We start from the raw sequence: 369,621 nt of genomic DNA, 5'->3' as shown, positions 1-369,621 counted from the left end.
GCGCTGTGAATGACGAACCCGGCCGGATTGACCGGCGCCGAGGTCTCCCCGACCACCTGGCCGTCGAGATCGATCCGAACCAGGTTGGACGCCGTGATCTCCTCGAACAACAGTCCGTACGGATTGATCAGGAACTGGTCGTCGGGTCCGGGTAGCCGCACGGAGATGTGCGTGAAGATGAGGTCGGTCATCGTGAAGTGCGCCACCAGCCGGTAGACGGCCGCCAATTGTCGACGGAGTTCCGCCTCGTCGACCTGCACCGGCTCCGGCACCATGGACAGCCCACCTCTCCGCTACGAGGCATCCAGTGTGTCATCGGATTCATAGACCCGTGAGCGTCGCGGGCGATCCACGAGGGACGGCAGCCACCCCAACCCTCGTCAGACACCTTTGGCGCGACAAAGGTCGTTTGCGACAGGTGAGGTTTCTGGAGGATCGAAATGCGCCCGCACGAGGGGAGACGCTGAGGTCTCAGGGAGAGGACGGTCGAAATGGTGGAGCCTAGGAGATTCGAACTCCTGACATCTGCCTTGCAAAGGCAGCGCTCTACCAACTGAGCTAAGGCCCCGGACCGGTCGCGTCACGACCGAACTGGGTGCGAATCGGGTGCGCGGAACACCTCTCGCAGTGGGCCTAGGAGGACTTGAACCTCCGACCTCTTCGTTATCAGCGAAGCGCTCTAACCGCCTGAGCTATAGGCCCTTGAACCGAGGTGTGAGATTACCCGAACGAAGCCCGAACATACAAAACGGGTGGTCGGGGGGTCTCGATACGCGGCTCCTTCGTCGCCGCTACTCGACCGACAAGAAGGACCGCGGCTCCTCGTCGCCGCTAGTCGACCAACGAGAGGGACCGCGGCTTCGGCGCTATTCGACCGACGCGAGGTGCCACCTGTCAGTCCAGGTCGGCGAGCGTCACCTCGGCGCCGCCGATCATGTCGGCGCAGAGGTTGTAGATGTAGGCACCGATGGTCGCCAGAGCGGTCAACAGGATCGCATTGATGGCCCCGAGCAGCACGGCCCAGCCGAACACCGAGCCCGCCCCGATGATGTCGCCTTCGCTGCTGGATCCGTCCGCGGTCACCAGGGTGCCGAACGAACTGTTGACCTGGTCCCACACGCCCATGCCGTCGAGGATCAGATACAGCACCGCCACCGAGATCATCCAGATCAGAAAGCCGGCCACCGACAGCACTGCCGCGATCTTGAAGGTCGCCCAGGGATCGATACGTCGGATCTGAACGGGCGCCCGCAGCGGCCTGCCACCGATCGACGTGGGTGCCGACCGCGCCGCAGTCTGTTGCGCTGCTGGTTGCGCGTTCACATGGTGAATGGCGTCCAGATTCGGCATCTTCTCACCGGGCAGCTCGTCCCGCTCGATGTGCCTGGTCGGCGACTCGACGAACTTCTCCGTCGACTCCTCGGTGGCCGTCGCGGTGCTTCCCCGCGGTCCGCTCGATTCACCTCGGAAGTTCGACGTGGCCGAATCGCCTCGAGGATCGTCGAGTTTGGTGATCGGCGCCTGCTGACCGGCCATGCTGGCGGCAGCGGTGGCACTGACGATCCCGCGCGGCGGCGGTCCGGGCTGATGCGCGGTTCCGTTGGGACCCTCGCCGTGTTGCGGTGACCCGTTCGGACCCGTCGGCGCCTGGCCTGGTGTCGTCCCGTTCGGACCGCGCTGCCACGGCGGCACGAGGCTTCCCGGACCACTCGCGTGCGGCCCGCTCGCGCCACTCCCGGCGCCATGAGACCCCGGCCCGCTCGCGCCGCTCCCGGCGCCATGAGACCCCGGCCCGCTCCCGGATCCGGGCGCCTGTGCACCCGGACCAGAGACCGTATGAGGACCGACATCCCCGTTTGTCGGCTTCTTGTCGTCCGGTGTGTTCGGTGAGCTCACTGGCAATTCCCTCATTCGGTGGTCGTATGCCCCACACTAACTGCTACCGGTCTCCGAGCCCGGACGCTACTTGCCGGGACCCGCCGATGCTTCTGGTTCCTCGTCCGGTTCGTCGGCATTACGGGCGATGGCGAGCAAGGTGGTGCCTTCGTCGAGGTTCATCAGACGCACCCCCTTGGTCTGCCGACCTGCACGTCGGACCTGCTTGGCACCCGTCCGGATCACGCCGCCACCCGAGGTGATGGCGTACAGCTCCGAGTCGTCGTCGACGATCAGCGCACCGACGATCTCTCCGCGCCTGCGGTCGTGCTGGATGGTCAGCACGCCCTTGCCGCCACGTCCCTGGAGGGGATAGTCGTCCATCGCGGTCCGCTTGGCGTAGCCGCCCGAGGTCGCGACGAGGAGGTACGTACCCTCTCGGACCACATTGAGCGACAAGAGTTCGTCGTCGCCGTTGAAGCGCATGCCCTGCACACCCGAGGTCTGTCGACCCATCGGCCGCAGTGCCTCGTCATCGGCGTGGAACCGGATCGACTGCCCCTTCTGCGACACGAGCAGCAGATCGTCATCGGCGCTGCACAACTGTGCGCCGACCAGTTCGTCCTCACCGCGTAGGTTGATCGCCGCGATGCCACCGGAACGGTTCGAGTCGAAGTCCTCGAGCTTCGACTTCTTCACCAGCCCGTTGCGGGTCGCGAGCACCAGATACGGCGCGTCCTGATAGGTCTTCAGCTGGATGACCTGCGCGATCCGCTCCTCCGGCTGGAACGCGAGGAGATTGGCGACGTGCTGACCGCGAGCGGTGCGGTTGGCCTCGGGCAACTCGTACGCCTTGGCGCGGTACACGCGGCCCTTGGTGGTGAAGAACAGGATCCAGTCGTGCGTCGAGCTGACGAAGAAGTGCTTGACGATGTCGTCCTGCTTGAGCCCGGCACCCTGCACACCCTTACCGCCGCGGCGCTGGCTGCGGTAGAGGTCGGTTCGCGTACGTTTCGCGTAGCCGGTCTCGGTGATCGTGACGACCACGTCCTCGCGGGCGATCAGATCCTCGTCGGAGACGTCACCGTCGGCCGCGATGATCTTGGTCCGGCGCTCGTCCCCGTACTTCTCGACGACCTCGGTCAGCTCGTCGCGGACGATGGCCCGCTGCCGCTCCGGCTTGTCCAGGATGTCCTTGTAGTCGGCGATCTCCCGCTCGATGTCGGCGAGCTCGTCGACGATCTTCTGTCGCTCCAACGCCGACAGCCGGCGCAGCTGCATCGCGAGGATGGCATCGGCCTGGACCTCGTCGATCTCCAGCAGATCCATCAGCCCGGTGCGCGCGGACTCGGTGTTGGCCGACGCACGGATCAGCGCGATCACCTCGTCGAGGGCGTCGAGCGCCTTGACCAGACCGCGCAAGATGTGGGCTCGTTCCTCGGCCTTGCGCAACAGGTACCGCGTCCGCCGCACGATCACGTCGATCTGGTGCGCCACGTAGTAACGGATCATCTGATCGAGACGCAGGGTGCGCGGCACACCGTCGACGATCGACAGCATGTTGACGCCGAAGCTGGTCTGCAGCTGACTGTGCTTGTACAGGTTGTTCAGGACGACCTTGGCGACGGCATCGCGGCGCAGGGTGACCACGATACGCATCCCCACGCGGTCCGAGGACTGGTCCTCGATCCGGCTGATGCCCTTGAGTTTTCCTTCGTTCACCTGTTCGGCGATCGACTGGATCAAGTTGTCGGGGTTGACCTGATACGGCAGTTCCGTGACGACGAGGGTCGTGGTGCCCTTGTTCTCCTCGATGTCGACGACGCTGCGCATCCGGACACTGCCACGGCCGGTGGTGTAGGCATCCTTGATGCCCTGTCCGCCGACGATGAGTGCCGCCGTGGGGAAATCCGGTCCCTTGACGCAAGCCATACACGCGGCCAGCAGGGCCTCGTCATCCGAATCCGGATTGTCGAGCGCCCAGAACACCGCGGCCGCAACCTCGTTCAGGTTGTGCGGCGGGATGTTGGTGGCCATACCCACCGCGATACCGCCGGAACCGTTGATCAGCAGGTTCGGGATACGCGACGGGAGGACGGTCGGCTCGTTGGTCTTGCCGTCATAGTTGGGCGTGAAATCGACTGTCTCCTTGTCGATGTCGCGCAGCATCTCCATCGCCAACGGGGTGAGGCGGGCCTCGGTGTAACGCATCGCGGCCGCGCCGTCGTTACCACGCGAACCGAAATTGCCCTGCCCGTCGATGAGGGGATAGCGCATCGACCACGGCTGGGCGAGACGCACCAGCGCGTCATAGATCGCGGAGTCACCGTGGGGGTGATAGTTACCCATCGTCTCCGCAACGGGTTTCGCCGATTTCACGTAACTGCGATCGGGCCGGAAACCGGCGTCGAAGGATGCGTAGAGCAGTCGGCGGTGCACCGGCTTGAGGCCGTCGCGAACCTCCGGGAGCGCGCGGCCAACGATCACGCTCATCGCGTAATCGATGTAGCTGTTCTGCATCTCCTGGCCGAGGTCGACCGGTTCGATCCGGTCCCCGGGCCCGTCGGCGGGTGGCAGCGTGGTGTCAGTCATGAAGATTCCTTCTCACACAGGGTTTCGAGCTCGTCGCCAGCGCTTCCTTCGTGGCTCGTTCCTCGCATCTCAGGATGGTGCCTCGCACCTCAACCGGCGGGGCGGCCGGCGAAGTGTGGTCAGACATCCAGGAAGCGAACATCTTTGGCGTTACGGGCGATGAAGCTGCGGCGGGCGGCGACATCCTCCCCCATCAGGATCGAGAACAGTTCGTCGGCGGCGGCCGCATCATCGAGCGTCACCTGACGAAGCACCCGGACCGAGGGATCCATCGTGGTCTCCCACAGTTCCTTGGCATTCATCTCGCCGAGACCCTTGTAACGCTGGATACCGTCGTCGGCGTTGATCTTCCGGCCCGCGGTCCGGCCGGCCTCGAGGAGTCCGTCACGCTCGCGGTCGGAGTAGGCGAACTCGGGAGCGCTCTTCTGCCACTTGAGTTTGTACAGCGGTGGCTGCGCGAGGAACACGTGTCCGTGTTCGACGAGGGGCCGCATGAACCGGAACAGCAGGGTGAGCAGCAGGGTCGAGATGTGCTGACCGTCGACATCGGCGTCGGCCATCAGCACGATCTTGTGATACCGCAGTTTGGCGAGATCGAACTCGTCGTGGATGCCGGTACCGAAGGCCGTGATGATCGACTGGACCTCGGTGTTCTTCAGCACGCGATCGATGCGCGCCTTCTCCACGTTGATGATCTTGCCGCGCAACGGCAGGATCGCCTGGTACATCGAGTCCCGACCGGATTTCGCACTGCCACCGGCCGAGTCGCCCTCGACGATGTAGACCTCGCACTTGCTGGGATCGTTGCTGCGGCAGTCGGCCAGCTTGCCGGGCAGACCACCGATGTCGGTTGCGGTCTTACGCCGCACCAACTCTCGTGCCTTGCGTGCCGCCATACGTGCCTGCGCCGAGTCGACCGCCTTCTTGACGATGGTCTTCGCCTCGGCGGGATTGGCCTCGAACCAATGTCCGAGATGCTCGTTGCAGGTCTTCTGCACAAAGCTCTTGACCTCGGTGTTGCCGAGTTTGGTCTTGGTCTGGCCCTCGAACTGCGGATCGCCGACCTTCACCGAGATGACCGCTGCGAGGCCTTCGCGGATGTCGTCGCCGGTGAGCTTGCCGTCCTTCTCCTTGAGGAGCTTCTTGTCGTAGGCGTACTTGTTGACGGTGCTGGTCAGTGCCGCACGGAAGCCCTCTTCGTGGGTACCACCCTCATGGGTGTTGATCGTGTTCGCAAAGGTGTGCACCGACTCCGAATAGCCGGCGTTCCACTGCATCGCGATCTCGAGCTCATGCCCGGTGCCCTTGGCGGTGAACCCGATCACCGAGGTGTGGATGGCGTTCTTGGTGCGATTGAGGTGCTTGATGTAGTCGATCAGGCCGTCGGCATAGTGGTAGGTGCGGGTGCGGACCTTGGCCGCCTTCTGGACCTTCTCGGCCTCCGACTTGATGCTTTCGGCCGAGTCGTCGCCCTCGTCCATCTCGGCCTCGGCGACCACCGCTTCGTCACTGAGACGATTGTCGGTGAGGGTGATGGTCAGGCCCTTGTTGAGGAAGGCCATCTCCTGCAGACGGCGGGCGATCGTCTCAGCGCTGAAGGCCGTGGACTCGAAGATCTTGTCGTCCGGCCAGAACCGGACGGTGGTGCCGGTCTTGCGGGTGGCATCGCCCTGGTTGAGCGGGCCCGGCTTCGCGTAGTCGTAGGTCTGGTCCCAGTGGAATCCGCCGTAGTTGATCTCGAGTTCGACCTTGGTCGACAACGCGTTGACCACCGAGATGCCCACGCCGTGGAGACCACCGGAGACGGCGTACGCCTCGGAATCGAACTTGCCGCCGGCGTGCAGTTGGGTCATGACCACCTCGACGGTGGGCACGCCCGTCTTGTGCATGTCCACCGGAATGCCACGACCGTCGTCGACGACCTGGACACCGCCGTCTTCGAGGAGGGTGACGTCCACCCGGCTCGCGTGGCCGGCCATCGCTTCGTCGACCGAGTTGTCGACGACCTCCCAGATCAGGTGATGTAGCCCTCGCTCGCCGGTCGACCCGATGTACATACCGGGCCGTTTCCGGACGGCTTCGAGACCTTCGAGGATGCTGATCGAGTCGGCGCCGTACTCGCCCGACTTCTTCGGCTTACGGTCCTTCTTCGCCGCAGCGCTGTCAGACTGGCTGGTGTCGTTGGTGTCGGCCACGAGTTGCGTCCGCTCCTTCTGTCTCGGTGATACCCGCAGCAGTGGACACACGTCGACCTGATCCGCGCCGGTGACGCGGACGAGATCGGTATACAGCCCGGGCCCGGAGACCGGCTGACGTCCACCCCTGTCGGGACAACTACTACATAGTACTGCCTGACCCGAACAGAAACGGGTATCCGGGGCCGCTACCGTCCGCGTAGATCGATTTTTTTCGGCCGATGCCGGTCCGATTGTGGATCGGAGGCAAATCTACGGTCTGGGGGAAAGCTGACCTCGCTTTGCGGTCCGGAATCTGCTAGGCGCGGCCCGGCAAGTGGCGAGGTGGCTCTCAGCCGTAGGTGTCCCGCGGACCACGACCGGAGATGTGCCGGGGACCCTTGCGCCACGACGGCGCCTTCGGTCCGGTGATCCGGAGGCTGGTCACCATGCCGTCGCCGACGGCGGCGGCGATCTTCGCGAGAATGGTCGACTGCATGTACCGCAGCTGGGTTGCCCACGCCGTCGACTCCGCCTGGATGTGTAAGACGTTGTCGCTCAACGTTGTCGGTTGTGCATGAGCGGCGATGTCGGTGCCGACGATCTGCTCCCACATCCCGAACAGGGTGCCCTGACCGATATGCGGCTGCCAGCCGCGGTCCTTGGCGATATTGCCGGCGAGCCGTCCAAGCGGCTGCGGATCGCGTCCGTCGGGACCGGATCCGGACCATCTCCGTCGCCTGCCCGCGTTCCGGCGCACACCCGTGATGGGCGAGGAACGTCCCTGACCGACCGACTTACCCGCAGCCCGCGCGGCTGCGCGGGCCTCCTCGAGCGCCTGTCGGGCCAGTTCGTAACCCGATGACGGCGTGCCCGCGCCATCCGGCCGATCGGGCACCGCCGAGTCGTCGCTCATGTGTCGCCCTCCCCGATGTCGTCGCCGCTCACGACCGAGCTTCGGGAACCATTGTCCTCCGTCACGCCGACATTGACGCGCCGACCCGCGATCGCCGACGGGATGTCGTCGGGGACGGCAGCGGTGACCAGCAGCTGTTCGGCCGATTCGGTGAACGTCACCAGTTGCGCTCGACGCTGAGCGTCGAGCTCGGCGAACACGTCGTCGAGCATGATCACCGGTTCCACCCCGTCGGCCCGCACGAGCTCGACTGATCCGAGTCGCAGCGCCAGCGCCAGCGACCACGATTCGCCGTGGCTCGCGAACCCCTTCGCCACATCGTCGCCGAGCACGATGTCGATGTCGTCACGGTGCGGACCGACCAGACTGACCCCGCGGTCGATCTCCTTGGTGCGCAGCTCGCTGAGCCGGGCCAGCAGGATCGCACCGATCTCGTCGGCGGAGACCGGCCCGTCGTCGTGCGGGACCACGTCCGGGCCGGCGGCGGCGCGGTAAGCCAGGGTCGCCGGACGTGAATGCGGTGCGATCGCCGCATAGGACTCGGTGACATGGGGGGTCAGATCGCGGAGAACCTCGATCCGCGCCGCGGTGACCTGCCCGCCCAGGTCGGCGAGCTGACCGTCCCAGACGTCGAGAGTGCTGATCACCGAATCCGCGTCGGAACCGCCGCGCCGGAGTGCCGCGCCGGCGGTCTTGAGCAGCGCCGAACGCTGACGGAGAACCCGATCGTAGTCGGAACGTGTTGCTGCCCAACGTGGGCCGCGCTGTGCCACCAATTCGTCGATGAAGCGTCGTCGGTCCGACGGGTCTCCGCGGATCAACATCAGGTCTTCCGGTGCGAACATCACCGCACGCAGGATCCCGAGGATGTCGCGGGACCGACGGGATGGGCTGCCGTTGACGGTAGCCTTGTTGGCCCCGTCCGCCTTGATCTGCAACTGAACGGTGAGTTCGCGGCCGGCGTTCTCCACCGTCGCCGTGACCAGTGCGGCATCGGCGCCACTGTGGACCAGCGGCGCGTCGGAACTCACCCGGTGCGACCTCAGATGTGCCAGATAGAAGACGGCCTCGAGCAGGTTGGTCTTCCCGAATCCGTTGCGCCCCACGAAGATGGTGGGTTCAGGGCGTAGGGTCAGGTCGATCTCGCGCCAGGATCGGAAGTCACGCAGACGCAGGTCGCGAACGAACACGTCAATCCGCGGCAGGCGTACCGGTTTCGCCGACCGAACGCCCCTGCTTGTCGGTCACCGAATGTCCGCCGAACTGGTTACGCAGCGCGGACACCGCCTTCAGCGCCGGCGATCCCTGATCCTGGCGGGACGCGAATCGCGCGAACAACGCCGCCGAGATGACGTTGGCCGGCACCGAATGCCGGATGGCCTCCTCGACGGTCCACCGTCCCTCGCCGGAATCCGTGGTGTAGTCGGAGATCTCGGAGAATCCAGGATCCTCCTGCAGCGCCCGCACCAGCAGTTCCAGCAGCCAGGACCGGACCACCGTCCCCTTGGTCCAGGCCCGGAGGGTGCCCTCGACGTCGGTGATCAGCGGCTCGGCGCACAGCAGTTCGTAACCCTCGCCGTAGGCGTGCATCAGCCCGTACTCGACACCGTTGTGGACCATCTTGGCGTAATGCCCGGCGCCGACCGGGCCGGCATGGGCGAAACCGTCGGCACGGTCCCCCTGTGGCCGCAATGCGTCGAAGATCGGCATGGCCCGCGCGACGTCGTCGTCGGATCCGCCGACCATCAGTCCGTAGCCGTTCTCCAGGCCCCAGACACCGCCGGACACACCGCAGTCGATGTACCCGATTCCCTTGGCTCCCAAGGCCTGTGCATTCGGCAGGTCATCGGTGTACTTGGAGTTTCCACCGTCGATGACCAGGTCACCGACCTCTAGCAGATCCGCGAGTCCAGCCACCGTGGTCCGCGTCGGATCTCCGGACGGCACCATCACCCAGATCACCCGCGGCGCCTCGAGAGCACCGACCATGTCGGCGAGGGAGGCGACGTCGGAGACCTCCGGTCGTGGGTCGTACCCCACGACGTGATGTCCCGCCTCCTGGATTCGGGTGCGCATGTTGGCACCCATCTTCCCGAGACCGACCAGTCCGAGTTGCATCGACGACCCTCCGCTCGGTGACGCTTGGAAAATGGACGGATCCGCGGGTCAGCCGGGGAGACGGACCGGCATCAGCAGGTAAGTGAAGACGCTGTCCGGCGCGACGTACGCGCCCGACTCGTCGGCCACCGGCTCCTCGCCGGTCGACGGACGCAGCACCGCGGGTCGGCTCGGCGTGGTGAATCCGAAATCCACCGACGCGACGCCGATGGCGGACAGCCCGTCCTGCAGGTACCCGGGGTTGAAGGCGATCGTGAGGGGCTCGCCGTGGAACTGCACGGCGAGTTCCTCCTCCGCCTTGCCTGCCTCGTCGCCACCTGCGGTGAGCAGCAAGGTGCCCTCACTGAACTCCATCCGCACCTGTGCCCCGCGCTCGGCAACGAGCGCGACACGCTTGATCGCCTCGATCAGGGGGGCGCTCTCGATGGTCGCGATGGCGGTGTGGCTGGCCGGGAGCAACTGACGGAACTTCGGGAACTCGGCGTCGAGCAAGCGGGTGGTGGTGCGCTTGGTCTCACCCAGGATGCCGAGGATCCCCTCGCCGCCGATGCCGGATCCGGTGCCGAATGCCAACGAGATCTGTCCCGTGGACTCGGATCCCGCGGTACGGGCGCTCTCGGAAAGTGTCTTGGCCGGTACCAGCACGGCGCCGGAGGTGTCCGGAGCAGTCGGATCCCACTCCAATTCGCGGACCGCGAGGCGGAACCGGTCGGTGGCGGCGAGGACGACGCGGTTGCCCTCGATCTCGACGCGGACACCGGTCAGCATCGGCAGCGTGTCGTCGCGGCCGGCGGCGACGGCGACCTGGCCGATCGCCTCGGCGAAGATCTGCGCGGGGATGGTCCCGGTGACCGACGGCGGGGTCGGCAGCTCCGGGTAATCCTCCACGGGCATCGTCGGCAGGGAGAACTTGGCGCTGCCGCAGGCGATGGCGACGCGCGTGCCGTCGAGGCTCACGTCGACGGGCTTGTTGGGCAGCGCCTTGGTGATGTCGGCGAGCAACCGCCCGGAGACGAGAACCTTGCCGGGCTCGGCGACCTCGGCCGCGACGGTCTCCTGGGCGGACACCTCGTAGTCGAAGCCCGAGACTTCCAAGCCGTCGCCATTAGGCCCGCTCGCTGCGTTCTCGGCGCCCGGGTCCCCGACGGTCAGGACGACGCATCCGAGCACCGGAACCGGTGGACGCGCCGGCAGGCTGCGGGCCACCCAGGCAACGGAATCTGCGAACTCGTCACGCGCGACACGGAACTTCATGCTGGGTGGTTGCCCTTCTTCGTCTGCTGACTCTCGTCACGTCCACCCGAATCCGCCGAGCACCGATCCGGATCGACCCGGGGCGAGTGCTTTGAGCGGTTCGCATGGGGATTCCCGCCGGAGTACCGCTCGCTCATGCGAATGGGATTCCGGGTTGGGATTCCACTGTAGAACGAGGGTGCCAGACGGGGGGGTGTTGGGGGGAACTGAACGCGGTGATGTCGCGGCGGTGATCGTGTTCCGACGCTCACTGTGCACAGTCCCTTCTTTTATAAGAGATTCTCTAGAGAAGGATCCATGACAGTAATAGGGCCTGTGGATCTGTGTACGGATGCTGGTTGTGGCTGGTCAGCGCGGACGGGTGGTTGTGGACGTGCGGTGGATATCTGTCGAGCCGATCGCTCGGTCATGTGGAATCCCACGATTGTTCAACCTCTCTCCACGCTCGGTGCACAAGTGGGCGCCGGTTATCCCGAGGGTTGTCCACAACGGCTGATGACAAGAATCGGTCACTGGATCCGCTCGGATCCAAGGGATCCGGGCATGACAAACCCTGTGGTTCGAGTCGAGAGTTGTCGGCGGAGTGGCTCAGACGGCGCGTTGCTTGATGCGCGCGGTGAGCTCCTGGACGTGGTCGTAGACCTTGCGTCGCTCGGCCATCTCCTTGCGGATCTTGCGCTCGGCGTACATGACCGTGGTGTGGTCGCGATCGAACGTCTCGCCGATCTTCGGGAGTGAGAGGTCGGTCAGTTCGCGGCAGAGGTACATGGAGATCTGCCGCGCCTGTGCGATCGATCTGGTCTTGCCGGGTCCGCGGAGCTCCTCGACGGAGATGTCGAAGTACTCGGCGGTGATCGCCAGAATGCTGGCTGCACTGACCTCGAGGGTCCCGGAGTTGGGCAGCAGCGCCTGCAGGACCACCTCGGCGAGCGACTTGTCGAGGTCGGCGTTGTTGAGGGAGGCGAAGGCGGTGACCCGGATGAGGGCGCCCTCGAGCTCGCGGATGTTGCGTTCGATCTTCGACGCGATGAGTTCGAGCACGTCGTCGGGCACGGCGATGTTGTCCATCTGCGCCTTCTTGCGCAGGATCGCGATCCGCGTCTCCAGGTCGGGCGGCTGAACATCGGTGATCAGACCCCACTCGAAACGAGTTCGGAGTCGGTCCTCCAGTGTCGCAAGCTGTTTCGGTGGACGATCGGACGAGACGACGATCTGCTTGCTGGCGTTGTGCAGCGTGTTGAAGGTGTGGAAGAACTCTTCCTGGATACCTTCTTTGCCGATCAGGAACTGGATGTCGTCGACGAGCAGGACGTCGACGTCGCGGTACCGGCGTTTGAACGCGACCCGCCGGTCGTCACGCAGGGAGTTGATGAAGTCGTTGGTGAACTCCTCGGTGGAGACGTACTTCACCCGCATCCCGGGAAACAGCCGTTGCGCGTAGTGGCCGGCCGCGTGCAGGAGGTGGGTCTTGCCGAGGCCGGACTCGCCCCAGATGAAGAGGGGGTTGTAGGCGCGGGCGGGTGCCTCGGCGACGGCGACGGCTGACGCGTGGGCGAATCGGTTCGATGCTCCGATGACGAAGGTGTCGAAGGTGTACTTCGGACTGAGGTTGGCACTCGACGGCGACTGCCCGGCAGTCGGCCGCTCGGCGAAGTAGGTCGACCAGTCGGCGGGCTCCGAGGTGGAAGCACGTTCGGGTCGTCCGTCGAAGCCGCTCTGGGCGGGCGCGGGCGGTGCGACGGTGGCGACCGCGGGATCGGATCGCTCGGTCATCGGTGCCACGGGTTCGGGGAGCGGCTCCTCGACGACCGGAGTGGATATGCGGACGCCGAGATCGACCGGCTGGCCGAGGTGCCGGCTCAGCGCCGATCGGATGGTGTCGCGGAGGTTGCGCTCGATCTGTTCCTGGACCAACGGGGTCGGCACGGTGAGCAGTGCGAACCCCTCGGCGAGGGTGAGCGGCTGGACGAGCGAGAGCCAGGCCTTCTGCTGGCGGGTCAACGGTTCGTGGTCGTGGGCGGCGGCATCGTTGTTGAGCTCGGCCACCACGCTCTGCCAGACCTCGCCGAACGTATCGCGATCACTCATCACGGTGCATCACTCAACGGGGCGTCAATCAACGGTGCATCACTCATAAGTAGCCAGGCCCTCCTGCCGGAACAACGACCAGCGTCGGTCATGAGGATGTCACCATGCCGCACCCTGCCACGAGTTGTCCACATGGTTGTCCACAGCTGTGTACAGATCTGGGGGTACGTTGAGCGCTCTGGCGGCCGGAAGGGTCCACTGAATCGTTCTCTTCGTTGACTCTGCGCCCGAAGTTAACAGAGTGCAGTCCCGCCGACAAAGTGAATCGGTGGATTAGGTCACCGCGATTGTGCATCCGGATGGTGGTCCACCCGGGGTGACCTGTGTGCGACGTCACGTGGGGCGGTGTTTGCCTTGTGCTCGTTTGATTTGCTCGGTCGTACTCAGTAGTCTCGACTGGTCATCCAGGTTGCGTATTTGCGCGGTGGCCTGTGGTCATGTGGTGCTCGTTCCCGAGAGAGTTCGGGTGCGGTCGGCGCAGCCACGGACGCCCAACCGACAACAGTTCGGCACCGCACCGGGATCAGAAGACCACCAAGAAGGATGTGGTTCGCGCGTGCAGTCGGCGCGGCGCCACGCAGGAGCACAAGGAGTCACCCATGGCCAAGGGAAAGCGGACTTTCCAGCCCAACAATCGTCGTCGCTCGCGCGTGCACGGTTTCCGGTTGCGGATGCGCACCCGCGCCGGCCGCGCCATCGTCAACGGTCGCCGCAGCAAGGGCCGCGCAAAGCTCACCGCCTGATTCGACAGCGACAACACCGGCGGTGTCCTCGACATCGCCGGTCGCTGGTATCGATGGTGGCTGCTGCGCATCGGATCTCTCGGGGATCCGACTTCGATCGCACGCTGAAGACCGGTGTGCGGGTGACTACGCGTGACCTCGTCATCCATGTTCTTCCGCTTACGGGGTCGGCAACCGGCCCCGACGGTCCGCGCGGTCCCGATATCGCCACGGTCGGTGGACCGTGGCTGGGGCTGATCGTGAGCAAGACCGTCGGCAATGCGGTCATCCGGCATCGCGTGGCACGACGGCTCCGTGCAGCCTTTCATCTGTGCCGTGCTGATTTCCGGATTCCCGAGACCATGATGGTCATCCGGGCCCGCAGGTCGACCGCGGAACTCAGCAGCATCGAACTCTCGGAACAAATCGGCGACGCGCTGTCGCGACGTCGAGTCCGGGAAACCTTCGACCCTTCCGACCGTCAGGCATTGCGATGACCGATTCCGAGAACGGGGCCGAACGGAGAACACCCACGCGGTGGTTCTACCTTCTGCCGCGGCGGATCATCGTCTTCCTGATCGAGCTGTACCGCACCTGGGTCTCCCCACTGCGGCTTCCCACGTGCCGCTTCGAGCCGACGTGCTCGGCCTATGCCGTCGAGGCCCTCACCCGCCATGGATTCGTCTATGGCGGGTGGTTGTCGATCGTGCGGCTGCTCAAGTGCGGCCCGTGGCACAAACCCGGCTACGACCCGGTACCCGACCGTGGGTTCCGGGAACTGTTCAGAGCCACCGAAAACACACCGTCAGAGGTTAGGGGTAACTGACCCGTGCTCAACTTCATCTACTATCCGGTCTCCTGGATCATGTGGGTCTGGCATTGGCTGTTCGCCGAGATCACGCCGGATACGCCGGGAGGCAACGGTGTGGCCTGGGCGCTGTCGGTGGTGTTCCTCGTGTTCACCCTGCGCGCCATTCTGTACAAGCCCTTCGTGAAGCAGATCCGCACCACGAAGAAGATGCAGGAGATCAATCCTCAGCTCCAGGCGATCCGCAAGAAGTACGCCAAGGATCGCGTGAAGATGACCGAGGAGATGCAGAAGCTGCAGAAGGAGCACGGGTTCAATCCCCTGCTCGGCTGCCTCCCGATGCTGCTGCAGGTCCCGGTGTTCATCGGCCTGTTCCACGTGCTGCGTTCGTTCAACCGCACGGCAACCGGGATGGGCCAGCTCGGCATGTCGCCGGAGCAGACCCGTCTGGTGGGTAACTACGCCTTCAGCCCGGAACTGGTCCAGAACTTCCTGGACGCCCGGCTGTTCGGTGTCCCGTTGTCGGCATTCATCACCGAACCGGTCGAGCAGTTCCAGGCATTCGTTCAGCCCGGTGCCCCCATCGACTTCACCCGCGGACAGATCGTGGTCGTGGTGATCCCGATGATGATCGTCGCCTCGATCGCGACGCACATGAACTCGCGAGCCTCGGTGGCTCGTCAGCCCGAGGCTGCGCTCGAGAATCCGCAGACCCGCATGATGAACATGCTCGCGCTGTACGTCTTCCCGCTGGGCATCCTCGTGACCGGTCCGTTCTTCCCGGTGGCCATCCTCCTGTACTGGATGAGTAACAACATCTGGACCTACGGCCAGCAGCACATCGTCTTCGGTCGCATCGCGAAGGAAGAAGAGGCCGCGAAACTCGAGAAGCAGGAGAAGCAGAAAGCGAACGCGCCCAAGCCGGGTGCGCGCCCCGATCCCGGTCGAAAACTCACCAAGGGTGAGGCGGACGGAGACGGCGACGAGCCGGAATCGGCTGCTGCTGCGGTTGCGACATCGGCCGGACCGCTGAGCGGTCTGCAGCGGTGGCTCCGTCCGGATCGCCGTGCGAAGGCTGCTCCGGCGTCGTCGACGACCGTTGATGCGGTCGAGGCCGACGATGCCGAGACGTCCGACCCGGACGCGAGCGCGCCGTCAGATGAATCGGCATCGAGTGGCAACGGTAGCGGCGCGACGACGAAGAACGCGAAGACGGGCCCGAGTGGCGAGGCCGGTGGACAGAAGGCCCCGGCCGGTCAGAAGTCGGGTACCGCTCACGTCGCGGGCAAGAACCGTAAGGGCAATGCGAAACGTAAGAAGGGCGGCCGTCCGGGCGGACGCCGCTGATCGAGGGCGGCCACTCCCCTCCCCCCTTCGTGGGTGGCACCAGAGACGTTGATCAGAAGCAGAGTTAGGTGGAATTGAGATGACAGCAGAGACCGCTGCACAGGACGAGCAGGAGACCCGCGACGACGCCGCGCAGTCGGCTGGTGAGGTCACCGACAGCGCTGTGGTCGAGACATCAGATGCCGAGTCCGCTGGGGCCGAGACCGCTGCTGCGGGAGAAGCTCCGGCCACCGACGCCGAGAAGGCCGCGTCCGATGATGTGGACGACTCGGATGACGAGTCTGATGATGACGAGTCTGATGATGACGACTCGGATGATGACGACTCGGATGATGATGAGCGTGACGATGAAGAGCGTCTCGTCGAAGAGGGCGAGATCGCCGGCGATTACCTCGAGCAACTCCTCGACGTCCTCGACTTCGACGGAGATATCGATCTCGACGTCGACGGTGACCGCGCGATCGTGAGCATCGACGGTGGCGATGATCTGACGAAGCTCGTGGGCCGTAAGGGTGAGGTGCTCGACGCGCTTCAGGAGCTGACGCGTCTGGCTGTGCAGCAGGCGACAGGCGATCGGAGTCGGCTGATGCTCGACATCGCGCGGTGGCGTGCGGATCGTCGCGACCGGCTGGCCCGGATCGGTAGCGAGGTGGCGGAACGTGTTCGCGAGTCGGGTGTCCGCGAGGAGTTGGACCCGATGACGCCGTTCGAGCGCAAGATCGTGCACGATGCTGTGGCGGCTGTCGACGGCGTGATGAGCGAGAGCGAGGGCGCCGAACCCAAGCGCCGTGTGGTGGTACTGCGATCCAGCTAGTGTTGTGAACGCACCCGACGAAGTCCCGGTTACGGCCGGGACTTTGTTGTATCCGGGATCAGTAATCACACTGATGTAGTTCACGGGTGGCAGCCACTCTGCTGTTTCACGTGAAACGCGTGGAGTAAGCAAAGCATCGTCGTTGGTTTCACGTGAAACAGAGCGGGCCCAAGCATTGCCGATGAAAGGATGTTTCACGTGGAACCAACCGAGACGGACGATAGGCGGCCCGCTCCCCCAGAGGCCGTCACCGTGTTCGGTGACCGTCTGGAGATCGCCGAGCGGTACCACGAAGCACTTGCGGGTGATGGTGTGGTTCTCGGGCTTATCGGACCGCGGGAGGTGCCGCGCCTCTGGGATCGGCACATCCTCAACTGTGCAGTCATCGGCGACGTGATCGACGACGGCGAGTCGATCGTCGACATCGGGAGCGGCGCAGGGCTGCCGGGAATCCCCCTGGCCATCGCGCGCCCGGATCTGTCTGTGACGCTCGTGGAGCCTCTCCTGCGACGGAGTGACTTCCTGCGCCGCATCGTTACGGAGTTGGAGCTCGACGTGACGGTGGTTCGCGGGCGTGCCGAGGAGAAGGCGATCCGTGTGGAGGTGGGTGACGCTGATGTGGTCACCTCGCGTGCGGTGGCGCCACTCGAGCGCTTGGCGAAGTGGTCCGGTCCTCTGGTTCGGGAGGACGGCAGAATGGTGGCCATCAAGGGTGCGTCTGCCCGCGAGGAGATCGACCGCGACCGCGATCTTGTCGGTCGGTCCGGGATCACCAACCTCCGGGTGGACGAGTGCGGAAAAGGCGTCCTGGACGTCCCGACCACCGTGGTGATCGGGACGAAACGGCGTATCGGCGGGGGTTCTGGCAAGCGTTCGCGAACACGCAACAAGAAGAGGTGACCGGATTGGTGTGGAGTCCACGGAGGGCGCAGAATAGACGGCAGACCGGTGATCGGTCGGCGGCATCGGAAGCCGCTGATCATCGAGATGCCCACGCGGGGCAGGTTGCCGAAGGTTACGAAGTCGGGCGAAGGAGTCCAAGCGTGGTCGATCAGGACCCGAGTGTTTCACGTGAAACCACTATCGGTGGCGGCTCCCCTACCCCCCCGACCCCAGCTCCCCCGACCCCAGCTCCCCCAACCCCAGCCCCCCCGACATCACGACCTGAATTCCACGACACCCCGATAGCCGCTGCGGCCGCGCGCGCGAGTCAGGTCCTCACGCCCGGTGGTTCCGGCCAACTCCCCCGCCCGCCGAAGACTCGGATCCTCACGATCGCCAATCAGAAAGGCGGCGTCGGCAAGACCACCACCGCGGTGAATCTGGCTGCGGGCCTGGCCCTGCATGGACTCGGTGTCCTCGTCGTCGATCTCGATCCCCAGGGCAACGCGAGTACGGCACTCGGCATCGATCATCGCGCTCCGGACATCGCATCGGTCTATGAACTGTTGCTGGGTGAGGTCACGCTCGCCGAAGCGACCCAGAAGAGCCCCAACAACGATCGGCTCCTGTGCGTGCCTGCCACGCTCGACTTGGCCGGCGCCGAGATCGAACTGGTCTCGTTGGTCGCTCGGGAGAACCGACTTCGCAACGCATTGAACGAGGACACGCTACGAGACCTCGACGTCGACTACGTGCTCATCGACTGCCCGCCGTCCCTCGGCCTGCTGACGGTCAATGCAATGGTGGCGGCCAAAGAGGTTCTGATCCCGATCCAGTGTGAGTACTACGCGCTTGAGGGGGTCGGCCAACTGCTCCGCAACATCGAGTTGGTCCAGGCACATCTCAATCCGGCGCTGCATGTCTCGACCGTGGTGCTCACCATGTACGACGGCAGGACCAAGCTCGCCGATCAGGTCGCGGACGAGGTGCGCAATCACTTCGGTGACAAGGTGCTGAAGGCGATCATCCCGCGGAGCGTGAAGGTCTCTGAGGCCCCGGGCTTCGGCATGACCATCATCGAATATGACCCGGGTTCACGTGGATCGATGAGTTATCTCGACGCGTGCAGAGAGCTGGCGCTGCGGGGTGCAGCGCAATGATGAGCGCTGTCACCTCGGCGAACGCACTCTGTTTGGCTAGTTCCCGGCATTCGGATCACAGTCGGTCGGTACGGATAGGATTCGAAGGCGTAGTGCGACGGCATTCGCCGATGCTCCCGGTTCACCCAGCGAGAGGACAGCAGTGAGTCAGCGAGATACTGCACAGCGTCGAGGCGGACTCGGGCGTGGTCTGGCCGCGCTGATCCCCACTGGCCCGCCCGACGGCGATGAGCCGAGCGGGCCTCGCCTCGGTTCGGCCGCGGCGGATGTGGTGATCGGAAGGACCACTCCAGGCGTTGGATCTGATCGGCCGGGCCAGGAATCCCCCGGCGTCGCGTCGAAGAGCGTCGCGTCGACGAGCGATGCACCGGATGGCGAGACCTCAGATGGCGCCGCATCGGAGACCAACGACATGGGCGCGGTCTACCGTGAGATTCCGCCGGCGCAGATCCAGCCGAACCCGCAGCAGCCACGCACGGTGTTCGACGAGGAAGCGCTGGCGGAGCTCGTGCACTCCATCAAGGAGTTCGGGCTGATGCAGCCCATCGTGGTGCGGCGCCTGTCGGCGCCAACCGACGATGGGGTTCTCTACCAGCTGGTGATGGGTGAGCGTCGCTGGCGTGCCGGTCAAGAAGCCGGTCTCGAAGCGTTGCCGGCGATCGTGCGTGAGACGGCTGATGCGGATATGTTGCGCGATGCGCTGCTGGAGAACATCCACCGCGCCCAGCTGAATCCCCTGGAAGAGGCCGCCGCCTACCAGCAGTTGCTCGACGAGTTCGGCGTCACCCACGAGGAACTGGCGAATCGCCTCGGACGATCGCGACCGTTGATCACGAACATGATCCGCTTGCTCAAGCTGCCCGTACCGGTCCAGCGACGGGTTGCGGCGGGGGTGCTGTCCGCCGGTCACGCGCGGGCGCTGCTGTCCCTCGAGACCGGGAGCGACGCCCAGGAGGCGCTGGCTGCCCGGATCGTCGCAGAGGGCATGTCGGTCCGCGCCACCGAGGAGGCGGTGACCCTCTCGAATCGTGGCGACGGGGATCCGTCGGCGCCGTCCTCCCCTGCCAAGCGCAAACCGATGCAGATGCCGGGTCTGCAGGACGTGGCCGAGCGACTGTCGGACCGACTGGACACGAGGGTTACAGTCAGTCTCGGGAAGCGAAAAGGCAAAATCGTGGTGGAGTTCGGCTCGGTCGAAGACCTCGAACGCATCGTCGGAGTCGTCGACCCTCGTGGGGTCTCGTGACCGTGTGAAAATGCCTTACGCGGGTACCCGGGTGATACGTCACAGTGACAATTGATCAGCGAGGACGACGGTGAAAGTACGAAATCTCTTGCCGCACTACACTTTCGAACTTTCACACGTGGGCGAGGCGGAGATGTCGGAATGAATCTCGCGGTCACCCGTCTCGATCTCGAATCTTTTGAGTCGTTGCCGATGCACACCCGCCGCTGCGTGTTCTGGGAGGTGAATCCATCGTCGTCGCGGGCCACCGAGAACGAGATCTTCGGCAAGTTCGGGTCATCATTCGAGAGTGAGTTCGACAAGGAAGCGTGGATCTCCGGCGTGCTCCTGGAGTGGGGCACCTGCGGTCAGGTGGCGATTGACGGACAGACGGGTCATTACGTGGGCACCGCGTTCTACGCGCCACCCGGACGTGTCCCGCGGTCGGGCCACTTCCCCACTTCTCCGGTGAGCGCCGACGCGGTGCTCCTGACTTCCATTCGTACCGAACCCGGATTCGAAGAAGCGGCTCCCATTCTTCTCGACAGCGTCGTGACCAATCTGGTCCGTCGTGGTGTGCGGGCTGTGGAGGCATTCGGCATCGTTCGCACGCCGGCGGAATTCGCTGACACCTCCGGGCTGAGCCAGCCTCCATCCGAACACGACGAGGTGGCGGAGCTCGGTGCTCTGGAATCCATATCGAGTGAGATGCAGGTCTGGGCGGATGAGACGATCGTGGAGATCACCCGCGCGATGCACGACAGTCCGCAGGCGAACCTCTGCACGGAATGCATCATCGATGCGGACTTCCTGAAGGACTCCGGATTCGATCTGGTGGCATCGCATCCGCGGTTTCCGCGCTTCCGCCTCGAACTCGACGAAGGGTTGGGCTGGAAACACGAGGTGGAGCACGCCCTCGAGAAGCTGGTGGTGATGGCCGCGATGGATCTTGCCGGGCGCGAGGAGCGGCCGGCATCGGTGCCGGTCGGCCATCGACAGCGCTGACGTCGACAGCGCTGACGTCGGCCGTCGGGGTCAGCCGGACGTCGACAGGTGGTGAGGGCCAGCTGGCGAGGGTCAGCTGGAAAGGCGCTCCGCCGCAAGAAGTTCCGCGAAAGTGTAGGTACCTGTCGGGCGATCGTTCTCGCCGAGGAGATACAGCCGTTTCACGGCCACGAGGATGGCTTCGGCAATGACGTCGCGGGCCTTGGGGTCGTTGAGGAGCTCCGCGTCGTTCTGGTTCGTGATGTAGCCGATGTCGATCAGCGCCACCGGCATCCTGGTGAGCCGCAGCACATCCCAGGTCCGCTCGTGCGTCCGGCAGTCGGTGAGGCTGGTGCGCGCGGCGATTTCGCGTTGGATGAAGCCCGCGAGGTTGCGGCCGATGGTCGAGAACGACCCGTGTGAGTTGCCGAAGTGGAACGACGCCACACCATGTGCGCGGTCGTTGGGGTAATGACCGCAGCGCAGCGAGATCATCAGATCGGCGTCGACGAGGTTGGCGACCCGGGCGCGCTCATCGTCGCCGGGACGGCCTCGCCCGTCGTGGGAGAGGAAGGTCTCCATTCCGGCCGCGGCCATGCGCCCCTCCAGCCGGGAACCGAGATCCCACAGCACCGCAGACTCGAGTTCGGCGGTGACGCCGGACGAGAGATCATGCAGCCCACCGGAACCCGGGTCGATGAGGATTCGCTTGCCGGAGAGTTGCGGGCCGGATCGGCGGACCTGCTCCTCCTCGCGAATGGCGTGCGGCGACCCGCCGGTCACGCGGGTGCCGAGCCGCTCGAGCGAACGTAGCGTCGCCGGCCCGCAGATTCCGTCGGACGAGAGGCCGTACTCGCTTTGATACAGGCACACCGAGTTGTGGGTGGTCTCACCGAAGGTGCCATCCACCAGGCCGGTGTAATAGCCGAGATTCTGGAGGCGCCCCTGCAGAGTCGCGACGTCGTCGCCGACCATCGGTGCGGACAGACGGTAGAGCAGTACGCGGGTACCGAGCTGATACGAGGCCTCGCGCAGTGCGCGGTAGGTGGCCGGTCCGACGATGCCGTCGACGATCAGTCCGCGCTCCTGTTGGAACGCACGGACGGCACGATCACACGCGTCGTCGAAGATCGCCTCTGGAGGTGTCCAGCCACTGATTGTGCCGGACATGCTCTCAGGCGCGGGACTCGACGTCAGCAGTCTGAGTCCGACGAGGATATTCCGGATCTCGGCGACAGCCGAGCCATGATCCCCGAGTCGGAACAACGGCATCAGCAACTCCTCGTCCAGGCAGCGCGGTGGATGGGTATGGGTGTCAGCGTCCCCCAGATCGGTGCTCACCGCACACCGCCGCCAAACACCGAGCATTCTTTCAGGTCGCGACGGCACGACCAAATGATGGCGCCACCAGGGGCGCCATCATCGGGCTCCTGCGGCCCCGCACCTTCGTCCGGTGCCGGGGTAACCGCAGGTCAGTTGATCATGCAGGCGAGCCGACGACTCCGTCGAGCTCACGCAGGAGGGCAGCCTTGCCCTTGGCGCCGACGATCGTCTTGGTGGCCTTGCCATCTTCGAACAGGATCATGGTCGGAATCGACATGATCTGGAAATCGCGGGCGACCCCAGGGTTGGCGTCGACGTCGAGCTTCGCGACGGTCAGCTTGTCGCCGTGGTCGCGGGCGATCTCCTCGAGTACGGGTGCCACCATCTTGCACGGGCCGCACCAGGTCGCCCAGAAGTCGACGAGTACCGGCTTGTCGGCGCCGAGTACCTCGTCCTTGAAGGTCGCGTCGGTGACGGCGACGGTGTTTGCTCCCATGGTGTCCTCCTTATGGACGTCAGAAGTAGGTGTGACGGGTGGTGTGTCAGGCGGTCGCGGGCGCGTCGACGACCACGAACTCGCCCTCGAGTCCGGCGTCGATGTCGACGTCGCCCTGTTCGGCGAGCCAGCGCTCCGCGTCGATCGCCGCCGAACAGCCGCTGCCGGCCGCCGTGACGGCCTGGCGATAGGTGTGGTCGACGAGGTCGCCGCAGGCGAACACGCCCGGTAGCGATGTGTAGGTGGTCCGGCCGGCGACCTGCACGTACCCTTCCGGGTCCAGGTCGATCTGGCCGCGGACCAGTTCACTGCGCGGATCGTGCCCGATCGCGACGAACATGCCGGTGACGTCAACTGTGCTGGTCTCGCCGCTCGTGGTGTCGGTGAGCCCGAGCCCGGTGACGGAGTTGTCGCCGAGGACGGAGGTCACGGCCGAGTTGGTGACGAACCGGATCTTCTCGTTGGCCCGGGCGCGTTCGAGCATGATCTTGGACGCACGGAACTCGTCACGTCGATGAACGAGGGTGACGCTGCGCGCGAACTTGGTCAGGAACGTCGCCTCTTCCATCGCGGAGTCACCGCCGCCGATCACGGCGATGTCCTGATCCTTGAAGAAGAAACCGTCGCAGGTCGCACATGCGGATACACCGCGTCCCAGCAGGGTCTGCTCGTTCTCGACCCCGAGGTAGCGCGCCGCGGCACCCATGGCCAGGATGACCGCACGAGCGCGGAACACCTCGCCCCCGACCTCGACCTCCTTGACCGGTCCCTGGAGGCGCACGGTGTCCACATCTTCCATGCGCAGGTCGGCGCCGAAACGGATCGCCTGTTCCCGCATCTCGTCCATGAGCTGCGGGCCCTGGATGCCGCCCTGGAAACCGGGGAAGTTCTCCACCTCGGTGGTGGTCATCAGGGCGCCACCGAACTGCGTGCCCTCGAAAACGATCGGCGCGAGCTCGGCGCGAGCCGCGTAGATCGCGGCGGTGTAGCCGGCGGGGCCTGATCCGATGATGATCAGGTCGTGGATCTGCTGGCTGTCTGGCTGGGTCATCCGTCCTCCGTGCTCGACTGGCGCGTTGCGTTTCGAAGCCGCACCTGTTGTCTCGGCTGTCTCAACATCAGGGTAAGGGCAGATGTTCCCGGCGGCGGGAGGCATGCGTGGTCGATCACATGAGGTCGGGCCGGCGTGACTGTCCGGCGCGGCGTCAGCCGCCGATCACGGTCCGGCTGATGCGAGCGGGATTCCCGGTGGTGCAGTCGGGTGCCACGACCAAGACGTCGAAGCGGCCGGCGGTGCCGGTGGACAGCAGGATCACCACACTCTGGTGTCCGCGTACGGTGACCGCTCCGGTTCCGAGGACCACGGTATCGGCCGCGACCCCGTTGGCGCCGGTACAGCGGCGCAGCGCCTCCTGCGATCCGAACGGCGCGAAGTCCTTCTTCCCCAATACGGACAGCAACGCGGCATGATCACCGGGTTGGAGGTCGGTGGTCGTGTGCCCGGACGGCTCTGCCTGCATCGGTGGGTCGGATGCCGGTGACCGCAGCACTCCGACGGTGATTGCGAGGACCGCGACGATCGCGGCGGCGACCCCACCGGCCGCCAACCAACGGGCGGGCACCTTTCGCCGCCGGCGTTCCGCGATACCGACGACGGTGCCGCCGGTGGCGGAGGCCTCCGCGCCTATCTCGTCGAGTGTCTGTCGCGTCCTGGACGCCACCTCGGCAGGCACGGGAACCGATGGCACGGCCGCGCCGCGTAGTTGCGCGGTCGTGCGGTCGAGGGCGTCGAGAACCGCTCGGGCATCAGGGTCGTCAGTGATGCGCGATCTCATGTACTCGGCGACGTCAGGCGGGAGGACATCGGCGTGTAGGTCTGCGAGGAGATCGGTCGAGTAAGGCGGTTGCGGGTAGCGCGACGCCGTGCTGTCAGAGTCGTCTGCTGCTCCCGGCGGGATCATCGCTCCACTCTCCCACTTCTCTCCCCCGGACCTGATCCACCGTGGGTGGACCGAGCGCGGCGTCCGACTGGTATCTGGTCGTGCCTGTGATCGTGATCGTCAGGTTTAAGACGCACCGGTCCGCGGTCCGGTTCCATCGGATCCGGAAGCAGGTGGCAGCGGCGCGGGGTCGCCACCTCGGTACTGGCAACATGCTGTGACAGCGCGGTCCCCGCGCTCGTTGGCCAACCATCCGATCGTCGAGAGGCAGTACATCGTGAGCAAGCCACTGAGTGCTTTGCCACATCCGCCGGGTCGCATCCCCATCCTCGGAGACGTCCGATCAGCAGATCGGCGCCGGCCCACCCAGCACGAGGCGGAGTTGGCCCTCCGGCTCGGCCCCGTGTTCCAGCGTGAGTTGCTCGGGAACCGTCTGGTGGTGGTGGGTGGAGCAGATCTGGCGAATCAGACACTGGACGAGCGTTCCTGGGGTCGCGCACTCGTCGGACCGCTCGCTCAGTTGCGCGAACTCGCCGGAGCGGGCCTGTTCACGGCGCGGTCGAAGGACCCGCTGTGGGGGCAGGCGCGTCGAATCCTCACTCCGGGGTTCTCGCAGTCGGCGATGCGGATCTATCACGACGCGATGGCGAGCGTCGCCGACGACCTGGCCGCGAAATGGGCGATGTCGCCGGTGGTCGATGTGCACCAGGACATGACCTCGGCGACCCTGGAAGTCATCGGGCGGGCGGGGTTCTCGTGCCGCATGGGCCTGCTCGGCCATCGTGACGGTGCCGCGGAGGGAACCGAGCAGTTCTTGGCTTCCCTTGGGCGCGTGCTGGTCTGGGCCAGTGAATCGACCAACGACGTGCCGCTGGTGGGAACGGTTCGTGAGTTGCTCGGTGCGCGGGGCCGTAATGCAGACATCGCGGTCTGTCGGACTTTCGTCGAAGGGATCATCGAAACCCGTTTGCAGTCGGGCGATTACGGACATGCCGACCTCTTGGGCCTCATGCTCGAGGCCGAGGATCCCGATACGGGTGATCGACTGCCACTACAGAACGTCACCGACCAGGTGCTGACATTCCTGGCCGCAGGGCACGAGACGACCGCTGCGCTGATGGAAGTGGCGCTGTATCACCTGGCGGCCGAACCGGTTTCGGGCGACCGGATCGCCTCGACGGAGCTCGACCCGGCCCCGCTGACCTACGAGGGGGTCGTCAAGTCCCGACAGATCCGCGCCTACCTCAACGAATGTCTGCGATTGTGGCCGCCGGCCCCGGGCTTCTTCCGGGTCGCGCGCACCGACCAGGAGTTGGGTGGCTACCGTGTGCCGTCCGGGCGAGGGGTGTTCGTGCTCGCGCTGGCCGCGCAGCGCGACACCGGGGTGTGGGGCCCGGACGCCCACCAGTTCCGCGCGGATCGGTTTGTTGAGGAACGGATCACCGCCAGTTCACGAAAGTTCTTCTCCCCCTGGGGTACCGGCCCCCGATCGTGTATCGGACGCCAGTTCGCGATGCACGAGACGACTCTGTTGCTGGCATCGCTTCTGTCGAGATTCCGGTTCCGGCTGGAGAATTCCGACGAACTCGTCATGCGGGAGCGGGCCACGCTGAGGCCCGAACCCTTCACGGTCGTTGCAACCCCGCGAAAGATCTGAGCGATGACCTGGTACCTGATCGAGTGCCTCGACGTCGAGACGAGGTCGATTGTCTTTCGCGAGGGCGAGTTTCGCGATTGGGGGTCGGTCCGTGCGTTGACCAGATCGGACGGCATCGACATTGCCGCGCCGATCTCGGAGGTCATCAGGTCCCGGCGGTCGCTCGATCGGGTGATCGGGGGGCGACTGGGTGACCGTCGGGTGGTCCTGCGGCCGGTCCTCGGATACGAGGGTGAGGTGTATGGCGTCAAGACCTGGGTGGGCACCCCGAGCGAGCCGGTGTCGCCAGAGCGCGCGATCGCATCGGTCAACTGGGATCCCCAGACGCTGATCGCACGACACACGTTGGAGTCGTACATGATGTCGTCGCAGAGTCCGGACGGGTTCGGTGATACTCGCGACCCGGGCCAGTTCCTACGCAAGGTGGTGCAGTTCGACGCACTGAACGAATTGGCCGAACTGTGCACGAACAACGGCACGCGCACCACGTTCCAGGGCCCGCTCACCGTATTGCACGACGACAGTCACCTGATGACCTGGCGTGGTCTCGCGCGCAGCGGTGTCGGTCCCGACGCGGACGAGGTGCGGGGACTGTTCCACGACGTCACCGACACCGAACCGATCCGCGTCGATCCGCTCACCGCCCTCCGTCTCGTCGATCTCGACCGGGATGGTGATGTACGGCCGGCGGTCCTGGTCGCATTCCGGACCAATCCGGCAGATCCCGAGGATGTGGTGCCATTCCTCATCTACTGGCTCTCGGGCCGGCCGAGTTATGTCGCGAAATCCGCGGTGGACCACCATCCGGATCTGCCCGGCAATCTCATTCATCCCGACGACTGCGCGGAATTCCTGCGCGCTCGGGAGGCCTTGCAGAACGAACTCGACGACTACGAGGTGCCCACGCCGGTGCGATTGCTCGCGCCGGGCGGCGCGTGGGCGCAGGTGCGGTTCCGGCTCAGGCGTTACCCGGGCGCGGTGGGCAATCAGTTGCTCGTCGGTCGTTTCGCACCGGCCACCACCGACTGAGCGGTGGGATCGGTACCTCCTCGACTGCTAGCATCAGCGACACAAACGCGCGCCTCTCGAGGTGGAAGTTCCCGGAGCTCTGGATGTCCGAGCCCGGTCGCACACAAAGCCTGAAGCGGACCACCCAACCCGGGTCGGCCCCTTCAGCGGTATGCGAGGGGTAAGAGCGTGTTGACATGCGCCGTGGCGGGAGGCGCGATCGGCGGTGGTGAGTCCGGTGGGTTCCATCGATCCCCGGCTCCGGACGACCGTTCGGACGTCGAACTGCTCGCCGGACACACCGCAGGCGATCCCTCGGCCTTCGCTGCGCTGGTCCGCCGCCACGAAAGCTACCTGTGGGCGGTCGCGATGCGCACGGCGCGCGATCCCGACGACGCCGCCGACGCCCTGCAGGACGCCCTCTTCAACGCTCACCGTCACGCCTGCCGCTTCCGGGGTGATGCCCAGGTCCGGTCGTGGCTCCACCGCGTCGTCGTCAATGCGTGTTTCGACAGGTTGCGGCGGAACCAGATCCGCCTGGCCGTCGAACTTCCGGAAGACGACGCCCGAGACCTCTCCGATGGCACCGATCCGGCCGACCGGCTCGCCTTCCGGCTCGATGTCGCGGACGCTCTGGCCGCCCTGCCGGCGCATCAACGGGTCGCGATCATCGCCGTGGACGTGGAGGGCTACAGCGTCGCCGACACCGCCGACCATCTCGGGGTCGCGCCCGGCACGGTGAAGAGCCGGTGTGCACGTGGGCGCGCCGAACTCGCGATCATGCTCGGTCATCTCCGAACACGGTGACGAGCCGATCCGACGTCGTCAGCACTCTCGGAGATGACCGAGAGCCTGTGCGAGTCGGAGCCGGCCACGCGAGCAACGGCTCTTGATGGTTCCGACCGGCACACCGAGCCGCTCGGCGGCCTCACTGACCGAGTAGCCCTCCACGTCCACCGCGATGACCGCCGCCCGCTGGTCCGGCGGCAGGGTGTCGAGAGCCCTGCCGATGGAGATCGAGAGGTCGACAGCAGCCATCTGGTCGTGGTCGTCGGCGAGGAGCAGGAGGTCGTACTCCGGGATCGGTACCGTCCGGCGCACACGATTACGGCGGATGCGGTCGAGGCAGGCGTTCACCACGATCCGATGCAGCCAGCTCGTCACCTTGGCGTCGGAACGGAATCGCGATGCCATCCGGTGCGCGTTGAGCAGGGCGTCCTGTAAGGCGTCGGCAGCATCCTCGGGGTTGTTGCTCGTGCGGCAGGCCAGCGACCACAGATACGTGTGGTGCCGTTCGATCAGAGTCGCGAAGGCGTCGGGCTCACCGGCGACATGGGCGCGGAGCAGAGTTTCGTCGCTGCGCGCGTCGACGCTCCCCCGAGTCATGCCGAGAAGGTTAGTGGACACCAACCGTCGTCGGCGCACTGACCTGCACGTTGTCCACAGTTCTGGGGACATCGGAGAGGTTGTGGACGAGTGGATGATTCGCGGTGGTGCACAGTCGGCGAATAGCTGGTTGCTCTCGGTGGAATGCCGGTTGCCGTCGGCGGAAAACCGGTTGCTGTCGGCGAAAAGCTGGTTGCCGTCGGTGGAAAACCGGTTGCCGTCGGCGGGGCAGGCGGTCAGCCCAGCAGGCTCTCGTACGCGGCGATGAACAGTTCTACGCTCACATCGAGGATCGCGTCGAGGTCGAACAGGTCCGGACCGGCGTCGGCCGGCGCGGCGAACTCCCCGTTGGCACTGGTGTACCAATCGACCAGGAGCTGCGTGACCGCGCCGACCAGTCCGATGGCGGCCAGGCGCTGCGTGCGATCGGCCGTCTGCTCCCCCAGCGCCAACGTCAGGATCAGATCGGCCCACCCGTGGATCGCGTTGAGCCGCAAGCGTTCCAGATCGGGATTGACCCCGACGACCTCGACGAGCATCACCCGCGCCCGACGGGCGTCGTCGGCCAGGCACCGGACGAATGCGGTCAACGCCGCCCGTGCGACGTCGGGCGCGTCGGGAGCTGCGACACCGACCGCGCCCACTCCCCCACCATCGGCGACGAAACCGGCTGCGGCGGCGACGGTCGCGGCCCGGGCGAACTCCACACAATCTCCGTAGACCGCGGCCAGCAGTGCGGGCCGGTCGCTGAACGACTCGTAGAAGTAGCGCTGCGTGAGACCGGCGTGTTCACACACCCGCTTCACCGAGGTGTTCGCATAACCGTCGGAGCCGAACAGATCCAATCCGGCGGCGATCAGCTCGACCCGTCGCCGGGCGCGCCGTTCGTCGGCGTCGGCACCGCCGTAGCGACGTCCCTCGGGGGCGCTCATCGGACTCCTCGTCATCGTCGGTGGTCACAGCTGCGAATCTCTTTACACGACTCTATCTGACACGCTATCGTGTCAGAACTACTATCTGACATGTTGACGTGTCAGATCACCTGACGGACCAGCAGGAGAATCGATGTTCGACTTCCTACCGCAGGCGATGCGCGAGCCGACCGTGCTCGCGATCCCGTTCTTCGTCCTCATGGTGGTCCTCGAATGGGTGGCGGCCTGGAAGCTCGAGCACACCGAGACCGACCGTCCGTCTCAACACGGCACGGGCGTTGCGGCGCCGCGCGGTTCGTACAACGCGCGGGATTCGCGGGCCAGCCTCCTGATGGGTCTCGTCTCGATCGCCACAAGTGCGGGATGGAAGGTACTGGCGCTGCTCGCGTATTCGGCGGTCTTCGCCTACCTCGCACCGTGGCGGCTCCCGGCGACCGCCTGGTACACCTGGCTGATCGCCTTCGTCGGGTTGGACTTCCTCTTCTACTGGGAGCACCGGATCGCCCATCGCGTCCGACTGGTCTGGGCCACCCATCAGGCCCATCACTCCAGCGAGTACTTCAATTTCACCACCGCGCTGCGCCAGAAATGGAACAACAGTGCAGGCATCATCATGTGGCTGCCGCTCCCCTTCCTGGGCGTGCCACCCGCCCTGGTGCTCGCGGTCTACTCACTGAATCTGGTCTACCAGTTCTGGATTCACACCGAACACATCGGAAGGCTTTGGGCGCCTGCGGAGTTCGTGTTCAACACGCCGTCCCACCATCGGGTACACCACGGCAGCAACGCCGACTACCTGGACCGCAACTACGGCGGGACCTTCATCATCTGGGACCGGATGTTCCGAACCTTCCGGCCCGAGACCTACCGACCCACCTATGGATTGACCAAACCGATTGACACCTACAACATCTGGCGGTTGCAGACCCACGAATACGGCGCGATCGCGCGGGACGTGCGTGGGGCCACCGGCCTGCGTGCGCGACTGGCCTACGTCTTCGGTCCGCCCGGCTGGCGGCCGGATCGGCAGCCGGAGATCATCGATCGTCGAGAGGGCGCCGCTCGTTCAGCCGGGCAAGCAGTTCGGTGAGCAATGTCAGGCGCGGAGCGTGGTGACCGTGTGGTCGGCGCTGCGAAGCCGTCGGAGCCGAGGTAGGTGACGACTCCGTCAGCCGGCCATCTCGACCTTGCCGATCTTGGCCTGGAAGCCGCCGGCCCCCGGAGGCAACGAGGTGAGCCACACCATCAGGTACGGGCTCTGTTGCGGGTTGGGGATCGTGATGGTGGTGGTCGGTTGGGAGACCGGCCCGGTCGCCACCTCGGTGGTCTGTGCGAGGGTCGGCTGGGCAGTGGGGGAGGTACGCATCGAGACGTTGAACCCCGGCGTCGGAGTCGTGATCGTCACCGACTTCACCGCGTGGGGGCCGCCGAGATCGAACATCAACCCCAGCCCCTGCTTGAGTCCGCCGAAGTCGGCAGACCCGCGGTAACTGTCGGTCTGCCACGGCGGGGCAGCACCGCTGATCACGTTCGGTAGGTTCGACGCGTTGTCCGGCGGCTGACCCGAGAAGTCCACCAACGACACATTCCGGAGTGCGATGGGCCCCGCCGCGGCCGGGGCGGGCGCAGCGGGAGCGGCAGCACTCGGCGAGGGTGGCGCCGACGTGGTGGTCAGGATCGAGTCGATGTCGGTCGATCCGTCGTCGGATCCGAAGAGATTGGTCGCCCACACCACCAGCGCGAGCACGATGAACAGGGTCAGCAATCCGGCGCCCACGAGCAGTGCGACGTTACGGCGGCCGGGTTTCTCGCCCTCGCCGGCGCCGGAGGCGCGATCAGACTTCGATCCCATCGCGACCGGCGCCGCGTCGACGTCGATGGCCGGCAGCATGTCGGTGTTGAGGTCGAGAACGGTGGCCTGGTCGAGGACGTGCTGGACGGTGCCCGCAGTCCGGATGCCGCGACTGCCGTCGAGGGCACGGGCCGCGACGGCGGAGATCTCGAACGGGGTCTCCGGCCGCGCCTCGCGCGGTTCGATCGGCGATCCGTCCTTGCCGGGCGCGGCGATCGGCAGCCCGCCGACCGGTTCGGTGGTGTCGTCGGTGGTCACCAGGGTCGACCCGGTCTCACTGTCGAGCGGCCACCGGGCGAGGAGCAGTGCGTAGAGCACCGCGCCCAATCCGCGCACGTCGGAGGACTTGTCGTCCGGCGTGAGTGTGCCCGGGAACGCCAGCACCGCATTTCCGTCGGTGCTGATGCGGATGCGGTCCGGATGATCGATGGACAGCGTTCCGCCGGATCGGTGGGTGGCCTCCGCGGCGGCGGCGAGCGCCCGGACGGCGCGCGCAGCGCCGATCGGGGACGGGCCGGACTGTGCGACCTCGGTCAGCGACGACCCCGGAACCCATTCGCTGACGACGATGCCGCCGGACGAGCCACGCACCACGTCGAGCACCCGTGCGACACCGGACGACGAGATCTGCCCGAGCCGCAATGTCCGCGACAACACGGCCTGCGGACCCTCGTCGGTCACCTTGGCCGACTCACCGCGCTCCGGCGGAGGTGTGAGTTGCTCGGCGTCGACGAAGGTCAGCGCGACCTCTCGGTCGAGGTTGATGTCGAGCGCCCGCCAGAACTGCAGACCACGGGAACCGCCGTGGTGATCGAGGAGACGATAGCGGCCGCCGGCGACGGCGGCACCGGGCACCAAGCGGGGGCCGCGCGGTCTGGGCCGTTTGACGGGAACCGTGGCATTGTCGGATTTGTCTGTGTCGGAGGACTTCTCGTCCTTCGGCGTGGACCCTGCCGGCGCTGCGTCACCGGAGTCCGGGGAATCCGGGCCCGGCCGGTCCGATTCAGCCGACTTCTCGACCTCGCGTGGTCGCTCCGGCTTCTCGTCGACGGTCACCGAGCTGCCGTCGGAGGCGGGGGCGTCGGGGATGATCTCGGTGTCCTGTGTGGTACCGATCTCGTTGTCACTCAAGCGCCGAGCTCCTCTCCTGCGGTAGCGCATATCGCGGGGCGAATGGACCCGCATCTCGCCGCCATCACGAAGGCGTGCGGCTCCACCGCTGTGAACCGAGTACGACTGCCAGGTGGCGGTGCCCCGGTCGAATCGTCGGAGCACCTGTACTTGACCAGAGTACGGGAGCGACTCGTCCGGAGTGATCCGCGGAAACTGAACCGTGATCGTCGGTGCCGATTCTGTTACCGAACTCGGCGGTGGTGCCAGGGCCGGAATGAAACGACCCAGCATGCGCCGCACCGACATTCCGATCGAAACGACGTCGGGAACCTTGGCCGCGGCAAGTCCGGCGTAGGTCACGCCGAGGACAACGACCGCGGTCACGAGCAGGTAGACGAGCGAACCGAACTTGCCGACCTCGGTGGCGAGATGGTGCAGCCCCGACAGGTTGGCGATCACCCAGACGACGGCCGCGATGCCGATCGAGACACCGAGTGTGATGACCGTCGTGCGGTACACGTCGGTCAGCCGGGCGTTGTTGAGGCGGTTGCGCAGCAGATAGTGACCGACGATGGCACCGACCAGGTATCCCAGTCCGTTCGAGAGTGCGAGCCAGCGCACCACCAACTCGGGATCGGAGAACAGCACCGGCCCGAGATAGGAGGCGGCCACCTTGACGACCGTGATGCCGAGCACCATCACGGTCGGCGTCCAGGCATCCTGGCGCGCATAGAACACGCGCAGCTGGACCAGCGTCATCGAGTAGGGGATCAGGGTGAAAGCGCCCCACGCCAGAACCGAGCCGAGCTGGGAGGCGGTGTCGGCGTCGAACTTGCCGAAGTTGAACACGGCGATGCCGATGGCCGGGCCGAAGAAGGTCATGTAGGCGACCACGGGCACCAGTGCGACCATGGTCAGCCGGGTGGCCAGGGACAGGTCGTCCACGACGGCACGATCGTCGTCGGCGGCGGCGTTGCGCGACAACCTGGGCATGATCGCGGTCAGGATCGTCACGCCCAGCACGCCGTAGGGGAGTTGCAGCAGCTGCCAGTGGGTAGCGTAGACGCTGATACCCGATGCGTCGGCGTGTGCGGCGATGCGGTAGGTGATGACCAGCCCGACCTGCAGGATCGCCACGTAGAGCACGATCGCCAGGGCCATGGTGCCGAAGGTGCGCAGGCGCGCGTCGAGTCCCCACTGGAGCTGTAGACGCACCCCTGCCCGCTTGAGCCACGGCACCAGGACCGACGCCTGGACCACCACACCGAGCGTGGTGCCGATGCCGAGCACCAGGAGCTGCGGATCCGACATCCGGACGGGGTTGAGCGTGATCTCGCCGGGCATCAGGGCGTACAGCACCAGCGTGGCGATCTGGACGACGTTGTTCATCACCGGGGCCCAGGCACCGGGTTTGAAGAACCCCTTCATGTTCAGGATCGCGATGAACAGCGCGGACAGGCCGTAGAACAGGATCTCCGGAAGGAGCAGGTAGGCCAGGGCGGTGGTCAGCGGCCGGTTGACGTCACCGTCGCCGACGTTCAGGAAGGTCAGGAGTGGTGCGGCGATCAGGGCGATGACCGTGGCCGTCCCGAGGGTGACCAGCGTCAGGGTGAAGATGCGGTTGATGAACCCGCGGCCGCCGTCGGCATCCTCGGCCTCGGCACGGACCAGCACCGGGATCACGATCGCGGTGAGCACGGCACCGAGGACGACTTCGGCGATCATGTTCGGCAGCACATAGGCGGCCTGGAATGCCGACGCGATGGCCGGTCCGAGCATCGCCAGCACGAGGACCGTACGGATGAAGCCGGTGATGCGACTGGTGAGGGTGGCCAGAGCGATGGATCCGCTGGTCTTGAGGATGCTCGAGTCGGAATCGCGTGAGAGCCCGGTGGTGGCGGCCGTGCCGGGGCCGGTGTCACGTGCGGGACGCTCGCCGGTGTCGGTGAGCGTGTCGGCCGGGGGCCGAGACGGGATGAACCGCGGCGGCGGCGGCGCCGACTGCCCGGCCGGCGCAGGCCGGGCCGGGGCGGTCCGCGGTGCCGGAGGGCGGGGACCGGATGGGGGCGGACCGGATGCCGGTGGACCGGACGGGGGCGGACCCGACGGGGGCGGACCGGACGGGGGCGAGGCAGGGGGCCGGCCCGCGATGGGTGGCTGATCGGCCACCGGGCCCGTCATCGGCGGCGGGCCGGCGGCGGGAGGTCGCTGCGCGGCCCCACGGGGAGGTATCCGGCGGGGCGACGCGCGGCGCGGTTCGCGTGGTCCTTGGTCGGTCATGGTGTGTCTCGGTCGGTCATGCCCGTCGTCGCGGGCGGTGCCTCATCCTCTGTCTCGGGGTCGGTCTCCGGGTCTGTCTCTGAGTGCAGCATCTCTTGATGCAGGGTACGGCGACGCTCCTGATAGGTGGTGCCGGCAAGCAATCGTTCGTGCTCATCGGGGTCCGGACGGTCATCGTCGGCAGGGTCGGGTTCGCCGCGGAATCGGTGCCAGAGACGGCGCGCGGTCAGCAGCACGAGCGCGGCACCGGCCGCGATGGTGATCCAGAACAGTGGCTTTCCATAGGCGTTGGCGTGCACCGACAGCCGGATGGGCGAGCCGAGGGAGACACCGCTCGAGGTGGACATGCCGATGGTGACGGTGATGGCCTCGGAGCTCTCCGCGCGGGTGGGCAGCTGGATCTGGCGGGTGCCGCGGGCGGGGATCTCGATGACGCCGATGTCGCCGACGTCGAGTTCCTTCGGCGCCGTGACGTTCATGCGCACCCGGATCGGCAACGACAGCTCGTTGCGGACCACCAGCAGCAGGGGACTGCGTTCGGACGCGAGCGTGTACCTCCCACCGGGGTCGAGGATGGTCACGGCGTTGCGCATCCGCTGCAGGGTGCCGCCGGATGCGGTGACGCGGGCCGCACGCTGGGCACGGATGTCGGCCCGCTCGGCGGCGGCGGCCCGGTCGGGGGTCCGGATGGCGCGCAACAGGTCTTCCCGGAGCGGCGCCATGTATCGCTCGGGTGTGGCGGCGACGTCGGCGGACTGCATCAGGGAAGCCTGCAACTGGTACGACAACTCGGCGTTGTCGCGCATCGTCGTCGCGGTCTGGTCGGACACCGCCACACCCAGTGATGCGAGCGACGCGACGCCGGGTGGTCTGACGAGCCGCGCGGTCGATTCGGCACGGTCGAGTCCGCCGACGACGTCGCTGAGCGAGGTGGGTGAGGCCGCGCCGGATTCCAGCAGGAGGGTCGCGGTGGTGAACAACGCGTTGGTGTCGTCGGTGGACGGCGCCCAGTAGGTGGGCGGCATCACGAAGGCGCTGCGCCCGGCGGCGGGTAGTCGGGGCTGCGCCCGCCCGCGCGCGGCGGGTTCGGGCGCGGCGATCGACTGATACGCCAGCGCTGCGACCGCGGCCTGTCGCCTGCCCGCGGCCGACTCCCCGGTAAACGACACTTCTTGGTCGGGCGGTGTCAGCGGGGTCGTCGACGGGGCGGAGCCGAGGCCGGCCAGGGATGCCGAGATCGGCGCATCGGTGGACTGGACCCGCAGGTCGCCGACCCGATACTGGCCGGTGGCACCGGGGCGGGCGGTCGCCACGCTGCTCGTCGACGTGACGGCCTTGCCCACGGATGCCGACTTCAACACGCGTGCGCCGGTCGAGTCGAGCGCCCCGAGCGCCGGAATGGTGATGCCCCGCACGCTGCGCACACCGAGGATGGCATCGACGACGTCGGGTGGCGTCGAGAGGGCGTCCGTGGTGAGTCCGGTGTTGCCGATGCGAGCCAGGGACGTCAGATCGGACTGCGCGAACGGCAACGCCACCACACACATCTGCCCCGCGAGCTGACGCAGCTCGGTCAGCCACTGCACGGCGGCCGCCTGCCCGGAGCCCGTGGTGGTCGACGATGTCGGGTCCATCGGATCGCTCGACACCTCGTATCCGAGCGACATCGACCGGACCGTCACCAGGAGGTCCGGATCGACGGCCAGGCACATGCTCTGTTCGAGTTTGGACGGTTTCCGATCTGCCGAGTCGCCGGTGTCGCCGGAGTTGGTATCAGAGGAATTGTCGTCGCCGGACGGCGGCGCGGCCGACGCGGCGGATTTCGACGCCCCGTTTCCGCTCGTGACGGCCTCGGATCCGGAGGCGGCCGAATCGTTCTCGGCGGACTCGGTCTCGCCAGCCACCGACCGGGCCGCGGCGAGGAGCACGTTGAGCCGGCCGCCGGGCTCGAGGGATCGGGCCAGGTCGTCGCCCACCAGACGGACCTGCTCGGTCTGTCCGCCGAGCACGCCCGGGGTGAGCTGAGGCGGCGCCGCCAGCGGCCAGAGCATCGTGAACCGCGCCGGGCTCGACAGGTTGGCCGAGATCGATCCGTCCGCGCCGAGGTCGGTGTCACGCGGTTCGGGCTGCTCCGCGGCGGAAGTCGAATCGACGTACCCGGCCGCCCGACCCCGATCGGGTGGCAGGGACAGCACGGGCAGGAGGGTGCGCGACTGCGCGAGCTTGGCCGGATTCCCGTAGTCGGGGAGCCCGTTCACGTTCACCTGCAGCGGGAACACCCCGGTGCGGCCGATGTCGAGGCCGCCGTTGCCCGACAGCGGGGCCGTGATGGTGAACGGGATCGACCGACCCGGCGAGAGGTCGTCATGGGAGATGGACCGGAACGGGGTCGCGGCGCTCACCGGGACCGGGGTGACGGCAAGGCTGCTGCGGAGTCCCGCAGCGTCCGCGACGGGATCGCCGCGTTCGAGTCGCACCGACAGGTTGTGCAGCTGACGGTCACCGATGTTCTGGAGGTGCCCCGACACGGTCACCACCGAACCGCCACTGCTGGTGACGAGCGACGGCGTGATGGTGTCGATCGACAGCCGCAGGAAGTCGTCCGGGATCTCGCCGTTCGAGGTGGCCGAGGCATCCGGTGCGGCGGCTGCCGGAGTCGCGGACAGGAGCGCGATCGTCAGGACCGCGAAGATCGCGGCGGAGATCCGGGCGAATCGACGGAGAGGCGCGAGGAACCTGATCACCCGGCGGTCAGGCATCGCCGGCCGGTGGGCGCCGTGGACGCCGCCGGCGCCGACGGGACCGCGACGGGGGTGGCGGTTCGTTACGGCGCTGGTTGCGTGCGGCTGCGGCTCTCTCATAGGCGTTGGGTTCGGTGCGAATGCTCTCGGCCTCGGACTGGGCCAACCGGTTCGGGTCGGCAGCGAGATCGGCGATGACGCCTCGGGCCATCCGGGCCAGTCGCCGCTCGTCAGAGTACGTCAGCTTCCGGGGTAGTTCGGCGAGCGGCACCCATGCCACCTCACTCACCTCGTAATCGGCGTCCGACAGCTCACCGCCGATGCTGCGGAGAAGATAGTGGTGAACGGTCTTGTGGATGCGCCTGCCCTCGCTGACGAACCAGTAGTCGATCTTGCCGAGCGGCGCGACGACGGTGCCGTTGATGCCCGTTTCCTCCGCGACCTCGCGGATCGCGGTCTGCTCGGCGGTCTCCCCGGTCTCGATGTGGCCCTTCGGCAACGACCACATCATTCGGCCGCGCCGGTCCATCCGGCCGATGAGTGCCGCGCAGAGCTCGTCGACCGGGAGATCGAGGTCGGAGATGACCAGCCCGCCGGCCGACGTCTCGCGAACGGTGCGCAGGCGCTCCTGTCCCTGTCCGCGTTCGGGGCGGGTACCGGTCCGCCGGCGGTTCTTGGTCTTGCCGGCGGTCGTGGTGCCGTCGGAGGCGACCGCATGCGTGAGGCCGGTCTTGGTGATCTTGGCGGTGACCGCGACCAGATCCGATGGTTTCGGTGGGGAGACCCTGGTGTGGGTCGGGTGCAGCTCGTCGTCGTCGCCGACGAGCCGCTCGGGATCGGTCGGACGCTTCGGCATCGGGCCGGGCTTGGGCGCGTCACGGCGCTCGACGGGACGCGGCGGCGGGTCGTCGGGGGCGCAGTGTGGCGTGGCGGTGCCCGACGGTGTCACCGATGGTCGGCGTCCGCGTCGTCGGCGTCCGCGCCGCCCCCGACGCGCCTGTCCGGGGCTCGTCTCCTCCGGCGTGGCCGCGGCGGCCGGGCTCGATGCGTTGCCGTGCGAGGCGCGGGCCAGATCTGCGGGGGTCACACGCCGGGCGGAACCGGTGTCCGGCCGGCCCGACGTGGTGTTGTGCGTCACATCGCCGGGACCGTGACCACCCGCGGTGACGTCGGAGGAGACGTCAGAGGGGTCGGTGGACGGATCGGCGGACACGCTCTCGATGCTAGCCGTTGGTCACCTGCTGTTTGCCCGGATGGCCCCGTGGGCGGTGTGTGGGCGGCGGCGTGGCGACCGGTCATGACCGGGAGGCCCGCCGACGGGTTTGTGGCCGCCCGACGTCGCAGCGGTAGGCTGGCATGCCGTGACAGAGCCCGAACGCCGTACCCGTCTGCTGGCATCAGCGGCCGTCACGTTGCAGAGCCTCTCCGACGTCCTGGTGCCGCTCGGCGCGGCGTTCGCAGCGGCGGGCCACGAGTTGTACCTGGTCGGCGGGTCCGTCCGGGATGCGGTGCTCGGCAGGCTCTCGGGTGACCTCGACTTCACCACCGATGCGAGGCCCGAGCAGGTCTCGGCGTTGATGGCCGATTGGGCCGACGCCCAGTGGGACACCGGTATCGAGTTCGGCACGATCAGTGCGCGCAAGGGCGCCCACATGGTCGAGATCACGACATTCCGGTCCGATGCGTATGACCGGGTCGGGCGAAAACCCGAGGTGGTCTTCGGGAAATCGCTCGCCGACGACCTGGTGCGCCGTGACTTCACCATCAACGCGATGGCGGTCCGGGTCGGGGCGGACGGTCCGGCCGAGTTCTGCGACCCTCTCGACGGGATGACCGCTCTGCTCGCCGGGATCATCGACACCCCGGCGACCCCGCAGGAGTCCTTCGACGACGACCCGCTGCGAATGCTGCGGGCGATCCGATTCGTCTCGCAGCTCGGTTTCCGGGTTGCGCCCCGGGTGTCCGAAGCGATCACCGAGATGTCGGCGCAGATCGACCGGATCACCGCGGAACGTGTCCGTACCGAATTGGACAAGATGATTCTCGGTGCACATCCGCTGGAGGCCATCGACCTGATGGTGGACACCGGCCTGGGCGAGCGCGTGCTCCCGGAGGTGCCGGGGATGAAGCTCACCATCGACGAACACCACCAGCACAAGGACGTCTACCAGCACTCGTTGACCGTGCTGCGGCAGGCGATCGACCTCGAGGAGGGCGATCCCGATCTGGTGCTGCGTTGGGCAGCCCTGCTCCACGACATCGGGAAGCCGGCCACCCGGCGCCATGAGCCCGGCGGCGGGGTGAGTTTCCATCACCACGAGGTGGTCGGCGCCAAACTCGTCCGTCGGCGGATGCGGGCGCTGAAGTATCCCAAGGCGGTCGTCGAGGACGTGTCGAACCTGGTGTTCCTGCACCTGCGGTTCCACGGCTACGGCGACGGCAGCTGGACGGACTCGGCGGTCCGTCGCTATGTCAGCGATGCCGGGCCGCTCCTGGATCGTCTGCACAAACTCGTCCGGGCCGACTGCACCACTCGGAACAAGCGCCGCGCGCGACGGCTGCAGGAGAACTACGACCATCTGGAACGGCGGATCGCCGATCTCAAGGCCGCCGAGGATCTCGACCGGGTACGACCGGACCTCGACGGCAACGCCATCATGGAACTGCTCGGCCTGCCTCCGGGCCCGAAGGTAGGAGAGGCATGGCGTTACCTGAAGGAGCTGCGGCTCGACCGCGGACCCCTCTCGTATGACGAGGCCGTGGAGGCACTGCGGGAGTGGTGGAGCGAGCAGGGTTAGCCGGACGCCAGGCCCTTGCACAAGGCAATAATTGCATTGTGCAATACTTCCGGAATGCAATCGAGCGAGAGTCCCGGCGCGACAGCGCCCGACGTCGCCACGTTGCAATTGGCGACCCGTGACCTCGTCGGCATCGCGTTGCACAGCGTCGCAGCGGCCACCGGCGACGTGTCACTCGTCCAGTTCCGGATGCTGTGGACCATCGCTGCGATCGGCCAGAGTTCATCTGCCGACGTGGCAACCGCACTCGGTGTCGGAGCGTCGTCGGTGACGCGGCTGGCCGATCGCCTGCAGAGCTCCGGATACCTTGCGCGCGGCTCGGAACCGACCAATCGACGTGTGGTGACACTGGATCTGACCGAGGCAGGCCACGAGCTTGTCACACGCGTCTTGCAGTGGCGCGAGGACGAATTGACGAGGGTGCTGTCCCAGCTCGAACCCGACGTGCGAGCCGGCATGGTCGAGGGCCTACGTGCCATGCACCGGGTCGTCGGCGAGGAGTACGCATCCGAATCCGGGCCGTTGCCGCTGTGAGGTCACTGTTTCGACGGCCGTTGGGCCGCAGCCTCTTTGGTGATACCGCCGGTGTGTCCAGCCCGTCGTCCCCCGGCGACTTCGCGGTCGACCGGCGGATGCTCCTGATCACCGCATGGGCGGTCCCGGTCGGTGCGCTCGGCGCCGGAGCGGCGTGGGTGCTTCTGCATCTGATCGGACTGGTGACCAATCTCGTTTTCTACCAAAGGATTCGATTCGACCAGATCGCGCCCGGTGCGCAGGGACACCCGTGGTGGCTGATCGTCGCGGCCCCGATCCTGGGCGGCCTGGTGGTGGGGTTGATGGCGCGCTTCGGCTCCGCCCAGATCCGCGGTCATGGTATGCCCGAGGCGATCGAGGCGATCCTGACGCGCGGGAGCACCATCGCCCCGCGAGTGGCCGCGCTCAAACCGGTGTCCGCCGCGGTGAGCATCGGCAGCGGCGGGCCGTTCGGGGCGGAAGGTCCGATCATCATGACCGGTGGCGCGATCGGTTCCATCCTGGCGCAGCATCTGCACATCACGGCCGACGAGCGCAAGACGCTGCTGGTGTCGGGAGCAGCAGCGGGTATGGCCGCCACGTTCAACTCGCCGGTCGCCGCAGTGCTGCTGGCGGTCGAACTGCTCCTGTTCGAGTGGCGCCCACGAAGTTTCATCCCGGTCGTCGCCGCGGTCGCCACCGCAACCGTGGTGCGGGGGTTCATCCTCGGCTCGGGTGCTGTCTTCGCCGTCCCGACATCGCAGAGCGTGTTCCCGTGGACGGTCGACCTCGGTGCCGTGCTCATCGGCCTCAGCGGTGGGCTGCTGGCCGTTGCCGCGACGTGGCTGGTGTACAGGTCCGAGGACGCCTTCGCGCGTCTGCCCATCCACTGGATGTGGTGGCCGGCCGTGGGCGGTCTGGTCATCGGCATCGGTGGGCTGATCGAGCCCCGTGCACTCGGCGTCGGTTACGACGTGATCGACGATCTCCTCACCGGCCACGCGACGATCAGCCTGATCGTCGGGATCCTGACCGTGAAGAGCGTCGTCTGGGCCGTCTCGTTGGGCTCGGGTACATCGGGCGGAGTGCTTGCGCCGATCTTCATGATCGGTGCGGCGCTCGGCGCGTTGGAGGGGAACATCCTGCCCCACACCACACCGGGGCTGTGGGCGATGCTGGGGCTGGCAGCCGTGCTCGGCGGTGTCATGCGCTCACCACTGACCGGCGTCATCTTCACCGTCGAACTGACCCACGCCTGGTCGGCGATGCTGCCCCTCCTGGTATCCGCGACGGCCGCCTACGCATTGTCGGTTCTCGTGCTCAAACGCTCTGTGCTGACCGAGAAACTGGCCCGCAGAGGGCAGCACCTGACCCGCGAATACTCCACCGACCCGCTCGAGTCGTTCACCGTTGCGGATGTGGTGCAGGCCGATACCGATGCGCTTGCCCAACTCGCCGAGCACGTCGATGACCTGCCGCATGTGTATCTGCGGCAGACCCTGCGGGAGGTGGCATACGAGCTGGCAGATGCGGGTGCAACCAACGCCGTGGTCCTCGATGACACGAATCGGCCGACTGGCCTGCTCACCACTGCCGACCTCCTCACCGCGCGGCTGCACGACCTGACCGAGTCGCGACATCGCGAGCGGCATCTGACGGTGTCGCGTCGTCGGGCGGAGAGGCCGGGGGACAAGGAGCTTTCGACGGTCGAAGGGTGATGCACCCTGAGCGGGATCAGCTCATCGTGGCGGCGGCGCGAAGATGACCGCGGCGTTCGGGACCACCTCGAACGTCGCCGGCAACTCGCCGACGAGGTCACCATCGATCGACACCAGAGCCGGTGGGTCGCAATAGAATTCGATCTCGCGGCCACGGAGGGTGCGGACCATCTGGTGATTCACGTGCTGCCCGGAGAAGACCGTGGGGAAGACCTTGGCGACCGTCAGTCGTGCAAACCGCGAGGGACGGACGGCCAGCGTGACGTCGAGGGATCCGTCGACCATCGACGCCGCGGGCGTGATCTGCATGCCCCCGCCGTACGAGGTGGTGTTGCCGACGGACGCGAAGACCATGTCGTCGTCGAGCTCCGTCTCGTCGACGCGGACGTGATAGTGCCGTGAGCGCAGACCGATGAGTTCGAGCAACGCGGCGATGGTGTAGCGGGCCTGGCCCCTCGGCCAGGTCATCCCGATGGCGCGCGCGGTCACCGACGCGTCGAACCCCGTCGCGGCGACGGTGGCGAACAGTGACGACCGACCGTCGGGAAAGGTCACCCGCCCGAGATCCACCGTGCGGGTGTGTCCGAGCGCGATCACCTCTACCGCGGCGGCGACGTCGTCGAGCGGGACGTCGAGGTTGCGAGCCACGTCGTTGCCGGTGCCGGCGGGGATCACGCCGACCGGCGTGCCGGTGTCGACGGTGGCCTCGAGCGCGAGCCGGACGCTGCCGTCACCGCCCACCACGGCGATCGCGTCGGTGTCGCCGCGGGCGGCCTTGGCCGCCCGCTCGACGGCGTCCTGCGCGTCGCGCCCGATGATCAGTTCCACGTCGATTCCCCGGGCCTCGAACTCGCGGACCGCACGGTCGGCTATCGCACGGCCTGCGCCGTGTCGCGAGTGCGGATTGGCCAGGACCGTCGTGTGACGAACCCGACGGCCGTGGGATGTGGAACCCATGGGTTACAGTGTTACATATCATGTCAATCTGTAAAGAGGACATCGGGGACCAGGTCCTCGACGCCGCCCGCCGATGCCTGGTGCGCAACAACGGCCGCAAGGTGACCGTTGCCGAGGTCGCGCGCGAGGCCGGGGTCAGCAGGCCCACGGTCTACCGGCGCTGGCCCGACATGTCCGAGATCATCCGTTCCCTGCTGACCCGTGAGGTGCTCGGAGTCGTCGCCGCCGTCAACGACGTCACGCCGCTGCGCACGGCCGACTTCGACGCCACGGTCGACGTGGTCGTACGGGTGGTCGCGGCGCTCCGCGACGACGAACTGGTCGCGGCGCTGTGGCGCGAACAACGCGAGTTCATGATGCCCTATGTCTTCGACCGGCTCGGGACGAGTCAGCAGGGCGTGCTCGCGATCCTGTCCGATGCGATCGCCAACGGGCAGTCGCACGGGCAGGTCCGCGACGGCGACCCCGACAAGATGGCGGCGATGGTCCTGCTGATCACCCAGTCGTCCATCCAGTCGAGGGCCCTGGTCGAATCGATCCTCGGCGACGAGTGGAGCCGTGAACTCCACCACGCGCTCTCGTCGTACCTCCGCCCGCCCGACGACCTGCCGGCGGCAACCTGATGCGGACGATCTGATGGCCGTGCTGAACGCCGATCGTCGCCGCGACGGGCTGACGGCGCTTGCCGAGTCGACCGAGCCGCTCGATCTGCTCGTGATCGGGGGCGGGATCACCGGCGTCGGGGTGGCCCTCGACGCCGCCACCCGGGGCCTGCGGGTGGCGCTGGTGGAGGCCAACGACCTGGCCTTCGGTACGTCTCGGTGGAGCAGCAAACTCGTGCACGGTGGCCTGCGCTACCTGGCCGGTGGCCACCTCCCGATCGCGCGGGAGTCCGCGGTCGAGCGCCACCACCTCATGACCGCGATCGCCCCGCACCTGATCCGCCCACTGCGACAGGTGGTTCCGGACATCGGGTCAAAGGGCTCGGCCGCCCTGATCCGGTCCGGGTTCCGCGCAGGCGATCTGCTGCGGAGGGTTGCCGGTACACCGACCGACATCCTGCCGGCCCCCGCCAGACTGACCGCCGCGGAGACCATCGCGCTGTGCCCGGCGGTCACGAGGCAGAATCTGCGCGGCGCCGCCTCCAGCGCCGACGGGCAGCTCGTCGACGACGCGCGACTGGTGATCGCGATCGCACGGACCGCGGCCACCTTCGGCGTCACCGTGTGCACCTACACCCGGGCGGACGATGTCACCGGAACCGGTGCGCGACTGACGGATACCCGCACCGGCGAGAGCTTCGACGTGGCCGCGCGCACGGTGGTCAACGCCACCGGCGTCTGGGCGGGGACGGTGGATCCGTCGGTCCGGGTGCGGCCGAGCCGGGGCACCCACCTGGTCTTCGATGCGGCGACGTTCGGACACCCGACCGGCGCGCTGACGGTCCCCGTCGCGGGGTCGGTCTCGCGGTTCGTGTTCGCCCTGCCGGAGCAGCTCGGTCGCGTCTACGTGGGGCTCACCGATGTCGATGCGCCCGGTCCGATCCCCGACGTCCCCGAGCCGTCCGACGACGAGATCGACTTCTTGATCGACTCCGTGAATGTCGCTCTGGAGCAACCGGTCTCCCGCTCCGATGTCCTCGGTACCTTCGCCGGACTGCGTCCGCTCATCGACACCGGACACGGAACCGGCCGCAGCACAGCCGATCTCGCCGATGTCTCGCGCCGCCACCGGGTCCAGGTGACCGACGGCACCCTGGTCGGTGTGATCGGCGGAAAGCTGACCACGTACCGCTGGATGGCACAGGACGCCGTCGACGCGGCGATCGATGCCGGGGGGCTCACCGCGGGCGCCTGCGTGACGGCGACCACCCCGTTGGTCGGTGCGGCCGGGGTTCCCGATCACAGCGATCTGCCGCCATCGATGATCCGCCGATTCGGTTCGGAGGCAACGAAGGTGGTGTCTGCGGCGCGACTGGCCCGCCCCCTCGACCCGATTGCCGGCGAGCTCGACGTGACCCGGGCAGAGGTGGAGTTCGCGGTCACCCACGAAGGTGCGATCACGGTCGACGACGTCCTGGATCGGCGCACCCGGATCGGCCTGGTCGCGGCCGATGCCGAGCTGGCCCGGGGTGCGGTCACCGAGATCGTCGATGCCGCGCTGAGTTCACCCTGCTGAGGAGCACCGTCCTGATCTCGTCAACCGGGGTGCGCCGCGGCGAGCGCGGTCAGTAACCCATCGTCCGCAACGCGTCGGCGAGGCGATCGAGATCCTCCCGCTCGACGTCGAGGTGCGGGCTCACCCGCAGCACAGATTGCTCGGTCGCCAGTGGCGCGCGCCACGAGTCCGCGCAGGTGACCAGGATGCCCAGCCCGAGCAGTTTGTCGCGCGCGGCCGCGACGTCGGACGGTCCCCAGCCGGGGGGCGGTGCGAGGGTGGTGATGGCGGAGGGTTCGTCGATCGGTTCGAGGACCTCCCAGCTGGCGATGCCGTCGAGGCGCTCGCGGGTGGTGCGACCGATCGCCGCCAGTTCCCGGAACACGCGCTGCTGCCCGATGGTCAGCATCTCCGACACCGCGACGCCGAGGCCGAGGCGGCCGGCGACGAACGCTTCCGAACTCTCCACCTCGACGGACCGCAGGGAGTCCTTCCGGACCGCGACGAAACCCACGCCGCGTGGTCCGGTCAGCCACTTGCGGCTCGTCCCGTACACCACATCGGCCCCGGTCACGGTCGGAACGTGTCCGGCCGACTGGGCCATGTCCACCACCACCGGTACGCCGGCCGCGTGGGCGATCTCGACGATGCGGGTGACCGGCTGTACGACACCCGACGCCGAGCCGATCTGACAGATGTGGATGAAGTCGGGCTGCTCGAACTGCAGCATGTTCTCCAGCGCATCGGTGTCGACGTGCCCCGCGACATCGGCGTCCGGCAGCGGTCGCACCGCGTAGCCGCGGCGTTCGAACTCGACGAGATTGGGACCGAACTCGTTCTTCGCCACCCACACGGTGGTGGAGATCGGCAGGTTCCAATAGGTCAGCAGCGCGCGCAGGGCTGCCCGTGCGCTCTCGCGAAAGGCCAGTTCGTCGGCGGTGTGCCCGATCAGGGATGCGAGATCGCGCTTGTCACGGGTGATCTCGTCGTCACGATCGGCGGCGGCGATGTAGGAGCCGCGTTCGGTCTCACGCCAGAGATGGGCGGAGATGGCGCCGATCACCGCGTTCGACGACCGACCGGCGGCCGCCGAGTCGAGGTGGACGATCTCCGGGCGGAGGCGAGCACGCCGCCATTGTTCACCCAGTTCGCTCACGTACATAGACCCTGAACCTACCGGTTTGCGCCGACGAAACGATGGTCGGGTCGGATGAGTCCGGAAACGGGCCGATCGTGCCATCGGACGCGGTGTACGTCAGCCGGGCGCACATCCGCGATTCGGCAGGTGGCACGGCGTGACCTCACTTGGCCATGGGGGTGCCTGCGGGCACCGGATCCTGCCGGGGATCATCAAGGCGCGCAAGGAGAATCAATGCCCGACCGCAAACCCGCCGGCCGTAGACCAGGGACGGGTGGCCCTCATCGGGGTGATCATCGGACCGAGGAGAACCGTGGATCCGGTTCCGCGATCGGTGGACAACGCCTGATCGATTGAGCACGATGGCGCGGTGGTGAATGCAAAGATCGGGGGCGGATGGCTGGCGTCCGTCGAGGCCCTCCCGGACGAACGAATCCTGCTGAAATACGCGAGCAACCACACACAGAGTCGGCGACGGGCCGTCGGCGGTCGATTGTTCGTGACCTCGGACCGTATTGTGTTCCTGCCGCACCGCCTTGATGCCCTCACCGGTGGACGACAATGGGCCGCGATGGTGGAGCAGGTGGTGCGTGTCTCCGTCGAACCGAAGGGTGGAGACACCTTCGGTGGCGGCCTGCGCGACCGCCTCCGCGTCGACACGGACACCGGCTGTGCGCTGTTCGTCGTCAACAAGGTCGCCCAGGTGCGGTCGGAGATGGCCGCCGCTCTCGACGTTTCCTGACCCGAGCAGACCGTGGTCGCTGCGGACGGCCCCTCGTCCGGAACCCGACCGGCCCGCACTGCGTCCAAACGACATGGATTCCGCGATCGACTACCTCTTCGGAACCGGCGACGGTCACACCACGTCGTGGGTGTCGGCCGCGGACGTCGACCTCGACGGCGACGGGACGGCCGACGCGGTCCGGCTGGATTTCGACGGCGACGGTCGTCGTGACGATGCGATGTGGGACACCGACGGCGACGGTACCGCCGACGTCGTCGCGATCGACACCGACGACGACGGCCGCCCAGACCACCACTACCGCGACAACGGTGCCGGGGTGTGGGGCGAACGAACCGAGGATGTGTCAGTCGGTGAACCACCGGTCGGGCACGCCCCGGAGAATCCACCGGCGGCGGGCCGGGTCGATGCCCCGCCGCCCCGTCCCGCTCCGGCCGCATCGACGATGGATGCCACCGTGGTCCGGTCAGAGGATCTCGACGGCGACGGCACCGCCGACATCGAGATGACCGGCGATCGCCGGGCCGGGATACCGGTGGCGCATCGGCTCTATGTCGACGACGACGCCGATGGGCGATTCGATCACGTGCTGATCGACGACGACGGTGACGGCGTGGCCGACGTCAGTTGTGACTCCCGTTCGCCTCGATTCGACCGCCGCTGAGCGCCTCGTGGCGTGGGTGGTACGGGGTGTGGACGACGCGGACCACGAGCGAGCCGATCACGTAGAGCACGGTTCCGAAGACCACGAGTGCCACCGACTTGCCGTCGTCGGGGATCGCGACGGCCGCCAGGGTGACCGCACCGACGTAGGCGATGTTGAAGACGGCGTCCTGAACGGAGAACACCTGTCCGCGCACCGCGTCGCCGATGTCCACCTGCATGGCGACGTCACCGCAGAGTTTGGCGACCTGTCCGATCAGGCCCAGCACGAACGCGGAGATACAGAGGACCACGGGGTTGAAGGTCACCAGGGAGGCCTCGGCCGCGGCACCGACGAGCAACGCGACGATCAACGTCGTCTTCCGGCCGATCCGGTCCACCGAGTAAGGCGTGACCAAGGCGGCGAGCAGGGCGCCGCCCGCGGTGAACCCGGCGACCAGGCTCACGCCGGCGAGCCCGTCGCCGGCACCGGCGTGCTTGCTGATCACCAGAAGCATCAGGGTGTTCATGCCGAAGACGAGGCGATGGGCGCCTATCGCAGACAGCGCGGCCGACACCGTGCGTGACCCGGCGACCGCCCGGGCGCCGTGCAGCAACCCGACGGTCACCGCGTGCAGTGCCGACCGCCCCGGATCGTCGGGTTCGTCGGGACCCAGTTGGAGTCGCGTGAAGCCGTGGGCCAGTGCCCCGGCGATCAGGGCGATCACCACACCGCCGAGGGTGGTCAGGGCGCTGCCGGAATTGTCCGGGCCGAACAATGCACGCAACACCGCGGCGATGCCCGCACCGACGGCGAGCATGCCTGCTCCCAGGGTCGTGAACAGAGCATTGGTCGCGACGATGACGTCGCGGTGTGCCACGTGCGGCAGCCCGGCGGACAGACCGGAGGCCACGAACCTGCTCGCCCCGGTCACCGCCAGGGCGCCGATCAGCACGACGGTGTCTGTCGCGCCGACGGCGATCGCAACTGCGACGAGCCCGATCATGGCGGCCCGAATCACGTTGGCATACATCAGGACGTGGCGTCGGTCCCAATGGTCGAGGAGGGCCCCGGCAAACGGACCGATCACGGAGTACGGGAGCAGCAACACGGCCAGGCCGCCTGCGATGGCGAGGGGATCGGCGTGCCGCTCGGGGTTGAACAGGATGGCACCGAAGAGCGCGGCCTGGAAGACGCCGTCGGTGATCTGGCTGGTCAGGCGGACCGCGAGGAGGCGCCCGAGTCCGGGTGAATGCGCGAGCGAGCGAACGAACCCTCGTACACCGGGGGTGGCATGCTGCAAGCCTGACATCACTGATCCAGACTACCGACCTGAACGGCGCTGCCATGCGATGATGTGTGGGTGGCCGGCGGCGACGATTCAGAGGAACCGACCCCCGAGTTCTACTCGGAGGGCGCACCGGACGCCGCGCGCGACATATCGTCGGCCGGACGGGTCCGGCCAGGGACCCTGCTCCTCGCATCGACGGATCTCCTGGAACCGACGTTCGCCCGAACGGTCATCTACGTCATGGAGCACAACGACGCCGGCAGTCTCGGTGTGGTCCTGAACCGGACGAGCCAGACCGCCGTGCACAACTTGCTGCCGCAGTGGTCGGATCTCTCGGCGTCGCCCCGGGCGTTGTTCATCGGCGGCCCCGTCAAGCAGGACGCAGCCCTGTGCCTCGGGGTGGTGAAACTCGGCGCGGACATCAGCGGGTACGAGGCCATCCGGCCATTGAACGGTCGGGTCGCCCTCGTCGATCTCGACGGTGACCCGGAGGTGTTGTCCGAGGTCCTCGTCGGTGTCCGGGTGTTCGCGGGCTACTCGGGCTGGGGCATCGGCCAGCTCGACGGCGAGCTCGAACAGAACAGTTGGATGCTGGCGTCGGCGCTGGCCACGGATCTGCTCGTGCCGCCGACCGCTGATCTGTGGGCCGACGTTCTCCGCCGGCAACCGTGGCCGATGCCGCTGCTCGCTTCGCATCCGATCGACGTGACACGTAACTGAGTCGATCCGCACATCCGCGATAGTGGGTGACGTGGCACACCGTCTCTGCTAGGTTTTGGACGCTTGGTCCAGTCAGACGGGGGTCGATGGCGTGCGGGTGGGGATGATCAGCGGGATCTTCGGGATCCTCGTGGCGATGTTGGCGGTTCCGGCGACGGCGGGTGCGGCGCCGTCGACGCCGACCGGTGGCGCGGCGGCGGCCGGTTGGGCCGCGTCCCACGACGGCAGGCAGCCGTATGCGGGGGTCGCGGTCACCTGGGACGTCCCGATTCGGATGAGCGACGGAACCATACTGCGCGCCAACGTCTATCGGCCCGCCAACGGCGCCGGCCGCGCGACCACGAAACGCAATCCGGTGATCGTCAACATGACGCCGTACACCAAGCTGATCACCGCGGTGGGCGCCGCGGTGACCCAGCATCCGGTTCTCGAACCGCTCCTGAGGCAGCTCGTGACGGCCGTCAACCAGGTGGCCACGCCGATCCGCGACATCGCCGACATCTCGCAGCTCACCAACACCCTCCGAGACGGCGGCGCGAAGACCTTCATGGTCGACCTCGACCTGGTGCGCAGTGGGTACACCCAGGTGGTCGTGGACGTCCGCGGCACCGGCTTCTCGCAGGGGAAGTGGGATGTCTTCCAGGGCCGGGAACAGGCCGACACGACGGAGGTGATCGACTGGGCGGCCCGGCAACGCTGGTCGAACGGCAGGGTCGGCATGTCCGGGGTCTCGTATTCGGCGATCAACCAGATCCAGGCCGCCAACAAGAACCCGGAGGCGCTCAAGGCGATCTTCCCGGTGGAGCCGGGCGGTGACCTGATCCGCGACATCGTCGCGCCCGGCGGGGCGCTCGGGGTCGGTTTTCTGCCGATGTGGCTCACGCTGGTCAACACCACCAAGCTCGTGCCGAACGTGGCGTCGATGCTCAATGGCACCTTCGACTGGAAATGGTTGGCCGACCGGATCGCCGACCCGCTCACGTTCTATCCGCAGCTGTTGGCGGCGCTGGTGACCCCGGACGTCAAGTCGGTCCCGCCGGAGCTCGACGAGCTGCTCACCGACAATTCCGAACCCCGAAAGACGTGGCAGGACAACGCCGAACGGATCACCACCCCCACCCTCATCTACGGTGGCTGGTTCGACCTCTTCACCAACAGTGAAGTGCGGATGTACAACAAGATCCCGTTGCCGCCCGGGCAGAAGCAGCTCATAATGGGCGACGGTTATCACCTGACGATCGGCGGTGGACAGCAGGGCCGTGGCGGGACGCCCCCGCGCCTGGACGTGCTGCAGAAGGCGTGGTTCGACAAGTGGCTCAAGGGAATCGACAACAAGGTCGACTCCTATGGGCCGGTGAACCTCAAGCAGGTCGGGGATCCGTGGATCTCGGCCCAGCAGTTCCCGCGGGCCGGGATGTCGCGACAACGCCTCTACCTCGGTGACCGGCGCAGCGGAACCGCGCCCTACGCGGTGCGGGACGGGAGCCTCACCACCGCCACCCCGGCGACGCGTGGCCGGATGACCGTCTCACCCGGACTCCTCACACTCTGCTCGCGGGACTCCGCACAGCAGACGGCCGGTGCGCTCGCCCTGTTCCCGTTCTGCGCCAAGGATGCCCGGATCCCGGAACGCAACGCGCTCACCTTCACCACCTCGCCGATGCGGACCACACGCAGCGTGTCCGGCTACACCAACCTGCACCTCAACACGGTCATGGATGCGACCGACGGTTACTGGACGGCGACGCTCAACGATGTTGCGCCGGACGGGACGTCGAAGGTGATCAGTTCCGGGCAGGTGATGGCGTCGTTGCGAGGTTACGATCGGTCACGGTCGCAGTTCGCGCCGAATGGCGACGTGATCGATCCGTTCTACAATCTGACCCTGGCCTCGCGGCAGCGGGTGACCCCGGGAACGCCGGTGGGCGTCGACATCGGGCTGCTGCCGACCGAGGCGCTGATCAAGCCGGGCCATCGCTTGCGCGTCGACGTATTCGCAATGAACGTGCCGCGCGGACTTCCCTTGCGCCCCTTGCTGAACGAGTCACAACTGAAGCCGCAGCACATCCAACTCGACCCGCAGCGGCCGAGCTTCGTGAACCTCCCGCTGTCGACGCCGATCTCGTAGCGCGGCCGCCGCGCCTGGTCACTCCGCCTCGTGGTTGTCCGGATATGCGGTCACCGCGAGGAACCGGATGGGCAGTCGCACCAGATCGTGCGGGCCGTGGATGCCCTCGCCGTCGAGCAACAGACAGTCGCCCGGTCGCAGGGTGTACTCGGCGTTTCCGTGCCCGTAGACCATCACTCCCTCGAGCATGTAGAGGAGTTCGGTGCCCGGGTGTTGAAAGGGGGGAAACACCTCGCTGTCGTCGGCAAGCGTGACCAGGACGGGCTCGAGGCGCTTGTGCTGACCGCGCAGCGCGCCGAGGAGCTCGTAGTGGTGGCCGACGCGGGTACCCCGACCGACGATCACCGCGCCCTTTCCCGACTCGGTGTAGACCGCCTCCCGCTCCACGTCGGCGCCGCGGAACAGCGAGGTGACCGGGACGTCGAGGCCTGCGGCGAGGCGCGCGAGAGTGGTCAGGCTGCACGAGGTCTGGGCGTTCTCGATCTTCGAGAGCATCGCTTTGGAGATGCCGACCTTGGCTGCCATGTCGGCCACCGACATGCCTGCGTTGCGCCGGAGGAGACGGACCTGATGGGCGATGGCGGCTTCCAGATCGCCACCGGTGGGCGGGTCCCCGACGACCTCACGCTGGACCGGTGCCGGATCTCCGGTGTCGTCGACGGTCTTCGAGATGTCGGCTGTCATGTCGGCTGTCATGTCGGCAGTCTAGCGAACATTGTTTCCTGACAGTGGACAAGCGCTCAGGGCGCGGCGACCGCTTTTGACTCTCGGCTGTACCGCGTCGCCAGCCAGGAACACAGGATGAGCTGGATCTGATGGAAGATCATCAACGGAAGCACGATCAGGCCGACCGTCGGGCCGGCGAACAGCACCGTCGCCATCGGAAGTCCGGTGGCGAGACTCTTCTTGGTACCGCAGAACTGGATGGCGATGACGTCGGCCCGGTCGAATCCGAGGCGCCGCGGAACCCATCGGGTCACCACCAGCATCACCGTGACCAGCACCACCGCGATCGCGGCCACCGCGATGACCTGCGCCGCGTCGACCATCGACCAGATGCCCTCGCGGACGCCCTCGCTGAATGCGGAGTAGACGACCAGCACGATCGAACCTCGGTCGACGAGCTTGGTGGCCCGGGCGTGCCGGGAGAAGAAGGCGCCGACCCACGGGCGGGCGAACTGCCCGAGGATGAACGGGACAAGGATCTGGCCGAGGATCTTGAACACCGACGTCGCGTCGATCTGTACGCCGTTCTGGGTGGTCATCAGCGCGACGACCAGCAGCGGCGTCAACGCGACACCGAGAATGTTGGACGCCGACGCGCTCACGATCGCGCCAGGTACGTTCCCGCGGGCGATCGAGGTGAACGCTATCGACGACTGCACGGTGGAGGGCACGAGACACAGGAACAGCAGGCCGGTGGCGAGATCCGCACCGACGATCGGCTCGACCAGCGGGCGGAGGACCAGGCCCACGAGCGGGAACACCACGAAGGTGAACGCCAAGATGGTCAGGTGCAGCCGCCAGTGTTTGAGGCCCTCGATGGCTTCGCGCGGATGCAGCCGTGTGCCGTAGAGGAAGAACAGCAGTGCGATCGCAGCGACGACGACCCAGTCGAGGACGTCGGCGGCGGCGCCTCGCGCGGGTAGGAACGCCGCCAGCAGCACCGTGCCGAGGATGGCCAGGACGAAGCCGTCGACCGGGGAGCGGTTCAGCAGCCCACGGACGACCGCCAGGGGAGACGACACCGGCTCTCAGGCCTGGGCGGACTCGTTGGAGCAGACGGCGCGGAGGCTGCACGCCCCGCAGCTCGAGGTACCGCAAGCGGCTGCGGCAGCAGTCTCGTCGGCAGTGCTGTCGGCTGAGGTGTGAACAATATCGGCAGCCGGACCGTCATGATCGTGTCCGGAACAGCACGAGCAACCGTCGTCGTCGGCAGGTACCGCGGCAGCGGCGCGGACCCCGTAGGCACTGACCAGGCCGACCACGAACAGCGCGGCGACCACTCCGACGACCGCGAAGGCGAGCGACCAGTACCCGCCGATGCCGAGTGTGACGATCCCGCTGAGCACGAGGATGCCGGCGGCGGCGAACAAACCGGGCGCGGCCATTCGGTTGGCCACCTGAAATGCCTCGTCGGACCGCATGGACTCGTCGCTACGGACACCCAGCCAGCGATTGCGGGGGAGACGACCGGCGATACCCAGCCCGCCGACCACGAGCCACATCGCGGCGAGCGCGAAGACGACCACAGCAGCGACGACAGACAGGACGATCACATCGACCACCATACGACCGACCGTCGTAGCAGACCGAATCGACCGTTGTCACGCACCGGGCGTCGTGTCGGCGACAGTCGAGACCACTCCCCGTCGACAACATCGCCGAACCGAGGATTTACGCTGGTCGGGTGACTTCAGCTGATTCTGCCCGCACCGCCCCGGACGCCGGCCTACCCGGCCATCGGTACACGGCGGAGCTCGCCGGAGAGATCGAGGCGCGGTGGCAGCGAAACTGGGCGGACCAGCACGCGTACGAGGCCCCCAATCCGGTGGGACCGCTCGCCGGGGATCTGGCGGCGTTCGGCGGAACCGGAGCGGACGCCGAGGCGAAGGTCTTCATCCAGGACATGTTCCCGTACCCGTCGGGTTCGGGGCTGCACGTCGGCCACCCCTTGGGCTTCATCGCCAGCGACGTGTTCGCGCGGTACCAGCGGATGACCGGCAAGAACGTGCTGCACACGATGGGCTTCGACGCCTTTGGGCTGCCGGCCGAGCAGTACGCGGTCCAGACCGGCACGCACCCGCGGACCACCACCGAAGCCAACATCGAGCGCTATCTGGGCCAGATCCGCCGGTTGGGTCTGGGACATGACGAGCGCCGCCGCGTCGCCACGACCGACGTCGAGTTCTACCGCTGGACGCAGTGGATCTTCCTCCAGATCTACAACGCCTGGTACGACACCGACCAGCGCAGGGCGCGTCGAATCGCCGAGCTGGTCGACGAATTCGATTCGGGCACGCGCGAAGTCGGGGGCGGCCGGCAGTGGTCGGCGCTGACCCCGACGGAGCGGAACACCCTGATCGACTCGTACCGCCTTGTCTACGAGAGTGATTCGCTGGTCAACTGGTGCCCCGGACTGGGTACGGTGCTCGCCAACGAAGAGGTCACCGCCGACGGCCGCAGCGATCGCGGCAACTTCCCGGTGTTCCGCAAGCACCTGCGGCAGTGGATGATGCGCATCACCGCGTACTCGGATCGTCTGCTCGACGACCTGGACCTGCTCGACTGGCCGGACAAGGTCAAGACCATGCAGCGCAACTGGATCGGCCGGTCCCGGGGCGCGCAGGTGACGTTTGCGGCCGGCGACCACGCCGTCGAGGTCTTCACCACCCGGCCCGACACGCTGTTCGGCGCCACCTATATGGTGCTCGCACCCGAGCACGACCTGGTCGACACGCTGACCGCCGAAGCCTGGCCGACCGGCACCGACGAGCGCTGGACCGGTGGCGCGGTCGATCCGACGGAGGCGATCAAGGCCTACCGGACGGCGATCGGGGCCAAGTCGGATCTCGAGCGCCAGGAGAACAAGGAGAAGACCGGTGTGTTCACCGGCGCCTTCGCGACGAATCCGGTGAACGGCGAACAGATCCCGGTGTTCATCGCCGACTATGTGCTGATGGGCTACGGCACCGGAGCCATCATGGCGGTGCCCGCGCACGACACCCGCGACTACGAGTTCGCGACGGTGTTCGGCCTGCCGATCCGTGAGGTCATCGGCTCCGACCAGGGCATCGGGACCGACGCCTTCACCGGGGACGGTCCCGCGGTGAACTCCGGCTTCCTCGACGGCCTGCAGATCGACGAAGCGAAGGCCAGGATCGTTGAATGGTTGGAGGAGCAGGGGACCGGCCGGGGCACCATCCAGTACAAGCTCCGCGACTGGCTGTTCGCCCGACAGCGCTACTGGGGCGAGCCCTTCCCGATCGTCTACGACGAGGACGGCAACGCGCATGCACTGCCCGAATCGATGCTGCCCGTGGAGCTCCCGGAGGTCGACGATTACGCGCCGGTGTCGTTCGACCCCGACGACGAGCACAGTGAGCCGTCGCCGCCGCTGGCCAAGGCCACCGACTGGATGACCGTCGACCTCGATCTGGGTGACGGTGTCAAGACCTACACCCGCGACGCGAACGTGATGCCGCAGTGGGCGGGCAGTTCCTGGTATCAGTTGCGCTACATCGACCCCACCAACGAGGACACGTTCTGCGCCAAGGAGAACGAGGCCTATTGGATGGGGCCGCGGCCGGCTGAGCACGGCTCCGACGATCCGGGCGGGCTCGACCTGTACATCGGCGGTGTGGAGCATGCGGTGCTGCATCTGCTGTATTCGCGGTTCTGGCACAAGGTGCTCTTCGATCTCGGCTACGTGACGAGCCGCGAGCCGTATCGAAAGCTGTTCAACCAGGGCATGATCCAGGCGTATGCGTACACCGACGCGCGGGGCATCTACGTGCCTGCCGACGAGGTCACCGAACGCGACGGTGGGTACTTCTACAACGGCGAGCCGGTCACCCAGGAATACGGCAAGATGGGCAAGTCCCTCAAGAACTCCGTTGCGCCCGATGACATCTGCCGTGACTACGGCGCGGACACGCTGCGGGTCTACGAGATGTTCATGGGGCCGCTGGACCAGTCCCGGCCGTGGGCCACCAAGGATGTGGTCGGGTCGCAGCGGTTCCTGCAGCGGATCTGGCGGCTGGTGGTGGACGAGGAATCGGGCTCGGTGCGTTACACCGACGAGGAACTCGACGACGACACCAAGCGACTGCTGCACAAGACGATCGCCGGTGTGCGCGAGGACTACGCCGAGCTGCGCAACAACACCGCGGTCGCGAAACTGACCGTGCTGACCAATCACCTGACCAAGAACTTCGAGAAGTCGGGTGCTCCACGCGCGGCCGTGGAGCCGTTGGTCGTCATGCTGGCTCCGCTGGCCCCGCACGTCGCCGAGGAGCTCTGGCATCGGCTCGGGCATCAGACGTTGCTGGCGCGGGGCCCGTTCCCCGAGGCCGAGGAGAAGTGGCTGGTCGAGGACACGATCGAGATCCCCATCCAGGTCAAGGGCAAGGTGCGCAGCCGGATCACCGTTGCCGCGGACGCCGACGAGGCGACCGTGCGAGCCGCCGCGCTGGCCGACGAGAAGATCGCGCCGCTGCTCGACGGCGAGCCCCGCAAGGTCATCGTCGTGCCGGGGCGCATGGTCAACGTCGTCCCCTAGGCCGCCGCGTCTCACCGCACTGGCCGTGAACGCGCACTTGCTGCGCACCCGCGCACGTCGCGACGTGCGCGGGGACCTGCGCGGTGCGCGGTTGGCTCTGGGAGCTCAGGCCGCGATCAACTGCAACCGGGCCAGCCACTCGCGGATGAGGCCGACGACGCGCCCCTTCTCGAGATCCTTCCAGGTCCAGCGGACAACCATGATCCCCAGTCGGCGCAACGCATCTTCGCGTTCCTTCTCCCGTTTCATCGCGTCGAACGGAGTCTCGTCGGGCCGTAGGTGCTTGCGATACTTGACGTCGCCGTCGAACTCGCCGACCAGGAGTGCCGACCAGTCGTAATCCGTTCGGGCGACGAGGTTTCCGTCTGCATCGTGAAACTCGTGCTGCAGACGTGGCACCGGCAGCCCGGCCTCGATCATCTGGGCTCGGCCCCACGATTCGCCGGGATTCTCGGCGCCGGGGTCGGCGTGCAGCAGAGCTCGGCGTGCTTGCGTGATCCCGCGTCGTCGCCTGCCGAGCATGGTCGACATCAGTTCCCGGTCCGCCCCGCGACGGAGCGCGGCATCGAACACGGCGAGCGCACCTGCGAAACCCATCGTGCTGGTGCATGCGATGTCGACGGCAGTTCGCTCCACGGAGGTCACGCGCACTCCGTCGACGGTCTCCACCTCCGCAGGCGTGAGCGTGCCGACATGGGCGTGCCGCGTCGTACTGCGATGACCGCCCGACCGGGAGCCCGTGGTCACGTGGACCCGACGCAGATTCGGTGTGAGCATCGGGAGGTCGTGCAGCGTCGCTGCTGATTGATGGCTCAGTGTGTGGTCCGGTTCGGTCGAGGCGAGCACGGCGATCGCCCGTAGACGATGGAGCTGTTCCGGGGTGCGTTCGGCGGCGACGGCATAGACACCCGAGATCACCCGGATCAGTTCTCCGCAGCGTTGTGCCCGGACGAGGTCGGTGTCGGTGAACCCGGAGGCAAGCGCGCGAAGGCGATGGACGAGTCCGTGGCGGTCGGTCGGAAATACGGTCACGGGGATAGGACGCACGCTGGCCTCGGCAGGTTTCATCCCGAAGCATCCGCGCACCCGCTGAGATGTCGCGCACGTCGCGACGTGCGCGGGGACGCACGAACTGCGCGTTTGCGAGCGCGGGACCGGACGAGCGGGACCGGACGGACGGGACCGGCGGGGATGGAGCGGCGGGGCGGTTATTTGGGCGGGAGTTTGCGGGCGTAATCGGCGCCGATGGCCACCCAGCGCTGCAGTTGGCGTTGGGTGCGGATGCCGTCGCCGGAGATGCGCAGCCAGCCGCGGGTCTCGCGACCGGACATGACCATGGGCGCGGTGTGATCGAACTCCAGCAGCACCTCGGTCTCCTCGGGTGGAACCCGCACCATCAGCCCGCCCTGGCCGCTCGCGGCGATGGCCATGTTGCCGTTGATGAGGAATGCGAGGCCGCCGAACATCGACTTCTCGTCCAGTCCGCATTCGGCGGCCAGCATCCCGCGAATCCGGTAGGCGAGGTCGTCGTCGTAGGCCACGGAGTCGAGAGTAAGCCCGTCGGGAGGGTTGGAAAAGAACTTACCGATGAGTAAGATGTCGGCATGGCGATCAACCTGGAGCTCCCGTCGACATTTGACCCGACGGTCGAGCGCACCCACCTCGCGGCGGAGCACATTTTCCGGCCCATCTCGCGCAAGTACGACAAGGGTGAGCACGAGTACCCCACCGAGCTCGATGAGCTGGGCAAACTCGCCAAGCAGGCGCGGTCGAAGGAGAAGGAGTCCGACGGTGACACCGCCGACGCCGACGCGCCGTCTCACAACGGCCCGAACATGCGTGCCCTCATCTCGGCTCGAGAGATGAGCTGGGGAGATGTCGGGTTGCTGCTCTCGATCCCCGGCCAGGGGCTGGGCAATGCGGCAATCGCCGCCGTGGCCACCGAGGAGCAACTCGAGAAGTTCTCCGGGGTGTGGGCGGCAATGGCCATCACCGAGCCGAGCTTCGGCTCCGACTCGGCAGCCGTGTCGACGACGGCGACCCGCGACGGCGACGAGTACGTCATCAACGGCGAGAAGATCTTCGTCACCGCGGGCTCTCGTGCCGATCACGTCGTGGTCTGGGCGACCGTCGACCGCAACGCCGGCCGGGCCGCGATCAAGAGCTTCGTCGTGCCGATGACCACCGAGGGTGTCACCGTGGCCCGCCTCGAGCACAAGCTCGGCATCCGGTCTTCGGACACCGCGGTGCTGCGCTTCGAGAACGCCCGTGTCCCCGCCGGCAACCTGCTCGGCTCACCCGAAGTGGACACCAGGAAGGCGTTCGCCGGTGTCATGCAGACCTTCGACAACACGCGTCCGGTGGTGGCCGCGATGGCCATCGGGCTCGGCCGGGCCGCGCTCGAAGAACTGCGGCGCATGCTCGAAGAGGCCGGACACACGGTCGACTACGACAAGCCTGCTGCCGCCCAGCATGCCTCCGTGTGCGAGTTCATCCGCCTCGAATCCGACTGGGAGGCATCGTGGTTGCACACGGTGCGTGCCGCCTGGATGGCCGACAACAAGGAGCCGAACTCCAGCGAGGCGTCGATGTCGAAGGCCAAGGCCGGCCGCACGGTCACCGACATCACCAACAAGGCCGTCGAGGTCGGGGCGACGGCGGGCTTCTCGGAGACGATGCTGCTGGAGAAGTGGGCCCGCGACGCGAAGATCCTGGACATCTTCGAGGGCACCCAGCAGATTCAGCAGCTGATCATCGCGCGCCGTGTACTCGGGAAGTCGAGCGCCGACCTCAAGTGACGCTTCGGCGCCTCAACCATCGAACCAGCCATCGAACCAGCCATCGAACCGCTCACACCGCGAACTCGACCTGCTCGATCGCGGCGCGGTCGTCGGCGTGGGGGTGTGCCATCGGTTCCGGCTCCTCAGACGTCGGCGACGGCGAGTTCGAAATTGGGCGCGATGAGGCCGCCGTCCGACTCGATCACCTTACCCGTCAAGAAGCTTCCGGCCTCGGATGCCAGAAAGACTGCGGCAGCGGCGATATCGGCCGGTTCCCCCAATCGCCGCAGCGGCGTGCGGCTCTCGATCTCGGCTCGCAGGGCGTCATCGGCGGCAACCGTCTCCAGCGACGACGTCAGGATGGAGCCCGGCGCGATCGCGTTCACCCGGATGTGTGGGTTGAGATCGAGCGCGGTCAGCTTGGTGTAGTGGATCAGCGCGGCCTTCACGGTGCCGTACGCGACGAACGCGCGTCCCGGTAGCCGGCCGACGGCCGAGGCGATGTTGATGATCGACCCCCCGCCGGGGCTGCGGCGTAGGTGCGGCACCGCCGCCAGCACCAGCGAGTGAGCGGTGGCGACGTTGAAATCGAAGGCGCGAGCGAGATCGTCGACGCTGGTGTCGATCAGGGGCTTCGGGTAGCTGCCGCCGACGTTGTTCACGACGATGTCGAGGCGGCCGAACTCGTCGACGGCCGCGGAGGCGAGGACGCCGGGATCGGTGGTCGACAGATCGGCGGGCACCACCAGGGCGCGCCGACCGGCCGCCGCGACGGCATCGGCGACGTCGGCCAGGTCGGCTTCCGTGCGAGCGGAGATCACCACGTCGGCACCGGCTTCCGCGAATCCGACCGCGGTGGCGGCGCCGAGACCGCGGCCGGCGCCGGTGACGACGGCGACCTTTCCGTCGAGGCGGAATCGATCCAGGATCACGAGAACTCCTTACTGGCGGGGATGAGTGGGTGACGGCGGGGCGTCGGAGATCAGGTCCCGCAGGTGTTCGCCGGCTGCCTGCCCGCCAGCACGGAGCTCACGAATTCCTGGGCGTCAGAGAGTGATGCGGGAACTGTCGCGCGGTGATCGCGGCCGGAGTAGATGCGGTAGTCGATCGGCTTTCCGCTGCCGCACAGCGTGGTGACGAGCTGATCGGTTCCGGTCTTGGCAACCAAGGTGTCGGCCGTCCCCTGGGCGATCATGACCGGCACCCGCGGTATGGCGCGCGAGGGATCCTGACTGTCGAGATATCGGGTCAGCGGCGTGGTGTCGGCGTCGGCCCGAAGAACCTGTGCGGGCGGGATCGGCGTAACGGCGCGGATCTGGTCCAGGCAGCCGGTCCGCGCCGCCTGCACGAGCGGTTCGGTCTGCGCGGTGAAGATGGCGTCCGGCCTGATCGACGGCTCGGCGGCGTTGGCGCCCAGCACGATGAGCGGCAGGAACGATTCGGCGGCCTCGGCTCCGGGCATGCCGCTCCTGACGAAGTCGACCGTTTTACTCAGTCCGACGCCGCCGGGTGCGATGGCGACAACCCCCTTCAAGGAGAGTTGTGGTGCTCGCGCTCCCGACATCTGTGCGGCGAACAAGGCGGCCTGGCCTCCTTGGCTGTGGCCGGCTGCGATCCAGTTCCGGCCGATGCGCGGGTTGAGCGCGCGTGCGGCACGCACGATGTCGGTCACGGCGTTCGCCTCGCTCGTCCCGTTGATGTACGGGTGCCCGCCGGGAGTCCCGAGACCCTCGTAATCGGTTTGCACGACGGCGTATCCGCGTCGGACCCAGGTGTCGAGGACGTCGGTGATCGGACCGAGGTAATCGTGCTCGGGTCCGGTGTTCGTGTCTCTCGACGGCGCGCATGGGTCGGCGTAACCGGTCGTCCCGTGTGCCCAGCTGATCACCGGCCATCCGCCGCGTGGGGGAGCGGCTCGGGGGACCGCGACGGTGCCGGACACCACGATCGGCTTGCCGTGTGCGTCGTCGGAGGTGTACGCGATGCGGGAGGTGCGTGCCGCGCCGGGGAGAGCGGCGGCGGAGGTCAACGGCTGCGCATCTAGCAGAGTGCCGGCACCCGGGGAGCCGGCAGGCGGCCGAGCCGCGGCGCCGCCGACCGCCGCGCACGTGGCCACCGAGGCAACGACGGCGACCAGCGCGGCGAAGGTACGTCGAGAACGAACTGAAGCGCGAGTGGTCATGAGGTCCTCACAGACGAGATGGCGGCTCGGTAGGAACGGCCGCGGCTCTCCCGCGTCCACAGCACATCGGACCCGACGGTGGTCCCGTCGGCGATCAGCGCTCGTTTGAGGATCTTGTTCGTCGCGGTCGTGGGGAGTTCGGCTCCGACGCGCACGTACCGGGGCCACGCTTTCGGCGAGAGGTCGTCTTGTTCGGACAGGAACCGGGTGAACTCGTCGGGTGTCAGGTCGCTCCCGTCCTGCAGCACCACCGCCGCCATGATCTGATCGCCGACGGCCGGGTCGGCGACGGCGTACACCGCGACCCGATTGACCTGCGGGCAACGCGAGAGGATCCGTTCGATCGGTGCGGTGGTGAGGTTCTCACCGTCCACCCGCATCCAGTCCGCGGTACGGCCGGCGAGATAGATCCATCCGTCGACGTCGCGGTAGGCCAGATCGCCGGACCAGTAGATGCCGCCGCGCATGCGCTCCGCGTTCGCCTTCTCGTTGTTGTAGTAGCCCGAGAAGAAGCCTGCACCAGCCGTGTTCACAAGTTCGCCGATGGCATCGTCCGGGTTGGTGAGCCGGCCGGCGGCGTCGAACATCGCCGGGGCGCACTCGGTGACCGGGTCACCCCGGTAGATCGCGACGCCCGGTAGTCCGCGGCCGATCGATCCGGGCGGGGTGCCGTCTTCCCTGGTGATGATGACGGCGTTCTCGGTGCTGCCGAAACCGTCGACCACCTGAACGTCGAAACGCTGTGAGAACTCGGCGATGTCGCGATCCGACGCCTCGTTGCCGAAGGCCACGCGTAATGGGTTGTCGGCGTCGTCGGGTCGAGTCGGGGTGGCCAGCACGTAGGCGAGGGGCTTTCCCACGTAGTTCAGGTACGTCGCGCGGTACGACCGGATGTCGTCGAGGAAACGGGATGCCGAGAACCGGGCCGGCGCCATAGTGCCGCCGGCCGCGACGGCGGGTGCGAAGCCCGCCATGATCCCGTTGGAATGGAACAGCGGCATCGCGAGGTACAACACGTCGGATTCGCCGAGCGAGAACCTGCCGACGAGATTGTCGCCGGCGAACACCGCCATGTGATGGGTGAGGAGAACCGCCTTGGGGTCGCCGCTCGTGCCCGAGGTGAAGATGATCATGAACGGATCACCACCCTCGACCCGCCGGTGCAGCGTCGATGCCGGCGCCGCCGCGCATTCTTCCTGCCATTGCGGATCGTCGACGTTGATCACTTCGACGTCGCCCAGATCGAGGTTGTCGAGGAGTTGCTCGTGGGCGTCGTCCACGAGCAGGATCTGCACGTCCGCGGTCCGGAGGTCGGTGATCAGGCCGGCGCCGCGGCGAGTGTTGTTGATGCCGCACAGGACGTAGCCGCCGAGTGCGGCGGCGGCGAGGGCGACGAGCATCTCCGGGGAGTTGCCGAGCAGGGCGCCGACGTGCACGGGCTTGGCGATGTCGACACGCTCGAGAACGACGGCTGCGTGTTGCTCTGCGCGACTGACATATTCGGCCCATGTCACGGACACGATCCGCCCGTCATCGGTGGCATGGATGATCGCCGGCGTCTGCTGGTCCGCGCGTCGGGTGATGAGTTCTTGCATGGTCTCGGCCATGGGGTCTCCGGGTGCTGGTGGGCGGGTGACTGGTCTCAGACAGGGTCGGCGAGGACGCACCGTGCGCCGGTGAAGATGGTCGGCATGCACTTGTTGCAGTGGATGCACAGCGACTGTGCTCCGGATTCCGCCCGAATCCGATTGACCAGATCGGGTTCGCGCAGCAAAGCCCGGGCCATGGCGACGAATTCGAATCCCTCGTCCAGCGCCCGGTCCATCCCGGATCTGTCGGTGACTCCGCCGAGGAGCACCAACGGCATGTCGACGGCGGCCCGGATCTGCCTGGCCTGTTCGAGCATGAACAGCGGGTGGTACGGGTACTCCTTGATGAACACCTTTCCCACCGTTCGAACTCCGGCCCTGATGGGTTGGGGCATCGCGGCCGCGAAGTCGCGGATGGGGGCGTCGCCCTTGAAGAGGTACATGGGGTTGAGCAGGGAACTGCCCATGGTCAGGGTCAGTGCATCGAGACTTCCGTCGGACTCCAGCCAGCGGGCGACCTGGATCGCCTCGTCGACCCAGAAGCCGCCTGCGACACCGTCGTCCATGTTCAGCTTCGCGGTGATGGCGATGCGGTCGCCGACGGCGTCACGCACCGCGCGCGCTGCCTCGCGCGCCAGCCTGGCCCGGTTCACGAGGCTCCCGCCATAGGAATCCGTGCGCTTGTTGAGCCGCGGGCTCAAGAACGAACTGGCGAGGTAGTTGTGGCCGAAATGGAGTTCGATGGCGTCGAATCCGCTCTCGACGGCGTATTCGGCCGCGGTTGCGTGGGCGCGGACGATGCGCGTGATGTCGCCCGCGGTGGCACCGTGGATGCGGCGCATGCTCATCGGGCTGAGCATCGCCGATGGTGCGAGGGCGGGGAGCCGCGTGGAGCGGGGATTCGCGACGGGACCTGCGTGTCCGAGCTGCGCCGACGCCGCAGCACCCTCGGCGTGGATCGTGTCGGTGAGCGAGCGCAATCCGGGAACGGCTTCGGGGCGCATCCAGATCTGGCCGCGCTGGGTGCGCCCTTCGGGTGCGACGGCACAGTAGGCGACGGTGGTCATGCCGACACCACCGGCCGCCGGACGGCGGTGGAATTCGATCAACTCGTCGGTGACCAGTGCGCGAGGGGTTCGCCCCTCGAAGGTGGCGGACCGGATGATCCTGTTGCGCAGGGTGATCGGACCGAGTCGGGCGGGCTCGAACACATCGGGTGGGCTGGTGGGCACGGGGGACTCCTCGGGGGCGAGACGGCGTCAGGGGTGGGCGGTGATTCGGGCCGCGCTCAGGCGGTGACCCGCGCCGCCGCTCCGGCATCGACCGCGAGGACCGTGCCGGTGATGTGGGCGTTCTGCTCGGCGGCGAAGAACAGCACCGCCCGGGTGACCTCTTCGGGTTCGAGGAACGCGACCGGTTGGCCATGGAGAGTCCGGAAGATCGGCTCGACGTCGTCGCGCTCCGGATGTTCGAGATCCGGGCGCATCCGGGCGTAGAGCGATTCGTTGTGCACCATCGGCGTCGACACATTGCCGGGTGCCACGGCGTTGACCGTGATGCCATGGGGTGCGAGATCGAGTGCCGCACTCTTGGTCAGTCCGATGACACCCCATTTGGACGCGCTGTACGCGGCCAGCCCGGGGGCCGCGGATCGGCCCATCATCGAACTGATCGTGACGATCCGTCCGAAGCCCCGGGACACCATCTCGGGCGCGACCGCGGCGATGGTGGTGAACACCCCGGTCAGGTTGCTCGACAGCACCTCGTGCCACGCCTCATCGGTCATCTCCTGAACCGGGGACGCCACGGACACACCGGCATTCGCGATCGCGATGTCGATCCGGCCCAGCTCGGCGACCGTGGTCGCGACCACCCCGTCCATTGCGCGGCGGTCGGCCGCGTCCGCCTCGACGGCGATACACCGGCGACCGCGTTGCTCGACCAGGTGGACCGTCTCCTCGAGATCGGCCTTCGTGGCGAGTGGGTAAGGCACCGACTCGCTGTCGGCGCATCGATCGACCACGACGATGTCGGCGCCCTGCTCCGCGAGAGCCAGGGCATGAGCACGTCCCTGTCCCCGTGCGCCGCCGGTGATCAATGCGATTCGTCCTGCGAAAGCGTCCAACGTGACACCACTTCTCTTGGAGGGCACCGGCAGATCCGAGGACTGTCGGTCGATCGGTCGAATACTCGACCACCCCGGTCGAATATGATGAAGGTCACGCTACAAGCGGCAACCGAAAGGGTCAACCCCTGGTGCGAGGACTGAAAGCCGGCTTAGGGGGCGGCGAGGAAACCGCGCCGGAACTCCGAGTGATGGAGAGGCGGTCTACGCCTGCGTGTTCCGCCCACCGAGCACGTCGGTGAGCGTATCGGCGGACTCCTTGAGAACCGTTCCGTGGTGGGCGATCTCGGCTGCGGTGAGTGAGCCCTGGACGTTGACGGTCAGGAGAAGTGACTGGTCGCCGTCGGCGTCGAAGGTCGGTGCCGCGATGACGCCGACGCGGTGAGACATGTCGGGATCGGCACGCAGCAGGTCGTCGCGCGTCAGTACGCGTTGGCCACCCATCCCGGCCAACAGATCGGTGATCAGTGAGCGCAACTCGGGTGGAAGATCATGCGCGGCAGCACTGCCCAGGATTCGATACACGCGTTCGAGCGTCGGCGAGAGCTTCTCGACCAGGTACCCGGTGCTGCGGCACTCGGCGGCCATGCGGCGCAACTCGTCCAGATCGAGACCTGCCGACCACGTGTGCTCACCGCGCACCCATTGCTCGAGAACCTCATCGGATTGCCAGAGGATGTACATCAGTGCGGTCGGCAGGGCGAAGGGAAAGGTCTGTCCGACGCTGACCGGCGGTCGGACGCCGGCCGGGGTGACCACCTCCAGCACCATGAACTGGTCGCCGACGCGGCCCGACGCGACACACATGGCGCCGAGTTGTCGGGTGAGCGACTCGAGTTCGTCGCGGACCACCGGGTCGAGCGCGAAGTCCCGTTGGGCCGCCCGGCCTGCCGTGACCAGAGCAGGGCCCAGTCCGTAGGTCTTGGTCACCGGATCGCTGCGCAGGTACCCGCGGGCGGTGAGTTCGGTCAGGATCGCCAGACACGTCGGCTTGCTGATGTCGCAGCTGCGTGCCAGTTCGGACAGGCCCCACCGATGACCCTGGTGCTCCACCAGGAAGTCCAGGATGTCGAGGACGCGGGCCGTCGGTGGTGAGGCACTTCTGCTGTGCTCTGCCACCGAAACCTCTCCATAGCGCCGCGCGGACGCCACCACCTTACCGACGCGGTCGAGAACTTGACCGCCGGACGAGGCCGACGTCGATGTGGTCGGCATCCAACTCTTCGCCCGATCGCGCGGACGCCACGATCTTCGAGCGCCTCGACGTCGGACAGTGCTACCGTCTCGAAGTAGAACACGTTCTACTTCGAGGAAGGCTTGTGATGACGGTTGACCAGGGCACACTGAGCGAGAAGATCAACGCGGCGGTGGACGCCTACGTCGAGCTGCTCAACTCGGGAACGGCCGAGCAGATCGCCGATCTCTATGCGGCCGACGCGTCGGTCGAGGACCCGATCGGCGCCGACCTGCGCACGACTCGCGATCAGCTCGTCGAGTTCTACTCGGTGATCACCGGTATGGATGAGCGGACGGCGACGCTGAAGTGGAAGAAGATCGCCGGCGACACCGCGGTCTTCGAGTTCACTCTGGTCACCGGTACGTCGGGGATGAAGTTCGAGATCACCCCGATCGACATCATGGTGTTCGACGCGCAGGGCAAGGTGTCGTCGATGCGCGCGGTCTGGGAGCAGTCGGACCTCAAGCAGCTCTAGAGTCTCTCGATCCCTGAGGAGGCCGGAGCTTGCGGAGGCCGTCACGAACGGCCAGGTGAGCGACCCTTCGTGACGCGCGCTCGTTCCTCGCGGGCTCCTCAGGGTTCGGGGGAACTCAGCCGCGACCCGTCGGCCGGAGCACGATCTCCTCGGGATGTGCGTCGGCCGGCGTGGCGATCGCGTGGACGACGGCACTCGCCACCGTCGAGGTCTTCAGGAACTTCGACGGGTCGTACTCATTGCCCTCGATGGCGGTGAGGTCCCGCTGCATGTCGGTGTCGATCCGCCCGGGGAAGACCGAGGTCACCCGCAGCGTGGGCTCTTCGGCGCGGAGCGAGTCGGCGAGTGCCCGTAATCCGAATTTGCTGGCCGCGTACGGCGCCCACCCCGGATTGGCGCGACGACCGGCACCGGAGTTGATGAACACCACGTGGCCCCTCGCCTCCCGCAGGGCGGGCAGGAGCAGGCGCGTCAGCTCGGCGGCGGCCACCAGGTTCACCTCCAGAACGTGCTGCCACTCCTCGACCGGCGTGTCGGCGACGGCTTCCAGGGAACTGCCGACGCCTGCGTTGTGGACCAGGACATCGAGGGCGCTGATCGCCTCGGTGGCCGCCTCGACCTCGTCGTAGTCGGTGAGCTCAACAGGAAACGTGCTCGCGCCCTCCAACTCGGTCGCGAGCGTGTCGAGTTCGGCCGAGGGGCGTCCCCCGAGCAGGAGGTCATGGGTGGGGGAGAGCCGGCGGGCGATCTCGGCACCGAGGCCGCGGCTCGCCCCGGTGATCAGAGCGGTGGGCACGGGTTCGAGGTTACGGGGTCCGTCGGGCGGCGACGGCGCTTCCCCTCGATGCGCGGCGACGCGGCGCGCAGTGCAGAATCGACAGGTGGCCCGGTATGGATTCACCCCGACTCAGTTGTCTGCGCGTGCCGCCTACCTGCTCCGCGGCAACGACCTGGGCACCATGACGAGCGCCGCCCCCAAGCTGTACCCGCACATGTGGAGCTGGGATGCCGCATTCGTGACGGTCGGTCTGGCACCGCTGTCGGTCGAGCGTGCCGTGATCGAGATGGACACCCTGCTGTCGGCGCAGTGGGAGAACGGGATGATCCCGCACATCGTGTTCGCCAACGGCCGCGACGGCTATTTCCCCGGGCCCGCGCGCTGGGAGTGCGCACGGCTCGCCGCGTGCGCTCCGGACTATCCGGACACCTCCGGCATCACCCAGCCACCGGTGCATGCGATTGCCGTGCAACGCATCCTCGACCACTCGCGTCGACACGGCCGCACCACCCGGTCGGTCGCCAACGAGTTCATCGACCGCCGGTGGAGCTCACTGGTCCGCTGGCACCGGTGGCTCGCCCACGCCCGTGATCCCAACGGTCGCGGCCGGATCGCACTGTTCCACGGCTGGGAGTCGGGGATGGACAACTCGCCACGCTGGGACCGTCCCTATGCGAATGTGGTTCCCGGTGAGGATCTCCCGCCATATGCCCGGGCCGATCTGGATCACGTGACGGATCTGTCGATGCGGCCCAGTGACCTCGAGTACGACCGCTACATCTGGCTGGTCGAGCAGATGAAGCGGGCCAACTACGACGACGACCTGCTGCCCAAGGTGATGAGTTTCGCCGTCGAGGACGTCTTTGTCAGCGCGATCTTCTCAGTGGCCTGCGATGTGCTCGCGACCATCGGAGAGGACTATTCCAAACCGCGTGCCGACGTCCGTGATCTGCGTGCCTGGGCCGATCGGTTCCGCGCCGGCGTGGTGGCGGCCGCCAACGAACGAAACGGTGCAGCAAGGGATTTCGATCTGCGCGCCGACGCCTGGATCAATACCGAGACGATCGCGGTGTTCGCGCCGCTCCTCTGCGGGGGGTTGTCGCGGGAGCGGGAGCGGGCGCTGCTGCGACTGTTCGACGGTCCGCGGTTCTGCGGACATCCGGATCTGCGCTACGCGGTGCCGCCGTCGACGTCGCCGATCTCGATGGATTTCAAACCGCGCGAGTACTGGCGCGGCCCGGTGTGGCCGGTGATGACCTGGCTGTTCAGCTGGGCGTTCGCGCGTCGTGGGTGGACCGAGCGGTCGGCGCGCCTGCGGGAGGAAGGTCTCCGGCAGGCCACCGATGGTGCATTTGCGGAGTACTACGAACCGTTCACCGGTGAACCGCTGGGCAGCATGCAGCAGAGCTGGACGGCGGCGTCGGTGTTGGACTGGCTGGACTGAGGCCGCACTCGATCAGGCCTGATCGACCTCGTACTGCCGCCGCCATTGGGTCGGCGTCCGGCCGAACCGCTGACGAAACCAGCGCGAGAAGTTGCCGGGGGACGAGAACCCGAGCAGTTCGGCGATCTCGATCAGCGCGTGGCGCCGATTGCCGACCATGTGCTTCGCGAGCTCGACTCGGATGGAGTCGAGGACAGAGGAAAACGTCTCTCCCTCGGCGGCGAGGCGTCGGTGTACGGTCCGGCGGTCGACCCCGAGGCTGCGCGCGACCTGGTCGACCGAACAGCGACCGGTCGGTAGGAGGAGCTCGATCAGCTCGCGGACCCGGTACTCGGTTCGCGGATCGGCCGAGCCGCCGGTGTCGTCGAGAAAATCCTGGGTGTAGCGGCGGAGCTCTGGATCCGACATGACGTTGGGGGTGTCGAGATCCTTGGTGTACAGCGAGATCCCGTTCGAGTCCTGCCCGAACCGGACGACGGTTCCGAAGAACTGGTTGTGTGTCCGGGCATCGTCCGGTGGTGGATGGGTGAACGTGACCCCGACCGGGTGCCAGTCCGGCGAGATGAATCCCTGAAGAAGTTGGTGCAGAACGGCGACGGCGAGCTCGGTGGATTGCCGGAACTCCCCGGATACACCGACGTCGAGGGTGATGCGGAGCGTCGCGATACCGCCGACCTCGGACAATCGCGTGCGCAGGGCTTCGTTGTACATGTGTTGATGACGGATCAACACCCCGAGAGCGCTCCGCACGTCGGGCTCTTCGCGGATGACGAGGCTCAGTGGACCGAGGTTGGCCAGGCGGCGATAGCGCGCAAGGGCGAGCCCGAAATCCTCCCGACCCGACGCGGTAGCGGATCGCTCGAGTAGGTCGGCGATCGCCTCGGCGGGTACCCAGCGGTCTTGGAGGCTGAGGCTCGCGGGGTCGAGTCCGACGTCACGGACGAGTTGGGCGGGATCGAGCCGCAGGGAGTGGCCGAGCTCGACGAAGTTGTTGAGTGCGGCGTAGCGGGCGAGCGGTTTCACAACGTCCAGTCTATGTCCCCGATTGCACAATCACACGTCCCGTAGGGAAAAGATTCAGGGTCGTGATCCTCGTAATGTTGTTTCCATCACATCGGATGGTCGACGGAAACGGCGATCACACTCACAGGCCTGCCGTGGTGACTCTCATGAGCGATCCCGGGCCAGAAAAAGGAGGACAACATGGCGCAAGCTGTGCGATTCGACGAGATCGGCGGACCGGAGGTTCTGCGCTGGGAGACCGTCGAGGTCGGGGCACCGGGGCCGGGTGAGGTCCGGATCAATCACGAGGCCGTGGGCCTGAACTTCGCCGACACCTACTTCCGTACCGGGCTGTACCCGGCGCCGCTCCCGGCCGGGATGGGCGTTGAGGCCGCCGGCATCGTGCAGGAGGTGGGGCCGGGCGTCACGTCGGTTTCCGAAGGCGATCGGGTGACCTACACCGGCAGCCCGCTCGGCGCCTACAGCACCGAGCGCGTGATGCCCGTCGAGCACCTGATCCCGTTGCCCGACGAAGTGGGATTCGACACCGCCGCCGCCATGACCATGCGCGGACTCACCACGGCGTACCTGCTGCGCCGGATCTGGCCGCTGGCCTCCGGCGACACCGTGTTGTTGCACGCGGCCGCCGGCGGGGTCGGTCTCATCTTCAGTCAGTGGGCAAAGCTGTTGGGCCTGAGGGTGATCGGCAGCGTATCGACCGACGAGAAGGCTCAGGTGGCGCGTAACCACGGATGCGACGAGGTCATCGTCTACAAGCGAGAAGACATCGCAACCCGCGTCCGTGAGCTGACCGATGGCGCAGGCGTTCCCGTCGTTTTCGACAGTATCGGTGCCACCACGTTCGAGTCCTCACTCAAGTCGGTTGCCCGCCGCGGACTGCTCGTCTGCTTCGGCACCGCGTCGGGACCGATCCCGCCGATCGATGCGATGCAACTGGCCGTCAACGGTTCGGTGTTCGTCACCCGGCCCGCACTCGCGGACTACATCGCCGATCCCGCAGAGCGCGCCGATCTCGCCTCCGAGCTGTTCTCGATGGTCGCTGCCGGCCACATCACGATCGACATCAATCAGCGCTACGAGCTCGCCGACGCAGCGGCTGCGCACCGGGACCTCGAGTCCGGCCGCAGTGTCGGGTCCTCGGTGTTCTCCCTCTGAACCACCCGAACCACTTCGCCTGTCAGAAAGGACGAATCATGACCACCGCCACCCGACCGTCGAGCGCGACGGCATTTCGGGTCGAACCGCTCACCTGCTCCATCGGAGCAGAGGTGTCCGACATCGACCTCGGCGAGGTCACCCGCGACGACGCGCAGTTCGATCGCCTTCGGTCGCTGCTGATCGACCACAAGGTGCTCTTCTTCCGCGATCAGGACATCACCCGCGCCGAGCACGTCGCACTCGCCGAGAGGTTCGGTCCCCTCGAGGACCATCCCGTCGTCGGCAGTGACCCCGACCATCCCGGACTGGTCCAGATCTACAAGGACATCGACAGTCCGCCAGAGCATTTCGAGAATGCCTTCCACTGTGACGCCACCTGGCGCGACGACCCGCCGTTCGGCTCGGTCCTGCGCTGTGTCGAGGGACCCGCGGTCGGCGGCGACACGATCTGGGTCAACATGGCCGAGGCGTACCGGCGCCTGCCGGAGACCGTGAAGGTCCAGGTCGCCGGGCTTCGTGCCCGGCACAGCATCGAGGCGTCCTTCGGCGCCCGGATGCCGATGGAGCAGCGGCACGCGCTGCACTCCCGGTTCCCGGACGCCGAACACCCTGTTGTACGCACTCATCCGGAGACCGGCGAGAAGATCCTGTTCGTCAACTCGTTCACGACGCACCTGGTCAATTACCACACGGCCGACAACGTCCGCTTCGGTAGCGACTATGCCCCTGGCGCAGGAAATCTCCTGCAGTACCTGACGAGCCAGGCAGCGATACCGGAGTACCAGGTCCGCTGGCGCTGGACCGAGAACAGCATCGCCATCTGGGACAACCGGTGCACCCAGCACTACGCGGTCCAGGACTACTGGCCTGGCGTTCGGAAGATGGAACGCGCCGGGATCATCGGCGACCGCCCCTTCTGATCCACCGACACCCAGCATCACCCAAAATCCCTGAACCACGACGAATCAACCAGGAGACCACCATGCATTTCCACGACGACGCCCTCTTCCCCGAGACCCAGGAGAAGCTGGTCATCACCGCCGCCCCCTATGGCCCCGAATGGGAGCTCGACGACTTCCGCGAAGACCTCCCGCTGACGATGGAGGAGCACATTCAGAAGGGTGTGGACTGCTACGAGGCCGGCGCCACCGTACTGCACATCCATGTGCGTGAGCTCGACGGCAAGGGCAGCAAGCGGATGTCGAAGTTCAACGAACTGCTCGCCGGCCTACGGGAAGCGGTGCCGGACATGATCTTGCAGGTCGGCGGATCGATCTCGTTCGCACCGGAAGGCGAAGGCGCCGATGCCAAATGGCTCTCCGACGACACCCGCCACATGCTCGCCGAGCTCGACCCGGCCCCCGACCAGGTGACCATTGCCATCAACACCAGTCAGATGAACATCATGGAGCTGATGACCGCCGATGACATCGCCGGTACCTCACTGGAACGCCCGGAACTCTCCGCGACCTACCGGGAGATGACAGTGCCCGCCGGACCGGAATGGGTCGAAGAGCACCTCCGTCGTCTGCAGGCCGCCGGCATCCAGCCGCACTTCCAGCTCTCGAGCATCCCCCAGCTGGAGACCGTCGAGCGCCTCATCCGTCGCGGCGTGTACACGGGCCCACTGAACCTCACCTGGGTCGGCATCGGTGGCGGCTTCGACGGGCCCAATCCGTACAACATCATGAACTTCATCCAGCGGGTCCCCGACGGAGCGTGCTTGACGCTGGAAACCCTGATGCGGTCGGTACTTCCGGTCAACGCGATGGCGATCGCGATGGGCCTGCACAGCCGCTGCGGCAACGAGGACACCATCTGGGGCGGCATCGGCGAGAAGTACACGTCGGTGGAACAGATCCAGCAGCTGGTCCGCATCGCAGGCGAGCTGGGCCGGGAAGTGGCCACCGGCAAGGAAGCCCGAGAGATCTATCGGATCGGCGACACCTACCGGGATGCCGATGAAACCCTCGCCCGGCTCGGCTACGCCCCCAATCGCCGTCCCGGACAGGTCGGCTTCACCCATCACGGATTCCCCCAACACGGCTGATCAGCCGTCTCAGACAACCAGTCCCCCAGGAGTACCCCCCCATGGTGACATCGACCTCCGTCGCGGAACGCGTCAGCGACGACGACAGCCCCGCCCGCCCATCCAACCGATCACGGAAGTACCCGTGGATCGTCTTCGCGCTCGCGTTCGGTCTGCTCCTCGCGGACTACATGTCCCGGCAGGTACTCAGCGCGATCTTCCCCCTCCTCAAAGCGGAATGGTCACTGGCGGATTCGCAACTCGCCTCGCTGACCAGCATCGTGGCGCTGATGGTCGGTCTGCTGACCCTCCCGCTGTCGCTGCTGGCCGATCGGTGGGGGCGGGTGCGGAGCCTCATCGTGATGGCGGTGCTGTGGTCGGTGGCCACCCTGCTCTGTGCGGTCGCGACGAACTACGAGCAGATGCTCGGCGCCCGATTCCTCGTCGGCGTCGGTGAAGCCGCGTACGGGAGCGTCGGTATCGCCTTGGTGCTCAGCGTGTTCGCACCGCGTCTGCATGCCACCCTGAGCGGTTCGTTCATGGCAGGCGGGTCCTTCGGCTCGGTGCTCGGTGTCGCCCTGGGGGGTGCGATCGCCGTTCACCTGGGCTGGCGCTGGTCATTCGCGGCGATGGCGGTCCTCGGTTTGCTTCTGGTGGCGCTGTTCCGTGCACTGGTCACCGAGAACAAACTGGCGCAGCATGCGGTCGACGAACCAGCAACGGAGACCACGCCACCGTCCCGCCGATTCCGTGCCCCGGTGTCGAGCCTGTTCACCAACCCCGCAGTGCTGTGCGCCTACATCGGTGGGGGACTGCAGATGTTCACCGCTGCCATCCTGCTGGCCTGGATGCCCAGCTTCTTCAACCGCTACTACGACCTCGCCCCGGACAAGGCAGGCGTCGCGGCCGCCGTCATCATCGTCCTCGTCGGCAGCGGCATGGTGGTCTGCGGGATCGTCACCGATCGGCTCGGCCGCAACGACATCACCCGCAAATGGCAGGCCGCCATCGGCTTCTGCGGCATCTCGCTCGTCTGCCTGACGATCGGATTCAGCATGGGGAACGGCACCGCGCAGCTGGTGTTCCTCGGCATCGGTGCATTCTTCTCGGCCGGCTCGTCCGGACCCACGGCCGCCATGGTCGCGAACCTGACGCACTCATCGGTGCGGGCCTCGGCAATGGGCACACTGACCGTCGCCAACAATCTGCTCGGCCTGGCACTGGGACCGTTCGTGATCGGCATTCTCGCCGATCACCTGGGTTTGCGCGAAGCGCTGCAGCTCGCACCCTTCGTGTACATCCTCGCGATCGTCGCGCTGGTCGTCGGACGGCGGCTGCATCCGCTGGGCCTGCGCAAGCTCGCGGCCCTCGGCACCACCTCATCGCCCCAGGCCGCATGATGTCCCACCGTGAAAACCCCACCCGCCAGGAGCAATTCATGGACTGCGAGACCTCACCCACCGTGGTCATCGTCCCCGGCCTGCGAGACTTCGTGGCCGACCATTGGCAGACACATCTCGCCGCCGGCCTCGGCGATGCGCGGACCGTGGCCGCGCTCGAACGCAACAAGCTCAGTCGCCGAGATCGTGTCGCCGCCCTCGACGACGTCATCCGGCAGATCGACGGACCGATCGTGCTGGTGGCGCACAGTGCCGGCGTGATGACCACTGTGCACTGGGCACAACACACCACGCGCCCCGTCCAGGGTGCATTGCTCGTCACTCCGGCCGATCTGGAACTCCCACTGCCGGATGGCTATCCGAAGGCAGCCGATATCGAGAAGGGTGGCTGGCTCCCGGTTCCGCGCCGGCGGCTGCCCTTCCCGAGCATCCTCGCGGCGAGCCGCAACGACGCACTCGGCGGTTACCGCCGTGTCAGCGGCATGGCCGAATCATGGGGCAGCCGACTGGTCGACCTCGGCGACGTGGGTCACGCCAACCCGGCCTCCGGTCATGGTCGGTGGCTGCGGGCGGCCGAACTGCTGGACGAGTTGATCGCGCACAGCGTCGCCGACGCCCATGTCTGACACGCGGAAGCCGTCGGCGGGCGGCCCAGGGATGACCGAGATCTGCGCAGCGGCAGCCGAGGCGGTCGCCGACATCACCGCGGGCGCATCGCTGGCCGTGGGGGACGCTGCGACAGATGCTCCCCTCGACGATGCGACGGGAAGGTGACCGCCATGGCCCGTGACGACGACCGGGCGGGAATCGCAGAGCGAATGAAGGCCGATGGCACATGGAACGAGCTGTGGAACGGGTTGGACGACCTCGACCCGGCGTGGACCGAGGAGTATCTGTCCTCGGTCATGGCGCCCTACGAGAGTGGTGTGCTGTCACCCCAGGTCGTCCAACTGCTCTGCATTGCCGTCGACGCGTCGTGCACCCACCTGTACGCACCGGGGCTCCGGCGGCACATCCGAGCCGCGCTCGACCTCGGCGTGACGAGGTCGGAGATCCTCGAGGTGCTGAAACTCTCCACGACCGTGGGGATTCATTCGATCAACCTCGGCCTGCCGATCCTGTTGGACGAGAGTGCGAAGTCGCCCGCACAGTCGACGTCGGCCGGCTGACGAGAACGAGAACCGAAGCGTCTCAGTACTCTTCGGCTCCCACCAATGCGGCGTCCTCGGCGACGTCATGCGACTCGGCCCTGGCCGAGCGGACGAGGGAGACCGCGCACACCGCGATGGCGCAGTAGCCGACGGCGAACCAGAACGGGGCCGACGGCGCGAACCACTCGGCGAGGTAGGCGACCATCACCGCCGACGCGGCTCCACCCATCCAGCGCAGGAAGCTGTAGCCGGCACTCGCGACCGACCGCGGCTTGTCCGGATCGGCCGCCGACATCGCGACACCGGTGAACAGGGTGTTGAGAACGCCCGACGGCAGCCCCGACAACACGATCGCGAACCCGGTGAGCCACACCTGACCGGTGACGACCCCCAGAGCGGCGAGGGCCATGGTGATCCCGTAGCCGCCGATCGCGACGATCACGCCGCCCTTCTGCCCCAGAGCATCCGCGATCCGCGGCGCCACGAAGACACCCGAGACCGCGGTCAGCAGGCCCCAGCCGAAGAAGATCATGCCGGCCGGGATCGGGGAGAGTCCCATCGCCAGCGGTGCGTAGGCGATGACGGTGAACAATGCGCCGGTGTAGAAGGCCGAGCCGATGGAGGTGAGCAACAGGGTGCGGTTCCGCAGGGCCTTGATCGGGTCGGCGATGCTGACTGCGGCGCGATCGCCGCGCGATCCGTCCTTGGGCAGCATGAGTGCACAGAGCACCGCACCGATGAGCATCAGCAGGGCGGTGCCACCGAACGGTCCGCGCCACGTCCACGCACCCAACAGCGCGCCGACGAGCGGTCCGACGGCCAGGCCGACGCCCAGCGCGGCCTCGTACAGCAGGATCGCACCATGCTGGCCGCCGCGCGCTGCGCCGACGATGAAGGCGAGGGCGGTCGCCATGAACAGTGCGTTGCCCAGCCCCCACAACACGCGCAGGGCGATGAGCTGGTCGATGTTGCCCGCGAAGGTCGAGACACCCGCGGCGACCACGATCAGGGTCAGACCGACGGTCAGCGTGCGCTTGGGTCCGAACCGATACGCCGCCCAACCCGTGATCAGCATCGCCACCACCTGCACGCCGAGGTACACGGCGAACAGCAGGGTCAGCTTCGACGGCGGGGCATTCAGCTCCTCGCGGATCGTGTTGAGGATCGGATCCACCAGGCCGATGCCCATGAAGGCGATGACGGCGGCGAAGGCGGTCACCCAGACCGCGCGCGGTTGCTGCCGGAAGGTGTCCAGCAAGGATGGTTTGTGGTGTTCGTGGGCCTGCGGTGTCGGCGCAGACCTGTCGTCGATGACTGTCATGGTTACCTCGGATTCTTCATTCGTTCGATGCGGTCTCGCTGTGCGCGGGGACGGCATCGAGTTGCTCGCGTAGTGCCTGCAGCGCGGGGGCCGCAGCGGCGAGGGCCGCGCGGTCGGCAGCGCTGAGCTCGGAGAGCGCCGCGGTCAGGATGCTGTCCCGTCGGCCCCGGACCCCTTCGAGCACGGACCGGCCGTGGTCGGTGAGTCCGACGAGGACCGCTCGGCGATCGTCCGGATCGGGGCGGCGTTCCGCGAGGCCGTTCTTGGTGAGTCCGTCGATCAGTGCGGTCGCCGTCGGCATGCGGATGGACTCGCGTTCGGCGAGCTCGCCCATCCGCATCGGGCCGTTGTCGAGGAGGACCGCCAGGGCCGACGCCTGGGCGGCGGAGTATTCGGCGATCGGCGTCCGCCTGCGTAGCGCCAGGTAGAGCCTGGTCAGGATAGGGCGCAGGGCGACGGCCAGGTCGGAGACCTCGAAATCAGACACATTCGCAAGCCTAATACTTAGGGTTACGAAATAAAAGGATGACTAGTGTGAACTTCATGACAGGCCCGTCGAAGAAGTTCTCGGATCTCCCACCCCGATCACGCGCCGTGATCATCGTCGGCGCGGTGGCGCAGTTCGTACTGCAGGGTGCCGCTCTACGCGATCTCAAGCGTCGTCCGTCGGCGCAGGTCAAGGGACCCAAGCCGCTGTGGGTCGGCCTGAGTTTCGTCAACTACCTCGGTCCGATCGCCTACTTCGCGGTCGGACGGAAGGGTACCGAAAAGTAGCGGCTTTTCAGACCCCGATCGGCGAACCGCCGTCGCGCCAGACGGCGACCACTGCCGGACGCGGCCGGCTCGTGCCTCCGTCCGGCCAGTGCGACGCCGGGTTGTCGGCGGAATGGTCATCGATCTCGCCCGGGTGCTGCACACACACCATCACGCGGTCGCGGTCGATGATCGGACCGCACGTCTCGGCGCCCATCGGCACTGTCAGGAACTGCTTCGTCTCACCCCGGTGCTCGCCGTCCAGCGCGACGGCGAAGAGGCCGTCGTTGCTGTCGAGCGCGTTGCCGTCGGTGGAGATCCACAGGTTGCCGTGCGGATCGAAGGCGACGTTGTCGGGGCAGGAGATGGGGCTGACCTTTGCCTTGTCGAACCCGCCGAAGTAGGTGTCGGCCTCCGCGGGATCGCCGCAGACCAGCAGCAGGTCCCAGGTGAAGTCGGTTCCGGTGTGGTTGTCGGTGATCTCGATGATCTGACCGTTCTTGTTCTCGTTGCGCGGATTGGCACTGTCGGCGCCGGCCTCGCCGTCGGTACCGCGCTTGTCGTTGTTGGTCAGCGCGCAGTAGACCTTGCCGGTGCGCGGATGAGGTTCGATGTCCTCGGGCCGATCCATCTTGGTGGCGCCTGCCTTGTCGGCGGCGACCCGGGTGAACACGGCAACCTCGGCGGGGTTCATGCCGTCGACGTGGGAGCGGGCGGTTCCGCCGGCGTCGGCAGTCAGGAGCGGGTGCCATGCGCCGCGGCCCGCGAATGATCCACTGGGCGGTAGCTTTCCGCTGCCGTCGATCGCGTCCGGCTGGTCGCCGGTGAAGGACGCCACGTACAACGTGCCCTCGTCGAGGATGCCGAGGTTATGGGTGCGCGCCGTCGACGACAGGCCGGTCTTCATCCGACGGCTCGACACGAACTTGTAGATGTACTCGAAGCGTTCGTCGTCGCCGCTGTAGGCCACCACGGTCCCTGTGTCGGGACCCGACGAGACGACGTGGATGGTCGCCGACTCGTGCTTGAGTCGCCCGAGTGCGCTGTGCTTGACCGGGGTGGACGACGGGTCGTGCGGATCGACCTCGACGACGTATCCGAACCGGTTGGCCTCGTTGGGTTCCCGCGCCAGGTCGAACCGTTCGTCGAACCTCCCCCACTGGTGGTAATCGGCGTCGTCTTCGAAGCTGTACCGATCCAGCCGGTCCTTGGTGGCCGTGTCGGTGACTGCGCTCGCGTTGGCGAAATAGTTGTTGTAGTTCTCCTCGCCGGAGAGCATGGTGCCCCACGGCGTGAGACCGCCGGAGCAGTTGGCGATTGTGCCCAACACGGTGGTGCCGGCGGGATCTGCCGAGGTCTTGACGAACTCGCTGCCGGCCGCCGGTCCCGTCAGGCGAATCGGGGTCGTCGCGGTGATGCGACGGTTTCGTTGTCCGACAACCGGTGTCAGTGACCCGCTGCCAGGGGTTGCGGAGACCTCGACGACGGTGATTCCATGCGCGGCCATCGAGATCAGCGCCTGTTGCTCGGTCGGCCCCTTCGGCCGGTATCCGGTGAACATGAACTCTTCGGTCGTGTACTCCTGATTGCACACCAGGTAGTGGTGGTTGGGTACACCGTCGACAGGGATGAGTCCGGCGAAGTCGTTGTTGTAGCCGAACTGTTTCGCCTGTGCCTCCGGAGTCTGATTCGCGAAGTCGAACTCGGGCGCACCGGGGATCACCGGATCGCCCCACCGGATCACCGTCTGCTGGCGGTAGCCGTCCGGAATCACCAGGGCATCTTCGGTATTGGGGGAGACCGGGTCGAAGTTCATCCCGGGCGGAGGCGTGCCGTCGGCCACGGCCGACGAACGGGTCGTGTCGGTGGCGTCCTGCGAACCGCAGGCGGCGAGCAGCGAGGTCGCCCCGAGCGCCACTGCGGCGCCGGCCGACGAGCGGAGAACGGCACGACGGGACGCGCTGGTGCGCAGCACATCCCGGAAGTACGCGTTGTCACTGGTGTTCCCGGGTTGGTGCCAGCAGGCCTCTCCGCATTTGTATCGGCAGGTCACGTGTGCACGGGCGGACCGGCCGACATCCTCTCCGGACGGCGTGAACAGCTGCAACGGAATACGCACGTGGCCCCTCCCCGGGACGCTCTGTGGGCTGAACAGAGCTGTGGGCTGAAACGAGAACTGCCCGAACGTTAGGGAGGGAAAGGAAACCGACGTGGATCAGAGCGTGAACGCGGGACGACCAGCGAGTGTCAGAAGCGGCCGCCCACACCGATCCGCCCGGAGGTACCCGAGCCGCCGAACGAGCCGGGGCTGCGTCCGCCGCTGCCGTAGCCGCCGCCACCGAATCCCCCGCCCCAGCCGCGGCCGCCACCCATCCCACCGCGCAGGAAGCTGTCGACGAGGATGCCGCCGAGAACCGCTCCGGTCACCGACCCGCCGGACGGATGCGGCTGCTGGTTCTGGTGCCACTGTGCGACGTCGCCCTGCGCGGCCATCAGTGCTTGGTCGGCGAGTGAGCCGGCCCGTCGTGCGGAGTCGGACGCGGCCACCGGATCCGTGGCCGAGGCCTCCTCCGCCTCCTGCAGGAGGCGCTGCGCCTCGGACAGTCGGGTGCGGGCGATCGACTGGATCGCGCCGCGGCGGGTCGAGATGAAGTCGCTCGCAGCGGAGACCTTCGCCTGGGCCGAGGTGATCGCGCCGGTGAGCAGTTCGGAGCGGCGCTGTCGTTCGGCCGACGCGGACCGGGCGGCGTCGAGGGCCCGGTCGAGCTCGGCATCCGCGTCGATGAGTGCGGTGAACGTCCCCAGGGGGTCGTCGGAGAAGCCGGAGCGGGCCGCGGTCACCGCCTCGGTCGCCGCCGACGCCGCGGTCGCCAGGGCGGGGCCGCCGTCGGCGGTGAGTGCTTCGGCCTCGGTCAACTCGCCCTCGACCTCGTCGATCAGTGCGGGCATCCGGGAATGAGCGGCCGCGATGTTGCGGTCGGCGTTGTCGATGGCGTCGAGCAGTCGGTTCGCCTGTTCGAGCGCCCCTTCCGCGGATCGGATGGCGGCGACCGCCGGGCCCTGCTCTCCGGCAGGCGCATCGGCGGCCTCTCGGCCCTGATCCGAGCTGTGTTCGGCGAAGTCCAGTTCCTCGTGGGCGAGGGTGATGTTGTTGGTGATCGAGGCCAGTACCGTCTCGCCGTGTTGGGCGATCAAGGTGTCGAGCTGATCCTGTGATTGTTCGATCCGTGCGCGCACCGCGACGAGCTTCTGGGTCAGCTCGGCCAGCCTCGTGTCGGCATTGATCAGCAGGTTGCGCATCGCGTCGAAGCTCTCCACCTGGGCGTCGAGTGCGGCGTCGACGCCGGTGCACGTGGTGATGATCTGGACGAGCATGGACCGCTGCTCGTCGGGTGTCTCGGGAATCGAATCGTCGAGCCGCTGTCGCAGCACGAAGGATTCGGCAAGCCCCTTCTTGGCGGCTGCCAGTGCGTCGGAGAAGGGTGAGGTCTCGCTCTCGCCGAACTCTCCGACGGCGAGCTGCAATTCCTCTTCACTGGTGCGGATGGCGTTGTCGGTGTCGGTGAGGACCTCACGGGACCACGGATCGAGCACTTCGAGCGGCTGGGCGACGAGCTGGTCCCCGGTGAGCTCCTGCTCTCGCATGGCCTCGAGGCCGGCGTCGATCTGCTTGCGCTTGCGACGTCGGGTGTAGAACAGTGCGCCGGCACCGCCGACCACCACGACGCCGGCGACGGCCGCCGCGGTGATCGCGCCCGTGTGCGACGGCGTCATGGCATCGGAGATCCCGGTGACGGCGGCCTGACCGGCTCCCGCCCAGTCGTTGTTCTTCAGTGCCGGCACGATGTCGCCGCGCGCGATGTCGTCGAGGGCGTCCTGATCGAGGCCGTCGATCGACTCGGGTGAGTCGAAGTAGTACGCGCGGTCGTCGGCGGCCACCGCGAGGAGCACGTCCCGGTCACCGAGGTCGCTCTCGGCCACGGTTTGCTGCGCCCACTGCTGGGCGGTGAGCCCGCCGAAGTCCCGCACGTACACCACCCAGAGCTGTACCTCGTGGTCGTTGTAGAGCTGATCGATCGAGTTCTGCAGGCGATCGCGTTGCGTGGTGGTCAGCACGTTGGCCGAATCGACCACCTGGGTCGGCAGGCGGGACGGTGGTTCGGCCTGCGCCGATCCACCCACGCCGGCACCGAGGACCAGCGCAGCCACGCCGACGAGGACGACAAGGCCCAGTCGAATGATGGCCGTGGCAGCGCGGGAGCCGGTGAGTCGAGACTTCCATCGGGGCGACGAGATCAACCGTGCGGTGGAAAGCATGGGCTCCAATCTATCCGGCCGCCTCGACGCACCGGCGCTGCCCGGTCACCAGGTGTCGGTCAGTTGTTCTGCGAATCCCGCCACTTGCACACGGCCTCGAGCACGCTGAGATCATAATCGGGGCCTGACGACCCGACCGTGATCAGCGAGATCCCGGCCGCGACGAGCTGCTCGGCCTCTTGGATGGCCTCGTCGGGCGCCTTCGACTGCACGCCGGCAGAGTGCTCGATCGCGTTCGGATCGCGACCGACCGTCGAACAGTGGTCGGCGAGGATCCCCGACTTGCGCTCATAGGTCGGCACGTCGACGAAGTAGTGCCAGATGTTCGCGTACTCGGCGACGTGGCGCAACGTCTTCTTCTCGCCGCCGCCACCGATCAGCACCGGGATGTCGCGGGTGGGCGCCGGGTTGAGTTTGCCGAACCGCTCCTTGATGCGGGGCAGCGACGCGCCGAGGTCGTCGAGGCGGCTGCCGGCCGTGCCGAAGTCATAGCCGTATTCGTCGTAGTCCTTCTCGAACCAGCCCGACCCGATGCCGAGGATGAGCCGGCCGTCGGACATGTGGTCGACGGTGCGCGCCATATCGGCGAGCAGTTCCGGATTCCGATACGAATTGCAGGTGACGAGTGCGCCGATCTCCACGCGGCTCGTCTGCTCGGCCCAGGCGCCCAGCATCGTCCAGCATTCGAAGTGCTCGCCATCCGGATCGCCGTACAGCGGGTAGAAGTGGTCCCAATTGAAGGCGATGTCGACACCCATGTCCTCGGCGCGGCGGACGGCGTCGCGGATCATCGAGTACTGCGGAGCATGCTGCGGCTGGAGCTGGACGCCGATACGGACAGGGAAATCGCGTGCGGTGAAGGTCATGTGCCCCAGTCTGCCGAAGGTCGCGGCGTAAGTCATTGTCCGAATTCCGGTCGGGGATGAGGTTGTGTTCGCGATCTTGCTGGCTGCGGGCGTGTTTGGCAGCCACCCGCTCGGTGGGTCCGCATACGGCGTCCGGGGTGGTGGTGAAAGAGGATGCGGGGGAACAGGTCGTGCGTTTGCACACGGCCATGCTCCTCGAGGCCGATCCAGGCCCGCCGTGACTTCGCCGTCGACGGTTCGGCACGAATCTCAGGGCTCTCCCAGGTCAGCTCCCGCGGGTCCGGTCAGCCCCCGCGGGTGAAGTCGGCTCCCGCGCGTCAGGTCGGCATCCGCGGGCAGTCGACGACCCGCGTTCCACCGGCCGACCCGCGTGAGCCGGGTTGATCCGCGTTCAGGTCCAGAATGCGCCTCCGAACAGCGCAAACGGATCGTTGCAACGTTGTGTACCCGGCTGCAACGTGGGTGCAACTGACCTGCTCCTACTCTGTGTAACAGATCACATACGCGGCAGCACGTGGCGTACGTGACAAACCAGACACCTCAATCGGAACAACGCTGAGGAGCACCAGATGACCGTCTACGCGAAACCGGGCACCGATGGATCGGTGATGAGCTTTGAGTCCCGCTACGACAACTGGATCGGCGGTCAGTGGACCCCGCCGGTGAAGGGACAGTACTTCGAGAATCCCTCGCCGGTGGACGGCAAGACGTTCTGTGAGGTCGCCCGGTCGACCGCCGAGGACATCGACCTCGCGCTGGACGCCGCCCACAAGGCCGCACCGCAGTGGGGCAAGGCGTCGGTGGCCGAGCGATCGCTGGTCCTGCTGCGTATCGCCGACCGCATCGAGGAGAACCTCGAGAAGATCGCCATCGCTGAATCGTGGGACAACGGCAAGGCCGTCCGTGAGTGTCTCGCCGCCGACATCCCGCTCGCGGTCGACCACTTCCGCTACTTCGCCGGCGCGCTGCGGGCCCAGGAGGGCTCGATCTCGGAGGTCGACGAGGACACCGTCGCCTACCACTTCCACGAGCCGCTCGGCGTCGTCGGCCAGATCATCCCGTGGAACTTCCCGATCCTCATGGCTGTGTGGAAGCTCGCCCCCGCCCTGGCCGCAGGCAACGCCGTCGTGCTGAAGCCGGCCGAGCAGACGCCTGCGTCGATCCTCTACGTGATGGGCCTGATCGCAGACCTGCTGCCGGCCGGCGTGGTCAACATCGTCAACGGGTTCGGCGTCGAGGCGGGCAAGCCGCTCGCCTCGAGCAACCGGATTCGCAAGATCGCGTTCACCGGGGAGACCACCACCGGCCGCCTGATCATGCAGTACGCCTCGGAGAACCTGATCCCGGTCAGCCTGGAACTCGGTGGCAAGAGCCCGAACATCTTCTTCGGTGACGTGATGAGCTCCGACGACGGCTTCCTCGACCGCGCATTGGAGGGCTTCACCATGTTCGCCCTCAACCAGGGCGAGGTCTGCACCTGCCCGAGCCGCGCGCTCATCCAGGAGAGCATCTACGACGACTTCATGGGCAAGGCGATCGACCGGGTCAAGCAGATCAAGCAGGGCAACCCGCTCGACACCGAGACGATGATGGGTGCCCAGGCGTCCAACGACCAGTTCGAGAAGATCAGCTCTTACCTCGCCATCGGCAAGGAGGAGGGCGCCAAGGTGCTGATCGGCGGTGAGCCGGCCGACCTCGGTGGCGACCTGTCCGGCGGCTTCTACATCAAGCCGACGGTGTTCGCGGGACAGAACAAGATGCGGATCTTCCAGGAGGAGATCTTCGGGCCGGTGCTCGCCGTGGCGACGTTCAAGGATTACGCGGACGCCATCCACATCGCCAACGACACCCTGTACGGCCTCGGTGCCGGTGTGTGGAGCCGCGACGGCGCGACCGCCTACCGCGCGGGTCGCGAGATCCAGGCAGGCCGGGTGTGGACCAACACCTATCACGACTACCCGGCACACGCGGCCTTCGGTGGTTACAAGCAGTCGGGCATCGGACGTGAGAACCACCTGATGATGCTCGAGCACTACCAGCAGACGAAGAACCTCCTGGTTGGTTACGCTCAGAACGCCAAGGGTTTCTTCTGATTTGAGTGCCACGACCCTTCGTGACGTTCCTTCGCTAGCGCTCCGAGCCTCCGAGCTTGCGAGGATGCGTCACGAAGGGCGCAACCAGAAAGCAGAGGTGAAACCCGTGTCAGACCAACAGGTTCCTGATCGGGTGGTCGCCACAGACGCCGCGGTGCAGCTCTTGACGAAACTGTCGGAGCTGCACGGCGGTCTCATGATCCACCAGTCGGGTGGATGCTGTGACGGCTCGGCCCCCATGTGTTATCCGGTCGGCGAGTACCGCATCGGACAGCGCGACGTCCTCGTCGGCGAAATCGTTCTGCCGGAACCGATTCCCGATGTCCGGGTGTGGATCAACGGCGACCAGTTCGAGTTGTGGAAACACACCCAGCTCATCCTCGACGTCGTCAAGGGGCGCGGCGCGGGTTTCAGTCTGGAGGCTCCCGAAGGCGTCCGATTCCTCTCCCGCTCAAGGGCTTTCAGTGCGGACGAGAACGAGGTCCTCGCCGCGAATCCGCCGCTGACGGGTGCTGCTATCGGGGTGTGACGGAGGTGGGCCGGCCGACCGATGGGTAATCGACCCACCAGCCCCGGACCATGCCCGGTGGCCTCCCGGGTTCGATGTAGTGCTCGGTACCGAAGGCGAACGGGAACATCTCGACCGGTAGCTCGAGGAGCTGCTTGACGTCGGTCTGACTGGCATGGCACGCGAGCGCCTCGCGTTTGGTCATCACGTCGTCGCCGAGGTCGACCGCCCAGTGCAGCTCGGCCTCGGCCGTGCCGATCGGGTTCCCGTCGTCGCCGCGGGTGTCCGGGTCGAAACCCTCCATCCCCATCTCGGCAGCGAGCGTGAACATCTGCCGCATGAGGTCCCGGTTCATCGTGACCTCGAGGTAGCGGGGCCGCCGTGCCGCGAGTTCCACTGCGGCGAGTGTCGTCTTGTGCAGCATGACGTGATCGGGATGGCCGTAGCCACCGTGCCAGTCATAGCCGACGACCGTGTCCGCGTTCTCTTCGTCGAGGAGGTCCGCGAGACGCCGTCCGGCGTCGTTGACATCAGCACGCGAGAAGACGCCGTCGGTGTGGTTCTGTGCCCAGCCGGTCATCCCCGAGTCTCCGTAGCCGAGCCACGCCACTCGTGCGGTGCCGGTGATGGCCGCGGATGCCTCTGCCTCACCACGTCGACGACTCACCACGGTCTCACCCGGCGCCAGGTCGTCGGGTACGTCACCCGGGTCCCCGTCGGTGCAGTAGACGACCACCACCCGATGACCCTCGCGCGCGGCTCGGATCATGGTTCCCGCGGTGGCCGTGCCCTCGTCGTCGGGGTGGGCATGAACGAAGACGATTGTGCTCATGGGTAGATCATGCTCGGTGCGGTCTCGACGCTCTCGGTGACCGTTGCCATCCACCGTTCGGAACGGTCTGACCTGCGGCGACAAACTTGTCGGTGGCCACCGATAGATTTGGTGTCATGCAATCGAGCGCACCTGCGTTGGCCCAGATGGCCGACGATGAGCAGCACTCGGCCACCGAGTTGGTCGAGGTGCTCCATCACACCACCGCGGTGCGCGCGGCCGCCGACTATCGGATGTTGCAGGCCGCCAGTCTCATCCACGACGAACGCGAACAAGACCACCTCGTACGCCTGGCCGCAGAACTCGGCGAGCAATCGACGTCGCTGGCCAACCTCGAGCGCCTGGCCGCGCGTGCCGCCAGCGGGCAAGACCCGCGCGCCCGGTTCGGCCCCAACGGCCTCGAAGCCGCCATCGCGGAAGTCGGTGCTGCGCTGACCGTGTCCCCGGCCCGCGCGCGGGAGTTCATCGAAGCCGGCAGCGTGCTGCGCCACCAGTTGCCGTTCATCGGTGCAACCCTGGGCGCCGGACGCATCGACCTGCCCCGCTTTCTCGCAGTGGTGCGGCGCACCGCCCTGTGCACCCCCGAGAAACTCGACCTGCTCGACAAGATCATCGCCGCCGACATCGAGACCCGCGAGCCGATGTCGATGACCCGCTTCCTGGCCATGATCGACAAACACGTCGCCACTCACGATCCCGCGGCCACTCGCCGACGCCGCGAACTCGTCGATTCCGACCGCAACATCAGCGTGCGCCCCGACCGCGACACCCCGGGCCAGTCGCGCATCGGCGGGTCGCTGCCGGCCGAGCACGCTGCCGCCGTCGACGCCCGCCTGACCGCGATGGCCGCCGCCGTGCACGCCGGCGATCCCCGTACCGCTGCCCAACGGCGCGCTGATGCGCTGGTCGCGCTGGCCCACGGGGCGACCACTCTCGACTGCCGGTGCGAAACCTGCACCCCCGACCCTGACGCCGCTGACATCGACGCCGACTCCGCATCCGATGCCGACCCCTGCGACACCGACCCCTTCGACGCCGACCCCTGCGACGCCGACCCATCCGACGCCGGCTCGTCAGACACCGCCCCGTCAGATGGCCCGCCCGATGCAACCGAGTCGCCATGTGCGCCGCGGCCGACCTTCCACATCGTCGTCAACCTGAGTAGCCTCCTCGGTCTCGACGACGATCCTGCCTTCCTGGACGGCCACGGCGTTCTCGATGCCGACACCGCACGCCGACTGGTAGCCGAGGCGCGGCGCACGTACATCCGGCCGGATGTCCTGGCCGAGCCGCGGCACATCGACCGCTACGCGCCGAGCAAGAAGCTCGCCGACCGGGTCCGTTCGGGTGAGTTGTGCTGCAGCTTCCCCGGTTGCAACAACCGCGCCTTCCACGCCGACGTCGACCACGACATCCCGTTCGCCCAGGGCGGGCCAACCGACCCACGAAACCTCAAGCCGCTGTGCCGTTTTCACCACCGCATCAACACCTTCGCGGTCGGCTGGCGCGATTACCACGATCCCCTCGGCGAGGTGTTCTTCCAGTCACCCGCCGGCCACACCTACCTGGGTAACGCATTCACCGGACGCGATCTGTTCGGATCCCTCACCCGCACCGGCCGACCGCCGGACGATGCCGCACGACAACGCATCGACACCCTCCGCGCCCGTCGTGCGACGGCGGTCAAACGTGCCGACAAGCGGGCGATGGATCGTTGGAACGCGGAGAATCCGCCGCCCTTCTGAATCCGGGCGCTGCAACTTCAGGGCACGTCCAGGACGAGCCGGCCGCCGCCGCGAGGATGTACCACCCGAGAAACGCAACTACACAGCTTCTCTGATTGTGCTTTCTGCGTCTCACTGAAGAACACATCCCGATGGTCGATGGTGCCATCGGTCTCGAGGACGTCGACCTGGCACAGGCCGCATTCCCCTTTGCGGCAATCGAACATCATGTCCACACCGGCCCGCTCGAGGGCGCCGAGGAGGGAGTCGCTGGTGCCGACCGAAGTCGTCACATCCAGGCGTGGGATGGTCACCACGAAGTCCTCGGCCTCGAACCAGCCGCTGTTGCCGAAGGTCTCGTAGCGGAGGTTCGGCAGCGGCAATTCGCGGTCGAGCCAGGCGCGGCGTACGGCATCCATCAGGCGGATCGGACCGCACATGTACATCTCGGTGTGCGTGTCGACGTCGCCGACCAGAGACGCGACGTCGAGCCCATGACCTTCATCGTCGGCACGGACCTCGAGACGGTCGCCGTGGGTGGCGACGAGTTCGCTGAGGAAGGCCATGTCGGATCGTCGGCGTCCGACATAGACGAACCGGTAATCCGCGCCGACCCGCCGGAGCGCCGCCGCCATCGCGGCCATCGCGGTGATCCCGATGCCACCGGCGAGCAACACGTAGCGTGCTGCGCCGACCCGGAGCGGGAAGTTCTGGATCGGCGCGGTCAGTTCGATCTCGTCGCCGGGACGCAGTGAGTGCATGAAGCGCGACCCGCCGCGCGACGTCGGGGACAGGCGCACCCCGAGCGTGACACTCCGGCCATCGGCTCCGGCGGAGACGACGGAGTACGACCGGATGTCACCATCGTCGATGCGGACGTCGACGTGTGCGCCCGGGGCGACCCGGTCGGCTCGCTCGGTCGCGATCACGATCTCGGCGATCGCGTCGGCAGCGGCGGCGACGGAGGTGATGCGGCCGCGCTGCCACGTGATCTTGTTGTCTGTCATGTCAGTTCACGACCTGCGTGGCGAGAGCATCGATGTCGGTAGCGAGGTCGGACCGCTCGGCCTCGATCATCCGCTGGATGATGCGTCGCACCCACATCCCGCCGGCATCGATGTTGAGGTTGTAGAACTCGTGGTCGGGGTGTGCCTCGATCGCCTTCTGCTGCGCCGTGAGCATCGCTTCGTCCTCGCCGAACACCCGGTGGACGCCGTCACGGAGCTGAGTGGTGATCAGTTGGCTGTCGAGGCAGTAGTCGCGCATGAACGCCCAGAAGTACAGCGAGGTCTTCCTGTCGACCGGCGTCATCGTGTTCATCACGAAGCCGTTGACACCCTGGCTGCGGTCGCCCTCGGGTGCGCCGGTACCGGCCTTGGCGACACCGACATCGATCCGGATGGTTCCGGGTGCCTGGAATTCGATGATCTGCCAGCGGTCGACCTTGCCCTCGAAGCCGGGGAACTTGTCGCGCATGTTCTTGAGCCAGAACGGCGGCGCGTCGATGTCATGCATCCACCGGCTCACCGTGACGGTCCGCTCATCGTGGGTGACAGCGAAGCCCGAGTCGCTGAGTTCGTCCTGGCCGATGGAGGACGAGTGGACGAACTCTTCGTGCGTCAGATCCATCAGATTGTCGAGCACCAGTTGGTAATTGGCCTCCACCTCGATGGTGCGTCCATCGCCTGCCCAGTCGGGTGAATCCATCTGGAACATGTCCGGGATCAGGGCAGGGTCTGCCAGCGTGGGGTCTCCCGGCCAGACCCAGAAGAACCGATACCGCTTCTCGACGGGATAGGAGGCCACCATGGCGGAGGGGTTGATCGTCTCCTGCGCCGGCATGTGGGTGCACCGCCCGGCCGAGTTGTACCGGAGGCCGTGATACGGGCATTGCACCTCGTCGGAGCCGACCCGCGTGCCCATCGACAGCGGGGCCAGCCGGTGCCAACACGCGTCGGCCAACGCCACCGGCCGCCCTTCGGCGGTGAGGTACAGCGCCATCGGCTTGCCCGCAACGGTGCGCGCCATCGGCGTGGTGGCGGAGAGTTCGTGATCCCACGCGGCGACGTACCAGGCGTCCAACGGGTAGTCCATGTTGGTGGCGGTCGCTCCGCCGGGTCCAAGATCGGTCATGAGAGGTCCTTGCGTGTCGGGTTCGGCTGCTGTCAGCGAATAGCTATGTCCATAGTTAGTCGGTGAGGTGGAGCACACTCTATCTACGGATATAGTGATCCGCAACACGAACCACCCAACGAGGAGACATGAGCCTTCGTCACGCCCTGCTCGCCCTGCTCACCGCCGGGCCGCTGACCGGCTATGACGCCGCGAAGCAATTCGGCGGCTCGGTGGGGCACGTGTGGCACGCGCCCGACTCGCAGATCTATCCCGAGCTGAGACGGATGCAGCGAGACGGGCTGGTCGCCGGTGAGGAGGTCCGCTGGGGTCCGCGCAGCACGAAGACCCAGTACAGCGTCACTGACGACGGCATAGAGGCATTCCGGGCGTGGATGAACACACCCCTCGGGCACGCTCCGGTGCGCGATGCCCACCACATGCAGGCGGCCTACTTCGAGTGGGCCGATCCTGATGCCGCGCGTGAGATCCTGCGGCGGCACATCGGGTACCACACCGAGCAGGTCGACCTGCTCACCGACGTGCGTGACGGGATCACGGCCGGGACGGACCCCGCCATCGTGCGCCGCCTTCACCGGTATCCCGCGAGCGAGCACGCTCGAATCGTCGCCTACAAGGCACATACCTACGACGGCATGATCAGTCGCGCGCAGTCTGAAATCGACTGGGCGCACAAGGGTCTCGAGCTGATCGATCGGCTCGAGCGCGACGGGGAGGGCGCGGCCCCGCCGGAGGGTGCTGCCACCTAGCGGTCCATCAGGGTCAGCGCCGCGACAGCACCGTGAGTGCCAACCCCACCGCGACGAGCACCCCGACATAGACGGCGACACCCGCCCAACCGAATGCCGAGAACACCAGTCCGCCGAGGGCGCCCACCACCGAGCTACCGAGGTAGTAGTGGAACAGATAGAGCGACGACGCCTCGGCCCGGTGATCGGTGGCGCGCGCGGACACCCATCCGCTGGCCACCGAGTGCGCCGCGAAGAAGCCGGCGGTGAAGAGCAGCATGCCGATCAGCACCAGCGGTAGTCGGTCGGGCACGGTCAATGCGAGGCCCACGAGCATGGTGGACACCGCGGCGATCAGCACCCGCCGACGACCTCTCCGGTCGGCCAACCGGCCGGCAAAGGTCGACGAGAACGTACCGGCGAGGTACATGAGGAAGACCGCCGCAACGGTCGCCTCGCTCAGGTCGAAGGGGTGCCGGAGGAGCCGGTAGCCGATGAAGTTGTAGACCGTCACGAACCCGCCCATCAGGACGAAGGCGAGGAAGAACAGTGGGAGGAGCCCGGGGTCACGCAGGTGGTTGAGCAGATTCTGCGCCGTGATCCGTGGCGCCACGCGTTGGGGGCTGAAGAAGCGGGAGGCGGGGACGGTACGCCAGAACACGAGCGCGAAGCCCAGCGAGACGAGGCAGGCCGCCTCCAGCGCCCACTGCCAGGACACCAGATCGGCGGCGACGCCGGGGACGAGGCGACCGGTCAGTCCGCCGATCGTGGTTCCCGCGACGTAGCGTCCCATCGCGGTGCCGAGTGACGCGCCGTCGACCTCCTCGGCGAGATAGGCCATCGCCACCGCGGGCACGCCGGCGCACAGCACACCCTGGAGTGCCCGGCCGGCGAGGAGCACCTCGATGGAGGGCGACCACGGAAGCACGATGCCGATGATCGAAGCGGCGAGTGCCGAGAGCACCATCACCCGCACTCGCCCGTACCGCTCGGACAGCACACTCGCCGGGATGATCGCGACCGCGAGGAACCCGGTCGTCAGTGAGACGGCAAGCGCGGAGGTGGCCGGCGAGACACCGAAGTGGTCGGACAGCTGCGGGAGCAGGGCCTGCACGTAGTAGAGGGCCATGAACGTCGTCATGCCTGCGGCGAACAGTGCCGTGGTGGCGCGTCGATAGCCCGGCGAGCCCAGCGTGTGCCGGGTGTCCGGGGCGGAGGTGGCGGTTCTCGTGGTCATCGTGGTCAAGCGTCACCCCGCCATGTCTGGAGCTCAAAATGAATGGATCTCTCCTATCCCATTCAGTTCTGAATAACCGCAGCTAGGATGGATCGTCAGGATGAACGTGCATCACGAACTCGATTGGTTCATCGCCATCGCCGAGGCGGAGAACCTGACCGCCGCCGGCGAGCAGGCTCATGTCTCGCAACCGACGCTGTCCCGCTTCGTCGCACGGTTGGAGCGAGACGTCGGGGTCGCGCTCTTCGATCGGCATGGTCGGCGTCTGGTGCTCAATCGGTTCGGGCAGGTGTACCTCGAACGCGCGCGCCGTGCGCGGGTGCAGCTCGATGCCGCCCGCCGCGAGATCGACGAGATGCGGCGGCCGGCGCGAGGGGTGGTGCGACTGGCCTTCCTGCATTCCTTCGGCGTCAAGCTGGTACCCGATCTGATCCGGCGGTTCCGTGACGAGAACCCGCAGGCGCGGTTCACCCTGACCCAGGACGCCGCTGCCACCGTCGTCGACCATGTGATCGGCGCAGACGCCGATCTCGCGATCGTGTCGCCGCGTCCGATGCGCACCGACATGGCCTGGTTCGCGATCGCCGAACAGAAGCTCGCCCTGGTGGTGCCGTCCGATCACCGGTTCGCCGATCGCACCACGATCGGTCTCGCGGAGGCGGCCGATGAGGAGTTCATCGTGATGGAGCGAGGATTCGGCATGCGCCGGATCTTCGACGAACTGTGCGCGGCGGCCGACATCGCCCCGACGATCGCATTCTCCTCCGCCGAACTGGCGACCATCACCGGTCTTGTCGCCGCGGGGCTCGGGATCGGGGTCGTGCCCGTCGACGACGCCGATAGCAGCGCCGATGTGGCCCTCATCCCGCTGACCGACGAATCGCGCGAGATCGGCCTGACCTGGTTGCGGTCGCGTCCCCTGCCCGACGCCGCCGAGAGGTTTCGCGACTTCGTCGTCCGGCGTATTTCACCTGACTAACAGGCTTTCTATTGTCGCTTTTCCATTGTCGCTCTCTATTCCCATCGCGACGGGGGGTGTTTATCGATGGACTCGTTTGTTAGTTTCGGTGAGGCGATTTGCCGAAAACGAACTGGAGGCGATGAACAGAATGCGACGTAATGTCATCCGAGGAATTGTCGTGGGTGCGGCCCTGGGGGCCGCAAGTCTGGCATTTCCGACAATGGCGACGGCGGCGCCGGTTTCAGATACGAACTGCGCCAAGACTTCGACCCCTACCAGCGCAAACGGGTGGGGGAACACCTTCTCTGACGAGCAGGGCCAGGCGGGGAAGGTGACGGCGACCAAGGTCGTCGACGACGACGGTTCGCTGGAGTTCATGACCACCGCCGACAAGCCACGTGAGGCGTCTTATCACGGCGCAGGTCAATTGCCTTTGGCCGACGTCGCGAAGAAGCCGCTGACATTCGAGAAAACAGCCGGCAACGCGAATTGGCAAATACGTGTGACCGGCGCGAACACTGGTGTGAGTGGCGGATTCGCGACATTTGTCTGGTCTGCTCCGGCGGGTGCCGGCAAGGAAAATGCCGCCTCGTCGAATCAGTGGTGGTCCACGCGCAAGATCGGTGACATCCCGAAGGGTCAGAACGCCACGCTCGCGCAGTTCGCGGAGGCCGCCAACAGTGACGGACACAAGACCGTTGTCGATCATTACGGCATCTCCAGCCAGCCGAACGAGAAGTCCGGCAAGGTGAATGTCGACAACGTGTCGTTCAACGGCTGCACGACGAACTTCGCCGCCACCGGCGCAAGCGGAGCCTTCGGATCGCTGGATTCGCTCATTCCCTGATCTCTCCCGACAACCGCACAACGGGCCCGCGACAATGATGGTCGCGGGCCCGTTGTGATCGGATGGCGTCTGCTGACCACCGATCAGGAGGCACCATGACAGACACCGGTTTCCAGACCGTCACCGTCGACTGCCCGGCCGGGAACGTCGTCGCCCGGCTGGACGGGGACATGATCCGGGCGACCGGCATCCCGTACGCGCGCGCCGATCGATTCGAGGCGCCGGTGCCGGAACCGTCGTCGCCGGAACCGATCGATGCCACATCGTGGTCGCCGGCCTGCCCGCAGAACGAGACCGAGGATCTGCTCCGGAGTCGGTTCGGGGAGGTCGCGCTCGGCAACCTGCCCGAGGACGAACACTGTCAGCGTCTGTCGGTCACCGTGCCCGCCGACCGCAGGCCCGACGAGTCGCTGCCGGTCATGGTGTGGATACACGGTGGCTCATACGTCATGGGCGCGGCGGATGCGCCGTGTCACGATCCGGCGAGTCTCGTCGTCGAGCAACGGGTCGTGGTCGTCGCGGTAACCTATCGGCTCGGTCTGTTCGGGTTCATCGGCGACGGTGTCCACCGCCCGGCGAATCTCGGCCTGCTGGACATGATCTCGGCGTTGCGCTGGGTCCAACGGAATGTGGCCGCATTCGGCGGCGATCCGGAGGCCGTCACGCTGTTCGGCGAATCCGCGGGTGCAGACGCGGCGGCGCATCTGATGATCGCCGAGGGGACCGATGGCTTGTTTCGGCGGGTGATCCTGCAGAGTGCCCCACTCGGACTCGCGTCCGGGCGTGCCGGCATGTATGCGGCGATGGCCGATGCGACGAGCCACCTCGATGCGATCACGCCGGCCGACGAGATGCTGGCGACACAGAAGGCTCTCGCCTCGGGCGGCGCTGTGCTCCGGCACGGTCTGCGGGCGCTGATGCCGTTCGGCACGCAGTACGGCCATGCACCGCTGCCGGCCGAGGACGACGTGGACGTCGCGTGGGAACAGCGGGCCGCCGATGTCGAGGTGCTCGTCGGGTGGAACGAGCGTGAGGTCGCGTTCTTCGCCGACGCAATCCCGGGCCTCGGCGCGTTGCAGAAGCTGCCCGTCGTCGGCCCGAAGCTCTACGAGTTCGTCATCAGGCGGCTCACCCGGACCGTATATGTCACCGCCGCAGAGGAATTCGTCCGACGGCATCGGCGAGCGGGCGGCCTCGGCGGACAGTACGTCCTGGAGTGGGGGATACCCGGGCACCCGCTCCGCGCCGCGCACACCGTCGACATCCCGCTGCTCTTCGGCGACCGGTCGACGTGGGACGGTGCGCCGCTCCTCGTCGGACACCAGTGGCCCGAGGTGGAGGCCAACGGGCGTCGTATCCGGCAGATCTGGGCGGATTTCGCACGAGGGGGATGGACGCCGCCGGCCGACGTCCCGGGACTGATCCGGTTCCCACGAGGCTGATCCCGCCTCGCTGATCCCGTCCGCTGGTCCGACCTCACCGGTCCGGCCTGTCGCCGGCGCCGTGCGCAGTAGTGTCTGATCATGGCGCGGTGGTTCGATCAGACGATCGTCGACACAGGTCGACTGCCGCTGTTCTTCCTGCTCATCGCCTTCATGTTGACCTTCCTGTTCATCCGTCTCAGCGTCCGCATGATCCGCGCCGAGGTCAGCTGGTGGCCCGGGAACGTGACGCCCGGCGGGGTCCACGTGCATCACGTCTTCTTCGGGATGATGCTGATGCTGTTGTCGGGGTTCGGATTCGTGGCCGTCGACCCGTTCCGCACACCCGTCCTGGACTGCACGCTCGCCGCCCTCTTCGGTATCGGAAGTGCCCTCGTCCTCGACGAATTCGCGCTTCTGCTGCACCTGCGCGACGTCTACTGGTCCGAGGAGGGGCGAACATCGATCGACGCGGTGTTCGTCGCGATCGCAGTCGGTCTGCTGTTCCTCGTGGGGTTGCAACCGTTCGGGGTGACCGATGTGGTCGGTGAGTATCGCGACGCCGAGGACGCGACGACGCGCATCGTGGTCCTGGTCGTCCTGGTGGTGAACCTCGCGCTGGCCACCATCACCCTCCTGAAGGGCAAGGTGTGGACGGGGCTGGCCGGCTTGTTCGTTCCGTTCCTGCTGTGGTTCGGCGCGATCCGTCTCGCCCGACCGCACTCGCCTTGGGCGCGCTGGCGCTACCGCACCCGGCACCGCAAGCTGGCGAAGTCGATCTCCCGTGAGGAGCGGTTCCGGAAACCGTTGATGCGGTGGAAGATCGTCGCGCAGGAGGCGGTCGCCGGCCGATTCGGTGTTCCCGACAAACCCGCGCTGCAGTCACCGCGGTCACCGGTCGCCGCCGATCTCGGGGAGCGGGTGCCGGGCGCGCTGGCCTCGGCGATCCGGTGGCGGCGTACCCGGCGACAGCTGCGTACCGTGCCGACCTGGCGTCTGCCGGTCGTTCTGGTGACCTCTGCCATCATCGCCGCGTGGGTGACCATCGGCCTCGACGAGGTCCTGGAGCTGCAGGTGGACGCCGGGACCCTGGCCACCCTGCTGAGCGTGATCGCCGGGTCGATGGCGACGCTGACCGGCCTGGTGTTCACCGCGGTGACGCTGGCCATGCAGTTCGGTGCCTCGTCGATCTCGGTGCGGGTGATCCCGATGCTCCAGCAGGAGCCGGTCATGCGATGGTCCACCGGGTTCTTCCTCGCCACCTTTGTCTACAGCGTGATCATCGCGATCGACCTGTCGGTGGGCGACCCGAACGGGCCCACCCCGGGGCTGTCCACGGCGATCGCATTCGTGCTGACCACCGTCAGCGCGTATCTGTTCATCGCTCTGGTCGTCAAGGTCGGCGCCATCCTGAACACCGCGCACCTGCTCCGGTGGATCGCACATGACGGCCGGACCGCGGTGTACCGGCAGTACCCGCTCGACACGTTCGCCGAGACTCTCGGTGCGGCGACACCGGAGCCCGTTGTCGACGCGGTCGAACTCCCGGTGGAGGTCATCGCGATGCGGGACATCGCGACGCGTGGCCGAATCCTGCTGGCGGTCAACGTCGCACGACTACATCGCTATGCGATCGACTGGGGTGTACGGATCGAGGTCCTGGTTGCCGTGGGCGACCATGTCCCGCAGGGCGTCCCGGTGGTCGAGGTGCGAGGCGACGTTGCGAAGGTGGATACGCCGCGGGTCCTCGGATGTCTGCTCTTCGGCGATGCACATCAACCGTCGGTGAGTCCGGCCGCTGCGCTGCAGGCGATCTCCGACATCGCGCTCAAGGCGATGTCGTCGGGAGGCAATGATCCGACCGTCGTCGTGCAGGCGCTCGATCACACCGAGGAACTCCTGCTGATGCTGGCGCCTCGGGTGCGCGCCGCTGATGCCGCCGAGTCGGGCGCGGTCGTCACCGGCGTCCGGCGCACCTGGGCGGACTACCTGGCGATCGGCACCGACGAGATCCGCAGGCACAGCGTCGGACAGGCGCAGGTGCAACGTCGCCTCCGGGCATTGTTCACCACTCTGCTGGCGGCGTGCGCCCCCGGCCAGCAGGATTCGATCCACGAGCGGCTGGCGATGCTCGATGCCCAGGCCCGCCGGGACTGGGTTGACGATCTCGACCGTGATCTGGCCTCGGCGGCAGATCGTCAGGGCTACGGATCGGAGTGGGGCCGCCTGTGGGTTCCAGCGCAGGATCCCCGGCGCCCCGTGACACCGGACGATCGGCGCGAGGACGGGCCGTAGCTCACACGGCGTCCCGAGGCTGCGCCACTCCCGGTGCCGGCAGTCCGGTCATGAAGTCGGCGGCCAGACCCAGCGCGCGGCCCGATTCGCGGGAGAACCGCGGGAACATCTGGAACACATGGCCTTGGTCGGGCCATTCCTGTAGCCGGACATCGCCACCCGCCGCGCGGAACTCGCGGTACATCGCCCGCGCGTCGTCGCCCATCACCTCGAGTGCGCCCACCTGGATCAGTGTCGGCGGCAGCGCCATCCCGTGGTGCAGTGCGATCCGCATCCTCGGGTGATCCGGCCCCGCCGAGCCTGTGTAGAGACGCAGGATTCGCTGTGCCGCAACGGCATCGATGATCGGATCACGTACTCCGCGAAGCTGGCTGGCGACCGCCAGATCGAACGTCGGGTCGTACAGGGGCGAGAACATCACCACCCCGGCCGGCTGTGGTGTGCCGGTGCGGTGGTTGTCCGCCAGCAGATCGGCCGCGAGGTGGCCGCCGGCCGAATCGCCGGCCACGATGATCCGGTCGGCACGGAAACCCGCGGCCAGCAGCCAGTGGTAACCGCGGATCGCATCGTCGCCGGCGGCGGGGAAGACGTACTCGGGCCCCAGACGATAGTCCAGGCTGAAGGCCGACCAGCCGGTGCGGCGGGAGAGTCGGGCCACCAGGCCCCGGTGTGTCCGGGCGGAGCAGACGACGTATCCGCTGCCGTGGAGGTAGTAGATGATCGTCTGGTCGGCGGTCGCGGGCCGGGCGGGACCGGCATGTGCACCGACCCATTCGCCGCGGACCCGACCGTGACGGGCTGCGTCGCCGTCGTCGAAGACCTCCCGTATGGTCTCCACCTTCGTCCCGGTCGGCGCAGGCGACATGGCGACGAGTGAACGGTTCACCCCGGGCCGCATCGCGCTGATCAGCCGAGCTGGTGGGACGGCACCACCGAGGCCCGCGGCCGTCATCAGCGGGTGGGAGACGCGCGAGAGGTATCCGTTGACCGCACGGGAGCGCCAGGAGCCGCGTCCGGAGGGCGGCCACCGCTGCTCCGAGGTGGGCGTTCGCACCCTCTCGACGCTAGAGGATCCGTGCGGCCACAGGAGTGGATCCGGCGCAGTCGGCAGGGGCGGTCGATTTTGGGCGGGTGACGGGGGCCAGAAGGAGCCCCAGATGGCGGGTACGCTGCGGAAACATCACGGTTGTGCTATCCGGATTTCGATACCAGGTACCCGGCGTGAGAAAATGACTCACAATGCTTTCGCAGAGCAGGGTGGTGCCGGGTAGAGCAGCTCGATCCCGGGTGCGCCGTCAGCAACGACGCTGACACGGACACCGCTACATGGCTGGAGAAGACTCCCAGGTCAGCCCAAGGATTCGGGGGGATTCGCGACAAGCCGGTGGTCGGTGTCCACGGACACGTCAACGGTGTCCCACGGACACATAACGGTGATTGCGTGCGCAGTGTCGCGCACAGAGTGAGGCGAACTTATGAAGCATGCTCCGGGCCCTGTGGGGCTGTATGACCCGGCCAACGAGCACGACTCCTGTGGTGTCGCATTCGTGGTCGACATGCACGGACGACGTAGCCGCGACATTGTCGACAAGGCGATCACCGCACTCGTGAACCTGGAGCATCGCGGAGCCGCGGGCGCCGAGCCGAACACCGGCGACGGTGCCGGGATCATGATCCAGGTGCCGGACCGGTTCCTGCGCGAGAGCGTGGACTTCGAGTTGCCGGCCGAAGGGTCCTACGCCACCGGTATCGCGTTCCTGCCGCAGGGCTCCGAGGACGCGCGGGTGGCCTGCGAGGGCGTCGAGAAGGTCATCGAGGCCGAGGGGCTGACACTGCTCGGCTGGCGCGAGGTGCCGACCAACGAGAACTCGCTCGGCGCGCTGGCACGCGACGCGATGCCGACGTTCCGTCAGGTCTTCATCGCGCCCGCCGGGAGCGAGGCGGGCGGGCGCAAGCCGAGCGGTGCCGAGGCCATGGAACTCGAGCGGAAGGCGTTCGTCGTCCGCAAGCGTGTGCAGGCCGAGCTCGGCACCAAGGGTGCCGGCGCGGACGGCCCGGGCCGCGAGACCGTGTACTTCCCGAGCCTGTCCGGTCAGACCTTTGTCTACAAGGGCATGCTGACCACCCCGCAGCTGCGTGAGTTCTATCTCGATCTGCAGGACTCCCGCATGGAGAGTGCTCTCGGGCTGGTGCATTCGCGTTTCTCGACCAACACGTTCCCGTCGTGGCCGCTGGCCCATCCGTTCCGGCGCGTCGCGCACAACGGCGAGATCAACACCGTCACCGGCAACGAGAACTGGATGCGGGCGCGTGAGGCGCTGATCGACGCCAGTGCGTTCGGTGACAGCGAGGTGGCCGACAAGATCTTCCCGACCTGCACGCCCGGGGCGTCGGACACCGCACGTTTCGACGAGGTGCTCGAACTGCTCCATCTCGGCGGTCGCAGCCTGCCGCACGCGGTGCTGATGATGATCCCCGAGGCGTGGGAGCGCCACGAGTCGATGAAGCCGGAGCACAAGGCGTTCTACGAGTACCACTCGGCACTGATGGAGCCGTGGGACGGACCGGCATCGGTGTGCTTCACCGACGGCACCGTCGTGGGCGCCGTGCTCGACCGGAACGGGCTGCGCCCGAGCCGCGTCTGGGTCACCAAGGACGGCCTCGTGGTGATGGCCTCGGAGGTCGGCGTGCTCGACATCGACCACGCGGACGTGGTGCAGAAGATGCGCCTGCAGCCGGGCCGGATGTTCCTCGTGGACACCGCCGCCGGACGCATCGTCGACGACGAGGAGATCAAGGACGAACTCGCCGCCGAGCACCCGTACCAGGAGTGGCTCGACGCGGGCCTGGTCCACATCGACGACGTCGACGCGTTGCCGCACGTGCACATGGCCCATGACCGGGTCGCGCTGCGCCAGCAGGTGTTCGGCTACACCAACGAAGAGCTCAACCTGTTGGTCGCGCCGATGGCCAAGACCGGCGCCGAGGCGATCGGCTCGATGGGCACCGACACCCCGATCGCGGTGCTGTCGGCCCGCCCCCGCATGCTGTTCGACTATTTCCAGCAGATGTTCGCCCAGGTGACCAACCCGCCGCTGGATGCGATCCGTGAAGAGGTGGTCACCAGCATCGGCGGCACCATCGGTCGCGAGGCCGACCTGCTCCATCCCGGCCCCGAGTCGTGCCGGCAGATCATGCTGCCGCAGCCGGTGCTCGACAACGACACGCTCGCCAAGCTCGTCCGCATCGACGACAACGACGATCTGCCGGACTTCAGCAGTGCTCACATCCACGGCCTGTATCCCGTGGCCGAGGGCGGCGACGGACTGCGTCGCGCACTCGACGAGGTGCGCACCAAGGTGAGCGCCGCCATCGCCGACGGCGTCTCGATCATCGTGCTCAGCGACCGGGAGTCGGACGAGAAACTCGCGCCGATACCGTCGCTGCTGCTGACCGCGGCCGTGCACCACCACCTGGTGCGTGAGCGCAAGCGCACCCGCGTCGGGCTCATCGTCGAGTCCGGTGACTGCCGCGAGGTTCACCACGCGGCCGCGCTGATCGGCTTCGGTGCCGCTGCGGTCAACCCGTACATGGCCTTCGAGTCGATCGAGGACATGGTCGAGCGTGGCGCTCTCGGCGACATCGACTTCCCGACCGCGCGTAAGAACTACATCAAGGCCGCCGGCAAGGGTGTGCTCAAGGTGATGAGCAAGATGGGTATCTCCACCCTCGCCTCGTACACCGGTGCACAGCTGTTCCAGGTCATCGGTCTGTCGCAGGACACCGTCGACGAGTTCTTCACCGGACTCAACAGCCAGCTCGGCGGCATCGGCCTCGACGAGATCGCCACCGACGTCGCCACCCGGCATGCAGTGGCGTTCACCGAACGGCCGACCGAGCGGGCGCATCGCGAGCTCGAGGTCGGCGGTGAGTACCAGTGGCGTCGCGAGGGTGAATACCACCTGTTCAACCCGGACACGGTGTTCAAACTGCAGCACTCCACCCGGACCGGGCAGTACAAGGTCTTCAAGGAGTACACCAAGCTCGTCGACGACCAATCGGCGAAGATGGCGTCCCTGCGCGGCCTGTTCGACTTCAACTTCGGTGACCGCGACCCGATCCCGATCGACAAGGTCGAACCGGCGAGCGAGATCGTCAAGCGGTTCTCCACCGGCGCCATGAGTTTCGGCTCGATCTCGGCCGAGGCCCACGAGACCCTTGCCATCGCGATGAACCGGCTCGGCGGCCGGTCGAACTCGGGTGAGGGCGGCGAGGACACCCGCCGGTTCCACCACGACGAGAACGGCGACTGGCGGCGCAGCGCGATCAAGCAGGTCGCATCCGGCCGCTTCGGCGTCACCTCGCACTACCTGACCAACTGCACCGACATCCAGATCAAGATGGCGCAGGGTGCGAAGCCCGGCGAGGGCGGTCAGCTCCCGCCGCACAAGGTCTACCCATGGGTGGCCGAGGTGCGCGGTTCGACGCCGGGCGTCGGCCTGATCTCGCCGCCGCCGCACCACGACATCTATTCGATCGAGGATCTCGCTCAGCTGATCCATGACCTGAAGAACGCGAACCCGCAGGCTCGGATTCACGTGAAACTGGTCTCCGAGGTCGGGGTGGGCACGGTTGCCGCGGGCGTCTCCAAGGCCCACGCCGACGTGGTGCTCATCTCGGGCCACGACGGCGGAACCGGCGCGACGCCGCTGACGTCGATGAAGCATGCGGGCGCACCATGGGAGATCGGTCTCGCCGAGACCCAGCAGACGTTGCTGCTCAACGGCCTTCGCGACCGCATCGTGGTCCAGGTCGACGGGCAGCTGAAGACCGGACGCGACGTCGTCGTCGCGGCGCTGCTCGGCGCCGAGGAGTTCGGCTTCGCGACCGCCCCGCTGGTGGTCTCGGGCTGCATCATGATGCGCGTGTGTCACCTCGACACCTGCCCGGTCGGTGTGGCCACCCAGAACCCGCTGCTGCGGGAACGGTTCACCGGCAAGCCGGAGTTCGTCGAGAACTTCTTCATGTACATCGCCGAAGAGGTGCGTGAGTTGCTCGCCCGCCTCGGCTTCCGAACCCTGCAGGAAGCGGTCGGGCACGTCGAGACCCTCGACACGGCAAAGGCGCTGGCGCACTGGGGTTCGGCGAAGGCAGGCAAGCTCGATCTGTCGTCGGTGCTGGCCATGCCGGAGTCGCCGTTCATGAACCAGGACCTGTATTGCTCCGGCACGCAGGACCACTCGCTGGAGAAGGCGCTCGACCAGCAGCTGATCGCACAGAGCCGGGAGGCCATCGATCACGGCACCCGCGTCTCCTTCGGCTCCAAGATCACCAACGTCAACCGCACCGTCGGCACGATGCTCGGCCACGAGGTGACCAAGGCCTATGGCGCACACGGGCTTCCGGACGGCACGATCATGATCGACTTCACCGGCTCGGCGGGTAACAGCTTCGGCGCGTTCGTGCCCAAGGGCATCACGCTCCGGCTGGAGGGCGATGCGAACGACTTCGTCGGCAAGGGGCTGTCCGGCGGACGCCTCGTGGTGCGTCCGGCGCGTAACGCGCCGGAGGGATTCGTCGCGGAGGACAACATCATCGCGGGCAACGTCATCGGGTTCGGCGCCACCAGGGGGAAGATCTTCCTCCGGGGTGTCGTGGGCGAGCGGTTCTGCGTGCGCAACTCGGGCGCGACCGCCGTCGTCGAGGGCGTGGGCGACCACGGTTGCGAGTACATGACCGGCGGTCGGGTGGTGGTGCTCGGCGACACCGGGCGCAACTTCGCGGCCGGCATGTCGGGCGGTGTCGCCTATGTGTACGACCCGTTCGACAAGCTCGGGGACAACCTGAACACCGAACTCGTCGAGATCGAGGAGCTCGAGGCCGAGGACGTCGAGTTCCTGGCGGGCCTCGTCGACGAGCATCGCGCCGAGACGGATTCCCCGGTCGCCGCGGCGATCCTCGACGACTGGGAGACGACGCAAGGCAAGTTCGCCAAGGTGATGCCGCGCGACTACAAGCGCGTGTTGCAGGCGATCGACGCCGCCGAGCGCGATGGACGAGATGTGAACGAAGCGATCATGGAGGCCGCACGTGGCTGACCCCAGGGGTTTTCTCAAGCACACCGAACGGGAGCTGCCCGACCGTCGTCCGGTCGAACTGCGGCTGCTGGACTGGAAAGAGGTCTACACCGACTTCGACAAGTCGGAGTTGAAGACTCAGGCCAGTCGCTGCATGGATTGTGGTATCCCGTTCTGCCACAACGGTTGCCCGCTCGGCAACCTGATCCCGGAGTGGAACGACCTGGTCTACAAGGACCAGTGGCGTGAGGGTATCGAGCGGCTGCACGCGACCAACAACTTCCCGGAGTTCACCGGTCGGCTGTGCCCGGCACCGTGTGAGGCGTCGTGCGTGCTCGGCATCAACCAGCCGGCCGTGACGATCAAGCAGGTCGAGGTCGAGCTGATCGACAACGCCTTCGAGAACGGCTGGGTGACTCCGGTGCTGCCCACCGAGAAGACCGGGCGCTCGGCCGCCGTGGTCGGTTCCGGTCCCGCGGGTCTCGCTGCCGCACAGCAGCTCACCCGTGCCGGACACGACGTCACGCTGTTCGAGCGTGCCGACCGGATCGGTGGACTGCTGCGCTACGGCATCCCGGAATTCAAGATGGAGAAGCGGCATATCGACCGCCGTCTGGCCCAGATGGAGGCCGAGGGAACCGTCTTCCGGACCGGCGTGAACGTCGGCGTCGACATCACCGTGGAGCAGCTGCGCGCGGACTTCGACGCGGTGGTGCTGGCGAATGGTTCCACCATCGGCCGTGACCTGCCGATCCCGGGCCGTGAGCTCGACGGTGTCCACCAGGCGATGGAGTTCCTGCCGCAGTCCAACCGGATCCAGCTCGGCGACACGGTGGAAGGACAGATCACCGCCAAGGGCAAAAAGGTCGTCATCATCGGCGGCGGCGACACCGGTGCGGACTGCCTCGGCACCGCGTTGCGCCAGGGCGCCGAGGTGGTACACCAGTTCGAGATCATGCCCAAGCCGCCGATCGAGCGTGCCGAGTCGACTCCGTGGCCGACCTACCCCCTCATGTACCGCGTGTCGTCGGCGCATGAAGAGGGCGGCGAGCGTGTCTTCTCGGTCAACACCGAGGAGTTCACCGGCGCGGACGGCAAGGTCACCGCGCTGAAGGCGCACGAGGTCGCCATGCGTGACGGGCGGTTCGAGAAGGTCGAGGGCAGCGAGTTCGAGCTCGAGTGCGACCTCGTCCTGCTGGCCATGGGCTTCGTCGGCCCCGAGCGTGCGGACTTCCTCGACAAGCTCGGGGTCGAGTACGACCAGCGCGGCAACATCAAGCGCGACGACGACTTCGCCGCCATCGGTGTGCCGGGCGTGTTCGTGGCGGGCGACGCCGGCCGTGGGCAGTCGCTGATCGTGTGGGCGATCGCCGAGGGCCGCTCGGCCGCCGCGGCCGCCGACGCGTTCCTGGCCGGCCGTACCGATCTGCCCGCGCCGATCGTCCCGACGCAGGTTGCCCAGCGCTGAGTCACCCGGACTTCCGGGTCACCGATGCGAGTCGTCGGACTACTGGGTCACCGAACCGATCCGTTTGTTTCGGGTACGAAGCAATACCAGGTCATCCATGATTTTGTGGTGCACGGGGCCGGATATGTAGCAGAGTGGAGGGGTGCTCCCGTACCGGTGGCATCTCGACGCCCTGACCCGACGGGAAGACCATGACGACTACAGAGGTGGATCACCCTGCGAGGCGATCCCGTCCCAAGGACCGTAAGCAGCGGATCCTGCAGACGGCCGCAGACATGTTCCGCGACCACGGATACCACGGGGTCGGGATGAGCGACATCGCCGGCAACCTCGGTATCGTGCCGAGCGCCCTCTATCGGCATTACCGAAGCAAGCACGACCTGCTGGTCGCGGTGCTGGATGCCGCGCTGGTCCGTTATGAGTTGGCCGTCGAGGGCGTGGACGACTGGGAGACCGCGACCGACCGGATCGCGCAGGCCGCCCTCGACGCGCGGGCCTTCGATGTGCTCTGGTCCCGCGACAGCGGGAACCTGTCCCCGGCGGAGTACGACGTGCTCTACGAACGACTGCGGGGCGTCGGACGCCGTGTCGCCGCGATGATCGAAATGGGTGCCGAGGCCGGCTGCGTGCCGGCGCGCACCACGGCGTGGGCGGTCTTCGCGGCACTGGACTGGCCGGGTCATCGGCCGCTCGCGGTGCCGGCCGTCGATCAACGACGAACCCTGGCATCGGCGGTCGACGCGATCGTGGTCGCCGGCCGCCAGGGGGTCGGCCACGAATCGGGTGGTGCCTCGATGTCCCCGGCAGATGCCCTGTCCGCGTCCGATGCCGTGGCCGGTCTGCGGCCGGTATCGCGCCGGGAAGCGTTGCTGGGTAAGGCGATCACCATGTTCGCCGTCGGTGGGTACCAGACCGTTAGCCTCGACGACATCGGCGATGCGGTGGGGATCGCCGGCCCGAGTGTGTACAACCATTTCGCGAGCAAGCGCGAGATCGTGGCGTCCGGGGTCAGCCGCGCGTTCGAATCGTTGTGGCTCATCCTGGGGCAGGTCCTGCGCAGCACGTCCGAGCCGCGACAGGCGCTCGACGATCTGACCGACCACTACGCGCGCTTCGCCTATGATCACTGGGATCTCGTCACCGTCTGCCTGTCCCACTCGGGCATCCTCGACGACACCGAACGCGCGGCGCTCGAGCGGACCTACCTCGACTATGTGGGCGAGTGGCGGCGACTCGAGATGGAGTGCCGGCCGGAGCTGACCCCGGACGAGGCACAGGCGCTGGTGGACCTCGCCCTCGCAGTGATCAACGGCGTGGTGCGTATCCCCACATTGCGAAGTCCCGATCTGCCGGAGGCCGCACGCCACCTGGCGCGGGCCGTCCTCGAGGCGCCGATCATCCGGCCCACGCGCTGATCGGCGGCACGGGAGTGCGCGTCAGATCTGGAGGAGAGCCGAGGTCATCTGGCGCTCGACGGTGTCGGCGAGCCGGCCGAAGGCGACCTGGACGATCGGATCGGCAAGCCGGGCAAGGCCGTTGAACTCGACATGAGCGTGGTAAGTCACGATGGTCGACGTACCGTCGCTCGTACCGAATGTCATGTCGTCCACGGAGGTCGCGGTCTTGTTGGTGCCGGTGAACGTGAGGTGGTCGGCGTCGTCAGTGGTCAGTTCGTAGGTGAGGTCGGTGGTGATCCCGTACAACTGGGTGACGTTGTGCCACTTGGTACCCAGACCGATCGGGTCGGTACCGATCTGCTCGCAGCTCTGGGTGCCCGGGTCCCAGTCGACGGCGTTGGCGAAATCGCGGAGATAGGCGACGACCTCGTCGAGCGGACGGGCGACGGTGAACGTGCGGGTCACATCGACCACGGGAACTCCTCTGCATCGGGGACCATCGGCGAGCCCGCCCCGCCACCGTCGCGCCGCGAACCCGTCAATGATTCGTCGCCGAAGAGATTCCGGATGGGCGTCCACGCACTACACTCGTGAGACGAGCCGGGCGCGAGGGGAGTGGTCCACCATGCGGCTGCGCGGGATGATCGCCTCCACGGCCGCCGTGATCACGGCCGTGGGGATCACGGTGGGTGTCGGGTCACCGTCGGTGGCGGCACCGGCCGGATGTCCCGCGATCTACGTCCTCGCGGTTCCCGGTACCTGGGCCAACGGCCAGAGCCCCGGCATCCTCGGCGCCGTGACCTCGGGGCTCGGGCCGGAGACCCGGGTGCAGTTCGTCGGCTACGACGCCACCGCATTCCCGTGGGAGAAGGCGATCTACGGAAAGTCCAAGGCGCAGGCGGTGGCCAACACGACCGGACTGGCCGCGGCCATGCTGCGCCGTTGCCCGGGGACCCGGATCGCCCTGACGGGATACAGCCAGGGCGCCGACGCCGCCGGCGACGTGGCATCGGAGATCGGGACCGGCCGGGCCGCGATCCGGCCGGGTCAGGTGGCGGGCGTGGTGTTGATCTCCGATCCCCGCAGATCGCGCCGGGACAATCTGATCGGACCGCCGCTGACCGGCGAGGGCAGCGGCGGACCGCGACTCGATGGCATGGGGTGGGTCAAGCCGCGGGCCTTCACGATCTGTGAGCCACTCGACCTGTACTGCAACGTTCCTCGCGACTACTTCATCACGAGGATCGTGGGATATCTGGCGGAGACCAGCGACCCGACGCCGAGTCAGATCGGCCAGTACCAGGCGGAGGCCGGAGCCATCGTCGCCGAGCTCCTCACCCTCGGCGGACCGGGAAAGATCGTCGAGGAACTGAGCAATGCTCGTGCGCGCGAGCAGATCACGATATTCAACGCCTTCCTCAAGTCGGGTGCGCACGGCAACTATGCGGCGTTCCAGGTACGCCCGGGCGTGACCGCGGTGCAGTGGGCCCACGACTTCCTGGCCCGCCTGGCGTAGGGCTGCCCGGTTCACGTCCGGCATGGCGTGAGAGCGCTGAATCGTGGGATTTGGCAGCCACCACGTTGCACAAACACGTACTGACCGGCGAGAGTGGATGAGTGCGCGTTCTCGTGGTGGACGATGACCACAATGTTGCGGAAACCGTCAGACGGATGATGGTTGCCGAGGGCTGGGTCGTCGATGTGGTGAATGACGGCGTTGCGGGTCTCGAGAAGGCCGTCAGTGAGAAGTTCGATGTGGTCGTCCTCGACATCATGATGCCGGGGCTCAACGGATACGAGGTCGTGCGTCGTCTGCGTCAGTCCGGGGTGTGGACCCCGGTCCTGATGCTGACGGCGAAGGACGGCGAGTACGACCAGGCCGACGCATTCGACTTCGGCGCTGACGACTACCTCACGAAGCCGTTCTCGTTTGTTGTGATGATTGCGCGACTGCGAGCGCTCGCGCGTCGGGGCGCGCCCGAGCGGCCGGCGATCCTCACCGCGGGTTCGCTCACCCTGGATCCGGCGGGTCATGTGGCGCACCGAGGGGATGTCGCACTGACGCTCACTCCGCGTGAGTTCGGTGTGCTCGAGTTCTTGATGCGGCACAAGGGGCAGGTCGTCACCAAAGCGGAGATTCTCGATTCCGTCTGGGACATCAATTATCACGGCGACGAGAACGTCGTCGAGGTCTATGTGAGTTATCTGCGCAGGCGCATAGACACCCCATTCTCTTGTCGCGCAATCGAAACAGTTCGCGGAGTCGGTTACCGACTGGCGGCCGACGGCGGTTGCTAGACGTCCCATGCGGTGGTCGGGAGCGTGAATCCGACGGTCGCCCCGCCCGTCGGAGAGTCTGTGACGATGACGTGACCGTGGTGGGCCCGCACGATCTCGGTCACGATCGACAAGCCGAGTCCGGAGCCGCCACTGCTGCGGGTCCGCGTCGTGTCCAGGCGGACGAATCGCTCCGTGACCCTATCCTTTTCGTCATCCGGTATGCCGATCCCATTGTCGGACACGGTGATCGTGACGGACTTGGCCGACTCATCGCGCGCCATCGCGAAGGTGAGGGTGTCGCGGGTGTGGCGGGACGCGTTGTCGGCGATGTTTCGCAGCGCCCGCCCGAGTTTCTCGCCGTCGCCGCGCACGCGGACCGCGACGATCTGAGCGTCGATCGTGAGTCCGGTGACGGCTTCGAGGCGCGCGACCTCGGCGCTGACGACCTCGTCCAGGTCCACATCGCCGACCCGCAATGGCACGCCGCCTTCATCGGCGCGAGCCAGTAGAAGGAGATCGGCGACCATCCGTTGCAATCTGAGTGCGTCGGGCAACATCACGGAGTCGACGGTGTCCGGGTCGATCGGTGTGTTCTTGGTGCGGGCCAGGTCGAGTAGGCCGACCAGCGTGGTCAGCGGGCTGTTCAACTCGTGGGAGGCGTTGTTGACGAACCGGAGCTGTTGGGTGCGGGCGATCTCGATCCGACCGAGCATTTCGTTCATCGTGGTTGCCAGCGTGGCGATCTCGTCACCAGTCGTGGGTACGGGTACGCGCTCGGCCATGTCGCCCCCAGAGATGGCCTCGACGCGGCGTCGGATGTCATCGACGGGCCCCAGCGTCCGACCCACGAAGTAGTGGGTGAGGAGGGCCATGACGATGACGATGAGCGGGAACACGATGGAGCAGAGGATGCCGACGGTCAGCACGGTCGAGTTGATCGGTGCTTCGGCGGCGCCGACCAGAACGCTCAGTGGCCCGTCCGGAGTCATGACTCCACGGGCTGTTGTCTGGTATTCCGCCTCGGAACCGCACATCGCGACGGCGCCGTGGATGGTCAGCTCCTGACCGGGCGCGACGGGGGGAGACATCGGGCAACCGTATTTGGGGTCGTTGACGAGGAGGATGTTCCCGTGTCGGTCGATGATCTGGATGACCGCGATGTTCTGGGCCGTCGCGAGGAGACCGGGGTCCACCCCGTGCAGGCTTTCGGAGGACAATTCGCGGGAGATCTCCTGTGCGCGGGCGGAGGTTCCGGCATCTGCGGATCTCAACAGCACGTGATGAAGGGCCACGACCATCAGAACTGCGGCAATGCCGAGTGCGAGCGTGACCAACCCGGTGGCGAGCAATGTCAATCGTGTGCGAACAGGACGCAACCAGCGCACCAGGCGTTGGTAGACGTTCATGAGTCGGGTTCGCACGCGACGACTGTAGCGGGAACGCGTTCAGCCGGGACGCCGATGAGCAGTTCGGACCCATGCAGCGAATGTTGTTCCATCCAGACGCCACGTTGCCGGATACGTCACCCGTGGTCGGCCTGGATGAGGATCAACCCTGCCGTCAGGGCGGAGACGGCGGCGATGAACAGGAAGGCGACGGCCACGTTCACAGCCGTGGTGCGCGGATACCGACTTGCTGCCATCAGCAGGGACATCGTGAACGCAGCGAGCGGTCGGGTCACTTGGCGCGCTCGAGTCCTGAGCGACCTGGCATCCCTGCATGTCGCCGTGCGAGCGCCGTCGATGGTGATGGTGGACAGTTCGTCTTGGTAGACAGCCGTATAGGCGGCTTCACAACGCTGCTCGAACTCAGGTACCGACAGCATTCCGTCTGCCAGCGCCGCCCGCAGAGCGCGTGCTGCCGCTTCCCGGTCCGTCGGGGACGCACGCGGACGGATAGGCCGTGGGTCTGTGTATCGCTGCGTGGTGGCGTCGGGCACGTGCAGATAGATCCTTCGACGACGGCTCGCAGATGTGGTCCGTTTTGATACCGGGGCGAGGTGAACGAACGGTGCAACATGAGATGCACCAGGCCGATTGTGCGACCACGAGGCTTAGAAGACTCTGAGTGAGCACCCCAGCCGTAGGTGGCGCACAGTCCGGTGGTCTGGTAGTGCCGCTGATTGATCGCAGAGATCGACGAGTTGCCGGTGGGGGTCTCATGGCCCGGCGGCCGGCCCGGCTCAGCGTCTCCTAAGCATGTCGGGTGCATCGTGGGCAGATGCGCTCCACCCAGCTGAGGACGATCGCGGGTCTTCTTCTCATGGCGGCGGTCTGCGTTTTCGGCATCGGGATGATGCTGGACGGGATGCCGCTCGGACTCGACGATCTCGTCATGAACGCGACGGTCGCGTGGCGTAGTCCCGCGGTCACCTCGGTTGTCGGAGAGTTGACCCTGGTGTTCAGCCCGCTTGCCGTCACCGTCTGGACGGCATGCGCCGCAGCGTTCTTCGTCATCCGGGACCACGCCGTTCGACGCGCATTTCCGCTGGTTGCATCAGTTGCCGCAGCCGGTCTGATCGGTGAGATCATCAAGATCGTCGTACATCGCCACCGGCCGCCGATCGCCGACCAATTGGGCACACTCGAGACGACGTACTCGTTCCCATCCGGACACGTCACCGGGACAACGGCCTTCGTGTTCGCCCTGGCGTTGATCGCCACCACGCAGTCGACCCGTCTCACCAGGATCGCGGCGCTGTCGGCCGCCGGTCTGATCACCCTGGTGGCCGCATGTACCCGCATCTACCTCGGTGTCCATTGGGTGACCGACGTCGTGGCCGGTGTCTGCGCGGGTCTCGCCGTGGCCCTTGCCGTGCCGATCTGGGCTGAGGCGCTGTTGCGCACCCTGAGCAGACACTCTCCAGATAACCTGCGACGCTACATCGTCCAGGTCATCCCACAAAGACCGACATCCGACAATGACCGACATCCCACAATGACCGACATCCGACAATGACCGACACGGCATCGGACAGGTCCCGCCGCTCGCCCGGACGGCGACGGGTCACCGTTGCCGTGATCGCGACCGTTTTGGTCGCAGCGGCCCCACTCATCCCTCTGGAGCTCGGTGTCGCCTACTCCGGCGACGGAAGCCCGCTATCCGCTGTCCGCCTTGACGAACGTGCCGCCATTCTCGAAGGCGCGGAGTGGCTCGCTGCCCGACACCCTGGTCTCGACCATCGCGGCGTTCACAACGAGCATGTGTTCGACGGGTCGTGACCGAATTCTCTGACGTTCGCCTGGCTCGACCGTGGCAGGAGTTCGTCGGGTGTTCGTGCGGTTCGGCGCTGCGTGGCACGTTGTCCTGGCACCGTTCGCCTCTCAGGCGGTGTCACATCCATACGGCCCGGGAGCCGCTGTCGCCGATTCGGTAGACCGTGACCACCGATCCTATTGCCACGACCAGTGTCGCGGCGCCGAGCACCCAATCGATGGTCCGGTAGGCCCGCCGGGACAGATGGAAACGGTTGGCTGCGTACGTTCTCACGCGTGCGTCGTGCACAGCCCACCAGAGAAACGTCAACGCGAACAGTGGACCAGCCCAGTAGATCATCTGCTCGCCCAATTGGGTGTGGCGCTCCACGGCGTCGGTGTGCGGTACCCGCGCCTCGAGCGCTTCGCCTGCGGAGGTGGTGAGCGGCACCGCTATCAAGACGGCCAGCGCGACGAGGGGGACAAGGAATCCCAATCGCCGGCGTGCGGCGGGCCAGAGCACGGCGAGAACCGCCATCAACGACGCCAGTGGCACGAGCACAACCACAGCGTGGACGAGCAACGGGTGCGCAGGTAGTCCATTCACCGTGTTCACGCCATCACTGTAAATCGGCACGGTTGAAAGGACGCTGAAAATCGTGCGGGCGTGGGCGGTGGTCAGGCTCCCAGCGCCCGGGCGAACATTGGCCACGACGCGTGCATCTGGTCCTGCCAATAGCCCCACGAATGTGTGCCGGTGGCGGGGAACCTCACCGTCGCCGGTATGTGCAGCTGGCCCAACCGCCGGGCGAGGGCGTCGGTGCAGTAGCGGGCCGCCACCTCGTCGAGTCCTCCGACGACCACCTGCTGGGCGAGTCGGCCGCCGTTCCCGGCGATTCTGCGGTCGGCGAGGTTGTCGTGATCACCGGGCAGTCCGGTTGCCGCGCTGATCCACAGCGCCGGCGTACGCCGTGCGAGCTTGTGCGCGTTGATGATCGGGTCCTGTGCCGCCCACTCGGGGTCGCCCGGTGGGCCATACATGTTGCTGGCATCAGCGCCGTCGGGGAGCCCGGTGACGATACGGACCATGAGTTGCCCTTGTACAGAGGCAGTCTCGGCGCACCCCGAGTACGCGCCGACCGCACGGTACATACCCGGATGGTTTTCGGCGATCCGCACGACAGACGTTCCCGACATCGAGATGCCCGCGATACCTCGCGAACGACCTGGACCCGGTCGCCCATGGGCGCGCTCGAACGCCGCCGGAAGCTCCGACGTCACAAATGTCTCCCACCGGAGCGGTCTGGTGGTCTTGACCCCGAACCGGAAGTTTGCAGCGGGATCCACTCTTTGCCAGTCGGCGTAGTAGCTGGCCGCACCACCGATCGGTGTCACGGTCCACACGTTCTTGGCACCGTAGAAGGCGTTGGCGTCCGTGGCGTGTGTCCAGTCGTCCCCGTGTTCACCTCCGCTCGAGCCGTTCAGGAGGTACATGACCGGTGCCCCCGGGTTCCGGTTGGCCGGCGACTGCACCAGCACGGGCACTTGTGTGTCCATGGATCGTGACCACACCGATGCGACGAGGTTTCTCGGCGAGATCCGGGTCTCACGGTATGGCAGGGCAGCGCTCGCATGTGCGAAGGGGATGCCGTCCAACGTGTCCGCCGCTGCGACAGGTGGTCCGGTGACCGTTATCCCGGCGGCCGCCAGCGTGAGGACCAGCACGCTGACCCTCACGAGAAGAAGTGCGTACGACGTGCGCTGCATGCCGCGATGTTCCCATGGTCGGCCCGAGTTCGGGGCGAACTCAGCGAGCTGATCTGCCCGGTCGAGTGGTGTCACGGCCGAGCTTGTGCGATCCGTCGCACATCGGCGTGATGGAACTGCGTCCACACCGACACAGTGCAACGGTCGAACGTCGGACCGGGATTGGGCTACCGTCGGAATGGAAGAGATCAATCGGTCCTCGCACAAGCAGGGGCCCGCCGTCGCAGGCCACGATCGTCGTCGATGCGCCACGCCTGTCCCGGCCGTCGTCGTCTTGGAGGCAGTCATCGTGGAGGCCGGAGTCCATTTGTCCTCACCTTCCGCACACCCGATCGAGAGCAGTGGCGTCGACGCTACCAGTGCAGGTCAGCCACGAATGCCGCTTCCAGCGCCTCGTGGGCCATTGAGCTGCGCCGTCGTGTCGGCGCTCACCGGCGATGCCGTGGGACTCGACCGTCTGCGCGACCGTGCCGCTGCGGATCTGCCTACGGGCAAGGACTTTCTGCTCGACGAGGACATCGCGATCACGATGACGATGCTCTACGAGCTGCACCTGCGGGGAATCGTGGGAGTGTCCGACGACTGGGAGTGGAACGCAGATCTTCTGGCAACGCGCGCGGTTCTCGAGGGCCGTTTTCTCGAGGCCGTCGACGACCTGGTCGGAATGGTGGAACGGCCGGACGACCTGGAAGAAGCTCTGTGGGCGGTCGGAAATGCCGACGACGGTCCGCCGCTGGCGTCGTTCATGGCACGAACGGCCGAATGTGATCATTTTCGCGAGCTGATCGTTCACCGATCGTTCCATCAGCTCCGCGAGGCCGACGTGCACACGATGGCGATACCGCGTTTGCACGGTGCAGCCAAGGCAGGCCTGGTCGAAGTCCAGATGGACGAGTACGGCGGTGGGTTCATCGAGAGGATGCACGCGACCCTCTACGCACGAATGATGCGTGCACTAGGGCTGAACAGCGCCTACGCGCACTATATCGACGTGATTCCGGCGTCGACACTGGCTGGGGTGAATGCGTTGTCGCTGTTCGGCGTGCATCGCTCTCTGAGGTATGAGCTGATCGGTCATCTCTGCGCAGTTGAGATGACCTCGGCGCTGCCGAGCAGGAAATACAGTCGAGGGCTTGCCAGGCTCGGATTCGGCGCCGATGCGCGACTCTTCTTCGACGAACACGTGGAGGCGGATTCGGTTCACGAACAGCTCGTCGTCCGTGAGGTGGCCGGTCGACTCGCCGCCGAAGACCCCACTGCCGGGGCATCATTGATCCGGGGTGCCCGGGCCTGTGCGGCTTTCGATGCACTGGCTGCAGAACATGTCTGGCACTGCTGGGAGTCTTCCGAGACGTCCCTGCTGCGGCCACTCGAGGGCGTTACATCATGATTTTCAGCTCGGTTTAAGTGTCTGGGCATTAACGTCGGTGAGATGTCCACAGTCATTGATGAGACTCGACACCAGTGTGCGCGCCGCATCTCGTGGGTGTGGGGCACATGGGTGAGGTGACCCTGGACCTGCGGACCCACGGAATCCTCGGTGCACTGCCCGGTCCGGTGCCCCAGATGGCCGAGCATCCCGAGGTGTACCGGCCGTCCGTCGACTCCGCGCTGCTGTGTCTTGCTCTCGCCGAGGAGTTCCGGGTACGTCCTACCGGATCGACGTCGGCCATCGAACTCTGTGCGGGCGCAGGTCTCGCGAGTCTTTATGCGAGCCGCTGGGCGTCCACGGTCATCGCGGTCGATCAGAACCCGGCGGCGATTGAGGCGATGCGGTCGAACTCTCGGGCGAACGGTGTCGCCCTGGACGTCCGTTGTGCCGACGTGCACGACCTGGACGGTTCGCTCACGGCCGACGTCGTGTTCGCGAACCCGCCCTACGTACCGACTCCTTCCGACGCGGCTCGATCCGCACTCGGGTATGCCTGCAACGGTGGTGAACTCGGGCGAGACGTGATCGACTCGATCATCGAACGCGCGCCCATCCTCGTTCGCCCCGGTGGGACCCTGCTGCTGGTCCAGTCGACGATCTGCAGTGCAGATCGGACCATGGCCGCACTGTCCTCTCTGGGCTTTCAGGTATCGGTGTCACACACGCGGACAATACCTTTCGGACCAGTGATGCATGAGCGTGCAGAGTGGCTGGAGGATCGGGGACTGATCTCACCTGGGCAACGGTGGGAGTTGCTTGTGGTGATTCGAGCACGTCGACGGTGAGACCCATGCCTGCATCCAGGACCATTCCGCTGAATCGGGCCCAGTCGGCCCTGTGGTACGCGCAGCAGGCTCTGGGTGATGTCCCCCTCGCAGTGGCGCACTACATCGAATTCGCCGGCGATTTCGACGTCGACACGCTGTGTTCGGCAGGTTCGCGGGCCGCGGCTGAACTCGGCATGGCCTCGTGTCGGGTCATCGTCGGGGTGGAGGGGGAGCCCCGACTCGCCATCGATGAGGAATCGCCCGGCGCCGTTCCGCGCTTCTCGGCGAGTTCTGTGGTGGACGCGGTCCGCCAGATGGAGGAAGCCGCAGCGGCGCCGCTTCCGCTCGCCGGGCCGCTCACCGAGTCGATGGTGATCGAGGCAGATGGACGGTGGTTCTTCTATCTTCGTGCCCACCATCTGGTGATCGACGGGTACGGTGCGGCAGCGCTGCTGGCCCGGACTGCCGAGTTGTACCGACGAGAGGTCGGGATCGGCACGGGCTCAGATGGTTCCATTCCTCAGCCGCCAGAAGTGATCTTGGAGTACGAGCAGAAGTATCGCGCGTCGTCGCGTCACGGGCGGGATGGACGGTACTGGTTCGAGGAACTGTCCAGGCGGCCGGAACCGTTATGGCTGAACGGGTCACCGGCGAGCCCGGTTGTCCCACCGGTCCTCGCCGGCATCGACATCGAGACGTCGACGGCGGCCGGCATCGAGAGATATGCGCGGTCTCACGATACGGCCGACGCGGCCATCTGGATTGCGGGTATTTGCCTTTACCTATCGTTGGTGCGTGATCGTGCCGATATCCCTGTTCTCATCGCCAGTTCGGGGCGCACGACGGCGCGGCTGCGAGCGGCGGCCGGATGCATGTCGAATCTGCTTCCGGTTGCGGTGCGGGTGAACACGGCCACTCGCGTCGCCGATTGGATCGGTGAGGTTTCGGGTGCGCTTTCAGAGATGTTGCGACATCAGCAGTTTCGTGTCGAAGAGATGAGACGCGACCGCGACCCGGGGACGTCCTCGCCATTGCACGATGCACCGGTGATCAACATCGCGCCCGTTGCCCAATCCCTGCGACTCGGCGACACCGTCACGTCGCGCCATCGTATCCTCACCACCGGTCCGGTAGCCGATGTCAACATCGACCTGTACCCGACCACTCCCGGCGTGTGGCGCCTCGACGTCGAGGCGAACCCGCGACGGTACGAGAACGCCGATGCGGCGGCGATCGCCGAGGGGGTGTTGTCCTGCGTCCATGCGGTGTCGGAGTCGGCGCCCGGCGTGGTGGTTGGTGACCTGCAACTGTGGCCGGTCGGGCCGGATGAGCCGCGTCAGCGGGCCGGGCTCGCCACCATCGGGGACTGCGTCGCCAGCCGTGCCGATGCCACTTCGCCGGCGGTGGTCGACGCGGATGTCGGATACTCCTACCCCGACATCGACGCGGCTGCGCGCAGAATCGCCGACGTCTGCCGTCGCCACGGTGTGCACCCAGGAGACATGGTTGCCTCTGTGCTGTCGCGGGGTGTCGCGGAAGTCGCAGTGTTCTGGGGTGTGGCATACGCGGGCGGTTGTTTTGTCCCGATCGACCCCGCTCATCCGGTTCGCCGGCAACAGGCGATGATCGACACCGTCCAGCCGGCGATCGCCTTCCACGCCGGTTCCCCGCCCGGGCTTCGCGGCGTTGAACTGGTCGACGCGGTACCGCTGCTGACACCATCGGGCAGGCGCGTGTCGGACGACCGGACGGCGGTCGCGGCCGACACCCCGGCCTATGTCATCCACACATCCGGTTCCACCGGGCAGCCCAGGGCAGTGGTGGTCTCGCATCGCGGGATCGGCGATCTCGCGGCAGAGATCGTCCGCTCGTATGACCTCGACGAGACCTGCGTGGTCGCGCATGTTGCCGCACCGGGATTCGACACCGCTGTGGTGGAGATACTCGCCGCTGCGCTGGTCGGCGCGTCCCTCGTGGTGGTTCCGGACAAAATCCGCGGCGGCACGGAGCTCGCGGACTTCCTCAACCACCATCGGGTCACCCACCTGCTGATCACGCCCGCCGCACTGGCCACGCTCTCGATCGATGAAGTCCACACCCTCACCCACCTCGTCGTCGGAGGTGATGTGTGCCCCGCGCCCTTGATCGGACTCTGGGCTGCCGATCACATCGTCCGGTGCGCCTACGGTCCCACCGAGACGACCTGCAGTGTGGCCCTGACCGACCCGATCGAGCAGGTCGGTGCCAGGCGCAGAATAGAACTCGGCCGTCCGATGAGTGGTGTCCAGCTAATGGTTCTGGACAGCCATCTGCGCCCGGTACCGCACATCGGGGAGGGCGAGCTGTACATCGCGGGGTCCAACCTCGCCCTGGGATATCTACACCAGCTCGGCACGACTGCTTCGCGTTTCGTCGCACATCCCTGGGGCGAACCGGGCAGCCGGATGTATCGCACCGGTGACCGGGTGATCGTCCGCGCAACCGGACGGATGGAGTACGTCGGGCGGACCGATGACCAGGTGAAGATCCGCGGATTCCGTGTGGAGCCGGCCGAAGTCGATGCCGCCCTGCTCCGTACCGGGCGTGTCGCAGCGTGCACCACGGTGTCGCGTCAGCGCCGCGATCTGACCGAACTGCACTCTTATGTGGTCATGCGGCAACCGACCCGAGATCTACTGGTGCAACTGCGGACCGAGTTGTCGTCGGAGCTGCCTGCCCATCTGCTGCCCGCGAGCATCACCCCGGTCGCAGGCATCCCGCTCACCGCCAACAACAAGATCGATCGGGCACAGTTGCCGGAGCCGCTGTTCGTGTCGAGCGCTCGATTCGCCGCCCCCCGATCCGTACCGGAGAGTGAGGTGGTTGCCGCGTACCAGCGGCGACTCGATGTCGCCGATGAGATCGGTGTCGACGACGACTTCTTCGAGCTCGGCGGGAATTCGCTCAGTGCCACGGAGCTCGTCGCCGATCTCGCTCCGCAGTATCGGGTCACGGTGCGTGACGTTTTCGACGGTCCGACCCCCCGCGAGCTCGCAACGCGGCTCACGCCGCGTCCCGATGACGAACTCCGTGCACCGTGGACGGCGACAGCGGGGAGTCCGGTTCCGCTTTCCCCGGCCCAGCGCAATGTTCGGCTACCCGACCGGTCGTCCGTCGGCCTGATTCCGTTCGTGCTGACCGTCCCGGGTGTGATCGCCGCCGATGCCGTTCGTGCGATGGCGCGCGACGCTGTCGATCGTCACCAGATGTTGCGATCCACCTTCTCGGGAGACCGGATGTTCGTGGACGCGACTGTGCGGGACGACCGGTGGTCCGTCGCCCAGGTCGACGTCACCGATTCCGGGTTCCAATGGGCGCGCGAGTTTCTCCACCGTCCAATGGATCTCGCGTCCGAGTATCCGTTTCGTATCGGCGTCGGTCACGATGATGCGTGCACGCACATAGCCGTCGCCTTCCACCACATCGCGGTGGACGGTGGTTCATTACGGGCGCTGGCCACGGGGCTCGGCGGAGACGTGTGCCCAGCGGAGCAGGACTATCTCGACTATGTACCGATCGCATGTCGCGAACAAGCCAGGGTCCGCGAGTCGGAACTGAACTTCTGGCGGTCCACGGTCCAACCGGGACGACTTCTCGTCTCGGGATCGGATCGAGCGCGCCCCGCGGTCTGGAACCCGGACGCCCGCCGATTCAAGCGAACCATTCCCGAATCGCTCTGGCCACGCGTACTCGATTACGCACGGCATCGTCGTCTGCCGTGGCTGACCGTTGTTCGCGCCGCCCTCGCGGTCTGCCTCGCGGCGCGAGGTGGTCAGGATTCGGTGCACATCGGTGCGCTCGTATCCGGCCGCGATGACCACCGATGGAACGGAGTCGTGGGTATGTTCGTCAACACGGTGACCGTCGTCTGCCCAGTCGCAGAGACCGTCTCGGAAACAATTGCGGCTGTTCGAGAAGCTGAACTCCACGCATACGACCATGCCCGGACACCGTTCGTCGAAGTTGCGGCGGATCTCGGTGGGCAGGCCGCGAACGCGCACCCCCTGTTCCAGGCGATGCTGACGGTGGACGATCTGACCCTCGATGACGCGGCTCCGGGTGACTCGGGCCATGACGCTCCGCTGCCCGGCAGTTCGGATGGGATCGCCGGATTCGGTGTCGAGGTGACGCCACTGCCGCCGGATGTCGCGAAATGCGATCTCCACGTATCGGTTCTGCCTGGCCGCGGCCCAGACGTCGCCGTCGAGATCCTCTATGCGACCGCACTCTACGACGACACGACCGCCATCGAGATCGCCGATCAACTCCTCGCAGTCCTGCACCGGGCCATCGCCGCCGACGAGACCGCGACCGACATGTGTTGATCCGCCGCGTCGCATAGCGAGTCGATCTTCACCGAGCAGTGTTGCGCGGGCGTGGGCGCTGGAATGATGAGGGCGTGCACACTGTCGGTGACGCCGTCGTCCGGATCGGCCCAACCCTCGCAGTCGTGGTCGCAGTTCTCGCCGTGTTCGCGGTCGCGGTGAACTACGTCGGGCAGACCGGCCAGGCGCGTGCCGCCGCCGTCGCGACGATCCGCGCGGTCGTGCAATTGGCGGGGCTCGCGGCGATTCTGGGCCTCGTTGTGCAAACCTTCTGGGCCTCATCTCTTTTCATTGTCATCATGGGCTGCGTGGCGGCCTGGACATCTGCAGGGCGGGTTTCCGAGAGCCGTGGCACCCTGCGCAATGCTGCGCGTTGCCTGCTCCCAGTTGCGCTGAGCACGATCGTCATCGTCACCGCGATGGTGGCTGTCGGGGTCCTGCCGGCCACCGGGCTTGCGGTGATCCCCACCGCAGGAATCATGTTCGGCGGAGCGATGAACACCACATCACTGGCGGGCCGTCGGGCGCACGACGAGATCCGGACCCGTCGTGGGGAGATCGATGCCGCGCTGTCCCTCGGACTGCTGCCCCGTGACGCCTGCCTGGAGATCTGTCGGCCGGCCGCGGCGACCGCGTTGATCCCCGGCATCGACCAGACGCGTTCGGTAGGACTTGTGACGATCCCGGGTGCTTTCGTCGGGATGGTGCTCGGCGGTGCCTCCACGACTGCTGCCGCGATCATGCAGTTGTTCGTCCTGATCTCGTTGCTCGCAGTCAGTGCCGTCGCCATGGTGGTCACCACGGAGATGGTCGCCAGGGACCTGCTCTAGACGACCTGCTCTAGACGACGACCTGCTCTAGACGACGACCTGCTCTAGACAACGACCTGCTCTAGACAACTGTGCCCGCCGCATGCACGATCCATCGCGCCCGGACCGATTCGGTTGACCGGCGCACGTCGAGGCCGGGTGCTCAGCTGATATCGGCGGTCGGGCCGATCGGGGATTCGGTCTCTGCGCGGCGCCGTCGGCGCGAGATGGCCTGCCAGGCCATCGGTGCCACCGAGATCACGACAATCAGGACGAAGATCGGCTCGATCAGCTTCTGGATCACGGTGAACTGTCCCAGCCAGTACCCCAGCAAGGTGACACTGCACGTCCATGCGATGGCGCCGATGACGTTGTAGATCAGGAAGGTTCGGTGCTTCATTCCCGCCGCACCCGCAACGATCGGCGTGAGCGTGCGTACGATCGGGACGAATCGGGCCACCAGCACAGTGCTTGCCCCGCGCCTGTCGAAGAAATCATGGGCCTCGTCGACATAGCGCTGCTTGAGAATTCGCCGGTCGGGTCCGAACCATCGGGTACCGACAGTGCGGCCGATGAGATAACCGACCTCGGCGCCCAGGATGGCGGCGACCGGGGCGAGTACGAGAACCTGCCACAGCGAGGCGAACGCGGGGACGCCTTCCTTCCCGCCCGATGCGATGACCATTCCTGCGACAAAGAGCAAGGAATCACCTGGGAGCACAGGGAAAAGCACACCCGATTCGATGGCGATCACCAGGAGCAGGCCGGCCAGGGCCCAGGTGCCGAAATACCCGAGAACGGTGACGGGGTCGAGGATGCCCGGCATCGCACTCGCGTGTGTCGTCGCCACGGCAACGAAACTCGTGATCATGGTGCCGACGCTAGTGCGGGCATGCTGAGGAGGTGCTGAGTCATGTGCCGCCACTCGTCCCGCCACCGGACGACTCAGCGTCCATTAAGTGTCAGCACCACATGATGGAAGAATGCGCTCGCGCCCCGGATGGTGTCTGACGGCGACATCGATGCGCGCGGTTGTGATTTCGGCCGGCGCCGGACTTGCATACCGTCGCAGTGCACTCGGTGTCGAGCATCCGGTCGCACTGAACAACAGGACGGATGATCCCCATGCCCATCGATGACATCGACCGGATTCGGGTACAGCCGGCGCTGAGCAAGGTGCCAGAGGTGACGGTCTACTTCTGGATCATCAAGGTCCTCGCCACCACCGTCGGCGAGACGGCCGCGGACTACGTCAACATGACCCTCGGCCTGGGACTTCAGTCGACGACCCTGGTCGCGATCGCGCTGCTCGTCGTGACCCTCGCCGTACAGTTCAGGGTGAACCGCTACATACCGGGGGTCTACTGGTGGACTGTGCTGTTGATCAGCGTCACCGGAACCTTGATCACAGACAATCTCACCGACAGATACGGAGTGCCACTCGCGGTGTCGACGACCGTTTTCGCGGTGGCACTCGTGCTGGTCTTTTCTGCCTGGTATCTGACGGAACATACGCTCTCGATCCATTCGATCCGAACCCGTCGCCGAGAAGCCTTTTACTGGTTGGCGATTCTCGTCACGTTCGCATTGGGGACTGCTGCCGGCGACATGGTCGCCGAGAAGCTGGCCCTCGGATACCTGACCTCGTTGGCGATCTTCGCGGCGGTGATCGGTGCGATCGCTGCCGGGCACTTTCTGTTGGGTCTCAACGCAGTCGTCGCCTTCTGGGCCGCCTATATCGTCACGCGTCCGCTGGGGGCTTCGCTGGGTGACCTTTTGACGCAGCCGGCCGATGCCGGCGGTATCGGTCTTGGTACCACGGCGACCAACGTCGTGTTCCTCGTGGTGATGCTGATCTTGGTGACCTACTTGAGCCTCACGAAGGTCGATCGGATCGAACAACGCGATGACCAACCCGCACAAGCATCAGTCCGTTGACGGTGCCGACGCACAGAAGATCCGGTCCGACGTTTTCGGACACGGTGGTCGGCGCGAGATGTGGAAGGCGTCGGCCACGTCGTGCGGTGATGCACGCACGAGATCTGTGCCCGTCGCTACCAGGGATGTAACAGCCGCCGTGGGATCATCGATGTACCGGATGGCTGACATATCGGCGGGCGGACCCGGCGAATCGGAGTTCAGGTGTGGCGGAGAATACGTTCTTCGATGGACCAAATGACTTGGGTGCGACCGACCGACCGATTACAGTAAGTCGAAGATCGAGTCCGTTGTAGCGAATCAGGGAAGTGATTGGTCATGAGGTTGGCTAATGCGTCCTCCAGTCCACGTCGTAGCTCGATGCTGAGCTCCATCACCGGCGGCAGATTCGGCCGCGCGCGCGCCACCACCCGCGCCTTTCCCGCCGAGGCCGAGCGCCTCGTCACCCAAGCCGAACTCCGACGACTTCATACGTGATCACCACGCGGAATGATCGGTGCCGGTCACTGATCATTCCGCGGTGACACGCGCGGACTGACCGCCGATCTCCACCACGTCGCCCGGTTCCAGCTGCCGACCTCGACGATCCTCCACCTCCCCGTTGACCGACACCCGCCCGTCGGCGATCACGCCTTTGGCCTCGGCGCCCGAGTCGATGAGGTTCGCCAGCTTCAAGAACTGACCCAGGCGGATCGAGCCGTCGCGGATGGGTATGTCGTACATCGGAACCATCTTGCCCAACGATGGCCTGCCGAGCGAGTCCGGACGGCTAACGTCTATCCATGACGTTGGAAGCGCCGCGCTCAGAACGTGCTGCCGAGAGCACCTCTGAGCACGAGACGATCGATTCCACTCCGCGCGCGCACACGCCGGCCGAGCGGCGATCGCGCGCCCTGATCGAGAGCATCCGCACGCCGCACGGGTTCGGGCGACATGCGCCACGGATCGCCGGGACCGTCGTCGGCGTGCTCGCGACGATCGCACTGCTGTCCAGCATCTTCCCGTGGTTCCGGCACCTGATCCACGTGCCGCGCGACTACGTGGACACCTTTGTCATCACCCTGCCCGACACCAGTTTCGCGTGGGCCTTCGTGCTGGGTCTGGTCGCGTTCGCGTTGTCGATGCGCAAACGCATCGCGTGGTGGATCTGCGTGGTCTACCTCGTCCTGTACACGCTGGGCAACGCCCTGTACCTGATCCCGGCGCTCGCCGACGACCTCGCGGTCACCGACAACGATCGCATCAACCTGTGGATCGGCATCGTCGCCGATCTCGCCGCGCTGATCTATCTGATCGCCACCTACAAGCAGTTCCACACGCGTGTCCGGCGCGGCGCGGTCCTGCGGGCCGTCGGTGTGTTGCTCGGCGGCCTCGTCATCGGCACATTGCTGGGCTGGGGTCTGGTGTGGCTCTTCCCGCACACCCTCACGCGCTCTGACCGTCTGCCGTACGCCATCAACCGGGTCGTCGCCTTCGGGTCGATCGATCAGGAGGCGACCTTCGACGGGCGGCACAGCTTTCCGCCGATCAATGGGCTGCTCGGTTTGTTCGGCGCATTGGCGCTGATCGCGGCGGCGATCGTGCTGTTCCGGTCGGTGCGGCTCCGATCCCTGATCACCGCCGATGACGAGAAGCTTATCCGGGCATTGATCACCCGTTTCAACGACGACGATTCGCTCGCGTACTTCTCCACCCGTCGCGACAAGGCGGTGGTCTTCGCGCCGGACGGTCGCGCGGCACTCACCTATCGTGTCGAACTCGGGGTGGGGCTCGCCGGTGGCGATCCGATCGGCGACCCGGAGTCCTGGGACGACGCGGTGGCCGAGTTCCTCACCCTCTGCGACCGATACGGCTGGCATCCCGCGGCGATGGGGTCGAGCGCGCGCGGCGCGACCGCCTACGACGCGGCCGGCTTCGGCTCGTTCTCGATCGGGGACGAGGCGATCCTCTACACCCGCGACTACAGCATCAACGGGCCGGCGATGAAGGGTGTCCGGCAGGCCGTCACCCGGACGAAGCGCGCGGGGATCACCGTGCGCATCCGGCGCCACGGGGAGATCTCGACAGGCTCGATCGACGGGAAGACAGGCTCGATCGACGCGAAGGCAGGCGGGGGACCGTCCGAGATGGCGGAGATCGTCGCGCGCGCCGATGCCTGGCGCGACACGGACGAGGAGCGCGGCTTCGCGATGGCCCTGGGCCGACTCGGCGATCCGTCCGACGGCAACTGCCTCCTCGTCGAGGCCGTCGAGCACGAGGGCGAGCCATCGGAGAAGGTCGTCGGCATGCTGTCGTTCGTCCCGTGGGGCCGGACCGGGGTCTCCCTCGACGTCATGCGCCGGGACCGGAACTCGGTGAACGGCATCGTCGAGACGATGGTGACCGAACTGGCGAAGAACTCGGAGCAGTACGGCATCACCCAGATCTCGCTGAACTTCGCGACCTTCCGCGCGTTCTTCGAGCACGGCGCCGAGATCGGCGCAGGGCCGGTGATGCGCGCGACCTACTCCGTCCTGATGTTCGGATCGAAGTTCTTCCAGATGGAGTCCCTCTACAAGTCGAACGCCAAGTACCGGCCGGACTGGCAGCCCCGGTATCTGTGCTTCGAGGACGCCCGCGTGATGCCCCGGGTCGGACTCGCGGCCATCGTGACCGAGGGCTTCGTCCGGTTGCCGCGCATCGGCCGCGCGCGGCACTACATCGAGGGTGCGTCGTCGATCCCGGCCGGCGTGGACGTCGACGCACTGATCGCCGAGTTCGCGGCCGAGGCAGATGCCACCCAGGTGGATGTGCATCGGCCCGAGCAGGTTCGGGTCCGCCTGGCCAAGATGGAGCGCCTCGTCGAGGCGGGATTCGATCCGTATCCCCCGGCTGATGCGCCGACCCACACGATCGTGCAGGCGATCGCCGAGCCGGAGGGCGCCGTGGTGACCATCGCGGGGCGCGTGACCCGGCTTCGCGACTTCGGCAAGGTGGTCTTCGCCGACCTACACGACTGGTCGGGGCAGGTGCAGGTCCTGGTCGAGGAGTCACGGTTGATCCCGGGCACACCGGATTTCGGTGCCGACGTCGACCTGGGTGACCTGATCGAGGCACGTGGTGTGGTCGGGACCAGTCGGTCGGGCGAGCTGTCGATCCTCATCGACGCGTGGCGCTTCAACGGCAAATGTCTGCGGCCGCTACCGGACAAATGGAGTGGTCTGACCGATCCGGAGGCCCGGGTACGTCAGCGCTATGTGGACCTGGCGATCAACCCACGCAGCCGGGAGCTGCTCGCGACGCGCAGTGTGGTGGTCAAGTCGTTGCGAGACTTCCTCGCGGAACGCGGTTTCCTGGAGGTGGAGACCCCGATCCTGCAACAGATCCACGGCGGTGCCAATGCCACCCCGTTCCAGACGCACATCAACGCCTACGACCTTGATCTCTACCTGCGCATCGCGCCGGAACTCTATCTCAAGAGGCTGTGCGTCGGCGGCGTCGAGAAGGTGTTCGAGATCGGCCGCAACTTCCGCAACGAGGGGGTCGACTTCAGTCACAACCCCGAGTTCACCAGCCTGGAAGCCTATGCGGCGCACAGTGATTATCTGAAGATGCTCGACCTCACCCGGGAGATGATCCAACACGCGGCGGTTGCCGCGTATGGCGAACCCGTGATCGTGCGGACGGACGCAGACGGAAACGAAGAGCGCGTGGACATCTCGGGTGCGTGGCCGGTGAAGACGGTGCATCAGGTGGTGTCCGAGGGAGCGGGTGAAGAGGTGACGCCGGAGACCTCGGTGGAGAGGCTGCGCGCGATCTGCGACCGGCTCGACATCGCCCATCGCCCCGACTGGGACGCCGGCCAGGTGGTGCTCGAACTGTACGAGCACCTCGGCGAGGACCGGACCACCTTCCCGACCTTCTACACCGACTTCCCGACGTCGACCTCGCCGCTCACCCGCGCGCACCGATCGCGCGCCGGGGTGGCCGAGCGCTGGGATCTCGTCGCGTGGGGCGTGGAACTCGGCACCGCCTACACCGAGCTGACCGATCCCGTCGAGCAACGCAAGCGGCTGACCGATCAGTCGGTCCTGGCGGCTGGCGGTGATCCCGAGGCGATGGAACTCGACGAGGACTTCCTGCAGGCGCTGGAGTACGCGATGCCGCCCACCGGCGGTCTCGGCGTGGGCGTGGACCGCGTCGTCATGTTGATCACCGGGCAGTCGATCCGCGAGTCCTTGGCGTTCCCGCTGGCCAAGCCGCAGGAAAGCTGAGGCCAGTCGGGTTGTCCGATGGCGCTGCGCGATCAGGCGGCGCCTGGCACAATCGCCCTTGTGTCCGCGATGGCAAATACTGTTTGCTGAGCTGAACCGCCGGACGGCCATGCGGGCAGATCTCGGCCACGGCCGGAGGTCGCCGGATTGCGCGAGAGGACACGGATCATGAGATCAGTTGTTCGAGTGCTGGTGGTGGCCATTGCGGCCGCCGTATTGGTGGCCGGACTCGGTTCGACCGCAACTGCTTCACCGGGTGGCGTCGATTCGGGCAAGGCCGGAGTGATCCTGTCCGGATTGCGCGTTCCCGCAGGCGGTAGTTGGGCCTCGTTCCCCGCGATCTACCGGCACCGTTACTGGCCACAGGCCGGCGTCTGGATGGAGTACAACACGCTGTTCAACGCCGCTCAGACCAGGGCGATCGACGCATCCGGATTGGTGCCGCCGTTCGCCGACTCGGATCTCCCGTTCGCCGGGGTCGGTGCATGGCTCCGATCGGATACCGGGTTGGACCTGTTGGTGCGCCGGGGCGGCTGCTTCGCCATGGGTGTCCGGAAGGACCCGGTGTGGTCGCCGATGGCCAAGAAGTGGGTGTCGGCCATCGTGCAGCCGTACTCTTCGCCGCCGTATGTGAAGTCGTCGACGGATCTGGTGTGTGAGAACTGAGCGGCGGCCGCATCCGATCAGGTGCAGATGTGGCCGGATGCGTCGGAGTCGTGGGTCGGAATCACTCGCATGAGGTGACGAGCGAGGTGTAGACGGTGCAAGCTGGCGAACGCCTCGTCACGATCCTCGTCGACGAACTCGCCCGGAAACGCCGGCTTCTGACGGAGTCGTTCGATCTGTTCGTCATGCCACGCCGCATCCCCGGCGAGCAGTACCCAACCCTTCAGGGTCCGGGCGAGGATGCCCACGCTGCCCGGGGTGTGCCCGGCCAGATCGACCACCAGCACCGAGCGATCGCCGAACAGATCGTGGCTGGCCGCGAACGTGGCCACGGGCGGACCGTCGAGTTCGTAGATCTCCGATGGACGTCCGTCGGTGACGGTGGGGCGTACGCCACCCACCGGCGGACGATCGGGCCCCAGGAGCCAGTCGCGTTCGGATTTCCTGAGGTGTACCGGCATGCCCGGGAAATCGAGCAGTCCGCAGACATGATCCCAATGGGCGTGCGTGGGAAGGGCGAAGTCAGGTGTGCGGGATGGTGGTCGGCTGGTCAGGGCATCCAGACTGCTCATCGTCGCCGCCGGTGGTGTGACCAGGAGGCGAGTCAACGGCGGCAATTCTGCGATCGTGCGTCGGCGGGCGTTTCGGCAGTAGCCGGGGTCGACCAGAAAGGTCGCATCAGGATGCTCGACGACGAAGGTGGTCATGGCAGAGGGCAGCCGCCGATACGGTGCAGCCCCCTCGACGACCCCCATCGCGGGCACCTGGCGAGAGACCTGTGGCAGCGCGCGCACACGGACTGTCCGCTCACCGTCCGGTAAGCCGACGTCGACGATCGATGCGAGCAGTCGCTGATCAGGGGGCCGCGGCCGCACCATGCCGCGGGTGAAATGCGCAGCCGCGGCGATGATGTCGCGCAGTCTTGGCGAAGGTGACGGGAGATCTGCGCTCGACATGTCGACGCTCCTCGGTCGGCGTGCTTGCGTGCTGTGGACGGGCGACCGTGACCGACGCTACCCGACGCCGGATACCGGCCAGGTTTGGATCGGCCACCGGCGGCGGGATTGCGATCAGCTCTGCGCGGTGGGTCGGACGATGATCTCGCCGACATCGACTCCGGCGGGCTGTTCGATGGCGTACGCCACTGCCCGTGCGATCGCCGACGGCGGTTGGGCGATTGACCTCACATAGGAGGCGGCGTCGTCGTCGGCCGCCGCGGAGCGCACCCACTCGGTGTTCGTCATGCCCGGGGACACGACGGTCACGCGGAGATCGGGGCCGGCCTCCTGACGCAACGCCTCCGAGAGGACGCGGACCGCCGTCTTGGTCGCGGCGTACACGCCCTGGGTGGGGACGATCCGGTGTGCGGACGTCGACGCCATGTGGACGAAGTGTCCCGACCCCTGCGCGCGGAACACGGGGAGGGCGGCCCCGATCCCGTTGAGCACCCCGGTCAGATTCGTCGCGACCATGTCGTCCCAGTCGTCCTGGCGTAGCTCGTCGAATCCGGAGATCGCCATACTGCCCGCATTCGACACGAATACATCGAGGCGTCCGTATCGCTGCTGCGCAGTCGCGACGAGCCGCGCGACGTCGGCCCGTTGTCGGACGTCGACCTCGAGCCCGAATGCCACGCCGCCGGTCGCCTCGATCCGCTCGACCACCTCGGCGAGCCGGTCCGCGCGCCGCGCACCGAGAACGACCGACGCACCACGCTGCGCCAGATGCTCGGCGATCGCGGCGCCGATCCCGCTGTTCGCGCCGGTGATCGCGATGACCTTGCCGGCGATGGTGCCCTGGTCTGCGACGTCGCTGGGGTCGGCCAGGTCGGTGGGGTGCTGCTGTGTCATCTGCTCTCCCGTAGGCTGAAGCGGACAATTGTCCGCACCCCTCCGACTTTATCGGACAACTGTCCGTTTTGTCATCTGGAGTCGGGGGTGGCCGATGAGCGAGGTGATGGTGGTCAACGAGGAACGTCCGGCTCGCCGGGATGCCGAGCGCAATCGCGGACTGATCATCGACGCCGCTCGCGCGGCCCTCGATGCCGACCGCGACGTGTCGCTACATGCCATCGCGAAGGCCGCCGGCGTGGGCCAGGGAACCCTGTACCGACACTTTCCGAACCGCGAGACCCTGGTCATGGAGGTGCACCGCAACGACGTCCGCGACCTCGTCGACGCGGCTCCGGCTCTCCTTGCCGATCACCGTCCGGACGTCGCCCTGCGGCTGTGGTTCGACCAGCTCGCCCAATACGGCCGGATCAAGCACGGGCTGGCCGATGCGATCCACACCGCGATGTACACCGAGCTCGCCGCGGAGGGGTATGGCCCGGTCGTCGGCGCGATCGGCTCCCTGCTCCACGCAGGAGAGCGGGACGGCTCGTTGCGCAACGACATCGCTCCCGACGAAGTGCTGCTCCTGGTGGGGTTTCTCTGGCGGGTCGACCTCGACGACGCGTGGGAAGATCGCACCCGACGCATGCTCGACGTGGTGATGGCCGGGCTTCGGAGTCGCGAGACGCAGTAGTCGGCCGTTGAACTCGGGATGTGCGCTGCACGCCGTGTCGGTAGATGTACCCACCGGTAACATCTACCGCTCGGTCGGCCTAAACTGAGTCCCATGACCGAGTCGACCTTCACTCCGACCGCTGACCTCGTCGACGAGATCGGCGACCTCGTCCGGAGCTGTGATACCCAGTTCACCCAGTACGGAGGCCGCCGTGAGTTCGTCGGGCGGGTGACCACGGTCAAGTGCTTCCAGGACAACGCCCTGCTGAAATCGATCCTCTCCGAGTCCAACCCCGGTGGCGTGCTCGTCGTCGAGGGTGCGGAATCGGTGCACACGGCACTGGTCGGTGACATGATCGCCGAACTCGGGCGTTCCAACGGCTGGGCCGGGATCATCGTGAACGGCGCCATCCGCGATGCCAAGGCGATCGGCGAGATGGAGATCGGCGTCAAGGCGCTGGGTACCAACCCGCGCAAGTCCACCAAGACCGGTGTCGGTGACCGCGACATCCCGCTGACCATCGGCGGCGAGACCTTCAACCCCGGCGACATCGTGTACTCCGACGACGACGGCATCGTCATCGTCGCGGGCCCGGAGTCCGACACCGACACCGATACCGACACCGACACCGATACCGCCGACGTCGACGCGGCCGGGTCCGCTGCTGTCGAGACCGCTGCTGTCGAGACCGCTGCTGTCGAGACCGCTGCTGTCGACACCGCTGACCCCTCCGACACCGCCTCCACCGAGAGCTGAGGAACCGATCATGCGAAAGCCCACGCCCGAATACTTCCGCCGGCTGGCCGCACTGGTGGCCATCGACGACGCGGCCGCGCGTCCGACCCGCCCCGTCCTCGAGGCGTTCAGCGGTGTGGAGATGGCGACCATCCCGGTCGGTACCGCCGAGGATCTGGAGACCGCGGTCGCGCGTGCGCGCGCGGCCCAGGAGGGCTGGGCGCAGCGGACCGCGGCGCAGCGGGCGGAGGTGCTCGCCGCGTTCTCTGAACTCGTCCACTCCCACGCCGCCGACCTGATGGACATCGCGCAGGCCGAGACCGGCAAGGCGCGCATCTACGCGCAGGAAGAGGTCATCGACGTCGCGCTCACCGCGCGGCACTACGCGACGACAGGCCCCAGGTCCCTGGCCGACCACAAGGTCAAGGGCATGCTGCCCGGCGCGACGAGCGTGCGGGTTCGGTACCAGCCCAAGGGCGTCGTCGGCGTGATCAGCCCGTGGAACTACCCCCTCACCTTGGCGGTGTCGGACGCGGTGGCCGCACTGCTCGCCGGCAACGGCGTGGTGATCAAGCCCGACAGCCAGACCCCTTACTGCGCACTGGCACTCGCCGAACTGCTCTACGAGGCCGGCCTGCCGCGGGAGCTGTTCGCGGTGGTGCCCGGACCGGGAAGTGTTGTCGGCCAGGCGATCGTCGCCACTACCGACTACGTGATGTTCACCGGGTCATCGACAACCGGCGCGACGCTGGCCGAGCAGGCCGGACGCCGATTGATCGGCTTCTCCGCGGAACTCGGCGGCAAGAACCCGATGATCGTCACCGCCAAGGCCAACATCGACCGGGCGGTCCAGGGCGCCGCGCGCGCCTGCTTCTCCAACTCCGGCCAGCTCTGCATCTCCATCGAGCGGCTCTACGTGGACAAGGCGATCGCCGACGAGTTCACCGAGAAGTTCGCGGCGTACGTCGCCGCGATGAAGCTCGACGCCTCCTACGATTTCGGCGCCGACATGGGATCACTCGCCTCGGCCGCACAGATCGACACGGCCGAAGCCCATGTGCAGGACGCGGTGTCGAAGGGGGCGAAGGTACTTGCCGGAGGTCGTCGTCGTGCCGACCTGGGTCCGTTCTTCTTCGAGCCGACTGTGCTCGCCGACGTCACCGACGAGATGACCTGTTATGCCGACGAGACATTCGGACCGGTGGTGTCGATCTACCCCGTCGACTCCACTGACGAGGCGATCAAGCTGGCGAACGCCACCGCCTACGGACTCAACGCGAGCGTGTTCGCGGGGAGCAGTGCCGAGGCAAACGAGATCGCCGACCGGTTGCGCGCCGGCACGGTGAACATCAACGAGGGCTATGCCGCGGCGTGGGCGTCGACCGCTGCGCCCATGGGGGGCATGGGCATCTCAGGTGTCGGCCGCCGACACGGCGAAGAGGGGCTGCTCAAGTACACGGAGCCGCAGACCGTCGCCGAACAGCGCTTCATCGGCATCGACCGCGCACCCGGCATCCCGCAGGGCGTCTACCGGGCCATCACGCCGTACGCGATTCGCGCTCTGAAGTACCTGCCAGGGCGGTAGCGCAGAGCGAACCCCATGTTGTCGAAGGGCTTTCCGCTCTGGCCGAGCAGTGCGCCAGTGGTCACGGTGCCGACCTCGCGGGCGGGGCCGGGCACAAGTGTTGGCCCCGGTCTGAACGGCCCGCGTTCGGTGTACAACGTACGACCGGCGAGCCCGTTGTTCGGACTCGCCGGTCGCAGCGTCAGCTCTCGCGGGCTGTCAGCCGATCAGCCACCCGTTCGGACCGCAGACGACGGGTACCGGCAGCGCAGGCCCGCCGGGCGTGGTCGCGATCTTCGCCCCGAATGCGTTGAGAACGATGGATACTGCTCGCTTTGAGTAGCTAAGTGCGAGGTGATCAGAGGTGTCGATCTCGCATCCGTTTTGCAGGGTGATGTTGCGGACGTCGGGCCCCGTGAGGAAGGTCGAGTCGTACGGCGTGGTGACCTCGTCATACCTCGAACCGACAACGGTGTACTTCACGCCGGGTACGGTATCGCCGCCGGCGTTGAGCTTCTTCAGCAGCCGCGAATCGTAGACCTGCTGGATACCCGAGACGCCGACCCCGAGCGCGACCGGACCGAGAACATCGATGCCGAGGTTGTTGATGGTGCGTCCCAGTGCGCCGATCCCGACCAGCGTGGTGCCGTGGTTGGTGGCACCGAGGGTCACCAGGTGATCGACCTTGCCGGCGCCACCGTCGAACTTCAGGTACTGGCGTGCGGTCAATCCGCCCTGTGAATGACCCACCATGTTGACCTTCGACGCTCCGCTGGATGCGCGGACGCGATCGACGAAGGCGGCGAGTTGTTTGGCCGACTGCGCGATGTCGCCGGTGCCATAGGCGCCCGGCAACACCGTCCCCAGTCCGCCACCCTGGCCGAGACCGAGGATCCCGTAGTTCAGTGCATAGACGCACAGACCGGCTCGTTTGAGGTTCGGCGCGAGGTAGGCCCAGTTGTTATAGGCGTTCTCCCACGTGCCATGCACCAGGACGACGGGATCTTTCCCGTCCGAGGCCTTGCAGTTCCAGTCGTTGGTACCCGGTGGGGCGACGTCGGGGTTCGACAATCCGTTGCCGAAGGCCTTCCAGAAGTCGTCTTCCTCCTTGCCGCTCCCCGTCGGCACCTTGGACGTGCTCGAACCGCTGAGGATGACGTCGTCGGCGACGTTCTTCTTCAGACCGGACTTGATCGTGGAGTTCAACTCCTGCTGACTGGCGGCCGATGCGGGCACCGTTGTTCCCAGTCCTACTGATAGGGCCGCGGCCATGACGACGGCTCCCCCTACCAGCCGTCGGCCCCACGATCCTCGCGACAGGACGGATTGACGCATGATTCTCAACTCCCCCACTCGATGTCGGTGTCCGCATCACAACCGATCCCCCAATGCGATTGTGCTGTTGCGGCCACGCATATTCCGCAGGAGACGCTACACATACCAGTTCCGAAAGATGAAGGAATTCAGGAATTTTGGTATCGCTAATCGCGAATCAGTCTCTCGAACAACTTGACCGAGCGCTTGGTCAGACGGGATTGAAAACCGATGTTGCGCAATGAACTTGACGTAGCGCACAATCCGAACACACGACTGGGTCAATTGCCCAACGGCGCGTATGGGCTGGTCTGCCCTGGAACGGAGATCGGCCCTGGCGCTTGGCGAAAAGTGCTCTTACGATCTGGTCTCACGCGCTGCCCGGGGGGCATCGAATGGCGGGCCTTCGGACCCGGTCTCGCTGCGCGTTCATGGGGAGGAACCGTCAATGCCAAATCGGCACTATATTTTTCGCTGCCCGATCACGATCGTCGGCGTCATGATGCTCACCGGACTCGGCCATGCCGCACCGCAGGCATCGCCGCATCCGGAGGTGTTTCCACGCCACGTCGAGTGGGCATCGGGCCTGTGCGAACTCGTCAATTCGGGGTCGGCAAATCCCTGTGCTGTGGCACCGCATCCGCGTGCTCCTCGGCGGCCGCCGGTGAACGCGCCGCCGTTATTGCGTATCGACCCGTTCGGGACCCGCGTCATCGTGCTCGGCGCTGCGCTCAACCGCGACGGCTCGATGAAGCCGGTGCTCGTCTCGCGCCTGCGCGCAGCCCTGCGGCTGGCGCGGGAGTTCCCGCAGGCCTGGGTGATCACGACCGGTGGCAACCCGCAACACGGCCGAACCGAAGCTCAGGCAATGAAAACGTGGCTGGTCGACCACCAGATAGCCCCAGCTCGCATCGCAACCGAGAACCGCTCTCGAAACACCGTCGAGAACGCGCGCAACTGCGCCCGAATCCTGGTCGCAGGGCATTCCACGGGCGCAGTTCTGGTCACCAGTCCTGACCACGTCGCCCGTGCCACCCACGACTTCCGCCGCGAAGTCCACGGAATACCGATCGCCGGCGTCAGTACGCCCGCATGACGGTGGAAGTCCTTGTGTCCCAGGTGCACGACCGAACGCTCACTCACGAAGGTCGAGTGGATTCATCTGGGTCGGCCTCTGGACAGCTTGGAGCCGGTGCCTTAATGTGACGGTTACGCGCCAGTAAGTTACCCATCGGTAAGGGCACCGGGGGGTCGGTATCCATTTCGGCCGGGGGCCCGACCGCCGCCTATGCAGTCCGCAGAAACATTCTTCAACAACAGTTTTCAGCACTTCAGCTGGCTGTGCGTACGAGGCTCACTGGCCTTGGGGGGAGCTCATGCCAGATTCACTCATCATCAGCCGTGCCCATGGCCCGGACCGAGACGAATACTTTGCCAGGTACCCAGCGGAGGTGTTCGACGTCCTCGAGCCGGTCGTCAGACCAGGCTTCGACGCAGTGCTCGACGCCCCCGAAACGTTCGCGTTTCGCTTCGCTATTTCGGTTGTGCCGTCGAAGGTGTTGTGCCACAACTCCGAACAGATCGAAGCGCTTGCGCGGCTCGTCGCCGACTCGCCCAATGCGTCGAACCCTGGGACGCACGACCGGACTGCATCCGGAAGCCCTACGGACCTCATCTCGGAAGTGACGACATGACCACACAAGCACTTGGCGAATTCCAACGCGGCGGGCTGGTCGCCACGCCCGAGGTCGCGGCGGCACCCGCAACGACCGCCGACAAGCTCGCGGAGCTGTATCGCCGAATGGCGCAGACCCGGGAGCCCGCCGGCGCTGCGGGAGTCGCGAAGCGAGAGCTGAAGGGGATTCCCAGTCCACGCGAGCGGATTGCGATGCTCGTCGATGCCGGGAGCTTTGTGGAGATCGGGGCGCTGGTCAAGCAGCCCGGATCCCCGGGTGCTCTCTACGGCGACGGTGTGGTCACGGGCCATGCAACCATCGAGGGCCGACCGGCCGTGGTGATCGCTCACGACCAAACAGTCTTCGGTGGCTCGGTCGGTGAGATGTTCGGCCGTAAGGTGGCCAGCGCGATGGAGACCGCCGCCACAGTCGGATGCCCGTTCATCGCCATCAACGACTCCGGTGGCGCCCGCATCCAGGACGCCGTCACATCCCTGGCCTGGTATGCGTGGGTGAGCCGGCGTCAACACAATTTGTCGGGTCTGGTGCCCCAGGTGTCGGTGATGCTGGGCAAATGCGCTGCAGGAGCGGTCTATTCGCCAATCAACACCGATGTCCTGATCGCGACGAAGTCGTCACACATGTTCGTCACCGGCCCTGACGTGATCCGGGAGACGACGGGCGAAGAAGTGACGCTCGACGAACTCGGCAGTGCCGTCAACCAAGCCCACAACGGCAACATCCACCATGTCGCAGAAGACGAAAAGGAGGCGTTCGATTGGGCGCGGGCATATCTGCGCTTCATGCCGTCGAGCTGTTTCGAACGCGCACCGCTGGTCAATCCGGGACTGGAACCCGAGATCACCGATTCCGACCGCGAACTCGATCGTGTGATTCCCGACGAGCACAACGTCGGGTATGACATGTTCGACGTCTTGCTACGAATTTTCGACGACGGAGACCTACACGAGATCGGCGATGGTGTGGCCGCCAACATGATCACCGCATTCGCTCGAGTCGATGGGCGAAGCGTAGGTGTGGTCGCGAACCAGCCGCAGGTGGCGGCCGGCGCGATCGACGCGCGCGCCTCAGACAAGGCCGCCCACTTCATTCGTCTCTGTGACGCGTTTGGACTGCCGCTGATCTTCGTCGTCGACACACCCGGAGTTCTGCCGGGGGTCGAGGAAGAACGTATCGGCGTCATCAAACGTGGTGGGCGCTTCTTCTACGCGGTCGTCGAAGCAACCGTACCGATCGTCACGGTCATCACCCGCAAGGCATTCGGCGGCGGCTACGCGGTGATGGGTTCCAAACAACTCGGGGCAGACATCAACCTCGCCTGGCCGACCGCCCGAATCGCCGTCATGGGTGGTGAAGCCGCGGTCAGCCTCACCCAACGCCGCCAGCTCGCCTCGGTGCCGGAGGCCGATCGGGCCGCCGTCCGACAGCAGATGATCGATCTGTACAACACGACTGTCGCGACCCCGTGGGTGGCTGCCGAGCGAGGTTACATCGACGCCGTCATCGAACCGTCCCAGACCAGACTCGAGCTACGCAGATCGCTGGCGATGCTCGCCGACAAGGATGGCCCACGCAGCACTCGTAAACATCTCCTGATGCCCCTGTAGCGCCGCCGTCCCAGAGACACGACGGCCGAGACCATCACACACGAACGAGCACACTATGACCCGTCACCACGCAATTGCCGTCTGCGCCCGCACCGAGCTCCGCGGGCTGATTTCCCAGCACCACCGATTGGCCACCATCTGCGTCGACGCCCCCGGCCAACGGCGCGTCCACCGGGCGGTCGCCATCCTGCTCAACGATGCCGATCCCCAGAACTGGGGCGACACGAGCAACGTCACCGAACCCGACATCCGCGATCTCATCGTCGATGTCATCACCCGCAAGATCGCCGCGACGTCCGATCCGCAGATCCGCGGACACCTGATCGGATCCCGCATGTTGTTGACCAACGACATTGCACCCACACTTGTCATCGACAGCGCAGGATGAAAACCGACCCGCGGTGTCACGAGGGATCAGTGTGACGCCCAGCCGTCCGCGGCGCTCGCCTGCCGCCACTCGACGTCCCAGCGGTCCGCGTGACGTCGTGCCACCCCCAGGCCGACCAGACGCACGCCGGCCAGCAGTAGTGCCGCGATCGTGAGCCACCCGAACACCCCGACCGCAGCGGCACCGGCCACTCGTCCGAATCTGTCCGGTGGCTGCGGTACCACGTTGCCGGACGAATCCGTCCAGATCCGGGTCGTCGTGCCGGCACGGGTCGTCGACGGCACCGATGTGGTGTCGGTCCTGGCCACGCCGTCGTCCATCCACCTGACCGTGGCCCCGGTGTCCAGTGCGGTCGGGTCGGCGGGCAGCACGTCGACCACGCGAGCCGTCACCGGCGTGGTCGATGCGGCGCGCGCCGACACCTGGCCGTACGTCGAGCACCCCACGAGGACCGCCAGGGGGACGGCGAGCAGCGCGACGACCACGGCCACGAGCCCGACGGTGGCGACCATCCGGTCGCCTCGCCGCAGGAGCGGATTGGACGACCATGGCATCCGTCCGCCGATCGTGCCGAGCGCGTACCGCAAACCGTTCGTCCTCCCCATGGTGTCGATCTGATCCGGGACCTTGTACCTCCAGCATCTGCCGAAAACGGCGGAATGGCGAGCGACGACCGTGTACACGGTCATTTCTGTGATGGACATGACACGCTGCAACGTGGCGTCGGCGCTCACAGGGTTCTCCCAGTCATCGTCCAGCCTGGCGTGAGTCGCAGGCCCCACTGTGGGATCAAGACATCCGACACAGGAGGACCCATGACCACAGTGCTGGCACGCCCGGGTGCGACGACGCCCGGCGAACCGCCACCCCCGGCCGGAGCGCGCGGCCGCCACGCCGGCGAGAAACCGCGGCCCAAGCGCGCCGTGGCCTGGAGCCCGTTCGCCCTGACGGGGCTGTTGGTGACCACCGCCGTGCTCTACCTCTGGAACCTGGCGGCCAGCGGGTACGCCAACACCTTCTACGCGGCGGCCGCCCAGGCGGGCTCGCAGAGCTGGACGGCCTGGTTTTTCGGATCGCTCGATTCGGCGAACTTCATCACGGTCGACAAGCCGCCGGCGTCCCTCTGGGTGACCGGCCTGTCGGTGCGGGTGTTCGGGATGAACAGCTGGGCGGTGCTGGTCCCGCAGGCATTGATGGGGGTGGCCGCGGTCGCGCTCCTGTACTGCGCGATGCGACGTACCTTCACCGACGCGCGCCACGGCACTGCCGCAGGCCTGATCGCGGGCGCTGTGCTCGCCTTCACCCCGGCCGCGGCGCTGATGTTCCGGTTCAACAACCCGGATGCGTTGCTCGTCCTGCTGATGGTGGCCGCGGGTTATGCGTTGATCCGGGCGATCGGGACGAACTCGGGCCGTTGGCTCGCGCTGGTCGGTGTGGCCCTGGGCTTCGCCTTCCTCACCAAGATGTTGCAGGGATTGCTCGTGCTGCCCGCTTTCGGGTTGGCATACCTGATGTTCGCCGACAACGGCTGGTGGAAGCGGATCGGCCACCTGATCGGTGCGACCGTCGCGCTCATCGTGTCGGCGGGCTGGTTTGTGCTGGCGACCATCCTGGTGCCGGCCTCGGCGCGCCCGTACATCGGCGGCTCGACGAACAACACCTTCATGGATCTGGTGTGGGGCTACAACGGCGTGGGCCGCATCAGTGGCGGAGGCGGCGCCGGTGGGGGCGGCGGCCCCGGTGGTGGACAGGCCGGCGGTTCTTTCGGAGGTTCGACGGGCCTCAACCGGCTCTTCAGTTCGGAGATGGGCAACGAGATCTCGTGGTTGCTCCCGGTGGCCCTGTTCGCACTGGCCTTCGCGATCTACCTCGGGGTGCGCAGCTTCCCGATCTTCCGCTTCACCAACGGGATCAGCCGCGTCGAGGGTGGCGCCGTGGTCGCCTGGGGCGGCTGGCTGGTGATCACCGGACTGATCTTCAGCTTCATGAGCGGCACCATCCACCCCTATTACACGGTGGCCTTGGCGCCGGCGATCGGCGCGATGGTCGGCATGGGCGGTGTGTTCGCCTGGCGGCGACGGGATCACTGGGACGGGCGGATCGCATTGGCCGCGATGATCGGTCTCGCCGGCTGGTGGTCCATCGTACTGCTGAACCGCAACGACTTCGGGCCCGTCTGGTGCCGTTGGCTGATCGGTGCGGTGGCGGTGATCAGCGTGGTGATGCTGCTCGTGGGCAGCGTGATGGCCTGGCGTAAGGCCGTGGCGGGCGCCGTGATCATCGGTGCGCTCGCCGGGGCCGGTGGCAGCGTCGGATTCGCGATCGCGACCGCCGCGACCGCACACACCGGATCGATCCCGACCGCGGTCAGCACCTCCATGAAAAGTGGCGGCATGGGCGGACCCGGCGGAGGCGGTGGAAACCGCGGCGGTGGCAACACCCCGGGTGGCAACGCTCCCGGCGGGAACGGCAGCACTCCGCCGTCCCAGAACGGTCAGACCCAGAACGGTCAGGCCCAGAACGGACAGGCCCAGGGTGGTCAAACGCAGAGCGGCACCACGACCAACAGTGGTCAGGGCCAGCGCCCGTCCGGTGGTGGCGGCATGGGTGGTGGCATGGGTGGCGACATCTCGTCGAACACCGAACTCGTCGCCCTGCTGAAGTCCTCGGACGCCACGTGGTCGGCGGCCACCAACGGGTCGCAATCCGCCTCCGGCATCGAGATCGCCACGGACACCGCGGTGATGGCCATCGGTGGATGGAGCGGAGACCCCGCTCCGACCCTGCAGGAGTTCATCGACTACGTGAAGGACGGCAAGATCGGCTACTACATCGGTGGCGGCGGCGGACAGGGCGGTCCCGGCGGCAACTCCGAGATCTCCACCTGGGTCGCGCAGAACTACACCGCGACCACAGTCGGCGGGACGACGGTCTACCAGCTCAACTGATCCGACGCCCTCGACCGACCAGCGACCAGGAAGAGCCGCTCACCCTCAGGGGTGGGCGGCTCTTCGCATCGTCGGTGTTCTCCGGCAGGTACTGTCGGGTCATTCACCGGGGAAGGATGACGACGATGACCGACCGACTCACCGAGTTCGCCAATGGCCCCTACGTCTTCGACGTGATCGACAGCGGACCGATCGACGGCGTTCCGATCGTCTTGCTGCATGGCTTCCCACAACGCGCGACGGCCTGGGAACTGGTCGCACCGCTGTTGCACGACAAGGGTTTTCGAACGATAGCCCCGGACCAGCGTGGCTATTCGCCGCGCGCGCGACCGAGCGCTCGTCGCGATTACCGCATGGGTGAGCTCGTCGGCGACGTGGTCGCGCTGATCGACGCCCTGGGCGTCGAGTCGGTTGACCTGGTCGGCCACGACTGGGGAGCTGCCGTCGCGTGGTCGGTGGCGGGCGCGCATCCCGATCGGATCCGCACGCTGACCGCGGTGTCGGTGCCACATCCGGCCGCATTTCTGCGCGCGATGCCACGCGGACAGCTGCTCCGGTCGTGGTACATGGCGTTCTTCAACCTGCCGAAGATCCCGGAACTGTTCCTGTCCAGGGTTTTTCGGCCGTCGGCCGGGGGTGGGAAGAGGATCGGGTTGCCGGAGCCGTTCGCGAGTCGCCTCTACGACGACATCGTCGCCTCGGGTGCGCTGACCGGGGCGTTGAACTGGTACCGCGGCCTGCCTCTCGGGACGCGCGAGGATCGGCGGTTCCCGAAGATCGTCGTCCCGACCACATACCTGTGGAGCGACGGCGATTTCGCGCTCGGTCGCACGGGTGCGGAGATGACCGCGAACTGGGTGGACGCGCCATACGACTTCCGCGTCATCCACGGAGCCGACCACTGGTTGCCGGAGAACCGGCCTGCCGAGGTTGCGTCTGCGATCCTCGACCGCGTGGCGGTCCAGTCGACCTAGCGGCGGCGCCGCAATACCGCGATCAGGATCGCCACCAGGGCGGCGAGCGCCGCGCCAGCGGCGATCGGGACCGTCCGGTTCGCCGACGGGAGCTCGGTGGGCGCCCCGGCCCGGAGCTGCGCGAAGGTTGCTCGCTGCGCATCGGATTCGGCGACGGCGTCGACGACGGCCGGAGACGGACGCGACGGCGGGGCCGACGGTGCGGTCGACGCGGGACCCGACGGTCCGGTCGGCGCCTTCTTCTTGACCGGGGGCTTGGGCGGTGCGGACTTGGGCGCGGCAGGCCTCGGTGCGGCGACGTCGGGCTTCGGTGCGGGGGTATCGGGCGGTGCCGGCGGGTCCGGCTCGGCCGGCGTCTCGCTCGTCGGTTTTGTCTCCCGTGCCGCCTGCTCCTCGGCCGCCTGCTTGTCGGTCGCCTGCTTCTGGGCGGGTGACTTCTTTGCCGCGGCCTTGTGTGTTGCTGCCTTCTTCGCAGGCGCTTTCTTGGCCGGCGCCTTTTTCGCAGCCGGCTTCTTGGCTGCGGCCTTGTTTGGTGCGGCCTTGTTTGGTGCGGCCTTGTTTGGCTCAGCCTTCTTCGGCGGTGCCTTCTCGGCAGGCGTCTCGGTGGCCGGTGCGCTCTCGCCGGCCTGCTTGTCGGCCTCGGTACCTGCCGACTCCGGCGACCCGGCCACCTCGGACGCCGAGTCGTCGGACGGGGAGTCCTGGGGAGTGTTGTTCGGGCCGGAGTCGGTCATCTGCTGCTCACGCTCCCTTGCGTGGTGAATCGGTGCGGCGGGTAGGGCCCCATTTTACGACGTCGGCGTGGTCACGCACCGCGCGACGGAGGATCAGGCGCGCACGCCGAGCCGTGCCAGGATGTCCGCCTCGATGGCTTCGAGTTCTGACTCGATCGATTGGTGTGCGGTCCGGCGCTGAGCCGCCGGCATGGCCTCCGCGGCGTCGACGGCGATCGCGAGGTTGTCGAGACGGGTCGCCATCGCGGACACGAACGCCGAACCCTCGTCGGAGGTGTCCTTGGTGGCGACCTTCTCCAGCGATGCCCGGGTGCTGGCGATCCGTGCCGACAGCGTCGCGCCGTGGCCGGAGAACTGACGCAGCACATCCGGTGAGACACCGGCGCGGTTCGCCTGGAGCGCGGTGACCTGACCGCGCGCCGCCACCGCCGCGCGATAGGCGATCGGCACGACAATGGGCGACAGCAGCCGCACGACGGTCAGATAACGGCGGACACTTGCCGGGCTGAACGCCTGGGCGTCGGCGTCGGCCTTCGCCTTGGCCGCGGTCGCCTTGGCGTCGGCCTTCGCCACCTTCTGCTGGACCTTGCCGGCCGCCTTGGTGGTCTTGCGCTCCTGCTTCAACTCCTTGGCGTGGTCCTTACGGTCGGCGCGGCGTCGGGCTTTGTCCGACCTCCGCGCACTCTTCGCCTCGAGCTTGGCCTCCAACTTGGCCTTGGTCTTCAGCGCCTTGGCCTCGGCCTTTCGCTGGGCGCGAGTCTTGCCATCCGACGAGAACAATCCCATCTGAGGAACCTACCTCCTGTGCGGTGTCCCGGAGCTTGAGATAACCACCCGGCTCGGAAACCGAGCGGGAGTGCGTGCATCGGTACAAGCATTACATAGGCTCGACGAGGGCGGTCCCGCGCGAAGCGTCGGTGCACGACGCGAGGCACGGACCGATGTCGGAAAGGATGGGCGAGTGGCAGCAGCGGCAGTGGTCTTGCACCCGCGCGATCTCGCGGGCTGCGAACATCGTCTCGCGCTCGACCAGTCGCACCCCGACCTCGTCCGTGCGCGTCCCGATACGCCCGAGGCGCAGCGGCGCAAGGATGCCGCCGCGGACCATCGCGGCGGGGTGCGCGACATGGTGCGCGGTCTGCACAGCGATCAGCCACCCGGCACGGTCGTGCTGGTCGACCCGACGTCCGACCATGCGACACGCGTCGCGGCCACCATGGCCGCGTGCGCCGCCGAGACCCCCTGGATCTGGAACGCCACCTTGCCGACCGACCGCGAACGTGGCAGGCGAGGGCACGCCGAGTTGCTCATTCGCAACGGCTCCGGCTACGTCCCGGTGATCGTGGTGAACCATCGGGTCAGCTACGACGTGAAACCCGGAAACGGCGGTAACGGCGGCTCGACGCTGACGAGTCCCGTCTGGACGTGGGCACCGCGACCGGACGCGTCCCGCAACGCGCGTAATCAGCGTCGCGACCAACTGCGGCTGGCTCAGCTGACCGCGATGTTGCTCGACCTCGGGTTGACGCCCTCGGCCGACCTGGTGGATCTCAGGGGCGGTGTCATCGGGATCGACGCAGATTGCATCGTCGTCTTCGAGATGGCCGGTCTGCTGGAGGATTACGCCGAGACGTTCGAACGCCGGATGGCGATCGCCGGGCAGACCATCCCCACCACGCCGCGCCGCATCGGCGAGTGCCGGAGCTGTCCGTGGTGGCCGCGCTGTGGGCCCGAACTCGAAGAGCGCCGAGACGTGAGTCTCGTCGTCGGCGGCAACCAGAGCATCGCGCTGGGCGAGATCGGGATCACGACCATCGACCAACTGGCCCAATTCCGCGGCGCCCCACCGACGGACTGGCCGGGAAACATCCGGTTCGACGACGCGGTGCTGAACGCGATCGCCTGGCTCACCGACATCCCGCTCATCCGTCGCCTGGAAGAGCCGCAGGTCGATCGGGCCGACGTCGAGGTCGACGTGGACATGGAGAGCTACGGAGAACATGGCGCCTACCTGTGGGGCACCCTGCTGACCGACAACGCCGATCCGTCGCGCGAGGTCCGGTATCGGGCGTTCGCCACGTGGGAGCCGCTCCCCACCCGGGATGAGGGCAGATCGTTCGCAGAGTTCTGGGGCTGGCTCACCGCCGAACGTGAAGCGGCCCGCGCCGCCGGGAAAACCTTTGCGGCATACTGCTACTCACAGCAGGCCGAGAACCGGTGGCTGCTGGGATCCGCGCGGCGTTTCGCCGGCGACGACGGGGTACCGCCGCGCGCCGAGGTCGAAGAGTTCATCGCCTCCGACGAGTGGGTGGACATCTACGAGGCGGTCGGTCGCAACTTCATCTGTCCCAACGGCAAGGGGCTCAAACGAGTCGCACCGGTCGCCGGTTTCACCTGGCGCGATGCCGAGGCGAGCGGCGAGGCGTCGATGGACTGGTATCGAGACGCCGTCGGTCTGGGTGGCGCCACCCCCGATCCGGCGCAGCGGCAACGACTGCTGGAGTACAACGAGGACGATGTCCGCGCCACCAAGGTGCTGCGCGAATGGATCGACGGCCCGGCGAAAGGCGAAGTCCCCCACGAGGACACGGTGCTCGAGTTCCGCGACCGCTGAGCCCGTCCGTCGCTCCCGCGACGATCAGGATCGCGTGGCGCGCAGCGCCTCGAGGAACGAGCCGCTCCCGAGCAGGGCGACCGCACCGAGCAGCAGAAGGGCCCCGGGTGCGAGCCCGAGGATGATGCGCCGCGCCGTGGCGAGCGCGCTGTCGTCGGCAGCGGGCGGTGCCGCAGTCGGCCGGGAGGCAGCGAGTGCGGGTTGGTTCGAGTTCGGCGTCGACGCCCGGGGGGCGGGCGCCGGCGGCGGACCTGCTGGTCGGGCAGTCGTCGGTGGGACGGCCGTCGGTCCCACACCCTGTGCCCGGGCGGGAGCCGGACCCGCTGCGTCGGCAGTCGGGAGGCCGGGGACCTCGGCACCCGGTGCTGCGCCGCCCTGATGTGAATCTGCGCGGCTCGCGGGCCCGTTCTCATCCCTGCTCGTACTCCCGTCGCCCGAGCTGCCGGGCATACGTCCGCCGGTCTGCGGGGTCGAGGTGAAGAGCGGGGGACGGGACGGCAAGACGGCCGCGGGTGCGTCGTCGTCGTCCGTGGAAGTGGTGGGCTCGGTGGGCTCGGTCGTGGGTTGGGTCGGGTCGGTGGTGTCCGTGGGCCCTGGCGTCGGTTCGGGGTCGCCCGTCGTCGCGCCGCCGGTACCGGATTCGTCGTCTCCGGATTCGTCGCCCCCGGATTCGTCGTCACCGGGTTGGTGGTGACCAAGTTGGTCGTCACCACTGTGATCGTGGCCGCCCCGGCCGGGCCTGCTCCCGGAACCCGAACCGCTGTGCGATCCGGAACCGCTGTGCGATCCGGAACCGCTGTGCGATCCGGAACCGGTTCCGGATCCCGACGACGAATCGGGCGCCGAGAACGCGACGCCCGCACCGATGCCGAGCACGGCGGTGGCGATCAGCGCGGTGGCGGCCGTGAGCGCACCGATACGTCGGCGCGGCGCGGCTCGACGCGCGGCTCGGTGATTCATCGGACCCCCCGGTTCGGTGCGTGTCCTGCAACGATGATCGACTTATGGTCGCCCAGAGTTCATCTTCCGGTAAGCTCGGATTTGCGCCACCACAGGTTATTCACGATCGAGTGTGAAGAATGCCACACCGGGCAATCGTTACAGCATCGGCACAGGTGATACGCGTGGGGGGATGCGTTCAGGTACGTTCAAATCGTAACGGGCGTTGCATCCACGATGCACGCCGGTCTTAAATGTTTGCAAGTTCAAGCTTTGAATTTGCCGGGGAGAAGAATGACTTCACGAATTGCGGATGTGTCAGTAGGGGGCGACCGTCGAATGAACGTCGAGGGGATCGGCTCCGCACCACGAGAAGCACTGGACCCAGGATTGTTCGCACGCCGTCTCGAGGAACTGTTCCGTACGGTTCCGGGACCCAATGGCCGTGCCTACAGTGCAAAAGCGATCGCAGCGCGGTCGACGGAGAGGGGATTTCGCCTGGGCGAGTCCTACTTGAGTCAGTTGCGCTCGGGTAAGGCCAAGTCGCCGTCGTTCCGGACGGTCGAGGGCATCGCCGCCGCGTTCGGCGTGGATGTCCACTATTTCCTCGAGGATCGGGCGGCGCAGCGGACGCGCGACGAGATCGACCTGATGCGCCTGCAGGCCGACACCAACGTCCAGCTTGCGGCATTCCGTCTGGCCGGACTGTCGAGCGACTCGGTCACCGTCGTCAACGAGCTGATCAAGGTCCTGCGCGAGCAGCAGGGGCTGCCCAAGGATCCGCCGGACATCCTCGCTGCGGGGATCTCCGACGCCGCGACGGAGGAAGCACGCCTGCGCGTCGTGGGCGCGCGAGCGGTGGACTGAACGTCCTTGTTCGACGAGGCCCACTGATCCATGCGAAGTCAGCGTGCGCTCCGCGCATTGTGCCGTGACACGCTCAAGGGTCTCGATCTCGACCTCCCGCTCGACGTCACCCAACTCTGCGACCGCTTCGGCGCGCAGCGGGGACGTGCCATCCGGCTGATCGCCCACCCGCTCCCTGCCGGGGTGCCCAACGGGATCTGGTTGGCCGCCGATGACGCGGATTACTTTTTCTACCAGGCGAATACGTCCAAGCTGCACCAGGATCAGATCGTCGTGCACGAGTTCGGACATCTGATCGCCGGACACCAGATGCTGGGCGCGGTCTCGGCGTCGGCCCTCACCACCCCCTCCGACGAGCAGTCGGACGCGGCGCTGAACCACACGTGCTATTCGGACGCGCGTGAATGGGAAGCCGAGATGCTGGCGTCGATGATCCTCAACTGGGCCGGTGAGGCGCGTCTGACCGTCGGATCGACACCGGACGACACCCATCTGCGTGGCATCCAGCGGGTCCTCGGCGGGCACAAGGGCTGGCTGTAGCGTGATCGTCGTCGGCGTGGTCAACGCGATTGCCGCACTCCTCTTCGCGGCTGCATTGTGCTGGCGCCTCGAACAGATCCGACGCGAGGGCGGTGGCCTGCAGGCCGTCGCCATGACGGTGGCCATCGCGGCCTTGACCATGGCCTTCGTGGTCTCCGGCGACGACGTCACGGATGCGATCGACACGCTGACGTTCACCGGCGCCGACCGTGTTCTCTTCTACGCGTTGCTCGCCGTCGGCGTCGCCGCGCTGATCGTCGTCTTCTTCTATCCCGGTCGGTCCACCACCCGAGAGCGCCGGGCCGGCATCGAGGCCATCCCGCTGGTGGTGGCGCTCGTCGGTCTGCAGGTGACGATGCTCGTCATACCCACCGACCTCCGCACCGAGCAGGTCTCCGAATGGACGGTTCGCAACGTCGCGTTCGCCCTGTTCATGCTGATCGCCAGCGGGTACCTCACGTACGGGTTCGTCGCCTGCGTGCGGAGCGTCGGCACGGTCATCGTGATCGCGGCTGGCTACCTGCGGATCTCGTTGGGCCTCTTGCTCGTCGGCCTCGTCTTCCTCACCGTGAGTACGGTGCTCCAGATCGTCTTCGTCATCGGCTCGGCGGGCGATGTCGTCCGGCTGCCGTGGTTGTTGGACGTCAGTCGGGTGTGCTCGATCATCGGCGTGGTCGCCTTCCTGATCGGCATCAGCTTCCCCATGCTGCGGTCGCGCTGGCATTCGATCACGGTGCGTCGTCGCCACCGACGCGCCGCCGACGACCTGATCCCGCTCTGGGAGATGGTGACCGGGCCGGTGCCCGAGGTGGTCCTGCCGACGCCCGGATCGCCGTCGGCGTCGATGGTGTTCCATCGCCGCGTGGTGGAGACGCGCGATGCGCTCACCCAGCTGAGCCCATTTCTCACCGAGGATTTCGACGTGGTCGACGACGACGCCCGAGTGGACATGCTCTGGGCGGCGGTCGAGGAGTACGAGGTCGCCGGACGGCCCCGGGGCGCTGTACGTGAGGTGGTGCCCGGCGGGCCGGACATCGATGCCGACGCGGAACCCCTGTTGAGGTTGTCGAGGGCGGTCGCCGCGCAGTCGGCCTAGCGGCCGAGCCGGACCGCGACGATCAGCGTGGCGCCATCCTGATGGCGCCATCCATGCGGATGGTCTCGCCGTTGAGGTAGTTGTGCTCGACGATCACCTGGGCGAGCTGTGCGTACTCCTCGGGCTCACCGAGTCGCTGCGGGAACGGGATGGCCCCGGCCAGCGTCTGCTGGAACTCGGGTGTGACGCCCGCCAGCATCGGCGTCTTGATGGTGCCGGGTGCAATGGTGCACACGCGAATCCCGGCCCGCGCGAGATCGCGGGCCGCCGAGATGGTCATCGCATGCACGCCACCCTTGGACGCGGCATACGCGATCTGGCCGATCTGCCCCTCGAACGCGGCGACGGATGCGGTGTTGATGATGACGCCGCGCTGACCATCGTGGTCGACGGTCGGCTCGGTGGCCATCTGTTCGGCGGCCAGACGCATGACGTTGAACGTGCCGACCAGGTTGATGTTGATGATCTTCTGGAAGAGGCTCAGATCGTGCGGTCCGTCCTTGCCGAGGATGCGCGCGGCCCAGCCGACGCCGGCACAGTTGACCGTGACGCGCAGCGGAGGAGCCGTGTCGGCGAGGGTCTCGATCGCGGCCCGCACGTCGATCTCGCTGGTGACGTCGGCGGCCAGCAGGGTCACCCCACCCACGGCCCCGGCCTTGTCGATGGCGGGTTGGAGATCGAGTCCGAATACCTGCGCGCCCGCATCGGCGAAGCGCGCGGCCGTTGCCGCGCCGAGCCCCGATGCCGCGCCGGTGACCAGTACCGATGATCCGGCTACGTCCATGAGCGATCCTTTCGAGGTGTCGGTGTCACCGATCACAATAGACAGCGCGCGGTGGGGGACGGACCACACTTCTCGGAATCACCGAACGTTCGTTCGGGACACCTCGTTCTGGTTGTCGGGCGCGACGACGTCGCTGCCGGGTGGGTCGGCGGGCGCGGATCGGCGCAGATGCCGGAGGTAGATCGCACCGATGCCGAGCAGCACCACGACGGCGCTGAGGGTGGCGATCACGGTGACCGTACCGGCGTCGGAGAGTCCCTCCCACAGCAACCACGCGGCGAAGCCGAAGAACAGGACGGCGGCGGCGCGGGCGATGGTCCGTTCCGGCAGATGCTTGCCGAGGAGTGCGCCGATCGCGATGGCGAGCGCATCGGCGGCGACCATACCGATCGTCGACCCGATCCACACACCGAGCCAGTCGTTGTTGGTCGACAGGGTGATCGTCGCGAGCATCGTCTTGTCGCCGAGCTCGGCGAGGAAGAACGACGACATGACCGCGAAGAGCACCGATTTCCCGACCCGGTCGGCCTTGGTCGACTCGTCGTCGTCGAGGTGGTCGCCGCGCAGTGTCCAGAGACCGAAGACGAGCATCGCGAGACCCGCGAGGATCGACATCACGTCCGAGGGGATCGACACGCCCAGGAAGTGCCCGAAGAACACCGACACGGCATGGACCGCCGCGGTGGCGAAGGTGATCGCGAGCAGGACGATCCACCAGCGATAGCGAAGGGCGTAGGTCATGGCCATCAGCTGCGACTTGTCGCCGAGCTCGGCGACGAAGATCACGCCGAAGCTCAGCAACAGGGCAGCAATCATAAGGGCCAGGTTAGTGTTGCCTCAGGCGGCATCGCAACAGATTGCCGAGCCGTATTTCCGCAGGTAGGACGCACAAAACTAAATGTTTGGGGACCCTAACTCATTCGATGCAGGTCAGGCCGCCAGCAGCATGGCGAGCACCGCGGTGTCGGGGTCGGAGTTGGGATCGATACCAACTTGGTTACGCAGAGTGACAACCGTCCCGTCGGCCTCGGCCCAACCGGCCCGGTGTTCGAGTCCGAGTTCGGGCAGCCCCGGCAGCAACACGCACCCCGACGCGACCTCCGAACACTCGGGCAGCGACGGCCGGGTCTGCGACGGGGGATGCAGCATGACCAGAGCGGGCGGATTGCTGAGGAATCGGCCCGCTTCCACGAAACTGTCGTCGATCACGTTGCCGACCGCGACCATCATCCCGACGGCATCGGCCTCCGCATCGTCGGGCCGTTCCTCGACGACCCCGAAGATGGTGGTGGTCGGCAGAAAACCGGGGCGACAGGCGATGCGTACGGAGGCGACGAGTGTCTGCGTCCATTCGAGCGTGGATTCGGGCCACCGGCCCGAGATCAGGATGCCGTTGAGCGCTCCCTCGAAGTGAAACGGCGTGAGGCCGATCGGGATGGATGTCGTCATCGCTGGTCTCCCTCGTCCACAGGGCGGAACTCCGGACTCAGACCCGAGAGCGGAGATCCTGTGGAAGAAATATCCACCCGGGATGCCTCGCAGACAACTCGAACACGAGGGTTGTGACGGTTCTTTTACACGCCGTAGTCCGCCGAGAGCCCGGGAAGCGGGGTCAGAGTCGGCGCTCTGCGGCCGATGTGTCCGCCGTGACACCGGCGCGCCTGCGGGACCAGGCACACTGGATGGGTGAGAAATTCCGCCCCGCTGCGTCCCATGGAGATGGCGTCAGTCGCCATCTTCGGTGGGCTGACCGTCGCGGCGATCGTGGTCGCCTCCGTGGTGCCCCTGGCGACCGCGGTCGGATTGCTGGCCCCGGTTCCGTTGGCGCTGGTAGCCGCGCGCACCCGTCCCCGGGCGCTGATAGCGGCCTCGGTGGCGGCCACCGGGGTGAGCTTCGCGATGGCGGGCACCGGCGCCGCCGCGACCGTCCTGGGCTCCGCCCTCGTCGGCGGCATCGTCGGCGACACGAAACGCCGCGGCCGCGGCCTCGGGACGATCACGATGGCGAGCCTGATCGCATCACCGATCATCGGGGGTCTCTCGGTGCTCGTGCTGCTGGTCCTGGTGCCATTGCGGAAACTGGCTCTCGAGGCGCTCGGCAACACCATCGGCGGACTGGTGAAGCTGCTCGACAACTTCCCCGCCCTGTCCGGGCTCGCCGACACGGTCGATTCGCTCGGCAACAGCATGGTCGACCAGTGGTGGATCTGGATGTGGGTGTCGGGTGCCCTGGGCACCGCGCTCTCCCTCGCGGTGGCGTGGTGGCTGCTCGGTGGAGTCGTCGGCCGACTCGCGGACGTCCCGAGCGAGGACACGCTGGACGCAGGCGATGTCGCCGACGGCGACGCACCGGTCGGTCCGCTACCGCTCACGTTGTCGGGCGTTGGCTTCCGATACGGACCGGAGATGCCGCAGGTCCTCGACGACGTGCATGTGACGTTGACGCCGGGCGAGTTCGTCGCGGTGGTCGGCGCCAACGGTTCCGGCAAGTCGACGCTGGCGAAGATCCTGGCCGGTCGGGCACCGACGTCGGGTTCGGTCACCCGGCCGGGTGCGGCGGGGCTCGGGCGTCACGGGGGTACCGCGATGGTGCTGCAGCGTCCGGAGACCCAGATGCTCGGTTCGCGTGTCGCCGACGACGTGGTGTGGGGGCTGCCGCCCGGTGTGGACGTCGATGTGGAAGCGCTGCTGGCCGAGGTCGGACTCGCCGGGCTGGGGGCGCGTGAGACATCAGATCTGTCTGGTGGTCAGCAGCAGCGACTGGCCGTCGCCGCGGCGCTCGCGCGCGAGCCGGCGCTGCTCATCGCCGACGAGGTGACCTCGATGGTCGATCCCACCGGCCGCGACGAACTTCTCGCCCTCCTCGCCGACCTGCCGTCCCGTCGCGGGATGACGGTCGTGCTCATCACCCACCGTGGCGCGGAGGCCGCGGCCGCCGACCGGGTGGTCCACCTGCACCTCGGACGGGTCATCGATCATCCGCCACAGTGGGTTCCACGGCCCGGCTCGGTCGAGGAGCCGGTGGTGCTGACCGGGCTCGACGCCGTACCCGGCGCGGCCACCGGCGAACCGCTGCTGGTGCTCGACAGCGTCGGCCACACCTATCTGCGGGGTTCCCCATGGCAGGTGAAGGCGCTGCACGACGTGTCCCTCACCGTGTGCCGGGGCGACGGCGTGTTGGTGGTCGGCGGGAACGGTTCGGGCAAGACGACACTTGCGTGGATCATGGCCGGACTCATCGGGCCGACGGCCGGCACGGCCGATCTGCGCGGCAAACCGGTGACCGGTCAGGTCGGTGACGTCGCGCTGGCCTTCCAGCACGCCCGCCTGCAATTGCAGAAACAGACCGTCGGCGACGAGATCATGGCCGCGGGTGGCATCGAGGTCGGCACCGCGGAGGTCGCGCGCGTGCTCGAGTCGGTCGGACTGCCCCGCGAGATGGCGGCCCGGCGGATCGATTCGCTCAGCGGCGGTCAGATGCGCCGCGTGGTGCTCGCCGGACTGGTCGCGCGGCGGCCCAAGGTCCTCATCCTCGACGAACCGCTCGCCGGTGTGGACCCCTACGCCCGCACCGAGATCGTCGCGATGCTCGCGCGGCTACGGGCCGACGGACTGACCATCGTGATCATCTCCCACGATCTGACCGACCTCGACGCGGTGGTGAACCGTCGGGTCCAGCTGACCGACGGCACGCTGGCCACGTTGTCCGAACCGTCGAAGACGCTCGGGACACCGAACTTTCAGTCCGCATCACCGGAGGTGGCCGAATGAGCGTACAGACAGTTCCGCTCCGGCAGGTGCCGGGTGATTCGCTGATCCACCGCCTCTGGGCGGGTACCAAGCTGATCGTCGTGATGGCCCTTGGCGTGATGACCTGGGTGTTGCCGTCGTGGCCTGCGCTCGGGTTGGTCGCCGTAGTGGTGCTCCTGACGGCGATCATCGCGGGCATCCCGCTCGGCGCGATTCCCCGTCCGCCGTGGTGGTTCTGGGGTCTGATCATCGCGGGCGGCGCACTCAACCTGACGTTCGGGCCGTCGGCGCTGGTGGTCTATCTGCGGGCCGTCACGTTGGGACTCGTCCTGGTGGCGAGTTCGATCCTGGTGATCTGGACGACGGCAATGGCCGAGGTGGCACCTGCGATCGCGACATTGATGCGGCCGCTGCGGATTCTGCGCCTTCCGGTCGACGAGTGGGCCGTCGCGATCGCGTTGTGCCTGCGCGGTCTGCCGCTGCTCATCGAGGAGTTGCGGATGCTGCGGGCCGCCCACCGGCTACGCCCGTCCGCTCCGGCGCGCAGTGGTCACCCGGCCGCGGAGATGGGTGTGGTGGACATGATCACGGCCGCGTTGTCGAGCGCGCTGCGGCGCAGTGCGGAGATGGCGGAGGCGATCACCGCCCGCGGCGGTACCGGGCGTCTCACCGCGTATCCGTCGCGACCGGGACTCCGTGATGCCGTGGTGCTCGTCGTCGTCGGAATCGCCTGTGCCGGCGCAATCGTCGCGACGATCCTGCTCTGACCCGACCCGCCGACCGTGCGCACTTTCGTGTCGATCGTGCGCGAAATCCCGCCGACCGTGCGCAGTTTCGTGCCGATCGTGCGCGAAATCCCGCCGACCGTGCGCACTTTCGTGCCGATCGTGCGCGACGACCGGTCGATGCGCACAGTGGGCGGGATTCTGCGCACAGTGGGCGAGTTTCTGTGCCCGATCGACGAAGGTCTGTGCCCGCTCGACGGACGACTGTGCCCGCTCGGCAGACGACTGTGCCCGCTCGGCAGACGACGACGGCGGCCACCCGATTGTGGGTGACCGCCGTCGAGGTCGATCGAGTCAGGGCGATCAGGCGGGGACGATGAGTCCTGCGCCCTGCTTGCTTGCCGTCGCGAAGCGCTCGGCCGCGTCGGCCCAGTTGACCACGTTCCACCACGCCTTCACGTAATCCGGCTTGACGTTCTGGTAGTCGAGGTAGAAGGCGTGCTCCCACATGTCGAGCATGACGACCGGGATGATCGCCGCGGGGATGTTGCCGCTCTGGTCGGTCAGCTGCAGGATCACCAGATTCTTGCCGATGGTGTCGTAGCCGAGGATGGCCCAGCCGCTGCCCTGCAGGGTGGTCGCGGCGGCGGTGAAGTGCGCCTTGAACTTGTCGAAGCTGCCGAACTGATCGTCGATCGCCGCGGCGAGATCACCTTCGGGCTTGTCACCACCGTTGGGGGACAGGTTCTTCCAGAAGATCGAGTGGTTGGTGTGGCCACCGAGGTGGAACGACAGGGTTGCCGAGAGTCCGTAGACCTTGCCGGCGATGGTCTCGTCGTCGCGGGCCGCGGCCAGCTTCTCGAGGGTGTCGTTTGCGCCCTTCACATAGGTGGCATGGTGCTTGTCGTGATGGAGCTCCATGATCCTGCCGGAGATGTGCGGCTCCAGTGCCGCGTAGTCGTACGGGAGATCCGGCAAGGTGTATTCAGCCACGATTTTCCTCTCTGAGGTGCTGTGCGTTTCTCACTGCGCGCGTGAAAAGCTGCGACGTCTGACGTCGGTCACGCGGGTACTTCCACCCTTACCCACAGCATGGGGGATTGCAAACATTGCGGCGGAATCCACTTCAAGTGCGGTTGAAGTTCTCCTCGCCGAGATCGGCGTCGGACCGCCTGGTCAGATGACGATCAGGAGGACGAGCAACGCGATCAGCCCGGCGATGCTCGCGGCCGTACCGAAACACGCGGAGCGGACGTCGTACGTCGCTCGCGGCGCCGCGGCGCGAGGGCTCATCGCTCGACGGAGGTCCGTGCTCGCGTGCGTTGCCATCGAAACCCTTCGTCGTCGCTGATCGCGGCTGCATTTGCCGCGGGGCCGGACCGGCAGTGGTGACCCAGAGTGACTGTGGTCACACACCCAATGGTCGCGTCATAGTAGGCAGACCGTCGGGCATACATCAACCCCGACGGTGTCGGCCGCGGGCGTAGGATCGGGGCATGTCATGGCTTGACCAGCTACTTTCCGGGCAATCGCACAAGCGTCATCTCGTACCCGCCGATCAGGCGCTGCCCGGCCGCGACGCGGCGGTGCCGGTCGCGGCCGATCACCTTCTCCTGAGGCATCCGATGAAGGGTGCGACCGACCCGGACGGGAACGGGATCGGCGAGTTCGGCGACGGGCTCTCGGCCGTGGTCCTCGCGGGCGGATGTTTCTGGGGTATCGAGGAGATCTTCTGGCAAGTACCGGGGGTCTACACGACCGCCGTCGGCTACGCAGGCGGGTACACGTCGAATCCCTCCTACGAGGAGGTCTGTACCGCCCGCACCGGGCACACCGAATCGGTTCTGGTGGTGTTCGATCCGTCGATGATCGATCTCGAGGGCGTGCTGAAGATCTTCTGGGAGAGCCACGATCCCACTCAGGAGATGCGGCAGGGCAACGACGTCGGGACGCAGTACCGGTCGGCGATCTACACGGTGTCGGAGTCCGATGCCGAGGTCGCCCGGTCCACTGCCGAGAAGTTCGGCACGGTGCTGGCCGATGCCGGACTGGACCCGATCGCCACGGAGATCAAGCCGCTCGCGGAGGCCGGCGACGGCCGCTTCTACTATGCCGAGGACTACCACCAGCAGTACCTCGCGAAGAATCCGCACGGCTATCGGTGCCACGCGGCCACGGGCCTGCACTACCCGGCCGCCTGATCGGTGGCCGACGAGATCAGTCCGGGTCAGTGGAACCGGACGCTGCTGCAGCGCCAGCATCTGCTCGACCGCGTCGATGAGGACGCCATCGAGGTGCTCGACCGTTGCGTCGGCCTCCAGGCCCAGGAACCCAAGGCGCCGTTCTTCGGTTTGTGGTCGCGTATCAACGATTTCGATCCCGCGGAACTCGACGGGCTGCTGACCGATCGGGAGGTCGTCCGGATGGCGCTGCTGCGATCGACGGTCTTCCTGATCGACGCCGAGGACGCACGATGGATCCGGCCGATCGCGCAACCGTTGCTGGACACCGAGGTCGCGATCCATGAGCGACGTCTCGCCGGCACCGCCGCCGCCGACGTGCTCGCCGAGGCGGCCGAACTGCTGACGGGCCGGGAGATGTCCGGGGCGGCCCTGGGTCGTGAACTGGCACAACGGCACCCCGACGACGACCCGTCGACGCTGGTCGCGGTCGCGAGGTGTGGGTTGCCGCTGGTCCAGGTGCCACCCCGCGGACTCTGGCGGGGCTCCGCGGCGCCCACCTATCAGCTCTTCGACGACTGGGTCGGGCCCGGCGAACCGGCGGTCGTCGACGACGAGGCCCGTAAGGACCTCATCCGGCTCTATCTCCGGGGATTCGGTCCCGCGACGGTGCAGGGGATCCAGACCTGGTGCGGGCGTACCAGGCTGCGGCCGCTGCTCGACGCGATGGAAGCCGATTGGGAACTCGTGATCCGCACCGGTCCGGACGGAGAGCAACTGTTCGACCTCGACGGTCTCGACATCGTGGACGAGGACGTTCCCGCGCCGGTCCGGTTCATTGCTCCGTACGACAACGTGATTGTGGCGCAAGCAGATCGACGTCGGATCGCCGACGACGACCGCTATCGGAGCCTCCTCACCGCGAACGGCCGATACCCGGGTTTCGTGCTCGTCGACGGCCGTCTCGCCGGCTCATGGCGGGTGGAGGACGACCGCGTGGTCGCGGACATGATGATCGACCTCCCGCGTCGTGGCCGTGCCGAACTCGAAGTCGAACGTCAACGACTGCAACAGTTCTGCGATACGCGAGCCTGAATCACTCGCCGGTGCGCGGGTTGCGGCTCGTGATGCAGTATCGCCTGCCCACGGGATCTGACATCACCGTCCAGGTCGGGAACTCTTCGACGACGCGTGCGCCCCAGTCCTCGTGCCGCGCGACCTCGTCCTCGACCGCGGTGGCGGCCAGGTCGAGATGCCCGCCGGCTGACGTCGCGGTGTCATCTGGCCCGTTGCGCTGCAACAGGATGCCGACAGCCAGGTCGTGGTCGCGACGCAGGCGGAGAAATTCGGGACGGATGGTCGGCTCAGTGGGCATGCCGGTGAACCGGGTCCAGAACTCGACCTCGCGCTCGTGGAGTTCGCGTGGGATGTCGATGCACACCTGGTCGATGATGCTGATCGTGTCGCCCGGCCATCGGATCGGCCGCGAGCGCTCGGACTCGCCCTGCCATTCGACCAGGCAGAACACAAAGCCTGCGGGCGAGGCCAACGACATGTACGCGGGCCCGGCGTGGTCGCGAACCACGGTGGCACCCAGGGCGATCGCCTCGGACGTCGCCGATCGCGGGTCGTCGACGTGGAGGTCGAGATGGATTCCGCCGGGTCCGGCGTCGATCCGTTGCACACGGAGATGGGGATCTCCGTTGAACGGCTCCAACGAGGCGAACTCGCGGTGTTCGCCGCGCGGCGGCGACACGGTGCTGCCGGCAATTGCGCGCCAGAACGTGACCTCGGCGCCGAACTGCTCCGCCGGAAAGTCCAGGAATGCGGTGAGCCATCGGATCTCCACGCCGAGAGTCTAATGTCGTGGCGGCCGTCGGCGTGCCCGATGACACCTGACGCGTGGCACTACACTCGGCACATGAGTCGTGGACCGTGGGACAAGGTGGCCAAACGGGTGGCGCGGTCGCGAGCGGACCGGGTGGCCGTGGTCCGGCTCGACGGTCCGATCGGCATCGGCGGTCTCGGCCGTTCCGGGCTGACCGCGGACAATGTCGAGTCTGTCCTCAAGCGCGCCTTCGGCACCGAACACGTGAAGGCTGTCGTGATCGTCATCAATTCGCCGGGCGGCTCGCCCGCCCAGTCGGAGTACATCGCCGAACGAATCCGCCAGCTGTCCGCGGAGAAGGGCGTCCCGGTCATCGCGTTCTGCGAGGACGTCGCAGCGTCGGGTGGCTACTGGATCGCCTGTGCCGCCGACGAGATCTTCGCTGCGCACACCTCGATGATCGGGTCCATCGGGGTGGTGTCGTCGGGGTTCGGTCTCTCCGATGTGCTGACGCGTTTCGGTGTACAGCGCAGGCTGTACACGACCGGCGACAACAAGGCCCGGTTGGACACCTTCTCGCCGGAGCGGCCCGAGGATGTGGAGTGGCTCAGGGCGTTGCAGGCCCAATTGCACGAGGCCTTCATCGCGTGGGTCCGGCAGCGGCGCGGCAAGCGGCTCAGTGCTCCCGACGACCAATTGTTCAGCGGCGACATCTGGGTCGGCAGCCGCGCAGTGCAGGTCGGACTCGTCGACGGGATCGGCGTCATGCGGTCGGTCATCGCCGAGCGCTATCCGGATGCCGAGATCACCATGATCGAGGCACCGAAACCCCTTGTCGCCCGCCTGGTGGGCGGGCAGGTCAGTGTGAACCAATTGATGGAGAGCGTGGTCGCGGGGACGGTCAGCGCCGTCGATCGGGCGCTCGCCACGCGTCTGCAGTGACGGATCGAGGGTTCATGCTCAGCCGGTCACGCCGATTTCTCCCCAACTTTCCCCAAGTTATCCACAGGGAAAGCGGTTATCGTGAAGAACCTTTGACTGTGACGTGGGTCTGCACGCTGTCGAATAGTCTCAACCGTTGCGCAACCAGATCCGTGACCCCTATCACAACGGGTGTGGTAACGGTCACAGATCGGTGCGGCATGTGGCCTGGTTGTCCACAGTTTCCACAGTCTCATCCACAGCTTTATGGTGGTCGATGCACACCTCACGCCGGACGTGCAAACCGGCATGTGGATAGTTATATGTAGGTCGGCATAGTGTTGTTCACCTGCCGACGGCCGTGTCAATTCGGGAGTACGGCCGAAGTGGTTGTGCACAGGGCGCGCCGCGGCCCGGGCGGCTGTGCCACCATGGATTCGTGAGCATGGGCGACATCCGGCAGGTGCCGGTCACGGAGCTGCCGGACGATTTCACCGACGAGGCGGACCGGGTCCTGCTCGACGTCCGCGAGGACGATGAGTGGGCGGCGGGTCATGTCCGGGGTGCGGTACACATCCCGCTGGGCGATGTGCCGGCCCGCATCGACGAGATCGACCTCGACGCCGATCTCCTGGTGGTGTGTCATTCGAGCGGACGATCGATGCGCGTCCTGCAGTATCTCGCACAACTCGGCTACGAGGGCAGCTGTGTCCGCGGCGGCATGCTCGCGTGGGTCGAGAACGAGAAGCCGGTCGAGGCGGGGAGTACCGGGTCGAAATGATCGACCTGTGTCCGCAGTGCCGTATCCAGGCACCGCATCGTCCGGGGCGCGAACGCTGCCCGCGTTGTGGCGGACCGCTGCGCGTGGTCGACAGTGATGTGATCGGCGACCGGGCGGGCCCGGCGCAAACGCCGCACGGCCCGACGGCATCCCATCGTGAGATCCAGGCCCGGCCGGCGGCGCCGTCGGCTCCGGGTCAACCCTCGAGCGGCCCGCGCAGCAGTCGGCTCTACCGGAGCAGGCATGTCCGGTGGGTCGCCCGCCGGCCGCCGGAGGCCATCCCGGCCCGGCGCCCAATGGTCGCACCCGGTCCGCGGCCGATCCCGCGATACGTCTACGTCCCGCGATGGGGCCTGCGTGATGTCCCGGTCGAGGCCGGCGGCGACGGTCACAATCCGCTGGAGGCGCTGACGGCGGTCCTCCTGCATGCACTGCGGCTCCTTGCCGGTGCGCTCGGGCTGGCCGCGGTCGTCCATCTGCTCCGCTACATCCTCCTGGTGGTGAACCGGTCCGTGCCGGTCGCCGGCTGGACGGACCGGGCATCGGCATTTCTGGCGATCTTCGGCGGGCTGGTGGCATTCGGGGTGTTCGTCTATGCCACCGTCGTCTTCACGAGGTGGATCACCGCCCTGCGCGACGATGCCTATCGCCGGCACGATCTCCGCGACCCGCGACCGAGGTGGCAGATCGCACTGCTCGCGGCCGTACCGTTGGTCAACGTGGCGGGAGCGGCGGTCCTGCTGCACGAGGTCGCCCGGATGCGCGACGATCTCGAGCCCGAGCGCACACGGCGCCGGCTCACCAAGCTGTGGGTGGCCTGGGCGATCGTCAACGTCCTCGCACTGATCGCGGTGATCACTCGCGTCGTCGCGACGGCATCGGGCTCGATCCAGACCTCTGCCAACGGACTGGCGGCGGTGGTGATCAGCTCGGCGGTGTCCGGCGTGTTCGCCTGGTGGCTCGGCACCCGCCTGATGGCGATCTTCGGTGCACCTCAGGACGAGCCGCTACCGTCGCGACGATGGGTGGCGGTCGCATGACGGGTGTCGAGCAGATCTCCCGATCCGGCAAGCCCGCCGTGGTGGCCCACCGTGGCGCCTCGGAGGCGCTCCCCGAGCACACCCTGGCGGCCTACGAGCTGGCCCTGAGTCAGGGAGCCGACGGCCTCGAATGCGACGTCCGGCTGACCAGTGACCAGGAGCTCGTCTGCGTCCACGACCGCACCGTCGACCGGACCTCCGACGGAACCGGTGTGGTCAGCGAGATGTCGCTGGCGGAACTACGCGATCTGGATTTCGGCAGTTGGCATCCGGCAGGCGACAAGGCGTCGGTGCTCACCCTGCGAGAACTGCTCTCCCTGACGCTGGATTGGCGACGGCCGGTGCGGCTGTTCATCGAGACCAAGCATCCGGTCCGCTACGGCAGCCTGGTGGAGCAGAAGTTGCTGGCGCTGCTCCACGAGTTCGGTGTGGGCACGCCGCCGTCGGCGGATCACAGTCGCGCGGTGGTCATCTCGTTCTCGTCGGCCGGGGTGTGGCGGATTCGCCGGCACGCCCCGATGTTGCCGACGATCCTGCTCGGGGACACCGCCCGCTTGCTCGGCGGCAGTGCCGCGACGGCGGTGGGTGCCACCGGCATCGGGCCGTCCGTGGAAACCCTGCGGCTGAACCCGGATCTGGTCGACCGGGCCGCCGCGGCCGGTCGGGTCACCTACTGCTGGACTGTCGACGAGCAGGTCGACGTCCAGCTCTGCGCGGATCTCGGCGTTCGCTGGCTCGCGACCAATCGTCCTGCGAAGGTGCGTGACTGGCTGGTCACCGTCGACTGAGTCCCGGGCTGGGGGATGCGGCGGATCTCATCGTGTCCCGATGTCGCGTGAGCGCGCCGCGAAGTCGGCGATGTCGGTGGGTAGCCTGGCTCGAGCGCGGTCGGCCAGATCGGGCAGTCCGAGAGCATCGAGATACGACGACCACGCCGGACCCGGAGTACGCAGCGCCGCAACCTCATCGAATGCGACGTGCCTGCGTACTCGCGCTGCGGCGGTGATCCGCGCATGGTCCTCGGACGTGAAGATCTCGGCAGAACTACTGACCAACGGATTGCCCCCCTGACAATTCGCCATGTCGCACTTGGGAAGTGCGCTCGCTTATCGGCTAGTGGCGCGGTTCGATGGTGTCGGTGAAGGCCAACTCGCCGGTGGCCGATTTGATGGCCCAGCGCTTGGCACGGATCGGTCGAGACCCGATGTGGGTCAGTGAGGCCTCGGTCTGTTCACCGAAGTCGTCGACCACGACAGCCTCCACGACGGTACCGTCGTCGAGAGTGGCCGAGACCGTGGTGCCGATGACGATCTCCGGATCGCTCGGTGCGGTCTCGGTGGCCGACTCCGCCTCGGGCTCGGCCTCACGCTTCTTCTTCAGAAGAGCCATGTCTGTCCGACCTCCTCCGTACCGCGGGCGGTACCGGCCACGTCGTGATGCAGCATGTGTCCTCCTCTGATTCGCGCAACCACACAGGTGAACTTCGTTCACGATAATAAAATACCGCCTCATGGTGGTGGGCGCAGCGATACGGCTCCGGTGAACTCCAGGTGAGCGCGAGCAGAAATCGGACGAGGACGTCACTGAGGTTGTGGAGGCGCAGGGCGCGCGCCGACACGGAGGCGTTCTGGTAGCCGTCCTCCCCGAAAAGCGCCAGGCCTGCGTCGAGAAATCGGCCGCGACGGTGATCCCGGCGTTCGCTCACCGAGATGCCGCCATGGGTTCGATCGTTCACGCCCATACCCGACCAGTCTGAGCAGGCCGGGTGCCCGATTCCGGCCACGCGGCGGGCCGCCACCCTCGGCTCGGCGGTGTCGCCTCATGAGAAGGTGGACGCATGGCGAAGAAGAGCAAGCGGGGCAGCGGACCGCGTCCGGGCAGTAATCGGGCCGAGCGGGTGGCCGCCCGCAAGGAGCGGCAGCTCGCCGCGATGGCACCGCCGCCCAGGCCCTTTGCGGGACTGGCGGCCGAGTGCGACCTCGTGGCGTTGCGCGCGTTCGTGGCCTCGGCCATCGCCGATCTCGCGCTCGTCGAACCCGGACCGGCCGAACCCGAACTGACGTCGGCGCTGCCCGACGATTCCGCCCCTTCGGCGAAATCGCAACGGCCGAAGGGTATTCGGAACGAGGTTCGACTCGCGACGATCCTGCCCGGCGCGGTGCCGGCGCTGGTCCGCGACGCGACGAACGGGCCCGAGGGCCTCGTCGCGATGCAGACCGACCCGGAGCCCGCCGACCTGACCGGATCGCTGGCCGAAGCCATCGAGTGGGCAGCCCACGCCGAGCCGGATGCGGAGTACGCGCCCGCCGCCACCTCGCGGTCGCTGACCAAGTTGCTCGACGTGGATGCGCAGCTGGAACTGGTCGTCTACGACGACTTCTCGTGGTGGTTCCCGGCGGGAACCGATGTGCCGCCGGAGATCGCGGACATGTTCCAGCGGGCCAACGACTCGATCATGCCGACCGCGCGTCTGAACCCGAAGAGCGGTGTCGGCGCACCCTGGTGGGTCGACGCCGGCGAGCGCGCCCATCTGAGGTGGGTGCGACCGGAGGACGAGGACGACCTGATGACCGCGCTGGCCCGGCTGCATGCCGCGGATCGCCTGACCCTCGGCGAGGGTTCGCGTTTCGCCGGATCGTTCCGCACCCACGGGCTGCTGGTGCCGGTGTTCGATCTGGACAACGAGCTCCACCATGAGGAGTGGTACCCCGGCCTGGACCGGTTCGACGAATGGCTCACCGAGGCGATGGCCCAGACCGGCGATCTCAGCACCGCCGAACTCCGTTCGCGCGATGGTATTCGCGGTCGGCAGGTCACACTGCGCTGAGTATGTGAAACGCGTCGAGTATGTGAAACGGGCTGAATGATGTGAAACGCGCTGAGCATGTGAAACGGGCCACGCGCGTTCTTACAGATTGCCGCCTGCGGCAGCAGGGGCAGGCGTCGCGGAAGCAGGCGCGCCATTGACCTCGCGCTCGACGAAATTCTCCAGGTCGAACAGATTGCCCTGTGCGCGTTCGGCGATCGTCTGCAGGGTGGTCATCGTGGCGACCTCCTCGACCTGCTCGGCGAGGAACCACTGCATGAACTGCTCGCCGAGGTAGTCGCCGTTGTCGCGGGCGGCCCGGGCCAGATCGACGATCTGCTCGGTGACGGTCTTCTCCTGTGTCAGGGCCAGTTCGATCGGTGCCCGGTAGTCGGCGAAGTCGTTGCGGGGAGCCGAGACGGCGGGGATCTCCACATCGATGTCGCGATCGAGGAAGTACTGCACGATCATCATCGCGTGGTTGCGCTCTTCGACCGACTGGGCATAGAAGTGCTTCGCCAGCTGCGGCATGTCGTGGCTGTCGTAGTAGATGGCGACCGCGGTGTACTGCTGTGCGGCGGCGAACTCGTTGCCGATCTGGTCATGCAGCAGCTTGTGGAAGACGGTCTCGTCCGTGGTGGCTGTCATGGGGTTCATCGTAGAAGGCCCGAAAAGCCCAGTTCAGCCCAGTTGAGCCTAACTGAGTTCAGCCTCACCAACATTCGGCTCGCCTCACCTCAGCCGCCGAGCACGCCGCCCTTGCCGGACAGGAGGTCGTCGGGGACGGCGACGCCCTTGCGGATGTAGCTGAAGAATTGTTCGGTGTTGTCCCCCACGGCAAGTGAGTCACCGTCGTCGGTGTACTCGTCCCCGCCGGTGGGTGTGGTGGTGGTGATCGGGTTGCCGCGCAACGCCCATGCGAGCCCCATGAGGTTCCAGATGTGGTCACCCTCGTCCACGGTGAGCGCATCGACCGCTCCGTTGACGAACGGGATCAGCCGGAACGGATTGGCGAGCACCGACGGACTTGTCGCCTTGGCCATCAAGGCATTCAGGAACTTGCGCTGGTTCACCACCCGCTCGAGATCGGCATTGGGGAAGGCACGGGTGCGGACGAGTCCGAGTGCCTGCTTGCCGTTGAGTTCCTGGCAGCCCTTGGGCAGCTTCAGACCGGCCTTGGGATCATTGAGCGGTTCATCGAGACAGATGGTGACGCCGCCAACGGCGTCGACCACGCTGTCGAACCCGCCGAAGCCGATTTCCGCGTAGTGGTCGATCCGGACGCCCGACAGCTGCTCCACCGTCTGGGTGAGTAGCTGGGGCCCACCGAAACTGAAGGCGGCGTTGATCTTGTGCGATCCCTGACCGGGGATCGGGACGTAGAGGTCGCGCGGGATGCTGATGATCATCGCCGAACCGCTCGGCGGCTTGTGCACCATCATGATGGTGTCCGTGCGGGAACCGTCGCTGTCGCCGGTGGAGAGCTGCTGACGCTGGTCGTCACTCAGGTCCGCGCGCGAGTCGCTACCGACGATCAACCAGTTCGTGCCCGGGGTGTCGGCCGGTCGGCCGGCGTAGGGGACGAGCGCCTCGGTGCGGTGGAGCTTGCCGTCGTAGTAGAAGAGCAGACCCACCGACGCGACGACGAAGAGGAGCAGCACGGCCAGGATGAGCCGACCGATCCGCAGCCGACGACGTTTTCGCTTCGGCTTGGGTGCCGGCGGTGCGGTCGTCGAGCTCGACCGTGTTCGGCGGGGCGGGACACCGCCCGACCCCCGCGAACCCGAACGACCCGGCTCCGCGGAACGCCTGGGCGGTTCGGCCGGGCGCCCCGGGATGGGCTCCGGCTGCTGAGTCGGCGCGTAGCCGGGTCTCGGTGACCCCGGCGAGTCCGACCATGCCAGCGGGGGCTGATAGCGCGAGCCGTCGGACCGGCGGTCGCGCAGATGGGCGGTGGGTTCGGGGGCGCCGGGCTGAGGCGATGGGGCTCGAGGCGATGGGGCCTGAGGCAATGGGGCCTGAGGTGGGGACTGGCGTGGGGGCGGGACCGGCCCACGTCCGGGCGGCATCTGTCGCGTCGGGCCGTTCTCGACGGGCGGCACCGGGTTGCGGCGGGGCGGTCGCCCGCCCGGAGCACCCCGTTGGGCAGGGTCACCGGAGCGCGGCGCGGGCCCGGGCGGGCCACCGTGCCGACGCATCATCGGCGGCTCTGGCGTATTCATCCCAACCAATGTACGCATCGCCGATCCGGATTCTGGCCCGTGAGCGGCCGCCTGCGACCCATCGCACAAAACAACATCACCAACTGTGACAGTGAGTATTGACACATACGTCCCGCGTATTTAGTGTCGGAGGTCACAGGCAGTACCGATCCGGAGGTGTGCGATGACCGTGACGACCCGCGCGACGACCGAGGCAGAACGCGATGACACCGCGGGCCGGGAGGCCGTCTCGCGGCGACTGATCAACGGCTCCGTGAAGCGGTCGTATGCACCGGTCGTCGATCTGGACTGGGATCGGGCCCCCGAACCCGAGCGCTACTTCCTGCCGCCCAGCGTGCTCAGCCTGGTGGGCACCGAGATCTGGGAAGGGCTCTCGCCGCAGCAGCGCATCGACCTGTCCCGGCAGGAGATGGCCAATATCCTCTCGGTCGGCATCTGGTTCGAGAATCTGCTGAATCGCACGTTGCTGGCCAGACTGATGGTCGCCGACCCGGCCTCGGCGACGACCCACTACGCCCTCACCGAGATGGGCGACGAATGCCGGCACATGGTGATGTTCGGCCGGGCCATCGAGTGGTCGGGTGCCCGGCCGTTCCAGATGCGACTGTGGGAGCGGGTCGGGATGGCACTGCTGCCCCATGCGCTGCGGGGCAGTCTCCTGTGGGTGGCCGCGCTGGTGGGTGAGGAGATCTTCGACGCCCTGCAACGCGAGATGCTCGACGATCCCCGGCTGCAGCCGCTGGTGGCCCGTCTCATGCAGGTGCACGTCGCGGAGGAGGCCCGGCACATCGGTTTCGCCCGCGACGGGATCATGCGGCGCAAGCCGATCCGCGGCCGATGGGAGACCTTCGTCGCGGCCAACGGGCACGCCTTCGCCGGTGTCCTCTTCCGCCGGCTCTTCACCAATCCCGCCATGTATCGCCGGGCCGGGCTCGACGGTCGGGCCGCGGCTCGCGCAGCCCGCGCCAACCCTCGGTTCCGTGAGGCCCAGGTACGCGGATTCGCCTCACTCGCATCATTTCTCGAGAGCGCCGGACTGATGAGCAGGCTCTCCCGATACGGCTGGCGTCGTGGCGGGTTCCTGTGACGGGCCCAGTGACCACTCCGGAGACCACCTCGGTCGCGGTAATCGGGTGCGGGCCGCTCGCCCGTCGGCTCAAGACACGAATCGGCCAGTCGCCGATGATGATCGAGATCGTCGACGACCCGGCGCCCGGTGATCTCGCGGTACGCGAGGCGCCGTCGCCGGATGGTGGCTATCTGGGCGTCGCCTCGGCCGGACGGCCCGGCGAATTCTTTCTCACCGATGAGCGGGCGATCGGCTACCTCGTCGACCTGATCGAGCACTTCGCCGTGACCGGCGCGAGGTCGGTGGTGGTGCGGCGGACGATCGAGAATGATTGGGCCGCAGTGGGTTCGGAGCGCACTCGCCGCAAGCGGCTGCGAACTTTCCGCCCGGATGACTACGACTGGGTCGGGACCGAGTCGATCGACGACGACGTCTTCGACGGCGACGCGACGCTCTCCGCCGACGGTGACGAGATTTTCGCGCACCTGCGCATCTCCGGGTATCTGGATCCGCTCGACGGGCTGTACCACTGGGCCGGAACGGCGTTCGGCACCGACGTGCGGACGTGGAAGGACGATCGGGTGAAGCACGTGACCGTGTCGATCGGGGATCGAGAACCGGTGGACGCGCGGCTGGCCGAGGTCACGCCGTCGGGTGCGGTGCGGGTCGTCGGTGTCGGCGCGCCGCCGTATGCGTTGGAACCACTGACCATCTGACGGTCGGGTCAACCCACCCAGCTGAGATGGTCGTGGAGCAGCGCGTACCCGACGAACGCGACGACGTCCATCACCGCATGTGCGATCACCAACGGCCAGACGCGTGAGGTGATCTGGAAGAACCGCCCGAAGACCAGCCCCATCACCACGTTCCCGAGGCCCGCGCCGACGCCCTGGTACAGGTGATAGCCACCGCGAAGCACCGAACTGGCGGCCAGTGAGGCATTCTCCGACGTGCCGAGCTGGCGTAGCCGGGTGATGAAGTAGGCGACCACGATGATCTCCTCGGCCGCCGCGTTGCCGATCGAGATCAGGATCAGGATCGGCCAGCGCCACCACACGCCGTCGACCTCGCTCGGCACCAGATGGGCGTTCATCCCCAGCGCACGGGCGATGGCGACCAGGGCGAGACCGGGCAGCCCGATCAGCGCGGCGAGACCGACGCCTGCCGGGATGTCGCGGCGCGGTGCCCATCGGCCGAGGCCGACCCGGTTCAGTCCGATCCCGCTGCGCCACAAGAGATAGATCCCGAGAGCGCCGATCGCGAACAGCCGGATCGCGCTCATCAGCTGCCGCACGAAGTCGATCCAGTCGAGATCCGAGCGCGACGGATTCAGTGCGACGGTGGTGTTCCCGATCCCTCCCGACAGCTGCGCCTCGATGAGCGAGAGCGCGGCGGCAATTGCGGAGAACAGGAAGGTGAGCACACCGACGATCGCCAGTTCGACGACGATGGCCCGCCGTTCGGTGGGGTCGGTCACGACGTCGACGGTCCGCGGGCGCTCCGGTGTCAGTACCGATCGGAGCGTGGCGCGCATGGCGCACAGCTTACGGGTGCGCGCCGGGCCGGTCAGTCGGGCAGGCTGTTGATGAACGGACAGCCCGCGAGGTTGCGCAGCGCCTGGGAGAGTTCGTAGACGTCGGAGACCGGCCGGGCGAAGGGCAGCCGGATGTCGGAATCGCCGGCCGGGCCCTCGATGCGGAACCGGATGCCGAAGCGATCGAGTCCGAGCGGACGGACGCGTCCGGTGCGCAGCGCTCGCGGCAGCGTGCGCGCCAGCCGGCCCACCACGTCTGCGTGGTCGGCGTCGAGATGGGCGATCCAGTCGGTTTCGTACTCCCAGAACGGGTCGGGGAGCGCCCCGGCGAGTTCGGCGGCCGGGACCGATGCGGCCCCCGAGGCCGTGGCGATGACCGCGCTGTCGATCTGCAGGCGCAGCATCGAGTGGCCGTGGCCGATGTCGAGGAGCCCGTCGTCGGGATCTTCGGCGGCGATCTCCACCGCGAGGTCGCGTTCCAGGTTCGACGGGACCGCGTGCAGGTGGCCGGTCAGCCAGATGAGCGACCGCACGCGTTCGCGGAGATCGATGGGAGCGCAGTCGGTGACCTCGACCATCGCGGCCATCCCGTCGGGGCTGTCGCCGGCGAGAAGCATCGCCTCGCCGTCGGTCGGCACGAGCACGAAGGCCTGTGACTCGAACAGGTGGATCACGTTGACGGGCGCTGTCTCGGCGCCCTCGACGGCCAGGGTCGCGCCGGTCACGCGCCGGCATGCGGTCTGGATCAGTTCGGCATCCGACGGGTGGTCGGTGACTGCGTGCGCCATGCGCTCCCTCGCTCTCGATCAATGAAGGTAAACCTAACCTAAAAGACTATGGCCTTGCTCGTCAACGTTTTCGTTCGGGCCGGTCCGAAGGCGAACTGGGCAGAGCGCCCGCTCGACTACGATCTTGTCGTGACAGTGTTCGCATATTTCGGGCCATCGGGGACCTTCACCGAGATCGCCCTCGACAAGGTGCTCGCCTCGGGCGTGCAGTTGCCACGAACGGCTGGTGACGCGCAGAAGATCGCGGCGAAGAGTCCGGCGGCGACCATCGAGATGGTTCGTGGGGCGGTCGCCGATTTCGGGTGCGTACCGATCGAGAGTTCCGTCGAGGGAGCCGTTCCGGCCACCGCGGATGCGCTGGTCCCGCCCGGTCCGGGCACCGCGGGCCGCGTGCAGGTGTTCGCCGAGGTGGTCCTCGATGTCGCGTTCACCATCGCCGCCCGGACGCCGATCCCCGCCACCGAGGTGCGCAGCCTCGCCGCTTATCCGGTCGCCGCCGCGCAGGTGCGTGAATCGGTCGAGAAGCTCTATCCGAACGCCCAGTTCGTGACGGCGTCGTCGAACGCGGCGGCCGCCGCCGACGTCGCGGCGCAACGCGCCGATGCCGCGGTGACGACCTCGCCGGCGGCCGGGTTGTCGGGGCTGGTGACCCTGGCCGACGGGGTGGCCGACGCCGACGACGCCTACACCCGCTTCCTCCTGATCGGGCGTCCCGGGCCGCCGCCGTCCGCGACCGGCGCCGACCGCACCTCGGTGATCCTCGACCTCCCCAACGTGCCGGGCAGCCTGATGTCCGCGATGAACGAATTCGCCTCGCGGGGAATCGATTTGACCCGTATCGAGTCGCGTCCCCGGCGAGACGTACCCGGGTCCTACCGGTTCTACCTCGACGCCGTCGGTCACCTCGACGACGACGCGGTCGGCGAGGCGTTGCGTGCCCTGTACCGACGGTGTGAGCGGGTGACCTACCTGGGCTCGTGGCCGGTCGATCGCGGCACCGGGGCGCCGCCGCCGGATCCGTCCGACAGCGCCGCCTGGTTCGCCGCCCTGCGCCGCGGGGAGGTCCGGTAGTGGCGCGGCTGCACCTGGTCCGGCACGGCGAGACCACGTCGAACGTGATGCGACGGCTCGACACCGCGCTGCCCGGCGCCGGTCTGACGGATTTCGGCGGACGCCAGGGCGTGCGGTTCGCCTTGGAACACACACCCGACGATCGGGTGGTCCTGGTCAGTTCGGTGGCGCGACGTGCCCAGCAGACGGCCGAGTTGATCGGATCGGTGTGGGGAACGAACCCGGACGTCGCCGACGGCATCCACGAGGTCCAGGTGGGCGAGCTCGAGGACCGCTCCGACGACGACGCCCACGGCGTGTTCAAGGACATCGTGGACCGCTGGCACCGAGGTGACATCGAGGCACGCATCCCGGGTGGCGAATCACTCGCGATGGTCTACGAACGCTATCTGCCGGTGATCGACGATCTCACCACCCGGCACCTGGTCGGACCCGATCAGCGCGATGTCTATGTGGTCAGTCATGGCGCTGCGATCCGCCTGATCGCGGCACGGCTCGCCGGTGTCGACCCGACCTTTGCGGCGAGCACGCATCTGCAGAACACCGGCAGCATCGAACTCGAGTACGTCGACGGCCTGTGGCGTCTGCACCGGTGGGGCGCCGTCACCGGTCCGTTCGGCCCGACGGTCGACGAACCGCTCGTGACCGACCCGATGGGCTGATCGCCCAGCCTGAACTCTCAGCCCCAGCCGTTGGCGTGCAGCCAGGCGTCGTCGATGCCGAAATGGTGGGCGATCTCGTGGATCACGGTCACGGCGACCTCGCGGACCACCTCGTCGCGGTCGCGGCACATCGCCAGGATCGGTTCGCGGTAGACGGTGATGGTGTCCGGAAGGTAGCCGCCGTACTCGTGGTCTCGCATGGTGAGCGCGACGCCATGATAGAGGCCGAGGATGGTCGGCTCCTCGGGGTTGTGCGCCTCGACGAGGATCACCACATTCGACATGTTGTCGGTCAACTCCGACGGGATGGTGTCGAGAGCGTCGGACACCAGCCCGTCGAACTCGTCGTCGGACATCTGGATCGGCATCGGCTCACCCGGCCGGAGCCGGCGTCTCGATCGGGTTGGGCTCCACGCCGGGCGGGAGGGGAACCGGTGTCGGCAACGCGCGGCCGGGGGGCGCCTGCGGCGGCGGGACCGGGAGTTTGCCGTTGATGAGAAGGGTGGACCGGGCATCGCCGACCAGCGTGGCGAACCCGCCCGCGTCGGGAAGGCCCAGGTAGCAGACGACCGTTCGGCTGCCGGCGAGCCAACTGGGCTCCGACAGCACCGACCACTGCACGTTCAGGGTGGTCGCGTCCAGCTTGTTCTTGCCGCCGAGGAATCTGTTCGCCTGGACCGGGCAGATGGATTGCAGGTAGTCGTTCTGCTGTTGGGCCGCCGGCCACGGTTTGCCCGAGAGTCGATCGCCGAACCGTGGCGCGAGGGAGACCGTGCCGGTGGTCTGGAACGCGTGTGCCTCGGTGCAGTTGACCGTGGTCCCGGTCGGCTTCCTGGTCGCCCGGTCGATCCCGATGCAGGTGCCGGCAGGCCACTGGAAGGACTGGTCCTGGTCGCCGACGCGTCCGACGAACTGATCCGGGGCGCCGTCCTTCCCGGTCTGCTGGACTCCGCAGCGCAGTTCCCGGGCACCCTTGTCCCACTGCACCTGCGACGGGTACATCATGCCGACCGAGAACCGTCCCTGCGGATCGAGTCGTCCGTCCAGGTACTGGTCGACCATCACCGGGCACTGCTCGTCGCGGATCGCGGCGAATCGTTCGGTACCCGGCCACACGGCGGATTCGCCGAACTCCGAGCCGGGCAGCACTGCGGTGTCCAGCGGTCCGGCGACCTCGAATCGGTGTTTCTGATCGCAGCCGACCTTGCTGGGGTTGCCGGGGTCGCCGGCGGGCCAATCCAGGCAATCCCCGGTCACCGACTTCGTGAAGGCGTTCTGGGCGATCCGTTCGTTCTCGCCGATGTCGGTCCCGCCCACGCTGCCGCTGTCGTTGAAGACCCCCATCGCGAGCGCGATGCCGCCGGCCACGATCGCACCGATCACCACCGCCGACAACACCACGCGGGTGGGGTGGGCCAGCATGGTGGTGAGCCATCCGCTGGGCTTCGTCGCCTCGTCCGGTTCGGCGTCGCCGCCGGTCGGCTGCCCCTCGCCTGGGGAATCGTCGACGACGTCCACACGGTCGGTGTCGTCGTCGCCGGGGAGGCGCACCCAGTCGTCGGCGTCGTCGGGAGTGGGGTCGTCGTCGTTCATCGGGATCCATCATGCCTGTTGTCGGGAGGGCGTAGTACCCCTGCCGTGCCCTCCGTCGTGCCCTCCGTCGTGCCCTCCGTCGTGCCTCCGTCGTACCGCTGCCGAGCGGCGACGATCGCCTGGCGCCGGAATTGCGCCACTAGACTCGCGCCCGTGACCCCCGACAACCCCGACCACCCGAACGAGGCCGGCGCCGAGGTCCCCGACGACATCGCCGAACTGGCCGGTCGGCTCTTCGACATGGCCCGGGCCGGCGATGCCGAGACACTGCGGGCCTACCTGGAGGCCGGGGTGCCCGTCGATCTGCGGAACCAGGCGGGGGATTCGTTGCTGATGCTCGCCGCGTATCACGGGTCGGCGCCGACGGTGACCGCGTTGCTCGACCACGGCGCGGACGCGAACGTCGCCAACGACAAGGGGCAGACGCCGCTGGCCGGTGCTGTGTTCAAGGGCTACGACGACGTGGTGGAGATCCTGGTGCGCGGCGGGGCCGACCCGTACGCGGGCGCGCCGTCGGCGCACGACGCCGCCCAGATGTTCGATCGCGCCGACTATGTCCGATTCTGGGAGCCCCCGGTCGAGTAGCCGCGAGCCTGCGACCACTCCGCCGGTCGAGTAGCCGCGAGCCCGGGAGTGGCGTATCGAGACCCCCGCCCTCAGCCCGCCCGGTTCAGCACGCGCAGAACCAGTTGTGCAACACCCGATTTACCGAGCTCCGTCGGATGATACGGCGCGGGCGGCTCGAATCCCGACAGCCACGGTGTCGCCGAGCACGCCGTGTGCGCGGCGCCGGTTTTCGAAGCGGTCACCAGCGCGGCCCCGGAGCTGCGGGCAGCGCGCGCTGTCGCGGCGACCAGCCCGTCGTGGACGCGTACGGTCTCGGCGACCTCTGCCGCGGTCAACGGAATCCGACTGCAGTGCGGCGCGTGCGGATCGATCAGAGGTGGATAGTCGACGATCACGACCTTGGCATGCGGTGCGCGGGAACGGACCTCGGAGACGATCTCGACGATCGCGTGCTCGACCGCCAGGTAGGCGGCAGCCGACGGCTCCGGACGGATCCGTGCGCCCACGCGGCAACCGCTGATCACAATGCCATGTGTCAGATCGGCGACCGTGTTCGCGCAGCCTTGCGCGGCGACGCGGCTGATGTAGCCCAGGTCGTTCCCGCCGATGGTGACGGTGACCAGATCGGTGTCCGGCGTGACCGCGGTGATCTGCGGGACGCCGGCGTACGGCGACTGGGGTGTCCGGAGAATGTTCGCCGTGGTCGCTCCGGAACAGGTGACGTCGGTGAGCGACAGGCCGCGGGCGGCGGCGACCTGGTGTGGGTAATTGTCCGTGGTCCGCAGGCACCGTCGATCCACCAGCCGGGTGGCGCCCGGACCGGCCGCATACGAACTCCCCAAGGCCACATACTTCGCAGCCGGGCGGCCGACCGACGCCGCGCGCTCGTTGCGCGCCGCGGAGGCCTCCACGTCGGGACTGCTCAGCTCGACGATCGCCATACCCGCGGCGACGATCGCGACGGTCACCAGAGAAGCCGCGACGGTTGCGGTACGCGTGAGAAACGCACGGGTCACGTGCATGCGGGGAGTCCTTTCCGGACCGGGCAGAGATGGAGGAGCGCCGGGCGAGTGCGGGGCGCGAGGTGTCGTGATGAGGATCGGCGGGCGGCGCTACTCCGTTACGGGCGCAACCACACCTCAAGTAGGGTTTCATACGTGATCGACCTCAAGATTCTTCGTGAGAACCCCGACCTCGTGCGAGCTTCGCAGCGGACGAGGGGCGAGGATCCAGGCCTGGTCGACGCCCTGCTCGACGCCGACGCCACACGACGGTCGGCCATCGTCGAGGCCGACACGCTGCGGTCCGAGCAGAAGGCGCTCGGCAAGCAGGTGGGCAAGGCGCAGGGTGACGAGAAGACCGCACTGCTGGCCAAGGGCAAGGACCTCGCCGAGCAGGTGAAGGCCGCGGTCGGCCGCCAGCATGCGGCCGACGAGGCGGCGACGGCCGCGCACCGCGCGATCTCCAATCTGGTCGAGGACGGCGCGCCGGCCGGTGGCGAGGACGACTACGTGGTGCTCGAGCATGTCGGTGAACCGCGCACGATCGACGACCCGAAGGACCACCTGGAACTCGGGGAGTCGCTGGGGCTCATCGACATGGAGCGCGGGGCCAAGGTGTCCGGATCGCGCTTCTACTTCCTGACCGGCCAAGGCGCCCTGCTCCAGCTCGGACTGCTGAACATGGCCGCGCAGAAAGCGGTGGCGAACGGGTTCACCCTGATGATCCCGCCGGTGCTGGTGCGGCCGGAGATCATGGGCGGCACCGGTTTTCTCGGAGCCCACGCCGACGAGGTCTATCACCTCGCGGACGACGACCTCTATCTGGTCGGGACATCGGAGGTGCCGATGGCCGGCTACCACTCGGACGAGATCATCGACCTCGCCGACGGACCGAAACGCTATGCGGGCTGGTCGAGTTGCTTCCGACGGGAGGCCGGCAGCTACGGCAAGGACACCCGCGGCATCATCCGGGTGCATCAGTTCGACAAGGTCGAGGGCTTCATCTACTGCAGACCCGAGGACGCCGCAGCCGAGCATCAGAAGCTGCTCGGCTGGGAGAGGGACATGCTCGCCGCCATCGACGTGCCCTACCGCGTGATCGATGTCGCCGGTGGAGATCTCGGCTCGTCGGCCGCCCGCAAGTACGACTGCGAGGCCTGGGTGCCGACCCAGAACACCTACCGGGAACTCACCTCGACGTCGAATTGCACGACGTTTCAGGCGCGGCGGCTGTCCATCCGCTACCGCGACGAGAACGGCAAACCCCAGATCGCGGCGACGCTGAACGGTACCCTCGCGACCACTCGCTGGATCGTCGCGATCCTGGAGAACCACCAGCAGCCCGATGGCTCGGTGAAGCTCCCGCCGGAGCTCGCGCGGTTCGTGGGCACCGAAGTGCTCGAGCCCAAATGATCCGGCACACGGAATAGCCGCCGTCGGATGACCACGGGCATCATCATCGCGGTGATCGGCTCCATCGCGTTTGCCGCGGCAGCAGTGCTGCAGGCGCTGGGAGCAGATCAGGTCGCGCACCGCGCGGCGATCCGGGAAGAACGCCGGAAATCATCGAAATCCCATCCGTCACTTCGGTCCACAATGCTCACGATGCTCACGGTGCCGTTCCTGATCGGGTTCGTCTTCGACATCGTCGGGTTCATCTCCACCATCCTGTCGGCCCGGCTGATCCCGTTGTTCCTGTCGCAGACCATCATCTCGGCGCGACTGGTGGCGACCGCGTTGCTGGCGATGGTCGTCCTGCACGTGTCGCTGACCATGCGGGACTGGCTCGCCGGATCGGTGGTGATCGCGTCACTGGTGCTGCTGGCGGTGTCGGCCGGTCGCGAGGGCGTCGACGACGACCGCTGGACGCACTGGGCGGTCCTGGTGGCCGGGCCGCTCGTGTTCGGCCTCGGCATCGTCGTCATGCGCAAGATACACAAGCACATCGCCGCCGCCACCGGGTTGATCGCCGGGGCGCTCTTCGGCGTCATGGCGGTGGCATCACGAATCCTCGACGGCCTCGACCCCTTCCACCCCGGCACCCTGTTCACCGACCCGGCGCTATACGGATTGTTGTTCAGCGGGATCTGCGGCTTCTACCTGTTCACCGTGGCGTTGCAGACAGGGTCGGTCAACGGTGCGGCCGCCGCCCTGGTGGTGGGACAGACGGTACTTCCCGGTCTGGTCGGCATCCTGCTGCTGGGCGATGTGACGCGCGCCGGTTGGGGCCCGGTCGCGATCGTCGCGTTCGTCGCCGCGGTCGGGGGTGGCGTCGTCCTCGCCTCCTCGGGTGCGGTCACGGCGGTCGAATCCGCCGACGTCACGAACATGCCCCGGGGCTACGGCCGTACCCAGCAGCCGGGTCTGGACCGCGCGCACAAGGGCTCCGACCCACTTTCTTGAACTCCCGTTTCCTGAGTGCCCGCTGAGCGGGAAGTGTCGTTGCCGGTCATACGTTCGACGAGCCAGGGTGATATGTCCCATTCGGCTCCTGGAGAGTGACGTATGACATACCGCCTTGTTCAGCCCGGACCATCCCGGCGCCGACGCGTCTTACGATGGCGCGCCCTGCTCACCTTGATGGCTTCGGCCGTCGTCATCCTGCTCGCGGCCGTGCCGGCCTCGGCTGCAGAGATGATGCAGGTGACGTTTGTCCGGCACGGCGAGTCCGAAGGTAATGCCTCGGGTCTGATCGACACCTCCGTCCCCGGGCCTGTCCTCACCGAGAAGGGGCAGCAACAGGCGAAGGCCGTAGCGCAGTTGCTGGGGGACAACAACTACGACGGGATCTACGCATCGTCCATGGTGCGGACGCAGCTCACCGCAGCGCCCATGTCCCAGTATCTGGGTCTGCCGATCCAGGTGCTGCCGGGGTTCCGCGAGATCGAGGCCGGGATCTACGAGGGCACTCCGGAGGCTGAGGCGGCCGATGGGTACGCCTTGTACCTGGGTGCCTGGATGGCGGGCCAGCTGGACATGCGGATCCCGGGCGCGAGCAACGGATATGAGTTCAACGACCGGGTGAACGGCGCCCTGCAGACCGTCTACGACAACGGTGACCGCAACGCGGTGGTCTTCTCCCACGGTGGGACGATCATGATCTGGACGATGATCAATGCGCAGAACCTCACCCTTGCGGACAAGATCAAGCTGTTGACGACCGCCTCGCTGGACAACACCGATTATGTTGTCGTCGAGGGAAATCCGGAGGACGGATGGGTGTTGCTGGACTGGAACGGCCAGAAGTTCGGCACTCAACCGACGCTGTCCTCACAGGTGCAGATGCAGTTCCGGACCTTGCAACGTCAACTCGGTGCCACCACCGATGACGTCGTCGCGGCCTGGGATTCGCACGACGGCACGGCCATCGCGACGGCGGCGAATCGCGGCCTCGCCGACGCCGGCTTCTCGGTCATCAAGTTCGCACGAGCGGTGAACGCCGCCGTCATCAAGGAAGTGGCCGGTTCGGCCGCGGTCCCGGCGACGACCGACTCCGAGGAGCCGGTTGTACCGGAGGACGCCACCACCGAGACCGGGACCGAGGACACCACCGAGACCGCGACCGAGGTGTCCGCGAGCGAGGTGTCCGCGAGCGAGGTGTCCGCGAGCGAGGTGTCCGCGAGCGGGGACGCGGCGACACAGGAGACCGCGACCGGGAACACCGAGGACGAGGTGCAGGCCCCGGCCGAGACCGATTACCAAGCGGAGACCGGGGGTTCGGCGTCGCCGGCGAGCGACGGTGCCGGTGCTGATGCAGATGTCACCGCATCCGACGGTGCCGACGGCACCGGCGCAGACGCGGGTGGGTCCGGCAGTGCGGAATCCACGACCGATGACAGTCATGCTGCCGATGCGGGCGTGGAGGACACGGCGGACGCGGGAGCGGCGTCAGACGATTCCGGTGGCGACGGTGCCGACGACGCAGGGAGTGCCGCGGCGTGAGCCTCCTGCCGGGCGGTACCTCCCAGCCGGGATGGCACCGCCCGGCAGGCAATCGGTCGACCAGACGGGTTGACGGCCGCTGACAGGCGATACTGATCCGATGATCATCGGGATCGTCGCCGCCGTCGTCGCTGCGCTCGGTTACGGCACGGCATCGGTACTCCAGGCCCGGGGCGCCCAGAGCGTGGCGGATCCGACGGTGGACACGGACGCATCCGGGCAGTCGCACGCTCCCAGCCTGCGGTCGACGGTGACCGCGATGCTCACCGTCTCGTTCCTGGCCGGTCTGGTCCTCGACGGCATCGGATTCATCGGGAACCTCGTCGCGGCGCGAGAAATCCCGTTGTTCCTCGCGCAGACGATCGTCAGCGCGAACCTCGTCGTGACGGCGATCCTGGCGACTGTGATCCTCCACGTCCGCCTGCGGACGCGCGACCAGATCGCCATCGCGGTCGTGATCGTCGCGCTGGTCGTGCTCGCGCTGGCCTCCGCCGACGAGGGGCATGGCCACGACGGGGCGTGGCTGCACTGGACGGTACTGATCCTCGGGCTCGCACTCATCGCCGGCGGCCAGGCGATCGTCCAGGTCCTGGGTGCACGCATCGCGGTGGTCGCCGGGTTGCTCGGCGGCGTCGTGTTCGGACTGATGGCGGTCGCGGTCCGCATCGTGCACGGGATCGAGCCGTTCGCCCTCGGTGAACTGCTCACCGATCCGGCCGCATACGCGATCGTCGTGTGTGGTGTGGGCGGTTTCTACCTGTTCACCGTCGCGTTGCAGACCGGTTCGGTCAACGGTGCCGCCGCGGCCCTCGTCGTCGGGGAGACGGTGGTGCCGGGCGCGGTGGGCATCGCGCTGCTCGGCGACACCACGCGTGCCGGGTGGGGGCCGGTGGCGGCCATCGCGTTCGTCGCGGCCGTCGCGGGTGCGGTCACCGTGGCGTCGTCACCTGCGGTTCCCCAGGGATGAAGACAGGGATGAGAGAAGACAGGGATGAGACACACGTCAGGGGTGAGACGAGGCCGTCACCGGAGCGGCGCCGAAGAGATCTCCGAGCACCGCTCCGGTGACCCCCAGACCGACATGACCTCCCGCGACGAGGGCGGGACGGCACGCCGTGGTCACCAGCGAAGCCGGCAATGTGAGAACACCGAGTTCCACATTGCGCAGAAGGTAGCACGGCAGGTCAGCGCGGGCAATTGCTGCGTCAGTGGTCTTTCGGCGTGGACCGGCCCGCGGCAAACGACAGGATGATGCCGACGAGCATCTCCACCACGGTGTCCCGCTCGGGCCGGTGTTCACTGGTCGCCCAGAGATGCCCGGCCTCGGTCAGCGCACCGATGAACGCGGCGGCCTCGTAGGTGAAGCCGAACTCCGACTCCGACAATCCGGTGAACTCGGCGGCCGCGGCGGAGAAGAATTCGGTCCATTGCCCGCGGGCCTGCACGCGGTGACTCTCGACCTGACTGCTCACGCCGCCGACCTCGACGAAGGCGATCCGCATGCGACGTGGATCCGTCGCGACCGAGTCGAAGAACGCCCCCACGGCTGCGCGGGTGCGCTCCTCGATACCGGCGTCCGCCTGGTCGACGTCGGCGAAGGCGGCCAGCACGGCGTCACGCGCCTCGCCGTGGATCATGTCGTAGGCCGCGATCAGCAGGTCTTCGCGGGTGTCGAACAGCTCATAGAACTGCCTGCGGGACAACTTGGCTGCGGCGCAGATGGCCGACACGGTACCGCGGTCGTAACCGCCGGTGCCGAAGACGTCGAGTGCGGCGGCCATGAACCTGTCCCGACGTTCGGACTGCCGTTCCTCGACCGTGCGGCCACGGTAAGAGCGTTGTGCCACTGGACTTCTCGGATTCTGCCGTCTCGGCTCGTGAGGCTCAGCCCTCGAGCCGTCGGGAGCGCAACTCGTGCCCCTTGGATGTGAGGCATCGGCCGCTCGGCAGGTCCCACTGCCAACCGTGCAGGTTGCAGGTCAGCTTCTCGCCCTCGATCACGCCGAACTTGGAGAGGTCCGCCTTCAGGTGCGGGCAGCGGCGCTGTAATTCCCAGCCGTCCTTGGTGATCGACGACGAATCGTCGTGTGCCTCGGCAAACCAGCCGTCCGCGTAGGCGATCCGCTCGTCGCTGAGGCACTTGAAGAACGTGTAGAGGTACTCGTTGTACCCGCCGATCCGCCACGTGGTGAATCGCGTGGAGAGGAAGATCGTGTTGACCCAGTCGGGTTCGTCGTCGCGGAGAACGGTCCGCACCAACTCCGGAGCGATCCGAAAACCGTAACGGTACTTGCCTTCTCCCTCTTTCGGATCACGGACGATGCGATTCGGGAAGTCGAGTACCACGGTCTGGTCGTCCATCACCAGACCGACCGGATAGCCGATGCCGTCGCAGATGAGATCGGACTGCGCCATGATCGGCTCGAAGAGGTCCCGCAGTGCCGGCAGCAGCGGCTCGCCGTCGTCGACGGCCCAGGTCGCCTTGTCGGCGGCGATGACCGGCGCGAACTTCTGCTTCATCCGCTCCAGGTAGGCCCGCTTGTTCTCGCCGAACACCTCGTGCGGCGCATAGGGATGCGAGACTTCGTTCAACGCCGGGCCGGTGAAATCGGCGACCGACCCGGACACCATCAGCAGGCCGCGGTGGCGCTCGCCGTCGTCCGTGCCGTGAATCCGCATCTGTTCCAGGAAGGTCTCCTGGTCCGGGAAGATGGACGTCTCGTCCGCACCGTCGACGCCGGAGCCGAAGTCGTTCAGACCGAACAGGTCGTCGTCGAGGAACATCGGTGGCCCGGCCGACGGGACCACCCAGCTCGCCCCGACCTGCTCGATGTAGGACCGGGCCCGGTCCATGCCCCGCTGTCGCTTCTGCGCCGCGAAGTTGGCCTTCGACTTGCGTGGGATGTCGTAGACCATCGGGTACCAGATCGCGCCCGAGTATTGCAGGAGATGGACGTCGACGTGACCGAACGACTCGTCGATCACGTCGAGGTCGATGGGACGTGCGTCGTTCATGTTGAAGCAGGTGGTCTCACCGTCGGAGACGATCAGCCCGCTGTCGCCGATCGGGCCGTCGGCCGGCGCTCGCAGTGCGATGATCATCACGTCCAGCGAACCCTTGTCGTTGGTGATGGTCGTCTTCACCGAATCCTCGGTCTCCACGAAGGTGTGGAAGCCGAGCTCCTCGAGCTCGCGGCGCAGATCGGGCACCGGATAGTCGGGCAGCAGGACGGTGGCGTCCTTGTTCACATTCTCGCGGAGATTGCGCTCGTCGAAATGGTCGCGGTGCAAGTGCGATACGTAGAGGTAGTCGCAATCGCCCAGCGACTTCCAGTCCAGTTCGGAGTTGTCCGGGAACGGCACCCATGACGCGAAATAGGCAGGGTTGACCCACGGATCACAGAGAATGGATCCGGCGGTGGTCCGGATGTGGAAACCGGCATGTCCGATGCTGGTGATCTGCAACTTCTCGCCTCCTGAGCACTCGGACCGAGCGGGGATGGTCCGAGAACAAATCGGCCTTCAGGGTAGCCCCTCGGCGATGACCTAAGCTCGACGCATGGAACCCGTCTACGACGCTGTGATCACGACCGCACGACTGTTGTGGCTGGCCGAGGGGCTGAAGTTCACGGTGTCCGGCGTCGAGAACGTGCCGAAGGACGGACCGGGGGTGGTGGCGATCAACCACACCGGGTACATGGACTTCACCTACGCGGGAATCCCGGCGTTCCTGCAGCACCGCCGCAAGGTGCGGTTCATGGCGAAAAAAGAAGTCTTCGACAGCAAGGTCTCCGGTCCGATCATGCGTGCCCTCAAGCACATCCCGGTGGACCGCGGCAGCGGGGCACAGAGCTATCGGGACGCGGTGGACTATCTGAAGCAAGGCGAGCTCGTCGGGGTGTACCCGGAGGCGACCATCAGCCGCAGCTTCGAGCTGAAGGAGTTCAAGTCCGGCGCCGCGCGGATGGCGCTGGAATCCGGAGCGCCGATCATCCCGACGGTCATCTGGGGAGCGCAGCGGGTGTGGACGAAGGGCTATCCGAAGAACCTGGGTCGCAGCGGCGTCAAGATCATGATCGGCGTCGCCGAGCCCATCGAACCGGTGGGGGACGCCGACTCGATCACCGCCGAGCTGCACAAGGTGATGGGCGAGAAGCTGCTCGAACTGCAGGATGCCTACGGCGAACACCCCGAAGGCGAGTTCTGGGTACCCGCCCGCCTGGGCGGGGCGGCGCCCACGCTCGAAGAAGCCAACCGGATGGACGCCGACGAGCAGGCCGCGAAGGCCGCCAAGCGCGCGCAACGTGACGCACCGGACGCGGAATCCTGATCGTTCGCGCCAGATAGGCTTGCCGCTATGGAACCGGTCTACCGGACGCTCGAGATCATCGCGAACGGTCTGGTTCGTGCGCAGGGGCTCGACCTGCGATTCTCGGGGCTCGAGAACATCCCGCGGACCGGGGGCGCGGTCCTGACCGTCAACCACACGGCCTACACCGACTTCATCCCGGCAGCCCTGGGGATGTACCGGGCGGGCCGCCGCACCAGGTACATGATCAAGTCCGAGGTGATGAACATCGCGATCATGCGTTTCCTGGTGAACCACACGAAGACGGTCCCGGTGGATCGCTCGATGGGGGCGGAGGCCTACCGCGCGGCGGTGTCGCGGCTGCGCGAGGGCGAGATCGTCGCCGTGTACCCGGAGGCGACCATCAGCCGGAGCTTCGAGCTGAAGGAATTCAAGACCGGCGCCGTCCGGATGGCGGTCGAGGCGCAGGTCCCCATCGTGCCGTCGATCGTGTGGGGCGCGCAGCGGCAGTGGACCAAGACGAAGACCGGCACCCGTCAGATGGGCCGCAGCCATCTCCCGGTGTCGGTGCGATACGGCGAGCCCGTGACGGTCCGGGCCGATGAAGATCCGGAAGATGCGACCGCGCGGCTCAAGGAGACGATGACCACCCTCCTGCACGAGGTGCAGGACACGTACGGACCGCACCCGGCGGACGCCTACTGGGTGCCGTCGCGACTGGGTGGTTCCGCGCCGACGCCTGAGGAGGCGCATGTGATCGAGGATGTCGAGGCCGCCGAGAAGGCAGCCGCGCGAGCAGCGAAAGCGCGTGGTGAGCGGTGACCCGAAATGATCCGGGCCCAACGGGATTCGGCCCGCCCACGCTGATCGCCACCGACGTCGACGGTACGTTGATCAACGATCAGAACCGCGTGTCCGACCGGACCATCGAGGTCGTGGGCCGGGCGGTCGACGCCGGGGTCGAATTCGTCCTCGCCACCGGTCGGCCACCACGCTGGATCGCCGAGATCACCGACCAGTTCGAGGGAACCGCCGCGCAGGTCCGCTACGCGGTGTGTGCGAACGGTGCCATCCTCTACGACGTTGCGCACGATCGGGTGATCTCCGCGGCGACACTGGATTCCGACACCCTGGAGAAGCTCGTCGAACGCGCCTATCGGCAGATCCCGGGCTGCGGAATCGCGGCCGAGCGTGCCGGACGATCGGCTCACGACGCCGCGACGCTACCGTTCGTCGCCACCGCCGGGTACCGGCACGCGTGGCTCAACCCCGACCACATCGAGGTCGGGGACGATGAGGTGTACGCCGAACCGGCGGTGAAACTTCTTGTCCGGCAGCCAGATATGCGCAGTGACGAGATGGCGGCACGGCTGCGTGACGCGATCGGCGGGCTCGCCCAGATCACCTTCTCCACCGACAACGGGCTGATCGAGTTGTCGATGCCGGACACCCACAAGGCGGCCGGGCTCCGGGATCTCGTCGGACTCGCCGATCTGCGCGACACATCGACCATCGCGTTCGGCGACATGCCCAACGACGTGGAGATGCTCACCTGGGCGCATCACGGTGTCGCGATGTCGCATGGGCACCCGGCGGCTCTCGCCGCCGCAGACGAAGTGACCCTGACGAACAACGACGAAGGCGTCGCCCGAGTCCTCGAACGCTGGTTCACCTAACCCACCCCACCCCGCAGCCGCGACGGTTTCCGTCATCCGCGACGCCCAAATGGGGGCGCGGATGCGGAGAACCGTCGCGGCTGCGGAGGGGGTTGGGTTGGGTGGGTTGTTGGGTGGGGGAGGGGGGACTAACCGGCCATGGACCGGATGGCGGTCAGTGCTGCATGGCCGAATTCGCCTGGGCAGCTGGTGTTGTTGTAGTCCCGGTGCCCGCTGATCGCCGGCAGGCTGGTGACCGCTCCGGCGGGGAACTTGCTGTCGGTGAACGGTTCCGCGGTGAGCTGGGCGCTGCCCAGCCCGTTCACGCCGGCCTTGCCGAGCCGCCAGCGGAGGAATCGCGCGACCGACGAGATCATCGCGGGGGTGGGGGCCACCTGGTCGAGATTGCCGATCATCGAGACGCCCACCGTCGCCTTGTTGAAGCCGCCGGTGTGGGTGCCCTCGACGTTGCGGTCGAGCCCGCCGAACGCTCCTTCGAAGATCTGTCCGTACTTGTCGACGAGCACGTTGTAGCCGATGTCGCACCAGTTGAGAGTGCGTGCGTGATAGGCGTAGATACCGCGCACGATCTCCGCGGACTGCTCGGGCGTGTAGTCGTTGCTGCCTGCGGTGTGGTGCACGATGGCCGCGCGCGCCGCGGGTGAATAGGCCGGCTGCGAACACCGGATCGACTCGTCGGCCCCCCATTGCGCGCGGGCGACCACCGACGGACCACCGAGCAGCGGGGTCAACAGTGAGGAGCCCAGCGACAGCAGACTCTCCGGGCTGATCAGTGTCGCCGTCATCGCCGACATCGCGGTGGTCAGCAGCTTCTCGACCACGGCACTCGCGGTGCCGATGCCCCACTCGACGAGCCCACCGCCGGGCGCTTCCGCAGCGGGGATGGCGACCCCGGAGTCGGTCACCGCCACCTGGACCTCGCGGGCGTCGCCCACCCAGACGGGTTCGGTACCGGCCGGGTGCTCGGGTGATGGTGCGGCGGCGGTCTCGACGGGCTCGAGCTTCGTCCAGTCTCCCCAGGTTCCGTCGGAGTGCTTGGCGCGCAACAGCATCGATGCATCAACTGCTCGATCCCAGGTGAACGCAACCATCTTCAGGGGTTTGTCACCGGCGATGTGCTTGACGGCCGCACCGACCGGCCGATCGTCGGTGGCCGGGATCGCGAGTCCCGGATCGGGCTCTGGAAGTCGGATTCCGGCTGCGGCGAGCCCCGATTCGGCGATGTCGAGAACCGCCGACGGTACGTCGACCAGGCCGAGCTCGTCGATGGTGGTCGTCGGGAGGTCGCGGTGGCGGTCGGTCGGGCGCGGGTCAGATCCGGCGATGACGACGGCGAACGGACTCGCGACGATCGCCGCAGCCACGGAGGCGAGCACGATCGAGGGTCTGGGACGGGATCTGCTGAGACGGGGGCGACGCATGGTTCGCCATCGTGTCGGCGCGCGCATGCACCGTCCACGCCGCGCGCCGAGTCTGTGAAACTCGTGATGCGGTTGTTATCTCCTGGGGTTGATGATCCATCGGACAATTCACTAGGGTCACAACAGTCACACCAGTAACACGCGCTCCACGCACGTACGAAGCACTCCACGCCGCACGGAAGGACTTCCGAGACGTTGGTCAGAGCACGCCCTCGGCACGCCCGGACCCGATCGCTGTCCTTTGCTGCGATCGGGCTGGCGCCTGTGTTGATCGCGGGGGGTCTGCTGCTCGTCAACGAGGCGAAGAGGTCGACGGACGACATCGCGCTCACGGCCGGATCGCAGATCACCCTGATCGGGCACGGTCTCGGTCACGGACGCGGGATGGGGCAGTGGGGTGCGTTCGGCTACGCCCGTAAAGGCTGGTCGGCACAACAGATTTTGCGCCACTATTACGGCGGCACCACCGCGGGGAAGGTGGACAGGCCCGAGATCTCGGTCATCCTGACCGGTAAGAACTCGGTGAATGTGCACGCGGACGCCGGGATGCGAGTCAGTGGCCAAATGGTGGCTCCCGGGCAGGCGGTCAGCCTGTCCGGGAACACTGCCACCATCACCACCGGCTGCGGTGGTGGACCTGTTCGGACGGTCACCGCGCCGTCGGTGGAGCCGATCAACATGGGGCCGAGCCGGCCGGGCAACGAATTCCTCAAGATGTGCGGATCGAATCAGGCGTATCGCGGTGCGCTCGGATTCGACGGCGGGCGGGTCGTCAACCGTCTCCACATCGACGACTACGTCAAAGGCGTGATCCCGAAGGAGAGTTCGCCGGGATGGGCCGACGCCGGTGGTGCCGAGGCACTCAAGGCGCAGGCCGTGGCCGCGCGCACCTATGCGTTGGCCGCCATCGCCGGGGGCAAGAAGATCGACGACACCCAGAACTCCCAGGTCTACGGCGCCGTCGCGAGCGAGGACCCGCGCACCAACCGGGCCGCCGATGCGACCGCCGGACAGATCCTGCTCCAGGGCGGACAACCGGCCTTCACCGAATTCTCATCGTCGACCGGCGGATACACGGCAGGCGGACGATTCCCCGCGGTGCGTGACGACGGCGACTCCGCGTCGCCGAACCGCAACTGGACGGCGACGGTGAACGCCGGCAGCGTCGGCGCCGCCTTCGGCGTGGGTGCGCTGCGCAGCCTCGATGTCGTCGAGGCGAACGGTCTCGGACCGGAGAACGGCCGCGCGATCAAGGTCCGCGCCGTCGGCTCGGGAGGCACCCGAGAGGTCTCGGGCGAAGAAGCGCGCACGATGCTCAAACTCAAGTCGGCGTGGTTCGCCGTGCAGGGACAGGTGGCGAAACCCAAGATCGTCAAACCGCCGACCGGGCCCGACGGTCCGGGCGGCGGTTCGCTCGACCTCGGCAGCCTCAGCTCGCTGCCCGACAAACTGATTCCGGGTTCGTCGCAGCTGCTCTCCATCGGGACCAGCGCGCTCGACGGCAAGTTCGACGATCTCGGCGGCGTCACCGGCCCGCTCGGTCAGGTGATCGGCGTACCGAACCTCACCCCCGACGGCGCAGGCGTCATCCAGCTCTTCCAGCGCGGGCTGATGTTGTTCAGCGAGCAGACGGGTGCACACGCACTGGTCGGCAAGGGACTCGCCGATTATCTGGTCCGCGGCGGTCAGCCCGTGGTCGGGTTCCCGCGTTCCGACGTGCTGCGCTGACCGTCACCCCGACTATTCGGGACCCGACTCGACGATCCGGGTCGCCACCTCGACGAGTTTGATGTTGCCGTCCTGCGACAGGCGCGACAACAGCCGGAAGGCCTCGTCGGCGTTGATCCGGTAGCGCTCCATGATCATCCCCTTGGCCTGGCCGATGATGTCGCGCGAGCTGAGCGCCGCCCGGAGCTGCTCCTTCTCCCGGACCGCGGAGAACGCGGTGGCACAGTGCGCGGCGAACAGCTCGCCGACCGAGATGGAATCCGGGTCGAATGCGTGCGTTGCGGTGCTGATCAGGTTGAGTGCACCGAAGTCGCGGCCGTCGATGTAGAGGCAGAGGCAGGCCATCGACCTGATGCCGAGTGCGGATGCCGCGGGGGCGAATCGCGGCCACCGCTGCTCGTCGCGCATGTCGTCGATGATGATCGTGACGTCGTCGACCGCGGACCGCACGCACGGTCCTTCGTTGAGCTCACGCTGGACGGCGTCGGATTTGCCCGCGAGATCACCGACGATCACGGGCGTCTCGATGTGCCCATCCGTCACCAGGGTGACGCTGGCGTACTCGGCGCCGGGTACCGAACCGACCGCCGTCTTCGAGATCCCGCGCAGCACCGATTCGGTGTCGGTGCTCTCCATCCGTAGTTCCCGGACGATCTCGGCCATCCGGACGGTGTTTTCGGAATTCATGCCGGCTCCTCGGCGCCATTCCCGGTTCGGCCGGGTAGTGAAATTGACTCGGTCAGCCTACGAGATCCTCGCGCTGGGCGACTGATCCTCGTGACTCTCGTCCGAACAGGTCGAGGCAGAGATCCGCGTCGCGATAGCCCGCGGAATGGATGAGATCCGAGTCGAGCAGACGATCGTGGACCTCGTCCCCGGTCTGCGGGTACTCGGAAACCGTATGACGCCAGTGTACGGCGACGATCTCGCCATCCGGGGAGAGTGAACGGGGCAGCCGGTCGATGAGATCGTCGAGCGCAGCCGGCGTGAGGTAGTACAGGATCTCGCTGAGAACGATCAGGTCGAACTCGCCGTCGGGCCAGTCGCTGACGAAGTCGCCCGTGACGACCTCCACATGGTCGCTGTGCCGGGCCAGGCGCCGCCTCGCGAGTTCGGTCGCCCGGGGGCTGAGATCCATGCAGATGAGGCGATCCGCACACAGGGCGAGTTCGGCACTGAGCACGCCGATGGAACAGCCCGGCTCGAAGGCGAGCCGGTATCGTTCCGACGAGAGCGACGCCAGGGTGAGGGCGTACTTGCGACGTTCATACCAGCGCTCGGTGAAGCCCCACGGATCGTCGCCGGCGGCATACATGTCATGGAAGTATTTGTCGGACAGCGGTGGTGAGGTCGGCGGTGGTGAGGTCGGCGGTGGTGCCGACGAGGCTGGTTGGCCGGTCATACGATCACGAACTCCCAGGCGCGGGTGAGGTGCGCCAGGACATGCGGCGGGAGGATGGCGGCATCGGCCGGGTCGGGCGACAGTGGTCTGATCTGGCTGTCGAAGGAGCGGATGGCGGCATGTTTCACGGCGAGCACCTCGGGCTCGAGGCGATGGACGCGTACGCGGTCCCATGGCACCGACGAGTCGCCGGGCGCGGCCCAATGCCACATCCAGATCGGATACATCCACAGCGGCAGACCTCGCCGCCGGGCGACCTCGATCGCGCAGCGGCCGACCGCGTCGTGATCGGGATGGCCGTCGTGCGACCACACCGACACCAGACCGGTCGGGACGTCGGGCACTTCGTCGAGGACGGCGTCGAGGATGCCCGCCATCGTGTGCGCCTGCTCGGTGAGCCCGCCGTCGCGCAGTCCGAACCAGCGGGGGGTCGGGAGGCCGAGCAGCGCGGTGGCGGTCGCCAGCTCGACATGGCGACGGGTCGCCAGCTGTTCCGGGGTGAGGGTCCGCGAGCCGGGATGGGAGCCGCTGCCGTCGGACATGCAGACGACCACGACCTCGACACCCGCGAGCGCAGCGGAGGCCATGATCCCGCCCGCGCCGAGCACCTCGTCGTCGGGGTGCGCGCCGAGGACCACCAGTCGCTCGACGCCGAATTCCAGGGCAGGCCACGGTGTGCGGTCCTGCAGCCAGCGCTGCCAGTGGTCCTCCGGGGTGCCGTCCGCATGCACCGGGGTCACCGCCAATCCCCCGGCCGCGCCGGGTGCGGGCCCGATCGAGTTCATCGCAGGATCTCCGTCGGGATCGCGTGCGGGATGACCGTCGAGCGGCCGTCGCTGTTCCCGGGCACCATTGCTGTCGGTGGCCGGTCGTCGGAGACGTGCCGCTCCACCGCGAGCCTGCCGAGCTCTACCAGGTCTCGATCGGCGTGCGACTGCCGGATGTAGACCGTGAGGTCTGCGACCGCCCGCGAATGTTCGCGATCGTGGACGAGCGGTCCGGGACCGAGGGCGCGATTGACCCGATCGATGACGGCGGTGGCGATCTGTTCGGTGCCCCAGCGCACCTGATGGGCGGTCAGATGCGCCGCCGCCGCATCGTTCGGCGCGGCGTCGATGGTGATCGCCGCCTGCTCGAGTGCCGACCGCCCGCCGGCCAGCATCGCGTCCACCGCACCGAGGTGCATCAGAGTGAGTTCGTCCGCGCGGTGCTCACCGTCCCGCCGTTCCGCCCGCTGGTAGAGAGCCCCCGCGACCTTGCGGGCTCCGCCGAGCCAGCAGGCTGCGACACCGATGCCGCCGTGCCAGAAGCCGGGCCTGCTCAGATACTGGCCGGGTTCGCCGATCGGGCGTGCGATCGCCCGGTCGAAGCGGGCGGTACCTGTTTCGGTGGCCCGCATCCCGGCGGCGGCCCAGCCCCCGCGTTCGGCGCAGACTCCCGGTTGGCGCAGGTCGATGGCGAACAGCCGACGCTGCGAGCCGTGATCCGCAGTCACGAGGGCGTGGGTGCAGGTGGCGACGCCCGAACACCAGGGCTTCGCGCCGGACAGCTGCCAGTTCCCGGAGCAGTACTCGGCGGCGACCCACGGTTCGGGCGGTTCGGCCGCCCAGACGCCCCACATCTCGTCGGGTCCGACGCGTTCACCGACGATCTCCGCGAGAATCGCATCGGCGTCGAGGTGGGCTTCCACGAGTCGTCCCACCGAGATGTCGCGATGACAGAAGTCGGCGAGAGTGCGCAGCCGGACCGCGGTGTCGCCGTGGCCGGGCAACGGGACGTCGAGCGCCCCTTCGTTGACGATGCGATAGGCCAGTGCGGGAGCGTCGACGATCACGGTGACACCTTTCTCGTATGCGGGTCCTGGCGGCCCAGGGCCTCGAGTCTTTGCAGGTAGGTGGCGAATCCGGCGTCGGTGCGGCCGTCGGCCCGGGTGGACGTGATCACCGGCGCGCGTCCGCTCCGGTCGATCCGGGCGCCCGCGGCCCGCAGGCGCCGGACGAGATCGACGTCCTCGTCGCCGCTGCGTGCGGCAAAGCCGCCGACCCTGCGGTACCAGTCGGCGCGGACACCGAGGTTGGCGCCGTGGACGTGGACGTGCCCCTCGCCGGGCAGGTAGCGGGCGCCGAACATGACCGAGGTGTGCGTCGACCAGCTGTCCCAGTTCTTGGGGGTGATCGTCCCGACGAAGGCGTCGGCCCCGCGATTCGCGACGTCGAGGTGGGTTTCCAGCCAGTCGGGTGGCACCTCGGAATCGGCGTCGGTGGTGGCGAACCAGGTCCGATCGGCGAGTGGCAGGTCGAGGTGGGGCGCGAATCCGCTCTGGCGCGCCGCCCCCACCGACCGAGCCGTGCCGATGACGGTCGTCACATGCTCGGGGACCAGCCGGGCGGAACCGTCGGTGCAGGCGTCGAGGACGACGACGAGCTCGACCGGGACAGCGACCCGGCCGACGGCGTCGTCGAGGGCAGCAATACAGGCCGACAGCAGCCGTTCCTCGTTGTGCACGGGGACCACCACCACGACGCGGTCGATCGCAGGTCGATCGGGAGGAGGAACGAGAGGAACGAGCACGAGCAGCCCCTGAACTCAACGGTGGATGTCCAGGCCCGATGGCTGCAGGCCGAATGGGTCGAGATTACCCGTGTTCGGCGGCTTCGTCACGGGCGCTCACCTCCCGACCGACCGGTCGCGACGTGTGCACGGCGATTACTCAGGAAGGGTCCGTTACCCTGAACTCCCGTGGCAAGCAATCGTCAGGGCACCGACGCCGGCAGCGGAACCGAAGCACCCTTCGATCTGATCATCGTCGGATCCGGCTTCTACGGCCTCACCATCGCCGAGCGGGCGGCGACCCAGCTCGACAAGCGGGTCCTGGTCATCGATCGGCGTCATCACATCGGCGGCAACGCCTACTCCGAGGCCGAGCCCAGCACGGGTATCGAGGTGCACAAGTACGGTGCGCACCTGTTCCACACCTCCAACAAGCGGGTGTGGGATTACGTGAACCAGTTCACCGACTTCACCGGCTATCAGCACCGGGTGTTCGCGATGCACAAGGGCCAGGCCTATCAGTTCCCGATGGGCCTCGGATTGGTGTCGCAGTTCTTCGGGCGCTACTTCACTCCGGACGAGGCGCGCGCGCTCATCGCCGAGCAGGCAGGTGAGGTCGACACCAAGGACGCGGCGAACTTCGAGGAGAAGGCGATCAGCCTGATCGGTCGCCCGCTCTACGAGGCCTTCGTCAAGCACTACACGGCCAAGCAGTGGGAGACCGATCCCAAGAATCTGCCCGCAGGCAACATCACGCGGCTGCCGGTGCGCTACACCTTCGACAACCGGTACTTCAACGACGCCTACGAGGGCCTACCGGTCGACGGGTACACCGCATGGCTGGAGAAGATGGCCGCTGATGACCGCATCGAGGTCCGGCTGAACACCGACTGGTTCGACGTCCGCGACGAGCTGCGTGCCGCCAGTCCCGACGCCCCGGTCGTCTACACCGGACCGCTGGACCGCTACTTCGACTATTCGGCGGGCCGGCTGGGCTGGCGCACACTGGATTTCGAGACCGAGGTGCTGCCGACCGGTGATTTCCAGGGCACTCCGGTGATGAACTACAACGACGCCGACGTGCCGTACACGCGGATCCACGAATTCCGGCACTTCCACCCGGAGCGGGACACCTACCCCGACGACAAGACCGTGATCATGCGCGAATACGGCCGGTTCGCGAAGGACGACGACGAGCCGTACTACCCGATCAACACCCCGGACGACCGCGCGATGGTTGCGCAGTACCGCGAGCTCGCCAAGTCCGAGACCGCAACGCGCAAAGTGCTTTTCGGCGGTCGGCTGGGCACCTACCAATATCTGGACATGCACATGGCGATCGCGAGTGCGCTCACCATGTTCGACAACACGCTGGCGCCGCACCTCGACGACGGTGCGCCGCTCGCGGAAGAGGTGGAATAGATGACGGTGACCCCGGTGGACCAGACCGACATCCCGGCAGCGGGCGCGGCGCCGTCGAAGGCGAAAGCGCTTCTGCAGCGGGTCATCTTCCCGCGGCCCGGCGAGCCGATCGACGTGCGATCGCTGTATTTGGTGGAGTCGGAAGACAATTCGCGGCGCGCCCATGCCCCGAGCCGGACCTCGGTGCTCGTGGGGGCCGAGTCCGAGGTGAGCTTCGAGACCTACTTCAACGCCTTCGCCGCGTCGTATTGGCGGCGCTGGAGCATCCTGGAATCGGTCGTACTGCGTGTCGAGGTGGTCGGCACCTGTCGAGTCGACCTGTACCGCTCCAAGATCGACGGTTCCCGGATCGGCATCGGCGGTGACCTCGTCGCCACCGACGAGACCGGCCGTGGTGTCGCGGAATTCGAGCTCGACCTGGGTCCGTTCGAGGACGGCGGCTGGATCTGGTTCGACATCACCAGCGACACCGACACCGAGATCGTCGCGGCCGGCTGGTACGCGCCGATCGACAGCCCTGCCGGGCCGGACACCCGCCGGGTCACGGTGGGTATTCCCACCTTCAACCGACCGACCGACGCGGTGAATGCCCTGGCCGCCTTGACGTCCGATCCACTCGTGGACGAGGTCATCGACGCCGTGCTGATGCCCGATCAGGGCACCCGCAAGGTGGTCGACGAGCCCGGGTACAGCGAGGCGGCCGGAGCGCTCGGCGATCGGCTGCACATCTTCGAGCAGCCCAACCTCGGTGGGTCGGGCGGCTACGCGCGGATCATGTACGAGGCGTTGCGGCTCACCGACTCTCCGTACATCCTCTACATGGACGACGACATCATGATCGAGCCGGACTCGATCCTGCGGGCGCTGGCGATGTCCCGATTCGCGAAGACCCCGATGCTCGTCGGCGGGCAGATGCTCAACCTCCAGGATCGCAGTCACCTGCACTGCATGGGTGAGGTGATCAACCGGCACAACTTCATGTGGACCGCCGCGCCGTTCGTCTCCTACGACCACAACTTCGCGAAACATCCACTGCGCGACCGGGAGAACTCCAAGAACCTCCATCGTCGGATCGACGTCGACGGCAACGGCTGGTGGATGTGCATGATCCCGCGCGAATGTGCGGAGTCCATCGGCCTGCCCATGCCGCTGTTCATCAAGTGGGACGACTGGGAGTTCGCACTCCGCGCGGCGCGGGCCGGCTACCCCACGGCGACCGTTCCCGGAATCGCGATCTGGCACATGGCCTGGAGCGACAAGGACGACGCCATCGACTGGCAGGCCTATTTCCACCTGCGCAACCGCCTGGTGGTCGCGTCGCTGATCCAGGACGGCCCGATCGACGGAATCCTCAAGTCGATGGTCAAGGCGACGTCGAAACATCTTCTGTGCCTGGAGTATTCGACAGTAGCGATCCAGAACGAGGCGATCCGCGACTTCCTCGCCGGACCCGACCACATCCGGGATCTGCTGCCGACCGCCTTGCCGAAGATCGCCGCGATGCGCAAGCAATATCCCGACGCCGTGGTGTTGCCGTCGGCGACCGAACTCCCGCGGACCAGCGGCGAGGCGACCCATCTCGGCACCCGGGTGCCGGTGGGCAAGGTCGCCAAGATCAAGTCTCTTGCGGCGGCGGTGATCAACAACGCGCGTCCGGCCGACCCTCGTCATCACGAGGTGCCGCAGGCGAACTATCCGCCGATCGAGGCGCGCTGGTTCAGTCTGGGCCGGGTGGACGGGGTGACCGTCACCACGGCCGACGGTCGCGGTGTGGTCTATCGGCAACGTGACCGTGACAAGATGATCGCGCTGGCCAGGGAATCGGCCGCACTGGTGCGGGAACTGCGCGAACGCTTCCCGCAGATGCGCGAGACCTACCGCGCCAAGCACCAGGAACTGACGAGTCAGGAGAGTTGGGCGCGTGTCTTCGGAATCGATTGATTCACACCGCGCGGGGGTGGACGGCTTCGACGGGCCGACCAGCGGCGAGGCCGGGCTCCTGGTCCGTCTGCAGACCGCGATCGCCGATCGGCCCGGTGTGGTCCCGGCCGCGCGGGGGCTCTCGCATTTCGGCGAGCATTCGCTCGGATGGCTGGCCGTGGCCGGCACCGGCGCGGCACTCGCGCACCGTCGCGGGGACATGAACGCGCGGCGACGATGGATCGAGGCCGGCGTGGGAGCTTTCGGTGCCCACGCCGCATCGGTCGTGATCAAACGGGTCGTCCGGCGTCGGCGGCCCTCGCATCCCGACATCCGTATCGGGGTCTCCACGCCCAGCAAGTTGAGCTTCCCGTCGTCGCACGCCACGTCGACGACCGCCGCGGCGATCCTGATCGGTCGCGCCGCGGGACTCCCCCCGGCCGCGCTGCCGGCCGCGCTCGTGCCCCCGATGCTGGTGTCGCGGCTGGTCCTGGGTGTGCACTACCCCACCGATGTGCTCGCCGGAGCGGCGATCGGAGCCGCGAGCGCGGCCGCCGTGGTGGCGGGTGACAGACTGTTCGCGACATCCAGGAACGAGATGAGCCCGAGGACATGAGCGAAGAGCCGATCGAGCACGAACCGGTGCTGGGACCCCCGAAGAATCTGGCGACCGGTCTGATCAAGGCCGTTCGGCCGCGACAGTGGGTCAAGAACGTCCTCGTCCTCGCGGCGCCGCTGGCCGCCGGAAGCGTGGGCGACGGCAATGTACTCGGCCCGGTGGCGATCGCGTTCGTCGCGTTCTGCCTCGCCGCATCGTGCATCTATCTGGTCAACGACGCCAAGGACGTCGAATCCGACCGGAATCACCCGACGAAACGCTTCCGGCCGATCGCGGCGGGTGTGGTGCCCGTCCCGCTCGCCTACGGCCTGGCCGCGGTGTTGTTCGTCGCCTCGCTCGGTATCGCCTTCATCGCCAACTGGCAGACCGCGCTGGTGATCGGGATCTATCTGGCCATCCAGTTCGGCTACTGCTTCGGCTGGAAGAACCAGCCCGTCATCGACATCTGCATCGTGTCTTCGGGATTCCTGCTGCGCGCGATCGCCGGTGGCGTCGCTGCCGAGATCGCCCTCTCGCAGTGGTTCCTGCTCGTCATGGCGTTCGGCTCGCTGTTCATGGCCGCGGGCAAGCGGTATGCGGAGCTTCAGCTCGCCGAACGGACCGGCGCCAAGATCCGTAAGGCACTGCAGTACTACACGACGACCTATCTGCGGTTCGTGTGGACGGTGGCCGCCACGGCAGTCGTCGTGTTCTACGGGCTGTGGGCCTTCGACAAGAATTCCGGGCACGACACCAATGTCGCCTACGCCATCTCGATGGTCCCGTTCACCATCGCCATCCTGCGCTACGCGGTCGACATCGACGGTGGCCAGGCGGGTGAACCGGAGGAGATCGCGCTCGGGGACCGCGTCCTGCAGTTGCTGGCCGTCGCCTGGTTAGTATGCGTGGGTGTCGCGGTCTATGCAGTCTCCTGAGCACTCGTCCTCCGCCCAGGGTCCCACCACTGACGTCGATTCCGACGAGTCCGACACCGAGAAGTTCGTTGCCGCGACGACCGAGCCCGCCGACAGCAACGGGAATCCCGCTGAGAGCAACCAGGATCCGGCCGACGGAACCGTGACGACCCGCACCGTGACGACCCGCACCGGCGTGCGCGGCTGGGGCCCGCGGCAATGGGTTCCGACCATCAGCTTCGTCATCGGGGCCGTCACCACGGCCACCTTCTTCGCTATCGGTGCGTGGCAGCGACGCTGGATCGCCGACGACGGGCTCATCGTCCTGCGGACGCTCCGCAATCTGTTCGCCGGCAACGGCCCGGTGTTCAACGCGGGCGAGCGTGTGGAGGCCAACACCTCGACCGCGTGGACCTACCTCTTGTGGTTCTGGGCGTGGATCACCGACGGTCAGCTCGAGTACGTCGCCCTCTGGGTCGCGCTCGTGCTGTCTGTCGCGGCCATCCCGATCGCCATGTACGGCACCGCGCGACTGTTCCGCACGCGCCTCGGCGGGCTCGGCGGCGACGGGTGGACCCTGCTGCTGCCGTTGGGTGCGATCGTCTACATCGCGCTGCCGCCCGCGCGTGACTTCGCCACCAGCGGGCTGGAGAACGGGCTCTGCATCTTCTGGGTGGCCGTGTTGTGGTGCCAGCTGGTCGCGTGGAGCCGACGTCACGGCAGTGGCGTCTCCTGGCCTGGCCGGGCGGCCACGATCACGTTGGCGTTCACCGCGGGACTCGCGCCGCTGATCCGCCCCGAGCTGACCGTGGTCGGCGGCCTGGCGTTGCTGCTCGTGCTGCTGGCGCCGTCGTCGTGGAAGATGCGGATCGGGATGGTGGTCGCCGCGGGCGTCCTGCCCGTGGGTTATCAGATCTTCCGGATGGGCTACTACGCCCTGCTGGTGCCGAATCCGGCCGTGGCGAAGGACGCCAGCGGGTCCAAGTGGCATCAGGGCTTCATCTACGTGGGCAACCTGTTCGGTCCCTATGTACTGGTGCTGCCGGTCATCCTGGCGGTCGTCGCCGGGATTGTGATCGTCGTCGGAAACCGCATGCGGGTCACCGACGACGGCCCCGCCGACGACGGCCCCTCCGACGATGACGCCCCGGCCCCCGCCACGAATCCGCGGGCACGCCTGGCGCGGTGGTCCGCCTCGTTGCAGAGCCCGACCGCAGTGGTCGTGATGATCCTGGTCGCCGGTCTCATCAGCGGCGTCTACTGGATCCGGCAGGGCGGCGACTTCATGCACGGGCGCGTCCTGCTCGTGCCGTTGTTCACCCTGATGCTGCCGCTGATGGTGATTCCGGTCACCATTCCGGGTCATGTGCGCGCCGCCTTCCGTCGCACCCCCGCATCCGCCGACCGCACGCGGCGAACGCGCGTCCAACTCGTCGGCTCCGTCGTGATGGCAGCCATTTGGGTGACCACGCTGGTCTGGGCCATCGACAGTCACGAGAACGTCCTGCCCAATGCCGGCATCGACATCGGCCGCAGCGGGATCGTCGACGAGCGCCGCTTCTACACGACCAACATGGGCAACCAGAATCCGGTCACCGCGGAGGATTACCTCGACTACCCGCGCATGCGCGCGATGGTCGAGTGGATCGACAAATACCACAGCCAGGGCGGCGTCATCCTGCCGTCTTTCAACTACGACGAGTGGTACATCGCCAAGTTGCCCGGCGACATCGCGCCGAAGAAGCGAAAGCTCTCGGTCTACTTCCTCAATCTGGGCATGACGAGCATGAATGCCCCGCTCGACGTCCGCGTGATCGACCAGATGGGCCTGGCGTACCCGCTCGCGGCCCATACCGAGCGCCTCGAGGACGGCCGGATCGGGCACGACAAGGTGCTGCCGTCGGAATGGGTGGTCGCCGAGGCACACGCCTTCCCCCGCAAACCGGTGCTGCCGGGCTATCTCGACGAGGACGTCGTCCGGCAGGCAGAGGTCGCACTGACCTGTCCGGAGACCAAGGATCGTTTCGAGTCGTATGAGGGCCCGTGGACCTTCGAACGGTTCAAGAGCAACCTCAAAGAGTCGTTCAGATTCACCGACTACCGGATCGAACGGGACCCCGAGTACGAGATCCAGCGATGTGGGCTCCAGATGCCTCCGCGCATCCATCCGCGCTGACGATCTCGTCGTCCCTGGCCGTCGGATCGGCAACAGATCGGCATCAGTTCGGGTTGGTGTTCAATATCTCGAATCGGTAACGTTCGGCAGGATCTGGTCGATAGACCAGCGTGACCAGGACGCCCGTGCGCTGACCCACCACCGAGGGGTCTCCCTGGCCCTTGTGACTGCTGTCACAGGGTTTGTCAGGGTAGGGGGTTTGCAATAGGCTCCCAAAACGGTGCTGATCGGCCCGATGTCGGCCGATGGTCGAGTTGTTCACGACTCGATCGAGCATCGGTTCGGGGAGGGCCAGCGGCCGGGTGTCGTAGAAGATCCGGTTGGGCCGGGGACAGAAGGTCCCCGACCTGACAGGTGACAGAGGGAGAAAACAGTCGATGCGCGAAGGTGCTGCCAAGCCGCGAACCGCCGGCCGGACGAGTAGTCGTTTCGTCGCCGTGTTCGTCGCGATGGCGACAGTGATCGGACTCGCCGGAGTAATCGGGGGAGCGGGCCAGGCGAATGCCCGGATCGGTGGGACATCGGTCGGACAGGAACAGTTCTTCGTGAACGGCTGCGGCATGCCGAACGTGAAGGTCCGTGCCTGGAAGCGTCCGGGCAACTACAAGACCGTGATCCTGCTCGACGGCATGCGTGCCCAGTACGACTACAGCGGCTGGGAGATCAACAGCAACGTCCAGGAGATGGTGCGCTCCGGCGTCAACGTCGTGGAGCCGATCGGCGGCCCGGCGAGCTTCTACTCGGACTGGGATGCGCCCAGCAACTTCAACGGCCAGAAGTACACGTACAAGTGGAACTGCGTCATCACCAACACCTTGGTCCGCGCCCTCGACGCGCGCGGCTACCGCGTCGGTGCCGGCCGCAAGTACGCCATCGCCGGCCTGTCGATGGGCGGTAACGCCGCCCTCGTGATCGGTGCTCAGAACCGCCGGAACTTCGACCGCGCGGCATCGCTGTCGGGCTACAACTTCCTGAACGCGCCGGGCATGCGCAGCGCACTGCGCATCGCGATGCTGGACGTGGACCCGAAGCCGTGGAACATCGACAGCATGTGGGGCCCGCCGTGGAGCCCGCGCTGGTTCGACAACGACCCGTTCATGAACATCAACCGCATGCACGGCATGAAGCTCTTCGTCGGCTCGGGCAACGGCCTGTTCGGTCAGTACAACGCCCTGCCGAACGTCTTCGACGACCTGTTCAAGGGTTCGACTCTCGAGGTCCTGGCGTTCACGCAGGCCAAGGCCTTCGAGGCGGCAGCAGCCCTGCAGGGTGTGCCCGTCATGACCTACGACGCCAACGGCACCCACGCATGGGGCTACTGGCAGGACATGTTGTGGAACGCCAAGAACCGGGGCTTCTTCCGCTGATCGCGGACGGTGGGGCGACCCGCCGGACAACATAAGTCACACAAATCCCACGCGTAACAGCGTGGCGCACGCAAAACGGAACGCCCTACGTGTAAGAAACACGTAGGGCGTTCTGTTGTCTGTGAGGTTGATGTGACTTCTGGGGAGAAAGTCACCGACTCACCAGGGCGGACGCCGTGATGCTCAGGCGCGCGAAGGAGTTCGAGGGTGAAACGGCGAGTGGTTCGGCGTCACGAGACGCAGCATGAACGGGGGCGGCAGATGGTGATCGCCCGGTGGACGGCGGCCGGCGCGGCGAGTGCCGTCGCGGTGGTGCTCGTCGTCGCGGCCGTGGTGGCCCCGGCGAGCGCAGCGCCCGCAGCGCCACCGGCGCCCGCGGCGCCCGCTGCCCCGGCATCGCCGGCTGCCCCGCCGGCACCGGCTCAGCCTCGCGAAGCCGCTCCGCCCGCTCCGCAATCACCTGCTCCGCAATCACCCGCCCCGCAGGCGACTCCGGCCGCGCCCGCCCCGATGGCAGCGCAGCGCGTCGGCGAGGTCAAGGTCACCAAGACGTACTGGTATTCGGACCGCCGTGTCGCCCTCTGGGTGCACTCGCCGGCGATGAACAACGACATCCAGGTACAGATCCTGCTGGCTCGCGACTGGTGGTCCAAGCCCAAGCAGAGCTTCCCGCAGCTGGTGACCCTCGACGGCCTGCGTGCCCAAGATGATCAGAGCGGCTGGATCCTCAACACCGACATCGAGGACTTCTACCGCGACAAGAACGTCAACGTGGTGCTCCCGATCGGCGGCGAGTCCAGCTTCTACACGGACTGGAAGGACGGCGACAAGGGCAAGCTCTATCGCTGGGAGACGTTCCTCCAGAAGGAACTCCCGCCCGTCCTGGAGGGTCAGTGGCGGTCCACGGACGTCCGCGGCATCCAGGGCCTGTCGATGGGCGGTTCGGCTGCGATGATGCTCGCGGCCCGCAACCCGGGCTACTACAAGTACGCGGCGTCGTTCTCCGGCATCCTCCAGATGACCTCGTACGGCATGCCGCAGGCCATCCAGTTCGCCCTGCGTGACGGCGGCGGCTACGACTCGATGAAGATGTTCGGTCCGCCGAGCGATCCGGCCTGGAAAGAACACGATCCGTACCTGCTCGCCGACAAGCTACGCGGGACGAGCCTCTACGTGTCGTCGGGCAACGGTCTGATCGGCCCGCACGACAAGGCCTCCGACATCCCGATGCTGGCCACCAACTACTCCGGCGTCGGCCTGGAGATCCTGAGCCGCGTGACCTCTCAGCAGTTCGCGATCAAGCTGAACCAGCTCGGGATTCCCGGTCAGGCCGTGTACCGGCCGTCGGGCACGCACACGTGGCCGTACTGGCAGTTCGAGATGGAACAGTCCTGGCCTCAAGCGGCCGCTGCGCTGGGGCTCGGTGCGGATCGTCCCGCCTGCAAAGTCGGGTTCCGCAAGGCCTACGACGCCAACCGGAAGTCGCTCGGTGAATGCCTGACCCCCGTGTACTCGGTGCCCGGCGGCAAGGCCCAGGACTTCCGTGGCGGTCGCATCATCACCGGGCCGAAGGGTCCGAAGGTCATCGGTGGCGGCATCGGCGGGGCCTACGTGGGCGCAGGCGGTCCGGGCGGCAAGCTCGGCCTGCCGACCAGTGACGAGCTTCCCACCCGTGACGGCAAGGGCCGGTTCAACACCTTCCAGCACGGCCGGATCGTGTGGACAGCCAAGGACGGGGCACGGGTCACCAAGTGATGGACTCGGGCTGGGGCCGCGAAACTGAGCGCAGGTGTCGCCTGTGCTGAGACTTCGCTGAGGAATCGGTGTGTTTCCGCAGGTCGGGCGGGTCACTGTGCCGGAGTGGCGCCTCTGAGCAGGTAGCCTTGCGGCAGGCCGATCGCCGGATGGCGAGGCGCGGCATCAGGTGAGAGCCGGGGCGGTCGGGGGTCGATGGATCACCGTCGGAACCACTGTCCGGGCGCGACGAGGAAGTGACGATGACCAGTAAGTTTCTGCAACTCGCGATGGTCGTGGCGGGCGCCGCGCTGACGCTGGGTTCGGTGTCGGCCTGTTCCGACGACTCGACGGCCACCGCCCCGATCACCAGCAACCCGGTCACCACCACCTCGATGTACTCGTCTCAGCCGAGCTCGGCCGGCGATACCTCCGACGCCTCCGCGGCCCCGACGTCCGGCTCGACGACACAGAACGGGCAATCGGCCGCGGCAGGCTCGGCACTGCCGGCCACCGCGCCCGATCCGAGCACCGGCGTGCCACAGAGCTTCCCCGGCCCGAACGGGCAGAAGGTGAACGCGAAGGGCCAGGCATATCTCGGGGCCCTCAAGGCGCAGAAGGTGACGTTCATGGGCGACACCGACAACTCGGTCGCCCTCACGATGGCCGAATACGTCTGCAACGAGCGGCGCAAGGGCACCGATCCGGTGACGGTCAAGGCCTTCGTGACGGCATCTGTGGGCCCGGGCACCAAGACCGTGGCAGAGGCGAACTCCAAGGCCGACAAGGTGATCAAAGCCGCTGACGAGCATTACTGCTGACGGGTGAGCGCACGTAAGGCCAAGCCGCGCGGCAAGCGCCGGCTGCCGAAATTGCTGTTGTTCCTGGGTCTGCTGGCGATCGCCGCGATCATCCTGATCGTGATCCTGGTGATCACCCTCCTCAAGCCCGGACCCCCGAGACTCCCCACTCCCGGCGGGCCGTCGACGACGGAGACCACGGGGCGGCCCGACGCCCAGTCCGCCGACTGTCCCGACGTCTTGAGCCTCGTCATCCCGGGGACGTGGGAATCCGCACCCGACGACGACCCGTACCACCCGACGGCCAATCCGAAGTCGCTGATGCTGCGGGTGTCGGGCGCGTTGGCCGATGAGTTCCCGACGTCGCGCACGAGCGTCTACACCGTGCCCTACATCGCGCAGTTCCGGAATCCGACAAATCTGGCCGACCATCAGAGCGACTACAACGTCTCACGGACGCAGGGCTACAAGCGGGCCGCGGGCAAGATCATCGAGACCAACAAGAACTGCCCGTTGACGCGTTACGTGATCATGGGCTTCTCGCAGGGTGCGGTGATCGCCGGCGACCTCGCTAGCAACATCGGCAACGGGCGGGGAGTGCTCTCCGCTTCGGATCAGGACCTCGTCCTCGGCGTCGGACTCATCGCCGACGGCCGCCGCGAACCCGGCAAGCAGAACGACATCGATCCCTCCCCGAACGGTGTGGGAGCCGAGGTCGCGTTGTCGGGAATGCGCGGCATCGTGCCCGGGATCACCATGACCGGACCACGCAGCGGCGGATTCGGCGAATTGCAGGATCGGGTCCAATCCATCTGTGCGCCTGGCGATCTCATCTGTGACTCACCGACGGTGACGAATCCGATCGGAGCGGTGAGCCGGCTCGCGGGTGCCATCAACAATCCGGTGCACGCGATGTACGGGACGCCGCGGTACTGGTCCCACGACGGATCCACCGCGACCCAGTGGATGTACGGCTGGGCGAGTGATGTGATTCACGACGCGCCGCGGCCCGCACACAACTGAGGCCGCCACCCCTGACTGGGTCAAAGGTCCCAGATGTGGCACACGCCGTAATATGCCGCCGACCTTCACCGATTCGTTTGGTGGTGCCCTCTCGCTCCATTAACGTGTGTTGGCGATCGGGCTCCTGCCCCAGACGACCGCGCACACGCGCATGAGGAGATATTTCGAATGAGCGAACCCGGGAACCTGCGAAAGTTCCGGTTCGGCGCCGGCGGCGAAGGCAACAAGGACGAAGGCGGCGCGCGCAAGTTCGTGAAGCTTGCGCAGACGGCCGAGGAATACGGTTACGACACCTTCGCCGTCCCGGACCATCTCGGCAACCAGGTCGGTCCCATCGCGGCACTCGGCGCGCTGACCCAGGCCACCAGCACCATCCGGCTCGGTACGTCCGTGTTGGCCAACGGCTGGCGGCATCCGGCGCTCCTGGCCAAGGAGGCCACCACCATCGACGTGCTGTCGAAGGGCCGGCTGGAGCTCGGTATCGGCGCCGGATGGATGAAGGAAGAGTTCGACAAGGCGGGCATCGAGTTCGAGACGCCCGGCGTCCGTATCCGGCGCCTCGACGAGGCGCTGACCATCCTGGACGGCCTCATGCGCGGCGAGACCGTCGACTTCGACGGCGAGTTCTATCAGATCAACGGACTCGAGGGCAGCCCGCGACCGCGTCAGGGGCCCCGTCCGCCGATCGCCGTCGGCGGCGGCGGGCCGAAGATGCTGGCGCTGGCCGCCAAGCACGCCGACATCATCTCGGTGGCGCCGAGCACCACCCGGGACGGCAAGATGAAGCTCTCGGACATGACGATCGAGAAGACCGCCGAGCGCGTCGACCGGATTCGGGAGACCGCGGGCGACCGGTTCGACGAGATCGAACTGAACTGGACGATCGCCGTCATCGTCATCACCGACGACCGCGAGGCCACGGCGGAGATGGCGTTGAAGGCACTCGAGCAGGGCTATCCGCCCAACATCGAGCGGGACACCGAGTTCACCGTCGCGGACGTGCTGCATTCGCCATATCTGGCCATGGGTACCTTCGAGGAGATAGCGGACCAGATCCGGGAGGTCCGGCGGCGGACGTCGATGTCCTACGTAGGGGTCTTTCCGACCCAGATGGATGCGTTCGCGCCGGTGATCCAGCTTCTCAAGGGAGAGTAAGATTGCCGACGGCCTGAACGCATATGACCAGGTGAACGGACATCGGGTGGCGGCGAGCCGGGGGATTTGCCCGCTCTGCACCGCCACGAAGATCGAGTTGACGATCATGAGCATTTCGAGCAGATAACAAGATTGGACTACCGTGACCGCGGTAGTACACAGGGCGTGGAGGGCGCAGGCCGGACGGCATCGCGGGGAGTGCCGATCGACCAGGGGGTGCTGCCTGCCACGTGGGGGCCACAGGAGTAACGGATGTTGAACACAGAATTCGAGCAGTTCCTCGATGAGAATGGACAACTGCATTTCACCGAGGACGCCACACTCGTCGACTACGTCGAGCGCAATGTGCGCGACGAGGCCGACACGCTCGCCTACCGCTTCATCGACTACAGCCGTGAGCGTGACGGTGAGGCGCAGGATCTGACGTGGGCGCAGTTCGGCAAACGACTGCGCGCGGTGGCGGCACGGCTGCAGCAGGTCACCAAGCCGGGCGATCGGGTCGCGATTCTCGCACCACAGTCGCTCGAGTACGTGATCGGGTTCTTCTCCGCGCTCTACGCGAGCAACGTCGCGGTCCCGCTCTTCTCGCCCGACGAGCCCGGGCACACCGACCGTCTGCACGCGGTCCTCGGTGACTGCCGGCCCACCGCGATCCTGACCTCCACGAAGTCCGCCGAAGCGGTCCGTGACTTCTTCAAGCCGCTCCCCGCCAAGGAGCGCCCGCGGGTCATCGCCGTGGACGCCGTTCCCGATTCGGTCGGGTCGAGCTGGGTGGCCCCGGTCGCGGGCAAGGACCACAACAAGGACACCGTCGCGTACCTGCAGTACACGTCCGGATCCACCCGCGTGCCCGCGGGCGTCGAGATCACCTACCAGGCCGTCGCCGCCAATGTGCTGCAGATCTACGACACGATCGAGATCGACCGCAATGCCCGTGGCGTCACGTGGCTGCCGATGTTCCACGACATGGGTCTGCTCACCGTGATCCTGCCCGCGCTCGGTGGCCGCTACATCACCATCATGAGTCCCCAGGCCTTCGTTCGTCGCCCCGGCCGCTGGATCAAGGAACTCGCCGCCGCCAGCGACGGCGCGGAGACCTATGCCGCCGCCCCGAACTTCGCCTTCGAGCACGCTGCGATGCGCGGTCTGCCGAAGGAGGGCGAGAGCCTCGATCTGTCCAACGTCATCGGTCTGATCAACGGCTCGGAGCCGGTCACGGTCAGCTCGATGAAGAAGTTCAACGATGCCTTCGAGCCCTACGGACTGCCGAAGACGGCCATCAAGCCGTGCTACGGCATGGCCGAGGCAACACTCTTCGTCTCCGCGACCCAGCGTGAGAACGAGGCCAAGATCATCTACGTCGACCGTGACGAACTCAACGCGGGCCGTTTCAAGATCGTCGACCAGCATTCGCCGAACGCCGTCGCGCAGGTCTCCTGCGGCCAGGTGGCGGTCAGCCAGTGGGCGGCGATCGTCGATTCCGAGACCGCGACCGAGCAGCAGGACGGCCACGTCGGCGAGATCTGGCTGAGCGGCCTCAACATCGGTGCCGGCTACTGGAACAAGCCGGACGAGACCGAGGAGACGTTCCACAACAAGGTCGCCAACCCGCTCGCCGAGGGCAGTCACACCGAGAGCGCGCCGGCGGACTCGATCTGGATGCGCACCGGCGACTACGGCGTCTGGCTCGACGACGAGCTCTACATCACCGGCCGCGTCAAGGACCTCGTCATCGTCGACGGCCGCAATCACTACCCCCAGGACCTCGAGTACAGCGCGCAGGAGTCGAGCGCGAGCCTGCGCCCCGGTTTCGTCGCGGCGTTCGCCGTGCCGTCGAATCAGCTGCCCCCGGTGGTGTTCGAGCAGTCCACCAGCGGCCTGAAGTTCGACGCCGACGACGCATCGGAGCAGCTCGTGATCGTCGCCGAGCGCGGCCCCGGCAAGCGGAACGATCCGCAAGAGGTCGCCGACACCGTCCGCGCCGCCATCGCATCGCGGCACGGAGTGATGGCCCGCGACATCCTGCTGGTGCCGGCCGGATCGATCCCGCGGACCTCGAGCGGCAAGATCGCCCGTCGCGCCACCCGCGCGGCCTACATCGACGGCAGTCTTCGTGGCGGCTACAAGCAGACCGCGTTTCCCGACGCCGAGTAGCGGCGTCGACACCCCGGTACCCCGAATCACCCGTGGTCACCTCTGCGGGTGCCCTCGATCAGTAGTCTGGAAATGATGTCTGAACTGAATACCGAAGAGTCCAGCAACGTCGGGCCCGGCGACGATTCGTCGACGAGCGGCGCTGACGACGCTTCGCACATCGAGGGGCACGGCGAGGGAACCGCCGGCGAGACGGCCGGTGACCTCACCGTCGCCGAACTGCGCGACTGGCTCCGGGGCTGGGTGTCCGAGGCCACCGGTATCCCGGCAGATCAGATCTCCGACGACCGCCCGATGGAGGAGTTCGGCCTGTCCTCGCGCGACGCGGTTGCGCTGGCCGCCGACGTCGAGGACAAGACCGGCGTCATCCTCACCGCGACCGCCGCCTACAACCACCCCACCATCGCGATGCTGTCCAAGCGCATCATCGAAGGTGATCCGGACGAGGGCCTCGACGCGGTCTCCGACACGTTCTGGCAGCGCGAACGCGATGCCGACGACGACATCGCGATCGTCGGACTCTCGACCCGGTTCCCGAAGGCCGGCAGCACCCCGGAGTCGACGTGGGAGGCCCTGATCGAGGGCCGCGACGGCATCTCCGACTTGCCCGACGACCGCTGGACCGAGTTCAAGTCCGACCCGCGCATGGCCGAGGTGCTCGACGCGCGGAATCTGCGCGGCGGCTACCTCGACGACGTGAAGGCGTTCGACGCCGACTTCTTCCAGATGAGCCCGCGTGAGGTCGAGATGGTCGACCCACAGCAGCGGCTGGCGATGGAACTGACGTGGGAGGCGCTCGAACACGCGCACATCCCGCCCAGCGACCTCAAGGGCGGCGCGGTCGGCGTCTTCGTCGGCACGTCCACCAACGACTACCAGCTGATGGCCGCGCTGGGGCTGGGCGAAGGCTCCGACGAGACGGCGGCCTACGCACTGACCGGTACGGCGACGTCGATCATCGCCAACCGCGTCTCCTACTTCTTCGACTTCCACGGTCCGTCCGTGGCCCTGGACACGGCGTGCTCGTCGTCGCTGGTGGCCGTCCATCAAGCGGTCCGCAGCCTGCGGTCGGGCGAGTCGAAGGTCGCGCTGGCCGGCGGCGTCAACATGATCCTGACCCCAGCGGCGACCGTCGGCTTCGACACCATCGGCGCGGTCGCCAAGGACGGCCACATCAAGGCCTTCTCCAGTGACGCCGACGGCATGGTGCGCTCCGAGGGCGGCGGTTTGTTCGTGCTCAAGCGACTGGCCGACGCCCGCCGCGACGGTGACCAGGTCCTCGCGGTGATCGCGGGGTCCGCGGTCAACTCGGACGGTCGTTCCAACGGCATCTTCGCGCCCAACCCCGAGGCGCAGGTGGATGTGTTGCGCGACGCCTACACCGACGCGGCCATCGATCCGCGCAGCGTCGACTACGTGGAGGCCCACGGCACCGGCACCATCCTGGGTGACCCGATCGAGGCCGATGCACTCGGACGCGTGGTCGGCCGGGGACGCGTGGTCGGGACGCCGGCCCTGCTCGGCTCCGCGAAGACCAACTTCGGTCACATGGAGTCCGCCGCGGGCGCAGGCGCGCTGGCCAAGGTGGTGCTGTCGATGCAGAACGACAGCATCCCGGCCTCGCTGAACTACGCGGGTCCCAACCCGTACATCCAGTTCGGATCGAACGGACTGAAGGTCGTCCCCGAGACCACCGAGTGGCCGCGCTACTCCGGGCACGCGATCGCCGGCGTCTCCGGCTTCGGGTTCGGCGGTACCAACGCACACATCGTGGTCCGAGAGGTACTCCCGTCGGATCTGGACGGTGCTGCCCCCGCCGCCGGTCGAGTAGCCGCGAACGATGCTTCCGCTGGTCGAGTAGCCGCGAACGACCCTTCCGCCGGTCGAGTAGCCGCGAACGATGCTTCCGCTGGTCGAGTAGCCGCGAACGAAGTGAGTGGCGTATCGAGACCACTCGACACCGACACCGACCTCGACGACGACGAGTACCTGACCGAGGCCGAACGCGCCATCCTCGCCGCACAGGCGAACACCGACACCGAGCCGATCGCGGAGACCGAGAAAGACCCGGCCGACGGCTTCGCCCCCTGCGCCGCAGAGGGATCCGTGGTGCCACTGGTGGTCTCGGGATTCCTGCCGTCGCGTCGTCGGAAGTCTGCTCAGGACCTGCTGGAATGGCTGGAATCCGAAGCGGGACAGGCGACAGCGCTCGCCGACATCGGCCGAGCCCTGGCGCACCGCAACCACGGACGCTCACGCGCCGTGGTGATGGCCCGGACCCACGAGGATGCGATCACCGGTATGCGGGCGATCGCCGAGGGCAAGAACAATCCACTCGTCTACTCGGCTGATTCTCCCGACGCGGCGTCGGCGGTCTGGCTGCTCTCCGGGTTCGGCTCGCAGCACCGCAAGATGGCCAAGCAGCTCTACACCGAGAATCCGGTGTTCGCGAAGTACGTCGACCGCGTCGACGAGTACGTGCAGAACGAGCTCGGCTACTCGATCGCCGAGGTGTTCCTCGACGACGAGCAGACCTACGGCATCGAGACGAGCCAGGTCGGTATCTACACCATCCAGGTCGCCCTGGCCGACCTGCTCCGCCATCACGGCGCGGAACCCGGTGTCCTGGTACCGCATTCGATGGGCGAGGCGTCCGCGGCGTACATCAGCGGCGGACTCTCGCTGGAAGACGCGACCCGAGTGATCTGCCAGCGTTCGCGTCTGATGGGCGAGGGCGAGTCGATGCTACAGGGCGACGACATCCGCCTGATGGCGCTCGTCGAGTACAGCGCCGAGGACATCAACGACGTCCTCGTCGACTTTCCCGATCTCGAGATCTGTGTGTACGCGGCACCGACGCACACGGTGATCGGCGGTCCGGAATCCCAGGTCGATGCGATCGTCGCGCGCGCCGAAGAGGCGGGGAAGCTCGGTCGCAAGCTGCAGACCAAGGGTGCCAGCCACACCTCCCAGATGGACCCGATCCTCGGTGAGTTGTCCTACGAGCTCACCGGAATCGAGCCGCTGCGTCCGACCGTCGGCTTCTACAGTTCGGTCGACCGGGAGACGTTCTACCGCCCGGGCCACGACCCGGTCCACACGATCGACTACTTCCGCAAGGGCCTGCGGTACAGCGTCTGGTTCAGCCAGGCCATCGCGAAGTCCGTGGAGAACGGCCACCGAACGTTCCTGGAGCTCTCGCCGAACCCTGCCGTCCTCATCTCCGTTGCCGCGGTGACCTTCTCGGCCGGTCTGCACGACGCCGAGCTCATCGAGACGCTGCGGCGCAAGGAGGACGAGAGCTTCGGTGTGGTGAACGCGCTGATGAAGCTGTACGTGCACGGACACTCGGTCGATGTCGGCTCGCTGTTCGGCATCGGGGGATTCGGGCAGATCCCGCGGACCCGCTTCGAGCGCAAGGACTTCTGGCTCAAGGCGCAGCTGTCGTCCGGCGGGTCCTCGGGCAAGGTCCCGGGCTCGCACGTCGCACTGCCCGACGGGCGTCACGCCTGGGAGGTGAACGCCTCGGCGGTCACCGATCCGCGCGAACTCGTGCGGGCGGCCGCGGCGCAGGTACTGGCCGGCGCCACCGTCGGTGCTGCTCTCGGCCACGGCGACATCCCGGCCGTCGGTACGCTGACCACCACCCTCAGCCCGCACCCGGGAGGTGCATCGGTCACGGTGCACAGCAAGCAGGACAAGGACTTCCGGATGCTGTTCGAGGCGGTCGTGACCGGGGGCGAGGTGCCCCCGGCCGGCGAGCCCGAGTCTGTGCAGACGTCGCCGGCAGCGGTCTTCGCCGACGACAAGGTTGTCGTCGAGGACGAGGTCGTGGATGACATCGGCAACAAGTGGAACGCGGATTCTGATGAGTCCGTGGAAGATCGGCTTGCGGTGATCGTCGGGGAGTCCATGGGTTACGACCCGGAGGACCTACCGCGCGAGATCCCGCTGATCGAGCTGGGGCTCGATTCCCTGATGGCGGTCCGCATCAAGAACCGTGTCGAGTTCGAGTTCGACATCCCGCAGTTGCAGCTCCAGGCGATGCGGCAGGCCAACCTCTCCGACGTGGTCAAGTTCGTCAGCTACGCCGTCGAGCACCGCGACGAAGTCGCCCAGCTGGCGGAAGGCTCTACCGGACAAGGCGATCTCGACACCGCGGCCCTGAACGCACTCATCGACGCCGACAGCAACCGAGTTCCCGCCGACAGCAACACGGTTCCTGCCGACAGCACCGCCACCGACGACCCCACCGCCGGTCGAGTAGGCCCGAGCGAAGCGAGCGCCGTATCGAGACCTGCCGACAGCAACACGGTTCCTGCCGACGGCAACGTCAAACCCACCGACGGCACTCCGAAACCCGCGACCAACCTCACGGATCAGTCGGCGGTCGCCGACGCCACGGGTTCCGACGTGCCGCCGCGAGATGCCGCCGAGCGACTGACGTTCGGTGTGTATGCGGTGGTCACCAAGAAGTCGGCCGGGGGCGTCTTCAACAAGCTCCCGGTACTCACGGACGACATGGCCCAGCAGCTCACCGATCGGCTGAACGAGCGGACCGGCGGTGACATCGACGTCGAGGACATCCTCGATTCCGAGACCATCGAGGAGATGTCGAACTACGTTCGCGAGTTCCTCGACGCGAGCGCACACACCGACGGCTTCATCCGGTACCTGCGTCTCGTCCCGGACGGCAAGAAGTCATACGACCCGTCGGCCGGTGATCCGGTGCCCGCGTTGCTCTTCCACCCGGCAGGTGGCAACACCTCTGCGTACGAGGCATTGCTCAAGCGCCTTCCCGACGACCAGCCGGTGATCGGTTTCGACCGCGTCGAGGGCTCGATCGAGGAGCGCGTACTGCAGTACATGCCGCGCCTGCGTGAGATCCAGCCGCATGGTCCGTACGTGCTGATCGGGTGGTCGCTCGGCGGCGCGCTGGCCTACGGATGTGCGCAGGTGCTGCGCGACGAGGGGGAGGTCGTCGACTTCGTCGGCCTGATCGACGTGGTGCGGCCGTCGGAGCCGGTGGTCGAGACCGCCGACACCAAGCGGGCCCGCCTGGAGCGCTGGCGCGACTTCGCCGTCAAGACGTATGACCTGGACGGGGACGTCCCCATCCCGATGGATCGGCTGGTGGAGGCCGACGACGAGGGACAGTTCCAGATCATCATGGAGATGATGTCGATGTCGGGCACCAAGATCCCCGGCGGCATCATCGAACACCAGCGCACCTCGTTCCTCGACAACCGCGCGCTCACGAACATCGAGCCGACGAGCTACGACGGCAAGGTGGTCCTCTACCGTGCCGACAAGATGCACGACGGCGCAATCGAACTCGAACCGCAGTGGGCGAAGATCGATGAGGACGGCCGGTGGGGCGAGGTGGTCGACGACCTGGAGATCATCCACATCGGCGGGGACCACCTCTCGATCGTCGACGAGCCCTATATCGGCAGGGTCGGGGCGGACCTCACCGCGCGTTTGAAGAATGTGGGCCGCCGCGGCAACGCCGGCGAGTAAGGAAGAGAGCACCGTGACTGACACCACCGCCGGAAAGCTGGCCGACCTCCGCGAGAAGCTGGAGTCCGCCAAGGAACCCGGAGGCGACAAGGCGATCGCCAAGCGTCAGGCGAAGGGCATCTGCTCGCCGCGCGAGCGGTTGGAGATGCTGTTCGACGCCGGGACGTTCGTCGAGATCGGCGCGCTGGCAAAGATGCCGGGTGCCGCTCAGAGCGGGTACGGCGATGGTGTGGTGACCGGACACGGACTGGTGCACGGCCGCCCGGTGGCGGCGTTCTCACACGACCAGACGGTGTTCGGCGGAACGGTCGGAGAGATGTTCGGCCGCAAGGTTTCCGCGCTGATGGAGTGGGCCGGCAAGATCGGTTGCCCGATGGTCGGCATCAACGACTCGGCGGGTGCCCGCATCCAGGATGCGGTCACGTCGCTGGCCTGGTACGCGGAGATGGGAAGGCGCAATCTGTTGCTGTCCGGTCTCGCGCCACAGATCTCGGTGATCCTCGGCAAGTGTGCCGGTGGTGCGGTGTACACGCCCGCCAACACCGACATCCTGGTCGCGGTCGAGGACAAGAGCTACATGTTCGTCACCGGACCAGATGTGCTGAAACAGGTGAACGGCGAGGACATCTCGGCCGAGGACCTCGGCAGCGCCCACAATCAGGCGCGCTGGGGCAACATTCATCACGTCGCGGTGGACGAGAAGACGGCATTCGAGTGGGTGCGCGAGTACCTGCAGTACATGCCGTCGAGCGCGTACGAGCTGCCGCCGATCATCAATCCCGGTCTGGAGCCGGAGATCACCGAGACGGATCTGTCGCTCAACGAGTTCATGCCGGACAACGACAATGCCGGTTACGACATGCACGACATCGTCATCAAGTTGTTCGACGACGGCGCCTTCCATGAGGTCGGCGAGTTGTTCGCACCGAACATCCTGACCGGGTACGCCCGGGTCGACGGTCGTGCCGTGGGCGTGGTCGCGAACCAGCCGAACGTGATGTCCGGTGTGCTGGACACTGATTCGTCGGAGAAGGCCACTCGGTTCGTCCGCATCTGCAACGCCTTCCACATCCCGCTCGTCTTCCTGGTGGACACGCCGGGAATTCTTCCGGGGCTTGCCGAGGAGCAGAAGGGCACCATCCGTCGTTCCGGCAAGTTCCTCTACGCCTACGTGGAGGCCGACGTCCCGAAGGTGACAGTGGTGTTGCGCAAGGCCTATGGCGGCGCATACGCGGTGATGGGCTGCAAACAGCTCGGCGCCGACATCAACCTGGCATGGCCGACCGCCAAGATCGCGGTGATGGGCGCGGAGTCGGCGGCTGCGGTGCTCACCCGCCGTGAGACCGACGGGATGTCGGCGGCCGACGCCGACAAGGTGCGTCGCGACTTCATCGACTTCTACAACACCAACATGGCCACGCCCTACCTGGCGGCCGAGCGTGGTTACATCGACGCCGTCATCGAGCCGGCCGAGACACGGCTACAGCTGCGAAAGGCTTTGGCGCAGTTGCGCGACAAGACGGAGTACCGCACGCCGCGCAAGCATTATCTGATGCCGATCTGAGGCGTCGACCGTAGGTTTCCCGGCGGCCTCAGTCGAAGCGGAGCAGGATCGAGCGCACTGCCTGCGTGACGGTCATCCGGTCGTAGCTCTGCACGAAGTCGAAGGTGCGGTCGAGGTCGGCGTGGCCGCTGTGCTTGTCGCGCGCCGAGAGCAGTGCAGCGAAGTGCGGGCCGAGGACGGCTACATTCCACTCGTCGACGAGGTCGTCGTCGCGCCGCAGCGGTGCGCGATGGACGTTGCCTTCGCGCAAGTCGGGCAGCCCGACGCCGTATACCCCTGCGAGACCTGTCTTCTCCGACATCAGTCGCCATCGTTCCGCGGTTCGCGGGGTGAAGTGCTCGGCGTGCTGGAAGGTGCCGAGGACGATAGCCGCGCCACCGATGGCCGCCTGGTGTTCGAGCGCCTTGCTCATCTCGATGAGGAGGCGTTTGTTACCGAGGCGTGGCGCGATGGACGCCGACGCGATGGCGTATGGGGTGTCCTGGTCCGGACCGGGGGTCGACCAGACAGGAATGTCGGGAAGCGGCACGACCGGAACGTTCGACAGTGCAGTGGGATTCTCCACCGGGGGATAGAGTCCGCCGATCCCGAACGAGGCGCCCATCGTCATGGCCGTGATTCGCCGGGCATCGTCGTCGACGCCTTCGGCGATGACGACCGCGTGGCTTCGCTCGGTGTGTGCGGCCAAAATGTGAGCCAGGCTGGCAGAGTCCTGAGTAGCATTGTGCTGCAACAGATCTGACCCGGTAATGATGATGTCCGGCTCGATCAGGGAGAGCAGGGTCGCGGCGTCCTCACTGCGTTCGAGGCCGTCGACGCAGATGACCTTCCCTGCCGCCCGGGCCCGGGCGACACGAGCGAGCGTGCGCTGGGGACTGCGGGACACCGCGCTCGGCATGACGACCATGATCTGACGTTCGAGGGTGTCCATGGTGTCGCCTTCGAGATCGTCGAGGAGCTCGAGATCCATCGCCACCAGCAGAGGAATGACGGTGGCGACCGACCGAGCGCGAGCCGAGCGCGCGAACTCGTGCCGTCGTCGGTCGATGACGTGATGTTGCTCCATCAACCTCGCGGCCCGACGCAGCGCGTCGGCCGTCCCGAGTCTGGTCCCGGAAGGTCCGCGGAGCTGTAGTTCGAGGGCGGCGACGGCGCCGTCGGTCAATCGGCACACCGGCGCGAACTGCATGTGCAGTTCGAGATCCTCGAACAGGGTGAACCCGCTCTCGGTGACCGGCGTCCGCCGGGGGTCAGGCGTCATCGTGGATCGAGCTTCTGGGGCACGGGGCCATTCGGGCCTCCCGTCGGAACGGACGGTCGCTCACATTGCGATGAGCGGACGCGAGCTTCTTCACATCCTGGGGCAGACAATTGCGTTGCCTGTCGTCAGGATATCACCGTCGTTCGGCACCTTCAGATCACTAAAAGCGTTGAGCGACGATGAAAGTGCTCAATCGGTGTGTTGCGGGGCCCTGGGTGGTGGTGGCCGACGTCAGTGCAATCTGACGCGTGTGATCGCCGCCGGCGATGGGCTTCTCGACGATGCCGCGGACGCGGTCGGCGGTGCGCGGCAGCAGCGCCACGCCGAGGCCTTTGCGTACGAAGTCTCGAATGGTCGAGAACTGGGTGATCTCGATTCCGATCTCGGGGACGAATCCTGCTGTTGTGCACCACTCTTCGGTGACCTGGCGTAGGTGATAGCTCGGGGGGTTCGCGACGAATCGCTCGTCGGCCAGCTCGCTCAGTCGAATCGATGGACGGCCGGTGAGCGGGTGGCCCTCCGGTAGCGCAGCGCAGATCTCCTGTGTCGCGAGCACTCGATGCGGCAGGTCGGGCGGTGGTGGGATCGTGATCGCGAGGTCGAGCCTGCCGTGTCGGAGATCGTCGCTGAGTTCCGCACCATGCGCCTGCTTGAGCTGAAGATGAATGCCGGGGTGGCGACGGCTGAAGTCGACGAGGAGGTCGGTGACCGGCCCTGACCCCATGGTCAAGGGGAAACCGAACCGCACGGTGCCGTGGTCGGGATCGGCGGCGTCGGCGATCTGGGTGAGTGCGGCCTCGACCTCGCGGAGCGGCGTACGCACCGAATCGGCCAGCGCGATCGCCGACGGCGTGAGGCGCACTGTCCGGCCGTCCCGCACCACCAGCGGTACGTGGAGAGCCTTCTCGAGTGCGTGGATCCGACGACTCATCGATGACTGCGGGATGCCGAGGGTCGACGCCGATCCGGTCACGTGACCTTCGTGGGCGGCGAGCTCGACGAGGGCGCGCAATTGTGGTGCGAGTTCGGTGACCCATTCATCCATATATGGATGATATTCGACTGATGATTCATTGGACGGATCAATGTGCGATGCGGGACGGTGTGAGTGATCGGGCGTCTACCGAAGGGAGCCATGACATGGGTACGGACACAGGCGCCGACGATGGGCGTCGCCACGAGGCCGACGTCGTCCTCGTCGGGGGAGGGATCATGTCGGCGACGCTGGGGTCGATGATCGCGGTCCTGCAGCCGAACTGGCGGGTCCTTCTCGTCGAGCGGGCCGGCGCGCTAGCGATGGAGAGCAGCGACCCATGGAACAACGCCGGGACCGGGCACATGGGATTGTGCGAACTCAACTACATGCCGGACCCGGCAGACCGGCGCACGGCCGCCACCGTGGCCCAGCAGTTCCATCTCAGCAGACAGTGGTGGGCGTACCTCGCGAACGAGGGGCTCCTCGAGGATCCACACGATTTCATCACGACGACGCCACACATGGACATCGTGTTCGGCCGTCGCGATGTCGACTATCTGCGTCGCCGCTTCCAGACCCTGGTTGCCGACCCGCTCTTCGCGGAGATGGAGTACTCGGAGGACCGGGAGGAGATCGGCGCGTGGGCGCCGCTGGTCATGGAAGGACGTGAAGTAGGTGAACCGATCGCCGCAACGCGTCACCCGCGTGGCACCGATATCGATTTCGGCGCCTTGACCAAGGCCCTGACGCGCATCATCGTCGAGCGGGGCGGGGCGGTGCTTCTGGATCACGACGTGCGAGCCCTCCGCCAGAACCCGGACCGCAGTTGGCGGGTGACCGGCCGGCAGACGCGACGGCGAGAGCGGTTCACTGTGCAAGCGCAGCATGTGTTCGTCGGTGCCGGAGGGTTCGCCCTGCGACTGCTCCAACGCACGGGCATCCCCGAGATCGACGGCTACGCGGTATTGCCCGTCGGCGCCGCGTTCTACCGTTGCGCGACACCGTCCGTGGTCGCCCGGCATGACGCCAAGGTCTACGGACAGGCCGCGGTCGGTGCGCCACCGATGTCCGTGCCGCATCTGGACAAACGCATCGTCGACCACGACGAGTACCTGCTGTTCGGGCCATACGCGACGTTCAGTACCAAGCTCCTCAAGCAGGGCAGCTTCATCGACTTCTTCACCACGCTGCGGTGGCGCAATGTGCATGTCCTGCTGGCTGCATGTCTGCACAACCTGTCACTGATCCGCTTCCTGCTCACGGAACTCGTCGCCGGTCCCAGGCGGCGGTTCGCGCAGTTGCAGAAGTTCCTTCCGTCCGCGCGGTCCGACGAGTGGGAGCTGATCCCGGCCGGTCAACGCGCCCAACTCGTGACACCGGACAGTCGGCGGATCGGCGTGCTCCGGCACGGGACAGAGCTCGTCGTGAGTGCTGATCGCTCCATCTCCGGGCTGCTCGGCGCCTCGCCGGGCGCGTCGACGGCGGTCCCCATCATGGTGGACCTACTCCGTCGGTGCTTCCCGGACGAATGGGAGACGAGCTGGAAAACTGTGGTGGCGGAGGCGATCCCGGATCTCGACCGTACGGACTGGAACCGGGAGGCCGCGGCGCACAGTCTCGACCGGTCCGCGGCCGCGCTGGGTCTGAATCGCGCATCGTGATCGGGAGCCACGTTGCCCCGGAGACTGTGTCACACAGGCCAGGGGCAACGGGGCTCCTGCCGAGATGCCCTCACACTGTTGAGTTGTCAAGGTTCGTGCGCGGTCCCGATGGTGGTCGGGTGCGCGGTGAATGTGCTGCGCTGGTGTGCGTATCCTTCCCGGTCCGCTGGTCGAGTGGCCGACGAACGTGGTGAGGAGGCGTATCGAGACCTCAGGCGGCGATGTCGTGGAGGTGCATGGTGCGTCGGTGGTAGGCGGGCAATGGTTTTCGGTGTGGGTCGACGCTGCTCGGTGGGATCAGCCAGGGGTGGCGGTCGAGGCCGAGGGCGATGTCCCAGCCGTGGGCGTGGACCTGGGCGTGGCAGGACGGGCACAAGAGGCAGCCGTTGTCGAGGTCGGTGGGTCCGCCGTCGCTCCAGTGGGTCATGTGGTGGATGTGTGCCCAGGAGGCGGGTGCCCCGCATTTGATGCAGCACTGGTCGCGGGCGATGATGGCTTTGCGTTGGTGTGAGGTGAACAGGCGTTGTTCAAAGCCCATGTCCAGTGGTGCCCGGTTGCCGTCGATGATGATCTCGGTGATGCCTGCATCACACGCCAGCATCTTCGCGGTCGCCTGTGATACCGGGCCGAGCCATGACAGCGACGCGAGGTCGGGGGTGTCGACGGGGATGGTGAGGTTGATGTGGGTTTTCGGGGCGGTCATGAATGGTGTGTTCGCGCAGGCGGCGGCGTCGAGGATCTGTTCGAGTGCGTCGGCGCGTTGCTGACCGGGGGTGCGGGCGTCGGGGGAGCCGTCGGGTTCGGGTCGCGCCGGGGTGAGTGAGTCGATGGCGGCGGTGATTTTCTCGCCGATCACGATGTCGAGGTCACCAGAGACTTTCACTCGCCCATCCGTGGTCGGGACGACGTTGAATTCGTTGAGTCGGCGGTCCTCACCGGCGGGCACGCCACCGGTTTCCTCGGCGACCTGGTTGCCGCGTCCCCGCGCGACCTGTTCGATCGCTGTGGGTGTGGCTCCGGACAGTGCTTGGGCAATCAATGCGCGTTCGTGTTCGAGGCGCTCTTCATCGCAGAGTCCGTCGGCGGCCCGACGCACGATGTGCGCCAACCCGGCCACCATCGCATCGACATGCTCACCGGAGAACACGCCATCGTCGGCGTAGCCCGGCAGCCGTTGCAAGGCTGTCAGTGCTGTACCGATCCGCAACCAGCGCGAGGCGACGCCGGGTGCGGCACCCATCTCGATCAGCAGGTTGCGCGTCGTGCCGCCGGACTGTTGTGCCACGCCCAACCGGTCGAGCGCCGCGGCGTGGATCGCCAGCCGGTGATCGACAACGTTACGCAGTTCCAGCAACGCCTTGGTGGCGTCGAACACCTGCCGCCCCGACGCCGCATCGGCGACGGTGACCTCACGCGCACAAGCAATGATCGAGCTGATCTCCCCCATGCCATCCAGGGTACTCGAACATACGTTCGAGTCAAGCATTTCTTCAGTGCCGCAAAGAAACTCGTCAATTTGAGCTGGCCAGAACCCCTTAGACTACCGCTCGCTTCCGACAGTTTCGGCCCCTGCGGTAACGGGTACGTTCACACATGTGGAGCCGCGATCACGCCACCGTGTGCCCGACCAGCCGGCCGATGGCGAAGGTGACGATCATCGCGAGCGCACCGCCGATCACCACGCGCAGCATCGGCCGCCACGGACGGGAACCGCCGAGTGTCGCACCGATGGCACCGGTGAGCGCAAGGGCGACGATCACGGCGATGAACGTCACCGGGATTCGCCATGAGACCGGCGGCGCGAGAATGGCGATCAGGGGGAGCAGCGCCCCGGCAGTGAACGACACCGCCGACGAGAGGGCGGCCTGCCAGGGGTTGGTCAACTCGTCCGGATCAATGCCGAGCTCCACGTCGGCGTGCGCCTCGAAGGCGTCGTGGTCACTGAGCTCCCGAGCCACCCGGCACGCGGTCTCGTGCGTGAGTCCCTTTGCCTCGTAGAGGCCCACGAGTTCGTCGAACTCGGCCTGCGGTTGCTCGAGCAGTTCCCGTTGTTCCTTTGCCAGCAACGTTCGCTCGGTGTCGCGCTGGGTGCTGACCGAGACGTATTCGCCCAGCGCCATCGAGACGGCACCCGCAGCGAGTCCGGCAATGCCTGCGGTGAAGATCGGTGCACGGGCCGCAGTGGCGGCCGCCACGCCTACCACGATGCCTGCTGTGGAGACGATCCCGTCGTTGGCGCCGAGGACACCTGCGCGCAGCCAGTTCAACCGATTCGCCAGGGAACCGGTGTGCGGTTCGCCGCGGTGCTGATGTTCGTGATCGACGGTCATGGCTCAACTCAACTGCCACAGCGGCATTCCTGCAAGAAAGGAAACGATTGCCTTAGTGGGCACGCCGACTCAGAAGACCTTGATCCCCAACCGCCGCCGGAGACGCATGTCGTAGAGGTACGCCTGCAGCAGACCTCGCGCGACCCGCCCGGTCGCCGGCTCGACCAGGCGGGCGACCCGCAGGGTTCGGTCGTAGGCCGCTTCGTCCTCGGGACTCCATCGCCAGTGCATCATGGTGCGGAACTCGGGCGGCAGTGCCGCTCTGATGAGGTAACTCATGGGGCGGCCGAGTACCTTGTGCGCCATCGTGCCCGCCGGTCCGATCCGCTCCTCCAGGAATGATAGATCCGAGAGTTGTTGCAGCAGTGCGCGTACCGGTGGGTCGATGGTCATGTCGTCGAGCTGACCGCGCCAATACTCCTGTAGGTCTGCGTAGCTTTCCGGCCACTGCTCCGCGGTCACGTTGAGGGTGGTGCCGAGCCACCGGGAATCGTCGACGACCCGATCTTTCTCGGCTGGAGTCAGTGGCCCGTGGAGGAGTTCGTACTGATCGAGGAAGTACTTCACCAAGCACACCGCCACCCAGAGCTGGAGTCGGGAGTCGTTGGCGCTGTAGTGGACGGGGCTCTCTGCTGTCGAGTAGACGAGGTCGTGGATTCGTCTCAGCTCGGTGCCGACAAAAGCCCGGTCCTCGTCGTCCCCCATCAGTGCGACTGCCAGGAAGGTCCCGGTGGTCCGGCTGCGTTTGATCGGATGCTTCACCGCGCTACCGGAGTCGACACGACTCTCCACCACACCGTGGCCGACCTTCGGATTCGCCAGTTGCATGATCACGTTGGCCCCGGCGATCGTCGGGCCGAGCCCGGTGACCAGGTCGCCGGTCCGTCGGACACGACGCCGCCCCCGCGCGGGCCTGACGTCGGCGACGTGCGCGTGCTGGTACGTGTCCGGGCCACGATCCATGCCGTCAGGTTAACGCCGGAGTCCGGCCGGAGTGCGGATTCGGCGTGAGCCGCTGCCTCGCTGATCGACTCGACCCTCGCCGACCGAGTAGCCGGTGGGCCCCGCCGCTGGTCGAGTAGCCGGTGAGTGGAGCGAGCCTGCGTATCGAGATCCCTGGTGTGGAGTGGTCTCGATACGTCCGCTCGTTCCTCGCGGTCTACTCGACCAGCGGGGGGTGGTGTTCGTTTGTCGTGGTCTACTCGACCAGCGGGGGTTGGTGTTCGTTTGTCGTGGTCTACTCGACCAGCGGGGGTTGGTGTTCGTTTGTCGTGGTCTATTCGACCGGCGAGGGGTTGGCGCTGGTTCACGCGGCTACTCGACCGTGATCAGTACCCGCTCGACCGCATGGGTGCGGGATTGTAGAGCCCGGAATGCCGCGCGGTCCCGAGCTCCAGCTGTGCAGGTGGTGCCGGATCGATCTCGGTGAACCTCTGCAGGCCACCCCAATCCCGCCCCCAGTTGTTGCGGAGATAGGTCGGCAGCAACGTCGGGGTCAGCATGGCCTCGGTGATGCCCAGCGGACCGCCTGCCTTGCCGGACATCCACGTCTGGCTGTTCTTCCGGGTGGCCTCGGCGTCGGGCATGATCCGCCACTTCGGCACCTCGAGGACACCGTCGCGCACCTTCATCGGCTGCTGGCACGGGAAGACCATGCCGGGCAGCCAGTCGATGAACACGGGGTCGGTGGTCCCGACGACGTCGTTGAGGGTGCGCAGTTCGGTCACCCGAGGCGGCGTGATCGCCACCCACTCCGACGGCGCACCGGCGGTGTCACGCACCTCCACCCGCACCACGTCGGCACGCGGCGGGGCGTCGGCGAGCGGATACCGCAGGTTCCGCCAGGTGGGCACCTCGCCGATGTCGATGGGCGACATCACGCCGACCGGTGTGACACGACCGTCGGCCCCGGTCCGGCCGAACTGGACGGTGACCTGCTGGCCGCTGTGCTGCACGCCCAACCCGTCGACGGCCTGCACTGATCCGGCCGCCGCGATGGTGAGCAGCGGCGCGTTCGCGTTGCGCTCGGGAAGCGAATACCAGTCGGTGGTCAGCGACCCGGTCCCGCTCTGGGAGCCATACGAGCCGAGTACGGGGGTGTTCGCCGGGTCGAGTCCGAACGGGAGTCGCACGGTCGAACCGTTGACGCCGCGCGCTCCCTGCCCGCCTTCGGTTCCGCCCTGTGCGGATTCGGTGGTCTGCGTGGATTCGTCGGAGCCCGCGCCCGACTGGGCGGTGTTCTGCGCCGTCGAGGTCGCCGAGTCCTGCTCCTCGGTCGAATCGATGGACAGTCGGTTCGGCACGCCGTTCGATGTGAAGCCGTCCGGATCGGGCCTGCCGTTGCCGGAACCCGCCAGTGCCGCCGAGATGTTCGGCGCAGCAGCGCCGTCGACCGGTGCCGGTGACAACAGGCCGGTGTTCGGATCCTGTTCCACCAGGACGTCGTTCGCGAGAGCGCACTCGTTGCCCGTCATCGCCCGCGCGTTCGACTTCATCCAGGACCAACTGTCGCGCTGCTCGTACCCGCCCTTGGCGAACGACAACACCATGAAGATCACGACGAGGCCCGAGATCACCGGCAGGGGTGAGAACTTCAGCTTCGACGGCCAGCTGTCACCGCCACGTGTCCGGGTCTTGTCGTCGACGTAGTCGTCGCGGAAATGGAACCACAGGCCCGCGAGCGCGGTGATCACCGCGACCACCAGGATCAACCAGCCCAGCTTGATCCCGGCGATCGACGGTGGCCGGTCCCACCAGGGGATGCCGTAGCTGCCGACGAACCACCAGCCGTTGGTGCCGGCGAACGAGATCGCAGTCACCGCCAGGACCGCGGCGGCGAAGAAGGTCCGGTTGCGTCGTGACCGCAAGATGGCCGGGGCCATCATCGCGCCCGCGGCGGCGGCCAGGCCGGCCGCGATCCCCGCGTAGACGCCGAAGTGATGGGTCCACTTGGTGGGGGTGAACGCGATCAAGAACATGGTGCCCAGGATCACCGCGATGAGACGCCAGATCGGTGCTCGGGCAACCCCGTTCGGATGAACGCGACGCAACAGGCGGAGCAGCACCACCACCAGGCAGAGGATCATGACCAGCACGCCGAACCGGCGTGCGAGCGTGCCGTCGGCGGTGGGCAGGATGAGGTAGTAGTACCGGACGGGTTCCTGCCACCATTCCAGCGTCGGGCCCACGTCGGTGGCGACCTTGTTGCCGACGATCAGCGGCATCAACGGTTGGTCGTAGAAGATCTGATAGAGCACCGCCGTACCTGCCGCGAGGACCGGGGCGAGCATGGGCAGCAGGCCGTCGCGCTTGCGTCGCGTCACCAGCGTCTTGACCACCGGACGGATGCCGGCGAGGAGTGCGGCGACGGCCATCAGGCCGCCGGGTGCGAGTGCGAGCGTGAAGGCCGCCACCACGACGGCGATGGCGTAGGGCAGCATCCGGCGGGTCGCGATCGCCCGCTCCACACAGCACCACGTCAGGAGCGCGCCGACGGCTTCGGCGGGCTCCGGGCGCAGACCGTTGTTGTAGGGCAGCCAGATGGCGAGGAAGACAAAGGCGGCCGACCACACCGCAGGCGTGCTGTTGCGGACCGCGCGACCGAGGCGCGGGATCACCTCGCGGCTGATGAGCCACCAGCCGAGCAAGCCGAGCAAGAAGGCGGGCAGGCGCATCCACGGTGCGGCGAGGCTCACGTGGGTCATCGCGGCGATGACCTGGAAGTGCCAGCCGAACGGGTCCTGCGGCACGCCGAAGTAACGGAAGTAGTTGTCCGCGTAGCCCGCATCTCCGGTGATCCGGCCGACGGTGAAGTTGTACCCGTCGTCGGAGGTGTTGGCCCCGGCGAACCACCAAAAGGCCAGGATGAGGAACACGGCGACGTCGGGGCCACGGATCGTGAACCACCCTGTCGGCAGGAACCGCTTGTGTCCCCGGCCATCCCGGCGATCGAGAATGCCGAGGGCGATCAGCGACAGGATCGTCATGATGATGCCGATGACGATGACCGCCAGCTTCAGCGCCGACGGCGTGCTGACATAACGGGTGTCGATCGTCGCGTGCGCCGACAGACCGTCCCGTGGCGCCGAAGCGGGCAGATCGGTGTACATGCCGACGATCTGGGGTCGCATCTCCTGATCGGCGACCGAGAATGTGTGCAGACCATCGCCCGGAGCGTTCTCGAATCTGGCCGAGACACCGGAGCCGTCGGCGTGGAAGCTGATCCGGCAGTCGGGATTCGACTGGGCCCCGGCGCGGTCGGTGTTGAGGATCACCACGTCGCGATCGGTCACGGTGAGCGCGTCACTCGTCGCCCGGATCATCAACGCGCGGGCGCCGGCATCCTTGCCGCCCTCCGGGATCGTCGACAGCAGCAGCCCACCCTCTCGCGGCAACTGCGCGGCCAGCGAGCACGGGACCGTGACGTCCATGTCGATCGGGACGTACGAGACGAGTGGCGCCGCGACACTGCCCACGGTGTCGCCCTGCGGCCAATTCAGTTCGGCGGTGGACTGATTCACCGGCAGCAGCGGGGTGAGGATGGCCGCCAGAAAGCCGAGCACGCCTGCCACCACCGCGACGATCTTCGCGGTGCGGTGATCGCGGGTGCGCGGCTCCGTTGGGGGTGTCGCTGTCTCACTCGTCATCTGATTGTGGCTCCACCCTGATCGAACCGGCGCGTGACCAGCCCCACTGTGTCGTCTGAGAAGTGTTCACCTGCGCTGTCCCGGCGTTCTCGGCAAGTGGTGTCAGTCGCTCCAGAGCTCCCCATTCACGTGCCCAGTCGTCCTTGAGATATGTCGGGACGGCCTGCGCCGAGGTGGTCGACTCCGAGATCGACAACAGTCCTCCGTCGGCGCCGGACTGCCAGGTCTTGGACTGGGAGTTGGCAAGTGGGTAGTCGGGGAGGATGCGCCACCGAGGGACCTCGGCGACGCCGTTGGTCACCCGCAGTGGTCGCTGGCATGGGAAGTGCGCACCGACGGTGAAGTCGATCAGCGTCGGGGACTGTGATCCGACGACGTCCTGGAGTGACCGCAATCGCGGCGCCCTGGGCGGGGTGATGCCGATGAACTGACTCGGTCCGAGGTTGTTGTCCAGCAATGACAGCCGCATCACGGTGGCGGCGGGCGGCGCCGCACTCATCGGCACCCGAAGGTTGCGCCAGGGCCGGTTGGTGATGACCGGGCCCGGATCGATCGGCAGCACGTCCGGTCCGATCTGGGTGAACGAACCATCCGCGCCGGGACGTCCGAACTGGACGACGAGCTTCTGGCCGAAGTTGCGGACGCCGAAGGTGTCGATCGTCGAGACGGCGCCCGCTGTACTGAACACCAGCAGCGGTGACGTGGCCCGCACGGCGGGCAGTTGGTACCAGCCGGTTGTCAGGTGTGCCTCGCCCGAGTAGCCATAGCTGCCCAGGACCGGGGTCGTCGACGGATCGAGCCCGTAGGGGAGTGCCACCGTCGACCCGTTGACCGTGCGGGGGCCGGTGCCACCGGTGGTGCCCGCGCCGAGCCCACCAGTGATGACGAAGGGTTTGGCGACACTCGCCGACACATTCATCTGACCTGGGCGCTGGTTGCCGGGGTCGGGTGTGAGGTCGTCCGGGACACCGTCCGGGGTGAAACCGACGGGATCGGTCCCGCCCAGTGCCGCGGACACCGATGCATTGCCGGCGGGAGCCAGCATCCCGGCGTTCGGGTCGGACTCGACGAGGACCTCGTCGGCCATGCCGCAACTGTTGCCGCGCAGCGCGTCCACGTTCTCGGAGAACACCGTTTCGGCCGGATATCGGGTCACGGCGGCCTTCGCGAACACCAGCAGCTCGGCCACCACCATCAGGCCGGCGATGATCGCGATCGGCGACGACGCCAGGAACAGTCGGCGCCGATCGGCCGTGGTCTCGCCCGCACCGTCGTCGGCGTGGGCCAGCCCTTTGTTCTCGACATAGTCCAGTCGGAGGTGCTGCCAGACCGCGATCACCGCGGTGATCACGGCCAGGACGAGGAACAGGGTGGACAAGGGCCGGCCGGCGAGCACCGGCGCACGGTCGAACCAGGAGATCCCGTATTCGTAGGCGAACGGCCAGGCGTTGTAACCGGCCATGGCAGCGGCGAGCGCGAAGAACAACCCGGAGACGAACACCGTCAGGTTCCGCGCGGACCGGGCCGCCGATTGGGCCACCGCAAGGGTGGCGGTCGCGGCGATCGCGGCGGCGAGTCCCGCGAAGATGCCGAATTGGATGGTCCATTTGGTCGGCGTGAAGGCCAGCAGGAGCATCGTGACGCCGATCGAACCGATGAGTCGCCAGGTCGGTCCCGGGTCGACGGCACGGATCTTGTTGCGGCGCAGCATCACCGCGACGGTGACGATGAGTCCGGCCAGCAGGAGCAGAACCGGTACCCGTCGCGTCAGCGCGCCGTCGTCGGTAGTGACCGAGATGAAGTAGTAGCGCAGGAACTCTTGATGCCAACTGATCACCGGCCCGACCTGATACCGGACCTTCATCGCCTCGAGGACGGTGGCCAGCGTCTGATCGCGGAACACCACGATCAGCACCAGCAGGCCGGCCGCGGTCATCGGTGCGATGAGTGCGAGCGTGCCCGACTCGCGCCGTCGTTCGAGGAGGATGTGCAGCAACGGCCGCGCCGCCACCAGCAGGATCGCCACCGCGATGACGCCTTGCGGGGCGAGTGCGAGGGTGAAGCCCGCGGCGATCGCACCGAGGGCCGCCGGGAACAGGCGGCGGGTGGCGATCGCCTGCTCCACCGCCCACCAGGTGAGCAGCGAACCGAGCACGATGATCGGTTCGCTCCGCAGGCCGCTGTTGAACGGCAGCCAGAACGCGATGAACACCAGTGCCGCGGCCCACACGGCCCAGCCGCTGCGGCGGACGCCCGCACCCAGCCGCGGCAGCAGCACTCGACTCAGGACGAACCAGGAGACGAGGCCCGCGGCCAACGACGGCAGGTGCATCCACAGGATCGTGGGCGAGATCGCCGACCAGTGGGCCAGGAAGCTGTAATACCAGTCGAACGGCGCCTCGGGTATCCCGTACCAGCGGTAGTAGTTGGCCAGGTAGCCCGAGGCGTCGGCCGTCCGGCCCATGTTCAGGATGTAGCCGTCGTCGGCCGTGCCGGCCCCCAGCAGCGCCCAGATCAGCAGGACGACGGTGACTGCGACGTCGGAGCTTCGCGGGACCAGGCTGCGCCACCAGGAGCCGAGACGGTTCGGGCCGATCCCGGCGTCGGCGCGCCTCCCGATTCGCCGGTGATGACCGTGTGCCCGGTCGAGGAGGTACAGCGCCACCAGTGCGACGAGGACGGCGATCACCGCCAGCACCATGACGATCAGCTTGAGCACCGTGGGTGAGCTGACGTAGCGGTTGTCGATCTGGACGTGCACGCGGAGGCCCGCGCGCGCGGCCGCCTGCACCTGCCGGGTGTCCAGGCCGGTGAAGATGCCGTCGACCTGGGGACGCTTGTCCGGGGGCAGGACGGTCGACTCGCCGAGGCCGACGAACTGCGCGCCCGGCCCGGTCGGTGTCGACCAGATGTGCAGCTCCGAACACCCGGAGAGCTGGTCGCGCGGTGCGCTGGCCGCCACGGTGTTGCGGAAACCGACCGTCACCGCGTCCCGGCTCGCGGTGACATAGAGCGCCGACGACCTGCTCTTGGGTGCGTCGGTCGGCATCGTGGCGAACACCAGGCCGCCGCTCGCCGGCAATCCGGACAACACGCCGCACGGGATCCGGGCGTCGAGGGTCTGGGGCGTCTGGGCGATCAACGGTGCGACGACATCGGCCGATTCGGCCGACAGGCTCTGCCCGGACGGCCAGTCGAATGCGGCATCGGTGGCCTTGACCGGGAGAAATGGCGTGATCGCGCACAGGACGATGCCGATGATGCCTGCAACGACGGCGACCGTGCGGGCGGTGCCCACAGACACCCTGGATGTCGGCGGCGCGGCGTCGGACGCAGCGGTCGAGGCTGTCACAGGCACGATGTCTGATGTTATGGGACTTCCCTGAGAGGACCTAGCCAGACCCGGACTGCGCTACAACAGGTTTTTTCCGGTGAACTAGGGTCACCGTCTGATGACTGCCTCTTCCCGACGAGCGCCCACACATGTCTGGGCCGCGATCGCCATCGTGTCCGGACTTGTCGCGATCGTAGCTGCCGTGCTGACGCCATTGCTGCCGGTCACCCAGCACACCGCGTCCATCGACTGGCCCCAGGAGACCACCGGCACCAGTGCGTCGGTGACCGCCCCGCTGGTCGCCCAGACGGCTGCAGACCTCGATGTCACCGTCGGATGTCGCGCCCTGGCACAGACCCCGGCCGACGAGACGACCGTGGTGGTCTCCACCATGCCGTCTGCGGGGCGCAACGCGTCCAACAAGGCCCTGTTCGTGACCGCGGACCGACAGGCGGTCTCGGTGTCGATGCGCGGTCAGGAACTGGTCCGTGCCGATCGGGCCGACCTGGCGCGCTGCGACCGGCTGACGGTGCGGGCATCGTCGTCGGCGGTCGAAGCGCATTTCGTCGGACTCGGTCCGGCGGTGGCGGGTGACCCGGGCGACCGCCCACAGGTGTCGGGGGTCTTCACCGGACTCGAACCGGCCGCCGTCCGCCAGGCCGCCGATCAGGGCCCGTCCGCAGACCGGCTGGCAGTCCATGTGAAGATCGACAACCGCTTCGACACCGGAGCGTCGGTGCTCAAGCTCATCGTGATGATCATCGGACTGATCGCCGCGGCCATGGCCTTCATCGCGATCGCGATCCTCGACGTGCGAAACGGTTATCACCGCCGGATCGGACGCCTCGACGTGCGTCGGCTGCTGGCGCCGCGCGCTGCGGACATCGCGGTGACCGCAGCGCTCGTCGTGTGGCATTTCCTGGGTGCCGGATCGTCCGACGACGGCTACATCCTGAACATGGGTCGCACGGCGCACGACGCCGGATACCTCGCGAACTACTATCGCTTCTTCGGGATCCCGGAGGCGCCGTTCGACTGGTACTACAGCTTCCTCGCCCACTGGTCGACCGTGTCGACGGCCGGAGTCTGGATGCGACTGCCGGCCCTGGTGGCGGGACTGGTCAGCTGGTTCGTGCTGAGCCGGGTCCTGCTGCCGCGGCTCGGTGGTGCGGTGCGCCGTTCACAGTGGGCGATGTTCACCGCCGCCGCGGTGTTCGTGGCCTTCTGGATGCCCCTGTGCAGCGGGCTGCGCAGCGAGGGCATCATCGTGCTGGGATCGTTGCTCACCTGGTGGGGGGTCGAGCAGGCGGTCGCCACGCGCCGGATGCTGCCGGCGGCGGGAGCCGCGCTGGCCGCGGGCCTCACCCTGGCGGTGGCCCCGCACGGCGTCATCGCACTCGCCATGCTCATCGCCGGTTCGCGACCGATGTTGCGCACCATCCGTTCCCGTCGTCGTGAGAACGGGATGCTCCCGTTGCTGGCGCCGATCGCCGGGGCGTTCGCGGTGGTCGTCATCGTCGTCTTCCGCGACCAGACGCTCGCCAACGTGGCCGAGGCGGTTCGTCTTCGGTACACCGTGGGCCCGACGTTGGCCTGGTATCAGGAACTCCTGCGCTTCTACTACCTCTCCCTGACCACCCAGGACGGGTCGCTGGTGCGACGAGTGCCGCTGCTCCTGCTCGTTGCCGCGCTGTTCGTGACGCTGGCGGTGATGTTGCGGCGCAAACACATCCGCGGTGTCGACCCCGGTCCGGTGTGGCGACTCGTCGGCTCGATCCTGCTGACGGTGCTGCTGTTGTCGTTCACGCCCACCAAGTGGACCATCCAGTTCGGGATCTATGCGGGTGTCGGTGCGGCGATGGCCGCGGTGGCGACGGTCGCCGTCGCACAATCGGCGCGGCGGTCGCCCCGCAATCTGTGGATGTACATCGCGGTGCTGCTCTTCGCCTGCGCCGTCTCGGTCGCGGGCAAGAACGCGTGGGGCTGGGGCTACGACTTCGGCATCTCGTGGTTCGACAAGGCCCCGGTGGTCGCGGGGAAGCCGCTCTCTTCGGTGTTCCTCGTGCTCACCGTCCTGGCGCTCGTGGTGGCGATCTGGTACCACCTGCGCATCGACGTCGACGCCGAGCGCGGAAAGGTCCGCGGAGACCGGACCCGCCTGTCGCGCACGCAGATCGCCGTGGCGTCGGCGCCGATGCTGGTGATCGCCACGCTCGTGGTGGTCGGCGAGATGGGCCTGTTCGCCAAGGCTGCCGTGGACCGGTCGGACACGTACACCACCTTCCACGCGAACACCCGCGCGCTCGCGGGCGATCCGTGTGGGATGGCCGATCAGGTCCTCCTGGAACAGAATCCGAACCGTGGCGCGCTGTCGCCGGTCGGTACCCGCGACATCTCCCGGGCGCTCGCAGGCGAATCCGCCGGGTTCACCCCGTACGGCGTCGCCGGCGACCTGCTGCCCGACCCGACGTCGCTGGGCGCGGGCACCATCAACACCTCCGGTGACCTGTCGCGTCCGTTCGTCGTCACCGGCGGACCGCCCGGCACCACCGGCGGTACCGGGCCGAAGACGATCAACGGGTCGTCGGCGGCGCTGCCGTTCGGCCTCGACCCGAAGACCACCCCGGTCCTGGGCAGCTACGGACACGACAACGGCACCGCCGACCTGACTTCCGGCTGGTACCGGCTGCCGGCCCGCGACGCCTCGCCGCTGCTGGTGATCACCGCGGCCGGCCCGGTGTTCTCGGTCGACCAGGACGGCGTGGCCCAGGCCGGGCGGTCATTGCAGGTGCAGTTCGGCCGGACCGGCGACGGCGGCGATTTCCAGCAGGTGGGGAAGGCGTACACCCCCATCGATCCGGGTCCCGGACGCCCGAATCGACCGTGGCGGAACCTGCGTATCCCGATGACGGCGGTCCCTGCGGGCGCGACGGCCATGCGGATCGTCGCGGTGGACGACAACGTCAGTCCGGATCAGTGGTTGGCGTTCACGCCGCCCCGGGCGCCGGAACTGCACACTCTGCAGGACGTCGTCGGGTCCCGGACGCCGGTGCTGCTGGATCTGTCGGTAGGCAGCCAGTTCCCGTGCCAGCACCCGATGAGCACGCACGACGGTGTGAGCGAAGTGCCCAAGTGGCGCATCGTCCCGGACCAGACGACCACCAACTCCAAGTCGAAGACATGGCAGGCCTCGGTCAACGGTGGCATCCTCACCACACCGGAGGCACTGACCCGGGCGACGACGGTGGCCACGTACCTGGACAACGACTGGTACCGCGATTGGGGTGGGTTGCAACGGTTGTCGCCGCTGGTGTCGGATGCAACCCCTGCGCAGGTGGACACGGGCACCGAGACGGCCTGGGGATGGACTCGACCGGGATCGATCAGGGTGGTGCCGCAGAATGACTGAGCCGACGTCACAGGAGAAGGCAGCGCGGCCGATGCGCTTCGCGCCGGACAGCAGGACCATCAGGATCGCGAAGATCGTCGCGGTCGTGGCGGGTGCGCTCGGCGTGCTGCTCGCCATCGCGGCGCCCTTCCTGCCGGTGACCTACACCAAGACCGAGTTGCAATGGCCGCAGCCGAGCAAACCTGTCGTGGAGAATGTTGCGGCGCCCAACGTGTCGTATGCGCCGGTGTCCATGGACATCACGGTGCCGTGCCGACTGGCGGCCGACCTGCCCTCGTCGGGTGGCGTGCTGCTGTCGACGGTGCCCGAGAACGGTGCGGAGGCCGGCACCGTCGGCCTGTTCGTCCGCGCCACCCACGACCGGCTGCTGGTGACCCAGCGAAACGCGGTGCTGCTGAACGTACCCCGCGCCGACGCGCAGCAGAACCCGCAATGCCGGGTGGTCATCCACGCCGACACGTCTGGTAGCCGGGGCGAGGTCGAGGGCGTCGACCCCGATGCCGGTGCCCAGAGTTTCCGCCTCGACGACCCGAACGCGCGCCCGCAGATCATCGGTGTGTACACCGATCTCCCGAAAGACGCCTCCACAGAAGGCCTCTCGTACCGATCGACGATCGACACGCGATTCATCTCCAGTCCGACGACCTTCAAGGGCGCGCTGCTCATCCTCGGTGTGATCTCCACGATCGTCTCGATGATCGCGCTGGCCGTGCTCGACGCACGCGACGGACGGCGGCTGCGGCGCATGGTCCGCGCGGGCAGAGATCGCTGGTGGCGAATCAAGCCGCTCGACGTGGTGGTCACGGGTGTGCTGGTGGTGTGGCTGTTCGTGGGTGGTAACACCGCCGACGACGGCTACCAGGTCACCGTGGGACGCGTCGCGCCCGGTGCGGGCTATCTGGACAACTACTACCGCTATTTCGGTGCGCCCCAGGACCCGTTCGGCTGGCACTATCGCTATCTCGCGTTGTGGATGCAGGTGAGTACGGCGACTCCGTGGCTACGGGTGCTGCCTCTGCTGTTCGCTCTGGCGGGCTGGTTCCTGATCAGCCGTGCCGCACTGCCACGTCTCGGGCGGGCGGTGCGGTCGTCGAACGCGGCCCGATGGACGGCCGCACTCGGCTTCCTGGTCGTGTGGCTGGCGTTCAACAACGGATTGCGCGTGGAGCCGGCACTGAGCGTCGGAATCCTGCTCACCTGGGTGCTGGTCGAGCGGTCGATCGCCACCGGACGGTTCTTCCCACTGACCCTTGCCGTCCTGGCGGCGGCCTTCACGCTGACGATTCACCCGGCCGGGGCCATCGCCATCCTGCCGTTGCTGGCCGCGGTGCGTCCGTTGCTGCGGCGACTGCGCCGTCGTCGTGGGCGAGATGGCCTGCTGCCTCTGCTCATGCCGGTGCTCGCGGCCGGGTTGGCGGTGCTGTTCGAGATCTTCGCCGACCAGTCGCTGGCCGCCATCCGTGAGGGCATCAAGGTGCAGGGCATCGTCGGACCCACCAACGAATGGTGGACCGAGGCGATGCGGTACTACATCCTGCTGAACCCGACCCCGGACGGCTCCATCGCACGGCGGGTCGGCATCTTCGTGACGATTTTGTCGGTGGGCATCATCGTCCTCACCCTGCTGAGCAAGCGTCGGGTGCCGGGCGTGCCCAGCGCCCCGCTGTGGCGGCTCATCGCGGTCACGTCGGGTGCAGTCGCGGTGCTCGCATTCGTCCCGACCAAGGCGACCCACCAGATGGGTGCCTTCGCCTGTCTCACCGGCGTTCTCGCTGCCGCGGCGACGGTGTTCCTGCAGCCGTCGGTGATGCGTCGCCGGTGCAACCGGACATTCATCACGGCTGCCGCTGCGTACGCGCTCGCGGTCGCCTTCGCCGGGCGCAACCAGTGGTGGTACGTCGGAAGTTACGGCATTCCCTGGGCCGACGACACCCCGAGCGTCGCCGGCGTGGGGCTCTTCGTCCCCATCCTGGTGGTGGCGGTGCTGCTGACCCTGTACGGCGTCTGGCAGTACTACCGGGACGATCAACTCGCGCAGCGCGGTGAATCTGTTGCAGAACAGACAGATTCGGGACACAGCATCATCCAGCGGATGCCGACCTATTCATTGGCGATCATCTCCACCGTGATCCTGTTGTTCAACTTCGTGTCGTTCGCCAAGGCGGCTCAGACACAGCGGGATTCTTGGTCCTGGACCAGTTCCAACATCGATGCGCTGCGGGGCAACCCCTGCGCGCTGGCGGATGCCGTCATGGTGGAGGCCGACCCCAACACGGGTCTGTTGAACCCGGCCGATGTTGCCGGACAGAACAATCCGTCGGCCGGTGCGGCGCTGGCCGGCCAGGGCATGACGGGTTTCGACCCCGACGGGGTGTCGACGGACCTGGAGAGCGACGGCGATTCCGGCTCGTCGGACGCGGATTCGGATGCGGACAAGAGTTCGACGGAACTGGACCGTTCGCAATCGGATCCGACGTCGGCGCAGGAGGAGCCGAGTGGCTCGGCGGGCGCCGCCGACACCGGCGGTGGCACCACCGCCACCCAGGGGGTCAACGGGTCGTCGGTGCGGTTGCCGTTCGGCCTCGATCAGCGTCGGGTTCCGGTCCTCGGCAGCTACGGGTCGCCTTCCGGCCGAGGACATCTGACGTCTGACTGGTATCAGCTCCCGGCGCGCAGCGACGACGCGCCGCTGCTCACGATGTCGGTCGCGGGCAAGGTCGAGTACGTCGACCATCTCGCCGTCACCCATCCGGGCCAGAAGCTGAGGCTCGAGTTCGGCCGCGTGGAGCCGGACGGCCGCGTCTCCACGGTGGCGTCGGTGGTGCCGTTGGGCATCGACACCGACCCCGAGTGGCGGAACATGCGTGTGCCGCTCGACCAGGTGCCCCCGCGGGCCACGGTCACCCGGATCGTCGCCGACGACACCTCGACGGACTCCCAGCAGTGGCTGGCGATGACCCCGCCGCGCGTGACCAAGATGGTGACGCTGAATTCGCTGGTGGGCAGCGATGACCCGGTGCTCCTGGATTGGGAGGTCGCCCTGGCGTTCCCGTGTCAGCGGCCGGCTGCGGCGGTCGACGGAGTGCTCGAGACACCGATGTGGCGGGTCACCCCCGACGCCGAGGGCGAACGGGTGAACTCGCGTCGGTGGATGGCAGGCGACTACGGCGGGCCGTTGGGAATTGTCGAGAACGAGTTGCGCCCCATCGTGCTGCCGTCCTACCTGCGCAACAGCTGGGCCAGGGACTGGGGCAGCCTGCAGCGACTGGTGCCGCTCAAGCCCCAGGTCGAGGCGGAGCTGAAGGTCACCGACGACGTGCATGGCGGTATGTGGACGCCGGGCCCGATGCGGGCGATCAAGAACTGACCCCGCCCCGCGTTCTTGTAGTACGAACACGCTTTTGAAGCAGTGTTCGTACTACAAGAACAGTTGGGTGGAACGCGCTGAACAGCTCTTGCGTCTATGGATGCATGGCAGACGAGACGGCTTTGCGCGCGATGATCGCCGACCATGATGGTGTGTTCACCTCGGTGCAGGCGGGCGCATGTGGCGTCGACTCCGACGGCGCCCGTCGTCGGGTGTCGACGGGCGAGTGGATCAGAGTCGTGCGATCCGTCTATCGGGTGTCGAACCGAAAACTCGACGCACGGATGCGCATGCGCATCGCGGTCCTGTCGGCCGGCCCGGGTTCGGCGCTGTACGGGTCCTGCGCGGCGTGGTGGCATGGTCTGATCACCAAGCCGTCGTCGACCATCACCGTGATCGCTCCACACGGCCGACATGGCAGGCCAGTCGACGGAGCACTCGTCTGGCACCGAACGGTTGCCCCGATGGATCTCACCGTCGTCGACGGTCTGACGGTGACCTCGATCCCACTGACCGTCCTCGACGCATCCGTGGACATCGTTGTGCGAGTAATGGATTCGGCACTTCTCCGCGAGCAGGTCACGTTGATCGAGCTGGTCGACACACAACACCGCAACAGCGGACGAAGGGGATCAGCGCGCTCACGCATCATGCTGGCGGCCATGTCGGCGGGTGCGCGGTCCGAGGCCGAGCGAAAGGCCGTCGCGGTGCTCAGTTCTTCGGACGTCTCCGGCTGGGCCACCAATGTCCCGGCATGCGGCTACATCCTCGACCTCGCCGTGGTCGAACACAAGATCGCCATCGAGATCGACGGATTCGCGTTCCACAGTGACGCCGAGGCCTTTCAGCATGATCGTGAGCGCCAGAACGTCCTCGTCGCCAACGGTTGGACCGTTCTGCGCTTCACTTGGCACGACCTCGCCGAACGCCCCGGATGGGTACTCGCGCAGATCCGGGCCGCCATTCGACGGGTGACTGCGGCGTGACGCCCCGATTCGGTAGTACGTACCCGCTGTCGACGCGTGTACGTACTACGAAATCGGGAGTCTGGGAATCAGTGCCGGATCGGCGCCGGGCTCCAGAGCCCGCTGCGGGTGGCGGTTCCGGTGTCGACATCGGCCAGCGTGGTCACATCGCCGTACGGCGTGTAGCGCTCGAGCGCGCCCCAGTCACGCCCGATGTCGTCCTGGAGGTAGGTGGACATCGCGGTGGCCTGCTGAGAGACCTCGATCCAGCCGAGTGGTCCCCCGCCGAAGGAGTTCTGCCATGCCGACACCGCGGCCGCCAGGTCGGCGCCGGGCATGATCCGCCACTTCGGGATCTCGGCCACCCCGTCCTTGTGGGTGAACGGCCGCTGACATGGGAAAGAGAGGCCGGAGGTCCAGTCGACGTGCACGGGGTCCTCGCGCCCGACCACCTGCTGCAGCGTCTGCATCTCCGGGAGCCGAGGCGGCGTGACCACGATGAAGCGGTCCTCCGAGAGGTTCTCGTCGGTCGCGACGATGCGCACTGCGGTGATGTCGTCCGGCAGTGAATCAGTGGTGACACGGGCGTTCCGCCACGACGGGCGCGGGCCGGGGTCGATCATCTCGGTGTCACCGGTGGCATGCAGCGACGCGTCGCGGGTACCCGGTCCGACCGGGTCGGTGGTGTATTCGAGCAGGAGATCCGGATTGTCGAAGAGACCGGCGACCGAGAACGCCACCATCGGACGGTCCTTGTAATCGGCGGGCATCGCGTACCACGCCGACGTCAGATGCGCCGGAACCTGATCGGTCTTCGAGTAGCTGCCCATCACCGGGGTCTTCGCCGGGTCGAGGAAGAAGGGGAGTTGTGCGTAACTGCCGTTGACCCCGGCGGTCGACTCGATGCCGCCTCCGGTGCCGCCGGCGTTGGCGGTCAGCACATCCGGTGACGCGACCGCGCTACCGGCCAGCACGCCCAGCGAGCCCTCGCTCGCCGTCGTCTCGAGATCCTCGTCCACACCGTTCGCATTGAAGCCGGTGGTCGCCGGCTGGGTTGCGTCGGCCGGTGCCGTCGGCGGACCGGCCAGCGGGTCGGCGATCGATCCGTCCACCGGGGTGAGCTGGTAACGGCTCGGGTCCGTCTCGACCCAGACCTTGTCGGCCATACCGCATTCCTCGCCTTTGAGCGCCTCCAGATTCGCGCGCGGCACGGAATACGACGAACTCTGCTGGATACCGGCGAACATCGCGGTGACAAGGGCGAAGATCACCACCGCCCCGGCGACGAAGGCCAGCGGAGCCGAGGCCAGCATCGTCCAGAGGCGGCGATACCATGGCCGCGCCGAACGGTCGGGGAGCCCGTCGGCCGGATCTGCGCCGGTGAACGGCTCACGGAAGTGGAACCACAACGCCGCCAACAGGAGCACGAGTGACGCGTAGAGCAACAGATTTGCCAGGTTAACGCCCGCGATGGTGACCTGCATGCCGCCCCAGGGCATGCCCCAGGCGGATGAGTAGTAATAGGAGTTGGGTGCGGTGAATGCCAGACCCGCGACGAACAGGACCAGCGCCGCGAACAGTGTGCGGTTGCGCCGCGAATGCATGACCTGATTGCTCGCCGCGATCGCCGCGATGGCGGCCAGTGCCGCCCCGAGCCCGGCGAACACCCCGAAGTGATGCGTCCACTTTGTCGGCGTGAACATGAGGAACACCAACGACGCGAAGGTGATCGCGACGATTCGTCGGGACGGCCCCAGCGCAGTGCCCGGGATGCGGGACCGGCGGATCAGCATCGCCGCCGACACCACCAGGCCGAGGATCATCACGAGGACGGCGAACCGTCGCACGATGGAGCCGTCGGCGGAGAAGGCGAACAGCGACGAGTAGCGATTGATCTCGTTGTACCAGTGGCCGGACGGCCCGAGCGCGGTCTTCATCTGCGACGCCTCGACAAATGATCGCAGCGTGAGATTGGAGAACACGACGAAGATGATGAAGGTGCCGGCTGCGAGGATCGGCGCCAAGAGCGCGACATAGGCCCACCGGCCGCCGCCGATGACCTTCGCGCGTTTGATCAACGCCAGGATCATCGGTCGCGCGCCCGCGATGAGGGCGGCCACGGCGAGCAGACCGGTCGGACCGGCGGCCAGGCTGAACGCACCGATGAGACAGGCCACGGCGGCGGGTAGCAGGCGCCCGGTCGCGATGGCACGCTCCACCGAACACCACGTGAGCAGGGCACCGAGACAGATGATCGGCTCCGGGCGCAGACCGTTGTCGAACGGGAACCACGACACCAGGAACACGAAGGCGGCCGTCCACCCGACGGACGGGCGGGTGATGGCGGCACGACCGAGCCTCGGCAACACCTCGTGGCTGATGATGAGCCAGACGCCGATGCCGCAGATCAACGCGGGGATGCGCATCCACGGGCTGGCCACGCTGACGTGGCTGAGCAGTCCGAAGACCTGGTAGTACCAGCCGAATGGTGCCTCTGGCGCGCCATACCATCGGAAGTAGTTGGCCGTGTATTGCGCGTTCTGTGCGACGCGGGCCATGGTCAGCAGATAGCCGTCGTCGGAGGTGTTGGGTCCGATGAAGTGCCACACGATCAGCGCGCCGATGACCACGTAGTCGCGGGCGTTGAGTCGCCACCAACGCGCCGGCAGGATGCGCCGGTGTTTGCGGCCGTCGGTGGAGTCGAGGACGGCGAGGGCGGCCAGCGACAACAGGGTGCAGATGATCCCGACGATCAGGACGAGCCACTTCAGAATGGTCGGAGCCGTCGTGTAGCGGGAGTCGATGGTGGCGTGGGCGCTGAGACCCGGCTGGTTCGCGGCCGGACCGGAGAGATCGGTGAACAGTCCGGTGACCTGTGGTCGCTGGTCCTTGTCGTAGGTGTTGGACTCTCGGCCCTCGGTGGTGCCGTCGAGTGGTTCGCCCTGGTCGTTGTGCATTCCGACGAACTCGGCCGACACCGCTTCGGAGTCCGCGTGCACGACGATCTCGCGGCAGTCCTGCTGTCGGACCTGCGCCAACGTGGCCGACACCAGCGGGAGGTTGCGGATGACCACTTCGATGGTCTGCTGATCGGCGGGGTCGCCGGGCTGTCCGGTCTTGCGGATGAACAGCCCGCGTTCCGGGGATTTCTCGGCCTCTTTCGGCGTCGTCGACAGCAGTACCGATTCGCCATCGCCGAGTTGATCGATGGCACTGCACGGAACGTGCGCGTCGAAGTCGATGGGGACATAGCTGATCAGCGGGGCGGCAACCGATCCGACGGTGTTGTCTTGTGGCCAATTGATCTGCGCCGTGGTCTGGCTGACCGGCATGAGGGGTGTGGCCAGTGCCATGAAGAATCCGAGCAGTCCGGTGATGATGGCAACGATCTTGGCTCGTCGGACTGTCAGCGATGGCACAAAGAGAGATGGTAACCGTTGCTCCTGGACGCGATGTCGGCGCGAAGGACTGAACTATGGTTGGAGCCATGCCGGACACCTCGTCGAGCCCCGAACCCCTGCCGATTCTGCTGCTCAACGGCCCGAACCTGAACACCTTGGGCATCCGGCAGCCGGAAGTGTACGGATCGGCGACCCTCGACGACGTGGTCGCGCTCGCGGAGCGGACCGCGTCGGCGGTCGGGTTCGGACTGCGGGCGGCCCAGACGAATCACGAGGGCCAGATGATCGACTGGATTCACGAGGCCCGCGGGCAGGTCAGTGGCATCGTGATCAACCCGGGCGGCTGGACGCACACATCGGTCGCGCTGGCCGACGCGCTGGTGGTTCCGGAGGTGCCGATCATGGAGGTCCACATCAGCAACATCCACCGGCGCGAGGCGTTCCGGCATCACTCCTACGTGTCACCGGTCGCGTCCGGGGTGATCGCAGGCTGCGGCATCCCGGGCTACGAGTTCGCGATCCGCCGGCTCGCCGAACTGGTCGACGCCAATTGAGCGAACTGGATGCCGTCGGCAGAACCGCCCTCGGGGTGGCATGGGCGCGGGCGACAGAGTCCTCGCGTCCGGATGCGCTCTTTCATGACCCGCTCGCCGAGGCCATCGCGCGTGTGCGACCGCGGCCGTATTCGGCGGAACGTGCGATCGAGGGCGCCCGTCGCGAGGTCGAGGCGATGTATCTGTGGATCGTGGCGCGGACCCTGTTCCTCGACGACGTCTTCGCCGACGCCGCCGCGGCGGGGATTCGGCAGTTCGTCATCCTCGGCTCAGGTCTGGACGGCCGAGGATTCCGGAACGGGTTCACTCCCGACTCCCGGCTGTTCGAAGTCGACCGCCCCGCGGTGGTCGACGTGAAGGAAGCCGTGGTGGCGCAGGCGGGGATCGACCCCGTCGTCGATCGGCGGCCGGTGCGTTGCGATCTCGTCGACGACTGGTTGCGTGCGCTGCAGGACAACGGTTTTCGGCCTGACGAACCGTCGGCATGGTTGGCCGAGGGGCTGCTCGCGTATCTGCCCGCCGACGTCGTGTCCCGCGTCGTCGAAGGTGTCAGCGTGGCGGCGACAGCGAATTCGAGGATCGGTGTCACCGTGCGCCGCGCCGGCAAACGCACGCCCGGCCGCGATGATCCGTTCGCCGAGATCCGTGCACTCTGGCACGACAACCCGGATATCCCCGCAGCCTTCGACGCGGCGGGATGGGAGTGCTCGCTGAGCGACACCGGGTCCGTGCTCGCGGCGCACGGCAGGACGATCGACTTGCCGGGGATGAGCTCGGCGTCCCTGTTGGCGGGTACTCGGCGAGGTTGACCGCGCGGGGCCCGCAACGGCGCGTCACGATGTCACGAGTACGTCCCGAAATCCCCGGTGACCCCGAGCCGCTCCAGGAACGCGGCTCGGTCGAATCCGCTCGCCGCGACATCCGCGGCCACCGCGCGCCCGGCGTTCTGCAGTGCCTCACACGACTCCCATGTCACCGCGGTCACCACGTTGTAGTCGCTCTCGCCGTCGACCAGGGTGACGACGTCGTTGCGGACGATGCCGGGCTGGCCGCCGAGAATCTGGTGGGTGTGCCGTACTCGAGTAAGGAACTCGGGCATGGCGTCGGCGGGCACGGAGAACTTGTCGATGCGGTGGAGCAGCGGTGATGTCATGTCGCCAACTCTCATACTTCAACTTCACTTGAGGTCAAGGCCACCCGATGAATTGCAACTCGGGGGTTGCAATAACCGCACCCTTTGTGCAACTATCGAGTTGCACATAAATCATCGAGTCCGAGGAGGACACCATGGACACCCAATTCGATCGCATCGAACGCGAGATCAGCATCGACGCACCCGCCGACCGTGTCTGGGCACTGGTCAGCGAGCCGGGCTGGTACATCAACGATCAGAAGATCATCGACCATCAGATCAGTCGCGACGGCGAGGTCTCGTACATCACCGACCCCGATCACGGCCGGTTCGCGTTCCGGACCGTGACGCTCGACGAACCCAAATACGCGGCCTTCCGCTGGCACATCGACGCCGACGACCTGTCGAGTTCGTCGACGCTGGTGGAGTTCTGGGTCACCGAGGTGGAGTCGGGTGTGGTGCTCAAGGTCGCCGAGTCGGGCTTCGCGTCGCTCTCCGAACCGGAGGCCGATCGCCGCTCCCGATTCGACGACCACACCCAGGGGTGGCGCCTCGAGCTGGATCTGGCTCGCGCCCACCTCGCCGGGGCCGCTGCCCGTGCCTGATGCAGATGTGGTCGGGGCGAGCGAAGCGACGGGGCAGGTGGACGACGCCGCGCCGGTCGATCTGTTCGCGGCGCTCGCCGACGACAGCCGGTGGCAGATCCTGGTGACGCTCTCCCGGTCCCCGGCATCGGCGTCGGCGCTGGCGGCCGAACTGCCCATCACCAGACAGGCGATCGCGAAACACCTTCGCGTGCTGGAGGATGTGGGTCTGGTCAGCTCGGCCAAGGCCGGCCGGGAGCTGCGCTACGAGCCGGTGGGTGCGCGGCTGAGTCAGGTCGCCCGGCAACTCGATGCCATCGCGCGCGGCTGGGACCGCCGCCTCGACCGCATCAGGTCGATCGCCGAGGACGGCCGCCCCTGAAACCGCCCCCGGAAACCGCCCGTTGGCGAGGCCCATCGACGTATTTCGACCGTGGCCCGGTGGCGGGTGCTTTCCGGGGGCGGTTTTCAGGGATCGCCGGACCGCTCAGGACACCTCGAGTGCCCGCCGGGCGGCGTCGGCGACGGAACCGTCGTACCGCGGTCCATGGCCGGGGAACAGGATCGTCGCGTCGAGCCGGGTGAAGGATTCGACGGTCCGCCGCGCCGCGTCGACGTCATGCTGAAAGGCATCCGAGATGCATTGCGGGCCTGCTATTGCCGAGATCGGGTGCCCGCTGACCAGTGCATCGCCGGACACCAGGACCGTTGCGTCGGCGACGAGATAGGCGCTGTGCCCGTCGGTGTGGCCGTGCGCGGCGACCGGGGTCGGGCCGCCCGGTAGGTCGAGCGGGGTCCCGAACGGCTTGGCGCCGTCGATTCCCTTGCGGCTCAACACGCCGAGCGGGGTGACCGCGGCCAGCCATCGCAGGACGCGTGGCCGGTATGCGATCGGCAGGATGTCGAGGGGTCCCGCCTGCTGGAGGTATTCGCGTCGGGCGTGTGCCACCTCGGCCGGGTCCATGAAGACGTCGAATCCGTATTGCTCGCTCAGGGACACCAGCCCGCCGAGGTGATCGACGTGGGCATGGGTCAGCAGCGCCCCGCGGATGTCCTCGGGCCGGCCGCCGATGTGACGGATCGACTCCACCACGTCGGAGGCCTGGCCCGGATAGCCGCCGTCGATCAGGGTGATGTCCGAACCCTCTTGGAGCAGAATCCAGTTCACGACGTCGGTATGCACCAGGAAGGCCGACGACGATCCGGCGTCGACCCGGCTGATGAGGAACTTGCTCTTCGGCACGATCACTCCTGACCCACGATCATCGCCGCACCACCACCACGAACGGTCCGACCTCGGTCACCGTGAACCGGGGATCGGCGAACACCGCGGGATCGAACGTGACCGAGTACCGGCTGACGTTCGGGTCGTTCGGGTAGACATCCTTCGCCAGCCTCAACGTGTAACCGTCTGCGCCGTAACGGAACAGGAAGACGTTTGGCGGCTTCCACGGGGACCGGTCGAGTTTTCTGATCATCTGGTCCGGCGTGGTGGATTCCGACCATCGCCCGATGGTGGCCGCCCGCTTGTCGAACTCGGCCAACGGGTTGGCGTAGTGCGACGTCAGACCCTGGAAACCCCAGTACGGGAAGACGGAGAGGAATCCGTAGTCGGCGGTGAGCACCACGTTCTGGTCGGCCGGTCGGCCGGTCTGTTTGTGGATGAGGCGGTTGATCTCGGGGAAGTACGATTCGGCGCCCGGTGGCCGCTGATCGGCACGCTTCCCGTAGCCGTCGGTGTCGGTGTACGCGGTGGTGATCTCGGTGGAGAGGTAACCGGGTACACCCTGGGCGAGGGCGATGGCGGACACCGCCGCCACGGCACCGATCGCGAAGCGGACATCGCCGAATTTGCCGACCGCCCACCGTGACACCTCCGCGACACCGAGTACGCCGGCGGCGCCGAGCGTCGCATCGAGAATCGGATCGAGACGGAACGAGAGGAGCGTGGTGCCTGCGGCGGTGAGGAGCATCGACAGCAGGCAGAACAGGTAGACGGTCAGCACCGTCAGGCCGAGCGCGAGGGCGGTGGTGCGTTTCCGGAAGCGCAGCAGGAGCCAGATCAGTCCGATGAAGGTGATGATCCCGACGAGGGTGAAGTGGAAGAACGGCAGCGGCAGGATGGAGCCGCGCTCGGGCAGGTAATGCTCGGCGGTGCCGCCGCTGGCCGGCTCGCTGCGGGCCCTCGACCACAGGTACGGCGCCCACACCAGCAACGCGATGACTCCGGCGATCACCCCGACCGACACCAGCCGGCCGATGATCGCGCCGATCGTCGATCGGCGACGGGCGGACACCGTGTCGTCGGGCACGGCCTTGTTGGACGCGCCACGCCATGCCTGGCCGATGAGATAGAGCGCCATGAGGGCTGCGGTGAGGGCGAACAGGCCGGTGTAGAGCGTGTAGAAGGTGGCGCTGAGGCCGAAGAACGCACCCGCCGCGACCACCGCGGGCCAACTCGTCCCGCGCCGGAGACCGCCGACCGGGCCGTCGGCGATGCGCGATCGGCCGCGTAGCGCGTAGAGCAGCGTGATGAGCATCGGCGTGCCGATCATGACCAGCACCGCCGCGTACGGCTCCGGGGAGGCGTACATGAGCGTGATGGTGGTGACCGCCAGCGCAATCGGGATCCCGCGGTTCGGGCCGACCATCCGGGTCCACAGCAGGATGCCCACCGCCGCGGCGATCGACATCGAGATGATCGCCCACGGTTTGTAGGCCTCCCAGCCGGGAAGGCCCTCGAAATTGGCGAATCGCCCGCCCCACCAGAACCAGCCGGCCGGGTAATACGGCGGTAGGTCGATGTAGGTCATGTCGGCCAGCCGGGGGCTGCTCGTCATCCTGGTCAGGTACTCGGTGCGGAACTCCTGATCGACCGAGAGCCCGAACAGATAGAGCTTGGTGGCACCCAGCGGCATACCGAGCGTGACCGTCACCAGACCGGCCGACGCGACCACCGACAGGAGGCTGGTCAGCCATCGTGCGCGGCCGCCGCGATGGAGGATCACGGCGATCACCATCAGCGCGACGGCGACCACCTGGCCGACGGTGGTGAGCGCCCGACTCACGTTGGAGGAGTTGAACGCGGGCCAGTCGACGGCCCCGATGATCTTGAGACCGATGTAGGCGATCAGGACAGCGACGATCGCACCGACGACGAGTTCTCCGACGTCGCGGGTGCGGCGAGCGGGCACTCCCATCCTCAGATTGGCAGTCGACGGAAGATCGGGCGCGGGATGTGCCGCAGGATGATCATCACGAAGCGGAACGGCCCGGGCGCCCAGACGATTTCCTTGCCCTTGTCGGCGGCCGCGACGGCCAGGCGTGCGACGTCCTCCTTCTCGACCGTCATCGGCGCCTCCTTCACGTGCGCCGAGAGGCGGGTCCGGACCTGTCCCGGCCGGATGACCAGGACGCGGATGCCGAACGGACGCAAGGCGTCACCGAGTCCGAGGTAGAAGCCGTCGAGACCGGCCTTGGTGGAGCCGTACACGAAGTTGCTGCGGCGCACCCGTTCTCCGGCGACCGAGCTCATCGCGATGATCTGCCCGAATCCCTGTGCGCGCATCTTCTCGCCGAGCAGCACACCCACCGACACCGCGGCGGTGTAATTGATCCCCACCTCGGTCACCGCGGTCTTCTGGTCCTGCCAGGCCTTCTCGTCGTCGGGCTGGATACCGAACGCCACGATCGCGACGTCGATGTCGCCGCCGGCGAAGGCCTTGTCCAGCACGGCCGGATGGGTGTCCGGCGCGAGGGCGTCGAAGTCGATCTGCTCGACACTCGAGGCGCCGGCCTTGGTCATCTTCGCCACGGCGGCGGCCGCGGTGGGATCTCCGGGCACAGTGGCGAGGACCACCCGCATGGAGGCCTTCTTGAGGTATTCCTCGGTGATGGCCAGGCCGATCTCGGAACTTCCGCCGAGGACCAGGATGGACTGGGGTACGCCAACGGCGTTGAACATGGTGACCTTTCGCTGGTCGGGAATGAGGCGCGGTATCAGTTGAGTTCGAGTCGGCGCGCCATGTCGGACATGAAGACCCCGGTCGGGTCGATCTTCCGGCGGATGGCGATCCACTCGTCGATCTGTGGGTACATCTGGTGGAAGTTCTGCGCGGATGTCCGGGAGTCCTTGGCCGTGTAAAGCCGCCCGCCCATCGACATCACCCGGCGGTCGAGGTCCACGAGGAATGCACCCAGGCTCTTGTTGACGGGGAAGTCGAGGCAGACGTTCCAGCCCTTGAACGGGAAGCTCAGCGGCGCCTTGTTGCCGTCGCCGAAGAGCTTGATCACGTTCAGGAAGCTGACGTGGCCGGAGGCCTGGATGTCGAGGATGAGCTGCTTGAACTCGCTCTCGTTGCCGGTCGGCACGATGAACTGGTACTGGGCGAAACCTCCCCCGCGGCCGTAGGCGTTGTTCCAATTCCCGATCACGTCGAGCGGGTGATAGAACTGCGGCAGGCTCTCGATGACGTCTCTCTTGTTGGAGCCCATCCGATAGTAGGCCTCACCGACCAGCGAGAAATCGAACTTGTTGGCCAGCCCGCGCGGGAAGATGTTCGGTACCGAGATCAGTGGTTTCGGGTCGAACTTGAGCGGGTTGTTCTTGAGTTTCATCGGCAGATCGTCGAGGGTGGCGAGATTGCCGCGGCTGAACGATCCGCGCCCCAGTTTCGGTGGGCCGCTGATGGTGTCGAACCAGCCGGAGGCATATTCGAAGCCGTCCTCGTACTTTTGTTCCAGGTGCAGGTCGATCGTCTCGTCGAGGCTGTTCGTGGTGAACGTGTCGGCGAGGAAGTACGCGGTCTCGGTGCGCTTGAGCTGCATCTTGGCGCGCAGGATGATGCCGGTCAGCCCGATGCCGGCCACGGTCGCCCAGAACAACGATCCGTCCGCGTCGTCGGCGGAACCGTCGGGGGCCAGCGTCAGGATCCGTCCGTCGGCGACGAGCAGCTGCATCTCGGTGATGTGATTGCCGAAGCTGCCCATGCTGTGGTGGTTCTTGCCGTGGATGTCGTGGGCGATCGCCCCGCCGATGGTCACCTGCCGGGTACCGGGCATCACCGGGACCCAGAACCCCCTGGGAACCACGATCTTCATCAGGGCATCGAGCGAGAGTCCCGCGTCGACGTCCACGATCGCGGTGTCCTCGTCGAGCGAGTGCACGCGCGTCAGCGGTGTCATGTCGATGGTCAGACCACCGCTGTTCTGGCCGGACTCGTTGTACGACCGGCCCAGGCCCCGGGCGATCACGCCACGCTTGAGATAGTCCGGTTTGTCCGCGTTGTCGTCGGCGACACGGGCCACCGCTTCGGCGATGACCTCGGGATATGGCGTCGACAACACGTGACCGATGGTCGGCGTGGTGCGGGACCAGCCCACCAGCGTGCGGGTCTCGATCGGCAACAGCTCTTCTGTAGACATCGCTCATGAGGGTACCTGCACGGTGCGCGGGCACAGCGCCCTCACGGTGAGAAACGCTGAGGGATGGATGTGCATCTGCGACGGTTGCCCCGGATCGCTAATCGCGCAGCGTTCTCGCCGCCGCATTGTGGCCGGGGATGCCGCTCACCCCGCCGCCGCGCCGTGCCCCCGCACCGCAGAGCAGGAGTCGCGGATGTCGGGTCTCCACGCCCCAGGACCCGACCTCGGATTCCGACTCGGCCCACGGCCACTGGAGACTGCGGTGAAAGATGTTGCCACCCGGCAGGCCGAGGCTCTCCTCGAGATCCTGGGGTGTCTTGACCTCGATGCAGGGATTGCCGGTCACGTCGTGGGCGATCACCGATTGGATGGGCTCGGCGAGGACGGAGTTCAGCGATGCGAGCGTGGCGCCGACCGCATGCTCGACGGCACCGGGCGCGTCGAACACCTCCGGGGGCATGTGCAGGGCGAACAGCGTCAGCGTGTGCCTGCCCTGGAGCTCGGGGCCGAGGATCGAGCCGTCCGAGAGTGTGTGGCAATAGATCTCGCACGGCGGCAGCTCGGGCACCTGGCCACGGTCGGCCTGCAGCCAGGCGGTCCGCAACTGGGTCGCCGATTCGTTGATGTGGAAGGTGCCGGCGAAGGCGGCCTCCGGCGACGTCGACGTGTCGAGCAGGCGCGGCAGACGCTCGAGCAGGAGGTTGATCTTCAGTTGCGAACCCCTCGGGTCCGCCTCGGTGTCGACGGGGTCGTCGAGGAGACCGTTGATCACCCGTGGCGCGCACGCGGCATACAACATCGATCCGGTCACGCGGTCGTCGGCGAGTTCGACGGTCCCGTCCGACGGGTCGACGCCGAGCACTCGGACGCCGGTGCGGATCTCGGCGCCCGCCGAGGCTGCGGCCTGATAGAGCGCGCCGGACACCGCACCCATCCCGCCGACCGGCACATCCCAGTCGCCGGTCCCACCGCCGATGAGGTGATACAGGAAGCAGATGTTCTGCCGCAGCGCCGATTCGTCGAGGTCGGCGAAGGTGCCGATGAGTCCGTCGGTGGCGACGATGCCGCGCACCACGTCATCGTCGAAATACTGCCCGAGAAGCTCACCGAGCGGACGTGTCGTGAGCATCTCCCAGATCTCGGCATCCGAGGTGTCGGTGCCGACCACCAGATCGCGCATCTGCTCGGCCGCCCGAAGCGGTTCGATCATCGTCGGGAAGACCCGCTGCGCGATGGTGCCCATCCGGGTGCCGAACGACTCCCACGCGGTGAACGCCGCCTCGGAGCCGGTGGCGCGCCGAAACGACGCGGCGGTCGCCGCGGTGTCGTCGTTGTCGACGAGGATGCCGGTCGCGGGGTCGGTCGGCAGCGGGGTGTACGAGGAGAACCGGCGTCGGATCAGCCGGATGTCGAGTTCGAGGTCCGTGACGATCTCCCGTGGCAGGAGCGACATCAGATACGAGTAGCGGGAGACGCGGGCGGGCAGACCTGGGAACGGCATCGCCGACACCGCGGCGCCGCCGACATGATCGGCGCGCTCGAGCACCAGTACCGAGCGTCCGGCGGCCGCGAGATACGCGGCGGCGGTCAGCCCGTTGTGTCCGGCACCGATGATGATGTCGTCGTAGGTCATCACCGTCCAGCCTCGCAGATCGCCGCACGCGGTGGGCGAGGTTCACGGCACGTGGTGCGACACCGATCAGCGCATGATGCGCGCCAGGAACGGCGTCGAGTCGGCCATCGACGCGATCACCGTGCCGGAGTGGTCCTTGTCCGGGTAGACGTGCAACTCGACGGGCTGGTTGGCCGCGCGCATCTGGGCATACAGCGAGAGTGCCGACGGCGCAGGCACATCGGTGTCGAGCAGGCCCTGCCCGAGGAAGATCGGTCGGTCGTAGCCGGAGTAGGGGGTCCCCATGTACCGGGTCAGCGCCGCCTGTCCACCCGGCAGCGACGAGATCGGTTTGCGGAACATGGTCCGCAGGTCCCGCCCCTTCATGAGGGCGGTCATCTCCGGATAGCAGAGGGTCCGTGCGGCGCCGATCAGTCGGCGGCCCGTCGGGGTCATGATCGACATGGGGTCGAGATCCGGTCGGGCATCGGCGAAACCGGCCAGGATGTAGGCGGCGTATGTGTTGAGCGCGGCCGGCAACGTCACCGGCGGAAAGGCGGGCCCGCCGAGACCGAGGAGCAGTTCGATGTTCGCCGGCGTGCCGGTGGCCACCACGCCGCGATAATCCAGTCCGCTGCCCGCGGACAGCTCGGTCGCCCGGCGCGCTCCGCCGAGCGCGGCCCCCGCGCCCTGGGACTGGCCGACGATGGCCCATCGCGGCGCGAGGGGCAGGCCCATCTGTCGTGCGGCCTTCACCGAGTCGACGATCGAATGCGCCTCCGACTCCCCGTTGAGGTAGCTCATCAGCCCGGGTGTCCCGAGGCCGACGTAATCGGTCGCCACCACGGCGTATCCCTGGCGTAGCCAGTGTCCGAGATAGGCCGAGTCACGCTCGCTGCGGGGCTGCGCCGACGGGGTGCAGCTGTCGCCGAGGCCGGTGGTGCCGTGCGCCCACGCGATCATCGGCCAGCCGCCGCGCGGCGGTGTTCCGCCGGGCACGAACACGGCACCGGTGCTGGACGCCGGGTGGTTGTGCTGATCGGGCGTCGCATAGTGGATGCGGTATGCCTTCGCCGCGCCCGGCACACTGAGCCCGGTGCCGAGGGGCACCTGCGAGATCAGGGTCCCCGCCTTGGTCGGTACCGGTCCCGGGTGGTCGCGGACGTCCATGCCCGACCACTGCGGCGCGGCGGTCCCCGGTTCCGCGGCGGCGAGGGCCGCCGGCGACACCGCCCAGGCAGCGCCGCCGAGGGCGAGGGCGACGATGGTTGCGGCGGCGCCCCGGCGCAGCGAGCGAGACTTCATGAACGGCAGCGTAGATCACGTCTTCGACCGCCTCACCGAGATCCCCGGATACGCCTATCCTTGGTGGGTGGACATTCCGTCAGTGAAGCTGAACAACGGATACGTGATCCCGATGGTCGGACTCGGGACGTCGGGCCTGTTGGGGCGACCGAGTGTCTCCGCGGTCGCCGGCGCCATTCGGTCGGGATATCGGATGATCGACACGGCGAGCCGGTACAGCAACGAGCGCAGTGTCGGGATGGGTTTGCGGCAGTCCGGAGTCCCCCGCGACGACGTGGTGGTGCAGACCAAGCTCGGGGGCGGCGACCACGGGTTCGACGAGGCGATCAACGCGGCACAGGACAGCGCGCGGCGCCTGGCCGTCGACCACCTCGACATCTACCTGATCCATTGGCCCTGTCCGAGTCTCGGCCGCACGGTCGAGTCGTGGAAGGCGCTGCTGACACTGGCCGACGAGGGCTTCATCCGCACCGCAGGCGTCTCGAACTTCACCCAGCACCAGCTGCAGGCACTCTATGACGAGACCGGACGCTGGCCCGCGCTCAATCAGATCCAGTGCTCCCCGGCGCTGGCGCGGACCGAACTCCGGAAATTCATGACGGACAACGGGATTCATACGCAGGCCTGGCACCCGACCGGACGCAAGGAGGGCATTCTCGGCGAGCCCGCAGTGATCCGACTGGCGCGCAAGTACGGCAAGTCGCCCACCCAGATCGCGCTTCGATGGGCGGTCCAGGAGGGGATAAGTGTGGTGCCGAAGTCGTCGCACGCCGGTCGCCAGATCGAGAACGCCGATCTCTTCGATTTCGCGTTCGAACCGGACGACCTCGCTGCACTGGCCGAACTCGATCGTGGCGAGAAGGCCGCGCGCGATTCCGACGTCGAGGAAGAGTTCTAGGGACCGGGGCCACCGGCGGCCATCCGATCGACGGCTGGACTAGGGTTGCAGGCGTGTCTCGACCCGAGTCCGGCGCAGAGGACGACCATCCGCGCCATGACGATTTCACCACCCGCCATGCTCCGACGCCCCTGGAGCTGCCGTTCAACGACGGCGAGGCGTCGACGAATGTCGACCTCAAGACACAGATCATCCGATTCGCCATCACCGGCGCGGGGTCCGGGGTCCTCGACTTCGGGCTGACCCTGATCCTCCAATATGCGATCGGGACGCCGTTCTGGATCGCCAAGTCGTTCGGCTTCATCCTCGGCACCACCACCGCATATCTGCTGAATCGTCGCTGGACGTTCGAGGCCGAGCCGAGCGCATTGCGGTTCGTTGGGGTGGCGGCACTCTACGGTGTCACGTTCTTCGTGAACGTCGGTCTGTACACCTGGTGCTCGCACCTGTGGCCGCAGACGATCGTCTACAGCTTCGCCGCCTATGTGATCGCGCAGGGCACGGCGACGGTCATCAACTTCATCGTGCAACGCCTGGTCATCTTCCGGATCAGCTGACGAGATGACCTCCGCGGTCGTCGTCGGAAGCGGGCCCAACGGTCTCACCGCAGGGGTCATGCTGGCGCGCGCGGGCTGCCGGGTCCATGTGATCGAGGCCGCGGACGCCATCGGCGGCGGCGCGCGCTCGGCAGAGTTGATGCGGCCCGGCGTGCTGCACGACGTCTGCTCGGCGTTCCATCCGATCGGCGCCGGATCGCCCGCACTGCGGAGTCTCCGTCTCGACGAGCACGGTCTGCGATGGAGGTGGCCGGAGATCGACTGCGCGCATCCGCTCGACGGCGAGCGGGCCGCACTGCTCCATCGCTCGGTCGCCGACACCGCCGACGGTCTGGGTGCGGACCGAGCGATCTGGCGAGACATGATCGGTGGGATCGCGGCGGACTTCGACGACCTCGCCGACGATCTCCTCGGTCCGCTCGTGGCCATGCCGCGCCATCCGGTCAAGCTGGCGGGGTTCGGGCATCGGGCCCTCTATCCGGCGACCGGTCTGGCCCGGGTCTTCCGCACCGCGCAGGCCCGCGCACTCTTCGGCGGTGTCGCCGCACACGCCTTCACGCGTCTGGATCGCCTGGGTTCGGCCGCGCCGGGTCTGGTCCTGCTCGCGGCCGGGCATCGGCATGGCTGGCCCGTGGCGCAAGGCGGTTCGGGGGCCATCGTCACCGCTCTGGCCTCGGCACTCATCGATGCAGGCGGAACCATCACCACGGGCCGGCAGGTCACCCACATCGACGAGGTGGATTCGGCCGACGTGGTGCTGCTCGACGTCATGCCGGCCGCGGCCGCCGGCATCCTCGGAGATCGTTTGTCGGCGCGCCGGTCTCGGCGCTACCGCCGGCACAGTCACGGTCCGGCGGCGTTCAAGGTCGACTACCTCGTCGACGGCGACATCGGCTGGACCGACCGCGACTGTGGGCGCGCAGGCACCGTGCATCTCGGCGGCACCTTCGAGGAGATCGTCGCGGCGGAGAACGACGTCGCCGCCGGCCGGATGCCGGCGAGCCCGTTCACCTTGGTGGGTCAGCAATGGCTCGCCGATCCGACGCGAGCCACCGGCTCCCTGCGACCGCTCTGGGCCTACGCCCATGTGCCGCACGGGTTCACCGGCGATGCGACATCCGCGGTGACCGCGCAGATCGAACGATTCGCGCCGGGGTTCGCGGCGCAGATCGTCGACTCGGTGAGCACGTCGCCCGCGCAGCTGCAACGGCAGAACGCGAACCACGTGGGCGGCGACATCGGCGGAGGACGAAACGATCTCACCCATCTGATCGCCAGGCCGCGACTGTCGCCGAATCCGTATGCGACCGGGGTGCCCGGTGTGTACCTCTGCTCGTCGGCCACCCCGCCCGGCGGTGGGGTGCACGGTATGTGCGGCCGCAACGCCGCAGAGGCGGCGTTGCGGTATCTCAGCCGGTGATGGCGATCAGCCGTTCACTTTGGCGATGACGTTGTCCGCGTACCAGTTCAGGTGGTCTATCTTCTTCTGCAGAGGCTCCGTGTCGGGGCCCTTGATGTAGGGCAGCCGGAATCCGACGATCACGTCGGTCACGCCCTTGTCCTCGAGGCGTTTGCAGCCGTCGACCGAGTACGCGTCGACGGAGATCACATGGATCTCGAAGGGGTCGTTGAGCTTTCCCTCGGCCTTGCGGATGTCGTCGATCTTCTCGATCAGCGCGTCGAGTTCCTCGCCGTCGCCGCCGCCGTGCATCCAGCCGTCGCCGCGGACGACCGCCCGGCGCAGGGCCGGGTCGGCGTGGCCGCCGACGAGCATGGGGATCGGCTCGGTGGGCGCAGGCGACATCTTGATCTTGGGGATGTCGTAGAACTCGCCGTGGAACTCGAAGTACTCACCGGTGGTGAGACCCCGGATGATGTCCATGCATTCGTCCATGCGCTTGCCGCGGCGTTTGAAGTCCACGCCCATGAAGTCGTAGTCCTCGGGCCACGGACTGGTGCCCACACCCATCGCGAAGCGGTTGTTGGTCAGGAAGGCGACCGAACTCGCCTGCTTGGCCACCAGGGCCGGCGGGCGGACCGGGAGCTTCACGACGAAGGGTGTGAACCGGATCGTCGAGGTCACCGCGCCAAGCGCGGCGGCCTGGATGAACGTCTCGATGAACGCCTTGTCCTCGAGGAACTCGCGGTTGCCGTCCTCGGTGTAGGGGTAGGTGGCGTCCGATTCCTCGGGGTAGGCCAGCGAGTCCGGGATGGTGAAACCCGCATATCCCGCCTGCTCCGCCGCCTGGGCGAGCGGGGGGTAGAACGTCGGGTCGGTCATTGCCTCGGCGAAGGTGAAGCGCATCGTGCTCCTCGGGTGGACGTAGGGCAGTCTCACTCAGAGTAGAACACGTTCTAATTACGTTGGGAAGGAATCCCCCGGGCTCCGGGCCGGCCAGTCGCCACCCTCGTCGACGGCACCCGGTTTCTCGCCGGCAGCAATCGGGATTCCGCGCCGACGGCCCGACATCCGCGTCTCGGATCCGCGGAGTCATCCGAGGACGGGTCGCGTTGGTGGGCAGCACGCACCACGCCGCGTCATCCGGCCGGACGCCGTCGGCCGATTCGCGTGCTGAGCGCCGAATCACCGGCTCAGCCGGGCAGTGCCGCGGTGGTGTTGGTGCTCAGCGATGCGCGGACCGCGGCGGTGATGTCGTCGACGATCGCCTCGTCGGCACCCTCTTCGAGTGCATCGAGAATCTGCCCGACCACCATGTCCGGGGCGAGCTTCGGAGCGTCCGTGACACCCTCGGTCATCGGGGTCGCCGCGTAGGACAGGTGCGCGCCGAGGACCTGTGTGCCCTGCGTGGCCAGCTCGGCGCGCAGGCTGTTGGTCAATCCCCACAGGGCGGCCTTCGACGAGGAATAGGCGCCCGGTGCGGCGATCCAGCTCAGCACCGACGCGATGTCGACAACGGCACCGCCGCCCCGGGAGGCGAGCGTCGGTGCGAAGGACCGGGTCATCTCCAGAACTCCGAACACATTGGTGTCGAAGACATCCCGGATCTCAGAGATGGGCGAGGTCAGCAACGAGGAACCGCCGAGGATGCCGGCGTTGTTGATCAGGATGTCGACGTCGGGTGCGGCCTTCGCGGAAGCCGCGATGCTGTCCGGCTCGGTCACGTCGAGACGCATCGGGACCACGCGCGGGTCGGCGTGGTTGATCTCACGTCGCGCCGCGGCGTAGACCTTCGCGGCCCCGCGCCCGAGTGCCTGGGTGACGAACTCGACGCCGAGCCCGCTCGATGCGCCGGTGACGAGGACGGTGTGGCCGTTGATGTGCATGGGTGATGGTCCTCTCGATCGTGGAACTGATGGCTGTGGAACTGCTTCGGTGGGACAGGCCTGGACTGGTCAGCGCTGGGGGAGCGGGCTGTTCTCACCGGCGCCGGGTCCCGGGTGAACCCGCAGGGAGTCGCGAGTGACCCGTTCGCCACACTCCGAGCACGTCGGCTCGACGACCATCGTGTGACCACAGGCGCGGTGTGTGGTCACGACGGGCGCGCCACCCTCGGCGGCCCACGTGTCGCCCCATTGACGCAGCGCCGCGACCACTGTCCACAGGTCGCGGCCCTTGTCGGTGAGCAGGTAGTCGAAACGCACGGGTTTGTCCTGGTAGGGCTGTTTGGTCAGCACCTCGTGTTCGACGAGGGTGTCGAGCCGCTGGGTGAGTACGTTGCGTGCGATGCCCAGGCGCGTCGAGAACTCGTCGAACCGGGTCACGCCGAGTAGTGCGTCGCGAACGATCAGCAGGGTCCACCACTCGCCGACGATCTCCAGCGTCTGGGCGACCGAGCAGTTCATATCGGTGAAGGGCGTCCGGCGCATGACCCCACAGTAGTGAGTTGCGTCAAACAACTCAACTCTGATTACATCAGTTGCGTGAAACAACTCATCGGACGGACGCCTGCGGAGACGTCGACACCGGGTCGCCCCGGTGTGGTCCTGGCGATACTGTCGCTGGCCGCATTCATGGCCAGTCTCGACGTCTTCATCGTCAACGTGGCCTTCGATGACATCGGGCGCGACTTCGGCGGTGTCGGCCTGTCCGAACTGTCGTGGGTGCTCAACGCGTACACGATCATCTACGCCGCGCTGCTGGTTCCGGCGGGTCGGATCGTCGACCGGTTCGGTCGCAAGGGCGGCTTCCTGCTCGGACTGGCGATCTTCACCGTCGCCAGCGCCGCGTGTGCTGCGGCCCAGGGGGTCTGGTGGTTGGTCGCGTTCCGCTGCCTGCAGGCGGTCGGGGCCGCGATCCTCACCCCGGCGAGCCTCGGTTTGGTCGTCTCGACCATGCCGCCGCACCTGCGCGCTCGCTCGGTCCGCATCTGGGCCGCCACCGGCGCGCTCGCCGCGGCCCTCGGGCCGGCCGTCGGGGGTCTGCTCGTCGAGGCATCGTGGCGCTGGGTGTTCCTGGTGAACGTCCCGGTCGGGATCGCCGCGTTGATCGCCGGGGCCGTCGTGCTCACCCGCTCGCGAAACGAGACGGAGACCGAACTCCCCGACCTGCTGGGCGCCACCCTGCTGGCCGTAGCGATCGGGGCGCTGACGCTCGGCCTGGTGGAAGGCACCGAATGGGGCTGGACGGACCCGAGGATCGTCGGTTCGTGGGTCATCTGCGTCGTCGCACTCGTCGGGTTCGTCGTCAGTTCCGCGCGGCACCCTGAGCCCGTCATCGACCCGGCGTTGTTGCGAGTACGGGCCTTCTCGTTCTCGAACATCACCGCGGTGCTCTTCGCGATCCCGTTCGCGGGTGCCCTGCTCGCGAACATTCTCTGGTTGCAGCAGGTCTGGGGCTACTCGGCGATCAAGACCGGATTCGCGGTGTCGACCGGACCTCTCATGGTCCCGATCTTCGCCGCCGTGGCCCATCGGCTGAGTGCGCGTATCCCGGTGGGTGCCATCGTGTCCGCCGGATGCGTGCTGTTCGGACTCGGTGGCGTGATCATCGCGCTGTCGGTGGACGCGACCCCGGACTATGCGACCGAGATCCTGCCCGGGTGGCTGATCGGTGGAATGGGTGTCGGACTCGCGCTACCGTCCATCCTCTCGTCGGCCACCGCCGACCTTCCGGCAAGTCAATCCGCGACCGGGAGCGCGGTGGTCAACATGAGCCGCCAGATCGGCATGGCTCTCGGCGTCAGCCTGCTGGTTGCGATCATCGGCACGCCAGTCGGATATGCAGCTGCGCACAAGGCTTTTCAGCAGGCTTGGTTCGTGCTCGGGCTGGTTGCGGTGCTCGGTGCGGTGACGGCTGTCGGTATGACGCCGCCGAAGCGGGCGGCACCGCCGATCGAGTAGGTGACGAGCGTAGCGAGGAGCCGTATCGAGATCTCGGGACCGACCGCACCCCTACGGCCGCGTGAACCGCTCCCGACGGCCCAGTCGCCGCAGCCGCATCCACTCCGCAAAACCCTTCGGATCATGCTGCTGCACAAGGAAATACCAGCCGAATCGGGCATACTCCTGCGGGAGTAGCCTGCGCATCCCGGGCTGGCTCATCAGGTAACCGCGATTGCGATACGTGAAAAAGCGCTTCGTCGGGTTGTCGGGGTACTGCGTGTGCATCCGCCCGCCCAGGATCGGCCGGAACTCGTCGGAGCCGTCGGGGTGTAGGTAGCCCGCCGTCAGGCAGGTGCCGAACGCGAGCCCCGACCGCTGCAGCCGACGATGGATCTCCACCTCGTCGCCACGGAAGAACAGCCGGAGATCCGGCACGCCGACTTCCTCGAGCGCGCGCGCCGAGAAGAGCGCGCCGTTGAAGAGTGACGCGATTCCGGGCAGCAGATCGTCCGCGGTGGCCTCTCCGCTGGTTACATGCGACCCGCTCGCTGCGCTCCCGGCGTCGGTTACCTGCGACCCGCTCGCTGCGCTCCCGGCGTCGGTTACCTGCGACCCGCTCGCTGCGCTCCCGGCGTCGGAAAACAGCTCGGAGCGCTTGCGCCGCCACACCAGTCCACGACGCAGTGGGAAGGCGAGGGTGTCCGGGTCGTCGATGTTGGCGACCACCGGCGAGACCTCGTCGAGCCGATGCCGTGCAGCGCAATCGAGGAGGGCGCTCAGCACGGCCGGGCCGTCGGGGCGGCCGTCGTCGTCGGCGCACCAGACCCAGTCCGCACCCATGGCCAGCGCGTGCAGGATGCCGAGCGCAAAGCCGCCCGCGCCGCCGAGGTTGCGCTGCGAACCGAGGTAGGTCGTCGGGATCGGTTGTCCAGCAACGAGCTCGGCGACCTCTGGTTCGTCGGCATTGTCCACCACGATCAGGTGATCGATGGGGCGGTCCTGGTTGGCGACGACGGCCAACGAACCGGCGAGGAGTTCGACTCGGCGATGGGTGACCACCACCGCGATCACGCGGTCGGTCATGCGCCCGGTGCCTCGATCTCGGCGAGCACCTTCCGGACGTGGGCGGCGGCCGCCGGGCCCTCGTAGGCGCCGACGACGTCTTCGATGCCGCCCTCCATCCGGATCTGACCGTGGTCGATCCAGAGCGCGCGGTCACAGAGTTGCGCGAGGAATTCGTTGGAGTGGCTGGCGAACACGAGGATGCCGGATCGTTCGACCAGTGCCTGCAGTCGGGTGCGGGCCTTCTTCATGAAGTCCGCGTCCACCGCGCCGATACCTTCGTCGAGGATGAGGATCTCCGGATCGATGCTGGTGACCACGCCGAGCGCCACGCGCACCCGCATTCCGGTGGAGTAGGTTCGCAGCGGCATCTGCAGATAGTCACCGAGCTCGGTGAACTCCGCGATGTCGTCGATCTTCCTGAGCATCGCCTTGCGGGTCATACCGAGGAACATGCCGCGGATGATGATGTTCTCGTAGCCGGAGATCTCGGGGTCCATGCCGACGCCGAGGTCGAAGACCGGGGCCACGCGCCCGCTCACCCGGCACGATCCGCGGGTGGGCTCGTAGATGCCCGACAACAGTCGCAGCAGTGTCGACTTGCCTGCACCGTTGTGCCCGACGAGCCCCACCCGGTCGCCGTGCTGCAGGTGCAGGTCGATGCTCTTGAGCGCCTCGACCACCACGACATTCGAATCGGTGGACCCGATCACGCCGCCGGCCGCCCCCATCACGGACTTCTTCAGTGAGCGGGTCTTCGCGTCGAAGATCGGGAAGTCGACGCACGCCCCCCACGTGTCCACACGAACGTTGTCGTCAGGTGCCATTTCTCGCCCGTCCTAAACCCAGTACGCCACGCGGGCTCGATAATTGCGCATCACCAGCATGGCCATCAGCCACCCGACCGCGGTACAGCCGATCACGATCGCCCAGTGGTAGAACGCCACCGACTGCCCCAGCAGCGGGCCGCGGGAGATCTCGAGGTAGTGGAACATCGGATTGAGCTCGACGAGCTTCAATCGCGGCGACTTCTCGCCGGCCGCGGTGTTCCCGAGGCTCTGGGTGCTCCAGATGATCGGCGTCATGAAGAACACCAGTTGCACGACGGTGGTGAGGAGCTGACCGATGTCGCGGAAGCGGGTGGAGAGGATGCCGAAGACGATGGACACCCACACCGAATTGAGCACGAACAGGAAGATGGCCGGGAACACCAGCAGCACCGACCAATGGATCGGCGGCGGAAAGATCACGAAGATCAGCACGATGATCACGACGTTGTGCGCGAAGATGATCAGCTGACGCCACACCACGCGATAGACGTGCACGCTGACCGGTGCCGGGATCTGTTTGATCAGCCCCTCGTTCTTGGAGAACACCTCGGCACCCTCGAGGATCGAGCTCTGGATGAAGTTCCAGAAGATGAAGCCGAGCGCCACGTACGGCAGGAAGACCTTGATGTCCATCCCGAAGAGCTCGCCGTACAGCAGGCCCATGGCGACGGCGGTGACGCCGGTCGCGATGGTGATCCACAGCGGACCGAGCACCGACCGCCGGTACCGCTGCTTGATGTCCTGCCACCCGAGGTGGAGCCACAGCTCGGAGGTGGTCAGGCCGTCGCGGAGATCCTTGACCGCCCGGCGGAGCGTGCGCGAATCGGACACCGCCGGTGCTGGGGGTACCTCGCTGTTGACTACCGATGACACGGGGACCCAGCATACAAGCGGGGCATCAGAGGTATTGCCCCGTGCTGGGTCCATGCGGTCCGCCGCCGGTCACGACGCCGGGAGGGAGTGCTCCCTGCCGCATCTGTTCGAGCTGTGCGCGAGCGGCCATCTGCTGGGCGAACAGCGCGGTCTGGATGCCGTGGAACAGGCCTTCCAGCCAGCCCACGAGCTGGGCCTGGGCGATCCGTAGCTCGGCGTCCGACGGCGTCCCGTCGTCGGTGAAGGGCAGCGCCAGCCGCTCGAGTTCTTCACGCAGTTCAGGGGCGAGACCGTCCTCGAGTTCCCGGATCGACGATTCGTGGATCTCGCGCAGCCGATTGCGACTGGCCTCGTCGAGCGGAGCCGCCCGCACCTCCTCGAGCAGCTGCTTGATCATGGTGCCGATCCGCATCACCTTGGCCGGCTGTTCCACCATGTCGGCCACGCTGCTGCCGTCACCGTCGGCGTCGCCGCCGGACTGCCCCCCGACGACGATCACGTTCTCCGGTTCCTCGCCGGGAACGCCGGTGCGTGGGTCGCTGCCTCCGAACGGTCCAGATGTCATGCCACCCATTGTGCCGAAGGACGTGTGTCAGTGGTCGTGCTACCCCATGTCTATCGTGAGAGCCATGGCCTTCGACGTCGCACACGTGCGTGGATTGTTCCCCTCGCTCGGTGACGGCTGGATCCATCTCGACCCGCAGGCCGGTCTGCAGATACCGGACTCGGTCGCGTCCGCAGTGTCGAAAGGTTTCCGTCAGCTCGGGGCGGCACCCGGTGGCGTGTATCCGGCCGCTCGGGCATCCGCCGAGGTGGTCGATGGTGCCCGCCGCGCGATCGCGGACCTGATGGCCGCGGATTCCGCGGCCGTGGTCCTCGGTCCGTCGCGGTCGGCGTTGGTGAGTGGCCTCGCGGATGCGATGCCGGCCTCGTCCTGGCTGGGCGGCAACGTGGTGCTCAGCCGCCAGGACGACGAACCCAACATCGTGCCCTGGCTGCGGGTCGCCGACCGGCACGGCGCCCGGACCCGGTGGGCGGAGGTGGACGTCGAGACCGGCGCCCTGCCGACCTGGCAGTACCGGGATCTGATCGACGAGCGGACCAACGTCGTCGCGGTGACCCTGGCGTCGTCGACCGTCGGTGCGATCACCGACGTGGGCGCGATCGCCACCAGGGCGCGTGCCGCCGGTGCCCTCCTGGTGGTCGACGCGACCAGCGCTGCGCCGTATCTTCCGCTCGACATCGGCGAATTGGGCGCCGACGTGCTGATCGTCTCCGCCGAACGCTGGGGTGGACCGCGGGTGGCAGCGATGGGATTCCGTAGCGCCGCCGCCATGGATCGCCTGCGTTCCCTGGCGATGGATCCGCGAGCCGTCGGGCCGGCGCGGTTGGAGCCCGAACCGCACCAGGGTGCATTGCTGGCAGGCCTCGTCGCTTCCGTGGAGCACCTCGCCGCCCTCGACGACGATGCGATCGGAAAGCGTCGCCGGCGGGTCGTGACCGCCCTCGACGGCGTGAACGAGTACCTGCGGCGGCTCACCTTCTATCTGACCTCCACCCTGCAGCACCTCAACCAGGTGAGCCTGGTGGGCACCGTGGAAGATCGTGTCCCGGCGGTGAGCTTCACCTTTGACGGCGTCAGTGCCGACAAGGTGGTGCGACGGCTCGCCGACAACGGGATCTGTGCCCTCGCGGACGTGCCGAGTCGTGCGCTGACCCGCCTGGGAGCGGGCGATTTCGGCGGCGCGGTCACGGTGGGCCTCGGGCCCTACTCCACCCCCTATGAGGTGGATCACCTCGCGCGTGCGCTGGGGTCACTCGGCTGAACGACACGAGTTGGTCAATTGTCTGAGAAGTGGGTCACCTGACTCGCAATTCGGCATCGCGGCCATTAAGTTCACGACAATGAAGGTTGTCGCGATTTCGGCTGTGCACTGATGCGCGCCGACTCCGGAGCGGCCGATCAGGCCCTGAGTTCCACGGAGCTGGACATCTGGCGGGCTGTGGTCAAGGGTGGCTGGGGTCTGCTGGCGGAGATCAACACGGCGATGTCGGCCGAGGGGATGTCCCAGGCCGATCTGCGCGTCCTCGAGGCTCTCGGCGATTCCCACACGCGTGGGATCAGTGAGCTCGCCGCGGATGTGCACATGACGGTGAGCACTGTGTCGCGGCAGACCGCGCGGCTCATCGCCGACGGTCTGGTCGAGCGGGTCGAATGCGGGACCGACGCCCGCCATCGGTACGTCCGCATCACCGAATGTGGTCTGGCTGCGCGGGATCGGCATGTGTCGGTACGCAACGACCTGATCCGGCGGCTCGTGGTGGACCGGGTGACGGCCGACGAGTACCAGACGCTCGGTGAGGTGTTCCGCAAGATCAACGGTGGGCTGTCCGACTGCCCGGAGTGATCGGCGAGTGCTCGCCTGAGCCCGCGACGACGCGCGTCACTCCATCGTCAGCAGCACCTTGCCGATAGCGTCGCCGCTGTCGAGGCGCGTGTGTGCGGCCTCGACGTCGTCGAGTGGGAACGTGGAGTCGACGATCGGACGAACCGTCCCTTCGTCGATGAGCGGCCAGATGACCCGCCGGGTCGTCGCGACCACCTCCGCCTTGGAGGCGGCGCCCTCGACGGGTCGGGACCGCAGCATCGTGCCGTGGACCGCGGCGCGTTTGGAGAGCAGTGTGCCGATCGGCAATTCGGCCTTGATCCCGCCCTGCATCCCGATGATCAGCAGCCGTCCACCCGTCCGCAACGCCTTGACGTTCCGCTCGAGATAGGCCGCACCCATGATGTCGAGGATGACGTCGGCGCCGCCGCTGTCGCGGATGATCTGGACGAAGTCGTCGGTCGCGTAGTTGATCAGGATGTCGGCGCCGAGATCCTGGCAGCGGGCGAGCTTGTCGGAGGTGCGAGCGGTGACCGCGACCCTGATCCCCAGCGCGTGGGCGACCTGGGTCGCATGGGTACCGATGCCGCTCGATCCGCCGTGGACGAGCAGCAACTCGCCGTTCTCCAGGTGCGCGGTGTCGAAGAGGTTCGACGCCACGGTGCAGGCGACCTCGGGCAACGCGGCAGCGGAGGTGAGGTCGACACCCAGCGGCTTCGGCAGCACCTGCACCGCAGGCACGGCCACCTTCTCGGCGTAGCCACCACCGGCCAGCAGGGCGCACACCTCGTCGCCGATCGACCAGGTCGAGACTTGCCGTCCGACCGCGGAGATCCGCCCCGACACCTCGAGGCCGAGCGTGTCGACCGCACCGGGCGGCGGAGGATAGTGACCGGCCTTCTGGAGGAGATCCGCCCGGTTGACACCCGCGGCGACGACGTCGATGACCACTTCGGTCGGCTCGGGCTCCGGATCGGGCAGGGTGGTCACGGAGAGCTGGTCGGTTCCGGCTATGGCGCGCACGGTGCCGATGCTGTCACAATCTCGGGGATCGGGTCGGGGAGACAGGGGAGGACATGCCCGCACCCGAGGGGTTGTCCGAGGAGGAGATGCGCGTCTGGCTGACCGTGCTGGTCGGGTCGATGCGGCTGATCGATCACCTCGACGAACGGCTGACCGCCGACAACGGGATCAGCTACGCGGAGTATCGGACGATGGTCTCCATCGCGCGCGAGGGGCCGCAGCGGATGTCGGAGCTCGCCCAAGAGGGGATGGTGTCCCGCAGCGGAATCAGCCGATTGATCGCGCGACTAGTGGCGCTCGGCTACGTCGAACAGTTCACCGAGGCCTCCGATGGACGCAGTCGGCTCGTCCGGCTCACCGACGCTGGGCGAGATCTGGTCGCGGCGGCCACCATCGATCACGTCGCGCGGATCCGCAGACACCTCTTCGACCAGATCGACGAGGGTGAAGTGCGTGCGCTCGAGTCGGTGTTCGGCAAGGTCGATGCGAGTCTGACGGGCCCGCTCCAGTAACCTCGTCGGCAGGGAAGCGTGGCAGAGCGGCCGAATGCACTCGCCTTGAAAGCGAGCGTGGGTAAAACCACCGGGGGTTCAAATCCCTCCGCTTCCGCGTCAAGCGTCGGGGCCGAGCTCATCCGGAAAGCATTAACCTCGACTCGACGAATCCACCTTCATTGGCAACGAAGGTGGATTCACCGATCCGAGGTATCTCGCCGGGCGGATGAGCGTGACTGCCGGGTACGCGTCACTCACGACCGATCGCCGACACTATCGTTTCCCGCGTGACCACGACCGCGACCACGACCCGCGACGGCCTGGGGCCGCGGCTGCTCCTGGCCTTGGCGCTGCTCTCGGCGACCGCGCCGATCGCGACGGATCTCTATCTCCCGTCCTTCCTGGAGGTCAAGGAATCGCTCCACACCGACGCCACGTCGGTGCAGCTGACACTCACGGCGTTCTTGGTGGGTGTCGCAGTCGGGCAGGTGTTGTGGGGCCCGGTCTCGGATCGCTACGGCAGACGTCGACCCCTGGTGATCGGCTCGGCGGCCGCGGTTCTCGCGGGCATCGTGGTGGTGGCGGCACCGACCATCGAGGTCCTCATCGCCGCCCGCTTCGTCCAGGCAGTGGCCGCGGCGGCGGGCATGGTCATCGCCCGCGCCATCATCGCCGACCTCCTGGTCGGATTCGCCGGCGCCCGATCGATGACGCTGATGATGACCATCCAGAGCCTCGCCCCGGTCATCGCACCCGTCATCGGTGGTGTCCTGGCCGGACACGTCTCGTGGCGCGGCGTGCTGGCGGTGATCCTCGCGGCCACCGTCGTGCAGCTCATCATGGCGGTGACGTCGGTGCCGGAGACACTCGCCGCGAAGGACCGCGCGCCACGCCTCGGCTACCGTGACCTGCTCGGGCGGTTCCGACGGCCGGCATTTCTCGCCTACGTCTTCACCCAGGCCTTCGCCTTCGGCTCGCTCATGGCCTACATCTCGAGCTCGTCGTTCGTCTATCAGCGCGTGCTGGGCACATCGTCGGTGGTCTACGGACTGTGTTTCGCGGTGAACGCCCTGGGGATGACGATCGCGGGTCTGGTGGCCGCCCGCCTGTCCCGCAGACGCGTGCATCCGGCTCACACGATCCGGATCGCGGTGCCGGTGCTCTTCGTCGCGTCGGTGTGCGTGCTCGGTGCGGCATTGTCACCGGTTCCGGTCCTGCTCGTCGTGCCGCTTTTCGTGGCAGTGACCTCCGTCGGCTTCGTCATGGGCAACAGTGCGGCGCTCGCGATGGAACACACCCGCGACGCAGCAGGCGCCGGCAGTGCCGTGTTGGGCGGTCTGATGTTCCTCGTCGGCGGCGTGGTCTCGCCCCTCGGTGGTCTCGCCGGCGACGACACCGCCGTCCCGATGGCCTGCGTGATGGTCTGCTCCGCGGTGGTGGCGCTGATCTGCTTCGTCGCTGCCCGACGCCACGCGGCCCGTCATCCGGAGGGCGAGGCGGCCTTCGTCAGCTGATGGACCGACGGTCCACTGCCGAGGCGAACCCGAGCCACATGTGGCGGTTACCCGCCCAGCACCAGCCGACCTTCGGCGCGCCCTTGCGCTCGCGCCCGTCTCTGCCGGTGCCCCCGGAGATCCAGATCGCCGGGGTGCGGGCGTCGAGGCGACCGTTCGGCTTCCGCAGGCGCGAGCCGATGGTCATGAAGCACCGATTCGGCTGGAGCTGTCCGGGTTGCTGAAGGAGCCAGGCGATGCCTTCTCCGATCGTCAGCGGGGTGCGGGTAGCACCGGTGATCGACGGGAGTGCCTCGTCGGGACTCCAGTTCGCCATCGCGTCGCCGCGATCGATGTCCGAGAGCAGGTAGAACGGCCCGGCCGGGAGGCCGACGCCCGTGATCGGTGTGAAGTCGTCGAGGTCGGTCATGTCGACGACGACGAACCCGGATTTGCCTGCCCGGGTGAGCAGCGGTGCGGCCGCCGATGGTGCGAGGAGTTCCGGGTGTGGGACGAGGAGCGCGTTCCCCGTGTCTGCTGCGGCCGCTGCGGCGTCGACGATCGCTGCGTCGTCGATGCCGGCGAGCCGCGCGACGCCGAGGTCGACGAGGCGACGGGCCTGTGTCGGGAGGTCGGGCAGGTGAACGATCGTCGAATCCACCTGCCCGATCATAGCCTCTATCCGGGAATTGTTGTCCCTCAGTGCAATTCGATCGACTAGCTGGTGACGGTGGCCGTGACCAGCAGGTATTCCCACTCCATCTGCCCCTTGTCGATGTGGTCGTCGGCGAGTGCCGCCATCTCTGCATCCAGCTCCGCAACCCGTGTCGGATCGTCGCCGATCGCCTTGTAGGTCGCGATCGCCGGACCGTATGTCGCCTTGAAGAAGTCCCGGAACGCCGCACCGTCGGCGAATCGACTGACCGGGAGTGACTCGGTGGTGGCAGTGATGTCGTGGACGCGATCGTCGAGCAGGGTGCGCACATGGTCGGGATCTCCCCAGAGCACGCCGGGGCTCGCGCCCGGTGGGGGCGGCGGTGCGTAGGGCTTCATGACGGAGAACAACTGGCCGATGAAGCCGGTGGGTGTCCAGTTGATCAGGCCGATCCGGCCGCCGGGACGGCAGACCCGGATCAGTTCGTCAGCGCAGCGCTGATGGTGGGGTGCGAACATCACGCCGACGCACGACACGGCGACGTCGAAGGAGCCCTGGTCGAACGGCAGATCCTCGGCATCGGCGGTGCGCCAGATGATTCCGAGGTCGGGCTCCCGGAATTCGCCGATTTCCAGCAGTTCCGGGGTGAGGTCGGTGGCAACGACGTGCGCCCCGATCCGCGCGGCCGGGATGGCCACGTTGCCTGCGCCCGCGGCGATGTCGACCACGCGATCGCCGGGGCCGATGGCGGCGGCGTCGGCGAGGCGCGGGCCGAGTGGCGTGATCACATCGGCAACGGCCGGGTAGTCACCGGACGCCCATAGTGCGCGGTGCTTCGCCTTCAGTGCCTGGTCGGTGGTGATGTTCTCGATGGACATCGTGTCTCCTCGGTCGGTTCGAATGACGTAGTCAGCATCTCGCCGCGCCGGCTGTCGATCCAGACCAGGAAATGAACCGGCGGCGGTACTGAATCTGTACTGGTCATCGTCGCGGTGCGGGTGTGTACTTGAGGCACCGAGGGAAGGGGTCCCGATGACCTCCTATGGACAATTCTGCCCGGTCGCCAAGGCGATGGAACTGCTCGATGAGCGCTGGACGATTCTCGTCGTGCGTGAACTCCTCTTGGGCAGTAGGCATTTCAACGAACTGCGGCGCGGCGTACCCAAGATGTCACCTGCGTTGCTCACCAAGCGGCTGCGCGGACTCGAACGCGCGGGAGTGGTGCGCCGATCCGAGGTCGGTGGTCGGTCGGTGTACTCATTGACCGACAAGGGTGAGGAACTCACCGAAGTGGTGACCGCACTGAGCACCTGGGGTACGCGCTGGATCGGGGAGCTCGGCGACGCCGACCTGGACCCGCATCTGTTGATGTGGGACATCCACCGCACCGTGCCCATCGATCGCTGGCCCCGACGTCGAACCATGGTGGAGTTCAACTTTCGCGATGTCATCGGCAAAGCGGGCTCGTGGTGGCTGGTGGTCAGCGACGGCGAGGCCCAGGCCTGCGATTTCGATCCCGGCTACCACGTCGACGCCACCGTCGTCACCGATCTGCGCACCCTCACCGAGGTGTGGCGCGGTGACATCGACTGGCGAACCGGCCTGCGTGACGACCGGATAACGGTTCTCGCACCGTCGGAAGTGCGTCGCGATGTGCCCGAGTGGATCGGGCAGGGCGTCGCGTCGGCGATTCCGCGGCCGGCCTGACCTGCGGCCGGATGTGGTTGCGACTCAGAGATAGTCACGCCGACGGAAGCTGAAGTACAGGCCCACCACGATCGCCACGATCAGCACGGCGCTGGTGATGAATCCGACGGTGTGGCCGTAGCCGGGGTACGGCACGTTCTGGCCATAGAACCCGGTGATCGCCGTCGGTACGGCGATGATCGCGGCCCACGCGGTCAGCTTCTTCATCACGGTGTTGAGCCGGGCGTCCGCGAGAGACAGGTTGGTCTCGAAGATCGTGGTGACCATGTCGCGCAACGACTCCGTCCACTCCGCCGCGCGCAGCGCGTGGTCGTAGAGGTCGGAAAAATGTGGATCGAGTTCGGGAGGCGCCTTGTTCTCGAATCGTCTGCGCTGGATACCTCCGATGACCTCCCGCATCGGCAGTACCACCCGTCGCAGCAGCACCAGATCCTTACGGAGATCGTAGGTCTGACGCTGGAGTGCGCGGCCTGCGACCCGCTCGTCGAAGAGCAGTCCCTCGAGGTCTTCCATGGCGTCGTCGAGTTGCTGGACCGCATCGAAATGGCCGTCGACGACGACGTCGAGGAGCCCGTGCAGCAACGCCCCGATCCCGTATTGCTCGCCGCCGATGTCGTCCCATCGCTGCACCACCGTGTCGATGTCGAAGTCGGCGGTGCGTCGAACGGTGATCAGCGCATTCCCTTTGACGAACACCGAGATGCGGTGCAGATCAAACGCTTTGGCCTGCTCGGCGGGACTCTGTCCGCCGGAGGTCTGAGTCGCCGGTGCCGCCTCGGAAGGTTCGTCGTCGTTCAGCACGACGGCATAGACCATCAGGAAGGTGTGGTGGGCGTACGCGACGGTCTTGACCCGTTCCGCTGAGGCGGTGGTGTCCTCGATCGCGAAGGGATCGAGGTCGAGTTCATCGGCGAGGGTCGCCATCGTCTCGCTCGTGGGGCATTCCAGGTCGGCCCAGACGAGTAGATCGGAATCGGCGAGACAGTCGGAGACCCTGCTCAGCTCGAATCCGTCGACCTTCTCGCCGTCGCGCCAGATCTGTCCGCGGATTCGTTCCGACATGGCCTGCATTCTGCCACCGGGGTGGGATGGCAGGATCGCAGCATGGCCGCGCGGATCCCATCTCTCACCGGAATCCGGGCACTGGCGGCGCTTTCGGTCTGCCTCACCCACGCCGCGTTCTGGACCGGCCACTACACCGATGACTTCCTCGGCCGACTCACCTCCCGCTTCGAGGTGGGCGTCGCCATCTTCTTCGTGCTGTCCGGATACCTGCTGTTCGCGCCGTGGGTGGCCGCGCTCATCGAGGGGCGTGGCGCACCGTCGGCCGGACGCTACTTCTGGCACCGGGCGCGACGCGTCCTGCCGGCCTACTGGATCACGGTCGTGGTGGTGTATGCCCTCTACCTCGTCTACGAACCCGCCGATGCGTCGCCGACCGGCACCGGTTGGTCCGGCTTCCTGCGCAACATGACCCTCACCCAGGTGTACGGATTCGGCCATCTGCACTCGGGGCTGACCCAGATGTGGAGTCTGGCCGCGGAGGTGGTCTTCTACCTGGTGCTGCCGCCGATCGCGTGGATCCTCGTGTCGGTGGTCTGTCGTCGACGATGGCGCCCGGATCTGCTGATCGTCGGGTTGCTGGCACTGCTGCTGGTGTCGCCCATCTGGTCGGTGGTGGTCGCGGGCAGTGCCGGGGTCGATGCGACCGCGCGACTGTGGGCACCGGCGTTCTTCGGCTGGTTCGTCGCGGGGATGCTCCTCGCGGTGTGCGTGCACCTGATCCGGCGCTGGGATGCGACGGTGTCGGTGGCCATCGCGGTGGGAGCGTTCCTGCTGTCGGCGACCTCGATCGCCGGTGAACCCACCATCACCCCGACCACGGCGTCGGCGACGATCGTCAAGCACGTGCTCTACCTGGTGATCGCCGTCGGCCTGATCGGTCCGCTGACCGTTCGCGATCAGTCCGACTGGTGGGCTCGCGTGTGTGGGAGCCGTCCGATGGTGTGGCTCGGCGAGATCTCGTACGAGTTCTTCCTCGTGCATGTCCTCGTGCTGGAGATCGTCATGGACGTGCTCGGGTTCGGGGTGTTCAGCGGGTCGATGCCGATAGCGTTCCTCGCCGCGACGGCGGTCAGCATTCCGGTCGCCTGGCTGCTGCACCGACTCACCGCGCCGTTGTGGCGTGCCCGTACGCCCGGGCTGTCGCACAGTCGCGGGTAGCATCGACGGTGACGTCCGGACGGTGACCGGACGGGGAAATCGAGGGACATCCGCATGGTCGACAACCGGCGTCGTGGTCTCCCGGCCACGGGCACGACGAGTGACGAGATCCGGTCGTGGTGCGACCAGTCGCGCCTGCCCGGTGATCGCCCCGAACTGTCCGACACCGCAGCGATTCTCATCGCTGCCGGGTTCTTGACACCATCCGGCCGGGCCATCCTGGTGCGGCGCATCTCCACAGGCCTGCCGGTGCCCGTGCTCCACAGCGGGTTCGGCGACCTCCGGCGGTTGGGCCGCGCGATCGCGCAGAGTGAGCATCAGCTGGCCAACCCGATGATGCCGAGCGTGGTGGCAGCGGTGATGCGCAATCGCGTGAACGGTCTGCATCGCCGGCGCGACGACGCTCGGAAACTGATCGTGACGGCCAAGGGAGTGTTCGCCGGCGGCACCCGGGCCATCCGGCGCGAGCGCCGCGAGAACGTGTACCTCGAGATCGAGGAGCGCGAACGGCTGTTCGCCGGGCTGATGTGCACCCCGACCCCCGACGCGAACACATCGGGCTACATGCGCCGGGCCGGTACTGCAGCCATGGATCGCCTCGCGGGCGTTGTGGGCCAGGTCGCCGCGAAGTCGGGTTATCCGCAGGCCGGCGAGTGGGCCAACCAGATCCTGGTGCCCGATCAGGAGGGTGCCTCGACGGCACCGCTCGGTACCCCGGGGTCGGTGACCTTTGTCGACGGTTACGAGACGCTGTTGTTCGTCGCGGGTCATTTCTACGACCGGATCGTGCGAAACCCTGCCTGGTTGTCCGACCATTTCGAGATCCAGCGCACGCAGGTGAATCTCCATGCCGAGCTGGCCGAGATCGCCGCCGACGTGATCGCGCTGCGCGCCGTGCGGATCGACCTCGATCGCGCCAAGCGCAACGGCGGGTTCGATCGGTCGTTCGCCGAGCACATCGACCGCCGGGAGGCCGCGCTGCGTCCCGTGTGGACCGAACTGATCGACCGGGCGCAGGCCCTCGGCGAGGTGGCCGCCGTCGTGGAATCGGCCGCGGTGGAACTGCGGGTGCTCGCCGAATACGACCGCGCCAGCACGATCGACGACCGGATCGACGATCTCATCGCGCGCTCGGGTGACCGGGAGATCTCGGTGGACAACGCCAAGCGACTCACCGAACAGGTTCGCAGCGGCGAGGAGCAACTGCGGATCTATCGGGATGTGTTGCAGGGCAATATCGCCCGGATCTCACCGGCGGTACCGCGGGAACTCCCGGCCCGCTACGAGCCGTCCTGATCTCCGCCCGCGCCCGGTGTCGGCGACTCACCGCGACCAGGACCGCAGATACTCCTTCTCCGTCGGTGTGAGTCGGCGCAGAGTGTGCGCCTCGACGTCGACAACAGCCATCTGTGTACTCGCCACGCAGGCCGCCTTCACCGACGGTTCGTCACGGGAGGCGCGGATCTCGTAGCCGATGGTGAAGTCGACCGACCGCGACCCCTTGATCCACATGCCGATCCGTAGCGGCGAGTCGTCGTGCCGCAGCTGACGCTGATACCGGATCTCGACGTGCACGATCATCGCACTCTTGATCAGCGGGACGTATTGTTCGCCGGCGGAGAGCAGCCATTCGATGCGCGCCTCCTCCATGAGGGTCACCATGCGCGCATGGTTGATGTGACCGAACGCGTCCATGTCCGACCAGCGAACGCCCACCTCGGCCACGAATGCGAAGCCACCCGGGCCGAGTCCTGCACCGGTCTCGGCAGCGGTGCCATCGGGATCGTCGGGGGCCGGAGTCATCGCATCCGCCTTTCGGGAGGTCGTCGAACAGTGGTCGTATCCGCACCGAACCCGATCTTGGGGTTACGCGAGACGGTTACTCATCAGTACTCTGTCAGGAGGAGGATGCGGTGCCAGGGGGAAACCGCACTATCGATGTTTGCGATGCCCGCGACGATGACGTCGGCGGGTGGATGCAGCCGTGGTGTGTGCAGTGAGGGAGAAAATGCGGAAGTCGAGCCGTTGGGCGGTGGTGGTCGCCTCATTGATGGTCGCTGTGGTCGGTACGTCGGGGGTGGCGCACGCCGACGACCTCAAGGCGGCCCAGATCTCGAAGTCGGCGAAGCTGAGCCCGGAGCGGACCGACATCTGGGTGAAGTCACCGGCCATGGGCGGCAAGGTCAAGGTGTCCGTGCTGACCCCTCGTTACAGCAGCGGTCCGCGCTCGACCGTCTACCTGCTCGACGGGGCAGACGCCGGTGAAGACGTCAGCGACTGGATCACCAAGGGCCGGGCGGGCAAGTTCTTCGCCGACAAGAACGTCAACGTGGTCCTGCCCACCGGCGGTGCCGGCAGCTTCTACACCAACTGGGTGCACCGCGACGCCAAGCTCGGCAAGCCCCAGTGGGAGACCTTCCTCGCCAAGGAACTGCCGCCGCTGATCGACGCCAAGTTCGACGGCACCGGCCGCAACGCCGTCATCGGGCTCTCGATGGGCGGCCAGTCGGCCTTCACGCTGGCGTTCCGGCATCCGAGTCTCTACTCGGGAATCGCCTCGCTGAGCGGATGCCCGCCGGTGTCCGGCCCGGTGAACGAGAGCTATGTGCGCACCACCGTCGCGAAGTCCGGCGGTGATGCCACCAACATGTGGGGTCCGTTCGGCTCCGCCAATTGGGACTCGCACGATCCCAGCAGGCACCTCGACAAGCTACGCGGCAAGAACATCTTCATCTCCGCGGGCTCCGGCGCGGTCGGCCCACTCGACCTCACCGCGCCCTATGACCCCAAGGACGGCCCACGGTCGGCCGTCACCGCGGCCGGCTCGGCCCTGGAGCTCGGTGCGTGGCGTTGCTCGCTCGAGTTCGCCGCGACCCTGCGGGCACACAACGTCCCGTTCACCGACGGATTCCGGGTCATCGGTACCCACAACTGGGTCTACTGGGAGCGGGATCTGCCGGTCGCCTGGCCGACCATCTCGCGGGGCCTCTAGCCGGGCGGGTTCATCTGCCGGTGGGTCAGGCTTTCTGGCTCCACTGTTCGGCGAAGCGCAGGAAGGTGTCGTCCTCGGCGGGGTTGGTGACCGTGACCCGGACGCCGTCCCCGGCGAACGGCCGCACCACCACTCCGGCGTCGACGGCTGCCCCGGCGAAATCCATCGTTTCGTCGCCGAGTTCGAGCCAGACGAAGTTGGCCTGCGAATCGGGCACGCGATATCCCAGTTCGCGGAGTCGGCCGGTCACCCGGGTGCGTTCGGCCACCACGGCCTCGGTGCGTGCCAGCAGTTCGTCCCCGGCCTCGAGGCACGCCGACGCGGCATGCTGGGCGAGGCTGTTTACCGAGAACGTGACGTGCACCTTCCGTAAGGCGGTGATCACCTCGGGATCGCCGATCGCGTAGCCGACCCGGAGGCCGGCCAGCCCGTAGGCCTTGGAGAAGGTCCGCAGGACCACCAGGTTGCGGAACTCGCGGCAGAGTTCCACCGCGTCGTAGGCCTCGGTGGGGCCGAGCCGCAGGTATTCGAAATACGCCTCGTCGAGCGCGACGATGATGTCGGATGGCACCGCGTGCAGGAACTCCCGTAACGCGTCCGCCTCGACGACGGTGCCGGTCGGATTGTTCGGGTTGCAGACAAAGATCAGTCGCGTGCGGTCGGTGATCGCCGCGACCATCGCGGGCAGATCATGGACGAGATCAGGTGTCAGCGGCACCTGGACCGGCGTCGCGCCGGTCACCCGCGTCGCGAGCGGGTAGGACTCGAACGAACGCCACGCGAACAGCACCTCGTCACCGGGGCCGCTGGTGATCGTGATCAGGTTCTGGCAGAGGGCCACCGAGCCACAGCCCACCTGTACCTGATCCTCGGTCACCCCGAGCTTCTTCGCCAGGTTGGCGGTCAGCTCGACCATGCCGTTGTCGGGATAACGGTTCGCGGACCCGGCAGCCGTGATGATCGCGTCGAGGACACTGGGCAGCGGTCCCTCGGTGACCTCGTTGCTCGCCAGCTTCACGGCGCCGGGAAAGGTCTTGCCGGGCACGTAGGCGGGCAGATCGTCGAGGTCTGGACGGATGCGCAGGGTCACCCGTCAAATGTAGGTGCACCGCACGTGAACGGCCAAAATGGTCGCGGTTTGCTTCCCGCTGCGCGGAGTGTGTAATCTTTCGCTTCGGCAGTTCGAAAGGACTCCGCGAGGAGGCGTGCCAGAGCGGCCGAATGGGACTCACTGCTAATGAGTTGTCTCGCTAACACGGGACCGGAGGTTCAAATCCTCTCGCCTCCGCCGAACCGCAGTCGCGCCGACTGTGGAAACGCTCTGCTGTCTCCGACAGTGGGGGAACGGCTCTGCTGTCTCCGACAGCGGGGAAACAACTGAAGACCACGCGCCCGTAGCTCAACGGATAGAGCATCTGACTACGGATCAGAAGGTTTGGGGTTCGAATCCCTACGGGCGCACAGAGTGAGAACCCCGGCTCCGGCCGGGGTTCTCGCGTTTCAGGGGGCCTCGACCGTCGTCTGCATCCGCCCGATCCTCGTGACCACCACGCCGAAGATGATCGCGAGGGGGAACATCACGATCCCGTAGACGGCCGGGGCCACCGACATCTCGGAGCTGTCGAGCACGGTGAGCGTGACGGCGAGCGCGAGGGTCGCGTTGTGCAATCCGATCTCGAACCCGCCTGCGATGCACTGCGCGGCGGACATGCCCGCAAGTCGGGGGATCACGTATCCGATGGTGAGCGACAGGGCGCAGAAGATCGCGGTCACCGCGCCCGCCTCGGCGGCATACTCCAACGCCCGATCCTCACCGAGCAGCGCGCCGAGGACCACCACCACGATCAGGATCACCGAGGCGATCCGTACCGGCCGGTCGGCGCGGTCGGCGAAGGTGGTGGCACGGGCGCGGACGAGCATGCCCAGCGCCACCGGGATCAGCACCAGGGCGAAGATCTGCAGCATCTTGGTCGGCTGCACACCGATGTTGTCGGCGGAATCCAGGAACCACGCTGCGGAGAGATTGACCACGATCGGCAACGTGACGAGCGCGAGGATCGAGTTCAGGGCGGTGAGGGTGATGTTGAGGGCGACGTCCCCGTGGAACAGGTGACTGTAGAGGTTCGCGACGGTGCCACCCGGTGCGGCGGCGAGGGTCATCAACCCCATGGCGAGCAGCGGTTGCAGACCGAAGGCGGTCGCGAGCCCGAAGCCGATCAGCGGGAGCAGCACGACCTGGCAGCCGAGGATGATCACGACCACCCGGGGATTCTTCGCGACGCCCCGGAAGTCGGCGACCGAGAGCGACAGGCCCAGCCCGAACATGATGACGGCCAGGGCGATCGGCAGCCCGACTGTCGCGAACGACGATTCCATCCCGGCCCCCTCGCGTACGCCGATGCGCGCTGTTCCGTGCCCGGTCGCCCCGTGTGCGACTCTGCCATACCGATTGTCGGAAATGGGTGTTCCCGATAGAACCGCATGCTGCCCGGCTCGGGGCACGGCGCAGTAACATCTCCGGGGTGCCGGGCCCGTCGACCATCGTCGTGAGTGGTGTCGTCGTCCGTGATGGCGGCGGCCTTTTGCTCACCGTGCGCAAACGCGGGACGCGGCGGTTCATGCTGCCCGGAGGTAAGCCCGAACGCGGTGAATCGGCGGTTGCGGCGGCAGTTCGGGAATGTGCCGAGGAGATCGGACTCGGAGTGGACACGTCCCGATTGCGTGAATGGGGACGGTTTCGGTCGGCAGCTGCCAATGAGGCCGGATGGGACGTGGTCGCAACGATTTTCGAGGCCGATGTGATCGATCAGGAAATCATCCCGACGGCCGAGATCGACGAGATCCGGTGGCTGGACGTCGATGCCGAAATGATGCCCGACGATCTCGCGCCATTGCTTGTCGACCATGTCATTCCGGAACTGCGGAGGGCCGGTCACGATTCTTGACCGGATATCACAGTTTTCGCAGCATTCACCGAAATTCGCCTCCTTTCGGTTACCGTGTGCACGCGGGGGGACCTATGCGCGGACCTAGTGAAAGGATCAGCATGACCTCTCCATCGCCTGCGGCGAAACTCGCAGCGGAGTTCTTCGGTACCTTCTGGCTGGTGTTCGGTGGTTGTGGTAGCGCGATATACGCCGCAAAGCAGATAGCGCAATCCGACGACGGACAGAGCACTTATCAGGTCGGCATCGGATTCCTCGGTGTCGCACTCGCATTCGGCCTCACCGTGGTGACCATGGCATATGCGGTCGGGCACATCTCGGGTGCGCATTTCAATCCGGCGATCACGCTCGGCGCGGCCGTGGGTGGGCGTCTCCCCTGGAGGGAATTGCCCGGATACTGGATTTCCCAGGTCCTCGGCGGTCTCCTCGCGGGGCTGATTCTCTTTGTGATCGCCAAAGGCCAACCCGGTTTCGACGCCACCGGCAACATGGCTGCCAACGGATATGGCGAGCATTCGCCGAGTAATTACAATCTGACCTCGGTCATCATCGCGGAGATCCTGCTCACGGCCTTCTTCCTCATCGTGGTGCTCGGTGCCACCGACGGCCGTGCGCCCAAGGGTTTCGGACCGCTGGCAATCGGCCTGAGTCTCACGCTGATCCACCTCATCTCCATCCCGATCAGCAACACCTCGGTGAACCCGGCCCGCTCGACGGGCGTCGCCTTCTTCAACGGCAACGGGGCCCCCGGGCAGTTGTGGGTGTTCTGGGTCGCGCCACTGGTAGGCGGCATCATCGGCGGTCTGATCTATCCGTTGCTGTTCGAGAACGGGAAGTTCGCGTTCGGTAACCGCGCGGCCGCCACCGACGGCACCGACGTCGACCGCACCGACGTCGACCGCACTACGGCGTAGCGAACGGGTGGGGCGGCCCGTCCGCGTCGCCCCACCCGACCAAATAGTCCGTGGCCTGGGAGAATCCCGGCCATGGAACTGCTCATCCTGGTCCTCGTCGGCGCGATCATCGTCACCGCGATCGCCGATCGCCGGGGGATGCAGCCGGCCCTGATCATCATCGTGATCGCGCTGGCGGTCTCGTTCATCCCGGGAATGCCACGTGTCGAACTCGATTCGCACATCCTGCTGACGGTGGTGTTGCCGCCGCTGCTGTACTCGGCGGCGCTGGGTTTCTCGTTCCCGAGTTTCCTGCGCAACCTGAAGCCCATCCTGGGGCTCGGCGTCGCGATGGTCGTCATCACGGCGCTGGCGGTTGGGTGGGTGGCCTCGCTGGTCATCCCCGAGTTCACCTTCATGCTGGCACTGCTGCTGGGCGCGATCGTCGCGCCACCGGACGCGGTGACCGCCGTGGCCATCGGCCGCAAGCTGGGCCTGCCGAAGCGCCTGATGACCATCCTGACCGGGGAGAGCCTCGTCAACGACGCCGCTGCGCTGTCGCTGTTCGCGATCGCCATCTCGCAGATCGCCGACACCCACTCGTTCATCGAGAATCCGCTGGTGCTGTTCGGTTACAACGCGGTGCTCGGCCCGATCGTCGGGGCCGTTCTCGGCATGCTGACGCTGTGGATCCGTCGGCACCTGCAGAATCCGGCGCTGGAGACGGTGCAGGGCTTCGTGGTGCCGTTCGCCGCTTTCCTGGCGGCCGAGCACCTGCACGCCTCGGGCGTGCTGGCCGTCGTGATCGCCGGTTTCGTGGTGGGTTCCGGTTCGGTGCACGCGGGCTATCAGACCCGGTTGCAGGAGCGATACGTCTGGAACTCGGTCGACGTGTTGCTCGAGGCTTTCGTGTTCGCCTACATCGGGCTCCAGATGAGATTCATCATCACCGACCTCCGCGACGCGCGGGAGTCGTTGGTGCACATCGCGATGGCGTCGCTGTTGGTGCTGGTGGTGGTGCTGGCGATCCGACCCATCTGCGTGTTCGCGATGTTCGGCCGAGGTGCGCTGAGCCGCCGGATCGACAGTGCCGTCAACATTGAGGTGCCCGCCAACCCGCGCCGCTCGGTCCGGCGCGCCCGTGATCCGGCCCGACCGCCCGGGCGTCGTCGACGATGGTCCGAGCGGATCGATCACCGTCCGCTGACCTGGCAGGAATCGACCGTCGTCGCGTGGACCGGCATGCGTGGCGTGGTCACCTTGGCGGCCGCCTCGGGCATCCCGGTCACCATGGCCTCGGGTGCGCCGTTCCCGGAGCGGTCGGCGATCCAGGCGATCGCCTTCGTCGTCGCGGTCGGGACCATCCTCATTCAGGGGGCGACGCTGCCGTGGATGATCGCGCGACTACATCTTCGCAACGAGGACGAGGAACGCTACGACCACGACCAGACCGCGCGGACGGAGGAGGTGGTGCACTCCGCCGCCGATCAGGTCATCATGGATTTCGTCGACAGCCCGCCCAGCGGACTCGATGCGGCGACCGTCGCCTTCATCATGGAGACGGTCTCCCGTCAGGCCCGCGACGCCGAGGAGATGCCCGACCCGGAAGCGCACACCGCCCGCAACGACGCCTTCGCCACGCTCTATCGCTCGGTGCTGAACGCGCAGCGGGAGGCCCTGGTCGCCGACCGGGACGCCGGCAATCTCGAGGACGAAGCGGTCCGCGCGATGCTGGAACGCCTCGACCTGCAGGAAGCCGGCCTGTCGGCGCGTCTGGAGAGCCGCCTCTAGATCTCCCGGCAGACGCCGCCACGCGGTCGTCGTACTGTCGGAGGTGCGGGTGTGCGCACCCGCTTCCGGCGAGAGCCGGAGTGGGCGACGCGACGGAACTGGAGGCGAGGATGGGACAACCCAGCGGGCCGCCACCGCGTGCGGGTGACCGTCCGCCGCCGGACGATCTCTACCGAATCCCGCTCTACCCCCACCTCTACCCGCCGCTCGGTTACACGCCGGACGGCCGGCCGATCTTCGTGCCCGGGGAGCAGGACCGGCCGCCGGCGCCCGAGGGCATGCCGGGCGCCCCCGACTCCGGTCTGCCGACCACCGATGACGCCCCGAGACCCGCTGCGAGCGCCCGGTCGTCGGATCGCCGTCTCGTCGGTGTGCTGGCGATCGTGGCGGTGGCGGCGCTCGGGCTCTTGGCCATGACAGTGGGCCGCGCGGCGCTGCGCGATGATCCGCAACCCGCGGCGGACCAGCAACTCCCCGTGGTCATCACCCAACTCCCCACCCAGATGCCCACGCAGATGCCCACCGCCCCACCCGGCGGCGACCCCGATGAGGTGCCGGGAGGCCCGAACTCGCCGGCGTCGCCGGTCGGCAAGGAGATCGTCTACGAGGTGACCGCCTCGAGCCCGACCACCATCCTCTACGTCGACGCCGAAGGGCTGCGCACCAGGATCGGCGCGCCGACCACCTGGACGGTCAGCTTCACCGGTACGGCCAATCCATTGCGGGTCCTGGTCCTCGCCGGAGACGGCGACGCGCAGTGCCTGATCAAGGTCGCCGGCCGGCCGGTGGCCGCTGATCGCATCACCGCGCAGTCGCCGCGGCGAACCGTTTCCTGTCGTGCCTGAGTGACCGTCGTCACCGGTCGACGTCCTGCATCGTGCGCATCGACTGTGTGCCGAGGCACTCTGGTCGCTACCGTAGATCTGTGAGTTCTTCCCAGACAGCCTCAGGCGGCACGACCCCACCGGACGGCATCACGCCGTCGGCCGATCTCAAGACGATGATCACGTGGCGCGGCGAGTCCTCTGACCGGCTCGAACAGGTTCGCCTGCACGTGACCGGCGCGCGCATCAAGGCATATGGCCGGATCATCGCGGCCGCCTCGGACAAGCATGAGGCGTTCTCGGCGTCGTACGAACTCGTCACCAACGACAGCGGCGTGACCAGGCGTCTGTCGGTTCACCTGCTGCGTGCGAGTGGCGAAACACAACTGGGCATCACCCGTGACGGACAGAACAACTGGCTCGTGCAGACGCCCGAGGGCACCATCAGCAGCGACTTCAACGGCGCCGAGGATGTCGACCTCGCGTTGTCGCCGATGTTCAACGCCCTGCCGATCCGTCGGCACGGCTTGCAGAACGGCTCCGGCGAGATCGAGGTGCCGGTGGCCTACCTCTATCTCCCGGCCGGCACGGTCGAGCCCGCGACGCTGCATTACACGGCGAGCGAGGACTCGATCGCGGTGGTCTCGCCCGTCGTCACCTCGACGTTGACCGTCGACGGCAACGGATTCGTGGTGGACTACGCCGGGCTGGCCACCCGGGTCTGAATCACCCGACCCAGACCCTCGCCTGATGCGCCTGCCGTCGTAGTTCCTCCGCCCACCCGGCCTCGCCGACCGTGACGCCGGTGATCGGTGCCGGGGCGGTGCCGGCGATCGCCTCGTAGGCTGATCGCGCGCGGTGGCCGTCGTCGACGACGACCTCGACGGTGCCCTTGTCCCGAAGCTCGTCACGTGTCGCGATCAATCGGTCGATCGTCTCGCTCAGCACGTTCAGCAGGGCGATGCCGTTGGCCTCCAACATCGCTCGCTGCAGCGCCGGTGAGGTGCCCGCCACCCGCGTGCCGTCGCGGAAGCTGCCGGCCGCGAGACGCAGTGCCAGGTCGCTCTCTCCCGCCCCGACCGCAGCGGTGGCCGCGGCCGTCAGATGCGGCAGATGAGAGATCGCGGCGACCGCGCGATCGTGCGCCCCGGCTGCCGCCGGCACCACGAATGCGCCGGCGGACCGAGCGATGGCGGCCACCGCCAGCCAGTCGTCGGGGTCGGTGTGGTCGTCGGTGGTCACCATCCACATCGCATCGCGAAACATATCGGGATCTGTTGCCACCCAACCAGATTGGCTGGTGCCCGCCATCGGGTGACTGCCCACGTAGCGCACGCCGGGAGCCAGCCGCGCCACCGACTCGGCGACCGCCTGCTTGACGCTGATGACGTCGGTGAGCAGACAGTTGGCGGCGTGCTCGGCGATCGCCGGCAGCAGGTCGTCGATGGTGGTGACCGGCGTCGCCAGCACGACGATCGCGCCGTCGGCGGCGGCCTGTCGCAATGTCGCCGTGAGATCGGTGGAGGCGCGATAGCCGGCCGTCGTCGCGGCCGCCACCGTCTCGCCGGACCGGTTGTAACCGAATGCCGATCGGCCCGCGTCCTGCAGCCTGCGCAGCAGTGAACCGCCGATCAGTCCGAGTCCGAGTACACAGACCGGGGGGCCGGCGGACGGGTCGGGGTGGGTCGGCGCGGCAGTCACCCGTTCAGATTCCCATATGGGCCCGATCCGGTGAACAGCGAGCCGGGGACCGAGACTTGGGTGACCCGCGGATTGCGGCTACGGTGACCTGCATGGCAGGTGCCGGCGCAGGTGTATCAGGTGGTTCGAGCAAGCAGGACGTCACCGACGAGATCGAGGGTTTCGCAGTGGCGGTGGTACGCGAGGACGGTGCGTGGAAGGTCAGCGCGCTGAATCCGTCGGCGCTGCTGACCCTCGACGATGCCGAACGCCAGCTTCGTGAGCTGCGCGCCGCGGGTGCGGTGTTCGGTCTGCTCGACGTCGACGACGAGTTCTTCATCGTGGTGCGACCGGGGCCGTCGGGCGCACAGCTGCTGATCTCGGACGCCACCGCGGGCGTCGACTACGACGTCGCGGCGGACACCCTGGACGCCATGAACATCGACGTCCCCGATCTCGATCCCGACGAGCTCGATGACATCGACCCCTGGGAAGAGGGTGATCTCGGCATCCTGGCCGATCTGGGACTGCCGGATGCCGTGATGAGCGTGATCGTCGGGGACACGGACCTCTACGCCGACGAGCAGCTCGGCATGATCGCCGCGCGACTGGGATTCGCCGACGAACTGTCCAAGGTGCTCGATTCGCTGGGGCATTGACTCCGGCGGACGTAGGACCTCCGCGCGCGGTGTGGGAGACCATGATGCGGTCCGCGCTGGCTGCCGCTCACGACGCCGAGCACGACGACGTGCCGATCGGCGCAGTCGTCTTCGACCCCGACGGGATCGAACTCGCACGCGCCGCGAACCGGCGCGAGGCGGACGGCGATCCGACCGCGCACGCCGAAATTCTCGCATTGCGCGCGGCCGCACAGCGTTTCGGTGATGGCTGGCGGTTGCCCGGCTGCACCATCGTGGTGACCGTCGAGCCGTGCACGATGTGCGCCGGGGCGATCACCCTGTCCCGGGTGGATGCGCTCCTCTTCGGCGCATGGGAGCCCAAGACGGGCGCCGTGGGCTCGCTCTGGGATGTGGTCCGCGACCCACGGCTGTCCCACCGGCCACAAGTCGTCGGCGGCATCCTCGAGCCGGACTGCCAGGCCCTGATGATCGATTTCTTCACCGCGCGCCGGGCGGACTGACCGCGGGGCGGCTGCGGGGTCAGAATCAGGGTGGAAATCAGGGTTCGCCTGCGCCGATGCTCTGGCAGATTGGACACATGGGCGCGACACCCGTCGCGTTCGGAGAATCCCCGAGGAGACTGACATGTCCGATCCCAGCGACAAGGTCAACGAGGCACTCGAGACCGTCAAGGGCAAGATCAACGAGTTCGCCGAGAGCGGCAAGGTCCAGGACGCGGTCGGTACGGCCAAGGACAAGATCAACGAGTTCGCGGCGAGCGACACCGTGCAGGGAGCCGTCGGCACTGCCAAGGAGAAGTTCGGGGAGATCGCCGAGAACGAGAAGGTCCAGGACGCCCTCTCGACCGCCAAAGACAAGTTCGACGAGATCAAGACCAAGATCACGGATCACTGACGGGACTCTGACCTGCAGTTCTGGCCGGTCCGGGCCATCCGTGGCACGGTGGGAAGTGCCTTGCAACCGGTGACAACCATGTCCCGGTCACATCAACGAGGAGGCAGTTCATGGGAGTTTCAGACGACGCCAAGAACAAGGCCGAAGAGTTGAAGGGTCGCGGTAAAGAAGCTGCCGGCGATCTCACCGACAATCAGGATCTCAAGGACGAAGGCCGCGGCGACCAAGGTGTCGCGCAAGGCAAGCAGAAGGTCACCGAAGCCGCCGACAAGGTCAAGGGCAAGGTCGATGGCCTCAAGGACAAGCTGACCGGGAATTAGCGCACCAGTTCCCTGCGGGTGCCGAGCGTTCCCGTTCCCTGCGGGTGCCGAGAGTTCCCGTTCCCTGAGGAGTCGAGCGTTCCCCGTTCCCTGAGGAGCGAAGCGTCTCGAAGGGCCCTCTGACCAGCCAATTTAGGGCTGAGCGCGTCCTGCGGTACAGTCTTCCGCGGTGGCGTGTCCGAGCGGCCGAAGGTGCAGCACTCGAAATGCTGTGTGCGGTAACCCCGTACCGAGGGTTCAAATCCCTCCGCCACCGCAGCGAACGGCCCCTCATCTGACCAGATGGGGGGCCGTTTTCGCGTGTGTGAGCCCTTTCGCTTTCCAGATACCTCGATCCGGTCAGATCACCTTGGTTCCGAATGAAGGTGGATTCCGCGAATCGAGGTGAGTGCGGGGCGACTGGATCAGCCCAGGAACTGACCCGCGTCCCGGGCCAGGTCCAGCAGCGGCTGCGGGAAGATTCCCAGCACGATGGTCACCACCGTGCACACGGCGATCGACGACGTCGTCAGCACACTCGGCTTCACGACATGCGGTGCGTCGACCGGCACGTCGGCGAAGAACATCGCGACGATGATCCGGATATAGAAGTAGGCGGCGATCGCGCTGCTGATCACGCCGATCACCACCAGCACTCCGCCGCCGGTGCCTGCCGCCGCCGCGAAGACGTCGAACTTGGCGATGAAACCGCTCGTCAGTGGGATGCCGGCGAAGGCGAGCAGAAACATCGAGAACATCGCGCCGACAAGGGGATAGCGTCTTCCGAGACCGGCCCACTGGGCGATCTCGGTGGCCTCCCGACCCGACAGGTGCGGTCCGGAGACCCGGTCGGGCTCGCGTACCACCGCGACCGTCGCGAAGGCGCCGAAGGTCGAGAACGCATAGGCGGCCAGGTAGAACATCGTCGCGGCGAGGCCCGCGTCGTCGAACGCGACAAGGCCCAGCAGGATGAACCCGGCATGTGTGATCGACGAGTAGGCGAGCATCCGTTTGACGTCGGTCTGCGTGACCGCCATCACGGCGCCGGCCAGCATCGTGGCGATGGCGACCGCCCAGAGCGCCGGTTCCCAATCGCTCTTCAGGTCGGGAAAGCCCACATAGAACACCCGCAGCAAGGCGCCGAAGGCGGCGATCTTGGTGGCCGCAGCCATGAACGCGGTGACCGTGGTGGGGGCGCCCTGGTACACATCGGGAATCCACGAATGGAACGGCACCGCACCGATCTTGAACAACAGGCCGACCGAGAGCAGTCCCAAGGCGATCAGCGGGAGCGTGGTGTCGGTGCCCGGCGCGCCGACGGCCCTGCCGATCTCCCCGAGTTGCAGCGAGCCGGTCGCACCGTAGGCGAACGCGGCGCCGAAGAGGAAGAAGGCCGACGAGAACGCGCCGAGGAGGAAGTACTTGAGCGAGGCCTCCTGTGAGATCAATCGCCGACGACGCGCGAGGCCGCACAGCAGGTACAGCGGCAGCGAGAAGACCTCCAGAGCGACGAACATCGTGAGCAGGTCACCGCACGCCGGGAACAGCATCATGCCACCGACGGCCAGCATGGTGAGGGGGAAGACCTCGGTGGTGATGGCACCGGCCCGGGTGGCCTCGAACTCGGCGTCGGTGTTGGGGACCGATGCGCCCGACGGTGTGAACATGTCGGCGTCGACCGAGTCGAGGGTCGCCTGGGCGGCGGCCCCGGGCCCGTCGCTGACACGAGATCCAGGCGAGTGGCGGGCGGAATCCAATGTGATCGTCGGTGTCGCGACCACCCGTTCGAGTCGTCGCTCGGCCATGAACGCGATCGCCAGGATCGAGACGAGAAGCAGGAGTCCTTGGAGGAAAAGGGTCGGCCGGTCGATGACGACCGAACCCGACATCGCGAACTGGCCGTGGCCCCCGTCCCGTGCCTCCGCGACGGCGACAGCCACCAGCGCGGCAAACGCGGCCGCCAGACCGCCGAGTGCGAGGGTGAGTTGGGTGGGGTAGCGGAACCTGCGGGGCGCGAACGCCTCAACCAGCACGCCGACGACGGCCACCCCGAACACGATCAGCATCGGTGACAACAGGCCGTACTCGATGCTGGGCGGATCGATGGCGGCGAGATACTCGGAGGTCACTTCGGCACCCCTTCTGTCGGCATCCGATCTGTCGGCATCCGATCCGTCGGGACCTGATCCGTCGACACACTGACCGACGGTCGCGGGTCGGGTTCGTGAATGGTGCTCATCGTGTGCGAGACCGCCGGATCGATCAGATCCAGCAACGGTTTCGGATACACCCCGAACACCAGCAGGAGCGCGATCAGCGGGGTCACCACGACGAGTTCCCGGCCGTGCAGGTCACGCATCGACCGGGTCGCCGCTCCCGGCCCCTCCACCTGTCGTGCCGGACCACCCATCATCCGCTGGTAGAGCCACAACACATAGATGGCGGACAGCACCAGCGCGCTCGTCGCCACCACCGCGGCGACCGGGTATCGGGTGAATGTGCCGATCAGGACGAGGAACTCACTGATGAACGGAGAGAGTCCGGGCATGGAGAGGGTGGCGAGACCGGCGACGAGGAAGGTCCCGGCGAGTATCGGGGCGATCTTCTGCACCCCTCCGTAGTCGGCGATGAGGCGGCTGCCACGCCGCGACACCAGGAACCCGGCGATCAGGAACAGTGCGGCAGTGGAGATCCCGTGATTGACCATGTAGAGCGTGGCACCGGTCTGTCCCTGTGTGGTGAGTGCGAAGACACCCAGGATGATGAATCCGAAGTGGGAGATGGACGTGTAGGCGATGAGCCGCATCACGTCGGTCTGCCCGATCGCGAGGATCGCGCCGTAGACGATGCCGATGACCGCGAGCGCCGCGATCAGAGGTGCGAAATACCGTGCGGCATCGGGGAACAGCTGCAGACAGTAGCGCAGCATCGCGAACGTGCCCACCTTGTCGACCACCGCCATCATCAGTACGGCGCTGGACGGGGTGGCGGCCACCGCGGCATCGGGCAGCCACGAATGAAACGGCCACAGCGGCGCTTTCACTGCGAATGCGAACATGAAACCGAGAAAGAGGAGCTTCAGCAGGCCGCCCCCGGCGTCGAGTTGTCCCGACGACACGGCATCGACGACCGTCCGTAGGTCAAAGGTGCCGCCGCCGTCGGATCCGAGACCCGATCGCGCGGTCACCACGTAGAGTCCGATCACCGCGGCCAGCATGATCAGTCCGCCGAACAGGTTGTACAGCAGGAACTTCACCGCTGCGGCGGCCCTGCCTGCACCGGCGCCGAAGCCGCCGATCAGGAAGTACATCGGGATCAGCATGGCCTCGAAAAAGATGTAGAACAGCAGGATGTCGAGGGCGACGAAGCTCATCAGCACCATCGCCTCGACGGCGAGGGTCAGCGCGAGGTAAGTGTGCGGTCCTTTCTGACGGCGTCCGGCCGCATGATCCAGTGACCCGGCATGATCGGCATCGTGCCAGCCGGCCAGGATCAGCAGCGGCAGCAGCACCGCGGTGAGGAGCACCAGCACGAGACCGATGCCGTCGAGGCCGAGAGCGTAGCGAGTGCCGAAGGCGGGAATCCAACTGTGATCCTCGACGAACTGGTAGCGAGCGCCGTCCGGGTCGAAGCCGATGGCGAGACCCAGCGAGACGGCGAAAACGACCACCGAGACCGCAAGGCCCAGCCACTTCGCAACATCTGGGCGGGTACTCGGGATCGCCAGCACCGCAACGGACCCGACCGCTGGTAGCAGCCACAGGATGGTCAACCAGGGCATGCTCACAGGACGTTCACCACCATCACCATCGCGACGATCAGGACGGCGCCGGCGAACATCGACAAGGCATAGGACCGGACGTAACCGGTCTGCCAGCCGCGTATTCGTTGCGACAATGCGCCGACGGCGCGACCGATCCCGGTGGTGAGGCCGTCCACGCCGTCGTTCTCGACGAGCACGAGTTCCCGGGTGAGTTCCTGTCCGGGCCGCATCAGCAGGTTCTCGTTGACCGCATCGCCGTAGAGGTCGCGGCGCGCGGCCACGGTGAGCGCGGATACGTCCTCCGGTGCGACCTCCGGGACGGGGCGCGTGGCGTACTGCCGCCACGCGAGGCCGATCCCGATCGCCACCACGGCCAGGATCGTCACGGTGACCACCCAGGTCGGCACGGAGAGTTCGTGATGCTCTTCGCCGACCACCGGTTCGAGCCAGTGTACGAGCGAGTCACCCCACACCAGCAGCGCACCGCTGATCACCGACCCGATGGCGATGACGATCATCGGCCCGGTCATCACCGTGGGTGACTCGTGCGGATGGGTGTCCTCTCGCCAACGGCGATCCCCGAAGAACGTCAGCAGCATCACCCGGGTCATGTAGAAGGCGGTGATCCCGGCGCCGAGCAGGGCGGCGCCGCCCAGGAGCCAGCCTCCGACGCCACCGGATGCGAAGGCGGCCTCGATGATCGGGTCCTTGGAGAAGAACCCGGAGAACGGCGGCACCCCGATGATGGCGAGGTAGCCGAGCCCGAAGGTGACGAACGTGATCGGCATGACCGTGCGCAGACCTCCGAAGCGTCGCATGTCGGTCTCGTCGTTCATTCCGTGCATCACCGATCCGGCACCGAGGAAGAGTCCCGCTTTGAAGAACCCGTGGGTGAGCAGGTGCATGATCGCGAATGCGTAACCGGCCGGGCCCAATCCGGTGGCCAGGATCATGTAGCCGATCTGGCTCATCGTCGACGCCGCCAGCGCCTTCTTGATGTCGTCCTTCGCGCAACCGATGATGGCACCGAACAACACGGTGACCGCACCCACAACGGTGACCCCGACCTGCGCGGCCGGCGCGAGGTCGAAGATCGGGTTCGAGCGCGCGATCAGATAGACGCCCGCGGTCACCATGGTCGCGGCATGGATCAGCGCCGACACCGGGGTCGGGCCCTCCATGGCGTCGCCGAGCCACGATTGCAGCGGCACCTGAGCCGATTTGCCGCAGGCGGCGAGCAGCAACACGAATCCCAGTGCGGTGAGCACACTCTGGCCCGCCTGGTCGGCGCCGGCGAAAACAGTCTCGAAGGAGACCGACCCGAAGGTGGCGAACATGATCATCAGCGCGACGGCCAGACCGATGTCGCCGACCCGGTTCACCACGAACGCCTTCTTCGCCGCGGTCGCCGCCGTCGGCTTGTACTGCGAGAAGCCGATCAGCAGGTAGGAGGCGAGGCCCACGCCTTCCCATCCGAGGTACAGACCGAGGTAGTTGTCGGCGAGAACGAGGATCAGCATGGCGGCCAGGAACAGGTTGAGATAGGCGAAGAATCGTCGGCGATCGGGATCGTCGCCCATGTACCCGATCGAGTAGATGTGGATCAGCGATCCGACACCCGTGATCAGCAGGACGAAGCACATCGACAACTGGTCGAGCTGCAATCCGAAGTCGACCTGCAGCTCTCCGACCGGCACCCACGAGAACAGGATGTGGTGAACTGCACGGTCATCGGTGGTCCGGCCGAGCATGCCGATGAACATCGCCAGTCCGAGCGCGAACGATGCCAGAGCCAGAGCGGTGCCGAGGAGATGACCCCACTTGTCGGTCCGACGGGCACCCAGCAGAAGGATCGCCGCGCCGATCAACGGAAGTGCTGGTACCAGCCAGAGGAGATCTGCGGTCGATTCGGTGCTCACCGGTGGCCTCCTACCGTTTCAGCAGATCTGTGCCGTCGACCGAAGCCGACCTGCGGGAGCGGAAGATGGTCATGATGATCGCCAGTCCCACCACCACCTCGGCAGCAGCGACCACCATCGTGAAGAACGCGATCACCTGACCGTCAAAGGAGCCGTGCATCCGGGCGAAGGTGACGAACGCCAGGTTCGCCGCATTGAGCATCAGCTCGATGCACATGAAGACGACGATCGCGTTGCGGCGCAGGAGCACCCCGGCGGCGCCGATGGTGAACAACAGCGCCGAGAGGTACAGGTAGTTCTCGGGATTCATCGGCCGGCCTCTCCGAGCGCTCGACGGATGCTGTCCGACTCCGATGTCGGCGGCGCGGCCGCCGGTCGTGGACGCAGCGTCGCGTTCACCGAGAGCTCCGACGCCGTACCGTCGGGCAGCAGTGCCGGGACGTCGACGGCGTTGTGGCGGGCATAGACGCCCGGGCTCGGCATCGGCGTCATGTCCACGCCGAGGCGAAATCTCTCCTCCGACAGTTCACGCTGACTTCGTCTCGGCCCGAACCGTTCCCGATGTGCCAGGACCATCGCGCCGAGCGTGGCGGCGATCAGCAGCGCGCCGGTCAGCTCGAACGCCCACAGATACTGGACGAAGATCAGCCGGGCGATCGCTTCGATGTCCCCGTCGGAGCCCGTGCCTGAGAGGCCCGGCCCGGTGGCCGTCGGCGCACCGGCGAACACCGCCAGCGATGCGTTCGCGATCGCCGCGATCAGCAGGACACCGAAACCGATGCCGAGGATCACTCCGGCGATCCGCTGTCCGCGAAGGGTTTCCACCAGGGAATCCGACGAGTCGACGCCGATCAGCATCAGCACGAACAAGAACAGCATCATCACCGCACCGGTGTAGACGACGACCTGGACGACACCGAGAAACAACGCGCCCTGCGCGACGTAGAAGACCGCGAGGACGATCATCGTAGTGGCCAGGAAGATGGCCGAGTAGACGGCTTTGGTCGCGAACACCACACCGAGTGCGCCGGCTACCGCGACCACGCCGAGGACCCAGAACTGTACGGCCTCGCCGGTGCTGGTCGCCGGAAGCGCAGCGAGCGGGGCCGAAGCCGACGTCCGAATCAACTCCGTGGCGAGTGTTGCTGTCACGACTCGTCCTTCTCGTCCTTCGCGATCAGCCGCCCGTCCTTCGACACCTCGCCCCGGTAATAGCTCTCCTCGGTGGAACCCGGGGCCATGTCGTGGGGTGCCGGGGTCACCCCGGGCTCCAGCGGCGCGAGTAGACGGTCCTTTTCGTAGATGAGGTCGGCGCGGTTGTCGTCGGCCATCTCGTAATCGTTGGTCATCGTGAGCGCGCGGGTCGGGCATGCCTCGATGCACAGGCCACAGCCGATGCAACGCAGGTAGTTGATCTGGTAGACGCGACCGTAGCGCTCACCGGGCGAATAGCGCTCCTCGTCGGTGTTGTCGGCCCCTTCGACGTAGATGGCGTCGGCCGGGCAGGCCCAGGCGCACAGCTCGCAGCCGATGCATTTTTCCAATCCGTCGGGATGCCGGTTGAGCTGATGCCGCCCGTGATAGCGCGGCGCCGTGGGGGTCTTCTCCTCGGGATACTGCTCGGTGATGGTCGGGGCGAACATCGACGAGAAGGTCACCCCGAGACCGCTGATCGGTTTGAGGAACTCAGGCATCGGTCGTCTCCTTCGCGGGGTCGGACGGAGGTCTTGGGGAGGGGCTTTGGGCGGGGACGGGCGGCGGGAGCACCTGACCCGGCATCGGCGGCACCGGGAATCCGCCGGCCATCGGGTCGAAAGGTTCTTCCCGTTCGCCGTCCGCTGGTCCGCCTCCCGCTGGTCGATCTCGATGCGCTGCAGGCAGCTTCATCAGCCGCCAGATGGCATAGCCGATCAGGGCGGTCACCACGAGTCCGGCGCCGGCGGAGACCAGTGAGCGGACGAGCTCGTCATCGGACGAACTGCCGATCGCCGCGCGGATCACGGCGACCACCATCACCCAGGTCAGGGAGATCGGGATCAGGACCTTCCAGCCCAGGTTCATGAACTGGTCGTAGCGCAGGCGGGGAAGGCTGGTTCGCAGCCAGATGAACACGAACAGGAACACCCAGACCTTGACGGTGAACCAGAGGATCGGCCACCAGCCGGAGTTCGCCCAGTCGAACATGCTGACCGGCCACGGCGCCTGCCAGCCACCGAGGAACAACGTGGTGGCGAGTGCCGAGACGGTGACCATGTTGATGTACTCGGCCAGCATGAACATGGCGAACTTGAGCGACGAGTACTCGGTGTGGAATCCGCCGACGAGTTCGCCCTCGGCCTCGGGCAGATCGAAGGGTGCGCGGTTGGTCTCGCCGACCATCGAGATCGCGTAGATCACGAACGACGGCAGCAGCAGCAGGACATACCAGTGGTGTTCTTGCGCAGCCACGATGCCCGATGTCGACATGGTGGTCGCGTCGAGGAACACCGCGGCGAACGTGAGGCCCATCGCGATCTCGTAGGAGATGACCTGGGCCGTCGAGCGGAGCCCGCCGAGCAGCGGATAGGTCGAACCCGACGACCATCCGGCCAGCACGATGCCGTACACCCCGACCGAGGTGATGGCGAGGACGTAGAGAACTCCGACCGGAAGGTCGGTGAGCTGCAGCGGGGTCTGGTGTCCGAACACCGACACCATCGGACCGAACGGGATGACCGCGAACGCCATGATCGCCGGCACCACCGCGATGATCGGGGCGAGAAGGTAGATCGGCTTGTCGACGCCCGACGGGATGATGCCCTCCTTCAGCGCCAGCTTCACGCCGTCGGCCAGACTCTGCAGCAGGCCGTGCGGACCGACCCGGTTGGGGCCGATTCGGGTCTGCATCTGCGCCATGATCTTTCGCTCGATCAGGATCGCGGCGAGTGGATTGGCGACCAGGAACGCGAAGACCGCCACCGCCTTGATCAGGATGAGCCACCAGGGATCATGGCCGAAGTCGGCGAGCGTCGGGAAGCTCATCGCGCCTCCCGCGTGGCCGCCGGTGCAATGGCCACGATGTCGCCTGCCCGGGCCCGCAGGTGCGTGTACACGCCCGCACCCGGCGCGTTCATCGGCACCCAGACGACACCGTCGGCCATGGCGACGATCTCCAGGGGCAGGATGATCGCGCCGCGATCGGTGCCCACCTCGACGTCGGTGCCTGCTTCGGCCCCGATACCGGCGGCAGTGGCCGGGGACATACGGGCGACGGGTGCACGTGCCGTGCCCGCGAGATGTGGTTCACCGTCCTGCATCCGGCCGGCGTCGAGCAGCATCCGCCAGGAGGCGAGCACCGCTCGCCGGGTCTCGGTGCCGGTGTCCGGGCGGTTGGAACGCGGCTCCACCTCGGGCATCGGGGGCCGCGCACCGCGCCATGCACCGATCCGTTCGAGGTCACCGCGAATGGCGGTCGTGTCGTCGCAGCCCAGCTCCACCCCCATCTGCTTTGCGAGCGCGTCGAGAACCCGGTGATCCGAGAGTGTCCCGACCTCGGGCAGCGCCGTCAGGAACGGGCGGGCACGGCCTTCCCAGTCGACGAACATGCCGGGTTTCTCCGCAGCCGCCGCGACCGGGAACACCACGTCGGCGTGCTCGGTGACCGCGCTGCGGCGCATTTCCAGGCTCACCACGAAGCCTGCGTCGGCCAGCGCAGCGGTGGCCGACGCAGGGTCGGGGAGATCGTCGAGTTCCACCCCGCCGACCACGAGCGCGGAGATCTCCTGACGCAGTGTCGCATCCAGGATCGTCGACGTGTCCCGACCCGGCACGCTCGGCAGATCGGCGATCTGCCAGGCCATCGCGAGTTCGGTGCGCGCGGACAGGTCCGCCACGGGGCGACCACCGGGCAGGAGGTTCGGGGACGCACCGACCTCGACGGCGCCGCGTTCGCCGGCCCGGCGGGGAATCCAGGCCAGCCGTGCACCGGTGCGTTCGGCGAGCCGGACCGCGGCGCTGAGACCACCGGGGACGGTGGCCAACCGCTCACCGACCACGATGATCGATCCCTCGGCGGCGACCGCGTCGGCGGCGGCTTCCGAATCGAGCACGGCCGGTTCGTCTCCGGGCGCGGTCGGCACGAGCGTGCCGTTCAACTTCGCCACTCCGGCGCTGCGGAACGCGGCGATCGCCGTGACCTGCTGACCCGCGGTGCGCACCGCCCGCCGCATCCGGAGGAAGACGATCGGCGATTCCTCTTCGGGCTCGAAGGCGACGAGCAAGACTGCCGGGGCGACTCCGAGCTCACGGTAGGTCACGTCGTCGGGCCGAGCGGCGATGTGCGTCGCGAGGAAGTCGGCCTCCTCGGCGCTGTGCGCGCGGGCCCGGAAGTCGATGTCGTTGGTGTCGAGAACGGTGCGGGCGAAACGCGAGTACGCGTAGGCGTCCTCGGCCGTCAGCCGGCCGCCGGTCAGTACCGCGGTCCGTCCGCGCGCGGCGGTGAGCCCCTCGGCGGCATGCCGCAGGGCGTGAGCCCACGACACTTCCGCGAGGGTCCCGTCGGGCCTGCGGATCATGGGTCCGGTCAGCCGGTCGTCGGCGGTGGCGTATGCGAACGCCCACCGGCCCTTGTCGCAGTTCCACTCCTGGTTGACGTCGGGATCGTCACCGGCGAGGCGCCGCAACACCTTTCCGCGGCGGTGGTCGGTGCGTTGTGCGCACCCGCTCGCACAGTGTTCGCAGACGCTGGGCGACGACACCAGGTCGAACGGACGGGCACGGAAGCGGTAGGCGGTGCTGGTCAGGGCGCCGACCGGGCAGATCTGCACCGTGTTGCCGGAGAAGTACGACTCGAACGGGTCGTCCTGATATATGGTGACCTGTTGCAGCGCACCGCGATCACCGAAGCCGATGAGCGGGTCGCCGGCAATCTGGTCGGAGAAACGCGTACAACGTGCGCACAGGACACATCGCTCACGGTCCAGCAGCACTTCCGACGACAACGGAACCGGCTTGGTGAAGGTTCGTTTCGCACCGGTGAAGCGTGAGTCCCCGCGCCCCGACGACATCGCCTGGTTCTGCAGCGGGCATTCACCGCCCTTATCGCACACCGGGCAGTCGAGGGGATGATTGATCAGCAGGAGTTCCATCACGCCGCGCTGGGCCTTCTCGGCCACCTCGGAACTGCGTTGGGTGTGGACCACCATCCCGTCCGTCACCACCGTGGTGCACGAGGCCAGCGGTTTGCGTTGCCCCTCCACCTCGACCAGACACTGGCGGCACGCGCCCACCGGATCGAGCAGTGGGTGGTCGCAGAACCGCGGAATCTGTGTCCCGATCATCTCGGCGGCCCGGATCACCAGAGTGCCCGGCGGCACCGAGATCTCGATCCCGTCGATGGTCACCGATACGAGATCGGGTTTCTTCTGTCCAGTGGCGGCGGAGTCTTCGACGGCGGTCATCGCGCACCTCCTGCAGCGGGTACTGATTCGGCGAACAGCGTCGACCGGTGGTGGTCGAACGGGCAGCCGCCCTCGAAATGTGCCAGGTATTCGTCGCGGAAGTACTCGAGTGACGAGACGATCGGACTGCCCGCACCGTCGCCCAACGCGCAGAACGACTTTCCGACGATGGTGTTGGTGATGTCGGTGAGGGTGTCGAGGTCCTCGGGTTGCCCGTCGCCCGCCTCGAGTCGCCGCAGCAACTGCACCAGCCAGTAGGTGCCCTCCCGGCACGGAGTGCATTTCCCGCAGGATTCGTGCGCGTAGAACTCGGTCCACCGCAGCACGGCGCGCACCACGCACGTCGTCTCGTCGAAGATCTGCAAGGCTTTGGTGCCCAGCATCGAACCGGCCTCGCCCACCCCCTCGTAGTCGAGTGGCACATCGAGGTGCTCGGCGGTGAGGATGGGCGTCGACGATCCGCCCGGTGTCCAGAATTTGAGTTGATGACCCGACCGCACCCCGCCGGCCCGATCGAGCAACTCCCGCAGCGTGATTCCCAGGGGCGCCTCGTACTGGCCCGGTCGGGCGACATGTCCGGACAGGGAGTACAGCGTGAAGCCGGGCGATTTCTCGGTGCCCATCGTCCGGAACCAGTCGACGCCGTTGCGGATTATCGGCGGCACACTGGCGATGGACTCGACATTGTTGACCACCGTCGGACTCGCGTACAGCCCGGCGACGGCGGGGAACGGGGGACGCAGGCGTGGCTGTCCACGACGGCCCTCCAGGGAGTCCAGGAGTGCGGTCTCCTCCCCGCAGATGTAGGCGCCGGCGCCGGCGTGGACCACGAGGTCGAGATCGAAACCGGACCCGAGGATGTCGTTCCCCAGATAGCCTGCTGCCCTGGCCTCGTCGACGGCGGTGCGCAGTCGACGTAGCACCGAGGCGACCTCACCACGCACATAGATGAAGGCGTGCGCGGCGCGGATCGCGTAGGCGGCGATGATCGCGCCTTCGATCAAGGAGTGCGGGGAGGCCAGCATCAGCGGGATGTCCTTGCAGGTGCCCGGTTCCGACTCGTCCGCGTTGACCACCAGGTAGTGCGGTGGCGTGGCGGGAGCGGCAGGCCCGTCGGGATCCTGCTGAGGGATGAACGACCATTTCATCCCGACCGGGAACCCCGCACCTCCGCGGCCTCGGAGTCCCGACGCCTTGACCAATGCGATGAGGTCGTCGGGCGGGGTTGTGAGCGCGGACCGTAGCGCGGCATAGCCGTTGTGCGACTCGTAGTTCCGCAGTGTCCAGGACTCCGGCTCGGACCAGAATCGGCTGAGCACGGGGGTCTCCGCGGGTTCGGTCATGCCCGGTCCCCCGTCTCGGGAAGGCCGGCGAGGAGCCGGGCGGTCTGTCGGAACGTGCACACGATGCCGGTCCCGCGGGCCGGGGTGAGCGGGACGCCTGCGCGCAGATCCTCGACGAGTTCCACGCTGCTGGTGGGGGTCTGGTTGTCGAAGAACTCCCAGTTGACCATCACGACCGGGGCGAAATCGCATGCCGCGTTGCATTCGACGTGTTCGAGGGTGATCCGCCCGTCCGCCGACGTCTCGCCCGCGTCGATACCGAGGTGGCTCCGGAGCGCGGCGAGGATCTCGTCACCGCCCATGATCGCGCACAGTGTGTTGGTGCAGACACCGACGAGGTATTCGCCGGTCGGGGAGCGGCGGTACATCGAATAGAAGGTGGCGACGGCGGACACCTCGGCCGTGGTCAGTTCCAGTTGGTCTGCGCAGAAGGTCACACCGGCCCGGGTGATCTGGCCGTCCTCGGATTGCACCAGGTGCAGCAGGGGTAGCAGGGCCGAACGGGACCGGGGGTAGCGGGCGATGATGCCGGCGGCGTCGGCCGAGAGTCGTTCGGCCACATCGTCGGGGTAGTCGGCGGGGCCGTCGAAGCGGATCGTCGGGTGCGGCGCCGGTATCTCCACCGCAACGCCCTCCGCGGGTGGCGCCGACAGATCCACGAACACCGGGTCGGTCATCGGTCAACCCCTCCCATCACCGGGTCGATGCTGGCAACGGCGGTGATCACGTCGGCGACCATGCCGCCCTCGCACATCGCCGCCACCGCCTGCAGATTCGTGAACGACGGATCCCGGTAATGCACCCGGTACGGTCGCGTGCCGCCGTCGCTGACCATGTGGACACCCAGCTCACCGCGCGGCGATTCGACGGCGACGTAGCACTGTCCGGCAGGTACCCGCATCCCCTCGGTGACCAGCTTGAAGTGGTGGATGAGGGCTTCCATGGAGGTGCCCATGATCTTCGCGATGTGTTCCGGCGAGTTGCCGAGGCCGTCGGGTCCGAGCGCGAGATCGGCGGGCCAGGCGAGCTTCCGGTCGGACACCATCACCGGACCGGGGCGCAGGCGGTCGAGGCATTGGCGGACGATCTTCACCGATTCCTGCATCTCCTTCACCCGGATCAGGTAGCGACCGTAGGAGTCGCAGGTGGTGTCGGTGATGACGTCGAACTCGTAATGTTCGTAACCACAGTAGGGTTGCGTTTTGCGCAGATCGTGCGGCAGTCCGGTGGACCGCAGCACCGGGCCGGTGATGCCAAGGGCCATACACCCGGTGAGATCGAGGTAGCCGACGCTCTGGGTGCGGGCCTTCCAGATGTAGTTCTCGTTGAGCAGGTCCTCGAGTTCGCCGAGTCGCGACGGCAGGACATCGAGCAGCGCGGCGACCTTGTCGGTCGTGTCGTCGGGGAGGTCTTGCGACACCCCGCCCGGCCGGATGTAGGCGTGGTTCATCCGCAGCCCGGTGATGTGCTCGAAGACGTCGAGGATCATCTCCCGTTCGCGGAATCCGAGGAACATCGCCGTCACCGCCCCGAGTTCCATTCCGCCGGTGGCCAGCGCAACGAGATGCGATGAGATGCGGTTGAGCTCCATGAGCATCACGCGGATCACGCTGGCGCGCTCCGGTACATCGTCGGTGATACCGAGCAGGCGTTCGACGCCGAGACAGTAGGCGGTCTCGTTGAAGAACGGCGCGAGATAGTCCATCCGAGTGACGAAGGTGACGCCCTGCGTCCAGTTGCGGTACTCCAGGTTCTTCTCGATCCCGGTGTGCAGATAGCCGATTCCGCAGCGGGCTTCGGTGACGGTCTCGCCCTCGATCTCCAGGATCAGTCGCAGCACGCCGTGGGTGGACGGGTGCTGCGGACCCATGTTGACCACGATGCGCTCGTCGCCGGGTTGCTCCGCGGCCCGTTCCCGCACCGCTGTGACAATTTCGTCCCAGTCCTGGCCGGAGACGGTGTACGTCTGCGTGGGGTGCACATCCGCGGAACGATGACGGGAGTGGGAGTTGCCGTGGTCGGTGGTCGTCATCAGTTGTAGGACCTCCGTTGATCGGGCGGTGCGATCCGGGTTCCCTTGTACTCCACGGGAACACCGCCGAGCGGATAGTCTTTTCGCTGTGGATGTCCCTGCCAGTCGTCGGGCATCTGGATCCGGGTCAGGGACCGGTGGCCGTCGAAGACGATGCCGAAGAAGTCGTAGGTCTCGCGTTCGTGCCAGTCGTTGGTCGGGTAGATGTCGGTCAGACTCGGTATGTGCGGATCGACGTCGGCGACCGACACCTCGAGTCGGAGGCGGCGATTGTGGGTGATCGAGGCCAGGGGGTACACCGCGTGGAGTTCCCGATCGCGGTCGTCGGGGTAATGAACCCCGTTGACGCCCAGACACAATTCGAAGCGGAGCGTGTCGCGGTTCCGCACCGTGAGCGCCACCGCCCGCAGATGATCACGGTGGACGTGCAGGGTCATCTCGTCGCGGAAGATCACCACTTTGTCGATGGCCTGCCGGTAATCGGTTCCGGGTAGTTCGTCCAATCCGGCGGCGAGTTCGTCTGCCACGTCGTCGAAATAGCCGCCATATGGCCGGACGGAACTGCCCGGAAGGGTGACGGCCTGCACCAGTCCGCCGTAGCCGGAGGTGTCACCGCTGCCCTGCACACCGAACAGGCCGCGACGTACGCCGATCTGCTCGGGTCCGGTCTGTTCCTCTCTGGTCATCTCGCCTGCGGTCCCGGTGGTCTCCGGGGCGGGATCTTCGGGCCCTGAGGTCATCGAAGCAGCCCCTTCATCTCGATGGTCGGCTTCGCCTGCAGCGCCGCCTGTTCGGCCGCCCAGATCGCCTGTTCGCGGTTGACCCCGAGTGGCATCTCGGCGATCTGCTCATGCAGTTTGAGGATCGCGTTGAGCAGCATCTCGGGTCGGGGCGGACAGCCGGGCAGGTAGATGTCGACCGGAACCACGTGGTCGACGCCCTGTACGACCGCGTAGTTGTTGAACATGCCGCCCGACGACGCGCAAACACCCATGGCCAGTACCCATTTGGGCTCGGCCATCTGGTCGTAGATCTGTCGCAGCACCGGTGCCATCTTCTGGCTGACGCGCCCGGCGACGATCATCAGGTCGGCCTGCCTCGGCGACGCGCGAAATGCCTCCATCCCGAATCGCGCGAGGTCGTAACGGCCGGACGTGGTCGCCATCATCTCGATGGCGCAGCACGCCAGTCCGAAGGTGGCCGGCCACAACGATCCCTTGCGCATGAACCCGGCCAGATCTTCGACAGTGCTCAGCAGGAAGCCGCTGGGCAGTTTCTCCTCGAGTCCCATGTCGCGAACCTCCTTGCGTGTGCCGGCAGTCGCGGCGTGAACCCCGCGGGGCGCACGTCGCGGCCATGGTCATTCCCAGGTCAGTCCTCCGCGTCGCCACTCGTAGGCGTAGGCCACCGACACGTTGATGATGAACAGGGCCATGGCGGCGAGTCCGAACCATCCGAGGGCGCCGAAGGCGACGGCCCACGGATAGAGGAAGACGATCTCGATGTCGAAGATGATGAAGAGCATCGCCGTGAGGTAGTACTTCACGGGGATGCGCTGGACCACGCGGTCGGTGATGCGTGGCGTGGTGGTCACCGACGCGCCGCCGGGGGCCAGACTGTGCGATTCGGTGAGCGGTTCGATGCCGCATTCGTACGGTTCCAATTTGGCGCGGTTGTACCGCTTCGGGCCGATCAGGATTGCGATGCCGACCGAGAACACCGCAAACCCCATGGCAATTGCCCCGAGAACCATGATCGGGACGTAGGCGTTCATAGGGTGGCTGCTCCCCACATTTGCGGCCTGATGTGAGCTGTGCCACAAGCCTACTAGCGGGGGAGGGGCCGTTGTCGAGCTTTCTAGAGTTCGGCGTTTCGGAGCAGCTCGACCAGCGTGGTCGACAGGGTGATCGGGTCCACCGGCAGCGTCGCGGTCGCATCGGCCCGTGACCAGTCCGCCAGCCAGCGGTCGTCGGCCCGCCCGAGTAGCACGAGCGTCGGCGGGCACGGATCGATCTCGTCCTTCATCTGCTTCGCCATGCCCATCCCGCCCGCGGGTGTCGCCTCGCCGTCGAGGATGACCACGTCGATCACGCCGGCATCGAGTTGTGCGAACACCATGGGGGCGGTGGCGACCTCGACGAAACTCAGCTCGGGGAGGCCGGGGTCGGGACTGCGGCCGAGTGCGCGGATGACCGCCGCCCGGGTGTCCGAATGATCCGAATAGACCAACACGCGCAGCGCCGAGACGGCATCGCGGTGGGGGTCGGTCACGTCGAGCACATTACCGCCAGATCTCCGCCGACCGTGCGCAGAATCGCGCCGAGCGGGCCCACTTTCCCGCCGACCGGGTACAGAATCTCGCCGACCGTGCCCGGTTCCCCGCCGAGCGGGTAGGGAATCTCGCCGACCGTGCGCTCAGTGCTCGGTGGAGAATCCGACCCGTCGACGATGGTTGTCGAGCGCCAGGGTGACCAGTCGGTCGATGAGGTCGGGGTAGCTCAGACCCGACGCCTCCCACAATTTGGGATACATCGATGCCGGGGTGAATCCGGGAATCGTGTTGACCTCGTTCAACAGCCAGCCGCGTCCGCCGGTCTCGTAGAAGAAGTCCACGCGCGCCATGCCCGCGCACCGCAGCGCGGTGAACGACTTGGCCGCGAGTTCGCGGACCTCCCCGGTGACCTCCGCGGGCAGATCGGCAGGGATGACGAGGGTGGCGGCGCCGGTGACGTATTTGTCCTCGTAGTCGTAGAACTCGCTGCCGGGCAGGATCTCGCCGGGGACCGATGCCTCGGGCGCGGTGTTGCCGAGCACGGCCACCTCCACCTCGCGCGCCGTCACGCTCTCCTCGATGATCACCACGTCGTCGTAGCGCAGTGCGAGGTCGATGGACTTGTCCAGCTCGGACGCGTCGTGCGCCTTGGTGATGCCCACCGACGACCCCAGGTTGGCGGGTTTGACGAACAGCGGCAGTCCGAGCGCGTCGATCGCTCGGCCGACGATGGTGTTCGGGTCGTCGATGCCGTCACGGAACTCGATCCACCGGCACTGCGGGATACCCGCCTGCTCGGCGACGATCTTGGCCATCGCCTTGTCCATGCACAGCGCAGACGACAACACGCCGGCGCCCACGTACGGCACCTTGAAGAGCTCGAGCATCCCCTGGATGGTGCCGTCCTCGCCGTGCGGCCCGTGCAGGAGCGGCAGCACGACGGTGATCGTCGACGCATCGGCGTCGCCGCGGATCGCGGCCAACGGTTCCACCTCGGTGCCCGCGGTCTCCAGCCGATCGGGCAGCTCACCGCCCTCGGCGAGCGTTGCGATCGCCTTGTCGTTGCGCAGCCACGTCCCGTTCTTCGCGATACCGATCGGCACCAGCTCGTACTTGTCGCGATCGGCGGCTGCGAGCACATGGGCCGCGGTGACGCAAGAGACGTCGTGTTCGGCGGAAACGCCACCGAAGAGGACGACCAGACGCAGCAGGGGTGAAGCCATGGCTGACACGATACGGCCACCGCAACCGGCTTACCGGACGCGGTGCTTGTAGCGTTGCGGTGTGCATTTCAGGGCAAGTGAGGTCGCTGCAGCGGTCGGTGGACGACTCGTCGGCGACGACGTGCAGATCGACGGTGCAGGCATCGACTCCCGGAGCATGCGGTCCGGGCAGCTGTTTGTGCCGATTGTCGCGACGCGCGACGGCCACGAGTTCGTGGCGGCCGCGGCGGACGGAGGTGCCTCGGCATATCTGTCGTCCCAGGGCACCATTCCCGACATCACGCTCCCCACGATCACCGTCACCGACACCGCTGCGGCGCTCGCCGACCTCGGCGCCGCGGCGCGCGATCGATTGCCGGAGAGGGTCGTCGGCGTGACCGGCTCGGTGGGCAAGACGTCGACGAAGGATCTGCTCGCGGGAGTCCTCGCGACGACGTACCGCACCACCGCCAGCGAGAAATCGTTCAACAACGAACTCGGTCTGCCCCTCACGCTCGCCTGCGCCCCCGAAGACACGGAGGCCGTCGTGGTCGAGATGGGCGCACGCGGCATCGGGCACATCGACCTGCTGTGCGGCATCGCCCGCCCGACCGTCGGCATCATCACACGCGTCGAGGGTGTGCATCTGGAACTGTTCGGCGACATCGAGTCCGTTGCCCGCGCCAAGGGTGAGCTGGTGGAGGCACTGCCGGTGGACGGTCTCGCGGTGTTGAACGCCGACGACGAACGTGTCGCGGCGATGGCAGACCGGACCGACGCCGGTGTCCTGACCTTCGGTCTGAGCGCATCGTCGGACGTGCATGCGTCGGATGTCACCCTCGACGATCAGTTGCGCGCCTCGTTCCGGCTGCACACCCCGTGGGGCGAGACCGACATCCGGCTCGGCGCCCGTGGCGAACACCAGGTACCCAATGCGCTGGCCGCGGCGGCCGCGGCCGGATGGCTCGGCGTCCCGGTCGACGACATGCCGAACGGTCTGCTCGATGCCGCGTTGTCGGGACTGCGGATGGAACTGGTGACCACGCCCGCCGGCGTCATCGTGCTCAACGATGCCTACAACGCCAATCCGACCTCGATGGCCGCCGCCCTGCAGTCGCTGGCCGCACTCGACGCCCGTCGTCGAGTCGCCGTGCTCGGCACCATGGCCGAACTCGGATCAGATTCGGCTGCCCAGCACGCTGCCATCGCCAAGCGCGCCCACGACCTCGGGATCGAAGTGATCGCCGTCGACGAGTCGCACTACGGCAATGCGGCGCGACATGTGGCGAACGTCGACGGCGCGCTTGCGGAGCTCTCCGACCTCGCCGCGGGCGACGCGGTGCTCGTGAAGGGCAGTCGGGTCGCCGCCCTCGAACGGGTCGCCACCGCGTTGGGTGCGTGAACCTCTCAGAGAGCCGAGAAGAGAGACGGTGCCACAGTCGAGATCAGCTTCGCTGCTGTTCGGCGTTGGCCACGATGACGTCTCGAACGTAAAGCGCAAGCCCCGGCGCCACATCGTCGTAGTGCTTGGTGAACCGTGGATCGGCGACGTACATGTTCGCGAGATTCACCTGCATCTCGTGGCCGCAGTCGTAAAACCGGTTGATACCCGAACGGTGCTCCTCGGCGAGGGCGTTGGCCTCGGGTGACCCGGGCGCCACACCGGACCGCAGTGCATCGGCGAGCTTCGCCTCGAGGGCGTCCCCCTCCGCCTTGATCCGGCGCCAGTCGTCCTTGTCGAATCGGGCGGTGCGCTTTCTGCTCTGCTCCCAGGCCTCGGAATCGCCCCAGCGTTCCTCGGCCTCGGCGGCGTACTCGTCCCCGAGCCAGTCCTGCCCGAAGATCTCCGCCTGTTCCTCGGCCGTGAGCCGGATTCCGTTGTCTTTCGCGTCCATCATGTCCTCCACAGCTGCGACCATCCGGTGTAAGCGATCGATCCGGTCGATCAGCAGGGCGTGCTGATCACGCAGATGCGCCAGCGCATCCACCGACGGATCGTTGAGCAGGGTCGCTATCTGCTCCAGGGGAAAGCCCAGTTCACGGTAGGTCAGGACCCGATGCAGCCGCTCGATGTCGGCGTCGTCGTACACGCGATAGCCGGCCGGCGTCCGATCCGACGGCACCACCAGACCGATCTGGTCGTAGTGGTGCAAGGTGCGGACGCTGACCCCGGTCAGGCGCGCGACCGCACCGACCGTGCGGGAGGGCTCTGAGTCACTCACACCGGACACTCACTCACACCGGACACTCACTCACACCGGACACTGTCGGGCCTCACGTCGCGTCAGGGTCAAGTCCGCTACGGCGCGAGCCCGAACTCCTGCTCGCCCTTGCTGCACGAGGCCAGGATGCCCGCGGTCTCCGACGGCCCGCATTGCCAGCCGGACACCTCTTGCGGCTGCCCGGTCGCGATCTTCGGGCTGTATTGCGTGGCGACCTGCTGGGCGGTGTCGCAGGAGAGGTCGCCCTGCAGGATCAGGATCCGCAGCGAGCCGTCGGGTCCCTTGGTGACGCCACATTGGGTGTGGCCGGCGTGGTCGTCGGCGACCGACGTGGTCGGCGAGACCGGCTTCGGTCCGCCCACCACGGAAGCGTTCGGGTTCTCCGAGATGGTGGCCGCCGAGGTCTCCGACGACGATGTGGCCTCCTGCTCGCCACCACATGCGGCGAGCGCGACACCGGCGAAGCCGGCCAGGACAGCGAGTGAGATGCGATGCAGGCTGCTCGACATGTGATCACCGTACCGGGTTCCGGTGGCGCTCCGAATGCCTGCTGGGTTTGGGTTACACCCGCCCACCTGCAAGGATGCATCGGGTGAGTTCCAGCGACACTGCTTTGCCCCCCGACCATTCCTTCACCGTCGGCACGTCGCTGCCCGGCACGATGGGCCGAACCGGTGTCATCGACACCCCACACGGCCGCATCCACACACCCGCGTTCGTGCCGGTCGGCACCAAGGCCACGGTCAAGACGGTGCTGCCCGAGTCCGTCGAGGCGCTCGGCGCACAGGCGGTGCTCGCCAACGCGTATCACCTCTATCTGCAGCCCGGCCCGGAGATCCTCGACGAGGCCGGCGGGCTCGGCGCTTTCATGAACTGGCGGGGCCCCACCTACACCGACAGTGGCGGATTTCAGGTCATGTCGCTCGGCGTCGGGTTCAAGAAGGTCATTTCGATGGACGTCGCCGGCGAGCAGAACGACGACGCCGTCGCACCCGGCAAGGAACGACTGTCCGCCGTCGACGACGACGGGGTCACCTTCAAATCGCACCTCGACGGCTCGGCGCACCGGTTCACCCCCGAGGTGTCGATGCAGATCCAGCATCAGCTCGGTGCGGACATCATCTTCGCCTTCGATGAACTGACCACGCTGATGAACACTCGTGCGTACCAAGAGAATTCGCTGGAGCGTACCCGGCTGTGGGCGATTCGCTGCCTCGCCGAACACAACCGGCTGTCGCGAGAGCGCGTGCACCGGCCGCGGCAGTCGCTATGGGGGGTCATCCAGGGCGCCCAGTACGAGGACCTGCGACGCAAGGCTGCTCGCGACCTCGTCACGATGAGCGCGATGGACCAGGCCGACGGCGGGCGGGGCTTCGGCGGGTACGGGATCGGTGGTGCGTTGACGAAAGACGACCTCGGTACCATCGTCGGCTGGGTCAACGAGGAGCTGCCCGAGGACTCGGCGAAGCACCTGCTGGGTATCAGTGAGCCCGACGACATCTTCACCGCCATCGAGAACGGCGCCGACACCTTCGACTGCGTCTCACCGACCCGGGTCGCCCGCAACGGTGCGATCTACTCGCTCGACGGCCGCTACAACATCACCAATGCCCGCTATCGCAAGGACTTCCGACCGCTCGACCCCGAGATCGAGAACTACACTTCGCAGTACACCAGGGCCTATCTGCATCACCTGTTCAAGGCGAAGGAGGGGCTGGCCGCGACACTCGCCACGCTGCACAACGTGTCGTTCATCGTGACGATGGTCGACCGGGCACGCCAGGCCATCGAGGCCGGCAATTACGTCGAGTACCGCGACGAATTCCTGGGGCGGTACTACGCGGGTTCGCGCGGGAACTGACCGGACGGCGCAATCGTTCGGTTTGCAGTAGACCCATCCGACTCGGCACCCTGGGAATGGTCCCGCCGAGCCCGAACCGAGAGAGACAATGCGACGCGCAAAGCGCCGAAAACGCCGACGACGATCCGGCCACCCCTGCTCGATCCTGCCTGACGACCACCCGATGGGGATTGCCCGGAGGTCGTCGTGCTGACCCTCCTCGGCATCGCTGCCGGCCTTCTCGTCGTCATCCTCATCACCGCCCTGACCGGTTTATTTCGTCGCTCAGGAGTTCGCCTACATGGCGGTCGACCGCTCCCGGCTGAAAGCTCGTGCCGAAGCCGGTGACGCCGCCGCCGCCCGAGCTCTCACGGTCACCCGCCGCACCTCGTTCATGCTGTCCGGCGCCCAGCTCGGTATCACCGTCACCGGCCTGCTGGTCGGCTACGTCGCCGAACCGCTCATCGGCAGTGGGGTCGGCGACCTGCTCGACGACCTCGGCATCCCGGTTGCCGCCGGTGTGGCGATCGGCACCGTGTCCGCCATCCTGTTCTCCACCGTGGTCCAGATGGTGCTTGGCGAGCTGTTCCCCAAGAACCTCGCGATCGCCCGCCCGGAACCGGTCGCTCGTCGCCTGGCCGGTTCCACCACCGCGTACCTGGCCGTCTTCGGCTGGTTGATCGCGCTGTTCGACAAGTCGTCGAACCTGCTGCTGAAGCTGCTGCGGATCGAACCGGTACACGACGTCGAGCACTCGGCCACGCCCCGCGACCTCGAACACATCGTCGCCGAATCGCGAGACGCCGGGGAACTCCCCGCCGATCTGTCCACCTTGCTCGACCGCGTCCTCGACTTCCCCACGCGCACAGCGGGACACGCGATGATCCCACGCACCCGGGTGGACAGCATCCGCGCCGACGAAACGGCCTCGACGGTGCTCGCCACGATGAGCACCGGGCACACCCGCTACCCGGTCGTCGACGACGACGCCGAGGTGATCGGTGTGATCAGGCTGCACGATCTGCTCGACTGGCAGGCCTCCTCGGACGCGGATTCCGCTGCCACCGCGGCGACCTTGTGCCGTCCGGCGGTGATCGTCCCTACGTCACTCCCGCTGCCGGAGGCGCTGACCCGCATTCGCGACGCGTCCGACGAGATGGCCGTGGTGATCGACGAGTACGGCGGCTTCGACGGCGTGGTGACCGTCGAGGACATCGCCGAGGAACTCGTCGGCGAGATCGACGACGAACACGATCCGGACCTGCCCGACGTGATCGAGCGCATCGACACCGGGTGGCGCATCCGTGGCGACGCCCATCTCGACGAGGTGTCCCGCGAGATCGGCCATGATCTGCCCGACGGCGAGCACGAGACGGTGGCGGGCCTGGTCATCGGCAGATTCGGTGGTCTGCCCGAGGTCGGCGACGCGGTGTCGCCGGAAATGACTGTCGACGCGACAGCGCCCGACGAAGAATCCACACCCATGGTGACAATCCACGTGCTCGCTATCGAGCGACACGTCCCGTCGTCGGTGCTGCTCACCGTCGAGGACCTGCAGACTGCCGACGAGGGGGGCGCCCGATGACAAACCCATGGGTCGTGGCGATCGCGACCGTTGCGTTGATCGCAGCCAGCGCCTTCTTTGTCGCCGTCGAGTTCGCGTTGATCGCCGCCCGCCGGCATCGCCTCGAGGATGCGGCGCCGAACAGTCGATCGGCTCGGGCTGCGCTGCGCAGTGCGTCGGAACTGTCTGTGCTGCTGGCAGGTTCGCAGCTCGGCATCACCGTCTGTACCCTGGCGCTCGGTGCCATCACCAAGCCTGCGGTCCACCACTGGCTGACCCCGGCGTTCGAAAGCTGGGGATTGCCGACGTGGTTCGCCGACATCGCGGGCTTCATGCTGGCGCTGGCGATTGTGACGTTCTTGCATCTCGTTGTCGGCGAGATGGCCCCGAAGTCATGGGCCATCGCGCATCCGGAACGTTCGGCCACATTGCTGGCGATCCCGATGCGGGCGTTCATGTGGCTGACGCGCCCGATTATCGTCTGCCTCAATCGGCTGGCCAACTGGTGTTTGCTCCGGGTCGGCGTCGAGCCGGTGGATCAGGTCGGCGCGGGCCAGGATTCGGCGGCGCTGCGTCACCTCGTCGAGCACTCGGCGACCGTCGGAACATTGGACGAGCGCTATCACGCGCATCTGGCCAGCGCGCTCGAACTCGAATCCTTGACCGTCGCCGACGTGACCGGCCACGGCGAGGTCACCGCCGTCGCGCGTGATGCCTCGTCCACGCGGATCCGCGAGGTCTCACGCAGCAGTGGTCACCGACGAATCCTGGTGCGCAGCGGAACCTCTCCGAGCGACAAGACGATCGATGGCGTCGTGCACGTCCGCGACAGCCTGGCGGCACCGGCGGCCGCGACCGCCGCCGATCTCATGCGGCCGGTCCTCTCACTGGCATCGACGGTGCCGGTGTACGAGGCGCTCGCCACGATGAGGGAGACCCGGCAGCACATCGCGACCGTCGTCGACGATGACCGCGTGATCGGCCTGCTCACCCTCGACGACGTACTCGAGCGGCTGCTGGCCACCACATCCGGGTGATCCCGCTGCCCACGCTATGAAGTTGTCAATGGACATGTGCGGTCCCGGCCGGCGGTCGGGTGCGCGGTGAATGTTCTTCCCGAAATGTGCTGCGCTGGTGTGCGTAACTTTCCCGGTCCGCTGGTCGAGTGGCCGACGAACGTGGTGAGGAGGCGTATCGAGACCTCAGGCGGCGATGTTGTCGAGGTGCATGGTGCGTCGGTGGTAGGCGGGCAGCGGTTTTCGGTGCGGGTCAACGGCGCTCGGTGGGATCAGCCAGGGGTGGCGGTCGGTGCCGAGGGCGATGTCCCACCTGTGGGCGTGGACCTGGGCGTGGCAGGACGGGCAGAGCAGGCAGCCGTTGTCGAGGTCGGTGGGTCCGCCGTCGCTCCAGAACACCATGTGGTGCACGTGTGCCCAGGAGGCGGGTGCCCCGCATTTGATGCAGCACTGGTCGCGAGCGATGATGGCTTTGCGTTGGTGTGGGGTGAATAGGCGTTGTTCAAAGCCCATGTCCAGTGGTGCCCGGTTGCCGTCGATGATGATCTCGGTGATGCCTGCATCACAGGCCAGCATTTTTGCGGTGGCCTGTGATAGCGGGCCGAGCCATGGCAGTGACGCGAGGTCGGGGGTGTCGACGGGGATGGTGAGGTTGATGTGGGTTTTCGGGGCGGTCATGAATGGTGTGTTCGCGCAGGCGGCGGCGTCGAGGATCTGTTCGAGTGCGTCGGCGCGTTGCTGACCGGGGGTGCGGGCGTCGGGGGAGCCGTCGGGTTCGGGTCGTGCCTGGGTGAGTGAGTCGATGGCGGCGGTGATTTTCTCGCCGATCACGATGTCGAGGTCACCAGAGACTTTCACTCGCCCATCCGTGGTCGGGACGACGTTGAATTCGTTGAGTCGGCGGTCCTCACCGGCGGGCAGGCCGCCGGTGCTGGCGGCGACCTGGTTACCGAGCCCACGTGCGACCTTCTCGATCTCTTTCGGCGCGGCTCCGGACAGCGCGTGGGCGATCAGCGCCTGCTCGTGTTCGAGGCGTTCCTCATCACAGAGTCCGTCGGCGGCGCGACGCATGATGTGCACCATGCCGGCCACGATCGCATCGACATGCTCACCGGAGAACACGCCATCGTCGGCGTAGCCCGGCAGCCGTTGCAAGGCTGTCAGTGCTGTACCGATTCGCAACCAGCGCGAGGCGACCCCGGGTGCGGCACCCATCTCGATCAGCAGGTTGCGCGTCGTGCCGCCGGACTGCCGTGCCACCCCCAATCGATCCAACGCACTGGCATGCGCCGCCAACAGGTGATCGACAATATTACGCAGTTCCAGCAACGCCTTGGTGGCGTCGAACACCTGCCGCCCCGACGCCGCATCGGCGACGGTGACCTCACGCGCACAAGCAATGATCGAGCTGATCTCCCCCATGCCATCCAGGGTACTCGAACATGTGTTCGAGTCAAGGAAAACTTCTGTGCCGCAGTTTGTTTCGACAGAAATCTACGGCGGACAACCTTCCGATTCTACCGACAGGCTCCGACAGTTCCGACGTCGAGCAATTCTCTAATCACTCCCACTCATCAGCCGTCAGAATCCACGGCTCGCGAGGCAGTGCATCGGGACGGAATCGCTCGCTCAGCATCGCGATGTCGACCACCTCGCCACGATCGGCAAGCCGCAACGACTGCGCGATGTGCGAGAGCACCTGTGCCGCAGTCACTTCGCGCTCGGCGAGGTCGGCGAGGGTGACCGCACCATCGCGTTTGCTCAGTCGAACGTGATCGGGATTGAGCACCATCGGTACGTGTGCATAGGTCGGAGGCGTGTGTCCCAGCAGCGATGCGAGGTAGGCCTGCCGAGGCGCGGACGAGAGGAGATCGTCGCCGCGGACCACCTGATCGACGCCTTGCGCCGCGTCGTCGACGACGACGGCGAGGTTGTAGGCGGGTGTGCCGTCGTTGCGTTGGATGACGAAGTCGTCGACCACGCCCGCGTAACTGCCGTGCAGCAGATCGGACACGCTGAACAGCTCGGCGTCGGTGCGCAGGCGGATCGCCGGCGGACGACCCGTGGCGCGACGTTCGGCTCGCTCGGCATCGGTGAGGACGCGACAGGTGCCGGGATACGCGCCCTGCGGAGCATGCGGCGCCGACGGCGCCTCGAGGATCTCGCGGCGGGTGCAGAAGCACTCGAAGGTACACCCGCGGTCTCGGAGCCCGTCGATCACCGACTGATAAGTGGCGAGGCGCGTCGACTGGTAGACCACGGGTGGGTCCCAATCCATCCCCAGAGCTGTCAGATCGGCGAGTTGCCGACGATCGGCGCCGACGGCGGTGCGGTCAAGATCCTCCATCCGGATGAAGAACGAGCGACCAGTGGTCCGGGCGAACAACCAGGCCAACACGGCGGTTCGAAAGTTGCCGAGGTGCAGGTCACCGGACGGCGACGGCGCGTACCGTCCCGCCGGCCGGAAGGTGTCTCCCTGGTCCATTGCGCAAGACACTACTGTCCCCGCCGGCCCCGCTGGTCGAGCAGCTCGGCGAGCGTAGCGAGTCAGGCATGTCGAGACCGCTCCGCACGTACCATGAGATCCGTGGACCTCCCGGTAATGCCACCGATCGCGCCGATGCTCGCCAAAGCCGTCACGTCGGTTCCCGACCAGCCCGACGGCGATCCGGTGTGGTCGTACGAACCCAAGTGGGATGGCTTTCGTGCGTTGATCTTTCGCGATGGTGACGAGGTCGCCATCGGTTCGCGCGGCGGCAAGGATCTGGCGCGCTACTTCCCGGAACTCGTCGCGGCGGCCAAGGCCGAGCTGCCCGAGAAAGCAGTGGTGGACGGCGAAATCGGGGTGCCGGCGCTGATCGGCGAGACGCACCGGTTGGACTGGGACTCGCTGGCGCAGCGCATCCATCCCGCGCAATCGCGGGTCACGATGCTGGCGGAGAAGACACCGGCGATCTTCATCGGTTTCGACGCGCTCGCGCTGGGCAAGGCGAGCGTTGTGGGCGAGCCGTTCCCGGTACGTCGTGAGGCCTTGCTGCAGGCGATCGACCCGGCCGTCGGTGCCGACCGGCGACTGCGGGTGAGCCGCGTGACCGCTGATCCGGCGCTGGCGACCGACTGGTTCACCGCCTTCGAGGGCGCCGGTCTCGACGGCGTGGTGGGCAAGAAGCTCGACGGCCGATATGTCGAAGGCAAGCGGGAGATGGTCAAGGTCAAGCACAAGCGCACCGCCGACTGCGTCGTCTTCGGCTATCGCGTGCACAAGAGCGGCACCGGACTCGGCTCCATGCTGCTGGGGCTCTACGCCGATGGCGAGATGCGGATGGTCGGCGGGGCCGGCGCGTTCTCGGATGCCAAGCGCATCGAACTGCAGGAGATGTTCGAACCGATGCGCACCGATCCGGACAAACCCAGCCCGGGCGAACCGACGCGGTGGCGATCGGAGAAGTCGGGTGAGTGGATTCCGATCCGTCCGGAGCTCGTGGTCGAGGTCGCCTATGACCAGATGGAGAACCACCGCTTCCGGCACACCGTGAAGTTCATCCGATGGCGCCCCGACCGCGAGCCGGAGAGCTGCACCTACGACCAGCTCGAGGTCCCGCTCACCTACGACCTGCACGATGTGCTGGAAGGAGCCTCCTGACATGGCATCCCGGTCGCCCGCGGAGGAACTCGACGTCGACGGCGTCGCCGTGCGGATGAGCAATCCGGACAAGATCTACTTTCCGGAACTCGGCGAGGACGGCGGCCGCAAGAGGGATCTCGTCGGCTATTACCGCGAGATCGCACTGCAGGGCGCGATCATGACCGCGGTACGCGATCGGCCGACCTTCTTGCAGCGCTTCCCCGACGGGGTCGAGGGGGAGGAGATCTATCAGAAGCACATCGCGAAGAAGCGGCCCGACCACGTCGAGTCCACCCGGATCGTGTTCCCTTCGGGCAGAACGGGTGACGCGATCAAGCCGACCGTTCCCGCCGACATCGTGTGGGGCGCCAACCTGGGCACGTTCACCTTCCACAGTTGGCCGACCATCCACCCCGACAACGATCACCCCGACCAGTTGCGCATCGATCTCGACCCGCAACCCGGCACCGACTTCGACGATGTCCGCCGGATCGCGACCGAGGTCCTGGCGCCGCTGTTGAATGAGTTGGGCTACACCGGTTTCCCGAAGACCTCGGGTGGCCGCGGCATCCACGTGTACGTGCCCATCGAGCCGAAGTGGGACTTCATCGCCGGTCGCCGGGCCGTGATCGCCCTCGCCCGGGAGATGGAACGTCGCGATCCCGATGCGGTCACTCCGTCGTGGTGGAAGGAAGAACGCGGCGAGCGGATCTTCGTCGACTACAACCAGAACGCCCGCGACCGGACGATGGCCTCGCCGTACTCGGCACGCCGCAGTCCCAACGCACGCGTGTCCACACCGCTCACGTGGGATGAGCTCGCCGACGTGAATCCCGACGACTGCACCATCGCGACGGTTCCGGATCTCGTTGCCCGGCGGGGAGACCCGATGGCCGACATCGCCGATCACCGCCGCGGACTGGAACCGCTGTTGGAGATGGTGCAGCGCGACGACGCCAACGGCCTCGGCGACATGCCGTATCCCCCGAGCTACCCCAAGATGCCGGGCGAACCGCCACGCGTCCAGCCGAGCAAGAAGGTCGCCGCGCACTGGGACGACAAGGGAAATCGGATCGAGGACTGAGCCTCCGCCGACAGCTTCCCGTTCCCTGAGGAGCGAGCTTGCGAGCGTCTCGAAGGGCCCCTAGTGACGCATCGCTCGTTCCTCGCGAGGCTCCTCAGGGATCGGCCGCGGTTCCTGCCGAGTGACACCAGAAACACCACAAATCCCACCTGGCACGATCGGCCCAGGCCTGGAACCATGGAGACAGTCCGAGCGCAACGTCAGATCGCGTCGCAGCGGCCGGGTCCGAGGCGGGCCCCACCGACGGTTCGACGACAGCCCATCTGCTCGGACCCGAGCTGTCGGGAGACGTCGCCGCTGCGGACGACCTGCGGCGAGGAGTGCGTGATGCCCGACAACGTCGCCCGCAAACTGATCGGTTCACACCTCGAGCGTGGCGAGATGACGGCCGGTGAGGAGATCGCGATCCGGATCGATCAGACCCTCACCCAGGACGCCACCGGCACCCTGGTCATGCAGGAACTCGAGGCACTCGGCCTCGATCGGGCCCGAACCGAGGTCAGCGTGCAGTATGTGGACCACAACCTGCTGCAGACCGACGAGAAGAACGCCGAAGATCACGAGTATCTGCGCACGGCCTGCGAACGATTCGGGCTCTGGTTCTCCAAACCCGGAAACGGGGTCTCGCATCCGACCCACATGCAGCGATTCGGTGCGCCGGGCAAGACGATGGTCGGATCGGACTCGCACACCCCGGCGGCCGGGTCGCTGGGCATGCTCGCGATCGGCGTCGGCGGACTCGAGGTCGCGTTGGCGATCGCGGGACATCCGCTCAACATCCGGATGCCGGAGATCTGGGGCGTCCGGTTGGAAGGCGAGTTGCCGCAGTGGTGTTCGGCCAAGGACGTGATCCTCGAGATGCTGCGTCGCCACGACGTGAAGGGCGGCGTCAACCGGATCATCGAGTACCACGGTCCCGGGCTTGAGGGCCTGACCGCGATGGACCGCCACGTCATCGCGAACATGGGCGCCGAACTCGGCGCCACCACAACGGTGTTCCCGAGCGATGACGCCGTGCGCGAGTTCCTGCGTGCCGAGGGACGCGAGGACGACTGGACCGAACTGCTGGCCGACGACGGCGCCGAGTACGACCTGACCGACACCATCGACCTGTCCACCATCGAGCCGCTGATCGCCAAGCCGTCGTCGCCGGGCAACGTGGTGCCGGTCCGTGATGTCGCGGGAGAGGAGATCTCCCAGGTGGTCATCGGCTCGAGTGCGAATCCCGGGCTCCGGGATTTCGCCATCGCCGCAGCGATGGTCGATGGACGACAGACGGCGTCGGAGGTGAGCTTCGATGTGAACCCGACCTCGCGCGAGATCCTCACCGACCTCACCAAGATGGGTTCGACGACGCAGCTCGTCATCGGCGGTGCACGCATCCATCAGGCCGGCTGTATGGGGTGTATCGGGATGGGGCAGGCGCCGGCGACCGGCCGGAACTCGTTGCGCACCATGCCGCGCAACTTTCCCGGGCGCTCGGGAACCCGGGAGGATTCGGTGTGGCTGTGCTCCCCCGAGACCGCCGCGGCATCGGCGCTGACCGGGCGGATCACCGATCCGCGGGATTGGGCAGCCGACGTCGGCATGACCTATCCGCAACTCGACCTGCCGCGCGAGCGTTCGATCAACACCGCCATGCTGGTGGCGCCGATCGATGCGGAGGCCGCCGCGAAGGTCGAACCGGTCAAGGGCCCCAATATCTCCGACCTTCCTGAACTCGACGATTTGCCTGATGTCATCGAGGCGCCCGTGTTGCTGACCGTCGGCGACAACATCTCCACCGACGAGATCTCGCCCGCCGGTGCGCGGGCACTGCCCTTCCGGTCGAACATCCCGAAGCTGGCCCAGTTCAGCTTCACTCAGGTCGACCAGACCTACCCCGAACGCGCCGCGGCGGCTGCCGGCGGGCACATCATCGTGGGTGGCGAGAACTATGGTCAGGGTTCGTCGCGAGAGCACGCCGCAATCGCTCCCCGATATCTCGGTCTCCGGATGGTGATCGCGAAATCCTTCGCTCGCATCCATTGGCAGAATCTGGCGAACTTCGGTGTGCTGGCAGTCGAGTTCGGCGATCCCGCCGATCACGATGCGATCGACCGGGACGACGTCCTGAAGGTGTCCGGCCTTCGAAACAGTCTGGGGTCGAGCGACGAGCTGACCATCGAGAATGTCACGAAGGGAAGGAAATTCCTGGTTCGGCACCGTCTGTCGCCTCGGCAGGTCGCCGATGTCCTCGCGGGCGGGCTCATCCCGCGACTGGCGGCCGAGGGGGAGTCGGATGTGCAGGAGGCGAAGGAGACCGTGCTGCAGCACAGTGGCGAGATCAGCTGACGATGCCGATCAGGGAATCAGCGCGACCTTTCCACCCGGATGGCCACCGCTGACGAACTCGAGCGCGGCACGCGCGTCCGAGAGTGGGAAGGTGCACGCCACGGGCACGACCAGATCGCCTGCGCCGGCGAGCCGTACGAGGAACGAGCGCACCGCATCACGGAACTCGAGGCTCTCCGGCTGGCCTCCGCCCAGCGCGATGAAACCGTCGACAGAGGCGCGCTGCGCAGACACGATCGTGACGATCCGGGAGCGATCCGCCACCAGTTCGAGCGAGGTGTCGACGGCTTCATCGGTGCCTGCGGCGTCGAGAGCGGCCGCGATACCACGGTGCGTGGCGGCGCGTACCCGGCCGGCCAGTCCGGGGCCGTATTGCACAGGGACACCGCCGAACTCGCGGACCCGCTCGAAGTTCTCCGGTCTCGCGGTGCCGATCACCGTGATGCCGCGGAGCCTGGCGAGCTGTAGCACCGCGACACCGACCGCGCCGGACGCGGCGTGCAGGAGGATGGTCTCGTCGCGTTCCACGCGCGCGGCGCGGAGCATATCGGCGGCGGTGCAGCCGGCCAGCAGCAGATTGGCGGCGGCCGGTTCGTCGAGGGACGCCGGTTTTGCGAACACCTTCTCCGCCGGCACGGTGAGTGCGGTGGCATAGCCGCCCCGGACCCGAAAGGCCAGTACCGCATCCCCGGCGGCGCCACCACCGGATGCGATCTCGGTGTCGGGGCCGAGCTCGAGGATCTGACCGGACACCTCGTAGCCGACCGGGAGCGGTAACTGCGAGGGGTCGGTGCCGCGCTGCGCGTGCTTGAGATCGGCGGGATTGACTCCGGCCGCCCGAACCCCGATGGTGACCTCACCAGGACCCGGTGGTCCCAGTTCATCGTCGACGAAGGCGAAGTCGTCGAGACCGCCGAATCCGGTCGCCACCCAGCGTTGAACCCGCATGCTCCCAGGCTAGCGTCGGCCGGCGGGTGTGCGCCGACGAAAATCGTCCCCGTGAGCTTCGTCCGAGGGGATATGCCCTCGCACCCAGCTCACGGGGACGATTTCAGTGAATCAGTGCCGGTGATCAGCCGTGGATGAACGTCTCGAGCTCCTGACGTGCGACGTCGTCGGCGAGCTGCTTCGGCGGGCTCTTCATGAGGTAGGCCGAGGCCGGGAGGATCGGGCCGCCGATGCCGCGGTCCTTGGCGATCTTGGCGGCGCGCACGGCGTCGATGATGATGCCGGCCGAGTTGGGGGAGTCCCACACCTCGAGCTTGTACTCGAGGTTCAGCGGCACGTCACCGAAGGCGCGACCCTCGAGGCGCACGTAGGCCCACTTGCGGTCGTCGAGCCACGCGACGTGATCCGACGGTCCGATGTGGACGTTCTTGTCCTCGATCTTGCCGGCCAGCGAGCCGGTGAGGTTGGAGGTCACAGCCTGGGTCTTGGAGACCTTCTTGGATTCCAGGCGCTCGCGCTCGAGCATGTTCTTGAAGTCCATGTTGCCGCCGACGTTGAGCTGGTAGGTGCGGTCCAGCGTCACGCCGCGATCCTCGAACAGTTTCGCCATGACGCGGTGGGTGATGGTGGCGCCGACCTGGCTCTTGATGTCGTCGCCGACGATCGGGACACCGGCGTCGGTGAACTTCTGGGCCCACTCGGGGTCGGAGGCGATGAACACCGGCAGGGCGTTGACGAACGCGACGTTCGCGTCGATGGCGCACTGTGCGTAGAACTTGTCGGCCTGGTCGGAGCCCACCGGGAGGTAGGAGACCAGCACGTCGACCTCGGCGTCCTTGAGTGTCTGCACGACGTCGACGCCGCTGCCATCGGCCTCGGTGATGGTCTCGCGGTAGTACTTGCCGAGGCCGTCGAGGGTCTGACCGCGCTGGACGGTCACGCCGGTCGGCGGGACGTCGGCGATCTTGATGGTGTTGTTCTCGCTCGCGAAGATCGCGTCGGAGAGGTCGAAGCCGACCTTCTTGGCGTCGACGTCGAATGCGGCGACGAACTCGACGTCGCTCACGTGGTACTGGCCGAACTTCACGTGCATCAGGCCGGGCACGTTGGCATTCTCGTCGGCGTCCTTGTAGTACTGCACGCCCTGGACCAGGGATGAAGCGCAGTTTCCTACGCCCACAATGGCCACGCGCACCTTATTTGGCTCACCCATGGTCGGGTTCTCCTTCTACTCGGGGCGTCGCAGATCGCTGCGCCACCGGTGTTCTCTGGTGTTCGGTTTCTTCTTGCCCCACGTCGCGGCTCTGCTCTGAGCCCGCAACATGGAAGTCACTGTCGACGGTGTCCGTGAGCGGGTCCCGTCGGTTTACGGCGTCGGCCTCGTTCTCCGAAGCCTCCGCCGCGATCAGCTCGTTCAGCCACCGCACCTCGCGCTCACTGGATTCGAGGCTGAGCTGATGGAGCTGGCGGGTGTAGCGGTCGACGGCCCGATTGGAACGGCCGACGATCTCCCGGAGACCCTCGCGACGCTCCTCGACCTGGCGGCGACGACCTTCCAGGATTCGCATTCTCGCGACGGCCGGTGTCCGGCTGAAGAACGCGAGATGCACGCCGAATCCGTCGTCGGTGTAGTTCTGCGGTCCGGTGTCGGCGACCAGCTCGCTGAAGCGCTCCCGGCCGACGTCGGTGAGCTGATAGACGCGACGGCCGCGCCGCACCTTCACCCCGGTCGGCGCCGTTGCCTCGTCGATGATGCCGTCGGCCTGCATGCGACGCAGTGTCGGATAGAGCGATCCATAGGAGAACGCGCGAAACGCACCGAGCAGCCCGGTGAGGCGTTTCCGCAGCTCATAGCCGTGCATCGGGGACTCGAGGAGTAATCCGAGAATCGCGAGCTCCAACATCGGTACTCACTCCTTCCCGTTCGACACGTCGCTCTGATGTGATTACCAATGTATCGCAGCGATATAACTTGCGTCTACAGCGGGTGCACCATGTGGGCGATCAGTTCGACACGCTCTTTCGGGATGACCGTCACACCGACAGCTGCCTGATCGACCACGTACCCTTGAACACGTGCAACGCCAGATCGTCGACTACGCCCTGCAGAGGAGGTCACGGCTGTCCGACGTCCATTCCGGACGGACCGCCATGGCCGACGTCTGCGACGCGAGTCCGTATCTGCTGCGTGCGGCCAAGTTCCACGGCCGCCCATCCGACGCGCTCTGCCCGATCTGCCGGAAAGAGCAGGTCACCCTCGTTTCCTGGGTGTTCGGCGAGAAGCTCGGGCAGGTGTCGGGGTCGGCCCGCACCAACGACGAGATCGCCGGCCTCGCCGCCACCGCCGAAGAGTTCTCGGTGCACGTGGTCGAGGTGTGCCGGACGTGCAGTTGGAACCATCTCGTGCAGTCGTACGTTACGGGTTTGCCGCCACGTTCCACGCGCACGCGACGGGTGGCGAAGTAACTGCCGGGTGACCGCCTTGCCGCGGATCGCCCATCGACCCCGGATGTACGGATTTTGCCCGGACACGTCTGCGTGGGTCACAGTGGGATCACGAATAACAACGGAGAAGGTCTGTGAAGAGCGCTGAATTGGTCGGTCGCGACGATAGGAAGGTGGGTCGATGAGCAGCACACGCGGAACGTCGTCCGCCCCACGCGGCGGCGGCCGGACGCCGCGCGCGCAGGCCGACGACCCGGTGCGCCGGCGTCACAAACGGCTCGCCTGGGGCTTCGGGATCATCGGCGCCGTCGTCCCGGCGATCGCGCTGGTCGGCATCCTGGCGTTCATGCTGACGTACTTCGGTGCGTCCGTTCCCGCTCCCGGGGACATCAAGCAGAACCAGGTCGCGACGATCACCTATGACAACGGCAAGACCCTTGCCCGCGTGGTCCCGCCGGAGGGCAACCGCAGCGACGTCAAGATCTCCGATGTCCCCAAGTCCATGCAGGATGCGGTGATCGCTGCCGAGGACCGCGAGTTCCGCAGCAACTCGGGCTTCTCGGTCCGCGGGCTGTCGCGCGCGGCGATCGGTCAGGTGACCGGCAACGGCGGTGAGGCCGGCGGCGGTTCGACGATCACCCAGCAGTACGTGAAGAACGCGCTCGTCGGTGATGAACACAGCTATGAACGCAAGTTCAAGGAACTCGCGCTCGCGACCAAGATGTCGAACGAGTGGTCCAAAGAAGACATCATGGCCGCCTACCTCAACACGATCTACTTCGGTCGCGGCGCCTACGGAGTGTCCGCGGCCTCGCAGGCCTACTTCCGCAAGGACGTCAAGAACCTCACACCGGAGGAGTCCGCGGTCCTCGCCGCCGCCATCCGGTCGCCCTCGTACTACGACCCGGAGATCAATCCCGAGGCGGCCGAGGCGCGCTGGAACTATGTGCTCGACGGCATGGTGGCGATCGGGTCGATCAAACCGAGCGATCGCGCCGCGATGAAGTACCCGAAGGTGCCCAACGCCCGGGCCCAGTCCGACGACACCCCCGGCTCGAACGGCCTCATCAAGCAACAGGTGCTCGCCGAGCTCGGCAGACTGAACATCTCCGAGCAGCAGGTCCGCACCGAGGGCCTGAAGATCACCACGACCATCAATCCGCAGGCGCAGAAGTCCGCCGTCGAGGCGGCGAATGACAAGCTCAAGGGCGAGCCGTCGAATCTGCGCACCTCGGTCGTGTCTGTCGATCCGCGCAGCGGCGGCATCCGTGGCTATTTCGGTGGCAATGATGCCAACGGCTGGGACTACGCCCAGGCCGGATTGCAGACCGGATCGTCGTTCAAGGTCTTCGCCCTGGTCGCCGCGCTCGAGCAGGGCATCCCGCTCTCGAAGGTCTACAGCTCGGCGCCCTACGACGCGCCCGGCGGCCTGACCGTCGAGAACTCCGACGGCGAGAGCTGCGGATCGTGCAACCTCGCCACCGCGATGAAGATGTCGCTCAACACCGTCTATTACCGCTTGATGATGGATCTCGACGGGCAGGCGAAGGCCGTTGCGGCTGCCGCGCACAAGGCAGGCGTCGCGCAGAGTTTCGGCAACATCCAGCAGACCCTGGAGGGCAAGGACGGCAACATCGAGGGTGGCGTGGTACTCGGTCAGTATCCGTCGCGGGTGCTCGACATGGCGTCCTCCTATGCGACGCTCGCCGCGTCGGGTGTCAAGCACGATCCGTACTTCGTGCAGAAGGTGGAGACCTCCGACGGCGAGGTCCTCTACGACCATCAGGCCAGCCAGGGTGAGCGGGTCTTCCCGGCCAAGGTGGCCGACAACGTGACGGCCGCGCTCGAACCGATCGCGTCGTACTCGAACGGACACTCCCTCAGCGACCCGAGCCTCGGGTCACGGCCGTCGGCCGCCAAGACCGGAACCGCGCAGCTCGGCGACACCGGTCAGAACAAGGACGCCTGGATGGTCGGCTACACGCCCCAGCTGTCCACCGCGGTCTGGGTCGGCACCGACAACGGCAGCGCACTCAAGAACTACAGCGGCTCGCCGATCTACGGCAGCATGCTCTCGTCCGACATCTGGCAGTCCACGATGAACGGCGCGCTCGACGGCAAGCCCATCCAGCAGTTCCCCGAACCCGAGGCCGTCGGCGGTCAGGCAGGTGTGCCCTATGAGCCACCACCGGTGACCTACGACGACTCGCCGCGGACGCGCTCGCCGCGCACCGGCGACGACGAAGGGCCGTCTCAGCGATACCCGGGCGGTGGTGGTGGCGGTGGTGGCAGCATCACGCTCGCCCCCGGCGTGACGATCCCGCTGCCGGGTAACGCGGCACCGGGTGGCGGCGACAGCGGCCAGGGTGGCGGCAACTCCGGTGGCGGCAACTCCGGTGGCGGCACGGGTGACGGCGGCGCCACCGGTGGCGGTGACACCGGTGGCGATACCGGCGGTGGCGATACCGGCGGTGGAGACGTTCCGGAGCCCCCTCCGGTCGGCTGAGCCGACAGTCGCCGTGGCGGAGCAGAACTCGACAGGTCCGGAATCCCCGGACGCGAATCCGGTGCTCGTCGGGCATGATCCGGACGGGCCCGAATCCTGGGATGCGGCGGCCCCGCTCGCGGTGGATCGGCGCATCGACACCGATCGGGTCCTGCCGAGCCGCACCGATGTGGTGGCACGTGAGGCCTCCGAGGTGGTCGGCGGACCGGTGGGCAGGCATGCGGCCATCGGCCGCAGTTGGCTGTGGACGCCCATCCGTGTGCTGTTCCTCCTCGCCCTCTGCGCCATGGCATTCGGCTGGTTCGGCAAGGCCGCCTGTCTCCAGCAGGCACCCGCCGACGGGAATTCCGCGGCCGGAACACAATTGCGCCTGGACTGGGACAACCAACGCCAGTACACCAACCTCTGCTACTCGGACGTGATCGGGCTCTTCGGGGCCGAGAAGCTCGACGACGGCGCTCTCCCGTATCGGACCTATTGGTTCGAGAAGGGCGCCGACGGGCAGCAGGTCAAGCGGTACATGGAGTACCCCGTGGTCACCGGTATGTACATGTACGGCGTGGCCTGGCTTGCGCATCAATGGGATTCGGCGCACCAGAAGTGGGGGGTGCCGGGCGCGCTGGAAGTGGTGCTGTTCTTCGACCTCGCCGCGCTGGGGCTCGCCCTGTTCTGGCTGGTGACCATCTGGGCCACCGCACTCACTGCACGCACCCGTGTCTGGGCGACCTGGATGGCGGCCTTGTCGCCGCTGGTCATCGTGCACATCTTCACCAACTTCGACGCGATCGCGATGGCGATGGTGGCGCTCGCCATCCTCTGCTGGGCACGCCGAAGACCCTGGTTGGCAGGTGTTTTCATCGGGCTCGGAACCGCGGCGAAACTCTATCCGGTGTTGTTGCTGGTGGTGTTGCTGATCCTCTGTCTGCGCGCGGGCCGGGTGCGTGAGTTCGCCGCTGCCGCGGCCGCGGCAGCGCTCACGTGGGTGGCCGTCAACCTCCCGATCCTGATCTTGTATCCGCAGGGATGGTGGGAGTTCTTCCGGTACAACAGCGATCGTGCCGCCGAGCAGGACAGCCTGTATCGCATCATCAGCGACGCAGGCGGGTTCACCTGGAACCTCGACGTGCTCAACCTCGTGTCGCTGGGGTTGGTCGTGGTGGTCGCCGTCGGCCTCGGTGCCGTGGGATTGCGCGCACCCCAACGCCCACGGCTCGCGCAGATGGCGTTCCTGATGATCGCCGGCTTCCTCCTCGTCAACAAGGTGTGGAGCCCGCAGTACTCGCTGTGGCTGGTCCCGCTCGCGGTGCTGGCCATCCCGCACACACGTCTCCTGTTCGCCTGGATGGTCGTCGACGCGCTGGTCTGGATTCCGCGGATGACGTTGTACCTCGATCCCGACCGACGATGGCTACCTGAGCAATGGTTCACGGCGGCGATCCTGCTGCGGGCCGCGATGGTGCTCGCACTGTGTGCCGTCGTGCTATGGCAGATCTGGCATCCCGAGGACGACCTCGTTCGCAGACGCTCGGGCGACGGAATCCGGGCGCGGCCCGCCGGCATGCTCGACGACCCGGCAGGTGGCGTCCTCGACGGCGCACCCGACCGGCTCACCTTCCCGTCGCGCCCACGCACCGCCCGACCGCCGACCGAACCCGCCTACCCGCCGACGGCAACCTGAATCCCGCCGACAGCAACGCAGATCCCGCCGACGGCAACCAAGATCCCGCCGACAGCAACCGGAACCCCGCCGACAGCAACGCAGATCCCGCCGACAGCAACCAAGATCCCGGCGACGGCACCCTTCGCGTCGTGCCTCACCATCCGGTCGCACTAGTCCGCCTAGGATCGGCACATGGCGAGCACCAATTCCAGGCGGGCGCGGGCCGGGCGCAAACGACAGCGTCGGATGCGCAACGCCGACAACGACCTCAGTCCCGAGCAATGGCTCGAGATCAAGGAGGCGTGGGGCGGGTGCGCCTACTGCGGGCGAACGGGCACCCCGCTGCAACGGGATTGTGTGCAGCCGTTGTCGGTGGGCGGCAGGTATACCGTGCTCAACGTCGTGCCGGCCTGCCGATCGTGCAACGCCAGCAAATGCAATGCGGAGGTCACCGGGTGGATGCGACGGAAGGGTCTCGACGAAGAGGCGTTCCTCCGACGACTGCGCGCCGTGACGACGGCGGCCGAACTCGAGGATCTCGACTCGCCGAAACTCGATCCGCCAGACCTTGTCGAATCCGAGGCCCAGTGCGGCTGACGCCGAGTCAGCTCTCCTCGGACGAGATCCGCTCCAGTAAAACCTGTTTCGCCGCGGGCCAGTCGTCGTCGACGAGGGCGTACTGTGCTGTCGTCCGCCAGCCCCCCGCGAAGCGGCGATGCTTGCGCAACAATCCCTCGAAGGTGGCGCCCAACTTCGCGATCGCCGCCCGCGACTGTGCGTTGTTCTCGTGTGTGTGCCACACCAGCCGTACCGCTCCGCACTCCTCGAATGCGTGACGCATCAGCAGGAACTTCGCCGTCGGATTGATCGCCGTGCCCTGGGCGTCCTCCGCGTAGAACGTGTATCCGATTGCGGTGGTGAGGTTGTCGGCATCGATGTCATAGAAGCTCGTTGACCCGACCAGTCGTCCGTCGGTGTTGTCGACGACGGCGTAGGCCACTCGACGTGACGGGTCGGCGAGCGCTGACTCGATCCACGACCGGGCGGAACCGGGGTCCGTCGGCACCGTCGTCCACCGGTAGGCCACGGGGTTCGTCACCACCTCGGCGAGGGCGTCGACATCGTCGAGCGTGAACGGCCGCAAGGTAACCCGCCCGGCTGACAATGCTTCGGTGCCGAGCCAGTCGCTCATGATCGGGCGAGGGCCAGTTCGGGTTCGGGCGAGCTCGGACGTCGACCGAACGACGCCAACGGTTCCCGGAGAGGGGCACGGACGAACGCGACGAGGAGGTATGCCAACAACACCGCGTGCACCCACACGCCGACGTTGACCCCGGTGATCACCCACCACTTCATCGGCGACCCCGACGTGTAGATGCCGAACAGCCGGAAAATCGTCGTATCGAGGATGAAGTCGGCGACCAGATAGCCGACGATAACCGGCCAGCGGATCTTCAGCAGGACGAAGAACGGCAGGATCCACAACGTGTACTGCGGCGAGTGCACCTTGTGGAAGAGCATGAACCCGGCCAGCATCGACGCCGAGACCCCGATCCACGGGTACAGCCCGTCTCGGCGATACACCCGCCAGCCCAGGTAGACAGCCGTCGCGAATGCCGCGACGATCAGGATCGGCGACAACAGTCCCACCAGCGAGTTGTAGGTGTCGGTCTGGCCGCCCGTGAAATGACGGAGTCCCCAGTACCAGATCGAATTGGTGTCGACGTCGGACTTCCGTTTGCCCTGGAACGAGAGGGCGGCCTTCCACCCGTCGAATCCGAGGACCATGAACGGCAGCTGGATCGCGATGACCGTCAGCGTCGCCGTGGCCGCCACCCACACCGCGCCGACCCAGTCGAGCGTCCTGCGGATCGGGGCTTCGCCGTCGCGGCCCGGCGCCGTTCCATAGGTGAGCACGTAGATCGCCAGCGGCAGCACGAAGAAGCCGGGGTAGAGCTTCAGGCAGAACCCGATGCCGAGCAGGATCGCGGCGAGGATCGCGGCCGTTCGAACGGACAGGCGTCGGTCGCCGGTGCGTGGGCTGATCGTCGAACCCCACGCCATCACCGCGACCGCGCCGACCGCGGTCGCCACCACGGGCAGCTCCCAGTTGTGGAAGGCGTAGAGCACCAGCGGCGGGGTCGCGGCCCACCAGAGGACCGACCAGCGGGTCATCAGAGCCAGCATCACCGTGACCGCGAGGCCGAACGGGACGAGCAACCACACCGAGTGCTGGAAGAACTCGGTGTCGGTGTGCGCGCCGATCGCGCCCAGCCACATGAACATGCCCGACAACACCGGGTACTCGACGACGCCGCCGAACAGCTTGCCGTCCGGGGTGATGCCACCGTGGATGAACGGGAAGACGTGATTGTTGATGTCGCGTCCGACCCAGAGATACATCAGGTCCGAGTAGCAGGGGATCGCGGCATTCGGGTCGCCGACCGGCCAATGTGAGCTACGGCCCTCGGCGAGGAAGGGCGGCCCACCACACACGATCTTGGCCGAATAGCTCCAGAACATGCACAAACAGGTGGTGAGCAGCGAGGTCACCAGGATCACGGCCATCTGGCCGCGACCGGCCATGGTGGTGGAGATACGTGACGCCCGCGATGGCGCTCGGCGGACGTCCGACATGCGCTACAGACTAAGTGGTCACACGCCCACTCCCCGACCCCCTATCCCCGACCCCTATCCGCAGCCGCGACCGTTCCCGTCATCCGCGCCCCAGGATCGCCGTCGCGGATGACGGAAACCGTCGCGGTTGCGGATGGCGATTTCGCTGGTCAGGGGTACGTCGTGTATCTTGGAGCGGTTGCCGACGCAGGCGACCCTCCTGCCACGGACAGTCCGTGGCCGAACTAGCCCATAGGAGGTGATGTGGTCTTATGCGTCACTACGAATTGATGGTCATTCTCGATCCGAATCTGGACGAGCGCACCGTTGCACCCTCACTGGATACCTTCCTCAACGTTGTCCGTAACGACGGCGGCAAGGTGGACAATGTCGACATCTGGGGCAAGCGCCGTCTCGCCTACGAGATCTTGAAGCACAACGAAGGCATCTATGCCGTCGTCGATCTCAACGCCGAGCCCAAGACGGTCACGGAGCTCGACCGTCAGCTGAAGCTCAACGAGTCGGTTCTGCGCACCAAGGTCCTGCGGAAGTAATCCACAGTTCCTCGATCGACACGTAAGCAGTCGGTGCCGGGCTCTAGGGTTGAACGCATAGCGTTGAACCAATGCCCGGTGCACGTCGATCAACGAGTGCCCAACCACGACCCAAGGGGAGACACATGGCAGGCGACACGGTCATCACCGTTGTAGGCAACCTGACGGCAGACCCGGAACTCCGGTTCACACCGTCGGGAGCCGCGGTGGCCAACTTCACGGTGGCCTCCACGCCGCGCACCTTCGATCGTCAGACCAACGAGTGGAAGGACGGCGAAGCGCTGTTCCTCCGCTGCAACATCTGGCGCGATGCCGCGGAGAACGTGACCGAGAGTCTGTCCAAGGGAACCCGGGTCGTCGTGCAGGGTCGCCTCAAGCAGCGATCCTTCGAAACCCGCGAGGGCGAGAAGCGCACAGTGGTGGAACTCGAGGTCGACGAGATCGGCCCCTCACTGAAGTACGCAACCGCGAAGGTCAACAAGGCCTCGCGGGGCGGCGGTGGAGGCTTCTCCTCGGGCGGCGGCGGAAGCCGCAGCGGGGGAGGCGGCGGAAGCCAGCAGGTCGCCGACGATCCGTGGGGCAGCGCGCCCGCGAGTGGATCGTTCGGCGGGGGCGACGACGAACCACCTTTCTAGAAACACACTGGAGTACCAATGGCAAAGGCAAAAAGCAGCCGGAAGCCGCGCGTCGAGAAGGTCACCAAGACCAAGGCGTGCAACTTCTGCAAGGACAAGAAGGCTGTCATCGACTACAAGGACACCGCGTTGCTGCGGCGCTACCTGTCGGACCGCGGCAAGATTCGTTCGCGTCGCGTCACGGGCAACTGCGTCCAGCACCAGCGCGATGTTGCTGTGGCCGTGAAGAACTCGCGTGAGGTGGCCTTGCTGCCCTTCACCTCGACCGGTCGCTGAGCGGAAAGGGAGCTGACATGAAACTCATCCTTACCGCCGCCGTGGAGAACCTCGGCGAAGCAGGCGACACCGTTGAGGTCAAGGACGGCTACGGCCGCAACTACCTGCTGCCCCGCGGCCTGGCCATCAAGGCCACCCGCGGCGCTCAGAAGCAGGTCGACGGCATCCGTCGTTCCCAGGAGGCCCGCGAGGTCCGCGGTCTCGAGCACGCCAACGAGCTCAAGCAGGCCCTCGAAGGGCTCACCGCGATCTCGCTGGGTGTCAAGACCCATGACTCGGGCAAGCTCTTCGGTTCAGTGACCGCCGCCGACGTCGCAGGCGCGATCAAGTCGGCCGGTGGTCCGGTCGTCGACAAGCGTTCGGTCGAGCTGCCGCAGGGCCACATCAAGGCCACCGGTAGCTACCCCGTCGTCGTGCGTCTGCACCCCGACGTGGCGGCCACTGTTGAGCTGGCTGTCACCGCCGGCTGAGCACACCGACGCAGTACCTGGCACGAGGCCGGGCGGACATGGTCCGCCCGGCCTCGTCGTCTCTTCGGGGCACGCACGCGCAACCGTGAGTAACCCCTGGCGTATGCGTGGTGGAAGACCTCACGACTCGGGTAGTCGACTACGCGTTTCACGCGTGCTGCCGAGTCGTAGTTTCAGTGCTACGAGTTCATCAGATCCGGGGGGCCGGATCGACCGCAAAGGAGCGCAACGTCCACAGGACTCGTGAACAACCGATCGTGTTCACACCAGGAGGCGTTCGCCATGCTCATCATCTTCGTCATCACCAGCGCCATCATCTTCGCGCTGCTGTTCTTTCGGTTGCTCAGCTTGGACTTTCAGGATCATCAAGCGCGGCAACTGATTGGCATCCGCGACCGTGCGCAGCCGAAGTCGATTCGGAAACAGCTGGCATCGGCACCACCCGAGTCGGCGGCCGTCGAGACCGCCGTCCCCCGGCCGCCCGTGTCCAGGCCTTCGCGCGCATGGGTTCTGGAGTTCGCCACGCAGATGAAGTTGTTGTTCTGATCATCCCACTGCTGAACTGACTGTGGCACAGAGAGTTTCGAGTAGATCAGCGCGGCGGGGCCGGCGTCGCCGGTAGTTGATTCCAGTACTGCAGTCGTGGCGGCAGATACCGAGGTGCCGGGTTGTTGCTGTGCGCGGTGTCGCCACTGGGGAAGAAGAACTTGTGCCAGCCCGCGGTGAAGATCAGGGCCCGGGAGCCGGTGCGGCAGGCGACGCTGTCGGGTCGGGGAGCGGTGCAGGTGACCCCGCCGATGGTGACCCGCTTGCCGACGGGCAGGGTCGGTGCGCGGAACCCCGACGGCGCGCCGAATCGGTAGTTCGACCAGTTGGGTACCCACCAGGGCCCTTGCTGGTCGCCGGAGATCGCCGCACCGCGAACATCGGGCGGTGCCGTCGCCGGCGTGCCCTGACAGCCAACGTAGCGGTATGTCGGACCGATCTGGCACAACCATCGTCCGGCCCGCAGGAATCCGCGTCCGTTGTCGGCGTACGCCAGCGGCCGGTAGGCGGCCGGGTTGACCGGTGCGTATCTGGAGAGGTCGAACTCGACCGGCATCGTCGGCGCCGACGAGGGTGCTGCCGATGCCGTACCCCACGGGGCGACCGTGGCGAGCACGACGGCGACTCCGGCCACGACGAGTCGCTGCCATCGAAGTTCTCGACCCCGTGTCGCCCGATACCGCCCCATGGCCAATATTGGAACACGACCCGCGGCCGGGTGGACCGAAACTCCGGAGATTGTGGGACGTTTGTCCACAACCGCACATCCGGACCGCCTCTGAGCAGGTGTAACCCAAGTCACACCGAATGTTTACCGAGTTGTTGGTTGCAGGTGGTTCGGGCTTGACCTGCAACACGCCGAACGACGTGTCCAGCGTGACACGCCGAGACGAATTCTTTGACCTGCTGTGGAAAACTTTCATGGCCCTGACCTGCAGTTACTCAATTGCTCACAGAACAAATCCCCACGCTGTACACAGGGGGTGCACAAGCCACTCGCCAGCGTCCACAGACGGTCCACAGTTTGCTGACAATGTTGTGCACAGCTCCGTTTGAACCGGACGCGAAGGTCGCTCTAGTGTGCTCCGACAGTGCCTCTGCGATAGCGCTGGGCGTTCCGCGGCCTTTTGTCGGTGGTCGTCGCTATCACGGAGCAAGCACGACCGACGTCGGCGGCGGATGCCGTGGACGCCACACAGAGTCGGACCCACTCGAAGTCGAGTGGTGCAAAGTACTGCGAGAGGTTTGACACGCGTGGCAGTTGTCGATGACCGCGGGCACGATCCAGGACATCTGGAGTCAGTTGCCGGCGGGCGAGCGGGTCGGGGGGACGATGGTGTCCCCGCCGAGGATTTCGGCCGGCAGCCGCCCCAGGATCTGGCTGCGGAGCAGTCGGTGCTGGGCGGCATGTTGCTGTCGAAAGACGCTATTGCCGACGTGGTGGAGAAACTCAGGCCCGCCGACTTCTACCGTCCTGCGCACCAGGCCGTCTACGAGGCGGTCCTCGAGCTCTACGGGAAGGGCGAGCCCGCGGACGCGGTGACCGTCGCCAACGAGCTCGAGCGTGCCGGTGAGCTCCGTCGGGTGGGCGGGGCACCCTATCTGCACACGCTGATCTCCACGGTGCCGACAGCCGCCAATGCGGGCTACTACGCGGAGATCGTCGCGGAGAAGGCGATCCTGCGGCGACTCGTGGAGGCGGGGACACGCATCGTCCAGTTCGGCTACGCCGGCGCCGACGGCCAGGACGTAGCCGAGGTGGTCGACCGAGCGCAGGCCGAGGTCTACGAGGTCACCGAGCGCCGCACCGCCGAGGACTACGTGCCGCTTGAAGAGCTACTCCAGCCGACCATGGACGAGATCGACTCGATCGCCTCGCGCGGCGGTATCTCGCTCGGTGTGCCCACCGGCTTCGTCGACCTCGACAAGATTACCAACGGCCTGCATCCCGGGCAGATGATCATCGTCGCCGCGCGACCCGGTGTCGGCAAGGCGCTGGCCCTCGACACCCCGTTGCCCACGCCGACCGGCTGGACCACGATGGGCAAGGTCGGTGTCGGTGACCTGCTGCTCGACGCCCAGGGCACGCCAACCAAGGTGGTCGCCGCCACCGAGGTGATGACCGAACGCCCTTGCTATGAGGTCGAATTCAACGACGGGACAATCCTCGTCGCCGATGAACAGCACCAGTGGGTGGCCGACATCGACGGCAAACGACAGACCGTCACCACCGAGGCGATGCGCGCCCACGTCGGTTGCGCCGTGATCCGCAACACCCAACCGCTGGAATTGCCGCGGAAGCGCCTGGCATACGGCCCGTACACGGTTGCGGCGCTGGCCGGGATGGCCTTCAACGATCCCGAGATCGCCATGCGGATCGATGCCGAAGGTCCCGTCGACGTGATGACGTTGATGGCCGACCTCGGTGGCCGGATACCGTTCGAATATCTTCGGGGGTCGATCGCGCAGCGTCGAGCACTGCTCGCGGGGTTGCTCGACGCCCGCGCCACGGTCGACGACGACGGCTGGATCACCGTGCCCGCCGCCACGCGGCACATGACCGCCGTCGTCGCCGACCTGGTGGCCGGACTCGGATACAACTACAAGCGCTCGGTCACCGGCTGGCTGCGGGTGGACGCCGACGACGACGTCTTCACCGTTCATCACAAGGCCATCCGGCACAAGGAACTCCGTCGCCGAGCGGGCGTGCGACGACTGATCTCCGTGCGGCCGGTGGACAGTGTGCCGGTGCGGTGCGTGCAGGTCGACAACGACGAGCAGATGTACCTGGCCGGCGAGGCGATGGTGCCAACGCACAACTCGACGCTGGCGATGGACTTCCTGCGCTCGTGTTCGATCACCAATCACCAGACGAGCGCCATGTTCTCGCTGGAGATGAGCAAGACCGAGATCGTCATGCGACTGCTGTCGGCGGAGGCGAAGGTGAAACTCGGCGACATGCGCGGCGGAACGATGACCGACGACGACTGGACTCGGCTCGCACGACGGATGGGTGAGATCTCCGAGGCGCCGCTGTTCATCGACGACTCACCCAACCTGACGATGATGGAGATCCGCGCCAAGGCCCGCCGGCTGAAACAGCGCCAGGACCTGAAACTCGTTGTGGTGGACTACATGCAGCTGATGACCTCGGGTAAGAAGGTGGAGTCCCGGCAGCAGGAGGTCTCCGAGTTCTCCCGCCAATTGAAGCTGCTGGCAAAGGAACTCGAGGTTCCGGTGGTCGCGATCAGTCAGCTGAACCGTGGGCCCGAACAGCGGACGGACAAGAAGCCGCAGGTGTCGGATCTGCGCGAGTCGGGCAGCCTTGAACAGGATGCGGATATGGTCATATTGTTGCACCGCCCAGACGCATTCGAGCGTGACGACCCGCGCGCAGGCGAGGCGGACATCATTTTGGGCAAGCATCGTAACGGTCCAACGGCGACGATTACTGTTGCGCACCAACTGCATTTGAGCAAGTTCGTGGATATGGCGCGCGGGTAGCAATTGCTGCCCGAGCCTTCAGTCCAGGTGGATACCGGCGCGACGTTTTCGCTCAACAGGCCCAATGTCAAACAAGAAGTGATGTCTCCTGACCATATCGCAGTTGATCGGCATCCGATGATGCCGAGCCCGTTCCGGCATCTCCCACTTCGGCTGCCCGTCGCGTGAATGGCACCACGGAGGGGGTGGATTCTCCTGTCCGATCTAGTGATTCCGCCGTTGCTGCGCTACCAGATCAACGTTGTTGCCGATCGCGGTCTGCCGACACGGATGAGCCGTGCCACGCTTCGCGGCGGCGTTCGCCGGCGTATCGCGGTCGCGGTCGTGCTGATGCTGGCTCCGATGGCGGTGGTCGCCGCACTAGGTGACACGTCGATGGCGGGATTGGCCGTGGCAGCTGCGGTCGGCGTGGTTCTGGCGGTGTGGTTCGCAGCGTTGGCGAGCTTGGTGATCGTGACGGCACTCTGGCGGCGGAGGCTCCCGCCGGGTACGAGGATGTCGGCGGAATTCCATCACGATGCCATCACCTACTTCCTGGGCAGAAGCGGCCGTATCCGACTCGACGAGGTGAGCCATCTGCGAGACCTCGGCACGGCGGTGCTGATCGTCCCCGCCCGCGGGCCCAGGATTCTGCTGCCCATCGAGCTTGTCCCGCCGCCCATCGCCGGCTACCTCACGGCGTTGTGCGACGCAGATGCGGACAGCGCAGATGGCGATGCCAGGCCACCAGAACAGCGGACACCGACACTGCAGGTCCAGCAGCACCGCGACTGGGTTGCCGAGGACATCGAAGGCCTGACTGATTTCGTTGCCGCCCTGCGCTATTGGGCTGCTGTGCAGCTGGTGTTGGACGAGCAGGGCTGCTTGCGTGGGGCTCCGTTGTTCGGGCTGCCGTATGTGGCGGCTGGGCGGCTGGTGATTCCACGTGGGCCGGGTAACGCTGAGGACTCTGATGGATTCACCGACTACTCGATCCGTAAAGAATCCGATGGTTACAGCCTCCGGGCAACGACACGCAGTCGCGGCGACTGGTATTTGGACAGGCCGACGGCGTGGTTCGGTAGGTTCGATGACGCCGCCCGCTACTTCGTCGGACGCAATGTCGCCGGGCCCACCAGAATGCGGTACCGGCCGACGATCTTGCCGGTGACGAACCTGCAGTGGCTCGACCGGGGGCTGGCAGCGGGTTGGGTGCAGTCGCAGCAGCCCGTGCCAGGCGCTGTGGTGTCCGCGAAGAGGTGCGTCACGCCGGACGAGCCAGGGCGGTTCTATGCGACCAATTCTGGCGACAGTGCCACATCATTTTTGCTGAATCTGTCGTGGCGACAGTTGAATGAAACGTACACGGACGGTATCCCCGGCATCGCGAAAGTGCCGCTTAGGACATTCGCCGGCGAATGACGTCGGCACAAAGGCTGCACACTCAGGCGACGGCTTCGGCTCGCAGGGCCAACGCGATAATTCGTGGGCAATCTTCCGAGATCGGCACGCAGGACTGGCCGTAGAAGAGAGCGGCCGTTTGGCTTAGACGCCCGAGGCATTCTCCTCCGCGATCCGCGGTGGTCTGTCCGCTCACTTGTGGATACAACCGCACAGTCACGCGACAGTGAACATTGACAATGCACGGCGACACTCGGAGAAGTTGTCTAAGTGCCCTCACGATTCTTGTCAATCTTCGCTGCATCTCGACAGCTTCGACAAATCGCGCACCTAGCCTGAGCCGTCGACGACGGTCCCGGAATGCATGGGCGATCGCGTCAGCCAACGGACCTCGTCACCGTGTCCGTTGGCGATCGAGCGGGCTCGTCGATCGGGTTTCGGTAACCGCCGTCCACTGGACGTGCCCTTGGTCTCGAACTGTCCCTGTTTCGACGATTTCCGGAATCAATCGGTCGGGCAGCCCGTTGGTGCCGATATGCGAGCAATCACATATGACCGCTTCGGCGGCTCCGATGTCCTGACGCTGACGGATCTCCCCACGCCCAAGGTCGGTCCCGACTCGGTACTTGTGCGCGTCCGCGCCTCGAGCGTGAACCCCGTCGACTGGAAGGTCCGGGAGGGTTACCTCGCCGAGGTCATGGATACGGTGTTCCCGGTCGTTCCGGGTTGGGATGTCGCTGGGGTCGTCGAGCAGGTCGGCTTGGACACGCCCGAGTTCCAGCTGGGCGACGAGGTGTTCGGTTACGTCCGGAAGGACGTCGTCGGTGGGGAAGTGGCGGGTGGAACGCTGGCCGAGTTCGTCGCGGCGCCGGTGCGCACACTCGCGCACAAGCCTGCCGGGTGGTCGTTCGAGGAGGCTGCGGCCACTCCGCTCGCCGGGCTCACTGCTTTCCAGACGATTCGCCGGGCGGGCCTGCAATCAGGCCACACGGCCCTGGTCCATGCCGCCGCGGGCGGTGTCGGATCGTTCGCGGTACAGATCGCTCGGTCCCTCGGCGCGCGGGTGATCGGCACGGCATCGGAAGCCAATCACGAATACCTCCGAACTCTTGGCGCCGAGCCCGTGACCTACGGAGAGGGACTGATCGACCGCGTGCGCGCGCTCGAACCGCAGGGTGTGGACGTCATTCTCGACTACGTGGGTGGTGACGCGCTCGACACGGTGCCAGATCTACTGCGCGACGGTGGCACAGTTGCCTCCATCACGGATGCCCGGGCGCGCGACGAGTTCGGCGGACAGTACGTCTGGGTGCGGCCCGATGCGGCGGATCTCGCCGAACTCGCCCGGCTCGGCGAGGCGGGCGAGCTGAAGCCAGAGATCGCCGAGGTGTTCGACCTCGTCGATGCCGCCGGTGCGCACGAGCGAAGCCAGTCCGGCCACGTGCGCGGCAAGGTCGTCGTTCGCGTGTGACGTCGATGCGCCCATCGAATCGGAACGTCGAAGGTCCGGTACGCGGGTGATACCCGCGTACCGGACCTTCGATATCTCAGGCGTTTGCCGTCAGCATGAGGCGACGACGCCGCAGCGAGCTACTCCTGTTCGCTCCGTTGGCGTTCCTCGTCAACGCGAGCCTCGGCGCGAGCCTTTTCCGCTTCGGCTTCCTTTTCAGCGGCAGTCCGTTGGGATTCTGCCTTGTCTTGTTGCGCTTGGCCTTCGCGGGTCATCGAATCTTGCCCTGTGACCGCGCCGACGGCTTCTTTGGCCTTGCCCTTCGCGTCTTCGACGACGCCCTTGATTCCCTCGGCGGGTCCGCTGTTCTCACTCATGAATGCACTCCTTGCAGTAGCTCGTCACTCGTCGAAGGGTTGAACACCCTTGGAGTCGACATACCCGACTTGCCACGCGGCCAAACGTGCCACCGCACGGGATCGATGCGCTTCGTATGGTGAAGCCCCTCGCATGCCACCGGGGCACGTGTCATCGGGATGACGCAGAGCAGGGAAAACAGGGAAAACCAACGTACTCGTCTCTGATACTGAATCACCCCACGTTTTGTGCCGCCCCCAATGTGGGGGCGTACTCGTTGGGTGGACCAGGCCGATGCTTGAGTGCAAGCGGCTGCAGTTGTACCAGTCGACCCAGGCCGCGGTGGCGTATTCGACGTCGGCGATGGTTTTGTACGGGCCATGGTGGAAGATCGTGGTGCGGATGCATTCGGTCTTGTAGAGGCCGTTGGCGGACTCGATCAGCGCGTGTATTGGGCCCCTGCATCCGATTGACGACCCCTGCCGGAATGTGCGCGTTCGCCAGCTCCGCACCCATCACCCGAGCGTCCGGGCGATCGCAACCCTAAGAAAGTGCCATTCTGTCACTCAGACAGGGCATTTTATCTATCCCGCTCCGTGGATTCACCTGCAGACCGATGGATCGAGGCTAAAGCTGTTCGGCCATCTGAAGGTTGAGACTGACCCATCGGTGGAGATTGCGAGGCGCAGCAGACAGCGCTCGCTCCGTCAGCTCGAAGACTGAGGGCCAGCGACTTTGAAATTGCCGTGGCCCCTATTGACTCATCTCCAGGACCTTCAGATCTGCCACGAGACTCGCCAGGGTCTCAGCAGCATCGGTACGGTTGGTTCCGATGAACCCCGTCGGGCCGCGCTTGATCCAACCCACGACGTACGTTCCAGCCGTGACCCGACCATTCTCGTTCGGGACGGTCCCGCTCTCGTCGTCGAACGGCAGTCCCGGTACGGGTTGCGCGCGGTAGCCGATCGACCGCAGTACCATTCCGGCAGAAATGATTTCGGTGTCGTCACCGAGTTCGGCTCGGACCGACCCGTTGGTCGATCTGACGAGGTTCGTGTGCGAGACCCGGATACCTGAGACCTCATCGGTTCCGACGATCTCGACCGGGGCGGTGCGAAACCGCAGTACGATTCGGCGCGCCGATGGGTTCGCGGGCTCGGTGGCGAAGGATGCCAAGATCTGCTCGACGTCGGAATCACCGGAGATGGGTTCACCACGGTTGTCGACGATGACCTCCACGTCTGGCAGATTCTGGAGTCCGATCAGTTCGGGCAACGTGAACGCTGCGTGCGCGGGGCCGCGTCGGCCGAGCAGCATAACCTCACGAACTTCACTGGCGCGCAGTGCGGTCAGGGCGTCACGTGAGATGTCGGTCGGGGCCAACCGGTCCGGATCGGCGGTGAGAATGCGTGCGGCATCGAGGGCAACGTTGCCATTGCCGACGATGACCACGCGCGGATGATCGAGTCGGATGTCAGCGTCGCGATGGTCCGGATGGCCGTTGTACCAACCCACGAAACGGGTGGTGGCCATGCTTCCGGGCAGATCCTCGCCGGCGATGCCGAGACGGCGATCATGGGACGCGCCGACAGCATAGATGACCGCCGAGTACTTCGCAGTCAGTTGCTCATGGGTGACGTCTTTGCCGACCTCGACGCCCATGCGGTAGCGGAAGCCCTTCTGCCGGGCGATGACCCGGAACCGGTCTGTGATCGCCCGGGTACGACGGTGATCGGGCGAGACACCGAATCGCGCGAGTCCGAACGGCTCGTCGAGCCGCTCGTAGACGGTCACTCGCGCGCCCGGGTATCGCAGGATCTCGTCGGCGGCGTACATGCCGGCCGGGCCCGAGCCGACGATTGCCACGTGGAGCTTCCGGGCGATCGCATCGTCGAGATGGCTACGTGAGCGTAATTGCCCCAGGGGCGGGCGGTCGGCGTGTGGATGTTCCTCGAAGTGGTCCGCGTTCAGTCGGGCGAACACCACTTCGTCCGGATTCAACAACCGTTCCGGCTTGATCGCTTCGACCGGGCACGCGGTGATACAGGCCCCGCAGTCGATGCATCCATTCGGGTCGATGTAGAGCATCGCCGACTTGCCGAAGCTCGGATCGGCCGGCGTGGGGTGGATACAGTTCACCGGACATGCGGCAACGCACGATCCGTCGTTGCAGCAGGATTGGGTGACGACGTGAGGCATTGCTATCGGCTCACTGCGACGTATTCGTGCGTCTCCCCGCGGAATCGCGAGGGGCGCCCACCGACCCCTAGCCGATTCCAGATCGGACGGGTCACCCTGTTGAGCAGACCGATCCGGTCGACGAGGCGACGCACGTCGGCGAACATCTCCGACAGCGCGACTCTGCCTTCCTTGGAATCGAAGTACAACTCCTCGATGACCGAGCGCGGGACGCCGGCCACGTCGGCGAACTTCGATGATGGCGCCAGCACTGAAGCGTTCGCCCGCGCGATCACCGGAAGCAACACCGCCGGCAAGGCCCGCCGGAACGGATGTAACTGCGGCACACGCTCTTCGAGGAACTCGTTGGCGAAGGAGATGTGGCGTGCTTCTTCTGCCACATGAATCTGCATGATGCGTTCCAACAGCGGGTGTAGCGGTTCCTCGGCGCGCAGGATCGTCTTCTGCGCGTGATCGAGTGGTTCCTCACCCAGCAGGACGATCGAGAAGAACAGCTCGGGCAGCGCGGCCGCCATGAACGGAGCGAGGTGCGCGACCATCCGGAACCATGCGGGCGCTCCGGGTGCATCGACGCCGGTGCGGTTCACAAACTCCTGGAACATCTGATTGTGGTGGGTTTCCTCGGTCACCTCGTGCATGCCGTAGCGAAACTCCGGCGAACCGTTCGGCAGCAGCACCATGTACGAGAGCAACCCTCGCATGAGCCCACTCTCGAAGTGAACGCCGATCCTGGCGAGATTCGCCTGCCGCATCAAACCGATTTCGATCTGCCGGTTCTCGGGAAGCGCCAGGTACCACGGGTGGCTGCCGAGGGGATCGACGCTGGGCAGCTTCCACCGTGGGTCGGTCCAATCGATCGCGAAATCGGGTTCATCCCAAGGAATGTCGAGAAAGGCATCGAAGTTCTTGCGAACCGACGCGACGGAGAGTGCATTGAGCTTGTCGGCGTATCCGGTGGTCGGCGTCATTGACGTGCTCCTTTGGTGTGCCCTATATGACTGAAGAGTATATTACCAATTGGTCAATTGCGGGGCAAGCGCGTTGATCGGCCCAGCTCACGGCACGCCAAGGGCGCAACGGTCGATCGACCGTGGTTGTCCGGCTCGGTGGCCGCTACGGCAACTTCAGCCGGCCGCGAGGACTCGGGCCTGGTGGCGGTGTTGTTCGCGCAGCCGCTCGTAGGAGGTCCCGGTGGCCCGAATGTCTGCGAGTTCGTCGGCGGTGACGGGTCGGCGAATCTCGCCGGGAACCCCGGCGACGAGCGAGCCTGCCGGGATATCGGCGCCTTGCGGGATGAGTGCATTGGCCGCGATGATCGACCCCCTGCCGATTCTGGCGGCGTCGAGAATTGTTGCGCCCATCCCGACGAGCACGTCATCGTCGATCGTGCATCCATGCAGGGTGGCGTTGTGGCCGACGGACACGCCGGTACCGATCCGCAGGGCAGATCCGGGGCCGGCGTGCAGGACGCATCCGTCTTGGATATTCGATCGCTCACCGACGGTTATCGCCTCCGTGTCGGCGCGCAGTACTGCCCGATACCAGACGCTGGCTCCCGCGCCGATCTCGGCGTTACCGATGATGGTTGCGTTCGGAGCGACCCACGCGGACTCGTCGATCGTCGGCACCTTGTCGGCCAGCGTCAGGATCGTGGCACCCTTCGTGGATGTGCTCGCGGCGGCTGCGACACGGACGAGATTGTCGATGAGTTCCTGGCCGCGGTCCACCATGACGTCGGCACTGATGTCCGGGTGCTGCAACCACCAGTCGACAGTTGTCGTGACGGTGCTCATCCAGACGCCGGTGAGTGCGGACAACGCGACCTCGTCCACCACCGTTCCGCTGCTGGCAAGGGCGGCGGCGACACCTTCACGCGTCTGTGCGGCGATGCGATCGCGAGCATTCCGTGCGGCATCGGCAGCGGGTCCTTCCACGGGATGTGACCTGTCGAGGAGGACGCCCCAGTCACTCGGGCGCGGCTCCAGCGCCGTGAACACACTGCGAAGAGTTTCCCTTGCTCGTTCGCGCGCGCTCCCCGCGGCTGCGGATTCGATTGCACCACTGAGAATCCGCGCAGCTCGTTCGACACACGCGATATACAGCCCATCCTTTGTGTCGAAGTAGGCGTATACGAGAGGTTTCGACACTCCCGCTTGGGCGACGACTTCCTTCATCGACAGCCCTGCATAGCCGGTCCGTGCAATCTGCTCAGCGGCGATGTCGAGAAATTGCGTTTCGCGTACTGCGCGGGGTACGCCCTTGCTTCCTGCAGTGCTCAAAGCGTTACCGCCAGCGCTCGAGCGCAACATTTACCGAGCAGTATATTACCCATTAGTCAAGCATAGGTGGTTGCCATTGTCGCAACAACGATCCGTAACTCGTTCCGCAACGCTGCCAGGTTTCCCAGGTGGACGATTTGCCGAGGTCTCGGTGGCTTTCATCGAACGTGCTGAAGACCTGGTTGGTATTTGACAGCACCGTAGAGTTCGCAGATGCCGGCGTGTGCAGTGCCCAGCAGACCCGGGGCGGACATCTGAGAGTCATCCGGGAACCGTTGCAGCTGAGCTGCTCTGGGAGGTGGGTGTGCCAATACGCGTGGAGGGTCCGTGGCCGCGACGTTGAGCGCCGATCACGGCCCGGCGACGCCTATATCAGCGCCTACCGTGCGTGGACCCGAGGCGTCGTACAGCTCCTCAAGCAGAAACGGGAACGGATCTGCCGATCACCGCGCCGCTCGCGTCGAGCGCTTCGATCTCGTAGTACCCGGATGCTGACTCCGGCAAGGTGATCGCGGTGTTCGCACCCCGCCAGTCGGCGGTGGTCACCGGTGCCAGATCGGTGGCGGTCGTGCTGTGCAGGACTCGCCACTTGGCCACTCGGGTCGCGCCGTTCCAGTGCGCGTGGAGTGTCTTCTCGTCGTCGGAGATCGTGATGTCGGGGCTGTCGAGCGGGGTCCCCGACCATTGCTGATAGAACGCGCGATAGGCGCCGGCGGGCGCGAGCGTCGCGTCGTAGACCATCTGCCCCGACGGGGTGAACTCGGCGATGTGTGCGCCGGTGCCCCAGCTGCCGAAAACATTTCCGTTGGGGAGCAATTGAGCGTTGCCCATGGCTGCCGACTTCACGCCGCCGGGATGGGTCTGGTTGCGTACCGACGTCGCGGTACGGGTGGCGGTATCGAGGTGAATCCACTCGATGCTCGACGCGCCGTTGCTGGTCTCCCCGTCAGTGTTGTTGTTGAACAGCCGTAGCGTCTGGGCGTCCTGCATCTCGGCATTGTGCTGGAACGAGAACTGCACGCCCGCACCGAGAGTGAACGACGATCGTTTGCCGCCGAGCTGCCAGACCACCGCACCGGTTGTCGGGTCGACTTCGTAGATCGTCGAGGTGTGTCGCATCGACAGGATCATGTTGCCATCCGGGGCGAGAGAGATCGAGTTCAGGTGATAAGGGTCGTAGACTCCGCCGGAATTGTCCACGGTGTCAGACGGTGTGATATAAGAATCGCTGATCGGAATATGCTGGGAGGCATGCCATTCGACTAGAACGTTGCCAGTATGGACGTCGATTTCTTTGACCACCGCGTCGTACATGGTGGCCTCCTCGGCCCCGCCCACCGATGTCAGATCCGCCTTCATCGGTTGATACACGGTGATCCACGCGTGGCCGTCGTCGGAGAGTCGGAAGTCGTGGATGTTGGCGCCCGGCGTCTGGCCGGCGTCGATGGTCACGATGGTCTGATAATGGTCGTTGGCGATGTAATCGACGCCGGACTGTCCCGACTCGAGACTGCCCTGCCACCAGGTGAGTACCGGTTTGCCGTGCAAGGTCTGTACTCGGAAGTTCGCCATCGATTGGCCGGCGGGCGCCGTCCGCGACCACACGGTGCGGCCCTCTTTGTCGGCGATGACGAGTTTGGATCCTGTGCCGGGCCCAGGGGCGGACCGCTTGCCGACGATCGCACTGGCCGGTGTCTGACCTTCGTTGAAGAACACATAACCGCCCGTCGCACCCGCGACGTCGTTCACGTTCACCGTATACGTGGACTTCTGAGCAGTTGTGGTCGACGAGGTGTCATCGCCACCGCTGCCACAACCTGCGAAAACCAGAATCATCGCAACGACAGGAATCGCCGGCATCCAGCTCTGTCTGATCCGCACCATGCCGAGTGTATGGGCGGATGTTGCGAAGTGGATGAGAATCAGATGGTGACCGGTAACCGGTCGCCGCTTTGCCGTTGCGCTGCATCTTCTCTGCATTGCTGATGTACTCGCCCACGTCCTTCTCGAACTCGGCGACACTGGCCGTGCGGACGTCCATGCCATATCTGACCGGTAGGCGCCCGGGCAGCTTGACCTCGAACTCGACGCGGTTGCCGGGCATTGAGCATCGACACCCCGCTGAGGGCTCCTGGCACGAGACATCGACGAGGGCGCGACAGCTGAGGTGTGCTGGGAGCACACTCGGTGGTGAGGATAGGAGGCCACATGACGCCGGAAGAACCCGCTTCGCTCTTCGAGGTCGACGACGCATCACGACCCCTTGCCGATCGGCTCCGCCCACAAACGCTCGAGGATGTTGTGGGACAAGAGCATTTGCTCGCGAGGGATGCGCCGCTGGGCCGCATGGTGGCGCAAGGAAGGCTGGCGTCGTCGATCCTGTGGGGGCCGCCCGGCTCCGGCAAGACGACCATAGCCCGGCTGCTGGCCGATCGGACCGGTCTGCAGTTCGAACCCCTATCGGCGACGTTCTCGGGTGTCGCCGATCTGCGGAAGATCTTTGCCGCTGCCATCAAACGGCGTGAGGTGAGTCAGGGCACGTTGCTGTTCGTCGACGAGATCCACCGCTTCAATCGTGCGCAACAGGACAGTTTTCTGCCCTACGTCGAAGACGGGACCATCGTCCTCGTTGGCGCGACCACGGAGAATCCGAGCTTCGAACTCAACGGTGCACTCCTGTCCCGGTGCCAGGTGTTCGTGCTACGCCGCCTCGACGATGCCGCCTTGCGCACCCTCATCGACCGGGCCGAGCATCTGGCAGGGCGCGGACTTCCGCTGGACGGCGGCGCCACGAGCGCGCTGATCGCGATGGCCGACGGGGACGGTCGCTATCTGCTCAACATGATCGAACAGCTGCTCACACTCCCTGCCACTACGGAGCCCATGGATGCAGGTGGACTGGCGGAGGTGGTGCTCAAACGCGCTCCGCTCTACGACAAAACCCAGGAATCGCACTACAACCTGATCTCCGCGCTGCACAAGGCCATGCGTGGTTCTGACCCCGACGCCGCGCTGTACTGGCTCGCGCGCATGCTCGAGGGCGGTGAGGACCCGCTCTACATCGCACGTCGACTGGTCAGGTTCGCCAACGAGGACGTCGCCATGGCCGACCCGCAGGCGATCCACCAGACCCTCGCCGCATGGGATGTCTATGAACGTCTCGGCTCCCCCGAAGGAGAACTCGCGATCGCCCAGGCCGTCGTGTACCTCGCCACGGCTCCTAAGTCGATCGCCGTGTACCGAGGATTGAACGCCGCCATGCGTTCTGCGAAGCGCACCGGTTCCTTGATGCCGCCCGCGCATATCCTCAACGCTCCCACCGCGCTCATGAAACAGCTCGGGTACGGCAAGGACTACCGATACGACCCCGACACTCCCGAAGGGTTCTCCGGGCAGGACTATTTCCCCGACGGCGTGGCGCGACAGAGCTTCTACCAACCCAGCGGCAACGGGTACGAACGCACCATCGCCGACCGCCTCGCCCGTTGGCGGGAGCTACGCGCCGAACACCAAGCGCCGGGCGTCGATGACGGCGCCGCCGACACCGACTCTGATTGACATGACCCCTGAGCAGACGTCGGGGACAAGGTGTCTAACTCGAGGGTGTCGAAGCAAGCAGGAAGGTGTCGCTCGTGGAATGGACATTCGAACGCCTCTCCACGGGGCTGTGGCAGCCCGAGCTCGTCGGCTCCTACTTCGCCGACAAAGGGTTGTGCGGGGTCTCCGGGAATGCCGGCCTACTGCGCTTTCATGACGCCCAGTCGGGTCCGATCGCCCAGCAGTTTGTGGACCACACCTTTGGATCGCTCGGCGTTCACGCTGAGGTGTTCGCATTCGACTGGCGCGCCAAGCAGTTCGCACTCAGCACCAGCTTCGACACGGACGGGAGCCGCGTCGGTCACGGCGAGGCGGCGGCCATGATCGTGGCCCTCGACCCCTTCGATATCGTCACCGAACCGTGGGGTCTGACAATCGGCGCATTCGAATCCGTGATCTCCTTGGAAGTGGTTCAGCAGCAACTCAAGCCGGAACTCTTCGAGGAATGGCGCCGCGTCCAGCAGATCGAGCCTCTGTCGCTCACCAACTGCGCCGGCTCGATCGTGCCGGGGTTCTACGGCGGTGAGTTGGCGGCCAGCAATCTGGAACTGAACAACAATGAGGTCTACTTCGCATTTGTTCAACAACTGTGGGACCGTGCGTCACGGCAACAACCGGGTGCCCCCGCTCCCAGCCTCGACCTCTGATCGCGCCCGCACGCCCCTCGATCCAGTCCCGCAGCAAGAGCTGATCGACGTCGGGTACATCGTCACCACTCGTTCGTGGGTATCGATGTCGATGCCGCGGCCTGGCGAAGTCGTCAGCGATCCTGCGGCCCAACGTTCCCCGTTCCGCCGGCGATCACCACGGTTGCCGGCGGTGGCGGCGAATCGCTCGGATCGGCAGGTCGGCGACGGAGAGGGCGCCGCCTCTCTCACATTCACCGCCTGTCGCCAGCGGCCCGGCGCGGGCGATCCCGGTCAAAGCTCGATCTCGCGACCACCGACCTGCTGCGCCGGGTGTCTGCGTCCTTCGCTCAGTGCGCGGCCTCGAAGGCCTCCACGATCTTGGCCGGTACTCGGCCGCGCTCGGACACTTCGTAACCGTTGTCGATCGCCCATTCGCGGATGGTGCGCGTCTGTTCTGGGGCGGCAGTTGCCGGGGCGGGGGTGGTATCGACGGATGCGCGGACGGGTCTGGTCGCCGCTCTGCCGTTGCGCTGCATCTTGTCTGCCTTGGCGATGTATTTGCCCATGTCCCGCTCGAACTTGGCGACGCTGGCCGTGCGGAGGTCCATGCCATATCTGACCGGTTGGCGGCCGGGCAGCTTGACCTCGAACTCGACGCGGTTGAGATCGTCCGCATCGATCGGCTTGCCATCGAGGTCATCAATGAACTCCACGCGTTCTACTTTGGCCATGACTCACCAATCGTCGATATCTGCGGTTGCCGGGTGTTGAGCCTCTACACCCTACTAAAGGCATTCCCGAGTCCCGATTTCACGTTGTCGCGTGAACTGCGGAAGTCGCGCGCGGGTCGTCATTCGTGGGTCAGCACGCGTGCGATCACATCCGCGAGTTGTAGCGGTGCGTCACTCTGTACCGAGTGTCCGGCGTCCTCGATCGTCATGATGTCGGTGGGCCCGGGCCGCGCCCGAAAGCGTTCTGCGTCTTCATCGGTGGTGAAGGGGGAGCGGCCACCACGGACCAGCGTCATGGGGGCTGTGGTCACGGCGAGAGAATCCCAGATCGGTTGCGCCGCAGGCGCTTCACGAAATCGGCCATATCGCCATACCCAGCGTCCGTCCGGGCGCCGGCGGGTGTTGTGGATGACGCCACGACGGATCGACGACAGCGATCGGGTGGGTGCGGCGGCGGCCGTGAGTCCGATGATCTCGTCGATGCTGTCGAACTCCTGCGGGCCCTCGATCAAAGCCACCGTTCCGCGTGCCAACTGTCCGAGTTCGGCTGCACGGTGCGGGGATTCGGGCGTCACGTCGACGATGACGGCCTGTGGTACCAAGTCTGGGACAGCGGCGGCGAGGCTGATGGCGGTCAGTCCGCCGAGTGACATTCCGACGATCACTTCGGCGTCGGGAGCCACCTTCGCGATGACCGGGGCGACTGCACGGGCGTTCGGCGCCGGCGTGTAGTCGCCGTCCGCGCGCCAGGAGGAGTGGCCATGGCCGGGAAGGTCGATCGCGATCACGGGTATTCCGAGCGTCAGGAGAACGCTGTCCCAGGTGTGCGCATTCTGTCCACCACCGTGCAGGAACACTGCGCGCGGACTCGATGCACCCCCGACCAGCGCGCTGACATTGTGCTCGTCGACCGTCGTGTCGACGCGCCTGACAGCTGGGATCGGGTCCCGTAGCCCGAGTTCGTTGGCGGCTTCTCCCAGGAGGCCGAACTCGTCATCCACCGGTTCACTGTATCGACACATCGACACCTCGGGCCGTCGGCGGGCGTAGATTTGGATCCATGGCAGACACAACCGTCACAACCGTCGATTCCGGCCCCCACAAGGTGTCGCGCCGGGTGGCCGTGAACGCCCCGGCCGTCGACATCTTCGGCCTGGTCGCCAACCCGCACCGGCACCCCGAACTGGACGGGTCGGGGACCGTGCGCGACACGCCGGTGTCGGGACCTGATGTCCTGAGCCGGGGCGCGAGGTTCAGCGTGGGCATGAAGCAGTTCGGCGTTCCGTACAAGATCACCTCCACCGTGACCGACTTCGATGACGGCAAGGTCGTCGAGTGGCAGCACCCGATGGGACACCGCTGGCGGTGGGAATTGAACGAGACGTCGCCGACCACGACCGAGGTCACGGAGACCTTCGACTACTCGACGATCAAGGTGCCCAAGATCATCGAGATCCTCGGCTACGACAAGAAGAACGGCGCCGGTATCGAGAGCACACTTCGGGGACTGGCCGCACGATTCGCCTGAGCCAGGTTTGCGTTCACAACCGCGCCAACAACTCGGCCTTCTTTGTCGCGAATTCCTCGTCGGAGAGAATCCCGCGCTGATGCAGGCTCGCCAGTGATTCGATCGCTGCGATGATCGTGGCGGCGTCGTCGGCCGGGGCCGCCATGAACGGTTCGGACTGCGGCTGCACGGGCTGCGGCGGTGCCTGATCGCGCACCTCCTGCGGGGCGGGTGCGGCAACCGGTGTTTGGGCCACCTGATCGGTCCCGAGTTCCGGCAGACCGGAGACGTCGAAGGTGCCGAACTGGCTCGTGAAGGTCACCGATCCGTAGGTGCTGCCGCCCTGCTGCTGTTGGACACCGCCGATGTGGTGCTCGCCGGTGTCGAAAACCCTTGTGACACCGTTGACTTGGATCGCGAGTCGTCGCATCGCCGGGAAGATCGCGTAGCGGGCGTCGTTCTGTCCGCCCGACGAGCTCGGGACGCCGAGGTCACCGGGCCACCAATTGTTCGCGGTGAACTTGCCCTGCGGCGAGGAGGGGGTGGTCGGGAACACCGTGGTGGTGGCCAGCAGCTGCGACAGTTCGCCACACAGTGCATCGACGCGCGCCTTGAGGGCGTTGTCGGACATGTTGCCGACCATCGTCAGGCCGCCGCGCATCCATTGTCCGGAGCCGCCGAGTTCGGGGATGGAGAATTGGGCCATCGTGCCGCCGCCGTTGTTCACCGCGAACAACATGGCCAGCACGGCCTCGCGGGAGAGTCCGTGCTGTTGCGCGATGTCGGCGATGGCGCTCTCCGCTTCGGGGGTGACCGTTGCATCCATGGTGTGTCTTTCGTCGTCCGGTGTCGGTCACGAGCGTACCCAAGCTGCGCGAATGTCGTCGCTCCACTGAGGCGCCGCGCGCGACCGGCAACCGGCCCGCACTCCGATTCATCGCCGCCGATCGACCACCAACTCCTTGATCAGGCTGCGGGCGTTGACGATCCCGGACTCGATGGCGCCGTCGACGACGACGCCGTTCCATCCCTTGGCGAAGTCTGCACCGGCGAAGCGCAGTCGGGTGCCGGTGGAGTGGAACTGGCTCCAGCCGTTGAAGAACTGACCCGACTTCAGCGTCGCCCAGGTCTGTCCCGACCACTTGTCTGCCACCCAGTCGTGTCCGCCGCAGTCGAGAACGGTCACGTCGTCACGCCACACATTGATGGCCTGCTGGGCGGACGCGGCATCATCAAGAGTGATCGTCGTGTGGTCGGAGCCGAAACCGACGAGAATCGTGGCGTCCTCGTCGTCGAGGAAGTACTCACTGCGGAGCAGGGAGATCGGATGATCACCCGGTGCCCCGGCGATGATCGAGTGACGGCCCGCGACCTTGATCCAGATCTTGAATCCGACGGAATTGGTGCCCTCCTCGATCACGCACTGCGCGGGTGCGGGCAGGGCAGGACTGAAGTCCACGTTGCCCAGGGCGCCGATCGGTGCGGTCACGATCACCGCATCGGCCGTCTCGACCGAGCCGTCGGAAAGGGTCACACGGACCCCGTCGGTCGAGTGCTCGACACCCGCGACCGGCGAGTTCAGTGCGATGTCGGCCCGCAGGTCGCCGGCGATCGAGGTGTACAGACCGCGCATGCCTTCGGTCAGTTTGAACCGAAGGGTCTGCTCGTCCATCAGGGAGCTTCGATGATCGCTCAGCGACGCCCAGTGCTTCGCCATCAGCGGTGAGGCAGTGGCAGTCGGCCCCTGGTAGCCCGCGGACCAGTACGAGTCGGCGAGGTCGATCTCCTCCTGCGTGTAGCTGCCGTCCCGGAGGCAGTCGAGCACACTGCCCTTGTCGGCCTGCCTGAAGCGCTCGATCAGGTCGGGATCGGTGGATTCGTCGCGAAGGATGGCGAACGGATCATGCGGATACGGGAAGAACTCCCGTGAACCCTCGAAGATTTTCTCCTGCAACCTGCTCAGCGCTTCGTCGAGGTCGTGCTCGGTACCCTTGCGCACCATGCCTTCGCTGACCCAGTAGGCATCGTCGATGTCAGGGCTGGGGTAGATCTCCTGGCCGTACCGGGTGATCTCGGTCCAGACGAACGGCTGCATCCAGTGCACCCAGGTGGCGCCCATCTCCAGCGCGTGTCCGCCGAGGCGCTCGTCGGTCCAGGCGCGACCGCCGATGCGGTCGCGGGCCTCGTGAATCCGCACCTCGATTCCGGCCGCCTCGAGTTCGCGAGCGGCGATGAGCCCTGCGAATCCGGCGCCGACGACGATGACCTTCCGTGTGGTCGGTGTGTCAGACATCGAAGTGTCTCCTGTCAGTAGAGGTCTCGGTGATTCAGGGGAGTGGCAGGTCCACGGGACCTGCGTCGTCGCGGCGCGACAAGAGTGCACGGCCCGCCGCCCAGCAACCGGCAAAGGTGGCCGCGATGACGATCAGGAAGATGACGGCCAGCACCTGGGAACCGCCGATGAGAGTGGTGAAGTTGGCGATCACCAGTGCGGTGATCCCGAGCAGCCCCAGTGTTCCCAGAACGGGAGCGATCTTGGTGTGCCACAGCCTGTTGTCGACCTTCGACCGGCGGAAGTAGGCGATGATCGCGACGCTGGTGAGCACCATCAGGACGAGGATCGCGACGATCGCCACACCGGCCATCCAGGTGAACAGCTGCAGGACCGGGTCCGCGCCGGCGACGGCGAAAGCGCCGACGAGGACGAAGGCGGTGGCCGTCTGGAGGGCGGATCCCTCGTGGGGGGAGCCGTGCCGGGGGTGCACATTCGTCAGGCGTCGTGGCGCGAAGCCGTTGCGGGACAAGGCGAACATGTAGCGAGCGATCGTATTGTGGAACGCCAGCAAGGCCGCGAAGAGGCTCGTCACCAGCATCACCATCATGATGTCGGAGGTGACGCCGCCAAGGAACTGCGAAGCGGCGATGAACGTGAGATCTGCGGTGTTCTCCTGGGCGGCTGCCTGGACGTTGTCGCTGCCGAACGCGAGGACCACGGCCCAGCTGGCGACGGCGTAGAGCACACCGATCGTGATCACCGCGACATATGTCGCGATCGGCACCGTCCGTTTCGGATTCTTGGCTTCCTCGCCGTAGATGGCAGTCGCCTCGAAGCCGACGAACGAACCGATCGCGAACATCAGGGCGATCCCGGGTGATCCGGAGAAGAACGCGGATGGGGTGAACGACACGAAGTCGACACCGTGGGCGCCGCCCTTGGCCAGCACCGCCACTGACAGCGCGACGATCAGCGCGATCTCGGCGATGAGCAGCACGCCGAGGACCTTGGCTCCGAGGTCGATACTGCGATAGCCGAGTACGGCGACGATCGCCATCAAGATGAAGGCCCAGAGCCACCACGGCAAATCGGGGCCACCGAACCGGATGACCACATCCTTCAACGTGGATGCGGCGAGTCCGTAGATCGCTGCCTGGATGGTGGTGTACGCGAGGAGGGCCAGGCCCGCGGCACCCAGACCCGTCGGGCGGCCGAGTCCTTTCGTGACGTACGCGTAGAAGGCGCCGGTATCGGTGACCGACGCGCTCATCGCGGCGTATCCGACGCTGAACACCAGTAGCACCAGCGCGGCCACGATGTACGCCATCGGGGCGCCGGCGCCGTTGCCGATGGCGATCATCACCGGGAGTGAACCGGCGACGGCCGTCAGGGGCGCGGCGGCCGCGATCACCAGGAACACGATGCCGGCGATGCCGATCGATCCCTTCAGCGAGCGGGATCCACTCTCGCCGGTGACCGCCGATGTGACCGTGGGATTCTCTAGCATGACCGTCCTCTGTCTGGACGTCGCCCGCGACAATCGCGCGACGTGGGTGGGCTGCCTGCAACCATTTGATTCAACACACGTAGAATCAAATGTTGTGATGGAGGTTACAACGGGTGCTTGGGTCCCGACATCGGGGAAACCTTTACCCCGTGCTCTGCGCTGTTGGCCGGGAGAACGGAGATCTGATGCCGAGATTGGTGGACCATGACGAACGTCGTCGGGCGATCGTGGCCGCGGCCTGGCGAATCATCGCCGATCGCGGCATCGACGGCATCAACATGCGTGACCTGGCGACGGAGGCCGGCTACACCAACGGCGCGCTGAGTCATTACTTCTCCGGCAAGGACGAGATCCTGCGCACCGCGTTCGAGTACGTCATCGACGCCACCAACCAGCGCATCGACACATCCGTCGGACGTCGACGGGGAGGCCAGGCCCTGCACAGACTGTGCATCGAGATCATGCCGCTCACCGACGAGGCCAAGCTCGAGGCACGGATCGCCGTGTCGCTGTGGCAGCGGGCCATGACCGATCCGGGGATGGCGGAGGTGAACAACGTGGCCGTGGCGGCATGGAAAGGGCGCATCGCGACCTATTGGCGGGAAGCGATCGACGGCGACGAAATGCCGGCGGTCGACGTCGATGCGGGCGTCGAGGTGCTGATGACGACGATCATCGGATTGCAGGTCAATGCCGTCCTAGACCCGGCGAGCACATCCCGGTCGGCCCAACTGGCACTTCTCGACACCATTCTGGCCGGCCGCGCCTCGGCAACCTTGTGACGAACCGGGGTGGGCGATGACGAAACCGCACATCGCCCACCCCGGTGGTCACCGGCCGGAGTCGATCACAAGACGACGGTGACCGTCTTGGTCTCGGTGTAGGACAGAATGCCCTCGAAGCCGAGTTCGCGACCCACACCGCTGGCCTTGACGCCGCCCCAGGGCAGTTGCGGAGCCAGCGGCGACCAGCCGTTGACACCGATCGCGCCGGCCTCGACCTTCGCCGAAATCGTGTGAGCGCGAGTCACATCGCTGGTCCATACGGTGGCCGACAGGCCGTACTGGTTGTCGTTCGCCAACGCGATGGCCTCCTCGTCACTGTCGAACGGGATGACCACGCCGACCGGGCCGAAGATCTCCTCACGGGCGACGGTCATCTCGTTGCTGCCGGCCAGCACGGTCGGCTCGACGAAGAATCCGGGGCCTTCGGGCGCCGAACCGCCGGTGATCACGTCAGCACCTTCACCGGCGCCCGTCTTCATGTACTCGAGCACCCGATCGCGCTGGCGCTCGTTCACCAAGGGGCCCATCGTGGTCGACGGGTCGAACGGGTCGCCGATCACCTGCGCCTGGGCGGCGCCCTTCAGTCCGTCGATGACGGCGTCGTAGACCTTCCGATGGACGATCACCCGGGTGCCGGCAGCACAAACCTCGCCCTGGTTGAAGAACAGGCCCATCGCGGTGCCCTGGATCGCGGCTTCCAGATTCGCGTCGTCGAAGATGATCTGCGGAGCCTTGCCGCCGAGTTCGAGCGCGGTGCGCTTGAAGTTGACGGCGGAGTTCTGCAGGATCGCGCGCCCGGTCACGGTGGAACCGGTGAACGAGATCTTCTTGATGCCGGGATGCAGCGCCAGCGCCTCGCCTGCCACCTTGCCGACACCCGGGAGGACGTTGACGGTGCCGGGCGGGAAGCCCGCCTCGGTGACGAGCTCGGCGAGTCGCAGGATCGAGAGGGAAGCGTCCTCGGCAGGCTTGATGATGACGGTGTTTCCGCAGGCCAGGGCGGGGGCGAGCTTCCAACCGAGGATCATCAGCGGGGCATTCCACGGCACGATCGCCGCGACCACACCGAGCGGTTCACGACGTGTGTAGGCATGGGTCGGCACCGGTCCGCCCATGTAGCCGTCGTTGGCGATCAGCTCGCCGTTGATCTTGTCCGCCCAGCCCGCGTAGTAGCGCAACGTCCCGATGAGGTTGGGGATCATCATCGCGGCGCTCATGCCGACCGGACGACCCATGTCCAGGGACTCCAACGCGGCGAGCTGTTCGACGTCGCGTTCGACGAGGTCGGCCAGCTTGTTCAGCAAGGCGCCCTTGCGCGATGGTGCGAGGGCGCCCCAGTCGCCGCGGAACGCCGTCGTGGCCGCCGACACCGCGGCATCGACGTCACTCGCGTCCGCTGCGGCGAGGTCGGCCAGCGGCTGCCCGGTGGCCGGGTTGAGGGTGGTGAAGGTCTCGCGGGCGTCGTGCCATTCGCCGCCGATGTAGAGACCGGTGTTGAGGGTGGAAATGTCGATCATCGGGACTACTCCTTGGTGCTGCGTGGGTTGCTTGTCAACCCCGCGGTGATCAGTTCGGCGGCGCGCTCGGCGATCATCGCCGTCGGTGCGTTCGTGTTTCCTGTTGTGACAGAGGGCATCACCGATGCGTCAGCGATCATCAGGTTCTCCACCCCGACGGCACGCAAGGCCGGCGAGACCACGGCGTCGGCGTCGGTGCCCATCCGGCAGGTTCCCGCCTGATGGTGGTAGGTGTTCACGGCACGGCGCACCCACGCGGCGAGTGCCTCGTCGCTGTCGTCGACGTCGGGACCGGGCAGGGCCTCGGACGCGCCCCATTCGTCGGCGAGCGGTCCCTGTCGTCCGACTTCGCGGCACTGGCGAACCGACCGGACGAGCGCCCGCAGATCGCGCTCGTCGTCGAACAGATTGAAGTCGATGATCGGCTCCGATGCGGGGTCGGTGTCGCGCAGCGTGACACTGCCGGTGCTGTGCGGCCTGATGAGCCCCGCATGCAGCGTGAAACCCGAAGTCGGGCCGGTCATTGCATCGTCATAGTAGAACGGCACGCTGAAATTGATCGGCTGGGTGTCGGGCACTGGAAGAGTGGGATCGCTCTTCCAGAACCAGTGCGTCTGGGTCACCGGCTGGAAGGGCTGCGGCGGATCGATCGGCTTCTCGGTCCCGAAGATCACCGGCACCAGGAAGTGATCCTGCAGATTCTTGCCGACGCCGGGGACGTCGGCCACGACGTCGATGCCGTGGCTCCGTAGTTCATCGGCGGGACCGATCCCACTGCGCAGCAGGATCGTCGGTGATCCGATCGCACCACCGGACAAGATCACGAGTCCGGCATGTAGTTCTCGGTGCCCGCCATCGACATCGATGATCCGGACGCCGCGGACCGTGCCGTCGGAGACGATGATCGAATGGACGAGCGCGCTCGACTCGAGAGTCAGGCGAGGGTGGTCGAGAACGGGACGCATGTACGCGGCCCATGTCGAAAGCCGTTGTCCGTCACGCAGGTTGAGTTTCATCCGGGATACACCCTCTTGGTCTCCGGAGTTGTAGTCCGAGTTCAGAGGGAGACCGTGGGTGACCGCGGAGTCGAGGATGCCCTGCTGGATCGGTGACAGGTCGGGTTCGACGGTGTCGATCAAGCCGTCCGGACTCTGTGCACTCTCGATCTGCTTGAACAGCGGCGATACCGACTCCCAGTCCCAACCGGTGTTGCCGGCGGCCGCCCACTGGTCGTAGTCCCACGGCGAACCGTGCACCCAGATGGTGCCGTTGAGCTGGTTGGAGCCGCCGACGACCTTGCCGCGCGGAACGTGCAGCCGGCGATCCATCGCGTTGCGCTGTGGTGCGGAGAAGTATCCCCAGTCCTCGGGGCCCAGCCAGAGTTCGCCGACGCGCGACATGTCGTGGATCGCCGGGTTGGTGTCGGCGCCGCCGGCCTCGACCAAGGTCACCGTGAGACCGGCATCCAGAAGGCGACGGGTGATGACCGAGCCGGCGGTACCGGCGCCGAGCACGAGTACGTCGGGAGTGGGCATGTGTGATCCTCCTTGGTGCGGCTCGGCGCGACGTCGACAAGACCTGCAACTGCGCGTGCATGTTCTGGTCCGTCACGAATCACGTTTCCGCACTGATGACTTCGGTTGACGTGGGAGACGTGACGGCGCTGTCGGTCTCGATCGACGGCCGTTGTCGTGGCCGCTGCTGACCAAGCTATCCAGCGCATCGACGGTGCACTACTGGGTCTTGCCAACGTCGGGGTACAGAAACCTTTACCCGGTCTCCGCAGGTCGGGTGGGTTCCGGCGCGTCGGCCAGCGGCAGCGTCACCTTCACCGCGGTCCCCGACGGCTCGTTCGGCAGGTACTCGATCGTGCCGCCGTGACGTTCGAGGATGTGCTCGGAGATGATGAGCCCGATGCCCGAACCGTCGTGTTTGGCGGAGAAGACCCCGGTGGCCAGTCGGTCGGTGGGAACACCCGTCATGCCACGTCCCTGGTCCCGGATCCACACGCAGGCGCTGCCGTCATCGTCGCCGGTTTCCACGGCCAACTCCTTGACCTCGGTTGTCGGCTGAGCGATCTCGTCGAGCGCGTTGACGCAGAGATTGATGATGACCTGGCCGATGAGGACATTCTCGCCCTGGATGAACAGATTGCGATCGGGAATGTCGGCGAAGACACGGATGCCCTGCTCGGCGGCACGCAGTCGCACGAAATACAGACTCTCCTCGACGGTCTCGTTGAGATCCATCAGAGTGGTGGTGCTCTCGATGCGACGGACATAGCGCTTCACCGACGTCACGATGTCGGCTGCGCGATGGAGTTGCTTCTCGATCTGGTCGATCCCGTATTCGAGGCTGCGGGCGTCGACGGTCTCCGACGACAGCCGGGCCTTCAGCCCGCTCAGGTAATTCGTTGACGCGGCCAAGGGTTGCCCCAGTTCGTGGGCGAGGATCATCGCCATGTCGCCCATCGCGTGATAGCGGCTCAGGTACTGCAGATTCGCCTCTTGGTAGGCGGTGCGGCGTTCCCACTCCACCCGGTCGGTGACGTCGCGGATCGTCAGAACGCGTGATCGGATGCCGTCGTGGGCCACGATCTCGAGTTCGCCGGCCAGCCAGATGGTGGTGCCGTCATCCTTGATGATCTCCTGCTGGATGCTCACCGAACCCGCCCGGCCGTCGAGACGCTCGATCACATGGTCGCTGTTGAGTCGGGGTTCGCACCGCCCGAGATCCTCGAGGTGGACGCCGGAGAGCGCAGCCGGTGTGCTGCCGAACAGCTGCGCGGCGAGCGGGGAGATGTCGTCGATGCAGTTGTCGTCGTCAAGAACCACCAGTCCGGCCGACGTGTGGGTCATGATGCGCTGAAGCGATTCCGACACCCAGCTGAGCTCTTCCTGCAGCTCGACTTCTTCGGACATGTTGCGGAACTCGACCATCACGACCGGACCGTCCTCGCACCGCACCAAGGTCGCGCGGGCGTCGGTCAGGAAGTCGGTGCCGTCTTTGGCACGGTATTTCCATTGCTTTCGGCTCGAGCCGTACACGACGGCGGACTGCAGCCAGGCGACGCCGACCTCGCGACGGTACTGCCGCTCCTGAGCGCTCATGTGGTGGGCCTTGAGGGGCCTGAGTTCTTCGAGGGTGAAACCGAACATGCGGCATGCGGCCGAGTTGGCCCAGAGGATGTTCTTCGAACTGGCCTCATGGATGAGAATCCCGGTGCCGGTGTTCAGGATCATCTTCTCGAAGTCGCGACGCGCAGGGAACACGTCATCACCTCGCCTTCGCCGGACACCCAGCATCGACCGTCTCGTGGTGCGGCGCAAGTAAGGGAAATGCTTAGCGACAGCGCAGGAAATCCCGATACCGGTGGTGCGCACGCGTCCATAGTGTAGCGCCCAGAGCGAATGTCGAATCTGAACGGAGACAGCGATGACCACGGAGAGCCTGACTGAGCGGGTGGTGGCGGAACCGGCCGGTGCCGCACGTGACGCCGCATTCGATCACGCCCTCGATGTCCTCCGGGATCGTCGTGACGAGTTCAACGCGCAGCGGTACGTCTCACGCGACTTTGTCGGGTTGCTGAAGCGGGCCGGTATCTACCGGGCGTCGACGCCGTCGGTATTCGGTGGAGAGCCGATGCCACCGTCGGAGTTCATGTCCATGGTGGAGCGCATCTCGGCGGTCGACCCCGCTACCGGCTGGGTCTCGAGTTTCGGTTCGTCACTGGTCTACTTCGCGGCCCTGCCGGTGGCGACGCAGAAGAAGATCTACGCCGACGGGCCGGACATCGCCTACGCCGGGGGACTGTTCCCGATGCAGGAGGCCGAGAAGGTCGACGGCGGCTATGTGTGTTCCGGCGTCTGGCAGTTCGCCAGTGGCTGCCGGGGCGCCGACATCATCGGCGTCGGTCTGGCCGGTGGGCCGCAGACCGAGGGCAAGCCGCTGACCGCATTGGTCGATCCCGCCGATGTCGAGATCGTCGACAACTGGGACGTCGCCGGGATGAAGGCCACCGGATCTCACGCCGTGCGCGCCGACCGGCTCTTCGTCCCCGAGGAGATGACCTTCGTCCGCGGCGGAACACCGCAGATCGACGAGCCGCTGACCCGCTACCCCGCGCTCGCATACGCCGCCCAGGTCCTGGCCGTGGTCACAATCGGCGCGGCCCGCGGTGCCCTCGACTACGCGCTGGAGGTCGGCGCCGCACGCACCTCCATCACGGGTGGGGCGAGCAAGGGTAACCGTCCGGCCTACAAGTCCGGGCTCGCCGCGGCCGAGGCCGAGCTGCGTTCCGCGCGGGCGTTCTTCTACGAGGCCACCGATATGGTGTGGGTCAAAGCGCTTGCCGACGAGCATATCTCGACCGATGACAGGGCGCTGCTCCGCCTCGCCGCGACTCATGCCGCGCATGTGGGGCGCCGAGTTGTGTTGCAGGCCTTCGATCTCGCCGGCACCGGTGCGATTTACGAGACCCACCCGTTACAGCGGTATCTGCAAGATGCATTGGTGCCCGCGCAGCACGCCATGCTCCAGACCAACACCTATGAGGCTGCCGGCGCACTGATGCTCGGCCTCGATGCCGGTATTCCCAGCTTCCCCTGATCTCTCGAACTGACCAGCCCGCAATTCTCAACGAACCAGGAGTTATTCATGGCCGCCGAGCCCCTGCGCACCCTGTTCTGTGTCGGCAACAACCAGAACTTCTTCGATCTGCCGAAGGCCGAGATCGGCCCGGTGTGGGAAGCTACCGTTCGATTCCTGTCCGCTCTGAAGAACATGGACGGCGTCGACATCATCGGAACATTCGACGACGACGCGCACATGGTCGGACCGTCCGACGGGTGGCCCTGGACGTTCTACGTCCTGGCCGACGTACGCGATCAGACGACGGTCACGGCGGCATGCAACCTGTTGCGTACCACCATGGTCGGCGAGTTCGCGCTCTGGAAGTACTTCAAGGTCGAAGCCCGGATGGGTCGCGAACTCACGATCCGCGACGACGTCTGACCGATCCCAGCCCGCACACCCGATGGCGATGACAGTGAAGGACAGCAATGACCACCATTGAGAGGCCGACCCGCGGATTCTCCGACCTGGCCAAGAAGGACCGCGTCGCGGGAGCGCTCTACACCGACCCGGAGATCTTCGACGAGGAGATGAAGAAGATCTTCTACCGGACCTGGGTGTGGGTCGCGCACGAGAGCGAGATCCCCGAGGCCGGGTCGTTCAAGACCACCCAGGTCGGCGACCAATCGGTCATCGTGACCCGGGATCGCAAGGGCAACTTCAATACTCTGCTCAACCGGTGCCGCCACCGCGGCGCGACGGTGTGCGACCAGCGCAGCGGCAAGGCCAACGGCTTCACGTGTCCATACCACAACTGGTCATACACACTCGACGGCCGGTTGCGCGGCATCCCGTACCCCGACGGTTACGAGGGAGTGGTCGACAAGAACGACTTCCCGCTGCAGAAGCTTCGAACCGAGAGCTACGTCGGCATGATCTGGGCGACGTTCGATCTGGACACCGAGCCGCTGGAGGACTTCCTCGGAGACGCCAAGATCTGGATGGAGCGCTTTCTCAAGCAGTCCAACGGATTCCCGACCAAGGTGCTGGGCGCCCACAAGTTCCGGTTCAAGGGAAACTGGAAGATCCAGCTGGAGAACACCACTGACGGCTACCACTTCCCGATGGTGCACAAGTCGTGGATGGCATCGGTGGACTCCGAGACAGCGAACATGATGTCGTTCATGGATGATCCGGCCGCCGAGACCCATGCCCTGGGTAACGGCCACAGCGTCGCGATCATGGCCGCGGCACATGCCGATCTCGACGTCGACAACGGTGACGAAGAGATCCAGCCGCGCTTCCAGCATCTCGTCGACGAGCTCGAGGAGGCAGGTGAGAGCCCCGAACGCATCCGCCGGTACATGCGCTCGATGCACGGCTGCGGCTTCAACCTCAACATGTTCCCGAACATCGCGATGTCGTCGTCGTTCTTCCGCGTGCTCATCCCGATCAGCGTGGACGTGACCGAGGTGTGGCACATGGCGATCGGCATGGACGGCGGTCCAGAGAGCATCAACCGGGAGCGCCTGCGTATCCACGAGCATTTCCAGGGCCCGTTCGGCTTCGGGAGTCCCGACGACGCCGAAGGCTGGGACCGCGTACAGATCGGTGCGGGCGGCAACCCCAACATGCCGATCCTGGTCAACCGCGGGGAAAACCGCGAGTACACCACCGAAGAGGGTTGGCCGACTTCGCATGTCACCGACGAGACCGGTATGCGGGAGTCCTACGACATGTGGAAGAGGATGATGAGCGATGACTGACGTACTCACCTTCACCGACACCCGGGTCCTGCGCGCGATACAGCTCGTCTGGCACGAGGCCGCCGTCCTCGATGCCAAGGACTATGTGGCCTGGGAATCGATGTACACCGACGACGCGCTCTACGTGATCCCGATCGACCCGGACACCGACGATTTCGAATCGTCGCTCAACATGGTCTACGACGACAAGCGCATGCGGCAGCTGCGTGTCCAGCGGATGATGCAGGGCTACGCGCCCTCCGCGGTCGCCGCAGCCCGCACAGTGCGGATCGTGTCGCGGTTCACCGTCGAGGAGATCGACGACGAATCGGTCACCTTGCGATCGGCGCAGATTCTCAACGCGTTCAAGCGCGACACCTTCTCGACGGTCGGCGCCGAGATGACCCACAAGGTCGTGCTCTCCGATGATGGCGACAAGATCGCGCTCAAGGTGGCACGTCTGATCGACAGCGAGGACGCGGTGAGCGCGTCCGGATACCTTCTGTGAGGCGTGATCCCATGACATCAGCACCGTCGACATCGGGGATCGCCGTCGTCACCGGCGCGGCAGGCGGAATGGGCGGCCACATCGCCCGGCGGCTGCACGCCGAGGGACATCGCGTCCTTCTCACCGACATCGCTGTGGACGCCGCGCGCGACATTGCGGCCGAGCTCTCGCCGGACGGCTCCACGGCGCGGGCGATCACGCTCGACGTCGGCCACAAGGCGAACTTCGAGAGCGCGCTGGACGAGTGCCGAACCCTCTGGGGGACACCGACAATCATGGTGAACAACGCGGCGCGCACCCAGGCCGCGGATCTGATGACCTTGGCCGAGGACGAGTTCACCCAGGTGCTCAACACCAACGTCAACAGCATCTTCTTCGGCTGCCAGGTGTTCGGTGGCGCGATGGCCGAGCGCGGCTACGGACGCATCGTCAACATGGCCTCGCTGGCCGGCCAGAACGGCGGCACGGCAACGGGCGCCCATTACGCCGCCTCCAAGGGTGCGATCCTCACCGTCACCAAGATCTTCGCTCGCGAACTCGCGGGCAGCGGTGTCACGGTCAACGCGGTCGCGCCCGGCCCGCACGATCTGCCCGTGGTGAAGGCGACCGTGCCGCCGGACCGACTCGATGCCGTGATCGCCGGCATCCCGGTCGGTCGCCTGGGCAGTCCGTCGTTCATCGCGGACATGGTCGCCCTGCTCACCAAGGACGACGCCTACTTCGTCACCGGCGCCTGCTGGGACGTCAACGGCGGGCTCTACGTTCGCTGACCCAGTCCGTTCTATCAGGAGAACAACCATGTCGCTGATCGACGTGATCGTCTCGGACGTCGTCCAGGAGACACCGACAGTCAAGACTTTCTATCTGTCCAAACCCGATGGGACGCCGATCGGCTCGTACTCGCCGGGTGCCCACATCGACGTCATGGGACCCACCGCGATCACGCGGCAGTACTCGCTCTGCAGCCGACCGGATGGACGCGAGTCGTTCGCCGTGGCCGTCAAACGCGAGACCGACTCGCGCGGCGGCTCGGTGGCATTGCACGAGGTGAAGGTCGGCGACGCACTCAAGATCAGCGAGCCCCGCAATCTGTTGGAGATGGGATCCGACGCCTCTCACCACGTCCTGGTGGCGGCGGGCATCGGCATCACGCCGATGCTGAGCATGGCACGGTACATGGACGTCGAGGGCATCAGCTTCGAACTGCATTACTTCTCCCGGACCGAAGAAGACGCGGCATTCCTTCCGCTGCTGCGTGATCGATGCCCGGAGAAGTTGTACGCACACGTCGGCGTCGCACGTGACCGACAGGACGCCCTGCTGGAATCCGCCCTGGCGCGGGCGGTCGACGGGACCCACGTATATGTCTGCGGTCCCGATGGTTTCATGACGAAGGTCGTCGCGCTGGCGGAGCGGTTCGTGCCGGCCGGGGCAGTGCATTTCGAGAACTTCCACGCCACCGCGCAGCCGTCGGCGGAGTGCAACACCGCGTTCGAGGTGGAACTCGAGGGTGAGACCTACTCCGTGCCGGCCGACAAGAGCATCGTGGAAGTGCTGGAGGAGAACGGATGTGACGTCGACACTTCGTGTCAGGAGGGTATCTGCGGCACCTGCATCATGCAGATCGTCGACGGCGATCCCGAACATCGCGACAATGTGCTGACCAAGGTGGAACGTGAATCCGGCGAGGTCATCGCCGTCTGTGTGTCGCGGGCCAAGGGGCCCCGAATGGTGCTCGACTATTACTGATCCACCGGGGACAGATGGCGGTGGGGTCAGGTGGCGGTGTCGGTCGGCACCGCCACATCGAATCTCAGGATGTCGCGCACAAGGGTGCTGATGCTGTCGGCGTCGGTCTTGCTCTTGATGCGAGCACGGTGGACGTCCACCGTCTTCACACTCATCTCCAGACGACGGGCGATGTTCTGGCTGGGCAGACCTTCTACGACCAGGGCGAGGATGTCGCGTTCGCGCGGGGTCAGCAACGCCACCTTGGCCTCGATTGACCGTCGCTGCGCATACGTGTGGAAGCGTTCGGTCGCCTTCTCCATGCCGGCCTGCACCGCGTCGAGCAACCGCTGTGGGTCGTAGGGCTTCTCGAGGAAGTCGAGAGCGCCCGCCTGCAACGTGGACACCGACATGCGGATGTCGCCGTGCGCCGAGACGAAGATGATGGCGACGTGCGGGGCGAACTCGTTGAGTTTCTCCTGCAGACGCGGACCGCTCATCCGGGGCATCCGGACGTCGAGGATGATGCAGGCCGGATGGTCACCCCGGTACGCGTCGAGGAACTCGTCCGCGCTGTGACAGATGTGTGGTGAGATCCCGATACTCCCCAGCAGCCAGTCGACCGATTCGCACAGAGCGGGATCGTCGTCGACGACATACACGGCCGTCGACGCCGCGGTCTCAGCTGGTTCCTGTGTCATCGGTGGCAATTTCCCGTCGCTGCGCTCGCCCTGTCATCGTGTCGAGGGTATCCCGGCCGGCCTAGTCATCCCAGGCGGCGTCGGCGGTCCAATAGTTCATGCCGACCGCACTGACCCGATGCTCCCATTCCGACGTGCGCTGCAGCCACGGTTCCTCCTTGCGTACCGATTCGTCGGCGGCTTCGGGCCCGTCGGCCTCGACCGTCCAGTGCACCCAGTTGACCTCACGTCCGAGTTCGTCGTGGACGAACAGGTCGACGTGATGCCATCCGTAGTTGAACGTGTCCTCGTAGCAGGTGAGGAACATGCGGTGGTGGGTGACGGGGCGGGGCTTGATGACCATGGTGATCGACTTCTCTCAGGGGCGGCGGCTCAGGCCGACCGGGCCGGCGATGCATGCAGCAGCGGCTCCAGCGTGGTGGCCAATTCGAACAGGTTCGCCTCGTGGCCGGGGAGACCGACGATCTGCACGCCGAGCGGAAGGCCGTCGCCGGTACGTGCGCCGGGAACCACCACGACGGGACAACCCAGGAGCTGCCACGGGCGGCTGAGCACAGGGGAACCGGTGGCGCCGAGACCTTTCGGAGCCGGACCGGGGGCGGCGGGACCGACGATGACGGCGTTCGCGCCCAGGATCTCGGACAGCAACTCGCGCGACCTGTCACGACGGATGAGGGCGGCGGCGTGATCGTCGGCGGGGACTCGACGTCCGTCCTCCACCAGTGAGAGCAACTGGGGGCTGAGGGCCGCACCGTGCGCGTCGACGATGTCGTTCAGGGTGGCGGCGGCCTCGTGACTCATGACGGTGAGGTGATCATCGGCGAGGGTCTGGACATGGTCGTCCCAGTCGAGACGCCGGCAGTCGACGCCCGCCCTGATGAGCATTCCCTGGAGGGAGTCGAGCAACTCTCGCATCTGCGGGTCGATGGCGACGAGTTCGCTGCCCTCCCACAACAGTGCGCCATTGACCATGCGGCGCTGCGGAGTACGGGCGGACCGTCCCGCGAATGCGGTGTAGACGTATTCGAGGTCGGCGACGCTACGGGTCAGCAATCCGAGTGAGTCGAGTGAGGGGCTGAGCCCCGTGATACCCGCGAGGTCGGTTGTGCCGTGCGCCATCACCATCCCGGCTGCCCCGCAGTACGAGGCGGGACGTGTGAGCGATCCGGCGGTCTGTGTCCCGAGTGCGAGCGGGATGACGCCGGCGCCCACTGCGGCGGCCGAACCGCTCGAGGAGCCGCCGGGAGTGTGATCAGGTGCATGCGGATTGCGCGTGGGACCGGGGGAGAAGTAGCCGAACTCAGTGGTCACGGTCTTGCCCTGGACCACGGCGCCGAGCTCGCGCAGTCGCCGGACACACGGCGCATCTGTCGCCGCCGGCCGATCCGAGGTCACCGTCGAGCCCGCCCGCGTGGGCAATCCCGCGACGTCGATCAGATCCTTGACACCGACCGAAACCCCGCGCAATGGCCGTCGGCCGGGCGTGTGGTCTTCGGTGCGGGCGTCGTCGAGGTACGTCGTCGACAGCTCGACCCACGCGGACAGATCGGTTTCGGTGCGGATGATCTCCTCACGCACCTGCGTCGCGAGCAACTCCGCGGACACCACACTCTCGTGCACCGCGGATGCCTGGTCACTGACAGGCTGTGTCGAGTAGGCCGAGCTCACCGTTCCTCCTTTTTCCGGTGAGTCCCAGTCTGCCCGCTCGGCACCGTCCGCGACAGTAAAGATTTCCCTCCTACCGCTGTAGGGACGTGACGAAATAGCTTCGCACCATCAGATGACCGGATCAGGTCGCTCGGTCGCGTGACAGCGACGTCGACACGTCCAGTGAATCCAGGAGAAGCCATGTCTGTCAACGCCCCTGCCGCAGTCGATCCCAAGCTGTTCCGCGACGTTCTGGGCCATTACCCGACCGGTGTCGTGGTGGTGACGGGTCGCGACACCGACGGAGAGGTCCTGGCGATGGTCGTCGGAACCTTCAGCTCGGTGTCCCTCGACCCTCCGCTGGTGTCGTTCATGCCGATGAAGACCTCCCGCACGTTCGAGAAGATGCAGAAATGCTCGTCGTTGTGCATCAACATCCTCGGCGGCGAACAGGAGGACATCGTCCTGCGGGTCGCCCAGCGATGGGAGAACAAGCTCGACGGGATCGACTGGTTCCCATCGCCGTCCGGTGACCCGGTCCTGAGCGATTCCGTGGCCTGGATCGACACCACTCTGTGGGACACGGTCGAAGCCGGTGATCACTGGATCACGCTGTGCGAGGTGCGCGATCTGGCGGTCACCAATCCCGTGTCGCCCTTGCTCTTCTTCCAGGGCGGCTATGGCAGCTTCGTGTGTACCTCACTCATGGCGCGCATGGATCACGAGATCCTGCCGGCCATTCACGCTGCCCACTCCGCCCGATCGCAGGTCGAAGAACTGGCGTCGTCGATCGGTTGCGAGGTAACGGTTTTCACCGCCGTCAGCGTCGACGAGATGGCCACCGTGCTCTCGGTGACCGGCGCCGGTGTCGATCGCGAAGAGGGTCTCGCGCATCGCATTCCGATGGTCCCGCCGATCGGCGACTCGTATGTCTTCGATCAGGATGGCGACGCCCAGGAACGCTGGATCGCCAAACTGCGCGGCGCCGACGAGACGGTCAAGGCGGTCCACCGTGCCCGACTCGCATTCGTCCGGGACAACGGTTACCTGATCTCGTTCCTGCCGGCCGAGGGCAGTGCGGCATATGACGAGATGCGCGAAGCGACCCGCCGCTACGAAAGTGGTCGGTTGACGCCGTCCGAGGAACGGAGCATCCGCGCGTCGATCGAGAGCTCATCGGTTGACTACCGTCTCCGTGACGTTGACGATCACGAGATCTACGATGTCGGGTCGCTGGTTCTTCCCATCCGCGACCCGAAGGGCGGCCACTCGATGACCCTTCGACTGGGGCAGTTGCCCTCCCGGCAGACGGGCGCGCGCATCAACGAGTGGATACAACAGGCACGGACAGTAGTGGAGGTTCTGGAACAATGACCGCAGACGCCATCGCAGCATTGACCGCGCGTATCGAGGTGCTGGAGGCCGAGGCCGAGATCCGACGCATCCAGGCCCGGTACATGCTCCTGTGCGACACCCCGTGTCCGGAATTCGGCGTCCGGGACGCCGCCGAGCGTATCGACCTCATTCTCGACCTGTACACCGACGACGCGGTCTGGGAGGGCGTCGGGGAGTACTACAACGGCCAATTCGGACGGGCGGAGGGCAAAGACGGCATCCGGGAGCACTTCCAGGCGTTCTGGGGTGAGAAGCGGGACCCGGCGCTCCTGCTCAACGTCCACTACCTCACGTCCGAACAGATCCATGTCGACGGCGCCGAGGCGGACGGGCAGTGGGTCCACATGCAGCCCTGGCTGTTCTCGGACGGCAGATCACTGTTGCGATCCAGTCGTCTGAACAACACCTTCCGCAAGGAGGACGGACGATGGCGGGTCAGTCGCACCCGGACCGAGAACATCTTCATCGCACCTCTGCCCGACCGCTTCGCCGAGAGTTATCCGTCGGCATCGGTACTGATGCAGCCCTAGTGCACCATTCGGTTCACGTCGCGCTCAGAAGCGCTGGGCGATCCACGCGTCGATGAGATCGGCGACGTCGTCGCGGCCGTTGTTCTCCTGGAAGTAGTGGTCGGTGTCGAACTCGTGGAACGTCTTGTCCGTTGCGCCCAGGCCATCGCGGATCGCGTTGGCATCACAGGGGAACACTCCGGTGTCCCGATTGGCGTTGACCACCAAGGAGGGCACCGTGATCCGGGGCAGGTGGGCGTGGGCGCGGGTGTGTGAATCCTCGAGACTCCACAGCGACAACCACGTCCGCAGTGTGGTGGCCGAGGCGATCCCGAACACGGATTTGTTGGCGCGCTCCGGTGTGCCGGCATAACACCGGTTCGGCTCCCGCTTCGTCGGTTCCAGGGTCGGATCGACCATGCGCGGGTCGGCCCAGGTCCGGGACACCGAGAAGGGACGGTCGTGGTATCCCGCCGCTGCCAGTCGTGCGAGTTCGTCCTTGACCCATCGGGTGATCTTATGATTACGCGCGGACTGCGCGTCGCGGTATCGCCGCACGAACTCGGTCGAATACGATGGCCCGTTGTCGGGATTGAACAGGTCGAGCGTGGGGTCGGTTGCCAGCGGGTCGTTCTCGTCGACGACGGAGCCGTCCATCCACGCGGTCAGCACATCCGGCCGGCCGAGGTGGGCCGCGCTCGAGATGTACCCGTCGGCGGCGGGGAGATCCTCGACGCCGCGGGCGAGTCGTGAGCCTGCGACAGCTGAGATGGATGGTTGCGACGCCTGCGACTGATAGGCGGCCATCAACGACCCGCCCCCCGAGTTACCGAGCAGCACAACGGTGTCCACGCCTGCCTGTTCGCGTAACCAGCGTACGCCGACGCCGATGTCGACCAGGGCATGGTCGAGCAGGAAATGTGCTTCGTCTCCTCGGAACCGGGTATTCCAGCCGAGGAACCCGTAGCCACGCCGTGCCAGATACTCGGCGAGATAATGCTCGGAGAAATCGATCTGATAATGCGTCGCCATCACGGCAATTCGCGGCTTGCGTTGTGACGGAGTGTGATACAGGCCCTGGCACGGATGTCCGCCCGCGCCTGCACGGCCGACGGTTGGGGATTCGAGACCGACAAACGTTTGCTCGATGGGCACGGCAACTCTCCTAGGATACGAACCTGATGTCAGATTCGTATCATAGCCGGTTCGACGGTGAGCGTCGAGACCCGGATCTCACACGGACTCGGGTTTCCAGTAGACGGCGTGGTACCAGGCGTCGGCGAGAGTGCTGATGCATCGTTCGTCGTCGGCATCCGCTGCGCGGCCGTTCGCGAGGCTGTCGTAACAGAACATGTTCAGCATCGACACGATCGCGCGCGCGGTGAGCTCCGCATCGACGCCGGGGCAGTAGCCGTCGGTCTGTGCACGTCCGATTGCGCGGGCGATCACCGTGATCAGTTCTCCGCACAGGGAGTCCCACACGCGCGCGAACTCGTCGTTGACCATCGCGAGCTGGAAGACGCCCACCATCTCGGCGAGTCGGTGGCGGTAGGTCTCCCAGTGGGCCCGGACCGACGCGACGATCTCTTCGTACTGATCGGGGTGTGAGTCGTGAATCGCCCTCTCGACTCGGGTGCGGGCCTCTTCCTGGAACTCGCGTGCCCAGTGTTCGAGCAGTGCGTCTTTCGAGTCGTAGTAGTTGTAGAAGGATGCAGGCGACTTTCCGGCCTCGCCGACGATGTCGGCGACTGTCGTCTTCAGGAAGCCCTTCTCTGCGATCACCTTGCGGGCAGCCGTGTGGATTGCCTCGAGGGTCTCGCGGCCGCGCTTGGTCGGCCGGGTCTGCTGTGGTGCCACGGATTCATTCTGGCCCATCGGGGCGCTCCAGGAGTCGAGGGCGGCCTATTCACAGGATACGAATCTGATGTTACATTCGTTTTCTGTCCACGGAGGAGAAACGACATGACAGACAATCCGAGGTTCGACGTCCGCGGTTTCAACCACGTCGCGCTGGTGTGCTCCGACATGCAGCGCACGGTCGACTTCTACAGCAATGTGCTCGGTTTCGAACTGGTCAAGACGGTGGAGTTGCCGGGCGGAATGGGTCAGCACTTCTTCTTCGATGCCGGCAACGGCAATTCGCTGGCGTTCTTCTGGTTCGTCGATGCCCAGGACGGCGTGCCGGGCATCTCCGCTCCCGAGGAGAAACCGGGATTCGGCGAGTGGATCAGTGCGGTGAGCTCGCTGAACCACATCGCGTTCGATGTGCCTGCCGACCGGTTCGAGGACTACCGTCGTTCGCTCAAGACGGCGGGTGTCCGGGTGGGGCCGATCGTCAACCACGACGACAGCCCCAGCCAGATCGCCACCGAGATGCACGACGGCGTCTACGTGCGGTCGTTCTATTTCCAGGACCCTGACGGGATCCTCCTGGAGTTCGCCTGCTGGCTGCGCGCTTTCGGCCCACGCGATGTCGAGCATGCGCCACGGACCGCGGCGGAGCGTCGTCGCCAGATCAACGCCTGACCCGGGATAGGCCACCATGGATGCGCATCACCTCCGGTCGCTCGGCGCCATGCTCCGGCACTGGGCCGATGTGGCGGCAGAGCAGCCGGCGATCGGCGTCGTCGACGGCCGGTCGCACACGTTCGGGTCGTGGTTTCGGCGAAGTTCCCGGATTGCCTGCGGCCTGGATGATCTCGGTATCGGAGCCGGTGACACGGTTGGATTTCTGGGTAAGGATGCGGTGGTGTGGGGTGAGGTGCTGGTCGCCGCGTCGTACGTCCGAGCCGCCGGGGTGCCACTCAACTGGCGGCTGAGCCGTCGAGAGATGGCCGAGACCGTGGCCGACGCCGCACCTTCCGTGGTTGTCGTCGAACCGGAATTCCTGCCGCTCCTCGGACATGATGATCCGGGTGACGGTGTGACGCGGGTGATCGTCGGAGAGGCCGCCCCGATCGCCTACGACGACTGGGCAGAAGGGCTGCGGGCGTCCGAACCCGAGATGGCGCCGGAATCCGATGACGTGGCGATGATCGTGTACACGTCGGGGACCTCGGGCCGGGCGAAGGGAGTCGAACTCCCGAATCGCGCCATCGCGGCCAACATCGCATCATCGGCGCCCTGGGACATCAAACCTGGTGACACGGTGATGATTCCGGCTCCGCTGTTCCATGTCTCGGGAACGGGCTGGCTCTTCTATTGCCTCGGTATCGGTGCGGAAGCGCTCTACACCACCGACATCAAGCCGTCGACGGTGCTCGACGTGCTCGCCGGTGGCGGTGTGGACCATGCTCTGACGGTGCCGGCCGTCGTTCACATGCTGATCTCGCACCCGGACGCGCAGGGTAGGGAGTATCCGAGCCTGCGGACTCTGATCTACGGGGGGTCGCCGATGGCACCCGCCACGGCGCGCGATGCGATGGCAATCTTCGGATGTGAGCTGGTGCAGAGCTATGGGATGACCGAAACCTGCGGCCCCATCACATTTCTCACGCCCGACGATCATCGCGCAGGCGGTGTGAGATTGGCTGCGGCGGGTCGGGCGGTGCAGGGGGTCGAACTCGTCGTCGCCGATCCGATCGACGGCTCGGTATGCCCGCCCGGCGTGACCGGCGAGGTGCGGACCCGGAGCGCCCTCATCATGAGCGGATACCGCAATCAGCCCGATGAACTCGTCAAGGTGCTCACCCCGGACGGCTGGTTCCGCACGGGTGACGCCGGCTACCTCGACGAGGACGGGTACCTCTTTCTCTGCGACCGCATCAAGGACATGATCGTGTCCGGTGGCGAGAACATCTATCCGATCGAGGTCGAGAATGTCTTGCTCGAACATCCGCAGGTGCTGGAGGCGGCGGTGATCGGGGTGCCGGACGAGAAGTGGGGCGAAACCGTGAAAGCCGTCGTCGTCGCCCGGGAGCCGTTGGATCCGGGAGAACTGACGTTGTTCTGTCGGGATCGACTTGCGCACTACAAATGCCCGACCTCGATCGACCTGAGCGATGAACTGCCCCGCAACCCGAGCGGGAAGCTACTCAAACGCGAACTGCGAAAGGTCTATTGGTCACAGCACAGCCGATCGATCGCGTGAGGACGAGATGCGCATCGTCGAAATCCGCGAGGTAACGGTGCCCCTGGAGGGCTCGGTCGCCAACGCCGTCGTCAACTTCAACCGCCACACCGTCTCGCTCGTGGCCGTCATCACCGACGTGATGCGGCACGGCGTGCCGGTATACGGGGTGGCCTTCAACTCGATCGGGCGGTTTGCGCAAAGCGGGCTTCTCCGTGACCGGATGATTCCGCGGGTGCTCGACGCACCCTCTGATGAACTACTCGACCCCGACACCGGGATTCTCGATCCCGAACGTGTGCTGCGGAGCGCGCTGGCCGATGAAAAGCCCGGTGGCCACGGCGATCGCGCCTGCGCTGCGGCGGCAATCGAACTGGCCTGCTGGGATCTGCTCGGCAAACTCGCCGACGAGCCCGCATATGCCACCATCGCGCGCGCGGACGGCCGGACACCCACCAGGCGGGCGGCCCCGGTGTACGCGGCCGGCGGCTACTACCGGCCCGGCGACGACATCGCAGCGCTGCGTGCGGAGATCTCGGGGTACCTGGAGAGCGGGTACCGGGCGGTCAAGATCAAGGTCGGTGGGCTGTCGCTGGACGAGGACCTGAGGCGAATCGACGAGGCGGTGTCGATCGTCGGATCGGGCGCCGCCGTTGCGGTGGACGCAAATGGCCGATTCGGCCGCGAGGCCGCCGTCGTGTATGCAAAGGCGCTGGAGCCCTACCGATTACGGTGGTTCGAAGAGCCGGTCGATCCGCTCGACTACGGGGCAACTGCCGAACTGGCCGCCGCGTACGACGGTGTGCTCGCCACCGGTGAGAATCTCTTCTCCCGGCAGGATGTGGCAAACCTCCTGCGCTTCGGCGGTATCCGACCGGACTGCGACATCCTGCAGATGGACGCCGGTCTGAGCTACGGGTTGACCGAGTACCGGGCCATGCTGGACCTGATGGATTCGGCGGGCGTCGATCGCGCGCATGCGGTTCCACACGGTGGCCATCTGATCAATCTGCACATCGTCGGCGGATTGGGACTCGGTGGGTGCGAGGCGTATCCCGGTGTGTTCCAGCCTTTCGGCGGATACAGCGCAGATTGCGCAATCGAGGACGGGACCGTCACGCCTGCCGACCATCCGGGTTTCGGCCTCGAGGCGAAGGCGGAACTGTCCGGATCGATCACGAGATTGGTGGGATGACGCTGTGGCGGAGAAACTCTCCATCCTGATCGTCGGATGCGGCGCGATGGGATCGGTCTATGCTGCGCGTCTGGCGGCCGGTGGTCACGACGTCCACATGCTGGATCGTTCGGCCGAGCACATGGCCGCCATCGCGCGATCGGGACTGACCCTGACGGGACCCGACAGCGAGGACACGGTACGGGTGAGGTCGGCATCGACGACGCTCGACGTCGGTCCGGTCGACATGGTGGTCCTCGCGGTCAAGGCGGCCGACGTCGGTGGCGCCGCGAGAACCGTGGTCGGGGCGATCGGACCGCATACCGT

At 66.7% G+C, this 369,621-nt stretch carries 325 protein-coding genes, 6 tRNA genes and 6 pseudogenes (1 of these 337 running past the window's edge); 175 read left to right on the top strand and 162 right to left on the bottom strand.

Annotation, left to right across the window (positions count from 1 at the left end; translation table 11 throughout):
* The 11 genes from ACPXCG_RS17295 to dnaA form a co-directional block, all read right to left on the bottom strand.
* The coding region (locus ACPXCG_RS17295; protein ID WP_425793236.1) for a class II aldolase/adducin family protein at nt 1-275 on the bottom strand (275 nt) is incomplete at its 3' end.
* A 217-nt stretch (nt 276-492) separates the two neighbouring features.
* A tRNA-Ala gene (locus ACPXCG_RS17290) sits at nt 493-568 on the bottom strand.
* 60 nt (nt 569-628) lie between these two features.
* Nucleotides 629-702 (bottom strand) — tRNA-Ile (locus tag ACPXCG_RS17285).
* A 192-nt stretch (nt 703-894) separates the two neighbouring features.
* A complete protein-coding gene (locus ACPXCG_RS17280; protein WP_425793235.1) occupies nt 895-1,896 on the bottom strand; it encodes a DUF3566 domain-containing protein in 1,002 nt (333 codons plus the stop codon).
* A gap of 66 nt (nt 1,897-1,962) precedes the next feature.
* A complete protein-coding gene (gyrA, locus tag ACPXCG_RS17275; protein WP_425793234.1) occupies nt 1,963-4,467 on the bottom strand; it encodes a DNA gyrase subunit A in 2,505 nt (834 codons plus the stop codon).
* A 119-nt stretch (nt 4,468-4,586) separates the two neighbouring features.
* Nucleotides 4,587-6,662 (bottom strand): DNA topoisomerase (ATP-hydrolyzing) subunit B, encoded by a 2,076-nt coding sequence (gyrB, locus tag ACPXCG_RS17270; protein WP_425793232.1) that lies wholly within the window; start codon nt 6,660-6,662, stop codon nt 4,587-4,589.
* Nucleotides 6,663-6,993: 331 nt separating this feature from the next.
* On the bottom strand, nt 6,994-7,557 hold the full coding sequence (locus ACPXCG_RS17265; protein ID WP_425793231.1) for a DUF721 family protein: 564 nt from the start codon (nt 7,555-7,557) through the stop codon (nt 6,994-6,996).
* A complete protein-coding gene (recF, locus tag ACPXCG_RS17260; protein WP_425793230.1) occupies nt 7,554-8,747 on the bottom strand; it encodes a DNA replication/repair protein RecF in 1,194 nt (397 codons plus the stop codon). Before recF ends, ACPXCG_RS17265 begins: the two co-directional genes overlap by 4 nt.
* Nucleotide 8,748: 1 nt before the next feature.
* Nucleotides 8,749-9,675 (bottom strand): phosphogluconate dehydrogenase (NAD(+)-dependent, decarboxylating), encoded by a 927-nt coding sequence (gnd, locus tag ACPXCG_RS17255; protein ID WP_425793229.1) that lies wholly within the window; start codon nt 9,673-9,675, stop codon nt 8,749-8,751.
* Nucleotides 9,676-9,723: 48 nt separating this feature from the next.
* Complete coding sequence (gene dnaN, locus ACPXCG_RS17250) at nt 9,724-10,929, bottom strand: DNA polymerase III subunit beta (RefSeq protein ID WP_425793228.1); 1,206 nt, start codon at nt 10,927-10,929, stop codon at nt 9,724-9,726.
* 588 nt (nt 10,930-11,517) lie between these two features.
* Nucleotides 11,518-13,017 carry a chromosomal replication initiator protein DnaA gene (dnaA, locus tag ACPXCG_RS17245; RefSeq protein ID WP_425793227.1) on the bottom strand — a complete coding sequence of 500 codons (1,500 nt, stop codon included), beginning with the start codon at nt 13,015-13,017 and terminating at the stop codon, nt 11,518-11,520.
* 599 nt (nt 13,018-13,616) lie between these two features.
* On the opposite strand from dnaA, the gene rpmH reads away from it, so the two are divergent.
* From rpmH to ACPXCG_RS17200, 9 genes are all read left to right on the top strand, one after another.
* On the top strand, nt 13,617-13,760 hold the full coding sequence (gene rpmH / locus ACPXCG_RS17240; RefSeq protein ID WP_124709456.1) for a 50S ribosomal protein L34: 144 nt from the start codon (nt 13,617-13,619) through the stop codon (nt 13,758-13,760).
* 53 nt (nt 13,761-13,813) lie between these two features.
* On the top strand, nt 13,814-14,236 hold the full coding sequence (gene rnpA / locus ACPXCG_RS17235) for a ribonuclease P protein component (RefSeq protein WP_425793225.1): 423 nt from the start codon (nt 13,814-13,816) through the stop codon (nt 14,234-14,236).
* Nucleotides 14,233-14,565 carry a membrane protein insertion efficiency factor YidD gene (gene yidD, locus ACPXCG_RS17230; protein ID WP_425793223.1) on the top strand — a complete coding sequence of 111 codons (333 nt, stop codon included), beginning with the start codon at nt 14,233-14,235 and terminating at the stop codon, nt 14,563-14,565. Before rnpA ends, yidD begins: the two co-directional genes overlap by 4 nt.
* 3 nt (nt 14,566-14,568) lie before the next feature.
* A complete protein-coding gene (yidC, locus tag ACPXCG_RS17225; protein ID WP_425793221.1) occupies nt 14,569-15,894 on the top strand; it encodes a membrane protein insertase YidC in 1,326 nt (441 codons plus the stop codon).
* Nucleotides 15,895-15,973: 79 nt separating this feature from the next.
* The gene (locus ACPXCG_RS17220) at nt 15,974-16,708 is read left to right on the top strand and encodes a protein jag (protein ID WP_425793220.1); all 735 of its coding nucleotides are present in this window, start codon (nt 15,974-15,976) and stop codon (nt 16,706-16,708) included.
* A 189-nt stretch (nt 16,709-16,897) separates the two neighbouring features.
* Nucleotides 16,898-17,608: a 16S rRNA (guanine(527)-N(7))-methyltransferase RsmG gene (gene rsmG, locus ACPXCG_RS17215; RefSeq protein ID WP_425793219.1), complete on the top strand. Its 711-nt coding sequence runs from the start codon at nt 16,898-16,900 to the stop codon at nt 17,606-17,608.
* A gap of 143 nt (nt 17,609-17,751) precedes the next feature.
* Nucleotides 17,752-18,750, top strand: coding sequence for a ParA family protein (locus tag ACPXCG_RS17210; RefSeq protein WP_425793218.1), 999 nt, complete (start codon nt 17,752-17,754; stop codon nt 18,748-18,750).
* A 142-nt stretch (nt 18,751-18,892) separates the two neighbouring features.
* Nucleotides 18,893-19,996 (top strand): ParB/RepB/Spo0J family partition protein, encoded by a 1,104-nt coding sequence (locus ACPXCG_RS17205; RefSeq protein WP_425793217.1) that lies wholly within the window; start codon nt 18,893-18,895, stop codon nt 19,994-19,996.
* Between the two features lie 141 nt (nt 19,997-20,137).
* Nucleotides 20,138-20,980, top strand: coding sequence for a hypothetical protein (locus ACPXCG_RS17200; RefSeq protein WP_425793216.1), 843 nt, complete (start codon nt 20,138-20,140; stop codon nt 20,978-20,980).
* Between the two features lie 72 nt (nt 20,981-21,052).
* On the opposite strand, the gene ACPXCG_RS17195 is transcribed toward ACPXCG_RS17200, so the two are convergent.
* The 4 genes from ACPXCG_RS17195 to ACPXCG_RS17180 all read right to left on the bottom strand — a co-directional run bounded on the left by ACPXCG_RS17195 (nt 21,053) and on the right by ACPXCG_RS17180 (nt 24,739).
* On the bottom strand, nt 21,053-22,231 hold the full coding sequence (locus ACPXCG_RS17195) for an N-acetylmuramoyl-L-alanine amidase (protein WP_425793483.1): 1,179 nt from the start codon (nt 22,229-22,231) through the stop codon (nt 21,053-21,055).
* Nucleotides 22,232-22,439: 208 nt separating this feature from the next.
* Nucleotides 22,440-22,778, bottom strand: a complete 339-nt coding sequence (trxA, locus tag ACPXCG_RS17190) for a thioredoxin (protein ID WP_425793214.1) — start codon at nt 22,776-22,778, stop codon at nt 22,440-22,442.
* A gap of 46 nt (nt 22,779-22,824) precedes the next feature.
* Nucleotides 22,825-23,829, bottom strand: coding sequence for a thioredoxin-disulfide reductase (gene trxB / locus ACPXCG_RS17185; RefSeq protein WP_425793212.1), 1,005 nt, complete (start codon nt 23,827-23,829; stop codon nt 22,825-22,827).
* Nucleotides 23,830-23,983: 154 nt separating this feature from the next.
* The gene (locus tag ACPXCG_RS17180; protein WP_425793211.1) at nt 23,984-24,739 is read right to left on the bottom strand and encodes a hypothetical protein; all 756 of its coding nucleotides are present in this window, start codon (nt 24,737-24,739) and stop codon (nt 23,984-23,986) included.
* A 256-nt stretch (nt 24,740-24,995) separates the two neighbouring features.
* On the opposite strand from ACPXCG_RS17180, the gene ACPXCG_RS17175 reads away from it, so the two are divergent.
* The 3 genes from ACPXCG_RS17175 (at nt 24,996) to sigM (ACPXCG_RS17165) (ending at nt 28,190) form a co-directional block, all read left to right on the top strand.
* Complete coding sequence (locus tag ACPXCG_RS17175) at nt 24,996-26,375, top strand: cytochrome P450 (protein ID WP_425793210.1); 1,380 nt, start codon at nt 24,996-24,998, stop codon at nt 26,373-26,375.
* Between the two features lie 3 nt (nt 26,376-26,378).
* Nucleotides 26,379-27,404, top strand: coding sequence for a GAF domain-containing protein (locus tag ACPXCG_RS17170; RefSeq protein ID WP_425793209.1), 1,026 nt, complete (start codon nt 26,379-26,381; stop codon nt 27,402-27,404).
* Between the two features lie 198 nt (nt 27,405-27,602).
* Nucleotides 27,603-28,190, top strand: coding sequence for an RNA polymerase sigma factor SigM (sigM, locus tag ACPXCG_RS17165; RefSeq protein WP_425793482.1), 588 nt, complete (start codon nt 27,603-27,605; stop codon nt 28,188-28,190).
* Nucleotides 28,191-28,208: 18 nt separating this feature from the next.
* Here the strand turns inward: sigM (ACPXCG_RS17165) and sigM (ACPXCG_RS17160) are convergent, their stop codons facing one another.
* Together sigM (ACPXCG_RS17160) and ACPXCG_RS17155 are read right to left on the bottom strand one after the other, a co-directional pair.
* Nucleotides 28,209-28,769, bottom strand: coding sequence for an RNA polymerase sigma factor SigM (gene sigM / locus ACPXCG_RS17160; RefSeq protein ID WP_425793208.1), 561 nt, complete (start codon nt 28,767-28,769; stop codon nt 28,209-28,211).
* A gap of 236 nt (nt 28,770-29,005) precedes the next feature.
* Nucleotides 29,006-29,701, bottom strand: a complete 696-nt coding sequence (locus ACPXCG_RS17155; RefSeq protein ID WP_425793207.1) for a TetR/AcrR family transcriptional regulator — start codon at nt 29,699-29,701, stop codon at nt 29,006-29,008.
* Between the two features lie 133 nt (nt 29,702-29,834).
* On the opposite strand from ACPXCG_RS17155, the gene ACPXCG_RS17150 reads away from it, so the two are divergent.
* Complete coding sequence (locus ACPXCG_RS17150; protein WP_425793206.1) at nt 29,835-30,791, top strand: sterol desaturase family protein; 957 nt, start codon at nt 29,835-29,837, stop codon at nt 30,789-30,791.
* A 78-nt stretch (nt 30,792-30,869) separates the two neighbouring features.
* On the opposite strand, the gene murJ is transcribed toward ACPXCG_RS17150, so the two are convergent.
* From murJ to ACPXCG_RS17135, 3 genes are read right to left on the bottom strand one after another with little or no spacing between them, the layout of a single operon-like run.
* Nucleotides 30,870-34,946: a murein biosynthesis integral membrane protein MurJ gene (murJ, locus tag ACPXCG_RS17145; RefSeq protein WP_425793204.1), complete on the bottom strand. Its 4,077-nt coding sequence runs from the start codon at nt 34,944-34,946 to the stop codon at nt 30,870-30,872.
* On the bottom strand, nt 34,943-37,705 hold the full coding sequence (locus ACPXCG_RS17140; RefSeq protein ID WP_425793203.1) for a DUF6049 family protein: 2,763 nt from the start codon (nt 37,703-37,705) through the stop codon (nt 34,943-34,945). Before ACPXCG_RS17140 ends, murJ begins: the two co-directional genes overlap by 4 nt.
* Nucleotides 37,698-38,900: an NUDIX domain-containing protein gene (locus ACPXCG_RS17135; RefSeq protein ID WP_425793202.1), complete on the bottom strand. Its 1,203-nt coding sequence runs from the start codon at nt 38,898-38,900 to the stop codon at nt 37,698-37,700. The genes ACPXCG_RS17140 and ACPXCG_RS17135 overlap by 8 nt, the downstream gene beginning before the upstream one ends.
* Before the next feature lie 148 nt (nt 38,901-39,048).
* Between ACPXCG_RS17135 and ACPXCG_RS17130 the strand changes: the two genes are divergently transcribed.
* Genes ACPXCG_RS17130 through ACPXCG_RS17120 form a run of 3 tightly spaced genes read left to right on the top strand, consistent with a single transcriptional unit; the run spans nt 39,049 to nt 42,716 of the window.
* Nucleotides 39,049-40,485 carry a CCA tRNA nucleotidyltransferase gene (locus ACPXCG_RS17130; protein WP_425793200.1) on the top strand — a complete coding sequence of 479 codons (1,437 nt, stop codon included), beginning with the start codon at nt 39,049-39,051 and terminating at the stop codon, nt 40,483-40,485.
* A gap of 54 nt (nt 40,486-40,539) precedes the next feature.
* Nucleotides 40,540-41,019, top strand: a complete 480-nt coding sequence (locus tag ACPXCG_RS17125; protein ID WP_425793198.1) for a MarR family winged helix-turn-helix transcriptional regulator — start codon at nt 40,540-40,542, stop codon at nt 41,017-41,019.
* A gap of 53 nt (nt 41,020-41,072) precedes the next feature.
* On the top strand, nt 41,073-42,716 hold the full coding sequence (locus tag ACPXCG_RS17120) for a chloride channel protein (protein ID WP_425793196.1): 1,644 nt from the start codon (nt 41,073-41,075) through the stop codon (nt 42,714-42,716).
* Between the two features lie 21 nt (nt 42,717-42,737).
* Here ACPXCG_RS17120 and ACPXCG_RS17115 read toward each other — a convergent pair whose 3' ends face one another.
* Nucleotides 42,738-43,673 carry a YegS/Rv2252/BmrU family lipid kinase gene (locus ACPXCG_RS17115; RefSeq protein WP_425793195.1) on the bottom strand — a complete coding sequence of 312 codons (936 nt, stop codon included), beginning with the start codon at nt 43,671-43,673 and terminating at the stop codon, nt 42,738-42,740.
* Nucleotides 43,674-43,693: 20 nt separating this feature from the next.
* On the opposite strand from ACPXCG_RS17115, the gene ACPXCG_RS17110 reads away from it, so the two are divergent.
* Nucleotides 43,694-44,296 carry a TetR/AcrR family transcriptional regulator gene (locus ACPXCG_RS17110; RefSeq protein ID WP_425793193.1) on the top strand — a complete coding sequence of 201 codons (603 nt, stop codon included), beginning with the start codon at nt 43,694-43,696 and terminating at the stop codon, nt 44,294-44,296.
* Nucleotides 44,297-44,309: 13 nt separating this feature from the next.
* On the top strand, nt 44,310-45,851 hold the full coding sequence (locus tag ACPXCG_RS17105; RefSeq protein ID WP_425793192.1) for a glycerol-3-phosphate dehydrogenase/oxidase: 1,542 nt from the start codon (nt 44,310-44,312) through the stop codon (nt 45,849-45,851).
* 49 nt (nt 45,852-45,900) lie between these two features.
* Here the strand turns inward: ACPXCG_RS17105 and ACPXCG_RS17100 are convergent, their stop codons facing one another.
* Nucleotides 45,901-46,992: an aminotransferase class V-fold PLP-dependent enzyme gene (locus tag ACPXCG_RS17100; RefSeq protein ID WP_425793191.1), complete on the bottom strand. Its 1,092-nt coding sequence runs from the start codon at nt 46,990-46,992 to the stop codon at nt 45,901-45,903.
* Between the two features lie 133 nt (nt 46,993-47,125).
* Between ACPXCG_RS17100 and ACPXCG_RS17095 the strand changes: the two genes are divergently transcribed.
* From ACPXCG_RS17095 to ACPXCG_RS17085, 3 genes are all read left to right on the top strand, one after another.
* On the top strand, nt 47,126-47,317 hold the full coding sequence (locus ACPXCG_RS17095) for a hypothetical protein (RefSeq protein ID WP_425793190.1): 192 nt from the start codon (nt 47,126-47,128) through the stop codon (nt 47,315-47,317).
* 21 nt (nt 47,318-47,338) lie between these two features.
* Nucleotides 47,339-47,710: a hypothetical protein gene (locus ACPXCG_RS17090; protein ID WP_425793188.1), complete on the top strand. Its 372-nt coding sequence runs from the start codon at nt 47,339-47,341 to the stop codon at nt 47,708-47,710.
* A gap of 73 nt (nt 47,711-47,783) precedes the next feature.
* Nucleotides 47,784-48,374 carry a hypothetical protein gene (locus ACPXCG_RS17085; protein WP_425793186.1) on the top strand — a complete coding sequence of 197 codons (591 nt, stop codon included), beginning with the start codon at nt 47,784-47,786 and terminating at the stop codon, nt 48,372-48,374.
* Here ACPXCG_RS17085 and ACPXCG_RS17080 read toward each other — a convergent pair.
* A complete protein-coding gene (locus ACPXCG_RS17080) occupies nt 48,334-49,665 on the bottom strand; it encodes an MFS transporter (protein ID WP_425793184.1) in 1,332 nt (443 codons plus the stop codon). The two genes, ACPXCG_RS17085 and ACPXCG_RS17080, sit on opposite strands and share 41 nt — an antisense overlap.
* Before the next feature lie 51 nt (nt 49,666-49,716).
* Between ACPXCG_RS17080 and ACPXCG_RS17075 the strand changes: the two genes are divergently transcribed.
* A complete protein-coding gene (locus ACPXCG_RS17075) occupies nt 49,717-50,364 on the top strand; it encodes a YqgE/AlgH family protein (RefSeq protein ID WP_425793182.1) in 648 nt (215 codons plus the stop codon).
* 72 nt (nt 50,365-50,436) lie between these two features.
* Here the strand turns inward: ACPXCG_RS17075 and ACPXCG_RS17070 are convergent, their stop codons facing one another.
* Nucleotides 50,437-50,619, bottom strand: coding sequence for a hypothetical protein (locus ACPXCG_RS17070; RefSeq protein ID WP_425793180.1), 183 nt, complete (start codon nt 50,617-50,619; stop codon nt 50,437-50,439).
* Between the two features lie 19 nt (nt 50,620-50,638).
* On the opposite strand from ACPXCG_RS17070, the gene ACPXCG_RS17065 reads away from it, so the two are divergent.
* Nucleotides 50,639-52,492 carry a CocE/NonD family hydrolase gene (locus ACPXCG_RS17065; protein WP_425793178.1) on the top strand — a complete coding sequence of 618 codons (1,854 nt, stop codon included), beginning with the start codon at nt 50,639-50,641 and terminating at the stop codon, nt 52,490-52,492.
* An 18-nt stretch (nt 52,493-52,510) separates the two neighbouring features.
* Here ACPXCG_RS17065 and ACPXCG_RS17060 read toward each other — a convergent pair whose 3' ends face one another.
* The 3 genes from ACPXCG_RS17060 to ACPXCG_RS17050 are packed head-to-tail and all read right to left on the bottom strand — an operon-like array spanning nt 52,511 to nt 54,783.
* The gene (locus tag ACPXCG_RS17060) at nt 52,511-53,176 is read right to left on the bottom strand and encodes a helix-turn-helix domain-containing protein (protein WP_425793481.1); all 666 of its coding nucleotides are present in this window, start codon (nt 53,174-53,176) and stop codon (nt 52,511-52,513) included.
* Between the two features lie 56 nt (nt 53,177-53,232).
* Entirely contained in the window at nt 53,233-54,228 is a 996-nt protein-coding gene (locus ACPXCG_RS17055) for a bile acid:sodium symporter family protein (RefSeq protein ID WP_425793479.1), read from the bottom strand.
* Between the two features lie 18 nt (nt 54,229-54,246).
* Nucleotides 54,247-54,783: an SdpI family protein gene (locus ACPXCG_RS17050; protein ID WP_425793176.1), complete on the bottom strand. Its 537-nt coding sequence runs from the start codon at nt 54,781-54,783 to the stop codon at nt 54,247-54,249.
* Nucleotides 54,784-54,902: 119 nt separating this feature from the next.
* On the opposite strand from ACPXCG_RS17050, the gene leuS reads away from it, so the two are divergent.
* Nucleotides 54,903-57,773, top strand: a complete 2,871-nt coding sequence (gene leuS, locus ACPXCG_RS17045) for a leucine--tRNA ligase (RefSeq protein WP_425793175.1) — start codon at nt 54,903-54,905, stop codon at nt 57,771-57,773.
* A gap of 105 nt (nt 57,774-57,878) precedes the next feature.
* Here leuS and ACPXCG_RS17040 read toward each other — a convergent pair whose 3' ends face one another.
* Entirely contained in the window at nt 57,879-58,805 is a 927-nt protein-coding gene (locus tag ACPXCG_RS17040) for a type IV toxin-antitoxin system AbiEi family antitoxin domain-containing protein (RefSeq protein WP_425793173.1), read from the bottom strand.
* A 176-nt stretch (nt 58,806-58,981) separates the two neighbouring features.
* A complete protein-coding gene (locus tag ACPXCG_RS17035; RefSeq protein WP_425793171.1) occupies nt 58,982-59,314 on the bottom strand; it encodes a TfoX/Sxy family protein in 333 nt (110 codons plus the stop codon).
* A 63-nt stretch (nt 59,315-59,377) separates the two neighbouring features.
* Between ACPXCG_RS17035 and ACPXCG_RS17030 the strand changes: the two genes are divergently transcribed.
* Nucleotides 59,378-60,571, top strand: coding sequence for an acyl-CoA dehydrogenase family protein (locus tag ACPXCG_RS17030; RefSeq protein WP_425793169.1), 1,194 nt, complete (start codon nt 59,378-59,380; stop codon nt 60,569-60,571).
* A gap of 125 nt (nt 60,572-60,696) precedes the next feature.
* Here the strand turns inward: ACPXCG_RS17030 and ACPXCG_RS17025 are convergent, their stop codons facing one another.
* From ACPXCG_RS17025 to ACPXCG_RS17000, 6 genes are all read right to left on the bottom strand, one after another.
* Nucleotides 60,697-61,485, bottom strand: a complete 789-nt coding sequence (locus ACPXCG_RS17025; protein WP_425793167.1) for an SDR family oxidoreductase — start codon at nt 61,483-61,485, stop codon at nt 60,697-60,699.
* Nucleotides 61,486-61,535: 50 nt separating this feature from the next.
* Nucleotides 61,536-62,735, bottom strand: coding sequence for an alpha/beta hydrolase family protein (locus tag ACPXCG_RS17020; protein WP_425793166.1), 1,200 nt, complete (start codon nt 62,733-62,735; stop codon nt 61,536-61,538).
* Nucleotides 62,732-64,342, bottom strand: coding sequence for a fatty-acid--CoA ligase FadD1 (gene fadD1, locus ACPXCG_RS17015; protein ID WP_425793165.1), 1,611 nt, complete (start codon nt 64,340-64,342; stop codon nt 62,732-62,734). The genes ACPXCG_RS17020 and fadD1 overlap by 4 nt, the downstream gene beginning before the upstream one ends.
* A 35-nt stretch (nt 64,343-64,377) precedes the next feature.
* Nucleotides 64,378-65,556, bottom strand: coding sequence for an NADH:flavin oxidoreductase (locus ACPXCG_RS17010; RefSeq protein WP_425793163.1), 1,179 nt, complete (start codon nt 65,554-65,556; stop codon nt 64,378-64,380).
* Between the two features lie 56 nt (nt 65,557-65,612).
* A complete protein-coding gene (locus ACPXCG_RS17005; RefSeq protein ID WP_425793162.1) occupies nt 65,613-66,449 on the bottom strand; it encodes a mycofactocin-coupled SDR family oxidoreductase in 837 nt (278 codons plus the stop codon).
* A 204-nt stretch (nt 66,450-66,653) separates the two neighbouring features.
* The gene (locus ACPXCG_RS17000; RefSeq protein ID WP_425793160.1) at nt 66,654-67,664 is read right to left on the bottom strand and encodes an IclR family transcriptional regulator; all 1,011 of its coding nucleotides are present in this window, start codon (nt 67,662-67,664) and stop codon (nt 66,654-66,656) included.
* Nucleotides 67,665-67,771: 107 nt separating this feature from the next.
* On the opposite strand from ACPXCG_RS17000, the gene ACPXCG_RS16995 reads away from it, so the two are divergent.
* The gene (locus ACPXCG_RS16995; RefSeq protein ID WP_164310052.1) at nt 67,772-68,161 is read left to right on the top strand and encodes a nuclear transport factor 2 family protein; all 390 of its coding nucleotides are present in this window, start codon (nt 67,772-67,774) and stop codon (nt 68,159-68,161) included.
* A 115-nt stretch (nt 68,162-68,276) separates the two neighbouring features.
* Here ACPXCG_RS16995 and ACPXCG_RS16990 read toward each other — a convergent pair whose 3' ends face one another.
* Entirely contained in the window at nt 68,277-68,957 is a 681-nt protein-coding gene (locus tag ACPXCG_RS16990) for an SDR family oxidoreductase (RefSeq protein WP_425793157.1), read from the bottom strand.
* Nucleotides 68,958-69,042: 85 nt separating this feature from the next.
* Between ACPXCG_RS16990 and ggh the strand changes: the two genes are divergently transcribed.
* Nucleotides 69,043-70,383 carry a glucosylglycerate hydrolase gene (gene ggh / locus ACPXCG_RS16985; protein ID WP_425793155.1) on the top strand — a complete coding sequence of 447 codons (1,341 nt, stop codon included), beginning with the start codon at nt 69,043-69,045 and terminating at the stop codon, nt 70,381-70,383.
* Nucleotides 70,384-70,395: 12 nt separating this feature from the next.
* Here the strand turns inward: ggh and ACPXCG_RS16980 are convergent, their stop codons facing one another.
* Nucleotides 70,396-71,406, bottom strand: a complete 1,011-nt coding sequence (locus ACPXCG_RS16980) for an AraC family transcriptional regulator (protein ID WP_425793153.1) — start codon at nt 71,404-71,406, stop codon at nt 70,396-70,398.
* Between the two features lie 180 nt (nt 71,407-71,586).
* Here ACPXCG_RS16980 and ACPXCG_RS16975 point away from each other — a divergent pair, with 180 nt between their 5' ends.
* The 7 genes from ACPXCG_RS16975 (at nt 71,587) to ACPXCG_RS16945 (ending at nt 77,162) form a co-directional block, all read left to right on the top strand.
* Nucleotides 71,587-72,561 carry a quinone oxidoreductase family protein gene (locus ACPXCG_RS16975; RefSeq protein WP_425793152.1) on the top strand — a complete coding sequence of 325 codons (975 nt, stop codon included), beginning with the start codon at nt 71,587-71,589 and terminating at the stop codon, nt 72,559-72,561.
* Between the two features lie 38 nt (nt 72,562-72,599).
* Nucleotides 72,600-73,484 (top strand): TauD/TfdA dioxygenase family protein, encoded by an 885-nt coding sequence (locus ACPXCG_RS16970; protein ID WP_425793151.1) that lies wholly within the window; start codon nt 72,600-72,602, stop codon nt 73,482-73,484.
* 62 nt (nt 73,485-73,546) lie between these two features.
* A complete protein-coding gene (locus ACPXCG_RS16965) occupies nt 73,547-74,614 on the top strand; it encodes a 3-keto-5-aminohexanoate cleavage protein (RefSeq protein ID WP_425793150.1) in 1,068 nt (355 codons plus the stop codon).
* A gap of 41 nt (nt 74,615-74,655) precedes the next feature.
* Entirely contained in the window at nt 74,656-75,993 is a 1,338-nt protein-coding gene (locus tag ACPXCG_RS16960) for an MFS transporter (RefSeq protein ID WP_425793148.1), read from the top strand.
* A 38-nt stretch (nt 75,994-76,031) separates the two neighbouring features.
* Nucleotides 76,032-76,619 carry an RBBP9/YdeN family alpha/beta hydrolase gene (locus ACPXCG_RS16955; RefSeq protein WP_425793147.1) on the top strand — a complete coding sequence of 196 codons (588 nt, stop codon included), beginning with the start codon at nt 76,032-76,034 and terminating at the stop codon, nt 76,617-76,619.
* Nucleotides 76,612-76,767 carry a hypothetical protein gene (locus tag ACPXCG_RS16950; RefSeq protein ID WP_425793146.1) on the top strand — a complete coding sequence of 52 codons (156 nt, stop codon included), beginning with the start codon at nt 76,612-76,614 and terminating at the stop codon, nt 76,765-76,767. Before ACPXCG_RS16955 ends, ACPXCG_RS16950 begins: the two co-directional genes overlap by 8 nt.
* Before the next feature lie 5 nt (nt 76,768-76,772).
* The gene (locus ACPXCG_RS16945) at nt 76,773-77,162 is read left to right on the top strand and encodes a carboxymuconolactone decarboxylase family protein (protein ID WP_425793144.1); all 390 of its coding nucleotides are present in this window, start codon (nt 76,773-76,775) and stop codon (nt 77,160-77,162) included.
* 22 nt (nt 77,163-77,184) lie between these two features.
* Here the strand turns inward: ACPXCG_RS16945 and ACPXCG_RS16940 are convergent, their stop codons facing one another.
* Nucleotides 77,185-78,465: an MFS transporter gene (locus tag ACPXCG_RS16940; protein ID WP_425793143.1), complete on the bottom strand. Its 1,281-nt coding sequence runs from the start codon at nt 78,463-78,465 to the stop codon at nt 77,185-77,187.
* Between the two features lie 16 nt (nt 78,466-78,481).
* Nucleotides 78,482-78,952 carry a MarR family winged helix-turn-helix transcriptional regulator gene (locus tag ACPXCG_RS16935; RefSeq protein ID WP_425793142.1) on the bottom strand — a complete coding sequence of 157 codons (471 nt, stop codon included), beginning with the start codon at nt 78,950-78,952 and terminating at the stop codon, nt 78,482-78,484.
* Nucleotides 78,953-79,008: 56 nt separating this feature from the next.
* Here ACPXCG_RS16935 and ACPXCG_RS16930 point away from each other — a divergent pair, with 56 nt between their 5' ends.
* Nucleotides 79,009-79,239: a PLDc N-terminal domain-containing protein gene (locus ACPXCG_RS16930; RefSeq protein ID WP_425793140.1), complete on the top strand. Its 231-nt coding sequence runs from the start codon at nt 79,009-79,011 to the stop codon at nt 79,237-79,239.
* 7 nt (nt 79,240-79,246) lie between these two features.
* Here ACPXCG_RS16930 and ACPXCG_RS16925 read toward each other — a convergent pair whose 3' ends face one another.
* From ACPXCG_RS16925 to ACPXCG_RS16915, 3 genes are all read right to left on the bottom strand, one after another.
* On the bottom strand, nt 79,247-81,337 hold the full coding sequence (locus ACPXCG_RS16925; RefSeq protein ID WP_425793138.1) for a PhoX family protein: 2,091 nt from the start codon (nt 81,335-81,337) through the stop codon (nt 79,247-79,249).
* 128 nt (nt 81,338-81,465) lie between these two features.
* Nucleotides 81,466-83,535: a TPM domain-containing protein gene (locus ACPXCG_RS16920; RefSeq protein WP_425793136.1), complete on the bottom strand. Its 2,070-nt coding sequence runs from the start codon at nt 83,533-83,535 to the stop codon at nt 81,466-81,468.
* A gap of 59 nt (nt 83,536-83,594) precedes the next feature.
* The gene (locus ACPXCG_RS16915; RefSeq protein WP_425793135.1) at nt 83,595-84,401 is read right to left on the bottom strand and encodes an LLM class F420-dependent oxidoreductase; all 807 of its coding nucleotides are present in this window, start codon (nt 84,399-84,401) and stop codon (nt 83,595-83,597) included.
* A gap of 569 nt (nt 84,402-84,970) precedes the next feature.
* Between ACPXCG_RS16915 and exaC the strand changes: the two genes are divergently transcribed.
* A complete protein-coding gene (exaC, locus tag ACPXCG_RS16910) occupies nt 84,971-86,494 on the top strand; it encodes an acetaldehyde dehydrogenase ExaC (RefSeq protein ID WP_425793133.1) in 1,524 nt (507 codons plus the stop codon).
* 64 nt (nt 86,495-86,558) lie between these two features.
* Nucleotides 86,559-87,023 carry a DUF779 domain-containing protein gene (locus tag ACPXCG_RS16905; protein ID WP_425793132.1) on the top strand — a complete coding sequence of 155 codons (465 nt, stop codon included), beginning with the start codon at nt 86,559-86,561 and terminating at the stop codon, nt 87,021-87,023.
* Here the strand turns inward: ACPXCG_RS16905 and ACPXCG_RS16900 are convergent.
* Nucleotides 87,010-87,834, bottom strand: a complete 825-nt coding sequence (locus ACPXCG_RS16900) for a PIG-L deacetylase family protein (RefSeq protein ID WP_425793131.1) — start codon at nt 87,832-87,834, stop codon at nt 87,010-87,012. The two genes, ACPXCG_RS16905 and ACPXCG_RS16900, sit on opposite strands and share 14 nt — an antisense overlap.
* Nucleotides 87,835-87,950: 116 nt before the next feature.
* Between ACPXCG_RS16900 and ACPXCG_RS16895 the strand changes: the two genes are divergently transcribed.
* Nucleotides 87,951-89,579, top strand: a complete 1,629-nt coding sequence (locus tag ACPXCG_RS16895) for a DUF222 domain-containing protein (protein WP_425793130.1) — start codon at nt 87,951-87,953, stop codon at nt 89,577-89,579.
* Nucleotides 89,580-89,596: 17 nt separating this feature from the next.
* Here the strand turns inward: ACPXCG_RS16895 and ACPXCG_RS16890 are convergent, their stop codons facing one another.
* Together ACPXCG_RS16890 and ACPXCG_RS16885 are read right to left on the bottom strand one after the other, a co-directional pair.
* Complete coding sequence (locus ACPXCG_RS16890; protein WP_425793129.1) at nt 89,597-90,565, bottom strand: PDR/VanB family oxidoreductase; 969 nt, start codon at nt 90,563-90,565, stop codon at nt 89,597-89,599.
* 1 nt (nt 90,566) lies between these two features.
* A complete protein-coding gene (locus ACPXCG_RS16885; RefSeq protein WP_425793128.1) occupies nt 90,567-91,691 on the bottom strand; it encodes a Rieske 2Fe-2S domain-containing protein in 1,125 nt (374 codons plus the stop codon).
* 128 nt (nt 91,692-91,819) lie between these two features.
* Here ACPXCG_RS16885 and ACPXCG_RS16880 point away from each other — a divergent pair, with 128 nt between their 5' ends.
* Nucleotides 91,820-92,440: a helix-turn-helix transcriptional regulator gene (locus ACPXCG_RS16880; RefSeq protein WP_425793127.1), complete on the top strand. Its 621-nt coding sequence runs from the start codon at nt 91,820-91,822 to the stop codon at nt 92,438-92,440.
* A 13-nt stretch (nt 92,441-92,453) separates the two neighbouring features.
* Here the strand turns inward: ACPXCG_RS16880 and ACPXCG_RS16875 are convergent, their stop codons facing one another.
* A complete protein-coding gene (locus tag ACPXCG_RS16875; protein ID WP_425793126.1) occupies nt 92,454-93,656 on the bottom strand; it encodes an MFS transporter in 1,203 nt (400 codons plus the stop codon).
* A gap of 100 nt (nt 93,657-93,756) precedes the next feature.
* Between ACPXCG_RS16875 and ACPXCG_RS16870 the strand changes: the two genes are divergently transcribed.
* The 4 genes from ACPXCG_RS16870 (at nt 93,757) to ACPXCG_RS16855 (ending at nt 99,180) form a co-directional block, all read left to right on the top strand.
* The gene (locus ACPXCG_RS16870; protein ID WP_425793125.1) at nt 93,757-94,635 is read left to right on the top strand and encodes a LysR family transcriptional regulator; all 879 of its coding nucleotides are present in this window, start codon (nt 93,757-93,759) and stop codon (nt 94,633-94,635) included.
* A 160-nt stretch (nt 94,636-94,795) separates the two neighbouring features.
* Nucleotides 94,796-95,464, top strand: a complete 669-nt coding sequence (locus ACPXCG_RS16865; protein ID WP_425793124.1) for a hypothetical protein — start codon at nt 94,796-94,798, stop codon at nt 95,462-95,464.
* 95 nt (nt 95,465-95,559) lie between these two features.
* The gene (locus ACPXCG_RS16860; RefSeq protein ID WP_425793122.1) at nt 95,560-96,906 is read left to right on the top strand and encodes a carboxylesterase family protein; all 1,347 of its coding nucleotides are present in this window, start codon (nt 95,560-95,562) and stop codon (nt 96,904-96,906) included.
* An 81-nt stretch (nt 96,907-96,987) separates the two neighbouring features.
* Complete coding sequence (locus ACPXCG_RS16855) at nt 96,988-99,180, top strand: DUF2254 family protein (RefSeq protein ID WP_425793120.1); 2,193 nt, start codon at nt 96,988-96,990, stop codon at nt 99,178-99,180.
* Between the two features lies 1 nt (nt 99,181).
* Here the strand turns inward: ACPXCG_RS16855 and ACPXCG_RS16850 are convergent, their stop codons facing one another.
* A complete protein-coding gene (locus tag ACPXCG_RS16850) occupies nt 99,182-100,234 on the bottom strand; it encodes an alpha/beta hydrolase (protein WP_425793118.1) in 1,053 nt (350 codons plus the stop codon).
* A gap of 421 nt (nt 100,235-100,655) precedes the next feature.
* Between ACPXCG_RS16850 and gltB the strand changes: the two genes are divergently transcribed.
* From gltB to ACPXCG_RS16835, 3 genes are all read left to right on the top strand, one after another.
* Nucleotides 100,656-105,278 (top strand): glutamate synthase large subunit, encoded by a 4,623-nt coding sequence (gltB, locus tag ACPXCG_RS16845; protein WP_425793116.1) that lies wholly within the window; start codon nt 100,656-100,658, stop codon nt 105,276-105,278.
* Nucleotides 105,271-106,725, top strand: a complete 1,455-nt coding sequence (locus ACPXCG_RS16840) for a glutamate synthase subunit beta (RefSeq protein ID WP_425793114.1) — start codon at nt 105,271-105,273, stop codon at nt 106,723-106,725. The genes gltB and ACPXCG_RS16840 overlap by 8 nt, the downstream gene beginning before the upstream one ends.
* A 191-nt stretch (nt 106,726-106,916) precedes the next feature.
* Nucleotides 106,917-108,140 carry a TetR/AcrR family transcriptional regulator gene (locus ACPXCG_RS16835; protein ID WP_425793113.1) on the top strand — a complete coding sequence of 408 codons (1,224 nt, stop codon included), beginning with the start codon at nt 106,917-106,919 and terminating at the stop codon, nt 108,138-108,140.
* A 21-nt stretch (nt 108,141-108,161) separates the two neighbouring features.
* On the opposite strand, the gene ACPXCG_RS16830 is transcribed toward ACPXCG_RS16835, so the two are convergent.
* Entirely contained in the window at nt 108,162-108,596 is a 435-nt protein-coding gene (locus tag ACPXCG_RS16830) for an SRPBCC family protein (RefSeq protein WP_425793112.1), read from the bottom strand.
* 166 nt (nt 108,597-108,762) lie between these two features.
* Here ACPXCG_RS16830 and ACPXCG_RS16825 point away from each other — a divergent pair, with 166 nt between their 5' ends.
* A complete protein-coding gene (locus ACPXCG_RS16825) occupies nt 108,763-109,638 on the top strand; it encodes a cutinase family protein (protein WP_425793111.1) in 876 nt (291 codons plus the stop codon).
* Nucleotides 109,639-109,739: 101 nt separating this feature from the next.
* Nucleotides 109,740-110,420 carry a response regulator transcription factor gene (locus tag ACPXCG_RS16820; protein WP_425793110.1) on the top strand — a complete coding sequence of 227 codons (681 nt, stop codon included), beginning with the start codon at nt 109,740-109,742 and terminating at the stop codon, nt 110,418-110,420.
* Here the strand turns inward: ACPXCG_RS16820 and ACPXCG_RS16815 are convergent.
* From ACPXCG_RS16815 to ACPXCG_RS16805, 3 genes and pseudogenes are all read right to left on the bottom strand, one after another.
* Nucleotides 110,417-111,808: a sensor histidine kinase gene (locus ACPXCG_RS16815; RefSeq protein WP_425793478.1), complete on the bottom strand. Its 1,392-nt coding sequence runs from the start codon at nt 111,806-111,808 to the stop codon at nt 110,417-110,419. The two genes, ACPXCG_RS16820 and ACPXCG_RS16815, sit on opposite strands and share 4 nt — an antisense overlap.
* Nucleotides 111,809-111,924: 116 nt before the next feature.
* Nucleotides 111,925-112,083 (bottom strand): hypothetical protein, encoded by a 159-nt coding sequence (locus ACPXCG_RS16810; RefSeq protein WP_425793488.1) that lies wholly within the window; start codon nt 112,081-112,083, stop codon nt 111,925-111,927.
* A 69-nt stretch (nt 112,084-112,152) separates the two neighbouring features.
* Nucleotides 112,153-112,341, bottom strand: a pseudogene (locus tag ACPXCG_RS16805) (DUF1707 domain-containing protein); the annotation flags it as partial.
* A 281-nt stretch (nt 112,342-112,622) separates the two neighbouring features.
* Between ACPXCG_RS16805 and ACPXCG_RS16800 the strand changes: the two are divergent.
* Nucleotides 112,623-113,360 carry a phosphatase PAP2 family protein gene (locus ACPXCG_RS16800; protein WP_425793109.1) on the top strand — a complete coding sequence of 246 codons (738 nt, stop codon included), beginning with the start codon at nt 112,623-112,625 and terminating at the stop codon, nt 113,358-113,360.
* Between the two features lie 375 nt (nt 113,361-113,735).
* Here the strand turns inward: ACPXCG_RS16800 and ACPXCG_RS16795 are convergent, their stop codons facing one another.
* The 3 genes from ACPXCG_RS16795 to ACPXCG_RS16785 all read right to left on the bottom strand — a co-directional run bounded on the left by ACPXCG_RS16795 (nt 113,736) and on the right by ACPXCG_RS16785 (nt 115,670).
* On the bottom strand, nt 113,736-114,212 hold the full coding sequence (locus ACPXCG_RS16795; RefSeq protein ID WP_425793108.1) for a DUF2231 domain-containing protein: 477 nt from the start codon (nt 114,210-114,212) through the stop codon (nt 113,736-113,738).
* 62 nt (nt 114,213-114,274) lie between these two features.
* The gene (locus tag ACPXCG_RS16790; protein ID WP_425793107.1) at nt 114,275-115,363 is read right to left on the bottom strand and encodes an alpha/beta hydrolase; all 1,089 of its coding nucleotides are present in this window, start codon (nt 115,361-115,363) and stop codon (nt 114,275-114,277) included.
* Between the two features lie 40 nt (nt 115,364-115,403).
* Nucleotides 115,404-115,670: a CDGSH iron-sulfur domain-containing protein gene (locus ACPXCG_RS16785; RefSeq protein WP_425793106.1), complete on the bottom strand. Its 267-nt coding sequence runs from the start codon at nt 115,668-115,670 to the stop codon at nt 115,404-115,406.
* A 69-nt stretch (nt 115,671-115,739) separates the two neighbouring features.
* Here ACPXCG_RS16785 and ACPXCG_RS16780 point away from each other — a divergent pair, with 69 nt between their 5' ends.
* The 4 genes from ACPXCG_RS16780 (at nt 115,740) to ACPXCG_RS16765 (ending at nt 122,756) form a co-directional block, all read left to right on the top strand.
* Nucleotides 115,740-116,753 (top strand): iron-containing redox enzyme family protein, encoded by a 1,014-nt coding sequence (locus ACPXCG_RS16780; protein ID WP_425793105.1) that lies wholly within the window; start codon nt 115,740-115,742, stop codon nt 116,751-116,753.
* A gap of 107 nt (nt 116,754-116,860) precedes the next feature.
* The gene (locus tag ACPXCG_RS16775; protein ID WP_425793104.1) at nt 116,861-117,580 is read left to right on the top strand and encodes a HemK2/MTQ2 family protein methyltransferase; all 720 of its coding nucleotides are present in this window, start codon (nt 116,861-116,863) and stop codon (nt 117,578-117,580) included.
* A gap of 5 nt (nt 117,581-117,585) precedes the next feature.
* Complete coding sequence (locus ACPXCG_RS16770) at nt 117,586-121,926, top strand: amino acid adenylation domain-containing protein (RefSeq protein ID WP_425793103.1); 4,341 nt, start codon at nt 117,586-117,588, stop codon at nt 121,924-121,926.
* Between the two features lie 74 nt (nt 121,927-122,000).
* The gene (locus ACPXCG_RS16765; RefSeq protein WP_425793102.1) at nt 122,001-122,756 is read left to right on the top strand and encodes an ABC transporter permease; all 756 of its coding nucleotides are present in this window, start codon (nt 122,001-122,003) and stop codon (nt 122,754-122,756) included.
* A 142-nt stretch (nt 122,757-122,898) separates the two neighbouring features.
* Here ACPXCG_RS16765 and ACPXCG_RS16760 read toward each other — a convergent pair whose 3' ends face one another.
* A complete protein-coding gene (locus tag ACPXCG_RS16760; protein WP_425793477.1) occupies nt 122,899-123,561 on the bottom strand; it encodes a DedA family protein in 663 nt (220 codons plus the stop codon).
* A 299-nt stretch (nt 123,562-123,860) separates the two neighbouring features.
* Between ACPXCG_RS16760 and ACPXCG_RS16755 the strand changes: the two genes are divergently transcribed.
* Both ACPXCG_RS16755 and ACPXCG_RS16750 read left to right on the top strand, forming a co-directional pair.
* Nucleotides 123,861-124,673 (top strand): hypothetical protein, encoded by an 813-nt coding sequence (locus ACPXCG_RS16755; RefSeq protein ID WP_425793101.1) that lies wholly within the window; start codon nt 123,861-123,863, stop codon nt 124,671-124,673.
* A gap of 318 nt (nt 124,674-124,991) precedes the next feature.
* Nucleotides 124,992-125,150 carry a hypothetical protein gene (locus ACPXCG_RS16750; protein ID WP_425793100.1) on the top strand — a complete coding sequence of 53 codons (159 nt, stop codon included), beginning with the start codon at nt 124,992-124,994 and terminating at the stop codon, nt 125,148-125,150.
* A gap of 33 nt (nt 125,151-125,183) precedes the next feature.
* Here the strand turns inward: ACPXCG_RS16750 and ACPXCG_RS16745 are convergent, their stop codons facing one another.
* Nucleotides 125,184-125,396 (bottom strand): RNA-binding S4 domain-containing protein, encoded by a 213-nt coding sequence (locus tag ACPXCG_RS16745; protein WP_425793099.1) that lies wholly within the window; start codon nt 125,394-125,396, stop codon nt 125,184-125,186.
* A gap of 59 nt (nt 125,397-125,455) precedes the next feature.
* Here ACPXCG_RS16745 and lysX point away from each other — a divergent pair, with 59 nt between their 5' ends.
* Together lysX and ACPXCG_RS16735 are read left to right on the top strand one after the other, a co-directional pair.
* Nucleotides 125,456-128,926, top strand: a complete 3,471-nt coding sequence (gene lysX / locus ACPXCG_RS16740) for a bifunctional lysylphosphatidylglycerol synthetase/lysine--tRNA ligase LysX (protein ID WP_425793098.1) — start codon at nt 125,456-125,458, stop codon at nt 128,924-128,926.
* Between the two features lie 168 nt (nt 128,927-129,094).
* On the top strand, nt 129,095-129,592 hold the full coding sequence (locus ACPXCG_RS16735) for a hypothetical protein (protein ID WP_425793097.1): 498 nt from the start codon (nt 129,095-129,097) through the stop codon (nt 129,590-129,592).
* Nucleotides 129,593-129,609: 17 nt separating this feature from the next.
* Here the strand turns inward: ACPXCG_RS16735 and ACPXCG_RS16730 are convergent, their stop codons facing one another.
* Entirely contained in the window at nt 129,610-130,548 is a 939-nt protein-coding gene (locus ACPXCG_RS16730; RefSeq protein WP_425793096.1) for an MBL fold metallo-hydrolase, read from the bottom strand.
* A 114-nt stretch (nt 130,549-130,662) separates the two neighbouring features.
* Entirely contained in the window at nt 130,663-131,442 is a 780-nt protein-coding gene (locus ACPXCG_RS16725) for an SDR family oxidoreductase (protein ID WP_425793095.1), read from the bottom strand.
* A 94-nt stretch (nt 131,443-131,536) separates the two neighbouring features.
* On the opposite strand from ACPXCG_RS16725, the gene ACPXCG_RS16720 reads away from it, so the two are divergent.
* The 3 genes and pseudogenes from ACPXCG_RS16720 (at nt 131,537) to ACPXCG_RS16710 (ending at nt 134,420) form a co-directional block, all read left to right on the top strand.
* A complete protein-coding gene (locus ACPXCG_RS16720; protein WP_425793093.1) occupies nt 131,537-132,118 on the top strand; it encodes a TetR/AcrR family transcriptional regulator in 582 nt (193 codons plus the stop codon).
* A gap of 93 nt (nt 132,119-132,211) precedes the next feature.
* A pseudogene (gene rraA / locus ACPXCG_RS16715) lies at nt 132,212-132,700 on the top strand (ribonuclease E activity regulator RraA); the annotation flags it as partial.
* 166 nt (nt 132,701-132,866) lie between these two features.
* Nucleotides 132,867-134,420, top strand: a complete 1,554-nt coding sequence (locus ACPXCG_RS16710; protein ID WP_425793092.1) for a succinic semialdehyde dehydrogenase — start codon at nt 132,867-132,869, stop codon at nt 134,418-134,420.
* Nucleotides 134,421-134,618: 198 nt separating this feature from the next.
* On the opposite strand, the gene ACPXCG_RS16705 is transcribed toward ACPXCG_RS16710, so the two are convergent.
* The gene (locus tag ACPXCG_RS16705) at nt 134,619-135,734 is read right to left on the bottom strand and encodes an esterase/lipase family protein (protein ID WP_425793091.1); all 1,116 of its coding nucleotides are present in this window, start codon (nt 135,732-135,734) and stop codon (nt 134,619-134,621) included.
* A gap of 280 nt (nt 135,735-136,014) precedes the next feature.
* Here ACPXCG_RS16705 and ACPXCG_RS16700 point away from each other — a divergent pair, with 280 nt between their 5' ends.
* The 4 genes from ACPXCG_RS16700 (at nt 136,015) to ACPXCG_RS16685 (ending at nt 139,405) form a co-directional block, all read left to right on the top strand.
* A complete protein-coding gene (locus ACPXCG_RS16700; RefSeq protein WP_425793090.1) occupies nt 136,015-136,809 on the top strand; it encodes a YdcF family protein in 795 nt (264 codons plus the stop codon).
* 280 nt (nt 136,810-137,089) lie between these two features.
* Nucleotides 137,090-137,407: a hypothetical protein gene (locus ACPXCG_RS16695; RefSeq protein WP_425793089.1), complete on the top strand. Its 318-nt coding sequence runs from the start codon at nt 137,090-137,092 to the stop codon at nt 137,405-137,407.
* Nucleotides 137,408-137,514: 107 nt separating this feature from the next.
* Complete coding sequence (locus ACPXCG_RS16690; RefSeq protein ID WP_425793476.1) at nt 137,515-139,017, top strand: acyl-CoA carboxylase subunit beta; 1,503 nt, start codon at nt 137,515-137,517, stop codon at nt 139,015-139,017.
* 55 nt (nt 139,018-139,072) lie between these two features.
* On the top strand, nt 139,073-139,405 hold the full coding sequence (locus ACPXCG_RS16685) for a hypothetical protein (RefSeq protein WP_425793088.1): 333 nt from the start codon (nt 139,073-139,075) through the stop codon (nt 139,403-139,405).
* 26 nt (nt 139,406-139,431) lie between these two features.
* On the opposite strand, the gene ACPXCG_RS16680 is transcribed toward ACPXCG_RS16685, so the two are convergent.
* Nucleotides 139,432-140,109: an Rv1733c family protein gene (locus ACPXCG_RS16680; RefSeq protein ID WP_425793087.1), complete on the bottom strand. Its 678-nt coding sequence runs from the start codon at nt 140,107-140,109 to the stop codon at nt 139,432-139,434.
* 111 nt (nt 140,110-140,220) lie between these two features.
* Here ACPXCG_RS16680 and ACPXCG_RS16675 point away from each other — a divergent pair, with 111 nt between their 5' ends.
* Both ACPXCG_RS16675 and ACPXCG_RS16670 read left to right on the top strand, forming a co-directional pair.
* The gene (locus ACPXCG_RS16675; RefSeq protein ID WP_425793086.1) at nt 140,221-142,353 is read left to right on the top strand and encodes an ArnT family glycosyltransferase; all 2,133 of its coding nucleotides are present in this window, start codon (nt 140,221-140,223) and stop codon (nt 142,351-142,353) included.
* 125 nt (nt 142,354-142,478) lie between these two features.
* A complete protein-coding gene (locus ACPXCG_RS16670; RefSeq protein WP_425793085.1) occupies nt 142,479-143,327 on the top strand; it encodes an alpha/beta fold hydrolase in 849 nt (282 codons plus the stop codon).
* Here ACPXCG_RS16670 and ACPXCG_RS16665 read toward each other — a convergent pair.
* Entirely contained in the window at nt 143,324-144,061 is a 738-nt protein-coding gene (locus ACPXCG_RS16665; RefSeq protein WP_425793084.1) for a hypothetical protein, read from the bottom strand. The two genes, ACPXCG_RS16670 and ACPXCG_RS16665, sit on opposite strands and share 4 nt — an antisense overlap.
* Before the next feature lie 93 nt (nt 144,062-144,154).
* The gene (locus ACPXCG_RS16660; protein WP_425793083.1) at nt 144,155-144,847 is read right to left on the bottom strand and encodes a DUF6474 family protein; all 693 of its coding nucleotides are present in this window, start codon (nt 144,845-144,847) and stop codon (nt 144,155-144,157) included.
* 175 nt (nt 144,848-145,022) lie between these two features.
* Between ACPXCG_RS16660 and ACPXCG_RS16655 the strand changes: the two genes are divergently transcribed.
* Nucleotides 145,023-146,675 carry a TM0106 family RecB-like putative nuclease gene (locus ACPXCG_RS16655; RefSeq protein WP_425793081.1) on the top strand — a complete coding sequence of 551 codons (1,653 nt, stop codon included), beginning with the start codon at nt 145,023-145,025 and terminating at the stop codon, nt 146,673-146,675.
* Nucleotides 146,676-146,699: 24 nt separating this feature from the next.
* Here the strand turns inward: ACPXCG_RS16655 and ACPXCG_RS16650 are convergent, their stop codons facing one another.
* Complete coding sequence (locus ACPXCG_RS16650) at nt 146,700-147,635, bottom strand: hypothetical protein (protein ID WP_425793080.1); 936 nt, start codon at nt 147,633-147,635, stop codon at nt 146,700-146,702.
* Between the two features lie 318 nt (nt 147,636-147,953).
* Here ACPXCG_RS16650 and ACPXCG_RS16645 point away from each other — a divergent pair, with 318 nt between their 5' ends.
* The 3 genes from ACPXCG_RS16645 to ACPXCG_RS16635 are packed head-to-tail and all read left to right on the top strand — an operon-like array spanning nt 147,954 to nt 150,117.
* Nucleotides 147,954-148,481 (top strand): XRE family transcriptional regulator, encoded by a 528-nt coding sequence (locus ACPXCG_RS16645; protein ID WP_425793079.1) that lies wholly within the window; start codon nt 147,954-147,956, stop codon nt 148,479-148,481.
* 30 nt (nt 148,482-148,511) lie between these two features.
* Nucleotides 148,512-149,021 (top strand): hypothetical protein, encoded by a 510-nt coding sequence (locus tag ACPXCG_RS16640; protein WP_425793078.1) that lies wholly within the window; start codon nt 148,512-148,514, stop codon nt 149,019-149,021.
* A 16-nt stretch (nt 149,022-149,037) separates the two neighbouring features.
* Nucleotides 149,038-150,117 carry an MAB_1171c family putative transporter gene (locus tag ACPXCG_RS16635; protein WP_425793077.1) on the top strand — a complete coding sequence of 360 codons (1,080 nt, stop codon included), beginning with the start codon at nt 149,038-149,040 and terminating at the stop codon, nt 150,115-150,117.
* A 22-nt stretch (nt 150,118-150,139) separates the two neighbouring features.
* On the opposite strand, the gene ACPXCG_RS16630 is transcribed toward ACPXCG_RS16635, so the two are convergent.
* The 3 genes from ACPXCG_RS16630 to ACPXCG_RS16620 form a co-directional block, all read right to left on the bottom strand.
* Nucleotides 150,140-150,901 carry an SDR family NAD(P)-dependent oxidoreductase gene (locus ACPXCG_RS16630; protein WP_425793076.1) on the bottom strand — a complete coding sequence of 254 codons (762 nt, stop codon included), beginning with the start codon at nt 150,899-150,901 and terminating at the stop codon, nt 150,140-150,142.
* A 78-nt stretch (nt 150,902-150,979) separates the two neighbouring features.
* On the bottom strand, nt 150,980-151,717 hold the full coding sequence (locus ACPXCG_RS16625) for a TMEM165/GDT1 family protein (protein WP_425793075.1): 738 nt from the start codon (nt 151,715-151,717) through the stop codon (nt 150,980-150,982).
* 114 nt (nt 151,718-151,831) lie between these two features.
* Entirely contained in the window at nt 151,832-152,350 is a 519-nt protein-coding gene (locus tag ACPXCG_RS16620) for a peptidase (RefSeq protein ID WP_425793074.1), read from the bottom strand.
* 264 nt (nt 152,351-152,614) lie between these two features.
* On the opposite strand from ACPXCG_RS16620, the gene ACPXCG_RS16615 reads away from it, so the two are divergent.
* From ACPXCG_RS16615 to ACPXCG_RS16605, 3 genes are read left to right on the top strand one after another with little or no spacing between them, the layout of a single operon-like run.
* Entirely contained in the window at nt 152,615-154,672 is a 2,058-nt protein-coding gene (locus tag ACPXCG_RS16615; protein WP_425793474.1) for an ABC transporter ATP-binding protein, read from the top strand.
* The gene (locus tag ACPXCG_RS16610) at nt 154,669-155,418 is read left to right on the top strand and encodes an energy-coupling factor transporter transmembrane component T family protein (RefSeq protein WP_425793073.1); all 750 of its coding nucleotides are present in this window, start codon (nt 154,669-154,671) and stop codon (nt 155,416-155,418) included. The genes ACPXCG_RS16615 and ACPXCG_RS16610 overlap by 4 nt, the downstream gene beginning before the upstream one ends.
* Nucleotides 155,382-155,756 carry an alanine-zipper protein gene (locus ACPXCG_RS16605; RefSeq protein ID WP_425793473.1) on the top strand — a complete coding sequence of 125 codons (375 nt, stop codon included), beginning with the start codon at nt 155,382-155,384 and terminating at the stop codon, nt 155,754-155,756. The genes ACPXCG_RS16610 and ACPXCG_RS16605 overlap by 37 nt, the downstream gene beginning before the upstream one ends.
* Here the strand turns inward: ACPXCG_RS16605 and ACPXCG_RS16600 are convergent.
* Nucleotides 155,740-156,369, bottom strand: a complete 630-nt coding sequence (locus ACPXCG_RS16600; protein WP_164309992.1) for a superoxide dismutase — start codon at nt 156,367-156,369, stop codon at nt 155,740-155,742. The genes ACPXCG_RS16605 and ACPXCG_RS16600 overlap by 17 nt on opposite strands.
* Before the next feature lie 503 nt (nt 156,370-156,872).
* On the opposite strand from ACPXCG_RS16600, the gene msrA reads away from it, so the two are divergent.
* Nucleotides 156,873-157,577: a peptide-methionine (S)-S-oxide reductase MsrA gene (gene msrA, locus ACPXCG_RS16595; protein ID WP_425793072.1), complete on the top strand. Its 705-nt coding sequence runs from the start codon at nt 156,873-156,875 to the stop codon at nt 157,575-157,577.
* Nucleotides 157,578-157,580: 3 nt separating this feature from the next.
* Entirely contained in the window at nt 157,581-158,651 is a 1,071-nt protein-coding gene (locus ACPXCG_RS16590; protein ID WP_425793071.1) for a winged helix DNA-binding domain-containing protein, read from the top strand.
* 1 nt (nt 158,652) lies between these two features.
* Here ACPXCG_RS16590 and ACPXCG_RS16585 read toward each other — a convergent pair whose 3' ends face one another.
* Complete coding sequence (locus ACPXCG_RS16585) at nt 158,653-159,405, bottom strand: VOC family protein (protein WP_425793070.1); 753 nt, start codon at nt 159,403-159,405, stop codon at nt 158,653-158,655.
* A 72-nt stretch (nt 159,406-159,477) separates the two neighbouring features.
* On the opposite strand from ACPXCG_RS16585, the gene ACPXCG_RS16580 reads away from it, so the two are divergent.
* From ACPXCG_RS16580 to ACPXCG_RS16565, 4 genes are all read left to right on the top strand, one after another.
* Complete coding sequence (locus tag ACPXCG_RS16580; protein ID WP_425793069.1) at nt 159,478-160,326, top strand: S49 family peptidase; 849 nt, start codon at nt 159,478-159,480, stop codon at nt 160,324-160,326.
* 424 nt (nt 160,327-160,750) lie between these two features.
* Nucleotides 160,751-161,086, top strand: a complete 336-nt coding sequence (locus tag ACPXCG_RS16575; RefSeq protein ID WP_425793472.1) for a rhodanese-like domain-containing protein — start codon at nt 160,751-160,753, stop codon at nt 161,084-161,086.
* 83 nt (nt 161,087-161,169) lie between these two features.
* The gene (locus ACPXCG_RS16570; RefSeq protein ID WP_425793068.1) at nt 161,170-162,126 is read left to right on the top strand and encodes a DUF4328 domain-containing protein; all 957 of its coding nucleotides are present in this window, start codon (nt 161,170-161,172) and stop codon (nt 162,124-162,126) included.
* Nucleotides 162,108-162,914 carry a glycerophosphodiester phosphodiesterase gene (locus ACPXCG_RS16565; RefSeq protein ID WP_425793067.1) on the top strand — a complete coding sequence of 269 codons (807 nt, stop codon included), beginning with the start codon at nt 162,108-162,110 and terminating at the stop codon, nt 162,912-162,914. Before ACPXCG_RS16570 ends, ACPXCG_RS16565 begins: the two co-directional genes overlap by 19 nt.
* Before the next feature lie 27 nt (nt 162,915-162,941).
* Here the strand turns inward: ACPXCG_RS16565 and ACPXCG_RS16560 are convergent, their stop codons facing one another.
* Both ACPXCG_RS16560 and ACPXCG_RS16555 read right to left on the bottom strand, forming a co-directional pair.
* Nucleotides 162,942-163,208, bottom strand: coding sequence for a hypothetical protein (locus ACPXCG_RS16560; protein ID WP_425793066.1), 267 nt, complete (start codon nt 163,206-163,208; stop codon nt 162,942-162,944).
* Between the two features lie 31 nt (nt 163,209-163,239).
* Nucleotides 163,240-163,515, bottom strand: coding sequence for a hypothetical protein (locus ACPXCG_RS16555; RefSeq protein WP_425793065.1), 276 nt, complete (start codon nt 163,513-163,515; stop codon nt 163,240-163,242).
* Between the two features lie 448 nt (nt 163,516-163,963).
* Between ACPXCG_RS16555 and ACPXCG_RS16550 the strand changes: the two genes are divergently transcribed.
* Nucleotides 163,964-164,953, top strand: a complete 990-nt coding sequence (locus ACPXCG_RS16550) for a DUF5926 family protein (RefSeq protein ID WP_425793064.1) — start codon at nt 163,964-163,966, stop codon at nt 164,951-164,953.
* Between the two features lie 81 nt (nt 164,954-165,034).
* Here ACPXCG_RS16550 and ACPXCG_RS16545 read toward each other — a convergent pair whose 3' ends face one another.
* Together ACPXCG_RS16545 and ACPXCG_RS16540 are read right to left on the bottom strand one after the other, a co-directional pair.
* Nucleotides 165,035-165,580 (bottom strand): ferritin, encoded by a 546-nt coding sequence (locus ACPXCG_RS16545; protein WP_425793063.1) that lies wholly within the window; start codon nt 165,578-165,580, stop codon nt 165,035-165,037.
* 89 nt (nt 165,581-165,669) lie between these two features.
* Nucleotides 165,670-166,593 carry an LCP family protein gene (locus tag ACPXCG_RS16540; RefSeq protein ID WP_425793062.1) on the bottom strand — a complete coding sequence of 308 codons (924 nt, stop codon included), beginning with the start codon at nt 166,591-166,593 and terminating at the stop codon, nt 165,670-165,672.
* A gap of 7 nt (nt 166,594-166,600) precedes the next feature.
* On the opposite strand from ACPXCG_RS16540, the gene ACPXCG_RS16535 reads away from it, so the two are divergent.
* The 3 genes from ACPXCG_RS16535 to ACPXCG_RS16525 all read left to right on the top strand — a co-directional run bounded on the left by ACPXCG_RS16535 (nt 166,601) and on the right by ACPXCG_RS16525 (nt 168,939).
* Entirely contained in the window at nt 166,601-166,786 is a 186-nt protein-coding gene (locus ACPXCG_RS16535; RefSeq protein ID WP_425793061.1) for a hypothetical protein, read from the top strand.
* 531 nt (nt 166,787-167,317) lie between these two features.
* On the top strand, nt 167,318-168,241 hold the full coding sequence (locus tag ACPXCG_RS16530; protein ID WP_425793060.1) for an AurF N-oxygenase family protein: 924 nt from the start codon (nt 167,318-167,320) through the stop codon (nt 168,239-168,241).
* Nucleotides 168,242-168,249: 8 nt separating this feature from the next.
* On the top strand, nt 168,250-168,939 hold the full coding sequence (locus ACPXCG_RS16525; RefSeq protein WP_425793059.1) for a DUF4873 domain-containing protein: 690 nt from the start codon (nt 168,250-168,252) through the stop codon (nt 168,937-168,939).
* An 8-nt stretch (nt 168,940-168,947) separates the two neighbouring features.
* Here the strand turns inward: ACPXCG_RS16525 and ACPXCG_RS16520 are convergent, their stop codons facing one another.
* Together ACPXCG_RS16520 and ACPXCG_RS16515 are read right to left on the bottom strand one after the other, a co-directional pair.
* Complete coding sequence (locus ACPXCG_RS16520) at nt 168,948-169,757, bottom strand: CPBP family intramembrane glutamic endopeptidase (protein ID WP_425793058.1); 810 nt, start codon at nt 169,755-169,757, stop codon at nt 168,948-168,950.
* Between the two features lie 32 nt (nt 169,758-169,789).
* Nucleotides 169,790-170,545 carry a DUF2470 domain-containing protein gene (locus ACPXCG_RS16515; RefSeq protein ID WP_425793057.1) on the bottom strand — a complete coding sequence of 252 codons (756 nt, stop codon included), beginning with the start codon at nt 170,543-170,545 and terminating at the stop codon, nt 169,790-169,792.
* Nucleotides 170,546-170,674: 129 nt separating this feature from the next.
* Between ACPXCG_RS16515 and pheA the strand changes: the two genes are divergently transcribed.
* Nucleotides 170,675-171,616 (top strand): prephenate dehydratase, encoded by a 942-nt coding sequence (gene pheA / locus ACPXCG_RS16510; protein WP_425793056.1) that lies wholly within the window; start codon nt 170,675-170,677, stop codon nt 171,614-171,616.
* Entirely contained in the window at nt 171,616-172,278 is a 663-nt protein-coding gene (locus tag ACPXCG_RS16505) for a histidine phosphatase family protein (protein WP_425793055.1), read from the top strand. The genes pheA and ACPXCG_RS16505 overlap by 1 nt, the downstream gene beginning before the upstream one ends.
* 17 nt (nt 172,279-172,295) lie before the next feature.
* Here ACPXCG_RS16505 and ACPXCG_RS16500 read toward each other — a convergent pair whose 3' ends face one another.
* Both ACPXCG_RS16500 and ACPXCG_RS16495 read right to left on the bottom strand, forming a co-directional pair.
* A complete protein-coding gene (locus ACPXCG_RS16500; protein ID WP_425793054.1) occupies nt 172,296-172,646 on the bottom strand; it encodes a metallopeptidase family protein in 351 nt (116 codons plus the stop codon).
* A 4-nt stretch (nt 172,647-172,650) separates the two neighbouring features.
* The gene (locus ACPXCG_RS16495) at nt 172,651-173,871 is read right to left on the bottom strand and encodes a septum formation family protein (protein ID WP_425793053.1); all 1,221 of its coding nucleotides are present in this window, start codon (nt 173,869-173,871) and stop codon (nt 172,651-172,653) included.
* A gap of 240 nt (nt 173,872-174,111) precedes the next feature.
* On the opposite strand from ACPXCG_RS16495, the gene ACPXCG_RS16490 reads away from it, so the two are divergent.
* Complete coding sequence (locus ACPXCG_RS16490) at nt 174,112-174,456, top strand: ankyrin repeat domain-containing protein (RefSeq protein ID WP_425793471.1); 345 nt, start codon at nt 174,112-174,114, stop codon at nt 174,454-174,456.
* 71 nt (nt 174,457-174,527) lie between these two features.
* Here the strand turns inward: ACPXCG_RS16490 and ACPXCG_RS16485 are convergent, their stop codons facing one another.
* Complete coding sequence (locus ACPXCG_RS16485) at nt 174,528-175,460, bottom strand: SGNH/GDSL hydrolase family protein (RefSeq protein ID WP_425793052.1); 933 nt, start codon at nt 175,458-175,460, stop codon at nt 174,528-174,530.
* Between the two features lie 135 nt (nt 175,461-175,595).
* Between ACPXCG_RS16485 and serS the strand changes: the two genes are divergently transcribed.
* The 4 genes from serS (at nt 175,596) to ACPXCG_RS16465 (ending at nt 180,348) form a co-directional block, all read left to right on the top strand.
* Nucleotides 175,596-176,852 carry a serine--tRNA ligase gene (gene serS, locus ACPXCG_RS16480; RefSeq protein WP_425793051.1) on the top strand — a complete coding sequence of 419 codons (1,257 nt, stop codon included), beginning with the start codon at nt 175,596-175,598 and terminating at the stop codon, nt 176,850-176,852.
* 27 nt (nt 176,853-176,879) lie between these two features.
* A complete protein-coding gene (locus tag ACPXCG_RS16475; RefSeq protein ID WP_425793050.1) occupies nt 176,880-177,842 on the top strand; it encodes an EamA/RhaT family transporter in 963 nt (320 codons plus the stop codon).
* A gap of 177 nt (nt 177,843-178,019) precedes the next feature.
* The gene (locus tag ACPXCG_RS16470; protein WP_425793049.1) at nt 178,020-179,381 is read left to right on the top strand and encodes a histidine phosphatase family protein; all 1,362 of its coding nucleotides are present in this window, start codon (nt 178,020-178,022) and stop codon (nt 179,379-179,381) included.
* Nucleotides 179,382-179,481: 100 nt separating this feature from the next.
* Complete coding sequence (locus tag ACPXCG_RS16465) at nt 179,482-180,348, top strand: hypothetical protein (protein WP_425793048.1); 867 nt, start codon at nt 179,482-179,484, stop codon at nt 180,346-180,348.
* Nucleotides 180,349-180,586: 238 nt separating this feature from the next.
* Here the strand turns inward: ACPXCG_RS16465 and ACPXCG_RS16460 are convergent, their stop codons facing one another.
* Both ACPXCG_RS16460 and ACPXCG_RS16455 read right to left on the bottom strand, forming a co-directional pair.
* The gene (locus ACPXCG_RS16460; RefSeq protein WP_425793047.1) at nt 180,587-181,162 is read right to left on the bottom strand and encodes a TetR/AcrR family transcriptional regulator; all 576 of its coding nucleotides are present in this window, start codon (nt 181,160-181,162) and stop codon (nt 180,587-180,589) included.
* Nucleotides 181,163-181,265: 103 nt separating this feature from the next.
* Complete coding sequence (locus tag ACPXCG_RS16455) at nt 181,266-182,846, bottom strand: Rieske 2Fe-2S domain-containing protein (protein ID WP_425793046.1); 1,581 nt, start codon at nt 182,844-182,846, stop codon at nt 181,266-181,268.
* Between the two features lie 94 nt (nt 182,847-182,940).
* On the opposite strand from ACPXCG_RS16455, the gene ACPXCG_RS16450 reads away from it, so the two are divergent.
* From ACPXCG_RS16450 to ACPXCG_RS16440, 3 genes are read left to right on the top strand one after another with little or no spacing between them, the layout of a single operon-like run.
* Nucleotides 182,941-183,711, top strand: a complete 771-nt coding sequence (locus ACPXCG_RS16450; RefSeq protein WP_425793045.1) for a lysophospholipid acyltransferase family protein — start codon at nt 182,941-182,943, stop codon at nt 183,709-183,711.
* 27 nt (nt 183,712-183,738) lie between these two features.
* Nucleotides 183,739-184,512, top strand: a complete 774-nt coding sequence (locus ACPXCG_RS16445; RefSeq protein ID WP_425793044.1) for a lysophospholipid acyltransferase family protein — start codon at nt 183,739-183,741, stop codon at nt 184,510-184,512.
* Complete coding sequence (locus ACPXCG_RS16440; RefSeq protein WP_425793043.1) at nt 184,509-185,366, top strand: HAD family hydrolase; 858 nt, start codon at nt 184,509-184,511, stop codon at nt 185,364-185,366. The genes ACPXCG_RS16445 and ACPXCG_RS16440 overlap by 4 nt, the downstream gene beginning before the upstream one ends.
* 128 nt (nt 185,367-185,494) lie before the next feature.
* On the opposite strand, the gene ACPXCG_RS16435 is transcribed toward ACPXCG_RS16440, so the two are convergent.
* Nucleotides 185,495-186,742: a peptidoglycan recognition protein family protein gene (locus tag ACPXCG_RS16435; protein WP_425793042.1), complete on the bottom strand. Its 1,248-nt coding sequence runs from the start codon at nt 186,740-186,742 to the stop codon at nt 185,495-185,497.
* 279 nt (nt 186,743-187,021) lie between these two features.
* Here ACPXCG_RS16435 and ACPXCG_RS16430 point away from each other — a divergent pair, with 279 nt between their 5' ends.
* Nucleotides 187,022-188,515 carry a SpoIID/LytB domain-containing protein gene (locus ACPXCG_RS16430; protein ID WP_425793469.1) on the top strand — a complete coding sequence of 498 codons (1,494 nt, stop codon included), beginning with the start codon at nt 187,022-187,024 and terminating at the stop codon, nt 188,513-188,515.
* 12 nt (nt 188,516-188,527) lie between these two features.
* Here ACPXCG_RS16430 and ACPXCG_RS16425 read toward each other — a convergent pair whose 3' ends face one another.
* From ACPXCG_RS16425 to ACPXCG_RS16405, 5 genes are all read right to left on the bottom strand, one after another.
* Nucleotides 188,528-189,202: a GAF and ANTAR domain-containing protein gene (locus tag ACPXCG_RS16425; RefSeq protein WP_425793041.1), complete on the bottom strand. Its 675-nt coding sequence runs from the start codon at nt 189,200-189,202 to the stop codon at nt 188,528-188,530.
* A 52-nt stretch (nt 189,203-189,254) separates the two neighbouring features.
* The gene (locus ACPXCG_RS16420; protein ID WP_425793468.1) at nt 189,255-189,830 is read right to left on the bottom strand and encodes a class I SAM-dependent methyltransferase; all 576 of its coding nucleotides are present in this window, start codon (nt 189,828-189,830) and stop codon (nt 189,255-189,257) included.
* Between the two features lie 83 nt (nt 189,831-189,913).
* Nucleotides 189,914-190,702 carry a PIG-L deacetylase family protein gene (locus ACPXCG_RS16415; RefSeq protein WP_425793040.1) on the bottom strand — a complete coding sequence of 263 codons (789 nt, stop codon included), beginning with the start codon at nt 190,700-190,702 and terminating at the stop codon, nt 189,914-189,916.
* Nucleotides 190,699-191,751 (bottom strand): acyl-CoA dehydrogenase, encoded by a 1,053-nt coding sequence (locus tag ACPXCG_RS16410; protein WP_425793039.1) that lies wholly within the window; start codon nt 191,749-191,751, stop codon nt 190,699-190,701. Before ACPXCG_RS16410 ends, ACPXCG_RS16415 begins: the two co-directional genes overlap by 4 nt.
* Nucleotides 191,748-192,422 carry a glycosyltransferase gene (locus tag ACPXCG_RS16405; RefSeq protein WP_425793038.1) on the bottom strand — a complete coding sequence of 225 codons (675 nt, stop codon included), beginning with the start codon at nt 192,420-192,422 and terminating at the stop codon, nt 191,748-191,750. The genes ACPXCG_RS16410 and ACPXCG_RS16405 overlap by 4 nt, the downstream gene beginning before the upstream one ends.
* Before the next feature lie 234 nt (nt 192,423-192,656).
* Here ACPXCG_RS16405 and glf point away from each other — a divergent pair, with 234 nt between their 5' ends.
* The 13 genes from glf to ACPXCG_RS16340 all read left to right on the top strand — a co-directional run bounded on the left by glf (nt 192,657) and on the right by ACPXCG_RS16340 (nt 214,814).
* Nucleotides 192,657-193,889 (top strand): UDP-galactopyranose mutase, encoded by a 1,233-nt coding sequence (gene glf / locus ACPXCG_RS16400; RefSeq protein WP_425793037.1) that lies wholly within the window; start codon nt 192,657-192,659, stop codon nt 193,887-193,889.
* The gene (locus ACPXCG_RS16395) at nt 193,890-195,830 is read left to right on the top strand and encodes a glycosyltransferase (RefSeq protein WP_425793036.1); all 1,941 of its coding nucleotides are present in this window, start codon (nt 193,890-193,892) and stop codon (nt 195,828-195,830) included.
* Nucleotides 195,811-196,425, top strand: a complete 615-nt coding sequence (locus ACPXCG_RS16390; protein ID WP_425793035.1) for a phosphatase PAP2 family protein — start codon at nt 195,811-195,813, stop codon at nt 196,423-196,425. The genes ACPXCG_RS16395 and ACPXCG_RS16390 overlap by 20 nt, the downstream gene beginning before the upstream one ends.
* On the top strand, nt 196,422-197,342 hold the full coding sequence (locus tag ACPXCG_RS16385) for a decaprenyl-phosphate phosphoribosyltransferase (RefSeq protein WP_425793034.1): 921 nt from the start codon (nt 196,422-196,424) through the stop codon (nt 197,340-197,342). The genes ACPXCG_RS16390 and ACPXCG_RS16385 overlap by 4 nt, the downstream gene beginning before the upstream one ends.
* Complete coding sequence (gene zomB, locus ACPXCG_RS16380) at nt 197,329-199,497, top strand: flagellar motor control protein ZomB (protein WP_425793033.1); 2,169 nt, start codon at nt 197,329-197,331, stop codon at nt 199,495-199,497. Before ACPXCG_RS16385 ends, zomB begins: the two co-directional genes overlap by 14 nt.
* 377 nt (nt 199,498-199,874) lie before the next feature.
* Entirely contained in the window at nt 199,875-200,864 is a 990-nt protein-coding gene (locus ACPXCG_RS16375) for an alpha/beta hydrolase (protein WP_425793032.1), read from the top strand.
* A gap of 261 nt (nt 200,865-201,125) precedes the next feature.
* Nucleotides 201,126-202,619 (top strand): alpha/beta hydrolase-fold protein, encoded by a 1,494-nt coding sequence (locus tag ACPXCG_RS16370; RefSeq protein ID WP_425793467.1) that lies wholly within the window; start codon nt 201,126-201,128, stop codon nt 202,617-202,619.
* Nucleotides 202,620-202,861: 242 nt separating this feature from the next.
* A complete protein-coding gene (locus ACPXCG_RS16365) occupies nt 202,862-203,419 on the top strand; it encodes a DUF732 domain-containing protein (RefSeq protein WP_425793031.1) in 558 nt (185 codons plus the stop codon).
* Nucleotides 203,420-203,422: 3 nt separating this feature from the next.
* Nucleotides 203,423-204,421 (top strand): cutinase family protein, encoded by a 999-nt coding sequence (locus ACPXCG_RS16360; RefSeq protein ID WP_425793030.1) that lies wholly within the window; start codon nt 203,423-203,425, stop codon nt 204,419-204,421.
* A 168-nt stretch (nt 204,422-204,589) separates the two neighbouring features.
* Nucleotides 204,590-205,576, top strand: coding sequence for an LLM class F420-dependent oxidoreductase (locus ACPXCG_RS16355; RefSeq protein ID WP_267631224.1), 987 nt, complete (start codon nt 204,590-204,592; stop codon nt 205,574-205,576).
* Nucleotides 205,577-205,828: 252 nt separating this feature from the next.
* Nucleotides 205,829-207,730, top strand: a complete 1,902-nt coding sequence (gene fadD32 / locus ACPXCG_RS16350; RefSeq protein ID WP_425793029.1) for a long-chain-fatty-acid--AMP ligase FadD32 — start codon at nt 205,829-205,831, stop codon at nt 207,728-207,730.
* Between the two features lie 75 nt (nt 207,731-207,805).
* On the top strand, nt 207,806-213,250 hold the full coding sequence (gene pks13, locus ACPXCG_RS16345; protein WP_425793028.1) for a polyketide synthase Pks13: 5,445 nt from the start codon (nt 207,806-207,808) through the stop codon (nt 213,248-213,250).
* A 13-nt stretch (nt 213,251-213,263) separates the two neighbouring features.
* The gene (locus ACPXCG_RS16340) at nt 213,264-214,814 is read left to right on the top strand and encodes an acyl-CoA carboxylase subunit beta (RefSeq protein ID WP_425793027.1); all 1,551 of its coding nucleotides are present in this window, start codon (nt 213,264-213,266) and stop codon (nt 214,812-214,814) included.
* Nucleotides 214,815-214,842: 28 nt separating this feature from the next.
* On the opposite strand, the gene ACPXCG_RS16335 is transcribed toward ACPXCG_RS16340, so the two are convergent.
* The gene (locus tag ACPXCG_RS16335; protein ID WP_425793026.1) at nt 214,843-216,075 is read right to left on the bottom strand and encodes a DICT sensory domain-containing protein; all 1,233 of its coding nucleotides are present in this window, start codon (nt 216,073-216,075) and stop codon (nt 214,843-214,845) included.
* Nucleotides 216,076-216,235: 160 nt separating this feature from the next.
* Nucleotides 216,236-217,120, bottom strand: a complete 885-nt coding sequence (locus tag ACPXCG_RS16330) for a LysR family transcriptional regulator (protein WP_425793025.1) — start codon at nt 217,118-217,120, stop codon at nt 216,236-216,238.
* A 95-nt stretch (nt 217,121-217,215) separates the two neighbouring features.
* On the opposite strand from ACPXCG_RS16330, the gene mqo reads away from it, so the two are divergent.
* Nucleotides 217,216-218,712: a malate dehydrogenase (quinone) gene (mqo, locus tag ACPXCG_RS16325; RefSeq protein WP_425793024.1), complete on the top strand. Its 1,497-nt coding sequence runs from the start codon at nt 217,216-217,218 to the stop codon at nt 218,710-218,712.
* Nucleotides 218,713-218,923: 211 nt separating this feature from the next.
* On the opposite strand, the gene ACPXCG_RS16320 is transcribed toward mqo, so the two are convergent.
* The 5 genes from ACPXCG_RS16320 to ACPXCG_RS16300 form a co-directional block, all read right to left on the bottom strand.
* On the bottom strand, nt 218,924-220,159 hold the full coding sequence (locus tag ACPXCG_RS16320; RefSeq protein ID WP_425793023.1) for an HNH endonuclease: 1,236 nt from the start codon (nt 220,157-220,159) through the stop codon (nt 218,924-218,926).
* A 160-nt stretch (nt 220,160-220,319) separates the two neighbouring features.
* The gene (locus tag ACPXCG_RS16315; protein ID WP_425793022.1) at nt 220,320-221,042 is read right to left on the bottom strand and encodes a VIT1/CCC1 transporter family protein; all 723 of its coding nucleotides are present in this window, start codon (nt 221,040-221,042) and stop codon (nt 220,320-220,322) included.
* Between the two features lie 69 nt (nt 221,043-221,111).
* Nucleotides 221,112-222,005, bottom strand: coding sequence for an oxygenase MpaB family protein (locus ACPXCG_RS16310; RefSeq protein ID WP_425793021.1), 894 nt, complete (start codon nt 222,003-222,005; stop codon nt 221,112-221,114).
* A 365-nt stretch (nt 222,006-222,370) separates the two neighbouring features.
* Complete coding sequence (locus tag ACPXCG_RS16305; protein WP_425793020.1) at nt 222,371-225,688, bottom strand: arabinosyltransferase domain-containing protein; 3,318 nt, start codon at nt 225,686-225,688, stop codon at nt 222,371-222,373.
* Entirely contained in the window at nt 225,678-229,046 is a 3,369-nt protein-coding gene (locus tag ACPXCG_RS16300) for an arabinosyltransferase domain-containing protein (protein ID WP_425793019.1), read from the bottom strand. The genes ACPXCG_RS16305 and ACPXCG_RS16300 overlap by 11 nt, the downstream gene beginning before the upstream one ends.
* Nucleotides 229,047-229,140: 94 nt before the next feature.
* Between ACPXCG_RS16300 and ACPXCG_RS16295 the strand changes: the two genes are divergently transcribed.
* The 3 genes from ACPXCG_RS16295 (at nt 229,141) to ACPXCG_RS16285 (ending at nt 236,784) form a co-directional block, all read left to right on the top strand.
* A complete protein-coding gene (locus ACPXCG_RS16295; RefSeq protein ID WP_425793018.1) occupies nt 229,141-232,431 on the top strand; it encodes an arabinosyltransferase domain-containing protein in 3,291 nt (1,096 codons plus the stop codon).
* On the top strand, nt 232,424-235,798 hold the full coding sequence (locus ACPXCG_RS16290) for an arabinosyltransferase domain-containing protein (protein ID WP_425793017.1): 3,375 nt from the start codon (nt 232,424-232,426) through the stop codon (nt 235,796-235,798). Before ACPXCG_RS16295 ends, ACPXCG_RS16290 begins: the two co-directional genes overlap by 8 nt.
* 104 nt (nt 235,799-235,902) lie before the next feature.
* A complete protein-coding gene (locus ACPXCG_RS16285) occupies nt 235,903-236,784 on the top strand; it encodes a DUF559 domain-containing protein (protein WP_425793016.1) in 882 nt (293 codons plus the stop codon).
* A gap of 68 nt (nt 236,785-236,852) precedes the next feature.
* Here the strand turns inward: ACPXCG_RS16285 and ACPXCG_RS16280 are convergent, their stop codons facing one another.
* Complete coding sequence (locus tag ACPXCG_RS16280; RefSeq protein WP_425793015.1) at nt 236,853-240,182, bottom strand: arabinosyltransferase domain-containing protein; 3,330 nt, start codon at nt 240,180-240,182, stop codon at nt 236,853-236,855.
* A 68-nt stretch (nt 240,183-240,250) separates the two neighbouring features.
* Between ACPXCG_RS16280 and aroQ the strand changes: the two genes are divergently transcribed.
* Nucleotides 240,251-240,718, top strand: coding sequence for a type II 3-dehydroquinate dehydratase (aroQ, locus tag ACPXCG_RS16275; protein WP_425793014.1), 468 nt, complete (start codon nt 240,251-240,253; stop codon nt 240,716-240,718).
* Nucleotides 240,715-241,527, top strand: coding sequence for an SAM-dependent methyltransferase (locus ACPXCG_RS16270; RefSeq protein WP_425793013.1), 813 nt, complete (start codon nt 240,715-240,717; stop codon nt 241,525-241,527). The genes aroQ and ACPXCG_RS16270 overlap by 4 nt, the downstream gene beginning before the upstream one ends.
* 32 nt (nt 241,528-241,559) lie before the next feature.
* Here the strand turns inward: ACPXCG_RS16270 and ACPXCG_RS16265 are convergent, their stop codons facing one another.
* The gene (locus tag ACPXCG_RS16265) at nt 241,560-241,871 is read right to left on the bottom strand and encodes an antibiotic biosynthesis monooxygenase family protein (RefSeq protein ID WP_425793012.1); all 312 of its coding nucleotides are present in this window, start codon (nt 241,869-241,871) and stop codon (nt 241,560-241,562) included.
* 134 nt (nt 241,872-242,005) lie between these two features.
* Here ACPXCG_RS16265 and ACPXCG_RS16260 point away from each other — a divergent pair, with 134 nt between their 5' ends.
* Both ACPXCG_RS16260 and ACPXCG_RS16255 read left to right on the top strand, forming a co-directional pair.
* The gene (locus tag ACPXCG_RS16260; protein ID WP_425793011.1) at nt 242,006-242,455 is read left to right on the top strand and encodes an SRPBCC domain-containing protein; all 450 of its coding nucleotides are present in this window, start codon (nt 242,006-242,008) and stop codon (nt 242,453-242,455) included.
* A gap of 37 nt (nt 242,456-242,492) precedes the next feature.
* Nucleotides 242,493-242,816 carry an ArsR/SmtB family transcription factor gene (locus ACPXCG_RS16255; RefSeq protein ID WP_425793465.1) on the top strand — a complete coding sequence of 108 codons (324 nt, stop codon included), beginning with the start codon at nt 242,493-242,495 and terminating at the stop codon, nt 242,814-242,816.
* Nucleotides 242,817-242,921: 105 nt separating this feature from the next.
* Here the strand turns inward: ACPXCG_RS16255 and ACPXCG_RS16250 are convergent, their stop codons facing one another.
* The 6 genes from ACPXCG_RS16250 to ACPXCG_RS16225 all read right to left on the bottom strand — a co-directional run bounded on the left by ACPXCG_RS16250 (nt 242,922) and on the right by ACPXCG_RS16225 (nt 250,775).
* The gene (locus ACPXCG_RS16250) at nt 242,922-243,683 is read right to left on the bottom strand and encodes an MBL fold metallo-hydrolase (RefSeq protein WP_425793010.1); all 762 of its coding nucleotides are present in this window, start codon (nt 243,681-243,683) and stop codon (nt 242,922-242,924) included.
* A gap of 13 nt (nt 243,684-243,696) precedes the next feature.
* Complete coding sequence (locus tag ACPXCG_RS16245; protein WP_425793009.1) at nt 243,697-245,634, bottom strand: galactan 5-O-arabinofuranosyltransferase; 1,938 nt, start codon at nt 245,632-245,634, stop codon at nt 243,697-243,699.
* 2 nt (nt 245,635-245,636) lie between these two features.
* Nucleotides 245,637-246,398, bottom strand: a complete 762-nt coding sequence (locus ACPXCG_RS16240) for a decaprenylphospho-beta-D-erythro-pentofuranosid-2-ulose 2-reductase (RefSeq protein ID WP_425793008.1) — start codon at nt 246,396-246,398, stop codon at nt 245,637-245,639.
* A 35-nt stretch (nt 246,399-246,433) separates the two neighbouring features.
* A complete protein-coding gene (locus ACPXCG_RS16235) occupies nt 246,434-247,858 on the bottom strand; it encodes an FAD-binding protein (protein WP_425793007.1) in 1,425 nt (474 codons plus the stop codon).
* Nucleotides 247,859-247,955: 97 nt separating this feature from the next.
* Nucleotides 247,956-249,491, bottom strand: coding sequence for a phytoene desaturase family protein (locus ACPXCG_RS16230; protein WP_425793006.1), 1,536 nt, complete (start codon nt 249,489-249,491; stop codon nt 247,956-247,958).
* Between the two features lie 66 nt (nt 249,492-249,557).
* Nucleotides 249,558-250,775, bottom strand: a complete 1,218-nt coding sequence (locus ACPXCG_RS16225; protein ID WP_425793005.1) for a prolyl oligopeptidase family serine peptidase — start codon at nt 250,773-250,775, stop codon at nt 249,558-249,560.
* Nucleotides 250,776-250,842: 67 nt separating this feature from the next.
* Between ACPXCG_RS16225 and ACPXCG_RS16220 the strand changes: the two genes are divergently transcribed.
* From ACPXCG_RS16220 to ACPXCG_RS16210, 3 genes are read left to right on the top strand one after another with little or no spacing between them, the layout of a single operon-like run.
* Nucleotides 250,843-251,673 (top strand): aldo/keto reductase, encoded by an 831-nt coding sequence (locus ACPXCG_RS16220; RefSeq protein ID WP_425793464.1) that lies wholly within the window; start codon nt 250,843-250,845, stop codon nt 251,671-251,673.
* A 53-nt stretch (nt 251,674-251,726) separates the two neighbouring features.
* On the top strand, nt 251,727-252,230 hold the full coding sequence (locus ACPXCG_RS16215) for a GtrA family protein (RefSeq protein WP_425793004.1): 504 nt from the start codon (nt 251,727-251,729) through the stop codon (nt 252,228-252,230).
* Nucleotides 252,231-252,234: 4 nt separating this feature from the next.
* Entirely contained in the window at nt 252,235-253,650 is a 1,416-nt protein-coding gene (locus ACPXCG_RS16210) for a phytoene desaturase family protein (RefSeq protein WP_425793003.1), read from the top strand.
* 6 nt (nt 253,651-253,656) lie between these two features.
* On the opposite strand, the gene ACPXCG_RS16205 is transcribed toward ACPXCG_RS16210, so the two are convergent.
* From ACPXCG_RS16205 to ACPXCG_RS16195, 3 genes are all read right to left on the bottom strand, one after another.
* On the bottom strand, nt 253,657-254,535 hold the full coding sequence (locus ACPXCG_RS16205; RefSeq protein WP_425793002.1) for a TIGR03619 family F420-dependent LLM class oxidoreductase: 879 nt from the start codon (nt 254,533-254,535) through the stop codon (nt 253,657-253,659).
* A 287-nt stretch (nt 254,536-254,822) separates the two neighbouring features.
* On the bottom strand, nt 254,823-255,515 hold the full coding sequence (locus ACPXCG_RS16200; protein ID WP_425793001.1) for an SDR family oxidoreductase: 693 nt from the start codon (nt 255,513-255,515) through the stop codon (nt 254,823-254,825).
* Nucleotides 255,516-255,584: 69 nt separating this feature from the next.
* Nucleotides 255,585-256,058: a winged helix-turn-helix transcriptional regulator gene (locus ACPXCG_RS16195; protein WP_425793000.1), complete on the bottom strand. Its 474-nt coding sequence runs from the start codon at nt 256,056-256,058 to the stop codon at nt 255,585-255,587.
* Nucleotides 256,059-256,202: 144 nt separating this feature from the next.
* On the opposite strand from ACPXCG_RS16195, the gene ACPXCG_RS16190 reads away from it, so the two are divergent.
* Nucleotides 256,203-257,531: a DHA2 family efflux MFS transporter permease subunit gene (locus tag ACPXCG_RS16190; protein WP_425793463.1), complete on the top strand. Its 1,329-nt coding sequence runs from the start codon at nt 256,203-256,205 to the stop codon at nt 257,529-257,531.
* Nucleotides 257,532-257,582: 51 nt separating this feature from the next.
* Here ACPXCG_RS16190 and ACPXCG_RS16185 read toward each other — a convergent pair whose 3' ends face one another.
* From ACPXCG_RS16185 to ACPXCG_RS16170, 4 genes are read right to left on the bottom strand one after another with little or no spacing between them, the layout of a single operon-like run.
* Nucleotides 257,583-258,596 (bottom strand): glycosyltransferase, encoded by a 1,014-nt coding sequence (locus tag ACPXCG_RS16185; protein ID WP_425792999.1) that lies wholly within the window; start codon nt 258,594-258,596, stop codon nt 257,583-257,585.
* Nucleotides 258,593-259,402: an ABC transporter ATP-binding protein gene (locus ACPXCG_RS16180; protein ID WP_425792998.1), complete on the bottom strand. Its 810-nt coding sequence runs from the start codon at nt 259,400-259,402 to the stop codon at nt 258,593-258,595. Before ACPXCG_RS16180 ends, ACPXCG_RS16185 begins: the two co-directional genes overlap by 4 nt.
* Before the next feature lie 12 nt (nt 259,403-259,414).
* Nucleotides 259,415-260,278, bottom strand: coding sequence for an ABC transporter permease (locus tag ACPXCG_RS16175; protein WP_425792997.1), 864 nt, complete (start codon nt 260,276-260,278; stop codon nt 259,415-259,417).
* A gap of 25 nt (nt 260,279-260,303) precedes the next feature.
* Entirely contained in the window at nt 260,304-260,843 is a 540-nt protein-coding gene (locus ACPXCG_RS16170) for a bacterial proteasome activator family protein (protein WP_164309555.1), read from the bottom strand.
* A gap of 64 nt (nt 260,844-260,907) precedes the next feature.
* Between ACPXCG_RS16170 and ACPXCG_RS16165 the strand changes: the two genes are divergently transcribed.
* Both ACPXCG_RS16165 and ACPXCG_RS16160 read left to right on the top strand, forming a co-directional pair.
* The gene (locus tag ACPXCG_RS16165; RefSeq protein WP_425792996.1) at nt 260,908-262,104 is read left to right on the top strand and encodes an aminotransferase class V-fold PLP-dependent enzyme; all 1,197 of its coding nucleotides are present in this window, start codon (nt 260,908-260,910) and stop codon (nt 262,102-262,104) included.
* A 111-nt stretch (nt 262,105-262,215) separates the two neighbouring features.
* A complete protein-coding gene (locus tag ACPXCG_RS16160) occupies nt 262,216-262,686 on the top strand; it encodes a MarR family winged helix-turn-helix transcriptional regulator (protein ID WP_425792995.1) in 471 nt (156 codons plus the stop codon).
* A gap of 36 nt (nt 262,687-262,722) precedes the next feature.
* Here ACPXCG_RS16160 and ACPXCG_RS16155 read toward each other — a convergent pair whose 3' ends face one another.
* On the bottom strand, nt 262,723-263,688 hold the full coding sequence (locus ACPXCG_RS16155) for an NAD(P)H-quinone oxidoreductase (RefSeq protein WP_425792994.1): 966 nt from the start codon (nt 263,686-263,688) through the stop codon (nt 262,723-262,725).
* Between the two features lie 53 nt (nt 263,689-263,741).
* Between ACPXCG_RS16155 and ACPXCG_RS16150 the strand changes: the two genes are divergently transcribed.
* From ACPXCG_RS16150 to ACPXCG_RS16140, 3 genes are all read left to right on the top strand, one after another.
* The gene (locus ACPXCG_RS16150) at nt 263,742-264,200 is read left to right on the top strand and encodes a MarR family winged helix-turn-helix transcriptional regulator (RefSeq protein WP_425792993.1); all 459 of its coding nucleotides are present in this window, start codon (nt 263,742-263,744) and stop codon (nt 264,198-264,200) included.
* Between the two features lie 12 nt (nt 264,201-264,212).
* Nucleotides 264,213-264,297 (top strand) — tRNA-Ser (locus tag ACPXCG_RS16145).
* A gap of 172 nt (nt 264,298-264,469) precedes the next feature.
* Entirely contained in the window at nt 264,470-265,696 is a 1,227-nt protein-coding gene (locus ACPXCG_RS16140) for a multidrug effflux MFS transporter (protein WP_425792992.1), read from the top strand.
* Here the strand turns inward: ACPXCG_RS16140 and ACPXCG_RS16135 are convergent.
* Together ACPXCG_RS16135 and ACPXCG_RS16130 are read right to left on the bottom strand one after the other, a co-directional pair.
* The gene (locus tag ACPXCG_RS16135; RefSeq protein WP_425792991.1) at nt 265,689-266,336 is read right to left on the bottom strand and encodes a DUF5701 family protein; all 648 of its coding nucleotides are present in this window, start codon (nt 266,334-266,336) and stop codon (nt 265,689-265,691) included. The genes ACPXCG_RS16140 and ACPXCG_RS16135 overlap by 8 nt on opposite strands.
* A gap of 56 nt (nt 266,337-266,392) precedes the next feature.
* Nucleotides 266,393-267,208: a class I SAM-dependent methyltransferase gene (locus ACPXCG_RS16130; protein ID WP_425792990.1), complete on the bottom strand. Its 816-nt coding sequence runs from the start codon at nt 267,206-267,208 to the stop codon at nt 266,393-266,395.
* Nucleotides 267,209-267,362: 154 nt separating this feature from the next.
* On the opposite strand from ACPXCG_RS16130, the gene ACPXCG_RS16125 reads away from it, so the two are divergent.
* Complete coding sequence (locus ACPXCG_RS16125) at nt 267,363-268,037, top strand: winged helix-turn-helix transcriptional regulator (RefSeq protein ID WP_425792989.1); 675 nt, start codon at nt 267,363-267,365, stop codon at nt 268,035-268,037.
* Nucleotides 268,038-268,061: 24 nt separating this feature from the next.
* Here the strand turns inward: ACPXCG_RS16125 and ACPXCG_RS16120 are convergent, their stop codons facing one another.
* A complete protein-coding gene (locus tag ACPXCG_RS16120) occupies nt 268,062-269,099 on the bottom strand; it encodes a magnesium transporter CorA family protein (RefSeq protein ID WP_425792988.1) in 1,038 nt (345 codons plus the stop codon).
* 42 nt (nt 269,100-269,141) lie between these two features.
* Here ACPXCG_RS16120 and ACPXCG_RS16115 point away from each other — a divergent pair, with 42 nt between their 5' ends.
* Both ACPXCG_RS16115 and ACPXCG_RS16110 read left to right on the top strand, forming a co-directional pair.
* Nucleotides 269,142-270,260, top strand: coding sequence for an acyltransferase family protein (locus tag ACPXCG_RS16115; RefSeq protein WP_425792987.1), 1,119 nt, complete (start codon nt 269,142-269,144; stop codon nt 270,258-270,260).
* A gap of 54 nt (nt 270,261-270,314) precedes the next feature.
* A complete protein-coding gene (locus ACPXCG_RS16110) occupies nt 270,315-271,556 on the top strand; it encodes a hypothetical protein (protein ID WP_425792986.1) in 1,242 nt (413 codons plus the stop codon).
* A gap of 27 nt (nt 271,557-271,583) precedes the next feature.
* Here the strand turns inward: ACPXCG_RS16110 and ACPXCG_RS16105 are convergent, their stop codons facing one another.
* Nucleotides 271,584-272,063 (bottom strand): acyl-CoA thioesterase, encoded by a 480-nt coding sequence (locus tag ACPXCG_RS16105; RefSeq protein ID WP_425792985.1) that lies wholly within the window; start codon nt 272,061-272,063, stop codon nt 271,584-271,586.
* 247 nt (nt 272,064-272,310) lie between these two features.
* Here ACPXCG_RS16105 and ACPXCG_RS16100 point away from each other — a divergent pair, with 247 nt between their 5' ends.
* Nucleotides 272,311-273,252, top strand: a complete 942-nt coding sequence (locus ACPXCG_RS16100) for an alpha/beta hydrolase (protein ID WP_425793462.1) — start codon at nt 272,311-272,313, stop codon at nt 273,250-273,252.
* 25 nt (nt 273,253-273,277) lie between these two features.
* Here ACPXCG_RS16100 and hisC read toward each other — a convergent pair whose 3' ends face one another.
* Entirely contained in the window at nt 273,278-274,342 is a 1,065-nt protein-coding gene (hisC, locus tag ACPXCG_RS16095; RefSeq protein ID WP_425792984.1) for a histidinol-phosphate transaminase, read from the bottom strand.
* A 109-nt stretch (nt 274,343-274,451) separates the two neighbouring features.
* Here hisC and ACPXCG_RS16090 point away from each other — a divergent pair.
* Together ACPXCG_RS16090 and ACPXCG_RS16085 are read left to right on the top strand one after the other, a co-directional pair.
* Nucleotides 274,452-274,540: transfer RNA gene (locus ACPXCG_RS16090), tRNA-Ser, on the top strand.
* A gap of 100 nt (nt 274,541-274,640) precedes the next feature.
* A tRNA-Arg gene (locus tag ACPXCG_RS16085) sits at nt 274,641-274,713 on the top strand.
* A gap of 39 nt (nt 274,714-274,752) precedes the next feature.
* Here ACPXCG_RS16085 and ACPXCG_RS16080 read toward each other — a convergent pair.
* Nucleotides 274,753-275,628, bottom strand: coding sequence for a bile acid:sodium symporter family protein (locus ACPXCG_RS16080; RefSeq protein WP_425792983.1), 876 nt, complete (start codon nt 275,626-275,628; stop codon nt 274,753-274,755).
* A gap of 146 nt (nt 275,629-275,774) precedes the next feature.
* On the opposite strand from ACPXCG_RS16080, the gene ACPXCG_RS16075 reads away from it, so the two are divergent.
* The 5 genes from ACPXCG_RS16075 (at nt 275,775) to ACPXCG_RS16055 (ending at nt 280,430) form a co-directional block, all read left to right on the top strand.
* Nucleotides 275,775-276,197: an NUDIX hydrolase gene (locus tag ACPXCG_RS16075; protein WP_425792982.1), complete on the top strand. Its 423-nt coding sequence runs from the start codon at nt 275,775-275,777 to the stop codon at nt 276,195-276,197.
* Nucleotides 276,198-276,298: 101 nt separating this feature from the next.
* On the top strand, nt 276,299-277,111 hold the full coding sequence (aqpZ, locus tag ACPXCG_RS16070) for an aquaporin Z (RefSeq protein WP_425792981.1): 813 nt from the start codon (nt 276,299-276,301) through the stop codon (nt 277,109-277,111).
* 72 nt (nt 277,112-277,183) lie between these two features.
* Nucleotides 277,184-278,881 (top strand): cation:proton antiporter, encoded by a 1,698-nt coding sequence (locus ACPXCG_RS16065; RefSeq protein ID WP_425792980.1) that lies wholly within the window; start codon nt 277,184-277,186, stop codon nt 278,879-278,881.
* 110 nt (nt 278,882-278,991) lie between these two features.
* Entirely contained in the window at nt 278,992-279,726 is a 735-nt protein-coding gene (locus ACPXCG_RS16060; RefSeq protein ID WP_425792979.1) for a hypothetical protein, read from the top strand.
* An 80-nt stretch (nt 279,727-279,806) separates the two neighbouring features.
* A complete protein-coding gene (locus tag ACPXCG_RS16055; protein WP_425792978.1) occupies nt 279,807-280,430 on the top strand; it encodes a putative glycolipid-binding domain-containing protein in 624 nt (207 codons plus the stop codon).
* A 1-nt stretch (nt 280,431) separates the two neighbouring features.
* Here ACPXCG_RS16055 and ACPXCG_RS16050 read toward each other — a convergent pair whose 3' ends face one another.
* Complete coding sequence (locus ACPXCG_RS16050) at nt 280,432-281,406, bottom strand: prephenate dehydrogenase (RefSeq protein ID WP_425792977.1); 975 nt, start codon at nt 281,404-281,406, stop codon at nt 280,432-280,434.
* Between the two features lie 92 nt (nt 281,407-281,498).
* Between ACPXCG_RS16050 and ACPXCG_RS16045 the strand changes: the two genes are divergently transcribed.
* The 5 genes from ACPXCG_RS16045 (at nt 281,499) to ACPXCG_RS16025 (ending at nt 283,496) form a co-directional block, all read left to right on the top strand.
* On the top strand, nt 281,499-282,044 hold the full coding sequence (locus ACPXCG_RS16045) for a tRNA adenosine deaminase-associated protein (protein ID WP_425792976.1): 546 nt from the start codon (nt 281,499-281,501) through the stop codon (nt 282,042-282,044).
* A gap of 41 nt (nt 282,045-282,085) precedes the next feature.
* On the top strand, nt 282,086-282,526 hold the full coding sequence (locus ACPXCG_RS16040; protein ID WP_425793461.1) for a nucleoside deaminase: 441 nt from the start codon (nt 282,086-282,088) through the stop codon (nt 282,524-282,526).
* A gap of 124 nt (nt 282,527-282,650) precedes the next feature.
* Nucleotides 282,651-282,920, top strand: coding sequence for a hypothetical protein (locus ACPXCG_RS16035; protein WP_425792975.1), 270 nt, complete (start codon nt 282,651-282,653; stop codon nt 282,918-282,920).
* Between the two features lie 110 nt (nt 282,921-283,030).
* Complete coding sequence (locus ACPXCG_RS16030) at nt 283,031-283,240, top strand: CsbD family protein (RefSeq protein ID WP_425792974.1); 210 nt, start codon at nt 283,031-283,033, stop codon at nt 283,238-283,240.
* Nucleotides 283,241-283,408: 168 nt separating this feature from the next.
* A tRNA-Ser gene (locus ACPXCG_RS16025) sits at nt 283,409-283,496 on the top strand.
* A gap of 148 nt (nt 283,497-283,644) precedes the next feature.
* Here ACPXCG_RS16025 and nuoN read toward each other — a convergent pair.
* The 15 genes and pseudogenes from nuoN to ACPXCG_RS15950 all read right to left on the bottom strand — a co-directional run bounded on the left by nuoN (nt 283,645) and on the right by ACPXCG_RS15950 (nt 301,209).
* Nucleotides 283,645-285,348 (bottom strand): NADH-quinone oxidoreductase subunit NuoN, encoded by a 1,704-nt coding sequence (gene nuoN, locus ACPXCG_RS16020; RefSeq protein WP_425792973.1) that lies wholly within the window; start codon nt 285,346-285,348, stop codon nt 283,645-283,647.
* Complete coding sequence (locus ACPXCG_RS16015; protein WP_425792972.1) at nt 285,345-287,000, bottom strand: NADH-quinone oxidoreductase subunit M; 1,656 nt, start codon at nt 286,998-287,000, stop codon at nt 285,345-285,347. Before ACPXCG_RS16015 ends, nuoN begins: the two co-directional genes overlap by 4 nt.
* Nucleotides 287,001-287,002: 2 nt before the next feature.
* Nucleotides 287,003-288,901 (bottom strand): NADH-quinone oxidoreductase subunit L, encoded by a 1,899-nt coding sequence (gene nuoL / locus ACPXCG_RS16010; RefSeq protein ID WP_425792971.1) that lies wholly within the window; start codon nt 288,899-288,901, stop codon nt 287,003-287,005.
* 10 nt (nt 288,902-288,911) lie between these two features.
* On the bottom strand, nt 288,912-289,211 hold the full coding sequence (nuoK, locus tag ACPXCG_RS16005) for an NADH-quinone oxidoreductase subunit NuoK (RefSeq protein WP_267631283.1): 300 nt from the start codon (nt 289,209-289,211) through the stop codon (nt 288,912-288,914).
* Nucleotides 289,208-290,053, bottom strand: coding sequence for an NADH-quinone oxidoreductase subunit J (locus ACPXCG_RS16000; protein WP_425792970.1), 846 nt, complete (start codon nt 290,051-290,053; stop codon nt 289,208-289,210). Before ACPXCG_RS16000 ends, nuoK begins: the two co-directional genes overlap by 4 nt.
* Nucleotides 290,050-290,595, bottom strand: coding sequence for an NADH-quinone oxidoreductase subunit NuoI (gene nuoI, locus ACPXCG_RS15995; protein ID WP_425792969.1), 546 nt, complete (start codon nt 290,593-290,595; stop codon nt 290,050-290,052). Before nuoI ends, ACPXCG_RS16000 begins: the two co-directional genes overlap by 4 nt.
* Nucleotides 290,588-291,922 (bottom strand): NADH-quinone oxidoreductase subunit NuoH, encoded by a 1,335-nt coding sequence (gene nuoH / locus ACPXCG_RS15990; RefSeq protein WP_425792968.1) that lies wholly within the window; start codon nt 291,920-291,922, stop codon nt 290,588-290,590. The genes nuoI and nuoH overlap by 8 nt, the downstream gene beginning before the upstream one ends.
* The gene (locus tag ACPXCG_RS15985; protein WP_425792967.1) at nt 291,919-294,339 is read right to left on the bottom strand and encodes an NADH-quinone oxidoreductase subunit G; all 2,421 of its coding nucleotides are present in this window, start codon (nt 294,337-294,339) and stop codon (nt 291,919-291,921) included. Before ACPXCG_RS15985 ends, nuoH begins: the two co-directional genes overlap by 4 nt.
* Nucleotides 294,336-296,359: pseudogene (gene nuoF / locus ACPXCG_RS15980) on the bottom strand (NADH-quinone oxidoreductase subunit NuoF). Before nuoF ends, ACPXCG_RS15985 begins: the two are co-directional and overlap by 4 nt.
* A complete protein-coding gene (gene nuoD / locus ACPXCG_RS15975; RefSeq protein WP_425792966.1) occupies nt 296,356-297,714 on the bottom strand; it encodes an NADH dehydrogenase (quinone) subunit D in 1,359 nt (452 codons plus the stop codon). The pseudogene nuoF and the gene nuoD overlap by 4 nt, the downstream one beginning before the upstream one ends.
* On the bottom strand, nt 297,714-298,454 hold the full coding sequence (locus tag ACPXCG_RS15970) for an NADH-quinone oxidoreductase subunit C (protein WP_425792965.1): 741 nt from the start codon (nt 298,452-298,454) through the stop codon (nt 297,714-297,716). Before ACPXCG_RS15970 ends, nuoD begins: the two co-directional genes overlap by 1 nt.
* Nucleotides 298,451-299,005: a NuoB/complex I 20 kDa subunit family protein gene (locus tag ACPXCG_RS15965; RefSeq protein WP_425792964.1), complete on the bottom strand. Its 555-nt coding sequence runs from the start codon at nt 299,003-299,005 to the stop codon at nt 298,451-298,453. The genes ACPXCG_RS15970 and ACPXCG_RS15965 overlap by 4 nt, the downstream gene beginning before the upstream one ends.
* A 69-nt stretch (nt 299,006-299,074) precedes the next feature.
* Nucleotides 299,075-299,488 carry an NADH-quinone oxidoreductase subunit A gene (locus ACPXCG_RS15960; protein ID WP_425792963.1) on the bottom strand — a complete coding sequence of 138 codons (414 nt, stop codon included), beginning with the start codon at nt 299,486-299,488 and terminating at the stop codon, nt 299,075-299,077.
* Between the two features lie 83 nt (nt 299,489-299,571).
* Nucleotides 299,572-299,985 (bottom strand): hypothetical protein, encoded by a 414-nt coding sequence (locus ACPXCG_RS15955; protein ID WP_425792962.1) that lies wholly within the window; start codon nt 299,983-299,985, stop codon nt 299,572-299,574.
* Nucleotides 299,986-300,129: 144 nt separating this feature from the next.
* Nucleotides 300,130-301,209: a D-alanine--D-alanine ligase family protein gene (locus ACPXCG_RS15950; protein ID WP_425792961.1), complete on the bottom strand. Its 1,080-nt coding sequence runs from the start codon at nt 301,207-301,209 to the stop codon at nt 300,130-300,132.
* Between the two features lie 61 nt (nt 301,210-301,270).
* On the opposite strand from ACPXCG_RS15950, the gene ACPXCG_RS15945 reads away from it, so the two are divergent.
* Complete coding sequence (locus ACPXCG_RS15945; RefSeq protein WP_425792960.1) at nt 301,271-302,590, top strand: UDP-N-acetylmuramoyl-tripeptide--D-alanyl-D-alanine ligase; 1,320 nt, start codon at nt 301,271-301,273, stop codon at nt 302,588-302,590.
* A gap of 43 nt (nt 302,591-302,633) precedes the next feature.
* Here ACPXCG_RS15945 and ACPXCG_RS15940 read toward each other — a convergent pair whose 3' ends face one another.
* The gene (locus ACPXCG_RS15940) at nt 302,634-303,410 is read right to left on the bottom strand and encodes a MerR family transcriptional regulator (RefSeq protein ID WP_425792959.1); all 777 of its coding nucleotides are present in this window, start codon (nt 303,408-303,410) and stop codon (nt 302,634-302,636) included.
* Between the two features lie 77 nt (nt 303,411-303,487).
* Nucleotides 303,488-303,919 (bottom strand): hypothetical protein, encoded by a 432-nt coding sequence (locus tag ACPXCG_RS15935; protein WP_425792958.1) that lies wholly within the window; start codon nt 303,917-303,919, stop codon nt 303,488-303,490.
* 74 nt (nt 303,920-303,993) lie between these two features.
* On the opposite strand from ACPXCG_RS15935, the gene tgt reads away from it, so the two are divergent.
* The 3 genes and pseudogenes from tgt to ACPXCG_RS15920 all read left to right on the top strand — a co-directional run bounded on the left by tgt (nt 303,994) and on the right by ACPXCG_RS15920 (nt 307,851).
* The gene (gene tgt / locus ACPXCG_RS15930; protein ID WP_425792957.1) at nt 303,994-305,271 is read left to right on the top strand and encodes a tRNA guanosine(34) transglycosylase Tgt; all 1,278 of its coding nucleotides are present in this window, start codon (nt 303,994-303,996) and stop codon (nt 305,269-305,271) included.
* 186 nt (nt 305,272-305,457) lie between these two features.
* A pseudogene (locus tag ACPXCG_RS15925) lies at nt 305,458-306,835 on the top strand (hemolysin family protein).
* On the top strand, nt 306,832-307,851 hold the full coding sequence (locus ACPXCG_RS15920; RefSeq protein ID WP_425792956.1) for a hemolysin family protein: 1,020 nt from the start codon (nt 306,832-306,834) through the stop codon (nt 307,849-307,851). Before ACPXCG_RS15925 ends, ACPXCG_RS15920 begins: the two are co-directional and overlap by 4 nt.
* Nucleotides 307,852-308,016: 165 nt before the next feature.
* On the opposite strand, the gene ACPXCG_RS15915 is transcribed toward ACPXCG_RS15920, so the two are convergent.
* Together ACPXCG_RS15915 and gluQRS are read right to left on the bottom strand one after the other, a co-directional pair.
* Nucleotides 308,017-309,252, bottom strand: a complete 1,236-nt coding sequence (locus ACPXCG_RS15915; RefSeq protein WP_425792955.1) for a DUF222 domain-containing protein — start codon at nt 309,250-309,252, stop codon at nt 308,017-308,019.
* Nucleotides 309,253-309,391: 139 nt separating this feature from the next.
* Complete coding sequence (gene gluQRS / locus ACPXCG_RS15910; RefSeq protein ID WP_425792954.1) at nt 309,392-310,315, bottom strand: tRNA glutamyl-Q(34) synthetase GluQRS; 924 nt, start codon at nt 310,313-310,315, stop codon at nt 309,392-309,394.
* Nucleotides 310,316-310,417: 102 nt separating this feature from the next.
* Here gluQRS and ACPXCG_RS15905 point away from each other — a divergent pair, with 102 nt between their 5' ends.
* From ACPXCG_RS15905 to ACPXCG_RS15895, 3 genes are all read left to right on the top strand, one after another.
* Nucleotides 310,418-311,473 carry an ATP-dependent DNA ligase gene (locus ACPXCG_RS15905; protein ID WP_425792953.1) on the top strand — a complete coding sequence of 352 codons (1,056 nt, stop codon included), beginning with the start codon at nt 310,418-310,420 and terminating at the stop codon, nt 311,471-311,473.
* A gap of 1 nt (nt 311,474) precedes the next feature.
* Nucleotides 311,475-312,539 (top strand): DNA polymerase domain-containing protein, encoded by a 1,065-nt coding sequence (locus tag ACPXCG_RS15900; RefSeq protein ID WP_425792952.1) that lies wholly within the window; start codon nt 311,475-311,477, stop codon nt 312,537-312,539.
* Nucleotides 312,540-312,866: 327 nt separating this feature from the next.
* Nucleotides 312,867-314,873 carry an aconitate hydratase gene (locus ACPXCG_RS15895; RefSeq protein ID WP_425792951.1) on the top strand — a complete coding sequence of 669 codons (2,007 nt, stop codon included), beginning with the start codon at nt 312,867-312,869 and terminating at the stop codon, nt 314,871-314,873.
* Between the two features lie 9 nt (nt 314,874-314,882).
* On the opposite strand, the gene ACPXCG_RS15890 is transcribed toward ACPXCG_RS15895, so the two are convergent.
* The 3 genes from ACPXCG_RS15890 to ACPXCG_RS15880 form a co-directional block, all read right to left on the bottom strand.
* A complete protein-coding gene (locus ACPXCG_RS15890; RefSeq protein ID WP_425792950.1) occupies nt 314,883-315,821 on the bottom strand; it encodes an NADP-dependent oxidoreductase in 939 nt (312 codons plus the stop codon).
* A gap of 124 nt (nt 315,822-315,945) precedes the next feature.
* Complete coding sequence (locus ACPXCG_RS15885) at nt 315,946-317,034, bottom strand: inositol-3-phosphate synthase (RefSeq protein WP_425792949.1); 1,089 nt, start codon at nt 317,032-317,034, stop codon at nt 315,946-315,948.
* Nucleotides 317,027-317,725, bottom strand: coding sequence for a PadR family transcriptional regulator (locus tag ACPXCG_RS15880; RefSeq protein WP_425792948.1), 699 nt, complete (start codon nt 317,723-317,725; stop codon nt 317,027-317,029). Before ACPXCG_RS15880 ends, ACPXCG_RS15885 begins: the two co-directional genes overlap by 8 nt.
* 172 nt (nt 317,726-317,897) lie before the next feature.
* On the opposite strand from ACPXCG_RS15880, the gene ACPXCG_RS15875 reads away from it, so the two are divergent.
* The 3 genes from ACPXCG_RS15875 (at nt 317,898) to ACPXCG_RS15865 (ending at nt 322,450) form a co-directional block, all read left to right on the top strand.
* Nucleotides 317,898-318,287, top strand: coding sequence for a DUF5318 family protein (locus tag ACPXCG_RS15875; protein WP_190266931.1), 390 nt, complete (start codon nt 317,898-317,900; stop codon nt 318,285-318,287).
* 160 nt (nt 318,288-318,447) lie between these two features.
* A complete protein-coding gene (locus ACPXCG_RS15870) occupies nt 318,448-320,772 on the top strand; it encodes a transglycosylase domain-containing protein (RefSeq protein ID WP_425792947.1) in 2,325 nt (774 codons plus the stop codon).
* A gap of 61 nt (nt 320,773-320,833) precedes the next feature.
* Entirely contained in the window at nt 320,834-322,450 is a 1,617-nt protein-coding gene (locus ACPXCG_RS15865; protein ID WP_425793460.1) for a glycosyltransferase family 87 protein, read from the top strand.
* On the opposite strand, the gene ACPXCG_RS15860 is transcribed toward ACPXCG_RS15865, so the two are convergent.
* Complete coding sequence (locus ACPXCG_RS15860) at nt 322,429-322,593, bottom strand: hypothetical protein (protein ID WP_425792946.1); 165 nt, start codon at nt 322,591-322,593, stop codon at nt 322,429-322,431. The two genes, ACPXCG_RS15865 and ACPXCG_RS15860, sit on opposite strands and share 22 nt — an antisense overlap.
* Before the next feature lie 31 nt (nt 322,594-322,624).
* Here ACPXCG_RS15860 and ACPXCG_RS15855 point away from each other — a divergent pair, with 31 nt between their 5' ends.
* Nucleotides 322,625-323,029, top strand: a complete 405-nt coding sequence (locus tag ACPXCG_RS15855) for an HNH endonuclease (RefSeq protein WP_425792945.1) — start codon at nt 322,625-322,627, stop codon at nt 323,027-323,029.
* A 7-nt stretch (nt 323,030-323,036) separates the two neighbouring features.
* Here the strand turns inward: ACPXCG_RS15855 and ACPXCG_RS15850 are convergent, their stop codons facing one another.
* Together ACPXCG_RS15850 and ACPXCG_RS15845 are read right to left on the bottom strand one after the other, a co-directional pair.
* On the bottom strand, nt 323,037-323,624 hold the full coding sequence (locus ACPXCG_RS15850) for a GNAT family N-acetyltransferase (protein ID WP_425792944.1): 588 nt from the start codon (nt 323,622-323,624) through the stop codon (nt 323,037-323,039).
* A complete protein-coding gene (locus ACPXCG_RS15845) occupies nt 323,621-325,069 on the bottom strand; it encodes a hypothetical protein (RefSeq protein WP_425792943.1) in 1,449 nt (482 codons plus the stop codon). Before ACPXCG_RS15845 ends, ACPXCG_RS15850 begins: the two co-directional genes overlap by 4 nt.
* A gap of 251 nt (nt 325,070-325,320) precedes the next feature.
* Here ACPXCG_RS15845 and rpsF point away from each other — a divergent pair, with 251 nt between their 5' ends.
* The 5 genes from rpsF to ACPXCG_RS15820 all read left to right on the top strand — a co-directional run bounded on the left by rpsF (nt 325,321) and on the right by ACPXCG_RS15820 (nt 327,529).
* Nucleotides 325,321-325,602: a 30S ribosomal protein S6 gene (rpsF, locus tag ACPXCG_RS15840; RefSeq protein WP_425792942.1), complete on the top strand. Its 282-nt coding sequence runs from the start codon at nt 325,321-325,323 to the stop codon at nt 325,600-325,602.
* A 125-nt stretch (nt 325,603-325,727) separates the two neighbouring features.
* On the top strand, nt 325,728-326,237 hold the full coding sequence (locus ACPXCG_RS15835; protein ID WP_267631311.1) for a single-stranded DNA-binding protein: 510 nt from the start codon (nt 325,728-325,730) through the stop codon (nt 326,235-326,237).
* Between the two features lie 18 nt (nt 326,238-326,255).
* On the top strand, nt 326,256-326,513 hold the full coding sequence (gene rpsR / locus ACPXCG_RS15830; protein ID WP_161060863.1) for a 30S ribosomal protein S18: 258 nt from the start codon (nt 326,256-326,258) through the stop codon (nt 326,511-326,513).
* Between the two features lie 17 nt (nt 326,514-326,530).
* Nucleotides 326,531-326,983 (top strand): 50S ribosomal protein L9, encoded by a 453-nt coding sequence (gene rplI / locus ACPXCG_RS15825; RefSeq protein WP_425792941.1) that lies wholly within the window; start codon nt 326,531-326,533, stop codon nt 326,981-326,983.
* Nucleotides 326,984-327,265: 282 nt separating this feature from the next.
* On the top strand, nt 327,266-327,529 hold the full coding sequence (locus ACPXCG_RS15820) for a hypothetical protein (protein ID WP_425792940.1): 264 nt from the start codon (nt 327,266-327,268) through the stop codon (nt 327,527-327,529).
* A 46-nt stretch (nt 327,530-327,575) separates the two neighbouring features.
* Here the strand turns inward: ACPXCG_RS15820 and ACPXCG_RS15815 are convergent, their stop codons facing one another.
* Entirely contained in the window at nt 327,576-328,217 is a 642-nt protein-coding gene (locus ACPXCG_RS15815) for a hypothetical protein (protein ID WP_425792939.1), read from the bottom strand.
* Between the two features lie 566 nt (nt 328,218-328,783).
* On the opposite strand from ACPXCG_RS15815, the gene dnaB reads away from it, so the two are divergent.
* The 3 genes from dnaB (at nt 328,784) to ACPXCG_RS15800 (ending at nt 333,884) form a co-directional block, all read left to right on the top strand.
* Nucleotides 328,784-331,033 carry a replicative DNA helicase gene (dnaB, locus tag ACPXCG_RS15810; RefSeq protein ID WP_425792938.1) on the top strand — a complete coding sequence of 750 codons (2,250 nt, stop codon included), beginning with the start codon at nt 328,784-328,786 and terminating at the stop codon, nt 331,031-331,033.
* 207 nt (nt 331,034-331,240) lie between these two features.
* The gene (locus ACPXCG_RS15805; protein WP_425792937.1) at nt 331,241-332,434 is read left to right on the top strand and encodes a hypothetical protein; all 1,194 of its coding nucleotides are present in this window, start codon (nt 331,241-331,243) and stop codon (nt 332,432-332,434) included.
* Nucleotides 332,435-332,948: 514 nt separating this feature from the next.
* Complete coding sequence (locus ACPXCG_RS15800; RefSeq protein WP_425792936.1) at nt 332,949-333,884, top strand: NADP-dependent oxidoreductase; 936 nt, start codon at nt 332,949-332,951, stop codon at nt 333,882-333,884.
* A gap of 119 nt (nt 333,885-334,003) precedes the next feature.
* Here ACPXCG_RS15800 and ACPXCG_RS15795 read toward each other — a convergent pair whose 3' ends face one another.
* The 8 genes and pseudogenes from ACPXCG_RS15795 to ACPXCG_RS15760 form a co-directional block, all read right to left on the bottom strand.
* Nucleotides 334,004-334,240, bottom strand: coding sequence for a CsbD family protein (locus ACPXCG_RS15795; protein WP_267631317.1), 237 nt, complete (start codon nt 334,238-334,240; stop codon nt 334,004-334,006).
* A 258-nt stretch (nt 334,241-334,498) separates the two neighbouring features.
* A pseudogene (locus ACPXCG_RS15790) lies at nt 334,499-334,693 on the bottom strand (integrase core domain-containing protein); the annotation flags it as partial.
* 280 nt (nt 334,694-334,973) lie between these two features.
* Nucleotides 334,974-336,419, bottom strand: a complete 1,446-nt coding sequence (locus ACPXCG_RS15785) for an FAD-dependent oxidoreductase (protein WP_425792935.1) — start codon at nt 336,417-336,419, stop codon at nt 334,974-334,976.
* 2 nt (nt 336,420-336,421) lie between these two features.
* Nucleotides 336,422-337,387, bottom strand: a complete 966-nt coding sequence (locus ACPXCG_RS15780) for an AurF N-oxygenase family protein (RefSeq protein WP_425792934.1) — start codon at nt 337,385-337,387, stop codon at nt 336,422-336,424.
* A gap of 156 nt (nt 337,388-337,543) precedes the next feature.
* Nucleotides 337,544-338,353 (bottom strand): gamma carbonic anhydrase family protein, encoded by an 810-nt coding sequence (locus tag ACPXCG_RS15775; RefSeq protein WP_425793459.1) that lies wholly within the window; start codon nt 338,351-338,353, stop codon nt 337,544-337,546.
* A 165-nt stretch (nt 338,354-338,518) separates the two neighbouring features.
* Nucleotides 338,519-338,728 (bottom strand): annotated as a pseudogene (locus ACPXCG_RS15770) (helix-turn-helix domain-containing protein); the annotation flags it as partial.
* Nucleotides 338,729-339,112: 384 nt separating this feature from the next.
* A complete protein-coding gene (locus tag ACPXCG_RS15765; protein WP_425792933.1) occupies nt 339,113-340,534 on the bottom strand; it encodes an arylsulfotransferase family protein in 1,422 nt (473 codons plus the stop codon).
* Nucleotides 340,494-340,802 carry a hypothetical protein gene (locus tag ACPXCG_RS15760; RefSeq protein ID WP_425792932.1) on the bottom strand — a complete coding sequence of 103 codons (309 nt, stop codon included), beginning with the start codon at nt 340,800-340,802 and terminating at the stop codon, nt 340,494-340,496. The genes ACPXCG_RS15765 and ACPXCG_RS15760 overlap by 41 nt, the downstream gene beginning before the upstream one ends.
* A 104-nt stretch (nt 340,803-340,906) precedes the next feature.
* Between ACPXCG_RS15760 and ACPXCG_RS15755 the strand changes: the two genes are divergently transcribed.
* Together ACPXCG_RS15755 and ACPXCG_RS15750 are read left to right on the top strand one after the other, a co-directional pair.
* Nucleotides 340,907-342,256 carry a replication-associated recombination protein A gene (locus tag ACPXCG_RS15755; RefSeq protein WP_425792931.1) on the top strand — a complete coding sequence of 450 codons (1,350 nt, stop codon included), beginning with the start codon at nt 340,907-340,909 and terminating at the stop codon, nt 342,254-342,256.
* A 74-nt stretch (nt 342,257-342,330) separates the two neighbouring features.
* Complete coding sequence (locus tag ACPXCG_RS15750) at nt 342,331-342,942, top strand: hypothetical protein (RefSeq protein ID WP_425792930.1); 612 nt, start codon at nt 342,331-342,333, stop codon at nt 342,940-342,942.
* A gap of 329 nt (nt 342,943-343,271) precedes the next feature.
* On the opposite strand, the gene ACPXCG_RS15745 is transcribed toward ACPXCG_RS15750, so the two are convergent.
* On the bottom strand, nt 343,272-343,655 hold the full coding sequence (locus tag ACPXCG_RS15745) for a histone-like nucleoid-structuring protein Lsr2 (protein WP_425792929.1): 384 nt from the start codon (nt 343,653-343,655) through the stop codon (nt 343,272-343,274).
* Nucleotides 343,656-343,774: 119 nt separating this feature from the next.
* The gene (locus ACPXCG_RS15740; RefSeq protein ID WP_425792928.1) at nt 343,775-344,656 is read right to left on the bottom strand and encodes an alpha/beta fold hydrolase; all 882 of its coding nucleotides are present in this window, start codon (nt 344,654-344,656) and stop codon (nt 343,775-343,777) included.
* 59 nt (nt 344,657-344,715) lie between these two features.
* On the opposite strand from ACPXCG_RS15740, the gene ACPXCG_RS15735 reads away from it, so the two are divergent.
* Nucleotides 344,716-345,183: an SRPBCC family protein gene (locus ACPXCG_RS15735; RefSeq protein WP_425792927.1), complete on the top strand. Its 468-nt coding sequence runs from the start codon at nt 344,716-344,718 to the stop codon at nt 345,181-345,183.
* A gap of 13 nt (nt 345,184-345,196) precedes the next feature.
* On the opposite strand, the gene ACPXCG_RS15730 is transcribed toward ACPXCG_RS15735, so the two are convergent.
* The 3 genes from ACPXCG_RS15730 to ACPXCG_RS15720 all read right to left on the bottom strand — a co-directional run bounded on the left by ACPXCG_RS15730 (nt 345,197) and on the right by ACPXCG_RS15720 (nt 348,944).
* A complete protein-coding gene (locus tag ACPXCG_RS15730) occupies nt 345,197-345,988 on the bottom strand; it encodes an SHOCT domain-containing protein (protein ID WP_425792926.1) in 792 nt (263 codons plus the stop codon).
* A gap of 108 nt (nt 345,989-346,096) precedes the next feature.
* Nucleotides 346,097-347,455, bottom strand: coding sequence for a flavin monoamine oxidase family protein (locus tag ACPXCG_RS15725; protein WP_425792925.1), 1,359 nt, complete (start codon nt 347,453-347,455; stop codon nt 346,097-346,099).
* A gap of 34 nt (nt 347,456-347,489) precedes the next feature.
* A complete protein-coding gene (locus tag ACPXCG_RS15720) occupies nt 347,490-348,944 on the bottom strand; it encodes an APC family permease (RefSeq protein WP_425792924.1) in 1,455 nt (484 codons plus the stop codon).
* 185 nt (nt 348,945-349,129) lie between these two features.
* On the opposite strand from ACPXCG_RS15720, the gene ACPXCG_RS15715 reads away from it, so the two are divergent.
* Entirely contained in the window at nt 349,130-349,726 is a 597-nt protein-coding gene (locus ACPXCG_RS15715) for a TetR/AcrR family transcriptional regulator (protein ID WP_425792923.1), read from the top strand.
* Between the two features lie 65 nt (nt 349,727-349,791).
* Here ACPXCG_RS15715 and ACPXCG_RS15710 read toward each other — a convergent pair whose 3' ends face one another.
* The 3 genes from ACPXCG_RS15710 to ACPXCG_RS15700 all read right to left on the bottom strand — a co-directional run bounded on the left by ACPXCG_RS15710 (nt 349,792) and on the right by ACPXCG_RS15700 (nt 354,488).
* Entirely contained in the window at nt 349,792-351,246 is a 1,455-nt protein-coding gene (locus tag ACPXCG_RS15710; RefSeq protein WP_425792922.1) for an aldehyde dehydrogenase family protein, read from the bottom strand.
* 5 nt (nt 351,247-351,251) lie between these two features.
* A complete protein-coding gene (locus tag ACPXCG_RS15705) occupies nt 351,252-352,781 on the bottom strand; it encodes a GMC family oxidoreductase (protein ID WP_425792921.1) in 1,530 nt (509 codons plus the stop codon).
* Nucleotides 352,782-353,015: 234 nt separating this feature from the next.
* Complete coding sequence (locus ACPXCG_RS15700; RefSeq protein WP_425793458.1) at nt 353,016-354,488, bottom strand: PAS domain S-box protein; 1,473 nt, start codon at nt 354,486-354,488, stop codon at nt 353,016-353,018.
* A gap of 193 nt (nt 354,489-354,681) precedes the next feature.
* On the opposite strand from ACPXCG_RS15700, the gene ACPXCG_RS15695 reads away from it, so the two are divergent.
* The 6 genes from ACPXCG_RS15695 to ACPXCG_RS15670 are packed head-to-tail and all read left to right on the top strand — an operon-like array spanning nt 354,682 to nt 359,820.
* Nucleotides 354,682-355,854 carry an acyl-CoA dehydrogenase family protein gene (locus tag ACPXCG_RS15695; RefSeq protein ID WP_425792920.1) on the top strand — a complete coding sequence of 391 codons (1,173 nt, stop codon included), beginning with the start codon at nt 354,682-354,684 and terminating at the stop codon, nt 355,852-355,854.
* A 48-nt stretch (nt 355,855-355,902) separates the two neighbouring features.
* Nucleotides 355,903-356,259, top strand: a complete 357-nt coding sequence (locus ACPXCG_RS15690) for a hypothetical protein (RefSeq protein ID WP_425792919.1) — start codon at nt 355,903-355,905, stop codon at nt 356,257-356,259.
* A gap of 47 nt (nt 356,260-356,306) precedes the next feature.
* Complete coding sequence (locus ACPXCG_RS15685) at nt 356,307-357,584, top strand: aromatic ring-hydroxylating oxygenase subunit alpha (protein WP_425792918.1); 1,278 nt, start codon at nt 356,307-356,309, stop codon at nt 357,582-357,584.
* The gene (locus tag ACPXCG_RS15680) at nt 357,577-358,071 is read left to right on the top strand and encodes an aromatic-ring-hydroxylating dioxygenase subunit beta (RefSeq protein WP_425792917.1); all 495 of its coding nucleotides are present in this window, start codon (nt 357,577-357,579) and stop codon (nt 358,069-358,071) included. The genes ACPXCG_RS15685 and ACPXCG_RS15680 overlap by 8 nt, the downstream gene beginning before the upstream one ends.
* Before the next feature lie 11 nt (nt 358,072-358,082).
* Entirely contained in the window at nt 358,083-358,841 is a 759-nt protein-coding gene (locus ACPXCG_RS15675; protein ID WP_425792916.1) for an SDR family NAD(P)-dependent oxidoreductase, read from the top strand.
* A gap of 28 nt (nt 358,842-358,869) precedes the next feature.
* Nucleotides 358,870-359,820: a PDR/VanB family oxidoreductase gene (locus tag ACPXCG_RS15670; protein ID WP_425792915.1), complete on the top strand. Its 951-nt coding sequence runs from the start codon at nt 358,870-358,872 to the stop codon at nt 359,818-359,820.
* A gap of 26 nt (nt 359,821-359,846) precedes the next feature.
* On the opposite strand, the gene ACPXCG_RS15665 is transcribed toward ACPXCG_RS15670, so the two are convergent.
* The 3 genes from ACPXCG_RS15665 to ACPXCG_RS15655 form a co-directional block, all read right to left on the bottom strand.
* On the bottom strand, nt 359,847-360,500 hold the full coding sequence (locus ACPXCG_RS15665; protein WP_425792914.1) for a response regulator transcription factor: 654 nt from the start codon (nt 360,498-360,500) through the stop codon (nt 359,847-359,849).
* 61 nt (nt 360,501-360,561) lie between these two features.
* A complete protein-coding gene (locus tag ACPXCG_RS15660) occupies nt 360,562-360,843 on the bottom strand; it encodes a hypothetical protein (protein ID WP_425792913.1) in 282 nt (93 codons plus the stop codon).
* A 29-nt stretch (nt 360,844-360,872) separates the two neighbouring features.
* On the bottom strand, nt 360,873-362,168 hold the full coding sequence (locus tag ACPXCG_RS15655) for an amidase (protein ID WP_425792912.1): 1,296 nt from the start codon (nt 362,166-362,168) through the stop codon (nt 360,873-360,875).
* Between the two features lie 180 nt (nt 362,169-362,348).
* On the opposite strand from ACPXCG_RS15655, the gene ACPXCG_RS15650 reads away from it, so the two are divergent.
* Together ACPXCG_RS15650 and ACPXCG_RS15645 are read left to right on the top strand one after the other, a co-directional pair.
* The gene (locus ACPXCG_RS15650; RefSeq protein WP_425792911.1) at nt 362,349-363,521 is read left to right on the top strand and encodes a flavin reductase family protein; all 1,173 of its coding nucleotides are present in this window, start codon (nt 362,349-362,351) and stop codon (nt 363,519-363,521) included.
* Complete coding sequence (locus ACPXCG_RS15645) at nt 363,518-364,072, top strand: nuclear transport factor 2 family protein (protein WP_425792910.1); 555 nt, start codon at nt 363,518-363,520, stop codon at nt 364,070-364,072. Before ACPXCG_RS15650 ends, ACPXCG_RS15645 begins: the two co-directional genes overlap by 4 nt.
* A 24-nt stretch (nt 364,073-364,096) precedes the next feature.
* On the opposite strand, the gene ACPXCG_RS15640 is transcribed toward ACPXCG_RS15645, so the two are convergent.
* Complete coding sequence (locus ACPXCG_RS15640) at nt 364,097-365,206, bottom strand: alpha/beta hydrolase (RefSeq protein ID WP_425792909.1); 1,110 nt, start codon at nt 365,204-365,206, stop codon at nt 364,097-364,099.
* A gap of 78 nt (nt 365,207-365,284) precedes the next feature.
* Nucleotides 365,285-365,926 carry a TetR/AcrR family transcriptional regulator gene (locus tag ACPXCG_RS15635; RefSeq protein WP_425792908.1) on the bottom strand — a complete coding sequence of 214 codons (642 nt, stop codon included), beginning with the start codon at nt 365,924-365,926 and terminating at the stop codon, nt 365,285-365,287.
* A gap of 87 nt (nt 365,927-366,013) precedes the next feature.
* Here ACPXCG_RS15635 and ACPXCG_RS15630 point away from each other — a divergent pair, with 87 nt between their 5' ends.
* The 4 genes in view from ACPXCG_RS15630 to ACPXCG_RS15615 are tightly spaced (at most 16 nt apart) and all read left to right on the top strand, a layout consistent with a single transcriptional unit that may run on beyond the window.
* Nucleotides 366,014-366,577: a VOC family protein gene (locus tag ACPXCG_RS15630; protein ID WP_425792907.1), complete on the top strand. Its 564-nt coding sequence runs from the start codon at nt 366,014-366,016 to the stop codon at nt 366,575-366,577.
* Nucleotides 366,578-366,593: 16 nt separating this feature from the next.
* Entirely contained in the window at nt 366,594-368,141 is a 1,548-nt protein-coding gene (locus ACPXCG_RS15625) for an AMP-binding protein (protein ID WP_425792906.1), read from the top strand.
* 7 nt (nt 368,142-368,148) lie between these two features.
* Nucleotides 368,149-369,315, top strand: a complete 1,167-nt coding sequence (locus ACPXCG_RS15620; RefSeq protein WP_425792905.1) for an enolase C-terminal domain-like protein — start codon at nt 368,149-368,151, stop codon at nt 369,313-369,315.
* 4 nt (nt 369,316-369,319) lie between these two features.
* Nucleotides 369,320-369,621: the beginning of a ketopantoate reductase family protein gene (locus ACPXCG_RS15615; protein WP_425792904.1), read on the top strand. It continues 637 nt past the right edge of the window; the window shows 302 of its 939 coding nt (coding positions 1-302); it begins with the start codon at nt 369,320-369,322; the stop codon falls past the right edge of the window.

It is taken from the genome of Gordonia sp. DT218, assembly GCF_049847105.1.
Taxonomy (GTDB): Bacteria; Actinomycetota; Actinomycetes; order Mycobacteriales; family Mycobacteriaceae; genus Gordonia.
Note: the sequence above shows the minus strand (reverse complement) of the source record. Positions and strands in the feature narration are given on the sequence as shown.

Bases quoted from the DNA above. Each gene is read 5' to 3' on its own strand.
- gyrA (WP_425793234.1), bottom strand. From the start codon at position 4,467: ATGACTGACACCACGCTGCCACCCGCCGACGGGCCCGGGGACCGGATC.
- ACPXCG_RS17265 (WP_425793231.1), bottom strand. From the start codon at position 7,557: ATGAGCGACGACTCGGCGGTGCCCGATCGGCCGGATGGCGCGGGCACG.
- gnd (WP_425793229.1), bottom strand. From the start codon at position 9,675: ATGCAACTCGGACTGGTCGGTCTCGGGAAGATGGGTGCCAACATGCGC.
- dnaN (WP_425793228.1), bottom strand. From the start codon at position 10,929: ATGAAGTTCCGTGTCGCGCGTGACGAGTTCGCAGATTCCGTTGCCTGG.
- dnaA (WP_425793227.1), bottom strand. From the start codon at position 13,017: ATGAGTGATCGCGATACGTTCGGCGAGGTCTGGCAGAGCGTGGTGGCC.
- rpmH (WP_124709456.1), top strand. From the start codon at position 13,617: ATGGCCAAGGGAAAGCGGACTTTCCAGCCCAACAATCGTCGTCGCTCG.
- rnpA (WP_425793225.1), top strand. From the start codon at position 13,814: ATGGTGGCTGCTGCGCATCGGATCTCTCGGGGATCCGACTTCGATCGC.
- yidD (WP_425793223.1), top strand. From the start codon at position 14,233: ATGACCGATTCCGAGAACGGGGCCGAACGGAGAACACCCACGCGGTGG.
- ACPXCG_RS17220 (WP_425793220.1), top strand. From the start codon at position 15,974: ATGACAGCAGAGACCGCTGCACAGGACGAGCAGGAGACCCGCGACGAC.
- rsmG (WP_425793219.1), top strand. From the start codon at position 16,898: ATGTTTCACGTGGAACCAACCGAGACGGACGATAGGCGGCCCGCTCCC.
- ACPXCG_RS17200 (WP_425793216.1), top strand. From the start codon at position 20,138: ATGAATCTCGCGGTCACCCGTCTCGATCTCGAATCTTTTGAGTCGTTG.
- ACPXCG_RS17195 (WP_425793483.1), bottom strand. From the start codon at position 22,231: ATGCCGTTGTTCCGACTCGGGGATCATGGCTCGGCTGTCGCCGAGATC.
- trxA (WP_425793214.1), bottom strand. From the start codon at position 22,778: ATGGGAGCAAACACCGTCGCCGTCACCGACGCGACCTTCAAGGACGAG.
- trxB (WP_425793212.1), bottom strand. From the start codon at position 23,829: ATGACCCAGCCAGACAGCCAGCAGATCCACGACCTGATCATCATCGGA.
- ACPXCG_RS17180 (WP_425793211.1), bottom strand. From the start codon at position 24,739: ATGATCCCGCCGGGAGCAGCAGACGACTCTGACAGCACGGCGTCGCGC.
- ACPXCG_RS17170 (WP_425793209.1), top strand. From the start codon at position 26,379: ATGACCTGGTACCTGATCGAGTGCCTCGACGTCGAGACGAGGTCGATT.
- sigM (WP_425793208.1), bottom strand. From the start codon at position 28,769: ATGACTCGGGGGAGCGTCGACGCGCGCAGCGACGAAACTCTGCTCCGC.
- ACPXCG_RS17155 (WP_425793207.1), bottom strand. From the start codon at position 29,701: ATGAGCGCCCCCGAGGGACGTCGCTACGGCGGTGCCGACGCCGACGAA.
- ACPXCG_RS17150 (WP_425793206.1), top strand. From the start codon at position 29,835: ATGTTCGACTTCCTACCGCAGGCGATGCGCGAGCCGACCGTGCTCGCG.
- murJ (WP_425793204.1), bottom strand. From the start codon at position 34,946: ATGACCGACCAAGGACCACGCGAACCGCGCCGCGCGTCGCCCCGCCGG.
- ACPXCG_RS17140 (WP_425793203.1), bottom strand. From the start codon at position 37,705: ATGCCTGACCGCCGGGTGATCAGGTTCCTCGCGCCTCTCCGTCGATTC.
- ACPXCG_RS17125 (WP_425793198.1), top strand. From the start codon at position 40,540: ATGCAATCGAGCGAGAGTCCCGGCGCGACAGCGCCCGACGTCGCCACG.
- ACPXCG_RS17115 (WP_425793195.1), bottom strand. From the start codon at position 43,673: ATGGGTTCCACATCCCACGGCCGTCGGGTTCGTCACACGACGGTCCTG.
- ACPXCG_RS17110 (WP_425793193.1), top strand. From the start codon at position 43,694: ATGTCAATCTGTAAAGAGGACATCGGGGACCAGGTCCTCGACGCCGCC.
- ACPXCG_RS17105 (WP_425793192.1), top strand. From the start codon at position 44,310: ATGGCCGTGCTGAACGCCGATCGTCGCCGCGACGGGCTGACGGCGCTT.
- ACPXCG_RS17100 (WP_425793191.1), bottom strand. From the start codon at position 46,992: ATGTACGTGAGCGAACTGGGTGAACAATGGCGGCGTGCTCGCCTCCGC.
- ACPXCG_RS17085 (WP_425793186.1), top strand. From the start codon at position 47,784: ATGGATTCCGCGATCGACTACCTCTTCGGAACCGGCGACGGTCACACC.
- ACPXCG_RS17080 (WP_425793184.1), bottom strand. From the start codon at position 49,665: ATGTCAGGCTTGCAGCATGCCACCCCCGGTGTACGAGGGTTCGTTCGC.
- ACPXCG_RS17065 (WP_425793178.1), top strand. From the start codon at position 50,639: ATGAGCGACGGAACCATACTGCGCGCCAACGTCTATCGGCCCGCCAAC.
- ACPXCG_RS17060 (WP_425793481.1), bottom strand. From the start codon at position 53,176: ATGACAGCCGACATCTCGAAGACCGTCGACGACACCGGAGATCCGGCA.
- ACPXCG_RS17050 (WP_425793176.1), bottom strand. From the start codon at position 54,783: ATGGTGGTCGATGTGATCGTCCTGTCTGTCGTCGCTGCTGTGGTCGTC.
- ACPXCG_RS17030 (WP_425793169.1), top strand. From the start codon at position 59,378: ATGGCGATCAACCTGGAGCTCCCGTCGACATTTGACCCGACGGTCGAG.
- ACPXCG_RS17020 (WP_425793166.1), bottom strand. From the start codon at position 62,735: ATGACCACTCGCGCTTCAGTTCGTTCTCGACGTACCTTCGCCGCGCTG.
- fadD1 (WP_425793165.1), bottom strand. From the start codon at position 64,342: ATGGCCGAGACCATGCAAGAACTCATCACCCGACGCGCGGACCAGCAG.
- ACPXCG_RS17000 (WP_425793160.1), bottom strand. From the start codon at position 67,664: ATGCCGACCACATCGACGTCGGCCTCGTCCGGCGGTCAAGTTCTCGAC.
- ACPXCG_RS16995 (WP_164310052.1), top strand. From the start codon at position 67,772: ATGACGGTTGACCAGGGCACACTGAGCGAGAAGATCAACGCGGCGGTG.
- ACPXCG_RS16975 (WP_425793152.1), top strand. From the start codon at position 71,587: ATGGCGCAAGCTGTGCGATTCGACGAGATCGGCGGACCGGAGGTTCTG.
- ACPXCG_RS16970 (WP_425793151.1), top strand. From the start codon at position 72,600: ATGACCACCGCCACCCGACCGTCGAGCGCGACGGCATTTCGGGTCGAA.
- ACPXCG_RS16965 (WP_425793150.1), top strand. From the start codon at position 73,547: ATGCATTTCCACGACGACGCCCTCTTCCCCGAGACCCAGGAGAAGCTG.
- ACPXCG_RS16960 (WP_425793148.1), top strand. From the start codon at position 74,656: ATGGTGACATCGACCTCCGTCGCGGAACGCGTCAGCGACGACGACAGC.
- ACPXCG_RS16955 (WP_425793147.1), top strand. From the start codon at position 76,032: ATGGACTGCGAGACCTCACCCACCGTGGTCATCGTCCCCGGCCTGCGA.
- ACPXCG_RS16950 (WP_425793146.1), top strand. From the start codon at position 76,612: ATGTCTGACACGCGGAAGCCGTCGGCGGGCGGCCCAGGGATGACCGAG.
- ACPXCG_RS16945 (WP_425793144.1), top strand. From the start codon at position 76,773: ATGGCCCGTGACGACGACCGGGCGGGAATCGCAGAGCGAATGAAGGCC.
- ACPXCG_RS16940 (WP_425793143.1), bottom strand. From the start codon at position 78,465: ATGACAGTCATCGACGACAGGTCTGCGCCGACACCGCAGGCCCACGAA.
- ACPXCG_RS16930 (WP_425793140.1), top strand. From the start codon at position 79,009: ATGACAGGCCCGTCGAAGAAGTTCTCGGATCTCCCACCCCGATCACGC.
- ACPXCG_RS16920 (WP_425793136.1), bottom strand. From the start codon at position 83,535: ATGCTTTCCACCGCACGGTTGATCTCGTCGCCCCGATGGAAGTCTCGA.
- ACPXCG_RS16915 (WP_425793135.1), bottom strand. From the start codon at position 84,401: ATGACCTTCACCGCACGCGATTTCCCTGTCCGTATCGGCGTCCAGCTC.
- exaC (WP_425793133.1), top strand. From the start codon at position 84,971: ATGACCGTCTACGCGAAACCGGGCACCGATGGATCGGTGATGAGCTTT.
- ACPXCG_RS16905 (WP_425793132.1), top strand. From the start codon at position 86,559: ATGCGTCACGAAGGGCGCAACCAGAAAGCAGAGGTGAAACCCGTGTCA.
- ACPXCG_RS16900 (WP_425793131.1), bottom strand. From the start codon at position 87,834: ATGAGCACAATCGTCTTCGTTCATGCCCACCCCGACGACGAGGGCACG.
- ACPXCG_RS16895 (WP_425793130.1), top strand. From the start codon at position 87,951: ATGCAATCGAGCGCACCTGCGTTGGCCCAGATGGCCGACGATGAGCAG.
- ACPXCG_RS16890 (WP_425793129.1), bottom strand. From the start codon at position 90,565: ATGACAGACAACAAGATCACGTGGCAGCGCGGCCGCATCACCTCCGTC.
- ACPXCG_RS16885 (WP_425793128.1), bottom strand. From the start codon at position 91,691: ATGACCGATCTTGGACCCGGCGGAGCGACCGCCACCAACATGGACTAC.
- ACPXCG_RS16880 (WP_425793127.1), top strand. From the start codon at position 91,820: ATGAGCCTTCGTCACGCCCTGCTCGCCCTGCTCACCGCCGGGCCGCTG.
- ACPXCG_RS16875 (WP_425793126.1), bottom strand. From the start codon at position 93,656: ATGACCACGAGAACCGCCACCTCCGCCCCGGACACCCGGCACACGCTG.
- ACPXCG_RS16870 (WP_425793125.1), top strand. From the start codon at position 93,757: ATGAACGTGCATCACGAACTCGATTGGTTCATCGCCATCGCCGAGGCG.
- ACPXCG_RS16860 (WP_425793122.1), top strand. From the start codon at position 95,560: ATGACAGACACCGGTTTCCAGACCGTCACCGTCGACTGCCCGGCCGGG.
- ACPXCG_RS16855 (WP_425793120.1), top strand. From the start codon at position 96,988: ATGGCGCGGTGGTTCGATCAGACGATCGTCGACACAGGTCGACTGCCG.
- gltB (WP_425793116.1), top strand. From the start codon at position 100,656: ATGAAGCATGCTCCGGGCCCTGTGGGGCTGTATGACCCGGCCAACGAG.
- ACPXCG_RS16835 (WP_425793113.1), top strand. From the start codon at position 106,917: ATGACGACTACAGAGGTGGATCACCCTGCGAGGCGATCCCGTCCCAAG.
- ACPXCG_RS16825 (WP_425793111.1), top strand. From the start codon at position 108,763: ATGATCGCCTCCACGGCCGCCGTGATCACGGCCGTGGGGATCACGGTG.
- ACPXCG_RS16815 (WP_425793478.1), bottom strand. From the start codon at position 111,808: ATGAACGTCTACCAACGCCTGGTGCGCTGGTTGCGTCCTGTTCGCACA.
- ACPXCG_RS16800 (WP_425793109.1), top strand. From the start codon at position 112,623: ATGCGCTCCACCCAGCTGAGGACGATCGCGGGTCTTCTTCTCATGGCG.
- ACPXCG_RS16790 (WP_425793107.1), bottom strand. From the start codon at position 115,363: ATGCAGCGCACGTCGTACGCACTTCTTCTCGTGAGGGTCAGCGTGCTG.
- ACPXCG_RS16785 (WP_425793106.1), bottom strand. From the start codon at position 115,670: ATGGACTCCGGCCTCCACGATGACTGCCTCCAAGACGACGACGGCCGG.
- ACPXCG_RS16780 (WP_425793105.1), top strand. From the start codon at position 115,740: ATGCCGCTTCCAGCGCCTCGTGGGCCATTGAGCTGCGCCGTCGTGTCG.
- ACPXCG_RS16775 (WP_425793104.1), top strand. From the start codon at position 116,861: ATGGGTGAGGTGACCCTGGACCTGCGGACCCACGGAATCCTCGGTGCA.
- ACPXCG_RS16770 (WP_425793103.1), top strand. From the start codon at position 117,586: ATGCCTGCATCCAGGACCATTCCGCTGAATCGGGCCCAGTCGGCCCTG.
- ACPXCG_RS16760 (WP_425793477.1), bottom strand. From the start codon at position 123,561: ATGCCGGGCATCCTCGACCCCGTCACCGTTCTCGGGTATTTCGGCACC.
- ACPXCG_RS16755 (WP_425793101.1), top strand. From the start codon at position 123,861: ATGCCCATCGATGACATCGACCGGATTCGGGTACAGCCGGCGCTGAGC.
- ACPXCG_RS16750 (WP_425793100.1), top strand. From the start codon at position 124,992: ATGAGGTTGGCTAATGCGTCCTCCAGTCCACGTCGTAGCTCGATGCTG.
- ACPXCG_RS16745 (WP_425793099.1), bottom strand. From the start codon at position 125,396: ATGTACGACATACCCATCCGCGACGGCTCGATCCGCCTGGGTCAGTTC.
- lysX (WP_425793098.1), top strand. From the start codon at position 125,456: ATGACGTTGGAAGCGCCGCGCTCAGAACGTGCTGCCGAGAGCACCTCT.
- ACPXCG_RS16735 (WP_425793097.1), top strand. From the start codon at position 129,095: ATGAGATCAGTTGTTCGAGTGCTGGTGGTGGCCATTGCGGCCGCCGTA.
- ACPXCG_RS16730 (WP_425793096.1), bottom strand. From the start codon at position 130,548: ATGTCGAGCGCAGATCTCCCGTCACCTTCGCCAAGACTGCGCGACATC.
- ACPXCG_RS16725 (WP_425793095.1), bottom strand. From the start codon at position 131,442: ATGACACAGCAGCACCCCACCGACCTGGCCGACCCCAGCGACGTCGCA.
- ACPXCG_RS16720 (WP_425793093.1), top strand. From the start codon at position 131,537: ATGAGCGAGGTGATGGTGGTCAACGAGGAACGTCCGGCTCGCCGGGAT.
- ACPXCG_RS16710 (WP_425793092.1), top strand. From the start codon at position 132,867: ATGCGAAAGCCCACGCCCGAATACTTCCGCCGGCTGGCCGCACTGGTG.
- ACPXCG_RS16705 (WP_425793091.1), bottom strand. From the start codon at position 135,734: ATGCGTCAATCCGTCCTGTCGCGAGGATCGTGGGGCCGACGGCTGGTA.
- ACPXCG_RS16700 (WP_425793090.1), top strand. From the start codon at position 136,015: ATGGGCTGGTCTGCCCTGGAACGGAGATCGGCCCTGGCGCTTGGCGAA.
- ACPXCG_RS16695 (WP_425793089.1), top strand. From the start codon at position 137,090: ATGCCAGATTCACTCATCATCAGCCGTGCCCATGGCCCGGACCGAGAC.
- ACPXCG_RS16690 (WP_425793476.1), top strand. From the start codon at position 137,515: ATGGCGCAGACCCGGGAGCCCGCCGGCGCTGCGGGAGTCGCGAAGCGA.
- ACPXCG_RS16685 (WP_425793088.1), top strand. From the start codon at position 139,073: ATGACCCGTCACCACGCAATTGCCGTCTGCGCCCGCACCGAGCTCCGC.
- ACPXCG_RS16680 (WP_425793087.1), bottom strand. From the start codon at position 140,109: ATGTCCATCACAGAAATGACCGTGTACACGGTCGTCGCTCGCCATTCC.
- ACPXCG_RS16675 (WP_425793086.1), top strand. From the start codon at position 140,221: ATGACCACAGTGCTGGCACGCCCGGGTGCGACGACGCCCGGCGAACCG.
- ACPXCG_RS16670 (WP_425793085.1), top strand. From the start codon at position 142,479: ATGACCGACCGACTCACCGAGTTCGCCAATGGCCCCTACGTCTTCGAC.
- ACPXCG_RS16665 (WP_425793084.1), bottom strand. From the start codon at position 144,061: ATGACCGACTCCGGCCCGAACAACACTCCCCAGGACTCCCCGTCCGAC.
- ACPXCG_RS16660 (WP_425793083.1), bottom strand. From the start codon at position 144,847: ATGGGATTGTTCTCGTCGGATGGCAAGACTCGCGCCCAGCGAAAGGCC.
- ACPXCG_RS16650 (WP_425793080.1), bottom strand. From the start codon at position 147,635: ATGAATCACCGAGCCGCGCGTCGAGCCGCGCCGCGCCGACGTATCGGT.
- ACPXCG_RS16645 (WP_425793079.1), top strand. From the start codon at position 147,954: ATGAACGTCGAGGGGATCGGCTCCGCACCACGAGAAGCACTGGACCCA.
- ACPXCG_RS16640 (WP_425793078.1), top strand. From the start codon at position 148,512: ATGCGAAGTCAGCGTGCGCTCCGCGCATTGTGCCGTGACACGCTCAAG.
- ACPXCG_RS16630 (WP_425793076.1), bottom strand. From the start codon at position 150,901: ATGGACGTAGCCGGATCATCGGTACTGGTCACCGGCGCGGCATCGGGG.
- ACPXCG_RS16625 (WP_425793075.1), bottom strand. From the start codon at position 151,717: ATGATTGCTGCCCTGTTGCTGAGCTTCGGCGTGATCTTCGTCGCCGAG.
- ACPXCG_RS16620 (WP_425793074.1), bottom strand. From the start codon at position 152,350: ATGACGACATCCATCCCGATCGGCCTCACGCCGTTTCACTTCGAGGGA.
- ACPXCG_RS16615 (WP_425793474.1), top strand. From the start codon at position 152,615: ATGGAGATGGCGTCAGTCGCCATCTTCGGTGGGCTGACCGTCGCGGCG.
- ACPXCG_RS16610 (WP_425793073.1), top strand. From the start codon at position 154,669: ATGAGCGTACAGACAGTTCCGCTCCGGCAGGTGCCGGGTGATTCGCTG.
- msrA (WP_425793072.1), top strand. From the start codon at position 156,873: ATGTCATGGCTTGACCAGCTACTTTCCGGGCAATCGCACAAGCGTCAT.
- ACPXCG_RS16580 (WP_425793069.1), top strand. From the start codon at position 159,478: ATGAGTCGTGGACCGTGGGACAAGGTGGCCAAACGGGTGGCGCGGTCG.
- ACPXCG_RS16575 (WP_425793472.1), top strand. From the start codon at position 160,751: ATGGGCGACATCCGGCAGGTGCCGGTCACGGAGCTGCCGGACGATTTC.
- ACPXCG_RS16565 (WP_425793067.1), top strand. From the start codon at position 162,108: ATGGGTGGCGGTCGCATGACGGGTGTCGAGCAGATCTCCCGATCCGGC.
- ACPXCG_RS16560 (WP_425793066.1), bottom strand. From the start codon at position 163,208: ATGGCGAATTGTCAGGGGGGCAATCCGTTGGTCAGTAGTTCTGCCGAG.
- ACPXCG_RS16555 (WP_425793065.1), bottom strand. From the start codon at position 163,515: ATGGCTCTTCTGAAGAAGAAGCGTGAGGCCGAGCCCGAGGCGGAGTCG.
- ACPXCG_RS16550 (WP_425793064.1), top strand. From the start codon at position 163,964: ATGGCGAAGAAGAGCAAGCGGGGCAGCGGACCGCGTCCGGGCAGTAAT.
- ACPXCG_RS16545 (WP_425793063.1), bottom strand. From the start codon at position 165,580: ATGACAGCCACCACGGACGAGACCGTCTTCCACAAGCTGCTGCATGAC.
- ACPXCG_RS16535 (WP_425793061.1), top strand. From the start codon at position 166,601: ATGAGCCGACCGATCCGCAGCCGACGACGTTTTCGCTTCGGCTTGGGT.
- ACPXCG_RS16530 (WP_425793060.1), top strand. From the start codon at position 167,318: ATGACCGTGACGACCCGCGCGACGACCGAGGCAGAACGCGATGACACC.
- ACPXCG_RS16520 (WP_425793058.1), bottom strand. From the start codon at position 169,757: ATGCGCGCCACGCTCCGATCGGTACTGACACCGGAGCGCCCGCGGACC.
- ACPXCG_RS16515 (WP_425793057.1), bottom strand. From the start codon at position 170,545: ATGGCGCACGCAGTCACCGACCACCCGTCGGATGCCGAACTGATCCAG.
- ACPXCG_RS16500 (WP_425793054.1), bottom strand. From the start codon at position 172,646: ATGCCGATCCAGATGTCCGACGACGAGTTCGACGGGCTGGTGTCCGAC.
- ACPXCG_RS16495 (WP_425793053.1), bottom strand. From the start codon at position 173,871: ATGAACGACGACGACCCCACTCCCGACGACGCCGACGACTGGGTGCGC.
- ACPXCG_RS16490 (WP_425793471.1), top strand. From the start codon at position 174,112: ATGGCCCGGGCCGGCGATGCCGAGACACTGCGGGCCTACCTGGAGGCC.
- ACPXCG_RS16485 (WP_425793052.1), bottom strand. From the start codon at position 175,460: ATGCACGTGACCCGTGCGTTTCTCACGCGTACCGCAACCGTCGCGGCT.
- ACPXCG_RS16475 (WP_425793050.1), top strand. From the start codon at position 176,880: ATGACCACGGGCATCATCATCGCGGTGATCGGCTCCATCGCGTTTGCC.
- ACPXCG_RS16470 (WP_425793049.1), top strand. From the start codon at position 178,020: ATGGCTTCGGCCGTCGTCATCCTGCTCGCGGCCGTGCCGGCCTCGGCT.
- ACPXCG_RS16465 (WP_425793048.1), top strand. From the start codon at position 179,482: ATGATCATCGGGATCGTCGCCGCCGTCGTCGCTGCGCTCGGTTACGGC.
- ACPXCG_RS16460 (WP_425793047.1), bottom strand. From the start codon at position 181,162: ATGGCCGCCGCACTCGACGTCTTCGGCACCGGCGGTTACGACCGCGGT.
- ACPXCG_RS16450 (WP_425793045.1), top strand. From the start codon at position 182,941: ATGGAACCCGTCTACGACGCTGTGATCACGACCGCACGACTGTTGTGG.
- ACPXCG_RS16445 (WP_425793044.1), top strand. From the start codon at position 183,739: ATGGAACCGGTCTACCGGACGCTCGAGATCATCGCGAACGGTCTGGTT.
- ACPXCG_RS16425 (WP_425793041.1), bottom strand. From the start codon at position 189,202: ATGAATTCCGAAAACACCGTCCGGATGGCCGAGATCGTCCGGGAACTA.
- ACPXCG_RS16420 (WP_425793468.1), bottom strand. From the start codon at position 189,830: ATGTATGCCGCCGGCGACGATCCGTGGGGCTTCACCGAGCGCTGGTAT.
- ACPXCG_RS16415 (WP_425793040.1), bottom strand. From the start codon at position 190,702: ATGAACTCGATCGGGCCCGCACCCGGCGCGGCCGGGGGATTGGCGGTG.
- ACPXCG_RS16395 (WP_425793036.1), top strand. From the start codon at position 193,890: ATGACGGTGACCCCGGTGGACCAGACCGACATCCCGGCAGCGGGCGCG.
- ACPXCG_RS16385 (WP_425793034.1), top strand. From the start codon at position 196,422: ATGAGCGAAGAGCCGATCGAGCACGAACCGGTGCTGGGACCCCCGAAG.
- zomB (WP_425793033.1), top strand. From the start codon at position 197,329: ATGCAGTCTCCTGAGCACTCGTCCTCCGCCCAGGGTCCCACCACTGAC.
- ACPXCG_RS16375 (WP_425793032.1), top strand. From the start codon at position 199,875: ATGCGCGAAGGTGCTGCCAAGCCGCGAACCGCCGGCCGGACGAGTAGT.
- ACPXCG_RS16370 (WP_425793467.1), top strand. From the start codon at position 201,126: ATGGTGATCGCCCGGTGGACGGCGGCCGGCGCGGCGAGTGCCGTCGCG.
- ACPXCG_RS16365 (WP_425793031.1), top strand. From the start codon at position 202,862: ATGACCAGTAAGTTTCTGCAACTCGCGATGGTCGTGGCGGGCGCCGCG.
- ACPXCG_RS16355 (WP_267631224.1), top strand. From the start codon at position 204,590: ATGAGCGAACCCGGGAACCTGCGAAAGTTCCGGTTCGGCGCCGGCGGC.
- fadD32 (WP_425793029.1), top strand. From the start codon at position 205,829: ATGTTGAACACAGAATTCGAGCAGTTCCTCGATGAGAATGGACAACTG.
- pks13 (WP_425793028.1), top strand. From the start codon at position 207,806: ATGTCTGAACTGAATACCGAAGAGTCCAGCAACGTCGGGCCCGGCGAC.
- ACPXCG_RS16335 (WP_425793026.1), bottom strand. From the start codon at position 216,075: ATGACGCCTGACCCCCGGCGGACGCCGGTCACCGAGAGCGGGTTCACC.
- ACPXCG_RS16330 (WP_425793025.1), bottom strand. From the start codon at position 217,120: ATGGATGAATGGGTCACCGAACTCGCACCACAATTGCGCGCCCTCGTC.
- mqo (WP_425793024.1), top strand. From the start codon at position 217,216: ATGGGTACGGACACAGGCGCCGACGATGGGCGTCGCCACGAGGCCGAC.
- ACPXCG_RS16320 (WP_425793023.1), bottom strand. From the start codon at position 220,159: ATGGGGGAGATCAGCTCGATCATTGCTTGTGCGCGTGAGGTCACCGTC.
- ACPXCG_RS16315 (WP_425793022.1), bottom strand. From the start codon at position 221,042: ATGACCGTCGATCACGAACATCAGCACCGCGGCGAACCGCACACCGGT.
- ACPXCG_RS16310 (WP_425793021.1), bottom strand. From the start codon at position 222,005: ATGGATCGTGGCCCGGACACGTACCAGCACGCGCACGTCGCCGACGTC.
- ACPXCG_RS16305 (WP_425793020.1), bottom strand. From the start codon at position 225,688: ATGACGAGTGAGACAGCGACACCCCCAACGGAGCCGCGCACCCGCGAT.
- ACPXCG_RS16295 (WP_425793018.1), top strand. From the start codon at position 229,141: ATGACTGCCTCTTCCCGACGAGCGCCCACACATGTCTGGGCCGCGATC.
- ACPXCG_RS16290 (WP_425793017.1), top strand. From the start codon at position 232,424: ATGACTGAGCCGACGTCACAGGAGAAGGCAGCGCGGCCGATGCGCTTC.
- ACPXCG_RS16285 (WP_425793016.1), top strand. From the start codon at position 235,903: ATGGCAGACGAGACGGCTTTGCGCGCGATGATCGCCGACCATGATGGT.
- aroQ (WP_425793014.1), top strand. From the start codon at position 240,251: ATGCCGGACACCTCGTCGAGCCCCGAACCCCTGCCGATTCTGCTGCTC.
- ACPXCG_RS16265 (WP_425793012.1), bottom strand. From the start codon at position 241,871: ATGACATCACCGCTGCTCCACCGCATCGACAAGTTCTCCGTGCCCGCC.
- ACPXCG_RS16260 (WP_425793011.1), top strand. From the start codon at position 242,006: ATGGACACCCAATTCGATCGCATCGAACGCGAGATCAGCATCGACGCA.
- ACPXCG_RS16245 (WP_425793009.1), bottom strand. From the start codon at position 245,634: ATGGGAGTGCCCGCTCGCCGCACCCGCGACGTCGGAGAACTCGTCGTC.
- ACPXCG_RS16240 (WP_425793008.1), bottom strand. From the start codon at position 246,398: ATGTTCAACGCCGTTGGCGTACCCCAGTCCATCCTGGTCCTCGGCGGA.
- ACPXCG_RS16235 (WP_425793007.1), bottom strand. From the start codon at position 247,858: ATGTCTACAGAAGAGCTGTTGCCGATCGAGACCCGCACGCTGGTGGGC.
- ACPXCG_RS16230 (WP_425793006.1), bottom strand. From the start codon at position 249,491: ATGACCTACGACGACATCATCATCGGTGCCGGACACAACGGGCTGACC.
- ACPXCG_RS16225 (WP_425793005.1), bottom strand. From the start codon at position 250,775: ATGAAGTCTCGCTCGCTGCGCCGGGGCGCCGCCGCAACCATCGTCGCC.
- ACPXCG_RS16210 (WP_425793003.1), top strand. From the start codon at position 252,235: ATGACCTCCGCGGTCGTCGTCGGAAGCGGGCCCAACGGTCTCACCGCA.
- ACPXCG_RS16205 (WP_425793002.1), bottom strand. From the start codon at position 254,535: ATGCGCTTCACCTTCGCCGAGGCAATGACCGACCCGACGTTCTACCCC.
- ACPXCG_RS16200 (WP_425793001.1), bottom strand. From the start codon at position 255,515: ATGCACATCAACGGCCACACCGTCCTCGTCACCGGCGCATCGAGCGGG.
- ACPXCG_RS16195 (WP_425793000.1), bottom strand. From the start codon at position 256,058: ATGCGCCGGACGCCCTTCACCGATATGAACTGCTCGGTCGCCCAGACG.
- ACPXCG_RS16190 (WP_425793463.1), top strand. From the start codon at position 256,203: ATGGCCAGTCTCGACGTCTTCATCGTCAACGTGGCCTTCGATGACATC.
- ACPXCG_RS16185 (WP_425792999.1), bottom strand. From the start codon at position 258,596: ATGACCGACCGCGTGATCGCGGTGGTGGTCACCCATCGCCGAGTCGAA.
- ACPXCG_RS16180 (WP_425792998.1), bottom strand. From the start codon at position 259,402: ATGGCACCTGACGACAACGTTCGTGTGGACACGTGGGGGGCGTGCGTC.
- ACPXCG_RS16170 (WP_164309555.1), bottom strand. From the start codon at position 260,843: ATGACATCTGGACCGTTCGGAGGCAGCGACCCACGCACCGGCGTTCCC.
- ACPXCG_RS16165 (WP_425792996.1), top strand. From the start codon at position 260,908: ATGGCCTTCGACGTCGCACACGTGCGTGGATTGTTCCCCTCGCTCGGT.
- ACPXCG_RS16160 (WP_425792995.1), top strand. From the start codon at position 262,216: ATGCGCGCCGACTCCGGAGCGGCCGATCAGGCCCTGAGTTCCACGGAG.
- ACPXCG_RS16150 (WP_425792993.1), top strand. From the start codon at position 263,742: ATGCCCGCACCCGAGGGGTTGTCCGAGGAGGAGATGCGCGTCTGGCTG.
- ACPXCG_RS16130 (WP_425792990.1), bottom strand. From the start codon at position 267,208: ATGTCCATCGAGAACATCACCACCGACCAGGCACTGAAGGCGAAGCAC.
- ACPXCG_RS16125 (WP_425792989.1), top strand. From the start codon at position 267,363: ATGACCTCCTATGGACAATTCTGCCCGGTCGCCAAGGCGATGGAACTG.
- ACPXCG_RS16120 (WP_425792988.1), bottom strand. From the start codon at position 269,099: ATGTCGGAACGAATCCGCGGACAGATCTGGCGCGACGGCGAGAAGGTC.
- ACPXCG_RS16115 (WP_425792987.1), top strand. From the start codon at position 269,142: ATGGCCGCGCGGATCCCATCTCTCACCGGAATCCGGGCACTGGCGGCG.
- ACPXCG_RS16110 (WP_425792986.1), top strand. From the start codon at position 270,315: ATGGTCGACAACCGGCGTCGTGGTCTCCCGGCCACGGGCACGACGAGT.
- ACPXCG_RS16105 (WP_425792985.1), bottom strand. From the start codon at position 272,063: ATGACTCCGGCCCCCGACGATCCCGATGGCACCGCTGCCGAGACCGGT.
- ACPXCG_RS16100 (WP_425793462.1), top strand. From the start codon at position 272,311: ATGGTCGCTGTGGTCGGTACGTCGGGGGTGGCGCACGCCGACGACCTC.
- ACPXCG_RS16080 (WP_425792983.1), bottom strand. From the start codon at position 275,628: ATGGAATCGTCGTTCGCGACAGTCGGGCTGCCGATCGCCCTGGCCGTC.
- aqpZ (WP_425792981.1), top strand. From the start codon at position 276,299: ATGACCTCTCCATCGCCTGCGGCGAAACTCGCAGCGGAGTTCTTCGGT.
- ACPXCG_RS16065 (WP_425792980.1), top strand. From the start codon at position 277,184: ATGGAACTGCTCATCCTGGTCCTCGTCGGCGCGATCATCGTCACCGCG.
- ACPXCG_RS16060 (WP_425792979.1), top strand. From the start codon at position 278,992: ATGGGACAACCCAGCGGGCCGCCACCGCGTGCGGGTGACCGTCCGCCG.
- ACPXCG_RS16045 (WP_425792976.1), top strand. From the start codon at position 281,499: ATGGCAGGTGCCGGCGCAGGTGTATCAGGTGGTTCGAGCAAGCAGGAC.
- ACPXCG_RS16040 (WP_425793461.1), top strand. From the start codon at position 282,086: ATGATGCGGTCCGCGCTGGCTGCCGCTCACGACGCCGAGCACGACGAC.
- ACPXCG_RS16035 (WP_425792975.1), top strand. From the start codon at position 282,651: ATGTCCGATCCCAGCGACAAGGTCAACGAGGCACTCGAGACCGTCAAG.
- ACPXCG_RS16030 (WP_425792974.1), top strand. From the start codon at position 283,031: ATGGGAGTTTCAGACGACGCCAAGAACAAGGCCGAAGAGTTGAAGGGT.
- ACPXCG_RS16015 (WP_425792972.1), bottom strand. From the start codon at position 287,000: ATGCCCTGGTTGACCATCCTGTGGCTGCTACCAGCGGTCGGGTCCGTT.
- nuoK (WP_267631283.1), bottom strand. From the start codon at position 289,211: ATGAATCCCGAGAACTACCTGTACCTCTCGGCGCTGTTGTTCACCATC.
- nuoI (WP_425792969.1), bottom strand. From the start codon at position 290,595: ATGCCTGAGTTCCTCAAACCGATCAGCGGTCTCGGGGTGACCTTCTCG.
- nuoH (WP_425792968.1), bottom strand. From the start codon at position 291,922: ATGAGCTTCCCGACGCTCGCCGACTTCGGCCATGATCCCTGGTGGCTC.
- ACPXCG_RS15985 (WP_425792967.1), bottom strand. From the start codon at position 294,339: ATGACCGCCGTCGAAGACTCCGCCGCCACTGGACAGAAGAAACCCGAT.
- nuoD (WP_425792966.1), bottom strand. From the start codon at position 297,714: ATGACGACCACCGACCACGGCAACTCCCACTCCCGTCATCGTTCCGCG.
- ACPXCG_RS15970 (WP_425792965.1), bottom strand. From the start codon at position 298,454: ATGACCTCAGGGCCCGAAGATCCCGCCCCGGAGACCACCGGGACCGCA.
- ACPXCG_RS15965 (WP_425792964.1), bottom strand. From the start codon at position 299,005: ATGGGACTCGAGGAGAAACTGCCCAGCGGCTTCCTGCTGAGCACTGTC.
- ACPXCG_RS15960 (WP_425792963.1), bottom strand. From the start codon at position 299,488: ATGAACGCCTACGTCCCGATCATGGTTCTCGGGGCAATTGCCATGGGG.
- ACPXCG_RS15950 (WP_425792961.1), bottom strand. From the start codon at position 301,209: ATGGCTTCACCCCTGCTGCGTCTGGTCGTCCTCTTCGGTGGCGTTTCC.
- ACPXCG_RS15935 (WP_425792958.1), bottom strand. From the start codon at position 303,919: ATGTCGAGCAGCCTGCATCGCATCTCACTCGCTGTCCTGGCCGGCTTC.
- tgt (WP_425792957.1), top strand. From the start codon at position 303,994: ATGCATCGGGTGAGTTCCAGCGACACTGCTTTGCCCCCCGACCATTCC.
- ACPXCG_RS15920 (WP_425792956.1), top strand. From the start codon at position 306,832: ATGACAAACCCATGGGTCGTGGCGATCGCGACCGTTGCGTTGATCGCA.
- ACPXCG_RS15915 (WP_425792955.1), bottom strand. From the start codon at position 309,252: ATGGGGGAGATCAGCTCGATCATTGCTTGTGCGCGTGAGGTCACCGTC.
- gluQRS (WP_425792954.1), bottom strand. From the start codon at position 310,315: ATGGACCAGGGAGACACCTTCCGGCCGGCGGGACGGTACGCGCCGTCG.
- ACPXCG_RS15900 (WP_425792952.1), top strand. From the start codon at position 311,475: ATGGCATCCCGGTCGCCCGCGGAGGAACTCGACGTCGACGGCGTCGCC.
- ACPXCG_RS15895 (WP_425792951.1), top strand. From the start codon at position 312,867: ATGCCCGACAACGTCGCCCGCAAACTGATCGGTTCACACCTCGAGCGT.
- ACPXCG_RS15890 (WP_425792950.1), bottom strand. From the start codon at position 315,821: ATGCGGGTTCAACGCTGGGTGGCGACCGGATTCGGCGGTCTCGACGAC.
- ACPXCG_RS15885 (WP_425792949.1), bottom strand. From the start codon at position 317,034: ATGGGTGAGCCAAATAAGGTGCGCGTGGCCATTGTGGGCGTAGGAAAC.
- ACPXCG_RS15880 (WP_425792948.1), bottom strand. From the start codon at position 317,725: ATGTTGGAGCTCGCGATTCTCGGATTACTCCTCGAGTCCCCGATGCAC.
- ACPXCG_RS15870 (WP_425792947.1), top strand. From the start codon at position 318,448: ATGAGCAGCACACGCGGAACGTCGTCCGCCCCACGCGGCGGCGGCCGG.
- ACPXCG_RS15860 (WP_425792946.1), bottom strand. From the start codon at position 322,593: ATGGTGAGGCACGACGCGAAGGGTGCCGTCGCCGGGATCTTGGTTGCT.
- ACPXCG_RS15855 (WP_425792945.1), top strand. From the start codon at position 322,625: ATGGCGAGCACCAATTCCAGGCGGGCGCGGGCCGGGCGCAAACGACAG.
- ACPXCG_RS15850 (WP_425792944.1), bottom strand. From the start codon at position 323,624: ATGAGCGACTGGCTCGGCACCGAAGCATTGTCAGCCGGGCGGGTTACC.
- ACPXCG_RS15845 (WP_425792943.1), bottom strand. From the start codon at position 325,069: ATGTCGGACGTCCGCCGAGCGCCATCGCGGGCGTCACGTATCTCCACC.
- rpsF (WP_425792942.1), top strand. From the start codon at position 325,321: ATGCGTCACTACGAATTGATGGTCATTCTCGATCCGAATCTGGACGAG.
- ACPXCG_RS15835 (WP_267631311.1), top strand. From the start codon at position 325,728: ATGGCAGGCGACACGGTCATCACCGTTGTAGGCAACCTGACGGCAGAC.
- rpsR (WP_161060863.1), top strand. From the start codon at position 326,256: ATGGCAAAGGCAAAAAGCAGCCGGAAGCCGCGCGTCGAGAAGGTCACC.
- rplI (WP_425792941.1), top strand. From the start codon at position 326,531: ATGAAACTCATCCTTACCGCCGCCGTGGAGAACCTCGGCGAAGCAGGC.
- ACPXCG_RS15820 (WP_425792940.1), top strand. From the start codon at position 327,266: ATGCTCATCATCTTCGTCATCACCAGCGCCATCATCTTCGCGCTGCTG.
- ACPXCG_RS15815 (WP_425792939.1), bottom strand. From the start codon at position 328,217: ATGGGGCGGTATCGGGCGACACGGGGTCGAGAACTTCGATGGCAGCGA.
- ACPXCG_RS15800 (WP_425792936.1), top strand. From the start codon at position 332,949: ATGCGAGCAATCACATATGACCGCTTCGGCGGCTCCGATGTCCTGACG.
- ACPXCG_RS15795 (WP_267631317.1), bottom strand. From the start codon at position 334,240: ATGAGTGAGAACAGCGGACCCGCCGAGGGAATCAAGGGCGTCGTCGAA.
- ACPXCG_RS15785 (WP_425792935.1), bottom strand. From the start codon at position 336,419: ATGCCTCACGTCGTCACCCAATCCTGCTGCAACGACGGATCGTGCGTT.
- ACPXCG_RS15780 (WP_425792934.1), bottom strand. From the start codon at position 337,387: ATGACGCCGACCACCGGATACGCCGACAAGCTCAATGCACTCTCCGTC.
- ACPXCG_RS15765 (WP_425792933.1), bottom strand. From the start codon at position 340,534: ATGATTCTGGTTTTCGCAGGTTGTGGCAGCGGTGGCGATGACACCTCG.
- ACPXCG_RS15760 (WP_425792932.1), bottom strand. From the start codon at position 340,802: ATGCCCGGCAACCGCGTCGAGTTCGAGGTCAAGCTGCCCGGGCGCCTA.
- ACPXCG_RS15755 (WP_425792931.1), top strand. From the start codon at position 340,907: ATGACGCCGGAAGAACCCGCTTCGCTCTTCGAGGTCGACGACGCATCA.
- ACPXCG_RS15745 (WP_425792929.1), bottom strand. From the start codon at position 343,655: ATGGCCAAAGTAGAACGCGTGGAGTTCATTGATGACCTCGATGGCAAG.
- ACPXCG_RS15735 (WP_425792927.1), top strand. From the start codon at position 344,716: ATGGCAGACACAACCGTCACAACCGTCGATTCCGGCCCCCACAAGGTG.
- ACPXCG_RS15730 (WP_425792926.1), bottom strand. From the start codon at position 345,988: ATGGATGCAACGGTCACCCCCGAAGCGGAGAGCGCCATCGCCGACATC.
- ACPXCG_RS15725 (WP_425792925.1), bottom strand. From the start codon at position 347,455: ATGTCTGACACACCGACCACACGGAAGGTCATCGTCGTCGGCGCCGGA.
- ACPXCG_RS15720 (WP_425792924.1), bottom strand. From the start codon at position 348,944: ATGCTAGAGAATCCCACGGTCACATCGGCGGTCACCGGCGAGAGTGGA.
- ACPXCG_RS15715 (WP_425792923.1), top strand. From the start codon at position 349,130: ATGCCGAGATTGGTGGACCATGACGAACGTCGTCGGGCGATCGTGGCC.
- ACPXCG_RS15710 (WP_425792922.1), bottom strand. From the start codon at position 351,246: ATGATCGACATTTCCACCCTCAACACCGGTCTCTACATCGGCGGCGAA.
- ACPXCG_RS15705 (WP_425792921.1), bottom strand. From the start codon at position 352,781: ATGCCCACTCCCGACGTACTCGTGCTCGGCGCCGGTACCGCCGGCTCG.
- ACPXCG_RS15700 (WP_425793458.1), bottom strand. From the start codon at position 354,488: ATGATCCTGAACACCGGCACCGGGATTCTCATCCATGAGGCCAGTTCG.
- ACPXCG_RS15695 (WP_425792920.1), top strand. From the start codon at position 354,682: ATGACCACGGAGAGCCTGACTGAGCGGGTGGTGGCGGAACCGGCCGGT.
- ACPXCG_RS15690 (WP_425792919.1), top strand. From the start codon at position 355,903: ATGGCCGCCGAGCCCCTGCGCACCCTGTTCTGTGTCGGCAACAACCAG.
- ACPXCG_RS15685 (WP_425792918.1), top strand. From the start codon at position 356,307: ATGACCACCATTGAGAGGCCGACCCGCGGATTCTCCGACCTGGCCAAG.
- ACPXCG_RS15680 (WP_425792917.1), top strand. From the start codon at position 357,577: ATGACTGACGTACTCACCTTCACCGACACCCGGGTCCTGCGCGCGATA.
- ACPXCG_RS15675 (WP_425792916.1), top strand. From the start codon at position 358,083: ATGACATCAGCACCGTCGACATCGGGGATCGCCGTCGTCACCGGCGCG.
- ACPXCG_RS15670 (WP_425792915.1), top strand. From the start codon at position 358,870: ATGTCGCTGATCGACGTGATCGTCTCGGACGTCGTCCAGGAGACACCG.
- ACPXCG_RS15665 (WP_425792914.1), bottom strand. From the start codon at position 360,500: ATGACACAGGAACCAGCTGAGACCGCGGCGTCGACGGCCGTGTATGTC.
- ACPXCG_RS15660 (WP_425792913.1), bottom strand. From the start codon at position 360,843: ATGGTCATCAAGCCCCGCCCCGTCACCCACCACCGCATGTTCCTCACC.
- ACPXCG_RS15650 (WP_425792911.1), top strand. From the start codon at position 362,349: ATGTCTGTCAACGCCCCTGCCGCAGTCGATCCCAAGCTGTTCCGCGAC.
- ACPXCG_RS15645 (WP_425792910.1), top strand. From the start codon at position 363,518: ATGACCGCAGACGCCATCGCAGCATTGACCGCGCGTATCGAGGTGCTG.
- ACPXCG_RS15635 (WP_425792908.1), bottom strand. From the start codon at position 365,926: ATGGGCCAGAATGAATCCGTGGCACCACAGCAGACCCGGCCGACCAAG.
- ACPXCG_RS15630 (WP_425792907.1), top strand. From the start codon at position 366,014: ATGACAGACAATCCGAGGTTCGACGTCCGCGGTTTCAACCACGTCGCG.
- ACPXCG_RS15625 (WP_425792906.1), top strand. From the start codon at position 366,594: ATGGATGCGCATCACCTCCGGTCGCTCGGCGCCATGCTCCGGCACTGG.
- ACPXCG_RS15620 (WP_425792905.1), top strand. From the start codon at position 368,149: ATGCGCATCGTCGAAATCCGCGAGGTAACGGTGCCCCTGGAGGGCTCG.